Here is a 461373-nt window from a genome sequence, read left to right as displayed (position 1 = left end):
AGAGTATTGCTGCTTTCCAGCCTGTTTTTAGCGGTATTGAGCGCCTGTTCCAAAAGCGATAAGCCCGGAGTTCCTTCCAATGATAAAAAGGCAAAGCTGACTTTTACCGTTTCCAGTGAATTTCACAAAGTTGAAGGCGATCATTTTGAAGTGACGGTTTCCGGCGCGGATACAAAAGGCAATTTTATTGATTGGATGGTGAACGGAGCGCGAAAAACAGGAACCAATGTGTCAGTTGGCGACGATGATTTTAATAATGGGAAGACCATTACTATCGAATCAGCAAGCGATTTCTTTGGCGGGGATGTTTATTTTGGCGGATTCGAAGGAAGCGTTACCCCGTTTACAGTAACCTGGAAAATTGAAGTAAATGGAACCACCATTGAGCAGGGAACGCAAAAAGTAGTAAGAGACATGTCGCCCACCTTTTCAAAATCCTTTCAGTTAAAACTGAAATAAAGGAAGGCGGGGAATTAAAAAAAAAGTCTTCGCGACTGTTGCTGGTTGTTCAATTTTTTCTCAGGCTGTATCTCTGGTACGGCCTTTTTCAAATACCGGTGCTCTGGCAGACGCGCATTATTATTTCAGTTCAATGATCTCACAATCTCTGATATTTTTTTCGTCAATGGTAAACCGAACCAGCGTGCGTACTTTATGCCAGCCCTGTTTTCCGGCCGCACCAGGATTCATATACAGGCACTGCAGCTTTTCGTCATACATGATCTTAAGAATATGCGAGTGGCCGCTGATAAAAAGCTGCGGACGTTCCATTAAAAGTAAGGGTTTGGTTTCTTTATTATACCGCGGCGGATAACCGCCGATATGACGGATCATGACTTTTACCGCCTCACACATAAATACCAGTGTTTCGGGAAATACCGAACGGATCTCCTGTCCGTCAATATTGCCAAAAACACCCCGGAGCGGTTTAAATTGACCGAGCTGTGCTGCCAGTTCCTGGTTGCCGAAGTCGCCGGCATGCCATATCTCATCGCAATCGTTAAAATAATGAAATACGGCTTCATCCAGGAAGCTGTGCGTATCTGATAATAAGCCGATCCGTTTCAATTTTTTGCATTAAAAATAGTTATAAAAGAAAAGCTGATCAAATACCATGCTTTGCGGGACATAAAAACCGCTTCCTGCGCCGGCGGGGCCTGAGGTCATTTCATAAGCATAAAAGGTCCCGCCAAAGCGAGACCTTTTCATAATTTGTCGGTTCAACTTTAAAATACAAAACCGATCCGAACGCCGGTAATCACATTCGGAGCTAATTCAAAACCACTGCCTGCCGATTTTTGGGTAACGGTTGGTGCGTCATTAATACGGGTAGTCGTTTTACCTTTTTTAGTGTTTAAGAAACCTAAGCCGGCTTCTGCACCCAGGAAAACGCGTTTAGCAATATAATAATCTGCTCCCACTACGGCTCTTACGCCAAACCCGATGCTGCCAGGACCTTTCACGCTGCCGGAGTTATCCTTTGCGTAAGCGGTGCCACCAATAGTGGCATCGTTAAATTCTGTTTTTTTGTTGGCCACGCTCAGTAAAAGATCGCCACCTACATAAGGGGATAAGCGTTCTGTACCTTCAAAATGTTTTTCCACACCCAGGTTCACCAGGAAATCTGTTTGGCTTGTTTTGTGGGTTCCCTTGTTTGCATCGTTGCTTGGGTCATAAAGGTTCTTGGTGTTGCGGGTGCTGCTCAGACCAAAACCCAGGCGGAAGGCCAGTGTTTCTTTAGCAAAATAACGAAAGCGCAACAGGTTACCTTCCTCGTTTAACTCAAAGTTGGAGTTTAAGACACCGCCAGACAGACCGAATTCGGTTGTCACATCTCCTTGATTTGGTTTGATTGCACTCTGCGCGTTTGCCCCTGCTACTACTGCCAGGGAAAAGATACTCAATAGGATTTTTTTCATTTGATCGAAATTTTACATTTTGCCGCCCCATCGACAAGAAGCATGCCAGGCGATAACAAAAATTTAAAGAATCGTTAGTGATTTATTAACATTATAATCGGATCTTATTTGTAACAAACGTGTGTTTTTTGGTCGCAAAGGCAGGCGTGCAAAGGCTTTGGGGAAATACGTATAGAAGATTGAATAAGAGGATCTTTGGAGGAATTGTTTTAAAAAAAATTAGATGGTTCCCGTTCCAGCTGAAGAATTGGCAGCTGCTGACCCTGTCGTTCATACCGATTTCATTAAAAATTTGGCAGTCATGTTCGCATGGAGAAAAAATAGCGGAACTTATGGCAGTTGTCATTATTTTTTCTATCTTAGGAAAGTAAATAGGATCGTTTGTTTGCATAAATTTTATTCGTATGAAATTAAATGAGTTAAAACCGGGTGACTGGGTAATTGTTACGGATGATGGAGTGTTGCGTGAAGGTTCTGTTGTAAGGGTGAGTAATGAGGAGCATGAGGTTTGTGTAGATAACGGCATTCAGGAATTCTGGTATCCGCTGGACCGGGTACAGGGCATTCCGCTGGATGAGGCACAGCTGATGCGGCTGGGATTTGAAAAAATGGACAATCCTGCAGGCAATGGTACAAAGTACGGGAAAGGGCCCTTCCGGGTGCTGGTGCCTGCTGCAGACAACTTTTCAAGAAGCGAAGTGTGGTACCGGGAAGACCGCCGTCTTTTTGACCGTCCGATTACCGTGAATGAGCTGCAAAACATTCATTTACAAATGACTAAAGTTCCGCTGGTACACTAACCTCTGCATTTTTGACCGTCTAAGGTCTGAACAATACAGCTTTATTCTGAAATTTAGCCAGAATAAGGCTTTTTTATTATAAAATATTACCTATCTTTGCAGCCCTAAAATTTGTATGTCAAAACAACCTTTAATAAAACAAGACGGAGTCATCCTGGAAGCCTTGTCTAATGCGATGTTCAGGGTAAAGCTGGAAAACGGCCATGAGGTTTTGGCAACAATTTCCGGTAAGATGCGTATGCACTACATTCGTATTTTGCCCGGAGATAAAGTGGGATTGGAAATGTCTCCTTATGATTTAACCAGGGGCAGGATAAATTTCCGCTATAAATAATTGGCTAAAAACCTTAAATTAAAAAAGATGAGAGTAAGAGCATCCATTAAAAAGCGTAGCGCCGACTGCAAAATTGTACGTCGCAAAGGGAAGCTTTATGTAATTAACAAAAAGAATCCCCGTTTTAAACAAAGACAAGGATAAACTATTTAAAAAACAAAAATCAAAATACAAGAACCAATTGACGGAAGTTATTTGTTTCTTGAAATTTAAATTCGAAAAAATATGGCACGTATTGCCGGTGTAGACTTACCAAAGAACAAAAGGGGCGAAATTGGCCTTACCTATATTTATGGTATCGGCCCTTCTACAGCTAAATATATTCTTGACAAGAATAGCATTGACCGCAGCAAAAAAGTAAACGAGTGGAACGATGAAGATCTGAATGCGATCCGTTCTACCATTACTGAAGAACTGAAAGTAGAAGGTCAGCTGAGAAGCGAGGTGCAAATGAACATTAAGCGCCTGCTGGATATCGCCTGCTACCGTGGTCTGCGTCACAGGAAAGGACTTCCGGTGCGTGGTCAGCGTACAAAAACCAACAGCCGTACCCGTAAAGGTAAACGTAAGACGGTTGCCGGTAAGAAGAAGGCCGCTAAGAAATAATTAGGAGTCAGCTTTTAGTTGTTGGTTGTCAGCAGTTGCTGATTGCTGATATCTGATAGCTGACTGCTTTTTTATATGCACCTGTTACTACCAGATCAAATCCGGACACCCCGGTGCAGGACTAGGATTGACTGGGCGTTTTGCTCCGCAAAGCGTTTTATTTTTTAAAGATCACCTTTTAGTACAATGGCAAAATCACAAAACAGCGCAAAAGCCGCTGCAAAAAAAAGGATTGTAAAAGTGGATGCGTATGGAGATGCGCACATTTCTGCAACATTCAACAACATTATCATCAGCTTAACCAACAAATCCGGCCAGGTTATTTCCTGGAGCAGTGCTGGTAAAATGGGTTTCCGTGGTTCTAAAAAGAACACACCCTATGCTGCTCAGATGGCTTCTGCAGATGCTGCAAAAGTAGCATTGGATGCAGGTTTGAAAAGAGTAGATGTATATGTAAAAGGCCCCGGCGCCGGCCGTGAAGGAGCAATCCGCTCACTTTCCCAGTCTGGCATCGAAGTAGTAATGATCAAAGACGTTACTCCTTTGCCGCACAACGGATGCCGTCCTCCCAAAAAGAGAAGAGTATAATTTTATGTGCGATGTATGATGTACGAAGTTCGTACGTCATACATTGTACATCATATATATAGTTGAGCCAATTGGCTTTTCATTTTTAATAAAGGGTACACAATTAATTTTTTCCAAAGCTTTTTACTGATTGCTGTACCGGTTTCTAAAAAAGCTTAAATGAAAGTATAATTATGGCACGTTACAATGGTCCGAAGACCAAGATCTCCCGTATTTTCGGAGAGCCTATTTTAGGTAATGGTAAATGGTTGGGTAAAAACAGCAACCCTCCCGGTATGCATGGCGAAAAGCGCAAGCGTAAAACCTTAGGGGAATATGCATTGCAGCTGCGCGAAAAACAAAAAGCAAAATACACTTACGGTGTGTTGGAGAAACAATTCCGCAAAACATTTGAGGAAGCCAACCGTCGGAAAGGTATTACCGGTGAAAACCTTATTAAATTACTTGAAGCGCGTTTAGACAACACGGTATTCCGCATGGGTATTGCACCCAGCCGCCCTGCTGCCCGCCAGCTGGTAAGCCACAAGCACATTGAAGTAAATGGTGAAGTGGTAAACATCCCTTCTTATCAGTTGAAAGCCGGTGATATCATCACCCTGAAAGAAAGCAGCAAGAACCGTTCTTCTATTACAAGCGTGATCCGCCCCAAAAATCCAAAATTTGGCTGGATCGATTTCAATGAAACTGAAATCAAAGGTACTTTCATCACCTATCCCGAAAGGGAAAGTGTTCCTGAGAACATTAAGGAGCAGCTGATTGTTGAATTGTACAGTAAGTAATTTTAGTGGATAGTCAATAGCGGATCGTGAACCGACGGCTCACATTCACTATTCACCATTCATTTAGTCACCATTCACTTAATAAAGGATAAAAATGGCAATTTTAAATTTCCACCAGCCTGACAAAATCATTTTGCAAAAGGCTTCAGATTTCGAAGCTCAGTTTGAGTTTCGTCCACTAGAGCCGGGGTATGGTGTTACCATTGGTAACGCACTGCGTCGTGTTTTATTGAACTCTCTTGAGGGATATGCGATTGTAGGCATTAAAATAGAGGGTGTAGATCATGAATTTGCTACCATGAAGGGAATTAGCGAAGACGTGGTTGAAATCATCCTGAATTTGAAACAGGTCCGCTTCAAAAGAATCGTTGATCATGAAGTGGCCAATGAAAAAATTTCCATTTCTGTAAAAAATCAGACAGAGTTCACTGCGGGAATGATCGCTGATGGAACACAGTCCTTCCAGATCATGAACCCGGATCTGCTGATCTGCACTATGGATTCTTCTTCCAAGCTGGATATTGAACTGACCATAGGTAAAGGCCGTGGTTATGTACCTGCTGAAGATAACAAGGTAAAAGATGCACCGGTAGGTTATATTGCTATCGACTCTATCTTTACGCCCATTAAAAATGTAAAATACAGCATTGAAAATACCCGTGTGGAACAACGTACGGATTATGAAAAGCTGTTAATGGAAGTAAATACCGATGGTACCATTCATCCGGAAGAAGCGGTAAAACAGGCCAGCCGGATCTTAATTCAGCACCTGATGATCATTACGGATGAAAACATCACGTTTGATAATAAGGAAGAGAAGAAAGAGGATATGGTAGATGAGCAGACCCTGCAACTGCGTAAGGTACTGAAGACCCCGCTGGAGGACCTGGATCTTTCTGTACGGGCGTTCAACTGCTTAAAAGCGGCCAAGATCAATTCTTTGAGCGAGCTGGTGCAGTACGAGCAGGAAGACCTGATGAAGTTCCGGAACTTTGGTCAGAAATCCCTTTCTGAAATTGAGCAGGTGCTCATCGAAAGAGGTCTGGGCTTTGGTATGGACCTTCAGAAGCTGGGAATCGATAAAGACGATTATTAATTATGTGAAGATGTGAAAATGTGGAAGTATGAAAATTTCCACATTCTCTCATTCACACATTTCCACATTAGTACAGTAGGTTACAATTTCCTTGACACGGTGTAACCGAATTTTTTTAACCGATTTGTGGGTCTGAAATCTCAGATCTCAAATCTCAAATTAAATGTCATGCGTCACGGAGACAAAATCAAAAATTTAAGCCGTACCAAAGCACACAGAGATGCCTTGTTGCGTAATCTTTCCTGCCAGCTGATCGAGCACAAGCGTATTGTAACTACTGTTGCAAAAGCAAAGGCGTTAAGGGTATATGTAGAACCCCTGATTACCAAAAGCAAAGAAAATACCACACATCAGCGTCGTATTGTGTTCAGCCACTTACAGGACAAAGAAGCGGTTAAAGAACTGTTCGATGCCGTTGCAGCAAAGGTTGGCGGCCGCCCCGGTGGTTATACCCGCATCATTAAATTAGGGATCCGTCCTGGTGATGCTGCTGAAAAAGCAATGATCGAGCTGGTAGACTTTAACGAAGTTTACGGTAAAGGATCTGATGAGAAAGCTGCTGGTAAACGTACCCGTCGTCGCAGCGGTAGCGGAAAGAAAAAAGAAGAAGCTACTGCTGTTGCGGAAGCAGCACCTGTTGAGGAAGTAAAAGAAGCGGTTGCTCCTGCAGCTGCTGAAGAAGCTCCTGCAGCAGAAGCAAAAGACGAGAACAAAGAAGCATAATCCTTCTTTACAACATAAAAAAGCCTCGTACGGTGTACCCGGACGAGGCTTTTTTATGTCTCTCTGCTTTAGAACCGAAACCGGTAATACAGGAGCTTGTTTGAGAATATGTAAGGATTGTGCCGGATCATTAGACATCGTATAAAGAAATGATTAAATACTTGAGAATTGCAAATGTTATAGCGGAAAAATAGTATCTTCAACGCTGTTTAAACACTGAAGGATCGCTTCGTTCTTTGCAATGTTCGGAGCGCCCGGAGGCAATTCTAAAAGTCAAACAGGAAATATATGGATGTGGTAAGCAGCCAATCGGTTCAACACTTCAAAAACGACGTGGGAATCAGGTTTCAGTTGTATAATAGTTTATTTACTTCTTTACCGTTCAACCGTATTGAAAAGACCGGGATTTTGCTGTCGTTATTGTCCAGTATGTGTGAGGAAGGATATGAAAAGGCCTTAAGTCCTGTAGAGATTGTAGATGATTTTTTTAACCGGCATACCTCTTATTCTGAAGTAAAAACGCAGGTAGATCTGTTGTTTCGCCTGGTACAATATATCGAACGGCAGGTGGTGCTGTTTGACGCCCTGGAGGATGCTTCCTATAAAGAAATCAACGATCTCAACGGAGCCGGTACCTTGAAGCAGCTGATGTCTGAGGTGGTACAAAATAACAAGGAAGAAGGATTTGAGCAGGTGCTCAAAGATTTTTGTGTACGCCTGGTACTTACAGCCCATCCTACGCAGTTTTATCCGGGTTCTGTACTGGGCATTATCCGCGATCTGAGCAGTGCGTTGATACGGAATGATGCCAGCGAGATCAACATGTTGCTGCAACAGCTGGGAAAAACGCCGTTTCTCAAAAAGAAAAAGCCAACTCCTTATGACGAGGCCGTGAGCCTGATCTGGTACCTGGAGAACGTATTTTACCCGGCGGCGGGTCGCATTATCAGTGCGCTGAAGAACCAGTTTCCACAGATCAACACCGGCAAACATGCGCTGGTGAAAATGGGCTTCTGGCCCGGAGGCGATCGTGACGGGAATCCTTTTGTAACCACAGATACCACCCTTCAGGTGGCTGGAGCACTGCGGGGCGCGATTCTGAAATGTTACTATATGGATGTGCGCCGGTTGCGCCGCAGGCTCACGTTCCAGGGAGTAGAGGAAGAACTGATTGAACTGGAACGTAAGTTATACGATGAAGTTTTTGTGCCGGGGTATGAATCGAAGATCCAAGCCCGGGAGCTCATTGATACGCTGGAAGCGGTTAGGAATGTGGTTAATGATAAGCATAACGGGCTTTTTGTAAACAAGATCGAAAACCTGATTAATAAGATCGAGATCTTCGGTTTGCATTTTGCATCCCTGGATATTCGCCAGGATAGCTCCATACATGAAAAGTTGTATGCGCAGCTGGCTGCTTCCGGCATATTGCCGGCCAACTACAACGAGTTGACGGAAAAACAAAAAACAGCCTTGTTGTTGGAACTGCAGCAGGCAGATGTAACCGGGCTTGTTAAAGACGACGTAGTAAAGGATACCGTGCAGGTGGTGGATGCAGTTTGCGCGATACAAAAAGCAAATGGAGAAGAAGGCTGTAACCGTTATATCATCAGCCATTGCACCAGTGTACTGAATATTATTGAGGTGGTAGGGCTCTTTCGTCTTAGCGGCATCAGTGGCGAAAATTTTAAAGTGGATGTGGTGCCCTTGTTTGAAACCATTGAAGACCTGCAGAACGCCGGCGCCATCATGAAGGATCTGTATTCGATCCCATCCTATAAGGAGCACCTGAACCGGCGGGGTAAAACGCAGACCATTATGCTTGGCTTTTCCGATGGAACCAAGGATGGGGGCTACCTGATGGCCAACTGGAGTATCTACCGTGCAAAGGAAGAGCTGACACGTATTACCCGGCAGTATGGATTTGACGTGATCTTTTTTGATGGCAGGGGTGGCCCGCCCTCAAGAGGCGGTGGTAAAACGCATAAATTCTACGCCTCCATGGGTAGCCATATTTCCAATAAGGAAATTCAGCTAACTATACAGGGACAAACGGTAAGTGCCAATTTTGGCATTATCGAATCGGCGCAGTTCAACCTGGAACAACTCATCAATGCAGGCGTATCGAATTCATTGTTCACAGACCGCTACCCACCTTTAAGCGGTAAAAAGGAAGAACTGATGCAGGAGCTGGCTTCCTACGGTTTTGATGCATACAAGCAATTGAAGGAGCATCCGCAACTGGCCAATTATCTGTATGAAATGAGCCCGCTGCGTTTTTATAATGAAACCAATATCGGCAGCCGTCCGGCAAAAAGAGGAGGATCGCAATCTTCTTTTTCGCTGAATGATCTGCGGGCCATTCCTTTTGCCGGTGCATGGAGCCAGCTGAAACAGAATGTACCCGGTTTTTACGGGGTAGGAACGGCGCTGAAAAAAATGGAATACATCGGCCGTTTTGAGGAGCTGAAAAGTCTTTATAGGGAGTCGCTGTATTTTAAAACATTGCTCGATAACTGCGAAATGGCGATGTCCAAATCCTATTTTCCCATTACGGCCTATATGGAAAAGGATGAGCAGTTTGGCGGGATCTGGAAAATGATCTATGATGAGTATTTGCTTACCAAAGAGTACTTATATAAACTTTCGGGGCATGATACGTTGATGGCTTCATACCCGGTAGACAAGCTTTCTATCCGCATGCGGGAGCGTATCGTAAAACCGCTGGTTACCATCCAGCAATATGCCCTGGTGAAACTGCGTGAAGGAGGAGATGACCTGGATGAGGCGCTGCGCGATGCCTATGGCAAACTGGTGATGCGCTGTTCCTTTGGCATCATCAATGCCGGGCGTAATTCGGCGTAACCCTACGCCCTGCGGGAATTTAAAATATTTAATATAGAATATTTCAGCCACGACCCGTGCCCCCACTGCGGCCGGCGTCCTCACCGACCGGTAAGCAATCCGCTTGACGCATTGTGAATGTTATTCTGCGCCAAATGGTTTGTGCGGACACAAACCGGCCTCGGTTTCCTCAGCCACGGCCAGTGTGCTCACTGACCGGTAAAGAAATTCACTATTTTACATTTAACAAAAACGTATAAGTTCCGGAGGGCAATGTATAGCTGCCATCTTTATTTTGAGCAACGGGCATGCGATCGCGTTTTTGAAGCTGACAGGATGTGGGTATGTAAAAGCTTGCGGTGCTGTTGGCCGGTATCCGGCAGGTATACCGAAGCCGGTTCCCTTTTCTTTCCCAGGATGAGCGGATCTCGCCCAAAGGCCCGTTATAACTGGCTTTAAAGGTATTCAGTCCGCGTACAAAATTGGGTTTGAGGAGAATGTTCCGGAAACCCGGCTGCTCCGGATCGGGGAAGATACCTCCAAGGGCTTTATAAAACCAGGCCCCGATATCACCAAACATAATATGGTTAAGCGAGGCGTCCCTCTGTGCATCTACCTTCCAGTTTTCATAAAGTGTAGTAGCGCCATTTTCGATCCACCAGCCCCAGGAGGGGTAGGTTTTGCGTGTGACCAGCTGATAAGCCAGGTCGGCATAACCATTTTCACTTAACACATTCAACACCGCCTTGGCGCCTAGGATGCCCACATCCAGCTGTACACCATCCTCCCGCACTTTTTTTGCCAGGTTGGCTACTACTTTCGCTTTCAGCGCATCCGGTACCACGCCCCAATATACAGGAGTACTCAGTTCCGTTTGCAAGCCCGAACCATAGATACCGGTTGTTGGGTTCAGGTATTTATCGTTGATCGCGTTTTTAATTTTTTCAGCTAATGCCTCATAACGGTCAGCTTCTTCTTTCCGGTTAAAAAGTGCTGCAGTCTGGGCAAGGATCTTTACATCCTTATAATAATAAAGCGAAGAGGTCAATTCTACCGGCGATTTGGATTTTACCGGCACCCAGTCACCCAATCCCCAGGTGGTTAACCCGGTGGGATACAGGTCGGCAATATGATCTACATAACGCTTTATGTTTTCAAAATTATCGGCCAGGGGTTTGGCGTCTCCGTAAAACTGGTAAAGCGTCCAGGGAATAATGGCAATGGTGCTGGTCCAGTCGGGCCCGTTGGCCCATTGATACCCCCAGCCGCTGGTGGGAATGATAGCGGGTAATACTCCGTTGGGTTGCTGCTCATCGCGGTGATCGGCCAGCCACTTTTCATATACAGTAATGCCGTCAAAGTTATACAACCCAGTTTCCAGTGCGATCACGGCATCGCCGGTCCAGCCATTTTTTTCCCGTTGGGGACAATCGGTAGGATATCCGAAAAGATTGGATAGATAGGAATTGTTTGTGGCCTGCCAGATCTTGTTGATAAGCGGATCGCCTGCCTCAATGGTGCCGGCCTGCGGCAGATCACTATGCATAAAATATCCCTGCAGACTGGACTTGCTAAGCTGCACAGGTTTATTGCTGATGACTTCTACATACTGAAAGCCTTTGTAGTTAAAACGGGGCTTAAAGGTTTCCATACCGTTTCCTTTCAGAATAAAAATATCGGTTTGAAAAGGATCGCTGTCATCCGTTGGACGGTAATGCACATCAATATTGGAAAGGTCGGCATGCCCGGATGGGTGAACGCGTTCGGCATGAACGAGCCGGATTACCGTTCCCGCGGCGCCCGAGACATGAATCTCGCTGACACCGGAAATATTCCGGCCCAGGTTAAACACATAGTTCTTATCGCTGAATTTTTTTAGGGCTACCGGGTTGATGGTAACCACATCCCGTACCGGGTGCAGTACCTGTGCAGTGATCAGCGGCGCCGGTGCTGCGCGATCGATGGCAGCTGCCCATTTTGAATCGTTAAACCCGGCTTTATTCCAGCCTGGTACTTCCCGTTGCGCATCATAATGTTCCCCGGTGTAAATGCTGTTAAAGATTACCGGGCTTAATGCTGTTTTCCAGCTCCGGTCGGTAGCAATGGTTTCGGTTGAGCCATCGGTATAGGTAATACGCAGATCCAGGCAAAATGCCGGGCGGTTACGCCAGGGAGCTTTATCAAAATACCACACTGCGGTAGATTGATGATTGTACCATCCGTTTCCAAGCAATACCCCAATTATATTTTCACCAGGCTGCAATTGTTTGCTGATATCGTAGGTCACATACAGGTTTCTCCGGTCAAAACGGGTATACATGGGGTCCAGCCGGTGATCGCCCACGGGCAGGGCATTCAGGGAGAGCTCGTAAAGGCCGGCAGCAGCTATATAAATCCTCGCAGATTGCACCGTTTTTTTCAGGAGGAACGATTTCCGGAAGTAAGGCGCCGGCTTCAGCCGTACATCATTGCCGTCGCTGATCCATCCGCCTTTCCAGTGTTGCTGCTGCATTATACCTGTTTCGAAAAAAGCGGTTGCTGCGGGGTAGGAGCGGCCATTGTTGCCGGTAAGTGTAACGCTCCAATGATAACGGGTAAAGGGCTCCAGCGCCGGACCGTTATAAGTTACGAGACTATTGGCAGAGGATACCATTCCGGAATTCCATACCGATTTGCCTTTTTCATCGGTAACTGCAAGCTGGTAGGTCTTCTGCGCGGCATGGTGTTCGGGGTCGTTCAGGATCCAGCTGAAGCGGGGCCGGGGATTATCAATTCCTAGCGGATTAAATAAATGCTCACACCGGAGACCTGCGGGGCCGGCCGAAGATTGAGCGAAAGAAGAAATCATCAAAAAGAGGCTTCCGATCAGCCCTGGAAAACGATACCATTTCATATACAGGCAAGATTTTGATGTGGCGGTATGTATGTGCATTACAATAATAACACATCTCTGCTTACCATGCGATTTTCAGGATAGTACAGGATGGTTGTATAAGGGGTTTTGCGTATCTTAATCATCTAACGGATATAAGATGAAACTACAGTTTGCCGTGCTGCTGATGAGCCTGTCAATGCGTGTCGTTGCCCAGGTTCAGGATGTGTACACAATACCAAAATTCACACAACTTAAAATAGAGGGTTATCTAGGCCGTAAGCTGGATGCCTGCATTACAAACGGGATCCGCGCAACGGATGAGGACTATCTGGTAGCACCCTTCCGGCAACGGAAGGAACGTACACAATGGCAAACCGAATTCTGGGGAAAATGGTTTACTTCAGCAGCAGATGCCTATCGTTATACAGGAGATGCGGCATTGATGGCCCAATTAAAACGGGCTGTTGACGGGTTACTGGATACGCAGACGCCAGACGGGTATATTGGAAATTATGCTGCTGCATACCGGTTGCAGCAATGGGATATCTGGGGGATGAAATACTGCCTGCTGGGATTGCTGGATGATTACGAGCTGACAAAGGACCCGCGCACCCTGACCGGGATGAAAAAACTTGCAGATTATGTTGCGGTGGCGGTAATGAAAGCTGAAGTGCCGGTATACCGGCTGGGAAACTATAAGGGTATGGCCGCGGCTTCTATCCTTGAACCCATGGTACGGCTGTACCGCATCACAAAAGAAAAGCGGTACCTGGATTTTGCAAACTACATCGTTGCATCGTGGAAGGAACCGGCTTCGGCACAGCTGATCACAAAAGCATTGCAGGGCATCCCGGTGGGCGCGCGTTTTCCCGTACCCAAAACTTGGTATGGGCCAGACAATGGGCAGAAGGCCTATGAGATGATGTCTTGTTATGAAGGATTGCTGGAATTGTACCGCGTTACAGGGAATAAAGAATACCTCGATGCGGTAGTGGCTGCAGCAGATAATATCCGTGAAACGGAGATTATGATCACGGGCTCCGGCGCCAGTATGGAATGCTGGTTTGGCGGCGCGGCCACGCAATCGATCCCTGTAAAGCACACGATGGAAGCCTGCGTTACGGTAACCTGGCTAAAGTTCTGCCTGCAGTTGCTGCGCACAACAGGTGATGTAAAATGGGCCAATGAAATTGAAAAAAGTTATTATAATGCCCTGCTGGGCACCATGAAGCCAGACGGGTCAACCTGGAGTAAGTATATCGGGATGAAAGGTAAGAAATACCTGGGAGAGGATCAGTGCGGCATGCACACGAATTGCTGTATTGCAAACGGTCCGCGGGGTATGATGCTGGCTGCCCGGGAAGCAGTGATGGAGGGGCCGGATGGCATTGCCATTAACCTTTATACACCCTTAAAAGCTGCCGTATTGCGCAACGGTAATAAAGACCAACGCCTGGATATAAAGATGAATACCGGTTATCCGGTGTCTGACACAGTCACCATCGAGCTAGGGCCGCAGCAGTCAGCTGTTTTTACTATACGGTTGCGGATCCCGGAGTGGAGTGCCGCTACGCAGATCCGCGTAAACGGAAAAGCTGTTAACGGTGTCCAGGCCGGCAGTTATGCTTTTGTAAAAAGGGAGTGGAAGAAGGGGGATGAAATCCAGCTTGTTTTGGATATGCAGGTTCGGGTAGCTACTTTAAAACAGGATGCCCAGCACTTTGCGCTGCTTTATGGCCCGTTGGTACTGGCCGCTGACCGCCGCTACCAGTTAAGCCCGTTCTATGATTTTTATACACCGGCCTACAAGGAAGGAAAAGTCCCTTTTGCAATAAAACCGGGGCAGGAGGAGGCACTGTTGGAAATACGTATTCCGATGACCCGGGAAGTGGACGGCCTGGTTGCAAAAACAGAGGAACTGGTATTTACTGATTTTGCATCGGCAGGTAACACCTGGGATGACCGCTCGGCTTATACCGTATGGCTTCAAAAAATAAGAGATGTTTCTAAAGAATAGCATCCGGCAATCAAATCCTTCAATGCCTTAATACCATAACGGCGTACTTCCCGGCTGCTTTGATCATATCTATAACCCTTCCTTTATTTCTTATAATTTTGTCGCACAAATTATAAGCATGAAAGTGATACCATTATCCGAGGGAAGTTTTACCGTGGATGCTACAAAAAAGTTTATTCCGTTCCGGTTGTCGGAAGATGAAATGACCGCCCGTACGCATGGAAGCCTGTTGGTGGAAATACAGCCATTCTTGATCATTACTTCAAAGGATGTCCTGTTGCTGGATACGGGTCTTGGCCTGAATCATCATTCGGGCGATCAGATGCAGCTCATCACGCATCTTGCGGAGAACGGGATCCAAACAGGTGATGTTACAAAAGTGCTGATGAGCCATTTGCATAAAGACCATACGGGGGGAATGGTGAACCCTGTAACCGGTAAACCTACTTTTGAACGTGCTGTTTATTATATCCAGGAACGGGAGGTGGCGTTTGCGCGGGAACATGCGGGCGCTTCGTATGATACTTCTAAATTTGAGCCAGTACTGGCGGACAACGTAGCGCTGCTAAAAGCCGATGAAGGGCATATTGATCATTATATCCGGTACCAGGTAACCGGTGCGCATTCGCGGTATCACCAGGTGTTCTGGATTGAAGAGGATGGGGAATTGTTATTTTTTGGAGCGGATGATGCCCCTCAATACCAACAGATGAAACACCGGTTTGCGGCAAAGTACGATTACGATGGAAAGAAAGCCATGGAACTTCGGTCAAAATGGTGGGAAAGCGGGCGGCAGGAAGGCTGGCAGTTTTTGTTTTATCATGATACCCGCAGGCCGGTGGCCAATCCCCAAGACGAATCATAAATGCAGGCCATAAAAAAAGGCCTGCCCTAAAAAGAGCTGGCCGTTGCTAACCTATGAAAAACACCAATGCAAATATATACACAGCTTTGTTACAAAACAAATATTTGTGCATAAATAATTGTTTAAACATTGTTTTTGATCGGTTTTTAGTTTTCTTTAACATTTCTTTTGCTCAACTCTTCGCGTATCTTTTTGCGGAAAAGCTGTTCTTCGGAAAAAAAACGGGTGGACCGGGGTTCACCGATAATGGGCATAAAGCGTTTGCGGTAGTTGATTTTCAACGCGATACGCTCCTGCTCGCGCAGCAGGGGATCCTGCTGAGTTTTGCTGATCTTTTTAGAATCTGTGAGGTACTGGATTACTATTGGCCGCAGTTGCTTTTTTTCAGCGGGGGTGAGGCTGATTTTTTCGGTGAGATAGTCCAGGAAAATATCGTGTACCCGGCTGGGTTTAGGTGCGGGCTGCGTTTGTGCCTGTCCCTGAAACATAATCAGCGGTAACAGGAAAATAAGGATCCGTTTCATCAGTTTAAAAGTATTTCTTCATTTCCTTCAGCAGTTTCCTTTAAAAAACTGGCCAGTTCTGCATCCGGAACATTTTTTAAAAGAGGGGTGATATCGGCCTTGGAAGTATGGGCGGTCTGTACGCCGGGTGCCGGCTGATCGCGTGAAACGGTTTCGTCCAGTTGGATAAAACGTTCCAGTTGTTCGTTGGTCAGCTGGTTTACGGCCGCAGTCACCGATGCCTGGGACGCAGTGACAGGCTGCAGTTTTTGGGTAAGCAGGAAAATAGAAGTAACTGCCAGCAGGATAAAGCTGGCCGCAATGGCCAAACCTTTTTTAAAAGGAATGATCCGGTTGCTTCTTTCAACCCGAAACCGGCTAAAATAATCCGGGGGAATATAATAGGGCATATCCCGGGAAACCGTATCCAGTGTAGCGGTTAAAGCATCCGTGTCCTGTTCCTGTGCCTGCACCGCGTTCATCAGCCGGTTTGTAAAGGATTCAAAATAGCCGTCGGGAAGGGTAAACACCGGTTGGGATAGTTGTTCCTGCCGGATCCCGTTTAAGATATCGTATGAGGCATCCTGTTTCATTGCTCTGGTTTTATGACGGGAATTTTGCGCTATTGTTTAACTGTTGCGTAAATAATTTTCAACTTTTTTTGCCGCGTGATGATAACTAGCTTTTAAGGCCCCCTCTGTAACACCAAGTATGGTACTCATTTTCTGGTAAGGCATTTCATCAAAGTACCGGAGATTAAAGATCAGCCGCTGCTGTTCCGGCAGCTGCTGGATGGCCAGCTGCAATTTCCATTCAATCTTATTGGGATCAAAATGGGGGTCTGCGCGGATCTGGTCCGTCAGGTCCTGTTCATTTCCAAAAGCGACAACCACCTTTTTTTTCTTTTGATTTTGCAGATGGGTAATGCTTTCATTGGTACAGATGCGGTACAGCCAGGTGTAAAGTCCGCTTTCCTCACGAAAGCGATCCAGGCCCTTCCAGGTTTTTATAAACACGTTCTGCAACACATCATCTGCATCCTCATGTATGATCACCATTCGCCGGATGTGCCAGTAAAGCCGCTCTTTGTATTTATTGACAATAGCGGTAAAAGCCTGCTCTTTCGTGCCGGGATTGCGAAAAAGCGCCAGTAAAGACTCATCACTTTGAAATTGTTCCATTCAGACGTCTGGTATTCTTTGACCGGTAAGATAGGAAAAAGTTTAAAGGTTTCAGTTATGCCGTTAAAGGCTCAAGGTTTAACGTTTAATGTGTCATGTTGGATGTTGTTTCTCCTTGGGGGTGAGATGCGCAATTCCATGATCTTATGATCTTTTTAGAAATGCGATTATCGAGCCGGAACGGCGTCTTCATTTCCGCATTCACATTTTCAAATTCCAAAAAAAGAGCCGCCAGATTTACTGGCAGCTCTTTTCAAAAATATATTTACAACGATCAACCGTTCTTTCGGGCGATCACTTTTTCTGCTGCCGCTACGATATCCGGCACGTCCAGGTGGTATTTTTTCAACAACTGATCGGGTGTGCCGCTTTCTCCGAAAGTGTCCATCGTGCCTACGTATTCGATGGGAATGGGGAAGTTACGGGCAGCGCATTGTGCAATCATATCTCCCAGTCCGCCGATAATATTATGTTCTTCCGCGGTAACTGCGCATTTGGTTTTTTGAATGGAGGCGATCACGGCTGCTTCATCCAGCGGCTTAATCGTATGTATGTTGATCACTTCCACGCTAATGCCTTTTTCCTCAAGGATAATACCAGCCTGGATCGCATTCCATACCAGGTGCCCGCAGGCAAAAATGCTGACATCCGTTCCTTCGGAAAGCTGTTGGGCCTTTCCAAAAACGAAGTCGGACTCGTTGGTGAAGATCGGCCAGGACGGGCGTCCGAAACGCAGGTAAACCGGTCCGTCGATTTCAGCGATCGCCATCGTAGCTGCCTTGGTTTGCGTGTAATCGCAGGGCACTACCACCGACATCCCCGGCAGCATTTTCATCATACCGATGTCCTCAAGGATCTGGTGAGTGGCACCATCTTCACCCAGGGTTACTCCTGCATGGGAAGCACAAATTTTTACATTTTTACCGCTGTAAGCGATCGACTGGCGAATCTGGTCGTACACGCGGCCGGTGCTGAAGTTTGCAAAAGTGGTCGTAAAAGGAATATGTCCGCCAATGGTTAAACCCGCTGCAACGCCCATCATATTGGCTTCCCCGATACCGCATTGTACAAAACGGTCGGGAAACTCCTTAATAAACTGGTTCAGCTTCATTGAGCCCAGCAGGTCGGCGGTCAGCGCCACAATTTTATCATTCTTGCGAGCGGCTTCCACAATACCGTCACCGAAACCGCTACGGGTATCTTTTTTTCCTGTAGATTGAATATCCTTTAACGCCATAATTTATTTTTGAGGTTACAAAAGTAATGTTTCTCCTAAAGAATCAAGCATAAGTTTTCGGTCAGATTGATTTATATTTGAGGAAATTACATCATCCGCCGGAGCATTTTGCAAACCTGGGTCTGAAGGGCTTTTTGTTAATGAATATATAAGCTTAAAAATCCTTGCTGTACTTGGAGTTTTGCTTTGTTAATTTGGATTATTTACTTCACCTTTGCTCCTCACGAAAACACAAGAAATTTATTTAATTAAGGAATGGGACTCTTCAACTGGTTTACACAAGAAATAGCAATGGATTTGGGTACCGCAAATACCCTCATTATACATAACGACGAAGTGGCTGTAAATGAGCCAAGTATTGTGGCGTTGAACCGCAATAATCCCAAAGAAGTGCTGGCCGTTGGAAAGCGTGCATTAATGATGCATGAAAAAACCCATGAAAGTATCCGTACGGTACGGCCGCTCAAAGATGGGGTGATCGCCGATTTTAATGCGGCGGAACTCATGATCCGGGAACTGATCAAACTGGTTTATCCCAAAAAACCCTTGTTTCCGCCCAGCTGGCGGATGATGATCTGCATACCTTCTTCCATCACCGAAGTAGAAAAACGCGCGGTTAGAGACAGTGCCGAGCAGGCCGGTGCCAAGGAAGTATACCTGATTCATGAGCCGATGGCAGCAGCATTGGGTATCGGTATTGATGTGGAAGAGCCGGTGGGCAATATGATCATCGATATCGGCGGAGGTACAACCGGTATCACCGTTATTGCCCTGGCCGGTATTGTATGCGATCAAAGTATCCGTATTGCGGGCGATGAATTTACTGCAGATATCATGGAAGCACTGCGTCGCTACCATAGCCTGCTGATCGGGGAGCGTACTGCAGAACAAATCAAAATACAGGTGGGTGCGGCAATGAAGGACCTGGAAAATCCGCCGGATGATATTCCGGTAAACGGACGCGACCTGGTTACGGGTATACCCAAACAAATTATGGTAAGCTTCCAGGAAATTGCCGAAGCGCTGGATAAAAGTATCTTTAAGATCGAAGAAGCCATTTTAAAAGCCCTGGAACAAACACCTCCCGAGCTGGCAGGTGATATTTACCGGAGAGGCCTGTATCTCACCGGCGGCGGGGCTTTGCTGCGGGGATTGGATAAACGGCTCAGCCAAAAAATCAAACTGCCGGTTCATATCGCAGATGATCCGCTGAAAAGTGTGGTACGGGGAACCGGGATTGCGTTGAAAAACTACGACCGTTATCCTTTTGTAATGCGTTAATTCTTTAACCGTTTTGTTCGGCCTGGAAAATCAGGCGTTAAATGTAACACCCGGTGCGTAATATATTTTTGTTCATCAGGCGATTTTCGGTTTTCATAGGTTTTTTGATCCTACAGGGAATCTGCTTGTATAACCTGTTTACGTACAATCGGTTACATCGGGTTAAAGGACTGGAAACCGCAGGCCGGATCACCAGTTATTTCAATTCCAAATACAATGCGCTGGAAGATTTTTTCCGCATGAAGGCGGAGAATAAGCGGGTACATCAACTGAACGATTCTCTTATGAACCTGATGAAGGAGAATTTTGTTCAGATCGATACCAATGCGATCCTGGTGCATGATACCGCATCGGTGGATACTACCGGTAAAGCGCGGCGTTATCTCTGGCGCACGGCCCAGGTTTTATATACCACCGTCAACAGCGATAAAAATTACCTGCAGATCAACCGGGGTACCAGCTCGGGTGTGGAGAATGATATGGGCGTTTTCAGTTCCAACGGGGGCCTGGTAGGAAAAATTGTAAACGCGGGAAAGGACTTTAGTGAAGTAATGACACTGCTGCATGTAATGAACAAGCTCAGTGTACAGCTTAAAAAAACCGGTAACTCCGGGATCATTTCCTGGGATGGCAGAACACCCACAGAACTTACATTGAACGGCATTCCAAAAACCGATTCTGTTCGCATTGGCGATACCATTCTTACGGGAAACTATTCATTGAGTTTTCCGCCGGGAAAAATGGTGGGTACCGTGGCAAGGATCTTAAAGGATGAGGCCACCAACTTCCTCATTCTGAAAATAAGGCCCGCTGCAAATTTTGGAAGCCTGCAGCAGGTATTTGTGGTAGAAAATCTGAACTACGCCGCGCTTCAGCAACTAAGCGCGGAAACCGGCCGCAAGGTTGAAGCAAAATCTGGAAATAAGTGAGCGATCTTGTAAAAAATATCATCCGTTTTTCACTGTTTGTATTTGTGCAGGTGTATGTGTTTGACATTATGCCGCACCTGCATGAGCTTATTACCCCATACCTGTATTTTTTATATATACTCTGGCTGCCTTTTTCGATAAAACGGGGATGGCTGCTGCTGCTGGGCTTTTTACTGGGAATGACCGTTGACTACTTTACCATGACGCCTGGCTTGCATGCCGCAGCCTGTGTACTTGTGGCATTTTTACGACCTGTGATCCTGCACCTGCTGTCGCCCAAGGATGCCGTGGGGTATACTTACCAGGAACCCTCACCCAAGGCCATGGGGTGGAGCGCCTACAGTCTTTACGCCTTGCTGCTTTCATTTGCACATAATTTTTATCTGTTGTTTTTAGAGTGGCTGTCCTTTGGCTCCTTTATCAGTTTCATGATGAAGGTAGTGACGACCACTGCTATAAGCATGCTGCTGATCTTTATTACGGAGTTGCTCTTCTTCCGCAAACAACGTTATCGTACGAATACGGCGTAGCATTGAGCATCCAGGGTGAGCGTCCAGAATCCAGCAATCAGCATCGAGAATCCAGGTTTGAGTGTTGAGGATCAGCCATCGGGCGGAAACACTGTTGGTTATCATAACGGCGTTCTGCCAGGACAATGTTTTTGGTAAGGAATGGATGAGGCCTCCTTTTGAAGGAGACAGTGATTGCTGAAGTCTGGCCGTTGAAAGCTGGTCGCCAACCCAGATAACCCGATGCCCGAAGTTCAAATCCGGATTCTGAAATCTGGATTCTCAATTCCCGGATCGTAAACAGTTTTGCACTATTTTTGACTTTTCTTACAAAAGTTTCCAGGGATAAGTATGTCGGTGTTTAATAAGTCGAGAAGTTATATTATACGGATCATCTTTCTTTCCGTATTTATAGTCATTATCGCCCAGCTGGCCAACCTGCAACTGGTGAGCAATAAATACCTGGAGCTGGCCAAGAACAATGCGGTATTTCAAAAAATCGTTTACCCCGAAAGGGGGATCATCTTCGATCGCAATGGTAAAGCCGTGCTGAATAATACCATTATGTTCGACCTGATGGTAACTCCCGCCGAGGTAAGAAATCTTGATACCGCTGCATTTTGTAACCTGATGCAGATTGACACGGCCGAGTTCCGGGCACGGATCGTAAATGCCATTGTAAAAAATTCAAGGGTACGGCCTTCTATTTTTCATTCGCTGCTGACCCCCGAAATGCAGGCCCGGTTTGAGGAAAACAGCTGGCGGTTTCCGGGTTTTGTGCTGCAGCAGCGTCCTGTGCGTACCTACCCCTATAATGTAGGGGCGCATATCCTGGGATACATCAGTGAGGTGGATGGCAAGGACATCGAACGGTCGGGCAATTTTTATCGCATGGGCGATTATGTGGGCAAGAACGGTTTGGAATATACCTATGAAAAAGTGTTGATGGGGCAACGGGGGGTGCAGTACATGATCAAAGACAATAAAAACCGGCTGGTGGGTCATTATGAGAATGGCGAGTTTGATACCACGGCGGTGGCCGGGCGGGGACTAAAAACCTACCTGGATGTAGAACTGCAGGTATTGGCCGAGAAATTACTGGCAAATAAAGTGGGCTCTGTAGTGGCGCTGGATCCAAAAACCGGTGGCATCCTGGCGATGGCTTCCGGTCCGGTTTTTAATCCCAATGACCTTACCGGCCCTGAAAAAAATGCCAACTATGCCAAAATGGTGCTGAATGTTCGTGCTCCTTTATTAAACAGGGGTATAAAAGGACGGTATCCTCCCGGTTCAACGTTTAAACCCCTGGGTGGGCTGGTGGCGCTGGATGAAGGGGTGATTACTCCTTCTTACGGATATCCCTGTCCGGGCCGGTACTATGGCTGCGGTGCAGGCAAACCGGCCTGTACGCATTCCGGCGGCGGACACGCGGCTAATTTAAGACTGGCGATCGCCAATTCCTGTAACTCCTATTTTGTGCAGGTGTACCGGATGGCGGTAGACAATCCCCGGGCGGGCAATATGCGCAAGGGGTATGAAGGCTGGGAAGACTATATGCATAAGTTTGGGCTGGGTGTACGTCTGGGGGTAGACCTTCCCAGTGAAGACAAAGGAAATATTCCAACGGTGGCAGTCTATGATAAAGAATACAGGGGCTCCTGGAACTCCTGTACCAATCTTACCCTGGGCATCGGCCAGGATAAAATGCTGGCCACTCCGTTACAGCTGGCCAATGCCATGTGTATCATCGCCAACAAAGGGTATTATTATACGCCACACTTTGTAGACAGCATTGATGGCGAAACAGCGGCCGATGCGCCCATCCTGGCAAAATACCGGGAAAAGCATGAGGTACTGACCCATATTTCAGATACTGCCTATAATGCCATTATTAACGGAATGAACGATGTGGTAACGCGCGGAACGGCACGGGTGGCCATGATTCCCGGTATTGACGTATGTGCAAAAACAGGTACGGCGGAAAACTATACCATTCTTGACCGGAGAAGGATCAAGCTGAAAGATAACTCCATGTTTGTATGCTTTGCACCCAAGGATAACCCCAAAATCGCCATTGCTGTGGCTGTTGAAAACGCCGGATATGGGGCTACCTGGGCAGGGCCGATCGCCCGCATCCTGATGGAAAAATATCTGCTGGACAGTCTGACCAATAAAAGCAAGGCCGACCTGGAGCGGATTTCCAATACCAACCTGATGCCGTCCTATTACGACCGGCTGCAGTACATTACTGATTCTTCCAGAGCCGAGCAGTGGGCAAAGATCCGGAAAGACAGCACGCAGCTGCGACGCTATCTGAGAGGCGGTGCGCTGAAGACCGCGCCAAAAAAAGATTCCACACAGACCAACGGCAATTCCAGGCCGGATCAAAAGCCGGTTCAGAAAAAACCTTCGGCGCTGATCACGTTTATAACAGAAGATAGAAAATACCGCAGACCTGTTACCGTTTCCGAAGAAATTATATGAGCCAGAAAAAAGCTGAAATATCCAAAGGGGTAGATTACATACTTGTAATCGTATACCTGTTACTGGTAGCCATTGGCCTGATGGCCATTTTTGGAGTGACTTATACGGAGGGCGATCCCGTACTGCAAAGCTTTCTGGGCTTTAAAACCGATTACAGTCGCCAGTTTTATTTTGCAGGCGTTTCGCTGTTGCTGGGCTTATTCATTCTTTTAACGGATAGTAAATTTTTCCCGGCCACGGCCAATCTCTGGTATGCAGGCGGTATGCTGTTGCTGCTGCTGGTGTTCCCATTCCATTCTGCGGTAAAAGGAACCGAGTCCATTATCCGGTTGGGAGCCTTCCAGTTTCAGCCGGCGGAATTCTGTAAAGTAACCGTAGCACTGGCACTGGCCAAGTATCTTTCGAACCCGGAGCTTGATTTTGCCAAAACCCGTTCCCAGCTTATTGCTACAGCCATCGTTATGGCCCCCGCCGTATTAACCGTTTTTCAGAAGGAAACCGGGTTGGCCCTTGTATTCTGTTCGTTCTTTTTTGTAATGTATCGCGAGGGATTGCCTGCCATGGTGCTGGTGATCGGTTTTGCAATAGCAGCCCTGGTAGTAGCAACCTTGCTGCTCGATAAAAATGTGCTGGCTATTATCCTTACGCTTATTGCCGGAGTCGTGGTATTATTCAGTCTGCGCCAGATCAAACGCGATAAGGCATTGCTGATGAAGATCATTCTTGTGTGGGCGCTGTGCGTGGGTATCCAGCGTTTCGGAGTGCCCTTCCTTTTTGAACATGTACTGGGAAAGCATCAGGTGGAACGGATCTACAGTACCATCGGAAAGGAGATCCCCCAGGAATACCTGAAGGGAAATATGGGGGAAATTGATGTAAAAACAGGGAAACAAAATAATACTGCCGACTATAACGTAAAGCAGTCTAAAATTGCCGTGGGAAGCGGTGGGCTGATGGGGAAGGGCTTGCTGAGCGGTACACAAACCCGTTATGGTTTTGTTCCAGAGCAGCGTACGGATTTTATTTTTGACACCATCGGGGAGGGGTTTGGATTTGTAGGAAGCGTCACATTATTAGGGCTTTATATATTACTGTTGTTCCGGATTATCCGGATTGCGGAGCGGCAACGAAGCACTTTTAGCCGTTGCTATGCTTATGGGGTGGCATCGGTGTTCTTCTTTCATATAGCTGTAAATGTGGCCATGACCATCGGCCTGGCCCCGGTGATCGGTATTCCCCTGCCGCTCATCAGCTACGGAGGCACATCGCTGCTCACCTTTACCATACTGCTGTTTATCCTCATCCGGCTGGATGCCGACCGCCAGATGGTGTTGCGGTAGGCCTGGAGGGTTGGTTTCAAGTTCAAGGTTGAACCGTCAGGGTTCAGTTTTACACTTGATGGAAAGGGTTAGATTTTAAATGCTGGATGCTCGATGCTGAGGGCTGAAGGCTAAAAGCCAAGCTTATTTGTTTAACGGTTGAGGTTGGATCCCTGCTTGATGCGTTTCGCTACTCGCCATTCCCGGGCATTCTCATATGCTCACATTTCCACATTCTCAAATTTCTCAAAAAAAAATTTTTCCTGTAACTTTTTAACCGCATCGCCCGTATTACATATAAACCGGTTCAAAAAAGATAATAACTACAACCCTGCTACTGGATCTATGACGGAAAAGGAATATAACGAATGTGTAACAATGTATGCGGACAATGTGTACCGGTTTATTGTAAAGAACCTGAAACATGCGGCAAACGCGGAGGATGTGGTACAATCTGCATTTCAGGCACTTTGGGAGCAGCGGAACGAGGTGGATGCGGAAAAATCAAAATCCCTGCTCTTTACCATTGCCTACCGGAAAATGATCGACCATATCCGGAAATATAAACGGATGGTTTATGAAGAATCGATGGGCGCTTACGACCGGTATACCGAACAGGGGAGCCGGAATCTGAAAGAAGTGTTGCACCGGGCGCTCGAGCGACTGGATGATACCAAACGGTCGCTGGTGTTGTTAAAAGATTATGAAGGGTACAGTTACGAAGAAATTGGAGACATTACCGGACTTTCGGCCAGCCAGGTAAAAGTGTATTTGCACCGGGCGCGCTTACAACTGAAAGATTATTTGGTTAAAATTGAAAACGTATTATAACCATGCAAGGAAAAATTAATCCGACCAATTATGAAGCTTATTTCCTTCTGTATGTGGATAATGAACTGAACAGGGATGAACGGGCTGAAGTAGAGGCATTCCTGCAACAGCATCCGGAAACACAGCCGCTGCTGGAAGAGTTGCTCCGGACTCGGCAGGTAGCGGATCCGGAGATGGTATTTCCCGACAAATCGAAATTGTTTTTCGGGACCGCCTCCATTTCCGATGAAGCCCTGCTTTCCTATTTGGATAAAGAAGCTGTTCCGGCTGCCGTTGCTGAAGCGCTGCAGCATCCGTCTCCGGAACTGGCCAAACGTCTGCAGGCGTTTGAACAAACCATTGCTAAACCGGACCTGAACATTGTATTTCCGGATAAAGCCCGCTTGTACCGGAGGCGTTCCCGGCTGGTATCGCTCAAAATATGGAGGATTGCCGCGGCGGCGGCCCTGGTAGTGATGGCAGTGGGAGCCGCTTTATGGATGCAGGAACAAGGGAAAAAAGCAACCCTGGCGGACTCGCAGCATCCCCGGCACCAGGACAGCGTTCCCGGAAACGATGTGGCCCGTGTTCCCGCAGATGACAGCGTTGTAGCAGCCGACACGGTACCACAACCCGGTAAGGAAACCGCGATTGCCGTTTATAGGGCTTCAGACAGGCAGGAGCAGGAAAACAGAGCGGACAAAAAAGAGCAAAAGCAGAGGAGGGGTGTTACTGCGACAGCAACATCTGCAACATCAACCCCCGCTGTTTCAGGAACATCAACGCCGGCGGTGCGCAATGCCGGTGTAGTTTCCCAACAGGATGTAGCCATCAACAAAGTAGAAGTTACCCCGCCGGCTGTACAGAAACAGGATCCTTCTGTACAACCGGTGGTAGCAATGACCGAGGAAGAAAAACAACCAAAACCGAAAAAATCCTTATTCAAAAAGTTAACGCAACGCATTGAGGAGCGGATATCAGGAGCGCTTACAGACGGTGAGGGCCAGGTAACCATTGCAGGCTTTGCGGTGAACGTAAAATAAAAAAAATGAAAACGATACGACTAATTGTATACACAATTTTAATGGCACCGCTTTGCCTGCAGGCGCAGGATCAGAAGGGGGCCGATACTACCGAAATTAATGTGAAGGTTATTACGAGTAAAAAAAAGGATTCTGTAATCATCACCGGAAACGGGCAGCCCTGGGTAAAAGCCAGCCGGGCAAAAAATGTAATCACCAGCTGGTTCAGCATTGACCTGGGCTTTGCAAATTTTGTAGATAATACCGTATATACGGATGCGGCCACGCAGGCCTTTGCGCCGGGCGCTACCGGTTCCTGGCTGGACCTGAGAAGCGGAAAATCGGTGAATGTAAACATCTGGTTCTTGTCGCAAAAGATTAATATGGTGCGCCATGTACTGAACCTGAAGTACTCTTTGGGGCTAGAGCTGAATAATTACCGGTTTAAGAACCCCGTGCGCCTGAATCCGCGTCCAGCCACCGATGCGGCTATTCCTGCAGTCGTGTACCTGGATGAAACCCCAGGACGTACCTATAAGAAAACCAAACTTGCTGCTGATTATCTTACCTTGCCGGTAATGTTGAATGTATCATTCCCTACAAAGAACCGTAAGGTGGTTGAAGTAAACCGTAAGAATGTGCGCGTAAAAGCCAGCAAGGAATTTGGATTCAGCGCCGGTATCAGTGCCGGGTACCTTTACTCGGCACGGAACAAATACATCAACTCGGATGAAGGCAAACACAAATTTAAAGACGATTTCAGCTTAAACCCCTGGAAGATCTCCTATGTTGGAGAAGTGAACCTGGGTTACCTGGGGGTATACGGATCATTTGCAACCAAGAGCATGTTTAAGCGCGGTTTAGACCTTACACCGTATACGGTTGGAGTACGGGTAGGTTTATAATTTTATAAACAAGTTCTTTCCTATCTTTAATCATTGAATAAACCAGATTTTGCAGCAAACTGATTTGTAATGCCACTGATTTGTATGACGATGAAACGAAGATTACTGCTAACTTGTCTGATTGCCTGGGCCGCCGTTGCAGGAGCCCAGGATAAGCCGGACACCCTGGTAATAAACGGCGTAACCATCATCCGGGATAATAAACCTCTGGAGCGGGAACCGAGGAAGGGATTTTTAAAAAGTATCAATACGAAAAGAAGTCTGAAGAATGTGGTTACCGAGTGGGGAATGGTCGATATTGGCATGTCGAATTTTGTGGACGGTACCCATTATACGGATGTGGCAGCACAGGCCTATGCCCCGGGGAGCAATGAGCAGTGGTTTGCTACAAAGTATTTCAAATCGAGGAATGTGAATGTCTGGATCGTTACCCAACGGTATAACCTGATCCATCATTTTTTGAATCTGAAATATGGGCTGGGACTGGAACTGAACAATTACCGGTTTAAAAACCCTGTCCGGTTTAATCCCCGCCCGGCAACGGATATTGTGAACCCTCCGGTGGTTTCCATAGATGAAACGCCGGGCCGGAGTTACCGGAAAAATAAGCTGGCTGCAGATTACATTACCATCCCCCTGATGTTGAACTTCAACTTTACACCGGACCGGTTGTATCCTTTTGAGCTGAGCGCCGGTGTAAGCGTGGGGTATTTATATGCGGCCCGGAATAAGACCATTACTTCCGACGAAGGAAAACTGAAGGCAAAAGATAATTTTGATCTTGATCCCTGGAAGCTGTCTTATGTGGGAGATCTTACCCTGGGTGTGGTTACATTATATGGATCCTATGCATTCAAGAGCATGTACAAACGCGGACTGGATCATACACCCTATAATTTCGGCATCCGGTTAAGGCCCGCTGATTTCTTTAGTAAAATTCAGAATTAAGATGAATAGCCAGTTTGCTTTTTTAACCGCAATGTGCGCAACGTCTTTGCAAGGGCCGCAACGAAAACAGGAACCAATGAAAATTCCTTTGCGTTCTCAGCGTAACCCTGGCGCTCCCTGCGTTTAAAATTTTAACCGCGAAGGGCGTACGTACCCGTAAAGACCGCAACGGAAACAGAAGACGTTGATGTTATTCCTCACTGCCCGGCCAGAAGATAAAAATAAATTTGATACCGGTCTATTAAAGGGCGTATGAGATTTAATGGCAGATACCTTAGCGTTTTCGCGGCGGCAACCGGTTATCATTCCCACATTTTCAAATCTTCAAATTGAAAGCCCGAAGGCGCGGGCCGGTTTAAGATGATAGCCGCAAATGGTCATTGCATATCCACATATACAATCCGGTACCGGTTCTTTGCACTGGTTGTTTTCTTTAGTAACCAGATGCCGGCAACTGAAGTGGCGGTGGCAATGCCCAGTCCCGCCAGGTTCTTTCCCTTAAAAACAGGCTCATTTGCACGGAGGCCATTGATGATGTTCAGTACATCGTATCCGAAGCCGCCCAGGGCCATGAGTCCGCCCAGGGGCACCAGCACCGTTTTTCTTCCCCTGTTACGGGGTACATAGATGGTTTTAATCTCTTTATAGTGGAAGGGAATGATATCTTTTCGCAGGGTATCGGTTACCACATACCCCAGTATGTTCTGGTACCGGGTGGTTTTATAGGACGCAATAAAGACGGTATCCCGGGCAATGGCATCGATGGGGCCTTCATAAGAAAAACCATCGGTGCCGATAAAATGAATATCCATGCCGGTAAAAAAATTCCGGACGGTGATGCCGTTTTTCTTCCGGACGGAAATATAATCGCTCATTTTATGGGTCCCTGTTTGCCCGGTGGAAGGTTTATATGCAGTACTGTCAGATTGCGCCGAAACCTTCAGCGCAAACAGCAGGCAGCTACATAGTGTAAGCAGTTTTACCATTTCCGCTAAGATACTATCAAATAAGTTAGTGCGTTCTTCGCCATTTGTTAAAGAAAACTAATTTTAGATGCCCATGCGCTGTACAAACGCCGGTTGGAGGTAAGGCCGGAGATCGGCATAAGGCACCCATACATCCACCACGCCAACTGCATAAGCCGCTACTTCATAGGGCTGGTAAATAAACCCGATGCCTTTAGTGGTAAAATAAAAATTATCAGTAAGGGCCAGCCGTTCATCAAAAAGAATATCCGTTAGCGGTTTATCTGGCGCTATCTTATACCTTGCTCTCAGCTGACGTTCCAGGATGGGCTGCAGGGTTGCAGAGTCGACCTTCAGCACGTCGCTCAGGGCCAGTGCTTTTTGCTGCTGCATATCCAGGCAAAGCATGGTTTGACCGTACATACCATGCGCTCCACCGGTATAGGCATAATTGCCCACGCTGAGCACGGCGTAGCCATGGTTATTGTAGATAAGGTTGGAGCTGATCTGCTGATCATAATGCATCATTGAAAAAGGGGCTTCCTCTTCATTGTCCGAAGCCTTCATGGTATCGATATCGTCCCGGAAATTTTCGATAAAGCTTCTTCCAAATTGAGTCAGGGTGGTTTGCAGGGATGCGGAATCCGGTTTTTGTGCCCCCAGGATATATTGCTTTAACAGTGCTGTAAACCAGTGGTTCGGCGTGGTGCCTGGTTCCAGGAGCACCAGGCTTGAAAAGGCCGTGGGGGTGTCCTTTTTAAAACCAGGGATCCGGATCGAGTCCATATAGCCCACGGGTACAAAGGCGCTACCTCCTGCTTTGGGATGGAACTGGACCTGTTGTTGTTCATTTTTGCTGTTTAACTTTAAACCGGTGATCCCATCCGGACGAATCACCAGATGCAATGCTGCATCGGTACCGCTGGAATCTTCCTGTACAGAACGCGGTGCGAATTCCGTAAAAAATAAACTGTCGTTTTTAAGCAGGCTGTCTTTCTGGAACAAGAGGTCGATGGGTTGGCCTTCATTGTTATACGCATAATTTACGTCGTAGGTATTGCCAAACTTAACCACATGCATCGTCGCCGGCTGGTTGCCAATGGTTCCTTCGTATTGGAGGTAATAATTGTCTGGTACCTGTGCAGATAGTGAGTCGCTGCCAGAAGGAGCATTGCTTTTTTTATCGGAATGCTTACAACTGAAGAACAGCGCCGGAGTAAGGAGCAACAGAAGGAGTACTTTTTTCATGCGTCTTTCGTTTAGTAGAAACCAGGAGCAAAATTAAAACATAAGACGTATTCATCGCAGGAAATAAAAGGTGGGCTTTTTTTGTTGCCACAGGGGCACAGAAAATTTAAGGTACAAGAGGTATGTATTTCACGTGGCGATGAAGCGGAGCAGCGCGGCCGAGTTGATGCGACTTTTCGTATAACAGCGGTGCATTCTTGTTGTTGCTACGGAAACATGATGATTACCGAATTGGTGCTTCAGTGCTTTCTGCGGCAGTAGCCGCAACAAAAAATGAGGCACCGGGCCTCATTGAAACAGCAGCAATAAAAAGTTCCGTTTCCGATTAATACCCATAGTCCTGCGTGATTTTTGGGTTGGCATCGATCACGGACTGGGGAATGGGCAGTAACTCACTGTGGTTGGGTTTGTATAGCTGTGCTACATTGGTGATCCAGGATGCGGTGATGGACCGTGTCCAGTTAACGCGGATGTAGCCTGTAGCGCCGGAAGGCGATGGCCGGTATAAGGAGTTGGCAAAAACTACCTGTTGCGATCCTGGCAGGTAATACATATACTGCGGTATGTTGTCATAGGGCGCCTGCAGGTTTATCAGTTTGGTATAGCGGTCGCGTACATCGCTTATCTTTTGCGCCAGCAGGTTCCAGCGGATCAGGTCATATTTGCGGATGCCCTCCCCTCCGAATTCAAAGGAACGCTCTTTTACCAGCGCATCAAAAAATCCCTGTTTATCGGATGGAGTTGTGCCGATGCGTCCCTCGTTTCCTTTGAACCCTCTTTTCCGTACTTCTTCAAATGCCTGGATGGCATCGGCGGTAGGGCCGTTATTCAGCTCATTTTCCGCTTCAGCAAACATCAGAAGTACATCGGAAAACCGAAGGATGGGCCAGTTGATACCGGTGGCCTGTATGGCCGATGTTAAGGCCGGCGTGATCCAGTCGGCACGGAATTTCCCGCTGGTCATATTTACCAGGGTCTGTACCGTTTTGGTATTGTCTGCGTTATTGTAATAAGGAGCACAGGTTACATCACGGCGGGTGTCTATGGAGTCAAAAGAGTAAAAATATACCGGAATGACCCGAACGGATCCGTTGCCCAGCAGTGCCGTATTGCCGGGGATGTAGAAGCGTGGACCATCATAATATCCCAGCTTGCTATCTACTTCGCGGGCCATAGCCACTTCAAACAGCACTTCTCCGAACGGGTCAATTTTGTAAGCATCGATGCCATCCTTAAATACCGACTGAAAACTTGGATTAAGCGTATGCTGGTCTCTGCGCTGAAGCAGTTCGTAGCATTCGTCTCTCGCTATTTTATAATAATCGCGGTAATCGGCCCTGCGTTCCATACTCCCGGATTTGCGCAGCGAATAGCCACCGCGGAATAATGCCAGCCGGGCACGCAGGGCTTTAACCGCGCCTTTGGTGATGCGTTCATCGGAAGTAACGGTCTTGCGCCAGGGTACCAGGTCCGCGGCCAGTTTGAGGTTGGCCAGGAGCGTGTCGTAAATAATATCGCGGTCTGTTTTTTCAACAAGAAGATGCGCCTGATCGGCGGAAGGCCTAAACGGTGCGGGCACATCGCCCCAGTTGCGGATCAGCTCAAAATAAAACTGCGCCCGCAGGGTTAAGGCTTCTCCATACAGTCTTTTCAGCTCCGTTTTTTCTGCTTCGCTTCCGCCGGTGTACAAGGCCATCGCCGGGATATTTTTGATGCAGATATTGGCGCGCTCAATACCAGAATACAGCTGGTTAAAAGGTTGCAGCAACTGCGCATTGGTAGGCTGAAGATTGTATCGTGAAAGATCACGGGAACTATTGTCTGGGGCAGATCCATTGGTAACGCCAATCATTTCGTCGTTGTCATAGGGATACATCATACTCAGCCGGCTGCCATAACCCTGGTCCCCGGCCAGCTGATCATAGACCCCGAGCACGGCGCTCCGGGTATTGACTACTGTACTGAAAATATATTTTTCGTCAAATGCCGACTGCGGTTCCAGCGTCAGGTACTTTTTACAGGAAACGAGCAGCAGGGCTGCAACCGCAAAAAGTGGTATCAAAGATTGTTGCTTTATCATAACCAACATGTATTACAGTGAAACATTTAAACCAATAATATAAACCTTGCTCCGGGGATAAGCTGAATAATCCACGCCCGGTGTTACCGGTGTAGCCCGGCGGGTATTGACTTCGGGGTCATAACCGGAATAACCGGTGAAAACGGCCAGGTTGTTCACCGTGGTATAAACGCGCAGGCTTTTTAATTTGATCCGGCGAACCACTGTTTCCGGAAGTGTATAGCCAAGCGTGATGTTATTGATCCGGAGGAAGGAGCCGTCTTCCATCGCCCATGAGGTAGGATACCAGGCACCGGCGCCGCTGATGGGGATCCAGAGTTGGGCGTTCTGATTGATGGCCGCCAGTTGATCGGGAGCGATGCCCTTTACTACCTGTTGCCCCGATTCTGTAACTACCTGCTGGACCAGGTTTCCGTTGGCATCGATGGTGCGCCAGCGGTCTTTCATAATGGCCAGGGAGTTGGTATGCGATCCATAGCCATTGGTAAATTCGATCTTATTGGCGTTATAGATCTTATTGCCATATACAAAGTTTACAAATATACCCAGGTCAAATTGCTTATAGGTAAACCGCTGGTTCAATCCCCCGGAGAATTTAGGATTGGCATCGCCGATGACCGTTTTGTCATTTTCGTCGATGATGTGATTGCCATCCAGGTCTTTTAGTTTCATCCACCCCGGCTGAGCAATGCCGATAACTTTCGACGGATCTGCAACGCCCTCCTTTAATGTATAAATACTGGTAGCGGCATCATAATTAAAATCGTTTACGGTATAAAATCCATCAGCCATATAGCCGTACATCGTTCCCAGGGGTTGGCCGACTTTTACGATGTAATCGGCCGGCTGACCGGAGATACCAAAGCCCGAATTGGCAAAGTAATGATCCAGGCCACTGGCCAGCCGTTCGATCCGGTTCCGGTTAAAGGAAATATTGAACTCCGTATTCCAGGTAAAGCTGGATTTTTGAATGGGAATGGCCGTTAACTGAAGCTCGATACCCCGGTTGGAAATACTTCCCACATTCTGAAGCTGTGTGCTATATCCGGATGTGGGTGGAATGGGCACATCGATCAGCAGGTTGTTGACCGTGTTCTTATAGATATCTGCCGTCAGCTGTAACCGGTTTTTAAAGAGCGAAAGATCCAGGCCGATATTCCGGGAGACGGTGGTTTCCCATTTCAGGTCTTTGTTGGGAAGACTGCCCACCATATAGGCCGGTACGATCTGCTCATTCAGCGCATATTTTGCCGTAGGGCTGAAAATATTCATATAGAGATAATCATCGATCCGGTTATTACCGGTGGCTCCATAACTCACCCGGAGCTTCAGGTCTGAAATGACCGTGCTGTTCTCCAGGAACGCTTCCTTTGAAAGCCGCCAGGCAAGCGCACCGGCAGGGAAGTATCCCCATTGTTGCCCGGGTGCGAATTTAGAAGAACCATCTGCCCGCAGGCTGAAGTTGGCCAGGAACCGGTCTTTATATGCATAATTGATCCTGGTGAAAAAGGAAACGATATGGCTCTCATAGCTGTTGGACTGCGGATAGGTAGGGATTACAGTTCCGATGTTCAATTGGTTCAGGGCCTTTTCCGGGGTAATGCCCACCGGGAAATTCTTCAGTTGCAGATCGGTGCTCTTTGCCTTTACGTTGTAAAACTCATTTCCCAGCAATGCCTCAATGCGATGATCGGATGAACGGGAGTTGGTAAAGGTAAACACATTTGAGTTGGAAAGATTGTATACGTTATTGGTAAGCACACCGGCCATGGGCATGCTGGCTCCCTGCACCCTTGCTTTGGAAGTAATATAGTCGTAAAAAGTGTTATAGGTTTGATTGTTGTAGTTCACACCCAGCGTGGATTTGAAAGAGAACTGCTTGTTGAAAATATAATTGGCGTACCCGTTCAGGTTGGTGATATTATTGAGCTTCTGACTGTATTGGGCGTTGCTGAGCTGGATGGGGTTAATAATACCCAGAGCATTTCCGGCGTTGGTTTCATCATAGTATGCATCGTCCAGGTCTTCCGGCGACAGGTTGTGGAGCATGAAGGGCCGGTACTTTACCGTATGCCGGAGCAGGTTATACGTAGAGGCCCCTGCATCGGAGGTGCCGGCACCGTCGATACGCTGATTGGTGTAACGGACATTGAACCCGACTTTTAAGGCATTGCTTACCCGCGTATCCATCCGGAAGGTGACCAGCTTGCGGTTATACCCGGAGTTCAGCATCACTCCGTCTTCCCCGTTGCTGGTGAGGCTGAGGTTATACTGTGTGGCCTTCGTGCCGCCGGAAACGCCTACATTATGGGTCTGCATCAGGGCGTTGTTGCCAAAGGTGCGGTCCTGCCAATCGATAAACGGAACGGATTTATAAGCGTCCAGGCTATCCCAGTTTCCGTAAATCCGGCGGAAGGCTTCCTGTGCTTCATCGGTGCTCCTGCTTTTTTCATATTGAAGCATTACAAAATCATACGGCTGCAGCACCTCCAGCTTATCGGCCAGTTTTTTTATACCCATAAATCCGTTGTAGTTTATAACCGGTTTTGCTTCTCTACCTCCCTTAGTGGTGATGATGATCACCCCGTTTGCACCGCGTGCGCCGTAGATAGACGTGGCAGACGCATCTTTAAGCACGTCCACGGATTCGATATCCTGCGGCGACAGTCCGGAAAGACCGCCCTCTATTTGTACACCATCTACTATATAAAGCGGCGACGCATCCTGGGTGATGGAACCATTGCCCCTTATTTTGATTTGTACGTCGGCGCCTGGTGCACCTTCCGATGTGGTCACCTGCACGCCGGCCAGTTTCCCAGTAAGAGCTTCGGCCAGGGAGTTTACCGGTATATCTTTCAATTGTTTACTAGTTAACGATGATACGGATCCGGTGAGGTCCCGCTTTTTCACCGTTGCATACCCGATCATCACTACTTCGTCCATCTGCGCAACCGCGGTAGAAAGTTTTACCTGCAGCGGTCCGTCACCCGGGCGTACTTCCTGTGCGTTGTAGCCGATATGCTCCACCAGCAGCACCACCGGTGTATCTGCGGCAGGTATTAAAAGATTGAACTTTCCCTGGCTGTTGGTTTGAGTGCCTCTCGCCGTTCCTTTTTGCAAAACGGTGGCACCAGCAAGCGGTGTATTGCCCGTGGAATCCAGCACGGTTCCACTAACGCGGCGGCTGTTTTGTGCCGGGCTCCACGAAAAACTAAGACTTATTAAAAGCAGTACTACGATTCTTTTCATTCATTGTATATTTTGATAAATGAATAACCAGGCAAGGTCGTTAGGATGACTGTCCGGATGGCAATCACATTCCCGGTTAATGGCTCGCTTTATGCCGAATAAAACCCGTTAACACAACGCTAATTTGGTCTATTCAGAGACAAGATAGATCTTTTTGTTGCAGATGACGAACAGCTTGCTGCAAAAATTAATGGTAGCGTTATCGATAACGATACCGGTGATATTTTTGGGGATTCCTGAGGGATTTGGTATATAAAAAACTACATTGGCAGTATATTATCCATTGTTATCTATTACAAATTTATCTGGTATGAAAAAAGGACTTCTTGCTTTATGTATTGTTGCATTGCTGTTTGCATTTAAGGAACAAAAAAAGATCACCATCTATTCTATCGGAGATTCTACGATGTGTGATTATGACCAGCGGTACCTGGATAGCTTTGGTGGCGAAGGGTATCCCATCCGTGGCTGGATGCAGATGATGCCCCGTTTTTTTGCGGATCAGGTAACGATTCACAACATGGCCCGGAGCGGGAGAAGTTCAAGGAGCTTTAAGAACGAAGGCTGGTGGCAAAAGGTAATTGATGCTGTAAAACCGGGTGATTATATGTTTATTATGTTCGGACCGAATGATGAAAAGCCGGATACACTACGGCATACGGATCCTCAGACCACTTACCGCCAGTACCTGGTGGGTTATATTAAAGAAACAAGAGCAAAGGGAGGGATACCAGTATTGTTTACTTCTATTACCCGCAGAAAGTTTGATAAAGAGGGGAGGGTGTTGCCCGACACATTTGAGCCGTATGCGGAAGAGGTACGGAAAATTGCGGCAGAGATGAAAGTGCCGCTGGTGGATCTGAATGTAAAGTCAAAAGCGCTGGTGCAACAGTACGGCCCCGAAGCTTCAAAGAAATTGTACCTGTACATCGAGCCGGGTAAGTTTACCAAACTTCCAAAGGGGAGGAAGGACGATACACACCTCTCCGAAGCGGGTGCTGCCGAAATCGCACGGCTGGCGGCTGAAGGTCTGAAGGAGCTGAAATTGCCGGTAGCCAAGTATCTGAAATAACAGAGAAAGAAGTAAGCCACGAAGGCGCAAAGTTTTTTCTTTGTGTTACTTAGAGCCTTGGTGGCGAATAAAATCTGTTTCACCTGTCGGCAGCATCGGGTCTTAGTTGCGTGATTATTTATACCGGATCACCACCAGGTTGTACAACTTAAGTTGCGGCACGGTAAAATGAACCCTTCCTTTTTCCTGCTGAAAAGCCGGTGTATTGCTGGTCTTGCCGTCGGGGCTTAATACACGTACCTGTTGTATCTTTTTTCCTCCCGGTATTGTTGATGCGACCTTAATATTTTCGACCCCCGAGTTTTGATAATTAAAATTGACCAGGTGCAGCAGCAGGCGGTTGCGGTTTTCCTGTTTTACCAGCTCCATGGTCACGGTTTCCGGCGCCTCAACCTCTATAGACAATGCATCGCCCGAGGCCCATCGGATTGCCTCGATTAATTGCCGGTGATTTTTAGCGAGCCGGAAGTATTTGCCGGACATAGCCACCATGGCGGGTTTGGGCTGGGAGGGGATCACTTCCGGCAGGTAGGCAACCCTTCCTTTGCCAATATTGTTACGCTGCCCGGTAATGGACAGGATTGTTTCCGGTGTGCTGCGGTTGTGCCATTCCGGTGCGTTCACTTTAAAAAGATCATAGAGCCCGAATTGCGCTTTGCGCTGGTGCCAGCTGTTGTATAAGGAAGTATGTTCTGTGGCAACAAGGCCACCGCCGTTGCGTACAAAGGCGCGGATCAGTTCCTGTTGTTCGTCGGTAAGACTTTCCTGGTCGGCCAGTACCAATACCTTGTACCGGTCCAGGTTTTTTAGCTGTTCGTCAAAAATAATATCAAAGGGGATTTTACCCTGGATCAGACTTTGTTCAAAAAGAAACGTGCTCTGGTAAGGACGATCATTGTTGTAAGCCATCGTATTGAAGCTGTGCAGCACGGCCACATCCGCAATATTCGTGGTGCCGGTGTAGTATTCAAAATGATCGCGGAAGAAGCGTATATAATCTTTCTGATCCTGTGATAATTCAAAAGAAGTTTCGTGTTTGCCGCCCTCCATTTCTTCCAGTCCGCCGATGAGACCGATACCGTCGCGGTTATAGGCCAGTATTTCTGCCATTTTCAATTTGCTGTCGCTGGTATTGGTAAATACGCGGTTGTTCAGCGTACGCGCCATTTTAAACGTACGGATCTTGGAGAGCAGGGTGCCGTCGGCTGCCAGTTCGGTATGTTCGCCTTCTGTCCAGAAATAATTGGTATGCGCCAGCAGGCGGGGAAAATCAACGCTTTCATTCCACATGGAGTTGCGGCCGTCCAGTCCGTGCGGATTGCATTCCACCGCCACATCCGGGTTCAGGCTGCGGATGTACTCGGCCATTTCACCATAATAATCCGCCAGCCGCTGACAACGGAAGTCGGTCCATTCCTGCGCCAGCGGATCGTGCAGGATGCTGATGCTTTTGGTATAGGAAGGCGGTTCTACATAATCTACATTGCTAAAGCCCAGGCGTTGGCGGAGCTGCTCCGGGGTATATTTCTTCCGTAAAAATTCGCGGAACTGCTCCGCCGCGAGTGGATGATAAAATACCGGCGCAATGGCCTGTATGGATGAGTTGTCGAAATGGATCAGGTCCACTTTCAGGTCTTCGATAGCTATTTTTAAAACCCGTTTGATATAGGTTTTGTAACCCTCATGCTGAAAGTATACCAGCTTGCGGAAGGTTTGGCTGCCATAGGTGACCGGTTGCCCCTGGTAGGGTGGTGCGATCCAGTCCCTGGCTTCCGGTACTTCGGGAAGAAAGGTTTCATACGGCAGGGTAGCACCTACATAGGCTCCGGTCTTCAGTCCGTATTTTTTACATAATGCGGCCAGCTTGCGCGTGGCATCGATCTCTTCTTTCTCCGCGTTCAATCCAAATCCTTTATAAAAGAAGGCCATCACCATAGTGGCGCCCATCTCTTTATATTTTTTTACCTGTGCTTCGGTAGATTCCCTTTTATACACCTCATCCATCCATACCGGATTTGCGCCTACGCGGCGGCGGAAACTCGGTTTAACATCCCAGTTGCCGATCATGATCACCGGGAAACCGTCTGCCCATTTAGGCTGTGCTTTTTGGGCGGCAGGCGATTGCTGCGCTGCGGCGTTTAATGTAAACAAACAAATCGCTGTACAGAATAATAGAACAAACCTGTGCTTCATATCAATGTGATTTAGTCGTAAGAGGTTTCGGTAAACCCGGATCTGGTCGGAGCCGCAAATCATTTGGCTGCCTGGTCTTTTATAAATACATGGCCGGAACCGGGCGCCAGTTGCAGGGTTCTGCGCGCTACCATGCCGCTGGTCGTTTTCCAGTTCCCTTCCGGAAGCCTAAGCGTTGCAGTATCCTGCGGTGAAGGGTTCACACAAACCATTCCTCGCTGATACGACCGTATCCAAACATGTTGTACTTTATGCGGCTTCCCGGTTGGCATGCCAATGTTTATGTCCAGTTCCGGCCGGTAATGGAACTCCTGGTAAATGGCTTTCCTCTCAAAGCCTGTCGGTGCCAGCAGGCTCTGCGGTCCGCGCAGCAACAGGAAGTTGGCGATCACCCATTCCAGTTGTTCGGGATCCGCTTTATCCAGGGTGCCGTTTAATTGGTTGATGGAGATGTATCCCTTTGTTGCTGCTATCTGCTCCAAAAAGGAACGCTGCCGTTCCCAGGCCTTACCGGTTACATTCTTGCCGGTATGGGTAAAGCCGTTCTCATCCAGCCAGATGTCTGCTGCATGCACCATGCGCAACACTGTTTCGGGTTCGGCGCTACTGGCTTTGATATTGGCAGCAACGCGTACTCCCAGCGGGTGCAGCCGGTCTGCAAGAAATTGTATCCAGCGGATCATATTGTTCTGGAACGTCGTATCGTTCTTCTTACCGGTATACAGTTGTTCCCATTTGCCGTTTGTAAACCGGCCAACGGCGCCGGGCCAGTTGCCCAGGTCCACGTTGTCCATTGCTACCACGCGGTAACCCTGTTGTACGGCGGGCAAGATAAATTCGTTCAGGTAATATTCCCGTACCGCAGGATTGGAAACATCCAGCGGTACCAGCCCTCCGTAATCATAAATATACCCATAGGCCGGTGTTGCCTGGTCTGCTTTATACAGGATCCATTCCGGGTGATGTTGTTGATACCATCCGATGTCCCGCTTCCGGTCCGGGTTGCGGATGGATGGAAAATATTTGCTGGTTACAATGCCACCCGTCCCGGAAGGTTTGTTGGCGCCCCATATAAAATACACTTTATTATTGTGCTGATGATATACAGCAGGGTCCGGCACCCTGCCGTCAAAGATCTGTGCCAGTGGCAGGCCGTCTGCCGGGATGGCTATTGCTTTATCCTGCGCCGGAAGATAATACACCGGAAATGCAATCTGCCATAACAGGATATAACGGATAAAATGATGCATCGTTTGTTATTTTAATGCAGGTGCTAACAAAGCGGCGGAAGCATCATCGAGGTACAATCTGCAGGAAGGATGTTCCTGTAAGATGCTGGCCGGATAAAGCGGGCTCACGGGCTGCTCCACACTGTTCTTAATGGCCCGGGCCTTGCGACTGTCCGGCACGGAACAAATGATGTGCGCCGATTTCATGATCTGTTTTACGGACATGCTGATGGCCTGTACAGGCACCTCTTCCAGGGCAGCAAACCAGCCTTCGCCCATCTGCTGCAGGCGGCATTGTTCATCCAGGTTTACAATGAGGTAAGGTTCTTCCGTATTAAAATCCGCTGGAGGATCATTAAAAGCCAGGTGCCCGTTCTCCCCGATGCCCACGAGGGCCACATCGATGGGGTATTGACGGATGCGTGCATTTAAATGCCGGCGCTCCTGCTCGGCGTCATGCTCCCCGTTGATGAGGTGATCGGCTTTTAAAGGAGCTACCTTATCCAGGAAACGTTCTTTAAGGTATTTCCTGAAACTGGCCGGGTGGGTAATAGGCATCCCGATGTATTCATCGAGGTGAAACATAACCACTTTGCCCCAGTCGATATCTTCTTTAACGAGTTGTTCCAGTGTCTGAAACTGGCTGGTACCGGTAGCCAGGATGATATTTGCTTTTCCTGTTTGTTCAATGGCGTTGCGGATGAGCTGCGCTGTTTGTGCTCCGGCTGCTCTTCCTAGGGCATGCTTATCCTGCTGTATATTCAGTTCCATGTAAAAGATAAATTAAAATAAGATGATATGGTATCGTTGCCGTCAAAAGTATTAATTAACCAAGATGGAAAAAGACCTTTTGTTGAATAAAACAACGGCAACGTTGCCGGCAAACGATACCAACAACAGCCCGGCTGTATGTGCTAACAGCCCGATAACGTTACCGGTGTTTTTTCTTTTTTGTTAATGATAAATTCAGAATTTCGTTTGGATCGTTGACCATAGTGAAAGGAATACAAGAAACAATTACAACAGGGTTTTCAAAACAGGCATTTTTATTCAATGACCTCCTTTATAAAACTAAACCAATCACAACAACAATGACACACTATCTGTTAAACGCGCGGTTTACCGTCCCTGCCATGGCAATCTTATTGTCGTTTTCTGCCAGTTGTAAAAAGTCCGTACATGTGGCAGATAAAGACGCCAGACTACTGAAAAATGCGCATGCCGCGTTAACGCTTACTACGCCCTACAATGTAGTAAACAGTCTGCCGGCCGGTTATGTAACCGATGGATCGGTGGACTATACACATTATCTCCAGGGAGCCCTGGACAGCAACAGCGAATTGGAGTTTCCCGGCTTTCCCATCCTAGTTAATGACACCGGCTTAAAAGTACGCTCCAACCAGACCATTACCTTCCTTCCCGGTTCAGAGTTATGGATGAAGCCTTCTTCCAAAAATACCTATGGCGTTATCCGCATGGATGCTGTATCGAATGTAACACTGAACAGTCCGGTTATCAAAGGCGACCGCTATACCCACCTGGTCACCACCGGCGAATGGGGTATGGGCATTCTCATGTACTCCAGCAAGGATGTGGTGATTAATGATGCCCGCATCAGCGATTGCTGGGGTGATGGATTGTATATGGGCAGGACCGGTGCCACCAACCAGCGGATCACCATCCGGAACATCTGGTGCAATAATAACCGGCGCAACGGCATCTCGGTAATTTCGGTAGACAGCCTGGCCATGATTTCGCCCTATGTAGCTAACACCAATGGCGCCAGCCCCGCATCCGGTATCGATTTTGAGCCCAACACCTCCGCCGATGAAATGAAACGCATTACGGTTACCGATCCTGTTACCCGTAACAATGGCGGGTATGGCATCGCCTTTGGTATCGACCAGTTGCTGAAACCTTCTGCCACCAAGAATGTAAGCGCTACCATTACCAACCACCTGGACTCTGCCTGTGGCAAGATCTCTTTTGTGGTATCCTGTTACCGGCGCGATAGTACCACCACGGGTACCGTTACCGGCTCCATCAATATTGTGAACCCGGACTGGAAAAATCCTGCCACCGGCCGGGCCTTCCAGTTTTGGGTAACAGAGCCTACCTTTACAGGAGCGGTTTCATCGCCCAGTGTTATGGTGAATAATGTTTATAAAACCACGGCACAGATGCAGGTGCTTTTCCCCGCCTGGGTTAATGATGGAACCTGTACGTTTACATATTAAACAATACAGATCTATATGAACAAAATTGAAGTAAAACATCCCGACCGTGATCCCGGGTTTTCCACCGGCGCTTTTTCCGATGGCGTTATTGCCGATGGCTGGCTGTATGTAAGCGGCCAGGCTGCTGTGGATTTTAAAACCTCCACTTTTGTTACCGGCACCATTGAAGAAGAAACCACGCGCACGCTGAACAACGTGCGGGCCATTGTGGAAGCAGCCGGCGCAACCATGGATGATGTGGTAAAGTGTACCGTGCACCTGGCAGATATCAGCGAGTTTGAGCGGTACAACGTGGTATACAACAGCTACTTTACCGGGGTTAAACCCGCGCGCACTACGGTGCAGTCGCTGATGGCTAACAACATTAAAGTAGAAATTGATTGCGTGGTAAAACTGCCGGTTAAATAAGATCCGATGGAAACGCAAGAGTGGTATACGATCCGCAATGCGGATGCCATCGATACGCCGGCACTGGTGCTGTACCCGGAGCGTATCCGCGCCAATATCCATGCCGCAACCGGTATGACCGATCACATCGAACGGCTGCGCCCGCATGTAAAAACGCATAAATCGCCGGAGGTCACAAAGCTGTTGCTGGAGGCCGGCATACAGTGGTTTAAATGTGCTACCCTGGCGGAAGCTGCCATGCTGGCCCATGCAGGAGCACCAGATATCCTGCTGGCTTACCAGCCCACGGCGGCAAAGCTCGGCCGCTGGCTGGAGCTGATCCGGAAGTTTAGCGGCGTAACTTTTTCCTGCCTGGTGGATAATGCTGCAACGGGTGCGCTGCTTTCGGAGGCCGCTCAAAAAGCAGGGATCCCACTACACGTGTACATCGATCTTAATGTAGGTATGAACCGCACCGGTATCAAACCAGATGAGGGTGCATTGGAATTATATGAGGCCCTAACCCGGATGCCCGACATCCGCGTGGAAGGACTGCATGCGTACGACGGGCATATTAATGAAACGGATATAACACAGCGGAACGACAGTTGCACCCGGGCGTTTGCACCTGTATACTTTTTGCGCACCCTGCTAAAGGAAAGAGGGTATCCGCCGGTAAAACTCATCGCCGGCGGATCACCCACCTTTTCTGTTCATGCCGGTAAACCGGATGTGGAGTGCAGCCCGGGAACCTTTGTTTACTGGGATAAGGGGTACCAGGAGCTGCTGCCCGATCTGCGCTTTGTGCCGGCGGCGCTGGTGCTGGCGCGCATTATTTCCCTGCCCGCGCCGGACCAGGTCTGTATCGACCTGGGATATAAATCGATCGCGGCAGAACAGCCCATCAACCGGCGGGTATTCTTTTTAAATGCACCTGAACTGAAAATGCTCCGCCACAGCGAGGAGCACCTGGTAGCGGAAACGGTTCCCGGTCACGGGTGGAAGATCGGCGACCTGTTATACGGGCTGCCCTATCATATCTGTCCCACCGTGGCCCTTTACCAGCATGCGGAAGTGGTCATGGATGGCGCTAAAACCGGGGAATGGCCCGTGGCCGGGAAGGATTATATGCGCTGAATAAATGCGGCCTTTAAAAGTAGTGTTATCACGATTGTTTAAAAATAAATCTATGTCAACAGAAACAAACCATTTTCCCGTGGCGGTAGTGGGCCTGGGATTGATGGGCTGCAGCATTACTACCTGTTTGCTCATGGCCGGGCATCCTGTGGTGGCGGTGGCTCCCATCCCGGAAGACCTGGAGCATGCCGAACGGCGGATTCGGGCGCATCTCCGTAAGTCGCAACAGGAAGGGCTGGTAATGCAGGATCCGGAATTTTTCCTGGAGCGCCTGGTTATTACCGGTGATTACGAACAGCTGAAAAACAGCCGGCTGGTGATTGAATGCACCATCGAAAACCTCGAGATCAAAAAAACGGTGTACGGCAAAATTGAAGCGGTGATCGCGGCCGATGCCTTAATGGCCAGCAATACTTCGGCCATACCCATCAGCATCCTGCAACAATTAACACAGCGCCCGGAGCGGTTCTTCGGATTGCACTGGGCCGAACCATCGCATACCACCCGTTTCCTGGAAGTGATCTGCGGCGATCGCAGCAATGAAGCACTGGGCGAGCAGCTCTATGCACTGGCGCATCAATGGGGCAAGGAGCCTACACTGGTACGCAAGGATATCCGCGGCTTTATTACCAACCGGCTCATGTATGCCATGTACCGCGAAGCTTTTCACCTGGTGGAGAACGGCTATGCAACGGTGGAGGATGTGGACCGCGCCTGCCGCAATAACCCGGGCTACTGGATGACGCTTGCCGGCGTATTCCGCTGGATGGATCTTACAGGTGTACCGGCTTACCTTACGGTGCTCAAAGACCTGTGGCCTACCCTGAGCAACGCCACGGAACCACCCAAACTTATTACGGATATTGTGGCCGCTGGCGGAAGAGGGGTGGCCAATGGGAAGGGATTTTATGAATATACACCGGAAGAAGCGCGGCTTTGGGAGGAAACCTTTTCCGCCTTTAGCTTTGAGATCAGAGACCTGGCGCTGAAATACCCGGCAGACGTGGTAAAGCGGCGGCTTGCAGAAAAGGAAGGGTTTGTAAACGAAACTGTTTAAATTATAAAAAGCGCGCTTTTCGCTTTCCCGCTGGTTCAGGCGGGATCCATATACCGCAGATCGTTTTTTGCATCAATATGTAAAAAAATTGTGTAAATCCGTGGGAGATGCAACCGCATTAAAAGATCATACGAAAGTGAAATGTATTACAGATCAAAATAAAGCGTTGCGCCCTTGCCTCGTTGCGTCTTCGCGTGAAACTTTTTGGTCTGATTCAAATGGCACTTCCGTATTAACCGGCTTCAATAATTAAAGGACTATAACATGTTAATGATCGATGCGCACCTGGACCTGGCCATGAATGCGCTGGAATGGAACCGCGACCTGCAGCTGCCGGTTGCCGCCATCCGCGAACGGGAGGCCGGGCTTACCGATAAGCCGGACCGCGCCAAAGGCGTGGTATCGCTGCCGGAGCTGCGGGCGGCCAATATTGGCATTGTGGTGGCCACACAAATAGCGCGCTATGTAGAGCGTGGCAGTAACCTTCCCGGCTGGCATTCGCCGCAGCAGGCCTGGGCACAGGCACAGGGCCAGCTGGCCTGGTATAAAGCCATGGAAGATGCGGGCCAGATGGTGCAGCTAACCCATCTTCAAAAACTGGAGCAGCACCTGGCCCTGTGGAATGATCCGGCAATCAGCAATACCCAAAAACCCGTGGGCTTTGTATTGAGCCTGGAAGGGGCCGACTCGTTGGTGAACCTTTCATATCTCGAAAAGGCCCATGCCTATGGCCTGCGCGTCATTGGTCCGGCGCACTACGGCCCGGGGCGTTATGCACCCGGTACCGGGGAAACCGGCGGACTAACCCCGCTCGGCATTGAACTGTTAAAAGAGATGGATGCGCTGAAGATGATCCTGGACATTACCCACCTTACAGATGAAGGCTTCCGCCAGGCAATGGATTTGTATAAAGGGCCGGTATGGGCCAGCCATCATAACTGCCGGGCACTGGTCAATCATCAGCGGCAGCTTTCAGACGACCAGGTAAAACAGTTGATCCGGCGCGGCGCCATCATTGGCGGCGCCCTGGATGCCTGGATGCTGGTGAACGACTGGCAGCGTGGGGTATCGGACCCGGTAACGCGCAATGTAAGCCTGCAGCTACTGGTGGATCATTTTGATCATATCTGCCAGCTTGCGGGTAATAGTCAGCACATCTGCATCGGCAGCGACCTGGATGGGATGTTTGGCAAAGAACAATGTCCGTATGATATGGAAACCATTGCCGATCTTCCCTCACTGGCCGGCATGCTGGCGCAAAGAGGGTATACAACCACAGACATTGAAAATATTTTTCACGGCAACTGGCTGCGCTTTGTGCGGAACGCCTGGGCCTGATCCGGTGTATACAATCAGTATTACAGGATAATGAAACCGGCATCATAAATCCCGGATGCTTTCGGGATCATTTTTTACACATAGTGGGAATGATCCGGTAACGATCGGGATGATCATTAAAGGGTGCACCTGGAAATTCCGGGGCAGCCCAAAACAATAAAAATATACGGATGAAAAAAGACCGGCGGAGTTTTTTAAAGATGTCGGCACTGGCAGGCACCGGCATCCTGGGGGTAGGCATTCGCCCAGGTATTGCCCACATGCACAAAGCCGGCGACCCGGAAGTAGCAGATACCGCTGCTGTGGCAGAAACGGCGCCACTCAACCGTTTTCCGCGGATGATGCAGGAGTATTTTGTACAGCGGCTGCGGCAGATCGAAGCAGTGGCAGACGAACGGCGCGCGGCTGTGCAATCAAAAGCCGATGCCCTTGCCTATGTAAAGGAGGTGCGGGAAAAGATCCGCTCCTGCCTGGGCCCATGGCCGCAAAAAACACCCCTGAATGCGCGGGTTACCGGTATCATCAAACGCAAGGACTACCGCATTGAAAAAATAATATTTGAAAGCCGGCCGGGGTTCCCGGTTACCGGCAATCTTTATATACCGGTCAACCGAAAGGGGCGTATGCCGGCGGTTCTGGGTACCTGTGGACATGGTGATGCAGCAAAGGAATATCCTTCTTACCAGTCTTTTGCCCAGGGGCTGGCAAAGCAGGGGTACGTCGTGTTTATTTACGATCCCATCAGCCAGGGCGAGCGCCTGCAATATGTATCCGGCGCCAAATCCCGCTTTGGTGCGGGGGTGCCCGAGCATTTACAGGCAGGCAGCCAGCTGCTGCTTACCGGGCAATCATTAAGCACCTGGTTTGTGTGGGATGGCATCCGCGCGCTGGATTACCTGCTGGGCCGGCCGGAGGTGAACGCGGCACATGTTGGTGTTACCGGCAACTCCGGCGGCGGTACCCAAACAGCCTGGCTCTGCGCCGTGGAGGACCGCATTACCATGGCCGCACCGGGTTGTTTTATTACTACTTTCAGAAGGAATCTTGAAAATGAAAACCCGGCCGACAATGAGCAGTGCCCGCCGGGGGCACTGGCGCTGGGACTGGACCACAGCGATTTTATCGCAGCCATGGCTCCCAAACCCGCGATCCTGCTCAGCCAGGAAAAGGATTTTTTTGATATCCGCGGCACGGAAGAAGCCTATGCCCGGCTAAAAAAATTATACCGCCTGCTGGATGCGGAAGACCGCGTACAATTACATACCGATACAGGTTACCATGGATACTCCCAGGCCAACCGCGAGGCCATGTATGCATTCTTCAACAACATCATAAAACAGCGGCAGCAAAACAAGGAGCCGGAGCTGCAGCTGGAACCGGAAGCCGCGCTCTGGTGCACGCCCAACGGGCAGGTAGCAGAGCTTCAAACCGGCGGCATTCCTGCCGTGGTAGCCCGTATATCCAACCAACTAAAAGCTGCGCGCAAACCCTTACCCGCAGCGGAGCTTCAGAAAGCCGTTGCTAACCTGTTACAACTACCTACACTCACGGGCACGCCGGAATACCGCATCCTCCGGCCGATGGCGGGCCGGGGCTATCCCAAAAAACAGGCAGCGGTTTACGCGGTGGAAACGGAGCCCGGTATAACAAGTATTATATACCGGCTGGAAGATGAGCCCCTGTACTCCCGTCCTCATGGTGATGCAGCGCCCGCGCTGCTGTATATCTCCGATCTTTCGGCCGACGCTGAACTGCGCAAGGAACCCCTGTTAAAAGAATGGGCTGCAAGAAAGGATGCAGTTGTTTATACCTGCGATGTACGCGGTGCCGGTGAATCGCAGCCCAACACCTGCTCCGGTAATTTCCTGGCGCCGGCAGGCAGCGATTATTTTTATGCAACCCACAGCATCATGCTCGGGCTCCCGTACGTTGGGCAAAAGACTTTTGATGTACTGCGCGTGGTACAATGGCTGCAGGCCAGCGGGCACCGGCAGATCCATCTTGCCGGCAACGGACGCGGCGCGGTTCCCGCAGCTTTTGCAGCCTTGCTTACGGATGCCGTTACCACCATTACGTTAAAAAATGCGCCGGCCGGTTATGGTGTAATGGCGGAAGAAAGCACGCACCCGCTCCCCTTATCCCAGGTACTGCCGGGGGTATTAAAAAGCTTCGACCTCCAGGATTGCTATGCTGCACTGCAGGCAAAACAGCTTCGCAGCCTTTCCTGAAGCAATATAAAAGGGGGCCACCTGTGCTTATGGCAGCTTCCCGTGTCACTCCCTCTCATTACCTTGATCACATGACGAAAATTTTATTCCGTCATCCTGAGTTAACCATTAGCGGATCAAAATTATTGGGGTCTATGACGTGGATTATCTTTGATTAAAGCAGGCTACAGCAGTGTAGCAGTAACATCGGTTAGTGTCTAAGTACCTGTCCCTGAGTTTTGCTTCAAAGAACGGTCCATTATTGTTTGGTGATACTGTTGAGGCAGTATTCCCGTTTGGCAGCTTGCCTTTTTTCAGAACCTCTTTGAGCTGTAGCCTGCTATTTTCTAACTTTTAAAGATAATAGTTATGTCAAAGGTAATTGAGTTTGAGCAACAAAATGCAAATGCAGCCGCCATAGATATTGGCTCAAAAAAGATCTTTGTTTGCTGGGATGGGATTACCGTAAAAAGTTATGAGACTTTTACGGGCAGCTATAAGCAATGTATCGATGAGCTTAGGGCTAACGGTGTACAGCGGGTGTGTATGGAGGCCACAGGCATCTACTGGATAGCCCTGCACCAGATGCTGGAAGAAGCGGGCATGGAAGTATGCCTGGTTAATCCCAAAGAAGTAAAGCAGGTAAAGGGTAGAAAGACAGATGTAAAAGATGCCTGTTGGATACAAAAAATGTTTAGTGCCGGTCTGGTGCGCCAGAGTTATATTCCTGCCGGCAAGTTAAAAGAGTTACGAATGATGATTCGGGAGCGGGAAGATATTATTGGTATGGGAAGTACCTATGTGAATAAGATGCAAAAGGCATTGGAGTTAATGAATATTAAACTCACAGAAGTAATCTGTCAAATTAATGGTGCCAGCGGTATACGGATGATAGAGGCGATCATCAATGGAGAGCGTAATAAAGAAAAATTACTGGCACTTTGCCATGTAAGCATCCGGGAAAAGAAGGCAGATGCGGTTTTAAACGCACTTGAAGGGCATTACAATGAAAGTTGGTTATTCCTGCTGGAACAAAATTTAATTCTTTGGAAGGTGCACCAAAAACAACTCCTGCGTATTGATAAGCGTATTGAAGCATTGCTAGGTGATTTGGAGCAGGGTAGACAGTTTGTAGCAAGTGAGTATAAAGCCAAACCGGTACGGCATCATAAACCCATGATAACCGATTTGCACCAGAAATTACTAAATATTTATGGCGTAGATGCCAATTGCATTCCTGGCATCACTGATTATACACTACTAAAGCTACTGGGAGAAGTGGGGGCAGATATGAGCCGGTTTCCAACGGTAAAGCATTTTGTGAGCTGGTGCGGTCTTTGTCCCGGTCATAACCAGAGCGGTTCTAAAAGCAGGAAGTCGAAAATGAAGAATCACTCCAATGCAGGCCAAACCTTCCGCGAAGTAGCTCAGGCCTTGCTTAATAGTAAGTATATAGCTATTGGAGCCTTTATCAGGAAACTAAAGAGTAGAAAAGAGGCGCGCATAGCAATAAAAGCCGGGGCAAGAAAAATAGCTACTGCATTCTATAATTTATTAACAAAAGGAGCTCAATATATAGAGCAAGGCATTCATAAGTATGAACAACAACTCAAAGAAAGAGAACAGAAATATTTACAAAAAATGGCTTTAAAATATGGAATGAAGTTCGTTGAAATACAATCGCTTAAATAATACGTCATTGGCAGCGTAGAGGAGCCGTCCTTGCGGAATCATCCAGGCAAAGGAAGTTTTGAAATTTTATTTGTTAATAATCATAATGGCGTAAAGATTTCTCGGCTGCGCCCGAAATGACGCGTATGCACAGCCGGGGCCTGCATCAGTTGGCATGCCGCTTACCTGTCAAAGACCGTTTTGCTCAAAAATGATGACCAACCGGCCGGCTGCTGTTGCAAAATTTTCTGTTGCAACGTTTAAAGCAACAATAAGGATTGCAACAGTTTTGTTGCAATTTTACATGCTGGAAAATATTTTGCAACCGGGAGTGTACCGTCGCAATGATAGGGCGGGCAGGGGCAAATTCGGGCACAAACTACCTGAAGTTGTTGAATAACAACCAAAAGTGGTGGTATGACAACCAAAAGTTGCGGCTTTTTTTTGGATCCGGGGTGCCGGATAAAGCACCTTTGTGACATCAAAAAAATAAAATAGTCGTTATGTTAAATGCAAAGATCATCGGCAACAGGATCACAGAAGCACGGAAAAAACTACATACCTCGCAGGCGCAACTGGCGGAACGGCTGTTCATCAGTTCCCAGGCGGTGGGAAAATGGGAGCGCGGAGAATCGATGCCGGACATTGTTACCTTTACCCGCCTGGCTGAAATACTTCAGGTGGATCTGAATTATTTTTCAAACGGGTCTGTCACCCCGGAGGCTTTGGTTCCGGAACCGGCGGAGGCCCCGCTGGCGCCCGCTGCCGCCGCAGTAGATGACCAGCCGGCGCCTGTAGCGGCGCAGGAAAAACGCGGTTGGGATATGTCGCGCGGTAACTGGGTGGATGCCGATTTTTCCGGCCTGGATGGTTTGCACGAGCGGTTCAGCGCATCCAATATGCGGCGCTGTAAGTTTATCGGTTCAGACCTATCGGGCCTGCTGCTGAAAAGCAATCATGTTGAGGACTGTGATTTTTCCGGTTCGGATATCAACAACAGCCGGATCCAAAGCTCCCACTTCACCAACAACCAGTTTACTTCCTGCTCATTAAAGGAAACCGTGTTTTCCGGCAGTTATATCACCGGCTGTAATTTTTCAGGCGCCGATTTTACGGGTACGGTATTTCGGTCCGGCGGCCAGGAGAAAAATACCATTGCAAATGCTACCTGGAAGCGTACTTCGTTTATCAACTCGTATATCGCCAATGTTGTATTTGACGGCATCATAGAGGATTGTTATTTTGAGAACAGCGTTTTTTCCAAAGTGACCTTTCAGAACGCCACGCTGATTAACACGTTCTTTAAATGCAGAAGTTTGAAAAAAATACGGTTTATCGACTGCCGGGCAGACCGTATGACCTATGAATTCCTGAAGAACGGAAAGGCAAACCTGGAGGGTATTGCGTTGCTGCCGGGATAACCGGTAAATAAGATGGGTTCCTGTAATGGCTATGTTTATTGACAAACTCCGCTAAAAATGATACTGATATTTAAAACCAATATTGCCGGTGCTGCTGCTGCAAACAAAATTCTGCAGCTGGTGAAACAACAGCACCAGGTAACCGCCTGCACCATCGACCTGGAAGATTGCGACAAGGTACTGCGCGTTGTAGGCGAGGTTTCCAAAGACACCATAGTGGATTGTGTGGCGCAAATGGGTTTTGCATGCGAGGAGCTGTAAAGTGGATGGTTTGTGCTCACCGTTATACAGATTATCATGGAGTGCTTTATATATTTATTCCGGGCCTCCTGAATGTATTACCGAAAACAATCCCGATGGCTATCGCATATGCGTCCACTTAAGAAAAACTATTCTGATATAAAACACACAGGCAACCGGCAATTACAATTATTTGGCCAAAAGTGCAGCGCTCCGGTTGGACCGGTGGCCTGAAGCAACAGGTACGCTGCACCTTTGATGCCGCTGGTGCCGGTTTGCTAAGAGTATCAGCGCTTTGTTGCAGCTTTCCAGTTAGCAAAATCAGCTTAGCTTCACCTATGCGATCGCTATCAGGGTAGCATCACAAAATATATACAGCCACAGTTTGCCGGCTGCATCGTGCATCCATACACCTGTATGTACCCGCCCGTGCGGTCGTTTGCTACTCAAATTGTAAGAGGCTACTGCTGGTGGTAACCCATTGTGGAAGCCGGGCATCCAGCGTAAGGGCCGCTATCTGCACGGCAGGGCCGGCCGGTTTATAAAGGACCACTTTCCAGTAACGCGCAGCAGGGTTGGCCATCTGTTGCGGTGTAAGCACTACCTCCAGCCGGGAGGCACTGGCTGTACCGGTATTTAATACACCGCTGAGTTGTCCATCCGCACCATACACACGGGCCGTTATACCCGGGCTGCTGCCCAGGGTAATGCTGAAGTCTCTTAGTTTTTCCGGTACATAAAAAAACAGGGAGAGGGAATCTCCTTCTATGGCGCTGGTGCATACCCGGAAGCCCGCCCCGTGCGCATTGGTTTTATAAGCGAAGGCGGCGCCCTGTACCTGCGCCTGTATGTAAGAGCCGCGGTTGTTAATATCCAGCAGGTACGGCGTTTTTGATGCTGTGGGAACGGGTATGTTTTTGCCTGCACGTATTACACCGGTTGTATGCACCTGCTGCCCGTTGCGGCTGGTAAGCCGGTAGGCTACAAACTCTCCGTTGCTGCTGATGGCGTTGATGTGTACGGAAGCAGGAGCGGTTGTTGTTTTATATAACAACATCCGGATGCGGCCATAGGTAGGTACCACGGAGCCTGGTTGATTTGCAGGATTAGCAACGGCCTGTACGGTGAACGGCGGCTCGGGGCGAATGTCTTCAGCAGAGAGCTGCAAACTCTGGTCGGGATCCTGTACGGCCAGCAGCTGATCAATACCTGTTTCGTTTTTTGTAAGTGCAGAGGTATAGGCGGTATCCATGAGCCCGTTGGCTTTCAGGTGCCATTGCAGCAGGGACAATACATTTCCGAACGACCGGAGCCGTTGTTGCTGCAACCGGTCTTTGGGTGTATGGAGGGCGTTTTGGTAATGAGCTTCCAGTTGCAGGTAAGCCGGCGCATAAATCTCCTTCAGGTGCGCAGGGGTAAGGTTATACCCCGCGTTGGGGTGCGCCTGGTAAAACCGGCGGAAAGCCGTATCCAGCACGGCATACAGCTGTGCTATATGCGGGGCAGCTGCGGTGCCGTATGCTTTCTGGTAATAAGCCGTTAAAAGTACGGCAGCATCCTGTTGCGGGTCCCATTCCATTTTTGCCATGATATGATTGAGCGGACCAAATACCGGCCATATGGCCATGCCGTACATGTACACGCCTTTAAAGCCGTAGCGGTGCAGCCGGGGATAAATAAAATTGAGAATCTCCGGGGCCGGCGGTGTAAGAATGCCCAGGGATTGCATGAGCACGGTGGGCAGATCGAAGTAATAGACATCAAAGCCGTATTTTTTTGAGCTTTCGCCCCAGGCGCGGATGATGCGGTCCCAGTTGGCGCGGGTTTCCGGCCGGTACAACTGGAAGCCGTAGCCGATGGAGGGGGCTACCACCAGTGAAAGATTGGGCTCCAGCGGGGGGATGCCTTTTTCCGGCGGGTAGAGGTACTGGGCATAGATATAGCCGCCCAGCTTGCGGTCCGGAAATTCCTTCCGCACAATCTTTGCCACATCATTATAAAATTTTAGCACCAGTGTGGTAAGGGAGGTTTTGCCAAAGGGATCGGTTTCGTACAGCGCCTTGCTGGCGATGCTTTCGCTCCAACCTACCCCATCGGAGGGGGAGATGGCATACCAGCGTTGCGCAGGATTTTTGCGGAAGGTTTCGATGACCACATCGGCAAACGCCTGTACCAGCTGCGGGTTGGTGGTTTCCAGTTTATACGATCCGGCAGGCGGCACCGGTTTGCCATTGGCCTGCGCAAACCAGTCGGGGTGTGTTTTAAACAAAGCAGCGGGGATGGTTTGCTCCCAGGCATGTTCGTGCTCCACGGCGGCAAACCGGCCTTGTTTCAATCCCATTCCCCAACGGGTAAGCGTGGGGCCCGGAATGGTTTGCGATACCACCCGGAAATTGAATACCGGGGATACACTGCGCTGCAGCGGCGGAATGGTGAGGGTGGAGCGTGGAATAAACTGTTCTCCTGCCGCACCGGGCTGTAGCCAGCTTACGCCCAGGTAGTCTTCAATAAATGTATACACGCCATTGGAAGTGCCGTTGCTGCTGCCACCCAGGTAGCTGACCTTACCCGCATTGGTATCGGGCCCCAGGATGAAAATATTTTTTTCCTTAGTGACTATTTTAAACCCGTCGTAGATAAGCTCTTTATCATTAAGACCGGCCGCCACAGCAAGCGTGTTCTGACCCAGGCTGATAAAAGGCCTTTCCCCACGAGGGGCTGCGTTGATAATTGCCGGAACCGCGCCCGTTACTTTTTTAAAATAATGTTGCAGTGCCCGTGCCGCATCTTTAACAGACGCTGGCGCTGTGGGAGCTACATAGATGCGGTAGGCCGTGCGTCCTGCTTCTACCAGTGTAAGGTCTTGCTGTGCATACAGGCCGGTGCCGCACAGCAAGGCCGCCACGCAGAACAAGGGGGACCACCATTTTTTAATAACCATAATCCTGTGTAAGGTTGGGGTTGGAGTTGATCGAGGTAAGCGGGATGGGCAACAGTTCATTTTTGTTGGCCTGGAAGCCCTGTGCCAGGTTGTCGATGTATTTGGCGTTTAAAGCACTCATCCACGCTATAGCGGCATAGCCGGGCGGTATAGGAGTGGAAGGCGTTTTTTCATCCAGTGCATTGCCCCATACAATATCGCCGGGCGTATTGGTCTTGTACCACATGGTTTGGGGCAGGTTATCGTAGGGCGGGGTTTTGGCCAGCATTTGATTCAGTACGGCCTTGGCCGCTGCAATCCTTGTCCCCAGCTGGTTCCAGCGGATGAGGTCGTATTTGCGGATGCCTTCACCGGCAAATTCAAACCAGCGCTCGTTTTTAACAGCGGCAAAAAATCCTTCTTTATCGGCAGGTGTAGCGCCCATTTTATCTTCATTGCCCAGGAAGGCCCGTTTACGTACCGCCTCAAAAGCAGCAATGGCTTCCGGTGTGGGTCCGTTGTTGAGCTCGTTCTCCACCTCGGCAAACATCAGCAGCACATCCGGCAGGCGCACCAGCGGTGTGTTTACACCCCATTGCTGGGCGGTGGAGTTGGGCAGCGGGTTGAGCCAGTCGAGCCGGAACTTGCCCAGTACCCAGGAGTTCATGGTGATGGGCGTACGGATCATGGTATTAAGGTTGGTATTATACGGCGCAAAGGATACATCCCGGCGGGTATCATATTTACTGAACGCATACAGGTAGGAGGGCAGCACATGGAAGGAGCCGCCGCTGCCGGCCAGGGCGGTAAGGCCTACAGGCACATAACGCGGCCCGTCAATATATCCGGTGCTGCCCTCAACAGCCGTGCGGCCTACACCGGTTTCAAAAAGCACTTCACCATTGGGTTCAATTTTATACGCGAGGATATTGTCTTTAAAAACGGCTTTAAAGCTGGGGTTGAGGCGGTGTTTATCGGGTTTTTGAATGATGTCGCGGCATTCATCGCGGACGATCTCGTATAACTTGAGGTAATCCTGCCGGCGCTCCATCTGTCTTGATTTGCGAAGGGAATAACCGGCGGCGTATAAAGCGATCTTGGCACGGATGGCTTTTACACTGCCCCTGGTGAGCCGTTCGTCCAGTACGGCGGCAACGCCTTCGCCCCGCCAGGGTACCAGGTCTTCCGCGGTTTTAAGATCGGCGAGGATGCGGTCGTAGATCTGGTCGCGGTCTGTTTTAGGTAGGGCCAGGTCTTTCTGGTCCAGGCTGGGTTCAAAAGGGGCGGGCACATCGCCCCAGTTTTTAATCAACTCCAGGTAAAAAAAGGCACGCAGCGTTAAGGCCTCCCCATGCAGGCGCTTTAACGCTGCCTGTTCAGCGGCGCTGCCGTTGGTATACAGGTTCATTTTGGGAATGTTCTTAATGCAATTGTTAGCACGCTCAATACCCAGGTACAGGTTTTCAAAAGCCAGGGTGAGCTGGTTGTTGGTGGGGTTGATGTTGTAGCGCGAGATATCGGCCTGGCCATTGTCGCCGCTGCCGGTGGTGCCCCAGCCCTCATCGCTATCCAGCGAAAAACGGGTGGGAATGGTGCCTCCGTTAAATACGCGGGAAAGCATGGCGTATACGCCCATGGTGGCACTGGTAGCATTGGCCACATTGCTGAAAATATTTTCTTCACTGAAAAGCGTATCCGGATTCTCCATGTCCAGGTATTTTTTACAGGAGCTGAACGGGGCTGCTAAAAGGCAGCAGAGCAGGAAGATGACAGTGGCTTTATTGTATTTCATGATCAGACAGATTTAAAATGAGAGATTAACACCAAACAGGTAAGCACGGCTCCGGGGATAGGCGGCATAGTCTACACCGGCTACCACACCACCATTGGAGCGGTTGCTTACTTCCGGATCAAAACCGGTATACCCGGTAATGACCCAGAGATTATTGACCGTAGCATAAAAACGCAGTTTGGAAATTTTGGCACGTTGGGTAATAGCGGCGGGCAGGGTATATCCCAGGGTAATATTGTTTACGCGTAAAAAGGACCCATCTTCAATGGCCCATGAATTCAGGCCGAAGGCACCGCTGCCGGATTTGGGCGTCCAGATCCTGGTGTTGCGGTTCATTTCTGCCAGCTTTACGGGGTCTGTTACCAGGTTGCCGTTTTCATCCAGCTTTTTCCAGCGGTCATTCATAATGGCCAGCAGGTTAGTGCCGCCGTTATAGCCGTTGGTGAACTCCATTTTGTTGGCATTGAAAACATCGTTGCCATATACAAAATTGAGGAACACGCTCATATCAAAATTTTTATAGCGGAGCTGCTGGTTAAAGCCGCCTGTGAATTTGGGATTGGGATTGCCGATGATGGTCTGGTCATCCAGGTTTACGATGCCGTTGCCGTCGATGTCTTTGTATTTCATCATACCTGGTGCGGCTTTTTCACCAAAAATGCTGCTGGGATCGGGTTGCCCGGGTTTGAGGGTGGGGGTGGTGCCGCTCCAGTTAAAATCATCCACGGTATAAAAGCCATCGGAGATCCAGCCGATCATGGTGCCCACGGGTTGTCCTACTTTTACAATAAAGTCCGGTGGATAACTGCTGGGGGCAATACCGGAGGCAACGAGGTAAAAATCCTGTTGCCGCGCCAGCTTTACAATTTTATTTCGGTTGAAGGAAATATTGAGGTCGGCGTTCCAGTTAAAATCGCTGTGGTTGATGATTACTCCCTTCAGCTGGAACTCCAGTCCCTTGTTTTCAGTTTGCCCCACATTTTGCAACTGTGTTTTATAGCCCGAATTATAGGGAATGGGTGCATTTACCAGCAGGTCGTGTGTGCGGTTGAGGTAAGCGTCCGCCGTCAGTTGCAGCCGGTTATTGAACAGCGACAGGTCCAGACCAATATTGGCGGAGCGTGTGGTTTCCCATTTCAGGTCCTTATTGGCCAGCGTAGCGATGGTTTGCGCGGGGATTACGGTTTCCAGCAAATTGTACTGGCCCGCATTCCGGTAGGCGCTGAAGTAAAGATAATCCTGGATGCGGTTGTTGCCCGCAACCCCATAGGTGAGGCGGAATTTCATATCGGAAATGAATGTAAGCTGTTGCATGAAGGATTCATTGGAGATCCTCCAGGCCAGGGCCGCGGAGGGGAAATAACCCCAGCGGTTATCAGCCGAAAATTTGGAAGAGCCGTCTGCACGCATGGTAAGGGTGAGCAGGTATTTATCAGCATAGCTGTAGTTAGAACGGCCAAAGAAGGATACAGTACGGCTCTCCGTGCCGGAGGTACTGGGGGAAAGTACAACGGGGATGCCCAGCGACAATTGGGCCAGTGCTTTTTCTGCAGTGATGCCCATGGGAAAGTCCCGCACCTGGTTGTCGATGATTTCATTGCGGGCGTTGTAAATTTCATGTCCGGCCAGGATGTTAAGGCTGTGCCCTTTGCCAAGCCTGGGCGTATAGGTTAGTGTATTGGCAAAGTCGAGGGTTTGCCCTTCGTAATCGTTAATCTGCACCATGGCCCTGCCACCGCCCAGGAAGCGGCCTTTGAGTGATTCGGCATCATCGAAGTTTTTTAGTTTGATCTGGTTGAGATCTACACCCAGCGTGCTTCTGAAGGTAAAGCCCTTTGCAAAATTGTAGTTGATAAAGCCGTTGAGGTTTAAAAGGTTTTTTCCGGTATGCCGGTATTCTGCGTTATTCAGTGCAATGGGGTTGATGAGCGCCAGCCCGTTACCCACGCCGATTTCATTGTAGTAATTTTCATCGATCTCATCTTCGGCCACATCGCCCATAATGAGGGGACGGTATTTGACTACATTGCGCAACTTATTAAAGTGTTGTGCGCCGGCATCCGAAGTGCCTGCTCCTTCAATCTCCTGGCGGTTATAGCGGGTGTTTAATCCTATTTTCAGTTTACTGCTTACGGTATGGGCAAAACGGAAGTTGAGCAGGTGCCGTTTATACACCGAGTTGAGCACGATGCCCTTCTGGTTATTACCGGTATAGCTGATGTTGAACTGGGTAGCTTTATTGCCCCCGGTTACACTAAGGTTATGTGTTTGCTGAAAGGCCGGGTTGTTGAGCACTTTCTCCTGCCAGTCGACCGCAGGCATGTTCTTAAGCGCCTGGATATCGGCCCAGGTTCCGTATACATCGTGTTTGCCGGTAGCATAGGCACCGGCCCGTTCCCATTGCCATACACCAAACTCATAAGGACTCATGACTTCCAGTTTATTGGCGAGGGTATTGTAGCCAAAGATGCCGTTATAGCTAACGGTGGTCTTCATTTCCCGGCCGCCCTTGGTGTTGATGATGATGACCCCGTTGGCGCCTCTTGCCCCATAAATAGCCGTGGCAGATGCATCTTTCAAAACATCCACGGATTCGATATCCTGCGGGGCCAGACCTGTCAGGCCGTCTTCTACCTGTATGCCGTCTACAATGTACATGGGCGAGTTATCCTGCGTAATGGAGTTGCCGCCGCGGATCCGGATCTTTACTTCCGCACCGGGCGCACCTTCTGAAGTGGTGATCTGCACACCCGCCAGGCGCCCGTTAAGGGCTTCGGCTGCAGAAGCAATGGGGATATCAACGATCTGGCGTGCGGTTACAGAGGAGATGGAGCCTGTAAGATCTTTGCGTTTAACCGTGGCATAGCCGATGGCTACTACCTCGTTCATCTCTGTGCTGTTGCTGTCCATAAAAACGTTGAGCACCGGCAGGCCCTTGACGGCTGTTTCATAGGTTTTAAAACCTACATGACTGAAAACAAGAACGGCAGTTGAGGTATTGACTACGGACAACCGGTATTTTCCGTCGGGGCCGGTACGTACGGCTGTTGCCGTGCCTTTTAGTGAAACGTTGACGTCGGCCAGCGGGCGGTTGTCAGACCGGCTGAGCACCTGACCTTCAACGCCCGATTGCGCAAACAGCGTAATACCAGGACAAAGAAGCATCATGAATGATAATAAAAAAGTTTTCATCATTTAGTTGTTTTATGCAGGTTTCTCTTAAGGAATGATCGAAACAGGTGCAAGCATCTCGATTTTTTGCCAAACAAGAATACTGATTTTTTACTAACATTAAGATCAGCGGAACAATCAAAAACTATGAGAGCGTTCCCGGTAACGTTCTCGGAAAAAGATCTGAAGATGCGCTGTGTCTTCCTGCAGGTGAGGTTAGCGTTTTCCCACAGATGAACGCTGATGTATGCGTTTATGTAATGAGCCGCATAAATCCGCGAACCAATCCGCGCTGATCCGCGGGGAAAATTTACCGCAGATAAGCGCTGATAAAATAGTGTATGCGTTTATGTAACGAGCCGCGTAAATCCGCGAACCAATCCGCGCCGATCCGCGGGGAAAGATTACCGCAGATGAACGCTGATGTATGCGTTTATGTAACGAGCCGCGTAAATCCGCGAACCAATCCGCGCTGATCCGCGGGGGAGTTTACCGCAGATAAGCGCTGATAAAATAGTGTATGCGTTTATGTAACGAGCCGCGTAAATCCGCGAACCAATCCGCGCCGATCCGCGGGGAAAGATTACCGCAGATAAGCGCTGATGTATGCGTTTATGTAACGAGCCGCGTAAATCCGCGAACCAATCCGCGCTGATCCGCGGGGAAAGTTTACCGCAGATAAGCGCTGATAAAATAGTGTATGTAAATGTCCGCATAAATCCGCGAACCAATCCGCGCTGATCCGCGGGGAAAGTTTACCGCAGATAAGCGCTGAATAAAATAGTGTATGTAAATGTACGCATAAATCCGCGAACCAATCCGCGCTGATCCGCGGGGAAAGTTTACCGCAGATAAGAGCTGATAAAATAGTGTATGTAAATGTCCGCGTAATCCGCGAACCAATCCGCACCCATCCCCGGGGAGGTTCTCGCAAATGGTTCTATGCTTTAATGGGTTTTACGCCGGTAAGATTACCATGCTCAATTGAAAAAAGAAGTGGTGCATTGGTCTTCCAGGCGCCCTTTGTAAAATCCGGAACGGCAACAGGGATGGATTTCCCGGCTACGGATTTTTCACTTAAAGGACCAATTGATGACCAGAGCGCGGCATCATATACGTTGTGATCAACCGGTAACCCGTTGCGCAGGCAATCTACCCAGCGCCAGTCCATCAGGAAGTCCATGCCGCCATGACCGCCAACCTGCTTGGCCATTTCACCCAGGTGTTTTACCAGCGGCAAGGTGTATTTATCTTCAATCTTTTTCATTTCTGCTTCTGGCAGCCAGTCTTCATGACCCACCGATATCCTGCCGGGCAGGGGATATTTTTGTGCCGCGGCCCTGGTGCCGCTGATAAGGTGCAGTCGTGAATACACCCTGGGCGAGCTGGTGTCATGCTGTAGCATAATGGTCTTGCCTTTGAATGTTTTGATAACGGACGTATTCATATTTCCCCGGAAGGGTGCATTCAGAAAGGGTTTGAACATTACCGGATCTTTCCGGTAGGCTTCTTTTTCCAGTTCGTTCAAGGTAAAATCATTGCTGCTCATCGATACCAGGTATTCCATTTTATCGCCCCGGTTAATGTTCATGATATTGCAGATAGGCCCAAGCCCGTGTGTGGGATACAGGTTGCCGTTGCGGTTAGCATTTTCCCGGAGCCGCCACAGGTCAAAACGTTTGGAAGGATCAAAAAGGCTTTCGGCAATATCGTGTATATAGGCGCCCTCGCCATGAATGATCTCTCCGAAAAAGCCCTGGCGCGCCATGTTTAAGGTCAGCAGCTCAAAAAAATCATAACAACAGTTTTCCAGGAAAATGCAATGCCGTTGATAGGTTTCGGAAGCTTTTACCAGGTCCCAGGCTTCCTGTATATTGTCATTGGTGCCAATCTCCATGGCCACATGTTTACCGTGTGCCATGGCATAAATAGCAATGGGGATATGCAGCTTCCAGTGTGTGGCAATATACACCACGTCGATGTCCTTGCGTTCGCAGAGCCGCATCCAGTCATCGGCCTTGTCTGTATATAATACCGGGTTAAAGCCACTGTTCTTGATACTTTCTTTTGCCAGCCGCGCCCGCTCGGGGCGGATATCGCAAATGGCATTTACTGCCACATTTTCGATATAGCATACCCGTTTAACGGCGGCAGCGCCGCGGTTGCCTACACCTATAAAACCAATGCGCACGGTTTCCAGCTTCGGCGCCCGGTAATTGTTCATGTTTACGCCCGGAGCCAGCAGGGAAGACGGAAGGATGCTGGCTTCTGCAGCACCTGCGCTGACAGCACCGGCTCCGAGGACACCGAATATTTTTAAAAAGTCTCTTCTGTTCTGATTCATAAAGCAAATTTCAGCCTTTCGGAATATAAAAAATGATGCCGCACTTATGGCCGGACCGCTACTATTTATGCACCGGTGCCAGCAAGGCGGCAGAAGTCACATCCAGGTATAACCCACAGGAAGGATGCTCCTGTAAAATACTTGCCGGGAAAAGCGGACTCACCGGGCGTTCTACGCAATCTTTAATGGCCTGTGCCTTGCGACTGTCCGGCACAGAGCAAATGATATGAGCCGATTTCATGATCTGCTTTACCGACATACTGATGGCTTGTGCTGGTACTTCATCCACGGTGGCAAACCAGCCCTCGCCCATCTGCTGAAGACGGCATTTTTCATCCAGGCTTACGATCAGGTAAGGATCCTCGGTATTAAAATCAGCAGGCGGATCGTTAAATGCCAGGTGCCCGTTTTCACCGATGCCTACCAGGGCAACATCAATGGGGTATTGGCGGATGAGCTGGTTTAACCGCTGGCGTTCTTCTTCCGCATTGTTTTCACCATTAATGAGGTAATACGCTTTTAACGGAGCTACTTTATCCAGGAAACGCTCTTTAAGATATTTCCTGAAGCTGGCGGGGTGGGTAATGGGCAGCCCGATGTATTCGTCGAGGTGAAACATCACTACTTTGCTCCAGTCGATATCTTCCCGGATCAGCTGCTCCAGGGTCTGGAACTGGCTGGTGCCGGTGGCCAGGATGATGTTTGCTTTCCCGGTTTGCGCAATGGCGCTGCGGATGAGGGTGGCTGCTTTTGTACCGGCTGCATTTCCAAGGGCATACTTATCGTTTTGTATGATCAAATCCATAACAATAAACTAATTTTAAGGGTGAGGCGATAGGCATATCGCGGGATCAAAAGTATCAATTAACAAAGAGGAATGAAAGCGCACTGCTGAATAAAACAACGGTAACGTTATCGGCAAGGATTCCGGTAACGTTACCGGTTATTTGTACATTTGAAAAAGAAGAAGCACATGAATAATCGATAACTTAGCAAAAAACGATCAAAAGGCCGTCAACCCTGATCACGACGATAATATGAAAGAAAAAAATACAAACGTATCTGCTGCCGCACTTACAAATAAACAGGTGGGCGTTTCCATAGGCATTATTGCCGTAGTGTTTTTTGTGATCGGCTTTATCTCCTGGGTCAACTCTATCCTGATCCCGTACTTCAAGATCGCCTGCGAACTTACCACCTTTGAATCGTATTTTGTGACCTTCGCTTTTTATATCTCCTACCTGATCATTTCTGTGCCGGCTTCGTACCTGTTAAAGCGTACAGGGTTTAAAAAAGGAATGGCCATCGGCTTTGGAGTGATGGCCATCGGGGCCTTCCTGTTTATACCGGCGGCCGCGGTACGTACCTATGGCCTGTTCTTAACCGGTTTGTTTGCGCTGGGCGTAGGGCTGTCGGTACTGCAAACAGCGGCCAACCCGTACATCACCATTCTTGGCCCTATCGATCGTGCGGCGCAGCGCATCAGTATCCTGGGCGTATGCAACAAGGGTGCGGGCATACTGGCCCCGCTGATCTTTGCAGCGGTTATCTTACGGAAAACCGATACCGAATTGTTCAAACGCATTCCCCTGATGCAACCGGGCGAACGGGAACAGGTGCTGGATGAGCTGATCCAACGGGTAATGGTGCCTTATTTTGTGGTGGGTATCGTGCTGCTGTTACTGGGATTGCTGATTATGAAATCGCCGTTGCCGGAGATCAATACGGAAAAAGAAGACCCGGAGGTATTGAAGGCCAATGCGGATAAAAAAAGTATTTTCGATTTTCCCTACCTGATCCTGGGAGCGGTGGCCATCTTCCTGCATGTGGGCACACAGGTAATCTCTATTGATACAATCATCGGCTACGCTACATCCATGCACATGCCCCTGCTGGAGGCAAAGGTCTTTCCTTCTTATACGTTATTTGCAACCATCTGCGGTTACCTGCTGGGCGTCATCCTGATCCCCCGGTTTATCAGCCAGAAACGGGCTTTGCAGGTATGCACCCTGCTGGGCACCCTCTTTTCGTTCCTGATCCTTTTTATAAAAGGTAGCAGTACCTTTTTGGGGCATACCATCGATGCTTCCATCTGGTTTGTGGCGCTGCTGGGTCTGGCCAATTCGCTGATATGGGCGGGCATCTGGCCGCTGGCCATAAACGGGCTGGGAAGATTTACCAAGCTGGGTGCTTCTGTAATGATTATGGGGCTTTGCGGTAACGGGATCCTGCCACTGGTATACGGCCACCTGGCAGACCTGCATGGAACCCGTGAAGCTTACTGGGTATTGGTACCCTGCTATGCCTACCTGGTTTTTTATGCTTTCTATGGACACCGTATAAAAAAATGGTCGTAAATTCAAACAGATGGAACGTTATCTGAAAATCATCAATGCCCGGATCCTTACGCCCCAGCGAGTAATTAAAGAGGGGATATTAATAGCAAAGGCGGGCCGTATTGTGTATGTGGGTGAACAAAACCAGGAAGTAGCTGGTGCCCTGGAGATGGATGCGGAGGGCCTTTTCCTGGCGCCCGGGTTTATCGACCTGCATGTACACGGCGGCGGCGGTCATGATTTTATGGACGGCACTGTAGATGCGTTTCTTAAAATAGCGGAAACGCACGCGCGGTATGGCACCACGGCATTATACCCCACCACCCTTACCAGTGAAAAGCAGTACCTGCTGGATACGCTGGATGCTTTTGAAAGTGCACAGCAACGGAATACGCGTGGCGCGCAGCTTTTAGGCATGCACCTGGAAGGGCCTTATTTTGCCATGAGCCAGCGTGGTGCGCAGGATCCCCGCTATATCCGCAACCCCGATCCTGAAGAGTATAAAGAGGTGATCGGGTATTCCCGCTCGGTTAAGCGCTGGAGCGCGGCACCCGAACTGCAAGGTGCTATTGAATTGGGACAATACCTTTTATCAAAGAACGTGCTACCGGCCATTGCACATACCGATGCGGTATATGATGAAGTAGCGACCGCTTTTGAAAACGGTTACACGCTCGCCACCCATTTCTACTCCGGGATGTCCGGCGTTTCAAGACGGAACGGCTACCGGTATGCAGGTGTTATAGAAAGCGGTTACCTGATCGATGCTATGGATGTGGAAGTGATCGCCGATGGGATCCATCTGCCCGCGCCCTTATTAAAACTGATCGTAAAGATCAAAGGGGCCGACCGGATTGCGCTGATCACAGATGCCATGCGTGCTGCGGGTATGCCGGAGGGTGAAAGCGTGTTGGGCGGACGGGAAACCGGGTTGAAAGTGATTGTAGATAAGGGCGTGGCCTGGCTCCCCGACCGCAGTTCGTTTGCAGGAAGCGTGGCCACTGCCGATCGCCTGGTGCGGAATATGGTACACCTGGCAGACGTTCCGCTGGCAGATGCCGTGCGGATGATGACTGCTACACCGGCCCGCATTATGGGGATTCATCATCAAAAAGGTGCGCTGGTGGCGGGCAGGGATGCAGACCTGGTGCTTTTTGATGCGCAGGTAAACATCAGTAAAACGATCATCGGCGGACGGGTTATTTACAGCCGGGATGCTGTTAACGCCGGGTAGATTCCCGCTCGATTAATGTGCCTGGAAGGGTCACTTCCTCCGGAATAAAATTCCGTTTGCCGATATGTTTCAACAGCAGTTCGCAGCTTTTTTTACCGATCTCAAATGCCGGTTCGGCAATGGTAGAAAGGGTGGGGGATACAATGGTTGCGGCAGGATCGTTGGTAAAGCCGATAACACCTACCTTTTTGCCGATCGGGATGCCCAGTTCCTTCAGGGTGATCATGGCGCCGATGGCTTTACGGTCGTTTGCGGCAAAAATGGCATCCGGCCGGTCTTTCCGGCCAAATAGTCTAGCGGCGTCCGCCTGCCCGTTTTCCTGCGAGAACCCCGAATGAACGATCCATTGCTCTTTTACCGGCAAACCATGTTTTTGAAGGGCATCCAGGTAGCCTTTCTTGCGTTTTTGCGTAAACCCCAAACCTTCGGGGCCGGCAATATGGGCAATCTTCCGGTAGCCTTTTGCAATTAAATGTTCCACCGCCTCAAATGCACCGTTGTAGTCATCCTGCATGACCTTGGAAGTGTGAATGGCATCCGGCACGCGGTCGAAAAATACAATCGGTACCCCTGTATCGATCACCTGCTGGAAATGACTGTAGGCATCTGAATCTGAAGAAACGGCGATCAGTAATCCATCCAGGTTCGATACGGCTAGATTTTTGACGATGGAAAGTTCCCGTTCCGGGTCATCATTGGTAATATGCAGGATGATATTGTAATCCTGTTCATAAGCCACCTCCTGTATTCCCGTGATCACCGTTGAAAAATAATAATTGGTTACAAAAGGCAGGATCACCGCCAGGTTGTGTGAACTGCGGTTCACCAGTCCGGTGGCATTAAAATTGGGCCGGTAATTCAGTTCGCTGGCCATAGCCAGTACCCGCTCCCGGGTTTCCTGGTTTACATCATAGGTGTCTCTTAACGCGCGGGAAACCGTCGATACAGAAATATTTAACTTTTTGGCAATGTCCTTTATGGTAACAAATCGACCCATGTAAACGCTTTATGAAACAGATAAAAAGTGACGACTGTGAAGATAACAAATTAACACCATTAGGAGCGTGATCGGCATGCGAACGCACAAACTCCTGCACCCCTGCTCCGGCCATTGCAAATGTCAGGGGTAGTTTTGTTGTGATAGATGATCTGGAATCCTGGTTAACAGGTGTTAAGGGCGGTAAGCGTGGTAAGGCCATAGCGCATCATCAGAAATGCAATACGATCCCCGCAGAAAGTTGATTTTTCGCCGGGCCAGCCGGCAGCGGGATGCGTTGCAAAACTAGCTGGGGCGTTAGCGCTGCAGCGCTTCGTTTATATTTTCTTGCTGCGCCCAGTACGGGTATGGAAGCAATACCGATTCCCGCACCCACGATATAAAAAATGACGCCGGCTACGGTTTCTTCCAATCCGGCCAACCATTCGTTGCTGTTACTGTTGGCTTTTTCGGAGCCGATGGCAACGAATACTGTTCCAATCACACTACAACCGACGGCTGAAATGAGCAGACTCCGGCCGGTTTTGTACCTGCGTTCAGATAACTGTTGGTATTTATTGGCTAACGCTTGTTCCGGCGGCAGGGTATCGGTTTGCGCATTAAGGCTGGAAATACACAGCGCCATTAAGCAGGAAAGAAAAAAAGCGTTCATCGTATAGTTTTGAAAGGAGCCGAATAGTTGCGTCTCAAATATACAACAAGGTACCGCCAGGCAAAATCGCTGATTTCAGGGAGATGCTGAATGACCCCGGAGACGCCATTGGCAAAAAGTCGGTCTTGTAAATTCGTTCTTCAGCAAAAAAGTTGCATTTTTATAGCGTGAGGTATTTTATATTTTTACTGTTGCTGCTAAACGGGCAGCTGCTTTTTGCCCAGGAAACCGATTCTGTTAAAACCATTGCACCTGTTACCGTACAGGCATTTCAGCAAAAAAATGAGGCCACAACGGCGGTGGTGCACCGGGTGGAATATTCCGTGCCCACCAGCAAAAGCTCGCTGGTAACCGCAATGAATACCATTGCAGGGGTGCGCATGGAAGAGCGTTCTCCCGGAAGCTACCGGATCAATATCCGGGGCAGCTCGCTCCGGTCGCCTTTTGGAGTAAGAAATGTAAAAGTATACTGGGGTGGCATCCCGCTTACCGATCCGGGCGGCAATACCTATTTCAACCAGCTGGCGTTTAATAATTTTAGTGCACTTACGGTGTTTAAAGGCCCGGCCTCGAGCATGTACGGCGCCGGCACGGGCGGCCTGATCCTGATTGAACCGCCGGCCGCCACAGAAGGTGGTGTAGGCGTTGAATATTTTACCGGCAGTTACAATGCCCATCATATCCTGGCGGATGGAACCTGGAAGAAAGATAATTATATCAATACCGTAACCTATGCGCATGATCAGTCAGACGGATACCGGGCGCAGTCGGCTATGCAACGGAATAATTTCAGTTGGAATACCCGGATGAAATGGAAGGACCAGGAGTTGATCGCTTCGGTGCTTTTTTCAGATCTGTATTACCAGACACCGGGGGGCCTTACATTAAAAGAATATCAACAGAACCCGCGTGCGGCGCGCCCCAAAGCGGGAGCCTTTCCGGGTGCAGCCGACATCAACGCCGCTATCTGGCAGAAAACGATCACCGCAGGGGTAACCCATAAACAAAAATTCGGTCCCTACTGGAGCAATACAACCACCGGCTATGGGGCCTATGCACTGGTTAAAAACAGTGCGGTACGCAACTATGAACAACGCAAGGAACCGCATTTCGGAGGACGTACGGTGTTTGATTTTGAAAAAAAATGGGGAGTGGCCGCTCTTCAATGGAGCACCGGTGTAGAGGCACAACAGGGCTATTCCACCATCCGGGTGTCGAACAATAAAAATGGCCGGCCGGATACCCTGCAAACCAACGATGATGTAACCATCGGCACCTATAGCATTTTTACCCAGGGCATCCTTTCCTGGAAAAGCTGGAGTTATACCGCTGGTGTAAGCCTGAACCGAAGCCGGCTGCTGTTTTCCCGACTGAACGCATACCCGGTTACCGAACAGGTATTCCGTTATAATAATGAAGTGGCGCCGCGGTTTACAATACTGAAAAAGTTCCGGCCGCTAGACCTGCTGGCTACCGTATCCCGGGGCTTTTCGCCACCCACCGTGGCGGAAGTGCTGCCCTCTACCACCATTATCAATCCGGATCTGAAGGCGGAGCACGGATGGAATTACGAGCTTACGGCAAGGAAAACTTTGTTTAGCGGACAGCTGCACCTGGAAGCTACAGGCTTTTACTTTAACCTGAGCCAGGCCCTGGTGCAGCGCCGGGATTCCTCCGGGGCAGATTATTTTACCAATGCCGGCAATATCCGTCAAAAGGGTGCGGAACTATATGCCAATTATACACATTTCTTGAATGCAGGTTGGGTGAACTACCTGAACATTACTGCCAACTATGCGCATAGCCATTTTAAATACAGCGATTTTGTAAAAACAACGCAGAACTATTCCGGCAACTGGGTTCCGGGTGTGCCCATGAATACGCTGAATACGCAACTGGGCCTGGTGCTGAAACCAGGGATCTATACCGATGTGAATTATTACACGGCAGCTGCGGTTTTTTTGAACGACGCTAACGCGGAGAAAGCACCGGCCTATCACCTGCTGGGAATAAAGCTGGGATGCCGGAAACTGTTGAAAGCGGTAGAGCTTAATGTATATGCGGGGGTTGATAACCTGCTGAACGAAACCTATAGTCTTGGGAATGACATCAACGCTGCCGGGGGGCGCTATTATAATGCGGCACCCCTTAGAAATTATTATGCGGGTGCCGCAGTACGGTTGCGTAAAAATTAAAAGTTGCGGGGCTGGTTAAACGCTGCAGCTACCAATGCGGCGGCTTCGTAGGCCTGTTTGGCATTGTAACGGGTGGTAAGCGCATTGATATTGATGATATCAACGATGGTACCGATCAGGCACAGCCCGCCTGTTAGGAGGTAAACGATCCCCAATGCTATGTCGCCGATGATGAGGCGGTGAATACCCGCCACACCTACAAATCCCAGCAGGGATAATAAGAGGAGCTCCTGGCGCGATTTTCTTCTCCGCTGGTACAGCATCAGGAATTGTTCCTGTTGCGGTACGCTCATGTCGCGGCTGATGTTAAGGATCGTTACTAATTCATCGTATTCAATATCCGGGATGACCCGTAATACCTGTTCCTGGTTCATAATTATTGTTTTTGTTGGTGATGGGTAGTGACTTTATGGTTTGCCAGATCAGTACCGCTGTAGCAGGAATGCCCAGTTTATGCTCCTGCCAGGCGGTGTTGAAGTGGAGATGCAACGTGTGGTGCATTGAATGCCCGATGCCGCAGCCGGGACACCAGCTGATGCCCAGGGCCCGGAACGGGCAAAATGAGAAACTGCTTTCTGTATTCATAAAAAACAGCAGGAGCAATACCGCGCTCCAGGTGATCGTTTCTCTGTATGTTATGATGAATGCCCGCAGGTTCATAGAACAAATCTACAAAACTCTGGTGCTGTTTGTACAGCCGATATCGGTGAGCGGGAGCCAAACGGCGGTTAATTGATAAGTTGAAGGGTTAATGGGGATTTGAAAATTTGGAAATGAGGGAATGTGAGAATGTGAAAATGAAGGTGCTGCAAGATCCAAAAGACAAAAAACAAACGTCAAATACGGACGACCCTTCGGGAATGTAAAATAACCAATGAAAAATTTTAAATGTAGAAGTGATAATGCCGTTGCTGTTCCGTGATCTTTCCTCCGGTCGATATTGAGGATAATAGGAAATGGCGAGTAGTGAACAGGGAGCAGCGAGGCCCTCCAGGCAGAAACGACAACCTAAGGTGGAACTTTAAACCTTACCCCGGGAATGTAAAATGTTTAATAAAAAACATTAAATGAAAAAGTGCGGATGCCGTTGCTGCTCCGTAAACTTCCTCTGGCCGATATTCATAGATGTTAGATGACAGATCTCAGGCAATAGACATCTAATATGTGGTGTCTGGCATCCCAACACTAATATCTCAGGTCTGACACTGATGTCTGATATCTCGTATCTGGCATCTAATACCTAACCCCTTACATCAAGTATAAAACCGGATCTAATATGGAACCTTGAACGTTAGGCATGAAACAAAATTATTTCCGTACTGCCCAGCGGATCATTTCTTTCCAGGTCGGTTTTTTACCATACATCAGAATACCGGTCCGGTAAATTTTCCCGGCAAACCAGGTTACAAAGAGGAAGGAGGCGATCAGTACCGACATACTCAATGCCAGTTGCCAATAGGGGACCGTACCAGGTATGCCGTAAGGTACGCGGGCCATCATTACCAGCGGGGACGTGAAAGGAATAATGCTGCCCCACACCGCCAGTGATCCGCCGGGATCTTTTACCGCTGTCATCATAATAAAGAATGCGAAAATGATGATCATGGTAATGGGAAAGCTGAGCGATTGTGCCTCGCGCATATCCTCATTTACAGTGCTGCCTACGGCCGCATAAATAGAAGCGTAGAAGAAAAATCCGCCCAGGAAATAAAAGATAAACAAAAACAGAATAGCGGGCACATTGGTATCGGTGAATAATTTTTGTATCCCGCCTACGGCACCGGTAAGAGCGCTGTTGTTCAGTGCTCCCGACCCGGCCTTGGTAGCGTTGTAGATAATAAAAATAAAGGCAATCCAAAGCAGGAATTGAGTAAGTGCTACACAGGCAATGCCGATGATCTTACCAATCATCAGCTGAAAGGGTTTAACAGAGGAAACAATGATCTCGGCGATCCGGTTGGTCTTTTCTTCCATTACGCCCATCATTACCTGGGCTCCGTAAATGATGAGGATAAAATAAATAAGGAAACCGGATACAAAGCCAATGCCGTAAGCCAGGGAGGCGTCGGTTGTTTTGTGCTCCGTGTTCTCCGATTTTATTTCCAGCTGGCTGTGATTGAGCAATTGTTGCTTGAGCGTGTCGATGCCGAGGTTCTCATACTTGATCTCGTTCCAGATGGCGTTGAGCTTGGTTTGCACATCTGATACGGTGCCCAGCGTTTTTTTCGATTTGACCACCAGCTGATCCGGGGCATGGCTTATCATCGTATTGGCCGGTATTACCAGGTAGCCGTCGAACCCCTTTTGCTCAAATTGCTTTTCAAGCGCCGCAGGATCGTCCTTTACCAGCGTTAAGGTACTATTCGGGAAATCCTTATTGGCCTTGTCGATGCGTTGCTGGGTAAAGCTTCCGGATGAATCAACAATAGCAATCTTCAGCCGGGTGCCGGCTTTTTCAGACAGGTAAGAAGTGCCGAAGATGAGGGCCAGATAAAGAAGGGGAAACAGCAGCGTGGTAATGATGAAGGTCCGTTTGCGAACCCTGCTCAGGTATTCCCGTTGTATGATTAATGCAATCTTATTCATGAAAATCAGTCTTGAATCGTTTGAAATTGACGTGCCAGTGGGGTCCCCTCCACCTGGCGGATAAAAATATCGTTCAGCGAGGGCAGCAGCTCATTAAAGGATTCGATGGCATTACCGGTGTTCAGGAAATGCGCCAGTACCTGGTTATTGCTGACCTCCGGATGTTTCTGGATGATCAGCGTGTCCGCTGAGGCCTGTTTGATCTCAAAGAGACCAGGTGCTGCTGTTTGAGGCGGCGTATCCGCAAAAGAAATTTTATAAAGATGTTCCTTAAAATCCTGTTTGATTCCCTGTACGGTGCCATCCAGGATTTTCTGTCCTTTATTCACCAGGATGATGTGATCACAGATTTCTTCCACCTGTTCCATCCGGTGCGTGCTGAAGATGATGGTGGCACCGTTGCGTGCCAGGTTGAAGATTTCGTCTTTGATCAGGTTGCTGTTTACCGGGTCCAGCCCGCTGAATGGTTCATCGAGGATGATCAGCCGGGGCTGATGCAAAACGGTGGTCACAAATTGCAGTTTTTGCTGCATGCCCTTGGAGAGATCTTCCACTTTTTTATTCCACCAGGAGTCCATTCCCAGCTTGGCGAACCAGGTCTTCAAACGTTCAACGGCCTCCTTCTTTTTTAACCCCTTTAACTGGGCCAGATAAAGCGCCTGCTCGCCGATCTTCATTTTTTTGTACAGACCCCGTTCCTCGGGCATGTACCCGATCTTGCCGATATCGCTAATGGGATCAAAAGGATTACCGTCGAGCGTAATGGTTCCGGCATCGGGATAAAAAATTCCGGTGATCATGCGGATCAGCGTCGTTTTTCCGGCACCGTTGGGTCCCAACAGTCCAAAGATTTGTCCCTCTGCGATGGAGAAGCTGATGTCATCTACCGCCTTTTGGGTGGCAAAATATTTTTTTAGATGAGCAACCTGCAGTAAGTCCATAAAAATGATTTATAGGATGTAAATATAGTAAACACCTCCGGTTGCGGGTGAATTAAATGATAAGAAGACCGCCACTGCGGGCTTTGGTTTCCGCTTTGGAGATTTTATCGCACCTTTGCAGCACTATTTTAAAATATGAATAAAAATAAGCGGATCGTAATACTGTTGATAGCCCTGGCTATAGGCCTGAGCAGCTGGGGGTTTCTCGTACATCGCACGGTAAATCAGCTGGCGGTTTATGGGTTGCCCAAAAAAATGCAGGCCTTTTTCTATACAAATATAGACAGCCTGGTGTACAATGCACCCCGGCCGGATCAGCGGAGGAATGTGGACCCTACGGAGGGGAATAAACACTTCCTGGATGGCGAATATTACGGAGATAATGCCTTCGATATTATTCCGCATAAATGGGAAGATGCCGTGGCAAAATACACCGCCGACACCCTGAAAAAATACGGCACCCTGCCTTATGTAGTGGTAGAAACACAACGGAGACTGACGGAAGCGTTCCGGAACAAAAACAAGGATAGCATTATTTTCTACGCTACCGATCTCGGGCATTATATCGGTGATGCGCATGTGCCCCTGCATACTTCGATCAACTACGACGGACAGCTGACGAACCAACAGGGCTTGCATGATCTTTGGGAAACCACCATCCCCGAAACGGAGCTGGCCGGGTTTGCGATCAGAAGCCGGCATAAAGCGCAGTACCTGCCTTCTGTAGAAAATGCGATCTGGGACATCCTGAAGCATACGCATTCCCTGCTTCCGGTAATGTTTGCCACAGAAAAGGAGGTATCTAAGAACTTTACTGATACGTCCCGGAAATACCGTTGGGAATTCCGCTGGGGAAAGAACCGCCGGTTTTATTCTAAAGAATTTGCCATAGCGTTTCATAAGGCATTAAAAGGATCGGTTGACGAACAACTGATCCGCAGTGCCAATGCCTTGTCCGATTTCTGGTATACTGCCTGGGTAGATGCCGGCAGGCCCGACCTGAGCAGCCTGGTGACACAGACTTATAAGAAGAAACAGTTTCGCAAGGAGCGAAAGGCCTACCGTAAAAATCAATTGATTGAAAAGGGCTGGCTGATCAGTAATAATTTCAGAACGAGAGACTAGCGGCGAAACGCTAAATCATAAATTCTAAGTCTCGATTCTCGATCTCAACTCTCAATTCTCAACCCCAGCTTCAAACAAATCGTCTTCGCCACCCGTTCGCCATCCATTGCCGCGCTTACAATGCCTCCGGCATACCCGGCGCCTTCTCCGCAGGGATAGAGATTTGCGAGTTGCGGATGCTCCAGGGTTTCTGTATCCCTTGGGATCCGTACCGGTGAAGAGGTGCGCGATTCGGTAGCTACAATCACCGCATCATTGGAATAGTAGCCCTTGATCTTGTTGCCGAAGAGCTGGAAACCGCGTTGCAGGGCGGTGGTTACAAAGGGGGGCAACACCTCCCATAAAGGAGCGGAATGCAGCCCCGGCAAATAAGAGCAATCCGGCAGGCTTTGCGAAATGCGGCCTTCACAAAAATCAACCATGCGCTGGGCGGGCGCTACCAGTTTACCACCACCCGCTTTAAAGGCCAGCCGCTCTACCCACTGTTGAAAATAAAGCAGGAACAGGGGACTATCCAATACAGCTCCGTATGCTTTTTTAAATGCGGGGATCGCATATACGTCTTTTGCTTCTACCTGTACCACAATCCCAGAGTTGGCATAAGGATTATTGCGTTTGGAAGGTGACCATCCGTTTACCACGATCTCCTGCTGATCCGTTGCTGCCGGGGCAATGATACCACCTGGACACATACAGAAGGAGAACACGCCCCGGTCGCCCACCTGCTGCACCAGGCTGTAGGAAGCAGGTGGCAGCCATGCACCGCGGGACGCGCATTTATATTGTGCCTGGTCGATCAGTGTTTGCGGATGCTCTGCCCGTACGCCTAACGCAAAGGGCTTGGCTTCGATCAGCAGCCCTTCGTGATGCAGCAGGTAAAATATATCGCGCGCAGAATGACCGGTTGCAAGGATTACTGCAGCAGCCGTAAACGCATCGCCGTCAGCGGCGGTTACACCCTTAAGAACGCCTTTGTCAGTAATAAAGCCGGTCACCTTTTTATTAAAATGAACTTCCCCGCCGCTTGTCAGGATCTGTTCACGCATTGCCGTAATGATCTGGGGCAGCTTATTCGTGCCGATATGCGGATGCGCCTGGTATAATATTTTATCTTCGGCACCAAAGCGTACAAACGTGTTGAGAATTTTATTGATATCGCCGCGCTTATTGCTGCGGGTATACAATTTACCATCGCTATAGGTACCGGCACCACCCTCCCCGAAACAATAATTGCTTTCGGGATTCATAATGCCCTGTTTATTGATAGCGGCCAGATCGCGCCGGCGGGTACGCACATCCTTTCCGCGCTCCAGCACAATGGGTTTAATGCCTTTTTCAAGGAGCTGCAGCGCAGCAAAAAGACCAGCCGGTCCGGCTCCTACAATGATCACCTCCCGGGCCGCCTTATGTACATCTTTATATACCGCCCGGATCAGTTCCCGTTCCTGCGCGGGCTCATCTATATAAACCAGCAGCGATAGCTGGATCATGGGTTGGCGCCCCCTGGCATCAATGGAACTTTTTAAAACCGTATATCCCGAAACGGTTCCCGGCTTTCTGCCCGGTGCGCGGGCAATATAGGAGAGAAGTTGTGCTGCGTCTTCCGCCTCTTCAGGCTTTACGCGAAGCGTGATGGTCTGCTGCATATGTCCGATTTTTATCCGGAAAATTTTTACAAAGAAATGAAAATTTTACGGCAGATGCCTGAACTTTATCACCATGAAAAAAAAGGCTACCATTTCTTTAACCACCCGATTGCTGAAGTTTGCTGAAAACGGCGAAAAAACCGGCTGGACCTATGTGGAGATTCCGGCTGATCTGGCAGCGGAGCTGTTGCCGGGCAATAAAAAGATCTTCCAGGTGAAGGGGGCCATCGACGATCATAAGATTGCAGGTGCTTCCCTACTGCCCATGGGCGGCGGTAATTTTATCCTGCCGGTAAATGCTGCCATGCGAAAGGGTATCCGTAAAAAAGAAGGAGCCATAGTGAACCTTCAGTTGCAACTGGATTCCCAAAAGTATGTGTTGAATCAAGAACTGCTGGATTGTTTGGCTGAAGAACCGGAGGCACTGGCGTTTTTCCGGTCCCTGGTACCCTCGCGCCAGCATTATTTTAGCAAATGGGTGGATGCTGCAAAAACAGATGCCACGAAAGTCACCCGTATTGCCCGGTGTATATACGGATTGCAACGGAAATGGGATTACGGCGAGATGATCCGGTTCTATAAAAACAAGGAGGCTTGATTTAAACAGGAACCGCCCCGCAGCCCGTTGCATGGATCCGCTCTTTGCTCCACAAAACCTTAGGCTGCCGTTTTTCCCGGCTGGAAATAAGCCCATACAAAAAGAATGATATCGGTCTTAGATCCCGGGATAAATATTAAACCGATATTTGTGCCAAACCGGGGTACCGGTATGATTGCTTCATTAAAACAATACATGCGAACGGATCAGCATTTAAAGCGCCAGTTGTTGTGGGAACGGATCATTAACGGGGACAAGGAAGCTTTCTTTGATCTGTACAAAGACCTGTATTATCCGCTGGTAAATTTTGGAATAACCATATGTGCCGATGCAGCAATAGCTGCCGAGGGCGCCGACGAGGTATTTATTACATTGTGGCAAAAACACCGGTCATTTGGCCGTGTGGAGCAGGTGGAAGCCTACCTGCGCACTTTTGTAAAGCGGAAGATTTTTCGCCTGCTGGAGCGCAAACGCAAAATAAACGATGCACTGCTGAACTCTTTTAAGGAAGATGAATGGGTGGAGATGAGCTACGAGGAATTTATTGTGAGGGTACAAACGGATGAACTGGTAAAAGAGCAGTTAAAAACCGCCCTCGAAAAGCTTACGTACCGGCAAAAGCAGCTGATCTGTCTGAAGTTTTTTGATGGCCTTTCTTATGAACAGATCGCGGCGCAAACCAATCAAACCATTAAAACCGCCTATAATACCATCTATGATGCACTGAAAATATTAAGAAAAGAACTGGGTGCATCCTGAGTAGAACAACCATGGTCTCCGTTTTAAGAAGCGGGTGTCCTGTGCTGCAGGGTCTTTTACGCGGCAATTCAAAAAAAATAAAAAAAGTTTGTTTTTTCTTAGGAAAACGGCAAAGATCCGGGCACTGATATAGTATAATGGGTGCTATTGCCATTTTTGAGTAGTTATGACGATTGACCGAACGAATTTTAATGCAGAGGACTTTTTAATCGACAGCAGTTTTCAGCAGTATTGTGCCGGTACTGATGCCCTAAGCGTTCGTTACTGGGAACAATACATGGTAGCACATCCTGAACAGAAAGCGGTGCTTGAGGAAGCCCGGCGTCTGTACCGGATGCTGAGTGGGAACAAGCCGGAGATGAATGCGCGGCTGGCCGCGGTTGAAAAGAAGATCAACCGGTTTGGGGGCATGCGGCTCCCGGGCAAAACCTGGCTCAGGGTGGCAGCGGTATTCCTGTTGCTGGCGTCGGGTACCTGGGTGTACCTGGGCATGCGACACCGGGCGCCGGGTGTTTACTCAGAAGCGCCCCTGGCCGTGTATACGACCCGCAGCGGGGAACGAAAGAAGATCGTATTGCCCGATGGTACCATGGTAATGCTGAATGCGCAAAGCAGGCTATCGGTGCGTAAGGCGTTTAATGGCACCAACCGGGATGTATTGTTAAACGGAGAAGGTTTTTTTAGTGTGGCGCATAACCGGAACAAGCCTTTTAACGTGTATACCGGCGATCTGAAGGTAAAAGTACTGGGTACTGAGTTTAATGTAAAAGCCTATGACAATGATGCCTCGTCGGAGGTAACGCTGCTGAAAGGGGCGGTTACAATGGAAACCACACAAACCGGTAATGCATCCATTGCGCTAAAGCCCGGTCAGAAGATCGTTTACAACCGGAAACTTCCCGGTAAGAATGCGGAAACAGACCGCTCCGGTTCCGGACATCATCTTCCCGAAATGACCCTGTATCCATATACCCTTACCAGGGACAGCACCATTGTAGAAACAGCCTGGACACAGAACCGCATTGTGATTCAGGACCAGGAACTGATGGACATAAAAGAACTATTGGAAAAATGGTATGGGGTGGAGATTGTTTTCGATGATCCGGACATCGGACATTACCGGTTTACAGCCGTTTTTATAAACGAAACCATTGAACAGGCATTAACTGCTTTACAACAGGCAAAGAACTTCAAATACAACATACAGGGAAATAAAATAACAATCGCAAAATAAAAAAATGGACGGTGTTTGCGCACCGCCCGTACTTTTTTGACTTGAAAGAGATTGGTGGCCCATGCTCCAACATACGCCATTCAATCCATTATTACGATCAAAATACAAAAATATGAACTATTATTTGCTTCTGCGGCATTCCCGGTACCGGAATGTCTTTAAATGGATTGTATTCATGAAACTAACGATTCTTTTCGCCTGTCTAGCGTTGAATGTTTCGGCGAAGGTATTTTCACAGGAAAAGGTTTCCCTTCATACGCAGAATGAAAACCTGGCCAATGTGCTGAGGATGATTGAACAGCAAACCAGCTACCGGTTTGTGTACAGCTCTTCTTATGTACCGGTGGAAAAAAATATCAGTATTTCCGTAAAAAATGCGTCGATAAATGAAGTGCTCACCCAGTTATTGCGGGGCACCAATCTGGGTTTTTCGGTAACCGGCACATCGCTGGTCACCATTTCCCGGCAGGAGGATATTACGATTACGGGTACGGTAAAAAATGAACAGGGCGAAGCGCTGATCGGGGCTTCAGTGAAGATCAAAGGAAGCGCCACGGGCATTGCCACCGACGGCGAAGGCCGTTTTTCCATCCGTGTTCCGGCGGGCGGAAGCGTACTGGTGTTTTCGCATGTGGGATATGAAGACCTGGAAATACCAGTAACCAGTTCTCAAAACATCGGTGTGGTTTTAAAAGAAAAACAACAGGAAGCAGCCGAGGTAGTAGTGATCGGGTATGGAACCCAGAAAAAGATCAATCTCAGTGGTGCGGTAGCACAGGTGGGGGGTAAGGACCTGGTAAACCGGCCGGTACCCAATGTTACGGCTGCTTTGCAGGGCGTTGTGCCTGGAGTAACCGTTACCCGGTCCAGCGGTAAGCCGGGGGCTGAAGGTATTAGTTTCCAGGTTAGGGGTGCCACTTCTTCAAACGGTGCCAGTGCCTTGGTACTGGTGGATGGAATTGAGCAAAACATCAACCTGATCGATCCGAATGAAGTAGAATCGATCTCGGTGCTTAAAGATGCATCAGCTTCTGCCATATACGGGGCAAGGGCAGCGGCAGGGGTGGTACTGATCACTACGAAAAAAGCAGCCCTGGGTAAAACCCGCGTTACGTTTAACGGGTACTATGGGTGGAACATCAATGCCCGGATGCCGGAGCGGCTGAACTCCTGGGACGAACAAATCCTGATCGACGAGGCGCGTGCCAATGCCACCGGGTCGCCGGAATATAATGCCGAGCAGCGCGAGTGGATCCGGAATCCCAATTTATGGTACCGCCCCAATCCTGCAACCGATCGCTGGGAATACTTCGCCAATACTAACTGGATCAAGGAGGGCATGGATAAAATCAACCATATGCAGAACTATTCGCTGTCGGTAAGCGGCGGCACCGATAAGCTGAATTACCTGGTTATGGGAAGCTTTTATACAAGAGACGGGGTGTTGCGGTATGGTCCTGATAATAATGACCGTTACAACCTGCGGAGCAATATCAACGCGGAGCTGAACAAATACATCAGCATGAAGGTGAACCTGGGTTACATCAGCTCGGTGATCGATGAAAACTCCTATGGTACAGATGGCATCATTAACCTGATCTACCGCGGCCGTACCCGGCAGCCCCTTTACGTGCCGGCTGAGGACAGTACCGGGCAGCGCTATAACGGCGACCTGATGCTGAACCCGGTAGATATAGAAAACAATGCAGGGCTCAAACGGTCGAACCTGGAAAACCTTACGGCCAGACTGGGCTTCCAGGTAAAAAATGTGGTAAAAGGGCTTACACTGGATGTGATCGGCTGGAGGAACCAGGGTTTCCTGACCTCCGAAGCGCATAACCGGAGCATCTTCTGGTATGGCCGTTCAAAGAATACGGTCAGGGGGATGATCAATGATCCCAATTCCATCACGGTGATCAAAGCAAAAAGCTATCAGAACAACCTGCAGGGCTATCTGACCTACCAGCTGAATGCCGGGGATGATCATCATATAAAGTTGATGCAGGGCGGATCTTATGAAGAATACCGGGCAGATTCGCTGACCACCAGTGTACAACGGATGTTTAATAACGAAGTGTTCAATGTGAGCTTTGGTGATCCCACTACGCTCCAGTCGCGGCAGGATATCGGCACCTGGGCACTGGCTTCCGCCTTCGGGAGAGTGAATTACGATTATAAAGGCCGCTATTTCCTGGAAGCATCCTACCGGTATGATGGCAGCTCGCGCCTGGCACCGGAAAACCGCTGGCAGCTATTCCCTTCTTTTTCTGCCGCCTGGCGTTTGGGCGACGAATCCTTTATCAAAGACAACCTGGCCTTTGTAAATGACCTGAAACTGCGGGGCTCCTGGGGTGAGCTTGGTAACGGTTCTCCCCTGGGTTATTACCCTTACCTGGCTACGCTTACCTCCGGGAACAACCTGGTGTTCAACAATGCAAGAGCCCAGTATTATTACCAGGAAGTGCTGGCATCACCCTTTGTAACCTGGGAAACATTACAGCAAATGAATATTGGGATAGATCTTGCGCTGTTCCGGAACCGGCTTCAGTTAACTGCCGATTACTACGTGAAGCGCAATAAAGACATGCTGGCCAAGGTAAACCTGCCCAGTATCATCGGGGTGGCCACACCCTTCTATAATACCGGCGAACTGAAAAGCTGGGGTACGGAGCTGGATGTAAAATGGAATGACAAATGGGGTGATGTAACCTATAATATCGGTTTCAATATTTCTGATATGCAGAATAAGCTGGTAAAGTACAACGGGCTGAACGTGATTAACCTGGATGCGAGCGCACAGGGTGGTATCACCCCATTGCTGGAAGGGTATCCGCTGAACACGGTTTGGGGGTACAGGACCGATGGCTTTTTTCAAACACAGCAGGAAGCGGATGATTATCGCAGCCGCATACAGGTACCACCCAACGCCAGTTTCCCGGTAAAATCAGCGCCGGGGGATATCCGGTATGTAGACCTGAATGGAGACAATAAGATCAATTTTGGCAGCGCCACGCCACAGGATCGCGGTGACCTGGTATACCTGGGGACCACGAATCCCCGGTATGCATATGGCTTTAACATGGGGCTGAACTGGAAGGGGATCGATTTTTCGGTGTTCTTCCAGGGTGTGCTTGACCGCAAGTTTGTGGTGAACCCCACGGCGATGGTGCCCTATATCGGTACAGCAGAACAAGCCTCTACCATACATATGGACCGCTGGACACCGGATAATCCCAATGCTTATTTTGCAAGGATGTACCAGCAGGCCAGTTTTAACTACCTCACCTCCGACCGCTGGACACAGAACGGCAACTACCTCCGTCTTAAAAACCTGCAGATCGGGTATAAAATTCCGGTGAAGCGCGGAGCCATAAAGGACCTTCGGGTATATGCTTCGGGTCAGGATTTGTGGGAGCACACGAAGGTGCTGAAGATATTTGACCCCGAAGTGCCCAATGATGTACGAACCACCGCTTATCCGTTCTACCGGAGTGTATCCGTCGGTTTAAACATGATCCTCTAACCGCTCTGCAACTAAAAAAAAGCAATTGAATCACGATAAAAATATTTATATGAAAAAAAGCATTGTTGCCTTAATGGCTGCTGTACTTTTTATAACCTGTTTTTTTAGCGCCTGTTCCATCGACCGCAAACCGGAGTCGCTGTTCCCCGATGACGAATTCTGGAATACGGAAGCCGATCTGAAAGGCGCTGCCAACCGCCTGTATCAGCAACTGCTGCCCAACTGGAACGATGTACGGGCAGATGATGCACGGGCCACCACCTTTAACGATATCAGCAATGGTACCCGGGGCATACCAGCTACCAGCACGGACTGGTCTGGCCCCTATACCATTATTTTTACGGCCAATAATATGTTAACGAAGGGCGGGAAGGCCAATGTTTCCGATGCGGTGAAGAACCGCTATTTTGGCGAGGCGCGTTTCTTCAGAGCCTACAATTTTTTCCAGTTGCTCCAGAAATATGGGGATGTGCCGCTATTGCTGAAACTGCTGGATTTCGGATCACCCGAATTGTATATGCCGCGTACACCCAGGGCACAGGTGATTGCGCAGATTTATGATGACCTGGATTTTGCTGCGGCCTGGCTGCCCGCCATGGCGCAATTACCAGCCGCCGATTACGGCCGTGTTACGAAAAGTGCTGCCTGGGCATTAAAGGCCAGGGTGGCGCTTTACGAGGGTACCCGGTTAAAGTTTCACGGAGGACAGGAAGGCTGGCAGCAGCACCTGCAAAAAGCAGTGGAAGCCGCCGACAATGCAATGAAACAAGGGCATACGCTTTTTGCCGACTACGGAAGCCTGTTTCGCCTGGAAGGCGACGGTCCGGCCAACAAGGAAAATATTTTTGTAAAAGTATATGGGGTTAGCTCCACCAACCCGATCCTTACGCATAACCATTCCAGCGAGCTTTCCAATGGGGCGCTTGCCGTTACCCGCAACCTGATCCGGATGTACTTGTATGCAGACGGGTTGCCCGCGTTTAATACGGATAACAGTACTTCAGCCGAGCGCTCTGTCTACTTTGTGCCTGAAGGCAATGAAACCTCTTACAATACGGTGCTGGAAAACCGTGATCCCCGACTGGCCCAAACCGTTTACATGTACAAAGAACCTTCGTTTGACCGGCCCTGGATACCAGAGATCAACCAGGCGGGCCGTACAGCCTATGGTACCAAGAAAGGATTTTATAAGGAGAACGGGCAGGGGAGCATTTGCACCGGCGACCGGATCCTGATCCGCTATGCGGAAGTATTGCTGACCTATGCTGAAGCGAAATACGAGCTCAGCGAAACGATCTCTGACGAAGAGCTGGACAAAACGGTAAACCTGCTACGGACCCGCGCAGGATTGAATGTAAAACTCAGCAACAGTTTTGTAAACGCCCATAACCTAAGTATGCGGGAGGAGATCCGGAGAGAGCGGACTGTTGAGCTGGCGCTGGAAGGCTTTCGCTATGATGACCTGATGCGCTGGAAAACCGCAGAAACCGTATTGCCCAAAGCGCTGCTGGGCGCAAAATACATTCAAAGTGAATGGACCACTACAAAAGATCCCAGTGTACTTACCTTAAACAGCGATCAGGTATTGGTAGTAGAACCGGCAAGCGCACGCAGCTTTAAGACAAATAGAGACTATTTGTATCCCGTACCGCAGAATGAAATTAACCTTAGCAATAATAACGTGGTGCAAAACCCCAATTGGCAATAACCTTATTTTAAGTATTAAATTTTTCAGCAATGAAATGGATCAAATATATGGCCGTTGTTTTTAGCCTGTTATATATACTGGCGTCCTGTGAAGACAAAGATTACCCGAAGGGAGTGGAGGAGTATGCGCATCACTACTACCTGGTCTTTTATCCCAATACCAATGACACCGTTCGGGTGCAGCGCAGCCAGGCAGGATTGTTAAAGCTGCCGGTACAGTTTTATTCATCGTTTACCCGCAACTATGATGCTGTGGCGTATTATATCGCCGATACGGCACGCATATCCAACCGCGCGGTCCGGGGAACCGATTTTGAAATCACAGACCGGAATGGCACGGCGTTGCAGCCTGACGGTGATGGCCGTTTTTCCCTTACGTTTTCAAAAGCCGTGCAAGCCAAAGATACGATTTATGTGAAGCTGCTCAATGCAGCGGCTCCGGGTTCCCGAAGGGTAACGATCCACATCCTTGGCAATACCACGGAACAATACACTGTAGATACCTTTGCCAACGGGCATTTGCGACCGCTGGTAATTAACTAGAATGGGACAACGTCTGCACCTGACCTGAAGAATTTTCAGGTTATCTGTATTCGCTGATCTTCCGGATCCCGCGGTTGCCCGGATTTGCAAAGCAGGCGGCAGTTCCTGCTTTTTCTGAAACAATGGCATCTGTTTTTTACCGACATTTGCCATCTATGGTGACCAGTTTAGAACAATTCAAAACCCCCTTTTTTATTGGTGTGGCCGGTGCCGGCATGAGCGCTATTGCACAGTATTTACAGGGTATTGGTAAAAACGTTTCCGGGAGCGACCGTTTTTTTAATGAAGGAAAGGCCGGTGATATAAAAGAAAAACTGGAAGCTGAAGGCATCCGCTGCTTTTTACAGAACGGGGAAGGGATCACTGCGGATACCGACCTGGTGGTAGCCTCAACCGCCATTGAAGATACAGTGGAAGAGATCCGGAAAGCAAGAGCGCTGAATATCCCCGTGATCCGTCGTTCTGAATTGCTGGCATTGATTGCCGCGAGTAAAAAGACCATTGCCGTAGGCGGTACCAGCGGCAAAAGCACCACTACAGGTATGTTGTTTGATATCCTGCAACAAGGAGGCCTGCAGCCCTCAGTGATCAGCGGAGCCGGGCTGGTTGCACTGATCAAAAAGGGAAGAATTGGCAATGCTTTTGTAGGCGCAGGAGACTGGCTGGTGATCGAGGCGGATGAAAGCGACGGATCCATTGTGCAATATCATCCCGAAGTGGGATTATTACTGAATATCGAAAAAGATCATAAGGAACTGGAAGAGCTGATGCAGGTGTTTGAAACTTTTAAGCATAACAGCAACCGGTTTTCTGTAAACCGGTCGAATGCACATTCGCTGAAATTGTCTGCGGACCCTGTAAATGATTTCTGTACGGATAAAAACTGTGCCGGCGCCGGATTCCAGGCAACCGGTTTTAAACAGGAGGGATTCCAAATATCCTTTATGCTCAATGGTCAATTATTTGAGCTGAACCTGCTGGGACATCATAATATGGAGAATGCGGTAGCAGCTGCCACGGCCGCTGCTCTGGCTGGTGTGCCCCTGGAAACCGCAGCCCATGCATTGAAACAATATGAAGGTATTTACCGGAGGGCGCAGGTGCTGGGGCAGAAGAACGGGGTTTGGGTGGTAGATGATTTTGCGCATAATCCGGTCAAATGTGCCGCCGCTATCCGGTCCTGCCAGCCGGTTTCAGATAAAGTAGTGGCATGGTTCCAACCCCATGGGTATACACCTACCAAATTTTTACGTAAAGAATTTGTGGAAGAGATCGGCAATGCATTAAGACCACAGGACGAGATCTGGATGAGCGAAATCTTTTATGCGGGAGGAACCACCACAAAGGATATTTCTGCGGGCGACCTGATCAATGACCTGAAAGCCGAAGGTAAAAATGCGTATTTTGTAGAAAACCGGGATCAGCTGCTTACTGCAGCGGGCGGTCACCTGCAACCGGGTACCACCCTGCTTTTAATGGGAGCACGCGATCCCTCGCTGGAACAATTTGCTAAAAAAATCTACAGCGAACTTTAAACAGCAGCTCTCGCTGCGGCGATCTGATTATAATTTTTGGGCTGGAAAAGGTAAAAGCACATGACCATGAGCAGGCTGTAATTGGTGGCATCGCTCGGGTTTTCGCCTTCAACGGAGCAAACGGCTACCGGCTTTTGTCCGGCTTCGTCAATAATTTCAATAACATTGTTATTGTCATTTTTAAAATTCAGGTAAAACCGTTTATCGTCTACTTCAATATATTTCTGACGTCCTTCCCTGGAGATTTTTCCCAATTCTGCTCCATACTCATTCTCCAATACCCGCTTATTTTTAAAAAGGCCTTTCTTTTTATAATGAAACAGTCTTTTTTCCCCATCTTTTGATTCCAGGTAAACCGAATCCGATTTCGGTTTGTATGCGAGGGTTAGCATTTTTTGACCATTGTACCACAATCCAAATCCGGTGTTCCCAAGGCTGGATGTAATAGTCTTCCATTGCATAACAAAAAATTTATGCTGCAAAGGTACAACCGTAAACAGCGCTTGCAGGCTCCTGTTAACAGAATTAATGTAAACTTAATACAAACTTAATGTTGAGTTCATTTTTTGCACATTCAACGCACAGAAAAGCGATTTTAAAAGGCAATTCATTGATTATAATCAACTTGGCATTCTTCCATGAAGGAGGAGATAGATCAGCACCAGCAGGATCAGCAGGATCAGAATGGAAAAATAAAGCCACCATTGCGGCTGCAGGTGTCGTTTGCTGCGCTCCTTTCTTTTCTTCTCTGTGCGTTTTTTAAGGTCGCGGTTCAGGGCTTCGGCGATCAGCAGTAGCCGTTCCGGATTTTCCACGTCCTGCAAACCCTCCACTGCATCATTGTAAAACGGATCCTCAAGCAGTTGCCGCTCTACCTCGTGCTCTTCCTCCCGGCCCAGTTCTTTCTTTAGATACCGGAGCAAGGTTTCCTGGCTCACCTCTTTATTTAAATGGGATAATATGTCTTTTAAATCTTCAGCCATTCTCTTTCTTTGCTTTTTTAAGCATTTTCTGGATCAGCAATTTCAGATTCCGTTTACCATTCTGAATATAACTTTTTACCTGCAACAGACTATATCCTTCCGATGCGCTGATTTCCTGGTAACTCTTTTTCTTCAGGTAAAACAAAATTACCGATTGCCGCTGCTCTTCGCTCAACGCGTCCAGGGCATCTTGCAAAAGTTCTGGACTGATGGGTGTTTTTTCATGGGCCTCTTCCGGATGATCAGTAATTTGAACGTTTTCCGTCAGCGCTACCGGAATATTCCGTTTTTTATCGCGTAATACTGTAAGACAATAATTTTTGGCCACCGTATACAGCCAGGATTTAAAATAATCGATCTTGTACTTATGTACTTCCTGCACTACCTTCAGGAAGATCTGCTGAACGGCGTCCTGTGCCTCAGTTTCGTCCTTCAGGTATTTCATGCATACACCAAAAAGCAACAATGTATACCGCTCCAGGAGCACGCCCAGCCACACACTGTCGTGGTCCTGCAGATACCGGCGGAGTAATTCCTGGTCGCCTATATGGTCATAACGGCTTTGGTTCACGCAAATAAAGGTATTTAAACTATTAATAAGATGCAAGAATACCCGGATTCCATACCCTTTGGAATTTAAACGATCGAATATTAGGGTTGGATATCAGATGCCAGATACAAGATATCAGACACCAGATGTCAGATATGGTCTATTGTCTACCTGTCGTCTAACGCCTGTAGAATGCCTACTGGAGGAAGTTCACGGAGCAGCAACGGCATTATCACTTCTACATTTAATATTTTACATTCTTAATTTTAAATTCCCGAAGGGGCCTATCTTTATCCTTCTTTAAAAAATAAAGCTATGAAATATGGGATCGTGGTAATGCCGGTAGCACCGGTTCGGAAGAAGCCGCATCATAAATATGAAATGGTGAACCAGTTGTTGTTTGGTGAAAAGGTTGCCATCCTGTCGTTTAAGGAAAAAGGCTGGTATAAGGTAAGAAGCCTCTACGATGGTTATAAGGGATGGGTTACCCATCATATGCTTCATGAAATCGATAAAGAAACAGCCCGAAGCCCGCTAATGCCCGCGCTGGCGGGCGATCTGTTAAATACGATCGGGGTGAACGGATTGCCAATGCACATCCCCATGGGCGCCAGCATCTGGGAACCTGTTCAGGGCCGCGGGAAGGTTGGGTTTTGGGAATACCATTACCAGGGTGCCGTTGCCGCACCTGCTGCAAACCCGGAGGAATATCGCGCGGCCATTGAAAAGCATGCCCGCCAATGGCTGAATGCTCCCTATTTGTGGGGCGGTAAAACCATACTGGGCGTAGATTGCAGCGGTTTTGCGCAAACGATTTTTAAAATGGCCGGGATTGCATTACTGCGGGACGCCTGGCAGCAGGCCCAGGAAGGCAAGCTGGTAAAAAAACTGCAGGATGCACAAATAGGAGACCTGGCATTTTTTGATGACCGCCAGGAAATTGTACATGTGGGCATCCTGTTAGGGCCAGACAGGATTATTCATGCATCGGGGAATGTGCGGATTGATACGATCGATAAAAAGGGTATCATCCGGCAGGATACAGGAAAGCGTACGCACCAGCTGAAACTGATCAAGCGCATGCCCCAATTTAATCCGCCGGAAGTGTAAACCAGTTCATATATTGCCTGAGGGAAAAATAACCACCACGGGGAACTGCCCGGTTATTGATGTAGTTCATTCGAAGGGCAACCAACAATGCCAGTTCGCCATCGTTTTTTAAATACCAGCCAATCGATATCGGTGGCGATGCAGATCCCCTGGATGTAAGGTTGGTAAGGGCGCCGTTGCGGATGCCCTTGACCTGGGTTAGTAAAATTTCTTCTCCCTGCGGGAGGTCTCTTTTTATTTTTTTGCAGATCCGTTTATATTCCTTTTGTACCGCTTTTGCTGTTTGAACGGTACTGTCGAAAAAACCGGTGATCTGATAAAAAACAAAGGTATCCAGCACTTGGTTCCGCTGCCGGATGACCAGCTCTTTTTCTCCCAAGAGCATTTCAACTCTCCGGGCGCGGATGGCAAATGGGTTAAATGTTTTATAATCGCCCTGTATATTAAAAAGGCTGGTATCTGTTTTCTCTGTATCGTCAGTAATTTTTAATTCCGGATCCGTTTTAACGGCGTTCACAAAGGCCGAAAACCGCCCGGCAAACGGATTAACCCTGAAATACTCCTTCACCACTTTATAAAACTGTTCCTGCGCGGAAGCCGATGCGGCAACGCCTACAAAAAACAGAATGGCAAGCAGGTGCTTCATTTCAAAAACAGTAATTAAGGCATTTCTTTGAACTTTTTCTTGTAGTAGTCGATCGCTTCCGAAATAATGGATAATGCCGTTTCCTTATCCTGGAAGGTATCAATCTCTACTTTTTTGCTCTCAAGCACTTTATATTGTTCAAAAAAATTACGCATTTCCAGCAGGAAATGATGCGGCAGTTCGTCAATGTTTTCGTAGTGGTTTACTGAAGGATCGTCAATGGCTACAGCAATGATCTTATCATCACGCTCACCGCTGTCAATCATTTGCATATTGCCGATTACCTTGGCTCTTACCAAACAAAAGGAGCGGATGGTTTGCGAGCAAAGTACCAGGATGTCCAGCGGATCATGATCCTGTCCAAGCGTTTTGGGGATAAAGCCATAATTGACCGGGTAGTGGAAGGATGAATAGATGACCCTGTCCAGTTTTAACAATCCCGTTTCTTTATCAATTTCGTATTTAGCACGTGACCCCTCCGGTATCTCAATGATTGCATTTACAATTTCCGGTGCGCCTGCTCCATAACTAACTCCGTGCCATGGGTGTGTGATTGTTGCCATCGTATTCATATTTTTTTGTCGATAAGGGATCGTCAGTTTCCCGTTCCTCGATTCAATCAAAAATAACAAGTTTTTTAATCGGAATGTTCTTCAGCCTCTATTTCTTGCAGACGGTTTATTTGTTGGGGGCAAACAGGTATTTAAAGTCTACCAGCCAGGTTCCGTCTTTCTTCACTACTTTCAGCGTGTCCTTATTGTCTTTGTAATAGGAGTTGGAATAAACGATAATGCTTACAGAATCGTTCAGCAATTTGCGCTGATGGATATTGATAGAGGCATCCCAGAGCCCTTGTTTTTCATCCGAACTGCGTGGCATGCGGGCCACAGCATCCAGTCGTTCGTCGTTTGCCGAATCATGCAGCATATAGGTGGCTGCGCTTTTAAAATTCCCCCTCAGGGCGGCCTGTATAAAATTGCGGGCGGCATCAATATCCGAATCACCAGGTTCGTTTTTATCCGACTTGTCGGGCAAACAGGCGGGCAATAAAAAAAGCAGGAACAAAAAGTAAAAACCAGTTCTTTTCATTCCTGCAAGATAAACAACTTTATGCTCTCTTACTGCTTATTTTGTCTTTTCCAGGCTTTTCCGGATCTCTTCCACCTTTTTAGGGTCCACATGTTTCAAAACGCTATCCGCCATTTTTTGCGCCTGCTCGGAATTTACCATTCCCTCGATCTCTTTCAGCTTTTGAGGATCCATATTCTTTAAAACGCTGTCGGCCATTTTCTGTGCCTGTTCTACCTGCTCCGGTGAAACATTGGGATGCTCCAGTCCTTCGGCACCCCCGGATTCCTGCATTTTGTTCATGCCCATTTTCATCAGTGCTGCCATGGAAAAATCTACCTTCCACTGGCCGTCTTCCTTCACCAGGGATATCTCGGAAGGATCCTGTTTTTTACTTTTGCTGCTTACTTTAACATATGCTGTATCGCCGGAAATACGGGGATCGCCGAACTCTACATCCCTGAATTCTTTTGCGGGGTCTGTTTTTTGGGCAGCGGTATCCATTTTCTGAGCCATATCCATTCCCTTTTTGATCATGTCCAGTGTGGATTTACTGTCTTTCGTAGCCAGCTTTGCCGCGCCGTCGATATCTTTTTTTGCAAGCAGTTCAAAGAAATGAACCAGGACCGCTTTGGGGTCATTGCTTGATTGACATCCTACAATACCTGCTACCAGCAGGAGGGCAACGGGCAGCAACTGAATAATTTTTTTCATAATGTAAATTGGTTTTAGAGTGCAAATGTAGGTACTTAATTACAGATAGCGTGCCGGATCACCGGGATAAGGTATGTGGGTTGAAAGATGAACCGCATTATTGTAACCGAATATAGCTGATATTTTTTACAGGAAGAGCCCAGTCATTTAAAAACAGGTCGTCGATCGAAATATAAACCGGTGCCGTCTGCCGGCGGATGACGGTTGAAAGGCGGCCATTCATACTTTTATTGACGCTTTTGAACACAAATTCCGAACAATACATCCGGTCGTTGGTATCGTAATTAAAAAAAAGATCAAAGGGAAGCCTGCTTTTATAGTGTTCCCGCACAATATTCATGAGCCGTTGCTGCTCTTCTGTCGCAAGACGGTAGCGGTAAACGGCGATCCGGTCGGTTTCACCTGGTTTGGAAAAGCTGTCCAGCGGTTCTTTCTTTAAAGCCTGGGAAGGGTTGTAGCTGCCGCCGATGGCGTGGTATACCCATACCGTATCGCCTTCTACGGCGATGATGCCGCAGTGCGAAAACGATGTATCCTTCCGGTTAAATTTCCGGGTAGCCTGGCTGGTGGCGTCAGTCCCGTTCCGGAGTATCAGGTCTCCCGAATGTAAAAGCGGCTTTAGCAGGTTCAGTTCCCGCTGTACCGAAAGCGTGGAATGTACGGCCGGCAATCGTTTGGTGTGGCAGCTGGTAAAAAGCAGCAAAAGAAAAAGGCGGCCCCATGGCCACCCTTTAAAGGTAAAATGGAATCTACCCCTGTTATTTTGTATGCTCCCGGTTAAAGCGCTGTTCCTGCTCTTCATGTTCATTGTGATACGCTTTAATAATGGCTTTTACCAGGCGGTGCCGCACCACATCTTCTTCATCCAGCTCAATATGACTGATGCCGGGAATGTTCCGCAGGATTCTTACGGCTGTTTGCAGCCCACTTTTCTGGTTCCGGGGAAGATCCACCTGCGTCATGTCGCCGGTAATGATGGCCTTGGCATTGGCCCCGATACGGGTCAGGAACATTTTTAATTGCAGGTCGGTGGCGTTCTGCGCCTCATCCAGGATGATAAAGGCATTATCCAGCGTACGTCCGCGCATATATGCCAGCGGAGCGATCTCGATCGTTCTTGTGGTCATATAATAGCCCAGCTTATCGGCAGGAATCATATCATCCAGCGCATCATAAAGCGGCCTTAAATACGGATCGATCTTTTCTTTGAGGTCACCCGGCAAAAAGCCCAGGCTTTCACCTGCTTCCACCGCTGGCCTTGTAAGAATGATCTTTTTTACCTGTTTGTTCTTTAAGGCCCTTACCGCAAGGGCAACCGCCGTATAGGTTTTACCGGTGCCCGCAGGCCCGATGGCAAAAAGGATGTCATTCTTTTCTGCTTCCTGCACCAGCTTTTTCTGGTTGGCCGTACGTGCACGAACGGATTTCCCATTAGGCCCGAATACCAATACTTCGTTGGGGTTTCGCTCCTGAAAATGATCGATCGTTTCCAGGTCATCGCCGCCCAGGATCTGGTCAAAATAGTTTTCACTCAAATGCCCGTTGCGTTCAATATAGGATACGATCAGGTTGATTTTTTCTTTAGCCTCAGCGATCTGCTCAGGGGCGCCGCTCAATTTTATCTGCGTGCCGCGGGAAAGTATTTTGAGTAGCGGGAATTTTTTCTTCAGGATATCCAGTTTGCCGTTGTTAACCCCAAAAAAATCAATGGGGTTCACTGTTTCCAGGTTAATAATTGCTTCTGTCAATGTTTTCCTTGTTTTATTTAAAAATCGTTCTTCTCAAATTTATACAACACTCTGTAAAATACTGAATTTATTTTATGCACAGGGTGTGTATTTTGTTAAAAAAGAATTGGGATATGAGATATGAGATTTGAGATATGACTGATCTCAATTCTGAATTCTGGATTCTCTATTCTCGATACCAATTAAATAATGTTATTTTGCCCAAAAAGTTTTTGTATGGCAATTATTGCTCCTTCTTTATTGGCAGCAGATTTCCTCCATTTGCAAGAGGAGGTGGAAATGGTGAACAAAAGTGAGGCGGCATGGCTGCACCTGGACGTAATGGACGGAATGTTTGTGCCCAATATCAGCTTTGGTCCTATGATCATTGAGTTCGTAAAAAGAGTCACAAAAAAGACCTGCGACGTGCACCTGATGATAGAGGAGCCTTCCCGGTATTTTGAGCAGTTTAAAAAAGCAGGTGCAGATCATATCAGTATCCATATTGAAACCTGTCCGCGGCTGCACCAGGACATTCAGCAAATAAAAGCGATGGGCTTAAAAGCAGGGGTAGCCATCAACCCGCACAATCCCGCCAGCCTGCTGAGCGATATTATTGCCGATGTGGATATTGTTTTGGTGATGAGCGTAAACCCGGGCTTCGGGGGACAAAAATTTATACCCAATACCTTGAACAAAATAAAAGAAATCAAAAACCTGATCGTGGAAAAAGGCTCCCATGCATTGATCAACATTGACGGTGGCGTAACCCTTGAAAATGCCGCGGAAATTGTAGCAGCGGGCGCCGATGCGCTGGTGGCGGGCAGCACCGTATTCAATGCCGCAGATCCCATAGAAGCCATCCGGTTGCTGAAGCAGGCATAACCGGCTATCTTCTTGTTGGCTGGAATGGCCCAGGAACCAGTGCTAAACAATAACGTGTCATGGCTGCTTTGCGAAATTTCGGGGGTTCGTTCTCTGCGGAAAAAAATATGCAAATGGCTTAAGCCAATACCGGATTTCGGGCGATGTGTTTGCGCTGATGTTGCTATCTTTGTGTCCAATTTTTTACTTATTAAAAACAAATGCTTATGTTAAAACGACTTTTTCTCTTGTTTTTTGTAGCGGGTTCCTGCAGTGCAGCCTTTGCACAGGTTCAGTTTGGTGTGCGCGGCGGCATCAACTTTTCGAACGCAGTTGTGAAGTATGCGAATGGCAATAAAATGCCAACCAACCTGCTGCCGGGGTTTCATATAGGCGTAACCGCCGACCTGCCTGTGGGCGAAGAATTTTCGATAAGTCCGGGCCTGTTGTTCAACACCAAAGGATATCAATACAAGGAGTCGGTTGGCGGCGTTGCTGTAACGCTGAACCAACATCCGTATTATCTTGAATTGCCCATCAATTTTACGTATAAGCCGGAGCTGGGCAATGGCCGCCTTTTATTAGGCGTTGGTCCTTACCTGGCTTATGGTATCGGCGGAAGATGGAAGGCCAAAGGCACTTCGGGTGGTTCAACAATCAGCAAAACCGGCAACCTTGAATTCAAGAATGATATTTCATCAACGGACAGCAGCTACCTGGATTTTAACAACATGAAGACCATTCCTTATGGAAAGCCTTTTGACGTGGGTGGTGCACTGCTGATGGGCTATGAGTTTTCAAATAAGTTTTCCATCCAGTTGAATGGCCAGATGGGATTGACGAATATTGTGTACAAGGTAGATGGGGCCGAAACCGGTGAGCAGCTTAAAAATATGCAATTCGGGCTTTCTGTGGGATACAAGTTCTGAACGCAGCGATCGTTTTAAAGAAATACCTGAGCCGGGTTATGAGCGGCAAACAAAATGTTCTAAAAATAAAAAAGCGGCTGTCTCAAAAGTCCGAAACCGTCATTTCGATTGAAGCGAAGCGAAACGGAGAAATCTCATTGCCTGGAAATGATGTATGGGAGATTTCTTAGCTTCACTACACTACGCTCGAAATGACAGACTTTTGAGACAGCCAATTTTTATTGATTATTGTGACCGGATTAAACGCCGATCGCAATCTTTAATACATCTTCCATCCGGCTTACATAATGAAATTTTAATCCTTTTATAAAGCCGGGTTCTACTTCTTCCACATCTTTCTGGTTTTGCAGACAAAGCATGATTTCCTTAAGACCGGCACGCTTGGCTGCCAGTATTTTTTCTTTGATTCCGCCCACTGGCAACACCTGGCCGCGAAGGGTGATTTCGCCGGTCATGGCCAGGTAAGGTTTTACCTTTTTACCTGTTAATGCAGATGCAATTGAAGTCATCATGGTAACACCCGCACTGGGGCCATCCTTGGGCGTGGCACCTTCCGGTACGTGTATATGGATATTCTTCTTTTGAAAAAGGGTGCTGTCGATATGGTATTTTTCCGCATTTGATTTGAGATAGGTGAGAGCGGTAGTTGCACTTTCTTTCATTACATTGCCAAGGTTTCCGGTGAGATGCAGTTCTCCCTTGCCATCGCTGAGACTGGACTCAATAAACAAAATATCGCCACCTACGTAGGTCCAGGCCAGTCCTACAGCCACACCGGGAAGATTTACCGTTTTATACAGATCGTTGCTGTACCGGGGCTTGCCTAAAATCTCCTGCACGTCTTCTGTGGTCAGGGGCGACTTTAACGGCTCGCCCATGGCCACTTTTTTGGCCTGGTTGCGCATTACGCTTGCCAGCACACGGTCCAGCTCCCGTACTCCGCTTTCGCGGGTATAATCGGCAATGAGCTGCGCCAGCACCTTGTCTGAAAAACGGACGTTGTTTTTCGCCAGCCCGTGCAATTCTTTTTGTTTTGGAATTAAATGGCGTTTGGCGATCTCAATCTTTTCCTCGATCGCATAGCCACTCAGATCGATGATCTCCAAACGGTCGCGCAGGGCGGGCTGTATGGTCTGAATATTATTGGCGGTTGCAATAAACAGCACTTTGCTCAGATCATATTCCAGTTCCAGGTAATTATCGTAAAAACTGTTGTTCTGCTCCGGGTCCAGTACTTCCAGCAAGGCGCTGCTGGGATCTCCCCGGAAATCATTGCCCACTTTATCAATTTCATCCAGTACAATCACCGGGTTGCTGCTCCGTACCTTGCGCAGTGATTGAAGAATACGACCGGGCATGGCACCGATATAGGTTTTACGGTGTCCGCGGATCTCGCTTTCATCGTGTAGTCCGCCCAAACTTAACCGCACATATTTGCGACCCAGGGCGCTGGCAATACTTTTTCCCAGGGATGTTTTGCCAATACCCGGAGGGCCCAGGAAACAAAGGATGGGGCTTTTCATATCCCCCTTTAATTTCAGTACGGCCAGGTATTCCAGGATCCGCTCCTTGATCTTGGCCATGCCGTAATGATCATGGTCCAGCGTTTTTTTGGCGTTGCCAAGATCGTAATCATCCTGCGTGTATTCCTCCCAGGGCAGGTCCAGCATCAGGTCAACATGGTTATATACCACAGAATAATCCGGTGTGCTGGGGTGCATCCGTTCCAGTTTCTCAATGCCTTTTTTAAAAGCTTCTTTTGCAGCCTCCGGCCATTTTTTCTGTTCGGCCTTTTTCTGCATTTCCTTTATTTCCTGGCTGTTGGTATCTCCGCCCAGTTCCTCCTTAATGCTTTTGAGTTGCTGCTGTAAAAAATATTCCCGTTGTTGCTTATCCAGTTCTGTACGGGTCTTATTGGTAACCTTGTTCTTTAATTCAACAAATTGCAGTTCCTTTTGCAACAATTGCATCAGGCTGCCTGCCCGCTCCCGGATATCGTTCATTTCCAGCAGCTGCTGTTTTTCTTCAACGGATGTATTGAGGTTGCTGCTTACAAAATGAATAAGGAAGGAGGCTTTCTCAATATTCTTCAGAATAATGGAAGCTTCGGAGGGTATATTGGGCGATTGCTGTATAATGTTGGTGGCCAGGTCCTTTATATTGGCGATATGTGCCTCAAAATCTACGTCAGTGGGTACTTCGGTGTCCTGGATTCTTTTAATGGCGGCTTTAAAATAAGGGTCATTGCTGCTTATTTTTTCTATAGAGAACTTATTCCGTCCCTGTATAATGACGGTGGTGCCCCCGTCGGGCATTTTGATGAGCTTAATGATCTTGGCAATGGTGCCGATCCGCTCAAGGTCTGCCGCTTCCGGATTTTCCTGGTTGCTGTCTTTCTGTGCAACCACGCCTATAAATTTATTCCCCTTATAAGCGTCATTTACTGCGAGGATACTTTTATCTCTGCCAACGGTTATGGGCAGTACAACCCCGGGAAACAACACTGTATTTCTTAAGGGCAGGATTGCAATTTCATCGGGTATTTCATCCAGATTTTCATCCCCTTCATTTTCATTGAGCGGAATAATGGGCAAAAAGTCCATCTCGTCTTCTGGTCTAAATTGAATATCGAACTTCATAATCTTTTTTAACAGGACAAACTGGCATAGCCTGTTGGGTACGCCGGTTTTTTTTATTGAACATTTAGCAGGTCAATTGTAATGCCACAAACAAAAATGCGGAAAGATTGGCGGTTTTAAAACTAAAAAATACCCCTGTAACAGTGCCGGAGGGGAGCATGACTTCATCCCGGCAGATGCCCGAAACGGGGCAAGCCGGGAACGGTTCCCAGAAAATGCCTTTAAGTATTAAAAACTAACTATTTGCGATAAGAGCCGGGCGCACTTCTATAATGCAAACCCCACCGCCACCTGCAAGGCCTGGTTTTTCCATTTTTCCTGGCTGGACAGGTCGCTGATATTACTCAATCCGATCACATACCTGCCGGATACCCGCAGTGCATTAAACTTCAATTGCACACCGCCAACCATTGAAAAGTCTCCTTTTTTAAAAGCTTCTTCTCCGTTCTGCAACAGGGTTTTGCTGGAACTGGTTAAAACACTGAACTGCGGGCCTGCTTCAATATGCAAAGGACCGGCCAGCTGCAGGTTCAACAGGATGGGTATCGAAAGGTAATTCAATTTCGCCTTTGTCTGATCTTTGTTAAAATCCGGTAATACATTTTTAAAGCTGGTATCCCGGGTGCTGGAAGCCTGCGAATAAATCAGCTCCGGATTAACACTCAATTTCTGGCTTATGCCAATTTCCGCGAAAAAACCAACCAGGTAATTGTAGTTAAATTCTTCCTTAAAACTCTTACCATCGATCTTGGTAGCATTTACACCTGCTTTAGCCCCGATATGAAATTGGGCGTGCAGGGAGACTGTAAAAAAGGTACTAAGGATGAAAACGGCAGTAGTTTTTATTGTGCGTATCATAAAATGAGGGTTGTTTAAATAATAAAATTAGACAAAAAATAGCAATGGTTCGTTAAAAAGCTGTTGAATATTAATGGAATTCAAAAACCGTGATCTCGGGAAGAACGCCCACCCTGCCCGGGTAGCCGATAAAACCGAAGCCCCGGTTCACATACAGTTTTTGGGTTCCCTTTTCATAAAGGCCGGCCCATTGTTTATATACATATTGTACCGGGCTCCAGCGAAACCAGGGAAGCTCCACTCCAAACTGCATCCCATGGGTATGCCCGCTCAGCATCAGATCAATATCGGGGTATTTTTTATTGATTTCGGCGTCCCAGTGCGACGGGTCGTGGCTCAATAAGATCTTAAAGGGGTAGTGGTTGCTTCCTTCCGCGGCTTTTGCCATATTACCGTAGCTATGAAAACGTGCCTTGCCGCTAATATTTTGTACCCCGATCAGGCCGATCTGCGAGCCGTTCCGTTCCAGCGGCAGGTGCTCATCCAGTAGCAACCGCCAGCCCATTTTTCCGTGAATGGCCTTCAATCGCTCCAGGTTGGCTTCTTTTTCAGCAGCGTCTTTCCAGGCATGGTAATCGCCATAATCATGGTTTCCCAATGTAGAAAACACGCCCATGGGCGCTTTCAACCGGGAAAATATCTCCATATAATGCTCCATTTCAACAGCGATATTATTGACCAGGTCCCCGGTAAACACGATCAGGTCCGGTTTTTCATTCAGGATCATATCAATCCCCCGGTTTACTGCAGCCTTGTCGCTAAAACTGCCGCTATGTACATCAGAGATCTGTACCATCCGGAACCCCCGGAAACCCTCCGGCAAACGGGGGTATGACAAAGGAACTTTACGGATCCGGTAATTGTATTTGTTACTGAGTCCATAAACCAGGCTGGAAAAGATGGAACCTCCCGCTGCAATTCCCAGCCAGGTTAGGAAATGAGAGCGGGAGATCGCTTCCGTATCGGCTCCCGAAACCTCGCCGATCTCGTTATTGGTTGAGAAGAATTTACCGCCCACCCATTGGGCCAGGCGCCGGATATCGTCCATAAGGAAAAAAACGGCCGCCAGGATCTTGCCCAGAAACAGCGCAAAAATGAGAGTAAAAATGATGCTCCTGCGCAGCTGACCCGCTTCCGCAGCAGGGAGGTAGGGCAGGAGCAGGAGGGTACCCATCGAAAGGACCGTAATACTCCAGTAGCTGATGGTAAAAATGGTACGGTTCCTTGGCGAAGAATAGGCAAACAGCGAAGACCGGATCGCAATAAAAATATAAAGATCAATGAGCAGCATCACCAACAACATCACCCACCAGAATGAGGCATTTCGCATAATAAGGAAGATTTGATTCCAAAGCTAAGTAAATTTTTGATCGGTGCTTATGAGCTATCAGCGGTCAGTTGTCTACTTTCAACGACACCCTGATCCGGAAATCCGTTTCTGAAAGCCGAAAACGGATCGCTGGGAACTGATTGCTGAAAGCTAACGACTGACGGCCGTTTGCTTTTCGGTTTTTTATCAATTTTAAGACTGGCAAATACTTTACATTTGCTTAATTGAAAATTTTTAGCATTTTTTGCACCAGTTCAGAGAGAATTAAAGAAATATGGCAAAAATTATTGGAGTAGCAAATCAGAAAGGTGGAGTTGGTAAAACGACAACGGCCATTAACCTGGCGGCAAGCTTTGCAGTTCTGGAATACAAGACCCTGTTGGTTGATGCCGATCCGCAGGCAAACAGTACTACGGGAGTAGGGTTTGACCTGCACAATGTTACGCATAGCCTGTACGATTGCATGGCCAACCAGGCCCCTGCCCGGGAGGTGATCCTGAAAAGCGATATTCCCAATCTCGATCTGATTCCGTCACATATTGACCTGGTAGGTGCTGAAATTGAAATGATCAATTATCCCAACCGGGAAATGGTACTCAAAAATATCCTGGAAGCAGTACAGCACGAATACGATTTTATCGTGATCGACTGTTCTCCTTCGCTCGGACTGATCACCGTAAATGCCCTTACGGCAGCGGCTTCTGTTGTGGTACCGGTGCAATGCGAATTCTTTGCATTGGAAGGGTTGGGGAAATTACTGAACACAATAAAAATCGTTCAAAGCCGCCTGAATACGGAGCTGGTGATCGAAGGCATCCTGATGACCATGTACGATTCGAGGCTGCGGCTTTGTAACCAGGTGGTGAGCGAAGTACGGCGTCATTTTGACGACAAAGTGTTTGATACCATCATTCACCGGAATTCAAAACTGAGTGAAGCTCCCAGTTTTGGAAAGCCGGCAATCCTGTATGATGCGACCAGCAAGGGCGCCCTTAACTATCTGAATCTTGCAAAGGAGATCCTGCAGAAGAACGACATGACAAAAATTGCCAATAATGAGAAGATACTGGAATGATGCCCGTTCAATGTTCAATGTTTAGGATTCAGCATAGCCTTGAACCTTAAGCCTTAAACTTTAAACAGAAAAATGTCAACTACAAAACAAAATAAGGACGCGCTTGGTAAAGGGATCCGTTCCCTGCTGGGAAGCATCGATGCCGAGTTAAAAGGCAGCGGCGGGGACCAGCTCAAAAAAACGGTGGTGGAGAATGCCACGAATATTTTAAGAATCCCGGTTGCAGATATTGAGGTAAACCCGAAACAACCCCGGCATGATTTTGATGAGCAGGCGTTAAAAGAATTGTCAGAATCCATAAAGATCCACGACATTATCCAGCCGCTGACGGTTTCAAAAACAGCAACCGGAAAGTACCGTCTGATTGCGGGAGAGCGCCGTTTACGGGCTTCAAAAATGGCCGGCCTGGCAGATGTACCGGCTTATATCCGGCAGGCAAACGATGCGCAATTGCTGGAACTGGCCCTGTTGGAGAACCTGCAGCGGGAAGATCTGAATGCGGTGGAAGTAGCCCTGAGTTATAAGCGCATGATGGATGAACTGGATTATTCGCAGGAACAGGTGGCTGAAAGAATGGGTAAAGACCGTAGCACCATTGCCAATTTTATCCGGTTGCTGAAGTTGCCGCCAGATATCCAGCTGGCAGTGCGCAGCGGTGAGTTGTCGATGGGCCATGCCCGGGCTATTATCAATGTAGATACTGTAGAAAAACAACTCTTCATTTTCAAGGAGATAAAAGAAAAAGGACTTTCAGTGCGTCAGACAGAGGTGTTGGTGCGCAACCTGTATAAGCAGGCCGGGGTAGCCAAAAAGCCTGTAAGCAGAAGCGGCCTGTCATCCTCCTTTCAGCGGATCGAAGACAAACTGGCATCGCAATTTGACACCCGCGTAAAATTAAAGCACAGTACCAATGGCAGCGGACAGATCACGTTTGATTATTATTCGGTTGAGGAGCTGAACAAGCTGCTGCACAACTTTAACGTATCCGTAGACTAATTAGTGCTTTATTTGCATGATGCAATTCCTGAACAAGATAATACTGCTGCTTTGCATTTTGGCCGGCACCACGGGGGCCCTTTGTGCACAAAATACCGATTCCACAGCCACAAAGGATACAGTTCCTGTAAAGCCGGACACGGCAAAGGCAGCAACCATGTTGAAGCCTGCAGGAAAGGGAAAGGAGAAATACATCGATAGTGTGGCCCGGAAAGATCCGCGCTACCGGAACCCGGGAACGGCCGCGCTCCGGTCAGCCATATTACCCGGATGGGGGCAGATGTACAACCGGAAAATATGGAAAGTACCAATTGTATATGCTGCGCTCGGAATCACCGGCGGGCTTTTTGTAGACAACCTAGTTTGGTATAAAAGATTCAGGGCAGGTTTTATCGTAGCTACCGAATTCGCAAAACCCCTGGAACAAGGACAGGTTCGGGATAGTACAGGCTATTTTAAGCTGAATGAATATGTACAAAAAATGTTTTTTGGACAAAATAATGACCGGTACGAGACATTAAGAAACACACGGGATGAATACCGGAAAAGTGTGGATTATTCTTTTGTCTTTTTTCTGATCGCCTGGGGGTTGAACGTGGTGGATGCTACGGTAGATGCTCACTTGAGTACATTTGATATCTCTCCTAAACTTAGCTTTAAAGTAACGCCTGGTCACAGCGAAATGGCCAACACGAATGGCCTTAGTTTTGTTTTAACATTTAAATAACAATCGCGAAACATATTGTCACTTTTTTACAAGTACATTATGTTACCAACTTATAAGAAAACCCAAATTTTGAACGCAAACTATTCGACACTAATACCAAAATTTTAAGCTCCTAAATTTTAAACAATCAAAACAATAATTTTATGAAAAAAACGATTACCACATTGGTAATGGGCATCATTGTCCTTACTATTTCCTGCAAAAAGAATGAGATATCTTCTGTTCCTAAAGAAGAAAGCAAACAAGAAGAGCTAGTTAGGGTGGAAAAGGACTATCTGGCTTTTAAAGATTATGAAACATTTTTTGGCTTTTTAGTAGCCGTGAGTTCTTTTGATGGTAGTGAGTACATCCGGAAGTTAGAAAACACAACAAGCTTCAAATCATTGTATTCTTATGCGCGGGACTTTGATGCTCAGTTAGATATTGTTGATAGTTTGAAGGACGCTTCAATGTTTTATAAAGTTAAAAAGGATTTTTCAGATATTATTATTTGGAATGGAGATTCTTCATACAGCTATAACGCTCAAAGTCCAAGTGAAGCCAAATTGATTAACAGGAAAGGCATTGTAAAAGTTGGGAGTGATTTTTTAATTTACAATCTAAAAGGTCATGCAAAATACAATAATATTAGTTACGATGATTTGTCAAGATATTTAAACAGCAATAAGACTTTGCCACGAGCCATTGGACCCAATACAGCACCTCCACCAAATGGATATACCGTTTCATCTTTTGAAAAAAAGACAGACTCGGAAGGTAGTAATAAAAGGCGAATGAGCACAAAATTAAACCTGTTTTCTATTAATACTAATACATATGGCAATCGTGGGTTTCTATCAATTGTATATCACGCAGAGCATAAAAATTGGCTTGGCGTTTTTCGCACTGTGCCATCCGCTATAGCATCAGCAAGCGGGCCATTAAGTGTATCCTTTTCAGACGGAACCTCACAGGGGGTAGATTTTGGAATAGGCGCTCCCGGAGGCAGCCAGAGTACCTTTTTGAATATTATCGATCCTGGTTCGGAATTGGCGGATGGGGTTAGAGAAGGTGTGATTTTAGTTTCAAAAACATTGAAAGATAATATTAATACCATTAGTCACCCTGTTTTTGGTAATTTAGGAGCTAACAAAGGATACATTTCTCGCACAGTCAAGCTTATTGATGATGATCTGATTGCGCAGCAAGGGGCATATTGGACTTTATTAAATACATATTCGTTTGGACTTTTTGGATATTCGAGTGGTGAAGGGCTGTTTCCTACTTACTACGTAAATTATACGATTTGGTTTTAGTATTTCTTTAATTATTTTCAAGCTATTAAACTGGGCTGTTTCAACTTCTGAAATGGCCCAGTTATTTTGTATGAAACCGCTACTTTTGTATCATTGAAAATAAATTTTTGGGAAAAAATGAATATTGCACTTATAGGATACGGAAAAATGGGAAAAGCCATAGAGGCCATTGCACTGGAAAGAGGACATGAAGTGGTATTGAAAATTGATGTAAGCAATGCGCAGGAGCTGAATGCAGAAAACATCGGCAAGGCAGATGTGGCCATTGAGTTTACAGGCCCGCATACGGCGTTTGACAATCTTGTAAAACTAATCGGCTTCGGTGTTCCGGTAGTTAGCGGATCCACTGGCTGGCTGGAAAAAATGCCGGAATTACTGGATGTAATTAACCGCAATGACGGTACGTTCCTGTATGCCAGCAATTTCAGTATCGGGGTAAATCTATTCTTCGAGCTGAATAAAAAGCTGGCAGAACTGATGCACAGGCATGGTTCGTATACAGTAAGCCTAGAAGAAATACATCATACTGAAAAAAAGGATGCGCCCAGTGGTACAGCTATTACCCTGGCGGAACAGGTAATGGAAGTATATACCGAAAAAACAAAATGGGTGAATGATGTGCTGCCCCGGCCTGAAGAACTGCTGATCACCAGCAAACGGATTGACCCGGCGCCTGGCACGCATACCATTACTTATGCTTCTGAAATCGACGATATCTCCATTACACATACGGCGCATAACCGCAAGGGGTTTGCGTTGGGTGCGGTGCTGGCCGCCGAGTTCATAAAAGACAAAAAAGGTGTTTTTTCCATGAAGGATGTACTGGATCTTTAAATAGGCCGGGAATAAAAATCGTGTTGCCCTCTGTTGTTTGGGGGCAATTTTTTTGTCTGATCGTCCATATATTGAAAAATAATTATAAATAACCGGTAACAGCAATGCCGGTGCGTAACGATGTGATAGAATGTGTGGGACTGGATCGCTCCGGGAATGATCTGGGTTAATTTTTGTTTTGGATTTCCCGGAAATCCTTATTTTTAGTCCTTAATAAACCTCAAAAATAAATAATCTATTCGGCTAAATTTGTGAAGACCTGAAATTTTTATGTCATCGCTTAGCTGACACGACGGGTTTGTGAGGTTGCAATGATCTTATTCGTCACAGACAAAACCTTATGTATGGCGCAATTAACTGAACCTATGTTTAGCATTAACGGGAGTCCGTTACTGCAGTTTACCTCATTTTCCCTTCATCAGCGTATTTTTTCGCATCACCAATTTACGTTGGTCTGTCCGGCCCAGTCCATCGACGGCCGGTCGGGTATGTTCACGGCCTCCAAAGAACTGATCGGGGGTAGCTTTGGAGCGCGGATCAGCGGCGTGGGCCTATCGGGCACGGTATTGTTCAACGGGATCATCACCGGTGTGGAAACGGCGCGTTTTACGGGTCACCACGGGGATGTGATCCTTACAGGGTACAGCCCTACGATCGTGCTGGACAGTGGTCCGCATTGCAAGAGCTGGGAAAAGAAAGCGCTGAAGAATATAGCCCAGGATGTGCTGAAGTTTTTCCCGGGCAACCAGCTGGAGCCCAAAGTGCAGCCGCTGTACGGAGAAACGTTGGCATACACGGTACAGTATAAAGAAACGGCCTGGGAGTTTTTGCAGCGATTAACGAGCACCTACGGGGAATGGCTGTTCTGGGATGGCCGCAGCCTGGTGGTGGGTCCTCCGCGGGACACGAAAAAAACGGAGCTGGTATATGGCCGGCACCTTTCGCGCTTTAACGTGGCGTTGCAGGCGCGGCCGGTGCGTTCTCAGCTGCTGGCCTGGGATTACCAGAACAGCCAGGTGTACAGCAGCGAACCGCAGGGGGTGGAGCAGAAGGCTGGGCTGAACGCGTGGGGGGAGCAGGTATACAAGGCCTCCCAAACGGTATATGGCACGCAGCCCAAACAATGGAACCCGCGTTTTTTAACCAATAAGAAACAGCAGGACGACCTGGTGAACCTGCGGAGTGCGGTGGAGAGCAGCAAGCTGGTTCAATTCCAGGGTCAGAGCGGGCATCCGGGCATTTCGGTTGGTTCGGTGGTAACGGTAAGCGGCAGCAATGTGTTTACACTGGGCACGGAGGGTTATGGGGATTACCTGGTAACGGGGGTGAACCATCATGTGGATGCGCGGGGTCATTACGAGAATGATTTTACAGCGGTTCCGTCGGGGATCAAGGTGCCGCCGGTTGCTGTTCCGCGTGATCCCCTGTGTGAAACGCAGAGCGCGATCGTAACGGACAATAACGATTACAACGGTCTGGGGCGTGTGCGTGTGAAGTTTCACTGGATGAATGGTTCGGAGAAGACGCCATGGATCAGGGTAACGAGTCCGCACGGCGGCGGCGGGAAGGGACATTTTTTTATACCGGAAGTAGGGGAGGAAGTGATCGTGGGATTTGAGAACGGGAGTGCAACGAAGCCATATGTGATCGGGTCGGTATACCACGGGAGCGCCAACAACAGCTTCAGCAATGCGGGCAATGATCTGAAAGTGATCCGTACGCGCAGTGGTCATACGGTAGAGTTTAATGATGCGGGTTCGGGTACGCATATCATCATCCGGGATCCCGGGGGTAATGAGATCTACCTGGATACCGCCGGAAAGAACATCACCATCACCGCCCCTGAAACCATGACCTTCAATGCAAAGAATATCAATATTAATGCTGATGAAAACATACGCACCAGTGCCGGAATGAATATTAACACCAGTGCCGGAATCAATATAGGCACCACTGCAGGAGCCAGCATGATGAACAACGCAGGTGTAAATATTATGAACAATGCGGTGAAGAACCTGACCATGACGGCTACCAATATCATTGGAACGGCAGAAGACAACTTGACCCACAATGCATCAAACACTATAAAGAAGCATGGGAATACTATTGAAGCCAGCGCCACAGACGAAGACTTTAAAATTTATAGTGCTAAAAAGGTCGTAAGCAAGAGCGGGGAACAGGGGAATTTTGCGTAACCAATAAGAAGAATGGCCATGGGTGATATTATATTCAAAGCGAAGAATATTGTAGAAACTGCAAAAGACATAACCTGGACAGCGCATGACGGGGATATCCAGTTAAGTGCCAAAGGGCTTATGCGTAAAAACGGAGAGACCGGTGAGCAGTTATTACGTGGGGCGCCACCGGAAAGAGCAATAACCACTAAAAAGGTAAAAAAAATCAATGTTAATACTCCGCTTACGGAAGGGCTGGATGCCGGTGGCGGAAAATGTCAGGGGCTTCAATATGGAACTGCCTATGAGTTCGAAGCGGCGGAGTTTGATGGAGAGGTGCAGCCGGATGATTATGCAAACATAAAATGGGGGTATAAATATCAAAATGAAGAAGGAATTGCCGATTTTGATTTTAATGCCACCGGTAAAAAAATACGGATCAATATCAGCACCCTTGCTGTTTGTGGATGTGATTTAACGGTGTATGCCTATTTTTCGGCCAGAACAGCAGAGGCCAAACATACCGAATGGGTGCATTACCGGTTCCGGTGGTTTTCTATACAGGAGGTAACAAATGAAATAAATAACCGGGTCGTATCCAATAATCCAAAGTTGGGCGCTATCTTAATTAATCAATCCAATACGCCATTGTGCGGCATGGCGATCGTTTTCTATCTTTTTGCAAAAACAAATCCACAGGCGTATTCAAAGGCATCTTTTGATCTGCATCGCAAAGGAGAGGCGGAATTCGGAACGTTTAAGCTAAAACCTAAGGATCCCGTTATTTATGAAATGGACCCGGTTGCTGAAAAGTATCCAAAACTTGGCGGAACCCCTATGCCTAAAATAGATTGGATCGATATGGTTACCCTAAGAAACCAGGAAAACACATTTTTTAACTACACCGGCGAAGCAGGACAGGAGATCTCAGGAATCAACTACCCGGATATGGTAGCACCCTTATTTAAAAATTTTCTCCAGTTTAACGATGTGAAGGACAGTACCCATATTGGGATGAATCCTACGTCAACCAGTAAACAGTATTTGTTAAAGGAAATGGATGAGCAGTATAAAGCGGGCTATAATATTGCCATGTTAATAGATGCTGATATGCTAAAGGACAGCCCTAGCCATTTTGCTCCTGCAGACAATCCTTTCTCCTGGCGGTTTCACTGGATTATTTATGAAGGAAACTACAGTGTAAACAGTCAAAACAATACCTGCTCTTTTTCCTTTTGGTGTTGGGGGAATCCTGTGAAACTGCTGACTATAAAACAAGAAAGTTTTGATACAAATATCTATGGGTATATAAAAGCTAAATAGTGTATGACTGCCATTAGCAAAATAAATTATGGACTCGTTATTCTTTTGTTTTACCTCAGCGGCTGTTTTAACCGGCCATCTGAAAAAGAAATAAATGCATATACCGATCAATGCAATGCTTCTAACCTATGCAGAGAGGGGCTTGCGTTCACGCTGACCGGTTTTCAGATAGATGAAATGCAGCAGGTAAAAACAATAATCAAAAATGCGAGCGGAACGATTGAAAAGGACACCGTTCAGAAACTGGATACATTGAATGTTCGAGCATCTGCAAAGCCCGAAGCGATTTTTGGATATACGTTAGATTCCTTTCATTTAAATAGTATCATCACGATTGAAATGGCGGGAAAAAAGCTGGTCCTTTCCGATTTTCATCTTAGCGCAAAAACGGGTAACAATGCCATGGGGGGCGCAATGCTATATGATTGTGGGCTGGACAGCGCAACTGTAAATGGAGTAAGACGTAATTTCTATTATGGGATGACGCTGGATAAAAAAGATTTTTAATGGCGCGCAGTATCATAAAATGGATGGCTTTTTAAAGAGGTAATGATTTCAAATGACGATGGGATATTTTTCGTCTAGGGCCGGAGACCAGTTGTTAGAATCAGTTGATAAACCCAGTTGTCTGCATACCGTTATTGAAAACATAAATGAATAAAGATCCTTTTTTGAGTATAAAAACATCATATTCTTTTGCGCCTGGCCGGCAGATCATCATCCCCCGGGATGCACTTTGCCGCACGTATGGTACGGTGATTACTTTTGATGAAACGCAGAAAGTACATTATGAAATGGATGTGGCACAACTGGGAAGCCTTGAAGAAGAAGGGTGCCTGTTCTTTTTAAACCGCAAACAGGTGTATGTGAATAATCAGGCTCCTTATTTGCTGGCCGACCGTTTGGCAGATGAGATAGGATCGGTGTTATATCCTTTATTGTTGATGGTTGACCCGGAAGGTGCATTTAAACGGGTCATCAATAGAGCAGAAATGCTTGACCGGTGGGAGAAAAAAAAAGAGGGGATCGCCCGGTATTATAAGGGCGCAATTGTGGAACAGGCCATAACACGGATGGATGTCGTACTGAAGCATGATTATAAACTGAACGAGGCTATAAAGAGCGACTGGTTTTTTGCGGTATTCTTTGCCCGTATTCTGGGCAAACGCGCTTTCAGCTATAAACAGGAACTGGATTTGCAATTCCCGTTGGTTGCATATGGACCAATGGTTAACTACCGGGTATTAGGCCACTTTGATAAAAAGGAAGTTGCGGAGAAAACATTTGCGATTCAATACAAAGGCAATGTGTGCGAGGAGCGAAGTGTAAATGATATCCTGCAAAAAAGGCCGGTGCCCCTGGAAAGGGCAATGGGCTACCCGGGTACTGAAGCAAAAGGTTCTGCAGTGTTAAATTATCTGATTTATAAGAAGGATTACTCCATCCGTTCCGTTTGGGGAATGGTGATGTTACAAGGTGATCCGGATCAAAAAGTAAAATTTGAAACCTACCACCAGGATACAAGGGACCGGCTGTTAAAAGAGGCTGTCAGATTTGATGATGCCGGGAAAAAGAGTGCGTCGGTGGTTTAAAAACAAAAGCATGAGTCAAAAACACCTGGTTTGTAATGGCGCTGTTTGCCAGTGTAAATTCGGCACTACGCCGGATAAGCTTAAAGTAAAGCAAACAGATTTCTTTATCAATGAGAATGAACCCGGCAAAAAGGCAATTGCCAATACGATGGATATTGGTCAGCCCTTTGAAGCCAATACCTTTGGAGCCTGCAAAATAACCAGGAGTGCCTGTAAGCCGGCTATTACGCAATGGCAGGGATTTCATGATAAGCTGACCATGGAAAATGGCGGCATGCCTTTACTGGAAGATAGCAAGGCGATCTGCGCGGTAAGTGGAAGCCCCTGTGTGGAAATCAGTTTTCATGGGCAAACGGCAAATGTGCATGCATCTTCCGGGCAAAAAACAAATGATCATACGCAGAAAATATTAAATCCTTTTTTCAGTTTTGTGGGTTTGGAAGAGATCGGATATACCCGTTTGCCACAAAAGCAATCAGCTAATGGAAACTAAGAATAATCAGTCGATTCAACTGGTGCCGGTAATCAGCGGCGACCAGGTATTTGATAGCAAGAACCGTGTGCTGGTTTTAAAAAGAGCAGGAAATTTTACTGTTTCAGTAGCGGATCTGATAAACGCCCCCAAGGCTGCTCCCAAGAAGGGGGCAAAAAGCAAAGGCAGCGTTGCGCCGGCAGATGCAGCTTCGGGCTATGAAGATGTTAAATGGGTTTGGCGTATTGCCACTTCGGCCGCCGCCATAGAAGGGTTGACGGATGGAGACCGGAACCGTTCATTTAATGCAGGGCTACCAAAATCGGGCAAGCAGATCTCATTTCCTAAAATACTGGAAGGTGGCGGGCTGGTTTGGCTGGAGGCCTACAGGGGAACACCCACAGGGTCGCCGCTGAATGGGATTTTTGTTTGCGCCGTTGGAGAGCCGGATCTGCTGGGCGTGGAATGGCGAAAATTAGTGAATAAAGTGGTTGATGGAAAGGAGGTCAGCGAGCCTGGTGAGATCATTACTGGAAAGGAAGTCAGGTTTGGCGAAACCGTTTTCCTGATGGTGTATACCAAGGGGCTGTACCTGAACGACATTACCGTGCAGTTTCGCGACAGCGATTCCGGTGTCAACAGCGATGATGATTTACCCGCGTACCCAAGACAGAATGGCGTTCCGGTTAATAAATCTCCGGATAGCAATACCCCGGATAAATCGTTGAAAGTGGTGGCAAGAACGGTGAAGTACACCGAATTCAAAGGTGCCGAGGTTATTTCGGAAAAAACAAATGTGGCCACGCTGATCCAAGAACAGCTCTCCACCCTGGAGGGCGCTCCGGGTCAGTACATCCAGTGTGCACAGATTGAAGTGTACATCGATCCGTTCTGGAAGTTTGATGGATTCGACCTTGCCCGTTATCTGAAAATTTATCCTACCATCTCGGGTGTAAAATTAAAACGTGAAACAGCTCTGAGGAGCGCTTTCATCGAGGTTAAGGAAAGCCAGTCCGTTGTGGAATCCAAATTATCGGATGTAGGCAACCAGCCGGTTCTGGCAAAAGACTTTGCGATGAATGTGGGCGCCTTTCAGCAATGCAGGTACGAGCGGATTGTGGCACAATTGCCGGATGAAAAAAGCCCCGATGGCAAAACGGTACAGCGGCAGCCCGTTACGCTTTTTAATGAAAAGAGCACCAACCCGGATGATCAGCGGCTGAAAGAATTTGAAGTGGTAGCCGGAGAAACAGCGAATGTTAAACAGATCACCATTTCGCTGGAAGAACTGTTTAATGATCCCGGCGATTGCATCAGTACTCCCAAGCACCAGGGACATAGCCTTACCATTGTGGGACATCCCGAGCCGGAAGGCCCGGCAGCCGAAAAAGGAAAGGAAAAAAAAACTTCGGTAACGTTTTCCGGAACAACCAAGGGCGAATCTGTATTAGCAGGCGGTGCCAGCAGCAAAGAGCAAAAATTGAAATCCCAGGTAGCGTTAAAAGTCTATACACCTCCTTCGGATGGAAATCGAAAGATTCAGTTTGATGCCCGTTTTATATACAACCGGGAACCGATTGCCATCAACCTGGGCGTTCAGAGCTTTGTGTTCCCGTATGCCTTCCGCTATTTTTGGCTGGGAAACAATGCCGCAGGAAAACCTTATGTTGTCCGCGCCGCTACCTGCCGTTACGACCAGCATGTAAGGATCATTACTTACCCGGACATTGAGTGGAAGCTTGCGATCAATTTTAACAAGTATGATGCCGGTGACGGCGATTTTGAACAGGAACAAAACAGGGGCACATCACTGCGTGTGGTTAGTAATTCCATCCAGCGAAATCCAAGACATCGCCGGGAAATGAACCGGATGAAATGGTCTTCGCTCGGCGAAAAAAAATGGGGAGTGGCGCTTTCTGCAAAGTGGGATGGTAAGGATGAAGTGGAGTTTTCTGAAGAGTTTAAAAAGAACCTGGAGGAGCGGTTAAAAGGGATTAAGGTACTTATCGAATTCATGGAAGCTTTCTTTTCTCCAAAGAACAGCAACGGGCAAAGAGACCCCGAAGCAGAAAGCACCCTGCAGTCGTACTCCAGGAGCCAGCAGTCTGAAATCCAGGACCGGGAAAGAGACCAGCGGAAAATGGAAGAAAAGATCCGGCACCTGGAAACGGCAAAAGAAAAATACAGAAATGCGGAGCCGGGCAGCCGGGAACAGCGGCAGGCTCGCAAAGATATGGAGTCCATCCAGCGGAGTACCGAGCGGAACCTGGGTGGGCTCACAAAGAGAACAGTTGTTGGCTTCGACCTCTTCTGGCCCGCCTTTGAAGGGAGCTTTAGCTGGAAGCTGGTTAATTCAAATGATAACCAGTCCGAAGAACACCGGCGGAAAGTAGGCGTGCTGCTCACGGGGAATATTGGTTTTGCTCCTTTGCTGGGTGCTTCCATTTACCTCGATTTCCTGGCATTGGCACAGCGTTTGCACCCGATAGCGTTTGCTGTGATCGCCATTGCAGATCTTACCCTTAGCCTGATTGGCGATGGAAGCAAAATTGTTGCCGAGCTCCGGGCTACCGGAACAATAGGAGGAACCCTTACCGGATTCCTGAATACACTTACGAAGGAGAACTCGTTTAACAGGGAAGACCGGAGCACCAACGACAAATCAGTGGCAACGGTTACCGGCGATGTGGATGTTACGGTAAAGGTGCAGATCAAACTAAAGAAGAAAAAGCACCTGGTATTTGTAACCGTACAGGGAGAACTGAACGGGGAGGCTTCGGCTACGGCAAAATGGAAGTCCAGGGCCGCAATAGATGCCGATAATAAGGGCTTTTTCGCAAATATTTATGGTAATTTTGACGGGCTGGTGATTGTTGGAAAGGGATCTGCCAAAGGAAGTATATCACTTGATAAAGACGAGGAGGAAGTGGAAGCCGCCAGTGCCGGTGTTGGAGGATCCATTACCTGGCAGGCGATTGATAAAAAGGATGAATCGCTGATTTCGGTCTGCCGGTTCGGTAGTTTTTAAAGAATTATGAAACAATTAAAGCAAATAATATTATTGGCGGTTTGGGGATGCGCTCTTACCTCCTGCGCTCAAAATAGCACAAGGATGACAACTTCTATAAAGGATATTTACAAACAGGTTAAGTTTAAAGATCAGGCAATTGAGTATCGGGCTAATATACAGGTAGGAGCTTCCAGCTTTGAGTTTTATGTAAATGATGTACTGGTGGAGTATTATTTTGGTAATGCTAACGGTACCTTCAATACCAGCACACCTGTAAACAATGCCATCCTGAAACCAGGCAAACAAAAGTGGAAACTTATTTTATATCCTGCATTTCTAAACGGGAAACAGGATAATACGCTTTCACGCAACCTGCTCGTTGATATCGAAATGGAAGGATTAAAGGATACACCCGACGGAAAAGGGGTAAGACCCTCAGCTCCGCCGGACCGGCTTATTGCCATTTCACCGCAGGAACCAGCCAGTCTGTCTGCAATTGCCGGGAAACCGCTGGCCGCATTTGAGGGCGAATTTAATGCCGCCGTTCCTTATACGCTTCCGGGATGGGACAATAGTGAGGATCTGACAAAAGAGGATGAAAAAAAATTGCTGCAGGAGCTGGTTGAAGTCAATCAGCGTTATCTGGATCTTTTTAGAAATAAAGATATGAACGGCATCCAGGAAATGGTGTACAAAAAAGAACAGGAGACCCAACAGGCAAATTTCGATGACCAGGCTGGAAGTATGGAGAACTATACTGCCTATGCCGAGGTTTTTGACCTGCCCGATGCTGAGTTTTTGCCTATAGAAAAATATAAGCTGAAAATTTTCGGTAATGGCCGGCTGGTAGCCCTTGTCAGGAGCGATTTCCCAAATATTGATGAACCTGTTGTTCGGATACGCTATTCAAAAAACGGAAGAAGGAAAATAAAAGCGATGCAGGCCATGTTTCATAAGCCGGCGGGGGTTGGTCATCTGGAATTGATCCGCTAACATCCATGAGCACCGTTTTCAAAAAACTGCTTCGTGACCCGCTGTTCTGGTGGCAGGTACTGTTTTACGGTTTCCTGGCAATGCATCTTAAAAATGACACAGAATACGTTTCCTCCTTTGTTTCCACGCAGATCATTCAGAGCGCATTGCTGGGTATTGCCTGGTTCCTGTTTTTAAAGAACGTACCACTGATTGCGCAATCAAAAAAAAAGGCAGTTAACAATAAATCAGATCATGCAGAACGCCCGCAAAAAGGAAGTACCATCACTGCCGTTCTTTTTGCGATGCACTATGGGATGATGCACGTTGTTGCGTTTGGCTGGATTTATTTATCCGGGCGGTTTACAATGCCGGATGCATTCATGCTGGGCGCCCTGGTACTTACAGGTTTTGCCTATTATTTTGATAATATGCGAAATTATACAAATGCCGGGGGAGGACTGTCCTCCGTTTTTCTAAAGCCTTATTTCCGGATCATTGTGCCGCTGTTTGTGTTGCTGCCCTTGCTGGATAAGGCACCGGAATCCTTCCTTCTGGGAAAGGCACTGCTTGATCTCTTGTTGTATGTGCTGCTAAATCCCCGGTACAGGAGTATGCTGAAGGCGGCATTAAGATAATAAAAGCAATTGGGACCATTCATAAATACATCGCTGATGGCTGATCGCTGTACCCCATCGTATATTGCCTCAATGGCAATCAACAATGTGTATGGCAAGGCTATCTTCTCGAGGTTTTTTCCGCAAACTGCGCCACTTCCCTCGCAAATGATTTAAAGGCAGCTTTAGTAATTTCATCATCGCTCATCATAGCCGGTATGCCCATATCGCCTCCTTCACGGATGCCCTGTACCAACGGTATTTCTCCTAAAAAGGGAAGGTCGTATTCGCTGGCCAGGCGTTTTCCGCCTTCCTGTCCGAAGATGTAGTATTTGTGATCCGGCAACTCCGCAGGCGTAAAGTAGCTCATATTTTCCACCAGTCCGATAATGGGCGCGTTTAGCTGTGCCTGTCCGAACATGGCAATACCCTTCTTAGCGTCGGCCAGTGCCACATCCTGGGGCGTGCTTACGATTACGACGCCGCTTACCTGAGCAATCTGCATCAGGGTAAGATGAATATCTCCGGTACCAGGAGGCATGTCTACGATAAGATAATCCAGTTCGCCCCAATCTACATCGGTAATGAACTGTTTAATGGCGCTGCTGGCCATTGGCCCCCGCCATACCACAGCCTTACTTTCATCTACCAGCAACCCGATGCTTAAAAGCTTAATGCCGAAACGCTCCAGAGGTACAATCATGCCCTTGCCGTTTACATCCTTCATCATCGGACGCTCTCCCCGAACCCCAAACATGATGGGAACACTCGGACCATAAATGTCGGCGTCCATCAGCCCCACAGCAGCACCGGATTGAGCGAGCGCCAGGGCCAGGTTGGCGGCAACGGTACTTTTTCCCACACCACCTTTTCCGCTCACCACCGCAATAATATTTTTGACGTCGGGCAATACTTTGGCAGGTGCAGCGGCAGCAGCCGGTGCTTTGGGTGCAGCACTGCCAAATCCCACTTTTACCAGCGCTTTTTCATTTACCTGTGCTTTAATGGCCTGAATACAATCGGATTTTACTTTTTCTTTCAACTGTGCATCCGGGCTGGGCAGGTCGATATTGAAAGAAATATAATATTTTTCAATCACAAGATCTCTTACCATGTTAAGCGCCACAATATCTTTGTGAGATCCGGGGATATGAACCGTACTCAATGCCTGTAAAACAAGTTCTTTTGTCATTTTTTTACTAAAGCTTATGTTAAATTCACTACAATCCGCAAAGTTAAACATCCTATTGGGCATTTTGTTGTCTTATTTACAAATCGTTACTTAAATTTGAGGCTGTGAAGAAAATAATCATACCGGTTATTGTTTTATTATTTATTATCCCATCAACTGCGAATGCCCAGTTTGAGAAGGCACGTGATTCGGTGATCCAGCTTTTTGGGATCGTAATGTCCTCCGACAGCCTGTATGGAATTCCTTCGGTAAGTGTTACTGTCAAAGGTTCTTCGCGGGGAACCATAACAAATAGCGATGGCGTGTTTTCGATAGCGGTACTAAAAGGCGACCAGATCGAATTTTCACATGTGACCTATAAACCGATCATAAAGCCCATTCCGCGCGACCTGGAAGGAAACCAATACAACATGGTTGTATTGATGACCGAGGATACGGTTTACCTTCCTGCCGCCATTATCCGGCCGCGCCCGACGCCGGAACAGTTTGCCCGTGATTTTGTAAACGTGCGTGTAGCGGATGATGAGATGGAGATTATCCGGAAGAACAATACAAAGGAAATGCAACGTGCCATGTTAAAGAAAACGCCTTATGACGGGCGTGAAGTTACCAATATGCAGCTGAACATGATATCCCAGAAAGCACGCTACCAGGGGCAGATACCGCCGATGAATATATTTAACCCGGCCGCCTGGTCTGAGTTCATTAAGTCATGGAAGCGGGGCGATTTCAAAAATAAATAAGGACTAAGGTTTTTTGAGATAATATTCAAAGCTGAAGGCCTCCTCCAACGTTACCGCAGCATCCTCGAATACGGCAATAATTTCATCAAATTTTTCGAGCTGGCCCAGCGATAGGTTTACAAACCGGATTGCTACGGGAAGTTCAATAGCGCCGGTAAGTACATCATAGAGCGCATCCAGGTTGTTTCCAAAAAAATCCGGGAGCGCCAGTTGCGTTACGGCCGTTTTGTAAAAGTCTGCTTCTGTACCGATCCGGTCAAAATCAAAAATGATTTCTTTCATATCACTTATTTTTCCTCAAATGTTTGGTAATGATCTTTTGTTACAAAAACCAGGCGATCGCTCGAAAATAGCATACGGTCCGCATTGCGCCGGCCGCAGGCATAGTTTAAATCCGCCTCATACCAGGTTCTGCCGCTTTTTACGGGCAGGGCTTTTTGCCGGTTGGTAAAAACATCGCCGCCGATGGCCCTGCCCGGAAGTGCTTCGCAAAGATTACCTTCGGAGGGGTTCCATCCCCTTTTCCGGGCTTCTTGTTTGGTAATATAACAGTCCGGAAGCTGCCCTGTTTTTTTTATATAGGGGACCACAACGGCTTCGCTGGTCAGTGTTTCAATAGAAGCCGTTGATTGAGGCTGCGCGTCTGCGGGCACATATGATGCTGCGCCGGGCTGTACCGGTGCATCGGAACTCCGGTGTTTGCACCAGAAATAGCCCAGCACAATAACAGCCACCAGCAGCAGCACCCGCCACCTGTTTTGTTTTTGCATTTTTTATGGCTTTAGTACACAGGACAAACCTACAGTAAAAATTGCGATGTAACGCCGGGTGTCGGCTTTTTTATATCTTAGTAAATAATAAATGTATTCTTTATGATCAAAAATGTTTCCGTTATCGGTGCAGGCACTATGGGCAATGGGATTGCACATGTATTTGCGCAAACCGGGTATAATGTGGTATTGATTGACGTGGCCGCCGCGCAATTGGATAAAGCACTTCAGACCATTGAAAAAAACCTGGACCGCCAGCTGGTGAAAGGAATGATTACAGAGCAGCAAAAGCAGGAAACATTGCAGCAGATCGCCCTGGAAACAGATCTGCAGAAAGGGGTGGCAGGTGCCGACCTTGTGGTGGAAGCGGCCACGGAAAATGAAGCAATAAAGCTTGAACTGTTTAGAAAAATCGACGGAGCAGCACCGCAGCATTGCATCCTGGCTACCAACACGTCTTCGATTTCTGTTACAAAAATTGCATCGGTTACCAGCCGCCCGGCACAGGTGATCGGGATGCATTTTATGAATCCCGTTCCGGTGATGAAGCTGGTGGAAGTGATCAACGGGTATGCAACCGGCACCGCAGTGTCGGCCACTATTGTTGACCTCAGTAAAGCGCTGGGCAAGATACCGGCCCTGGCCAATGACTACCCGGGCTTTATTGCCAACCGCATCCTGATGCCCATGATCAACGAAGCGGTATATAGTTTGTATGAAGGAGTGGCCGGTGTGGAAGCCATCGATACCATTATGAAACTGGGTATGGCGCACCCGATGGGTCCCCTGCAGCTGGCGGATTTTATCGGGCTGGACGTATGCCTGTCAATTTTAAATGTACTGCACAAAGGATTTGGGAATCCCAAATATGCGCCCTGCCCACTGCTGGTCAATATGGTTGCCTCCAACCGGTTGGGTGTTAAATCCGGTGAAGGGTTTTATACCTATGCGCATGGCACAAAGGACTTAGTGGTGAGCGAGAAATTCCGGTAGCGCATCGATGGGCGTTAAGCCGCCGGATGTTTTTTCCCAGCCATAAGTGAGGTTGCCGTTGGTAATGACCAGGTATTGCGCGGGTAATGCGATATGATACCGCAATACCTGGTTCAGTACGGCATCGTTTAACAGCACCTGTTCGGCTTTACACTCAATCAGCATCCAGGGCCGGTGCTCCGGATCGTATACAAGAATGTCGAACCGTTTTTTTAATTCCCCCAGCCGGATCTCTTTTTCCAATGCGATCAGTGTTTTGGGGTAACGCATATTGCGTAAAAGATAGTGTATAAAGTTCTGGCGGATCCATTCTTCATCCTGGAGCACCAGCCATTTCCTCCGCAATGCATCAAAAATATGCGGCTGACCATTGCGGGTTTCGATCCTGAACTCGGGTTCCGGATATTGAATGCGTATCATTTGATCCAAAAATAATGGTTAAATTAGCTATGCGAATGAAAATTTGGAATAATGTTGCAGGAAGCGGGGGTTATGGGCTGTCTGTGTCTCGCCCTGAAACGTATACTACCGGGCCGCAATAAAGGCAGAAATCACAAAAATGCATCTTCAATTAAAAGAAATTGGATGAAAACAAAAACAGAGATCGTAAAAAACTGGCTGCCCCGGTACACGGGAGAAAGTCTGAAAAATTTTGGGGAATATATTTTGCTGACCAATTTTGGCAACTATGTAAAGTTTTTCGCGGAATGGAACAACGTAGAGGTGGTAGGGCTCGATAAGCCCATGCAATGTGCAACAGCCGGAGATATTACCATCATTAATTTTGGTATGGGAAGTCCTACAGCAGCTACCGTTATGGATCTGCTGACCGCCATTGCTCCCAAGGCCGTTTTATTCCTGGGCAAATGTGGCGGTCTGAAAAAACGGAATAAGGTAGGAGATCTGATTTTGCCGATCGCCGCCATCCGGGGCGAGGGCACTTCTGATGATTATTTCCCCCACGAAGTTCCGGCCCTGCCGGCGTTTGCGTTGCAGAAAGCTGTAAGTACCACCATCCGCGAGGCTAAAACCGATTACTGGACAGGTACTGTTTACACAACGAACCGCCGCGTTTGGGAGCACGATGAGGAGTTTAAAACTTATTTGCAGCGCATCCGTGCTTATGCCGTGGATATGGAAACGGCCACGATTTTTACGGTTGGTTTTTATAATAAGATTCCCACCGGTGCTCTTTTGCTGGTGAGTGATCAACCCATGATCCCCGACGGTGTAAAGACCGCGGAAAGCGATAAAAAAGTAACAGCAAAGTATGTGGAAAATCATCTCCGGATCGGTATTGATTCATTAAAGCAGCTGATCAATAACGGTCAAACGGTACGGCATCTGCGGTTCTAATCTAAAAAAAAGTATATGAAAAAAAGTTTATCTGGATTGATTGTTCTGGTGGTACTGTTTCAGGCATTTACTGCTTGTTCTTCCAAAGCCTCCAAAGGCGGAAGTGCCAAACTGAAAGCGCGGTTTGAAGTGGCGGGTATGTGTTCCAACTATACTTTTTCCGTAATTGAAGGAAGAGTAGACCCGTCGCTGGTGGAGGCTACCTGGACCAATCCACAAACCAACAAAACATACTGGAAAGCTTTCGGCATCAGCAATCCCTGTAATTTTCCTTCGAATATAAAAGAAGGGGATACGTTTTATTTTGAGATTATTCCTGCAGAAAAGGACTCCAAGTGTGCCGTGTGTATGGCTTTTTATCCTACCCCCGAAAAGAAGCTCAATATTAAAGTAATCCAGTAATGCAGGAGCCTTTGTTGGACATCCGGGATCTGAGGGTTGATTTTGTTTCCGGTGATGTAGTGAATCATGCGCTGAAAAAGATTTCAGTGACGGTACATTCAAATGAGATCGTGGCGCTGGTGGGCGAATCGGGGTCTGGTAAATCGGTAACGTCTTTATCGGTGCTGCAGCTCATTCCATCACCACCGGTCAAATATGCGGGGGGCGCCATCCTGTATTATACAGAAGATGGCCATAGCATTGACCTGTTGCAGCAAAGCCGGGAGGCCCTGCAGGCGATCAGGGGAAATGCCATTTCTATGATCTTCCAGGAGCCGATGACCTCCCTGAACCCTGTTTATACCTGCGGCAATCAGGTAGCTGAAGCTATCCGGATCCATACCCGGGTAACAAGGGAGGAGGCCAGGGTTCGGGCGATACAATGGTTTGAGCGGGTACAGCTACCGGAGCCGGCGGCTATTTATAACCGGTACCCGCATCAGCTTAGTGGAGGGCAAAAACAACGGGTGATGATCGCCATGGCGATGTGTTGTAAGCCCCGGCTGCTGATTTGCGATGAGCCTACTACGGCCCTGGATGTAACGGTACAGAAAACGGTGTTGCAGCTGATCAAAGAGTTACAGCGGGAAACCGGTATGGGCGTTATTTTTATTACACATGATCTTGGCGTGGTAGCGGAAATAGCCGACCGGGCTGTTGTATTATACAAAGGAGAGATCATGGAAGAGGGATCAGTGGAAGCATTATTTCGCAATCCGAAGCACCCGTATACGAAGGCCTTGCTGGCCTGCAGACCTGTGAATCATAAAAGAGGTACCCGGCTTCCGGTGGTCAGCGATTTTGTGGGTCCTGCGGCAAAAGATGCGGCCGCACCGGCAGGCCCTTCTCCCGCAAAACAAACGGAGAACGCCTTTCCCGCAAATTGTCTGATAAAAGTAGAGCGGCTTTCTGTTTGGTTTCCCCGCGAACGTAACTGGCTTGGAAAGCCGTTGAGCTATACAAAAGCAGTAAACGAGGTAAGCTTTGAGATTTTTGAGAATGAAACATTAGGCCTGGTAGGAGAGAGTGGCTGCGGAAAAACAACATTGGGCCGCACGCTGTTGCAATTGGTGCCTCCCACTTCCGGCAAAATCAATTACCGGGGAAAAGATATGATGCTTTTTGGAAAAGCCGAACTGCGCGGGTTGCGGAAGCAATTGCAGATTATTTTCCAGGATCCTTATTCGTCATTAAACCCGAGGAAGAAGATCGGGCTGGCGATAGAAGAACCACTGAAGGTACACCATATAGAGCCGGATGCCGCGGCCAGAAAAAGAACCGTGGAACTATTGTTGCAGAAAGTCGGATTGCTTCCGGAGCACTACCACCGGTATCCACATGAGTTTAGCGGAGGGCAACGGCAACGCATTGTGATTGCCCGGGCGCTGGCGCTGCGTCCCTCATTTATCATTTGCGATGAATCGGTTTCAGCCCTGGATGTAAGCGTACAGGCCCAGGTATTGAACCTGCTGAACGACCTGAAAAAAGAATTTGGTTTTACAATTGTCTTTATCAGTCATGATCTTTCGGTGGTGCGCTATTTCAGCGACCGGATCATTGTGATGAACAAAGGCCGGATCGAAGAGAGCGGGCCTGCAGAAGCCATATATGAAAATCCACAAAGCGCTTATACAAAAAAACTGATCGATTCTATTCCCAGAGGAATTCAGGACCGTCTTTCGGGGTAACTGCCTGCTGTTTTCAGGAACGCCGGGGACGGGCCACGCCGTTTCCGTTTTCCTGGTATCCTTTTGAATGGTTTTTGAAAAAGAATGGTACCAGCAGCACCAATAAAAAAGCGGCAACAACCAGGATGCCCAGGGTGATCAATGCTTTGCGCAGATGAGCGGGGTCAACCGGGTTGATACCCCAAACGCTTAGGGTTAAATAGGCTGTAATGCATAATATAAAAGCTGTTGCAAGAATACCGGTAATGTACTTCATAATGCTTTATTGAGCGGATACAATAAATTAAAGCTGCCCCAGCAACTCTTTTTTCTTTTCTTCAAACTCTGCAGGGGTAATGATTTTTTCGTCGAGAAGCAATTTTAGTTTTCGCAGTTTTTCCACGGCCCCGCTATTGCTTTTATTAAGCAGATCGTCGGTCTGCTGATTGAATTTTTTACCAAGTTCCATGCCGGCGCCAAACTGTACACCGGCCCCGGCCAACCCACCTTCATTGCGTGCGGCGTCGCGTAGTGCGCGCAGTTTCTCCAGGTCAGTATAATCCAGCCCTGCCTGTCCGGCCGCCTTTACATCAGTCGTAATATCTGCTACCCGGCCGATCCGCTCCTGCGTTTTTTCGTCAAACTGTGTACCGGTGATGCGGAAATCGGTCAGTTGTAATCCAAGCTCTGTAAAGGATTCATTCAGGATGCGCAGCAGCTGTTGTGCGATATAATGGAGCTGGGCGTCTATTTCCTGGTAAGCGTATCGTTGTTCGGAAAGGGCCGTAGCAATCAGTTGTGGAATACGGTCGGCTATTACCGCGCGCATTTCATCTGTGGTATAGGTTTCTCTGCTTCCGATAATTTCTGTATAAAAAAACTTCGGATTGGCAATGACGTAGGAAAAATTGCCATTGGCACCCATTTCAATGGGAATATTGTACACAGCGTCTATATACTTAACCGGCATTGCGGTGCCCCAGGCCTGGTTTACCACCTGGGCCTTCCGGTAAAAGTAAATGTACAGTTTGTGTTCGCTTTCAAAATTCTGGCGGAGGTTTAACAGCGTGGTAATAAAGGGATGATTATCTGTTTTCAGATTGTAGATCCCTTCGGTGTCGATAACGTTGGCGATAGCACCTTCATATACCAGGATACAGCCCTGGCCGGGGGCCACAATCAGCTTGCTGGCATTTTTGATTTCATTTTGTTTGGACGGGAACCGGTACCAGAGTAATTGCGGAGACTGGTTTTCCCACTGTATCACTTTTGAAAGTTGATTGTTAAAGAGGTTAAAAAGACTCATATGGTTATTTTTTTTGCCATCAATACGGGATACGGATCACGGATGTTGCCGGTGCGCCAGCAAAGTTTAAATGGATTTGATGCGATTTTCTTAGTGTTCATGTTGTTTAGGTTTATCGATAACCGTTCCTGTTAATCACGGTAACTCATTTCCGATACCTGTTTGCCATCCGCGCCGTATAGCACGGCTTTGCTGCCTAGCTTAATAAAGTAGCCATCCTTAAGAATCAGTGCATTGTCCTGGGCATAGGATTCGGTGGTTTGTACCGTCCAAAGGATCTTGCCGCTTTGAGCGTCCAATGCCTGCAGGGATTGTTTTTCGTCCTCGGCAGGTGTGGCTTTGAAGCTGATGAGTACGGCCTTGGCATTATAGCCCAGTACCTGCGGGCTAAAGTACAGGCGCCCGGGAGAGAAGTCCTGGAAATCCAGTACACGGGCCCATTTTTTCCAGCTACTGCCGATAAATACTTTTTTATAGGGAATGTCGCCTACATAAATACCCGATCCTACCTGGTAATCTTTTTGCCAGCCAAAGAGGGCCCGGTCTATGGGGTAGCCCGGAGTCATCTGCTGACGGTATTTTACCAGTTGTATTTTTTCTTCCTTAAAATCGGAATTCTGGGAAGAAAAAGCAAACCGGGTAATAACCGGCGAATTGGGCGGCATTAAATTATCGGCCCGTTCTGCTTTTATATGTTCATCATAGCCTTCATAGGTTTTGGAGATAATAGGGTAATAGTACAGCTCCTTTCCGGCATTGCTCATTACCTTGAAAAAATCATCTTCCATGTCATATCCATACTCTATTTTGGCGAACCCCGGCTGCAGATCCGGCAGGTCTTTATAGGTGTCGGGTTGCACTTCGGCCGCTGTGAGCAGCTGCCGGTCGATAGTAAACAGTTTTTTGCTGTTAATAATAAAGTATAAGGTACCGTTGCTGAAATACTTAAACTTCCCATCGAAGCGATCAACTTTTAACGGCAACTCCGTAAGCTTGATTTCTTTTTTGGTCAGCGCATCATAAAACCCGATGTACAAGGGATGTTCTTTTTCCCTATAGTTCCGTTCCCTCAGGCCGGCAATTACATAAACCGGTTTTCCATCCGGTTTTTCAAGATAGAATACCTCGGCATCGGCCCACTGCTGCTTTGAGCCGGAAGCGGTTTGTGCAGTAAAACCGCTCTTTTGCCGGCTGCACATCCGGGATAATGTCATCAGCAAGACCAGTCCCGTAAGGGCAATGATAATGGTGAGTGCGGTTCTTTTTACCCATTCGGGGTTGATAGCCGGTTGGGGATTGGTATTCCGGTAATGATGATTGATGTTGATATCATCATCGTCCAGAAAGAATTCAGTGCCACAGCTGTTGCACCGGTAAAAATCGGGTTTTAGTTCGGTTGCTTTTACACTGCCGCATTGGGGGCATTTGATTGCTTTTATTTGTTTAGCCATAGATCGATTCCGGAAGCACAACGTGCAGGAAACAAATATCGTAAAATATGAAGAATAAACTCAAAGAGCGGCAGCCAAACAACCGGTACTTAACAAAGATCAAGTATCGGGGCTGCAACTGGGCTGATTTTTGATGGAGGTTTTATAAAAACCGGGTGTAACCGGCTGTTTGAAATAAAAAAGGACCGATTTGGGATTTCCAGAAAAATATTTTAATATCCCGGATATATAGTACCTTTGCACGCACAAATCGAAAACCGGTGCCGTAAGACCGGGGATCGAAAGGATAAAACATACTGGTTCCCAGTTTGTTCAAAACTTCTCCCCCGGCTTCGCCTGTTTTTGGGTATTGATATTTAAAACCGTTAAACAGTAGAATGAAGCTTTCACAATTTCAATTTGACCTACCTCTTAACCTTATTGCGCAACATCCCACCAAGAAAAGAGAAGATGCCCGTATGATGGTGGTGCACCGCCAAACCGGACAAATGGAGAACAAAAATTTCCGCGATATCCTGGATTATTTTGATGACAAGGATGTTTTTGTAGTAAACAATACCAAGGTGTTTCCGGCCCGCATGTATGGTCGGAAGGAAAAAACCGGCGCCAAAATTGAAGTATTCCTTTTAAGAGAACTAAATAAACAGAACCGTCTATGGGATGTGATCGTGGATCCGGCCCGAAAGATCCGGGTAGGAAATAAACTGTATTTTGGAGAGAATGAGGAGTTGGTTGCTGAGGTGATCGATAATACAACCAGCCGCGGACGTACCATCCGCTTCCTTTGGGAAGGATCCGAAGAGGCATTTAAAGCACAGCTGGAAGCATTGGGCGAAACCCCACTTCCCAAATACATCAAACGGAAGCCTGATGACGAGGATAAGGAGCGCTACCAGACTGTTTATGCCAAGCATGAGGGCGCCGTTGCGGCACCCACTGCAGGGTTACATTTCAGCCGTGAACTGATTAAACGCCTGGAGATCAAAGGCATTCGTTTTGCAGAAGTAACACTCCATACCGGGTTGGGCACTTTCCGCCCAATTGAGGTGGAGGACCTGAGCAAGCATAAAATGGATGCTGAATATTATCATATTGATGAAACGGCCTGTCGTATTGTAAATAAGGCAAAGGAAGGCAACCGCCGCATCTGCTCTATTGGCACTACGACCATGCGGGCAATGGAGTCGTCTTTCACAGCGCAGAAGCTGTTAAAGCCTTCCGAGGGCTGGACGAATATGTTCATTCATCCTCCATATGATTTTAATATTGCTAATGCACTGGTGACCAATTTTCACCTGCCGAAGACAAGCCTGATGATCATGACCAGCGCCTTTGCCGGCTACGAACTGACCATTGAAGCGTACAAAAAAGCAATAAAAGATAAATACCGTTTCTTCAGCTACGGAGATGCGTTGCTGATTATTTAACGCTGTTTTCGGAATTTACCATAATAAAAAAGCAGGTCCAACGACCTGCTTTTTCTATGCTGTAAAGAAATTTTTATTGCTGTGGTATGGGAAGGAACCAGGTTTTGGGGTCCAGGTTTTTATCGTCGAGCATCAGGATAAAGTCCAGTTTGCCATAGCCGGTTTCTTCATCACGCCCTACGGATCCGATGACCTGACCCGCTTTCACTTTTGAACCTTTTACAACCGATGAGCTGGCCAGGTTGCTGTAGGCCGTAACATATCTTCCATGACGGATCACCACATAAAACATACCGCTGAGTTTTGAAACGCTGATTACATCGCCTTCGAAAACAGCTTTAACGGGGGTACTTACCGGCGCGGAAAAGGTGCAGCCGGGATTGTCGCCTACAATATCCGGGCCGGCGCCTTCAATTTTAAACCGGCCAAAGCCCTGAGTAATGGTCCCTTTATCCAGGGGATAAGGGATTTGTCCCCGGTAAAGCCCGAAATCACCGGTTAAAGCGGCATTGCTTGCCGGGTAAGTGGTATGATGCTGGGGCGGCAACACCGGGTATTGCCGCTGAGGAACCGGTTCCGGAGCGGGTTCTTCTGCCGGGGCCTTGGCTACCGGAGGCGTATTCGCTTCCGGATGGTAATAATGATCGCGGAGGGTTGCGATGGATTTTTTAATGCGGCTGATCTCACGGTCGTTATCCTGTACTTCTTCGAGGTTAAAGAAACCGGGCTGACGCGACATGCTAACAACGAAACGTTCCTGGCCTTCAATCTTCCGGTTCAATGTGGTTAGCTGTACCATCGCTTCCCGGGAAACCGTTTTAGTACTATTATAAGTACGTTGTATCTCGTTTACTTCATTCAGGATCTGCGCCCGCTCTTTCCGTAAAGTGGTTTTAACATCATCCTGGGCAAAGCCGGTTCCGCTCAAAAGCACAAAGCCTACCCATAGCCAATTTTTTACTCTAAACATAAAGCACTCAAAATTTTTAGCAGGTTACTTTTTGGTTTTGTAACCCTTTGGTACCGAGAAGGGCGTATTTAACGCCTCGTTAAAGGTATAGGACTTAAAGTCCATTTGAATTTCTATATCTGTTTTATATTTTACATGAATCGTTCTTGCTTTCGGGAACCGGGCATTGGCCGCCTTTTCATAGCCGCCGTAAGTCAGTTCAGCAGAGCGGTTTCTTTCCGCATCCACATCCTCCAATTTACTTACTGCCGGCAGGTAGTCGGGCAGCAGGGCGCTGAGCAGGTTCCTGAAAAACCGTGTGCGACTGGTTACCTGGAGCGTATCATCCTGCTTGGTATAACTGCTGTTGGTTTTGTCGATAAAGACCGGATTCCCAACCAGAAGATCCTGTAGCGTACCCAAATCAAGCGGTAGTCCCAGTTGCTCCTGTAGATAAACGTAGCTGGAGGAAATATATTGTTTATTCAACTTATTAATTATACGAACGGAATCCTGGGTAATTACACCCCGGGCTACTTCAATACCCAGGGGCCCGATCACCGATGCCCAGATCAGGCTGTCTTTATGGATCTGGAGTTTTATATCGAAGTTTTTCGTATCGCCTTTTGCTTTATAGGTAACGCCTGCCCTTCCGGAGAAGGTGGAATAATCAATATGATTGAGCTTTTCAAGCACAACAGAAATGGTTTCCATTGCTGCGGAGTCTTTTTTTAAGCCGGAATCCTCGGTTGATGCGGTTTCTACTTTTACAGAAGAATCGGTAACAACGGGCGGAGGTGTTCGCTGCGCCCTCTTTGCGGAATTGCAGGAGGCAAGGATCAGGACTGCTGCAGCAAATGTGGTAAAATACTTCATGTGTTACGGTTTCTTATGCGTTTGAAAAGAAAAAACTGCCCGGCAACTATTTATTAAAATAGCCGACTGGCAGAGATACATTTGAAAAGAGATACGTTATTGTTTGCCGGTATGGCCAAATCCTCCCGCTGCTCGCACGGTCTCGCTCAGCGATGCAGCTTCTATCCACTCCGCTTGCTCTACTTTTTGTACTACGAGCTGCGCAACGCGGTCGCCATGCTGAATTACCTGTTCTTCATTGGAAAGGTTGATCAAGATAACTTTTACTTCTCCGCGGTAATCGGCATCGATGGTGCCGGGAGTGTTGAGGCAGGTTAATCCCTGCTTGATGGCCAAACCGCTCCGGGGCCGTACCTGCACTTCGTATCCTTCCGGGATCTCCATAAAAATTCCGGTAGGGATCAATACGCGTTCCAGGGACTTCAGGGTAACAGGGGCTTCCAGATGCGCTCTTACATCCATGCCTGAAGCGCCTGTTGTAGCATAACCCGGCAACGGATTGGATGATTGATTGATGATTTTTATTTCAACTGCCATTGCAACAAAGATAAAGGCTTCGTACGAAAATTATATTACTTTAACATTTATAAAGAGGGCGCGCCAGACAGGATGACAAGCCGAAGTCCTGCGTTAAACTTTCGCGCAAAAGCTGTTGCTGTGTAGCGCCGCTTCCGTGGGGCAAAAAATCCTCACTGTTGCTGTTTTACAGCACATGTTGCCATGCGTAGTCTTTATTTTTTCTGTAACAATACAGTCGCCATGGCCATCAATCCTTCCTGCCGGCCGATTGCCCCCATTTCTTCCGTGGTGGTAGCTTTTATCGAAACGTCTCCATTGGCAATTCCCAGTATGCCGGCAATGGTTTCCTGCATGGCGGGAACAAATTTTTTGATTTTTGGTTCCTGCAGGCAAAGGGTACTGTCTATATTCACCACCACATATCCTTTTTCTGTAATGAGCTCAACCGTTTCTTTTAAGAGAATCTTGCTATCAATATCCTTATACCGCGGATCATTATTCGGAAAATGTACACCGATGTCCCCGAGGCTTAGTGCACCCAGCAAGGCATCGCAGATGGAATGCAGAAGCACGTCGGCGTCGCTGTGGCCCAGGGCTCCCTGGTGGTGGGGGATTTTGACACCGCCGATCCAGAGATCGCGCCCTTCCGCAAACTGATGAAAATCGATACCGGATCCGATTCTATAACTCATATACTTTGTTGTTAATGCGGTTAAGATAGCTAAAATATAATGATAATCCAGCCGGGACTTAAAATTCCGGCGGGGTTTAAAATATAAAACCTCAACAAGGCCTATTTTTGTTTGATGAATACGGAAGCTTTATACCAGGTATATCTGAACCATCCCGATGTTCAAACGGATACGCGCAAGATCCGGGAAGGTGAACTGTTTTTTGCATTGAAGGGGCCGAACTTTAACGGGAACCAGTTTGCACAACAGGCGGTCGACGCCGGTGCCGCAAACGTAATCATCGATGAGGCTGCTTTCGAGATCCCGGGTAAAACGATCCTGGTGCCGGATGTATTGCAGGCCTTGCAGCAACTGGCGGCCTATCACCGGGCGCAATGCTCATTTCCGGTAATTGCCATCACCGGCAGCAATGGCAAAACCACTACAAAAGAACTCATCCACGCGGTGCTGAGCACCACTTATAAAACCTATACCACAGCCGGCAATTTCAACAATCATATCGGGGTGCCGCTTACCCTGCTGAAAATAAAAGGCGATGCACAACTGGCTGTAATCGAAATGGGGGCGAACCATCTTGGAGAAATCAAGGGATACTGTGCGGTAGCCCGGCCCACACACGGCCTGATCACCAATGCGGGCAAGGCGCACCTGGAAGGCTTCGGTAGCATCGAAGGTGTGAAGAAAGGAAAGGGAGAACTATATGATTTTTTAAGAGAACGCAGGGATGGAACGGCATTTGTCATGTGGGATTATGATTATCTGCGGAATATGAGTGAAGGCATCGCGCATATTGTGCGTTATGGTACTACAGCGGCGGATGTGACCGGAACCGCCACCGGACAAAGCGGTTTTCTTACCGTTAAACTGGAGCAGCCTTTTACCGCTCTGATCAGTACCCGGCTCGTGGGCGATTACAACCTGCCCAATGTACTGGCTGCGGTTGCTGTGGGCTGGCATTTTAATGTGGCACCGGAACAAATAATTGCCGCTATTGAGGGGTATACACCATCTAATAGCCGCAGTCAACTGATGGAAAAGGGCTCCAACCAGATCATCCTGGATGCTTACAATGCAAACCCCAGCAGTATGAAGCTGGCCATCGAAAACCTGGCAAAGATGGAGGGCAAAAGCAAGGTACTGGTGTTGGGTGCGATGGCGGAAATGGGTACGGAAACCGAAGCCGAGCATCAACAGATGATAGAGCTTATCGGACAGCATTCCTGGAGCGATGTGATCCTGGTGGGCAAACCTTTTGAACCCTATAAAGGCCGGTACCGGTATTTTGAAAATTCCAGCCAGGCCGCTGAATGGCTCGGGGCGCATCGGCCGGAAAATGCCCTGCTGCTGGTGAAGGGAAGCCGCAGTTCGCAAATGGAGCGGGTGCTGGAAGCACTTTGATGTTCTATGTTCAAGGTTTCAGGTTTAACGTGGATCCTGTTTTACACTTGATGTTAAACTCAGCTCTCAATTCTCAAAGCTGAAAACTGATAATCGTACCTTTGTGTTTTAAACAGGTAAATTATGGAGCCTGAAAAAAGCAGCAGGGGGTATCTGGCAACGGTGCTGGGCTGTTATTGTCCGCGTTGTCGTGAAGGAAAATTATTTGAGAAATCGTTTGCCCTCCGGCTAAAAGACGTATTGAAAATGAATCCGCATTGCCCAGTTTGTGGGCAGCCTACCGAAATAGAAGTGGGATTTTACTATGGAACCGGTTATGTGAGTTATTTCCTGGCCGTATTTCTTACGGTGATCAGCGCTTTACTCTGGTGGCTGATCATTGGTTTCTCGACAGAAGACAACCGGTTTATTTACTGGCTGATCTTTAATTCTGTAGGATTGATCTGTTTGCAACCCTGGCTGATGCGTTTTTCCCGCAGCTTATGGCTTTCCTGGTTTGTAAAATACGATCCGGATTGGCGGCATACCAAACCGGATGATGTTTCGGAGCGGATGAATGAAGAGCAGGGCAATAACTGGTGAGCCGCGCGTTCCGGCGCCCATCGTTTAGCTTTTACTCATCCGTTTTAGTTGCAGCCCTACATGACTTACATTCGCCATTTAAAATTTAAGATTTTAAAAGTATGTTCTCCAATACATCCGAAATCATCGAGATACTGGGCACCATTGCATTTGCGATTTCAGGTACTTTTTCCGCTATGCAGCGAAAGCTGGATGTATTTGGCGTGCTGATCATTGCTTTTGTAACCTCGGTGGGTGGGGGAACAATCCGCGATATGCTGATTGGGGATACGCCTGTAGCCTGGATGCGGGATGTGCAGGTATGCCTGGTGATCCTGGTTACTTCCATTGCTGCCATTATTTTTAAGACCTATATCCGGAAACTGAAGGTTACGCTTTTTTTATTTGATAGTCTCGGACTGGGATTGTTTACCGTAGTGGGTTTGCAGAAGGGGATTAATTTTGAATTGAACCCCGGGATCTGCATCGCCCTGGGAACCATTACCGGCTGCTTTGGCGGCATTATCCGCGACATTCTTTTAAATACGATTCCCCTAATCTTCAGGAGAGAGATTTACGCTACGGTTTGCATTTTTGGGGGTGCCATTTACCTGTTGCTGCTGCATTTTCGGGTAAATACGGATATTAGTAAATTTATCGTTATTGCCATTATTGTCGCCACCCGGATCATTGTGGTACAAAAGCAATTGTCTTTTCCAAGGATGCGGTATTAATTATAAAGAGGCATACGTATAGTATTTTTTATATATTTACTAAAAGTATACAGTATGATAAACCTTTTTCTTGCCGGCAGATGGAAGATAGCCAGGTTCATTATTTTTATCGTGATCTGTTTACCAGCGCTTCAATGCACGAAAGAAACGCAAAAAAGATCAGTGACAGAAGAGCCACAAAAAAACAATCCTAAACAAATTGTAAAGATTGAACAAACGGGGACGCCGCGGGCCCGGCTGGCAAAAAAAGGCATGTGCAGCGCATATACGCTTACGCTCGTAAAAGGAGCAATCGATCTTCGCCTGGTTGATTCTATATGGACAAACCCGTTTACCCAGGAAAAGTACTCGTACGCTTTCGGCGTTGAAAACTTCTGTGATTTTGACGATCGTATCAATGAAGGAGACGAGTTTAATTTTGAGGTGGTCGAAACCGGGAATAAAAACTGTGTCAATTGCGCGGCGGCTTATCCCTATCCTCAAAAACGACTGAACATTAAGGTGCTGGAAGTATTCAGGAAAAGTTGATGCGCTTACCCGATTGATCATAAAAAAGCCCCGCAACAACGGGGCCTTAAAATATCGAAGGAGGTGTGCTCTTAATGTTTCTTGGTATCAGATGCCCATCCGGCTGCCAGGTATTCGCGGTTCAGGCGGGCGATATTGGTGATCTCGATCTCTTTCGGGCAAACGGCTTCACAGGCACCGGTATTGGTACAGGAGCCAAAGCCTTCCTTATCCATCTGCGCAATCATATTCAGCGCGCGATCCTTTTTCTCTGCCTCGCCTTGCGGCAACAATGCCAGGTGCGATACTTTAGCGGAAAGGAACAGTAATGCCGAAGAATTCTTACAGGCGGCTACGCAGGCTCCGCAACCGATACAGGCAGCTGCAGCGAACGCCTTATCTGCATTTTCCTTCGGAATAGGAATGGCGTTGCCGTCCTGTGCATTGCCGGTATTTACGGAAATATAACCACCGGCCTGTATGATACGGTCAAACGCGCTGCGGTCTACGATCAGGTCTTTTACCACGGGAAACGCTTTTGCCCTCCAGGGTTCCACCACAATGGTATCGCCATCTTTAAAAGCGCGCATATGCAGCTGACAGGTAGTGGTACCATGCCAGGGACCATGCGGTCGGCCGTTGATGTACATAGAGCACATGCCACAAATACCTTCGCGACAGTCATGATCAAAGGCAATGGGTTCTTTTCCTTCACGGATCAGTTGCTCGTTCAATACATCAAACATCTCCAGGAAGGACATTTCCGATGAGATATTAGATACTTTGTAGGTCTCAAACTTCCCGCCGGATTCGGCGTTTTTTTGTTTCCAAACCTTTAGGGTCAAATTCATTGAATAATGCTCCATAATTATACGATAATGTGCAAATGTGACAAGTGTGGAAATATGAAAATAGGATCACACTCCTGTCAAAACCATTCTTAATTTAAAAATATGCTTGAAAAAGATGATTTAACCCAATGTGAATCCTCCTTTCAAACTGCCTTTACTTGATATAATAATTTTTGATATAATCCGTATCAGTTCTTCCGCCATTTCTTTTAAAGAACTGCTAACAGGATAACGTTCACTCCGATCGCAAATCAACAACCAGTACAATGTTTCATTTGCCTCCTTTACAGCTATTTTCATTTTATGAACAAAGCCGGACTTGCTCTTCGCATGTTGTGCCTCAAAAATATTTGCGCCAACGGATGTACCGCAACACAATAGTTGTTTTGCCACAACATATTTTTTCGTTTCTTCTAGTTCCTCCGAAACTGTACTACTTCTACTCCAAAGATCAAAGATTTTTCTACAATGATGTTTTTCGTCTCCCATAATGTGAAATTTTATAGGTGAACCATACATCAAATGTACTCATTCCACCTAATTTTCACATTCCCACATTTTCAAATTACTTATAGTTCCGTTGTGTAGGTTTGATCACCTCGTAGTTCAACGGTTCCCTTTCCAGTTCCCAGGAATGCTCGCCATTGAGCTTCCACGCAGATACATACATATACTGGTCGTCATGACGCAGCGCTTCTCCATCCGGAGTCTGGCTTTCTTCCCGGAAGTGCCCGCCGCAGCTCTCATTACGCTCCAGCGCGTCCATACACATCAGTTCTCCCAGCTCCAGGAAATCGGCTACCCGGCTGGCTTTATCCAGTTCAGGGTTCATTTCATGAATGCCACCGGGGATGCGTACGTTTTTCCAAAAATCAGCCCGAAGGTCTCTGATTTCCTGGATGGCTTCTTTTAATCCTTGCTCATTCCGGGCCATGCCGCATTTGTCCCACATGATCTTACCCAGGCGCTTGTGAAAGCTTTCCACGGTTTGTGTGCCCTGGATACTCATCAGGCGATTGATCCGCTCGTTTACTTTCGCCTCTGTTTCCACAAAGGCCCGGTCCGTGGTTGGAATGGGCTTTACTGCAATTTCATCTGCGAGGTAATTGCCCAATGTATAGGGGATTACAAAATATCCGTCTGCCAGACCCTGCATCAGTGCAGAAGCACCCAGGCGGTTGGCTCCATGATCACTAAAGTTGGCTTCACCCAGGCAGAACAATCCTTTTACGGAAGTCATCAGTTCGTAATCCACCCAAAGGCCACCCATCGTATAGTGTACAGCAGGATAGATCCGCATTGGCACTTCGTAAGGATTTTCTCCGGTGATCTTTTCATACATGTCAAACAGGTTACCATATTCCTCCTTCACCACTTCCTTACCCAAACGGATCAGTGTTTCTGTATCGGGGTTTTGGATGCCGTGCTTGTTAGCTTCCGCTTTTCCGTATTTATTGATCAGGTTGTATTTAAAATCCAGGTATACCGCCTGTTTGGTGGTTCCTACACCAAAACCGGCATCACAGCGTTCTTTTGCGGCGCGGGAAGCCACATCGCGGGGTACCAGGTTTCCGAAAGCTGGGTACCTTCTCTCCAGGTAATAGTCTCTTTCCTCTTCCGGTATATCGTTGGCCTTGCGGGGGTCATTTTGTTTTTTGGGCACCCAGATCCGGCCGTCGTTCCGCAGGGATTCCGACATCAGGGTCAGCTTGCTCTGGTGGTCGCCGGATACCGGGATACAGGTAGGATGTATCTGCGTAAAGCAGGGGTTGGCAAAATGCGCGCCCTTTTTATGGGCCCGCCAGGCAGCGGTAACATTGCTGCCCATGGCATTGGTGGAAAGATAAAATACGTTTCCATAACCGCCGGATGCCAATATCACGGCATGACCAAAGAAACGCTCCAACTGTCCGTTAACCAGGTTGCGGGCGATGATGCCGCGGGCCTTGCCGTCGATCATCACAATGTCCTGCATTTCATGACGGTTGTACATTTTTACATTACCCAGGGCCACCTGCCGCTCCAGAGCCTGGTAGGCGCCGATCAATAATTGCTGACCGGTTTGTCCGGCCGCATAAAACGTACGTTTTACCTGCACCCCGCCAAAGGAGCGGTTATTCAGTAACCCGCCATATTCACGGGCAAAAGGCACGCCCTGTGCCACGCACTGGTCGATAATGTTTACACTTACTTCCGCCAGCCGGTGTACATTGGCTTCGCGTGCACGGTAGTCGCCTCCTTTAATGGTATCATAAAAAAGACGGAAGACCGAGTCTCCGTCGTTCTGGTAGTTCTTTGCAGCGTTGATTCCACCCTGTGCGGCAATGGAGTGCGCCCGGCGCGGTGAATCCTGGAAACAGAAAGCTTTTACCTGGTATCCCTGTTCGCCCAATGCGGCGGCTGCAGAGGCTCCGGCAAGCCCGGTTCCGATCACGATCACTTCCAGTTTCCGTTTATTGGCCGGGTTTACCAACTTACAATGGCCTTTGTATTCGGTCCATTTATCTTCTAATTTTCCGGTTGGTATTTTTGAATCAAGCATAATTGATTTGAGATTTGAGATTTCTGATTTGAGATTTCAATGATCGGATGCGCACGGAGTTATTGGATCCATCCGAAATAAAAGCTTAATGGCATCAGCATAAATGCCAGGCAGATGATGATCGAATACACAACACCGGTGCCTTTTATAAGGCCGATGTATTTATGATTGGTAAGTCCCAGTGTGCGGAACGAGCTCTGAAATCCGTGTACGAGGTGCCAGAACAGTGCGATGACGCCCAATTCATAAATAATGATAATCCAAGGGTAAGTAGTAAACTGGTGCTTCATTTCACCATACAGATCATGGTATTCCTTAGCGCCGGGGGTGCCTTCCGGTACGATCTGACCGGAAGCAACATCAATATACATCGGCTCCAGGCCGCCAAAACGGCTGGGAACCCAAAAATCGCTGATATGGATCACCAAAAAAATAAGGATCAATGCTCCGAGAATACCCATCGCCCGGCTGTTCCAGGTACTTCCGCGGTTGCCCATTTTTACGGCATAACCGGTACCTCTTTTACTGCGGTTTTGTACTTCCAGTACCAAACCCTGGATAATATGCAACAGGAAGAATAAAAATAGGCCAATTTCCAACACCCGGGGCACAACCATTGAACCCATGAAATGTGCTGCTATGTTGAACATTACTCCACCGTCATTTGCCCAGATACAGGCATTTAAACCGGCATGAATAATGAGAAAAAGAATTAAAAAAATGCCCGACAGCGCCATGGTAATTTTCTTGCCAACAGAAGAAGTGAAAAATTGAGACCAGTTCATATTTTCTTATAGAAGGTGAATAAATTGCTGGCAAAGTTAACGCATCATGGTTAATTTGGTGACAAAAAAATGACAAGCAGGTAGTGAAATCCATGACCCGGGAATCTTTCCGGATACGGGTAAAGAATTTATTTAATAAAACGCTATTTTAGTGCCCTCACCAAATGAAATAATGTATGAGCGACATCAACGTTTATGAAAAATACTTTGAAAACCCATGCTCCGTTCCGGCGGATTTTGTTCCAAATCTTAACTCTTCTACCATCCGGGATAAAGATACCTGGTTCCGGGCCCTGGCGTTGCTGGAGCAACAGGCAGCAGCCGGAGCGCCCAAAGAGGCATTGGATATTCTTTTTGACCTGCTGTTTAAATCGGGCGCCGATCATACGGTAAGCATCTATTTTCCGGATGAGGTATATGCCTGGTTTTTTGAAAAAATGACCGGGGTGCTGACCCGCATAGGCGGGGCCTACCCGGAAGCATTACTGGAAAAAGCAATGGCGCTGGTACTCGCACGCAGCAAATATAAAAATCATTCCGGAGCAGCCGAGGCCTTTCAACAGGCGATCGCAGCCGGTGTAGCGGCGGCGGCTCCTGTATATTATTATTACCAATACGCCGGATTGTTGCCCGGGGCAGACAAAGAGGCCGCATTGGAACAATTAAAAACACTGGCAGCTGCAGGCAATCCCTGGGCCCTGGTGTATGAAGCCTATTACCAGATATGGTACAGCTCCGGTTTTGAACCCGATCCGGCCCTCGAGCAATTAATCAATCACCCGGATAAAAAATTGCAGCGGCATTACTATGATGTAATGCAGGGCTATTATGGCAAAAAGGGCGACCGGGAAAAACAGATCAGCCTTTTAAAAGAATCTGTCAGCAGATTTGATGCGGCTTACTCCCGCTATGTATTGGCCGAAATATCCTGGCCCGATGCGCAAACGGCAGAGGAACAAAAGGCCTTGCTCAAAGAGCTGGAAAAAGCGTATGAAGACGGATCGATGGATGCTGCCACCAGTCTTGGTCTGAAGCTGCTGCCACAAGCGCCCCAGGCTGCGCAGGACTATGAACGGTCAATCTTTTGGTTGAAAAAGAGTTGGGAATATGGCAATGCATATGCAGCTTACCGGCTGGCTTATTTATACCTGTATAACGAATGGGTAACCGATGTGCCGGCGGGACTTCAATTGCTGGAGGAAGCCAAGGCCGCGGGAAGCGTGGATGCAGCCATTGAATGGGCGGAAGTGCATATTGAAGGAAGGCTCACGGAGATCGACAAGAACGTCACTTTCGAAACGTTTGAGGTGCTGCATGCCAAACAGGTTCCTTATGCTACTTACCGGTTGGGTAATTTTTATGAGTATGGCGATACGGATCTGGGCATTACTGCTGATCTTACCCGGGCATTTCAATATTATAAAGAAGCGGCGGAGCAGCACCTGCCCATCGCGCAGTATAACGTGGGCCGGTTTCTTAAATACGGGTTTGATGACAACGCACCGGATGTGGAGGCCGCGATTCCTTATTTCACAAAAGCGGCGGAGGCCAACAATGCCCAGGCCAGTACGGAGCTGGGGTTGATTGCAGAAGTAGCCGAACAACCGGACTACGCCCAGGCGTTTGCGCATTTTAATAAAGCTGCGGAACTGGGATATCCTTATGCCAACTACATAAAAGGGCTGTACCTGGAATATGATTATCATCAGTCGGGGAAAACGGATCCTGCAGCAGCGGTGGAGTGTTATACCTATGCCGCCGGTTATAACGAAATGAACGCGGCCTATGAACTGGGACGTTGTTATAAGTTTGGAACCGGAATCGCACAGGACCCGGATAAAGCAATTGAATACCTGAAAAAGGCGGCGGAGGTCAGCAATCCCAAAGCACTTACAGAACTGGCCCTGAGTTATGAACGTGCGGAAGGTGTGGTTGAAGACCGGGAGAAAGCATTGGAATATATGGAACGGGCCGCTGCCCTTAACTATACCTATGCACAGTATGCAACCGGCCGGTATTACCTGCATGGTTATGTACAGGCAGACAGTACAAAGGGCCTGGAATGGCTGGAAAAAGCAGCAGCCAGCGAATATCCCTATGCATTGCTGGAGTTGGGGGATTATTATATGTTTGACTACGATCGCGTAGAGCAATATGAAAAGGCGCTGGACTATTACCGGCGGGCAAAAGACCAGCAGGTGTACTCCGATGGCCTGGGGTTATGTTACGAATATGGCATTGGTACAGAGGTTGCACCCGTAGCAGCTTTTAATGCATATACTTTGGCTGCCGAATATGGAAACAGCAATGCTAAATACCGGCTGGGGCGTTGTTATTATGAAGGATTTGGCACCGATAAAAACCTGGAAGCCGCTTTCCGCTGGTTTGGAGAAAGCGCCCACGAAGGCAATGACCATGCAAAAGTATACCTGGGCCGGCAGTATTTAAAAGGAGAGGGCATACCCCGTCAGCCGGAAAAGGCCGTAGCTTTATTTACAGAGGCTGCGGAAAATGAGTCAGCCAACGCACAGTATGAACTCGCCAACTGCTATCTGATGGGAGCGGGCGTAGATGAAGACGAGCAAAAAGCCCTTTACTGGTTTGAAAGGGCGGCGGAGAACGGCCATGAAGGCGCAAAAAAACTGACAGGAAGAAGAAGAAAATAATATGGAAACATCCAACAACGAATACTATTCTTTCCAGGTAAACCTGCAGGGGATGATCAGCCTTTTATCGGAGCACCTGTACAGCAATCCGAATACATTTATACGGGAGCTGCTGCAAAATGCGGTGGACGCTATAGCTGCGTTGCGCCAACTGGACGAGGGGCTTGAGGGAACGATACGAATTGAGTTGCCGGCGCCTGCTGAAGGTCAACCCGCTTTTAGCTTCCAGGATAATGGCATCGGGTTGAAGGAAGATGAAATACACCAGTTCCTTTCCGTAATTGGTGAAAGTTCCAAACGGAAAAATGCGGAAGACGCCCGGCTGTTCATCGGCAAGTTCGGGATCGGTTTGCTGTCCTGCTTTGTGGTCAGCGAAGCGATCACCATCGAAACCCGGTCGGCTTTTGATACGAATGGATTCCGATGGTCGGCCTTTAATGACGGACGTTACCAGATTGACCCGGTAGAAGCCCTGCCCATTGGCACTAGGGTATATCTTACCCCTAAAAAGAACTATGCGCATTTATTCCGGCCGGAGAACTTTATTCCGCAGATACGGTTTTACGGAGATGCGCTTCCTGAAAAGATTACGGTGGTGGCCAACGGTGAAGAAAAGCTGATTAACCCCGAACCTCCTGTATGGCTAAACCCGGATGCGAATCGCCATGCGTTGCTACAGGCGGGTAAGGAAGTCTTTCAACTTGCATTCCTCGACGCGGTACCTTTTCAAACAGAGTCGGGGAAGTGTACCGGCGTATTATACCTGTTGCCATATAAAGCCCAGTTTTCGGTGAAGCAGCACCATCGTATTTACCTGAAACGGATGTTTCTTGGAGAAGCGGATAACGGGTTGCTGCCTTCCTGGGCTTTTTTTGTAAAGATGATCGTGAACAGCAATGCGCTCAGTGCTACGGCTTCAAGGGAATCGCTGATGCAGAACGACCAGTTGCGGAATACACGCAAAGAGATCGGTGATACCCTTAAATCCTATCTCAAAAACATCCACAATATAGATCCGCAGGTGTACCAGAAGATCATGCAAACGCATTTTCTTCACCTGAAAGCCATGGCAGCAGAAGACGATGAGTTTCTCCGGTTGATCCTGGATGATCTTCCGTTTGAAACCAATAAAGGATTGCGGACTTTTAAGAACATCCGCGAACAATACCCGGTCATTTATTACTGCGCCGATTACGAAGAATTTAAACAGGTACAGCGCATTGCTGAATTCCAGGGCGTGCTTGTATTGAATGTAGCGTATACATTTGAAGAGGAATTGCTGAAAAAAATAAAGGGCATCCATAGGGAACTGAACATCCGGGAAATGTCATCGGCAAAATTGCTCGATACGTTTGTGAACATCAGCACGGAAGAAGCGGAGCGTTACCGTCCATTTATGAAAAAGATGATGGCGTTTGCACGGGCGTTGCACTGTACGGTAAGCCTGAAATATTTTGAGCCCCGGGATACCCCCGCGATTTTTACAAGGGCGGATGAGGATTTTGCAGAGGCAACGATAAAAAAACTAAAGGCCAGTGACAACCCCTTTGCCAATGCCCTCGGCAGCTTACAGCAGCAGCCCGAACTGTTGAACCAATTTTGCCTGAACATGAACAATGAACTGGTGCAGCATATGCTTACGCTGGATGAGGACTACATGTTGCAGGCCATTACAGAAGTGCTGTATGTGCAAGCATTACTCATGGGAAAGTACCCGGTAAATGAAAAACAGATGAATCTTTTCAACAGCGCGCTGCATTCGCTGCTGGTAATGGGCATGAAAAATTTTATTCAGATTTAAAACATTCTATATGTTGTATACCTTAAAAATTCAGAAATTATTGAATCAGGGCGAAGCGCTTTCTTTGCCCGAAGAGAAAATAAAGCTGCTGTTACAGGCGATAAAAATTGCCGATGAGAACGAGGATCTTGAATGGGGATATGATCTGCGGCTGATGCTGATAGAAACGGAGCGGGATGTAGCGTTTGCCAGGGAATCCATTCCGGCTTTTGCATGGGTCCTGAAAGTTTGTGATGAACATCCCGACCTGTTTTCGGAAACAGATTTTTTATGGCAATATAAATGGATGATGGCCGATCTGTATGATAATCCGCATGTATCGAAGGAGCAGGTACATGCAGCGCTGGAAGATTTTAAACTACGGCTGCAACGGAACGGTTATGGTTTGCGGGCCTATTATAATGAGTTGTACAGCGATGCGCTGGTACAAAAAGATACGGCGCTGATAAAGGAATATGGTGAAAAACTGAAAGCAGTGACCCGCGATTCAATGAGTGATTGTGAAGCCTGTGAAATGGATGCGGAGGTGAGCGCCACATTTGAACTACAGGGATTTGAACAGGGGCATGAGCAGGCGCTGCCCCTGCTGGAAAAGCAATACACTTGTGTACATGTGCCCATGCGTACCCTGGCAAACCTGAGTTATGAGGCATTTAAAAATAACCAGCCCGAGCTGGCACAGGAATTTTGTGAAAAAGCCGAAGTGGAGCTGGAAGCCTTAACGCACGATGCTTCCGCTTTGTTGTCGGAAATAAAATTGCTGGTATTTAAGACGTCCGCAAATCCGGTTACTGCCAAAGAACGCCTGGAGCAATTAATACCCAGGGTAACGGGCAACCTGAGCCGCAAAATGTTCCAGATGGCCCTGTATCTTATAGAAGCCCTGCGGCAGTTTCCGGAATCAACCCTGTTTCACCTGCTGCTTAAAGAAGATCATCCCTTGCTGCGGGCGGAAAAAACGGATTATACCCGTGATGAACTGCTGGCTCACTTCGAACAGGTAGCCCGGGATATTGCGGTATTGTTTGATAAACGTAACGGGAACCATAATTTCATGAGACAGCTGGAGGCGATCGTTTGAAACAATGGTTCCTACATATCTTTTTATTTTTAGTATCCGGTGAAAGTTGAGGCGCAGATGTGAAACCAACCGCAGAAGTTAATAAATAGTGCAGCGATGCATATTAAATTTGCTGAACGTATTCTTATAACCCGTAGCCAGGAGTATATTTTTGATTACTCCCAGGACTACGGCAGGCGCCTGCAGTGGGATACCTTTCTGAAGAAGGCGATGCTTGCAGGCGGCGCAACTCAGGCGGGACCTGGTGTAAGGGCCTGGTGCGTAGCAAAAGACGGATTGGGCATGGAAACGGAATATATATCTTTTAACCGGCCCGCAGCCACTGCAATTAAAATGACAAAGGGACCGTTTCTTTTCAAATCGTTTTTGGGATCATGGACGTTTAAACGAAAGGAACAGGATCGCACAGAGGTGATTTTTCTGTATGCCTTCAAACTGCGATTCCCGTTCTCGATATTTTCCCGGCAGATAAAGAGGAGTCTGCAGATGAACGTGCAACAACGGTTGAAGGACCTGAAACAACACATTGAGAAAAGTAATGACCCTGTGTAAATCATTTTGCGGCTTTTTTTACATTATCTTTTCTGGCATCTTATCAAAATAAAACAGCGGCCGGCATACCCGCACCGCTGTTCTTATATGCTGCCGTTGCAATAGTATCCTAGCTATTCATGAGCATTTCAATGTCATCTGCTTCAATCGGCATGGTCTTCATCAGGTCGATGTTGCCGCTGCGGGTCAGCAGGAAATTATTTTCAATGCGTACACCCAATTGCTCTTCCTCAATATAAATGCCTGGCTCAATGGTTAATACCATGCCGGCTTTGAGCGGTGAACGGAAGGGACCCAGGTCGTGCACATCAATACCCAGGTGGTGGCTGATGCCATGATAGAGGTATTTGCGATAGGCCCTGTTTTCGGGGTCTTCATTTTTTACATCTGCTTTGCCGAGCAATCCTAGTTTAAGGAATTCCTTCGTAGCTTGATCGCCCACTTTTTCATGATAATTAACAATGGTAATACCCGGTTTCAGTATAGAAGCAGCAAAGCGGTGTAGTCGCAGGCAGGTATTGTAAATTTCTTTCTGACGCTTGGTGAACCGTCCGTTTACAGGAATAGTGCGGGTAAGATCGGCATTATAGCCGCCGTATTCGGCACCAAAATCCATCAGGATCAGTTCTCCGTCCAGGCATTGTTGGTTATTGCTGATATAGTGCAGCGTACGGGCGCGGTCGCCGCCAGCGATAATGCTGCTGTAACCTTCTCTCGTGGCCCGGTTGTTGAGGAAGGAGTGCAGGATCTCCGCCTCGATTTCAAATTCCCATACGCCCGGTTTGATAAATTGTAATAAGCGGCGGAAGGTCTTTTCGGTAATGCCGATCGCTTTTTGGATCACCTCCACTTCTTCCGGCGTTTTTATAGCCCGCAACTCCTTCAGAACCGGTGCTGCACGCTTATACTGGTGCAATGGGAATTTTTCTTTCAGCTCCTTTATATAGCGGTACTGGCGGGTTTCGATCCATGAGCTCTTGCGGTCGTTCTCGTTGGTATCCAGGTAAATCGTTTCAGACGCATGGATCCAGGAATTGAGCAGAGCGGGCAGGGTATCCAGCCATACAATGGTTTTGATGCCGCTGATGGTTGCCGCCTCATTGGCCCGTAAACGCTTGCCGTCCCACTTCTCTTTTAGTTCGTTTGGACGCACCAGCACCAGCACTTCACGGTACTTGGGATCCGGATTGTCCGGGTAAAGGATCACCATACTGTCTTCCTGCTGTATCCCCGAAAGCCAGAACAAGCTGCTGTTGGGTTTGTATTTATAAAGTGCATCGCCGTTTTCGGGCATTTCATCATTGGCCAAAAAAACGGCGATCGCATTGCGCTCCATCTTATCGGTGAACCGTTTGCGGTTTTTGATAAAGATCTGGGGATTCAGTGGTAAATATTTCATGTGTCTGTATTTAAGCGAAACAACTGTTTGCAACGCAAATCCGGTTGTTTATGGGTTCCAAATATACGTAAAACTGCCAAGTGGCCGGAGGAAAGGCTGCTGCGCCCGGGCCGGGTGCATTATTGTTGAGAAGGAAGGGACTATAAAGAAAGAGCTGCCCTAAGAATAGGACAGCCTTCAAAATAAACACCACTTATACAAAAGTTAAGATGGACGTTTTTTTGCTTTCAATGTAAACCTCGATCCTTTTTTATTAAGTGCATAAAGCACATTCGTAAAATATTTTAATTTGTGTCATCTGATTCACCCGGGATCTCCAACCTGAAAAACAAGCGCAATGAGCGGCATTTATTTTTCCAGATACAGTACTTCATATTTCTATACCTGTGTCAACCACCTTGCGGCTGAAGTTTAAGATGCGGCCTTATTTCAGTATCCGACCTCTAAAAACAAACATGCTTGGTAAGCGTTTTACACGAAGCCTACGGATTTTTTTTTGCTCTACCAGTTGGTATGCTAAACTGCAAACGACGGACAGTATGAATCTGAAGCTGTCATAAGCAGATTTAAGTATGCATCCTGTTAATCTTTCTGGTTGTAATCTGGTACAAATATCACCTACTTTGCCATCCCCGGCAATACCCCAATCGTGGTATTTTTGGCCAGCGTTCCCGGACAGGTATGGAATATCTGCGCCGGAGGCGATGATTACAGCAGCATCGAGTAAAAAATAAGTTCTTTAACGCTGTTACATCCCAGTTTTCTAAAAATATTCTTCCGGTGGGTTCTTACCGTATCGGTGGAAATAAAAAGAAGGTTACCGATTTCTGTGCTGGAATGTCCTTTCGAAAGGAGGCCGCAGATCTCCTTTTCCCGGGTGCTCAGCTGCTCAATGCTTTTTTTATATTTAGAAAGCATGGGCTGGTTTTTCAGATAGAAATCGATCGTTTTTACGTACTCAAACACTTCGTCCCGGTCCAGTTTTATGGATAAGGTGATTTTCTTTTTTTTCGAAGTGCTGTTTTGCCGGATGATTTCCATCGTGATACCAAGGATATGGTCGCTTTCTGTTAATTCAGCCTCAGATTTAACCACCTCCGATAAGTTTGCCGTACCGTTCAGTTTTTCCTGAACCCGGTAAGATACCGAGGTATAACTTCTGTTCTGAACGTCAGCGGGATCACTCATACTTAAGCGGTTGTAATTTTGTACGTCAAAGATATTTTTTATTAATATGTGAAAAATACCCCAATTAGGGTATTTTTTGTATGGAGTATATTTCCTAAATCAATTCGATAAAAACAGCAGTTGCCATATTTTGGAAAAACCGCCGGCTGCAATTCCGGGGAAGGATGTGCAGCCGCTTTTCCACAAATCAGATAGTTTCTGTTTGGATCCACAGGTCGTGTTTGAGCAGTGTGTTGATTGTTTAAAATGTCCCGATATTCGCGGTTCGGACTGTTTTCCGGCGCATGGCATGAGCTCCATCCGTTTTAGGAGGTCGGAATCATTTTTATTTAAAACGGATGATGGCTTCTACCGGGAAATGGTCGGAAGGATATCTGCCATGATAGGTATCTGTTAAAATACCCCAGCTTTGGGCATTGCCATTCCGGGTAATGAAAATATGATCGATTACTTCATTGCGATCTACCGACTTGCCAAAGGCATTAAAGGACCCATTGTTTTCATAAGGCTCCTTTACATCGCCGTAGCTGTCTTTCAACAGTGTTGAATTTTCGAGGATATGGTACCATTCCGAATTCCGGTCGCCGTTAAGATCCCCCACCAATACGGCGTTGCTGTTGCCGGCGATTGCCGCGATCTTTTTAAGCATCAGGCGGGCACTTTCCACACGGGCTACTTTTCCTTCATGATCAAAATGTACACTGAAGAAATAGAACTTCTTTGCCGTCTTTTTATCCTTCAGGGCCACCCAGGAGCAGATACGGTTGCAGCAGCGGGCATCCCATCCCTTACCTGGTTTGTCAGGCGTTTCGGACAGCCAGAAATCGCCGGACTGCAGCAAGGTGAATTTATCCGTTTTATAAAAGATGGCAGAATGCTCACCTTTATCGGCTCCGTCGTCGCGTCCTTTGCCATAACGCGCATAAGCCGGCAGACGCTGGCTGATATCATCCAGCTGATTTTTAAAGCCTTCCTGGGTGCCGAACACATCAAAGTCGTGGTAACGAATAAGACTGGCCACTGGTTTCGCCCGGTCTTTCCAAAGATTGCCTTCATCGGCGGAGGTTTCCATGCGGAGATTAAATGTGGCTACTTTGAGCTGCTGGGCCGCCGCATAATAAAGAGTACTGCATATAAGTGTTGCTGCCAGTAAATATCGCTTCATAGTTCTATTGTATTTGTTTTGCAATCGTGTGGGCGCCAAGTTAGTAATTTGTTGCTGATTTCCCGGAGACAAGCACAAAAATAATATACCGCCAAGCAGTGGCCCAGAAAAACTGCCGCCCGGAAGCAAGCCATCTAAACGGCCGGTCATCAAGATTACCAGATTGTTATATTTCAGGAGGCCCGGTGGCCGAATAGGCCGTGTATTCTCAAAAGTACTATCTTCATAAAACTTCCGGAAGCAACCGGGAGGTCCGGAAAAAACACATGATTTTTGTGTAATTATTTCGTGTAATTTTAAAGTCTACTACCAGCCGGTATATGCTTGTTATGCTTCAGAAAATCAGGGAAGGGGATCAGGGGTCATTTCACGAGTTTTACAACTTGTATCATGAGCGCTTGTATCAATACATTTATATGTATACCCGTTCGGAATGGCTGGCCGAAGAAACGGTGCAACTGAGTTTTATTAAAATATGGGAGCAACGGAAAAAATTATCCACAGAATACAGTCTTTCCACCCAACTATTCAGGGTTGCTAAAAGTACCCTGATCGACCTGTTGCGCAAAAATAAAATCCGCGAAGTGGTTCAGCTGCCGCATCCGGAAGCTCATCCTGAAACGCTTTCAGTAATCACTGCTATTGAAATGAAGGATGATCTGAAACGGGTGATGAAAACCATTCATGATCTGCCGATGATGCAGCAACAGGTGCTGACCGAAACCCGTATCAACGACCTTTCTCATAAAGAAACTGCGGCCCTGCTTTCTATTTCCGCCAAAACCGTTGAAACCCATGTTACAAGAGCCGTTCGCCGGCTGAGAAAAACCCTTTCTGTATTTTTTTAAAAAAAAGTTGTTGTCCGTGTAAGGGATTTTTTTTGTTTGTACGAACAATAGGGTATGGAAGTCTCTCCGGAATTATTACAACGCTTTTTTGAAGGGCATTGCTCGAAGGAGCAGGAGGCCGGAATCAGGGAATGGCTGGTAAGGCATCCGGAGGTGTTGGCGCCTTATATGACCGAGCAAAACTGGGAGCAGTTCCAGGCAGGGGGCTCCATACCCGCTGCGGCGTCGGAGCGGATGCAGCGGTATGTGCTCAGAAAAATGCGCACACGCTCACGCTACCTGCAATGGAGCGCCGCTGCTGTGTTAGCGGGATTGCTGGCAGGACTCGCATATCTTCAAATGCAACGGAAGGAAATGCCTTTTGTACCCGAGGCGGTGGCTATGACCTGTATACAGGTTGTCAATTCCTCTTTCGTGGTAAAAAATGTAAAGCTTCCAGATGGTTCGCAGGCAGCACTGGCTCCGGGAAGTATGCTGGAGTACGATTCTGTATTTGGACTTCGGAGAGATGTGCAGCTAGCTGGAAATGCTTCCTTTTCGGTGGCGAAAGACCGGTCCAGGCCCTTTTGTGTACATACCCGTAATATTAATGTAACGGCACTGGGAACCGTGTTTAGTATTGAAGATAAAGATACCTTGTTGACCAGTGTCCGGCTACTGGAAGGCAAAGTGGTGGTAAAAAGAGAACCGCATGTGGCTAAAAAGATCCCTGAAGTATTCCTGAAGCCCGGCCAGGAGTTGTTGTTTAACAATGAAGATTTCTCCAACAGGGTACAACGGTTCGGCGATAAACCGTTGCCTGAAAAAACGGACGCCGCACATGCCGAAGGCCCCATTACAACCATACTGGAGTTCAATAATGAACCCATGGATGCCGTGTTTAAAAAAATAGAACAACAGTATCATATAAAGATTGCCTTCAATGAGGCGGCAGTAAAAGATATGCGTTTTACCGGTATGTACCGGCCTTCTTCAGAAACGATCGAGCAGTTTCTGAATACGCTTGTATTGTTAAATCATCTTCAAATGGAAAAAACAAAAACTGGTTTCCAGATCCGTGCCGAAGAGTAACAGGGAACCTGTTTCAAATAAATCAACGCTGTTTATCTCCCAAAGGAAGTTTGGGTTTTTAAAGAAGAAAAATTAAATCAGAATCGTTTATGAAGCAATTACGCATCGTACTGCTATGGCTTGCCTGTGTCCCATGTATTGCATTTGGGCAGGGCGGCGGAACCAACTCGGCAACGGGTGTAGTAAAAAATGAGAAAGGAGAGCCGATGGCCGGAGCCTCGGTGCTTCTGCAAAAAGCAGATGACCCCTCGAAGGGACTAACTACAGCAACCAACCAGAACGGGATCTTTCAATTCAATAATATTCCCCCGGGGGCCGGGTACCGTTTTATTGTGAGTTATGTAGGATATCAGTCTGATACCCTTGCTGGGTATGAGGTAAATGCAAATAGCCGTATTTCCATCAGTGTGGAGCTGCAGCCCAGTGGCAGTGCCCTGGATAAAGTAGTGGTGATCGGTTACGGCTCTATGCGTAAGAAGGATCTTTCTGCAGCGGTGGCAACGGTGCCCGACCTGGAGCAGGCCAAGAGCCGGCCGGTGCTGAGTGTAGAAAACATGATGCAGGGAAAAGTGCCGGGCATTACTGTAACCAATGATGGAGGTCACCCCGACAGGGGAGCCAAAGTGGTAATCCGGGGAATTGGTAACCGGAGTGGGGAAAGCCCCTTATACGTGGTAGACGGAGTGCCCAATGCACCATATAACCCGGCTGATGTGGAATCGATTACCATTTTAAAAGACGCGGCTTCCGCGGCTATTTACGGGGCTTTTTCCGGTGCGGCCGGCGTAATCCTTATTACTACAAGGCAGGCAAAAAAAGGCGAGCCCTCTGTAGAATATGCGGGTTTTGCCGGTGCCAAAAAGGCCTGGCGTTTACCCCAGTCTTTAACCGCGCAAAAAGAAGCAGAAGTAGCCAACTTAGCGGCCGCCAATGCGGGCTCCCAACCACTGGATGGATGGAATGCCGCTAAAAACCCCTATGCACAGGAAACCCGCACCGACTGGATCGGCTCTATCTTCCGCACCGGCCTCATACAGCGGCACACGGTAACGGTCAATGCCGGTACCGAAAAATTCAGCACCCTGTTCCAGGGGCGTTATGAAGAAAACCAGGGTACCCTGTTAAACACTTATGCAAAGAATATGTCGTTGCGGTTCAACGCCGGTTACCAGATTGCTCCCAATGTAAAATTCCGGCAGGAGCTGTTTTATAATAATAGTGACAGCCGCGGTACGGCTACAGAAAGCGGGTATAGCGGTACTATCCTGTCTGCCATCTATATGCCACGTTCTGCCACGCCCTATTATGCGGATGGAAGTTTTGGTGGCGTAGGCCCGCGGGAATCGGCCTACCTGGGTATTCATGGCGATGTGATCAACCCGGTAGCCACCCTGCTGCGAAATAAGCCCGATAACAAGGGCATAGACATCCAGTCTGTTTCAGAACTGGCTGTTACAAATTTATTCACAAGGGGCCTTTCCTTTATCACGCGCTTCTCTTACCGCCAGGGTCAGACCCTGTATAAAAACTTTACGCCCCGCCGTACGGAACCGGGTAAACCCAATAATGCCAACCAGCTTGATTATAAAACAGATAAAACAAACAACTGGATCTGGGAAAATACGCTGAATTATGCGCGGGTATTTAACCAACATAGCCTGGGACTGATGCTTTCTACCACGGCTCAGCAGAATAGCGCAAAAGGATTTAGTGCTTCTGCAAAAACATTTGACAATGAAGCTACCTGGGCGCAATTCTTTGCCTTTGCCGGTAATTTTACAGACATTCAGCCTGCCGACTGGGACTGGAGAGACCGCAACCTGTCTTATGTAGGACGGTTTTCCTATAGCTGGGCCGACCGGTATTTTATGACGGCCAGTCTGCGGAATGATATTGCCCAGCGTTTACCGGTAAACAATCGTTCCAAATATTTCCCGGGGGTAACAGCCGCCTGGAAGCTGAGCTCGGAGCCGTTTTTTAACGTAGATGCGGTGAATCTGCTGAAGATCCGCGCCAGCTGGGGACGTATCGGAAATATCAGTTCCATCGGCGATCTTTATTATGCCTACCCCAGCCTGTCAAGAGATAATATGTACCAGGTAGGTAATGGTGGCTTGCAGACCTTTGTGTATTACCTGGCCAGCAAGAATAATCCGAAACTGAACTGGGAAACTTCTGAGCAAAAGGATCTTGGTATCGATCTCAGCCTGTTGCAGGACCGGTTGACTATTACCGCTGATTATTTTGATAAGCTAACCATTGACCTTTTAAAACTGCAAGACGATCAGTGGCCTAATTCGATGGGATTTGGTGCGCCCTGGATCAACCGGGGTAAGATTAAAAATACGGGCTTTGAATTCAGCGCTAGCTGGCGGGGCCGCATTAATGAACTGAACTATGAGCTGAACGGAAACTTTGCAACCCTCAAAAACCGGGTAGCTTATATTGACGAAAATCCAAAATCCTCATGGAATGATGGGCCAACCTGGAGAGGCACTATGCAAGCCTATCGCTCTGTAGTGGGCCAACCCTATAACTCCTTCTGGCTTTACCAGACGGGGGGTATCTTTCAAACCGATGCTGAAGCTGCAGCCTATGTAGGGCCCGATGGCAAACGGATACAGGGAGAAGCCAAGGCCGGTGATTTGAAATTTATTGATCAGAACGGGGATGGTAAACTGAACGACGATGACCGTGTATTTATGGGTAATGCCTTTCCAAAGGTAACCTATGGCTTTACAGCCAATGCCAGCTGGCGGAATTTTGATTTCAGCATGTTCTGGCAGGGCGTAGGCGGGGTGAAGCTCTTCCACGTATTTAAAGAATCTACCCTCAACGCTTCGGAGCAGGGCTATAACCGCTGGGATAAGATACTGGAGGCATGGTCGCCCACCAATACTGGCGGAACCATTCCCCGTATTTCTGCTAATGATCCCAATAAGAATTTTCAGACGCCCTCCGACTGGTACCTGGAAGATGGCGATTACCTGCGGCTGAAAAGCCTGGTGCTGGGCTATAATTTTAACAAGCTGTACCGGAATATGAAACTGCGCGTATATATCAGCGGGGATAACCTGCTCACCTTTACCAAATACTCGGGCATGGATCCGGAAGTGGGTGGCTTTGGATTTGATGGCGGTCAGTTTCCTGTGTCAAGAATTTATGCAGCAGGTGTGCGCCTGACGTTTTAAACATGGTTAAACAGAAAATTAAAATCAGTATATGAACTATAAATTTACTTCCATATTGCTCGTGAGCTTATTGGTAATGGCTTCCTGCAGCAAGAATTGGGTAGACTCAAAACCACAGGGGCAAGCCTCCACGGCTTACCAATGGGACGGAGAAAAGAATGTGAATGAGGCTATTGGCGCTTTATACGTGCCTATGAAGAATGAAGGCACCTGGGGGCGCAACCTGTTCTGGATGCAGAATGCCAGCGATGACCTGATCGTGGGGCGCTCCAAGGCCGATGGTGAGAACATCAAGAATTTTATCTGCTCCGGTAACGAAGGCTATATGAAAGATGGCTGGAACGATCTTTACTGGATGTTGAACAAGGCCAACCAGGCTATTGGCGGTGCTGCAAATGCTACCAATATTTCGAACGATCTTAAAAACCGGGTATTAGGCGAGGCCTATTTTATGCGTGCTTTTGCCCATTTCTGGCTGGCCTATCTCTGGGGGCATAAAGATCAGGGGGTGCCCTATGACGCCATCGAGAACCCTGAGTTTGGCAAACGGATGCTTCCGCAGTTAAAATCGGTTACGGACAACTACGCGGCCATTGCCGCGGATCTGCAAAAGGCCGCCGACCTGTTACCATTGTTCAGTACCTATGATGACACCAATAAAGGACGGGCCCATAAGGCGGCTGCACTGGGCTACCTGGTGAAAACCTATGCTTACTGGGCACAGTTTGACAATAGTAAATGGGCCCTGATCCCCGCTATTTGCGACCGGATCAAGAATGAATGTGGCCGGGCATTGATCACCGGCAAGGCAACACCGGCGGAAAATTACCGTGCTGTTTTTAAAATTGCCAATAACTGGAGCAGTGAGTACATCTGGTCCGTAACATCCGGTAACCTGGGTGGATCCGAATTCATGGGTGTGGTGCTCGAAAACAAAGGCTGGGGCATCTACAATGGCTGGGGTTATTTTCAGCCAACCGAAGAACTATACGATGAATATGAAGCGAATGACCCCCGCCGGGAAGCCACCATTTTAAAATTTGGAGATAAGTTTACTTTTTTTGGTGTGGAAAGAGCCTATTCTTCTACAAACAGTCTCTCCGGCTTCCAGATCAATAAATACATGGAGCCCTATAGCTATGGCTCCAACAGCGATCCCAAAACCAATGACAAGATTAACCAGAATGGTGACTATCCCACTACCGCGTTAAACCTGCCCCTGATGCGCTATGCCGAGATCCTCTTGTTTAAAGCCGAGGCGTTGATTCAACAAGGTAAGAACGGTGAGGCGGCTGCACCATTGAACGAGGTGCGGGCAAGGGTGGGCCTGCTGCCGATCGCAAATCCCACGCTCAACGACCTGAAGCATGAACGTCGTTGTGAACTGGCCTGTGAGTGGACAGACCGGCTGATGGACCTGAAACGCTGGAATGATGTGGCAAAGATCAACGCCCCGTTACATGGACGTATTCACGCAGACAAATCCAACCCGGCCTCGGCCTATACCATACAGCAGGTTTGGCCGGCGCGCAATTATACCCAGGCAAAGATGGCCTGGCCTATTGCGCCGGATGAGATCAATCGTACCGGGGGCGCTTATAAACAAACGCCGGGTTGGTGATCGCGTTCCTAAAATGCAAAACACAGTGCACGTTTGATTGATACAATGTAAACCGAAAGCGAAGCGGCCCCATTTCCAGATGGGGCCGCTTCGCTTCATTATTTTAAATGAGGAGGCAGATGATCTGCTGCGGGTTCGTTACTAAAACAACCCGTATAGTTGCGAATCGATCTTGGAAATGATCTTTCCAAAATCCTCCACGTTATCGGCAAAATTGTTTTTGTCTACATCAATAATCAGCAATTTACCTTCCTTGTAAGAGCCGATCCATTTATTATAATATTCATTCAGCCGCTTTAAATAATCCAGCCGGATATTTTCTTCATATTCCCGGCCGCGTTTCTGGATTTGTCCTACCAGGGTAGGCACAGAGGCGTTCAGGTAAATCATCAGGTCTGGTGGGTTCACCATCGATTTCAGGGTCTGGAAAAATTGATAGTAGTTGTCAAAGTCCCGCTTGCTCATCAGCCCCATTTCATGAAGGTTCGGCGCAAAAATATTGGCGTCTTCATAAATGGTACGGTCCTGTATAACGGTTTCTGTGCCGTTCTGGATATCGATCAGTTGCTTTAACCGGCTGTTCAGGAAGTAGATCTGCAGGTTAAAGCTCCAGCGGGGCATATCGTCATAGAAATCCATCAGGTAGGGATTGTGATCCACATCCTCAAAATTAGGGATCCACTTATAGTGTTTGCTCAACATTTCTGTTAAGGTGGTTTTACCGGCGCCAATATTGCCGGCTATGGCAATGTGCTTGGGTTTGGATTTTGATTTAGCCATATTACGGATGTGATACAGGAATGGTTTCGTAGTGAAAAATAACCATTCTTTTTTAAAATGGTCTTATTTTTCTTAGAAGTATTTTAAGCCCATCGCCCTGCGCACCAGGTCCATGGTTTTTTCAGCATTTTCCGCTGCTTTCTGCGCACCCACTTTTAAAATAATGCTCAAGGCGCGTTCATCTTCCCGGATGGCTTTTGCTTTTTCCCGGATTGGACTGATAAAGCGTACCATGTCCTCGGCCAACTGTTTTTTCAGATCTCCGTAACGGATGGTACAGGCATTAAAATCGGCTTCATATTTTTCAATAAGCTCCGGAGCGCTTACCAGTTTCATCAGATCAAAGATATTTACGATATAATCCGGTTTTTCGGAGTTAGGCTCCGTGGGCCCGGAATCTGTTTTCGCCTTCATTACTTTTTTCCGGATCATATCATCGTCGTCCGACAAATAAATGGTTGCATACTGGTTCTCGCTCTTGCTCATTTTTCCCGCACCGTCCAGGCTGGGTACTTTCAGCAATTGTTCTCCGAAGTTGAATGCCTGGGGTTCCGGAAATACCTCGCCATAACGGTGGTTAAAACGGTTGCCGAAGGTACGCGTCATTTCCAGGTGTTGCTCCTGGTCCTTTCCCACAGGCACATACATAGCGCGGTGGATGAGGATGTCGGAAGCCATCAGTACGGGATAGGTGAGCAGCCCGGCGTTTACGTTTTCCGGCTGCAGTTTTACCTTGTCCTTAAACGTGGTGGTTTTTTCCAGTTCTCCCTTATAGGCCAGCATATTTAGATAAAGATACAGCTCCGTTGTTTGCGGCAGGTCGCTTTGGCAATAGAGTACACATTTATCCGGGTCCAGTCCGCTGGCCAGGTAATAAGAAGTTACAGAAAGTACATGTTCTCTTAATTCCTTTGTATCCGGATGAGTGGTTAGTGAATGCAGGTCGGCTATAAAAAAATAACAATTGTATTCATCCTGCATTTTTACATAATTCCGTAATGCGCCAAAATAATTCCCCAAATGGAGGTGTCCGGTTGGCCGTACCCCACTTAAAACGATTGCTCCTTTTTTACTCATAGGCCGCAAAGATAGATAAAGTTTGATGTTTGTCAGAAGGAGTCCTTCGATGGTTTTCTACTCCAGGGAATCTGCATTCAGGATTGCATTATTATCGTATGCCCGGCTAATCATCGGAAACGGATCCGTCAAATATGGAAAGCAGCAGGGGTTGAGGTGAGGCGTCAATGACCGGTTGCAGGGTTTTTAAAAAACCGGGGCTTACGGTAGGACAGCCGTCGCTTTGACAAATCTCGTAATGTACTGCTGTTTCGGGTACACAGGCATGGGAATGCAGCACCACAAACCGTTCAAAGGCGTTATTGTTGCTGCTGTCAAGCCCGTATAGCTTATAGGCCAGTCCGAATTTTCCCTGGTAAGGGCTTCCTATGCGGTAGTTGCCCAGAGCAGTGCAGTGACTTCCCACTTTATTGCTGTACCTTCTTCCCTCCAGCCATCGTTCATTGCACCGCCCATGCGTTACCAGTCCGGAGGCTATAACCGTATCCTCGTTCAAGTCGTACACATAAAAGCGTTTCTGGGAAGAAGGCTGCTGCATGTTGATCAGCAATGCCCGGTTCGGATTAAAATGCCGGTTCCGGATAACGGTTTTGATCACGGTCAATTGTGATGCAGCGGGCGCCCAGGGTGCCGGCCGGGCAGCAGCAGCGACTGGAACATTACGGCCGGCCTCATCCCGATGATAGTAAATAAAACCACCGGCAAGCAGGAGCAGGCTCACGAGTATAAACAGCTTTCTCATAAATGGCCTTTGCAAGGAGATGCGGCAGCAAGGCATTTCCATAAGAATTAACGGGTGTCGGTCGGTTTTTAAAAGCGATCTCAAAAAAATATCCCGACGGGTACCGGGATATTTTAAGTAAACATTTATGCTAAGGGCAGATTTAAAATTCGTGTCCCAGTTTTTCTTTTTTGGTGCGCAGGTATTTTTCATTGTGCTCATTGGGCGTGATCACGATCGGAACACTTTCCACGATCTCCAGCCCATAGCCGATAAGCCCTACGCGTTTCCGCGGATTGTTACTCATCAGGCGGAGTTTAGTCACATTGAGGTGACGCAGGATCTGCGCGCCCACTCCATAATCCCGCTCGTCCATTTTAAAACCCAGGTGTAGGTTGGCCTCAACGGTATCCATCCCGTTTTCCTGTAATTTATAGGCTTTTAATTTGTTCATCAGGCCAATACCGCGTCCTTCCTGATTCATATATAAGATAATGCCCTTACCTTCCTGCTCTACCATTTGCATGGCTTTGTGCAGCTGATCGCCGCAATCGCAGCGCAGGGAGCCCAGGATATCACCGGTAAAACAAGAGGAGTGTACCCGTGTCAATACCGGTTCGCCCTTTTCCCATTCCCCTTTTATCAAGGCCAGGTGCTCATTGTTACTGTTCTTATCCCTGAACGCCACAAGGGTAAAATTACCATATTGGGTGGGCATATTCACCCGGACGATCTCTTCAATGAGCGAATCGCGTTTCAGGCGATATTCAATCAAGTCTTTAATACAAATCAGTTTCAGGTCAAATTTTTTAGCCACTTCAATAAGATCCAGGAGCCGGGCCATTGAACCATCGTCATTCATGATCTCTACCAACACGGCGCCATGCGGGTAGGGAAACCCTGCCAGTCTTGCCAGATCCGTTGCTGCTTCGGTATGACCTACGCGGCGCAGCACTCCGCCTTTTTTGGAGCGCAGGGGAAAGATATGCCCCGGGCGGCCCAGGTCTGACGGATTGGTAAAAGGATTGTTTAATGCTTCAATGGTTTTAGCCCGGTCTGATGCGGAAATACCCGTACCACAACCATTGCCCAGCAGGTCTACAGAAATGGTAAAGGCCGTTTCATGCAGGGCCGTGTTGTTGGTAACCATGGGGGGAAGGTTCAGCTCGTCGCACCGTTCCTCGGGAAGGGGAGCACAAATCAGTCCGCGGCCGTTTTTGGCCATAAAGTTTACAATTTCGGGAGTAATGGTAGCAGCAGCGGTAATAAAATCGCCTTCATTCTCACGGTCTTCGTCATCTACAACGATTACAAGTTTGCCATTTTTTATCGCTTCAATGGCTGTTTCTATTGTATCAAACATATGTATTACTGAAATTTATACAAAGATAACGATTGTAAGCGGGGTTTGGTTTATGCTTTCCTGATTCGCGGTTTGGATTCAGGGCCAGGTGATAAGGCGAGCCGGGCGTTTTGCAGGTTTCACCGGTCATATCCTGTTTTGTAATAAAAAAACTGTGATAAAATTTTTAATCACAAAAATCGTATCACAAAACTGTAATAAGAAATTTGTAATATTTATAAATATCACAAATTTCTTATTACAACGGGTTAGCCGGCAGTTTTAGCTGGCCGGAAGTTTTGAAAGGGGCATGTAAGTGCCTGTAACATTAAAGCAACTCAAAGCAGGCACCGGAATGATTTTTAAAGAAAGGGGTTGTTTATTGATTTTCAATAAATAAGGCTGGTTTATCCAGAAATATTTGTTTGGATAATAAAATTGATCCCGGTCAAAAATTAACGGCTGTTAGGGCTCTGGTTACAATTTGTTAATATTTGAGCCGGAAATGTTAAAATTTATTCTGTTTCTTTGCCCCCAGAAATCACTTAATCCCAAATTTATGCTAAAGAAGATTTATCTATTCATAGCTGTGGCGCTTCTCTCCACGGCTTTTCTGCATGCCCAGGTAACTACGAGTAGTATTACGGGTGTTGTTAAAGACCCAAAAAATGAAGTACTGGTAGGAGCTACGGTTGTGCTGACATATGAGCCTACCAATACCGTGTATACTACAACTACCAGAAAAGGTGGGGTGTTTGATATTCAAAATATCAATCCCGGTGGGCCCTATAAGCTGGAAGTGACCAATGTGGGGTTCGAAGCATATGTAAAAACTGAGATCAATATACCTCTTGGTGACACTTATAACGCAATCGTGGAAATGACCAATACCTCCCAGGTGCTTACCGAAGTGGTGGTGAATGCAGCGGCAGCACGGAATCAAAGGACCGGGGCAGCCACCAATGTTTCAAGAACCCAGGTATTAAACTTTCCCAATATCAGCAGAAGTTTATTAAATGTATCCCGGCTTACCCCACAAAGCAATAATACCCCAAGCGGAACGAGTTTTATGGGTATGAGCCCTCGCCTGAACAGTATTACCATTGATGGCTCTTTGTTTAACAATAACTTTGGTTTGGGATCCAACGCGCTTCCTGGAGGAGCGTCGCAGCCAATCTCTATTGATGCGATTGACCAGGTGCAAATAAACGTGGCACCTTATGATGTGCGCCAGGCAGGATTTACCGGTGCCGGTTTGAATGCGGTGACAAGAAGGGGGACAAACAATCTTTATGTAACTGCATACGATTTTTATAAAAATCAGAGCTTTAATGGTAAGAAGGTAGATGGTGCAACTATTCCTTCTATACAAAAATCTTCATCCAACCTAGTAGGGGCCAGCGTAGGCGGACCTATCATTAAGAATAAACTGTTCTTCTTCGGAAACTTTGAATACGAAAAAAGAACCAACCCCGGACAGCTGGGCGTTGCCTACACAGACGCAGAAAAGGACAATCCCAATGTTGTAAAAAGTGTTTCCGCCGCACAAATGGACAGTGTACGGAACTATCTCATCAGCAAATATCAATATGACCCGGGTGTTTACCAGGGATATAATTTTAATACGACCAATACAAAATTCCTGGTACGCTTAGATTGGAACATAAACGATAACAACCGGTTTTCTATTCGGTATAACCAATCGCAAACAAAAGATGATCAGCTTACCAATACAAACAGCGGACCCTCACCGAGGATCAATAACGGACGTATTGGTGCTGGTAGTAATGGCTCCGGGGCAAGCATCAATGGTTTGAACTTCGCCAATTCAAATTACGTTCAAAACAACAATGTATATTCAGTAGTTGGAGAGTTAAACAGCAAATTATCAACTTCCAGCACAAACCAGTTATTGGTTTCCTATACTAAAATACATGACTTCAGATCCACTCCGGGAAAGCAGTTCCCGTTTGTGGACATCATGCGTGATGCAAACAATGTATTGATGAGTTTTGGTTCAGAAATATATTCTTATAAAAACGATCTCAAAAATACAACGTGGAATGTTGCGGATAATTTCAGCTATACTGTTGGCCGGCATAATTTATTGGCTGGTGCCAGCTTTGATTACTTAACATTTGAAAACTCGTTCTCAAATTTTGGAGGTCAGAGCTATTACCGGTTCAATTCATTAAACGACTTTTTAAAGGATTCTTCTCCCACCGTTTTCGCCCTTACTTACAGCAATACTGACCGGAACGGTATTACGCCGGCGGCGGCTAAGTTTGGCCAGCTGGGGTTCTATCTTCAGGATATTTTTACCGTAAATCCCCGCTTCCGGCTTACTTATGGTTTGCGGTTTGATCTGCCCTTCTACCCGGGTGAGCGCATAAAGAATGATTCGCTTTATGCCGTATTGTTGAAAGATCCAAATGGAAATGATTTCAGAGCCGATGTAAGTACCTGGCCGAAACAGCGCATACTGGTATCTCCCAGGGTGGGCTTTACCTACAATCTGTCTGAAGATAACAGTTGGGTGCTTAGAGGAGGTTCTGGTATTTTTACAGGAAGAATTCCTTTTATCTGGTTGGTTAACCAGTCTTCCGATAACAACGTGCTGAATACCATGATCACCAAAAGCGGTGTAGATGCAAAGGACCGTAAATTTGATCCGGACCGTACAAAATATGTACCCGATCCCCTGCCTACAAAAAGGGATATTGTTTCGGGAGCCTACTATAGTGTGACAGCTCCTGATTTTAAAATGCCTCAAACGTGGAGGAATAACCTGGCAATTGACAAGTCCTTTGCGCATGACTTTGTAGCAACTCTGGAGGCGATCTATTCTAAAACAATAAATGGCGTATACCATTGGAATGCCAATTTAGGTCCGGCGAGGGATTCCTCAAGAGGCGATCAGCCCTGGAAATACTATAAGCGTTATCTGACAACGGTTAAAGGTCTTACAGATGTGTTGGTAATGGACAATAGCTCAAAGGGGTACTCTCTTGCGCTTACTGCCCAGGTTCAGAAAAGGTTTTCGCACAACTGGCAAGGTTCTGTTGCCTATACCTATAATATCGCAAAAGATGTATCTCCCAATAACGGCGACCGTTCTCAAAGTTCATGGACTCAAAATAATATTATTCTTAATCCCAATGATCCGGAATTGTCCTATTCAGCTTATTCAGTTCCACACAGAGTTACCGCTTATTTCTCCTATCGATTGGAATATGCAAATAAAGCAATGGCAACAACATTTGGATTGTTCTACGCAGGCTCTTCTCAGGGAAGATTCCATTATAAATATTCAGGGGATGTAAATGGGGATGGTACTGGTAATGATCTCTTATATGTTCCAACAACAAGAGATGGATTAGAGCAGCAATTTACCACGTTGACAACAAAGAACCCTGATGGTAGTGTAAAGGGAACCTATACGCCTGTACAGCAAGCAGATGCCTTCTGGAAATTTGTAGAAAATGATAAGTTTTTAAATGATCACAAGGGAAAATTTGTTGACCGGTATAGTAATTTACTGCCTTGGACCAATCAGTTAAACCTGAGGATATTGCAGGATTTTTCTATCAGGGCAGGTGGTCACAAACATACATTACAGGCGAGTGTGGATATGGAAAATTTCCTGAATCTGTTAAACAACTCATGGGGTAATGTTTATGCTTTGAACTATGGGTCATTTGCTGAACAAAGTATTTTAGGCGTTTCAAGTGGAAAGTTCACTTTTGATCCTACAGGCGAAGCAAAAATTTATAAGAAGAATGTTGCTTTTGCCAGCACCTGGGGTATGCAATTAGGTATCCGTTATATTTTTTAAGGAACAGTTTAAACTCCTACAGAACTTAAAACCGCCTTCGGGCGGTTTTTTGCGAAATAAGGGTAGCGGTTGAGGCGACAGGCATCCTTTGTGATAAACAAATCTCCGCTCCTCCGAATGCAGCAGCGCACCAGCCCTACAGAAATGTTTCAACAGAGGATACAGGGAGCCCTGCTTCTCTCAAAAGCCAAATATGCCCGCCAACCCGACCCCCAACTGCGTTTTTACAGATTCGTTCATGCGGGTGCATATCCGGCGGCCGTCCGCCATATACAAATGGTCGCTTCCGGCACCCGTACGCCAGTGCTGCAAGGAGCTGTTGAGTTGCAATCCAACCCGCAGCCCAAGTTGATAGTGGAGGCCCAGCGATCCGCCTGCGCCCCAGCCGGTAGCATGGTGTACAAAACTGAGCGGGTGACTGAAAACAGAACGGAGCCGCCAGTCGGCTTCCGCATGATAGGTATGGTATTGACTGTTGATGTTGGCCCTGATTTCCCAGTTTTGGGGCAACCTGATCTGTCCTTCAATACCAAGAAACGGCCCCCGCCATTGGGCATTGTAACTGCTTTTTGCATGTGTGGCAGCGGGGCCCTGGATCCGGTAACCGGCCTTTGAAATAAAATAGCCGGCTTGTGCGGCCAGCGAAAAGATTCCGCTCCTGAATAACAGGTAGTTGCATCGCACCCTATAATCATGAGTGTTGTTCCTGCTCCGGAATTTAAGAAAGGTAACCGGAAGACTTCTGTTATTCCCTGCATAGTCGATATCGGTAACCCTGCCGGAATACCCGTATTGCCGGGCTGCTGCAGCTTTCAGCGTAAATCGGCGGCTGAACTGATACTGTCCTTCCAAGCAGAAACCGGTGCGTCTCAGCCGGATAAAATTCAGCTCGGACAGGATATTCGGGTTAGTGCCTTTTGCATTCCCTGCAATGGACCAATGGAAATTTTCTACCGAAAATAGGGGCGCAAATGATATATGAAAGTGTTTTTTTTGCGTAACTGCCTGGCCTGACGCTGGTAGGCAGGGGACCAACAAACCATAGAATAGTGCGGTGATTTTAAACAGGTGGCTCATTGTTTTATTTTCAGATAAACAGGTTTTGTAGCTTCCAAATTACTCCAATTTTGTTAATGCGGCCTATAAGCACCCGAATTCATTTATTTCGAACAAAAAAATTAAGGAAAATTCAAAAACAGGACAAATGTCCGTAATTTTGTGTCAAATATGCAGAAGATGAAATCTTCAAAAAAACGATATGGTAAGGAGGCTCCGCCGGCGAATCTTCTGGAAGAACCAGCTGCTGCCTATTACACCAGCTCCAGTATTGTAGGTAATTCTATTCACCTGATGGGCCTTAAAGATGATCGGTCCTTTAAAGCGGTCAGGAACACGGCTGATTTTATCGATTGGATCCGCAGCGGCCTCCCCAAAAAAGCCCTGGATCATCTTGCCGGAATAATGGGGGTATCGGATGCACAGATTGCAAATATGCTCCATACTTCCGACAGAACTTTACGGCGCTATACTCCCTCCCAAAAACTCAATGCAGAGCAATCCGAACGCATTATTGAATTGGCGCGGCTCTATGCAAGAGGGGCCGATGTTTTTGATGGCCTGGATACCTTTAAAACCTGGATGGTTACACCCGTAGATGCTCTGGGTACTAAAAAGCCCATTGAGCTTCTCGACACCTCAATGGGTATTGAGCTGCTTATGGATGAATTGGGGCGTATTGAACAGGGCATATTTGCCTAAGTAAATCAGCGGTTATACAACCGGCTGGTTTCATGGCGGCATATGCCGCACTGCAAACAGCGAAACATGAAAGTTTACCGAATCAGTAAATGCGCTTATATCGATGACCTAAGTGGCACGGGCGCTGCGCGTTTCCCAGGCCGCTGGCATAGCAAAGGTACCTATGTGCTTTATACAGCAGCGTCTCCGTCATTAGCGCTGCTGGAAAGCGTGGTGCATATTACCACAATTATAAAGCTGGACCTTTGCATCCTGGGTTTGGAGATACCGGAACGGAGTATCCGTACATTTTCTACGGCATTGCTTCCGGATGACTGGTTCCATCACCCGGCACCCGACCAGTTAAAAAACATCGGCGACCGGTTTGTGAAGGACGGTACGTTTTTCGCCTTAAAAGTTCCTTCTGCTGTGATGCCGGAGGAGTATAATTATCTTTTAAATCCCGCACATCCGGATTTTAAAAGCGTAAAAGTAATCTATAGCAGGCATCTTCGTATGGATCAACGGCTGCTTCGGGATGGGGAATCGTAACTGAGGCTCATTTTATTTCCATCCATACAACTGATCGCTGTAAAAGGTCCATTCCGGCGTTTGAATGCTTAGGGCACTGTTTTTTAGCAGATACCAGGGACCAGAATGCCTGCCGGAGGGATTTTTGAGAATATGAATGTCCTGTGCCGGCATATAGCTTTGGGCGAGGAGGTAGATCTTTTCACCTTTTTTGTTTTGTGCCATATCGATGACGATCACTGCATGCCCGGGCGCGCCGGGTTTTAACAGTACATCGCCCGGTTGCATTGCTGCTATAGGCTTTTTATACAGGGAGGCCGGCAATGTAGCGGTGCCACAATAGGAAAATACCACGTCAAGATACTGCAGAAGGGATGCGTGTGTAGGAGGCGCGGGGTTGCTGCGAATGGTGACCAGCCGGTTCCCGGAAAGTTTGTACCGTGTTCCTTTCAGCCAGCCGTCGTACGAAATCCATGTACCGTCGCCGGCATAAAACCGGATCTGTTCAAATCGTTTTTTCTTAAACAGGTATTCCGCCCGCAGGCGCATCACGGCATCTGCACATTGTTGGAGATCTTTTTTTCCAACACTGATATCCAGTACAGCATACTGGGCCTGTTGGTTAGCTTTTGGCGTTCCGTTAAAAAGAAAAACAGTATGGCCGCTTTTAAGTTTTAACTGTTTCAGATAGTAACCAAAATCAGTAGCCGGGATGCTGCCGCGGGTATACCCCGGAGGTGTGCCGATACCGGAAACAGACAAGGCTGTATTGGCCAGAACCGGCTCCGGTGTTACAGGAACGGATGCAGGGGACGGTGCTGTTGTCTGGCCACAACCTGGCAGGAAAAGTACAGCCAGGCAATGGCAGAATATAGGGGCCCTAATGGATTTCATGTTGCAGGTTAAAATCATAATGGGAGCTTTTATTGAATGAGAGTCTGGTTTTGAAAAGATCCATAAACCGGTTATGAAGCCAAACATTATCTTTGTTCGCTATGCAGTCTCAGGGAATTACGATTTATACCGATGGTGCAGCCCGCGGCAATCCGGGGCCCGGTGGTTATGGTGTGTTGTTAATGTATGGAAGGCACCTGAAAGAATTATCCGGCGGTTTCCGGCGCACTACGAACAACCGCATGGAATTGATGGCTGTAATTGAAGGCCTCAAAACCTTGAAAACGGCGGAGCTGGCCGTTACTATTTATTCCGACAGCCAGTATGTGGTAAATTCGGTTACCAAAGGGTGGCTGAATAACTGGGTTCGTACCGATTTTAAAGGCGGGAAAAAGAATAAAGACCTTTGGATGCAATACTACCATCTTGCCAAGAAGTTCCAGATCCGGTTTGTATGGGTAAAGGGCCATGCCGAAAACCCGTATAACAACCGCTGCGACGAGCTGGCTACCGCCGCGGCCGACGGAAGAAACCTGGCGGAAGATGTGGGGTATGAGGGATAGTTTAGGGTTCCAGGTTTAAAATTTAAAGTTTCAGGTTGAGTTTTCATTTCTGCCTGGTGGACTTCGCTTCTTCCAGCACCCTGCCCGCTATTCCCTGTTATCTTCAGATATCAACCGGAGGAAGAACACGGAATGGTAACGGTATCATCACTTCTACATTTGATATTTCTCACTGGTTATTTTACATTCCCCGAAGGGGAAAGGTTCCAGCCCCGATGATCTGCAGGGGATTGATCAGTTAACATTCCGGCAAACTCAGCGGTACGTTGATGGCCAGCCCGCCATCCGCAGTTTCTTTGTATTTAAAGTTCATATCCTGTGCCGTATCCCACATGGTTTTAATCACATCATCCAGAGATACCCGTGCAAAATCGGGGGTGCTTTGCAGGGCGAGCTGTGATGCGGTAATGGCCTTAATGGCTCCCATGGTATTCCGCTCGATGCAGGGTACCTGTACCAGGCCCCCAATCGGATCACAGGTCATACCCAAATGATGTTCCATGGCAATTTCAGCGGCCATCATTGCCTGCTTTTGGGAGCCGCCCAACCCTTCTGTTAAAGCGGCCGCGGCCATCGAGGAAGACACTCCGATCTCGGCCTGGCAGCCGCCCATGGCCGCGGAGATGGTGGACTCTTTTTTGAAGATGCTGCCGATCTCTGCGGCGGTCATCAGAAACTTCCGGATCCGTTCAGCGGTGCTGATCTCATACGCCGTATCAGTACAGAAGATAATAAAATAATGTAACACCGCCGGGATCACCCCGGCCGAGCCATTGGTGGGTGCAGTTACCACCCGTCCAAAGGATGCATTCTCTTCGTTTACCGCCAATGCAAAACAGCTCACCCAGTCCAGCGTATAACGGAAACTACTGCCACCTTCCCGGATCAGCCGGATCCATTCTTCATAAGAAGAATAGAATGCGTTCCCTATGAGCTTTTTGTTGAGGGCCGCGGCGCGTCTTCGTACATTTAAACCACCCGGTAGTACCCCGGTCTTATGGCAACCCCGGTACACACAGTCGCGCATGGCATCCCATATTTTTGTAAGCCCTTCACTGGTCGCTTGCTCGCTGCGCCAGGCCTGCTCATTCTCTGCTACAATGTCGCTGATGGAAAGTCCTGTTTTAATACTCCAGCGCAACAGGTCGTCTGCTTTGTCGATAGGAAAGGGTAGAAGCAGGTTATTGTTTAAAACGGTATCTTCTCCTTCTTCTTTTACAAAGCCGCCGCCAATGGAATAATAGGTTTTGGCGATGTGCTCGCCATTGTCCAATGCAGCCAGGAAGGTGAGCCCGTTGGAATGATAGGGCAGGGTTTCTGTAAAAAGGAATTCAATCGCTGTTTGCGGATCAAAAACGATAGACCTGCTTCCGGCCAGCATCAGGCGCTGTGTTTGCCGTATACCGGCAATCGTTGTATCAATTTTTTCTACATCGAACGTTACGGGATCATAACCACAAAGTCCCAACTGCACTGCAATGTCGGTACCATGGCCTACACCTGTTTTGGCAAGCGACCCGTACAATAGGATTTTCAGGCCGGTTACCTGTTCCAGTTGCTCCTGCTGCTTCAAATACTCAAGAAAGCGTTCAGCTGCCCGCCAGGGCCCCAGGGTATGCGAACTGGAAGGTCCCACCCCGATTTTTAACATATCAAAAACCGAAATCGGTTCGTATTGCATGGTTCAATCTTTAGTGGCCGAAATTACAACAAAGCGACTGATCCGGGAGAAAAACAAAGGGTGTATTCATAATGCCGGTCTGCTTTGCGGGGGCGTGGATCTTTTGATCCGGGATGGAACCATAAGATTAATAGGAAGGACGTTCAACCAGTTACTGATTACTTACTTTGACCAGTTCAATATTAAAAAACAGCGGTTGGTTGGCCAGTGAGCCATAGCGGGAATCACATCCATATCCCAGTGCGGAAGGGATGATCAGCTTGATCGCTCCTCCCTCTCGGATCCTCGACAGTCCGAGGTACAGGCCGGGAATCACCTGATTTAGCCGAAGTACTGCACCATCGGGATTTTTAACAAAACTTGAATCAAACCCCTGACCGGTCATCAGCCGCCCCATATATTTAACAGTTACCAGGCTATTGGGTTCGGGCCGGGCTCCGCTGCCTTCCCGGATTACCTGCCACATCATCCAGTTGGTGGTGTCGACATCTGCGGAGATGGTGCTGTCTCGGATATATTTGCGCATTTGCGCGGTATCGCTTGTGGCAGGTCTTAGGTCACAGGCAATAGTGGTTTCTTCCTTGATACAGCCAATGATCAGCAGGCCAAGTATAACCGCGAGGCCGGCGTATATTTTTTTGTTCATGATGATGTGTTAATGGTGCTGTGAAAGGATCTTGTCCTTCCGGGGCGAATTTACATAAATGGCCGGACTGTGCAGACAGCCATAAGGCTTTTTCTAAAGGATTAACATTATTGGTAAAAGACCGGGGCGGATCGTTTATAATCTGCAATCAAACATCCTTTTGATAGCAAAAACCCCGGTAAACCGGGGTTGTATAAATGTGCTATTGAATACTACTGTATCCTTCATGACTTACTGAACCTTTGTCAGCTCTACAAAAAAGTAGAGAACCTGATCCGGAGGCATTGTTACCTGTCCGGTATAAGGGTTCCGTGCGGCGGCACAACCATATGCCAGTGAAGAAGGTATGATCAGTTTGATTTTTCCCCCTTCTTTAATTTTTGGGATGCCTAACTGCCATCCCTGGATCACGTTGCCCAAAGGAAAGGAAACTCCATCTGCCGAGGCGTCAAATTGCTGACCAGTTGATACATACCTGCCCACATACTTTGCCGTTACGGTGCTGGTAAGGGTAGGTGTGGCGCCTGTGCCTGGTGTAATGACCTCATACATCAGGCCGCTGGGATCAACAGTAACATTTATAGCACTGTCTGCAGCAAATTTCGTCATTGCCGCCTTTTCACTTTCCACTGTTTTGGGAGTACATTGTTTAACATCATTATTTTTCAGGCAACCGAGCAGCCCAACGGCTGCTATGAGTGCCAGTCCATATAATTTTTTCATACCAGGTTTAAACTTTTTTGAATTACTGATTGCTGGTCATGTCGGTAAGCTCGTATTCATAAACCAGCTGTGAATTTGCGGGTACCATGTTAACGCCCATTACCGGAAGACAGCCAAATTGTGAAGAAGAAGGGATCACCAACCGGATCTTTCCTCCCTTTGAAATTTTGCTGATGGCATAAACAACATACACGCCGGAGCTATAGTTCCTTAAAGGGGCGGTAGGCGGTTGCTTTATGGTAAGGGAATCTACAATGGTTCCATTTATCAATTTTCCGGTATACCGGAAGGAAACCAGTGAATCAATCGTTGGTTTGGTAGTACCGGTTCCGGGATTTTCGATATAATAGTAAACGGATGCCTGTTCGTCGAAGCGGTACAACGCATTGGTCCCGTTCTTTTGCAGAAAAGAATCAATGATCTGCCGGTCCTGGCTCAGCGATAGTTTAACAGTACAGCTGGATTGATCGTCCGATTTGGAGCACCGGACAATCAGCAGCAGCACAAACAAGGCGGGCAGGAAGAGCAGGAACCGCTTTTTTATACCCTGGCCCTGCATTAGTTCGGCGCTTTTACATCGGTGAGCGTATAATCGTAGATCAGCTGGGAATAGCCGGGAATACTTTTCCCGTTAATCGTTTGCGGAGCACAGGAAAAATAAATGGAAGAAGGAAGGATCACTTTAAATTTGCCGCCTTTTTTCAACGGTGAAAGCGCCGCATAATAAAGTGAGGGCTGCCCCTGCTGGTCCATTAGGTCTTTTAAACGAAGTGGTGTTCCGTTCGAGTTTGTTTTAATTTCTTCCGATGTTCCGATCTCAGTTCCATTCATGAGCGACATGGTATATTTAAAGCTAATCAGCGAATCATCTTTTGGCTGGCTGCCGGTACCGGGGTCTGCAACACCCATATAGGCGCTGTAAGTGGTATTATAGTTCAAATAACCTACAGAAGGATTTTTGCCGATAAACGAATCGATCACCGACCTGTCCTTTTCCAGCGTATTGGGGTAGCAGGTAGGTCCATCATTTTTAATACAGGAAGCCAGCATCGTTACAGCGGCAGCAACAGCCGCTACGGGTAGGAATAACGTTTTTTTCATTCTCTCAATTTAAAAAATTTAAACGAATCTATTTATAATCAACTAATTACTTTTTGTTCTTTCGGGCCAGCAAGGATTTGTAGTGGTTTTCATTGATATCCCACTTGTGATAAGACGAAAAGACAGCAATAAACGCAACAATAATGATACCGGCAATCAGCAAAATTAAAAAAAGCGAAGGATCTGCATTGGCCTCCATCGCCGCTTTTTTATACCATCCGCTGAAAAAATTAATAAAAATACCAATCACCAGTAAAATTCCAAGTGGGGTGCTGATCAGGAAATTTTTTAGTGACCTTTTTTTCTTAAGCCTGTTGGCTTCCCAGTATTTTATAAAAGCTTCTTCTTCCTTGGTATACATAACCCCCCAAAGGTACATGAAAAACAAGCAGTTTTGTAAGTGTGACAATTGTTGCATATATTGCAGTTCAATTAATTGTTTGTGAAACTAGCGTCATTATTAGCCCAATACCTGTTCGCCCATAAGCAGTTAAGCTTGCCTGGGCTGGGGATCTTTTATGCCGAGGATAGCGGCGATCCGGAGCATCCAACCCTGCGGTTTGAACAACGGCCGGTGAACGGGTTTGATGAGCCGGTAGTCGATTACATTTCCTCGGAAACCGGGAAAATGAAGGTTTTAGCGATTTCCGACCTGCAGTCACAACTGGAAGATGCTGTCCGTTTTTTAAATACCGGGAAGCCGTATCTTTTTACCGGGATCGGTACCCTGCTGAAAAAAGCAGATGGTTCTTATGATTTTGTTTCAAATACAGCAGCCCTTCCACCGCGGAAGAAAGATGTGCCCATTACCGAAAGAAATACCATTCCGCAGAGCTATATTGAAGAAAAACCCGGAAACGGCCGTTCAAAAAAACCGGCGATTATCATCATTGTACTGGTGGTCATTGCCGTTGCAACCACCATCTGGTTCTATTCCAAAACAGGAGAGCACCGGGAAATCGTACAGGCTCCCGATCAGGCAGCACCGGTGGCAGCAGACACGGCCAAAAAGCAGGCAACTACGGGTAATACAACTACAGGTTCTACTCCGGTTTCAACAGCAACCCCGGGTATGACTACCTATGTGCTGGAAATCACCAGGGAGCCCCGGGCTTCAAAACGGTATAACCAGCTCAAGAAAATTTCATGGCCTGTAGAACTGGAGCAGCTGGACTCTCTCCAATATGCTATTGTTATGAAACTGAGTACGGCAGTAGCCGATACGGCCAGGGTGAGGGACTCCTTAACAGCAATCTCCGGAAAAAAGGTAACCATTCGCCAAAACTAGCCGGGACCTCTTTGGCGGAATTGCTTTTAATAATCTTACCAGGATCGGTACGCCAAAAGAAGCTCGTGCCGGAGCGCGGCCAGTGCTTACTGAAGGCAATTTTCTGTTGCAATGCTGTAGAAGAAGACGGTTTGCTGTAATGCAGATCTGAAATAATTGCCCCCCCATTTTAAGGAGATACAGCGTCCTGCCGGAACAAATAATTATTTTGCACATTTGGCGGATTGGTTTACTTTTCGGGCGTCTAAAACCGGTTAATACCCGAAAGAATTCATATGGCAAAGAATGATCTACGAAAAGAACAGGCATTGGCCTATCACGCAAAAGGTAGACCGGGAAAAATTGAAGTAGTTCCAACAAAAAAGGCAAAAACCCAACGGGACCTGGCGCTGGCCTATTCGCCGGGGGTGGCAGAACCCTGCCTGGAAATTGCAAGGAATGTTGAGAATGTATATAAATATACGGCAAAGGGAAACCTGGTGGCAGTCATCAGCAATGGCACCGCGGTACTGGGTTTGGGAGATATCGGGCCGGAGGCCGGTAAGCCGGTGATGGAAGGCAAGGGAGTGTTGTTTAAGATCTTTGCCGACATCGATGTGTTCGATATTGAAGTGAATGAAAAAGACCCCCGGAAGTTTGTCGAGATTGTTAAGGCACTCGAGCCCACTTTCGGCGGCATCAACCTGGAAGACATCAAGGCACCCGAGTGTTTTTATATTGAACAGGAACTGCGTAAGCAAATGAATATTCCTGTTATGCACGACGACCAGCATGGCACCGCCATCATCAGTGCGGCAGCCCTGATCAACGCCCTGGAAATCCAGAAAAAAAGGATCGATAAGGTGAGATTTGTGGTAAATGGTGCCGGGGCTGCGGCCATGGCCTGTGTGCTGCTGTATCAGGAACTGGGAGCAAAGCCTTCCAATTTCCTGATGTTTGATAAACATGGCGTTTTAAGTAAAGAGCGGACCGATCTGGAAGAAATGAAGCTTCCTTTTGCCAATGCTACCCGGGAGCTTACCCTGGCTGAAGCCATGAAAGGCGCCGACGTATTTATCGGGCTGAGCGCCGGCAATACCGTTTCTGCGGATATGGTTAAAAGCATGGCTAAGAATCCGATTGTATTTGCTATGGCCAATCCCGATCCCGAGATCTCCTGGGAAGCCGCTACCGGTGCCCGGAAAGATATCATTATGGCAACAGGCCGCAGCGATTACCCCAACCAGGTAAACAATGTACTCGGGTTCCCCTACATTTTCAGGGGCGCCCTTGATGTAAGGGCCCGGGTGATCAATACAGAAATGAAGCTGGCTGCTGTAAGAGCCCTGGCGGGACTGGCTAAAATGCCGGTGCCCGATATCGTAAACCTGGCGTACAACCAGGAAAAAATGGCCTTTGGGGCAGACTATATCATTCCCAAGCCGCTGGATCCGCGCTTGCTAACAGCCGTGGCACCCGCTGTGGCCCGGGCGGCTATGGAAACGGGGGTAGCCTATCACCAGATACAGGACTGGGAACATTACAGCCGGGAACTGGATAAGCGGCTCGGGGTCGATAACCAGGTGTTGCGGGCAATGGGGGCCAAGGCGCGTTCGGCTCCCAAACGTATCGTATTTGCAGAGGGTGAAAACGTGAAAATATTAAAAGCCGCCCAGATCGTTTTGGATGAAGGGATCGGTTATCCCCAGCTGATCGGAGATAAAAAAGAAATCGAGATTATTGCAGCGGAGAACAGCATCGATATTTCGGGGATGGTCATTTTTGATCCGCGTAGTGAAGATATGATCGAAAAGCGGAAGGAATACGGCGACCTTTTTTTCCGGAAGAGGGCCCGCAAGGGATATACCAAGGAAGAGGCACACAAGCTGATGAAGGAGCGGAATCATTTCGGCTGTATGATGGTGGAACAGGGCGATGCGGATTGCATGCTGGCGGGGCTTACCAAAAAATATGACGAAGCAATCCGTCCGGCGTTACAGATCATCGGCACCGAACCTGGCGTAAACCGGGTGGCGGGCATGTACCTGGTAATGACCAAAAAGGGTCCTTTGTTTCTCGCCGATACCACGGTTAACTTTAACCCTACGGTAGAAGAACTGGCGGAGATCGTATTGCTGACGGCAAAAGAAGTAAGGGCCTTTAACCTTACGCCACGCATTGCCATGCTCAGTTATTCAAACTTTGGCAGCAGCAAATCCCCGGAAGCCAAACTGGTATCGCAGGCAAGGGCACTTGTAAAAGAAAAAATGCCGGACCTGATCGTTGACGGTGAAATGCAGGCCAATATTGCATTAAATAACGGTCTGCTGCAGGAAATATATCCGTTTAGCGATCTGGTAGGGCAACAGGTAAACACGCTGATCTTTCCTAACTTAGCGTCGGGAAACATTGCCTATAACATCCTGCTCGAAATCGGATCCACGGATGCCGTAGGACCCATCGTAATGGGATTAAAAAAACCGGTACACCTGTTGCAGCTGGGCAGCACCGTAAGCAACATTGTAAATATGGCAATGATCGCGGTTATTGATGCACAACTGAAAACAAAACCGCCCGTTGTGGATGACCGGAATACAAGAAGGCTATTGAAAAGGAAAACTGATTGATCCACTTTTTAAAAGCAATCCATTGAAAATATTAAGAGAGCTTGGAGAATTCATTAAAATGGCCGGGGGGATGTTCCGGAAACCGGAGAACTCCAAAATGTACTGGAAGCAGTTCATGCTTCAGTGCAACGACATTGGTATTGGTTCATTGGGGATCATTTGTATCATTTCGGTTTTTATTGGGGCCGTGTCTACGTTGCAGACGGCTTACCAGCTGGTATCGCCCATCATTCCCAAAACCACCATCGCCCAGATTGTAAGGGATACGGTGATTCTTGAATTTGCGCCAACGCTGAGCTGCATTGTGCTTTGTGGCGTGGTGGGTAGTAAAATTGCCAGCGAGCTGGGAAATATGCGGGTGAGTGAGCAGATCGATGCGCTGGAGATCATGGGTATTAATACCAAGGGGTACCTGGTGCTGCCCAAGATCCTGGCGGGCCTGGTAACCATACCGCTTTTGATTATGCTGGCCATGGTGCTGGGCATTTGGGGAGGCAGGCTGGCCGGTACCGCTGCCGGTATTATTGATCCCAGTATTTTTGATACCGGCCTGGTGATGGCCTTTAAAGCCTACAACGTTTATTTTGCACTCATTAAATCGTTTGTGTTTGCCTTTATCATTACAGCCGTTCCCGCTTTTTACGGATATACTGTTAAAGGCGGCGCATTGGAGATCGGGCATAGCAGTACCCGGGCGGTGGTGGTATCCTGTGTGTTACTATTACTAGCCGATTATATCTTATCAGCTTTACTTTTGTAAAACAGCAACGCAACAGCATGATTGAAATAAAAAACCTGAAGAAGAGTTTTGATGATAAGGCGGTCCTGAAAGGGGTTGATGTAATTTTTGATGAAGGAAAGTGCAACCTTATCATCGGCAGCAGCGGCAGCGGGAAAACAGTGCTGATGAAATGCATGGTAGGGTTGATAAAACCCACTTCCGGTAGCGTGTTGTACGATGGGGATGATTTTGTGAGCATGAATGATGTTGAGAAAAAAAGCGTCCGCGAAAAAATCGGTATGCTGTTCCAGGGCGGGGCATTGTTCGACAGTCAGACAGTAGAGCAAAACGTGATGTTTCCGCTGGATATGTTTACCAACGACAAATATGCTAAAAAGAAAGAGCGGGTGAAACAGGTACTGGAACGTGTACAACTGAAGGAAGATGCATACCGGAAATTTCCGTCGGAGATCAGCGGTGGAATGCAGAAGCGGGTGGCACTGGCGAGGGCCATCGTATTAAATCCCAAGTACCTGTTTTGTGATGAACCCAACTCCGGGCTGGATCCCCAAACTTCCATGGTGATCGATAAACTGATACAGGAAATTACACAAGAATATAATATTACCACGATCATCAATACCCACGATATGAACAGCGTAATGGAGATCGGGGATCATATTACGTATATGCATCAGGGCGAGAAGGAATGGGAAGGCAATAACAAGGAGATCATCCTCAGCGAGAACCAAAAACTGAATGATTTTATTTTTGCGTCCGAATTCCTGAAGGATGCCAAACGGATGCGTACCATACAGGAAACAGGTGAGATTCCAAAAGATATGCCGCCAGGCGTGAAGGACGCTATTGAGGAGCGGCTGAATACAGACCTGGATGGTGACGGGCATATCGGCAATCCGTCGAAAAACAAACCCTCGTCAAAAGAATAACGGGCATAAGGGGCAAACCCTTAATTTTGCACTTGCTTTTTTAAACACATAATTATAAGATATGGCAGTTTTGGTCAATAAGAATTCAAAAATATTAGTTCAGGGCTTTACCGGAACGGAGGGCACCTTCCATGCTACACAGATGATTGAATACGGTACCAATGTGGTAGGCGGCGTTACTCCGGGTAAAGGAGGCACCACGCACCTGGACCGGCCGGTATTCAATACCGTGGCAGAGTGTGTAAAGCAAACAGGTGCTAACGTGAGCATTATTTTTGTTCCGCCGGCTTTTGCCGCGGATGCGATCATGGAGGCTGCAGATGCCGGTATTGCGCTGGTGGTATGTATCACAGAAGGCATCCCGGTACAGGATATGGTGGCCGTAAAGAATTTTCTGCAGGGCACCGGCACCCGTTTGATCGGTCCCAACTGTCCGGGGGTAATCACTGCGGATGAATGTAAAGTGGGTATCATGCCCGGGTTTGTGTTTAAGAAAGGGCGCATCGGTATTGTTTCCAAGTCCGGAACCCTTACTTATGAGGCGGCAGACCAGGTAGCCAAAGCCGGGCTGGGTATTAGCACCGCTATTGGTATTGGTGGCGACCCGATCATCGGAACAACAACGAAAGAAGCCGTGGAGCTGTTTATGCAGGACGACGAAACGGATGCGATTGTGATGATTGGTGAAATTGGCGGAGGTATGGAAGCGGAAGCGGCCCGCTGGATCAAGGAGCATGGTAACAAAAAGCCCGTAGTCGGTTTTATTGCCGGCCAAACGGCGCCTCCGGGCCGGCGTATGGGACATGCCGGTGCCATTGTAGGTGGAGCAGAGGACACCGCTGCTGCCAAAATGAAGATCATGAGCGAGTGTGGTATTGCCGTGGTAAGCAGCCCGGCGGATATAGGGAAAACAATGGCCGAAATCATCGGAAAATAATGCGTATAATAAATTTTTAAAAGAAAGCCCGGAATCTCCCGGGCTTTTTTTATTTCTTTATTGGGCTGGATTAAAAAATATCATAAATTTGAATGCCCTCTGGTACTGGATAATTTGCACACGAAATGCATCTGGATTCACGCGTTTCTGGCAATAACCGTATGATTGCTATTTTATCTGAACACCAAATGTAGAAATGATGTAAACGGTTCAAATAACTTCTCTTGTTATGACTGAAGACAGAGCGATATTTGTTGTTGATGATGACCCGATCCACCGGCTGTTAATGGATAAACTGTTTGCCAAACAACCTAAGCCCTGCAGACTGCATTTTTTTGAAAACGGGCAAAAGGCGTTGAGTGCCCTTACCGACCCCGAAGCACAAGTGCTGCCGGACCTGATCCTGCTCGATATTGAGATGCCGGTGATGAATGGCTGGCAGTTTATGGATGCGTTCAGCCTTCTTGATCCTGCATTCACTGGCCGGATAAGGGTATATATGGTGTCCTCTTCTTTTTCGGATGAAGACCAGGAACGGGTAAAAACCTATCCGCTGATAAAGGGCTATATTGTAAAGCCCATCCGGATCGATACAATTGTTGAACTGCTCCAATAACGCCCGGTTGTTTGCAGTACCGGTAGAAGGATGCCACCCTGTACCGATTCCCATTGCCCGGGAACTGCTATTATGAACGTCCTCGCCGATGTTTTGCAAGGATCCTTTATCTTTAGCACAAGAACAAAGAACATGGATTTTAAGCAATTGGAAGGGAGCTTCTCGGGGGAACTGTTTTATGATAACAGTAGCCTGCATCAGGCTCAAAAGATGATCTATGCAACAGACGCGTCGGTGTACCAGGAACAGCCGCTGGCGGTTGCACTGCCTAAAAACAAAGAAGATTTAAAGGCGCTGATTCGTTTTGCAAACCAGAACAGGGTTTCGCTGATCCCGCGTGCGGCGGGTACTTCGCTGGCCGGACAGGTGGTTGGCAACGGGATCGTTGTAGATATTTCAAAATATTTTAAAAAGATCATTGAGGTAAATGCCGCAGAGCGTTGGGTACGCCTGGAACCGGGCATTGTCCGGGATGACCTGAATGCCCTCTTAAAGCCTTACGGGTTGTTGTTTGCTCCTGAAACGTCTACTGCCAGCAGGGCAATGATCGGCGGAATGATCGGTAATAATTCCTGCGGCCTGCATTCGATCGTGTGGGGTGATACCCGCCAGCATTTACTGGAAGCCACCGTATTGCTCAGCAACGGGGAAGAAGTGGTGCTGAAATACCGAACAAATGCGGAGATCCTTGCAATGGCCGCCGCGGATACGCTGGAAAGTCAGATTTACCGGGAACTTTCGGCATTATTAAATGACCCGGCAAATGCATCGGTGATCCGCGGGCACTATCCCCGGAAATCGCTGAAGCGGCGGAATACGGGTTATGCGCTGGATATGCTCCAGGACGAAAAAGAAGCGGGCGGCTTTAACCTCTGCAGCCTGCTCGCCGGCTCAGAAGGCACACTGGCTTTTGTAATAGAGGCCCGGCTTAACCTGCTTCCGTTACCACCCGCAAAGGATGCGCTGGTTTGTATCCATTGTGCTTCGCTGGCAGCATCGCTTCATGCAAATAACGTTGTGCTGCGGCATCGTCCCATGGCTTCTGAGCTGGTAGACCGGTACATCATGGATTTTACCAAAGGACATCCGGTGTATCACCAGAACCGGTTCTTTATTGAAGGGGAGCCTGAGGCCCTGCTGATGGTAGAATTTATGGAGCACAGTGATGAAGCTTTGGATCAGAAGACGGCAGCGCTGATTGCGGATCTGAAAAAAAACGGGCTGGGCTATGCGTACCCGGTCATCAAAGGGCCGCAAACCAAACTAGTATGGGACATCCGGAAAGCAGGGCTGGGGTTGATCCGGAACATGCCCGGAGACGAGCAACCCGTGAACCTGATAGAAGATTGTGCCGTGGCTCCGGAAGATCTGCCTGCCTATATTGAAGACCTGCAGGAGTTGTTAAAACGTTATGGACTTCAGGCTTCTTATTATGCACATGCAGGTGCCGGAGAATTACATGTAGAGCCAATGATCAACCTGAAAACAGCCGCCGGAAAGGAAACGTTTCGCAATGTGCTGAAGGATACAGTGGCACTGGTAAAAAAGTACAACGGTTCTTTAAGTGGTGAGCACGGAGATGGAAGATTGCGGGGCGAATTTATTGCCAGTGCGATGGGCGACGAGGTCTACCGCCTGTTGCAACAGGTTAAACATATTTTTGACCCGGGAAATATTTTCAATGCGCACAAGATCGTTAATACCCCCAGGATGAACGAGCAGCTGCGCTACGATGCGGGGAAGCAACAGCTGCCTGTAAATACGGTATTCGATTATACCCGGCAGGAAAATATTTTGAGGCTGACCGAAAAATGTTCCGGATCCGGCGATTGCAGGAAGTCGCAGGTAACCGGCGGCACCATGTGCCCTTCTTATATGGCTACTCTGCAGGAAAAAGATACGACGAGGGCGCGGGCTAATATCCTTCGCCAGTTCCTGACCAGAGCCGAAAAGGAAAATCCGTTTGATCATCCCGAGATCAAGGAGGTTATGGATCTTTGTTTAAGTTGCAAGGCCTGTAAGTCTGAATGCCCTTCCAGCGTGGATATAGCCAAGCTAAAAGCAGAATTTTTACAGCATTATTACGATGCCAACGGCGTTCCCTTTCGCTCAAAACTGATCGCCGGATTTACAAAGTCGCAACGTTTAGGTATCATGATGCCGGGCATCTATAATGCTGTAGCTAAAAATAAATTTGCCTCGGGTGTGATAAAGAAACTGGCCGGTTTTGCGCCGGAACGCTCGCTGCCCGCGGTCGGTAAAACAACCCTGCGCAGCTGGTTTGAAAAATACCGGAAAACAGTTCCACAGCAATACAGCCGGAAGGTGTTCTTGTTTTGCGATGAGTTTACCAATTACAATGATGTGGAGATCGGGCAAACAACCATCAAACTTCTGAATGCACTCGGTTACGGAGTAGAGATCCCCGGTCACGGCGAAAGCGGCCGTACCTGGCTGTCGAAAGGACTCGTACGGAAAGCAAAGGAGATCATTGTAACCAACGTGAAGACCCTTTCGCAACAGGTAACAACCGAGCAGCCGCTGATCGGTATTGAGCCCAGTGCCCTGCTCACGTTCCGGGATGAAGCGCTGGACCTGGTTCCGCCGGAACTGTATGAAACGGCCAGGTCCCTGGCTGGAAACAGCCTCCTTGTTGAAGAGTTCCTCGCTGGTGAATATGAGGCGGGCCGGATCCATACGGCGCAGTTTACGGGCGCAAAGCGCGTGGTGAAGCTGCATGGGCATTGCTATCAGAAATCGTTTGGTGTAATGCCTTCAGTACAGAAAATATTGAGCATCCCGTCTAATTTTTATGTGGAACTGATTCCCTCAGGCTGTTGTGGTATGGCCGGCTCCTTTGGATATGAAAAAGAACACTACGAGGTTTCCATGAAAGTAGGAGAACTGGTATTATTGCCGGCGGTGCGCGCTGCAGCGGCAGATACCATCATCGCAGCATCCGGTACCAGCTGCCGGCACCAGATAAAAGACGGTGCAAAGCGGCACAGCCTGCACCCGGTGGAAGTGTTGTGGAAAGCGCTGAAATGACCCATCATGTCAACGCATAGCAACATGTAAAAGATTACTAAAGCAAGGTTGCCAATGTTTTTTCCAGTTGCCGCACCTCCAAATTGCGGCCAATGATGCGACCCTGTGGATCAATCAGTACATTTTGAGGGACCCGGCGGATACCATAAAGCTTTGCCGCTTTGTTGTCAAGTCCATTCAACTCCGACACATGGTACCAATCCATCTGGTCCTTTTCAACGGCATTGATCCATTTTTCCCTGCCATCTGCTTTGTCGAGAGCAATACCCAGGATGGTGAATTTTTTGTCTTTAAACCTGTTATAGATTTTCACTAGCCGCGGCGATTAGGCCCTGCAGGGAAGGCACCAGCTGGCCCAGAAATCCAGGAGCACATACTGCCCTTTTAACGATTCCAGTGACAACGCTTTTCCATGAATATCTGCTTGGCTAAATACCGGCGCCATTCCCCGGCTTGTGGATTTTACAGAGTCAATGTCTTGTTTAAAAGCAGTACCGGCTTTCGACTTTCTTACAGACGGGTTAAGGCGTTCAAAGATTTATGTTACGGCAGGAGTATTGAAATGCATACCGGTGTTGTTTTTGAGGACATATAAGGCAATAGGAGACCGGGGATTGTTCCGTGCATAATCCTCATGGATCTTATTATAGCAGGTAGTGGCAGTATTGATTTGTTCCTGGAGCTTTAAAGCGGTGACTGTATCCTTATTTTTCATGGCGATGCGCTGTTCGTCGCTAAACCGGGAAATTTCACTGCTTACGGGTTTAATAAGATTTGTGAGTTTCCTGTATTCGTTGTTTGCCAATAGGCCGGGTGTGGAAATATTTACAAAAGAATCCGAAGAAATGAGCCGGTTGACGCCTGGCTGTATAAAAATTGAGGTCTCAATACTTTTCCTGGGCAATGAACGGTCTTTAAACGGCCGTGAACGGATGGATATTAACAAGGGCATTTCTTCAGATATAGTACATGCATATGTTCCGTTTACAACCCGGACGCTGTTGCTGGCAATAGCTGCATCCTTAAAATAGCTGTAGTAGATGTAGGCCGGTGATTCTTTTATTATATTCCAGCGATCCTTTAATGATAGCCTTTTGCGATTGAGAAAATGTTACACAGGTATAACAAAGCAGCAATGCTAAAAAAGATTTTTTCATACCGTTATCGGTTGGTATGGTGAAGGTAATTTTTATTCCAAATCCCCAGTTCTAAATTCCAAATCAGATCCCGAATCTGGAATCTCAATCCAACACAGTACAGGCAACACATTCCAGTTAGAGCAATATCAGTTTTCCAAACAAAAAAGACCCTGCAGGATAAAAATCCTATCTTTCCGAAAATATTTACCGCATTGGAATTTCCGGTATACCTGCAGTTGGGAACGCAAAAGATCCTGTTACACATGGTAACGGAGATCGCCAGTTTTTTTATTGCGTTCCGCTTTTATCTTTATCTGAAACGGAAACAGGGCGATTCCATTTCAGGCATGAACCGGTTGTATATTTTATTGGGTGCTGCCCTGGGTGCACTGCTGGGGTCCCGTATCCTGGGCGGACTGGAAGATCCCGTGGCGCTGGCCGCCAGTGCATCGCCCCTGCAATATTTTTACCTTAACAAAACCGTAGTAGGCGGATTCCTGGGCGGGTTGATCGGCGTGGAAACCATCAAGAAGATCATCGGCGAAAAACGGCGAAGCGGCGATCTTTATACCTACCCTATTATCCTGGGGCTGGTCATCGGCCGCATCGGGTGTTTTAGCATGGGTGTTCATGAAGAAACCTACGGCCTGCCCACTGCTTCATTTACCGGTATGAATCTGGGAGATGGTTTGTTACGGCACCCGGTAGCTCTTTATGAGATCGGCTTTTTGTTACTGCTGGGCCTGCTGATCCGCTATGCTGATCGGTCGATGCCGCTTGACAGCGGCGCGCGGTTTAAGATCTTTATGATCGGTTACCTGCTATTCCGTTTCCTGCTCGATTTTATCAAACCGCATTTTACCTGGCCGGTAGGACTGTCTTCCATCCAGATCGCTTGTTTACTGGGATTATTATATTATTTTAGATACATTATTCAACCCAAAAGATTACTGATTCCCCATGCCGGTTCGTCCCTACACATACTATGATTTCACCATCAGCCTTTGCAGTACCTGTCTGAAACGGGTGGATGCAAAGATCGTTTTTGAAGACAATAAGGTGTATATGCTTAAGAACTGTGCAACGCACGGGTTTGAAAAAGTACTGATCGCCACGGATGTGGAGTATTACAAAAATATCCGCAATTACAATAAGCCTTCCGAAACACCGCTGCAGTTCAATACCAAAACACACTATGGCTGTCCCTATGATTGTGGCCTCTGCGCCGACCATGAACAGCATAGTTGTTTAACGGTTGTTGAAATTACAGATCGTTGCAACCTGACCTGCCCTACCTGTTATGCCATGAGCAGTCCGCATTATGGACGGCACCGGACGGTGGAAGAGGTGGAGCGGATGCTGGATATCATTGTAGCCAATGAGGGCGAGCCGGATGTGGTGCAGATCAGCGGCGGGGAGCCAACGCTGCATCCTGATTTTTTTAAAATACTGGATATTGCCAAAACCAAGCCCATTAAGCATTTAATGGTCAATACCAATGGTATCCGCATCGCGAAGGACAAGGAATTTGTAAGGCGGCTTGCATCCTATATGCCGGATTTTGAGATCTATTTGCAATTTGATTCATTTAAGCCCGAAGCGCTGATCCGGTTGCGCGGAAAAGATTTACGGGATGTGCGGATGAAGGCTTTAGAATATTTAAACGAACTCAATCTTTCCACAACCCTGGTGGTGACTCTGCAACAAGGCGTGAATGACGATGAGGTAGGGTCCATCATCGACTATGCGCTGAAGCAGCCCTGCGTGCGGGGAGTTACCTTTCAGCCGGTACAGATTGCGGGGCGTACCGAAAATTTTGACCCGGCCGTTAACCGCATTACGATGACCGATGTGCGGCAAAAGATTCTTGATCAGACCGGTGTTTTCAACGCCAATGACCTGATTCCTGTACCCTGTAATCCGGATGCATTGGTGATGGGCTATGCGTTGAAGTTAAACAACCAGGTGTTTCCGTTAACGCGGTATATTGACCCGGCATTGCTGTTGGATAATTCGCGGAATACGATCGTATATGAGCAAGACGATATGCTGAAGGAGAAAATGATTGACATCTTCAGTACGGGGATCTCGGTAGACCGCGTGGAGGAGAATATGAACCAGTTGTTGTGCTGCCTGCCGCAGATACAGGCACCGGGGCTTACTTATAACAACCTGTTCCGGATCATTATCATGCGGTTTATCGACGCCTACGATTTTGATGTACGGGCTATCAAAAAGAGTTGTGTGCATATTGTGCACAAGGACGGACGGCTGATCCCTTTTGAAACGATGAATTTATTTTACAGGGATGAAAAGGAAACGTATGTAAAACAATTGCAGCAGCAGCTGGATGCTGTTGTTGCGCAATAAATAAAAAATGGAAGACCTGGGTATCATGATCTTGATCGGCGGACCAATCATCGGCCTGATTCTTATTCTGGTGGGGATAATAAAGTTGTTTGGTCAAAGCGAAAAGGCGATCGAGGGACGTAAACTGGTGCTCATCGGATTCATCCTCCTGGTGTTTTCGGCACTGGTGGGCTTTTCCATTTGCACAGGAGGTTTCTGATGAAGCTTTTTGCGCAAAACAGGGAGCTGAAAAAAATAAAAACAAAAGTATGGCAGAATTGGGCCTGTTTTTACTGATTGCCGGCCCCCTTGTGGGCGGCGTCATATTGCTGGTAGGCATCATCCAGCTTTTCGGAGGTGCTGAATCAGCGGCTCGTGGGCGTAGAACTGCGCTTACCGGTCTGATCATTATCGTGCTTTCCGTGCTTATTGGTTTTTCCATTTGCTCGGCCGCACCTTCTTCCGGCGGTTTTCATTAAGCGTTGTTGCCTTTGTCTATCCGTGTGAATCGTCCTTTGGGGCAAGCCTGGCAGATTGGATATAAAACAAAACAGTAACCACCATTATACATGAACATAAAATGTTTTTTATTGCTTGCAGGATGCGCACTGCTCATAGGCCGGGTTTGGGGGCAAACTGCCCGGCAGCGCCCTAATGTAATCCTGATCTATGCCGATGACCAGGGATGGGCAGATCTTCATTCTTTTGGATCGGCTGACCTGTATACCCCGGTGCTGGATAGCCTGGGCGCCAGTGGCGTACGGTTTACCCAATTTTATTCCGCTTCTCCGATCTGTTCTCCTTCCCGGGCTTCATTGCTTACGGGCCGGTACCCGCAGCGCGCCGGGTTGCCGGAAATGGCCTCTTCTTTAAAAGGAGTAGAAGGAATGCCGGGTACACAATATACGATGGGAGAACTATTCCGGGATGCCGGTTACAAAACGGCGCATATCGGTAAATGGCATGTGGGATATACCCCGGAAACCATGCCCAATGCACAGGGTTTTGATGAATCCTTTGGTTTCATGGGCGGCTGCATTGATAACTATTCGCATTTCTTTTACTGGAACGGTCCTAACCGGCATGATCTCTGGCGCAATGGCAAAGAGGTTTATGAAGACGGTGCATATTTCCCGGATCTGATGGTTCGCGAAGCGGGCGCATTTATGGAAAAGAACCGCAATGCTCCTTTTTTTATTTATTTTGCCATCAACGTACCACATTATCCGTTACAGGGCGAAAAGAAATGGCTGGATTATTACCAGGAGAAAGGTCTGGCCGCACCGCGTAGTTTATATGCCGCTTTTGTTTCCACGATGGATGAAAAGATCGGCATGCTGCTAAACCGGCTGAAGGCATTAGGCCTGGCCGATAACACCATCGTGGTCTTTCAGCCGGACCAGGGATTCTCTGAAGAGGAGCGCACGTTCGGCGGCGGCGGATCTGCCGGTATCCTTCGGGGTTCCAAGTTCAGCCTCTTTGAAGGCGGTACCCGGGTGCCCGCCATGATCAGCTGGCCCGGGCAAATTCCTTCCAACCAGGTCCGGGACCAACTGGCGGCCAATATTGACTGGTTCCCTACGCTGGCGGAATATTGTCATATCGCCTTACCCAGTCGCCGGATCGATGGCAAAAGCCTTACCGGTATCATCCGCAATCAGAACAGTCCAACCCCGCACCCAATTTTCTTTTGGAAACAGGGAGGCACAAAAGCAAACCTGCAATGGGCTGTACGCCGGGGCGATTGGAAATTGCTATGCCATCCGGTGCAGGCAAAAAAAGAAGAACTGGATGAACAGGGCTTTTTTCTGGCTCATATCAAAACAGATCCGGCTGAAAAGAACAATCTTTCCAAACAGAACCCCGGGGTTGTAAAGGAATTAAAAGCCCTGTACGATCAATGGGTGGTGGAAGTGGAGCAGCAATAAAAAAAACAGAAGATGAAGTGGATAAAAATCACAGGGTGGATGCTGGCCTTATCATTACCGTTAATGGCGGCCGCACAACAGGCTACGGGGGCAAAGAAACGCCCGAATATCGTATACATTATGAGCGATGATCATGGATACCAGGCGGTGAGCGCCTACGGGTACGGATTGAATCATACGCCCAATATCGACCGGCTCGCCAAAGAGGGTGTAATGTTTACACAGGCAACGGTTACCAATTCGCTCTGCGCCCCCAGCCGCGCGGTATTGCTCACGGGCAAGCATAGCTTTATCAATGGAAAGATTGATAACGAAGCCCGCTTTGACTGGAACCAGGATAATTTTGCCAAGCAATTACAGCAACATGGATACCAGACGGCACTGATCGGTAAAATACATATGGATGGACTGCCCCAGGGTTTTGATTATTCAGCGGTGCTGATTGACCAGGGTGAATACTACAATCCCAATTTTATCATCAACGGAAAAAAACAGCAGGTACCGGGTTATGTAACCGACCTTACCACCGATATGACGCTGGACTGGATCGCGAAGCGCGATACTTCCAAACCGTTTTGTGTACTATTTCATCAAAAGGCCCCGCATCGCGAATGGCTGCCCGCCCTGCGCCATATTGCAGCATACACAAAATTGAATGTAAAAGAGCCGGTTACTTTGTTTGATGATTATAAAGGACGTGGCACTGCCGCCCGTACGGCTGAGATGAACATCCTGAAGGATATGAACTGGGCAGGCGATAGCAAGATACCGCCGGCAATGATGGATGAGCTGGGGCTGAAACAAACCCTTACCTGGGATAAGGCGGCCTATAATAATAACCTGGGACGGATGACATCGGATGAGCGTAAGACATGGGATGCCGTATATGGCCCCATTATGGCCGATTTTAAAAAACGATACCCCACCATGTCGAAAGCTGATCTGATGCGCTGGAGGTATCAGCGTTATATGCAGGACTACCTGGGCACTGTGGCAGCAGTGGATGACGGGGTGGGCCGGTTGCTGGATTTTTTAAAAGCAAACGGGCTGGATGAAAATACCATCGTGATTTATACTTCTGACCAGGGGTTTTACCTGGGGGAACATGGCTGGTTTGATAAGCGCTTTATGTATGAAGAATCGCTGCGTACGCCGTTGCTGATCCGTTACCCGGCCGAAATACCTCAGGGCAAACGATCGGCTTCACTGGTGCAAAACCTGGATTTTGCACCGACAATTTTAGATTACGCGGGCATAGCCGTTCCGGGAGATATGCAGGGGCGATCCTTCCGGAAATTGCTGAACGGAAAAGATACTTCCTGGCGGGATGCCATTTATTATACCTACTATGAGTATCCTTCCATTCATATGGTAAAGCGGCATTACGGGGTACGTACCAACCGGTATAAACTGATTCATTTTTATTATGATGTGGATGAATGGGAGCTGTACGATCTTCAAAAAGATCCACATGAAATGAAGAACGTATACCGGGATCCTGCTTATGCAGGTGTACGGAAGCACCTGCATAAAAAGCTGGAGGAGCTCCGGAAACAATATAAGGACTCAGACGCAAATGATCAGCGTTTTTTACCGGCCATCAAAAAGAAATAAGCGCTCTTACTGAGAAGGCCGGCCTGCAATATGGCCTTCCCGATAAATAATATCAGGAGCCCGGGGCTATTTGCCCATCCATTTTTTAAAAACAGGCGCCCGTTCCCGACTCATGTCGATCTCGAATTTATGGTTGGGCTCTTTCAGCCGGATCCGGAGTTTTGAATGCTCCACCGGTTTAACGGCCTGTACAGCATCGATATTAATAATGTATTGCCGGTTGGCGCGATAGAAGCGATCCGGATCGAGCACTTCTTCAACGTCATCAAGAGAGGCGCTGTCCAGCAAATACCGGTCGCCGTTAAACAGGTACAGATAATGAAGCACTTCTTTGGCAAAAAAAGCAATGTCGGTAACAGGTATAGGCATCCATTGATTGCGGATGCTGGCAACAAACCGTTCCTTGTACTTTTTTACGGCTAGTTGCGGGTGTGAAAGGGCCTTCATTAATTCGGTAATATCGGCAACCATTGGTTTTCGTTGCTGAATGACTGCCCTGCATTTTTCAATAGCTTTTTGCAGCTCCTCCTCGTTGACGGGCTTCAGAAGGTAATCCACCCCGTTGACCTTAAAAGCACGGATGGCAAATTCATCATAGGCGGTGGTAAACACGATGGGGCATTTTAATTGAAAATGCTCAAAGAGCTCAAAGCTGACGCCGTCACTGAGCTGGATATCCATAAATAGGATATCGGGCTCTTCATTTTGCATGAACCATTTTTTGGCAATTTTCAGACTGGGAATGATCTTGATGATGTCGATAGACGGATCTGCGTGGCGTATTTTGTTTTGCAGCACCTGTGCAATGATTGCTTCGTCTTCTATAATGATTGCTTTCATAAAACGGAAGTATTAAGATTCGATAAGGGGAATATAAATGCGGAATTCCTCCCTGGTTTCTTCGATCAGGATGGGTTTATCCGTAAGGTAGGCATAAAGCACCTGGAGGCTTGCCAGCCCTTGTTTATTGGATGTTTCCACCATGTGTTTTTTTTGGAGGTTGTTTTTTACCAGCAGGTACCCGTTCGCCGTTGAGAAGCTGATGCACAGCGGCACATCCGGATCAATGATATTGTGTTTGATGACATTCTCCGTAAGATTTTGCAGGGTGACCGGTACAATTTTCCGAGAGCCATATTCTTCATCCACTGCAATGGCTATGTGTAATCCTTCTTTGAATCTTGTTTTTTGCAGCTGTATGTAGGTTTGTACAAAAGCCAGTTCTTCCCGGAGCGTTACCAGCTCGCTATCCCTGTTTTTTAAAATATAACGGTAGATCCTGGACATCTGTTCCAGGAAACCGTTGGCCATTTTCCGGTCGGTATCGATAAGGCCGGACAGTGAAGTAAGCGAGTTGAAGAGGAAATGCGGGTTCAACTGCTGCTTTAAGCTTTCATACATTACCATTGCCTTTTCTTTTTCCAGCAGCTGTGCTTTGCCCTGAAGCTCCAATAGCTTCTCTTTCTGGCGCATACGGTAGCGATAAAAAGCAACTACAGCAGCAGCAACCAAGAGCAATAGAAACGGACGAAACCAGCTGGTTTTATAAAATGGAGTGTCAATGCGGATATGAAGTACCTGCTCCGGGATATTCCAGTACGCCCTGTCTGTAGATGCCTTCAGGCGGAATGTGTAGTTTCCTCCGGGAATCTTGGTATAATCTGCGAAGCGGTTCCGGGTATATTTCCAGTCATCATCGATGCCCTCCAGCCGGTAGGCATACCAGGTGTCCTCCGGGTTGTCATAGTTAACGGCGGCAAAGCCGATTGTAAAAAAGTTTTCATCGTGTTTTAAATGAATGAAAGAGGTAAGCAGTTGCTCTTGCTTGCTGCCGGATATCCCCAGTGTTGTAAAAAACGGGGCCAGTGATTTGTTTTCTTTTTTAAATGCTGCAGCTGCAAACCGGATAAAGCCATTTTGAGTGGGCATCAGTATTTCGCCGTTGCTTAAGGTAGCAGCAGCATGCTCCGGGAAGTCAACGGAAGGAAGTCCCTGCTGCAATCCAAACGAAGTGAAATACCTGCGGCTGCTGTCCAGCAGTATCAGTCCGCCGGCAGTGCCGATCCAAACCCTGTTTTGATTATCAATCGCAAGGGGACCCGTGCTGTTGTTGGCCAAGCCGTTGGCCTGGTTATAATTCGTTACCTGAAGTGTTACGGGATCAATTGCAGACAGACCGGTAAACGTGCTTATCCATACCTGGCCTTTTTTGTCTTCCTTTATATCTACAACGGAATTGCCGGCAATACTGCCCGGTGCTGCGGAGGCCTTCCACCAGTAGTGTTTCCCTGCAGCCGGATCATACATGCCGAGGCCGCTGCCGTTAAATCCCAGCCAGTACCGCCCCTTACTGTCCTGGAATAATTTTCGTCCGCCCTCCCCGGTAAATACATTTAGCCCGGGCACAGACCGGATGCTGCGGAACTTTTGCTCCTCCGGAGCATAATAGTAGAAGCCATCCTCATCGCGCGAAGCAAACCAGATATTGCCCTGGCGATCTTTATCCGCAGAAAAATAAAAGACCTCGGGGATGGAATCCTTTGTCTTATAAAAGATCATGTTGCCCGTCTTCTGGTTATATTTATTAATGCCATGACCAGTGGCGATCCAGATATCACCGGCATCATCACATACAATGCCCCGGATGGAATTGTAGTGCAGCATATCGGGACGGCCTTTCCGGTTATTCCATTCTTTATAATTACCAGAGCGGGGATCATACCGGACAAGGCCATCCAATGTACCGAACCAGAGATGGCCATCGTGGTCTTCTGCAGCCACCCGGGCTACCCTGCGGTTCCTTTTATCGCGGTCATGATCAAATGCCGGTATGATATGAAACAATGTTTTATCCGGGTTAAAATAGTTGATGCCGTTGTTCCCGCCCACCCATATACGGCCTTCCCGGTCGCAGTAAAGTGCGCTGTGCAGGTTGGTGGAAGGGGTCCAGTTCTGCAACGGGTCGTGCAGGAAGTGTTCAAATGCATTGGTTTGCTCGTTGTACAACATTAACCCATCCAGGTGCGTGCTGATCCATATACGGCCGGAACGGTCGGCTATCATTGCGGAAAAATTAACCAGGGTACTGTTTTCCGATTCGATATACCGGCTGTAATTTTCGAAGGTCTTAAAGTCTGCGGAAAATCTTAGCAACAAGTTGGGGTTCCGGGTAGTGATCCAGAACCGGCTATTGTGATCGATAGCCGTTGCAACCACCCTTGCGGTTGCCGGCACCGGCAGGGGGATCTTTTGCAGCTGGTCGGTAGCCATATTCAGACGAAAGAGGCCGGTGCCGCCGGCAACATAAAGAAAGCCGCCTTTCCGTTCCAGCTGGTAAATCGTTTTAGGCCAGGTGGTATCCTTTACCTTATTGTAAAAAAAAGCTGCTTTCGTTAAAGGATTGTATTTTACCAGTCCGTTCCGCGTACCCAGGTAAACCGTATGCTTGTCAAAAGGGAATATATGGGTTACCCAGGTATCTGCGAGTGCTTTAACCGGAACAAACCGGTCGGCAATTACACTATATTCAAGCATTCCGTCTTCCACACCTACCAGGAAACCCCCGCTGCTGTCGACCGACATGCACCGGGAAAGTGATGTGGGAAGCGAGCCCGGGTCTCCGGGAACGAAGCTGTAGGTTTTTACCGATTCGCCATCAAAGCGGTTCAACCCGGCTTTTGTTGAGAACCACATAAAACCCCTGCTATCCTGCGCAATGGCAAGAATGCCTCCGTCGTTCAACCCGTTTGCCACCGTGAGTTTCCGGAAAAAGAAGCGGTTTGGCTGCGCAGCTATAAGTTTGGGTAGGCACAGGAGCAGTAATACGGTACCCCATACTCTCATATTGCTCAAATTTACCAATTTAATCCAAAATAATTCCCGGCTTATTATCTGAGCGGCGCATTCCAAGTTGTCGCTATCGTCATGCCAACCGTAGCGGAGGCATCTCATGATATAGAAAGAGACCCCCCGGCTTCGCTCGGGGTGACATATGATAAGGGTATCTGTTTGGCGCGACAATTTGGAATGCACTCTTGTCCGAAAGCTTGCTGGCAACCATTATTGAAAGCGGTATCGTAATTGCTGCACATTATTGTTCAATTGCGACTGCCTGGTTTCCGTCAAAACTTTTGCAGTCGCGTCATACAGAAAGCTGTTGGTCCAGTGCTGTACCGGTTTGTTAGCCATATCAAATTCTTTTGTTTCAACCAGCGCGTATTGCTGAGGCTTTCCAAAAAGGGTGGATGAAGGCCAGTTCCACCAATAGGGAAGGTTTGTTTTATCTGCAATGGATGTATCGTATTTGAAATGCGCAATGGACTTATACACGTTGTCGTTATAGTATTTTGCTTGCATGAGCTGTCCGTTGCTGTACAGGAATTCCACTTGGTGCGTGCTGCTACTGCTAAAACCTTCAACAAGGACAAGGTAGCCATCGATGTTGTAGCTATACTGATAAGTATAAATAACGGCGTTATTGGGTACGTCCCTATATTCTTCCGTTATAATAGCGCCCGCTGCATTTAGAATACAATTAATCGTTTGTGTCAGGGTGTTGTCACTGATTTTATAACGGTTTACCTGTAGTGTAGTAGGTGTTTTGTAGTTAAAGAGATACTTTTTGTCTCCTTTGGTATACGCACTGATCCGCCCCTGTGCATCATAGGTTATGTTAGTAACTTCAGGAGTTTGGCCATTAAGGCTATATTGCATTTCCGCAATCTGTAATGAAAGAGCCTTTTCTTCCGGTACCGGAACTTTTTCTTTTTTACAGCCGAACATTGCTGCGGTCAGCAGTACGATCAATAAATTTTTCATGATGCTGTTTTTATACATTGGTTACTTTTTATTAATCCTGTATTACTTTAATGACCTTACTATAGGCTTTGGTACCATCTTTATCTACCTGTGTAATACGCAGGTATAATTCAGAATTGGTTGTCTTTATTGCAAAGTCTTTTTTATTGCAACTGGCAATGAAAGCAATAGCAACAAAGGTGGCAAAAACCATAATTGCTTTTTGGACCCTGTTCTTTGAAACTCGAAGGGTAAAACAAAGAAGGCCCAATCCCAATACCACCATCAATTCCCCCGGACCCGTTTCATATTGATACTCCAGTGTAGCGTTTGAAACACCTTCAGGAGCCTTTGAGACCACTGAAGCCAGTTTCTTGAACAGTGTACCATCCTTTGAAACTTCAATATCAAAATGATCATTATTCATTTCTGTTTCGGTGGTCCATTGCACCAGGAGTTGTTGGTTCTTCATGGAAGCAGTGATGGTGCCAAACTGTACAGGGAGCGCAATGGCGCCGGGTCCTCCGTCTGTTGATAGAGATCCCAGTACCCAGTCGATAGAGGTGGCTCCCGCATTACCGCTTCCGGAGGCGGAATAAAGTGTTCCCTGGGCTCCAGCAGCCATAGACAGGCCTGTTATTGTAAGAAGTAATAAAAGTAATTTCCGTTTCATTGTGTTTGATATTGTATGGACATGTTAATCCATGATTTGTGGAGGCACTGAATTGATCAGCAGTCTCCAGGGCTTTATCCTGATTTTATCGGAAGGTCAGTTTTCTTTTCTTGCGGCTTCCAGTTGTTGCACCCGTTTCAGGAGTGCTTTATTGGCTTCATTCAATTGCGTTACCTGCTGTCTCATTGCTGCTGATTCTTTGATCAGGGCCTGCAATGCAATCATCATTACCCCATCGATATCGGCGCTGGCAATGGTGGTGTCGTTGCCGATGATGCCGGTGCCGTCATTGCCGAAGAGGCTGTAAAATTCCTGTGCCATAGGTCCGTAGTGACGGTACTGCGCTTTATCCTGTCCTTTGTAATTCCAGCTGCCCAGTTTCATGCCCTTTATTTTGGAAAGAAAGGCTGCGCCGTTTGCTGCTAAATAGTTTTCTTTTTTTGTGCTGTCGGATATACTGGACCAGCTATTGCTGTTTGCCCCCAGGGTAACACCGACTGTGCTGCCATCGCCGGTTGGTGATGTAAAAAGCCGGTAGCCGCCTGCGAAGCGCATGGTCATTTGATTAGCGGCACTGCTGTTAAGGGCAACAGACCTGTTATCTCCAATAATAAAAGAGCCGCCATAACCGTTGGTACTTACATAGCTACCCATGGCAGTAGAGCGCGCACCGTTTGCGACAGTATAATAGCCTAATGCCAGCGCATTTTGTCCGGATGCGGTTACTGCAGACCCTATTGCAAATGATGAGGATGCCGAAGCAATGGATTGCGAACCCAGGGCGAATGAGGTGTTCCCGTTAGCCTGCGCTTCATTCCCCATTGCAACAGCATTGGCATTGGTAGCCTTGCTCCCTTTTCCAGCAGTCAATGAAGCTTCACCAGAAGCTTCGGTACTGGAGCCGGTGGCGAGTGCATAATCGCCCGTGGCTTTTGTAGCGTTTCCCATGCTGGTAGATACTATTCCGGATGCGGTGGTGCCTATGCCCATCGCAACGGCCCCCGTACCTGAGGCGGTGGTAAAATTACCCATTGCCGTGGCCATTTCAGCAAGGGCTTTATTGCTTGCTCCGTTCAGGGTGGCGCCGGTAAATTCAGTAACCGTTGAGAAAGGCACGGCCACCCGCCCGGCCCAAATCGCATAGGGTACGCTGAGTAGCTGACTGGTGCTGATGGTGGTATAGGCGCTGCCACCAGCCGGGTCTATTTCCACCTGTAGATAATAGGTAGCGGCAGCCCATTTTATTGTTATCAGGTTTTCAGCTCCGCCACCCGCCACTCCGCTACCTACGGCTACATTAAATACACCGTTGGCATTGGTAGTGGGGGTATGTGTTTCCTGGAATACCGTTGCACCGGCTTCCGAACCTTCATGAATGGTGAACCGTACGGAGATGGCTTTATTGGCAACGGCCTGCCCGCTGCTGTTGCGGGCCAGACCCTGGAAGGCAAATTTTGCAGGAACTTGTGCCTTACCTGTTATAACCAGGCCAATGGCTGAAAGAAGCAGGAATAGTTTCAATTTCATTGTATTTGTTTTTGCTGAATAAGCAACGAAGCTAGATCCCTGCTCAGGGGACGGGAAATTTATTGAAAGCAAGTGCCGGATTTTCCATTTAGATGTAGATTTTCGGGGTTGAAGTGCTGGCATAACCAGACAAAAAAACCGGAGCATGACTGCCCCGGTTTTCAGCTAATATTTAAAAGGGTACGGATCATTCTCCGGTGATTTTTACTACCTTGCTATATACTTTTATACCGTCTTTATCTACCTGTGCGATACGCAGGTACTGGTTGGGTATTTCTGTTGTTATTTTCAGATCTTTTTTGGAGCAGCCGGATAGGATGGCAACAGCCTGCAGGATGACGACCGCCGGTAGGTAGTGCCATTTTCTTCGCTTTGAGAACAGGGCGGTGCAGCAAAGCATTCCGAATGCCAATGCCAGCGCTATCTGAGCCTGCTCCGACCGGTACTCATATTCGAGGGGTGTTGCCGAATGCCCCTCCGGCGCCTTTGATACTACGGAGGCGATCCTTTTAAAATGTGTACCGTCCGGAGAAACCTCAATGTCAAAATGATCATTATTCATTTCTGTTTCGGTGATCCATTTTACCAGGAGCTGTTTATTGGTAATGGTGGCGCTGATGGCACCAAACTGTACGGGAAGGGCAATGGCCCCCGGACCTCCGTCTGTAGATAAGGAGCCCAGCACCCAATCGACGGAGGTTTCTCCGGCTGTGCCGCTCCCGGAGGCGCCATAGATGCTGCCCGATCCGGCCTGTGCCCAAACGCTTATATGGATGATGCAGCATATTGCTACGATAACTATTTTTTTCATGTGGAATGGATTTTTAATGTTCTTTTTTGGTGGCTGCCAGTTGCGCTACGCGTTGCTGCAGTTTTTTATTGGCTTCCGCTAATTGTTTTACCTGGTGTTGTAATGTTTCTGTTTGCTTTGCCAACGTTTGCAATGCGATCATCATTACACCGTCGATGTCGGCGCCGGCAATAGTGGTATCATTGCCGATGATGCCCACGCCATCATTGCCAAACAGGCTGTGAAATTCCTGCGCCATGGGACCGTAATGCCGGTACAGTTGTTTGTTCTGTCCCTTGTAGTTCCAGCTGCCCAGCTTCATGCCTTTTATTTTGGAGAGAAACGTGGAGCCGTTTGCAGCTGAATAATTTTCTTTCTTTGTACTGTCGGATATACTGGCCCAGCTATTGCCGTTGGGATCCAGTGAAACGCCGATGCCAAAACCGTTACCTGCGGTTCCCGTATAAAACCGGTATCCTCCACCAAAGCGCATCGCCATTTGATTTTCGGCTGTATTCCCGGTGCTCCAGGAGGGTCTGTAATCGCCGATAATAAAGGAACCTTTGAATGAATTGGTGGTTACATTATTACCCAGGGCGGTTGAATAAGTGCCTGTAGCATGTGCGTCGAAGCCAAAGGCCCTGGCGGCGCCTGCAGTAGCTTCCACATTACTGCCCATGGCAAACGATTCTATCCCTGTGGCTTTAACCTCTTTTCCCGCAGCAAAAGCAAGTAACGCGCTGGCCTCCGCGTTATAACCAATAGCGACAGCTTCGCTTGCCAGTGCTTTGTTGCTGGAAGATCCGATAGTAGTACCTGTATAGGATAAAACGGTAGAACCCTGTGCCACCAACCTGCCTGCTGCAAAAGCGTAAGGTACACTAAGCAATTGGGTGGTGCTGATGGTCGTGAAGCTACTGCCGCCTGCCGGGTCTATTTCTACCTGCAGATAATAGGCCACTGCGTTGCTCCAGTTAATATTTTGAAACATATCCTGAAAAGTGCCGGCGCTCTTACTGCCGATGGCCACATTGAATACACCGGCGCCATTGGTCGTGGGATTATGGGTTTCCTGGAACACCTGTCCACCGGTTTCTGCTCCCTGGTGGATGGTGAACCGAACAGAAACCGTCTTATTGGCTGCGGCTTGTCCGTTCGTATTGCGGGCCACGCCCTGGAACGCAAATGCCGTGGGTACCTGCGCTGTGGCGGTCACTGACCAACCCATGGTCAGGAGAAGGAGTAAGAATAAATTCAGTTTCATTGTGGTTGGATTATTTTTGTTTTCTTGTTGCTTCTAACTGTTGCAGCCTGCGCTGTAATTTTTTATTGGCTGCTGCTAATTGTTCTACCTGCCTTACCCGGTTTTCCAGTGCTTCAGCTTGTTTGGTCAGTGTTTGCAAGGCAATCATCATTACGCCATCGATATCCGCGCTGGCAATGGTGGTATCGTTGCCGATGGTGCCCACGCCATCATGGCCAAACAGGCTGTGGAATTCCTGGGCCATGGGGCCGTAATGGCGATACTGCTGTTTGTCCTGGCCCTTGTAGTTCCAGCTGCCCAGCTTCATGCCTTTTATTTTGGAGAGTAACGCGGCGCCGTTGGTGGCTTGGTAATTTTCTTTTTTTGTGCTATCGGATATACTGGCCCAGCTGTTACCGTTGGCCCCCAGGGTAACACCGGCGGTGCTGCCATCGCCGGTTGGTGATGTAAAAAGCCGGTAGCCGCCACCAAAACGCATGGTCATTTCATTGTCGGCAGCACTGCTGCTGGGTAAAAGTGCCATATTCGGGCGGAAATCTGCAATAATGAAAGCTCCGGTGTGCCTGGCTGCTGCACCATTCCCAATGACAAACGAATAGTCGGCATTGGCTTCAACATTGTTGCCAATAGCGATAGCAGAACCACCTGCGACGTTGGTATAGTTTCCTATGGCGGTTGAGAAATTGCCGGGAACCTCAACAAACCTGCCAAGTGCTATCGTGTTTATTCCGGTAGCCTTGTTGCCGCGTCCTATGGCAACAGCGCCGTCGTTTGTGGCACGGGAGCCGATACCCCCGGCAAAAGATTGATCACCCGCTGCCGTAGTACCCGACCCGATCGCCAGTGCATTGTTTCCCATAGCACTGGTTCCCTCACCCATGGTGCTGCCGGTTACAGATAAAACGGTGGACCCGGATGCCACCAACCTGGCTGCTGCAAAAGCGTACGGGACACTAAGCAATTGGGTAGTGCTGACGGTAACAAAGGCACTGCCACCGGCAGGATCTATTTCTACCTGCAGGTAATAGGCTACTGCATTGCTCCAGTTAATACTTTGAAACATATTCTGGAGTATGCTGGTGCTCTTACTGCCGATGGCCACATTGAATACGCCGGAAGCGTTGGTAGTTGGATTATGGGTTTCCTGGAACACCTGGCCGCCGGTTTCGGCTCCCTGGTGGATGGTGAACCGTACGGAAATTGCTTTATTGGCTACTGCTTGCCCGTTACTGTTGCGGGCCACGCCCTGGAATGCAAATTGTTTCGGCACCTGTGCCCTCACATTCGTTGACAGACCAGCGATCATGAGAAGGATTAAAAATAATTGAAGCTTCATTATAGTTGGTTTATTTTTCTTTTATTGTGGCTTCCAGCTGTTGTACTCTTTTTTGCAGTTGTTGATTGGCTCCCGCTAATTGTTTTACCTGGTTTTGTAATGTTTCTGTCTGCCTTATCCTGTTTTCCAGTGCTTCTGTCTGTTTTGTGAGCGCCTGCAGGGCGATCATCATCACGCCGTCAATATCTGCACTGGCAATGGTGGTATCGTTGCCGACGGTGCCCACGCCATCATTGCCAAACAGGCTATGAAACTCCTGTGCCATGGGACCATAGTGCCGGTATTGCTGTTTCTCCTGCCCTTTATAATTCCAGCTGCCCAGTTTCATACCTTTTATTTTGGAAAGAAAAACTGCACCATTGGGTTGCCGGTAATTTTCTTTTTTGGTACTGTCAGAAATACTGGCCCAGCTATTGCCGTTAGGATCCAGGGAAACGCCCGAGCCGTTGCCAAAGCCGTTGGTTCCGGTATAAAACCGGTACCCGCCGCCAAAGCGCATGACCATCTGGTTCTCTGCGGAATTGCTTGTTGTATAGATGGGGCGGTAATCGCCAATGATGAAGGCTCCTTTAAAAGTCCCTGTTTTTACGTTATTGCCCATGGCGGTTGAATAATCACCGTCGGCCAATACATCGGAGCCCACAGCCATTGTGTATGTACCGGCTGCTACGCTCTTATAGCCTACGGCAACTGCTGCCAGACTTGTAGCCCGGCTGTAAGGCCCGGCGGCAAAGGTGTTCAGTCCGGTGGCTTCGGTATTCAGGCCCATGGCAATGGCATTGTTGGAGGTGGCTCTTGAATCACTTCCCGCGGAAAAAGAAGTGGGGCCCGATGCCTCCGTACCAAGTCCCATGGCAAATGAATAATTGCCCGATGCCTGGGTATTGCCCCCTATTGAAAGAGCCGACTCTCCGGATGCCATAGTATTATACCCCATTGCCGTAGCATTGGCTGCAAGCGCTTTGTTGCCGGAAGAGCCGATGGTGGTTCCGGTGGCAGACAGGACGGTGGAGCCCGTTGCCACCAGGCGGCTGGCTGCAATAGCATAGGGTACGCTAAGCAGCTGGCTGGTACTGATCGTAGCATAGGAGCTGCCGCCTGCCGGATCTATTTCTACCTGTAAATAGTACGCTACATTATTACTCCAGTTCAGGGTATTGGGGAAGGCTGTTTTGCTACCAATAACCACATTGAATACACCAGCAGCATTGGTGGTAGGAGCGTGGGTTTCCTGGAACACCTGGCCACCGGTTTCGGCACCCTGGTGTATGGTAAAGCGCACCGATACTTTTTGATTGGCTGCGGCTTGCCCGTTGCTGTTACGGGCCACGCCCTGGAATGCAAATTGTAGGGGAACCTGCGACAGCGCCGGTATCGACAAGCACGCTGCGATAAGCGCAAATAAAAATAGTTTCAGTTTCATGGTATCTGTTTTTCCTGAAGCGAAACTATTATGGAGGTGAGGCCCTGGAAAATTTAATAGCGGTAAGCGGAGGGAATCATAACTGAAAAGGATATTTGAAATGGTGAAGCGTTTTGGAGTCAGAACGCCGGTAATGATGTTGCATATTTGCGGCCATGCACATACCCGTAAGATGCATGCTGAAGATTAAAGCTACCGGTTTTGGACTGTCATTCTGGCAAAATTGATGTAAAAATGAACCCGGATTGTCAAAAAAAAAGCGATACACGAGCACCGAACAAAGGATATACAAGCGATATAGAAACGATATACAAAGGATATACAAAGCATATACAAATGGGACCGAAAAACAGTTTGATGTAAAAAAAGGCGATTTAAGCTTTCGGGATGGTGATGTCCTGAAGATCCGGAAAGGCTGGTTATGTGGTCTTAAAACCCGTCTGGAGCGCATTGAAAATCCGGTTGATCTATTAATTATTTAAGGGCATTAAAAATCTAAAAAAGGGCGGTGTCCTGTCATCCTGGCATCGTTCGGGAAAAGCATCAAGATCCAAAAGATCCAAAAAGCAAAAAACAAAATACGGCAAGCAGCTGGTCTTAGGGCCACTGAAAGCGTATGGGTAATTCCTGCATTCATGTTGCCATGCAATCTGGGAAAACCGCCCGTGACCGATGGTGCACCTGCTGATGATTGTACTACAGAACAAGTATGCGACGCAAGTAAAGCCGCCAGTAGTGCAGGTGCCGGGCCATAAAATAAAAAGCAATTACGGTATGCGGTAGCAAACACCCTCCAGGGCCAGGTCCGTATTGGGAAATATTTCGCGGGCTTCCGTTTCAAAAGCATCCAGTATATCATAGCGGCTGCTGAAATGCCCGATCAACAGCTTTTTTACATTTGCCTTTTGCGCGATCCTTGCTGCTTCTTTAGAAGTGGAATGAAAACGCAGGTGTGCCTGCGCTGCAAAGTTATCGAGGTAGGTGGCTTCATGATAGATCATATCTGCACCCTGAATGTTGGAGATAAAAGATTCATCATACCGGGTATCTGCGCAGAATGCATAGGTCTTACCCCTGGGCGCGGCTTCCGTGAGCTGTTCGTTTTTGATCAGGGTTCCATCAGGTGCTGTATAATCGTTACCCTGCTGCAGTTCTTCAAACCAGCTGTAGTGCACCTGGTGCTGTTTCACCGCTTCAGCGTTGATACGCCGGGGCTTTTTTTGTTCTTTAAAAATAAACCCGAAGCATTCAATGCGATGATCGGTTTTAAAACTATGGATCGCTATATCATCAACGGTCATCAGGTAGCCGGGTGCGTTGATGGCATGAAAATGCAGGGGATAAGGTATGCGGGTGTCGGCCAGTTTAAACTGTAGTTCTAAAACCTCCTGTAAAGCCGGAGGAGCCACTACATGCAGTTCCTGCTGCCGGCCCAGCAAGGCAAATGAATTCAGTAATCCTACCAGGCCAAAATAGTGGTCGCCGTGAAGATGCGATATAAAAATATGTGAAATCCGGCTGCGGCGGATTTTGTAACGGATGAGCTGGATCTGGGTGCCCTCGCCGCAGTCGATCAGGAAACTGCGATTGGGTGTGGTGAGTACCTGGCTGGTAGGGTGCCGGTCAAAGGCCGGTACAGCTGAGTTATTGCCCAGTATGGTGATCCCTAACATTCCGTTAAACTTTTCAGGCGTTTATTTGTTTATTCATTTCCGGTATCTGTAAATTCGATGTCTTCCGTATCCAACAGCTCGCGCTCGATCTCTTCCATCTGCACAATATCCCAGGCTTCACTTTCAGTTGGTGTAATATTGAGCAATTCGTCCAGTTCATGTGCTGCCAAAAATGCGTTTACCGTTTTTTGTATATTGCAGGTTACAAAGGAAGCATTGTTTTCATAGAAATGTTGCTGTATTTGCAGGAGTTTCGCTGCTGCAACGGCATCCATCTCCTCCACTTCCTGCAAGTTCAAGATCACGCTTTTTACATCCTTTTGCAGAAAAGGGAGCAGGGCCGATTCCATTTGATCTGTCATTGTAGCAGAAAGAACAGGCGCATTTGGCGTGATGACGTGAAATTTCTCTTTGGTATCTATTTTGACTTGCATATAGAGTGAATTTGGAATAAATATGCTTAAATTACAAGTAAATTTAGTACCAAATATATTTGTTAATATTGTAAATAAACATTTTATCTAAATATGGATAATAATTTTTCATCCCAGGTAAAAGAAATCATTTCCTATAGCAGGGAAGAGGCTTTGCGCCTGGGAAATGATTTTATCGGCACAGAGCACCTGCTGCTGGGCCTGATCCGGGAAGGGGATAATACCGCGATCCGGATTCTGAAAAGCTTTAACGTAGATATTTTTGAACTGCGGAAGGAAATAGAACTGGCAATAAAGGACAAGACCGGAAAAAATATTGCAAACATCAACAGTCTTCCATTGACCAAGCAGGCGGAAAAAGTGATCCGTGTTACCGTACTGGAAGCCAAGGCGCTGAAGAGCAACCTGGTGGAAACGGAGCACCTGATGCTTTCTATATTAAAGAACAAGGAAAATATTGCAACACAAATCTTAAATCAGTTTGATGTGGATTATGATCTGTTTCGCCAGGAATTAGGCATCGTTAAATCGGGAGAGCCCCGTGCAGAGTTTGGTGAAGAAGGAGAAGAAGAATTTGAAGAAGAAAAGAAATATTCCCAGTCGAGAGCCGGTGGTTCCAAGGCAGCCGCCAAAAGCAAAACCCCGGTGCTGGATAATTTCGGACGGGATGTAACCAAACTGGCAGAAAGCGGTAACCTGGATCCTATTGTAGGACGGGAAAAAGAAATTGAACGGGTATCCCAGATCCTGAGCCGCCGGAAGAAAAACAACCCGATTCTGATTGGTGAGCCGGGAGTGGGTAAAACTGCTATCGTGGAAGGCCTGGCGCTGCGGATCGTGCAGCGTAAAGTAAGCCGGGTACTGTTCGATAAACGCGTTATTTCTTTAGATCTTGCATCACTGGTTGCAGGAACCAAGTACCGCGGCCAGTTTGAAGAGCGCATGAAAGCGATCATGAACGAGCTGGAAAAGAACCGCGACGTGATCCTGTTCATTGATGAGATGCATACCATCGTGGGAGCCGGCGGCGCCAGCGGTTCGCTGGATGCCAGCAATATCTTTAAGCCAGCCCTGGCCCGCGGCGAGTTGCAGTGCATTGGCGCGTCTACACTGGATGAGTACCGGATGTATATTGAGAAAGACGGGGCCCTGGACCGCCGTTTTCAAAAAGTAATGGTAGATCCGCCAAGTGTGGACGAAACCATCCAGATATTGAATAATATCAAGTCGAAGTATGAAGATTTTCACAGCGTAACCTACAGTGATGAAGCCATTGAGGCTTGTGTGAAATTGAGTGACCGTTATATTACCGATCGGCTGCTACCCGACAAGGCCATTGATGTGATGGATGAAGTAGGGGCGCGGGTACACCTGAAGAATATTAATGTACCGCCGAATATTGTGGAGCTGGAAAAAAAGATTGAAGATGTGAAGGAAGAAAAGAATAAAGTGGTGAAGAGCCAGAAGTTTGAGGAAGCCGCTTCCCTGCGGGATACCGAAAAGAAACTGGCGGAAGACCTGGAGCGGGCAAAAGCCGCCTGGGAAGAGGAAAGCAAACATAAACGCTATCCCATCGATGAAGAGGCGATTGCCGAGGTGATCAATATCATGACCGGCATACCGGTTCGTAAAATGGTGGAAGCAGAAACCGAGAAGTTGCGCAAAATGTCGGAAGACATGAAGGGCATGGTGATCGGGCAGGATGAAGCCATCTCCAAAGTGGTGAAAGCCATCCAGCGGAACCGTGTAGGATTGAAGGATCCGAAGAAACCGATTGGTACCTTTATTTTCCTGGGACCAACCGGTGTGGGTAAAACAGAGCTGGCCCGTTCGCTGGCACGGTACCTGTTCGATTCTGAAGATTCGCTGATCCGGATCGATATGAGTGAGTACATGGAGAAATTTACGGTAAGCCGTTTGATTGGTGCGCCTCCGGGATATGTGGGCTACGAAGAAGGCGGTCAACTGACGGAGAAAGTGCGTCGCAAACCGTATAGCGTGATCCTGCTGGATGAAATTGAGAAGGCGCACCCGGATATTTACAATATCCTGCTGCAGGTGCTGGATGATGGTGTGCTGACCGATGGGTTAGGACGTAAGGTGGATTTTAAGAATACCATCATTATCATGACTTCAAATATAGGTGTACGCCAGCTGAAGGATTTTGGTGCGGGTGTTGGTTTTGCTACCTCGGCGCGGGTTGAAAATGAAGATGAGGAGAACAAGGCGGTGATCGAAAAGGCGCTGAAGCGTACCTTCTCGCCCGAGTTCCTGAACCGTATTGACGACGTGATCATCTTTAACAGTCTTACCAAAGAAAATATCTTCAGCATTATTGATATTTCTATGAAGGGTGTGCTGAAACGTGTACAGAATCTGGGCTATGGTCTGGAGCTGAGTGAGGAGGCCAAGACCTTCCTGGCAGATAAGGGATATGATCAACAGTTTGGTGCACGTCCGCTGCACCGGGCCATTCAGAAATACCTGGAAGACCCGCTGGCTGAAGAGATTCTGAATATGCATGTGAAACCTGGTGATGTATTACTGGTGGATTTTGATAAAGAAAAAGAACGGTTGTTCTTTACCGTAAAAGATCCTAAAGAGAATCCGCAGGAAGCATAAAGAAAGAGCTTTACTATTTAATGATTTCGTTTAAGGAGCTGATGAAAAGAATGGTCAGCTCCTTTTTTTGTGCATAAGAATCCTGGTTGTTGATGCAATTTTTTGCCTTTTGTTTTACCGCCTTTTTTTCTTGGGAGGATGCTCAAATGAAAATGCACAGACGGTATTGATATTAACGCCTGTTGCCGGTATTGGGATGGCTATCGTACTGTTGTTACAGGTAGCGGCAAGCTTCATGTGGGATAGCTTATTCCAATGGCGGACCGGTACGGGTGCCAAGATCGCTTAGAATTGTCTTACAACCCCCGGGTACTCTTTTTTTAGCCGGGCATCCAGAACAAAAGTCCCAAACGGCAGCAGCGATGCAAGAAAGGCAAGGGCGGCTTTTCCAAAGCTCCATTTAAAGGCGGTCCATACTTTTAACAGGTAAATGCAAAAAAGTACAAAGAGTACGCCATGAGCCCAGCCAATGTATTTTACGCCCTCCGGTATCTGTGCAAAATATTTTAAAGGCATGGCCACCAGTAATAAAACCAGGTAGGAGATTCCTTCTAAAAAAGCGATTTGCATAAATATCCTCAGGTCTTTAAGCGAACGGTTCATTGGTGGTTCTATTATGTTCAAGGAGAACAGTTGTCCGGTTAAAAAGTTTAACAGGCCGGCAGGAAATTATAAAGTATCTTTAAATTTTTACCCAAAAAACAAAAGAATGATTCCGGACCACTGCAATACCCTTGAAGAAATAAGAGCGGAGATCGATACCATCGATCATGAGATTGTTCGCCTGATAGGTCAGCGGGCTGGTTTTGTAAAAGCAGCCGCACGGTTTAAAAAATCAGAAACAGCCGTTGAAGATAAGCAGCGTGTGGCGGCCGTGATCGAATCGAAACGAGCGCTGGCAGAGACGTACAAGGTTTCGCCGGGGTTGATTGAAGCCGTTTACCGTACGATGATCGGATACTTTATCAACGAGGAGCTGGAGCACTGGAAATCGATCACCCGCTAAATGATCCGACTATATGCCCATCGATGCTGAAATGTTTTACCGCGAAGGAGGGCCTGCTGATCTGCCGCAATTACGACAGCTGGCTATAGAGTCCTGGTACAGGTTTGAAGCAGGACTGCTTCCGGAGAACTGGACACTGCTTTGGAATACGATCCGCAATGCACAAACCTACGAAACGCTGTTGGCTTGCAGTAAGTGCCTTGTTTGTGAAACCGGCGAAGGAAGGATCGTGGGAATGGTTTTCCTGGTACCAAAGGGAAACCCCACAGCCCTCTATCTTTCTGGATGGAGTGTGGTTCGTTTTTTAACGGTACATCCTGATTTTGAGGGCCTGGGTATTGGCCGGAAACTTATGGCAGATTGTATAATGCAGGCGAAGCGTAATGGAGAAGCGGTGATGGCGCTTCATACTTCGGAAATGATGAACAATGCCCGCCGTTTATATGAAAATCTCGGGTTTCGTATCATCCGGGAAATCGAACCGCGGTTCGGAAAACGCTACTGGTTGTATAAACTGGAACTATAATGTAACAATACTGTGAAATTTCCGTTATCTTATTTGAAGAGATGGGGATGTCCGGGTGCGCAAACCACCATTTTCCATATACTCCGTGCAACGAACGGCCGCCGGTCTTCGTTTTAAAGGAGTATCTTTGAATGTAGCAATACGAGTGTATGGATGTTTGCTACTGGTTCTGAACCATCAAAAGAAACAGCATGAAAGAAGAGAACTTTATAAACCGGGTTGTTCCGAATATTTATTCGGATAACCTGGAACAAAGCAAGGCATTTTATCACGGGTTCCTGCATATGGATATTGTTATGGACCGGGGATGGGTGTTGACATTTGCTTCACGAACGAACCCGACAGCACAGATCAATGTATTGGAAAACCAGAAAAAAGAAGTGCTGAATAATGAACGTGTTTTTCTTTCCATAGAAGTATCTGACGTGAATGGAATGTATAAAAGAGCAACGGCGCTTGGATTGGATATCGTATATCCCCTTACCAATGAGCCCTGGGGTGTTCGCCGTTTTTTCGTAAAGGATCCGAACGGGGCCACCATCAACCTGTTGTCGCATAACAGCTGAGCAATTAAATGATTGGCCGATGACACATCATGAACATCATTACCAGGTAACCGTTACCTGGACTGGTAATTTGGGCAGGGGAACAGCGGGGTATCATGCTTATAGCAGGAACCATAAGATCCGGGCAGCAGATAAACCGGAGATCCCCGGTTCATCGGATCCGGCCTTCCGCGGTGATGCAGAAAGGTATAATCCCGAAGAACTGTTCCTGTCTTCGTTGTCTGCCTGTCATATGCTCTGGTATTTACATCTTTGTGCAGAAGCCGGTATTGAAGTGACAGACTATACAGACGCTGCAAGGGGAAATATGCAAACCGATCCGGTTGGAAGCGGCCGTTTTACAGGCGTCGTGCTTTATCCGGTTGTAACCATTACAAACGGCGCAAAGTCCCGGCTGGCATTGGAATTACACCAACGCGCACATCAATATTGTTTTATCGCCAACTCAGTTAATTTTCCGGTGACGCATCAGCCGGAAATCATTGTAAAGGAACGTATTTCGTCCTCACGTTGAGCAATATACTCTTGCAGAAAATGTTGTCGAAAGTGAAAGAACGGTCTTTCCCCGGGTGGATGGCAATCAATGAACGGATGATGATTGCAGCTATCGGTATTGTATTTTTAATGGGTAAAAAATGGTCTGCTTATGAAATGGATCATTACCAGTTTGCTATTTGCTGCCGGGTTTCAGTTGCCGGCCCCGGTTGCCGCAACACCGGCTATCCGCACGGGCGCCGACTAAACGGAAAAATAGCTGCCCTATGTGAAAGGAAAGCGCCCTAAGGGAACTATACCTGTATAGGACTGCGATCTGCCATTGCGGAGCCGGGTGCCGGTTCAATGCTGGTATCTTTTCGGGAAACTTTTGAAAGGATGGATTCCAACAGTGGGCGCATATTGTTAAGGTTTTGAGTTTTAATCATAAAATTCCACAAGGGTTCAAATTTCTTCCAGCCACCAGCATAAAAGAAATGTTTCAACCGGTGTCTGAGTGAATCGTGGGAAAAGCTGCTCCTGAAGATATTGGACCAGCTGTAGAAGCTCCGGTACGCCCAGTCGTACCCGTTTTTTAGTTCTGCGGCTGTTAACCCGGTTGTTTTGTATACGACATTGCGCGTGTCATATAGATCCCAGTCTTTTGTAAGAATGCGGCCCTGCTGCTCCATGTTACTGTACATCCTTGTGCCGGGATAGGGGGTAAGAATATGGTAGGTAGCCGTTGTAAGGGAGTGGGAAACACCCCAGTCAACCGTTCGCTTAAATACGTCCGGATCGTCATCGTCCAATCCAAAAACAAAGCTGCCGTTGATCATAATTCCCAAATCATGCAGGCGGTTTACAGCCTGGATATAGTCCTTTTTTAGATTCTGCTTTTTGTTGCTTTGGCGGAGGTTTTGGGGAGAGAGTGTTTCAAAACCTACAAAAAGGCTACGAAGTCCGGCTTTGGCAGCTTTTTCAATCAGGTTGCCTCTTAGTATCGAGTCAACAGTGGCGGCCCCCTGGAACACACGGTTCATGCCGCGCATGCCTTCAAAGAGGCCTGCTGCGAATGTAGTGTTTCCCAGCAGGTGATCATCCAGGAAATACAGATGACGCCCGGGCAGCTGCTCTATTTCAGAAAGCGCATCATCCACCTGTTGTGTATAGAAACTTTTGCCACCCTCAAAGAATGCATCTTTATAGCAGAAGTCGCAGTGGTGCGGGCACCCTCTTGTAACCACAATGGAGTTGGGCACCAGGTAGCGGCCGCGTTTGATCAGATCGCGTCTTACAGGCGGAATCCCCTGTAAAGTCCGGACAGAGCTGCTATATATTTTATTGGGAACACCGCTTTTAAAATCCCGTAGAAACTGCGGAAAAGTGGTTTCTCCCGGTCCCAGGAAAATGGAATCGGCATGAGGGAGGGCTTCGTCGGGAAGTGCTGTTACATGCAGGCCTCCCAGGATCACATAGCACCCTTTTGCCCGGTAGTGGTCTGCGATCCGGTAGGCGCGGTAAGCATTGGTGATATAGACCTGTATGATCACCAGGTCCGGTTCATCGCCGAGATTCAGTATTTCTACATGCTGATCCTGTAAATCTATTTCATCCTCCGGCGATAAATAAGCAGCCAGCATTGCCAGCCCGAGGGGCGGGAATAAGGAATACTTTATCGGTCGCCAGAAAGGGCTTTCGGCTTCTACAAGCGCCGGCAGTATCATTTTTACTTTCATGGGTTATTTTTTTAAGACCAACACGGTAAGGATCACGATGGTGGCCAAAAGGGTAATCAGAACGAGCAGGTTATACGCTTTCATAACTATAATTTTATAAACTGGTAATAAAGTGTTTTGGATAGCAACGGCCTTTTTTGTTCTGCTTCGATGTGTTCTATAAATGGTGTTTTTTTATCCGGGGTTGTCTGCCGGATCTTCGTGTTGTACAGGAGCTGGCGGTTGTAGGGCAGACTGAGCGCATAATCGATATCAAAAGATGGTTGATGTTCCAGGTTATATTTGGTAACGATCCAGCTCCAGTTTACAACGCAGCCGACGATGAGGGTGGTATAGAAAACCCACAGCATACGCCCGGCCAGGAAGGCATTGGTTTTGCGGTTTTTGATCTTTAAGATGGTGAACAGCAGTCCGGCAATGCAAAGCAATAAGAAGATATACACCCCGATCCTTTTGAAAGTAAGTCCGTAGGCTTCGATATACTGGTTGTTCTTTAAGGCTACAACACCTGCCAGGAAGAGGTTAAGCAGGATCCAGGTGTAGGCGCTGTTCCGGAGCAGGCGCGCTTTTGTATCAAAATTAAGACCGCCTTTAAAGAATAGCATAATCACCAGGATTGCCATTACTATGGAAAAGATGAGCAGGTATACGCGTTCATGTAACGCGCTGCTCAAACTGCCACCGGTGTTTTTATTGCCAAATTGTTCAACGCAATAAGTAACAATAAAAAATAATACAAGAATGTTCAGCAGTATGAAGGTGATCTCAGCGCTTTTGCGATAAAAACCAGCATCGGGATGTTGCCGGTCTTCTAATGAAAAGCGATATGCTTCCTGGAAATGATCGCTGATCTTATTGTTGACCAGGAATAATTGAGATGGCGCCCAATAATGCACAAAGCAGAACATCAGGAAGAATCCCAGTGCGGTCAGGAATCCGATCTGTAAAAAGTCGGCATTCCAGTTGATATAAAAAAAGGATTGGAACAGGTCGCTGCTGAAACTGTAGATCACCAGGAATATCGCAGCCAGCGCTGCGGGGATCAGAAAGTAGTAGATGGCTTTTTTGTAAAAGGTGGCGGTAAAAATGCCGTTGACCGGCAACCAGCCGGTAAGTACCGGGGCCCGGAAAAGGAAGCTGATAAAATTAACCGCCCCGGCAAAAGGAATCAGCAATACATGTATGGCCGGCTGGTGTGCCTTGCAGGTCAGGGCTGCCAATGAGGCAAAAACGGCCAGGAAGGAAACCGGGTCGCCATACCAGGCAAAAGCTCCTGTTGCGATACCCAGCGCAGCTGTCAGCCACCAGAAGGTGGTATTGTGGTTTTCTTTTTTTGTGGTCATTACAATCGCCAGCCAGGCAAGGAGCGTAAAGAGGCTGCAGTTCAAACCCGGCTCGCGGTTGTAGAACAGGGCTACAAATATTGCAACGCCCAGGAACAGGACAAGATTTTTTTTCATTTTTATTGTTTTGAAAGTACTTTGAAATTCAAAGTGATTATGTAAAAAAAATTATTTCAGTAAGCGGCCCAGTGCGTTAATATGCTGTACAAAGGCATCCTTTCCCCCACGGGTGATTTTGTAAGAGGTTTTTGTTTTTTTTCCTACAAATTCTTTTTTCACTTCAATATATTTTTTGGTTTCCAATGCGGCAATATGACTGGCCAGGTTGCCGTCCGTAACGCCCAGGTGCTCTTTCATCTCCAGGAAATCCACCCAGCCATTGACCACCAGCACCGACATAATGCCCAGTCGTACCCGGCTTTCAAAATCCTTATTTAATTTTTCTATAATGCTCATGATGCGCGGCTGCGAATATCCTTACTTATATTTTTTGTACATCAGTAATCCATAAATGATGTGCAATATACCAAACCCCAGGGCCCAAAAAACGAGGCCATAGCCCGGGATAAACGCTGCAACGATTCCCAGGAAGGTTTCACAATACCCCAGGTACTGGATATCGGAAAACGTATATTTGGCGGCATTAATCAAGGCCAGTCCATAAAAAAGCAGGGTGGCCGGGGCTATAAGTCCAAACAGCCCATGGTAAAACAGGGCCATGCAAAACAAACCGCCTGCAATCAGCGGAGTCAGGAGATGACTTAGTAATAGCCGGGTGGTACTGGTCCATATTTTTAATCCGTTCCGTTTGCTTTTCTGGATGGTAAAAAGAATGCCGGACCCAACGGCAAGAACCAGGACCACAACTGCCAGCAGGATGAGTTTCCATTCCAGCTCATAGTTGTATGTATACCGGCTACCGGAAAAATAATCGATATCGTGTTGCTGAAACAGCCAGTAGGCGATGGCGGCACCGATCAGTGCAATCGTACCTGCGGCAACACCTGATAACCCGTTCAAGGAAATAAAACGGGAAGAGCGTTCCATCATCTGGCGAATATGCTGCAGGTCATCTTTTGGATCATTCATTTTGAAAAGTACTTTGAGGTACAAAGTAAATAAACGCATTTTATACCTCCAAATTTATTTTCCGATCCTGCAGGCGAGCAGGTCTTGTCCGGTTGGATAGCCGATGAAGAGGTACTGGCTGATGATGGTTTAGAACTTGTGTATTATTGGCTGGTATGTCTGGAGGGCGGGTTGGTCGCCGTTTACAGGCGTTGGTCGATTTGGCAGCATGTGCACCGGCATATATCCGTACTTGCGCCCGGATGAAATAACCGTAGCGGCCATGCGTACGGCCCCGGGGCCGCGCTGCCGTTAACGCACTGCATCCGGCAAAATCTTTACGAAACAGATGAACGATGAACCGACTGACGCTTATGTTGCTTTTTTGTACCGCTATTCAGGCGGCTTCCGGGCAACGGATATTGAAAGATACCCTTCCGCTCTCACTGGAGCTGGAACTGGGCCTGATCGATCTTCCCTTTATGACGGATGCTGCCAAAACGGAAACGATCCGCAGGCTGGATGGAAGCGCAGCCGTTCCCGGGCGTTTTAACGGCAAAGGCTATGGTGTTTTTTACCGCAATCCCGGCATGACCCAGGCTACTGATATGGCGCATAACCTGCATGGAAGTCTTTACTATGCACATAATGCGCTATGGCAGCGGTTGAAAAAGCCCCGTACTACCGCAGGCTATGTGCTGAACCGGTTGCTGGCAAATGCAACCGCGCTGGGTACGGATTACCTGGCCATTAAATTACCTTATGGTTATGCCTTTCAGCATGAAGAGTTTCACCGGGCTGTAATGACGGCAAGGCATATCTATAGTTATGATGCCGTTTGGGATTTTGGCAAGGGACTCGATATTGCCGTAACCCGGGTAAAAGACGCCGACCTGGTATACCTGAAAAAACATTTTCCCGCAGACCAGGTGCGACTGTTGGCTGCAGGTGTGGAAGGCGAGTACGCCTACTTCCGGCGTATGCAGCAGGATAATTTTTTCCGGAAAAGCGGGTATCCGTTTGTGGGTTTGTCCTTGTTAGGAACCTTTCATGCCATCAACTATGTTAAGCTGCCGCTTTCGGGCCGGTTTAACCGCATTACAGACAGCATCCTGGCGCAGGATAAAAACAATATCCTGGCCCGGGATTTTACGGGGTATGACTTTTCATCCTGGGTATATGATTTATTTACGCCGGAGGAAGCGTATGCCGCACGCGGTAACTGGCCGGGTGGGGTGGGGATCAAACGGCCGGTAAGTGCAGCGCAGCTTAACCCGGAGATGAAGCGCTTTCTGAAGGAGACCGGCCATATGCAATACCTCAACCTGGTAAGCCCGTTTATGATCGGCATCAACCGCATACAACTGCGCCCCGGGGTATTGTTCAATTTTGCCTTGCGCAGCGTGCCCACTTCTTTTGGTTATTACGCCGGGGGTGATTTTTTCCTGGATCTGTATAACCGCCAGTTCCTGGTAAGCCTTGGGGTAAACAGGAATGATGCGCTAACGCTGCCTGCGCTGGAAATGCGTACATATGGACTGCGAAAAACAGCATCCGCACGATTTGATTCGGATGTACACCTGGCGGCATGGTTGCAACCCAGGGACCAGCTCTTTTTTTCACGGAAGGGCGTTCTGGGCATGAGCCTGGGCGTGCAGCCGCATTATGCGCTTACCAGGCGTTTCAGCCTGATGGGATCGTTTTCGTATAAGACCCGTGGCTGGATGTTTGAAAATCCGTACCTGGATCAGAAGTGCACGGGGAACCTTGGCTTCCGGTGGAAGGTTTGGTAAGCTATTGCCGGACACACGCAGCTTTACCGGATGGTTAGGCGGAATCAGCTATTTTTGCAATCTATGACGAACAAAAAGCAAAATGCAAAAAAAGAAGAGCCCATTATCCTGGTGACCAATGATGATGGGGTTGCTGCGGCCGGTATCCGCAACCTGGTGGAAGCGGTAAGGGGGCTTGGTAAAATTGTGGTGGTGGCACCGGATAAACCACAGTCGGGAATGGGGCACGCCATCACGATCGGGCATCCGCTGCGTTTGTATGAGGTAGAGCTGTTTGAGGGCGTACGCGCCTTTTCCTGTTCCGGTACCCCTGTGGATTGCGTAAAACTGGCGGTGGATAAGATCCTGCACCGCAAGCCCGATATTTGTGTAAGCGGCATCAATCATGGCGCTAATCACAGCATCAATGTGATTTATTCCGGAACCATGTCGGCTGCTATGGAGGCCGCCATAGAAAGCATCCCGGCCGTAGGGTTTTCCCTGCTGGATTATGGAGCGGAACCGGATTTTTCGGCCTCCCGGCAATATGCGCGGCTGATTGTAGAAAAGATGCTGCGGAAAAAACTGCCTCAGCATTTCCTGTTAAATGTAAACATTCCCAAAGCATCACCGGAACAATTGAAAGGATATAAAATCTGTAAACAGGCCTATGCCAAGTACCAGGAGAAATTTATCGAACGGAAGGACCCGCATGGCCGGAATTACTACTGGCTTACCGGTGAATTTGTAAATTTTGATAAATCAAAGGATACCGATGTATGGGCGTTGGCGAACAACTATGTAAGCGTGGTTCCTGTAGAATTTGATCTTACAGATTATGGCCTGAAGCAGAAACTGGAAAAAGACTGGGGAGAATCGAAGTAATGCAAAATGGATTCAAATATTATATCATAGCCGGAGAGGCTTCCGGCGATCTGCACGGCGGCAACCTCGTGGCAGCCATCAAACAATTGCAGCCGGAAAGCCGGATCAGGGGCTGGGGAGGTGACAAGATGCAGGCTGCAGGTATGCAGCTGATCAAGCATTACCGTGAGCTGGCCTTTATGGGTTTTGTGGAAGTGGTGATGAACCTGAAGACCATTATGAACAACCTGCGCTTTTGCAAGGAGGACATTCTGGCGTTTAGACCGGATGTATTGGTATTGGTGGATTATCCCGGTTTTAATCTGCGCATCGCCAAATGGGCGCGGGAGCAGGGAATTAAAGTGGTATACTATATCTCACCACAGGTATGGGCCTGGAAGGAGGGAAGGGTGAAAATGATGAAACGTTGCATTGATAAAATGCTGGTGATCCTGCCATTTGAACAGGCCTATTATCAAAACAAATGGAACTGGGCGGTAGATTATGTAGGGCATCCGCTTATTGAAGAGATCGACCGGAAAAAGAAAACAGGAAGCGACCTGATAATCCGTGATGCCTTGGGTGCACCGGTAACCAAACCGGTTATTGCATTGCTGCCGGGCAGCCGTAAACAGGAGATCGAAAAGAAACTGCCGGTAATGCTGGAAGTAAGCCGGGCATTTCCCGATTATCAATTTGTGGTGGCACAGGCTCCGGCGGTAGAGGATAGCTTTTATCAACAATTTACGGTACAGTACCCCAATGTAAGCATTGTAAACAACCGTACCTATGATGTATTGCTGCAGGCCACTGCGGCGTTGGTTACATCCGGAACGGCCACGCTGGAAACCGCCCTGTTTGGGGTACCGGAAGTGGTTTGTTACAAGGGCTCGGAAATCAGTTACCAGATTGCAAAGCGGGTAATTAGCATCAAATATATTTCGCTGGTGAACCTGATCATGGATAAACCCGTGGTTAAAGAATTGATCCAGGGGGAAATGAATACGGCCAATATCATTGTTGAGCTAAAAGCCCTGCTATTTGATGAGCAGCGGAAAGCAGCGTTGAAAAAGGATTATGCAGAACTGCACCGGATGCTGGCGGCAGAAGGCGATGCCTCCCGGAAAGCGGCAGCCATTATTACAGCGTTCAGCGCGTCAGCAGCCGGATAATGATGAAGATGATCGCAATCAAAAACAATAAAATACTCAGCCGGTTGATGCCGTGCATATAACCCACCCATTTGCTTTTGGGAGTATTCGGATCTTTCTTTTTTAAGAATAGGTATTGTGCGATTTGATCCCAGATGCCCATTTTACGAACAGTTTAAAACGCAAAGGTACGATTATTGGCTTTCAGCGGTCAATCATCAGCTATCAGACATCAGCCTTCAGCAATCAGAGGATTGAGTTTTTAGTGTTGAGATTCCGGACGAACCGTCTTTCTACGCCATCCTGGTCCTCAATGCCCGAATTCCAATCTGACTATTCCATTCCTGATTCTCAACCCTCGATTCTCAATTCTCGCTTCTCTATTTCAATGACTAACACCTGGTAGCTGATTTCTCCCGGTAATCTTTTAAACATATCAGGGTTAAAACTTATTTTTGCGGCCTATGGCAACGGATAGCAATAAATTTCAGGCGATTATATCGCATTGTAAGGAGTACGGGTTTATTTTCCCCAGTAGTGAGATCTATGACGGATTACAGGCGGTGTATGACTACGGTCAATGGGGTGCTGAATTAAAAAAGAATATCAAGGATTACTGGTGGAAATCCATGACGCAGCTGCAGGACAATATCGTGGGCATCGACGCTGCGATTTTCATGCATCCTACTACCTGGAAGGCCAGCGGGCATGTGGACGGGTTTAATGACCCGATGATCGACAACAAGGATAGCAAAAAGCGTTACCGGGTAGATCACCTGATCGAATCGCATACTGACCAGTTAAAGGCCGATGGCAAGGAAGCCGAAGCAGCCGCCATCATCAGCGAAATGGAAAAGGCAGATGCGGCGGGCGACTTGGTGGCACTGAAAAAGATCATTGACGACAATAAGATCAAATGTGCAGTCAGCGGCACGGCCAACTGGACGGATATCCGGCAGTTCAACCTGATGTTTTCTACAGAATTCGGATCAACTGTTTCCTCAGAAGATGAGAACAACAAAGTATACCTGCGTCCCGAGACGGCCCAGGGGATCTTTGTAAACTTTTTGAATGTGCAGAAGACCGGGCGGATGAAAATTCCCTTTGGTATCGCACAGATCGGTAAGGCTTTCCGGAACGAGATCGTTGCCCGCCAGTTTATTTTCCGCATGCGGGAATTTGAGCAGATGGAAATGCAGTTCTTTATCAAACCCGGCACTCAGAAAGAGTGGTATGAGTACTGGAAGGCAGAGCGTTTGAAATGGCACCTGGAGCTGGGTGTTCCGCAAACAGAATACCGCTTTCATGATCATGTGAAGCTGGCACACTATGCTGATGCGGCCTGCGATATCGAATACAATTTCCCAATGGGCTTTAAAGAGCTGGAGGGGATTCACAGCCGTACCGATTTTGACCTGAGAAATCACCAGGAGTACAGCAAAAAGAAAATGCAGTACTTCGATAATGATATCGATCCCGAAACCGGGAAGCCGGTCGGGAATTATATCCCTTATGTGATTGAAACGTCTATCGGTTTAGACCGGATGTTTCTTTCCATGATCTGCGCTGCTTATACGGAGGAGGACCTGAGCACTCCAGAAAAGCAGGATAGCCGGGTAGTGTTAAAATTTCCGGCCAAGCTGGCACCAATCAAACTGGCGGTATTCCCGCTGACCAAAAAAGACGGACTGCCGGAAATTGCAGCAGATATTATGGCGAAATACCGGGCTGATTTCAAATGTTTCTATGAAGAAAAAGATACCATTGGTAAACGCTACCGCCGGATGGATGCGCTGGGTGTGCCGTTCTGCGTAACCGTGGATCACCAGACAAAGGATGATAACACCGTTACCATCCGCCACCGGGACAGCATGGAGCAGGAACGGATCCCCATTGACAGGATCGGGGAATTGGTGGGCGCCGCAATCAAATAAGGGTTCTTAAAAAAACTAATAAAAAAGACAACACATCCGGAGTGCCGGGTGTGTTGTCTTTTTTATGGCATTTTGCGTACTTTGCAAAAAAAGCGATTTATGAGAAAAGTCCTGTTTATATTAACCGCAGCACTATTTACGATCAATATGATACATGCACAATCTATTGCAGGGGCCTGGAAAGGTACCCTGGATGTTCAGGGGGCAAAGATCTCCCTCGTCTTTCATATAAAAAATGAAAATGAGAAACTGGTAACCACCATGGATAGCCCGGAACAGGGTGCCAGTGGTATTCCGGTTGACAGCACCGGTTTTGCGGATAACAAACTGAGTCTTGCTATGAAAACCGCCGGCATCAGCTATAATGGTATGCTTAGCGGGAATACCATTACCGGCGATTTTAAACAGGCGGGAATGACCATTCCTTTGATACTTACAAAAATAGTGGTCACAAAACCCGGTGACACAACGCTGCCTTCATCTGAAGCTGCCTTAGAGGAGATCAGGGCGCAGGATAAAGGCAACTATAAGTATAAAGTGGAAGATTATTTCGCCCGGCCAAAATCATCCCAGTTCCAGCTTTCGCCCGGCGGCAAATACCTTTCTTATATGGAAAAGGATGATGCCGGGAAACGCCATGTATATGTGAAAGAAATTGCAACCGGCAAGGTGAACAGAGCCATTGAAGAAAAAGACGAGTTGATCAAAGGCTATGGCTGGATCAATGATGAGCGGCTGGTTTATGCGATGGATAAGGGCGGCAATGAAAACTATCATATTTATGCAGCCAATGTGGATGGCAGTAATGCATTGGATCTGACACCTTTTGAGGGGGTGCAGGCGAGCATCGAGCGGATCCTGAAAGATCAGAAGAATTACATGATCATTTCAATGAATAAGGATAACAAACAGATCTTTGAACCGTACAAGGTAAATGTTGTTACCGGTCAGCTGGAGAAATTATATGAGAACAAGGACGTAAACAATCCCATCGCCGGTTATGATTTTGATAAAGACGGTCATCTCCGGGGATTTACAAAAATGTTCCAGGGGATAAAATCGCAGTATTTTTATAAGCCCTCCGGTGCTAAAGACTATGAATTATATTTTACAAATAACTGGGATGATAATTTCAACATTCTTTCTTTTAGTTATAATCCGTCGAACCCTGATGAGGCCTATGTTTTAACCAATCTCGATTCAGATAAATCGCGCATTATCTTATACGATTTTAAAAAGAAGGAAAAAGTTAAGGAACTGTTTGCGAACAAGGATTATGATGCCGGTGGTCTGGGTCTTTCCCGTAAACGCAATTATGAGATCGACTATTATTCCTATGAAGGTGAAAAAGAAGAGGTGATCCCGGTAAGCGAGCTGTTTAAGAAAATGAGTGCCAACCTGAAAAAAGAATTCAGGGCGTACCAGTTCGTGATTACGGGTAAAACGGATGATGAAAGCAAATACCTGATATATGTGACGAGCGACCGGCTGGTTGGCAAATACTACATATATGATGTGGCATCTGGTAAAACCAGTTTTTTATATGACTTAATGCCGCAGCTGAAAGAGACGGATATGGCCGTCATGCAGCCTATTTCATTTAAAAGCCGGGATGGTAAAACGATCCATGGTTATATTACGCTTCCCGCTCCGGCCCTTCGTGGAGAGAAAGTGCCCCTGGTGGTAAATCCTCACGGAGGTCCGCAGGGCGTACGGGATAGCTGGGGATTTAACCCCGAAGCTCAGTTGTTTGCCAGCCGGGGTTATGCTACTTTACAGGTGAATTTCAGGATCAGCGGTGGTTATGGTAAAGACTTTTTAAGAGCCGGCTTTAAACAAATCGGGCGCAAGCTGATGGATGATATCGAAGATGGCGTACAATATGTAATTAAAAAAGGATGGGCAGATCCTGCTAAGAAAGCGATTTATGGGGGAAGTCATGGTGGGTATGCTACACTGATGGGATTGGTGAAAACGCCTGATCTGTTTACCTGCGGGGTGGATTATGTGGGCGTATCTAATATAGAAACCTTCTTTTCCTCTTTTCCCGAATACTGGAAGCCTTATAAAGAAATGGTAAAGCAGATTTGGTATGACCTGGATAATCCCGAAGAAGCAAAGATCGCGAAAGAAGTTTCGCCCTTTTACCAGCTGGATAAAATTAAAAAGCCGTTGCTGGTGGTGCAGGGAGCAAATGACCCGAGGGTAAATATTCACGAGTCGGACCAGATCGTTAAAGCCCTGCGCGCTAAGGGCTTTAACGTGCCGTATATGGTAAAATATAATGAAGGGCACGGATTCCAACGGGAAGAGAACCGGATCGGATTTTATAAAACGATGCTTGGGTTTTTAGCGCAATACTTAAAATAATATCACCGGTACAGGACAAAGGCTCCAATAGCGGTTGGTAGCTGGTTGTATTGATGAATTGAAAGCTGGCGTAAACAGATACAGATGGCCTTTTATGATCTTTCAAAAGCAGACCGGGTCCTGCTGGTTACAAAAATCAATGGATATCTGGAAAAGGCTGTTGCCGGAGGCCGGTATGAAAACAGCCTGCTGTATTTTAATGATCCCGACACTTATATCCGCAAAGCGGCTTATCTGGCCGTTGGCCGTCTTTACATTGCAAGGCCGGAACTACAGGCCTCCGTTTTGAACACGCTGGAACAATTGTTACCACACAAAAGTTTCTATGTCCGCCAAACAGTGGTGAACACCGCCGGTGAGATCGGGAAAAAGGATTTTAAAGTAGTGCAGTCGTTTTTTGATAAAGGATTATTTGATGCGCACCACGCGGTAAGGAACGCGGTGATCGGATCCTTAAAAAAAATGGGCGAGGCAAACCCGGTGCCGGTGCTGCAATGGGCAAGGCAATACCTCCACCATGAAGATAAAGAGATTCGTCGTGAGATCTGCCATGGTATCGAGCTGCGCGGACGGAAACATCCCCAGGATATTCTGCCACTGTTAAAGGAACTGGAATTTGACAAAACGACCCGTGTCCGGAATACGCTGGTGCATGTACTGGGGCAGATTGCTTATAAAAACGGATGCCTGTCCATAGTGCTGGCCGACCTGAAAACCTGGAAGAACACGGAGGTGGTGGCGGGTGCACTGGAAGAGATCATTGACGTACACGACCGGTATAAAGATTTTGCCGTACTTACCCAGGATGAAGCAAGGAGGATGGTTGCCGCCTATTTTGATCAGTAGTAAACTGCTGCCGGTCCGGTTGTTCTGCCGATGCTGCAGGATCGACGAAATATACAGGCTTTAGGCGCCTTCCGGTTCTCCTTGTTCTACTGTGGGAATCCAGCTATTGTACCGGTTGTTTTGTTAATCAACCTAAGCTATATGCGGTTCCGGGATAACCCTTTCAGTGGCTTCTGTGTCGGAAGCGGTCAGTTGTGCCGGCTGTTTTTTCCGACCATAAGTAATATACAATGCGGCCGCTGTAAATAACAGGGCTCCCGCAATATTGCCTGCTGTTACAGGTATTTGATTGTACAGCCACCAGTCTGCGATGCTTACCGGTGCGCCCAGTAATATCCCTTCAGGGATGACAAACATATTTACCACCGCGTGCTCAAAACCTTGCGCAAAGAACATAAATACGGGAATCCATGCGGCGAGGATCTTCCCGATGGTGGAGGAGGAAGTGAGCGCCAAAACCACTCCCATCGTTACCATCCAGTTACAAAGGATGCCCTTGATGAAAGCGGTGGCGATGCCTGCACCTCCCAACTGACCATAGCCGGTGGTTTTTGCTTCGGCAATTTTTATAATGGCGGGAATCAATGGTGAAGTGTGGGTTTGGCCAAAGCTGGTGACGGATGCCCAGAACAAAAATGCATATATCAGCGCGCCGAGCAAATTGGCCCCATATACAATTGTAAGGTTACGCAGGAGCAACGGCATTGGTAATGTTTTATGAAAATAAGCTACAGGAAGCAGGGCAAAACTTCCCGTAACCAATTCCAGCCCCATCAGCACCACCACCACAAAACAAATAGGAAATAGGAGGGCGCCAATAAGCGGGATGCCGGTTTGCACGCTGCCGGTAACGGCAAGTGTAGTGCCGATGCCCAGTAACATTCCGGATAACGTGCCTCTGACAAAAAGGTCAGTGGTATTTAGCCGGCCTTTGTCGGTTCCGGACTGAATCATCAAGGCAACGACTTCTGCAGGTCTTTTGTAATCCATAATTCAGGTTTTAGGTCAATGTATGAGCTTGCTGTTTATAATTGCTGTGTTTAGAATTTATAGCCAATGCCAACGCCCAGGTTCCATCTTCCATCGGAAGCGGCCGTTTTTGCATTGTAGTACAGGGGTACCTGTACGGCCAGGTGTTTATAGGAGGCGCTGAGGCCGCAACCCAGTGAGGGAGTAAGGGCTGCATTTTTTGTAGCATTGGCCGGCGCTTTGTCTTCTTTAATACGCAGTGAAGGCAACATGCCCAGGCTGATGCAAAAAGGTTTGTGGGTCCATTTGACAGCCGGTCCGCCAAAGTTGATAAAGGCGCCTTTGTCAACATAGCCGGCTATCACCATGCCATCCCAGAGGGAGGCGCTTGTTTGGGAAGGAGCCGTTTGGGCGGTAATGACTTTCGTCAGCAGCAGCATTGCTGCCAGTGTGAGCAATTTTTTAGGAGTACGGTTCATGCATTAAATGGTTGTTGGATAAAGTGTATGAATAGATGATACATCGATGAAAATATTCCCTTCCTGCACTTTTACGGGAAAGGTTTTAATGGCGCTGCAGGCGTCGTCATTAAGGCATCGCCCGTCCTGAAGCGAAAATGTCCTTTTGTGAAACGGGCAGGCTACCTTGGGTTCACCTTGCTGGGAGCCCAGCATCCCCCGGCTTAAAGCCATTTGTTTTTTGTGCGGACACAGGTTCTGGGTGGCGTACCACTCATTGCGGTGGGTAAAATAATACAGGGCAATCTGCTCTGTTCCATACTGCACGCATACGCCTCCGTTGTGCGGCATGTCTGTTGCCTTACAGGCATAGATCCAGTTGTTTTTTTCCATAAAAAAGATTGAAAAGAAGTTTACCATTCAGCGGCCTTCTTTTGTCCGCGCATGGTTTCGAATAGTACTGTAGGGTCTTTGGTTTCGGGCGCGTTAATGAAGTGTGTAAAGCGCTTCCGCAACTCGGGGGTCTCAACCGCCTTTTTCCATTCGCATTCATAATGATCCACGAGTGTTTGCATTTGTGCCTCCAGTTCCGTGGCAATATTCAGGCTGTCATGCACGATTACATTTCTCAGGTAATCGATGCCGCCTTCCATTTTATTGAGCCAGGTGGCGGTACGTGTAAGCGGATCGGCAGTTTTAATGTAAAACATCAGGAACCGGTCAATGTAACGGATACAGGTTTCGGAGTCGATATCAGCGGCCAGTAATAAAGCGTGCTGGGGCTTGGAGCCGCCATTACCACACACGTAAAGGTTCCAGCCTTTTTCCGTTGCAATGATGCCAAAGTCTTTGGACTGTGCTTCGGCACATTCCCGGATGCAGCCGGAAACGGCCGATTTGATCTTGTGCGGAGCCCTTAGCCCTTTGTAACGGTTTTCTACACGTACTGCAAAGCTTACACTATCGTGTAAACCAAACCGACACCAGGTAGAGCCTACGCAGCTTTTCACTGTACGCAGTGCCTTTCCGTAAGCATGGCCGCTTTCGAAACCGGCAGCGATCAGTTCTTCCCAGATAAGGGGCAGATCATTTAAATGAGCGCCAAAAAGATCGATCCGTTGCCCACCGGTTATTTTAGTGTACAGGTTATATTTTTTCGCAACGGTTCCAATCACAATGAGCTTCTCCGGTGTAATTTCCCCGCCCGGAATACGGGGTACCACAGAATACGTGCCTCCTTTTTGAATATTGGCTAAAAACCGGTCGTTGGTATCCTGTGAGGTTGCATTTTCATTTTTGATGATCAGCGCATTCCAGAGACTGGCCAGGATGGAACTGATGGCCGGCCGGCAAACTTCGCAGCCGTCTCCGGTACCGAAGGAATCCAGTACTTCATCAAATGTATGCAGGTCTTTGATCTTTATCAGGTCGAAAAGCTCCTGGCGGGAGTAGGCAAAGTGTTCGCAAATGATATTGCGTACAATCTTGCCTTGTTTCTTTAGGGTGGCATTGATAATGTCTTTTACCATCGGTGTACATCCGCCGCAACCGGAACCCGCGCCGGTACATTTTTTCACGGCATCAAAGGATTCGCAACCGTTCTGAACAACGGCATCCTCAATCGCCTGCTTTTTTACGCCTTCACAACTGCAGATCAGGGCTTCGGCGGGAAGTTCGAAGTCGTTGTGGTCATTTTCGGTTTTGTCTGTTGATACGATCAGGTTGGATGGGGAAGACGGTATGGCCAGTTTGTTGGTACAGATCTGCTGTAGCTTATTGTAGGCTTCAGCATCGCCTACCAGGATGCCTCCCAACAGCTGGGTTCCATCATTGGAAATATTGATGCGTTTATAAATGCCTTTGTGGTTGTCGTGGTAAACGATGGAGCGTGCTTCCTTATCGTCTATAAAAGGATCCCCAAAACTGGCCACATCAATGCCGATCAGTTTCAGTTTGGTGCTCATATCAAATCCGCTGAATTGTTTGTTGCCTCCGGTAATTTGATGTACCGCCACTTCAGCCATTTCGTAGCCGGGGGCTACCAAACCGTAAACGGCGCCTTCGTGTACCGCGCATTCGCCAATGGCAAAAATTGAAGGATCGCTGGTCTGCATCTGGTCATTTACGGCAATGCCTCCCCGGTGTCCGATCTGCAAACCGCATTTTCTTGCCAGCTCATCGCGTGGCTTAATGCCGGCGGAAATGACCAGCATGTCTGTGCTGAGGATGCTGCCATCTGTAAACATCAGCCCCGTAATGGTTTCATTACCCAGGATCACGGCAGTATTTTTTTGCGTATGCGTGGTGATGCCCAATGTCCTTAGTTTTTCTGTAAGCACATAAGATCCTCCGTCATCGATCTGCCGTGGCATCAGACGGGGTGCAAACTCAATAACATGCGTATTGGTAATGCCCAGGTCCAGCATGGCCTTGGCCGCCTCCAGTCCTAAAAGCCCGCCGCCGATTACTACGGCGGATTTGGCAATCTTCGCATGCCGCCAGATCAGATTGAGGTCTTCTATAGTGCGATACACAAAAACCCCGTGCTTGTCAACACCGGAAATAGGGGGTACAAAAGCTGCTGAACCGGTCGCAAACACCAGGTAATCGTAGGAAAATTGTTTGCCCTCAAAAGAAGTTACTGTTTTCAGATCGCGGTCTACCTGAACCACCGGATCACCGAGATGGAGCGCTACATTGTTTTCCGAGTACCAGTTCATCGGTTTCATGCAAAGATCCTGAACCGTTTTGCCGGCAAAATAGGCACTCAGATGAACCCGGTCATAAGCGGGAAGGGTTTCTTCTCCAAATACGGTTAGTTCAAAATGCTCCCGCTTTTGAGCGATCAGTTTCTCGCAGAATTTTTGGCCCACCATGCCGTTGCCAATAACAATAATTTTCATATTATTTTATTTTTTGAGCAGAATGACAGGCAATCATAAATATTATAAAAATATAAATATTAAATATTTTATGGTTTATAATATAAAATTGTGTTCAAATATACTGAAAATATATTTTAAAAAATATTTTGAATATAAATTTGTAATTTTATTTGTAAAAAATATTGTATTGTTTTATTTATAATATGTATTTATGACGAAATTATCTCTTATCGGGGCAGGACCAGGTGATCCGGAATTGATTACGGTAAAGGCGCTCCGGGCGCTTCGGAAGGCCGACGTGATACTGTATGACGCCCTGGCTAACGAGGAGTTGCTGGTGCACGCTCGAAATACGGCTGTTGTGCAATTTGTGGGCAAGCGTTTTGGTTGTCATGCTTTGAGCCAGGAAGAGATCAATCTGCTTATTATTGCCTACGGCCAATGCTGTAAGCATATCGTACGTTTAAAAGGTGGGGATCCGTTTGTGTTTGGCCGGGCGCAAGAGGAGATCGATGCTGCTATTGCAGCCGGAATGGAGGTGGAAGTAATCCCGGGTGTTTCCAGTGCACTTGCTGTGCCTGCATCGGCAATGATTCCATTAACCTGCCGGGGAATCAATGAAAGCTTTTGGGTAGTTACGGGCACCACAAGGTCTGGTGAATTGTCGAAGGATATTGCATTGGCTGCGCAGTCGTCTGCAACCGTGGTGATATTAATGGCCATGAGTAAGCTGGAAGCCATCACCGATATTTTTGTCGCAGCCGGAAAGGGGGAAACAGCTGCTGCAATCATACAAAATGGAACGCGGTCCGATGCCAGGATGGTAACGGGTAAGGTAAAGGATATTGCATTCCGGGCACAACACGAGGGATTGGGTAACCCGGCGGTTATTATTATTGGTGAGGTAGTGAACCTGAACCGGGGTCTGAGGAATAAGATGGCTGTTCATAAAAAAATGCCAGGAATAAGCGAGGTGCGCCTGTGAGCGGTTTCTTTGTAATATGCCGTATTTATCGGGTCAACATTTGCGGCAAACAATACTCAAACGAACCATATAATGAAAATAGCAGTAGCTCAAATAAGACCGGCAAAAGGTAATATCACCGAAAATGTAACAGCGCATAAAAAAATGATCGACCTGGTAATTGCCCGGAAAACAGATGCCGTATTTTTCCCCGAACTTTCGATCACGGGCTATGAGCCCACACTTGCAAAAGTATTCGCACAAGACAGGGATGATAAAATATTTGATGATTTTCAGGAAATGAGCAATGAAAATAACATAACTATTGGTGTTGGCGTACCAACAAAAGCAAATGCGGGAATACAAATCAGTATGTTGATCTTTCAACCGAATGTACCGAGAAAAACCTATTCAAAACAGCAGCTGCATGCGGATGAGTTCCCCTATTTTGTTGGTGGTGATGAACAAATTATTTTGACGATCAATAAGGAAAAAATTGCTCCGGCAATTTGTTATGAAAGTTTGCAGGCAGGGCACTCAAACAAAGCAATGCTGCTGGGAGCAAATATTTACGTTGCAAGTGTTGCTAAATCTCAAAATGGAATTGATAAAGCAATGCAACACTATCCGGCTGTTGCAAGAAAATTTTCGATACCCGTTTTGATGTCTAATTGTGTTGGATCTTGCGATAATTTTCAAAGTGTCGGAAAAAGTTCCGTGTGGACAAAACAGGGAGCATTGATCGGGCAGCTTGCCGATCAACAAGAAGGAGTTTTGATTTTTAACACTGAGACGGAAGAGATCATTGAACAAGCAATAACGTTGACATAGGCTCAGGTTCATCAAATTATCAATAACCCAGCAACAGGTGGGGGAAGTTATTCAATAACTTTGTTACATGAAACCGGAAATTGTAATTGAATATTGTCCAAAATGTAAATGGCTGCTGCGTGCGGCTTATATAGCGCAGGAATTGCTGACTACGTTTGAACAAGAGCTGAGAAGCGTAAGTCTTCAGCCAAGCGCAGTGAGCGGACGTTTTCAGATTGATCTGAACGGGGAATGCATTTTTGACCGGGAGCGGTATGGCGGTTTCCCGGAAGTAAAGGAATTGAAACAAATGGTACGGGACCAGGTATGTCCGGGTAGGAGCCTGGGACATAGCGATGTTAAACCGGGGCCGGGGGATGAGCGCTGAACGCCGGCCGATGATACTGATGAGGTATGCAGGTTACGGATGATTGAACGATGAATCTCTTGCTTTTGCAGGGGAAAACGGTGAAAACCTGCCGGCTAAACCGTTTGTAACCCCAGGCTTGTTTTTTCAATTTTTATAAACTGATCTTTTCCGGTATCGCATAGGGGGCAGGTATAGGCAGAGGGCAGTTCAGCGAATGCTGTGCCGGAAGGAATACAATGTTCGGGCTCTCCGATGCAGGGATCGTAAATGGTAAGGCAATGCGGGCATTGATGCACGCAGGTGTCTTCTGGAGCCGCTATTTCAGGCACAGGCAGGGAGGCACTTTCAGCAGGAAGCTGGTTTGGATCGGCCATCCGGGTGTAAAAGTCTTTTAATGAACGGTTGAGGTATTTGACAAGCATGAATTTTGGAAGGTTGCTGCCGGCTATAAAACCCGTTCGTTTGTTGGGATTGTACGCGTGGGCGCAAAGGATATCGTAAACGTAAAACAGGGCTTTGTTGCCTAACTGAAAGAAAGGTTTGCGCTTTACCAGGATGCTGCTGAAGATTTCACTTTTTTTACGGGTTTTGATGCCGATGCAAAGGCCGAAGGTTCTGGTATCGTGGGTGTTTAGTTTTTTTACCAGGTATTGCTTTAGCCGGGTGGCAGGTGAGCTGTTGTCTTCTACCTGGAAATTTAATTCATTGGCAGCATGCCGCATGTTAATGGTGTGTGTATTCAAAAGCGCGTTCCATAAGGGCTTGTCTTTTTCTGTGATCCCTTTTACGATGATGGACTTCCAGGGGGTAGCGCAAAGCTGACCGATCTTTGTTTGCAAACAGATCCGGCAGAGATCTTTCAGGAATGCGGTGGAAAACAACTCATCTCTCCGGTACACTCCCAGCCAGTATTTATTGTTGTACCTGTGCAGTCCTTCATAATAAGGGAGGTTGAAATCGGGCAATAAGGCGGGTTGTGCCGCGGGTTTAGTGATATAAGCATTGTTGCCCAGTAAACGGAAAAGGAGCCGTCCATCGGCATCGGGCTGATCGTAAAATAAGTGCGGGTGTGTCCATATAAGCGATTCGATAGCCCGGGAACATTGAGCTATATCATTGGTGTACACCATTTGGTCCCACTCATAAATGATATTGGTTTTTGGGAACCGGATAAAAAGATGCCAGAAATGCGGTGTGTCAACGGCCGCCACCCAATTGATATTGCCGGTGAGCAGCGGGGTGAAACTCTGGTTGCTGTCGGAGATGTTGATCTTTACTTTCGGCGTGTAGTCAACCGCATCCAGGATGTCCTTGTATACGCCTTCGCTTAGCCAGGTGTGATTGATGAAAATTTCTTCAGCAGGATAGGAGGTAACCATATTGGGAAATGCGTCCTGGCCGGTTTCGTAAACGAGCTTTGTTGTTTCCAGGTAGGCCTTAAGCGGATGCAGCGCATCTGCCCGGCCGCTGATCAGCAGTTGCTGCCGTAATCCAAAACGGACCTGGTCCGTGCCATTGTTTTCCAGTTGCGCGAGTATCTCATGCAATACGCCCGGCGATATAATGCCTCCGGGAAAATTGATTTTTATAGTGATTCTTTCGCTCATATGTGCTGTATTTAAAGGCTGACTGCTTTTGAGGCCGTTTCCAATGCTCGTTCGAGAACTGTTTTGACCTCCGGTTTGCAGCTGCCACAGCCCATTCCTGCACCAGTCAGCTGGCACAGTTGTAAATGATCTGTACAGCCTTCTTTAATTTTATTTATCAGATTGCCTTCTCCTATGTTGTTACAGCTGCAGATCAACCTGCCGATTACCGGCTCGGGCGCTTTTCCGGAACGTAGCAGCTGTAGCCGTTTTTCACTGAGTTCGATTTTGTTTTCAATGAGGTTGCGGTATTCCAGAAATTCCTGCTTATCACCAATGAGGATGGCGCCCACCAGGCGATCGTTGTGGATGATGCATTTTTTATAATAGCGCTGTGCTTTATCTATAAAAACCACTTCTTCATATGCGGGATCGTTGGGACATTCTGGCATCCCCAGGGAGCAGAGATCGGTGCCGTGCATTTTCAGAATGTTCATTAATAGCGAGCCATTGTAATACCGGGTGATGTCTCCGTTCAGATAGCGGGCTGCAATCTCGGCCTGTTGTTCCGCCGCAGCGGTAATGCCATATAGCATGCCTTTGAATTCTGCGATTTCACCAATGGCAAAAATGCCGGGAGCCGAGGTTTGCAGGTATTCATCAACCACGACGCCTCTTTTGCATTCCAATCCGGCCATTCGCGCCAGTTCAATATTAGGGGTGGTACCAATCGCAAATACAATGGCGGTGCAGGTAAGCGTACGCCCGCTTTTGAGGAGGATGCCGGTTACTGCAGTGTTGCCCAGGATGCGTTCCGTTGCGTCATTGAAATATATTTCGATGCCCTTGTCGGTCAGTTCCTCGTATAAAAGCTGACTGCCCAGGGCGTCCAGCTGCCGGTCCATCATCCGAGACGATCGGTTAAGGATGGCAACGTCGATGTGCATCTCCCGGAGCGACGCTGCCAGTTCCACGCCCAGCAGGCCGGCGCCTACGATCACTACCCGGCCCTTTTGCTGCCGGATGTAGGCTTTAAAAGCGTCTGCATCCGGCCGGCTACGCATCGTAAAGATGCCCTTCATCTTTGGTATCTCTTTTGGCATTGCCGGGTTGCTGCCGGTGGCAAGGATCAGGATATCATAGTTGTGTATATGGCCATTGCTGTCTGTTACGGTTTTGAGGTCCCGGTCAATATGCGTGATGCTTACTCCACGATGCAGTTTGATGTTGTGGCTGTATTCTTCGGCTGCTGTCATTTTTATAAGCCCGTTCCATTGCAGTGTGCCGGTGATATAATCAGGGAGCAATACCCGGTTGTAAAAAGGGGTATTTTCTTTGCTGAATACCTCAATGCTGTCATCGGTATTCAGTGACCTGTAGCTTTTTACAAAGCCGCAGGCCCCGGCCCCGGCGCCGATAACAAGAATCTTTTGTACGGGTTTTTTATATAGTGCTACCTGTACTGCTGTGAACTTAAAATCCGGTTCTTTACTGTGGGGGTCCACCAGGTTATTGGTAAGGTTGTTAGCCCGTGTCAGGTCGCTGTTCAGTATCTTTCCCCAATGCATAGGCATGAATACAACGCCCTGTTTAATGGTGTGGGTCGGTTTGGCTTTTACCCTCGCCGTGCCGCGGCTGCTTTGGATTTCAACCAGGTCGTTGTCTCCTATATTGCGTGCCGCCGCATCCGCCGGATGGATTTCCAGGAATGACTCGGCGATATGCTGTTTGAGCTTATTTACCTTACCTGTTTTGCTCATAGTGTGCCACTGGTCACGTATGCGGCCCGTGGTTAAGATAAGCGGATGTTCCGGCGTGAGTGGTTCGGATCTGTTTTGATCATCAAACGCATGGATGATGGCGCGTTGTGAAGCAGTGTGAAATCTTTTATCCTCAAACAACCGCCGGGTGCCCGATTGCATATTGGGGTCTTCTGCATCAAGGTGCGCTGTGGTGAAGGGCCATTGAATGCTTCTGCGTTGCTGAAGTAGCGCATAGCTAAGATTGCTGATGTCGATATGGGTGCCCCTGGTTAACGCGGCGTGTTCGTCGAAGATGTCAGCCGGACTTTCAAAGTCGAAGCCTTTAAATCCCATTTTTTGTGCGAAGCGACAAATAATGGTGGCGTCTGGTAATGCTTCGCCAGGCGCCTCCGTTATTTTTTGCAGATAACTGATGCGGCGCTCGGCATTGGTCATGGTGCCTTCCTTCTCCGTCCATGCGGCGGCCGGCAACACTACATCGGCATAGTTCAGGGTTTCGGGCTTGTTGCTGATTTCCTGCACCACTACAAATTTTGCTTTTTTTAATGCGGTTTCGGCCCTGCGCACATCCGGCAGGCTAATGAGCGGATTGGTGCATAAAATCCAGATGGCTTTCAGCCGCCCATCTTCCAGCGCTTCAAACATTTCGGTAGCGGTAAGCCCAGGTTTGGAAGAAATGGTTCCCGGTGCAACGCCCCAGAATGCTTCCACCTCTTTACGGTGTGTTTCGTTGGTTAAGTTGCGGTGGGCGGGTAACAGGTTGCTCAATCCGCCTACTTCCCTGCCGCCCATAGCATTGGGCTGGCCGGTTAGAGATAAAGGGCCGGAGCCTGGTTTCCCGATATGGCCGGTGATAAGATTGAGATTGATAAGAGAGAGGTTCTTCTGAACACCGACCACACTTTGGTTTAGTCCCATTGTCCATAGGGTAATAAACCCTTTTGCATTGCTGATGTATTCCGCGGTTTGCAGGATGGCTGCTTCGGAAATCCCGCAGTGTATTGCAGCTTCGGAAATGGTTTTTTGAAAAACGGTTGTTTTGTATTGTTCAAATCCTTCTGTGTGGTCCTTTATAAAAGAGTGGTCGATGCAGCCGTTCTCAATCAAAACCCTTCCGATGGCATGGTGCAGGGTGATATCGGTGCCGGGATTGAGTTGCAGGTGCAGATCGGCGATTGAGCAGGTTTGGGTATAGCGTGGATCACTGACAATGATCTTGAGGTTGGGGTTCTGTTGTCTGGCTGCTTCTATCCGCCTCCACAAGATCGGATGACACCAGGCGGGGTTGGCGCCGGCTACAAAAATCACGTCTGAAAGTTCCAGGTCTTCATAGCATGCCGGAACGCTGTCTTCTCCCAGGCTCATTTTGTAAGCGACCACCGCACTGCTCATGCAAAGCCGGGAGTTGGTGTCGATGTTATTGCTGCGAATAAAACCTTTTATTAGTTTGTTTACCACATAGTATTCTTCGGTAAGGCATTGACCTGATGCATAAAATGCGACGGAGTCGGGACCGTATTTTTCAATAAGGGTTTTAAATACGGCTGCGGTCCGTTCCAATGCTTTGTCCCATGCAACCCTTGCCCGTGGTCCGCTTTTGCTGTATCGCATTTCCGGGTAGAGTAACCGGTCGCTTTGATCATTTACGGTGTAATGCAGATTCATGCCTTTACTGCAGAGCATGCCTTTATTTACCGGGTAATCGGCATCGCCGGTTACCTGCAGTTTGCCCAGCTTATCTTTATGTACAGAAATGCCGCAGCCCACGCCGCAGTAACAGCAGGTGGTTTTTGCTGTACTGTCGGTAAAATGCTGATCTGGTTTTGGAATGCTCATAAATAAAAGGAACTGTTTTGTTTTTTATGCAACGCTGGCGGGTTGCAGGCTGGCGGCGGCCGTTGTGGTGCTGCGTTTTGCAAACCGGGTAAACAGGATAATAAAGGAAACGGCGATTACCGTAAATCCAATGTAGCGGAAGGCTTCTGCATACGTAATGGAATCGCTTTTGAACAGGAAGCCGAAGAGCATGCCGCCCACATTGCCGCCGGCGCCCACAATGCCGCTGATGAGCCCGATATTTTTTGAATGAATAAACGGAGTCATGGCATAAGTAGCGCCATTGACCATTTTCAGGAATAAGGCAAAGCTGATCATGGAAATAATGGCCAGCGGAAGTGTGCCTGCTTTTGCAAATAACAGGAGCCCAATGCCTTCGAGCAAGAGCATAAGTGCAAGGAAAATACCCTTGCCCCGCATGCCTTGTTTCTTTCCTATTTTGTCGGAAAAAATGCCACCGAGGGCCCGGGCGAAAAGATTCATGAGGCCGAATACGCCTGCCCAGAATCCCGCGGATGATTGACTGAGTTTGAACGCCTGTACAAAATGCAGTGCCGCAACATTGTCAAAAGTGATTTCCATACCAAAGCCCATGGCATAAGCCAGCGCCAGGGCCCAAATCCGCCAGTCCTTGAGTATGCTGTAGTTTGTTTTGGGGGCTGCTTTTTTTTCGCGTTTGATTTCGTCATAATTGCCTTCGGGTGTATCCTTGGTATACCGGTAATATAAAAATGCTGCCAGTAGCATCAATAGTCCGGGCAGGATCATGGCATAGCGCCAGGCTTGCTGCGACGTATAGCCAAGTCCTAAAATGGCGGCGAATACCAGTGGCATGGTCATATTGGTAATGCCTCCGCCCAGGTTGCCCCAGCCGCCGGCCACGGCGTTGGCGGTTCCTTTAATGTTTGCGGCAAACATCACCGAAGTGTGAAACTGGGTGATTACAAAGGAGGCGCCGATAATACTGATGGCCAGGCGGAACAGGAGAAAGGTGGCGTAGTCGTTGGCCAATCCAACAAATGTTACAGGAAGCGCGCCCAGCAGCAGTAGAGCGGTGTAGGTTTTCCGGGGTCCCCAGGAGTCACAGAGCCTGCCAATGATCAGGCGCGCTACGATGGTTCCGGAAACGGATGCAATAACAATGTTCCCAATCTGGGATTTGGTCAGGTTCAGCTCTTGTTTGATCGTGGGCATCAACGGCGCTAGTCCGAACCAGCCAAAAAAGCAAATGAAGAATGTGAGCCAGGTAATGTGAAAAGTGCGCATTTGTACGCCTTTCAGGGAAAAAACGTTCAGTTTTGTAAGCGGGATGTTGGATGGAGTCATAATATTGTGAAAAGATAGTTACAGGATGGGACGTATAAAGTCTGGCGAGAGGGCGCGGGCGGAATCTCCTGGGTGCAATAGCTGCTGTCGACAGATTTTTACTATTCATAACTGAACAGAAAGGATTTTAGAATTGACAGCAATCGTTAATTTATTAAATATTGTAATATTTATATTTACATGTAAAACATCGTCATTTCGATATTATTAATAAAAATATATTACATATATAATAGTATTAATTGTAAATGTAGGAATTTTTTAGAATAAAATATTACATATAATATTTTATAATGTTAATTATTGAACAATATCCATAATTTTGTCACCCATGAAAAAGCAAATGCGCAAGGCTGATATTGAAAAAAGTTTTTTGTACCGGATGTGCCTGCAGGAGTGGTGGCCTGCGCTGGATGTACATTGCAGGATTATACCATATAAAAAAGGAGCTTCAATCTTTAAAGCGGGTGATCCGGTTACAGGCATTTATTTTGTTATCGACGGAATTGTTAAAGTATTCAAGCATTGGGAGCAGGGCAAGGATCTGATCATCCGTTTTGCAGGGCCGGATGATATCCTGGGGCACCGGGGTATTTCTACCCATTCTTCGGTTTACCCGGTTGGGGCTATTGCTATCAGCGCTGGTACCTTATGCTTTATAGACATGGAGTTCTTCAGAAAGACACTGGCGGTAAACCCAGCACTTTTACATGCATTTATGCTGTTCTTCGCCGATGAGCTGCAGTTGTCTGAACGACGGATGCAGGAGCTGGTGCATGTTTCCGTAAGGACACGGACGGCAAAAGCGATTCTCGAGATACAGACGAAGATCGGAAGTGTAACCGCTGCTGGCCCGGTGGTAGCCATCAGCCGGCAAGACCTGTCTGCTTATATCGGGGCTACCTATGAAACGGTATACAAGTTTTTGCTGGAATTTTCAGAACAGGGATGGATCCGTACCGTTGGCAAGGAGCTGATGTTAAATGATGTGCCAACGTTGGAATTGATTGCAGCAGGTAACTGACCACAGGTCGATTTATTATCTGCCGGCTTGAGTCCGGAGCTGGTTGTATTGTTGTATGAATGCATCGGCATCATCCGGGCTTAATAGTAACTTTTTATTAGTAATGGTGGTAATGAGTATAACCTGGTCTTTGCGGGTCAGATACCAGCGCATAGTGCCAAGATGCTTGTTTCCAAAAGTGCCGTAATAGCCAAACATACCTCCGCTTCCGAAGATCCGCCAGGACCAGCGTAACAGCTTTGGATCAATGATTGCAGCCGATGCTATTGAAGTCAGCGCAATCTTTTTGTTGCCCATGGGACGGCAGATGATCAGCTCCTCCTGATTCATCTGGTATTTTGTTATAGAAAACCCGTAGGGCAGGATCACAGATAAAAAACTTACAACGACCATAAACAAGAGCGGGAACCAGGTGCCGGCTGTTTTCAGACCCATCCACATCGATACCAGTACAAGGAGCATCAGCATTCCGACAAGTGCGGTAATGATTTTCGTTGCTTTATCGTATGAAGCAGTAAAGTCCATCATCTTTATTGGCTCAGTCGTTTAATGTTTTATTACGGTATTTTTCAATATCCAGCCGGTCATCAGTTCCAATACTTCCGGAGCCATCGTTTGTTCAATCTGCGCATATTCAGCAACCGTTCCGGTAACGGCTTGCTGGAATAAATGATTCAAACCCTCCAGCTCTTTTATTGCAGTTCTTCTATTGCCGGCTTTTTCAAGACCCGTTTTCCATCCCGCCAGATTTTCGCTGGCATCAACCTGTACGTCCAGGCTACCGTTGATGGCCAGCACTGGTATCTTTAACTGCCGTATATAATCCTGCGGATTAAATTTAATAAAATAGGTGAACCAGGGCATACTTACGGTTTGTGCCATAGCCCGGGCCATATCCGGAGCCTGTGGGAAGTGTTGAAGCAAGGTGTCCGTCAGATCGGCTTTTAAATGAATGCCGGTGTACAGCTTTGCCACAGCGTATGCTTTTTGAGCCAGCCGGATACTGGTGTTAAGGTCAGTTTCAGAAACGTTTTTTAGCCCTTTGAAAGATGCTTTCAGCTGGCTGAGCATTAACGAATCAATTGGGATACCGGGACCAGCCATCGATATGATGAATTGTACCTTTTTATTTTTTGTTGCCGTTATCGGTGCAATCATGCCTCCTTCGCTATGCCCTACCAATCCGATTTGCCGGAATCCTCTGGCTGCAAGATAGTTTACAGCACTGCTGATATCAGTTGCAAAGTCGGCAGAAGTGGCGCCATCTTTTCCTTTTTCGGATCCGCCTATACCACGATCGTCCAACCGTAATGTACCAATGCCATGCCTTGCAAAATAGTCTGCAATCACCAGGAAGGGCTTATGGCCAAATAGTTCCTCGTTCCGGTCCTGCGCACCACTGCCGGTGATCAGTACAACCACCGGGCAGTCTTTTTTATGTTCCGGGGTTGTAAGAGTGCCGGCCAGCTGGTTTCCCTGCTCTTCATTCTTAAAGTACAGGTCTTCGCTGTAATAGGCAAATGGCGGTTTGGGCTCCTGCGGACGGTTGTAAAATGGCTTGTTCCCGTCTTTGCTTTTTTTCAGAACCAGGGGAAATGCGTGGCCGGACTGGGTAAAGGTTCCGGTAATGCTATCGTTTTGCAGTTTACCGGTATACTGTATGTTCAAGGAATGGGCCTCAAATTGCAGCGTGTCATTTGTAAAATGTGTATGGCCCACAGGGATGCCCTTCGCGCCCTGGGCCGGACTGTCCATCGTAGACCGCAGGCTGTCGGCCGACTGCTCAATATGGAAGACCAGCGGCAACAGTATTCCATTTGGAAGGTTCAGGTTGCCCTGCCAGTTTCCGGTAACGGATTGGGCAAAGAGCCATGCGGGGCAAAGGCCGGTCAGAAAGAAGAACAGGTACTTCATAGCGGGTTGTATTTAAAGTGTTGACAGCAAGGGATAAAGCAGCAGGCGGTATATTAGTTCCGCAACAATCAGTACAGCAGCAAAGAGCAGGTAATGGACGGTCTTCCTGGCATGTACTGCTGTTCTGAAGCCATTTACCAGCAATACAATTGCATACACAAAAAATGCCAGCATCAGTAAACTCACCAATGTGGATGTCCATAAAGCAGCACCGGACAGGGTCTCTAAACGGTTGCTTTTAACAGCTTGCAGGATCTGGTCCATTACAGATTTAATAAATGGAAGCTGCAGGACCAGGATGCCTATGGTTAATGGGATCCGGTGGATCAATGTAGCATTCAACACATCGATGATTCTAGTTTTGGGGTTAATGGTCTTACCCAGGGCCCATAAGAGGGTGCCTACCACCAAGGTACATATTATGGCCTCCGAAAGGGATCCTGTCAGTGACAGATCTGCTTTTGGCGATACGTGATACACGCCGTCGTTGGTCTGTTTGGCCCACCAAAACAGCAGCACAGAAAGCAGCAGGCTGATGGTCCCGGTAATTGCCAGTGCTTTTTCCGGATAGCGCTCAAAAGGGTTGAAGACCGGCTTCCATTTTTTAGACATTGGAGGTCATTTTTTTTATTTTCTCAATCATATCATCCATTTTATTGCGCATAGTGGGATAGCTGATTCCGGCCTGCTTCGACATTTCCTTAATGCTGCCGCTGGCCAGGAAAAACTCCATGATAAAATCCTGCTCTTCCCGGCTCAATTTCAGGTAAAGCGGCAACTCATAGTTGCCATTTACCTGGGTATTACAGGAATCGCATTTTAGCTGACTTACCTTCAGTGGATTTTCGCAACTGGGGCAATAAATTGGAAGTTTCATTTAATAAAGTTAAACATGTTTTTAATAAAATTAAAATAATTTTATTAAAAATGAATAGGCAGGACAAGTGTACCCCATTGCCCTGCAGAGGCGAATTAAAGTAAAAAACTATAAGGAAATGGCCAGGTTGTCGAAGGCCAGGTGCCGGCCGGGGGGTAGGGAGGTTTCTATTTCCTGGTGCAATCCCATCTGATGTGAGATATGTGTAAAATATACTTGCGGAATTTCCAGTTCATCAGCCACCGCAAGGGCCTCTTTTAATGTGAAATGGGAAATATGTGGCTCGTGGCGCAGGGCGTTCAGTACCAGTACTTTTGACCCTTGTATTTTTTCTTTACTGACTTTATCGATGCGGTTGGCGTCAGTGATATACGTAAAATCGCCAAAGCGGAAGCCCAGCACAGGCATGCGCATATGCCAGACCGGAATAGGCACTACCGAAAGGTCGCCGGCGGTAAAAGGCGTATGTTCATCGATATAATTCAGGTTGATCGATGGAACGCCGGGAATGCGGTGTTCGCTGAAAGCATAGTCGAACTCCATTTTCACCCGGTTGATGGTGGCCTCGGTAGCAAAGATCTCCATGGGTTTTTGCTGGAAATAATTATAGGCCCGTACATCGTCCAAACCGGCAATATGATCTTTATGAGAATGGGTGAGCAGCACGGCATCGAGTTTTTTTACCGACTGGCGCAACATCTGGCACCGGAAATCGGGGCCGGTATCCACCACCAGGGTAGTTTCGGGCGACTGCACAAGGATGCTGGAACGCAGCCGCTGATCCTTTGGATCGGTTGACCTGCAAACCACACAATCACAGGCCACCATGGGCACCCCGGAGCTGGTTCCGGTACCAAGAAAGGTAATATGGAGAGTGGGGTAGGACATGGTAAATGCTTAAGACATAATGCCTGATGCTTGCATACTATTGCTTGCGGATAGCTTTCATTAAGTTAATTAATTTAGCCTTTACTTCTTCAATGATTAATCCCAGGTGATGATATTTTTTTCTATTGATATACTCCAGGTCGTATGCTAACAAGCTTGCATACTCCAGTTCCAGTAGTGATCCGAAGGAGTTTTCCAAAAAATGTGCAAAATCTTTGTCGGTATTTCTGCCACAACCTTCTACAAAATTCAGCGGAACAGAATATGCAGCCCGTTTTGCCTGAAACCTAAAATCGTGTTGCGCTCCAGACGGAAAACAAATCAGTATCCCCCGGTATACAAATAGTACAAGTTTGTGCGCTTGTATCCAAACATCGTAATTCCTCATAACTGCGTATTAAGGTCAACAATTCGAAAAATAGGCATTAGCCCTGGCGTTCAGCATTTAGCTTTCGGCCGCTTCCTCGTCTGGTGCCGCGTTTTCTACGACCTCCGCATACAATTTTTTGGCACTTTCATCCAGTAATACCGGATCAATATCCAGCTGTGGAATGATTTCAAGAAGTGCGTTAATCCGCCCTTCCGTCTGCAAAAATTTATTGAGCACCACTACTTTCTTGTTATCCAGGATGCAGTACCCGCTTTGAAAGGTACCCCGCTCGTACCGCAGCACATAACCGCACTGCTCCGGGATCGTCTCCAGTTTATTCAGGGAATTTTGAGTGTACTTGATCATATTTGCTTGTCAATAACAACAAAGATAACCTTTCTGAAATCTTAAATCTCAATTCCCAAATCTCAAATCCCCCAATTGAGAACGCTAAACCTGAAACCTTTTCCTAACTTTGACGCAACTTAAAAAATGGCAAACGTTCGCAAAATTATCAACGACCCGGTTTATGGGTTTATTACGATTGATCACCCGCTGCTACTGGCCATCATCTCTCATCCTTATTATCAGCGACTACGGAGCATTCACCAAATGGCCTTCGCCCACCTGGTATATCCCGGAGCCGTTCATACCCGGCTGCTGCATTCCCTTGGCGCGTATCATCTGATGTGTACGGCGCTTCAGGAGCTGAAAGGAAAAGGGGTGGTCATTACAGACGAGGAAGAACTGGGCGCAAAAATAGCCATACTGCTGCATGACATCGGGCATGGTCCCTTCTCCCATGCCCTCGAGCACGAACTGATACCGGGCGTGCACCACGAGAAACTCTCTTTAGCCATCATGCAGGAGCTTAACCAGCAATTTAACAATCAGTTAGAAACCGCATTAGCTATTTTTACCAATACGCATCCCAAAAAGTTCCTGCATCAGCTCGTTTCCGGTCAGCTGGATGTAGACCGGATGGATTACCTGAACCGGGATAGTTTTTTTACCGGGGTGGCGGAAGGCGTGATTGGGTACGACCGTATTCTCAAAATGCTGGCTGTACATAAGGATAACCTGGTAGTGGAAGAAAAAGCAATCTATTCCATCGAAAAGTTCCTGCTAAGCAGGCGGCTGATGTACTGGCAGGTATACCTGCATAAAACAGTAGTGGCTGCTGAAAAGATGCTGGTTATGATCATCCGCCGGGCAAAAGAGCTGATTGCGCATGGGATACGCGTAACCGCAGCCACCGACGCGCTGGAGCACTTTTTATTGCATGGTGCTGCAAAAGCGGAGGACCGCGGCCGGTTGCTGACGGATTTTTGCAGTATGGATGATCATGATATGGCGGCAACGATCAAGAACTGGTGCCGGCACGAAGACATTGTGCTTTCGCAGCTGTGCCGGGCGCTGGTAGAGCGACGGATTATGAAGATCCGGCTGCAGGCCCAGCCTTTTGATGAGGCGTTCCTTTTGCAAACCCGGAGCGAAATGGCGGCGGCAATGGGCGTTAGCGAAAAAGAAGCGGCTTACTTTGTTTTTTGGGGCGAGGCCAGCAACAGCTTGTACAATCCTAAAAATGAAACCATTACCATTCTTTATAAAGACGGGCGCCTAAAGGATATTTCCGAAGTAGATCATGCGCTGATTAATGTAAAAACCACCATCCCTGTTAAAAAATATTACATTTGTTCCTTTAGGAGTCATTAAAATTATTTATTTGCAATATGACATTTAGCGCATCGCAGATTGCTGCAATGATCAACGGCCGTATTGAAGGCAATGCTGAAGCTGCCGTTGTAAATTTTGGAAAAATTGAAGAAGCTACAGAGGGTCAGCTGAGTTTTCTGGCCAATCCCAAATATGAAGAATACCTGTATGAAACCGGGGCCAGCGTCATCATTGTAAATGAAACGCTCGAGTTAAAAAAAACGGTAACGGCTACCCTGATCCGTGTAAAAGATGCTTACTCTGCGTTTGCCACATTGCTGGGCAAGTATCAGGAGATCGTGCAACAGCAGTTAAAAGGGATCCAGGAACCCTCTTATATTTCAAAAACAGCCCGGTATGGTACGGATGTGTTTATAGGAGCTTTTGCCTATCTCGGCGAAAATGTAACAATAGGGAATCATACGAAAATCCATCCCAATGCCTATATCGGAAATAATGTTTCCATCGGGGATCATTCGGTCATTCACGCCGGGGTAAAAGTATTGCACAATTGCGTGATCGGTAATCATGTTACGGTGCATGCCGGAACGGTGATTGGCAGTGATGGCTTTGGGTTTGCGCCCCAGGCGGACGGTACATTTGTTAAAGTGCCCCAGATCGGCAATGTGATGATCGAGGATCATGTGGAAATTGGCGCCAACGCTGCCATCGACCGGGCCACTATCGGCTCTACCATTATCCGGTCCGGTGCCAAACTGGACAACCTGATCCAGATTGCACATAATGTAGAGATCGGGAACAGCACGGTAGTGGCCGCGCAGGCCGGGATCAGCGGAAGTACCAAGGTGGGTAAAGGCGTGATGATTGGCGGACAGGTAGGCATTGTAGGACACCTGCATATTGGTGATGGTGCCAAAATCAACGCACAAAGCGGCGTAAGTAAAAATATCGAACCAGGTAAGGCGGTAACCGGGTCGCCTGCCTATGATTATACTGCAGCATTGAGAAGTCAGGCGCTGAACCGTAAACTTCCGGACCTCGAAAAACGGATGAAGGAGCTGGAGGAAGCGTTGAACGCTTTAAAAAAATAAGGCAAACGTTCCGGAGTGCCTTTTCAGGATTACTACCGTTCATTATTGCGGCCCATTGATTTTATAAATATATTTGCGCGCACAAATCAGATACATGGATAATCATTTCAACCCCGACAAACAACATACACTGAAACAATCTGTTAGCATTAGCGGAACCGGTTTGCATACCGGTGTGCTGGCCGATCTTACGCTGAAGCCTGCAAATGCCGGTTTTGGTGTTCAGTTTCAACGGGTTGATTTGCCAAATAAACCCATTATCAAGGCAGATTGCGATCTGGTAACGGATACCAGCCGGGGCACCACCCTGGAATCGAACGGAGCCCGGGTAAGCACGGTAGAGCACCTGCTGGCAGCATTGGTGGGAATGGGTGTAGATAATGTACTGATTGAAATCAATGGCCCGGAGATACCGATCAAGGACGGCAGTGCTATGCCATTTATTGAGATCATCGAGGAAGCCGGGATTGAAGAGCAGGATGCGGCCAAATTATGGTACTCGATTGACGAAAATTTGTACCTTACCGATGAAGAAAAGCGCGTGGAGATGGTGATCATGCCCGCCCGCGAATACCAGATTACCACCCTGATCGATTTTAATTCACCGGTATTGGGCACCCAACACGCAGAATTAAAGACCATGCGGAACTTCAAAGAGAAGATCTCCACTTCCCGTACATTCTGCTTTCTGCACGAGCTGGAAATGCTGCTGCAGCACAACCTGATTAAAGGAGGCGATGTAAACAATGCCATCGTGGTGGTAGACAAACCTATTGGAGACGAGGAGCTGAACCGCCTGAAAAAAATATTCAACAAAGATGATATCGAGGTAAAAAGCGAAGGCTATCTCAATAACCTGGAGCTGCGTTTCCCCAACGAACCGGCGCGTCATAAGCTGCTGGATATCGTGGGCGACTTGGCGTTGATCGGATACCCCGTAAAAGGAAGGGTTATTGCCAACCGGCCCGGACATAGCTCCAACGTCGAATTTGCCCGTTTAATCAAAAAACACATCAAGGCGAATAAACATCTGAAGGGCGTGCCGCATTATGACGCCAGTACACCCCCGGTATATGACCTTCAGTATATTGAAAAAACGCTGCCGCACCGCTTCCCCTTTTTACTGGTGGATAAGATCATCGAACTGACCGATGAGCGTATCGTAGGGGTAAAGAATGTAACTTTTAACGAGTGGTTCTTCCAGGGACATTTTCCCCAGAACCCGGTAATGCCCGGCGTATTGCAGATCGAAGCGCTGGCGCAGTGTGGCGGCATACTGGCCATTAATCTCGCCGGTGAAGGACAGTACGACACCTATTTCCTTAAAATAGATAACTGTAAGTTCAAACAGATGGTGCGCCCGGGCGATACCATGATCCTGAAGATGGAGCTCACCGCCCCCATCCGCCGTGGTATCTGCGAAATGCGCGGTACCGTATATGTAGGCGGTAAGGTAGCTACTGAAGCCGACCTGGTAGCGCAGATCGTTAAGCGGTAATGGCCCACGGCGTTCTGCGTTTATCGTTTAAAGTTCCAGGTTCAATGTTCCAGGTTGGATCCGTTTTTATGCTTGATGTACAATGCTGATAACTGGTGGCTGGAGGCTAGATGCTAAATGCTGAAGGCGAAAAACTGAATGCCATCTTGCTACTCCGGACTAAAAGCTTATAGCTATATGGTTCCGTTCTTATGTCGGCGGCCTGTTCACCCTCCGCTTCAGAAAATTCAAAAGGATTCTAATGCCGTGCAGGAACCTGGAGCAGTAACGGCATCTTCATTTTCTCATTCTCATATTTCCAAATTCCACCTGTCGCAAACTGCCTTTTCATTTGTCGTTTTTATACAGCAGATCCGGTGCTGCGTCATTGTATGTTTGCATTGTGATTGCAACAGATCTTTAAACAATTAAAAAACGATAAAAATGAAAAAGACAAAAATCCTCTACTGGACATTTACCGGGCTCATCGTATTAATGGACGGTGTAATGCCGGCGCTTACCTCGCATACAGACCTGGCCAAACAAGGCATCAGTCACCTTGGGTATCCTGATTATTTCCGCGTGTTGCTGACCGTGTTCAAGGTTACGGGCGCCTTGCTGCTTGCCCTGCCCTTTATAAAGGGGCGCGTAAAAGAATGGGCCTACGCCGGATTCACTTTTAACTTTATCTGCGCAGCAGTTTCTCATACGGTAGTGGATGGCTTTGGCGGGCAAACCCTGTTTCCCCTGGTTGCGCTGCTGATTCTGGCCGCATCCTATCATTATTATCACAAACTGCGCCGGTTCGAAACGAAACAGCATCCGGATACTTCATTGCAATATAGTTTGGGCTGATCCTGAATAAAACCGATCTTTAAAAAACAATAAAATACCATAATGACTACAAAAATTACAGTCGCAACAACGATCAATGCACCGGTAGAAAAAGTATGGGAATACTGGACAGAGCCCGAGCATATAAAAAAATGGAATAGTGCTTCGGATGATTGGCATACGCCGCACGCAGAAAACGATCTCCGCACAGGAGGGCGGTTCTCTTCAAGAATGGAAGCGCGGGACGGTAGTATGGGATTTGACTTTGGAGGCGTATACGATGAAGTGAAGATCCATGAACAGATCGATTATACCATGGGCGATGGCCGGACGGTACATGTCGTATTTTCAGGTTCGGGTAACCAGACTTCTATTACCGAGACTTTTGATGCAGAGGAAACAAATCCTGCCGATATGCAACAGGCTGGCTGGCAGGCCATCCTGGATAATTTCAAGCGTTACACAGAAGCGCAGTAAAACTGCTGCTTTAGCTTTTTAATAGCCGCGTTCTGCACCGGCCGGATCTCTTTGGAGGTCTGGCCGGTGCCATTTATGGCATGCCTTTAGCGCCCAGCTAGACGGATTGTAAGTAACATATTGATAAACATCGTAAAACGATTGATTTTGCAAGACCTTGGGTTATCCACATTTGGGGTAAATTACACCCAAAAAACGGGTATTTTTTCGTAAATTTGTAGACTACTCAATTGAACACGCATTAAAAATTTTCATATTGTATGAGTGAAGAACTAAAGGATGTTGAAGCGGTTTCTCCCCCCGCGTATGGAGCAGATAGTATCCAGGTTTTGGAGGGGTTGGAAGCGGTCCGGAAACGTCCGGCTATGTATATCGGAGATATTGGTGTGAAGGGTTTGCATCACCTCGTGTATGAGGTAGTGGACAACTCCATTGATGAGGCGCTGGCGGGGTATTGTAAAAATATTATGGTAACCATTCATGAAGACAACTCCATTTCTGTAGAAGATGACGGCCGGGGTATTCCTACGGGTATTAACCAAAAGCAGGGGGTAAGTGCCTTGCAGGTGGCTATGACCATCCTGCACGCGGGTGGTAAGTTTGATAAAAATACCTATAAAGTATCCGGTGGTTTGCACGGGGTAGGGGTTAGCTGCGTAAACGCGCTGAGCACCCATATGCATACCATTGTGCACCGGGAGGGGAAAATATTTGAACAGGAATACCATATTGGTGTGCCGGATTACCCGGTACGGGAAATTGGCACCACCGACCGGCACGGTACCATTCAGCATTTCTGGCCCGACAGTTCCATTTTTACGACAACGGAATATAAGCGGGAAATCCTTGAGGGCCGTTTGCGGGAACTGGCTTATCTGAATAAGGGCATTTCGATTACCCTCACAGATAAACGTGAAAAAGATGATAACGGAAAGGATGTAACGAAAGTCTTTCACAGTGAGGGCGGGATCGTGGAATTTGTTGAAATGCTGGATAAAAGCGCCGGCCGGACCTCTTTGCTGCCCAGTATCCTGTATGTAGAAGGATTTGATGCCAACTCCAGCGTGGCGGTGGAAGTAGCGCTTACCTATAATGATACATTCAACGAACATATTTACTCCTATGTAAATAATATCAACACCATTGAAGGCGGTACGCATGTATCCGGCTTCCGCCGTGCATTAACCCGTGTGTTCAATGCCTATGGTGAAAAGAGCGGGTTGTATGAAAAAGCAAAAGTAAAAGTAGAGGGAGATGATTTCCGTGAAGGACTGAGCGCCATCATTTCGGTAAAAGTGCCGGAGCCGCAGTTTGAAGGACAAACAAAAACCAAACTGGGGAATTCGGAAGTAATGGGTGTGGTAGACACTACCGTGGCCCGGGTACTGGACGCATTCCTGGAAGAAAACCCGAAGGATGCAAAAAACATTATTAATAAAGTAATCCTTGCCGCACAGGCACGGGCAGCAGCCCGGAAGGCGCGGGAACTGGTGCAGCGGAAGTCCGTATTGAGCGGGGGAGGGTTACCGGGTAAACTGGCGGACTGTTCCGACAGGGATCCCGAGCGCTGTGAGTTGTACCTGGTGGAGGGAGACTCTGCAGGTGGTACGGCCAAACAGGGCCGCGACCGGGGGTTTCAGGCGATATTACCGTTAAGAGGTAAGATCCTCAACGTGGAAAAGGCCATGGAACATAAGATCTATGAGAATGAGGAGATCCGGAATATTTATACCGCGCTGGGTGTAACCGTGGGCACTCCGGAAGACCCCAAGGCGCTCAATCTTGCAAAGCTCCGTTACCATAAGCTCATCATCATGACGGATGCCGATGTGGATGGTAGCCATATTGCCACGCTTATTCTGACCTTTGTATACCGGTATATGAAAGAACTGGTGGAGCAGGGATACGTATACCTGGCACAACCACCCTTGTACCTGGTAAAAAAGGGAAAGGAATCGGCATACGCATATAATGAAGAGCAGCGCAAGGCTCTGGTAGAACATTTGGGGGCAGGCCGGGAAGATTTGGTAAACATTCAGCGGTATAAGGGCTTGGGAGAGATGAACGCTGAGCAGCTTTGGGAGACAACCATGGACCCTGATCGCCGAACGCTGAAACAGGTGACCATTGAGAGTGCTGCAGAAGCAGACCGGATTTTTAGCATGCTGATGGGGGATGAAGTAGCGCCGCGTCGCGAGTTTATCGAAAGCAATGCCAAATATGCCAAACTGGATATTTAAATTTTCAATGATAAATGACGGAAGCGGCGGTCGGAAGACCGCCGCTTTTTTATATCCCCAACGACGGGTGCATAACGAGATGAACATCGGAGGTGAGAAACAAGCAGAGAATATGGAGAAGCAGCGGCTAAAAATCAAACGCGACCCACAAGCGGAGCATGCGGGGACGGAGCTGATAGGAAGCGGTGCTGATCATATTATTGCTGGCACGGATGGTTTCAAAGTAAGTGGTGCTGGCTATATTGGTGCAGCTTAAACGGAGTAGGATTTTTGTTTTATCAACCTTGTATTGGGCGTAAGCATCCACAAACAAACCGGAGGTAACAGGATTGCCCTTTTGAATAAAATGATAATACTGGTTGCTAAAATTAAAGCTGAATCCTTTGAACGGATAAACCGTAATACCCGACTGCTGTTTCCACTGTTGCAGGTCTTGAATCCGGAAGGCTGCCTGTGCAGACCGGGCGTGGTATTGCAGGTAGGTAGAGGATATATCCAGTTTGAGCCATTTCAAAACCGTAGGCGTAATCGAAATACCGGCCGTTTTTGTCACCGAACGGGTATCGAACAGCTGCTCATTCTGTAATTGTTGTGCCTGGGTGGTGTTTAGGCTCCCGCTCAGGACAATGGTGGTGTTCAGCGGGAAAATATATTTCCCTACCCGCACCGATGTGCCGGCGGTTTCGCTGTTATTAGTGATGGGTAATGCCTTTACAATCGTCAGGTTATCCCGTATTAACGTGCTATACATAAAAAAGTTTTTTGTAGCAGCATACTGCACGTCGAAATCGGCGAACAATACGTTGATGACTTTTTTATAACTGAAGCCGGCGCGAATACGATGATTGCGGTTCATCAGGAACGGCGTTTCATACGAAGCAAGATTGCGGTAGCCGGAAATGATCGCTCCTCCATATACCTGTTGAATGCCAGCCGTTTTGTAGTCTAAACGATAATCAAGGAACAGGCTATGTTCCCGGCCAACACGGTATTCCCAGTTAAGGGAAGGTTCAACGGTAAAACGGGCACCCTTGTCCTTATTGGTTATGAGTGAATCGTTGCTGTAATCGTAATGCTGCCATTTGGCGGGCGTGTTGAGTGTTAAACGGGCCCTGTTTCCATTATAAGTAAGCAAGGCGCCGGAAAACAATTCGTTTCTTTTCCAGTGAAGCGCATTGCCAAACCCTTCCGGAATGGTATACGAGCGATCAGCTTGTACCAGTTCAACCTGTGAATTCAGGTAGTGTTGTTGCAGATCAAGACCGGTGTTGAGACCCAGCGTCCAGTTTGCAAAAACCTTACTGTAGCTAAAGGTTGTTCCGTTGCTGAAATACCGCAGACGCTGGTATTGCCGGGTTTGCAGGTATGGAAGCCGGTTGTTAAGCAGGTCTTGAAGCGCACCCGGATCGAGCAGGGTCTGTTGCGGGTTTTCAGTATAATGAAAAACATTGCTGTAATTCAGCAGATGCTTTTTTCCAAAGATGAGATACCCATTCACAGCGCTACTGAAATCAGTGGCGGTATACCGATTGGTAGTTGTAGTCCTGTTTTGCGCCACCGTTGTGGTATGACCGGTATTCCGGTTGCGGTTTAGGGTACTGATAACATTGAAATAGTTTTTGGGGCTGTTTATATTATAATTCAGTCCCAGGTAAAACGCCTCGGTTCCGAGCCGGTTATGGTTTTGCTCGGTATAAGCAATGCTGTCTTCACCAGGCAGGTAATAGCGTGTATGAATGGTATTGTCGGTTCGTTGATGGTCCTTTATATAAAAACCATTTAGCTTGATGCCAGCATACGGATTCAATTTGTACAGGTTATTAAGGTTTACCATCTTACTGTTGTTGAAAAGCGTTCGCTCCGCATCAATTCCCGCGGGAGGCTGTAAGCCCGAAATGCCCGATTCTCTTGTGTACGTGAGGCCCAGGTCATTAAATTTTACTTCGTTGATGGCTTTAAATGCAGGTTTAAACGCCATACTTTTTCCTTCAATCGCATAGGCACGGGGAAGGGCACCTGTAAGCTCGGCATTGTGAATCAGTTTTAGTTTGCTCCGGTTTTTAAGGATGATATTTACTCCTGCGCGGTCTGATGGCACGATGCCGTTAAGCATCTTAACATCCTGGTTGTGTTCAATGACCTGAACCTTTTCCACATCTGCCACGTTGATATTATCCGTTGCGATTGAATACCGGTCATCCAGCAGGTTGTCGCCTTCAATATAAAATTTATTGATTGCTTTTCCCTTGTATTTAATCACACCGTTTTCGTCTACTTCTACGCCGGGCAGCTTTTTGATGATATCACCCAGCCGGCGGTCCGATTTTTCTGCAAAACGGGCTGCATCAAAACTGAGTGTGTCTCCTTTTTGAACAATGGGGGCCTGGCTCCTCACTGTTACATTGGGAAGCAGGCCGGTTGCGGCAGCCTGCATCATGAAGTGAATGACGGAGGTGTGCACGGGAACCGGCTGCTGGTTTTTTAAAAAGCCGGCGGCTGTTACCTTTACGGCAAGCGGTTCTTCCGGGTGCCCGGGTAAGCGTTGAAAGGAATAATAGCCTGATGTATCTGCCGTTGTAAACAGCAATCCGGCCTGGTCCTTTAACCGGAGGAGCGTTACGGTGGCACCGGGTATGGCATTGCCCAGGGTGTCCCTGATATGGCCATACAACCGGGGGGTAGCTGTTTGTCCGGTGGCAGGGACCGGCAGCCAGTAGAACAAGAACCAAAGCAGCCTGCTCATAAAGTGCAGCACCGCTTAAAGAGGATCTGTTACCAGGTCAATCGGATTATTGGCCTGAATGCCCGCAGGCTCGGCGCTGCTTTTCCGGACACTGATGCTTTTAATCTTCGAGGCGTCAAAGCCGTCCGTAATGCCGGCGGCCCGCCCGGTGGTTCGCTTACCCCGGTTGGCATCAATAAAGGCCTGCGGATTTCGTTTAAATGCTTCTTGTGCCTGTGCAAACGCTTTAGGGGTGGTGGGTGTTGCGTCGTCGGGCAGTCCAATAGGGGGTAGCCCCGTGTTAAAGTCTTCAACACGATTGAGGCGGTAAACCACTTCCATGGAATCGTCATAGGCTTCCAGGATAAGGCCCGGCAAGCCATGTAACCTGCGGGGTCCAAAGCGGTAGGGCAGATCTGTACAGAACCATGCCGTATACTGCCGCCCATAACTGCGGCCTCTTGCTTTCTGGCATACAAACCCCTGGATGGTTTTGGTTGAGTCAATAATTTTCCAGTTGATCAATGCCTGCGATGACAGAATGCTAAAGGCAGTTCCGGCCAGTGTTTTGATGGCGTAAACCCGGGGATTCGGATGGCCTTCGGTATAGAATTTATCGGAGGATGCGGCGGCTCCTCCGGTTAGTGTGATTTCTACCTGGTTGGGGTCGGGTGCATTTCTGAAAGCTGCTGCCAGCTGGTTTTTAATCAGCGTATCATTTTGTTTGGCCGTATAACTGGTAAAGTAGCTGCTTGTTTTTGTATAATCCAGTTCCAGCACTTCCTTATAGATATAATCCCGGCAGCTAGTGTCTTTTATATAACTAAAATCGTACAACACACGCCCCATAACCGGCTGAGGGTTTTTGACAGCATTGGAACTGGTTGCTTGAACGGAGATTTGGCCGCGCACGCTTACCTGGATAACCATAAACAGCAGTACGTAAATGCAACGGCAAAATGATGTGTTCCGGATCATAACGTATTAATTTATCGCAATTATACGAATATATCGTAGATTTACGTAATTGCAATAGCGTATTTTTTTGTTACCCAATGAATGGGCCATCTTTGCGTGCCATCAGGAGTACATTGGTCTGTATATTCATTTATGGGATAGAGACAGGAATGCGGTAAAAGCGTGCAAAGGCCAGCTGGCTTTTCCGGATCTGGTTGTTGATTGATGTTGTATTTTGCCTGAGTGTAACAGCCATTGAATCCAATGCTGCAATCCGCTTTTCAAAAGAATGGGCCGCGTTGCGGCTCCTGGCTCCCAAACTGGTATCTGCAAGCAGTGATCTTGTATAGTCAAATTCGCGGAGGATGGCTTTCTTTAGTCCAAAATCATCTTGTGCGAAAGCGCAATCCCGCACAGATCCTCGGTCTGCAGCAGGAATGTAATCATTTCTTTTTTAAACGGTTCTTTGTACTGCTATCCCGGTCGGTTTTTCCTTGGCTGGTATAGTGTACCGACCTGTTTATGATGTTTAACCGGAATTGCTGCAGCCTGGCAAAGTAGTGATAAGGACTTTGCTGATCCTGCTGCAGCTGCCGGAAGTGAGAAGCGAAACAAGGAGGACAATGACAAAACGCATTTGCTGGAATTTTAAAAAACTAAAGGCTGTTCAAAAGGATTGAACAGCCTGGTTTTAAATTTTGAAAGAAGTCCGGTTTATAATTGCCGCAACTGGATCTTATACTTTTTTGCAAACTGCTGCTGCGCATCTAAAAATTTCTTATCAATATCCTGGCCCTCTTTCTGAATATTGGTTACGATCAGCTGCATCTGCTGCTGCGCATCGGCGGGAGGAGCGGTTGAAAAGCGTAATCCCAGGATCTTTTTAAAATCTTCGCCCAATACTTTTTTAAAGAACCGGAACCCGTCCAGCAGTGAGGCTTTCATTCCAAAATCGTCTCCGTCAAATTGAAGGGCCTCCGCTTTTTTTGCCTCGTCGTTCACATAAGTAGAAAGATCGGCCAGCGTATGGTAGGCCTGTGCACTGTCTGCTGTTTGGGTAAGCTGTCCAAATTTTTGGGCCTCGGCTGCAACTTCCTGCTGAATCTTTACAAGTTGGTTGTTGTACTCAACGGCTTGTTTCTGGTTTCCTCCACAGGAAATCAACACAATGGCGCTCATCAGGATCAAATAGAATTTTCTCATCGGTTTAAAATTTTAATAAAGATAACAGCTTTTGCTTTAGCCATTTATTTTTTTTGAGGATTTAAAAATTCCCTGATATAACGGCTGATGTTTTCCTCCTCGTTCGTCGTTGGTTGTGGTTGTTGGCGCAGGTATCGTTTGTAGTACCCGGTTGCGCGTTCCCGGCTCTTTAAATAATGGTCAAAGATTCTTCCTGCCTGGAATAGATCCAGCGGGTTTTTAAAAATATAATAGGAAGTATCATACAGTGCAATGGCGCGGTTATAATCTTTAACAGCAATCGCGTTTGCGGCTTTTGCCGTTAAATAAGTAGCGGCCATTTCCTGGATATTAAAAGCGATGCATTCGGTTAGCAGCGAATCGCTGATGGTATAATTCTTTTTCATGGCATGCGCCAGTGCCGCGCCGTACGTGGCTGATTCGTTGTTGGCATGCTGCAGCTGCAGCCAGTTATAAACGCTCAGGGCGCTGTCGGGCTGCTTTACATTCAGGTAGCTGTAAAGCAGGTGGATATAAGCGTTGGAAAGGCTTATGGGAGCGACGTTGCGGATACGTAGCCGTTCACCCCAGGTAATGGCTTCATGATAACGGCCAGCATCGAAACAAAGTTCCACTTTTTTCCCCATTACCGGAAAATAGCTGGTGTCGGATTGTAAAAAGCGGTCCGCAACTTGTTCTGCCTCTTGTTTTTGTTTGACATTGTCAAGTAATGTACAAAGCTCATAAACCACCCTCCCGGCTGTAGGTTTTAGAGTATAGCTTTTACGGATATAGGCAAGGGCCGAGTCGGGCTGTTTAAGTTTCAACCATTCTCCGGAAGCAAAATGCCAGTATTTGTAGTTGCCGGGGTCCAGCGCAACGAGGTTTTTGTAGTGGAGAAGCGCCGTCTGTTCCGCACCCGCCTGGTCATAAAGCCGGGCCAGGTACAGCTGGGGCGACTGCAGGTTTGGATTCTTTTCATACAGTTTTAAAAAAGCCGCCTTTGCTTCGGGCGCATGGTCGCTCAGGTAGTGCACATAGCCCAGGTCAAACAGGTATTGCTCGTTCTCAGGCGCAGGTACCGCATTCAGATAAAGCAGCGCCTGGTCATAATCCTGATCCTTACAAAAGCCCAGCACTTTCAGCGGATCATAACTATTCTGTGCGCCGGCGACCAGAGAGCCCAGGCTTAGCAGAGTGATAATGAGTTTTTTACACATAATACAGGATTGAAGGAGTAACTATATTTTTGTAAATATAACTAATTAATTAGTTGTAAAAGTCAGGACGACGGGTATATTTAGGAGCTTGTTTAGATAAAAACCCTTAATTTCAGCTTTTCAAATCAAAAATTAATCATTATGGCAGATGCAACTCTTACCGCTTACAATGTGAAAACAAAAGAAAAGAATGTACCGATCCAGGACGCTGTGATTTCCCGCACGGCAAAGGGCGGATATATTGCGAAAGGGCATGACGGCAAAGGAAATAAACTGACCTCTCTCCTGGGAGAAGAAAAAGCATTAGCTGCTATTAAAGCTGGTTTGGCAAAACAGGACTGGTAATTTTACAACGCTATTTCTATACAGACCCCACATTATTGTGGGGTTTTTTGTTGGGCGGTGGCTAGAAAAGGATGCATGGTGAACATGGCTTTTTCGACGCTATGCACGAAATGCGGTCAAATTATCGGCCGGGAAGCACTCCGGTAACGATTGCGTAAAAAATGTTGTGCCCATGTGGTAAAGAGACGGGAAAAAAGCAATAAAATTGTAATCGATTGCATTGGTAAAAGCACTATGTAGATCGATGCTTGCAGATCCGGAATCTCATGGTACGCATAAGAAGTGATGCTGTATACCCTTGTTGTAAAGGGGCAGAAGCCGTATGTGAAGCAGGCGTTCGGAAAAAAATGGTACCCGGTGAAAGCGGTTAGAAATGCAATCAATGAGGTCGGAAACGTAAACCAGCATAACTGAATATAAATTCTAATTACTGCCGTATGAACAGAGTCTTATTATTGTTATTGACCATTGTGTTGGGAATCGCCGCCCGTGCCCAAACAAAAAAAATATCGGGTACCGTACTGGAAGATTCAAATGATCCGCTTGTCGGAGTTACGATCACATTAGAGAAGAGTAGTGCCGCCGCGCAAACAGACAGCCGGGGCCGGTTTTCAATCCTGGTACCGGACAGCGGCGAACCGCAGCTTGTATTTTCTCATACCGGTTATACCGGCCAAACGGTTGCTGCAAAGGATGGAATGATCGTTTCCCTTGTAAAGAACGTGGTGGCCGGCGACGAAGTGGTGGTCATTGGTTATGGTACCGCCCGCAGAAAAGACCTCACGGGTGCAGTGAGTTCTATAAAGGGTAGGGAACTGGAGAAATCGCCGGTGGTAAATATGGCCGAGGCGCTAACAGGACGGTTACCCGGGGTACAGGTAACCACAGTTGACGGAGCGCCCGGAGCAGAGATCGTAGTTCGGGTAAGAGGCGGAGGATCCATCACCCAGGACAATGCACCGTTATATATTGTAGATGGGTTCATTGTCGATAATCTTAATGATATCTCCTCGTCAGATGTAGAAACGGTGGATGTATTAAAAGATGCCTCCGCTACCGCCATCTATGGATCAAGAGGTGCTAACGGAGTGATCATTGTAACTACTAAAAAACCAAAAGCGGGCCGGACATCTGTAAATTATAATAACTTTTTCCAGAGCAAATACATGCCAAGGGAGTTAAAAGTATTGTCGCCCTATGAATTTGCTTTGTTGCAGTATGAATATGGTCTGATCCGGGGCACCACTTCCAGTGAATATACCAATTTTAAAAAATTTTTTGGAGCATATGACGACCTGGAGCTTTACAAATACCAGGCAGGTACCAACTGGCAGGATGAATTATTCGGAGGAGCCATAAGATCTTCCCAGCATAATCTTTCGATTTCGGGCGGTACCGAAAAAACCAAATTGAGTTTTGGTGCCACCTATAACAATGATGAGGGGCTGATGCTCAATTCCGGGCAAAAGCGTTTTTATTTCAACTTTAAATTAAATCACGAGTTGTATAAGAACCTAAAGCTGGATCTTTCGGCACGGTATACCAACAATATCGTTGATGGTGCAGGTACCTCGGGCAGTTCCAGTGTACGTATTGCTGATGGTATTCAAACAAGGCCTATAAACGGGCTGGCCGATCATATTGAAATTGACCCGATCGATATACAGGACGGGGAAGATGATTATGACAATTTTCTGAAAAGCCTGGTCAACCCGGTGGAGCTGGCGAAACAGGATTACCGGCAACGAAGCACAAGAGATCTCAGTTTGGGTGCAGCGCTCTCTTTTACTCCTTTGAAGCGGTTAAGTCTCCGATCGGAGCTGGCCGTTACCCTACGCACCGGCCGCAACCTCAGGTATTGGGGACCGCTCACCGGCGAGTCGCGCAATATAGGAAATGCCCAGCCATTGGGAGAAATCAGTTCTGCTTCTTCTGATGCTTATCGCCTCGTCAATACTGCCAATTTCCGGGCGTTCAACAACAAAAAGCACAACCTGAGTTTTTTGCTGGGGCATGAGCTCAATTTTGCCACGGGACGTTCAGCGCTCAACAAGTCAATAAAATTTGAAGAAGGTACTGCTCCCGAAGTATTATTTGCCAATATGGCGCTGGGTACCCCATACCTGGTTGAAACCCGCGAGTTGAGAGGCGAGGATATGGTATCCGGCTTTACACGGCTCAATTATACATTTTTAGATAAGTATATTCTCAATGCAACCTTGCGTGCCGACGGGTCCAGCAAATTTGCGCCAGGCAACCGGTGGGGCTATTTTCCATCGGCGGCTGTGGCCTGGAAAATGAAAGAAGAAAACTTTTTGAAAAATGCAGGTTTCGTAGATGATCTCAAGCTGCGGTTAAGCTATGGCGAATCGGGCAACAATCGTATTGCAAACGACAGCTGGCGGTTTTTATTTGCGCCCAGCCAAAACAGAAGCTATGGCGCCGGAGACGAATCGCAGGTATATTACAACATCTTAAACAGCTCATTGCCCAATCCAAATCTAAAATGGGAAACCACGGTTTCCAGGAATGCGGGGATTGACTTCTCGCTGTTTAAAAACAAACTGAATGGTGCGATCGATATTTATAAGAATACGGTAAAGGGATTGATCATTGATAATGCCATACCCAGTTACAACGGTTTTAGAAGTCAACTCATCAACCTCGGTCAAACCTCCAACCAGGGATTCGAAGTGGGGCTCAATGCTCCGATCATAGAAAAGAAAAACTTCAGCCTGAGCGCATCCTTTAATATCGGGCGCAACATACCAAGGATCGATAAGCTGGATGGTAATAATATCAGAACCTTCCAGTCGAACTGGGCAGGCACCGATTTAAAGACCCAGGATGACTACCTGCTGGAAACCGGCGGTACCATTGGGCAGATCTATGGCTACGTAGCAGACGGCTTTTATACCTCCGATGATTTTGAATCGTATAACGCGGCAACCAGGCAGTATGTTTTAAAAGACGGCGTTGCTTCTGATGCCGCCATACTGGGAGGTGCCATTGGTGTTCGGCCCGGTACCCTGAAACTGAAAGACCTGAATAACGATGGGCAAATTACTGCCGATAAGGATCGGCAGGTCATCGGCAACGCCGTACCCAAGCATTCGGGAGGTTTTGGCTTAAATGGCCGCGTCGGCGACTTTGACCTGAGCACCTTCTTCAACTGGGTATATGGTAATGATATTTATAATACCGGGCGTATCCAATACAATATGCTGTACCGGACCACTTTTGGCAATATTTCCGACCGGATGAATTCCTCCAACCGCTATAAATATGTAAACGAACAGGGCGAGTTGGTGACTTCACTTGAGGACCTGGTGGCACTTAACCAACATGCAACCGTCTGGTCGCCTTTTTCCATGGGCACTGCCTCGCCGGTGATTACCTCTGATGCCATTGAGGACGGTTCGTTTTTAAGGATGAGTTTCTTTACGGTGGGGTATACCCTGCCGCGCAGGCTTACGGTCAAAGCAGGGATTGCATCGCTCCGGGTTTTTGGAACCATCTATAATGCTTTTGTGCTCACGCGCTATACGGGTTACGATCCCGAAGTGTCTACCACGCGCAGCAGTGCCTATGCGGCCTTAACGCCCGGCGTCGATTATTCGGCCTACCCCAAGAGCCGGTCCTTTACGTTCGGTTTAAATGTAAACTTTAAATAAAAGCGGTTATGAAAAATAAGTTATCCTTATATATATATTCAACTCTTTGTATTACTGCAGCCAGCACTTCCTGCAAAAAATTTTTAGATACCGATTCGCCTTCCAATTTCACGCAGGAATATATCTACGCCAATTCCAACGAAGCCGTTAAAGGGGTATATAGCATTTACGCCTTGTTTAACCAGGATGCGTTCACCTCCCGCTTATCGGATTCATTTATTCCCAATACAGATGTAGAGGTAGGTGGTGTAGGTTCGGCACCCGATAATTCCCGGAGGGACATCTGGTCGATGGAAGCAACCGATGCCAATGGTGATATACGAACGGTTTGGGAGAATGCCTACAATGCCATTAACCGGGCCAATATTGCGGTAGAAGGGATTGAACAATCACCCCGCGCAACGCAGGCCGACATGAAACAACTACTGGGTGAAGCAAAGGCCTTACGGGCGTTATGGTATTACTGGCTGATCAATTATTGGGGCGATGTTCCATTTAAACTAAAACCTACCCGCGGCGGCGATACCCTGTACCTGTCCCGCACTGACAGGGGTGTCATACTAAGCACACTGATCCAGGACCTGATCAGCGTTGAGCCCGGTATGAAACCAGCAGCCGATGTGGAATACGGCGTGGAACGGGTGAACCGGGAATTTGTACAGGGACTAATTGCCCGGCTGGCATTGTGTCGGGGAGGATACTGGTTATACCCGGATATGATCATGCGCCGTAAGGAGGATTATAAAGATTATTATCAGATTGCAAGAGACTATGCACATAAGGCTATTTACGATTGGGGACGCACATTAAACCCTTCTTTTGCAGCGGTATTTGACAATCAGAGTAAATGGATTGTAGACAGTAAAACGGATGTATTGTACGAGGTTGCCTTTCAACCCGGCTTCGGGGATGTGGGCTGGAATATCGGAATGGCCGTAGATGCGGGGGATCATAATTATGGCTCAGGGTCTACATACAAGCCGTTGGCGCCTTCCTATGCGTATAGTTTTGACACACTGGATGCCCGGCTGGCAAAGACCGTGGCTTTTATTAAGTATGATAAAACATTAACACAGGCCCCCATCAGCATAACCGGATTGGGGATCGGAAATTGGAGCCGGCTGCTGATGCCTACGCCTTCTGGTCCAACCTCCGCGAAGGGAACCGGCATTAACTGGCCCATTATGCGCCTGTCTGATGTGATGCTGATGTATGCTGAGGCGGAAAACGAACTGAATAACGGGCCTACAGGTGCTGCAATTGAAATGCTTAAAACAGTGCGAAAAAGAGCATTCAACAGCGCTTATTGGACAGAAAAAGTGGATGCCTATGTAGCAGGTGTAGCTACGGGCAAGGATGCGTTCTTTAATGCAATTGTGAATGAAAGAGCCTGGGAGCTGGGTGGCGAATGCATCCGGCATTATGACCTGATCCGCTGGAACCTGTTTGGAAAAAAGATCGCTGAAGCCAAACAAAAACTGGCACAAATGGGCGAGAACGCCGTTAACGGTGCAGGTCCTTACGATTATTTACCCGTAAACCTTTATTACAGGATAAAGGCAGACAAGACCATTGAATGGTTTGGCGGTATTTTCAGAAAGAGCCCGGTGCTTCCTCCTCTGAAGGATAGTCCGTCCAAGGGCGATAACCCCGATGGTTATACCCGGACGCCCTGGATGTCGGCCTTGTACAATACCACTACCAATGGGCCGGCCGATTATATTCTTAGGTCCTGGAGGGGGTATAAGGATGAGTCGGGCAATGCACCGGTACCCTATATCCTGCCGCTGCACAGTTCAGTGGTCAGCAGCAGCCTGGGTTCCCTGAAAAACGAAGGGTATAACTTCTAATCCTAAAACTTAGTGAAATGAACAATCAATCAGTTTTCAGATATATATTCATATGGACCGCACTTGCAGTTGTTGTAGCCGGTTCCTGCAAAAAGGAATGGAAACCAGAGTTGGATGGAGAAGCGCCCCGGTTGTTCCGGCCTGTGATCAAAGGCAGTCTGAAAGCCCCCGGGAATTATATAGATGTTGCCTGGCAGAAAAATACGGAAACGGATAAATATAAAATAGAGTTGAGCATGGACTCATTTAAAACCGTTTCAAATGCTGTAGAAGTAAAAGATACCACTGCGGCTGCCGTTGAAAATCTTTTGTGGGAACAACTCTACCAGGTGCGGGTCACAGCGCTGCATCCAACGGATCCTTTAAAAAATTCACGTCCGGCAGATTTCGGGGAAATCAAAACACCCCGGTTCCCGACAATTGTAATAGATCCGGTTTCATCGGATGTGGGCTGGACCACTATCCTGTTTAAATGGAAAAACGAGGGAGATGCGGTAACTACTGTAAAAGTGATCAAAACAGATGACCGTACCACGGTTAAGGAGCTAACGCTTACGGCGGATGACCGGTCCCATGCTTATGTTTTGATTGAAGGATTGACGGCCGCCACGGCGTACCGCGTGGAACTTTACAGCGGAACGAAGTTCAGGGGTAGTAACAGTTATACCACAAAAGAAGCCATAGCGGGCGAGGTAATCGATCTGCAGCAGACAGACCCGTCAACGGTGAATCTATCCTCCGTTGTGGAAAATGCTGCAGCCGGAGTCACAATTATTTTAAAAAGAGGTGCTCTTTATGATATTGCTGCGGCATTGAATATTTCAAAATCCATTACGATCATGAGCGGGGCCGATCCGTTTGTAACAGCAAAAGCAAAAATAGCCATTACGGGGACCGGCAATTTTAGCATTCCTGCTGGTGCGAACATCGCAAAAGCGGCGTTTTTAGATCTTGAATTATATACAAATGATGCCGCGGGAAAGTACCTTTTCAATCCAAGTGGTGCAACAATCAATATCGACGAGCTCCTGTTCGATAATTGTATTATTCATGATCTGCGGGGGGTTACCCGCTTCAGGGGCGCCATCAAAATAGGGAAATATACCATTGAAAACTCCATCCTTTACAACGTAGGCGGATATGGCGTGGTAACGGTCGACGATGCAACCGCGGTGGTGCATAATTTTACGTTCAATAACTCCACCCTCTACAATGCTGAAAAGTTTTTTACCAGTAAGAACAATATGAACGGCAAGATGGCGGTGAGCAATAGTACCTTTTATAATGCGGTATTGTCGCCCAATTATATCATTGATTTCAATGGCACCACGCTATACCCTTCGGGAGGAATCGATTTTAATAATATAATCCTGGGAAGAGCAAAGGGAACAACGGCAACGCCACCCGTATATGAAATAAGGGGCATCAGGGCCAACCCGGCCGTTGTAGTCACATCCGGAAACAATTTTACGGCTTCCGATTTTGTATGGAAGAGTGATGCTTCAGCCATATTGCCGAGCTATACCAACTATACCAAAACCAGCACTGATATATTTGTGAGTCCGGATACCGGTCAGTTTTTCATAAAGGATAACGGGTTCCCCGGTAAAGGAACGGCCGGTGATCCGCGCTGGCGGCCCTGATCCGGAATGATTCCAACGAATATTTAAAAACGACCAATAGAATGACATTTAATATAAATGGAGGTATGTTAAGCCTGGCAATGGTCTTTTTTGTACTGGCCGGATCCTGTGCCAAAAAAGAAGACCCGGTAACCCGTGAAGGATTGGAGCTGCCAGCCCCCGGCGGTTTACAGATCCTTTCCGCTTCTACATCGGTTAAATTGAGCTGGTCCCCGGTTGCGGGTGCCCAGGGATATGTGGTAGAAATTGCAAAAGGGCCTGTTTTTATAAGTCCTTTTTATAAAAGCGATACAATTGCTGTTGCCGAAACGGAAGTAACCGGTCTGGATGCAAAAACGGGTTATGTGGCAAAACTGAAAGCCATTCATAAAACCAATGCATCCCTTACTTCAAAAGGGTTGTACCAGGGTTTCACCACGGCGGCGCCGGAAATACCAGAAACAGCACAGGCCTTCCCGGGTGCAGAAGGCGCCGGAAAATATACTACCGGTGGACGTGGCGGTAAGATTGTAAAGGTTACCAATTTAAATGATGCGGGTGCAGGCAGTCTGCGTGCGGCGATTGAACAGTCGGGTAAACGGATCATCGTTTTCGAGGTGTCAGGTAATATTAAATTAAAATCGCGGCTGCAGATCAGGAACGGCGATGTAACGATAGCCGGTCAAACCGCCCCGGGCGATGGTATCTGTATTCAGGATTATGAAATGAATATTGCTGCCAACAATGTTATTGTACGGTATATGCGGTTCCGGCTGGGTGATACGAATGTCGCTACCATTGAGCGTGATGCGTTCTGGGGACGGGATGTAGAAAACATCATAATCGATCACTGCTCCATGAGCTGGTCGATTGATGAAACGGCTTCCTTTTATCACAATAAAAATTTTACCCTGCAGTGGTGTATGGTTACGGAAAGTATGAATAACTCCGGGCATTCCAAAGGCGCTCATGGTTATGGCGGTATCTGGGGCGGTTCGCCGGCTACCTTTCATCATAACCTGATCGCCCATCATACCAACCGCAACCCCAGGTTTGATGGAGGGCTGCGGTATAGCAGTGGCAGTGGAACTGGAGTGGGAATCTTCGGCCCTGACAAAATCGATTACAGGAACAATGTGATCTATAACTGGAGTGGCAACAGCGCTTACGGTGGTGAAAACGGGGAATATAATATCATGAACAACTACTACAAACCGGGGCCGGCTACACCTGCAAGAGTCAATAAACGCATCATGCAGGTGTCAAAAGACAATGCTGCCGGGGCACCGGACCCCCTGGTTTATGGTGCGGGATATGGTAGGTTTTATATAAATGGGAATTATGTAGATGGAAATACGACCGTTACCGCCAACAACTGGAATGGCGGTGTGGATTATGACGCAGGGATTACTGAGGAAATGGTTCGGAAAACCGTTCCTTTTGCCGCTAATGAAGTGCCGTTGCATACCGCCGTGCAGGCATACGAAGCCGTTCTGAGCTATGCGGGGGCTTCTTATAAAAGAGATGCGGTGGATGCGAGAATAACGCATGAAGTAAGAACAGGTACCGCTACCTATAAAGGATCCGTTTCGGGTTTGCCGGGCATCATCGATACACAAAAAGACGTGGGCGGATGGCCGGTACTCAATGCATCGGTCGCTTCTGCTGATTCAGATGAGGATGGTATGCCGGATGCCTGGGAAACGGCCAATGGACTGGATCCTAAACTGGCCAATGCCAATAGCCGGGATCTAAGTGCAGTCTATGATAATATTGAAGTATACATAAACAGCCTTGTAAAAAGCATAACGGATAACCAGGTGAAATAACGCCTGTCTGCACATTCATAAAATAAAATCATTGCCAATGAGATCATCTGTAATTGTAAAGATGAAACGGATCCTGTTGATGACGCTGTTATTTGCAACAGCCTGTAAGAAAGAACAGGGCGGCAGGGCCACCGGCTTGCATGAGCTCGATAAGCCGGGTACATTAGTGGCACAGCCTCAATCAGACAAAGCGATAATCAGCTGGGATCCCGTAAGCGGAGCTGATGGCTATTTTGTAGAACTATGCAAGGGTGAAACCTTTTTCGCTCCGGCAGTCATCGCCGCTTCAGATACCATTGCAGGGAGCTCTTATACATTTGAAGGACTAACACCGAGCACCAGCTATGCGCTGCGGTTGCGTGCCATAAGCCGGAGATTTCCATCCGAAACTTCAAAGTCGCAGATACATACCTTTATGACAATGGCGCCGCCTGTTATTAACAAGGTTGCCGATGCCGTTGTTGCCGCCGATGGTTCGGGTAACTATACCACGGTGCAGGCGGCCATCAACGCGGTGCCCGAGAATGGTACCAACTATTACTATATCTATATAAAGAAGGGCACCTATAAGGAGGTGATTGAAGTAGGCCAGAACAAGCCCTATATTTACCTGGTAGGCGAAGATAAGACGCAAACGGTACTTACATATGATAACTACAGCGGCCGTCCCAAGCCGGGAGGAGGCACCTACGGAACCGCGGATTCCAGGTCATTCTATGTGAAAGGAAATAATTTTGTTGCAGACAATATTACGTTTGCAAATTCAGCGGGAATGAATGCCGGGCAGGCGGTGGCCCTGTATATTGATGCAGCCTCTTCAGCCTTTATCAATTGCCGCTTTCTGGGCTACCAGGATACCTGGTATGCACACAATGCCACCCGGCAGTATATAAAGAACTGCTATATCGAAGGCTCGGTCGATTTTATGTTTGGCGGATCAAAAACCTTGTTCGATCACTGCGAATTGTATAGCAACCGCACGGGCGGATATGTTACGGCCGCCTCCACATCTGCAGGACAGGATTACGGGTATGTATTTCAAAATTGCAGGTTCACCTCGGCAACAGGTATATCGGGGGTATACCTGGGCCGGCCCTGGCGGCCGGAAGCACAGGTGGTACTGATCTCCTGCGAGCTGGGCAGTCATATCCGAGCCGAAGGCTGGCACAATTGGAGCAATCCGGACAACGAAAAAACGGCTTATTACGCAGAGTATAAATCCACAGGACCCGGCGCCAACCCGGCTGCGCGCGTCAGCTGGTCGCACCAGTTAACAGATGCAGAAACCGCCCGGTATACATTCGAAAAAATGTTTGATAACTGGGATCCCGGCTTCCTTGCCGAAAATATACGCATCGTTACAAAATAATCATACACCGGAAGCGCTTGTTCGCTTCATTAATGTTAAAAGCATCAACTATGAAATTTTTTTTATTGCTCGTATTGGCCATGCCTGTCATGGCGTGTTCAAAAAGCAACACGCCTGTACCCGGTAAAGATCCGGATCCCGTTACCACGGGTGCCCCAACACCTGTAAGCGAAACCGGTTATGCCTTTCCCGGGGCAGAAGGTTTTGGAAAATATGCGACGGGTGGGCGTAGCGGCGTTGTAATAGAAGTTACAAATCTGAACGACGCCGGAACCGGCAGTCTGCGTGAAGCCGTTAAAGGAACGGCGGCTAAAATTGTGATTTTTCGCATAGCGGGAACCATCCGCCTTTTATCGAAACTCAACATCGGTGCCAATACCACTATTGCCGGGCAAACGGCTCCGGGCGATGGTATTTGCGTGGCCGATCATCCGGTAGTGATCAGTGGTGATAATGTGATCATCCGTTTTATGCGCTTCCGTATGGGCGACCGCTATCAGAACAAAGGCATGGTGGACGGCAGTGGCGGCGATGATGCGCTGGGCAACCTGGGCAATAAACATATCATCATCGATCATTGCAGTGTAAGCTGGAGCAGCGACGAGGCATTGACCATCTACCGGGGCGATAGCTTGACGCTGCAATGGAATATTGTTTCGGAACCGCTCAATTATTCCTATCATTTTGAAACGGGGGATGCGGATTATGAACAGCACGGATATGGGGGCATATGGGGATCTAAACATGGCTCCTTTCATCACAATTTAATAGCACATTGCCGAAACCGGATGCCACGGTTTGCAGGCGTAAGCACTTATACTCCTGCAACAGTGGGTGCGGAACTGGCCGACTTCCGGAACAACCTGATCTATAACTGGGGCATCAATAATATATATGGCGGAGAAGGAGGGTATTACAATATGGTCAATAACTACCTCAAGCCCGGACCTTCCACGACCAGTCGCAAAACGCAGATCGTGGCTATCGACTCGTCAGATCAATACCCTTATGCGCAGTACTATCTTAACGGAAATTATATTACAAGTTCTGCAGCCAATACCTCCAATAACTGGCTGGGGGCAAGCATGAAAAGTGGCAAACTGTCCGACACGGTAAAAGCAAAAAGAGCCACACCTTTCCCCGTAGAAACAATCGTTACCCACACCGCAGCAGAGGCTTACACTCTAGTATTACAAAAGGCCGGTTGTGTGAAGCCTCAAAGAGATACGCTGGATGCCCGCATCATATCAGATGTACAGAATAGTACGGGACGCATCATTGATGTACAGGGAGGCTTTCCGCATGGTACCGAATTTGCGCTTACCGTTAATGCCTGGCCCGCCCTGCAAACAGGAACGGCTCCTGCCGACACGGATAAGGATGGCATGCCCGATGATTGGGAAAAAGCAAAGGGATTGAATCCAAATGATATTTCAGATGGAAAAAAGTATACACTAAGTACCGGGTATACCAACGTGGAAGTGTATATCAACAGTCTGGCTACGGGTTTGTACTAAATTTGAAAAAAAGAAATGGGATGAAATTATATATAAAACAGCTGATGCGCCTTTGCCTGTGGTTTTTAGTAACGACAGTAGTAAAGAAGGGCACTGCTCAAACGGCCAATCCGAAGCAATACAAGTATACCTTTACCGTGGCAAAGGATGGCAGCGGCGATTTTAAATACATACAGGACGCCATTGATGCGATGCGGGTATACCCGCTGGCACCCATCACGCTGTATATAAAGAACGGTGTCTATAACGAAAAGATCGAACTTCCCGCCAATAACACCGATGTGAATTTTATCGGGGAGCATGCAGACAGTACCATTATCACCTTCAACGACTATTCCGGGCGTGGAAAATTAACAACCTTCACCTCCTTTACGGCAAAAATCTCCGGCAACCGTTTTTACGCGCAGAACATTACGTTTGCCAATACCGCAGGCCGGGTGGGGCAGGCGGTGGCCCTGTACGTGGATGCGGACAAAGCAGTATTTAGAAACTGTAAATTCCTGGGAGACCAGGATACCATTTTTGCAGCGGGAGAAACTGCCCGCCAACTTTTTGCGGATTGTTATATTGAAGGGACCACCGACTTTATTTTTGGCCCGGCAACCGCCGTGTTTCAGCACTGCACCATTAAAGAAAAAACAAACTCATACATTACAGCAGCCAGTACCACACCGGGTAAGCAGTTCGGGTTTGTATTTTTAGATTGCAGGATAACCGCCGTACCGGAAGCGACAAAAGTGTACCTGGGCCGTCCCTGGCGGGCGCATGCAAAAACCGTATTCCTGCGCTGCGAACTGCCGGAACAGATCACGGCCGCCGGCTGGCATAATTGGGGAAATATCGAAAATGAAAAAACTGTTTGGTATGCGGAGTATAAAAACACGGGAGCCGGTGCCCGGCCCGCCGAACGTGCAGCCTGGAGCCGGCAGCTGACGGATAAAGAAGCGGTGCTCTACACCCCGGAACATATTTTTTCCGCAGCCAATGCCGGTCTTCCGGGCGAAAAAGACTGGTTGAAACAAACCAACTTAAAACCCTTTTTATGGCCGGGAAAAAAGTAATGCGTCCACGGTTTTTGATCCTGGCCATTTTATTGCTGGCCATGCCGGAAGCATGGGCCCGGGACCCCGATTTTGTGGTAGCACCCGATGGCAGTGGTAATTTTAAAACCGTACAGGAGGCGATCAATGCCGTTCCTGACCTTCGAAAAGCGCAAACCGTTATTTACATAAAAAACGGGGTGTATAAGGAAAAGCTTATGTTGCCGCCTACCAAAACCAATGTAAAACTGGTGGGCCAGGAAGTGGATAAAGTCATCCTTACCTATGATGATTATGCCGGAAAAAAGAACCGGTTTGGCGAAGACATCGGCACCAGCGGCAGCGCTTCATTTTTTATACATGGAGATGATTTTACCGCTGAGAACATCACTTTTGAAAATAGTGCCGGACCCGTAGGACAGGCGGTAGCAGTACGCGTGGCATCCGACCGGGTTCAATTCATCAACTGTAAATTCCGGGGTTTCCAGGACACCCTGTATACGTACGGTTATGGCGCGGCCAGCCGGCAATATTATAAAAACTGCGATATCGAAGGAACGGTGGATTTTATCTTCGGATCATCCACTGCCGTGTTTGATGAATGCCGCATATACGGGAAAAACGGAGGGTATTTTACTGCCGCCAGTACACCCGATACTTCAGCATACGGGTACATTTTTATGAAATGCCGGATTGCCGGGGATGCACCGCCGGCTTCATTTTATCTGGGCCGCCCCTGGCGCCCCTATGCTAAAACCGTATTTATTGATTGCGACATGAGCGGGGTGGTGAAGCCCGAAGGTTGGCATAACTGGGATAAAGCCACCAATGAAAGAACCGCTTTTTACGGGGAATATCGTTCAACAGGCAAGGGCGCTGGCGGGAAAGCGCGTGTGAACTGGTCGCACCGGTTAACTGCCAAGCAGGCCGCAGCCTATACTTTAAAAAGAATCTTCAACGGGTGGCAGGTGGAGTAGGGGCGCAGTTGCGGGCCATTGTTCGTGCGGCTGCACAACAACATGGGAGTATGCGTTGCGCTGTTTGCAATAAAAATATTATAATTGTAATTATGACAAATAAAGTGATCGCTTTTTTGATCGGGTGCATGACCGCCGCTGCGTCTGGTGCCCAGCGGCAAACCAATATATCGCAGGTATGGCGGCCGGATAACGGCAATGGTACCTATACCAACCCGGTCATTAACGCCGATTATTCTGATCCGGATGCAATCCGCGTAGGCGATGATTTTTACATGACGGCTTCCAGTTTTGACGCCGTTCCGGGCCTGCCGATCCTGCATTCGCGCGACCTGGTAAACTGGAAACTGATCGGGCATGCCCTGAAACGACAGCCGCCTTATGACGTGTTTGCAAAAACACAACACGGGAACGGTGTTTGGGCACCCTCCATCCGCTATCATAAAAATGAATTTTTTATCTATTATCCCGATCCGGATTTCGGAATTTATATGATCAGGTCAAAGCATATCACCGGTCCCTGGAGCGAACCGGTGCTGGTAGAAGCAGGCAGTGGTTTAATTGATCCCTGTCCACTTTGGGATGCCGATGGAAAAGTATACCTCGTGCACGCCTATGCCGGCAGCAGGGCCGGTATAAAAAGCATTCTGGTGGTAAAGGAGATGAACGCGGAAGGTACCCGTACCATTACAGCGGGTCGAATCGTTTTCGATGGGCACGGGCAAGACCCCACGCTCGAAGGTCCCAAATGCTACAAGCGGAATGGGTACTACTACATTTTTGCTCCTGCCGGCGGTGTAGCAACGGGATGGCAGCTGGTATTGCGCAGTAAAAATATCTACGGCCCCTATGAACGGAAAGTGGTAATGGAACAGGGAAATACGCCCATCAACGGTCCGCATCAGGGTGCCTGGGTCGATACAAAGGATGGTACAGACTGGTTCCTGCATTTTCAGGATAAGGGAGCCATTGGACGGGTAGTGCACCTGCAGCCGATGAAATGGAACGATAACTGGCCGGTGATCGGAACCGATACAGACAATGACGGCATAGGAAATCCGGTGTTGGTTTACAAAAAGCCCTTATTAAAAGGTGGTATACTACAAACACCGCAGGAAACGGATGAATTTAATGATTTGGATACCGGGTTGCAATGGCAATGGCAGGCCAATCCCGCAGCTGCCTGGAGTTTTATGTATCCCTCGAAAGGTGTGCTCCGCCTGTTTGCGCAACCGCTGCCTCCGGAGGTAAAGAACCTTTGGGATCTACCCAACCTGCTGTTGCAGAAATTCCCCGGGGATGCGTTTACCGCCACCGCTAAAATGCAGTTTATACCCAATGAAAAGATAATAGGAGAGAAAGCCGGTTTAACCACTATGGCACTGAATTATGCGGGCATCGCCGTTAAGAAAAAGAAAGACGGGTTGTATATCGTAACCACCTTTTGCGAAAACGCAGACAAAGGCCAGCCGGAAACCGAAACGGAAGTGGCCCGGCTGGACGACCATACCGTATACCTGCGGATGCAGTTTTATACAGATACTACTTATCAATTCAGTTACAGTACAGATGGCCGTGTATTTAAAACAGCGGGAAGCCGGGTAAAAGCCGTTCCGGGAAAATGGATCGGTATTAAGATGGGGTGCTATATCACCAGTCCTGTAAAAACCAACGATGCAGGATTCGTGGACCTGGATTGGTTCCGGGTTACAAAGTAGTGTTATCAGGTCTTTTATCACTCGTGGATCATGATAACGTTTGCGTAAATAAAAAGCCGGAATCCCTTCCGCACCCAATGAATTCGGCTTAACTTGGCGCCCCAGCGTAGCTTGTCTTCAATTGAAAATAGGATTGCGGATGTTAAAAAACAGTTTATATTGCTTTTTGTTGTTGATCGGGATGCAGTTGCAGGCCCAGCAGGAATGGAAATTGCCAACAGTGCGGGAGCCGCATTTTGGTAAAAGTATTTACCGGATCACAAGCTACGGAGCCGTTCCCGACGGTTATGTACTCAATACCAAAAGTATTCAGGCCGCTATTGACGCCTGCTCTCAAAAAGGAGGCGGAATCGTACAGGTACCGGCCGGTCTGTGGCTTACGGGTCCTATTGTATTAAAGTCGGGCGTAAACCTGAACCTGGCTGCGGGAGCGACCCTGCTGTTTACATCGGATAAATCGCAATATGCCCTGGTAGAAGCCAATTGGGAAGGCTTTCCGCAGATGCGTAACCAGTCGCCCATATCTGCAGAAAATGCCCGGAACATCGCCATTACCGGAAAAGGCATTGTTGACGGCAACGGCGACGCCTGGCGGGCGGTGAAAAAGGATAAGCTCACAGAATCACAATGGAAAAAAAGAGTGGCCTCCGGCGGTGTGCTGAGTAAGGATGGCCGTATGTGGATGCCTTCTGAGAGCTATGCCCGCGGAGATGCACTGAAAGACCCGGGACGGATCAGTCCGGACAAAACCGAAGCGTTTTATACATCAGTAAAGGATTTTTTCAGGCCCAACCTGCTGGTGCTGACCTCCTGCGACGGCGTACTGCTGGAAGGCGTTACGTTTCAGAACTCTCCGGCCTGGTGCCTGCACCCCCTGATGAGCCGGAACATTACCGTACGGAACGTATTCGTAAAAAACCCCTGGTATGCCCAGAATGGTGATGGCATCGACCTGGAAAGCTGCAGCAATGTACGGATAGAAAACAGCGTGTTCGACGTAGGCGATGACGCGCTTTGTATGAAGAGCGGACGTGATGCGGACGGACGCCGGCGGGGGGTGCCCACAAAAGATGTCGTAATCAGCGGATGTACCGTATATGCCTCTCACGGTGGTTTTGTAGTAGGCAGTGAAATGAGCGGTGGCGTCAACAATGTATACGTAAATAATTGTACGTTCGTGGGTGCTGATATCGGCCTGCGTTTCAAAACCACAAGAGGACGGGGTGGAATAGTAGAAAATATTTTTATCAGGGATATTTATATGAAAGATATTCCGGGAGATGCGATCCTGTTTGATATGTATTATATGGCAAAGGACCCCGTGCCTTTGGAGGGAGAAAAACGGACGCTGCCAAAAGCAGAGACCCTGCCGGTGGATGAAACGACCCCGCAGTTCCGGAACATCGACATCCGCAATGTGTATGTAAACGGGGCGCAGCGTGCTGTTTTCATGAGGGGATTACCGGAAATGCCGGTGAAAAACATCAGCATCCGTAATGCGGTCTTCCAGGCCCGGCAAGGCATCAGCATCCAGGAAGCCGCTGGAATCCGGTTTGAATATATAAAAGTGCTTTCAGAAGACACCGATCCGGTGATTGATCTGATCAACGCAAAGGACATCGCATTCGACCGGTTCACATATAAAGCGGATTCCCGGTTGTTGTTGCGGGTAAGCGGGTCGGGCAGCAAAGCCATCCGGTTTACCAACACCCGCTACAATCAAACCGTTAAAAAACTGGAAACGGCAGCAGCTGCAGCAGCGGAAGCTGTTTCTTTTCAATAAATATTTAAATCAGTGCTCATTCCATGCGAAAATCCATCCTGCTTTTAACCGCTTTTTTCTTGGTGCAACTGGCCTCGCAGGCCCAGTCGTATTCCCAGCGAATGGGGCTTACCGCCATGCATCTCTGGCCGGATTCTTTTTCGGTGGTTCCGGGCAAACCGGCACGATGGAGTTATGACCAGGGCGTGATCCTGAAAGGGATCGAAGGCATCTGGCAAGCTACCGGAGACCCCCGATGGTTCAACTATATACAACACAGCATGGATTACTACGTGGAGGAAGATGGAAGCATCAAAGATTATGAGCCGGATACCTACAATATCGACCATGTAAATAACGGAAAATTATTGCTAACGCTTTTCCGGGTGACAGGGAAAGAAAAGTATAAAAAAGCTGTATTAAAGTTAAGAGAACAATTACGCACCCACCCCCGTACCCTTGGGGGTGGTTTTTGGCATAAAAAGGTATATCCTTACCAGATGTGGCTGGACGGTTTGTATATGGGACAGCCTTTCTATGCAGAATTTGCACAGGTTTTCGGGGAAGACAGTATTTTCAATGATGTAACCCGGCAGTTTGTACTGATGGAAAAGAATGCGCGGGATCCAGCAACGGGATTGCTCTATCATGGTTACGATGAGTCGAAACAGCAGCAATGGGCGAATTCCAAAACCGGTGTGTCGCCCCATTTTTGGGGCCGGGCGCTGGGCTGGTATGGGATGGCACTGGTAGATGCGCTGGATTATTTTCCTCCGGATCATCCCGGTAGGAAAGAATTGATCGGGATTCTCAGCCGGCTGGCTGCCGCCGTTGTAAAAGTGCAGGATCCTGCAACAGGGATGTGGTTTGATATTGTAGATCTGCCCAAACGGAAACCCAACTATACTGAATCATCCGCAACAGCGATGCTGGCCTACACCCTGGCAAAGGGTGTCCGCAAAGGATACCTGGCGGCGGCCTATCAGGCAACGGCACAAAAGGCATTTAACGGCCTGGTGAGCTATAAGCTATCGAAGAGCAATGGTTTTACCAACCTGGAAGGAACGGTATCGGTGTCTGGCCTGGGCGGAAAACCCTACCGGGATGGCAGTTTCGACTATTATATGCGGGAAAAAGTGGTGCAGAACGATCCCAAAGGAATGGGGGCTTTTATCCTCGCAGCCAATGAAATTGAAATGATACCCGGCCTGGTAAACGGACAGGGCAAAACGATCTTGTTGGATAATTTCTTTAATAATGAATGGCGGAAGGGAGCCGGCGGGCAGCAGGAGCGCTGGCATTATACCTGGAACGACCGGTCAAACGGGGGGTATGCTTTTTTAGGAAGTTTGTTCGAGCAACAGGGTGCTCGGTTACAATCGCTTGAGCAAGCACCTCATACAGCTGATTTGAAAGATGCTGCTGTTTATATCATTGTGGACCCGGACACTGAAAAAGAAACGGCGCATCCTAACTATATGAGCGACCAATCGGCAGCTCAGATAGAAGACTGGGTAAAAAAGGGCGGTACGCTGGTGCTGCTGGCAAACGATGCCGGTAACTGCGATATTCAGCATCTCAATATCCTCGCGGAACGCTTTGGTATCCGGTTTAATGAAGACAACCAGCTCATGGTGAAGAACAATGATTATGAAATGGGGCGGGTAAACATCCAACCGGGTAATATAATTTTTAAAAATGCCAAAAATGTTTATCTGAAGGAAATAAGTTCTTTGAATCTTTACAAACCGGCCGTACCTGTACTAAGGTCAGGCAACATAACGGCAATGGCGGTGGCGCGGTATGGGAAGGGAACGGTTTTCGCCCTGGGTGATCCCTGGATTTACAATGAGTATGTAGATGGCAGGAAGCTGCCGTTGCAGTACGAGAATTTTAAAGCGGCAGGCGATTGGGTGAACTGGCTGTTAAAAACATCCGTTAGTAAACCAAAAAAATAAAAATATAAATGCAGTTATCTAAAGCAATAATAGCATCCCTGAAAAAAGACCTGGTACGGTCCGTTCCTTCGGCTGCCCAGCTGGAGCTTCCGGAAAAAGTATTACAGTTCGGAACCGGTGTGTTATTGAGAGGATTGCCCGATTATTTTATCGATAAGGCAAATAAACAGCAGATCTTTAACGGCCGCGTAGTGGTGGTAAAGTCGACGGATGCCAGCGGTGCTGACGCTTTTGAAGCACAGAATGGGTTATACACAATTTGCGTAAGAGGGCTGGAAGATGGAAGACAGGTGAACGAGTATATTGTAAACAGTGCCATCAGCAGGGTGCTGTCTGCCAAAAACCAATGGCAGCAGATCCTTGAGGTAGCACAAAGCCCGCAGCTGGAGGTGATCATATCCAATACAACCGAAATGGGCATTGTAATGAGCGAGGATAAAATTACGGACCAGCCTCCCGCCTCCTTCCCCGGTAAATTGCTGGCGGTGCTCTATGAACGCTTTAAGGCGTTCAACGGGACTAAGAAAAGCGGTTTGGTGATCATTCCTACTGAGTTGATCATCGATAACGGACGGCAGCTGAAAGACATTGTACTGAAACTGGCTGCACAAAACGAGCTCGAAGCAGCGTTTATCAGCTGGTTGAATGACGCCAACCATTTTTGCAGTTCCCTGGTTGATCGTATTGTACCCGGTAAACTGGCGGGAGCAGACCTGGAGCAAACGCAGCAGCAGCTAGGGTACACAGATGAGCTGATGATCATGAGTGAAGTGTTCCGTCTCTGGGCCATCGAGGCCCCAGATCCCCGCGTGGCCGAAGTGTTGTCCTTCGCAAAAACAGATCCCGGCGTTGTAATTGCGCCCGATATTGAGAAATTCAGGGAGCTCAAACTGCGCCTGCTCAACGGGACACATACCCTGTCTTGCGCCCTGGCATACCTGTGCGGGTTTGAAACCGTGAAAGCTGCCATGGCCGATACAGATTTTGATGCTTTTGTTACTAAGCTTTCAAAGACCGAGTTGGCACGGGCGGTGGCGGGAACTAACATTTCCTATGAAGAAGCCTGTAAATTTGCCGATGCGGTGATTGAGCGGTTTAAGAATCCGTTCTTAGATCATAAATGGCTAAGTATTAGCTTTGCGTATACGTCGAAGATGCTGATGCGGAATGTGCCGTTAATAAAGAAGTATTATGGGAGCGGGGAAGGCGGCGCTTCATCTGCAATGGCCCTGGGCTTTGCGGCATACCTGCTTTTTATGAAATCGGACCAGGAAGGCGCGGGATACATGGGGTCGGCCAATGGAAAAGCGTATATGATCAATGATGACAAGGCCGCGGTGCTTTCGCAAAAATGGAAAGCTGCGGCAAACCCGGCAGCCGTAGTAACAGCCGTGCTGGCAGATATGGGATTGTGGAATGAAGACCTGAACCAGGTTCCGGGCTTTGCAGCGGCTGTAACCCAACAATTGCAATTTTTAACACAAAGCAGCGCCAAAGCTGCTTTGCTAAATATCATAAAGGAATAAAAATGGCGGAAATCGTTTTAAAAGTTCATCCCAAGGACAACGTAATCGTGGCGTTAAAGGATTTAAAGAAGGGACAGATCATCAGCTACGGAGGAGCCGAATACGAATTGCAAAATGACATCGGTGCAAAACATAAATTTTTTACACAGGACCTTCAGGCGGGTGATGAGATTATCATGTACGGCGTTTTGGTAGGTAAGGCACAGGAGTTCATTCCCAGGGGAGGACTGATGACCACCACCAATACCAAACATGCAGCCGATCCCTTCGAATACCGCCCGTATCAGTATCACTGGACCGCTCCGGATGTTTCGAAATTTAAAGGCCGGACTTTTAACGGGTATCACCGCAGCGATGGCCGGGTGGGAACAGCCAATTACTGGTTATTTATGCCCACAGTATTTTGTGAAAACCGTAACCTGGATGTGATCCGCGAGGCGCTGCATAATGAGCTGGGATATGCGGTTACCGATAAGTACAAAAAATATGCGCATCATCTGGTAGAGGCATTTAAAAACCAGGAAGATCTTTCCGGCATTATGTTGAATGCCGTTCCTGGCGGAGCCAACCAGAAAAGCGACCGTCTGTTTAAAAACGTGGATGGCATTAAGTTTCTAAATCATCAGGGTGGCTGCGGCGGCACCCGGCAGGATGCCGGCACGCTTAGTAAACTGCTGGCCGCTTATGCCGATCATCCCAACGTGGCGGGTATCACCATCCTGAGCCTGGGATGTCAGAACCTGCAGACCAAACAGTTGCTGGAAGATATTAAATTAAGAAACCCTGCCTTTGATAAACCCATCCTTGTATTTGAACAGCAGCAATCGCAGAGCGAGGAACAGCTGGTGGCCGACGCCATCCGCAAAACATTCGAAGGGTTGATTGAGGCCAATAAAATAGAGCGCAGTCCGGCGCCTTTAACTGCATTGACCGTTGGTGTAAAATGCGGCGGCAGCGATGGTTTCAGCGGCATTAGTGCCAACCCCGCAGTGGGCTATACCAGCGACCTGCTGGCGGCATTGGGAGCAAAGATCCTGCTGGCCGAGTTCCCCGAATTATGTGGTGCCGAGCAACAGCTGATCGACCGAACCATTGAAGAAGCCGCTGCGCGGAAGTTCATTCACCTGATGACTAGTTACAATGACCAGGCGCTCAGCGTGGGCTCCGGGTTTTTTATGAACCCCTCCCCAGGTAATATAAAAGACGGGTTGATCACCGATGCGATCAAGAGCACGGGCGCTGCAAAAAAAGGCGGTACTTCCCCGGTAGTGGATGTGCTGGATTATACCGAGCCGGCTACCAAACCAGGGCTAAGCCTGGTATGCACACCGGGGAATGATGTGGAGGCAACCACCGGTAAAGCCGCTTCCGGCGCCACGTTGATCCTGTTTACCACAGGGCTGGGTACGCCAACCGGCAACCCGGTTTGTCCAACGATTAAAATTGCTACCAACACCTCACTGGCCAACCGGATGGGGGATATTATCGATATCAACACCGGAGGTATCATCGACGGGGAAAAAACAATTGAACAAATGGGAGAAGAGATCCTGGAGTATTGCATCAAAGCTGCAAGCGGTGAAGTGATACCTAAGGCGGTATTGCTGAACCAGGATGATTTTATTCCCTGGAAAAGAGGCGTTTCCCTATAATACAGGGCAAGCAGACAACAAGCTGCAGACAGCAAATGAATAACGAATAATCCATCAAATAAGTGAAACAGTTTTTAGACGATAATTTTTTACTGGAAACCCAAACGGCGGAACGCTTGTATCACGAGTATGCAAAGCAGATGCCGATCATAGACTATCATTGTCATCTACCACCCCAGCAAATAGCGGAAGATCACCAGTTTCAAAACATCACCCAGGCCTGGCTCTACGGCGATCATTACAAATGGCGGGCTATGCGTACCAATGGGGTAAAGGAGCACTACATTACCGGATCTGCCACCGATGAGGAGAAGTTTCTGAAATGGGCGGAAACCGTCCCCTATGCGCTGCGTAACCCGCTGTATCACTGGACGCACCTGGAACTGCAACGGTACTTTGATATTCATGAAACCCTGGATGCCAGCAGCGGTAAAGGCATTTATGATGCGGCTTCTGCCAGGATCAGCAGCAGCGCATACAGCGTAAAGAACCTGCTTCGGAAAATGAATGTGAAAGTGGTTTGTACTACGGACGACCCGGTAGATTCACTGGAATTTCACCGGCAAATAAAGACTGATGGTTTCGAAATACCGGTATATCCGGCCTTCCGGCCCGATAACGCCATGAATGTTTCCAGCCCGGAAACCTTTGCTGCATACGTAACAAAACTGGAAGCGGTTTCCGCTATAGAGGTAAGGAATCTGGATACCTACTTGCAGGCATTGAAAAGCCGGCACGATTTCTTTGCAGAAATGGGGTGCACCGTGTCGGACCACGGGCTGGAGCATATTCATGCCGCCGATTATACAGAGGCAGGCGTCAGCGCTGCATTTGATAAGATCCGGGCGGGTAAGCATCTTTCAGCAGAAGAGCAGGAGCAATTCCGCTCGGCGATGCTGGTTTGGTTTGCAGAATGGGATCATGAAAAAGCATGGGTACAGCAATACCATTTGGGCGCACTGCGGAACAACAATGCCCGCCTGCTTCAACAATTAGGTCCTGATACCGGCTGGGATTCCATCGGCGACTTCTCCCAGGGAAGAGCGCTTTCCAAATTCCTCAACGGGCTCGACAAGAACGACCGGCTGGCCAAAACCATCCTGTACAATCTCAATCCGGCCGATAATGAACTGTTTGCCACGATGACCGGAAATTTCAATGACGGTTCGGTAATTGGAAAAGTACAGTGGGGCTCCGGCTGGTGGTTCCTGGATCAGAAGGAGGGAATGATCAACCAGATGAACACCCTTTCCAATATGGGACTGATCAGCCGCTTTGTGGGAATGTTAACGGATTCCCGGAGTTTTCTTTCATTTCCCAGGCACGAATACTTCCGCAGAATACTCTGCAATTTGTTTGGAAACGATATCGAAAATGGCGAACTTCCCGCCGATATCAACTGGGTAGGAACGCTCATACAGGATATCTGTTTCAATAACGCGAATACGTATTTTGGATTTGGAGCGAAGTAGTGAATGGTGAATGGTCAAAACCAATAAATGATAAATAATAAACAATAAATTTCAACATGTTTGATCTGTCAGGTAAAACGGCCCTGATCACAGGAGGCAACAAGGGAATCGGCAAAGGAATGGCCATCGGACTGGCAAAGGCCGGAGCCGATATCATTGTAGCTGCGCGTTCTGTGGAAGCGGGGTCCGAAGTGGAAACGGAGGTAAAGAAACTGGGGCGCAATTTTAAGCACTATAAACTGGATGCAGCAGACCGGAATAGTGTATATGCATTTGTAAAGGAAGTGTTGGACGAAAATGAGCGTATCGATATCCTGGTAAATAACGCAGGAACCATTATGCGCAAACCGGCTGCAGAGCATCCGGACGAATACTGGGATAATGTGCTTTCTATAAACCTGGATACCCCCTTTATATTGGCGCGTGAGTTTGGCAAGCATATGATTGAAAAAGGAGCAGGAAAAATTATTTTTACCTGTTCGCTGCTGAGCTTCCAGGGCGGCATCAACGTGCCGGGTTATGCGGCCAGCAAGGGTGCGCTGAGCAGCCTGGTAAAAGCGCTGGCAAACGAGTGGGCGTCTAAAGGGGTGAATGTAAATGGTATTGCCCCAGGCTACATTGCAACCGACAATACGCAGGCATTGCGGGAAGATGCGGAGCGCAGCAAATCGATCCTGGACCGGATCCCGGCAGGCCGCTGGGGTACACCGGAAGATTTTGCAGGTCCTGCCGTTTTCCTTGCTTCCGAGGCGGGCAGCTATGTGCATGGCACTCTATTAACCGTTGATGGTGGCTGGATGGGCCGGTGATAAAATCAGAAATTAGAAATAATAAATAAGAAATTCGAAAATGGAAATAAGATACGAACACAGCCCGCAGGAAACAAAGGGAATGACCTCCGAGCAGTTGCGGGAAAGCTTTCTTGTTGAAGAGCTGATGAAGACCGACAAGTTGACCCTGGTTTACAGCTTCTATGATCGCCTGATCGTTGGAGGTGTAAAGCCCGTAGCAAAAGCTGTAGCACTGAAAAATGAAGAAGAACTAAAATCAGAATTTTTCCTGCAACGCCGGGAAATGGGGATTATCAACGTAGGAGGAAAAGGCACGATTACCGTAGATGGTCAGAAGTTTGCGCTGGATAAACTGGACTGCCTGTATATCGGCCGCGGGTCCAAAAAGATAAGCTTTAGCAGCAACGGGAAAAAAGAACCTGCGGCGTTTTATATTTTATCAGCACCGGCACATCACAACTATCCCACTATCAAGTACACCAAGGAGCAGGCAGCACCTGTTTCAATGGGGGATATTACTACTTCCAATAAACGGACCATTTATAAATACATTCATGAAGAAGGGATCCAGAGCTGCCAGCTGGTAATGGGGCTTACAGTACTGGAAACAGGCAGTGTGTGGAACTCCGTTCCTCCGCATACACATACCCGCAGAACTGAAATCTATTTTTATTTCGACCTGCCGGAAGAACAGCGCCTGTTTCATATGATGGGCCAGCCGCAGCAAACTCGTCACATCATCATGAAGAACCAGGAAGCGGTGATTTCTCCGCCCTGGAGCATGCACTTTGGCTGCGGTACTTCCAACTACGGGTTCATCTGGGGCATGGCTGGCGAAAACAAACAGTATACAGATATGGATCCGGCACCAATTGCTACCTTATTATAGAAGTATTGTGGCCATCAACCAACATATAACAGAAAACCTGTTTCCGGAAGCGCCGCCGGGTGTTCCTTTTTTTCTGAGGCGGGTAACTGTTTGGGGCATGCTGGGGATGGCTGTTTTACTAACCGTCTTGTTGTATTTTACCACCCTTGCAACAATGGATAAACAATTTGCGGATCTTTATGACCGGTCGGTTGGAGACGGTGGAATAAGAAGGGACCTGTTCCTGTTTCTTGCCTTGGGTATTCCGGTTTTGGGCTTTTTGATCAGTTTACCGGCGAGCTTACTGCCCTACAACAAATCGGGGTACCGGCAGAAGTACGTACCTTTTGCAATGGTAGCCATATTGGGCATTCAGTTTTTTTTGATGGCGGTACGTCTGATCGATCTTTTAATTCTAACAAATAAAAAATAGAGCATATTATTATGTCAAAAAAAGTTGTTACACTGGGCGAAATCATGTTACGCTTGTCCACTCCGGGTTTTGAGCGTTTTGTTCAGGCGGATTCTTTTGATGTTACTTATGGTGGCGGTGAAGCCAACGTAGCAGTTGCGCTTTCCAATTATGGGTTGAATGGTTATTTTGTATCCAAGGTGCCGGATAATGCCATTGGCCAGGCGGCCATTAATCATTTGCGCCGTTATGGAGTGAATACGGATTTTGTAGCAAGAGGTGGTGACCGCCTGGGAATTTATTTCCTGGAAACAGGAGCCTCCATGCGGGCTTCGCAGGTGATATACGATCGCGCTGGCGCGGCCATTGCCGAAGTGGAGGCCAGCGAGTTTGATTTTGACAAAATATTCGACGGCGCCGATTGGTTTCATACAACCGGTATAACCCCGGCACTGAGTGATAAAGCAGCAGCATTAACCGAAGCTGCGCTGAAAGCGGCAAAAGCAAAGGGCATCACTACCAGCATTGATCTGAACTACCGTAAAAAGTTATGGAGCAAGGAAAAAGCCAGGGAAGTGATGAGCGCGCTTTGCAAATATGTAGATGTTTGTATCGGTAACGAGGAGGATGCGGAAACCACGCTGGGCTTTAAAGCCGCAGATACCGATATTACGAAAGGAGAACTGAACCTGGATGGCTATAAAGATGTAATCCGGCAGATGAAGGAAAAATTCAATTTTAAATATATCGCTTCCTCTTTGCGCGAAAGCTACAGCGCCAGCGATAACGGTTGGAGCGCGCTCGTGAGTGACGGTACGGAGTTTTATCACACACGTAAATATGATGTACGCATCGTGGACCGTGTGGGAAGCGGCGATAGTTTTGCCAGCGGCCTGATCTACGGGCTGGTTACCGGTATGAGCATGGCCGACGCTGCTGAGTTTGGCGTGGCCGCTTCTGCATTAAAACATACCATCCCCGGAGACCTGAACCATGCCACATTAAGCGATGTAAAAACGCTGATGAAAGGCGATGCCAGCGGACGCGTGCAGCGGTAACAAGCAGCAGGCCGGCAACAATTATGAAGAAAATAAAGACGATACAGCGGTTGCTTCTTTTTCTTACACCGGCCATGTTGATTGCATGGACCATCCGGGCGCAGCAACCCGTGCGGCTTGCCATCGCGGGTATTACGCACGGTCATAGCGACTGGATCTACAACCTGAAATTGAAAGGGGATATAGAGATTGCCGGTATTTACGAGAGAAATGCCGACCGCGTACGTGAATTCCGGGAGCGGTATGTCCTACCGGGAGCTCTTTTTTATACGGATTTGAAGCAGATGCTCGACCAGGTTAAACCGGAAGGTGTAATGGCCTTTGGCCCGATGAATGAGCATATAGAGGTAGTACGGGCGGCCGCGCCACGCGGGATCCATGTAATGGTAGAAAAGCCGCTGGCTACCACCTACAGAGACGCGCAGGAAATAACGACACTGGCAAAACGGTATGGCATAAAAGTGCTGACCAATTTTGAAACCTCCTGGTACGCCAGCAACCAGTACGTAAGGAACTGCTTTAAGGATGGCAAACTGGGCCGGTTGCGGAAGGTGTTGGTAAACGATGGCCATGAGGGGCCCTGGGCGATGAACCGGCATTTTGTTTCCTGGCTTACAGACCCGGTAAAGAACGGAGGAGGTGCGCTTACAGATTTTGGTTGCTACGGAGCCAACCTGATGACCTGGTTAATGGACGGTCAGCGTCCTTTATCAGTAACAGCTGTTACGCATCAGAACCGGCCCGACCGGTATCCGAAGGTGGAAGACGAGGCAACGATCATCCTGCAGTACCCCGAAACCCAATGTGTGATCCAGGCCTCCTGGAGCTGGACCTTTAGCCGTAAGGATATGGAGGTATATGGAACCAAAGGGTACGCTATTGCTGTAGACCGGACAACGGTACGAACGCGGCTGGATGGAAAGCTTCCGGAAACCACACAAACCCTGGATCCGCGGCCGGCGCCTTTTGAAGATCCGTTTGCGGTTTTTGCAGGTGTAATACGGGGAACGCTGAAGCAGGATGCCCATGACTTGTACGAACTGCCGGTAAATGTAACGGTGGTAGAGATCCTGGATGCCGCACGTGCAGCTGCGAGAACTGGAAAAACAATATACCTGAAACCCCGGTAAATACCATCTCCGGGGAGGAGCCATTTAATAAGAACTTTATGATCATTGATACAATAAAAAACGGATTGAACTATGCAGCATTGCATCCGCTGTTTAAAAAGGCATTTGACTATATCCGGCAAACAGATCTTTTTAGCACGCCGGCGGGCACCTACGTGGTGGAAGAAGATACAGTAAAAGCAATCGTTTCCGAAGCTCCCGGTAAAAAAGCAGAGACCGCGCTGGAGAAATTTGAATGCCACAGCCGGTTTATCGATATCCAGTATGTGATCAGCGGCACAGAGCAAATGGGCTGGAAGCCCCGGCAGAACTGCATTACGCCAAACGGAGATTACAACCCCGAAAAGGACGTGCAGTTTTATAAAGATGCGCCGGATACATTCTTTACATTGAATGCGGGACAATTCGTGATCTTTTTCCCGGAAGATGTGCATGCGCCGATGATCGGCGACGGCCTGATTAAAAAATTAGTAATGAAAATAAAAATATAAGAATGGCAGTGCAACAAACAATCGACATTATTATAGAACAAGGCATGCTGCCTTTGTACTTTAACGCAGATGAAACCGTAAGTATCGAAGTACTGCGGGCGTTACACGGAGCAGGTGTGCGGGCCGTCGAGTATACAAACCGGGGAGAAGCAGCGTTTAGTAATTTCAAAAAACTGGTGGCCATCCGTAACGAGGAAATGCCGGGCTTGTTGCTGGGAATTGGTACCGTAAAGAATCTGCAGGATGCCCAGAGCTATCTGGAAGCCGGCGCTGACTTTTTCGTGAGTCCGGGCTTTGTTCCCGAAATAGCGGCTTTTGCAGCAGAAAGAAAAGTGTTCTATGCGCCGGGTTGTATGACACCCACCGAGATCATTGCTGCTGAGAATGCCGGTGTTCAATTCATAAAATTATTCCCCGGTGATATGCTGGGGCCGAAATACCTGAGCACCATCCGGGATATTTTTCCGAAGTTGCGGTTTATGCCAACCGGAGGTGTAGATACCACCCACGAAAGTATCGAAGGCTGGTTTAAGGCCGGCGTATGTGCGGTAGGAATGGGAAGCAAGCTGGTGAGCAAGCAATTAATGGCCGATAAGGATTATGCCACCATTGCAGCATCCACAACCGCCGTTTTAAATACGATCCAATCAATAAAAAGTAAGTAGTAATGCAAAAAGCCATAGGAAAATACAGGTGGACGATCTGCGGATTGCTGTTCTTTGCCACAACGGTTAACTACCTGGACCGGCAGGTGCTGAGTTTACTGGCACCTGAACTAACGAGAGAATTTGGATGGAGTAACACTGACTACGGAAATATAACTGCAGTGTTCCAGTTTGTATATGCCTTGTCCATGTTGTTTGCGGGCCGCATTGTAGACCGGTTGGGCACCAAATGGGGCTATGCCTGGGCGCTGATCATCTGGTCTATAGGAGCTATTATGCATGCCGAAGCAGTAAATATCGGCCATGCTTCTAATACGGTACTGGGATGGTTTGGCATTGCCGCGGTACCCGTTTCCATCATCGGGTTTATGATTGCGCGGGCAGTGCTGGGTTTTGGAGAAGCCGGGAACTTTCCGGCCGCGATTAAAGCAACGGCCGAATACTTTCCCAAAAAAGAGCGATCCCTGGCTACGGGGATCTTTAACTCCGGAACCAATCTGGGCGCAATTCTGGCCCCGTTAACCGTTCCCTGGATCGCGGGCCATTGGGGCTGGGAGTCTACCTTTATCATTATCGGCGCCATCGGCTTTCTATGGCTGCTGTTCTGGTTTTATTATTACGATATTCCAGAAAAGCAAAAGCGGCTATCGCAGGAAGAACTGGCCTATATCCAAAGTGATGTGGATACAAACCAGAATCAAACAGTGGCCCCGGGCGCAAAAGTGCGCTGGGTGAAATTGCTGGGATATAAACAGACCTGGTCCTTTGCCATCGGTAAATTTTTAACGGACGGCGTATGGTGGTTCTATTTGTTCTGGCTGCCGAAGTACCTGGCTGCCCAGTACGGGCTGGAAGGAACCGCCCTGGCGTTCCCCTTGTTCGTTTTATACAGTATGACAATGGTGGGTAGTATCGGTGGTGGCTGGTTCCCCATGTACTTTATCAAAAAAGGATACCATGCTTATGACGGGCGTATGCGGGCCATGATCCTGATTGCCCTGTTCCCGCTGCTGGTACTGCTGGCACAGCCCCTGGGGCATATCAGTTACTGGGTACCGGTATTGCTGATCGGGGTAGGCGCTTCTGCACACCAGGCCTGGAGTGCAAATATCTTTACTACTGTTTCGGATATGTTTCCTAAGAAAACAGTAGCCTCCGTAACCGGTATCGGTGGTATGGCAGGGGGGATCGGTGGTGTTGTCGTTTCGCTGGTAAGCGGAAAATTATTTGATCACTATAAGGCTCTGGGGCATATTGAAACCGGTTATTCGATCATCTTCGCCTTTTGCGCGATCGCCTATGTGTTGTCCTGGGTGATTATGAAGTCACTGGTGCCCAAATACAAGCCGATCACGGATCTGTAAAGAACATAAGGTTGTTGGTTTAATTAATGTAAGTAGAAAGATCCCGTCCTGCCGACGGGATCTTTCGATTAAGGATACGGGTTAAGCCTCCGGAGCATAGAGACCCATCGCCCGGGTAATGTCCCCCGTCATCAACCTGTAAGTAGGCCTGTGCCCTGAGACTATCTCAAAAGTCCGAAACCGTCATTTCGATCCCGCCCTTGCCATATGCGTCAAGTTAAGAAACAGGTTTTAGGTGCTGCAGGCTCCTCGTATCTATAGCACGATGTATGGTGGAATACCGGCTCCGCAGGTACCGCTAAAACATGGGGCTCCCATAGGTGTCCAAACGATCTTTTTAATGAATTTGCTGTAAAAGCTACGCTCCCAACGAAGCTGATTGCGCCCGGGTGTGCGCGTCTGCACTTGCTTAGCTTGACGCATATGCGGGATTTCTTTTCACTGCCCGGCGGACTATCTTCTAAGAAAGAAAACGTTCTCCTTCTTGTTTTACGTTCATTGGACGGGTTCTTTCAATAATTACTTCGGAACGGAATAGAAACTACAACAATCAGTAACTGAGGCGGCGCCTCTTTTTTACGCAGCGGATGTGCGTTCAAAAAAAATCCTGCTTAAAAAAGCAGCGCAGCAAGTGTCGTACAGCAAACCGGCAGCAAGCGCTTCAGCTTATTTCTTCGAGAAAAGGGAGCTTGTTCCTTTCGATCTGGGTCTGCGTGCGTTGCCGATCAAACGGCGGTCCGCCGCGGCGGATGACCTTGACTTTTGCTCTACTTTTGGTCAGGCAAAAGTGGATAAAGAAAAGAATGAAATGTGGCTGGTTATCAACGGACTCCACCGTCTGTCATTGGCAGCGCAACAATGCGAAGGCGAAACATCCCGGCAATACCACACTACCCATTGCGACTGTTGCGGATATCGCGGTTAAGGCTCCGGCCCTGGACAGCATGCTCACTGGCCGCAATCCCTTCCACCTTATATCGAAGAGCTCATACGGCTCATTGCATCGACTTTTAATGTAATTTTCAGCAATGAGAATGATTTTTTTTGGCGGCTTCCTCGCAATGTTGATCAGCATCAGTTGCCGCGCACAAGAGGCGTTGAGTAACAGCTATGAGCTCAACAGCGGATGGAAATGTTATAAAGCCGATGCGCTTTCCGCAACACCGGAGCAATTATCTCTAAGCTCCTATTCCATAGATTCCTGGATACCGGCGGTTGTTCCGGGAACGGTGCTGACGACCTTGCTGGAAAATAAAAAGATACCGGATCCGTTCTACGGAATGAATAACAACAATATCCCGGATATCTATCACGTCGGAAAAGACTATTACACCTATTGGTTTTGCAAAGATTTTAACGAAGCCGTTCCTGGTGGTGATGGCCAGGTGTGGCTGCATCTCCGGGGAATAAACTATAGCTGCGATATTTACCTAAACGGGAAAAAAATAAATAAAAGCGTATTCAAAGGCATGTTCCTGCGGCAGCGTTACAATATCACCGCCCATCTCAGCAAGTCTGGAAAAAACCGGCTGGCCGTGATCGTATACCCGCCGGATGCAGTGGGCAACCCCAACGGGGGGCAGGGTGGCGATGGCACCATTGCGAAAAATGTAGCGCATCAGTATGTAGCGGGTTGGGACTGGATCCAGCCCGTTCGGGACCGGAACACGGGTATCTGGGATAAAGTAGTGATCGAAAAGACAAAGGCTGTCATCATTACCGATCCTTTTGTAAAAACAATGGTGCCCGGTACCCGGAAGCCTGCAGGCCGGCAGGATCCCGCCTTTATACATACGCATGCCACTCTTGAAAATGCGGGCGCTGCAAGCGTTTCGGGCATTCTGAAATTTGAGATCAACCATCAGGCCGTTCGTATGCCCGTAACCTTAAAGCCTTTTGAAAAAAAAGAAGTACAGCTCCCGGAGGTAACCATCAGGGCCCCCAAACTTTGGTGGCCTAATACCTATGGTCCCCAAAACCTTTATGCGTCTGTCCTTTCGTTTATAAAAAGTAATCATGAGCTTTCCGACCAGCGAAAAATAGAAGTCGGTATACGGGAAGTAAAGAACCAATGGAACGATCGTACCCGGAGCATGGAAGTGCGGGTGAACGGACAGCCCGTTTTTATAAGGGGCGGCAACTGGATCGTATCGGATGCCATGCTGCGGTTCAGTGATGAGCGTTATAATGCGGAAGTCCGCTTTCACCGGGATATGGGCCTCAACCTGATCCGGGTATGGGGAGGAGCATTGACAGAGCGCCCTGAATTTTATAAGGCCTGCGATGCATACGGGCTGTTGGTCATGCAGGATTTCTGGGGATCGGGCGATTGCAATGGCCGCTGGATGGATCCGAAGAAACTGGATGATCAATGGACCCGGCGCAACTACCCGGATGACCATCCGCTGTTTATCGAATCGGCAGCCGATATGATTAAAATGATCCGCAATCATCCCTCGCTGGCTATCTGGTGCGGGGGCAACGAGATCGTATTACCGCCAGATATCTTCCGTGCACTAAAAGATTCTTTGATACCGGAACTGGATGGTACCCGCTGGTTCATCGATTATTCCAATTCCGACAGCATGTCGTACAATGCCCTGGGCAATAATGGCGATGGCCCCTATGGGATCCAGACATTACCTTACTTTTGGAATCATCGTACCTGGCCCTTCAATTCAGAAATCGGATCGGTGGGTATGGGCGATATTACGTCATTGCGGCGGTTTATTCCCGAAGAGAACCTGGTGCTCCCTGCTGAAAAGGTACGGACAGAGGCCGTGAATGATTCGGTATGGACCTATCATAAATATATTGGCTATGGTAAGTCCATTGAAGCCTATGGCGCTCCCGAAAACCTGGAAGATTTTGCCAACAAGGTGCAGCTGGTCAATTATGATCAATACCGAACGCTCATTGAAGGATTTATCGGGCATCAATGGGATTGGTATACGGGCGTGATCATCTGGAAAACGCAAAATCCCTGGACGGCGCTGCGCGGGCAGATGTACGATTATTACCTGGACCCGAATGCCTGCTTGTATGGTTTGCATACGGGAAACCAGCCTTTGCATGGGATGTTTAATTTTGGAGACAGTTCGGTTTACATTGCCAACAATACCTGGGAGAAAAAAGACAACCTGATGCTGGTGGTAAAAACCTTCGATATGGAAGGAAAAGAACACCTGGTTACACAGGTTTTTTGTGAAGCCATTCCGCAGAATGCAAAACGGATCATGTCGGTAAAAGAGGTTGTCAGAACAATGGGCGCTACCGGAGGCCTGTTCTTAACCATACAGCTGCTTGATGTAAATAAAACGGTGATTGATGAAAATACCTATTGGCTGCCGGACCAGGAAGGGAATTATACAGGACTCAATAAAATGCCTGCCTCCCGGCTAAAGATCCGGTGTAAAAAAACAACGGACGGCAGCATCAATGTGATGCTTGAAAACCCGGAGGGCGCGCCACTGGCCTTTTTTAACCGTCTTTCGGTCATCAACAGGCGCACAGGTCAACGGCTGCTGCCTGCGTTTTACAGTGATAACTATATAACCGTATTGCCCGGGACACAGAAAACAATACAGATCTCGTATCCGGAAGCTGCTTCGGATATCGCAGTATCCGTATTTGGATGGAACCTGAAAGAACAACAAATGCCTGTAAACTAACCAACGGCAATATCGTCAGATGGACAATGCTGGAGTTTTGAACAGCAAAAACGATTGCCTGTAGCCGCAACAATAAATAAGTTGAGGGCCGTTATTCGGCTGCGCCTGAAAGGTATATCAAAGACGGAAATGTGTTGTCTACAATTTTTTTAAAGATGGTGTTTTGTCAACAAAACGCGTTACAGCAGTTTTGTTGACAGGAATTTTGTAAGCAAAATACTGTCAACAGGTTTTTGCTGATCGGCTAGGTGAATGACTTGTTGGGATACATCCTGATTGGGTGGTGAGATAAAGCGCATATTAATCGTAGATAGCATCGATCTCCTTCTTAAACTTCTCCAAAATCACTTTCCGCTTCAGACTTAACTTGGGGGTCATTTCACCCGTATCCACACTCCATTCCTGTGGAAGCAGGGCAAATTTTTTGATCTGCTCGATATGATTAAAGTTGGCATTATGGTAATCGATCACCGACCGGAACAGCTCTTGTACTTTCGGGTTTTTGACAATTTCCTCGTTGCTGCCGGCGCCAAGTTTTTGTTCCTGCATCCAGTCCTTCACTGCATGGAACGAGGGAACGATAAGAGCGCTGACAAATTTTTTATCATTGCCCACCACCATGATCTGCTCAATAAACTTACTTTCCTTCATCTTGTTCTCGATCGGCTGCGGGGCCACATATTTTCCACCGCTGGTTTTAAACAATTCTTTTTTACGATCGGTAATTTTGAGATAGCGGCCATCGATCCATTCTCCGATATCGCCGGTGCAAAGCCAGCCGTCTTTAATCACATCAGCGGTTAGCTCCGGGTGTTTATAATAGCCCTGCATCACACAAAGACTTTTGGCAAGGATTTCACCGTCTTCTGCAAGTTTTACCTGTATGCCATCAATAGCAGGGCCTACCGTTCCGATATAGTTATCTTCCTTGCGGTTTACGCAGATCACCGGGCTATGCTCTGTGGGGCCGTATCCTTCAAAAACAGGAATGCCAGCCGCGTTAAAAATACGCAGCAATTTTTCCGGTGCCGCCGCCCCGCCGGTGATGATAAATTTAATACGACCGCCCAGTGCCGCGCGCCATTTGCTGAATACCAGCTTGCGGGCAATGCCGAGCTTCCAGTTATAAAAAGCGCCCTTATTAACCCGGTTATCATACTGTGTACCCAGGTTAACGCTCCAGTAAAACAAGGCCTTTTTGATTCCTTTCAGTTCCTTGCCCTTGAGCATGATCTTTTCATACACTTTTTCCAGTAGGCGTGGAACTGTTGTAAATCCATCGGGTTGAATCTCTCTTAAATTATCGGCAATGGTTTCCATACTCTCGGCATAATAGATGCCAATGCCACTAAAAAGATAGATATAGGTGATCGTTTTTTCAAAGATATGATTGAGCGGCAAAAAGCTTAATGTTTTGGTTTGCGGCTGGTCTTCAAACGGGAAGCTGGCCTTTGAAAAATAAACATTGCTCACAATATTTTCATGACTGAGCATAACACCTTTTGGAGTGCCGGTGGTACCCGAAGTATAAATGATGGTGGCTGTATGCCGGGGACTGATCATCGCTTTAACGGAAGCCAGGCGTGCTTCCGATGCTTCGGTAAGCGGTGTAAAAAGTTGGGAGTAGTGACGGGCGCCCTCAATATGATCAAAGGTATAGATCTCCTGCAGGAAGTCGCTTTTTACAGACCTAACCTTTTCGAGCAGATCCTGGTTGCTTACAAAGATGAATTTTGCCTGCGATTCGTTCAGGATATATTCCAGCTCATGTGGGTTGGTGGTGGGATAAATGGGGATCAGGATGGCCCCCGTTTGTTGTACCGCAAGATCGGTAAAGACCCATTCGGGCCGGTTCTGGCTGATAATGGCAATCTTGTCGCTTTCCTCCGCGGATTGATCCTTACCGCTCACACCCTTTGCGATCAGGCCAAGCGAGAACTGGTTAACCGTGTTGCTAACATCTGCAGTGGAAAAGGATTTCCAGCTGCCATTGATTTTGGCCGTTAACATATCGGTTTTTGGAAAATGCTTCAATTGGTGGGCAATCGCATCAAACAACCTGTAAGCGGGAAACGTCATAGCTGCTATTTAAATTCTGATATACAAATTAAGCAAAAACTACCGAATAAAAAACCACTCCCGTGAAGAAGTGGTTCTATATGATGTTATGAAAAAAAATTATTTCCGGTTGGAGTAAACCTGGCCCGCGGGCATTTTAAATACCCTCGATTTATGAAACTCGGTAAACTTATCATATACCGCTTTATTAGCACCGGCCCATGTTTCAAAAGCGGACTGGTTATTTGCCGGGCCGAACATCCATTGGTTATAGGCGTCAAAAATGCCGTCCCGCATCAATTGCTGATGGTATTCAAACAAGCGGTATGGGAATTTTTTATTGTAGTTATTGATCCAGTCCAGCACAAAACGCGTGCGGATCATAGCCAGGGTTTCGGGGGTAAGTCCCTGTGCGGTAATGCCCGATTGACGGCCAAAGGTTTCCAAAACGGCCTTGGCGAACGGATTCTTCGAATTGGCGGCCATCTGGGAAAGGTTGCCGGAGAACAACTCTTTATAGGCATCCAGCACCATTTTTTTGATATTGGCCGATTTAGGATTCAGGCTTTCCATATTGGCATAGATTTCTCCATAAAGAATTGCCCATATTTTTCCTTCAGGCTGTTTATAATAATAGATGGCGGCATTGTAATAATTTCCGCTGTAGGAGGGCGCCATCTCCATGCCCTTTTCCCACATACTAATACCCGCTGCACCATTTTTCTGCACTTCCAGCACTTCTCCGTATTCGCTGTAAAGCGGGCCCTGGTTGGGGAATTTTTCGATAGCGGTTTTATAGATCTTTTCCGCTTCTTTTCCATTATCGGTACCCCGGTAAAGTGTACCAGCCAACTGATAGGTAGCTACATCGGCTTTTTCTGAGCCGATCAGGGGTTTAATGATCTCCAGTCCTTTCAGATAATCCTTTTTATAATAATAGGCCAGTGCCAGGTCTTTTTGAACATCGATGTTATTCTTGTCGGCCTGGGCTGCTTTGTTCAGCACCAGGAGCGCATTGTCCATATCGCCCGACATCATAAATTTCCGGGCATTTTCGCGCATGCTCGCAATCTGGTCCTGTCCGAATGCCATAACGGTTCCCATTAAAAAAAGGACTGCGGTAAAGATTTGCTTCATTTTCGATAATTTAAGTAACTGATAAACAGTGCATTTTACTGCTTTTTGCTTATTCTGCAAAAAATAAGCCGAAAGCGCTCTTACAGGACGTAAAAATAGCGGAAAGGGTGGTAGCGGCACAATTTTAATTTTTTATAGGGAACTGTGGAAACTATAGGAATATGAAAATATGGGAATGTGAAAATGGGGAGGCCTATTGGGGGGAATGTAAAATATTGAATAGAAAACTTAAATGTAAGTGAAGATTCCATTCCGGCTCAATATCCTTCCTCCGGAAGAGGGTCGCTAGATCCAAAGGACAAAAAACGAATGTCAAATACCGGCATCCTCAACTGATTACTGACGACTGATCGCTGAAGACACCTGGATCAGCGAATAGTCAATAGTGAATGGTCAACGGATTACAGAACGTAAAACGCATTCAACTTTGAATGCTAAATCTCGGGAAGTATATTGATATAAAAACGGATCAGACGAGAACGCTTGAACGTTAAACCTGGAACCATTACAACAAATGCGTCAGCAATCCATCCCGTAGCTTGGGTTCAAACCAGGTGCTTTTAGGCGGCATTACAATCCCGCTGTCGGCAATAGCAAATAGTTGTTGAATGGTAACCGGGTAAAGACTAAAAGCGACTTTCATTTCCCCGCTATTGACACGTTTTTCCAGTTCCTTTATGCCCCGTATTCCGCCCACAAAGTCGATGCGTTTATCGGTGCGCTGATCTTTTATGTCCAGCAGCTTATCCAATATATTTTCTGCAAGGATCGACACGTCCAGGATGCCGATCGGATCTTCAGTATAGGTTCCCGGCCGGCTGCGCAGGAGGTACCATTTGCCTTCCAGGTACATGCCGAACTCATGGAGCTGCGTTGGCTTTACGGCAATTTCAGAGGCGGTGATCTCAAAATCCTCATGCAGGGCGGCAATGAAATCTACGGCCGTATGGCCATTCAGGTCGGTTACTACCCGGTTGTAGTCGAGAATGGCCAGTTCTGTGGCCGGGAAAATAACCGTAAGGAAATAGGCTGCCTCCCTGTTTTCTGGTAGTGCCTGGTGCACTTTTGCGGCGGAAGCTGCGCGGTGATGTCCGTCGGCGATATAAGTGGCCGGAACCTGTTCCCGGAATAATAAGGTGATCTGTTCAATTACAGGCAAGGCATCCACCACCCAGATCGCGTGCTGAATACCATCGGCAGCTATAAAATCATACTCCGGTTTGTGATCATTTTTCCAGTTGCTGATCAGCGCATCCAGTTCCGCTACATTGGTATAAGCAAGAAACACTTTACCCGTTTGCGCTTTAATGGACTTCATATGCTCAATGCGATCCTGTTCTTTCTCCGGCCGGGTGAACTCATGCTTTTTAATAAAGCCATGCTCATAATCGGCCACGGCGGACGCAGCCACCAATCCGGTCTGGCTCCGCCCATCCATCACCAGCCGGTAAATATAATAGGAGGGTTGGGCCTCGGGAAACAGGATGCCCTGTTTCTGAAAGGCCATCAGGTTTTCTTTTGCCTTTTCGTAAACAGCCGCGCTGTGAGGATCTACATCCGCGGGGAGATCTACTTCCGCCTTTGTAATATGCAAAAATGAATAGGGATTGTCGCGGACTTCATCCCTTGCTTCTTCACTGCTCAATACATCGTAGGGGCGGGAGGCCACCCTGGAAGCCAGTGCTCTTTGGGGTCTCAGGGCTGCAAACGGTTTGATAATCGACATAATGTTATAGCGGTTTATGAATCTTCATTTTTTGGGGTGTCACCGGGTACCGGCGCATGCTGCTCCATTTCTACCACGCCGCCGGTTACGGTATACTTCATAGCATCTCCGGGTGTAATCGCATCGATCAGCTGCACCCGGTTGCGGGGCAGGATATATAGTTGCCCGGCAAAATTATAGGCCTGGGGTACATAAACGCCTACCATATTGGCACCCAGGTTAAATTTGGTCATTTCTTCATCGGTAATAAAGCCCACGATCCAGATGTCCCGGTCAAATATATTGGCCAGCACGGGTTTGGTGAACTTCTTTTTATCGCCGGCAAAGGCACGGAAAAAATCTTTTATAGAAGTATACAGCAATTTGATGCCTGGAGTGCGCTCCAGCCAATGATCAAAAAAGCTGATCACCGCTTCCATGATCAGGGAGCTGCTGACCCAGCCGATGAACAGGATAAACAGGATGATGGTCAGAAATCCCAGTCCGGGTATCACCATCACCGGGCGCAGCAGGTTATCTACCCAGTTAAAAAGCTGGTAAAGGATATAGATCGTAATGGTGATCGGGGCCAGGATGATGAGTCCCTGCAGGAAATAGCGGAATAGCTTCTTTACCAGGAGGTCTTCTTTTTTATGCTGCACGATAGCCATGTATCCGGCAAAAATAAAAATTTTGGCAGTAAGTACGGCTGAGTTATTCTTTTAGTCGGTTCACCGGTAAAAAAATGCCGTTTACCGGTATGCGCAGTGACCGGAATGGAGGGATTGATAACTTCGGTTAAGTTTTTTGAAAAAAAACTATGGAAACTTTTTCATGTTTTAAAGTTTCCATAGTTTCGCATCGCAAAATGGAAGACGAAAACGAACATAAGGTGCATATCCGGAACCAGGCATTGCAATTATTTATGCAGTATGGCGCCCGGAGCGTAAGCATGGATGATATTGCATCCGCGGTGGGAAGCAGTAAAAAGACGATCTACCAGTATTATACCGATAAGGATCAGCTGGTGGGCGATGCGATTGAAAAGGCGTTGTACGATAATGGCATCCAATGTAAAACCTATCGCCAGATCGCCGACAATGCGGTGCATGAAGGCTTCCTGGCTATTGAGCAGACCTCTGAACTGTTCAGGAATATGAACCCGGTATTGATAAATGACCTTAAAAAGTATCATCCCAGGGCTTACCGGAAATTTTTAGACTATAAGAACGAGTTCATTTACGACGTAATCGTTGCAAACATAAAGCGAGGAATTGAGGAGGGGCTATACCGGGATGATTTCGATATCGGCATTGTTGCGCAATTCCGGGTGGGAAGTATTGACATCCTCTTTATGCCGGAGTTTTACAACAAGGTAAAGCAGGGGATGTTCCGGATACAGCGGGAAGTGTTTTATTTTTTCCTGCATGGAATGGCAACACCCAAAGGACTGAAATTAATCGAGAAGTATAAAAAACATAAACCAAAAAATCATTCAGATGCAAAAGATTAGGCTGATGGTGATGGCCATCATGGGGCTGATGATAGCGGGCGCAGGTAAGGCGCAGGACAGCACCCATTATTTTACATTGCAGCAGGTGTTGGAGTATGGACAAAAGCACAATGTGCAGGTGAAAAATGCCCTGCTGGATATTCAGTTGCAGCAGCAGGTGAACCGGGAGGTTACGGGTAGCGCGTATCCGCAGATCAGTGGAAGGGCCGGCATTACCGATAATATAAAGATCCCAAAAATGTTTTTTCCAAAGGGAATGACCAATTTTTTGGCCGGAGAGAATGCTCCTCCATTAGCGGAGGATACGTATATTAGTAATCTTTTTTCGGCGCCCTGGAGCGGAATGGCCGGTGTTTCGTTGTCACAGCTTCTTTTTGACGGGCAGGTGTTTACCGGTCTGCAGGCGCGGAAAACGTTGATTGACTATAAAGCAAAAACGTCGGAAGTTACAGTTGAACAAATACGCCAGAACATCGCCAAAATTTATTATCAGTTGGTGGTAAGTAAAACACAGATCGCGCTGATTGATTCCAACCTGGCGCTGGTGCAGAAAAACAGGGATGATACCAAAATTATGTACGATAACGGGTTTGCAGAAAAACTGGACATTGACAAGCTGGATGTGCAATTGGCCAACCTAAAGTCTCAACGCAACCAGGTATTGAATTCCGTTAGCAACGGATACATTGGGTTAAAGGTATTGATCGGAATGCCTGTGCAGGAAGAGCTGGTACTCACCGACGAACTGACAGATGAACAGTTAAAGGAAGGAATTGTAGAAGCGGTTACGGAATTTGATTATAGTCAACGAAAAGATTTCCAGACAGCATTATTGGGTAAAAGACTTGGCGAATTGGAAGTACAACGGTACCAATACAGTAAGATACCCACAGTTTCTCTTAGCGGTTCCTGGGATTATATGACCCAAACGAACAAAATAGCCAAAATGTTTAACGGTACGGCAGAATGGTATCCTGTTAGCTCTATTGCGCTTAATATAAGCATACCTATTTTTAATGGGTTCGCAACAAACGCCCGTATCGCCCAGGCCAAAATCAAGTTACAGCAGACCGAAAATCAGATTGAAGCACTTAAATTAACAATTGACCAGGAGCGTAGGGCTTCGGTAAATACCTTTAAATCAGCGATTGCTGATATGGATTACCAAAAGCAGAACATGAAGCTGGCAGAGAACGTATATCAGCAGACCAAGAAAAAATATGAGATGGGTACCGGCAGCCAGATTGAAATTGATAACGCAAGAGTACAGTTGCAATCGGCTCAAACCAATTATTACAATGCCCTGTACAATGCCGTTGTGGCAAAAGTGGACTTCTTAAAGGCCATCGGTAAATTTTAACATCCAAACTATTAATACTATATTTTATGCACAGCGTTTTAAAAACCACATTAACGATCACGGCTTTTGCACTGGTGCTTTATTCCTGCGGAGGCGGAAAGGAGAAGGGAAAGGCCGGCGATCTGAAAGCCAAAATCGAAAAGCTGAAAGCCGCACAGAAAAAGAACAATGAAGAACTGGCCAAACTGGAAGGAGAGCTGGCAAAACTGGAGCCCAATACCGTTAGGGCAAAATTTGTAACCATACAGCCCATCGGCAGCAATGCCTTTGATCACTATATCGATTTGCAGGGTAAGATCGATGCCAAGAACAGCGCCTATGTGGCACCCAAGGGTATGGGTGGCGTGGTAAGGGCCATTTATGTAAAGCAGGGTGATCGCGTAAGTAAAGGGCAAACCCTGGCCAAACTGGATGATGCCGTACAACGTCAGCAGGTGATCGCCGCAGAGCAGCAAACCGGCCAGATCAAGGCGCAGCTGAAGCTGGCGCAAACCACCTATGAACGCCAGAAGAATCTTTGGGATAACAATATTGGTGCCGAGATCCAGGTGATCCAGGCCAAAACCAATGTAGATGCCTTAACCAGCCAGCTGCGTGCTGCAGAAGCCCAGATCCAGCAAGCGCGCGAACAACTGAGCTATACCAATGTAAAAGCGGATATCAGCGGCGTGATCGACCAGGTAAATGTGAAAGTGGGAGAGGCTTTTGTGGGCATGGCAGGAACGGTTCCGCAAATATCCATTGTAAATACATCGGTGTTAAGACTGATTGTAAATGTTCCGGAAACCTATATCGATCGCATCAAAGCCGGCACACCGCTGAAGATCACATTGCCGGATGCGGGTAACAAGGAAATCTCCACAAAGGCAAGTGTAGTGAGTAAACTGATTGACCCGACCACCCGTTCCTTCTATGTGGAAGCTGCTGTGCCGCAGGATCCTTCCATACGGGCCAACCAGCTGGCAAAAGTACAGATCCAGGATTACAGCTCAAATGAGGCCATTACGGTACCGGTAAATACCCTGCAAACCGATGAAGAAGGAAAATTTGTACTGGTTGCCGTAAAAGAGGGGAACAACCTGGTTGCCCGCAAAAAAAGGGTAGTGGTAGGTGAACTGTACCGCGATAAGCTGGAGATTAAATCCGGGCTGGTAAACGGCGATCAGCTGATCACCGAAGGGTTCCAGAGTTTATACGACGGGCAGGTAGTAACTACCCAGGCCCAGGCTTCGAAATAATATTCAGTAAGGAATGCTTCCGGCATTGTTACAAATAATTTAAGTTTATGAGTGCTTTAGAAAATTTTACGGGAAAGTTCAAGGAGTTCTTCCTTACCAGCTGGGCGGTTAAAAACCGCACCACGGTGTACTTGCTGATCGTGATGGTTTCGCTGTTTGGGGTATACAAATTTGTCGCTACCCCAAAGGAAAGCTTTCCGGATGTGGTGATCCCCAACGTATACATCTCCACGATTTATGTGGGAAATTCACCTAAAGATATTGAGAACCTGGTAACGCAGCCCATCGAAAAACAATTGAAGGGAATGACGGGCGTAAAGGTTACCAAGGTAACCAGCAGCTCTTTCCAGGATTATTCTTCCATTATGGTAGAATTTGGTTCGGATGAGAAAGTAGAAGTGGCGTTGCAGAAGGTGAAAGATGCGATTGATAAGGCCCGGCAGGACCTGCCTACGGACCTTACACAGGAGCCCACTGCGTTGGAAGTGAGTATGTCTGAAATGCCCATCATGTATGTGAACCTGAGTGGTGATATCGACCGGGTGCGGTTAAAAGAATATGCGGATAAGATGAAGGATCGTATCGAAGAATTGCCGCAGATCACCAGGGTTGACCTGGTGGGCGCCCCCGAGCGTGAATTCCAGATCAATGTAGATAATGCCAAAATGCAGGCGGCAGGAGTCACTTTTGATGATATTGCCAATGCTGTAAAAGCGGAGAACCGGGATATTTCCGGTGGGTTGCTGGAGGTAGGGAATATGCGGCGTAACCTGCAATTGAAAGGGCAGTTTAAGACTGCAAGGGATATTGAAGAAGTCATTGTGCGCAACAATACCGGCAACCCGATCTATCTGAAAAATATTGCTGCGATCAAGGATACCATAAAGGAAACGGATAGTTACGCCCGGTTGGATGGTAAGACCGTATTGACCTTAAACATCGTAAAACGCAGCGGGGAGAACCTCATTGAAACCAGTGATGCTGTGAAAGCCATCAGTGAGGATATGAAGAAAACGGTATTCCCGCAAAACCTGAACGTGACCATTACCGGTGACCAGAGCATCTCTACCCGTACTTCTTTCAACGATCTGGTAAACTCCATTGTAATCGGGTTTATACTGGTATTGATCATCCTGATGTTCTTTATGGGGCTCACCAATGCTTTCTTTGTGGCATTGAGTGTGCCGCTGAGTATGTTTGTGGCCTTTATGTTCATACCGGTTGGAGAGGCCTTTATCGGTACCAATATCACACTCAACTTCATGGTGCTTTTTGCACTGCTGTTTGGATTAGGGATTATCGTGGATGATGCCATCGTGGTCATTGAAAATACCCACCGGATTTTTACGGAAGCAAAAGGAAAGATAAGCCCGCAAAGGGCATCCATGATGGCCGCCGGAGAAGTTTTCGTGCCGGTACTGGCAGGTACGCTTACCACACTGGCCCCCTTTGTGCCGCTTTTATTCTGGCCGGGGATCATTGGTAAGTTTATGATCTATCTGCCCCTCATGCTGATCTTTACGCTGGCGGCCTCCTTATTTGTGGCGTTCCTGATGAACCCGGTATTTGCGGTAGACTTTATGAACCATCCGGAGAATCCGGAGCATAAGAAGAAGTCGGATGTATTCCGCTCCCGGCCCTTTGTAGTAATGATCATCATTGGCGTGCTCTTTGATCTCATCGGGATACCCATGGGTAAAGGAAGCCTCGCCTTCTTTATCGGGAACCTGTCCTTCTTTATGGCAATCCTTACCGTACTGCATACCTATTTCTTCGACGACTGGATCCATAAATTTCAGAATAGGGCCCTTCCCTGGATCATGGGGCATTATGAAGACCTGTTGAACTGGGCACTGAAGGGCTGGAGACCGGTATGGCTGCTGCTGGGCGCCTTTGGTCTGCTGATTGTTTCCTTCATGATGTTTGGCGCCTCTGCCGGAGCCGGACGTACCAAGATCGTTTTCTTCCCGTCTTCAGATCCCAACTTTATCTATGTATACCTGAAGCTGCCCAGTGGTACCGATGTAAAATACACAGATTCGATTACACGCAGCCTGGAATCGAAGGTAAACCAGGCCCTGGACATCGATCCTGCCAAAGGGAAAAAGAACGCCGTGGTGGAAAGTGTAATCGCTAACGTAGCGGTGGGTGCAGCGGATCCAAACAGTGGAGACAGAAGCACCCGCAGCAACCTGGGACGGATCCAGGTTTCCTTTGTAGAGTTTGAAAAGCGGCATGGGGTAAGCACAGCGCCCTACCTGACCAAGGTGCGCCAGGCCATCAAAAATATCCCGGGGGCAGAGATCTCTGTAGAGCAGGAAAAAAATGGTCCGCCTACGGATCCTCCCATCAATATTGAGGTAGCCAGCGAGGAATTTGATAACCTGATACCGACGGCAGTAAGCCTGAAGAATTACCTGGACAGCCTCCAGATTCCGGGTGTGGAAGAGCTGAAAATGGATGTTGATCTGAGCAGTCCCGAAGTGACCCTGAAAGTGAACCGGGAGCGGGCCTTAAGCGAAGGGGTTTCTTCCGGCCAGATCGGGATGCAGATCCGTACCGCCTTATTTGGCGATGAGGCCAGCAAGATCAAGAACGGGAAGGATGAATACAAGATCTATGTGCGGAATACGGAGCTGCAACGTAAGAACCTTACCGATCTGCTGAACATGAACGTGGTGTTCCGCGACATGGCCACCGGAAAAATAAAAAGCGTGCCGATCAGCTCTGTGGTGGATGTGGATTATACCAATACCCTGGGAAGCGTACAGCGTAAGAACCAGAAGCGGATGATCACCCTGCGCAGCAATGTGCTGGAGGCCGAAGGATATACGCCAACAGCTGTAAATGCGCAGATTAAATCAGCCATTGATAATTTCCATGCTGCCGGTGATGATGTTACCATTAAGCAAACAGGAGAAGGAGAACAGCAGGCAGAAACCGGGGCCTTCCTGGGAAGAGCGCTGATGATTGCCCTGGGATTGATCCTGCTGATATTGGTATGGCAGTTTAACTCAATGAGTAAGTCGGTGATCATCTTAACCGAGATCATATTCAGTATCATTGGCGTGCTACTGGGCTTCACCTTAACCGGAATGGCGGTATCCGTAGTAATGACCGGGGTTGGTATTCTTGGACTGGCTGGTATCGTTATCAAGAACGGGATCCTTGTAATTGAATTTGCGGATGAGCTCCGGGCCCGCGGCCTTAAAACCCGGGAAGCGGTGATACAGGCTGGTAAAACGCGGATCATTCCTGTGCTGTTAACGGCCCTGGCTGCTATTATGGCGTTAATTCCGCTGGCGGTTGGATTTAATATCAACTTTGTTACCATGTTCTCCGAGCTCAATCCCAAGATCTTCTTTGGCGGCGATAACGTGATGTTCTGGAAGCCCCTTTCCTGGACCATTATCTTCGGTTTAGCGTTTGCATTCTTTATGACCCTGGTAATGGTGCCCAGTATGTACCTGATTGCAGAAAGGCTGAAGCGGCCCATGCGTAATACGTTTGGTGGCAAGTGGATTTCCTTCCTGGGAATACCTCCGGCAATCCTGTTATTTATCCCGCTGATGTTGTATACCATGTTCCGCCAGCGACGGAAAGTAGCCCGCCGCAGAAACCGCCTGGCTGCCCGGAAGAATACAGTAAATGAAGCCTATATCGGCAGCTGGTTCTAAATTCCATTAACCTTGTAATAATGCAAAGACGGCGATTTCCGGATCGCCGTCTTTTTTTTATGCGAGAGAGAGCTCGCAGAACAAAAAAAGCTCCCGGAAGGGAGCTTTCATATCCATTATAAAATAGAATTAATAACGATCGCGGTATCCGCCGCCGCTTTTGTTGTATCCTCCGCCGCTTTGGCCAAAGCTTCTTTTCTTATAGCCACCGCCGCCGCCGGAACCGCCTTCTTTCGGACGGCTTTCGTTTACAACGATGTTACGGCCGTCTACTTCAGTACCGTTTAAAGCTTCGATAGCTGCTTTTGCTTCATCATCGCCGGCCATTTCTACGAAACCAAAGCCTTTGCTGCGGTTTGTGAATTTGTCGGATACGATTTTGGCAGAGGTTACTTCCCCATAAGGAGCGAATAAATTCTGTAAGTCCTGGTCTTTCAGGTTCCAGCTTAGGTTTCCTACGTAAATGTTCATTTTATTTGAATTTAAAAAAATAATAGAGTGCTAAAACAGTACCAAATTCAATGAACATTAAAAATATTCTGAAGCTTTTTACTGAAAGAACACTATGTAATCCATATCAAATATAGACTAATTTTCTGGCAGCCCAATTTTTTTTGGCAGAAATAACAAAAAAAACACACCGGGAAGGTGTGTTTTTAATAAAATCAGCAAATAGGGATTATTCTGCAACAACCTCAAATTCAACTTCAGTGCTGTGCCCGCCGCCGAAATCGATGGTTGCTTTATAAGACCCCAATTCTTTAATATCTTCAGTAATATGGATCTTTTTGCGGTCAATTTCATAACCTTTTTGCTCGCGGATCGCCCTGCTCAGTTGCAGGTTGGTTACGCTACCAAAGATTTTGCCGCTGGTTCCTGTTTTAGCACCCAGTTTTAACGGTGCTGCATTCAGTTTGGCAATAACGCTGTTGATTTCAGCCAGCATCGCCTCTTCTTTCTTGCGGGCTTGTTTCAAACGCTCCTCCAGCTGCTTTTTGTTGCTGGCGCTGTTTTCAACAGCCATTTTACGGGGAATCAGGTAGTTACGGGCATATCCGTTTTTAACACTCACCACCTCGTTGGCAGCGCCTAAATTATCCACATCCTGGATCAGAATTACTTCCATTGTATTTGTTTTAGTTCCCGGAGCCCAATCGGTGATTGTGACTGTCTGGCGCCGCAGCGCCATTAGGGATGGTTACTAATATAAAAGTGAATAGTGAATGGTCAATTGATCATTCACTATTGCCTATTTTAAAAGATCGGTTACATAAGGTAACAAAGCCATTTGACGGGCTTTCTTTACCGCGTCAGAAACCCGGCGCTGAAATTTCAGGCTGTTTCCGGTTAAGCGACGGGGCAATAATTTACCTTGTTCGTTCAGAAACTTTTTCAGGAATTCCACGTCTTTGTAATCAACGTAGCGGATGCCATATTTTTTAAAACGACAAAACTTTTTAACACGCTTGTCGGTTTTAATGGCCGTCAGATATTTAATTTCATTCTTTGCCATAGTTTAAGCCTCCACTGCTTTTTCGGTTCCTGTTTTAACGCCACTGTTCTTTTTTGCATTATACTCAACGGCGAATTTATCGAGTTTAGTGCAGAGATGACGAAGTACTGATTCGTCACGCAGAAGCTGTATTTTCAGCTTCTCATTGAAGTCGGATGGCGCACTGTATTCCAGTACCCAGTACAAGCCTGTGGTTTTTTTCTGGATCGGATACGCCAGTGATTTTAGTCCCCAGGGGTTTTCGTGTACGATAGTACCACCTGCTTCAGTTACCATACCGGCAAACTTTTTCTGAGCGGCTTTAAACTCATCTTCACTTAAAACCGGGGTAAAAATCACCATCAATTCATAATTGTTCATTACCCAAATTGTTTTTAAAAAATAAATAAATGAACCTTAGGTTGCCCTAAGGGGCTGCAAAGATAGGGATTTTCTGATTTCTGACGGCTGCCGGCCGCTAACCGGGAGGATTTTTAGGGGCTGTCGGCTACAGGAATCCTACGCACTGCGGTTCCCTGCCCACCTGCAATCTTTGCGCCGCCCCCGTTTCCCGGCTGTAGCAAAGGATTTTCGGCTAAGTAGGGGAAGCCCTTCAGTATTGAATATGAATTCTTTAGCTGTTCTTCGAGACTTCAAGTCTCGAAGAACGTATTTTTACGGCACTTTAATGTTACAACAGATGCAAAAAGTCAATATTCCTTCGGATCGTCCTGTTTTTGAGGGTGAAATCGCTACTTATTGGTTTGAGGAGTGCATATTGGTATCGCTTTCAAAAGCAGTGAAACGTACGGTAGCGAATATTTCGGGTAATGTAACATTGGTGAAGGAGTTGACCGGGGGAAAAAGAATGCCTTTGCTGATCTATCTCGCAAAATCACCTGTTCCGGATAAAGCAACCCGGAAACTTTCTGCGGAGCTGCTGGCCGTAAATTATAAGGCAATGGCCATGGTTTCGGAGCCGGGGCTTGGACAGCTGATCATGAAACTGGTATTCCGGTTTAAACCATCACCGATACCGGTAAAAAGCTTTACCAATGATCACGATGCAAAAGCATGGCTCCGGCAATTTATTTAAAAACATCAAAATGTTGTTCGAGACTTTAAGTCTATGACAAGGCTCTTACATCCTCCACCCGTAATTGCAGGCTTTTCTTCCCCTGCCATTCATTTTCATCGATTTTAAATACCAGGTCAAACGGTTGACCGCCGGACAGGAGAGGGAGCTTGGAGGCCATATTAAAACCGATCCCCGTAAACTGAATGCCGTTCTGTTGCACCACAAACCGCAGGTGCTGTTCCTTTACAATGCGGCTGAAGCCCGTATCGCGGACTCCTTTTGCCAGGAATACCGGGCTCATGTTCCCCGGGCCAAAGGGCTCCATTTGGCGGAGGATATTAAAAAAAGCAGGGGAGATGTCCGCAAACGAAATCTCCGCATCGATAACGATCGCAGGCGTCAGTAGCTCGTCTGAAATGCTCGCGGCTACCACAGCTTCAAACTTTTCGCGGAAGTGGTCAACGTTTTCTTTGCTAAGGGTAAGGCCTGCAGCCGCAAAATGCCCGCCATACCCGATCAGGTATTCCCTACAGGCGTGAATAGCTTCATACAGGTTAAATCCCGGCACACTCCGGGCACTTCCGGCAACATAATCGCCACTTTCCGTTAATACCACTGTAGGGCGGTAATGATGTTCAATCAACCGGGAGGCTACAATACCGACCACCCCTTTGTGCCAGTGGGGTTGATACACGACTGTTGATTTGCGGGTAACCCAGGTAGTGTTTTGAACGATGATTTCCAGGGCCTCCTCCGTAATACTGGAATCGGCTTCCTTGCGCTCGCTGTTGTCATTGTGCAACAGTTCGGCGTACTCCAGGGCCTCCTCGTAAGACGTTGCCACAAAAAGCTGAACGGCCTTTCGTGCATCGTCCATTCTTCCTGCAGCGTTTACCCGGGGGGCGATCATGAAAACGAGATTATGTATGAAAAGCGGCAGGCTGGTGCCGCTTAAAGTTGCAAGCGCCCGGATGCCGGGATTGGGCTCCTTATTTACCTGCTGCAACCCGTAGTAGGCCAGGATCCTGTTTTCACCGGTAATGGGAACAATATCTGCAGCAATCGCCGTGGCAACTAGGTCAAGGTATTGATAGGGAAAGGTGGCTGGTAATGCCAGTCTTTCACAAAGAGCAGTAATGAGTTTATAGCCTACACCACAACCGCAAAGTTCCTTATATGGGTAGGCGCAGTCCTGTTGTTTGGGGTTTAAAATGGCGACGGCGTCTGGAAGAATGGCGTCCGGTAAATGGTGGTCACAAATCACAAAATCGATTTGCAGCGTACGGGCATATTGCACAAGGTCTACCGACTTGATGCCGCAATCCAGCGCTATGATCAGTGAAAAACCGTTTTCTTTTGCAAAATCGATCCCGGCTTTACTTACGCCATATCCTTCCCGGTACCGGTGCGGAATGTAAAAATCCACCTCCTGGTGTTGGGTCTTTAAAAAGCGGTACATTGCCGCCACCGATGTAGTTCCGTCCACATCATAATCACCAAATACCAGTATTTTTTCATGATTACGGAAGGCGACCAGGACCCGCTCCACAGCTTTGTCCATATCCTTCATCAGCCAGGGACTGTGCAGCTGCTGTATCTGGGGACGAAAAAAAAGCCTTGCCTCTTCAAAGGTCCGGATGCCGCGCTGTACCAGTATCTTACAAAGTACACGGTTGATCTTTAATGTGTTTTGTAAAGCAGTTACGGCATCGGGGTCAGGCTGCAGTATGTTCCATCGTTTCTCCATTTCGGGTGGGTCGGTTCGATCGCGGGCGATCCTTTTTAGTATTTTCTTTCGGTTACATAATGAACAAGATCTTGCAGGCCGCTGCGGTATTCATTGTCTGGGCAGGTTGCCAAAATTCCCAGTGCCTCGTTCTTATACGCATTCATTTTTTCTGCAGCATACCGGATTCCTCCGGTTTCCTTTACCATCTGGAGTACCCATTGTACTTTCTGACGGTCGTTATTATTGTTCTTTACAATATTAATGATTTTTTGTTTTGTAGCCTTATCTGTGTTATTCAGGGTATAGATCAGGGGAAGAGTCATTTTCTTTTCCTTGATATCGTTACCCGTGGGTTTGCCTACATCTTCACTGGCATAGTCAAAGAGATCGTCCTTGATCTGGAAGGCGATTCCGGTTTTTTCGCCAAAAAGACGTGCTTTTTCCGTCGCTTCTTCATTTTCGGTCACCGACCAGGCCCCGGCGCTACAGGCAGAGGCGAGGAGTGAGGCTGTTTTGTTTTTGATAATTTCGTAGTAAATCGCCTCTTTCAGGTTCAGTGATCGTGCTTTTTCTAGTTGTAACAGCTCGCCCTCTGCCATTTTCTGGATGGCATCGGACATGATCCGGAGCATGCGGTGGTCACCGTGTTCCAGCGAGAGCAGGAGCCCGGTGGCAAAAAGATAGTCGCCCACCAAAACAGAGGCTTTGTTTTTCCAGAGCGCATAGGTAGAAAAGAAGCCCCTGCGTTCATAAGAGTCGTCTACCACATCATCATGTACAAGGGAGCCGGTATGCAGGATTTCCACCAGGGACGCTGCACGGTAGGTGGCTTCTGTGGTAGGGCCAAACATTTTGGCGGACAGGAAAACAAACATGGGCCGTAATTGTTTACCCTTTCGTTTAACGATATACCGCATAATCCGGTCTAAAAGGGGGGTATTGCTCTTTACTGCAGCATTAAACCGCTGTTCAAAATTCTCTAGTTCAACTTTTATAAGGGACGTGGGAAGCTTCATTGTCAATGGGTAATATTATGGGCAAAATAAGGCTAAATCCATCAAATTGGGGTGATTTAATCTACTCATTTTTAATTGAAAATAAATAAGAAACGTCGTTTTTTTTATTATTTTTTTTGGTTAAAAATTTGTTTATTTAAGAAATGGCTTTAAATTTGCTATTCATTTTAGGAAATCGTTTTTAAATCTTAATCCTTAGTTATGACAAGCAAAAAGTACACATTATTGGCAGGTCTAGGCTGCCTTATTGCGTCTACAGGGTTTTCTCAGGTAAGCCCTTCGCATCCGTACACTGCGCCTCACCCGTTGTACGGTACTTATTCTGTTACAGATTCTAATTACTATTCTGGTAAAAGACTGCAGCAGCATAATGACTTTATGGTTGGTACAAGCGATTATCCCGCTAAACCTAAAGACATGTGGGAACTCGGTATCAAAGGTGGATCTTTCTTAGTAAACGGTGATGTAGATGCCCGTTTTGGAAATTCTTTTGGATTTGGCGGACACATCCGTAAGTCCTTGGGTCATGTAATGTCGTTAAGACTGGAGTATGTTTACGGTGTAGCCAAAGGGCTGAACTGGAGACCTTCTACAGGGTATTCAAAAGCTCCGGCTGACAATCCCTGGATCGCTGCCGGTTATGGCGGAGACCGTGTTAACTACAACTACAAAACAGTTGCTCAGGATCTGTCCTTGCAGGCACTGTTTAATTTAGGAAACATCCGTTTCTATAAAGCACAGACCGGTGCTACTATCTATGCGCTGGCGGGTGTTGGTGTAAACACCTTCCGTACATCGGTTAACGCCCTGAATGGTTCCAGCAAATATACCTTCCCTGCTCCCGGAACACAGGACAACACAAACCGTAAAGATGCGATGAAAGCAGCGAAAGACATGCTGGATGATTCTTATGAATCTCCTGCTGAAAGAGACCCCAGCGTTAAATGGAGCAAAATGTTTGCTGGTTATATCACGCCTTCTGCTACAGCAGGTGCTGGTATTGCTTTCAGACTGTCTCCCCGTGTAAACCTGGCTGTTGAAGATCGTGTGATCTACAACATGAATGCTTCTGATCTTTTAGACGGTCAGCGTTGGGCAGAGCAACCTTCTCTGAGCCCTGATAAAGACTTCTTTAACTACCTGACTGTAGGTCTGAACTTTAACCTGGGTAACAAATCCAGAAGAGTTGAGCCCCTGTACTGGCTGAACCCGCTGAACTATGCTTACGGAGAACTGCGTCGTGTGCCTGAAATCGTTCTGCCGGATGCTGACGGTGATGGCGTAACTGACCAATTCGACCAGGAGCAAACTCCTGCAGGTTGCCCGGTTGATACACATGGTGTAAGCCGCGATACAGATGGTGACGGTGTTCCTGATTGTAAAGATAAAGAGCTGATCACTCCTACATACTGCCAGCCGGTAGATGCTGATGGAGTTGGTAAATGTCCTTGTCCGGAAGGTTGTGGTGTTAAACCCGCCGATGATTGCGCTACTTTACTGGGTGCTTTACCAAGCGTAACCTTCAAAGCAAACTCTAACACGCTTTCTGCAGATGCTGCTGCTTCTTTAGCTACTGTAGCTTCTAAACTGAGAGCAAACCCCAACTGTAAAGTGGTTGTAGTAGGCTATTGCGCTGCTACTAAGAAACAACAGCAACTGAGCTGGGATCACGTAAACAAAGTGATTACACACTTACAGGAAAAAGAAGGTATCAGCGGAGACAGATTTATCTTCTCTTCTGGTCAGGAAGGTGGTGATTGCAACACCGTAGATATCCGTGCAGCTGCACCGGGTGAAGACGGACCGAATACTGTTGCTCCTCCGCATCCAAATCTTCGCAAAAAATAGTAACTTTTTGCTATAACAAATATAAACCCTTCCCGTTTGGGAAGGGTTTTTTGTGCGATGACACTAAACCGCAGAAACACAGAGCAGAGTTACGTCGTTGGGAAACAAACTATAACTCAATGCCTCTGTGGCTATAAAAGCGGGTATGGAATGTAGGAGGATGCCACTAAAGCACAGAAACACAGAGCGGAGGTATGTGGCTGAAGAATAAACTAACTCAATTCTTCTGTGGCTATAAAAACGGGTATGGAATTCAGGAGGATGCCACTGAAGCACAGAAAGCTAAAGCTGGTATAGGCGGCAGGAGAACCGACTTATAACTCAAGTGCCCCTGTGTTCATAAAAAAGCTGTCTCAATTGAATGAGACAGCTTTATGCGTTTATTGCTTTTCGGGGTATCCCGGCATTATTCGAATGACATTAGCACCGACTGTTCTTTCGATTCCAATATAGAATGCCCCATCAGGAACTCATCTACTTTCCGGGCGCATTCGCGTCCTTCGCTGATCGCCCATACCACCAGGCTCTGGCCCCGGCGCATATCACCGGCAGTGAATACTTTCGGGATATTAGTTTTGTACGCCTGTTCAGAGGCTTTTACATTGCCCCGATTGTCCAGTTCCACATCCAACTCTTCAAGGAGTCCCTGGTATTGAGGATGTACAAACCCCATGGCCAGCAATGCCAGCTCGCAGGGCATTTCTCGCTCGGAACCGGGTACCTCAGTAAACTGGGCCGGTTTTCCCGGTTCAGGGGTCTTCCACTCAAGGTCTACTACCACAAGGGTTTTCAGGTTCCCGTTTTCGTCGCCCCTGAATTCTTTAGTGGCAATGGACCAATGCCTGTTGGCACCTTCTTCGTGGCTGGTAGTCGTTTTCAACAGCATAGGATAAGAAGGCCAGGGCATGGCATCTGTACGTTCTTTTGGGGGCATCGGTAATAACTCAAACTGGGTTACTGAAGCCGCCTTATGCCGGTTGCTGGTGCCTACACAGTCGCTGCCGGTATCCCCGCCTCCAATCACCACCACGTTTTTGCCGGTGGCCAGTACCTCTTCAGGCAGAATATTGCTTTCAATATCCCGGTGCGCCAGGAAATCCTTTCCATCAACGCGTTTATTATTCTGTTTAAGGAAGTCCATGGCGAAATGAACGCCTTTCAATTCCCGACCCGGGATGGGAAGATTCCGGGGAACCGTGCTTCCGCCACACAGGACCACGGCGTCATAGTTTCTGAGCAGGTCATGAATACTGATGTTCTTGCCTACATTCGCGTGGCAACGGAATTCGACCCCCTCTTCCTGCATCACTTCAATACGGCGGTCTACCACCCATTTTTCCAGTTTGAAGTCGGGAATGCCGTAACGCAGCAGGCCGCCTGGTTTTTCGTCCCGCTCAAAAACAGTTACTGTATGACCCGCATAGTTGAGCTGTGCTGCTGCTGCCAAACCGGAAGGTCCGCTGCCTACAACGGCTACCTTCTTGCCAGTGCGGATATTGGGTCCTTTTTTGGAGACAAATCCCCGTTCAAAAGCGATCTCAATGATATGCTTTTCGATCTCTTCGATCGCAATAGGAGGTTGGTTGATGCCCAATACACAGGCGGATTCGCAGGGCGCCGGACAAATCCTTCCTGTAAACTCCGGGAAATTATTGGTGGAGCTCAGGATATCATATGCTTCTTTATATTCCTTCCGGTATACGGCGTCGTTAAACTCGGGGATCACGTTACCCAGCGGACAGCCGCTGTGGCAAAACGGAACGCCACAATCCATACATCGGGCGGCCTGGTTATTCAGTTTATCTTCCGGAAATAATTCAACGAACTCTTTATAGTGCTGGACGCGTTCCGTTACTGCTTTTTTTTGGGGAGTTTCTCTGGAAAACTCTAAAAATCCTGTTGGTTTACCCATTTTTTAATTTCTGATTTCTGATTGCTAATTGCTGATCGCTAATTTCTGATTGCTGATCGCTGATTTATGCTAATTGTTTTTGCTCTTCCTTTGCCAGTAGCACTTTCTTGTATTCGGAAGGGAATACTTTTACAAAGTTCTTCAGCTGGTTCTCAAAATCATCCAGGATGAATTTGGCTACTGGGCTGTTGGTATACCGATAATGTTTAGAGATATACTCATTCAGGAACTGGGCATCGGTATCGCTCACCGGATCCAACTCTACCATTTCCTTATTACAGTTGTCTGCAAATTTCTGACTGGCATCGTATACAAAGGCGATTCCCCCGCTCATACCAGCTGCAAAGTTCCGGCCGGTATTACCCAGGATAATGGCCTTACCCCCGGTCATGTATTCACAACCATGATCGCCAACACCTTCTACCACAACGGTGGCACCGGAGTTGCGCACAGCAAAGCGCTCACCCGCTTTTCCGCGGATAAAACCTTCACCGCTGGTGGCACCGTAAAACGCCACGTTACCAATGATGCTGTTCTCCTCCGCAACAAAACCGGCCTTGGCATCGGGGTAGGTGATCAGCTTGGCGCCGCTCAGCCCTTTACCAAAATAATCGTTGGCATCGCCTTCCAGTTCCAGCGTGATGCCTTTGTTACAGAACGCGCCAAAACTTTGCCCGGCCGTTCCCTTCAACTTCAGGTGTACAGTATCTTCCGGCAAACCTTCTGAACGGTATTTTTTGGTGATCTCGTGTGAAAGAATGGTCCCAGCTGCACGATCGGTATTCACAATATCGAATGCCGCTTTTACAGGAGTTCCGTTCTCAATGGCGGGTTTTGCCGCTTCTACGAATTTCCAGTCGAGTACCGATTTAATGCCATGATCCTGCTCTTCTGAATGGTAAAGACCGATACCCGCTTCTTCCTGCTGGCGGTAAAGGATCGGAGAAAGATCCAGGTTCTTGTATTTCCAGTGGGTAATGCCTTCTCTTACTTTCAGTTCACTCGACTGACCAATCATTTCGTCTACGGTGCGATAGCCTAGCTCCGCCATTACTTCCCGCATGTCTTCTGTCAGGAACTTAAAGAAGTTTACCACGTGATCAGGATTACCCGTAAACCGTTTCCTCAGTTCCGGATCCTGCGTAGCCACACCAACAGGGCAGGTATTCAGGTGGCATTTCCGCATCATGATGCAGCCTTCTACGATCAGCGCGGCCGTAGCTACGCCCCATTCTTCGGCGCCCAGCATAGCGGCAATCACAATATCGCGGCCGGTACGCATCTGACCGTCGGTTTGCAATACCACCCGGCTTCTTAATTTGTTCTTCACCAGCGTTTGTTGCGCTTCAGCTACGCCCAGTTCCCAGGGTAATCCTGCGTGACGGATAGAGCTGATAGGTGACGCGCCGGTACCTCCGTCATGACCGGCAATCAGTACCACATCGGCCTTTGCCTTTGTAACACCAGCGGCAATGGTGCCTACACCGGCCTTGCTTACCAGCTTTACATTGATGCGCGCATGGCGGTTGGCATTCTTCAGATCAAAGATCAGCTGTGCCAGGTCCTCAATCGAATAAATGTCGTGGTGCGGGGGAGGAGAAATCAATCCCACTCCGGGTGTCGCATGCCGGGTCTTTCCGATCCAGTCATCTACTTTGTCACCGGGGAGCTGTCCGCCTTCGCCGGGCTTGGCACCCTGCGCCATTTTGATCTGCAGTTCATCCGCCTCTGTTAAATACAGGCTTGTTACACCAAACCGGGCGCTGGCTACCTGTTTGATGGCACTACGCATACTGTCGCCATTTTCCAATGGTGTGTAACGGGCTTCATCTTCGCCGCCTTCACCGGTATTGCTTTTGCCGCCCAGGCGGTTCATGGCAATGGCCAGTGTGGTATGTGCTTCCCAGCTGATAGAGCCAAAGCTCATTGCGCCGGTAGCAAAACGTTTATATATTTTTTCAGCCGGTTCTACCTCGTCAATGGAGATGGGTTTGCGGCTGCGTTTGAAATCGAGCAACCCTCTTAAGGTGATCGCCTTGGAGGTTTGGTCGTTTACCAGCTTGGTGTATTTTTTAAAGATGTTGTAGTCATTCATCTTCGTTGAATACTGCAACAGGTGAATGGTCTGCGGGTTGAACAGGTGTGCTTCCCCTTTCCGTTTCCACTGGTAGAAGCCTCCTGTAGGAAGCTGATCTACGGGGCTGGGTTTCTGGCTGAATCCAAAATGATGTTTGGTTAATGCTTCGCGTGCAATTTCATCCAGTCCCATCCCTTCAATCCGGGAAGTGGTTCCGGCAAAGTATTTCCGCACCACGGCCTGGTTCAAACCGATGATTTCAAAAATCTGGGCACCCTGGTAAGACTGCAGGGTAGAGATACCCATTTTGGAGAAGACTTTCAGCAGACCATCGCTTACAGCTTTAATATAATTTTTATACAGCTCTTCTGTAGAAAGGGCGGTCTTTATTTTACCGGTTTCTTTCAGGTTGTGAATGGTAGAGAAAGCCAGGTAGGGATTAATGGCCGTAGCGCCAAAGCCCAGCAGGCAGGCGAAGTGGTGCACTTCCCAAACATCACCGGCTTCCACAACGATACCTACTTTACCACGCAACCCTTTCCGGATCAAATGATGGTGCACGGCTGAAACGGCCAGCAGCGAAGGAATGGGCGCATGCTGACTGTCAATCGCCCGATCCTGCAATACCAACACCTCAAAGCCATCATTCACCGCGTCTTCGGCATAAGCACAGATCCGGTCCAGGCCTTTTTCCAGAGAGCCGGGTTTGCCATCAGCCCGGAAATAACACTGCAGGGTTTTCGCCTGGAAGGTGCCGGTATCGATGCTGCGCAGGGTTTCCAGCTCAAAATTGGTAAGCACGGGTTGCTTTAAGGCTACCACATGGCAATCCATTTCATCTTCAATCAACAGGCTGCCGTTATCGCCTACAAAAGTGGCCAGAGACATTACCATCCGTTCCCGGATCGGGTCGATGGGCGGATTGGTTACCTGCGCAAATAATTGTTTAAAGTAAGAACTTAAATGCTGGGGCTGATCGCTCAATACGGCCAGCGGGGTATCTACGCCCATGGCACCAATCGGCTCTTTGCCGGTGATGGCCATCGGCGAGATGATATTTTCAACATCTTCCGAAGTATAACCAAACGATTTCTGATAGCGGAAAATCTGGTCTTCGCTCAGGTTGGTAAACATAACCCTGGGTTCAGGGAGCTCATTCAAGCGGATCTTATGCTTGTTGAGCCAGTCGCCGTATGGTTTTTGTGAACAGATCTCTTTTTTCAGTTCTTCATCACTGATGATGCGGCCCTGCTCCATATCTACCACAAACATTTTCCCTGGCTGCAGACGTCCTTTTTCAATTACAAGGCTCTGATCTACCGGTAATGCGCCGGTTTCAGAAGCCATAATTACACGTCCATCGCTGGTTACGCAATAGCGGGAAGGACGCAGCCCGTTCCGGTCCAGTGTGGCGCCAATGATCTTTCCGTCGGTAAACGAAATAGAGGCCGGTCCGTCCCAGGGTTCCATCAGGCAGGCATGAAATTCGTAAAATGCCTTTTTAACAGGATCCATATCCTCGTTGCCATCCCAGGCTTCGGGGATCAGCATCATCATTACATGCGGCAGTGAACGGCCGGTCAGTGCCAGCAGTTCAATCATATTGTCCAGGCAGGCAGAGTCACTCTGGTCGTTGCTGACAATGGGAACCAGCATATCCATTTCTTCCCGGGTAAACAGCGGTGATTCGAAGCTGTTTTCGCTGGAGCGTAACCAGTTCAGATTGCCCTGCAGCGTATTAATCTCTCCGTTGTGTGCAATAAAGCGGAAGGGCTGCGCCAGTCGCCAGGAAGGAAAGGTATTGGTGGCAAACCGGGAGTGCACCAGTCCGAAAGCGCTTACTGTACGGTTATCGGTAAGATCTTTGTAATATGTGCGTACCTGGAAACTGGTGAACTGTCCTTTATAAATAACGGTTCTGCATGACAGCGAACTGATATAAAAGCCGATCGGATCTTTTTTTACCGCGTTGGTGGTCAGGTGAGTGGCATATTTACGCAGCACAAATAGCTTACGCTCAAACTCTTCGGAGGTCTTGATATTGTCGGGTTTTTGAAGAAACACCTGCTCGATATCCGGTTCAACCGAAAGCGCCGAGGAGCCGATACCATCAGGATTTACCGGCACATTACGCCAGCGGATTACCTTCATATGCATTTTTTCTGCAGCGCGGGTAAAAATATCGCGACACTCTTCCCGGGCCTTTACCTCCTTCGGGAAAAAGATCATACCCACGGCGTACTCTTCAACCGCCGGAAGGGAGATCCCCATCTGTAGACATTCGTCATAAAAAAGCTCATGCGGAATCTGAATCATAATACCGGCGCCGTCGCCCGTATTGGGCTCGTAGCCACAGGCTCCCCTGTGATCCATGTTTTCCAAAACCGTAAGGGCATCTGAAATGGTCTGGTGATTTTTATTGCCCTTTATATTGGCAACAAAACCGATCCCACACGCATCACGTTCAAACGAAGGGTCGTATAATCCTTTTTTTTCTGTCATTTTTTAAATAACGATTTTAAATAAATAAGTTTGGCTTTTCAATACAGAGTGGGCAATCGAGCTGTGTAAATTAATAAAAATTCTGCTTATTTAGACAATAGCCATCTGAATCGATAAAAAAATTGAAAATTTTTAAATGAAAGATCTTTTTTGTTGAATTTTTTCAACAAAAAAACGGGCGGATTAAAACGGATTTATAGCTATTGCTAAAATGCTTCAGAACTTTTTATCGGGCAGTTCCAGACTGCGATTTAATGCCCGGGTTTCTGAAATGAATGGGTTATTTTTATCCCGGCAGATGATTCAACCAGTCTAAACTTCAACCTATGCGTTTTTTCGATTTTTTTAATGGCACAAATAAAAAAAGAGATCTCCAAAAAGGTCCCGGAACACAACCGGCAATACCACTCGATAAGGAACTCGAACTGCTGGCGGCGGGTTTTATCCAGAAATACACAGTCAGGTACCCGGGGCTTGATTTTTCGGTTACCAGTCTTAAAATACTGGATGACCTGCTCCAGGACGCCAGTGGATTTTATGAGGAAATGACTGCCGAACAACAGCAAAAAATTATTAAAGGCGCGGGCGCCTATATTTTTGAGGTTGCCCGTAAACATATTGGTGGCAGTTACTATTGGTATCAAAAGCTCGATCAGCCGATTTTCATCACTGGTCAGCCCTTTTTTGAAACAAGTATCCTGGCTTTCAACCAGGTACGCAACCGGCTGCAAAATGGCTCCGGCGATGATGTTCCGGGGTATTTTGAAGGGTATACCCGGTGCGTGCAGCAACGCCGTTCTGCCATTATCATTTAACGGACGCAGGTAAGTGCATGCCCGCAATGGCGGGGTTGATTGGCTGTCAACAGGAATGGTAAAAATCCTGCAGCGCAGCTCTCACCGGTCGGAGGCCGGGCGATCAATGGTTCAGACGGCGGCTGCACGGGGTGCGTTTATTCGCCGGCCACTCAAAAGATAAATACGCCGATTTCCGGTGAATGCATAATTTTGTTCAATTGTAGTACAAAAATATCCACTCTATGGTTGAAGGCATTAAACCGATTGGCGCCAAATCAATGGCCGAACAGGTAGAATTGAGTCTGCGCGAGTATTTTGCAAAACAGTCCTTTAAGCCCGGAGATGCGCTTCCGACCGAATTGGAACTTGCTGCTGCGCTCGGTGTAAGCCGGAATGTGGTACGGGAAGCATTGAGCCGTTTTAAAATGCTGGGAATCATAGAGTCGAAGAAGAAGGTAGGAATGATCATTTCCAATCCAGACATCGTGGGCACTTTTGAAAAAGTGCTCAACCCTGCCATTATGGATACGGCCACATTGCAGGATCTGTTTGAGCTGCGCCTGGCCCTGGAGGTTGGGATCGCCGATCTGTTGTTTATCCGCAAAACGGCTGCCGATATTGATGAGCTGGAGGTGATCGCGGAGAACGAAACCAAGGGTGATTTTTTCCGGATCAACAATGAGATTGCTTTTCATGGTAAACTGTATGAAATGACCGGAAACGAAACCCTGAAGAACTTTCAAAAATTATTGCTGCCCATTTTCGGTTATGTGGTAAAACTGGAAAAAGAAAAACAGGTATCCGGAAAAGTTTCGCATAAAGACCTGGTAAAACTCCTGCGTAAAGATGATAAAGAGGCATTTAAGAAAGGGATGCTGGCACACCTGCAACCGCATTACGACCGGCTAAAATCCTGCCGGTAATCGTATTGCCGAGCTTTCCGCCGCTGATAAACAATTTTCCGTTTAGCGGATTCCGGGTTGTACATTAATTTTTTTTGATGTAATGATATTATGCTCTATATTTGTTATGTAGAACATAACTACTTAAACGATTTGTCTGTGAAAAAAATAACAATCACGAAAAGGTGGACAGGCCTGATTGCACTACCCTTGCTTTTAGGAGCCTGTATGAAAGTGGTTAAAGAAGTGATGCCGGATTTGGGTAAGTCGGCCCCATCCGCAGTTGCAACGACAACAGCCACCGCATTGGCCGCGCCCTACCGGATGCTGCCGGTGGTACTGTTTGACGGTGGCAATGAAGGCGGTTATCACAGTTTCCGGATACCGTCCATCATCAAAGCAAAGGATGGCGTATTGCTGGCTTTTTGCGAAGGCCGTAAAAACAATCACACCGATTATGGAAATATCGATGTGGTTTGTAAACGTTCAACGGACAACGGTATTACCTGGGGCAGTCTGAAAATTGTGGCGGGACAAAACGCTACGGATACCTGGGGCAATCCTACGACCGTTTACGATCCAACAAAAGGGATCAATGGCCGCATCTGGCTGTTTATGTCCTGGAACCTGGGGTCTTTTACGGATATTAGTCAAATGAATTACTGGGGCTCCCGCCGTGTAAAAATCACCTATAGCGATGATAATGGTCTTACCTGGGCCGCTCCTTCGGATGCAACAGAAACGCTGACGCCTTCCTATATGAAATGGGACTGCGTCGGGCCGGGCATTGGCATCCGCACGCAGTTTGATTATCCCGGGCGCCTGGTGATCCCGGCAAAAGACCGGAATATTTTTAGCGATGATAAAGGCGCTACCTGGCAATATACTTTATTGCCGGCCGGTGGCAGTGAAGGCACGGTTATGGAAAAAATGAACGACCATGAAGGGGGATGGTACACGCGTATCGACCGGCCGGGCAGCAGTCTTCAGGGTAACCGTACGCGCATCCGATCCGTAGGCGATCTGCCGGGAAACTGGTCGCCCTGGGCCTATATCAGCCAGCTTCCCAGTCCCGGAACCGGGGGCTGCGAAGGATCTCTGTTACGGTATAATACAGACAGCCCGCATCGCACCTTATTTATCGGACCCAATTCAACGGATAAACGTTGTGATATGACCATCTGGTTAAGCTATAATGATGGCAGTACCTGGCCGGTGCACCGGTCGCTGATTTTTTATAACACCTGCGACTATGCGAATATTACAGCCGGCAGGGGCGGCTATTCCTCAATGGCAAAAACGGCAGACTATTGCGTGGCGGCGTTAACAGAGCTCAATGAAAATTTACACGTAAGCACCAGCAATAAATCAATTGAACTGCACAAGTTCAATCTTCCCTGGATTTTGGAAAACAATCCCGAGTAATAAAAAAATGTTTAAGGTCATACAAACTATTACTATGAAGTCGATCGTATTCTTCTGTTTTTTCAATTTTTGCTTTTGGGGAGTGGCAGTCCTGCATGCACAAAAAACGCAGGTAATCACAGGCACCGTGGTGAGCGAGGATTTGCAGCCTGTAGCGGGCGCCAGTGTTTTGGTGAAAGGAACCGCATCCGGCACTACAGCAGACACCAGCGGTATATTTAGTATACCCATACCGCAGCAGGGCGCTGTGCTCGTCGTAAGTGCCATTGGATATAAAGAACGGGAAATAACACCCGGCAGGGAATTGCATATTACGGTAACGCTGGAGTCCCGGTCAGATCCCTTAAATGAAGTTGTTGTAATTGCTTACGGCAAACAATCCCGTACAACCTTAACCACGTCGATATCGAAAGTTGGCAGCCAGGAGTTTAAAAATGCGCCGGGAGTGAATCCATTGGTACAGTTACAGGGAAAGGTGGCCGGTGTATCGATCCAGTTATCAGATGGACAGCCGGGTGCCAATCCCCAGATCTTTATACGGGGGGGAAGCTCTACATCGCCAGAAAGCGATGCGCCGCTGTTGATTGTGGATGGAATTGTCGGCCAGATGCGGAACATTAGTGACCTGAACCCGGATGATATCGAATCAATGGAGATCCTGAAAGATGCAGCTTCCACGGCACTGTACGGTGCCCGGGCAGCAAATGGAGTTATTATTGTTACTACAAAAAAGGGTGCTGCAGGCAAACCCAAGGTGAATATCAAGTTTTCAACCGGACAAGATCAGCAGGCAAAAAAATATAAATTTTTAAACGCCCGCGATTATATCTATGTAACCCGTAAAAATATTGCAGCATATAATACCACCAATCCGCAATTATATTTAAGCGGTGGCACTTATGGCATGTCTACCGGTAACCCGCGCAATTCAAAGAATACGCTTGAATTCCTGGACGTGTACATAAAAGATTACGGAGCAGCATATGTGGCGGATCTCATTAATAACCAGGGTTGGGAAACGATGGAAGATCCGGCCACCGGCAAAAAGCTGATATTTAAGAATACCAATTTTGAGGACGTGACCTATCAAACTGCGAACCGGTTTGATGTGGATGCCAGTATTAGCGGCGGGTCTGATAAGTATACCTATTACCTGGGATTGGGGCATAATAACCAGGAAGGGATTGTGTATGGTACCTATTACAAGGGCTATAACGGGTTATTTAACGGTACCATGAAGCTGAGCAATAAATGGAGTATGAACACCAGCTTCAGCTTCCAGCTGCGGAATGCCAATGCGCCGAATAATTATACCAATGTGGTAAACCGTTCGCTGAAAACACCACCAACTTACCGCCTTCTTTTTGAAGATGGTACCCCTGCCCCGGGAGAGGGCATCTCCTCCTTCGTGCCACGGCTTTACGAAGTATACTATAAGGAAAAATATACGGACGTAAAAGTATACCGTTATACCTCCAAGATCGGCGCGAACTGGGACATTTTTCCGGGATTGAGTTTTACACCGACCTTCTATTATTTTACAACGGAAGGCATCGAAAACCGGTATGAAGCATTCAGCACGGTATATAAAAACCGGAATGCATCGGCCAACCATAATTTCGACCGGCAGACGCAGCTGGATGGCATATTGTCTTATAACAAAAAACTGGGGCAGGGGCATCGGCTGAATGCGGTAGTGGGAACCAGTTATATCAATAATTACGCGTATCGGTTAAATGGCAGTGGACGCGGAGCTCCTACCGATTATATTACAACCCTGAATGCCACAGTGGCTGAAACGCAGCGAACATCCTCTACCAAATCCTCGGAAGCGATGATGAGTTATTTCGGCCGGGCAGATTATGATTATAAGTCCCGCTATATACTATCCGCCAGTTTAAGGATGGACGGCTCTTCCCGGTTTTCTGAAAAAAGGCGGCAGGCTTTTTTCCCGGGCTTATCGGCCGGATGGAATGTGCATAAGGAAGCTTTCTGGGAGCCCTTGTTAAAAACAGTCAGTTCGCTGAAACTGCGCTCCAGCTTTGGTATGGTAGGCAACAATAATATCGGCGCCTACGATGCATATGGCCAGTATGCAACAGGCTATAATTATGCAGGTCAGGTGGGGATTTTGAACACCACACTTAAAAACGACATTCTGGTTTGGGAAAAAACCGCTTCATTTGACGCGGGGGCCGATATCGGTTTCCTTAACAACCGTGTAACGCTGATCCTGGATTACTATAATAAATTAACCTCCAACCGGCTCTTTGATAAACCGCTGGATGCCACCACCGGCTTTGCTTCTATCAAGAGCAATTACGGCTCTATCCGAAACAGTGGTTTTGAAATTGAGCTGGAGGCATTGCCGGTACAAACCCGGGATTTTTCCTGGAAAGTCAATGCGACGTTCTCTTACAACAAAGGCGTGGTAGTCAAACTGCCCGCTAACCAGGAAGATAAAAACCGGGTTGGTGGTAATTACGTTTATGACCCTGCTTCGGGTACTTACAGGAAAGTGGGTGGGCTTGCGGAAGGAGAACGTTTTGGACAGCGTTGGGCGTATCACTTGTTAGGAGCATATGCAACGGATGAAGATGCGGCAAATGCGCCAAGAGATCTCAATGCCAGCGGCCGCGTAAAACTGGGCGGGGATGCGATTTGGGACGATCTGGACGGGAATGGTATTATTGATAACAACGATATGATCTTCATGGGATATATACGTCCAAACAAAACGGGCGGCTTCGTAAATACGGTCACCTATAAAAATCTTTCATTGCGCTTTGTGGGCGATTGGGCCACCGGTCATGTTATTGATAATAAGTTCAGGGCAGATGTTATGGGAAGCGCCCGGAATAATAATTCGGCCCTGCCGGATGTAATGGGGCCGGATGTATGGAAACAGCCGGGTGACCGGGCAACGGTTCCGAAATATACGGTGCAAAGCGATTACGATTATAATTTCAGGAATCATCTTCGCTGGGATAATGGCATCGGCAACTCGGATGGATCGAATAATTCATTGTATTACTCAAAAGGAGATTTCCTGGCGTTCCGCGAAATAACATTGAGCTATCGTTTTCCGCAGAAAATGATCGGCCGGATCTTTTTACAAAACCTGGAAGTATTTGGTGCTGTATATAACCTGGGGTACCTCACCCATTACAGCGGACTGATGCCTGAAGTATATACGGGGTCAGACCCGGGGTTATACCCCCGTCCAAGGCAGGTGATCTTTGGTATTAACGCAACCTTTTAAATTCTATGGAAATGAAAAATTATTGCTTACTTATTTTTTTAGGGCTGCTCTTTTTGTCCGCCTGTGAAAAACTAATCGATATAAAGCCCGACTCTGCCATCACGGCTGAAAATTATTGGAACGCGGAGGGGGATGTAACGGGCTACCTTACCGGCATCTATACAAAGTACCGGGATGTAATGAATAATACTTACTACCTGGAAGACCGGGGCGATGCATTTGGCCCGGGCCTCGAATCCGGGATGTCTTCTGCCTGGCAACAGAATTTAACGCCACAAAATGCACCCAACTGGCTTGATTTTTATAACGTGGTGCATCATTGTAACCTGGTTCTAAAATATGCGCCTGGCATCTCTTTTTCACGGGAGGACGATAAAAACAGGGTATTGGCCCAGGTGAAATTTATCCGGGCGCATATTTACTTTACACTGCTGCGTTGCTGGGGCGATGTGCCGGTTGTTACGGAGCCTACGGAAAGCGCAACCACGCCGCTACCCGCAAGAGCAAAAGCTGCAGAAGTGGTTTCCTTTATTTTGAAGAATATTGATGAGGCTATCGGCGCCTTCCCGGAAGACAATATTAAAGACAAGGACCTGGCTTCAAAACAGGCGGCCTATGCATTGAAGGCAGATGTTTTGTTGTGGAAGGCAAAAGTGCTGGGCGGGGGATCAACAGATCTTGCCGAAGCCATTGTTGCTGTGGATAAAGCCGCGGTGGGCTTAAGCCTGGAGGATGACTTTTCAAAAATATTCAGCACCGATAACCGCAAGGGCCGGGAAGTATTGTTCGCGCTGCATTTCGCAAAAGATGAAAAGTCGGATCAGTACAGCAAGCAACTGAAGCCGCGTGATATTTTTGTGCAGGCGGCACTTAACAAAAATGATATCCCCTATGCCGTAAGCGGCGCCCGGAGCCAGTATGCACCTTCTGATAAATTACAACAGGCGTTTAAGATGAATGCGAATGATAAACGAACAAATGCCTCGTTTATCATTGCCACGGGTGCTAACAATGCAGTGATCGGCGTATTTGACAATAAGATGCGCGGTACCGTTTATCCGGATAACCGATATTACGACAATGATATTATCGTATACCGCCTGGGTGAGCTGATCCTTTTTAAAGCGGAGGCACTGGCTGCGTTGGGTCGTACTACAGAAGCAATTACGGAGCTGGATAAAATACGGACACGAGCCGGTATTGGTAATTATAAAGGAGCAGCAGATCAGGGGTCCGTAGAACGGGAAATACTAAATGAACGCTTCAGAGAACTGTACCTGGAGCTCAAACGCTGGCCGGATCTGCTGCGCTTTCATTTTGAAGGCGTGATTGATGTTCGCGCGGAAGTAGCCAATATGAATGGCTCGGTACCGTTGTTCTTTCCCATTCCAAAAGCGCAAATAGATATAAACCCCAATTTGACTCAAACGGAAGGATATTAAAATAAAAAACAATGCTTACAAAAACGCTTTTTTCAATTTGGTTTTGTGGCCTGGTATTGATGGCCATCGGGTGTAAAAAACAAGGGTTGGTTGGGTTTGACCCGGTAAATCCGAATGCACCCGGGTTGGCAGATTCAAATAAATATGTAAAACTTTTTGAGCGCGGCTATGAAGGGTATGCGCTGTTCCGCATTCCTGCGATTGTGCGTGCAAAATCCGGTGTGCTGCTGGCATTTGCAGAAGGCCGCATGTGTGGTAGCTGCGGCGATGCCGGCGATATTAATATGGTGCTGAAAAGAAGCACCAACGGTGGTAAGTCCTGGAGCGATTTGATGGTGGTTTGGGATGATGGGGGAAATACCTGTGGTAACCCGGTGCCGATCGTGGATGAAGAAACCGGAATAATCCATTTATTAATGAGCTGGAACAATACCCGGGCCTTTGTAACCCGGTCAACCGACGAAGGGCTCACCTGGTCAACTCCAGAGGAAATCACCGCCGGCATAAAAGAGGTGGGCTGGACCTGGTACGCAACAGGACCGGTGCACGGCATCCAGTTAACACAAGGGGCTCATAAAGGCCGGCTGATTGCACCCACCTATACCACCGCCAGCAACTTGGGAAACAAGAGCTATTCCTTCTCTGTTTACTCCGATGATCATGGAGCGACCTGGAAAAAAGGTGCGCTCACAAAACAAGGAGATGTTGGAGAGTGTACGGTTGCGGAAGTTAGTACCGGCCTCTTGCTCAATATGCGTTCGTCTGTATCCAATGCCCGGGTGTTGGCCACGAGCACCGATGGCGGATTAACCTGGGGCAATAACCAATTGCAGCCGGATCTTATTGATCCCAAATGCCAGGCCAGCATGATTAGTTTTAAACAAAATGAGAAGTGGATGTTATTACAATCCAATGCAGCAGCTCAAACACGTACAAATATGATGGTGAAAATGTCTGCTGATGACGGGAAAACATGGAGCGCCTCATACACGGTTTTTTACGGAGCTTCCGCTTATTCCGATATGGTGCTGCTGGATGAACGGCATATCGGGTTGGTTTTTGAAAATGGAGATAAAAGTCCCTACGACCGGATCTATTTTAAACGCATCCCATTATCCAATCTTCAATAACAGCAGTATGAAGTTTATAAATTATTTATCAGGTGTCGTTTTTGTTATGGTGCTAATATTGACGGCATGTAGAAAGGATCGGGTCGGTACTGCGATCACCGTCGATTTTGCGGCCAGCAAAGTTGCACTTACCGCCGGCGATAGTGTTAGCTTTAAGGAGCTGGCGCAGGGCACCGTTTCAAACTGGCATTGGGAATTTGAGGGCGGGGAGCCTGCCCAATCCAACCTCTCTGGTCCTACGGTAACCTATAAAGTGCCCGGGAATTACTCTGTAACGCTGACGCTAAGGAATGCGGCCGGTGAAGTGACGCTAACCAGGGAGAAGATGATTACGGTTGGCTATAGCCGGGTTGAGGCGGATTTTACCCAGCAAAAGACAGTGGCGCTTCAAAATGAAAAACTGCAGTTTACGGATGTGAGCAAAGGATTGCCCGATTCATGGAAATGGGAATTCACGGCCCTGGCAACCGGCTCTGTGATTCGTTCGGATAAGCAGCATCCGCAGCTTAACTTTGCGGATACCGGTTTCTATAATATCCGGCTGATCGCGTCAAACCCGGATTACAGTGATACCATTGTTAAAGAAAAGGCATTACACATCATTGATCCGTATACGCTGGTGGCGGCATTTACCGCCGATGTGCAATCGATATACGAGGGACAACGCGTCCGATTCAGCGATCAGTCGCTGGGTATTGCCACGGAGTGGGCCTGGGAAATAAAAGGAGATGCAGCAACATTCCGGTCCGCAGAACAAAATCCTACGGTTCAGTTTCAGCAGGCGGGTCTTTATACCGTTACATTAAGCATCAAAAACGATGTAGCCACACATACAAAAACAGTGGAACGGTTTATAAGAGTGATTCCCGCAAATGGATTGGTTGGTTATTTTCCGTTTAATACTTCTATCAATGATGAGGGACCTTTAAAACTTTCTGTAGCCAGGAGAGGTCAGGTAGGTATAGAACCGGCCGGGCGAAATGGAATGGTAACCGGTGTAGGCAGTTTTGACGGTAGCGGAGGTCTTATTGTTACCGATAATCCCGGTTTTAATATGGGAACCGGTGATTTTACGGTTTCTGTCTGGATACAATCCTCCAGTACAGTGCGGATGATGGTATGGCAGGAAAGTGGCAAGAACGGTTCAAAAGATAACCAGGCCTGGATGCGCTTGAACAGCTCAGCCACACAATATACGGCCTTTAATACGGAAGATGCGGCGGGAGGTTCATTCCTGGCGCTGGCCGATCCGGGGAATATTGCAGATGGGAAATGGTACCATATGGTTGCTGTACGCTCGGGATTGGTAACAAAGATCTATATTAATGGCCAGAAAATGGCGGAACGCAGCTCGGCCACCGGTGTAAAAGATGTATCCAATACCGGAGACTTTAAGATCGGAATGCAGGAAGGATCCAGTAGTTTTAGTAATTATTTTATAGGAAAGCTGGACGAGTTGATTGTTTATAAAAGAGCGCTGAATGATAACGAGATTACAAACCTGTTTAATTATTAATGATGGAATGCATGAAACGATACTGTAAACATGGTCCGGTAAGCAGCGGGCTGCTGACCTGGACAGCATTCATTGGCATCATGTTGCTTATGGGAGCCTGCAGTACGCGTTTGCAGTCCGGTGCTGTACAAACGGTAACCGTTTTTGAGCCGGGTGTGGTATATAAATCAACCCGTATACCGGCGCTGGTGTATACCAAGCAGGGATCACTGCTGGCTTTTTGTGAAGGTCGTATAGGTACGGCAAGCGATTGGGCGGATATGCACCTGGTGATGCGTCGCAGCACGGATGGAGGAAAGAGTTGGGAGCCGGTCATCATTATTGATTCCATGAAGGGCGGTCCGGCCGGTAATCCAACACCTATCGTTGGCGCGGATGGAACCATTCATCTGTTATATCAGCGCGATTATGCAGAAGGGTTTTACACGTGCTCAACGGATGACGGAAAAACCTGGTCAAAATCTGTAAATATTACAGCCACTTACAATGCTTTCCGGTCGGATTATAACTGGAAGGTACTGGCACCGGGGCCGGGGCACGGCATTCAGCTGAAAAACGGTCGGTTGCTGAGTGCGGTATGGTTGGCTAATTCGTCCCGGTTAACACCAAGGAGAAGTCATTCCCCGTCTTGTGTAGCTACGATTTACAGTGATGACTATGGTAAGACCTGGGAGCGGGGCGCGATTATTGCTGATAGTTCCCTGAAGATCAGCAATCCCAATGAAAGTATGCCGGTACAGTTGTCGGACGGATCTGTGTTGATGAGTATCCGGAATCCGTCGAAACAACAACGAAGAGCGTTTAGCAGTAGTGTCACCGGCACCGGAGGCTGGACCGCAGCGCAATTTGCTGATGATTTATTTGATCCCACCTGTATGGCGCCCATTATTGCCCTGCCAACACTAAAGCCGCAGGGAAAGCCGGCATTATTGTTTGTAAACCCGGACAGCAGGGATATTGAAAAGCATCCACGCAGAAATCTTTCCGCAAAGCTATCCTTTGATGAAGGGGCTAGCTGGAGTTTTAATAAGGTGATTGATGCAGGCCCTTCCGGTTATAGCGATCTGGCCGTAGATAAAAAAGGGACGGTCTATTGCTTGTATGAGTCAGCCTCAAAAGACCGTGATTTTAATTACCGGTTGGTGCTGAAAAAGTTACCGGCGAAATGGTTTCGGAAAAACTAGTCTGGTTAACCTATGCAAACGGAAATCAAAAAAAATCTGTTGATACCGATAGAAGACGAAAATATACGAATGAAAATAAAAGGAATAATTGCAGCAACATTTAGCACACTGAAGGAAGATGGTTCATTAGACCTTGATAAGGTACCTTTACTGGTGGAGCAACTGATAACGGATGGAGTACAGGGCATATTTATTTGTGGCACCAACGGAGAAGGCCCCAACCTTACCGAGGAAGAGCGGATGCAAATAGCGGAAGCCTATGTGAAAGCGGTAGATAAACGCATACTGGTATTTGTGCATGTAGGACACAACGCCATAGCCGTATCGCGCCGCCTTGCAAAACATGCAGGCGATATCGGGGCCGACGCAATATCTTCTGTAGCCGGTTTTTATTTTAAGCCGGCATCCGTAAATAACCTGGTCGATTGTATGGCCGCCATCGCTGAAGCGGCACCGGGTCTTCCTTTCTACTATTATCATATTCCGGCTATTACAGGTATTTCCGTCGATATGATCCGGTTCCTGGAACTGGCAGAAGAACGGATACCCAGTTTCGCAGGAATAAAATATACTGCGGCAACATTACAGGAGTATCAAAGCTGCCTGAACTATAAAAATGGTAAATACGATATCCTTTTTGGGTATGATGAGTTGTTGTTGCCCGCACTTTCGGTAGGTGCAAAAGGCGCCATCGGAAGTACTTATACATTTGCAGCCCCGCTCTACAACGCCGTCATACGGGCGTTTGAACAGGGCGACCTGGAAAAGGCCCGGGGCTTGCAATGGCAGGCCGTGCAAATGATTTCCTGTTTGGCGGAGTTCGGACCGATACCCACGCAAAAGGCCATTGTAAGTTTGAAAGGGCTGGATTTAGGTCCCTGCCGGTTACCGTTAATGGCATTGGACGCGGATCAAAAAAAACACGTGAAGCAATTTCTTGAATCCATTCATTTTTTTGAAAACCTGGACCGGATTCAGCAAAAAGATGAACTGACAGGAAATGAAAAATAAACTCTGGCTAACATTATTCATAGCAATATATATGTTGTTCAATCCTGTAGCTGCACAACAGTTTAAAGTGGAACATTGGAAGGCATTGCCGGATTCAACCGGTTTTGCAGGTTCTTTTGCCGGGTTGATAAATGACCGGTTGATTGTAGCCGGAGGCAGTAATTTTCCTGGTGGCGGTGCGCCCTGGCTGGGATCAAAAAAGGTATGGTACGACCCGGTGTTCCTGTTAGAGACAAAAACGGCGAGCTGGAAAAAGATTGGCAACCTGCCCCGGCCTCTGGGTTACGGAGTATCTGTTTCATTGCCCGAAGGACTGCTTTGTATCGGCGGTAGTAACGCGGGTGGACATCGCTCTGAGGTGTTACTGCTGCAGCTCAAGAACGGAATACTGCAAACAGATACGCTGCAGCCACTGCCACAGCCGCTGGCAAATACCTGTGGTGTACTGGTGCGGAATAAGATCTATGTAGCTGGAGGCATTACAGCTCCTGATGCAAAGACCACCTCATCGGCTTTTTATGAACTGGATCTTTCGAAAGGGGTGCGTGCCGCCCAATGGAAAGAATTGCCCACCTGGCCAGGCCCATCACGTATGTTGGGGATAGCAGCGGCGGTTGGTGATTTTTTTTATTTGTTTAGCGGAACAGAACTGATAAACGGGCAACGAATATATCTTCGGGATGCATACCGTTTTTCAGAGCAAGCCGGCTGGGCGAAAATTGCTGCCCTTCCATGGCCGGTAGTGGCGGCTCCTTCGCCCCTGATGTGTGATCAGCAATATATCTATCTTTTGGGTGGCGATGATGGGAGCAATGCGGGGAGGGAGCTGCGCGAAGCACACCCCGGGTTTAGTACAAAAATGCTGGAATATAATTATCGGAATGATACCTGGTCCGTGTTACCCGGTATTAAAAAAGATAGGCCACTCATACCCGTAACTACCACGGCAGTTTTATGGAAAGACCATTGGGTAATTCCCGGAGGAGAAATAAAGCCGGGAATTCGTACACCCGCCGTACTCGGTATTTTAAAAGCTAAATAAGAACAGAACAATAACCGGCCATGCTATTAAAAGAAAAAAAATATTACAAGTGGATCGTTGTTGCCTTGTTATGGGGCGTGGCCCTTCTCAACTATCTCGACCGGCAGATGCTTTCTACGATGCGGCCTTCGATGCAGATTGATATCGCAGAGCTGCAGAGCGCAACCAGTTTCGGCCACCTGATGGCCGTCTTTCTCTGGATTTATGGCTTGATGTCGCCGGTATCGGGCATTATCGCCGACCGGCTGAACCGGAAATGGCTGATTGCGGGAAGCTTGTTTGTTTGGTCGGCGGTTACCCTGCTGATGGGGGTGGCCACTTCATTTAACCAGTTGTATGGTCTGCGGGCCGTAATGGGCGTCAGTGAAGCCTTGTATATACCAGCTGCTTTGTCGCTGATTGCAGATTATCATTCTTCCAAAACGCGGTCATTGGCGGTGGGGATTCATATGATTGGACTGTATGCGGGGCAAGCTTTTGGAGGATTTGGGGCTACCATTGCCCAGGCGTATTCCTGGCAGGCTACCTTTCATGCTTTTGGGATTGCCGGAATCTGCTATGCTGTCGTATTGATCCTGTTTTTAAAAGAACACCGGCCGGCAATTGAGCCGGCATCGCAGATTAAAACGGGTACTCCACCAGTGTCGAAGACCTTTAAAGTACTTTTTTCAAACCTTTCATTTTGGATACTCCTATTGTACTTTACCGTGCCCAGTATTCCGGGATGGGCGGTGAAAAATTGGTTACCCACGCTTTTTTCTGATCACCTTGGTATGGAGATGAGCGCCGCGGGTCCCAGGGCTACCATCACGATTGCTGTTTCTTCGCTGCTGGGTGTGCTTACCGGCGGATTGCTGTCGGACCGGTGGGTGCAGAAAAATCTGAAAGGGCGTGTTTACATCAGTGCCCTGGGTGTACTGCTTACGATCCCGGCGTTATTGCTGCTGGGCTATGGACGCAGCCTGTTGCCGCTTACCGGCGCTGCATTCTGCTTCGGTTTTGGTTTTGGTATGTTTGATGCCAATAATATGCCCATTCTCTGCCAGCTGGTAGCGCCAAAATACCGGGCCACGGCCTATGGTCTTATGAATATGACCAGCGTATTGCTGGGCGCCTGGATTACGGATTTTTTGGGAAAATCGGTAGATGCAGGCCACCTGCGCCGCGACTTTGCGCTGCTCTCAATCATTGTACTGCTGGCGCTGATCCTGCAATTGACCCTGCTGAAACCCAAAACGGTTGACTACAGGAGCGGAACCTGACGCATGGTTGTGGTCAATACCCGGCAATAATCTGCAGCCCGGCCGCCAGTGAAACATTCGTAAAATAAAATGAAGAGCTGCGTAAGTATAAGCATTATTTTTAGTGTCTGTATAAATGCATGCAAGCAACATCCATTGATTTTCTATTCCGGCAGATCGGTGAAGGGCAAAAGAATGCCTTCGACCAGTTGTTTCATCGCTACTACGAGCGGATGGTACGTTTTGCCCTGCAATATGTAAAGCAACCGGAGCCTGCAGAAGAACTGGTGTCTTCAGTTTTTATAAATGTCTGGCAAAGACGCGAACGGCTTCCTGAAGTGCGTACACCAGAAGTATACCTCTTTGTGTCTGTAAGAAACGCTTGTCTCAATTACCTGCGTCAATCTGCAAAATTGAGAACGATTCATCATGCGCCGGTACCAGATGGGGCGCAATCGGAGGATATTGGCCATACTGAGTACAGGGAGCTGGAAGCGATTGTTCATGCGGCCATAGAACGCCTGCCGGTTCAACGGAAAATGATTTTCCGGCTGATCCGGGAAGAAGGGTTAAAGGCAAAGGAAGTAGCGGAAATTCTTTCGGTTTCTGTCAGAACCGTTGAAAACCAGCTTTACAAGGCGGTGAAAAGCCTGGCCGACACAATCAGTGAATACCTGGGGTATCATCCGAAGGAACAGCGGGTAACCGGAAGAACGCTGTTATTATTTTTTTGAATCGGGTAAGTATACCGGATGTTTTTTTTGTCCTTATAAAAGCAGCATAAACAATATGAACAGGGAAAAATTTTTAGCCTTGTTGTCAAAGAAGATGAGAAATGAGCTTTCACCGGGAGAGGAACAGGTGTTTGAAAAGTGTATAAGGGAGCACAACGAATACAGGCAACTAAATAATGCGATCGGAACGGCCGTTCCTCCTGTAGCGGCATCCCGGCCGGATATAGAGGCAAGACTTTCAGCAATCTGGAAGCGGATAGAGGGGGACGATGTATTAAGAACCGTTCCGGCGACAAGACGCAGCTTCCGTTGGAAAAGCTGGCTAAAAATAGCGGCTGTTTTATTACTGGTAGGAGGTATGATTGTTTTTGCACGCTACTTTAATCAATCATCAAAAGGAGAACAGATGCTGGTCCTTCATACAACGAATGAAAAATTATATGCGACGCTTCCGGACGGAACGCAGATCACCCTGAACACGCATTCAATCCTGGAGTACAATACCGGTTTTGGCAACGAAAAACGAAAGATCGTGCTGCAGGGAGAAGCATTTTTCGATGTAACGGAAAATAAAAACATCCCGTTACAGGTGCTGGCCGGCCCGCTGTTGGTGGAGGTAAAGGGAACGGCATTTAATGTAAATGCATATAGGAACAGTCCGGAGGTAAGTGTGGTATTGCTGCGTGGTGCTGTGGAAGTATCCAGAAGGGGTGACCGCAGTGATAAGGTATTGTTAAAGCCCAATCAATGGTTACTGGCGCCCAACACTACGGCCGGGGCCATACAATTCCGGATTGACTCAGTGGGGCCGCAATGGGTGCAGCAGTTGCATTGGATGGAAGATTCCCTGGTGTTCAGAAAAGAACAATTGCAGCATATAGTTTTAAGGCTCGAAAAAAAATATAGAGTCTCCATTGAGATCAAAACGGAGGCGCTGAAAGAAAAACGGTTCAGTGGAATGTTTGTTCATGAAAGCCTGGCAGAAGGGCTCGATGCACTGAAAATGGCCTATCCTTTCCAATATAAGATTGAAGATAAAAAAGTAACGATCCGGTAAAACCACCGGCTGTAACAATTTTTAAAAGCGGGCGTATAATGTACAAGCAAACGTCATGAAGCTGGTAAGAAGCGCGGTATTTACTATTTTAATGATTGTATGGGCCGTATGTGTACAGGCACAGAACCGGAGCGTTTCTGTTACTGCACTGGGTCTACCGCTCAAAACGGTGCTGGGTCAGCTTCAGGAGCAGAGCGGCTATACCATTATTTACAGCGATGAGGTAGTGCTGGACTCAATGACCGCTTCGGTGGATGCCCAACGGCAACCCATGTCTGCCGTCTTAAACCGGATCTTATCGCCGCATGGGCTGTTTTATACAAATAGAACCGGCCAACTGATTGTGATCGGAAGTACAAGGCTGCGCGATCAAATACGGGATGGGCAGCAACCGGAACGGGAACTGGAAGGTTGGGTAAGTGACGCAGACGAAAAGCCGGTGCCGTATGCGTCGGTTACAATAATGGAGCAGGGACGCATGTTGTCTGGTACAGCAGGCGAAAACAATGGCCGGTTCCGGATCCTGTATGCGTTTGAACCGGGGAAGCGATACAGTTTGCAGGTGTCGTCCGTTGGCTACAAAACGGGACTTTTTACCATTGTCTTTTCTGATACGCTAAAACTGCAACCCCTGGTCCTGGAAAAAGATAAAAGCACGCTGAATGTGGTAACAGTGGCAGCTTTCAGGCCCCTTGTTGAAAGAAGAGCAGACCGTTTTATTGTAAACGTGGAGGGCACGCCGCTGGCCGATGGCAACAACGCTTTGGAGGTATTGCAAAAGGCACCCGGAATTTGGGTGGATCCGGATGGGGCGATCAAAATCCAGGGGAACGGGTCGGTTACGGTGATGATCAATGATGTGGTGCAACGGATGTCTGGCTCCGACCTGGCCGAGTTTCTTCGCACCATTCGCTCGGAGAACATTAAAAAGATCGAGGTTATTGCCAACCCGCCGGCGGAATACGAGGCATCCGGAACCGGCGGAATCGTACATATTATTTTGAAAAAGGCCCGGGACGAGGGTTTTACAGGGCAGCTTACTGCCGTGTATAAACAGCAGAAAGGAAAGCCTTACCTTTCTGCCGGTATTTCGGCGCAGTATAAGGTAAGGCGTTTTTATTTTTTTGGCAACGGATCCTTATCGAAAGAGGAGCAGGTGTACTATGCCCGCACGATCAACAGCTATAAAGATAACAGTACCTATGATGGGATCACAGACAGGATCAATAATAACCGCCAATTCAGCTACCAGGGAGGTGTCGTATATGATATTTCCGGTAAACAATCCTTAAGTTTCCAGGGTGGAATAACCGGAGTGGATCTTTTAAGGAACTTTAAAACGGGAATTACGTTAAAAGACAGCACCGGCAAGACGGTTGCCGGGAACTCGGTTACAGACTGGCGTCGCACACCCCGCCTGTTAACAGGTACGCTTAACTATAGTTATAAGCTGGACACCCTGGGTTCGGTGTTTAAAATCCTGGGAGATTATATGAAGGGAAAAAAAACAGAGAACATGCAGGTGGCCTCCGCGTATACAGACCCGCTGAAGGATACCCTTTACCGGAATCGTTATCCGAGCAATACCGCCATCTACAGTGGTCAGGCAGATTATTTACACTATCTTACCAAGGTTACCAGGTTACAGACAGGATTAAAATATGTGGCAACTGAAAGGGATAATACCATCACCACCGAGCAGATGGTGAACGATGTCTGGGTTGTTAATAAAAATGCCAGCAATCAGTTTATTTATGATGAAAACCTGCTGATGGGCTATGCGGCGATGGAGACTTCCATAAAACAAACCAGTGTTAAATTAGGGCTGCGGGCGGAAGAAACATATATGAAGGGAAACAATATTACTTCCGGACAACAGTTTTCCCGGAAATATCTGAACCTGTTTCCTTCGGTGTTTTTATTGCAGCAACTCAACGATCAGCCGGTTCCTGCCTCGCTGTCGTTCAGCTATAGCCGGAGAATTCGCCGGCCGCAGTTCGGAGATCTGAATCCCTTCCGGTTACGTATTGGTGATTATTCCGTTATGGTGGGCAACCCGGATCTGTTGCCGGAATATTCGGATAATTACCGGCTGGGATATAACTTCTGGAAGGGGTATACCTTAACCCTGCAATACCAGCGTACGAATAATATCATTGCAGAGTTTGCCAATCCCCAGGAAGATGGAGTGATTGAATATCAGACAAGAAATTTCAAATATCGTACATCTTATGGCGCGTCGTTATATGCACCGGTAAAGATTACAAAATGGTGGACGGCCAACGTCTATAGCGGGCTTTTTTATACAGCCTACGTCATCAATGATATCCAATTCGCCCAAACGGCCTTTACCCTGAATACCTACCAAACCTTTACGCTGAAACGGAATTTTGATGCCGCTCTCGCCACCGTTTATAATTCCCCGTATGTGGTAGGGAACACCAGGAATGCAACAATGTTTATTACAGATTGCTCATTTGGAAAAAAGTTTTTTGACAACAAACTGCGTTTAAGGTTAAACTTTACGGATGTGTTCAATACGTTCAGGGAAAAATCGCAAACCACATACAATGGAGTTAAGATCGATTTTTATCAGAAGCGACCGACCCGGACGATAGGTATTTCGGTAAACTACCTCCTGAATGCGGGCAAAAAGATCAAGGATAAAAAAATAGAACTAAGTGCGGAGGAAGAAAAAAGCCGGATATAACTTTATTGACCGTAAATTGGGGTATGTTTCATAAAAAGGGCAACAGCATTGTCATTATGGGCGTATCCGGCAGCGGTAAAACCACCGTTGGAAAAGCGGTTGCTGCGGAATATGGTTGCCGTTTTGTGGATGGGGATGATCTGCATCCGCCTGCTAATATATCGAAAATGCACGCCGGCATTCCTTTGACGGATGCCGATCGCTGGGGATGGCTGCAACGCATCAACCAGGAAATGCATACGCTGAATACCGCAGGGATTTCTGTGGTTGTAGCTTGCTCCGCGCTCAAAAGGAAATATCGGGAACTGTTGCGGCAGCATGGTCTGTCGCTTTTATTCCTGTACCTGAAAGGCAATTTGAACCAGGTAGATGCGCTACTGGAAAAACGAGAGGGGCATTTTATGCCGGCCGGATTACTCAAAAGCCAGTTCGAAACGCTGGAGGAACCTGCAGGGGAGGAGACTGATTGTATTGCAATACCGATTACAGATCTTCGGGAAGAACTGGAACAAATTCTTGCCGTGTTAAGGCAGCATGGATTTTCCTGATTCATGGTGTATTCGCCTAATAACTGTATTTTAGATATAAATACCTGCCATGGCCCTGTTGATCCTCGCACTCGGAATTGTTTTGCTATTGCTGCTGATTACCGTTGTAAAGCTCAATGCGTTTATATCACTGACGCTGGTAACCCTTTTTATAGCGCTGGGAAACGGTATGGCCCCGCCACAGGTCATTACAGCCATCAGTAAAGGGATCGGCGATACGCTCGGATCCCTGATTCTTATTTTAGGCATGGGGGTGCTGCTGGGGGCCTTGCTAACCGAAACCGGTGCCACGCAGCAGATCTGTAATGGATTGATGCGGGTATTTGGACCGGCACGGGCAAAGGCGGCGCTTGCGGTCACCGGTTTTGCAGTGGGACTGGCAATGTTCTATAGTGCTGGATTTATCGTGTTAATTCCCCTGGTTTTTGTGGTTGCCCGGCAAACAGGCTTGCCTCTGACATACCTGGCCATTGCCATGGCTGCTCCGCTCTCCATTACGCATGGCTTTTTGCCGCCACATCCGGGTCCGTCAGCAATTGCGATCCTGTTTAAGGCGGATATGGGTAAAACCCTGCTGTACGGTTTGTGCATTGCAGTGCCAACCCTCTTGCTGGCTGGTATACTTTTCCCGGAACGGATACGAAAGATCAAGGCAATGCCGCCGGCCGGTATATTCGGAAGCGAAGCAACGGCAGCATCAACTCTACCCGGTTTTGGCATCAGTTTATTTACGGCATTGATACCCGTGTTATTAATGGCGGCTGCAGCGGTCTCCGCTGCGTTTGACAAACAGCAGGCCGGTGTGTTCACCCGGCTGGCGCAGTTTGCGGGCGACCCGGGCATGGCGATGCTGATTGCCGTTGTCTGTGCGTTGTTCTTTTTGGGCGTGTTTCGTGGGGTTTCTATTAAATTGCTGATGGACCGCACCGGCGGATCGCTGAATGCCATTGCCACCATTGTACTGGTGATTGCAGCGGGCGGAGCTTTAAAAGAAGTCCTTATCCAAAGCAAGACGGCGGATGCCATTACGCTCTTTTTTCTGAAAACCTCCCTGGCCCCTCTGTTCCTGGGCTGGCTGGTAGCTACCCTCATCCGCATTGCTGTTGGATCCGCTACTGTGGCGGCGCTTACAGCAGCGGGAATTGTACAGCCGCTGATTGCTTCAATGCATGTTAAGCCGGAGCTGATGGTATTGGCCATCGGAGCCGGAAGTCTGATGTGTTCCCATGTAAACGATACCGGCTTCTGGATGTTTAAAGAATACCTGGGACTGAGCGTTGGAGATACGTTTAAAACCTGGACGGTAATGGAGTCCATCATTGGAATTGCGGGACTTGCCGGGGTGCTTCTTCTCAATTTGCTGGTATGAGTGACCGCATTTCAAGGCGCACATAATATTTGTTTGTTGACGACAAGATCTGCATAATTTCTACCGGTGATATCTGGTAGCTTTGCTGTGCAAAACGAAACATATGATCAGCGAAGTACTGGTATATATTAATAATCACCTGGGCGACAAAATTACGTTGGAGCAATTGGCTGCGGTGACGGGATACTCACCTTCTCATTTACATAAAAAGCTGAGTGCGGAATTGGGTATCAGTCTGGGAAAATATATTCAGAACCAGCGGATGCATACTGCGGCTTATTTTCTGGCGATGACCCGGTTGCCGTTGAACGAGATCCGGTACCTGGTAGGTTTCGAAGATGACAGTGCTTTTGGAAGGGCATTCCGCAAATTATACCTGGTATCGCCGCTGCAATACCGGAAATCCCAACGACACCAGCAGGCCAGCCCGCTGCAGGCTTTCCGGTATATTTCGACCAGCGGGACCGTTAGCAGGGTGCAGCCACAAACAGCCCGCGTGTTTGCTTCAAGGGGAAATTATTTCGATGACAGCATTTACAATATCTGGAGGGATGTGCGGACCTATATCCGGTCTGTTAACAGGGTCCCTGAAGATTTTGAGCACTATGCTGTTTTGCATGAATGTCCGCATGTAACAGGGAATCGCGCATGCCGGTACGATGCAGCCATCGTTCCCAAAGGGTTTAACCTGCCGGTTGATCCCTACCTGCAAACAACTGTTCTGAGCGGAACGTATATTCAATTTAATTTCTGCAGCCGGGTGCAGGATTATAAAGCCGTAACTGCAGAAGTCAATACAACACTGGCCCGGCAAACAAAGCTGCGGCACCGTCCCGGAGTGTCTTACTTCAAATTTGATTCTATGCCGGATCCGGACAAGCCAGACCATCTGCTTATTCGCTGGTATCTTCCTGTAATGTAATCATCAAAATAGATATATGAAAAAAAGAATCGTGGCATCCCTATGCTGTTTGGGGATCGGAGGGCTTGTTTTTGCCTTCGGCGACCTCCTGATTGACCAGGAGAACGCAATTTTTAAAGCCGACCGGGAACCGGAGAAATTTGCTGTATTGACCACATCGGCTGCTTACATGTGGTGGGCGGGACGCGGGTTCCTGGGCGTGTTGCTGGAAATGATTGGAACGGTTGGACTTTACCTGTACCTGCAAAAATCAAAAGCTGAAAAATGGGCGTTCGTGGGGTTGTTGTTTACGCTTACACACCAACTGTTGGGCATTGGCGTATTTGCGGTCGCCTATTTTCTCTTTCCTGCTGCCGGGCATTTATTTCTGAACGGGGCAACACAAGCGATGTCCTTCGTAACTATGAAGGGGGCGTTGGGTGTGTTTTTTGGCGTGTCGCTTGTAAGTACACTGGTTGGGCTTTCCTGTATGGCGATAGCGGTACAAAAAAGCAGGATGCTACCTGCGCTTTCCGGCTGGATAGCACTTTTGGGTTTCGCGCTGATACCAGTACCCGGCGTTTTGATTCAGTTTTTGGCAAACACCATCTGGTCCGGTGCTTATTTCTGGATGGCCTTATACATATACAAAACAATGAAACCGTATGGAACAACAGCGATTCAACCTGTTTAACCGGGCACATAAGGCGCTGCGGGGCCTTATGTGCAGCACATTAATCCGGTTGCAACAGGCGGATCTTACCGGCGAATATTCATTGAAACAATGCTGCCGTGATATCAACCTGGTAATAGAGCTGCTGGAGGAGCACGCGATCCTGGAAGATCATTACATCCTTCCATCGCTACCACCCGAAGCGCGGTCGTCGGTTTTGTTTTTTGAGCAACAGCATCTGGAAGATAAAATGCTTTGCTCAAACTTAAAGGAACTGATGAAGAAAATGGAAAACGCTACAACCGGTTCCCTGCGTGCGTCCGGTGTGCCGGTACTGCTTCAGGCGTATATCAGTTTTGCGGTCTTTAACCTGCAGCATATGAATATGGAAGAGCAGCTTTTGAATCCTCTGCTATGGCTAAAATATACCGATGTTGAACTGGAGCAGATCGTCGCGGAGGCCATAAAAAAATCGCCCTCCAAAAATCATATGCTTTTTTTGGGGCTTATGATCGAGCATCAAAACGATGAGGAGCTTTATACCTGGATTTGCAATATCCGGCAAACCGCTGCTGCTGCTGTTTTTCAGCAGCTGGAGGCGCTTAGCAACCAGGTGCTGCCTGAAGCGAGGTTGAATGCTTTAAAACAGCGCATCAAAAAAATGAAGCGCAAACAGCCCGGTTATGATGTACGGTAGTTCAATTAAAAGATATTATGCCATATGATTGAAAGGATATAATTTTATAAAGAGTGGGTAATTATAACAAACGCGCACCCGTAACAATGGCTCGCACCTTCATTGCTAAAACCATACTCAATAAAACAAAACGCCGGGATCCCTGGTTCCTGGATGATTATACGCTCAATCCATATAGCGGATGTTCATTCAACTGCCTGTATTGTTATATCAGAGGCAGTAAATACGGGGTTAACATGGAAGAAAAACTGAGCATAAAAGGCAATGCGGTGGCGCTGCTGGAGCGGCAGCTGGCTGCAAGGGCCCGCAAAAAGCAATATGGATTTATCGTATTGTCGTCGGCTACCGACCCGTACCTGCAGCTGGAAAAAACAACCCACCTTACCCGGCAGCTTCTGGAGGTAATCCTGCATTACCGTTTTCCGGTTCACGTAATTACCAAATCGGATCTCGTCAGCAGAGACTTCGATCTGCTTCAGGCCATTGACCGGGAGGGTATACTCCCGGAGGACCTGGACGGCAGAATAAATCACAAGGCATTGGTTACGTTTTCCTTTTCCACTATTGAAGATCGGATTGCCCACATTTTTGAGCCGGGAGCCACACCCCCCTCAAAACGTATAAATGCTTTGGCGCTGGCGCTTGAGAAAGGACTTTTCAGTGGCGTTAGCCTGATGCCCTTACTGCCATTTATAACGGATACGGCTGTACAACTGGAGCAGCTGTTTCAAACTTTTAAAGTGGTTGGCGCTAATTACCTGCTTCCATCAACACTGACCTTATTTGGCTCGGACCCTTCCGATAGTAAAACCCTGGTGCTCCGTGCCGTAGAAAAGCAGTATCCGCATTTGCTGGTAAAATACCGGCAGTTTTTTCAATATGGGTCGCAGATGCCGCTGTACTATCGCAAGGCCTTTGTAGAAAAAATGGAAGCAATGTGCCGGAAATACGAGCTTCAGAGTAGGTTGCTAATAAATTAACCGAAAGCCGACATTGATTTACGGCTTAAGGATGTGTATAAAACTGGTATCATGAACATGGAGAAAATTGAACCGCGAATGCAATTTAAGGTGTTTCAAAATGAGCTACAGCGCCTTGCTGTTTACCAAGGTTCATAAAAGTAAATTTCCCGCAGCAATTTTTCGAGCTTTTTTTTGGACGATTGGACTGTTGTTAAGCCGATTCAAAAGGGCTATTGTTGGGGCAGCGACGGTCATTGAAAGCAAGAAGCAGCCCGCAGGTTCCGATAACCAGATAGCCCAGCACCAGGGGAAAAACACTGCTAGCCATCAGGTTGCTGATTATTGAACCCAACGCTGCTCCAATTGAAAAGGATGTTGTTCCGTACAGGGAAGAGGCCGTTCCTGCAGTACTGCCCAAAGGCTCCAGCGCAAGTGCGCAGCTATTGGGCTCTACAGCCAGGGTAATTGCCATTATCAATGTTACTGCAATAAAAAACAGGAGCATATTTGGCGGATCTCCGAAGCTTATTGAACCCAACAGTAATCCTGCTGCTATCAGCGTATAGATAATAAGAAGCGATTTTATCGTTCGGTGAGCCCCGTATTTTGCTGATAAGTGTGCGTTTGTAAACGTTGATAAAGTCATAAACAAACCCATGCCACCAAAAATCCATGGAAACCAAGAAGGCTTACCATAAATTCCGCCAATGATATGTTCCGAGCTGGCTACATAAGAACTGAGTGCTGTAAAAAGCAGAGTAGTGATACCGGTGTATCGAAGAAACGTCCGGTTGTGTAGAACGGTTCCCATCGATTTGCTAATGCTGGTGAAATGGAGGGATGTCCTTTTGTTCTTTGGTAAAGATTCATCCAGGCGTAGCGACCATAGAAAAACGACAAAGCCGAACAAGGGAGGCGCTAAGAAAACTGCCTGCCACGAAGCAATATGCAAAATGGCCGATCCCAAAAAAGGAGCAATAACCGGTGTAAATAGAAAAACAGTAAAAATAAGAGACATGATGCGCGCCATTTCATTACCGCAAAAACGGTCCCGTACACTGGCAATAGTGGTCATAAAAACCGCTGAAGCGCCTACTCCGGCAATAAAGCGCGCTCCAAGCATAAATACGAGGTTGGGAGCAAATGCAGCGGCAATCCCTCCAAGTATGTAAAGCGGAAAGCCGATCCGAAGAATAGGCAGCCGTCCAAAACGATCAGACAGCGTTCCAAATATAATTTGAGCGATCTGGCCCAGGAAAAAGAACGAAATGATTTTGGCAGTTTCGGGTGACTTTTGATCAAGCCCGTAGTCCTTGCGCAATTCGGCGAATGCAGGAAGCATGATATCAATCCCCAAAGCCGTGAGCATCATTGCCGAAGCCGAAAGAGCGATCAATTCACCTTGTTTCATTTTCATAAGAATTGGGCATTTGAAATCCTGTTCAACCAGGGGATACTATTCCTATCTTTAAAAGTTGTACATCTGCATTTTTGCCCGTTATGCGGGTAAGTTGTTTATCGGGTTGTATGCAACTCGGCGTTATCATCGATTTATTTATCGTGCTTTTCGCAACATAGGATGCAGAATCGGCGAGCTGCCGGACCGAATTTCCCCAATCACTTCAAACCCATGGCGTTCGTATAGTGAAATATTCCTGGGGTTTGATGATTCGAGATACGCGATTGATCCATCCTTGTCAACGACTTTAAGTGCTTCCTTCATCAAAGCTGAGCCCACTCCGGTATTCTGATAAGCCGGATCAACGCCAATCATCGGTAAATACCAGTGAGGCTCAGCCGGACGAAATTTTTCCATCTGCTCAAAGATCCCCGGTAAATCCTTTTTTACATCATTGCTCACATTTTCGTCAAACAGCCGCACCAACGACTCTTCATCAGATCCGGCGCCAGGCGGTAGCCACAGGGCAACGCCTGCGAAGTTATCGCCCATGTAGGCTGTTCCTCCCTCAAATGCGTTGCCGCCGAAAGCCTTCGCTATCAAAGGGAACGCAGCAAGATATTTCTTAGAGTTTGGGAGCGACCAGCGAACCATGGGGTCAACGCTAAATGCTAATGTCAATACCGCAATGGCACCGGCTTCTTCTGATGGCTGAGCGATTTTTATTGTCATAAGGCTTCATTTAATATAAACCAATGTTGCTCTTGCGCAATGTTTATCAAAGGTACTGTCTGACTTTTGCTTAAAAGCAGTGTAAATCGGACATTCTTAAGGGGTGATTTAGACATGCCATAGCAGCATAAAAAAAAGTGTGTTGTAAAACACACTTTAGTGATCCGGATTGGATTCGAACCAATGACCCTCAGCTTAGAAGGCTGATGCTCTATCCAGCTGAGCTACCGGTCCGGATCAGAGGCGCAAAATTAAGAAACAAAAATAACAGTATCAATATGTTGATAAAAATAATTTCATCGGGTAAACACCGTTTTTTTTCTTAATCAGGCACCAACACATTACATTTTGGCAATCAAAAAACACTTCAAAATAAAGTAGGCCCCCGAAAAAGCCCCCTCGATTTGCTGTTGCGATTTGAAAGGAAATGAAAGAACTTGATATGCAAAAATAATAAAAAAACTATTGGGACTGTTGAAAGGAAAAGTTGTATGAGCTGCTCTTTTTCAATTGTCACCAACTTTTCTAATTTACTGGCTTGATTTGAGTTTTAGAGCGCTAGAATGAAGTCTGTCCAGTATGGTTTTAAGTTCTTGAAAATCAGATATTTCACCATGATTCTCCATATATGTGCAGAATTTAATTTTAATACTGTTTTTATCCCATCCTGGCGGCGGACTGTCCGGGATATTGTCGAACAATGTTAAAAGTCTTGGACGATTCCAATAGTTAATCGCATCCTTTGGCATGGTCTTTTGAAATTCTCTTTCCTTTCCCTTTGCAACTATAGTCTCCATTGTTGGGTCTGATATTCCTTCTTTGGTGATACTGAAAATTGTTTCATTTTCTATATACCCTGCTTTGATGAGATGCCCTAAATAGTTACGCCCCTTGTCATCACCATCAACGAGAACAAGGGAGCGCAGTTTGTATATAGTTATTGCATCCTGTGCTTTCTTTTTGATCTCGTCACCATTGGAATCGATCATTTCAATGTTTTTAGAAAAGAAATCTTTTAATTTGGGAAAGAACGTTAAGGCCTTGTTTACGTATCTAATATCAATTGAGCCCTCAAGGAACAAATAGACCTTATCGTACCCACCGCTTGGAATAAAATCTGGAGTGTATGCGCCAAGTATGTTGATAAATGGCTTCCATTGATTATTAGAATCATGTGGGTATAAGGTTGTTTGTGTGTACACCGTATCTCGGAATTTGCCTTTTGCTAGAAGATTATTTGAAGATGTATCGCGCGTATTCAAAAAGTGATAACTGTGGGTTGTTAACAATATTGGTGTATCAGACGAATAGTTTAGAAGCGCATTGTATAGATTTCTTTGGGCTTTTGGATGTAAGAAGGTTTCTGGTTCTTCGATTGCCCATATATATTGGGCGTTTGAGTTTTTATTAGTAGGCTTATATTTATCTAAGTATCTTAAGAGAGAAAACATCGTTATAGCCTGTATCCCTGATCCCTTCCTACTTATATCGGTTACTATGCTGTCATCTATTGAGATTGGCAGAGATGAAAGGAATTCTGTCACATCTTTGAACGGTATATTGAATATGAAATTTTTAATTTGCGGAGATTGCTCTTGAAGTATTTGGGTGATATTGCCATTGGCTGAAGATATTATTTCCTCTATGTTTTTCTTTATATTATCGAATTTACTTTTAAACTCCAAGGCACTCGGATTTCGTCCTCTTCCCCAGGTATTAAATATTCTCTTTGTCAACTCATATGTGATGTCTTTATTAATAAAGTTGTTTAAATCTTTAACGGCGGGTATATAGATATAATTTAGGCTGCGCCTAAAGTCATAATTGAAGAAGTCTTGAATCTCTTTTGGTTGATATTTTTGTCCATTTATCGGATCATTATACTGAACTTGTTCGTAATTGCTTCTCGAAATTGTCAAGGACAAGGTTACATTTTTATTGTCGAAATTTTTGATAATATCAAGGGAGCGAAACTCTTCAAATTTGGCAATGAGTTTTTTATCCTTTTTGGGGTCTAATTGAAATGTGACAGATATGGTAGCTTTTTCCTTTCCATTTTCATTCACATTAAAAGCGTGCATATCCAGAATTGCATCAAATGGTCTATTTTCAATGTTGCCGTTGAAAAACAAATCGAGGGCTCTCAAAACATTGGATTTTCCACAGTTGTTTTCTCCTGTTAAAGTAATGTAGTTGGAATTAATTGAAAAAGAAACCGGGTCCTTGAAAGACCTGAAATTTTTGATCGTAAAACGCGTTAGTTTCATGGTACATCTTGCTGTTTATTAATAATTGCCTCAATATACAATATAAATTTCAATATATTTCTGGCTGTAGATTCGAAATTAGACTTCTGATGTTTTCTCATTTGGTGTCCGTTAATTTCGGTTGTGTCTTTTGGGTCACTGGATTACCTACCGAACTCGGTCAGCTTGTGATTTCTGCTCTTTAACCAACACCATTTTTGATCGCTCAAATTCAAATAAGATGAAACGCGATCAACCCTTGTTTCCCCCAAGACTACAAAGTAATGTAGACAACGCCAATCGCTTAGTGGTGCTGTCGGACCTGGCGGATTTTAAGTTCGAGCTTGTATCTGCATTTAAGGTGCTCCTAAAGGAAATTTTAGGACAACCCAGTAAGCGTTGGTTAAAAACCTCGGAAGTGCGAAAAATGTTGGGCATGTCTGCCGGTACTCTGCAGACGCTCCGCAACAAGGGTACGATTCCTTCTACTAAAATCGGTGGAGTGGTCTACTACGATATTGAGGAGATTAAAAAAGTTCTTTCATCCTATAAATCTAAAGGAAATGGCTAAGACAACCAGGAGTGGGATATGTGCTCCGCCGACAGTTCAGCACATCAGAATTTATTTTGATCAGAGGGGCTTGCCCACGAAAGCCGCGGATGGTTTTTATCAATATTACAAGAGCCGGAAATGGAAGACGGGGAAAGGCAGTTTCATTCGTAACTGGAAGACCGCTGCCAATAACTGGATATGGATGCATCAGCAAAGCAATCGACCGCAGACAATTGAGGTAAAGCTGCGCTTACAAATTCCTTCAGGGATACATATGGTGGATTATGGCCAGTAATACGAAGAAGATCACGGATGAGGTGTCCTTTTTCTTCCGGCCTTCGCTAAAGTCTTTCGGTAAGCTTGCGGAAGAAGCCGCGCAGCTGGAAGATATGAAGCTGCTTTTTGGCCGGTTTATTCCTGAAGGGACCCTGATTCATTTTCCTTCACCTCGTGGTGTCGGAAAGAGTTTTTTCTGTATGCAGCTTTGCACAGCGGTGGCGTATGAACAACCGGAATTTCTTGGTGAACCGATCACCTTACATGGCAATACGCTGTACATCAATAACGAGCTATCCGAAAAGGTTTTACGCCGGAGAAGCGAAAAGCTCATGAGCAATCTTCCTTTTTCACCAGCGACAAGATTTAAACCCAGGGCTTATACGACAAAGAATAGTTTGGCTGATGATCTTCCGGCGATCATACAGATCGTGGAGCGACTTAAGCCGGTATTGATAATAATTGACAACCTGCGTATGGCATTTGCCGATACCGACACCAATAGTAACAAAGAAATCACCCGGATGATGTTTACCCTGCTCGCTTTATGCGAAAGTTCCAAGACAGCCATTGTTGTGACCGATCATTTCAGAAAACATACTTCTTCATTGCTAAGCGATAGCGATCTCCAGGCGGGAAGTGGTGTAAAAACAGATCTGGCCGACGGTGATTTCTTTTTAAGAAAGAGTGCGCAGGATAAAAATTTACGCTTGCTGAAGAGGGGCAAATCCAGGCATTTTGAAGAAGCAGACAGAGCAAAGCTCTTACGCCTAAACCCACAAACGTTGTGGTTTGAATTGGTGGAGGACGACGTTAACGAAGCGGAACACATCGGGATAAAGTCGATCAAAAATAAAGAGGAGCAGCTTGACATGGCAAAGCTGTTACAGGAAAATGGTAAATCAATTCGTGAGATAGCGGGTATCCTGGGCAAGAGTAAATCCACCGTTCAGCGATGGTTGAATAAACCGGAGGGCGACGCCAACGGCACCGATATAGCAGAAGAACGCCGGAAGGCACAGTAAGAAACAAAGACACACAGAGTTGAATTGTCCCAAAAATTTCCGGCGCGTGAAAATGGGACACTGTTTTTAGCTAATGGATTGGCGGATAATACTAATCATGAAAAAAGTGGGACAGTTCGACCACAAAAATGGGACACCTGATAAAAAATGGGACAGTAAGCAATAGAACATCAGTTCACAATTATTCACAATTAAAAACGTACACAAAATGAAAACACCAAAATTTGCTTTGATCGCTGCACTATCACTGGCAATGTTCAGCTGCTCCAAAGAAAAAGTTAGCAGCAACCTGCCAGAACAATTACCTGAATCCTCAAACGCTGTGATGAGGCCAGCAGTAATAACCGGGGTGACGAACCCCTATGACGAAATCGGTCGGCAGCACAACGAGCTGCTATCAAAGACCCGGTATTATATAGAAAGAGGTGGGGAAAATACCATTAGCGGGCGCAGCCGGTTTGTTGTAAAAGTTACCGGTATTGATAAAAAGGCCGCTGACCTGGACGCGTTTGTTATAAAAATTATCAGCGATACGGCTTCCCGTTTTCATAATACTATAGAAAGGCAATCGCAAAACCCTGCTGTAAAAAATCACCTGTATCAGATCTGCGATGCGATAAAGCTGCTTAAGGAAAAACAGGATATCGAAGCTGTTAAAGCAAGAATTAATGAAATAGAACAGCAGATATCCAACGCAATCAATCTTAATCAGACGGAAAAACGAGCGCTTTTTATAGCCGCTTCTGTAGCAAAACATTCAACCGAATATTGGTTGAATGATCCGGAACTAAACCCAACAAGCGATAGCAACCTTGCCCAGCGACCCAATTTTATCAAGCGGGCGTTGAAGGCGATTGCCGCCGCTACCGTTGATATGGTTGCTGCTGTTGAAACAGCCTTTACCGATGGCGACATGGCAGAAATAGTAGCAGAAGCTGGTGCCACAAGCTCCCATTTCTACGAAACGATGGACTATTTGCCCGGTTGGTCATAACCTTATCGCTGTCCCATTTTTAAAAAAAGAGTCAAGACTTATTTATTAACTATAAACGCAAATCAACATGAAAACCAAATTTTTTGCCTTGCTTTCCTTCTTAGTCGGCGTAATTTCTTGTGGTAAGGAGGAAGCACTTGAACAAAAGACGGCCGGGGTAACCAGGAAGGCGCCTATTGAAGCGATCAGTTTATCAAGGCCGGGGAATGGTAGTAATCCTTTCGATAGCATCGGCATTTTACACAACGCGGGTATCGAAGCGTGCCAAAAATTCCTTGCAAAAAGTAAGGATACCAGCTTCCGAAAAGCGAGCAGTTTTCTTTATGATTTTTATAAAAGGAGCGGCCATAAACCTGGCCCGGAGCTAAAAACGCTGCCGGCTTACTTTAAAAACATGAAAGATAGCTACAGGAATTTGCTGGCGAACGCCGAATTAAGTCCTTCCGCAAAAAAAATCAGTATGGAGCTTTTTGATACGCTTGCTGCAATTAATTCCCTGGATTATGTAATTCTGAAACGTAAAATTCTGAAGATCGAAGAAAAAATACCGCAGCTTTCTGTCTCATCGCGCGAAAAAAAATTGCTGCTAACGGCCTGCTCTGTTGCACGTCATTCTGCTTATCTCTGGTTCAATCAGCCGGTAAAGTTGATGACTTTAGGAAAATTCTGGGATACGGTGAAAGCCGTTTTTGGCGTGGTGAATGTCGTGATTGCCGATGTGTGGGCGACTTATGTCACGGTAACCGTTGGCCCGATTATAGAAGATCCGATTTATACCATAGGTATTTGCAGCGTCGGTACCGCTTTATTCTTTGGCCTTTGCTAATGTAACGCACTTTAAATTTCAGGTTCATAAACCTGCTTTGTACAAACAATAATTATCAATAACAACTACTGACAGAATTTCCGGCTTTTAGAGGGCCTTACGCTTCGCAGAAGCGAGGGGCGGAGCCCCTTTACCTTCCGCGAGGAAGTAGCAAGATATACGTTTGTATGACAAACGGCGCTTGCCCGTTGCTCCGGAGTCGCAACGAGGGCTGGAATAACGCTCGAAACTCGGTTATTCTGTCAGTTTATCAACTGGAATCACATGGAAAATATAGATAGCAATGCGAAACTTTCCGGTCAGCGGTCTTACAGAATCAATCTGCGGCTTACGGAGGCAGAGTTCAAAAAGCTGGCTGCAGCCGTTAACCAAACGCTGCACAAGTCGCTCAGTTCCTATGCCCGGAAATTGCTTTTAGGTAAGCCCGTCACGATATTAACGAGGGACGAAAGCAAAGACAAGGCCATCTACGAACTAAGTTTAATCCGGGCAGAATTATCGGCAGTTGCCAATAATTTCAACCAGGTCGTAAAGCGCATCCACCGGCTTGACCTGGCTGGTAACAAAAACTATTGGCTTGTTACCTGCACTCGCTTGCAAAAGGAACTGCTGGAAAAGATTGATAGTATTCAACAGCATATTTCAAAAATGTCAAAGCAATGGTCGTAAGGTTTGTAAGCGGTAGATCTATAAAGGGGGCTGTTAACTACAATGAAGAGAAGGTGCGGCTTGGCAAAGCAAACCTGATACATGCAGAGAAGTATCTCGACGATCCGGCTGATCTTTCGTTTAAAGATCGGCTTTCGAGATTGGAGGATCTGGCCGCTTTGAAGGAGCGGACAAAAGAGAATTGCGTTCATGTCTCCTTGAATTTTGATCCCACTGAACAGATGTCTGATGAAAAGATGATCCGTATTGCGAGAGATTATATGCAGGGGATCGGGTTCGGCGATCAGCCTTTTTTGGTGTACCGGCATCATGATGCAGCACACGTACATTGCCACATTGTTTCGACAAATGTGATTTCTCGCGATGATAAGATCTCCCTTCACAACCTGGTTCCGAATTTTTCAGAGCCGACGCGCAAGAAGATTGAAGAAAAATATGGGCTTATCCGCGCCGAAGGCAGGGGGAAGGAACAGGAGCGGATGTTAAAACCTGTGGATCTGGAAAAGGCTATATACGGAAAGGCAGAGACAAAAAAGGCGATCTCCAATGTAGTAAGAACGATTGTCCGGGAGTATAAATTTTCTTCGCTTGCGGAGCTGAACGCCGTGCTAAAGGAATACAATGTTGCGGCTGATCGTGGCGAGCCGGACAGCCCCATGTTCAAAAACAAAGGGCTTGTTTACTCATTGCTGGATAAAAAAGGGGAAAAGATTGGTGTGCCGATTAAAGCAAGTGCCATTTATACCACACCAACGATGAAGAAATTGGAAGAACGCTTTGATAAGAATAAGGAAGCGCGCAAAAGCTATCGTGAACCATTAAAGCATGTCATTGATAGAATACTGCCGTCGGCAAAAGACAGGGCAGCGTTTCAATCACTGCTTGCAAAAGAAAATATCAAAGTTGTTTTTCGTGAAAACGAATCCCGTGTTTATGGGATCACGTTTGTGGATCACCGCTCTAAAACAGTTTTTAACGGTAGTGATCTTGGAAAGCCATACAGTGCAGCAAGCATCCAGGCTCGAATCGGTGCAGATCCATCGGCGGCAAATCGGGAGAAAGCCGCAAATGAAACAATAAGTAAACAGGCGCTTGACACCATAGATTACAAACAAGGAATAGGCTCCACCCTGGGGCAGCTGTATGCTAAAGGACTGCGACTGCAAACCGGGGTAAATGATAATAGCGATCATTTTTTTATCGGCCATCGGAAAAGCAAAGCAGAAAATTACGCGCGACTTACACAGAAAATGGAAGCCTATTTCCGGGTGAACAAGGTAAGCCCCGGCTTAATTAGCCAGCTTAATGACTGGGTTAAAGAACAGAAAACGGTCGTTGCTCCGGCATTATTTCTGTCAAATGCCTTTACCTCTTTTATTAATGTAATGCTGCAAAAAGAGCGGGAGCAGCAGGCATTTGCTATGTATGTTCCCAAAAAGAAAAAGCGAAAACCTCGTTAGGACTAATTCATTTCTTGATGCAAAAAACACTATTATATGGCTACAGGAGAAAACGAACAGGGCCTCAGGTCAATCGTTGATTTTACAAGACTGATCAGTATTGCTATCCTGATCATACATTTTTATAGCAGCTGCTACCCGGCTTTTAGGGCCTGGGGTCTGACTGCTGATGTGTCCAGCCGGATTGTACTTAACATCAACAGGCTGCCTTTCTTTTCGTCACCGTTAACGGCAAAGCTATCCGCAATGTTGCTATTGTTGGTCTTTGTGTTGGGGGTAAAGGGAAAAAAGAATGAAAAGCTTAGCCTGAAACTGGCGCTAAGCTATTTTTTAACCGGTCTGGTTTTATATTTTATCAGTCATTTATTCCTTTTCGTACGTGGCGAAGTCATCCTGATGGCAAGCGGTTATATATCGGTGACTGCTATCGGATACTTACTTATGGTAACAGGCGGTACCTATTTGTCCCGTATCCTTAAGGTGAAGCTGCAAAAAGATATATTCAATAAGGAGAATGAGACGTTTCCCCAGGAGGAACGGCAGTTGGAGAATGAGTATTCCGTTAATCTGCCTGCTAGGTATAATCTGAAAGGCAAGGAGCGCAGATCGTATGTGAACTTTATCAACCCCTTCAGGTCGATACTCTGTTGCGGGACCCCGGGAGCAGGGAAAAGTTACTTTGTTGTTCGTCATGTGATCACTCAGAACATCAGCAAGGGCTTTACCATGTTTCTTTATGACTTTAAGTTTCCTGACCTTTCAATTATTGCTTACAACACATTCCTAAAAAATCGACACAAGTATAAGGTTATACCAACGTTCTATGTGATAGACTTTGACAATATCTATCACAGATGTAATCCGCTGCACCCCGAGAGCATGACGGACATAACGGATGCTACGGAGAGCAGCCGGACGATTATGTTAGGACTCAACAGACAATGGATCCAGAAAACCGGCGATTTCTTTGTGGAATCTCCAATAAATTTTTTAACTGCTGTAATATGGTATCTCAAAAAGCACCGGGGTGGAAAATTTTGCACGCTTCCGCATGTAATAGAGCTCATGCAGGCCGACTATCGGGACCTGTTCCCTATTTTGGGAAGTGAAGAAACGATCGAAGTGCTGGTCAATCCCTTTGTTTCAGCTTATAAGAACCGGGCAATGGAGCAGTTGGAAGGGCAGATTGCTTCGGCGAAGATCGCCCTTGCGCGGTTGTCTTCGCCTATGATCTATTATGTGCTTACCGGAAACGATTTTACGCTTGATATTAATAATCCGGACGAGCCAAAAATAGTTGCTGTTGGCAATAACCCTGCAAAAACCCAGGTGTATGGGGCTGTAATATCGCTTTATGTCTCAAGGATGCTAAAGCTGGTTAATCAGAAAGGAAAGCTGCCCAGTTCATTGATTTTTGATGAATTTCCCAGCGTGTATGTTGGTGGTGCCGCAGGCATAGAGTCTACAATAGCCCAGGCAAGGTCTAACCGCGTAGCAACGGTGCTGGCTGTTCAGGATATATCACAGTTGCGAAAGGATTATGGCAAGGAGAGCGCTGATGTGATCTTCAGCATTGTTGGCAATATAATAAGCGGGCAGGTACTGGGCGATACAGCCAAGACGCTCAGTGAGCGCTTCGGAAGGATCATGCAGGAGCGGGAGAGCTATTCCATCAATGCCAACGACACGTCTGTCAGTAAGTCCACCCAGCTGGAAACGGCAATCCCGGCATCAACCATTTCAAACCTGTCCTCTGGTGAATTTGTAGGAGCGGTTGCCGACAATCCCGATATGAAAATACCGCAAAAGGTATTTCATTGCGAAATTATCAATGATCGTGACGCTATCGCGGCTGAGGAAAAGGCCTATGTTCCGATTCCCAAGCCAAGAAATGTAACCCAGGAGGAGATTGAAGAAAACTACCTGAATATTAAAGACGATATCCGGGAACTCATTGCGAGTGAAATGGAGCGCATAGAAACTGATCCTAACCTGGCCCACCTGATCATTCAACAGCCCGAGTCAAAGAAAAATCTATAAAACTATTTCTGATCTCGTATAAAGGTGAACCTTTCAGCAACAAAAAAATGGACTTTTTAGCAATCGAAAAGATCAGCGATAAAAGCAATTTTGTTCTATAACTTTTAAAAAGGCTAAAAATGAGCAAAACAATCTTAATTACAGGAGCCGCAAGCGGTTTTGGAAAAATCGCAGCATTCGATTTAGCCCAAAAGGGCCATAAGGTAATTGCTACAGCACAGGTGTATCCGCAGATGAGCGATCTCATAAGAGAAGCAAAAGAGATAGGAATCGAGCTTACCGTTGATAAACTGGATGTAACTGACCCTCGTGATCGGGCATATATTGTCAGCAAATACGATATAGATATCCTGATCAGCAATGCGGGTATTATGCAAGGCGGCCCTATCGCTGAGCAGCCCCTGGATCTTATCCGGTCCATGTTTGAGACTAACGTTTTCGGCGCTTTGGAACTGGCTCAAGGCTTCATTAGAAAGTTCGTAGCAAAAAAAGCGGGTAAAATAGTCTTCACATCATCAATGGGAGGTTTGTGGACAGTTCCTTATGTAGCTGCATATTGCGCGTCAAAACATGCACTTGAAGCTATCGCGGAGGGGCTGAAAACGGAGCTGGCCCCATTCAATATCAAGATTGCAACCTGTAATCCCGGGGTATTTGGTACGGGATTTAACGACAGAGGTGCCGATTCTATTTTCCGCTGGTACAATCCGGAAGTAAACTTTACGCCGCCATCCGCATTTGATGGGACTGCCGAGGCGCTCGCCAATCAACTCGATCCGCAATCTATGGCAGATTGTATTGTAGATGTAGCGCTTGATGACAATAGCAATTTTCGGAACGTACATCCTAAGGAAACGGAAGATTTTGTAAAGCAGCTACAAGCCGGAGCCTGGACGGCCAAAAGTTAAGATACACCGACCATTTTCAATACCTAAAAATAAAGAAATGAATATAACATATAGCGATGCGACAAAAGCATTGAATGCCGCTATCGAAAAGGCAGGTGCACTCAATATACCAGTAAGTATCGCCGTTGTAGACAATGGTGGTCATCTGATCTCATTTGCACGCTTAAACAGCGTTTACGGTGTTATTGACTTTGCCGTTAAAAAAGCGAAGACTGCTGCCATGTTCGGCGTGGACAGCGATATAATGGGAGATATTATTGCCGGTGCGCACCTTCATGCCTATGGGATGATAAACGCAAACGACGGCTTACTTACGATTGCCGGCGGCGCTGTACTGAAGGATAAAGAAGGTAAGATCATAGGGGCTGTAGGTTCTTCAGGGGGAACGCCGGAGCAGGATAAAGAAATAGCTTTGGCCGGCGCTGCGGCAATCTCCTGATTTTTGAGATATTTGTAAAATGGAAGCAAGTAAGGAACTTATTTTTGATAAACTTGTTTATTCCTGTGCATTTGAAAAACACAGGGGTGCTGAAGAGTTTATGCCGGAACACTTTCTCGGTTTTCAGCTTTCGGGCGAAACCCATGCATTTCATGCAGAGGGACAAACGGTAATCAGCGAAAATACAGTTGTCCTGGTCCGAAAGAACCAACTCGTCCGGACGATCAAATATCCTGGCAAGTCAGGTAAGTATCAATTTGTTTCCATATCCCTGGATCAGGAGACTTTACGGGAATACGCTATAGAAAACAAGATCGTGGTGAATGCTCCCTATCGGGGAAGGCAGCAGCTTTTCTTTGAACCGGATGATTTCCTGCGGTCTTATTTTCTTTCTCTTGCTCCTTATATTAATAAAACAAAAAATGCTACGCCAAGATTAGCCGAATTGAAAATCAGGGAGGCAGTGGAATTACTGCTTCAGTGCAACTCTGCAATAAGGGACATCCTATTTGACTTCCGCGAGCCATATAAGATAGATTTAAAGGAATTCATGAATCAAAACTATATGTTCAATGTTCCGGTAGCATCTTTTGCAAAACTTACTGGGCGCAGCCTCTCAACATTCAAGCGAGATTTTGAAAGAACCTTTGGCGGGACGCCTAATCGGTGGTTGCTCGAAAGGCGTTTAGAGGAGGCACACTACCTTATCAAGCAGAAACAGCAAAAACCGGCAGACTTTTACCTGGATTTAGGATTTGAGAATCTTTCCCATTTTTATTTTGTGTTTAAAAAGAAATTCGGCTTGACAACATCGGAAGTTTAGTGTCATGAACCCTTTAAGAAACTATCTGGCTTTTTCTAATTATGGACGATACAGTTCGTTCAACTGATCGGACTGCCAATACTTTTTTGAATCCGCGTTCATAATCGTTAACCTTCCTGGGCCACCGGCCCCGGTATCAAGGTTCCAGATATTGAAAGCGTTTAACGGCTGATCGGTCCCCCATTTTAAGGTGGCCGTATGACCAAGATAGATCTCGCTAAAATGAGGTGTTATGAGGTATGTTTCTTTTAGCCCATCGCTAGATAAGGTTACGCTTTTCGCTATAGCTTCCTCCCATAAGCTCCTGTTCCAGTAAAAATCTTCTGCGCGCTGCTGGTCAAATGGAAGGTTGTTCCTGAAGCCTGCATGCACAAAGCATCGGTTATGCGCGTCTACATGGTATAACTGTTGGGATGCGAAAAAATTTTTGTGTGATTTAGGGATATCAGCGGCTTCTAATGCAGTCTTATACCCACTTCCGGAAGAGCGGTACTTTCCTGACTTTCCCGCATAGTCAAGGTATGACCTGAGTGTGCCTAACCCGCCGTATGTCCAATACACGGGATGAAAATCTGTTTCGATAAATTCCAGCAGCCAGGTATCATGATTTCCTCTTATGGCAACCAGGTTGGGTATGTTTATCAGCATTTCCACACAATCATATACATCATTATGGCCGTCGCATACGTCGCCGAGCTGGATAAGGGTATCCTTTTCAGGGTCAAAGCCTGAACGCTGCAAACACTGCTCCAGTGCTTTGCTGGCCCCATGCAGATCCCCTATAACGAACGTACCCATGTTGCTTTTATTAAGCAGGAGAGAATTAGTATGTTAATTCCATTAGAGCGTCGCTATCCTTTGGCGTCATTAATTCAAGGTTTAATAATTTTCCATAGGTAAGCTTGCTGGTTGTTGTTTTGGGTTTGTTTTCGTTATCATCAAACATATTGCCGCCCGTGGTCTTGCCTATTTTCCGGGTGGAGAAGTTAACGCTTGTACTGCTTTCTTCGCCGGAAGCCCTGCTAAAGCTTTTGCAGTCGTAGCCAATCAATTCGAATTTTTCGTTTTGAAACCGAAATGTGTAGTCTGTATTGGTGACCCCATACGAACCACAACTGAGCCAATATTGGTAACTTAACTTTAATACCCCTTTTTCTATGTGTATGGCGCCGGTCTCACTCAACGGATCGGCCAGACATGTGGACTCGGCGTCGTCGGGGCTTGGAATAAAGCTTTCGTTTTTGGCTGCCAATGTATAAACCTTATCAGCCCCTTTGAACAGGACCAGCAGCATCCTTGGGTTTAGGTCCAGTGTATCAGATCCTAATCGCTCATTTTTGACCAGGTTTTCCGGGTTGGTATTCTGTATAATAATTGCCACATCACTGATAGCGTCTTTATTAAGGTCTCCTTTCGCTGTATAGGCGATTTTCCAACCCTGTGGCACAAACCCTTCAACGGTTGTCGCCTTTTTTTTAATAGTCGGGTTATGCTCCTGTGCAAATAAAATTTCAGAAGCAAACAGGAGAAAAACGATAAGTGAATGTTTTATCATTTGTAGTCTTTGATATTTTGTAAAGGTATAGCTTTTAGCTCTTGGTCGAAATTGGCGCTCTGCAACGTTTTACTGTGGAAAATCTTCGACACTATGATAATAGGAAAAGAAATATGATCAGGGTGTGTTCAAGGTTCTTTTTGAGTGCTGCAAGTGCTTTTGTCATATGCGCTTCGACGGTTTTCACTGAAATCCCTAGTTTATTGGCCACCTCTTCATTGCTGAAATTATAGTCTCTCCGAAGCACAAAGACTTCGCGACATTGCTGTGGTAGACTTTGTATTTTTTTGTAAATGGCAGACTGTGTTTCCTGTATCTCCAGCTTTTCGGGCACTTCCATTGAACGGGTAGCTACCAGATAATCACTGTCGAGAGGATGTGTTTTGGTTTTGTATTGTGTTTTTATGTGTTCTAGTATTTTAAACTTCAGGACAGCCTTTAAATAGAGTAAAGGGTTGTTGTCAACGGCTTCCTTTTTATTGTAAAAGGTAAGGAATGTATCCTGCACGATTTCCTCAGCTATTTCGATGCTTTTAGTCTTGCTATAGGCAATGGTTAGCAACTTTGTCGAGTGCCGCTCGTATAGTTGTTTAAATGCCAGCTCATCTCCTTTTTTGATCCCTGCCAGCAACTCATTGTCGATATGTATTAGTGTAGCGGTGATAGCATTTCGTTTGATGCATGCAAATTAATTAAATATTAAGTCTGAAAAAATAAAAAAAAGATGGGTTTTGATATAGGGTTGGAAACTTTTTCTGCCATTATATATAAGGAGGCATACCTGCATGGACAACGAACGGCTATCATATTTACTGGACAAATACGAGCAGGGGCTGTGTAGTGTAGCTGAACAAGCGGAGCTGGACGATTTCTATCACGCATTGGATGCCGGCGACCCACTTGAGCTGCCATCGCATATTCAGACCGACATAAAAGATTATATATCGGACCGTTACAAAAGGCTCAAAGCCATTATTGATGATCAGCAGCAGGGCGCGAAAAAGAAAGATCATACGGTTTTCTATAAAATCGCTGCAGCCGTTTTTGTGCTTGCAGCCACCGGCTTTATTTATTATCAGATTCAAAGACGGTTTTCTCATGTAACCAAGCTGCCGGCAGTAGCATCCTATGATGCAATGGCTGCCAGGGCAACCAGTGGCCGGTATGTCCGGTTACCCGATAGTTCCGTAGTGGTGCTACGTGCTGGTAGTAATTTGAAGATGGATGGCGCAGGATTTAATGTTGCAACGCGCAGCGTTAACCTGGTAGGAGAGGCTTACTTCGATATCCATCATGACAAAGACAAGCCTTTCATTATTACGGCGGGGCCGTTGAAGGTTACAGTATTGGGAACGGCTTTTAATATAAAGGAGCAGGGCGATTCTGTCACTGTAACCGTCACCAGGGGCAAGGTTCGCGTCGAACGCGCCGACAGGACCATCGCTGTGCTAACCAAAGATCAACAGCTAGTATATGCAAAGTCGGAAGCGGTTCAGCAGCAGGTAGCTTCCGCGGCAATTGCCAAATGGATGGTTTCAGGCCTGCAGTTTAAAGGAGAATCGCTTAGGGATATAGCTACAAAACTTCAGGAACGTTATGGAGTGGTAATAAATCTTGAGGGCAAACTAAACGATTGCAGGATAACGATCACCGACACTTTTAACGGTACCGAATCAATTGAGGAAGTCTTAAACTTTATATGTCCAATCGTAAATGCCAGCTTTGCTAAAAGCGGTACCAATTATACGATCTCCGGACAAGGTTGCGAATAAAAAATCCCCGCTGCCGGTAAGCAAAGCGGGGAGACTTAAAATGGGTTAGTAACCAATTTAATCATGGTGCAATATAAGAAGAAAATTGTCACATCATTGTGGCGAAAGGAGATCTGTTGTTTGCTCACACCTCCGTACTTTACAATAGCGAGGTTATGTCTGGTTTGGGCTATGCTTATGTTTAGCGTAGCAGGCTTCAGCCAGGGGGATAAACGCGTGCTTTTTGGCGCCAGTAAGGAGCCACTGTCAAAAGCGCTTACCCGGTTAGCTAAGGTGGCAGGTACAGCTATCGGCTTTCCTACGAATGAGGTTGAAAAAACCAGGCCGGTAAGCGTTCCTGATGCCACGCGTACGCTCACTGCAACCCTGGAGCTTCTGCTGAAGGGTACCCAGCTTGATTACAAATTTATAAAGGGCCGGGTTGTGATTTTCAAAAAAGGTATGGTGCCGGTTGCAGGCGGAAGCCGTAATCCCATCAATGTATCGGGAATGGTGGTTGATGAACAGATGCATCCCCTGACGGGAATATCGGTTGCCATTCAGGGAACCAATAGAGGGGTAGTTACCAATCGTGAGGGGCGTTTTTATATTGAACAAGTGGATGCCGACGCCCTTATTGCTGTTAAGGGTGTCGGCTATCCTGTGGAGTCCAGCCAGGCAGATAGTTTTATGCTATTCCGGCTAAAACCCCTGGTTTCGAGTCTCGAGGAAGTTCAGGTGTTAAGCATAGGCTATCAGGTCATACCAAAGGAGCGGGCGACGGGATCGTTTGTACATCTCGGCAACGCGCTCCTGAATAAAAGCGTCAGCACTAATATTGTGGATCGGCTCGAAGGAAACGTGACCGGACTTTTATTCAATAAGAATACACCTGCCAGTACAGACGGCGGCTATGACCTAAATATCAGGGGACATAGTACGCTATTCGCTAATGACCAACCGCTGATTGTAGTTGATAATTTTCCCTATGACGGCGATATAAAGAATATCAATCCTAATGATGTAGAAAGCATTACCATATTAAAGGATGCCGCAGCAGCGAGCATTTGGGGGGTAAGGTCAGGCAATGGCGTCATTGTGATAACGACGAAAAAGGGGCGTACAGATAAACCTGTAAACATCGACTTTAATGCCAACGTTACCGTTGGGGGGAAACCCGATCTCAATTACCGCCCCTCATTGGGAATTGATCCGGCAGATCGGGTGGACATACAAAGTATGCTTTTTGAAAAGGGTTATTATAATGCAAAGCTAAGCAGTACAAATTTTCAGGCTGTTCCGCTTGCAGTGAGTGTTCTTGATCAAGTTAGCAAGGGCCTGATCACCGAAGAGATGGGAAGCACATTGCTGACCGGGCTAAGAAATAACAACATCAATTCTGATCTCCGGAAGTATTTTTATCAAAGCAGCCTCAATCAGCAGTATGCTGTGAATTTCAGTGGTGGCGGTGTAAAGAATGATTATTACCTCTCCGCAGGTTACGACCGTAACCGGGGTGGCCAGGTAGGGTTTAGCAATGACCGGTTCAATTTTACGTCGAACCTAAACTTTTATCCCGCGAAGGGGCTGGTAATTTCATCAGGTATCAATTACACTATGTCCAATGCGAGGACCAATTCCGTTCTTGCAAATCTCAATAGCCTGAAGACAACGGGTTTGCTTCCTGAATATACCGATCTGGTTGATGACAACAACCGGGATGCCCTTGCGGTTATCCGGTCGTTTAATCCTTTGTACCTGGACACGCTAAGTAATCCCGGATTCAGGAACTGGCGTTACCGCCCGTATGAAGAGTTTGGCCTGGCGGACGCGTCGAATAGGCAAACCCATGCAAAAATTAACTTTGGCATTAAACAGGCTGTTACCAGCTGGCTTAGCTTGTCCGTTAAATACCAACGAGAGGCGGGCAATGTAAAAAATGATGAGTTTAATAGCGCCAGCACATTTTATACCCGCGATCTTTTCAACCGGTTCTATAACCCCGGTAGTACAAAGCCTTACCCGGTACCTTCCGATGGCGGTATTTTAAATAGCCGGATATCGGAGCTCAAATCGAGCCGGGGGAGAATACAGGCAGACATTGCGCACTCCTGGATCGGGGATCATAATTTAACTGCAATTGCCGGTGCTGAAATAAATGAAACAATCACCCAAAGCAATGCTTTTACCTATTACGGCTATAACAAACAGAATGCGACGCAGATCAATGTAGACCTGGTTACGGTTTTTCCGACAAATCCCGATGGCGCACAGTCGCTGCCTAATATCAACAACCTAAGCCGTTATACCGATCGTTATCTTTCTTACTTCAGCAATGCGAGCTATTCCTTTAAAGGCAGGTATATCATTTCAGGAAGCGGGCGGGTCGATAAGTCTAATTTATTTGGTGTGAAAACCAACCAGCAGGCTACACCCTTGTATTCCGGCGGCGTTTCATGGATATTCTCAAAGGAATCCTTTTACAGGTTTGGCTTCCTTCCTTATGGTAAGCTAAGGGTCACTTACGGCTACAATGGCAATATAGATAAGAGCGCTTCTGCCTATCACGCGTTCTATAATATTACCAGCAATTTCTACTACACGTTGCCCGCTGCTATAATACAACGGCCCGGTAATGATCAGCTGCGTTGGGAAAAGGTCAGGATTGTGAACTTTGGCTACGACTTTGCCTCTGCTAGAAACCGGGTTGCAGGTACTATAGAATTTTATATAAAGAAGGGGATCGATCTCTTTGGCAATGCCGCGCTTCCTGCTTCGACCGGTTTCACTGCATTTTACGGCAACACTGCCGGTACAATGACGAAGGGGATTGACCTTACGATCAACACGACAAATTTTAAATCACGGTCGTTTTCCTGGACATCCAATTTCCTTTTTAGCCGGGTGATGGACAAAGTGACAAAATACGATATGACGGAATCTGCATTATCCTATATCAACGGTATACGATCAAGCATTATTCAGCCCCTGGTCGGTAAACCCCTTTTTAGCGTTTATAGTTATGCCTGGGCCGGCCTCTCCCATGAGAACGGTGACCCGCAGGGATATTTAAACGGCAAGATAAGCACCGATTGGGCAGCTATACTTAATTCAACAACCGTCAGTAATATGGTTTATAACGGACCGGCAAGGCCAACAGTTTTTGGGGCACTAAGGAACACGCTGGCTTTTAAAAGCCTTTCCCTTTCCTTTAATATGCTCTATAAGTTTGGGTACTATTTCCGAAGACCTGCATTAAGCTATTCTGGCCTGTATGAAGGCGGAGGCAACAGGGATTATTACGACCGCTGGCAGCAGCCAGGTGATGAGCGGAATACGAATATTCCGTCGCAGGAATTGCTGCCGGTTACCAGCAGCCGGGAGAGCTTCTACCTTTTTTCATCGGCATTTATTGAAAAAGGCGATCATATCCGCTTGCAGGATATAACCATTCAGTATGAGTTACGCGCTCACCGGACGGACCGGATCGCAGGCGCCCGGAAAATCCAGCTGTACGGATATATTGATAATGTCGGCATCATCTGGAGAGCTAACAGAAGTGGCACTGATCCCGATGTTTATGCTCCGGGATATCCGGTACCCCGATCTTTTGCTATAGGCGCTAAATTTAATTTTTGAGATTATGACGACCAGAATACTATCAGGATGCTGCATCATATTGGCACTTTTATGGGGCTGTGATAAGGAAAAGGAATTTTTAGCTGCAAAGCCTAACCAGGCATTAGTGCTACCGTCAGGCTTGGATGATTATGACCGGATACTGAGTTACAGTACGCTGTTCAATAATTACGCCGACCCTGTCTTTGGCACAGCTTCAGCCGATGAATATTACCTTCCTGATGCAGCCTTAAATGCACTTCCTTATTCGTTTTATAGAAATATCTACACCTGGGCGAGCGATATTTACGAAGGCGAGACCCTTTTCAACGGCGGATGGGACAAATCTTACCAGCAGGTATTCAATTGCAACGTCATTTTGGAAGGGTTGGAGAAATTAGAGATTTCAAACACCGATATCTCAAAGTACAACCGGATAAAAGGCAGCGCATTGTTTTTTCGCTCATGGGCCTTTTACAACCTCGTACAGAATTTTGCAATGCCGTATAACCAAGCAACGGCTTCGCAGGAGCCAGGTATACCGCTGCGTTTAACGTCGGATATCAATAACCGCCCGCCCAGGGCATCGATTGAGAAGTGCTATGAGCAGATCTTAGCCGACCTGAACACAGCGCTGGCACTTTTGCCTGACTTTAGCCAGTACAAAACACAACCCTCGTCGGTTGTTACTCTGGGTTTTCTGGCGCGGATTTACCAGGCGATGGGTGACCACAATAAGGCTTTCGACTTTGCGGATAAGTTCCTTTCTAAATTCAGTACCCTTACCGACTACAATACCTTATCACCGTCCCGCACCTCGTCTATCAGTACGACTTTCCTTAATGAAGAAGTATTTCATACCTCCATCGCCAGCACCTCGCTTACCGCGCGCAGCGCAGCAAGGATTCCCAAAGAGCTTTACGATAGCTTCCGGGAAGCCGACCTTCGGAAGAAGCTGTTCTTTAGGATACTTAATAATGAGATTTTTTACAAGGGAAGCTATGATTTTTACGGGTACCCCTTTAGTGGGATAGCCACTGACGAAGTATTGCTGATAAGAGCCGAGTGTTACGCGCGTAGTCAAGACAAGGACGCCGCTTTGGCTGACCTGAATCGTCTTTTGAAAAAGCGCTGGTCGTCTGCTGCGGTATATGAGCCTGTTACTGCAGCTTCGGCGGATCAGGCGCTTGGAGTCATTTTAGGCGAACGAAAAAAAGAGCTGCTGTTTCGCGGGCTGCGATGGACAGACCTGAGAAGGTTTAACCAGGAGGAGCAGTTTAAAATGACCCTCCGCAGAATCGTTAACGGTAAAGAATATGTTTTGCCTCCCAACGATCCCCGCTATGCGCTTCCGATACCGCTAGAAGAAATCCAACTTAGCGGTATTCCTCAAAACAAAAGATAACAAATTTTAAATCATGAAAATATTTCCAAGCTTCATTTTAATTATGCTTTTGGCTGCGTTACATCCGGAAAATCGGATCATAGCCCAGTCAGTTATTATCACGGATACTTCATTGTTTAAGCAGGCAGAAGATGCGCGGCTGGAATTGTTCAATGGCGGTGTCGATGATCGCAGGACAAATACGCTTGTTTCGCCTTTGGTCAAAGACGGTAAATGCTTTTTTAACGTACCTCATTTAGCTGATACCATTTATTTTGTAGTAAGAGGAGTAAAGCAAGCGTTCCCAAACGCGTTGTTCTTGATATTTCCTAAAGATACAGTAGAAGTGCTGGCCGATCAGCAAAGTACCCGGTTCTTGGGCAGTAACAGCAGTGTTTATGAGTGCATTTATAAAATAGCCAAACTAGGCCAAACATATTTGAATGAACAAAGGTATCCTCAAAGGTCGCTTGACGACAAAAGGGCTGCTCTCGAATATTTGAGTGTTTGCAAGCAACTTTATAACGATCAGCAGAAGATTATAACAGCTTACAGTGGGAAAATTCCGCCGAGAATTTATAAGCATATAATAGATCAGCAGTTATTAAGCCTGCAAGCCGACGCCTGCTGGATGCTTAACCGAAAAATTATCGACCAGCAAACCGCAGCGGCGTATGTTAGGGACAGCCTGCCCGAGCCGACCTTCTATGATACTGGCATTAAATCCATATCTTATCCAAGATATATATTCGAGATGCAAAGCGTTAAACGAACCAAAATTGAAGGTAATCCTAAGCTAACGTTTAATGAGAAATATGATTTTGTATACAATAATTTTAAGGGCGAGAAGCGTAAACAGCTGATGGCATATATCCTTACCGGACCGGGACGGTCTGTTACATTGAACGTCAAACAGGCTGCTTTCTACAAAGCCAATACCGACCCTGTTTTTAGACCTGTTTATGAGGCCTTGACAAAAGTCCGTATAACCGGTACTTTGGCCAGGAATTTCTCTTTGACCGGCGTGGACGGAAAAGTATATTCACTGGATAGTTTTAAAGACAAGGTGATCGTTATTGATTTTTGGTTTACCGGTTGCGGTGCCTGTGTTCATATGACACCGGTTCTGGCACGCGCTGCTAAAAAACTTGAAGGCAAACAGGTTGTGTTTCTGAGCGTCTGTGTAGATGAAAGCTCCGACAAATGGAAGAAAAGTTTAAAGGGGTATTTATACAGCTTTGATGGCGCGGTGAAATTATACACGCAAGGAGAAGGAATGGCCCATCCGATTATTAAAGATTATAATGTGGTCGGCTATCCGACGATTGTGGTTCTTTCTAAGGAAAGAAGCGTATTGCCGTTAAAGAATGATCCACGCGCCGATCAGGGGCAAAATCTCATGGATAGCATCAATGCATATTTGGATGGGGAGTTAATTTAAAGGGAGGGGATATTCTGTCACATCCCCTCCCTTTTTTTTATTGATAGGCTTCTCCTGTTGCTGTTTGTCCAGGAGGCATGGAGCCATCAGCAGGTTTGCTTTCTGCAAGTACCTCGCATGATGCTCCGGCCAAAGGAGCGCAGTCAAGCTCATTTTCGGATATTTCGCTGAAATCATCAGTCCAGTGGAACGGTTGCGGGCTACCAATGGCATTTCTCACAGCGTAGTAGGTAGTGAGGGTTGCTTTGGATTCTATTTTCGCAGGTGATTCGGTACTTTCTTTTGTTTCCCCCTTAGGGTTTCCGGCATATGATACAGCAGCGAAGCCCAGTACCAGGGCAGATAAGAATAGTGTTTTCATAAAATTGAGATTTTGTTGTTAGTGAATGTTAGATAAAAGGGTTGGCTATTACAGCCTGCTGGAGGTGTTTTTACTAGCCAGGTGAACAATAGTTTTCGTCAGCAATTGTTAGAGGTCAATTAGTGTGGTTTATAGATATATAGTTTATTTCAATATTTATGTAGGGGCAAATTCAGTATTTTTCATTTTCAATGTTGCGCCTGTAACCCACAAGTGCGCTACTGCGCACTGCTCACTAGCCAGGGCAGCAACTGCTGGCATACGAAATCGTCGTGTAGACAGTTTCGTTTGATGGGTTTCCAACCACTTTTGTTACTGTGCTGGCAAAAACATACAGTGATTTTGCCGTAGGAAGCTTTTTGGCTTTCGATTCTTTAGTCATAATGAAATGGTTTATTCAGCGCGGAATTGCTGCTGAGATTTAAAAGTACTACTGCCTGACATCCATTTCCAAATCCGATTCGTAACCGGTCGATTTTCTGTCGCAAGATGCAAAAATCGATACCTAAAATTCAAATCTTAATTTTTACTTATGGAGTACCAGCGTTACAGAACTGTCTTGCTTCATTTGTTGGGATTGTCCTTTTTTGTAGGATATGAGATCGTTTTACTGTTCATTTTCGGCACGCCGCCGACTTTCCGGGGCTACCTGGCATTCGGTCTTGATATTGCCACCTTTTATATAAACCTGCTTTGGGTTATACCTTATCTCTTTACTCCTGGCAGGCAGTTGCTATTCATTACCCGTTTATGTATTCTGGTAGTAATACATCTTGCCCTTAGAAATCTGATTACCTACTGGAACGGGCGACAGGTGTTCGACTGGACGGAATTTATCGTTAGTAAAAGGATTATAGTAGTCCTTTGGAGGCTTTTATATATAATTGGTCTGGGCTTTCTTTTCCAGCTGATAAAGGAGCGGCAGCGCCGTGAACGTGAGCGACAACAGTTGCAGTTAAGAATGATGACAACTGCCGCAGAGGCGGCCAGGGTTGAAAGTACATTGTTCCAGATGCAGCTTAGCCCTCATTTGCTGTTCAATACACTGACCTTTATCCAGGCGAAGGCGCAGGAAATACATCCAGCCGTTGAGCAGGCCATAAACCTGTTAGCCGATATTAGTCGCCATTCCCTGATAGATATTCGCAGTATTAAGACGGTGTCCCTTGCTGATGAAATTCAGGAGATCCGAAATAGAATAAGACTTCAGGGGCTTTTAAACGAATCCGAACTATGCCTGGTTTTTAATACAGTTATCGAAGAAGGTGCAGATCAGCTACAGCTGCCACCGTCATTGCTGTTAACCCTTACCGACAATGTAATTAAATATGGTGTGCTAAACGATCTCGAGTTTCCCGCACGCCTGGAAGTTTTCGCAAATAAAAATTCACTGCGCTATTATTCCTGGAATCTTAAGACGTTAAATGCCCGTCGAGGTGCGGGCCTGGGAATTAATGGCGTTAAAAGCATACTGGAATATTATTACCCGGGCAGATATACAATGGACATTATTGACCGGGAAGACTGTTACAGTCTTGAATTAAAGATTGAGTTATGAAAATCAGTTGCTATATAGTGGACGATCAGCCGCATGTAATCGATATGCTCAGCTACTATGTGCGGGGTACGGAGGGGTTGGAGTTGATCGGGTCCGAGAGAAACCCCATTTGCGCCATAAATAAGATATTCAGCGGGGTCGTTCAGCCGGACATTCTTTTTCTGGATATAGATATGCCGGACATGGACGGCTTGGAACTATCGCGCCAGGTGGGAGACAGGGCTGTTGTTATTTTTATAACCGGGCATTCAGAACATGCACTGGAAGCGTTTGATATTGGCGCGGCTGACTATCTGCTGAAGCCACCAAGCATGAATTCTTTTCTGCGAGCTGTTGACAGGGCAAAAGAGCGTCTCAAACAACGGCAGCCGCCGGAGCTGCTGTCGGATTTTATATTTGTACGGCTGGATAGTCGCAATCTTACAAAAGTTCAGTTAAACGATATAGAACGGATTACGGTCAACGATAAATATGTTTATTTGTTCCTGGTTGGAAATAAGAAGCCGCTGATTATTAATAATTCACTCAATCATATAGAGGCAGCACTTCCGGCGCATTTGTTTGTACGTATTCAGAAGTCCTGCATGGTGAACCTTACTCATGTGCAAAGTGTGGTAGCCAACAGGGTCATTATGAACGATGGTACAATTGTTGAAGTTGCGCGCCGGTTCTTGCAGAATTTTTATGCAAGGTTAAATGCAATATAAGGTGAGGTTTTATGAAACTTCGGCCTTGTGCCGGTGTTTACGGCTCTTATGTTCCAACATGAGAAAATTGTATAAAACCATTTCATGCATCCGCTGGTGCGTTGCAAACAGCCGATTGACATGCATGTGCAATAAGTCGGCGAGCAGTTTTTGTCTTCGCTCTTCCGGACAGTGCCGCAATATGTCTGTAAACGATATTTTTAGGTGCTCATGGAGGGCATGGCTTTTAAGGTTTAAGGGGGGCGTTGTTTCTTTTTGAAATTCCTTGTACCGCCGGTTCAATTCTTTAAAGTGTATGTTAGTGATTTTATGCTCCTGGTTGTAGGCGTCACTCATCGTTTGAAGAAAACTGTTGATCTGCTGTTCGGTTAGAATATCACTGTCCCGAATCTCCTGGAGAATATCCGCACATAGGCGATATCTTGCATTAGCTGTTAGCATGGCCTGGAGCATTGCCAGCACAAATTCACTATCGCGATAAAAGTGCACTTCTACCCGTTCCATCATTTCAAGGGAATACCGGGCTGTCTCCTTATGATAAGTGCCCAGCTTTATATCGCGAATAATACCGTTGTCGAGTTCCGGTTGCAATAATGCCGTCAGTTCGCCGGTTAATGCATGACCCAGGGATGTGTCTTTTAGTTGCATCCGCAACCGTATGTGATCACCACCTTCATTGTAACGGATAAAGAACCATTTTTCAAGAGCGGAACGATTGTTTTCGAGAAAACTATTGATTTTTTCATTTAGCAGCGCTTCCGCCCTGTGTGGATTGCAGAAAATCTGGTAATACAGCCAGTCAGCTCCGGGCGCGATGCAGACTTTTCTTGCGGCGACAGTGTCTACTTCGCCGGCGGGTATTGGTCGGGCCACCACACTATCGTGTTGAAGCGTAAAAATAAATTGTGGAAGAAATGGGCGTCCATCGGGTGTTTTTACAATCGGGTTTCGCGGCAGTAGTGCTTCATCCACATACAAACTATCGCTTTTTTCGAGCATACCCAGTAATAACAGGATGTTCTCTTCCTTTTCCACGTCCAATAGCAGCGTTTGGTCGGCGAAGCCTGTTCGCAGGTACCTGCCGGGAATCCTTCCTTTTAGATGGGCTTTCAAGGATTGTACCCTGTCCGGCGAAGTTCCCGGCTTGATGGCCTTTTTGTCCAGTCTCCAGCTGGCGGGGCTCACAATAATGTTTTTGAACTGGATTCGAGGGTAATGATTCAGTCCCGGGAGCAGCCCAGACGGACGGAATAACATTTCCGTTCGTAGTCCCTGGTTTTGGACGTCCAGCAGGAACCGGAACAGAGAGAGATTCGAACGCATATAGTTGTAGGTGGTCGTCATACGCGGAACCATCCTCTTGCTCAGCCGCAAGGAGCGCAAAACTACTTCATTGTTTCTTATACTCACCACAAGGTCATTGACCCCAATTGGGGCGCTTGATGTATCATAATTGAGAATATTCAGTTGCAGCTCATAGATAGAAGGCCTTCGATTGATATTGTCAACACCGGTTTCTTTGGTATATCCGACATCAAAAAGCAGTACGTCCGGGTTTGCGGCCTGTTCAAATTGTGCAATTTCTCTGCAGAAATCGGCTAACGGCTTTACACCAAAAGCAAACCTGCCGGCAATTGAGATAGCGGTTGCACCCCCGAGGTAATCAATCAGCAATAGATCATCGGCAATTGTAACACCTGCGCTGAAACTATTAGGCAATTTATCCGCTGGTTCAGATGCTGCCAACTGTTCCAGATCAATAGCGCCCTGGTTCTGCCCATGCTCCAGCATTGCTTTGCAAAGCCTGGCTTGTAGCTGTGTTCTTTGTTGTGTGGATGGTGTTTCCCGGTCGCCGGTTAAAAAAGGCTCAAGCAACTTGTCCCCATCATATAGCTCCAGGCTGCCATAGCCTATGCCCGCCTCTGCATCAAGCACCATCATAAGTGGAACTTCCGCTTCTTCGAACCGTTTAAGGAATTGGGTTTTAAAACTTTTAAGGGCATCAGGTTGGCTATCCGGTAGTACTTTTTGCAGCACGTTTACCAGTTCAGGCAGGTGTCGTAACAGTTTTTTATCAATGCTACCCACAGTAGCGGATCGTTCCGCAACCAGGTAACTTTTGTTGGAAATCGCTGTTTCAGCCGAGCGTGTGAAATAATCCTCACCAATGATGTTGGGATGCAGGGAAGAAATCAGCAGCTGCAGGTTTAGGAGATGTTCGGTATAAGCTTCCAGTTCTTCAGACGAGATCAGATCCTTCACCCGTTCCTGGAGTTCCTTGAAGGGAATAGGAATATTGCAGTGCTGCAGAATTGCTGTAATAATCGGATCATGATCGATCGCGACGAGCTGGAAGTCCTGCGCTGTTTTTTGCACAAACCGGATTTCATGCAATAGTTCATAAAAGGTGGTGTTAGCAAAGAGTAGTGCATTTGCTGTTTGTACTTTTTCAAGCTGAGGAATTTCGTTCGGCAAGTCCGACCAGTCAGAGAACCGGTGTATCCGAGGTTCCGCTGGGACGACAATATCGTTTGTAGTGCTGTCAAGGGTTGTCATTCCCACAGTGGCAAACTGCGCGTAGGGCGTAGCACGGTAGCAGGCCCTGTTAAAATATTTCCTCACGGTAGCCTGTATTTTCCGGTCTGTTCTTTGAAGTTGTTGATAGGTGAGCGCCTTTATCACTTCGTAGAAATCCGGCGAGGCATCCCGGATCATTTCTTTAAGATCCTCCCATCGGCTGTTTAGGTCTTCGCGGTAGGAAAAGCGAGGCAGTCGGAGGATTACCTTGTCATTTATGGTAAGTCGGGTCATGGCATTCATTTTGCCCCAACCTAAATAACTGTTATGGGAGTAACAAAAGCGATGTGCAAGCGGTCGGATTTTGCGCGTGAAACGCATAATGGGCGCGTGAAACACAAGTGATTTGGTTGGCGGAGCAGCAGTAAGTGTACCTGCCAGAAAATAATCCCCTTCAAACGCGAAAGGCGGTAGGCCGTACCGGCTTTTTTTTATTATCGACCGTTTCCCAGGTCTGCATAGTGTTTAAAGACTGCGGCGGGACTGCCTTTGTAATCTACTTATTCATTCGAGGTTTTTATTTTGACGTACCATGGAACAAATGATTCTATATAATATCCATTGTTGATTTTCTTTTTTACTCGCTTTCCATTTGTCAAAATGTACAATTTCCCGTTTCTTGCAGACATTGTTTTCGGGCATAAATTCAAATTTTGCTCAAATTGAAAAACGCTGAACGCTCGTTTGTCAATTTCTAAGTCCGTTTTTTTTGAAATTTCGTCTTTGGAAAGAATCAAACTATCCTTTAAGCTTCCGTTTTTACCAAAAAAACTGAGTGTGTCATATATAGGGGTCGGTATAAGGAATATTGTATTGTGTTCGAATTTCCACCTCCCTTTTGCCCAACCTCTATAGGTGTCAACCGAATAGAAGAATTTGAAAGTTGAGTCACCATTTAACCAAATTTTACTATCCTCTCGTTTATACTGCCCAATTATCGAGCGCTGGGAATACGAGATTGTAAATGTCGAAATGAATAATGTTAAGAGTGATATTTTCATAATATGTATGCAATTTCGGGTAAATTTGTGCAGCGTCCAAACCAATAATAAAAGCATGCAGATAAGTTTTCCAGAAAGTATACAAATAATGTATGGAAATTGCGATTTCATTAAATAGAGCGGTTTCCTGGAACTCGGATGCAGACATAATAACCTTTTTACATAGTACCGGCTGGGGTCTCTACTCTGGACTTTCATTAGAAAGTTGAAAGATCACTCGAACATTAAAGCTACCGGGAGATAATTCCCGCCTCAAATGCAAATGCTGTAAGACCGTTCCTGCTGCTGATGTCATATTTAAGGAACAGGTTATTGCGGAAAGTGTGCACAGTGCGTTCGCTGACGCGCATTTTATCTGCGATCTCTTTATAGGACATTTCCTGGTGGCAGTAGCTTAAGAACTCCGCTTCCCTTGGGGAAATGCCCGGTATTTCCTGCCTGCTGGCTACTACGGCTGTTTTTACCAGGTCCTGTGAAAAGTAGTAGTCTCCTTCCCGGATATAGGCAAAAGCTTCCAGCAGCTCTTCGCGGCGGCAGCCTTTGGTCAGAAAGCCTTTTGCTCCCCTTTGTAACATACTGCCGATGCTAAATGCGGCATCATGCATGGACAGAACGAGAACCGGCAAATCAGGAAACTCACGACTAAGCAATTTCATGGCCTCGTAACCGTTCATTTTCGGCATATTGATGTCCAGCAGGCAAAGATCGGGGGAACGGTCTTCCGGCCCCAGAGAGCGGAGGACGTCGAGCAGCTCCTGCCCGTTGGCGGCCTTGTGCGTAACCCGGTAATCTTTCGTGCTGTTGATCATATAGGTCATGGCATCCACATATATAATATGATCATCTGCAAATATGATTTCTGTAACAGATTCCATTGTCATTAAATTTTCAGTGATAATAATACAGTACTGCCCTTTTGTACAGCTGTTTTCACCTCCAGGATGCCACCCAGTAATTTGGCCCGTTCCTTCATGGTAAGGAGTCCCATTCCTTTAGAGGCAAGTGAGCTGTCAAATCCAACGCCATCATCCGTAATTTCCATTTCCATCATTTTTGTGCTTTCATTGAGCGCGATTTTGATTGTGAGCATACCGGCATTCGCATGACGCAGGATATTATGAATGGCTTCCTGAACAATGCGAAAGAGTATCAGGGTTTGCGTATTGCCCAACCTGGGCATCTGTTCCTCCGGTGGGTGAACAAATGCCGTTTGCAGCGAACTGTTTAATGAAAGATAGGCTAGCTCTCTTTTTATGGAAGGGACAAGGCCCATCCGCTCAACCTGCTGTCCGTTAAGCCGGTGGCACAGGTTACGGCTGTTATCAATCGTGCTTCGGATGCGGGTGATCGATGCTTCAAATATCTGGTCATTTCTTTCTTCCTTGTTTTTTGATAGTTCTGTTTCCATAATCAAAACAACACTGCCTAAAACCTGGCCGATATTATCATGTACTTCCCTTGAAACCGCCCTGTATGCCTGCTCTTGTATTTCCAGCTTTAATTTTAATAGGTCGCTTTCGGTTTTCTGCTGGACTTCCTGCAGCTTCATTCTGTAATTGTTCAAGCGCTGTTTTTGAATGACAGCAAATGCGATCGCAAAAAAAACAAGCAGGATCACCAGCAAAATGCCATATACAATCAAGATGATTAGTTCTGACGCATTATTCATGGGGCCGCCATTTACGATTATATAAAAGATAGATAATACCGAAAGCAATGTAGTTGACCAGGCTGAATAGCCAGAGACCGGTATAGATAAAATTCAGCCCGGAATTTGTGTTGCTGACTTTTAGTAAACGCAATGCCAGGTAGGCAATATATGTGGTGAGGTAGTGAAACAGGACGATTAGTGTTATCCAAAAATGCATTTTCCGGTGTATAAATATGCACGCTTCATCCATCAGGAAGTCATAAACGGTGATGAGTGCCAGGGTGCACCCGAAAAGCCCTTCCAGCAATAGATAATAGGAGTTCATTGTCGTAATTGGCTGGATAAGAGATGTATTGATTACAGCGATAATTACGCATAGAACAGAGAACCAGAATCCAAGACGAAATTTGCGAATGGTTGGAGATACGCTTTCAAAATATATCGATAATGCGAAGAATAGCAATGGGCTTAGGATATGAAAGACGGGCATGTTGTTACTATACGCCCTTGCCATGTAGAACGCGGCTAATTCGCTTAAAGCTGTAAGCCCAATGTAAACACAGAGAATCTTTAACGAATGGGGTAGTGCCTTTACTTTTACGAGGGCGCAGCCGAAAGCAAAAAGAGCAGCCGTGAGTAATACTGTTCGCATCGCTGTGTTTGTTTATTGTAGCGCCCCAGCCGGATGACCAAGCGCATCGCAATTGTCCGGGCACGGCATACCATTGTCGAGTAGCAATTGCCTTATCAGGTGGAACACATATTTGTTCTCCTTGTTTACCCCAGCGATAACTGCTGTCAGGCCAGCGACTCCCGGTGGAGGAACCTTTCCCTCGCCACCTGCAAGTATGTAGTCCATATCGTGGGCCAGCATAAACCGAACCATTTTGATAGTGGTGTCTTTTAAATATGCCCGTAAACTATCTGCGTTATAGGCAATAGCGCGCAGGTACAAATCTTGTTGGGGGTATTTTATGGAAGTCAGGTAGCTCTGAATCATCCGGTTTGCTTGTGCTTTTGTAATAAATACAGGTTCGTTCGTAGGCGTATTGGCCGGACGTAAAGGGTTGCCGGATGATCGGGTACATGAGGCTAACAAAAGGCTGAAAGCAGAGATCAATAGAAAGACTGACACATTTTTCATGGTGGGGTTTTGTTTAGAGTATTATATAAAGTAATATCAAATATATTGCAATATTGGCAAAACCATATCCGCCATGGAGCGGATGTGGTTGCCAAAAAAATTAGTATCTGACCAGGTGGCGTCAAAATCGGTATCCGCCTGCAGACGGATGCTTTATGTGGAAAGATCTTTTTTTCTTTGTGATATCTAAACCCGATTGTATGCAGCAATTTTTTATAAGCAAATCTAATGGCGTTATAAGCGATATTTATCCGCGTGCTTGTTATGTCTTTTGCCAATGTTGGTACATTTGTGTTGCCCCTGATGCTGACGATGATTTTGCTAACAATTCAATTAAGGGCATATGATTCAGTCAGCTATTGTACTATTAAGAGAGCTTGAAGGAAAGCTTTCCGAAGTTATGCAACACCGAGATGTGATTGCTAGTTCGGAAAGAGCCATCCATCTTATTGAAGACTATCTTCATGATCTCCGCGAGATATTCCAAAGTCCTCCTGTTAACAGAACAGAGGAGATTGAATTGTATAAAAACATTGGTCCGCGTATTTACGCGCATCTGATCTACTTTATCCGGCTTTACCGGATTGAATCAGCTCTTCCTGGAGGAAACAAGAAAGGCCGGCGCAAGTTGTTTAAGGAGGAACAGAGGGTTATAGAACGGTATTTCCTTGCTAATGAAACCATTTATCGCTACTTCAGGTCGGCTGACTCATTTCGGGATAATGAACTTTTCGTTTTTCAGAAGAGACTTCCTGTTCTTTATATAGATGAGTCCGTCGGGCTTGCGGATAACCGGCTATGCACACCGACCGGATTGAAATTTGCCCGGTTCATAGCTTATGAGCGCTTATTGGATTACCTGGTGGGGGTACTGAATGATAATGTAACTACAGCACATAGGCCAGCGCCACGATTTAACTGGACATCCAATAAGATCGATCTGGTCGAGCTAATTTACGCATTGTGTTATGGGGGAGCGGTTAATCATGGTAAACTTGAAGTTAAGGAACTCGCGGATTTCTTTTCTGTGAATTTTGGGATTGAACTACCCAATATTTACCGGTCAAAACAGGAAATGTATTCCCGAAAAAATACGACCACATTTCTCGATTTTCTGAAAAAGAAGTTCCGAGATGGCATGGATGACGCAGACGATCGTTATAATAGATAAGACGACGAGACTGTTGAAAAGTCCGGGCAACTGCCCGGACTTTTTTGCTTTTATCAAAAAAAAGCAGACCGAACTCGGTCGGGTTGTGATTTTCCCCTTTCTGTCAATAGCACATTTGCTCCTGACAATGACGCAATACAGCGTCGATTATTCATTTCAAAATTCAAGAGCATGTTACATTCAATTTCCTGGACAGAGTATTTTATTTTTTTTGCTGCAGCAACGGCGGTCTATTATGCAGTGCTGGCGGCCACCTGTTATCGCAGAGAAATTTCAGGTGGATTTTTCCGGAGATCGTATAAACCGAAGTACCGGACAGATATATCCATCCCTGTTGTAAATGGGGTGATGGGTTCCGTGCTGTTTGAGGAAGCCGACGAAAAGCCCACCGGAGGCGGTGGCTATGTTTCCCCGTCTGAACCAGCACCGTCAACGACGACCAAGGCAGGGTTTCCCGGGGACGAGGACTTTGACCCGGCCTTTGAAGAAGACGGAGAGGAAGAGGACGGAACATTTTATGACGAGTATGAGAACGATGCCGATCGTGTCGCGCAAATGGATATTGTCGAGGACCTGGTGCGGCGTTTTACCGAAGCCATTGACAAAGCGCCGCCGGCAGTAACCGCAGACGAGCTGGTAGAAACGCTCGCGATGATCCCCGGAAAAGGCGATAAAGAAGCGATCGGCAATTATCGTGAATCGATTGCAAATGACCTGATAGAAAAGGCCGCCCTCAAGCTCGACCTGACGCTTACAGAGAAATCCTTGCGCCCGCTCTGGGTCTAGCCCATCTTATCTGCTTTTCCTCACTTCAAATTAAACCCGATGTTTTCAAAAAGAAGATATCAGCAGCTGTTTGCCTTGCTGATCAGCAATCTCATTGTCCTTTCTCTTTTTGCCCAGGACGGTAATGCCGGTATAACCAAAGCTACCAACGAGGTGAAGGGCTATTTCAGTACCGGCACGAATCTAATGTACGCTGTGGGCGCCGTGGTTGGGCTTGTGGGAGCGGTAAAAGTTTTCAACAAATGGAACAGTGGCGATCCGGATACTAACAAAGTGGCGAGCGCCTGGTTTGGCAGCTGCATATTCCTTGTGGTCGTGGCTACCGTTCTAAAATCCTTCTTCGGTGTATAAATCTTTGGCTATGGCAAACAGCACCTATAATATAAACAAGGGGATCAACAAGCCCATTGAATTCAAGGGCCTGAAAGCGCAGTATATCGCATATCTCGCAGTAGGTCTGGTGAGCTTGCTCCTTGTTTTCGCTATTCTTTACCTGGTTGGCTTTTCGGTATACGTCATCCTGCCGCTGGTAGGTACAGGCGGTGCGGTAATGGTTAATTACCTGTATAAGTATTCGCGCAGATATGGGCCTCACGGCCTGATGAAAGAGGCCGCCTACCGGCAGGTGCCGGAGGCGCTGAAAAGCCGTAGGCTTTATACAATTCTACAATCCTCAAAGGAAATTCAATGACTACTATATTTATCCTTTTGGCTGTTACGGCAGGGTTCGCCTGGGTGCTTCACCTGAGTGAATACAAAGACATGCGTAAAGATCTGTCTTCATTATTGCCGCTATATAAAATAGAGAACGACCTGATCCTTTCCAAGCAGGGAGATGTGACCGCTGTGTTCGAGCTTATGCTCCCGGAAATATTCACCCTTAGCAATGACCAGCATGAGCAACTGCACCAGGCTTGGATCAAGGCGATAAAAATACTGCCCAGGCACAGCATTCTGCATAAGCAGGATTACTTTTTCAGGGATGCTTATAAGGCTGACTTTGACAAGGACGGTTTTTTATCGAGGAGCAGTGAAGCCTTTTTCAATGAACGCCCGTTCCTGAATCATCGCTGCTACCTGATGCTTACAAGAAAAATGACCGGGCGCAAGCCGTCCAGTTCTGTAATGAGCAATCTGCTGCGAAAAAAGATAACCGCAAGCGGTTCTGTCGCTCCCAGGGAAATGCACGAGTTTCTGGATGTGATCGGGCAGTTTGAGCGGGTGATCAGCGATACGGGGCTTGTGCGATTCAAACGGCTGAAAGCTGATGCCATTGCCGGTGATAAAAACAAAGCCGGTCTGCTGGAATCGTACCTGTTCCTGGACGGCAGTAACAAAACACCGAACATTAAGGATATTGTATTTAAGCCGGAGTGGAAGATAGGTGAAAACTACATGCAGCTCTATACCTTGGCCGAAGCGGAGGATTTACCGCCAACCTGTTCGAGCAATATGCACTTTGATCGGTATAGCAGCGAACACACCCGGTTCAGCATTGGTTTCGCGTCTCCCCTCGGCTTGTTACTCAATTGCAATCATATATATAACCAGTTCATCGTTGTGGATGATATGCAAGTGACGATGAAGAAATTGGAGGCAAAGCGGCTGCGCCTGCAATCACTATCCGCCTATTCCCGTGAGAATGCCATAGCTCGCGATGCCACCAGCGACTTTTTAAATGAGGCAATTTCTGAAGGCCGCCTGCCCATAAAAGCCCACTTCAATATACAGGCTTGGACCGATAACCCAGATGAGCTAAAGGACCTGCGCAATGCTGCGGCATCGGCCATTACGCAAATAAACGGCCAGCCGAAACAGGAAACCAAGGGTGCGGCGCAGCTGTTCTGGGCGGGATTGCCCGGTAATGCTGCCGACCTGCCCATGAACGAATGCTTTGATTCGTTTGCGGAACAGGCTGCTTGTTTTCTCAATATGGAAACCAATTACCGAAGCTCAATCAGTCCGATTGGTGTGAGACTGGGAGACCGGATTACTGGTATGCCTGTGCATGTTGATCTTTCCGACGAGCCGATGAGACAGGGCGTTATTACTAATCGGAATAAATTCATTTTAGGGCCCTCGGCGTGCCGGGTCGCTGCCTAAAAAAGCGACCCGGCACGCCTTTTCAGGAAGCGGAAAATCATTTTATACGAATCATATGGTACGGAGCTATTTTGAACAAGGAACACATTGTGTACTGGTGGACGTCGGCCACAGTTACCGGGGGCTTTGCAATCTTGTCAACGGGTATTACTTTACTTATGAAGAGAAGAACCCGATCCGGTTCAACCCCTTTTTTATTGCTGATGGTGACGTACTGGATACCGAGAAGAAAGAGTCCATTAAGACCCTGCTCCTGGCATTGTGGAAAAAAGATAATGAAGTATTTAAACGGTCGGAATATGTCGCCTTGTCCAATGCCCTCAGCGGGTATTACGATTTTCTTGATACAGACCGCGCTGTGTTTCCCTGTTTCAACAGTTTCTATGATTACCTGAAGGAATCTTTTGTTGACAGACTGAAAGCGGATAACGTAAAGGATCGTGATTTTGATGTTGATAATTTTCTTTATGTTTTGCGGCCTTATTATTCAGGCGGCGAGTTTGACTATTTGCTTAACGCAACAGAGAACCTGGACCTGCTGCGGCAAAGATTTATAGTGTTCGAGTTGGATAATATTAAAGATCATCCCATACTTCTAAGTGTGGTCAGCCTGATCGTGGCAGAGCTGTTCATTTCGAAGATGCGCAAGCTCAAGGGAGTGCGTAAAATGATCCTTATTGAAGAGGCGTGGAAGGCGATCGCGAGAGACGGTATGGCCGAGTATATTAAGTATCTCTTCAAAACCGTACGAAAATTTTACGGCGAAGCCGTTGTTGTGACTCAGGAAGTAGACGATATTATTTCGTCGCCGGTGGTCAAGCAGGCGATCATTAATAACAGTGATTGCAAGATATTGCTGGACCAGTCCAAGTATCAGAACAAATTTGACCAGATTCAGGAGTTGTTGGGCCTTACAGAAAAAGAAAAGACACTTATTCTGTCCATTAATAAAGCCAACGATCCTACGAAAAAATACAAAGAAGTTTTCATCGGCTTGGGCAACCAGCTCAGCCGCGTCTACCGCACTGAAGTGTCACTGGAAGAATACCTTACATACAGTACGGAGGAATCGGAAAAAGTAAAGGTGCAGCAGTATGCAGAGAAATTCGGTGGTAACTATCGCCTAGGTATTGCCGCACTTGCACGGGAACTGCGGGCATAGAATTTAAAACGAACATTTTATGAAAAAGCTAATGATTTCCATGTTGCTGGGCATTACCCTGGTACTCGCACCTACTCAGAAAAGTCATGCGATTGTCTGGGTGGTGGTCAAGGAGGCGATAAAGAAAGCGCTCAAAGCGGCGGACCTGGCGATACAGCGTTTGCAGAACAAAACGATCGGGCTTCAGAATGCACAAAAGCAGATTGAGAATACGATGTCAAAACTGAAGCTCAAGCAGATTTCGGAGTGGGCAGAAAAACAAAAGAAGCTGTTTGAAAAATATTATGACGAGCTGGCTAAAGTTAAAAATACCATAGCCACCTATAAAAAAGCGCGACAGATCATTGAGGGCCAGCTGGCATTGGTGGAGGAGTACAAGCGGGCATGGGGTCTGCTCCGGCAGGACAAGCATTTTTCGCCCGAAGAGCTTGCATACATGTACAGGGTTTACGCCGGAATCCTGGAAAGCAGCCTTAAAAACGTGGAACAGCTTTATATGGTCATCAGCTCTTATAAAACTACGATGACAGACGGGAAGCGTCTCGAGCTCATCAGCGCCACGGCGGGGCAACTGGAGGGGACCTATTCGGACCTGAAAAAATTCAATAACCAGAATTTTCTCATGAGTCTGGCCCGATCCCGTGATGCTGCCGATGCGGATATGATCCGCAAGCTCTATGGGCTACAATAATCACCGGTAAAATTATTTTTTATGAAAGTTCTTGCTACAATAATTGTTTGTATTTGTCTGTCGCTTTCCGGGTCGGCGCAGGGGTTTTTTAACCAAAACGGCGCGATGGTCAAACGGGCAATTCAGCAGATAGCGTTGCTGGGTACCTATATCCGGCAGGCTAAACAAGGATATAGTATCATTGATAAGGGCCTAAAGAGTATTCACCATATAAAGAATGGTGAGTTCAACCTGCATGACCTTTATTATACGTCGTTAAAAACAGTCAATCCCAATATTAAGGATTTTTCAAAAGTGGACGCGGCAATGGCTGCAGCATTGACCGTTTCACAAAGCAGTACCCGGGCCATCCGGCTGGTGAATAGCAGCCGGTGGCTTAGCCCGGGGGAGAAAGAATACCTGCGTGCCGTTTTTACGAAACTTATGGACGAGACCGACCGGGAGCTGCAGACGCTTACTGACCTGGTTACTTCCGGAAAAATGCAGCTGACGGATGATGAACGCCTGAGACGTATTGATACCTGTTACCAGTCGCTGACGGACAAGTCCGCTTTTTGCCAGCAGTTTTCCGCCGGGATTAAAGAGCTCGTTTCCGGCAGAAGCAATGAAGCTGACGGCACCGCCGGAATGGATCGGTTTTATAACCTTAAAAATTAACGGCATGACGTACCGGAAGTTTATTATTTGTCTCGCGCTGGTTGGATTTCTATTTGTGCAGTGCCCGCAGGCGGTTGCGCAGGTTGCCGAGGCGCAGCAGCTGGCATTGAATATTCAGAAGCTGGCACAGTTCAGGAAGATCCTGAAAAATATGTATGATGCTTACCGCATCCTCAGTCAGGGCTACAACAAGGTAAAAGACATTACAAGCGGTAATTACAATATACACCAGGTCTTCCTGGACGGTCTGATGGCGGTCAGTCCATCTGTGCGTAATTATAAACGTATTCCAGATATTATCCGTAATCAGGCGAGCATTGTAAAGGAGTACCGGCGGTCTTTTAATTATTTCCGGGAGTCAGGTGTGTTTAGTACGGCTGAGTTAACCTATTTGGGAAATGTGTATGATAACCTGCTGGACAGAAGCGTGGGTAATGTAAACGAGCTGACGATGATCCTTACTGCGGGAAGCTTGCGCATGTCTGATGATGAACGGCTTACTGCCATTGACCGGCTGGCAGACGAGACGAGCGAGCAGCTTTCCTTTTTACGCTCTTTCAATAACAAGACCGGGGTTTTCGCCCGCGAGCGGCTGAAAGGGAAAGCTGAGACAAAGACCATCGAAAATTTTTACAACATCAAAGACTAATCTTTTCCACAACATGAAACATACCTGTAAAATAGCCGGGCTGCTCCTGGTATTTTTTGTCGGATTGCCCAAACTGGTATTTGCACAGGGGCTTGCCAGTGAAATCGGTGGGTTGCACGCGGTACTTGACCAGCTGTATAATGAAATGATCCCGATATGTGGCCGCATGATTGGTGTGGGACGGGCCGTCGCCGGAATGGGTGCCATGTTTTATGTCGCATACCGTGTGTGGGGCCATATTGCACGGGCGGAGGCGATCGATTTCTATCCGCTGTTCCGCCCTTTTGCCCTGGGCCTGGTGCTAACCCTGTATATGCCCATGATCAACATGTTCAATTCGATATTAGAGCCAACGGTTTCCGTAACCGGTGATATGGTGGAGACCTCCAATAATTCCATAAAGTCCTTACTCGAAGAAAAACAACGCCGGTTAAAGGATACGGATGAATGGAAAATGTATGTAGGCGAGAATAGTGAGGGGGATCGGGATGCATGGTATAAATATACTCACCCCGGTGATAACGATGGCGAAGGCATGTTCGAGGAGATCGGTAATGACGTGCGCTTCGCAATGTCGAAGGCATTCTACAATTTCAAAAATTCTATTAAAGTATGGATGAGCGAAATTTTGCAGGTGATCTTCCAGGCTGCTGCTCTTTGTATCGACGCACTGCGGACCTTCCAGCTGGTGATACTGGTTATTCTTGGGCCCCTGGTTATTGGCCTCGCGGTATATGACGGTTTCCAGCAGTCGCTTGTCCAATGGATAGCGCGGTATATAAACATTTTTTTGTGGTTGCCGATCGCCAACATTTTCGGTACCGTTATCGGAAAAATACAGGAGGGTATGCTTAAGCTGGATCTGAAGGAAATTGCAGAACAAGGATCCACTTCTTTTTTCAGTACAACGGATACAGCGTATTTGATTTTCCTTGTAATAGGTATCGTCGGCTATTTCACCGTTCCGTCAGTAGCTAACTATGTGGTACATGCGCACGGCGGTAATGGCTTGCTATCGAAAACAAATGCGATCGTTATGCGTGGTACTTCAGTTTTGGACCCCAGGAGATAGACCGGTTAAAATAAAAAATAATCATGTTACATCAGCTAAAAAATATAGAGTCCGCCTTCCGGCATATCAAGACCTTCTCATTGGTGTTGATTGTAGCAGTGACCGGTGTCTGTTGCAGTACGGTTTACTGGTGTATTACGGAAGTAGACAAGGTACAGCAGCGGGTATATATCCTGAGCAATGGAAGGCTGCTTGAGGCTACCGCCGCTAACCGTAGAGATAATCTTGGCATAGAATTGAAAGACCATATCAAAATGTTTCATTTCTATTTTTTTACACTTTCGCCGGATGAAGCGCTGATAAAAAGCCAGCTGACCAAAGCGCTTTACCTTGCTGACGGGTCAGCCAAATCTCAATATGATAATCTTAAAGAGAACGGTTACTACGCCAATCTGGTTGCGGGTAATGTTAACCAACGTATAGAGGTGGACAGTATATCAGTAGATATTAATGATCAACCCTATCGATTCCGCTATTATGCAAAGCTGTTTATTACGCGTTCCACTTCGATTGTGACCCGCTCTGTTATCACCGAAGGTGTCGTCCGCGATGGCTTGCAGCCTTCGGAGAATAACCTGCACGGATTCCTGATCGAACGTTGGAATACCATTGAGAACAGGGATATAAATGTGCAGACCCGTTGATCACTCCCCCCGAAAATTTTTTACTATGATATTTTTTAGAAGAAAACCCAGGAGAGAAACCCCGCTGACCGATAAAGCGGCCGGCTATTTTGCCCGGAATATTCTGAATGCACAGACAAAATGGGCTACCTACATGAGCCGGGTTACTGCAAACTGGACGCCCGGACAAAAGACACTTGCCTTGATCCTTTTTTGCGGTGCTGTGGGAGCGAACAGCGGCATTGCATTGTATAAGGTTATAAACCCCACCGGGGAACGGGCGCTTGCTGCTGTACGGACCGACCATATCCGGGAATTAAGGCTGCAGGCCAGGGATACCCTTTGGGACAGGGAACTCCATAAACGAATGCAGGCGATATCCTTCACCATTGATAGCCTCAGCAAAACAGATAGCGGGCGGCTGTTGATCAGGGAGCTAAAACAAAGCAGGCCGGGGCTGTGGGATAGTATAAAAATAGCCACAGGGTATTATAGATAGCAACATCTCTTATCGATCGCAAACAAAAAATAAAAACTATGGACGAACAATTTAAACGAAAACGCAAGCTCCTGGCTGTACTGCCGGTGATAGGGCTGCCTTTTATTACGCTTCTGTTTTGGGCGTTAGGTGGTGGCAGTAGTAGCCAAGAAGGTAAACCAGCCGCAGCCGGAGGCGGCTTGAACACGAAGCTACCGGAGGCTCGCCTGGAAGAGGGCAATCCGGATAAGCTCAGCCTGTATGACCAGGCGCTAAAAGACTCTTTGGAACGGGAGGAAGCGAGAAACGCAGATCCTTATGGCAGGTATGGGCAAACGGCCTTTGCGGACAGCCTGCATTTTGCCGACTCTTTAAATGCACTGCTACCCGGCACATATGGTATTTATAGTAATGGTGGTACGCAACGGGGAACAGACCAGACGGAGGCAAGGCTGCGCAGCCGGCTTGCTGAGCTGGAGCGCCAGCTACAGGACGAGGGCGCTGGCCACTCCTTCGACCATGAACCGGAATACGATCCTCCGCTGAACCTGGATGCATTACAGGCTTCATTCCAGGCTGGCAATGTGCCTTCAGCCGCCGGTGAACCCGATGCTGAGTTAGATAAGATCAATTCTATGCTTGAAAAGGTAATGGATATCCAGAACCCTGGCCGGGTCAGCGAAAAATTAAAGGCCGAATCTGAGAAGCACCGGGGGCAGGTGTATTCAGTAACTGCGCCGCCAGCAAACGCCAATGCGGATTTTTTTGGCGGTGAGGTAGGAGGCAGGAGAAGCAGAACAGGTACAGATAGCAGCAACACCGCTGCAAAGGTAGTCACTGCTGCATTTTATGAGCTGACCGATGATGTGGTGATGGACAACGAAGCTAATAAAGCGATTCCCGCGGTGGTGCATGAAACGCAGACACTGGTGTCGGGTTCAACGGTAAAGATGCGGCTGGTTGAGGATGTGTATATCAATGGCGTGCTCATCCCAAAAGGCTCTTATGTTTTTGGCGCCTGTCAACTGGAAGGAGAGCGAATGAATATTGAAGTGAAGGCATTTCGTTCTAAAAATTCCCTGTTTCCTGTTTCCCTTACAGTGTACGACATGGACGGTATCGCTGGTATCAAAATCCCCGGAGCGATTGGGCGTGACGCGACGAAGCAAGGGGCGGACCAGGCAATTCAATCTTTGGATTTCTACACGATAGATCAGAGCATTGGCGCACAGGCGGCCAGCGCGGGTATCCAGACAGCAAAATCGCTGTTCGGTCGCAAAACAAAATTGGTCAGGGCCACGGTTAAGGCTGGATATCCGGTGCTGCTGATGGACCTCAATAAACGGGATCAATAGGGTTATTTAACATTAATACTATTAAAACATATTTGTTATGCAAGCAATACTAAAGTCGTTTTTCTTTGTGTTTTTACTGGCAGCAGGCGTCAGCTCCCTTGCGCAGACTGCGCCATTTTATCAGCAGGCCATGCAGGAGCCATATCATTTGTATGTGAATGATCTGAAAACAACCGTGCTCATCTTTCCCGCAGCGATCGCGGCCAATGGTGTTGACCGGGGTACTGGTGATATCCTGGCAAAAACAATTACCGGAGTGGACAACATCTTGAAGGTGAAGGGCGCAACAGCATCCTTCCCGCAAACAAACCTGACAGTTGTAACAACTGACGGTCGGGTATATGCATTCAACGTTGACTATAGTGCTACACCGGACGAAAAGCCGATTGACTTGGGAAAGCAGCGTGCGGAGGAAGCAGCGCAAGCTCTTTTTAAATCCCGTAAGCTCAACGATGAGCAGGTAGGTGCATTGGCGAAAGTGGTGGCCAGCACACAACCATTCCTGAAAACGCCGAAAGAGAAATCTTTCAAAATGCGTGCGCGGCTCGAAGGAATATATACAGCTGAAGATGTCGTTTTTTACCGCGTCGCGCTCGAGAATTATTCCCCGATTGATTACGACCTGGATTTTGCAAGATTTTATGTACGCGATAAAAAACGCCTGAAACGGACAGCGGAGCAGGAACAGGAATTGACCCCCTTGCTGATTCATAAGGAACTTGGGAATACCACCGTAGCGCACTCGAAGCAAGTGCTGGTTTTTGCCTTTTCCAAATTTACGGTTGCCAATAAGAAGAATTTTATCATACAGCTGTTCGAGCAGTCCGGAGACCGGCACCTGCAATTGAACATCAATGGGTACGATATAGTGAAGGCCCGGCCGTTGAAACAATAGATATCATTATTAAATTTTTTACCATGATCAATCGCGTAGAAAAGGGGATAAGTGACTGGCATGCACGGCAGAACAGGTATGCCGGTATTTTCGGAGCGAAGGCGCTGGATGGCCGGGCCTTTGCTAAGATCAGGCTACAGGAAATGCGCGCACTGCAACGCCAATGCCAGCCACCGCGTAATATAGATGAACGCGTATCACTGAAAATGCTTCGCTCTGCAAATAAAAACCTTGAGCGTCGTATCTATCCCAACAGGCTATATAGGGTTGGGCGCAGGTTTGCCAGATGGACATTACGACAAACAGGAAGAGTGATAAAAGGGATAGCCGCCATGATGCAGGACAACCCCGCGGCCCATCTTAACAATCCTTCGCCTCCCGGGAAAAGGGAGCCGGTTAAGCCAACGCCGGTAAAGGTACAGCAGGAGTCAAAGGTAGTGCGGCATCCGATGGCAAGACGACCACGGGTAATACGCATGCCGCCGCGCGTGCATCCACGCCTGCCGGAGGCCCCTGGAAGATCACGCGGTGTATCGAGATAAGCAACTTTTTTAATTTTTTAAAACAATAGTATTATGACTACAGATTTCAATGTTGAAGACAATGCAAAATACCTTGCACGGGGTATGTTCTATCTGGGCTTCGGAGACCGGCATAATCCGGAACTTGTTGAAAAGCTAAACTCGGGAGCGACAACATTCCAGATAAACCACAGTGCTACCTGGGATAAAAAAGGCACCGAATATGCGATCGACTTCAAAAAGGCAGAAGACAGTGATTATAGGGTACTGTCCGGTTTTCGCGTCACCATTGAGGGAGATCCCTCCAAGAGCCAGTATTTTTCTGTTTATAAGAACAACGGTATGACTGCAAAACAGGCCTTCAATATGACCGAGGGGCGGGCTGCATGTAAAACTCAAACCCTGGGTAATTTAAAGTTAGATACCTGGTACAAGCTGGAAATGAACGAGAAAACGAAGAATGGTAACTATATCCAGAAAATGTATAACAGGGATCATCGTTTTTCCGTTGAACGAGGTCTGGAAAATCTGCCCTGGAGCCAGAATGAGGGAAGGGGCATGCCGGCATGGGCAGCTGACGATCTCCGGAAGGGCAATCTGTTTCAGGGTGCACTTACCATTGACGGAAAGGAGGTAGCCGTTGATGTTGTCGTTGATCCCAAGAAAAGAGAAGTGCAGGCTTACGATGCGGCAGGCATGCTGGTTGCAGTAGGCTCGGGATTGAGTGAGCAGGAATTGAAGCGTCAGCACGAACGCGAGGTAAAACAGGAAGCGCCTTTTCGCCAGGATCAAAATGCGGACCCGGCCATTACGGATGCAAACGTTAAAAATGCTGAACGGCAGGAGGCCAAAGAAAATCCGGTAGACGAATCCATTAAAAATGATCCTATTGCGAAAAGGAATGCCGGTAAAACAGAGGAGGCCATACAGAAAGACCCGGCTTTGAAAAATAATACCAGCAAAGGAGAGACGGCGGGCAGGGAACCTGGACAACGGGTACCGCCGCGTACACATGCTCCTCTGGAGTCCAATGGTCAATCAATGGGTAAGAGAGCGTAATTTACCATAACCCCTCAATTATGAACAAAACATTAAAGAAGATAATTGAAGAATATACCACCGGTAGAATCAGCGGTGCTAAACTTTTTATACGCCCGTTATCCGAGTCGGTACATTATGGTCTCGCCTGGCCGGAGCCGGGCGAAGAGGTGGCGCACTCCGGAATTGTCAACCCGCGCATCCTGTATTTTATAATGCAGGATGCGTCGCCGGTTGGCGCTGTAGAATTGCTGGAGGCGAACCTTGACTGCTTTATGTTTCCGGTCTACAGGAAAAAAGGCATCTTCAGCAAAGCAATGAAGTCCGTTATTTTACCACATATTCTGCAGCAAAAACCACTACAGCGTTTACAGATCGGACGCTCCGAACATAATGAGCGGAAATTTGAGGTACTGAAGAAGATTTTTGTTTCGCTGGGGTTTGTCATACTCAGAGAGGATAGCGAACTTAGGATGGTAATCGATGCATCCAGGAAACCGGTAGGCCGATTTATTGCCGGTGATAATAAAGCGTTATCAGCTGAACGTAAAGATTCGATGCGTAAAGAGTTTTTATGGATTGCTTACCGTCTGACGCTGATCCGTTCTGAGTTGGAGTTGCAGGAAGGGATTTCTTATTTGTCGGAAGATATAGGAGAGATAATAAAACGGTTATCAGCTCACGGTCTTTAACGGCCACACTACCGTCTTATTTTTTTTCTCGTTCTGCTTGTAGTAACTGCTGCAACAATTCTATTTTTTCACGTTCGCTTCGTAACAATGCGTCGTACAGTTCCACAATCTTTTCAATAGGATTAAAGTTATAGTTAATTGTTCCGTCGTTTTGCTGGTATATGTTGTTGTTAATGCCGGTACCTGCGTTGAAGTTCTTAATGAACTCCGGTGCGACATCTAGTGCCTTTGCAATTTCAGCGAGCTTTTCGTCGTCAATGTTATCACTTGTCTCAATATTTGACATGGCCTGTCTTGATATTCCAATCAGTTCAGCAAGGGTCTCCTGTTTCAGACCCTTCATTTTTCGAATCCTTGCGATCCTTTGTCCTATTGTGTTTGGGCGAAAGAAGTCTTGCTCCATAATCTGGTAAAAAGTTAGCAAAATGTCAGTTAATCTATGCAAAATGTAAGCTGCGGCTTTACATTTTGTCATTGGTGTTGTCGCAAAGTTAAGAAAATCAGGCATTGTTTGTATACAGGATGTAACGTGATCCTGGCATTTTGTAATGACAGTCTTTTACCTGTAGGATGTATTAATCGTCTTTTCCAGCTTTGCAACATGAAAAAGCTGCAATGGAAAGGAACAGAAACAGAATTCCTGGAGTTTATGATGTTTGTAGATACCATTCTATGTGAAATCAGCGAAGGACAAAAATTACTGAAATATCCCAGGATTGTTGAAAGCGCAAAATTCCTTGAACGATTTATTGAGGTGGATTATAAACAGTTCACGGATTTTTACGATCTGTATATGAACGGCAAACCGGAGGGTATTTATTTTTATGGGCTCTTAAGGTTAAAGAAGGTTTTAAACCGATACTCAACACCTCCAGTTACATGAATATGCAGCATAGAAATAATCAGATTTATTCCGTTAAAATTTGCTTTTTAACTATTTTTTTTAATTTTGCCCTACCAGACCGCCAACCAAACCAGTAACCAAAACCTTTATTGTTAACCCTGAAAACACGCTGGCGTTGCGTTTGTTGCCTTTATCACTCATGGTCTTTTCATTATCCTATTCTCTGGACCTATATGCCCAGGAGCAGGATTTTCCCGCTACCACGCAGGAAGCAGCGGGCGCTTATCTCGAAGGCCGCACCACTTCTCTCGAGCAATACCTCGGCCGTTCGCAAAAGATACAGCAACGTTTACTAAAAAGATTAAAAAGAAAAGAAGCCCGGCTGGCCAGGAAGCTGGCGGCAAAAGATTCTGCTTTGTATGCGCAGTACCTGGCCATGCCCGTCACTTATGACAGCATCGCCACGCTCTCCCGAGACAGCACGGCGCTGCGGCAAATGCCCCGCCGCAGGGATCCGCTCATCGACAGCCTGAAAAATATACAAAGCTTCGCACAGCAGCAGGCAGCGAAGCTGGGAGCGGCTTCGGACCTCGCCGGTAAAGCAGGCATCGGCGATTATACAGGTAAGCTGGGCGACCTGCAGCAACAGCTCAATGCTGAACAACAGGTAAAAAGCCTTGTACAGCAGCGTACCCAGGCCCTTGAAGGACTCGCCGGAAAAGCGGGTATCAGCGGACTGAAGAATATCCAGAAGGATGTGTACTATGCCGGTGAAAAGATAAAGGCCTGGAAAGAAGTAGCCAATGATCCTGATGAAGCCGAGGCCAAAGCCCTTGAATACCTCCAGGGCACCGAAGGCTTTTCCGAATATCTTAATCCCAATAAGAACGCCTGGGGCGGTCTCGGTAGCAATGCCACCGCCGCCGATCTCGAGCGTATGGGCTTCCAGACCAAGCGCCTCACTTCCGAAGCCTTACAGCAGACCTTTGGCAATAACCTTTCAGGGCTGCAGCAAGGCATGGCGGAGCAGGTACAGGCTTTCCAGGAAAAATACAACGATATAAGCGGCAAGGTGAACGAGGTCAAGGGCAAAGTACAGGAAGGGAAGCAAAGCATTGCGCAGGCTAAGGAACAGGCGCAGCAACTGAAAAATATAGAAAAACCTGCATTCCGTAAAAATCCGGAAAGGGGGAAGCCCTTCTGGCAGCGCATCGAATGGCAGTATAATTTCCAGACCACGCGGCCTACGCCGGAAGGCAGGCCCGCTATGCTGGAGCTTGGCGCCGGCGCGGGCTTCAAGCATACGCCCCGCCTCAGCTATGGCATCGGCATCGGGCTCAGTACCGGCCTCGGCACCAGCTGGGAGCAGATCCGCATCAGCTACGAGGGCCTGAGCGCCCGGGCCTATGCCGACTGGCAATGGCAGTACGGTATCAGCATACAGGCCGGCTACGAAAGAGCCTGGCGTCCACAAAACAGGGCATGGCTCTACGAGAACCAGGACCGGCCAAAACCGACCGACCCGGCCAGCGGCCTGAAGGAAGCCTTCGGCGCAGCGCAGGATGCAGCCTATATCGGCCTGATGAAGCGCTACCGGATCAACAGCTCTTGGAGCGGTACCTTCCTGCTGGGCTATAATTTTTTATGGCAAGCTTCGGGGACGAGGTCGCCGTTACTGGTAAGGATCGGATGGAGTAAATAAAACAATAGAACAAAAGCATATCTGTAAAAAATGAGAAAGAAGAATATGAACCTACCCGGCATACTGGCATTCCTACTTTTATCTGTGGCAGCGCCCAGGACGCTGAACGGGCAGGCGATAAACCAGTTCGACTATCATAGCAATATGAAAAATGTGCCTTCGCCCAATACCGCTACTTTAAATACCTATGGTGATGTACCGGTTGACCTCTTCACAGGTACGGCAGATATTTCGGTGCCGTTGCTGAACGTAAGCAACAATGGCATACAGCTGCCGGTAACGCTTTCCTACCAAAGCGGTGGTATTAAGGTGAATGACCAGCCGGGCTGGGCGGGAATGGGCTGGAATGTCGTGGCGGGCGGAAGTATCAGCCGGAAAGTTAACCAGTACCCTGATGAGTACTTTAACCGGAACTTTGACCTGGTCAGCAGCGGAAAAGCTGATTGGGGCTATTACTTTGTCGGCAAGGCCCTGAACCGTTCCAACTGGAACACCACGACTTTCATGAAAGCAAAGCTGAATGGTACTCCTGCGGATTCCCTGACAGACCTCGAACCGGATGAATTCACGTTCAACTTCGGCCCCTACAGCGGCAGCTTCTTCCGGTCAGAAAAAGGTGACTGGCAGGTCAGGAGCAAGCAGAACCTGAAGCTGGAGATAACAGATGAGCTGGATTATACGGGAAATTATAAGCTATACCGCCTTTTCAGCGTTACTGACGATTCAACATTTAATAATGATCACAGCGGCTATGAAGAGATAGGCAGCGTATTTACCAAATTTACCATCACCACCCCGGATGGCTACCGGTATATTTTTGGGGAAGATACCGCAGCCATTGAGTTTTCCCGCGGGCAGATCGGCGGACCAGCTGGTACCCCCCAGGAAGGCCTGGCTGCTAACGAGGACCGGGAGAACAGGATCACGGCAAATACCTGGTACCTTTCCAGAATCATTACGCCGGCAGGTGACACGACGACGCTGGTGTACAAAAGGGGCCGCGCGCTTTATCAAAAGAACCTGTTCCGGCCGCTGTATGCCCAAAATACCCTTGGCCCATCTACCTTCGACAGTGATATTATACACGTCGCGACCGCTGTCAATCCTTCTTACCTGTCCCGGATCGAAACCCCGACCACCAGGGTCGATTTTATCACCTCCAGAGCAAAAGAGCTGGGCATTACCACCGCCTTTTATGGTCCTGCAGGCACCACTGAGGCAGAGTTTAAAAAGACCATCACCTATGCCTGGGGCGGCGATCTTATGTATGACTGGTTATTTCCTAATTCAACTAAACTTCCCAATAATAACCTGCAGCTGGATTCTATAAAGATCTATAATAAGATCAGTGGCGCCTATGTCAATGGGATCAGGTTGTATCACCGCGCCGACATCACCAAGCGCAGGACGCTGGACTCTTTGGCATTCTTCGACTATACCGATGCTTCAAACATACAGAAATATAAATTCACCTACAGTGATGTGGATCTGCTGCCCGGCTATGAAACGCTCAGCCGGGACCATTGGGGATATGCCAATGGCAGGCCGGAGTCCCTGGGTTTTACCTGGCCCGACAGGTCGCCTAGTTCCAGTGCAGTGCTTTACGGGCTTCTTAAGAAAATAATTTACCCGACCGGCGGAGAGACCGAGTTCCTCTTTGAGCCAGGCTATTACAGTTCCGTCATTAAAGTCGATCCGAACAACCTGTCCAGCCCCGTCTCGCTGGTAACGGAATCCGGTTTTGCCAGCATCAGGATAAAGAAAATTACGAGCAGGGGGATCTACGGCTCGCCGGATATGACCAGGGAGTACATCTATACGAATAACTATGCCGGCGGCGGCAGTGTCTCCAGCGGCATATTAGGCGCTTATCCACGGTATATTGATAAAGTCAAATTCCGCAATACCGGCGGCGGTGTCTGCGCCGGCGACTTCTACCTTACAAACCGCACAGACAACGCAGTAGAGTGGCTGAGTCAAGCTTCCGGCGGTATCGTTACCTATTCCGAAGTGGCGGAAAAATCGGCCGACGGGAGCTACCGGGTGGTGAAATTCACCAATAGCGACGACCCTGCCTACCGGGATGAGCTTCACGATAACTATACCAACGGAGGCCCGGCCGGTACCCTCGGGATGGTATTGGAGAATGACAATTACCGAACCACCTCCAATGACCTGGAAAGAGGCAAGGTGCTTAATGAAGCGCTTTATAATGCTTCCGGTACTAAAGTAAAGGAGAGCGTCTATACCTATCGCAACGACCCTGCAAGAAAGAACAGCTTCATAAAGGCATTTGCCTTTAAAACGTTATATGAGCGCGGGGGATCCTCCTGCTCCGGAACCTGGCCTACCGGCGGCGGCCCCCGTGCCTGGACCTACCGGATCTATACTTACCAGAATCCACTGAAAAGCGTTACCGAAACGCAGTATGAAAGCGGAAATGCTATAACCACCAGCCAGTCCTTTGTGTATGATGATTATGGCAATGTTACACAGCAAACCACGGTCAACAGCGCCGGGGAAATGCTGATCACCGATACCCGCTATAACAGCCATCCCGATTATCAGGGAACAGCGACCGGCGCCTCTGCACTGGGTATCAAAAGACTGTTGGCCAATTATAAGATTAAGAACTACCCGGTGGAGCAGACAACATTATTGCAGCCCTCTGACCCGCTCGAAGGGACATTTACCAATGGTACCTTGTATATGTATGACCTGAACAGGCCGGTAGTATGGCGGGTCTATAAAATGGAGCTGGATGCGCCTTTCAGGAAATATACGGTTTCGGGAGGTACCGGTACGCTGAACTATATCCCTTCTATGTACGCTTCCGGCAGCTTATCCTTTAACAGCAAATACCAGCTGCAGGAGAATGTAACGGCCTATACGTCCGCGAAATGCCTGCCGCTCACCGTTGCGCAGAAAGCATCATCTGTGGCTTATACCTGGGATAACCGTTTCCAGTCTGTCAGTTCCATTACTACAAGTGCCGTTAACAGTGACGTGGCTTATTGCAATTTCGAAGGGAGCTATGGTGTGATCGACGACAATAAAGGCAACTGGGATTTTGGCGCTGACTATATAGAGTCAAGTGCAACGGCGCCTATGGGTAACAAGGTGCTCCGGCTGGTGTCCAACACGCTTGGCGCGCAGCACGAGCTGCGGACGATGGACAGCCTGGTGGCCGGCAAAAGATATGTTTTCAGCTTCTGGATACCCGCACCGGTAGTCGCCAGCAAATTTCCGAAGGCATACATCAACAATACGACATTGCTACCGGATGCCACAGCCAAGAAAACAGTGAATGGCTGGGTGTATCATGAGCTGGCTTTTACGGCTGAAAACAGGAAGCTCTATGTCCGCTTGCCAAATGCAGCCAGCGGCACCGTCAGCAATACGCTGGACGAGGTACGTCTGTACCCCGAAGGTGCGGCAATGAAGTCCTACACTTATGACGCGGTGAATGGCAATGTTACCAATAGCTGCGATGAGCATGGCGTCATAACCCATTATGAATATGACGGTATGGGCCGGCTGGTGCGTATCAAGGACGAGCAGGGAAATATTATTAACCAGAACACCTATAAATACCAGGGAGCAGAATAAAAATAACGATCATGAAATTGCAATATATATCTATAATAGCTTTGCTGGCCTATACGGTCCAGTCAAGTGCCCAGGCGGTGAGCAATCCCGTCAATAATATCCCAACCGAAATGCCGGACTTACCACCGGTGACAAGCTACCCGGGTTTGAACAATTTATCGGGCATCACCCGGTTCAACTATATCCGCACACAGGTGCCTGATCAGCCGGTGACCAGTATCAGTGCCAGCACCTATTACCGGCAGTCGGCCGAGTATTTCGACGGTCTGGGGCGTCCGCTGCAATCGGTGCAGAAAAAGGCACATGCCGACGGTTATGACCTGGTGCAGCACCATGTTTATGACAGCGTAGGAAGGGAAGCTTACGGCTATCTGCCCTTTGCGCTACCTTTAGCTTATTCGGACGGTAATCTTACCTGGTCTAACCTGAAGACTTTGTTTACTGCATTTTATCCCGGCTCAACCGGCGAGCATCCCTACAGTAAAACAGAATTTGACAATTCGCTGCTTAACCGGGTGACAAGACAGCTCCCCCAAGGGGCCAGCTGGATCGGCGCTGACCGTGGGAAGGTGGTAGAATATGCCACCAATACAGAGCCAACCTACTCCGGTACCGTAGGTACGAGCATTGTTTTCTGGAAATACAAGAACTGCTTTCCCCGTTATACGATCGGGGCTACAGCGACTGCCTTACCGGTATATGCAGGCAATTACAATGAAAAGGAACTGTATATAACCCGGGTAACGGATGAAGATAGCAATGTTTCCGAAGAGGTAAGGGATAAGCTGGGCAGGATGATCATGCAGCGAAGAGTAGCCAAGGATTTTCCACCAGCAGCAACGATGCCAAGAGTGCCTGCATATGGCGATCCGCTCAACCTTGCCTATACCATTTATGTATATGATGATCTGAACCGTTTACGCTTTGTGATTCCACCGGAAGCTGCAAAGCCGACGGTCGCTACCAGCACCTCGGGATCGACCACCACTTTTACACATACATTCCCTGCTATCGACGCGAATATTGCTGCCGGTCTTTGCTACCGTTATGTATATGATAGCCGCGGGCGCCTGATCGAAAAGCAGATACCTGGCAAAGGCAGTGAAGAATATGTTTATGACCAGCGGGACCGGCAGATTTATTACCGGGACGCAAGGATAAAAGCTGATGGCAAATGGATGTTTACCATATATGATGCATTGGACAGGCCTGTAGTCACAGGACTGATACCTGCGACAGGTAGCCAGGCTTCCATGACATCTATCCTTACAAGTACAACCGTGTACCCTGAACCATCTATATGGTTTTACTTAAGGAATTATAATCTTTGGCATACATACCCGACGACCATAACAACCAGTTTGGGTAGTGCAGATATTCTCAGCTATACCTATTATGACGATTATGCAGACCTTCCGGCAACCGGTTATTCCTATAATTCTTCCTTTCTTCCATCCGTTACACAGCCTTACTTGGTGCGTTCTGTGCGTTCGAATAATACCCGTGGCCTGGTGACGGGGACCAAAGTAAAGGTGATGGATGGCGCTGCTACACCTAACTGGCTGACCACGGTCAATTACTATGATGAAAAAGGCCGGCTGATCCAGGCGGTTGCCAGCAACCATAAAGGAGGAAAGGACTACAGCTCTAACACTTATTATTTCCAGGGCATGCTCTGGAAGAATATTTTCCGACAGCAGAACCCTTCCGCCCTGCCTATGTTTGGTACCACCTATGATATGACTATAAACACATTGGAGACCACCTATGAACGGAATATCGGAATAGGCGGAGGTAACGACCAGGTGTGGAAGGTGACGAAAACAATGAATGGCGACCCGGAATACGAGTTCGCTTACTATGATTATGATCACCTGGGGCATATTACAACGAAGATGTTCCCATCCGGCAATGTACTGCAGGAGTACAATATCCAGGGCTGGCTGCAATATCTCCGGGCCTATAATTCCAATGGTCCTTTAACGGATCAGAAGGTGTTTTTTGAGCAGAACCTGTATTATGACAAAGGATTTGCCAGCAAATTCTACAATGGCAATATAGCCGGTACCGTATGGACCGGCTACAGGCCTACGGCTGCCGCCTTGTTTACCCAGCGTGCTTATGGTTATGATTATGACAAGCTGGGCCGCCTGGACCATGCTGAATACAGGCATAAGCAATTTACAGGTACAACCTGGGTCAAGACTGCAACGGATTATACCATGAGCGGCGTCACCTACGACCTGAACGGCAATATCAAGAGCATGAACCAGCGGGGTACAGAACCCGGCAGCTCCACGCCGGAGGATATGGACCTGCTGATCTATACTTATAAGGCAAACAGCAACCAGCTTATAAAAGTAGAGGATGGCGTGCCTGCGGCCAATACCGCCCTGCTGCCCGACTTTAAGAACAATGCCAATACCACTACGGAATATACCTATGACGTAAATGGCAATATGCTCACCGACGGCAACCGGAAGATCAGCGCCACTGCCTATAGCTATCTTAATAAGCCCGAGCAGATCACGGTAACGGGGCTGGGTACCATTAAATACCTCTATGATGCTTTGGGCAACAGGCTGCAGAAAGTTATTACGCCTACCAGCGGCACTACGTATGGTTACGATTATATCGGTAACTTCGTTTATAAGGACAACCGGCTGGAATATATCATGAACGAGGAAGGTCGCAGCCGTCCCAAAGTAGTGGGTGCCGAGGTAAAATATACCTATGATTATTTTGTCAAGGACCACCTGGGCAATGTACGGACCTCAGTTAATGCCGAGCCTATGACCGCCGATTACCTTGCCAGCCATGAAATTTCAGCCTATGCTGCCGAGCACCTGGTCTTTGACAATATTGAGAATGTATGGGATGATAACCCTGCTGGCACACCCGGCAATGAAACATCGGCCCACCTGGTGGCCAGCGATCCCGCTAAGCGTATCGGTACGGCTATTATGCTGCGCACCATGCCCGGCGACGAGTTCCGCATCAGCGCAGACTGCTTTTACCAGGGGGCTTTTACGCCGGGCAGCACGGTAACCCCTGCCGATATGGTGAGCTCTCTGACCAGCGCGCTTTTGGGTGGGGAAACCTATACCGGCGTACCGGTATCGGAAATGCAGCAAAACGTAGCCATCATTACCCAGGCGATGAATAATCCTGCGCTGCCCAGCCAGCTGAACAGCATGCTGAGCGCCAATACCGATCCATCTGCCCCAAGGGCTTACCTGAACTACCTGATGTTTGACCAGAACCTGCAACTCATCCCCGCAAAAAGCGGGGCCGTACAAGTGCCGACCGGTAGTGGCAGCGGTATTCCCTGGACAACGATAAGACCGTCTATACTGGACGGCGAACTGCTCAGGATTGATGTACCGGGTTACATCATAATATACATCAACAATAACAGCATCGGAAAAGATGTTTACTTTGACGATATCAAGATCGAGCATTATAACGGTAATGTTTTAGAGGAGTCACACTATTATCCTTTTGGTTTAACGGTGAGCCAGATGGCGCCAGAGGTTACAGCACCTATAAATCCGTATAAATACAATACCAAAGAATTGGAGACTGCTTTTGGTTTACAGAACTATGAGTATGGTGCGAGACAGTATAACTCGCAAATTGGGAGATGGAACAGTATTGATCCTTTTGCTGACAAATATCATAGTGAGAGCCCATTCGCGTACGTTTCCAACAACCCGGTAAAATACGTTGACCCTGATGGAAGGTTTAAATTAAACTATAACGATGCCCAGTTAAAAGCAAATGGATTAACCAGGGGGGATGTACAACGATTTGAAAGTATTGTTACCAATATTGGTAATCTGGTATCCTCAAATCCCCAGGCGATGGATGCAATAGCCAATACTACGGGATTCGATCAAAGTCGAATTTTATCAGACCTCGAAATTGGTAATGGTCCGGATATTACAATTAGTGCTTATGGTCCTGGCGCAAGAGGGGGAAAAGATGGAATCATTTTTGATCCTAGCGTCGTTAAGAGCCTAGCAAATATTGATCCGAACAATACGAACGAATTATCCGAGCAAACGCTTGGTCTAGCATTGAATCTATTGCACGAATATGGTCATTATGGTGATCAGACTACTAACGGAGGAAAAAATACTGGTCAATACGATGATGACAAAACAGAACCGAATGGACGAAGACAAGATACAAAGGCTTTCGGTGATAGAGATAATCAGGAAAAAGGGAAGCAAAAATGGTCTACATCGTTAACTGGACATCGAGGAAATGATATAACAACTTTTGGCTTTGGAGTAAATGTTGGACTTGCACCTGGAGGTAAATCAGTATTTATGAAGCCGAAATTAAGTAATACAATCCCTAAAGCATACGGAGGTAAGATTCCTACGTCTTTACCTAAAGAGGCTAAAGATATTTTAAATACACTAAATGTAAAATAGCTATGACAAGCAAATCAAAAATAGTTTTACTTTCAATATTGTCTCTAATAATTATGGCAATATCCCACAATTCATTCGCACAAAATGATGTTAAGGATGAGTGTTTAATTTATGAAAGTATCCTGGAGTTCCTTAACGCACGGGAGGCAACTAACGATACTGTGTACACGGGGATCATAGATCCGGAAAGCGACGACATAGGTACACCTATCCGTCGGACTGGCATCTTAAAATTGAGTTTTTATATCCCAAAGGTTCGATGGGATTTTACTGTTGCTCATCTTAATCCTTGGTTTTCATCTCTTCTAATGGATAGCAGTCTGTTAAATTATACATACCAAACAAGTGATGGTGGAGACTTACAATGCAACTTTTCAAATTGTTTGAAATATCAATTTAAAGCTTTTGAAGACACCGATTTTGCTGATAAGGATTTTACGTCGGAAATAAGAGGTTATGATACAATACACTATCGACCTATGAGGGTTACCTTCTCGAAAATACTTTATTCTAAAAATATAGCTTTGGTATTTGCAAAGATCTTTTCAGGTATGGGACAGGGTGGTGACAAAGCACTATATGCCTTTAAATTTAAGAAAGAGGGAGACGGATGGGTAATAGAAAAGTCTGAGATTGAAATGTTATAAAGTCATATCTTAATTGACACGATATTAGTATAAAAATATGAGCAGGATACTTTCAACGCTATTGTTAGTGGTTCTGACATCTCAGCTTTATTCTAAAGAAAAAGCAGTTTAGATTGCAGGATATTAGATGTTACGCCGGTCTGTTCTCAGGCCGGCTTTTTTATTTCTCTTCTCGTCTCCGCGGTTAGGGGAGGGAATGTATAGCAAGTGCCAATGCATCCGACAGACTGCACCTTTCGGGGAAACGAACGCATAGTACTGCCAACAACCCGCACCCCGGGTGGCTCCTACATCGACTATGCCCTTCGTGAGCCAGTACCCGTTTGTCCGCTCCCAGTCAACCCGCCTACGATCCACGGTCATAGGATTTGTTCTACCTGACCGGCCTTACCCCTTCAAACAATCGGCAAAGGTCCGATCCTGATCTGTAGCCGCCAAGGTCTCCGGCGCCCATTAAGGGGCGCGCCGGGCCACGGGTTTTTCAAAAAAAATCTCCACCCCTCTTTGGGCCGCCCCACAAAAAAATTGGGCGGCCGGAGGGGTCGTATTTTTTTTAAAAAACCTTGGCGGCTACAGCTCCTGATCGACCTCGCCTCAATTTGAAAGGGCAATGCCGTCAGCTTTCAAATCTGCAATGACCGGTGGCTTAGTAGCCGAGTCGCCGCTAGCGAACAAAACGGAGCACATTGGCTACCTGAAAAGCAAATAGCCGAGTAAGCGCTTCACCCGGAGACAGCGGGCCGGTTGACATGTCCTGGCCGTTCGCTACCCGTGTAAAAGTGTGTCTGCCGTTACGCATACGGCACTGATGAGATCAGCGAGATCGAAACGCACATCAGATTTTATTCATTTTAAAAATATGGTTTATGAAATTCTTCAATGATTGTAAAACGCTGGATGAAGTAAAGGCCAGGTACAGAAAACTCGCTTTTGAACATCATCCTGACCGAGGTGGCGACGTACGAACGATGCAGGCGATCAATACAGAGTATGCGTACGCAACCGCCAAGCTGATCAAAGATGGCAATCTGTCCCAGGAAGATTCGGATAAGGAAATGCGCTTCTCCGAAGAGTACCGTACCGTGATCGAAAAAATCATAAACCTGCCCGGAATAAAGATTGAGCTGGTAGGCTTATGGATTTGGGTTACCGGCGATACGAAGCCTGTTCATGTTGAGTTGGACGAAGCGGGTTTGCGTTTCGCGTACAAGAAGGAGGCATGGTATTACCGGAGCGCTCACCTGAAACAAAGGCGGGGGAGCAAAAAAACGCTTGATGAGATCAGGGCAAAGTATGGCTCCGAAGAGGTCAAGGGCTCCAGGTCAAAAGCAGGAAAACGCCGCCAGTTGCATAAGTAATTATTCATTTTAAAATATACGGTTATGTTACCAACGTTAAGAATCCCAAAAGATATAGCATTGCCTGACACCGATCAGTGGCAGTTCCGGTTTCAGGTCAGGAGCGAATCTTCAAACCGGCTGTACACGATTGCGCAGCACAAGGCCAAAAAGCACTGGGGTTGTTCCTGTCCCGGCTGGAAGATACATCGTACCTGTAAACATTTGGCAGCAATGGGCCTTCCCGGAAAGGAAACTCCATTTGAACCTTATATAATAACTAATTAACAATGGCAAAAGCAAAGAAAGGCATACTGGACGGTTATAAGACCTATGATACATCAGGCGGTTTTGGCAATGCAAAGCAGTGGCGGGAAGCTTTCCGGGAACGATTCAGCAAGAAGGAAGCGGAAGAAGTGCTGCAAGGACAGGAGTTGACGCCATACCAGATATTGGGTGTAAGCCCCAATGCTTCACAGGCTGATGTCAAAAAGGCATTCCGCGGGTTGATCGCCGAATGGCATCCCGATCATAACCAACACCGGATAGCAGAAGCCGAAGAGATGAGCAAAAAAATCCTTGCGGCCTATAGTCTGCTTACTCATTGATAACAATAAAAATTGATTTTATGGAATCATTGCAATTTCAGGTACATAGCCTTCTCAAATATGAAGACGAATGTGTTACCGGGCCAATGGCGCCTATGCTGTTTGCCTCCGAGACGATGGATCAGCTTGGCTTGTCTTATAATCGTCTTGCAAGGATATGGTTCGAGGACGAAAACATTTTTCAAAAGTATGAAGGCGAGAGCCTGACCAGCCACGATATCCTTGTTATAGGTAAGCAATTCAGAAGCGGGTTATGGATAAGCCTTTGGATTGACGAAGGCGTACAAGGCATTCCTGTCGCAACGGCTTTTAAGGGTGAGGCAGTCGCTGTTTCTGATAGGTACTTAGAAATGGATTATGCGCGAACATTAACCGTTACAGAGATAGAGACGATTTTTGCGCACATTTTTGAAAATACGGACGAGCTGGATATATCACGATAAGCAAAGCCTTTTTTAAACTTAAATTTTATATTATGAAACACAATTATGAGCAGCGGAAGCAAAACCGCATCGACAATGCAAAGAAACAGGCGGCAAAGAATAGAAAGCTGTCTGACAGCGCCTATAATCAGGCGCACGACATGGCCTCGATTATTCCGATGGGACAACCGATCCTGGTAGGTCACCATTCGGAAAAACGGGATCGCAGGTATCGGCAGCGTATTGATGATAAAATGCGAAAAGCGGTTGAGGCAGATAAGAAGGCGGAGTATTATGAACGGAAGGCAGAAGCCATAGAAAACAATACTTCCATATCCAGCGATGATCCTACAGCACTCGAGCAGTTACGGCAGAAGCTTGCTGAACTGGAGCAAAAGCAGTCGTTCATGAAGGAAGCAAACAGATGCATTCGAAAAAAGGACAAAGAAGCTTTTCTGCATTTGCCCGACGCAACAGAGGAACTATGGCAAGAGCTGAATAATCCCGATCGGGTTAGGGGTATAGGTTATCCGTATTATGGCCTGACTAATAACGGCGCGAAGATCCGTAGCGTAAAGCAACGTATCAGACAAATGGAATTATTGGAGCAGCGACCGGCGCAGGAAGTGAAGTTTGAAGGTGGCGTACTCCGGGAGAATAAAGAAGCTGGACGCATACAGTTTAAGTTTGATGCTAAGCCGGATGAAAAAATTCGCATAATACTAAAACGCGCCCGGTTTATCTATAGCCCCACAGAAAATGCCCATCAACGTAAATTGAACGCAAACGGTATCCGAGCCGCGAAATACGCCCTTGCAGATTTAAAGAAAATGTGGGCCGAAGAAAAGTAGCTTTTATCTTTTTCTCCTGTAACGGCCCTTTCAGGCCGATCTTTCCCTTTTATTATATATTGTTAAAACCATGCACGGCTGGTTAGCCGGGCAAATATAGCTATGTACAGATTAGATGCATCTGGCACACGGACATTCTGTGCCCTGATTGATAGCGTGGAAGATGGCTATCAAAAGATTTTCAATCCTCCGTATTTGTCTTTGACGATAGAACATATCGGCGAGGCGAAGCTGGACCCTTATAGACTGGCTGTTCTTTACAGCTTCTGCCATTATCGGTTGCAGGAGGGCGACCTGGTCCAATGTCCCGAAATGTGCTTTGCGGTAATAGATGATCGCAGGGACAAGAAGGACTATTCATCGGCCATAATAGTACCGTATATGTACCGGTTGGCTGATATGGGCATCGACGAGATGAGCATCAGGCAGGAAGGCGATCGGTTCGTTTCATGGAATGTGTCCTTGCAGAGGGAACATACAGAGTTTGCTAATGATTGGTTGGAGAATATCCGGCAACAGGGCTTTCTTGCTCAATTGGCAAGAGGCAATACCGACGCCCCGCATGACGATGATAAGGAAGATGATTAGGCTCGATTCTTTTAAGCTCCGTATTCTTTAATGTTTTATTTGTTAAAACCGCGCGTAGCCGGTTAGCTGCGTATTAATAGTATGAAACAGTTGAATGAAAAAGCCGCTGCTGTTTTCGGCACATTGATGGACGCCATGACGCGGGGCTGCCTGCAGGTTTTTAATAAGCCGCATTTGCCTTTGGCCCTGGATAACATCTATGACGCAAGGCTGCCGCTCTATGGCCCGGCTGAAGTGTATCATCTTTGTCACCATTTTATACAGGATGGTCATGTGGTCGAAGACCCTTCAATGTTCTTTGCTGTCGTGGACAACCGCCAGAAGTCGGGAGGTATGGATCAGCTGATAGTAATTCCTGTCTCGCTCCGGCATGATGGTCGGTATGAGGCCAATTGCGTTATGAACGATGACGAGTTTGTTTCGTTTGATGAACAGCTGCAAAACCGGCATGTCGATTTTGCGGAAAGCTGGATGCAGAATATTGTGCGGCATGGTTACCTTGACCGCATCGCCCAGGATACTCCTGTGCAATTAGATGAGGACGATACCGGCTGCGAGGAGTGTACAGCTTTCTAAACACAGATATTTTCAATTCATAGTATTTAGTTATGAAAATACAATTCAATTTCCAGATCAATCCGCTGGATCATCGCGAGGCATGGGAACGGGTTCCGGTTTATAGACGAAAGTTTACTGATCGCGTGGCTGCCATCCACTTCGCCGAACGTTTAGCCAGGCTGTATAAAGCGGAAGTGCGGCTTAGCGAGGGAACCGACCCGTTAAGAGAAAGCGGAGCCTACTTCCGATAGGTAGACAATCCTTTTAGTTAATCAAAGGGCTGCACTTGCAGCCCTTTTTTAATGCCATTTTATGAAATCATTGAAAGTGTTGAACAATGTGGAGCGCGCCGCGCTGCTGTTTGACTTGTTTCCGGATGAGACTCCCGGTGTTGCGGAATTTGTCCGCAATATGGCCATCACGGTTATGGAGGATCGGGAGCAAATAGGAAAGGCCTGGGATAACGCGGAGCTCGCTTTTGACAAATGGCTGGGCATTGCCAAAGCAATCCGGAACAGGACGACCAGGGTGGGGATTCGGTCGGGGACCGTCGGTTACTTTTATGCGGAATTGCTCTTCGCCGGGCAGTTAGCCGTTTTTTCAACCTATTGCCTCATTACTTATGTAACAGATAGAAAACACCCCGATCACAAGTTCTCCTGGATGGTAAGGATCCTTTTCGAATGACCTTTCTATTCATTATTTAAACTCATATTATGAAACCTTTGGATCAGCTGGATGATATCCAGCGCGCAAAGCTGCTGTTCGAGCTGTTCCCCGCGGAGATACCGGGCCTGGTAGCTTTTATTACTGACCGATGCAGGACGATCAGGGAAGACGTACGGATGAACCGTGCCTCCTGGGACGATCCTTATCTAAGTTTTGATTCCTGGCTCAACAAGGCAGACAAAGTCTGGGAAAATCTCCGGCATTTCGATGGATTGATAGCTGGTTCTGCCAAGCTGTTTTCGGAGCAGCTGTTCGACCGGCTCCGGGTATGGTTTACGGCCCACTGCCTCCGGCTCTATGCCCATTCAGGCGGGTATTCGAATCCGAAGTTCGCCACGATGATCCATCTCCTTTTCGGGTAATTTTTTTATCACTTAATAAATTGTTTAATTATGGAAACAACAGTAAATGTTGAAGAACAGCAATCCCTTGACTTAAGCGGATTGCAGCCAGCGTCCGCAGAAGAACAGGTCTACAACATACCTGTTTCAAAAATTATGATCTCGCCAAAAAACTACCGCAAGTTTTACAGCGAAAAAGCGATTGAAGAACTGGCAGAGCAGATTGCGGAGTCGGAGGAAAAGATACTGCATCCGATCATCGTCCGGCAGAGAGGAAAAAAGTATGAGCTGATCGTAGGCGAGCGTCGGTATCGGGCCGCATTGCGTATCGGACTTAAGACGATGCCGGCAAGAGTGCGCCCACTTACGGACGAAGTAGCCAAAGAAATCCGATTGCAGGAAAATCTGCAAAGGGAAAATCCGCACCCCTTGAATGAAGCCGAAGCAATCTTTGAATTGCAGGACGATGGTAAGACATTGGCAGAAATTTCAAAGAAGCTGGGTAAGTCGATGGCCTTTATTCATAACCGGATAAAGCTGGCAGAACTGATCGACCCGCTGAAGGAGCTGTTTGTTGAAGACAAGATCACCTTACAGGAAGCCATCGAGTTAGGCAGTCTTGCCAGGGATTCGCAGGAGCATTTTTTCGAACAGCATTGTGCCAACTGGAAAGAGGAAAAGCATTTTTCCATCGGCAACTTCCGGTACATCATCGGCCACTACAGGTATGACCTGAAAAAGGCGCCGTTCAATACCCGCGATAAAAAGCTGGTGCCGGATGTGGGTTCCTGCACCGGGTGCCCGTTTAATTCGGCTACCCTAAAGACCCTCTTTCCCGATATGGCAAAAGAGGCCGTTTGCAGCAATACATCCTGCTTTGAGGCGAAACGGATGGCGAGTGCTGAAAGTGACTTACGGTCGGCGCTGGAAAGCGCGCAGCCTGCGGCGATCCTCCTGGGCAACTATGTGAATGCTGATTTGACCGTGTTATTGGATTCGCTGCCGGAAGCGGTGGAGCTACCACGGTACCACAAAGGGGATGTAAAAATCGCCAAAGAACCAGAAAAGCCAAACCGGGAGCGTTATACCTACGAGGAAGGAGACCGGCAGGTGCTGTCCCGCGAAAGGTATAGTGCGGCGCTACAGGAGTACCGGGAAGACCTTGCCGCTTACCGGGAATTTGTTAAGCTGGAAGCAACAGCCAAAGCGCTATTGATTCAGAACAACGAAATAGCCCCCGTTTATTTCAATCCTGAACTCAGGGAAGAATGCCACCGTGAAGCCACCCAGGTTACAGCAAAGCAGGTACAGGAGGCCATAAAAGAAGGAACGATCACCGAAGAGTTGCTGAACGGAGAGATCGAGCGGATCAAAACCCGTGAGGATCGCAAGAAGGAGATTGACCGGGAAAGAGTGCAGGCGAAAGTTCACGAAACCTTTACTGCGGGCATAAGCGAAGGCACATTGACCGCTGGTCTCACAGCTGCGGACACAGTTGGGTTGCGCTACGTGCTTTATCTCGCGCTTAATTACACCAACCGCGAGGCTACGAAAAAGGTATTGTTTCCGAAGGGCATAAAGAATAATGCTGATTTCTTTGATCAGCTGGCTGCCCTCACAGATGAGCAGGTTGCTTTTCTTGTCCGGACAATAATTACGGGAAACAGCGATAGCAAAACGTCACGTTTTATGGACGCCTACTGTCTCTACAGGATGGCGGACGAAGCTGGTATAAATGTGGCAGAGATTGAGGAGCAGCAAAAAGCGGAAGCCACCAAACGGCAGGGTAATGTGAAGCTGCGGATCAAAGAGTTGAAGATACAAATTAAAAGGTTGCAGAGAAAGGCGGCCTGATGTGTTTCCTGGGAGGGCAGTAAGATCCCTTTGTTATAGCAGGTACGACAACGAGGCTAAGGAGGTCCGTGTTGATATGGAGAACCTGGCCAAGTACAGGTAAGGATTGTAATAGGGCAGCAGGGTGTTTGCACAATGCAGCCCTGTTGCCTTTGTTAGTATTGGTCCGGGAATTCGGTACCTGTCAGATATGTAGCAGGGCAAAAAGATCCCTCCTCCCTGCGGTCGGAGCAATCTTTTTGCAAAAAGCGGTGCAACCCCTTTGAAAAAATGGGAAGCTCGCTCACCATCCCCAGCCCATTTTTTCAAACAGGTTGCAGATTTTGCCGTTACGTAAATTGTTTTCGGGTTCTTTTGAGCGTTGATAATGACATTTAAGTTGCAGCCTGTTGTTTCTTGCTTGATAACGACGCACTTTTACAATGATCACTTCCTTATAGCTGGGACTTCGCTGCGGCGGGCCCGGAGGTGGGGCCGGGGGAATATTATTTCTTTTTTTCTTCCTAACACGCAATCATGTCTTTCCCCATATCTCCAATACCCCCCCCAACTACTGCACCGGGATGCTTAGCACGCTTCTTTTTTATGAATCTCTTAGTGAAATAGGTTGCTATATTTGGTAAGGCAATGCCGCCAATAACCTTTTGAATGATGAAACAAGAAATAGAGCGAATCAGCCAGAAATTACAGTTGCTTAGGGATGCAGATCCCGACCTGGTCCTTTTCGGCGCTAAAAAGCATAAGTACCGGTTGAATGATCCCCTGCCAGCTGAAGTGCTGGCGCAATTTGAAGCGGCACATAGCATTAAGCTGCCGGAAGGCTTTTCTGATTTTTATACAACATTGGGAAATGGGGGCGCGGGGCCGTTTTACGGGTTGGAGCCTTTGGAAAATGTTTTGTTTAGTGATCTTGACTACAAAAGGGCAGACAGCCTGCTCGACCCATCCGTACCGTTTGCCCATACCCAACCCTGGAATAGGAGCTTTACGCCTACTGTACAGGAAGAGGAAAGCGAGTTGCGATTTGAAACAGAACACGAAGCCTTTTACAAGGCATATTATTCCAGCGAACAGATGAACGGCGTATTGGCAATCTGCAATTACGGCTGCGGTATTAGCCTGAACCTGGTGGTGAACGGGCCGGAATACGGTAACATGTGGACCGACGACCGGGGAAATGACGCAGGTATTTATCCGTCAACCGAATTTGGCAATGAAGAAAAAATTAATTTTCTGGATTGGTATGAGCTATGGCTCGATTCCGCGCTTGTCGAAGCCAAAGAGAAGTACGCCAGGCGTACACCAAAATAAAGCGGTTACTACTCTGCTACTTTCTTGTACGCATCTTCTTTGTTGTCGCTCAGGTACAGCTGTTTGTTTCTGAAATCGAGCAGGAGCGGCTTATACAGGCCACCTTCAGCGATCAATGTATTATCTGTTTTGTCAAATCTGACCTGGTAGGTATGGCGCGGACGATTTTCGGCATGCTCAAGGTTTTGCCAGCCCTCCTAGTCATAGTCGTTTTTGCGCCATTTATGGTTGGAAATTTCATACCCTTGTTCCTTAGCTCTTATAAAAATAGTGTCCCTGATTGTTGCCGTTCCCAGTTCTTCACCCGTAGAAAGCACATTTTGTTTAAAGGTAAATTCCCTGGCGTAAGCGCCGGTGATCTGCACTTTGGGATCATCGGTACAGGATACAGCAACTGAAATGGCAATAGCAACAATAAGTATTGTTCTCATAATAATTTTGTTTGTTGTGAATTGTAAAAACCGCAGCTGGCCAGTTGCGGTACCGTTGCGAAGTTTGACTAAAATGTATGTCTATACTTTAAAAACGTATACAGTAAATGTACAACCTAAAAACTATTTGCCTCTTATATAAAACATTATATTGGTTTCAAAAATCATGACAATTCTTGTTCAAAACATAGTGTTAGGTAAGCCGGCGTAGGCAGTATTTGCAAAATGAAAATTAGAAAATCCTGAATTCCAGCAATTTGGTCGAAGATTGAACATCTTATTCCTCCGCTCATTTTCCCTTGTTATTCTTATACAGTCGGTCATTTCCGGATGACAGCGCCAAAATTATACCTTTAAACAAAGACCCTAGCTTAACAAACCATGTCATGCGTAAGGATTATTCAAAGTTAAGCCGGGTAGACGTTGAATAGTTACGCAAAAGGTAACAATATTAGTATAAATCAGTTCTGAAAAAAGAAAAAGCCGTAACCAAACGTTACAGCTTTCCTTCTTAAATAAAAGAACCGGTTGTATAAGCGGCATCTATCTTTTCAACAGTGAATAAATAGCAGTTCAAAGTTAGACACCTCGGACATTAAATAATTGTACAAAAGGTGACAATATCAGTGTGAATCACCAATGGCCGGTATTTACCTCTTCAATGGCAAACTCTTTAATGTGTTAGAAAAGAAGCGCCGGACCTGGCTTTTTCGTTACACTAATGGCGAATGCGGTCCGTTGCTCATTATGGCATTAAAATGCCCAGCCTAGAAAGGATGGGCCGCTTCTAATTTAAATTAGAAACACAGAGAAATTAATATTTTAGTGAAACAAGTTCAATGGATTTTTACCATTTTAGCGACGTCTAGATGCTTCGCAATTAAATGCTTTTTTTTCGTAACTCAAATTTTTACTTGTCACGAAAAATCATGACAAGTAATATTTTTTTTATTTAAATATTAAATATAAATTTGGTTTAATGAGCTGCTAATTATTGAATTATTTTACCAAAAATGCCAATTTAATGATATTGATGCTAAACTAACAAATCTGATTGCAATGTGCTGCTGATAATAAACGTGCTATTGTAATTGCTCCCTTCAGAAACATTCTAGCTAGTCCTCATATTGATATCCCAACCTGGTAGGTCTTGCGATAAGGTAACCCGTATGTCCTCTTAATTCACATTAAAATTAATATTTATGAAACTAAAAATGATTGCACTTTTCAGCCTGCTCTGCTTATCTATTTTTCAGAGTTGTAATAAGCAAAAAGATAGCCGCATCAATCCGGCTGACACTGAATCAAAGGCCTCAAAAAAGAAACTGATGAATCAAACTGGGTTGCTTGAATGTCGTACGCCCGACTCTCTCGAAAATCAGGATTTTGAAAAGCTCGCTCCAAATCGACGTAGTCTGCTGACAGTTCCTGCTTACTGCATTAATGTTTCCATCCATATTGTACGCGAAACAAATGGAACCGGCGGTTTTAATGGCGCATTCGCCGATGACATAATCCAAAATTTAAATGATGCTTATAATTATCGAAGAATATATTTTTATAAAGCCAGCGTAGATTATATAGACAACTCAACATATTATAGTTTGGATGTAAACACCGCAACGAATGAATTTCCAGGTCTTATAGGGATAAATAATAACGCAAACGCCTTGAATTTATACTTGGTGTCAAGTATCTCTGATGTTGATGGTGCATATGCCGGACTGGCTGAGGATATCCCTTCAAAAAATGCTGCAATAGATCAATCTGTTGCGCTTCAGGCTACCACAATGCATGAGGTAGGGCATTGCCTGAATCTCTTTCATACACATAGAGGGCGGGGATGTGCAGACACAGGAGCCTGCCAGGAGGCAACTGACGGAAGTAATTGCACGACATGTGGTGATTTTGTATGCGATACTCCCGCCGACCCTTGTTTAAGCGGGCAGGTTAACAGTGCTTGTACTTTTACGGGTACGGGTTTTTCACCTTTGACAAATAACTTCATGTCTTATTCGACTCAGGCATGCAGGACTGCATTTACAAATGGTCAGGAAAGCCGGATGCATGCCGCATTAGATGCCGCCTCAGTTTTGCAACCTATTAAAAAGTCCACTTGTGATGTTCCAGAAATAACTGGTCCTAGCGATGCTTGTAAGCCGACAGTATATACTTTAAGCAGCGTACCCTCCGGTGCAACTGTTGTTTGGAGTGCAAGCAGACCGGGTGCTGTAACATTTAGTAATCAAACTTCCAATACTATAACAGTAACACAGGTGGACGGAGAATACGGATCAGTTCTTTTATGGGCAAGAATTACAACTAGCGGCCAAAGCATAAGTGTTTGGAAAGCCGTGTATTTACCAACGCCCAACGCACCCAGTATCGCGCTAAATCCAGCATCATCCTCTTGTTTAACCTGGAATACCGAAAGGAATTTTGCTGCTGGTTATACAACTACAGGTCCGTGGCAGGACATTAACACCCATCCGGATGCAGCGGAGGTTGATTGGAAAATATACGATTATTCGACGAGCCCAGCCACTATGATTACCAGCTATACAAAAACGAACTCTACAGTACTTGGAAATTCCATATATCTCTGGTTACATAGTAACTCGTCTCAATACGTTATCGAGATCGTATGCAGAGCCAAGGATAAATGCGGCAACTGGAATTCATGGAGTCCCGGACATGCCTATTTCATTAAGCAATCCTGTACATCTTTTATGGCGTTGGATGTAACCTACGATTCAAAGGCCAAAGGCCATAATATTGGCTTTTCTTCCGACTATAATAACTTAAGATCTATTTTGGCGGGTAATAAAAACAGGCATGCAAAAATGACCAATGATTTTGATCTTTCTATCTATAACAGCGCCGGAAACCGTATTTTTCACAATGAAAAGGCCACAACCCCCCGTACTTTTTTAAGGGGCCTGACGTCTGGCAATTATAAAATAGTACTTTTACAAGACGGTAACATTTATGAACAAGCCCTAAATGTTAAATAATTGATTTATAATACCTTAAACATACAAGCGTGATTGTCATGAAAATACATTTACTTTTCCTTTTTACAGTAATCTTACTTTCCTGCAGTAAACAGCATAAACTTTCTGAATTTGCCGATGGAAAGGGCAACGGAATTGTTGGGAAATGGAAATTGGTTCTACAGGGTAAGAATGATGCAGAAAAGGAAAATTATTATGTAAGTTTTGACTCGACGGGCGCAGTAACTGCAAGCGATTTTTCCTGTTCAGGAACTTTTACCTTTGATGAAAAGGGAAATGAAGATCCCAAAAGCAAAAACCTGGTAGTTTCTTTTACAAACTGCGTGAGTAATGCTCCTACTGTATGGTACAGCATTAAAGGAGCTGCCAATGCCCGTTTGGAGAATAATGACAACACTCTTGTTTTAAATAATTTCGATTGTGATGAGGGATGTTCCCGCACCTTCAGAAGGTTAAAATAACTCCTGGAAGGGAGAAGAAGTTTTTCAATCAATGTACAGAATATCGGATGTAAAAATAAGCCCCCGTGCAGGGGCTTATTTTTTTGCTCTGACATGAGGAAAACTATTCGTGTTTAATTAGGCTGGGGGCAAATAGGCAGCGACTAAATGATGAGCATGCCAGTTTCTATATTTTATCACAGCATCAGAACTGTAGCTTGTATATCAATCCGGAACCTGTATGTATCAAAGAACTGTTTTTGTCGGGCGCTATCTACTTCTACCGACTTTGGTTTCCGTTTATTGCAGGCAAATATTTTTTTATGCCTGTAAGCGCTTACTTCTTTAGGGTGGTATTCATATAGAAATTCCACGGTAGAAACTAATTGTTGCACCGCAGCCGGAATTACGCCCGGGTAGTCCCTGTCCTTTAGTTCTACCAGGTATAGGTGCTGCGTGGTAGTAAGCATGCCATCGCAGCGGCCGCGCCCTTCAAATTCATGATCTTGTATAATACATTTGTCTATTGCTGTAAAAATTACGGGCAGGCCAGACTTATTATTAACCGTGGCTATCCAGGTTTCTGGATCGGCTATGTTTGTGTAAGCTGGTGCATTATTACTATCATCACATAGGCCAAAGGTAGGCTCGCTACGAGGAGCTTCCTGGCAGTTGTTGGTGAAAAAATCGGGCATTACAATTCCTCCTCTATTTCCAGTAGTTTGTCAAAAAGTTCGTTCCCAGCGCGTAGGCTGCGGTTAAGATAATTTTCATCAGATGGAATACCATCGTAGTCGCCAAGTCTGCTGATTGTTCCGTCAGTCTCATTCAGCTCATACACGTGCAGATCCGTAGCCCGCAACATCGCAGATTTGGGCACAATAGCATTTACCCGGCTTTGTAATTGATTTCTTGGGGCATCGCTTAAAGTGATTGTATGGGATTGATCATTGTAGGCCTGCTCGATCTTTTCCGTCAGTTGCCCCGCTTGAATGGCAATGCTTAGGTAGTTGATGGTATATGGGCTATGTGTAGTGATTACCAACTTATTTGCCCCGCTCAGATTGTTTGCAGAAAGCAGCGCATACAAGGTGCCCTGTTGCGATGTAGGGAAGAGGTTCTGCTCCGGTTCTTCCACTATATTAATAAAAGCTGTCTTATTAAATTTATTAGACAGTTCCGATATGGCAATTCGGCGCTGCTCCTCTGTAAGGCTGTTGTTGGCAATTATTTGTCCGATGCTTTTTCTAAAACGGTTCATTTCATCCAGAGTCATAGGCTCGTCTTTTTCAGATGCAGTCCGTTTTACTCTGTTAGCCAGGTAGTCCGACACAATATTGAGCGGTACAAGCGACTGGTATCCGCTGGATGCATCTCCCAGTTTTATCCGGTAATCGTCTCCTTTTATATAAAGTGTATCCGTCAGCTTATGGTATTCCAGCTGGGTATTATTATTCAGCGGTAGCTTTAAAGCCCCCTTCATGTTGTTCTTGGCGTTATCAAACTCCACAAGAAATTCCTGCAAAGCAGCAGAGGACAACTTTATTTCCCTTGCCTTTTTCAGGTAAGAAAGAAAATTGCGTTCCGCCGGTACGTACATGATCTGCGGCAGCGCATACCGGCCGTTTGATGCCGTATTTTCAGAAATTTGTAAAAAGCCTCTGCTATAATTAATGCAGTAAGCATCCCCTTCGTAGCTGATGCTGGTATTATCTTTAAGATATTCCTCTAAACGGTGGTACACCAGAAACTTGCTTTTGAGTTTATTTTTACGCTCCAGCTCTTTCTGGGAAAAATCGCCGCGAATGAGCGCTTTCTCCATCCAGCTAAAGGTAGATATCAGCTTAGCTACAGTGCTTTTGCCCGATCCCTGGTTGCCTATAAAAATGGTCACCTTTGCAAGGTCTATCCAACCCTCGTTTGCATGGTTGCCATCTTTAATTGGTCCAAAGTTTAAGATTTGTATCCTACTCATATATTTTTTCCTGTTTCCCGTATATTCCGGGGTGTGGAAGCCGGCAGCGCGAAAAAAATGCCGGACATGCCTTTTAAGGTAACAAATTTATGTATTCCTTTAATACGGGGATGCTTTATCAGCCTGTTTAGTGCCAGTTTATTAGCGTTTTCAGGTTAGAGATGCTCTTTGAGGGTGTAAATTACTTTTTGAGAGGTAGATAGTTTACATCGGCCGGTAACGTTTTTCGGCCTGTTTTAAGCGGGGTTTCTTCCAGCCGCAAGTAAAAAAACAGCAATTATTTAGTATCTTCCTGTAAACAAATAAGTATGTCTCTAAGGTCGTTAAATTATTCAAAGCAGGTTGCGGACATTGAGGCCGCCGATAGAGCCGCCAGGGAAACCAAAAGCACCAGAATTGCTGCCTGGGTCGGCGTTGTAATAAGCATAATATCCCTCATTGTCGCAATTTTAAAATAATCGCTTGGGGGCGGCTACACGAAAAACACTTCCCGATTATTACTGAAACATGACAGAAGAAGAAAAGAAAGAAATTGGCGTATCAATAGCAAAATCAATCTTTGCTGCCATCCCCTACGCGGGCGCAGTACTTACAGAAATTACATTCGATTACCGCAGCAGGATTAAGCAGAACCGGCTTAATCGCTTTACCGAGTTACTGGCGGAGTTTTTCCGGGACAATAGAGATATTGACCTGGAATTGCTGAAAACGGAAGACTTTTGCGATCTGTTCGAATCCGTTCTAAAAAGAGTTACCCAAACAAAATCCGAAAGTAAATACAAAAAGTTTAGGGCTATACTTACCAGCCAAATAGTGCAACCAAAAAATAATGGCGGCGATGCCGAAATATATCTTGACCTGGTTACCGCACTATCTGACAATGACATTGCTGTCTTGAAGCAACATACTGTTTTTGACGGTGACTATCTGAAGCGGAAGGAACGGTATTTTGAAGACAACAGACTTTTGGGTGCTAAAGAGGAGGCATTGCGGAAGGAACAAGAATCGGCAGAAAACGGCTACGCAAACAACGTTTCTACTCTTATTTCGGAAGTTACCGCCCTTCAAAAAAAGGTGAGCCAATTCGAGCAGATGAAACAGGCGCTTGATATATACAGGCATCAGGCATTTTATAATTTTACCGAAGGAGAATTCCTATACAGTAAGCAGGTCTTGTATTCCAGGGGACTACTGGTCGATTCCGGTATTGGAGGCATTGGCATGAGACCGTTTGAGGAAATGGCAATAACAGAATTTGGCAAGGGCTTTATAGAATACATAAAAGAAGAGCAAACAGTTTAGCCTTGCTACAAAAGCTGTTTGTAACCCTTAATAATGCCCGTTGCCAGGTCGTCGTCCAAAACTTCAACCTGTCGGTATTGCAAAATATAGCCGGGTAGGTGCTGTTCGTCTACTATCAAGCATCCTCTTCCTTGACCAAATTCAGCAATTAAATTTAGCTTAAATGGCTTTGTAAATTTATCGGAGTATAGGGTCCGAAAAAATGATATGTCCACAATCAGGCCATCGGCTTTTACCCAGCTGTGGCCGCCCCAAGTTTCAGGAATGCCGTCTTTGGCATCCTTTATAGAAAAATCCTGCTTAAAAATGGGATTCCCCTTATAGTATAAATCTCCGGTTACCAGTGATGCTTCTGCAAGAGAACGATCTTTCAAAACAGTGTAAAGCATGGCAGACATAGGAAGGCAAAGGAATGGCCTTTGCGGTACAATCCTTAGTACTTCAGTAACTACCTCTTGTAAAGTTTGGTTATCCATATGCTTATCTTTTACTTCAGTCGGTAAAGTTTTTCCCGGCTTCTTTTTGAATCTGTTTCTTCGACCTTAGCCTTTAGAGTACCCTTAGTTAGCAGATCCGTTATCCGCGTTGTTTTTACTTTCTTTCTTGTGTTTTCAGCGAGCAGCGACCAGATATCCGACGATGTAAATTCCTCCGGCAGTTTACCGGAATCTAATACGGAGTTTATTTTTTCAGGTAGCTGCAATCCCATGTCCCTAGGTACCCTGATGATATCTTTGTTGGCAACGACAAGTTTCCGTGTTTGAGGCGGCAGCTGTTCTTGCCCCGGTATCCTTTGAGCGGGATTTATCAATTCCCACGTCTTTAAGCCATAAACCCTTGCGATCAGTTGAATTTTATCCATGTCTATATTGCCCCGCCCATTCTCCATCATCCTGTAAGCGCTTTCCTTAATGCCCATAAGTTTAGCCATGTCGTTCTGGGTCAAGTTGAAATGCTCACGGTATTTCCGGATAATGTTTCTGAATCGTTGGTTTTCTGAAATCAACTTGAAATATTTAAAATCGCTCCGTGATATTTGGACGGTTCGACTATTATTTTTATATTTGCTTTTTAATATGGAATGCCTTTCGGTGACATTTCATAGCGGCCTGGTAAACAAAACGACCAATTTTGAAAACAAGCCCGGTTCGGGGTCGTACTTAATTAAAGGCGGACCAACGCCGGTAAGATCCCCAGGTTAAACAGTACCATTATTTTAAGAACATTTTTACCCGCTTATGTAGCGTATAAAAATTAAACAGGCTGGTAGCCGCCAGGCAGAGCGTTTTACGCTCGTTTGCCCGGAAGCTTTGCCTGTAGCCGACCCTTTGCCCCTCCGTACAATATGCCTATGACGAAGGGAGAGGATAGTGCTATGTCTTGGAAAATCGCAAAGCTAAGATAGTGGCTTTTTCTGTACCCCGCAAAACGCAGGTGGTAAAGCGGTCGGCTTTTTTACAATAATACTAAAACAGTAGTGCAATTGCCGGGGCCTCCGGTAGCTTATGGCCGGCCCCGGAGCAGCCGGCCGGCTTCGATTTTTTGATTTTTCTAAACCTTCCAAAAATGAACGTTTACCACGTAACGGGCAGTCCATGCCCGAAGCCAAACCTCATGCGCTTACTGGTCGCAGCAAGTATTCCCTTTTTTAGTTTGCCCAAATCCCTACCTGCGCAGCTAAAGGGCGGTGACGGGATTCCCCCCGCAGTATGGACGGCGCCGCTTGAGGTTGCCAACCATCCTGAAGGCAAAACCACGGTAAGGCTTGCCGATTATAAAGACAAGCTGATCCTGCTGGACTTCTGGGCTACCTGGTGTACTACCTGTACGCAAAAAATGCCGGTGCTGTATAAAATGCAAATAGGCAGGCGGGACAGCGTTACCGTCCTGCTCGTCAATAGCACGACAACGAAAGACGATCCGGCAAAAGTGGAGCATTTTCTAAAAAAACGCAGCGATGCCTACCGGTTTATGTCCGTGGTGAGCGATACCCTGCTTTCCGGTTTGTTTCCACACGATGCATTACCGCATTATGCGCTCCTGAAAAATGGCCGGGTGATACAGGTAGCGACAGCGGAAGATATAGCCGCCACCGGGATCGAAAAGTTCATTGGCAGCAGCGGCAAGGCGATAGTACAACAACCCGTTTTTGCTTATGATCCCGGCCAACCACTCTTTAAAGAGGGCAATGGCGGCCCGAGGCCGGCCTGTGTGTATAGCTCCATTCTTACCCGCTACCTGCCCGGTGTTCACAACAGTGGTGGCCCTTCTGCAAATGAACAGGGGCTTATAACCAAGCTCACCTATGTGAATGTGACCATGATGCAGCTCTTTCGCTTTGCCTATCCCGAATTTTTGAGGATCAGCCGGGCCAGGACAGTGTTGAAGCAGTCGGATACCGCATTGTTCGCGGAAACAGGCAGAGAGGACGATATATATTATACCTACGAGATGGAAATACCCCCCATGCCTTACGAGCAGGCGCGGCAGCTGATGCAAAAGGACCTGGAACGATACTTTTCATTGACGGTAACCCGCTCACAACAGACCGTGCCCTGCTGGGTGCTGAAGGCGGTAAGCCCGCAAAAAGCGATCAGCGCAGCAAAAGGCCAATCGCGCTGGACCAATATGTATGAACACCTGGACGTGCCGGTTTACTTCAATAACGACCAGTTGCGCAACCTGCTGAAGCACCTGGAAGAGGCCAATAACGAGCCATTTATTGACGAGACCGGCATAACCGAACCGGTAACGCTGACGCTGCCCGCCAACCTGCGCGATATAAAGGCGCTACAGGAAAACCTTTCTGCCCAGGGCTTTAAGCTGGTGAAAGAAAACAAAGCAATTGATGTGGTAACGATTGCTGATAAACACTAACATTAAAATACCAGGATATGAAGTACTTTTTATTATTGGGGGGCCTTATTGCTTCCTTTACCGGTTACGCACAAACGTTGACCGGCACCGTTCAGGACGAAGAACGGCAGCCGCTGCCTGCTGTTACGATCACTGTAAAACACAACGGTATGCAGACCCTTACCGATGAGTTCGGACGGTTTACTGTGGACGACGCCGATAGCGGCACTGTGCTGATCGTTACCGCTGTAGCAATGGAGGAACAGGAAATAGCATCAGGGGGGAGCAAAGACGTAACGATCACGCTGCACCGCAAAGCCTCCGCGCTGGACGAAGTGCAGGTAGTGGCCTATGGAACAAACACCCAGCGCTATAATTTAGGTTCCGTAACCAAGATCAAAGCTGAGGACATAGAAAAGCAAGCCGTCTCTAATCCGCTGACCGCTCTGCAGGGCAGGTCGCCGGGCCTGGTGATCAACGCCACCAGCGGCGTACCCGGCGGCGGTTATACGGTACAGGTTAGGGGGCAGAACACGATCACGACAAACCTGGGCGCTGTGCAAGGGATCGATAACCCGCTTTTTATTGTTGACGGCGTGCCCTTTGCGCCGCAAAACGCCAATATCAACCAATTCTCCTCCGTGATCGCGCCGGGCGCTGGCCGGGATGTCGCTAATCCCTACGGCGGTCTCAGTCCCTTTGCCAGCATCGCCCCCGCTGATATTGAAAGCATAGAGATCCTGCGGGATGCGGACGCAACAGCTATCTATGGCTCCAAAGGTGGCAATGGGGTGATCCTGATCACGACCAAGAAAGGCAAAGAGGGTAAAACAACGCTGGATGTAAGCGTACGCACGGGTATTTCTTTTGTACCAAAAGGAATGCCGATGGCCAGCACGCAACAATATCTTGCAGCAAGGAGGGAAGCGTTTAAGAATGATGGTTTAACCCCCTCTGTTGATCCCGCAGCAAAAGCCTATGCGCCTGATCTGCTTATATTCGATTCAAAGAGGAATATTAACTGGAAGGACCGTTTTTCGCAGGCAGCCTGGAATACAAATGTCAATACTTCACTAAGCGGCGGCAACAAAAATACCCAGTTCCGTTTTGGGGCCAGCTATAGCAATAACCAGTTTACTTTTCCCGGTGACTTTTTAGACCAACACCTGGGCGCACTCCTGGGGCTGCATCATAATACCAATGACCGGAAATTTTCGTTCGACCTGTCTGCTAATTACAGCTATGGCAGCAACAATACCTCTTCTGCTACCGATCTGCTGCTGACGGCAACCCTGCCGCCTAATTTCCCGGAGCCGGTAAACCCGGACGGTAGCCTGTTATGGCGTTACAAAGGCGTTTCGCTTGATGGCGGCGGCACCGCCTTTAACCCCTATGCTTACCTGAAGAGAAAATACGAGACCAAAAGCAATATGCTCAACAGCAATGTCCTGTTGAGCTACCAGCCGGTAACCGGCCTCTACCTGAAGTCCAGCTTCGGTATCAGCACCCTTGGCAGCAATGAGTACTCCGCTTACCCGCTAGCCTCGCAAAACCCTGACGATGCGCCGATCGCTACAGCGCAGTTCGGTACCAATAGTTATACTACCTGGATCATAGAGCCGCAGGCGGAATACAAAAGAGGCTTTGGCCGCTTAAGCGGCAGCATCATGCTTGGCAGTACCTTCCAGCAGAATCAGCACAAGAGCACGGAAATGTATGGTTCAGGCTTTGTAAGCGATGAGCTGATCAAGTCCATTTCCGGCGCAGCAGAAAAGAGCGCTTCTGACCAGTTTTCTGAATACCGCTATGCTGCCCTGTTCGGCAGACTGAAGCTCAACTATAGCGATAAATACCTGCTCAGCCTGAACTTTCGGCGGGATGGCAGCAGCCGGTTTGGGCCAGGCAAACAATTTGGCAATTTTGGTTCTGTGGGGGCGGGTTGGCTCTTCCGAGAGGAGCAGTTTGTAAAAGACAATCTTAGCTTTCTGAGCTACGGTAAGATCAGGGCCAGCTATGGCGTAGCCGGTTCGGACGCTATCGGTGATTATAATTTCCTTTCCCGCTGGCAGCCTTCTCAATACAGCTATAACGGGGAGAGCGGCTACTATCCCCTCAACTTGTATAACCCCGGTTTTAGCTGGGCCAGCACCAAAAAACTGGAGATCGGTTTAGAGCTGGGCTTTGCAGGAGACCGGGTACTCTTTACTGCTGCCTGGTACCGCAACCGTTCCGGCAACCAATTGGTGAATTACTCGCTGCCGGCCATCACCGGTTTTAGTACCGTACTACAAAACTGGAATGCGTTGGTAGAGAATACCGGCCTGGAGCTGATGCTGCAAGGCACGGTAATTAAGCGGGAAAAGTTCAGCTGGAATGCTTCCTTTAATATCACCCTACCAAAGAACAAGCTGCTTTCCTTCCCCGGGCTGGAAGAGTCAGCCTATGCAACCACCTACCAGGAAGGCATGCCATTAGGTGCACTGTATAAGTACCGTTATGCTGGTGTTGACCCGGCCACCGGTTTATTTCAATTCTATAAAAAGGACGGAACGCTGACCAGCAAACCGGAAGATGCTGGCAACGGAGATTTCAATGACCGGTCTTATATCGGCAGCCGCGATCCTAAGTTTTACGGTGGGCTGATGAACAGCATTACCTATGGCAGGCTGCAGCTGGATATATTCCTCGAGTTCAGAAAGCAAATGGGCATCAATTACCTGGGACAGGCTTACACTCGTGCGCCAGGTCAGAAATTTAATTTTCCTGCTGCCCTGCTGGATCGCTGGCAAAAGGAAGGCGACGCGGCCGCCTTCCAGAAATACAGCAGCAGCGCCGGTAGCGAAGCAGGCAGGACAGCCCGGTATTTTGTGGAGTCGGACGCGGTATACAGCGATGCTTCCTTTCTAAAAGTAAGAACGATCGCCCTGTCCTATGACCTGCCCGTCACCAAAATAAGGAAACCCAAAATGAGCACGCTACGCCTTTTTATCACCGCCCAAAACCTGTTTACGATTACCGGGTATAAAGGCAATGATCCCGAAACGCAAAGCTTTTACGGCGTACCGCCGCTAAAATCCTTTACCGGTGGTTTGCAACTTAAATTTTAGCACGATGAAAAACTATATCAGAATAACAACAATAACAGGCCTTTTCCTATTGGCAACGGCCTCCTGCAAGAAATTTGTAGCAGTAGATCCCCCCGGAAACGAGCTGACCACGGAAACGGTGTTCAGCGATAGTGTAAACGCGAGGCATGCCCTTACCGGTATTTATATCGGCATGATGGAGGCAACGCTGGGTTTTGGCAGTGGTGGTATTACGCTGCATGCCGGGTTATCGGCCGATGAGCTCAAGGTAACGCCGGATAATCCGCCAGCTTATGAGTTCTTCGACAACCATATCGACCCGTTGAATGAAAACAATTATGCGCTATGGTTCCAGGCCTATGAGCTGATCTATAAAGCCAATGCCTGTATCGAGGGAATAGAAGGCAGCACCGGCATATCAGGGCATGCGATGAACAGCCTGGTCGCGGAAGCAAAGACCCTACGCGCCTTTTTTTATTTCAACCTGGTCAATCTTTACGGCGCAGTGCCCTTACTGACCACCACAGACTACAGTACCAACAAAGCTGCGGTAAGAACCGAGCCTGCGCTTGTGTATGCGCAGGTAGAACAAGATCTTCGGTTCGCCCGGCAGTACCTGGAAAAAGATGCGCTGCAACCGGGCATGGTATCGTATTATGCCGCTACCGCGCTGCTGGCAAAGGTGCTTCTATATCAACAGCAATATGATCAGGCGAGACAAATGGCGGATGAAGTAATAACAAGCGGACTGTTTCAGCTGGAAGCCAATCCCGCAGGTGTATTTACAACCGGTAGCCAGGAAACGATCTGGGCGCTCGTTCCTGTTGTGCCCGGCCGGGAGACCTGGGAGGGCTACAGCTTCTTACCTGGGGCACCGGATATCGTTCCGCCGTATATCATCACAGATACGCTCTTTAATGTCTTTGAGCCCGGAGACAACCGCAAAGAGCAGTGGATCAGCGTTAATATAATTGATGGTATTGCGTATCCCTATCCATATAAGTATAAGAACGCAGAATCAGGAATAGGGACACCGGAGCAGTACACGGTGCTCCGGCTTGCCGAACAGTACTTGGTAAGGGCAGAGGCGGCGGTGCAGCTGGGTGATCTGGCTGCTGCAACGGCCGATGTGAATCTTGTAAGACAGCGAGCAGGACTTGGCGATATGCCCGTCGGGGATAAAAGCATGGTACTGGATGCAATTGCGCGTGAGCGGCGATCGGAGCTGTTTTGCGAATGGGGCAACCGCTGGTTTGACCTGAAGCGTACAGGCAAGGCGGATGCGGTGCTGTCCGGTTTGAAGCCAGGCTGGGCAGGAACAGCAAAGTTATTTCCCATACCACAGCTGGAGCTTACCGCTGATCCGAACCTGGTGCAGAACCCGGGATATTGACAAAAATACTCCCAAAGGAGTATTGTTCGCATGACGGGCACTCCTGAGCTTTGAAGCTAAATTCATTATGCAATGAAACAGATAACCCTTGTAACACTGGCCTTCTTTTTTACTTTTTTATGCTCCTGTAAGAAAGACGAAACGACAACGCCAAAAGAAACTGTCCTTTACCAGACCAGTTTCAGTAATGACGATGGTAAATGGCAGACCGGCACGATTGCAAACGGCAGCAAGGCGTTTTATCAGAACGGTCAGTATTGGATGGAAGGGAGTAACGGCGGCGTGTTATACAGTATGGCCGATAACTTTTTTTCCGGCCCCACTTCAAAAATGACTGTCGAAGCCATTGTGAAAATTGATAACCTTAGCACCATACCCGAAAACGGAATTGGCGGACTCGTTTGGAGCGCCCAATCAGATTATTACGTATTTATGGTGACATTTGACGGGTATTGGCGGCTTGGCGAGTACAACAGGTCGAGGGGGGAATGGGTTTATTTTAACGACTGGGTTCGGGACAACAATATCCTGTTGAATGATTATAATAAACTGCGGATAGAGCAGGCTGGCGGAACAACCCGTTTTTACATTAACGACGTACAGGTGCACAGCATGGACGCAGTAAACAGAGCGACCCTTGATAAGCTGGGGTTCTTTGTCAGTGCTTCATCAAGAGTAAAAGCAAAATTTTTCAAAACTGTTCAGCAGAACGGGTGAGCGCTTTTCCGGCATTGATAGTGTTTTAGGTCATCTGCTAGTTGTAGCATAAATCAAAATAAAAGGGGCAGGCGCCCCTTTTATTGCATTCGGTGAAAGACCTGCTAGGTCCGCTTTCTTGGTGTTTGTGCTGGTACCTGGTTGTCATCCTTCAGCTGGTTAGACGCATTGACCTGGCTTACATTAAAACCAGATACACATTGGTGTATCCCGGTGGTGCCACAGCCTGTGCCTGCAGGAGGAGTGGGGCCGGTGCTTATATAAACCGCATCGGTCCGAAGTACAGGGTCGGAAAGGTCGTAGCCTGCACTGATCATGAACCATTTGTAATCTACCAGCTTCGTATTTTCACTGGAACTGCCCGCCAGCTTGAATGACATCACGACAATTGCAATCACAACAGCAGCGATCGGTAACACGTTTTTTTTGAGGAAATTTTTCAGATTCATTTTTTGGTCTTTTTTGCAGTAAAAAGATTCCCTTAAAAACTTTGATTGTTAAGAGTAATGGCAAATAACACGGCTATTATTTCAGGCGATGAAAATTGTTTACCCTGGCTGCAGACAAGTCTTTTCTATTTACCCTTTTGGGTAGTCCCCGATCGCCATTGGCTTTGAGGCTGGCTTTGCAGAAATTCTTATGTCTTATAGCACCAGGAGCCGTAAACAGTCTGGAGGGCCTGGTTGGTTGCGAAAATACCTGCAGCTTTGCCGGCGTTGTTCCCGAGGTTTTATCGCAATGGCTGTATATCCGCCGGTATAAAGATCGCATTCAGGCAAGGGTATCCCCAAGGAAAAGATGGAAAATTTTAGAGAATTTTCTCGATAATTCTTTCCATATTTTTCAATCCATAGAAAGGCCCGAGAATAGTGGTTACAACATCTTACAAAGTACTCTTAACCCTTGTTTGTTTGCTGGTGCCGGAGCAAAGCATAGCGGAACGCCCGTTCAGTATGGTAGCCCACCAGGTTATAAATATCCTTTGGCGCTTTGCCTTCAGCCAGCAGCCTGTCAGCCAGAAGCAAACGTAATTCCGTGTAGTAGGCGTGGATAGTGGTATGGAATACCTGGCGGAACTGATTCCAGAGTGTTCTTTCTGAGACGTCAAAATGTTTCGCTAAAAATGACAGGCCTATATCCGGGTTTGTATAGTTTTGATCAAGATATTCCCTGACCTTAAAGGCCAGCATTCCGCGCCGCTCTTCCAGCAACATATTATAACGCTCCAGTACCTGCGCAACATACAAGCGTAAAAGGCCGTCAAGTGCGGGCAAGTTATTTGTAGTCCTTGTATACAGTTCACGTATAAGGATATGAATACGCTTATCCATGCGCATAGCAGGCATCGTCATAGAAAAGCGCTTGCTGGCAAGAAAGCGGGCTATTTCTGTTGAAAGGTTGGAAAATGCGGTTCCCGCCTTTTTGATCCAGCTTTTGGATATGGTGATCATCAATGAAGTATGGCGACCCGGCTGATGACCTGCAAAGTAATTGCCGGGCTGGTTTTGCGTAAAAAAGAACTGGTTACCCTGAGCTTTGGCGATGTGTCGACCCTGTTCGCTCTTAAAGGCGGCGTTGCCCTCCAGCAGGAAGTACAGCATGAATATTTTTTCTTTAACCTCTATGGCAAAATCGAAATTTTTACGCGCATTCAGCTCCACGGACTCAACAACAAAGGGTTTTCGGATCAGCTGCTGGACAACGATCTCTGCGTGAGGGGCTTTAATATGCCGAACAGTTTGAGCAGATGGGATGGTCACCCTGCTCCAGTAAGGTAGCCGGTCTGTTGTTTCGGAAACAGAAGTCGTAGGAGGATGAGGACTGTAGGAGTAGGGGACTTTCATGGCTATGTTTTTATTATGCATTGGCACACAGTTAGGTTCAATGCATTACGGAAGGGAATGTACGAGGGCAGCCCCAAGGGGCCTGGCATTGAGCGGTAATGCAGCTATGATCACGGATGATGCAAATGGTATCAGAAGCAGCGGGTAAGCTTTCTCGCATTGCTTTCAGGTCATCGCATATCAATACAGCATTGGCATTGCTCTTTATGCTAAGCTACTAAACTTTGCCGATATGGGGATGCGTTTTTGTGCCAGGTTGGTAATTCTAAGAGGATACACAATCGGAGGAGATAGACGTAATAATGATGTTTCTCTCTCCGATCAAATTGTAGCCAATAGCGAAAATGATCAGATTGTCCGCACATATATATTTGCTACTCTACATATAGACTCAGGTTGGTAATTTGGTATTAAACCAATACTAAAAGTTATGTTGCCTCACCTGATCTTACCTGTCCGCCCGGTATTGCGGGAGTGGGTTGAATCCATTTCTTTTATGAACATTGATTTCGAAAAGCATGGAGTTTCTTCTATACAGGTTTATCCCCAGTTTGTTACTGAGCATCTTTATTTTACGATTGCCGGCGACGCTTGTCTTGTGCAGACCGATCCACAGAAAGGCTTTATCAAATACCCTCGGAATTTTATTGTTGGCCCTCAGCTGGTCAATGATATAGTGGACCTGGGCAAGTGCAAACATATTGCACGTATTTCTTTCCGGCCTGGGGGACTTTACCGGCTGCTAGGTATTCCGATGTATGAACTGACCGATGGCCTTGATCTATCCCTTGTGCTGGCAAAACAATCCCGGGATCTGTCAGAAAGACTGGCGGGGGCAGCTGATAACTACGCTGCTTTTGAAATACTTGAATCCTTTTTGCTGCAACGTGCCGCCTTGTTGAAACCGATTACGCCTTATGACCTGGCTATTGCAGAGCTGGTAAAGCACAATGGAAATATTTCCATAAGGCAGGCTGCTGACTGGGCGGCGCTGAGCATTAGGCAGTTTGAAAGAAAGTCACAAATGATGCTGGGAGTTCCTCCGAAACTTTATGCCCGGATAACCCGGTTCTCCAATGCCTGCCGCTATAAACAGGCAAACCCAGATAAAACCTGGTTACAGGTTACCTACGAATACGGTTATGCCGATCAGATGCATCTCATTAATGACTTTAAGCAGTTTACGGGAGTCAACCCTGAAAGCCCCGAGGGTCGACAGGCGTTGGGGGTACTCTCGTTGATTGAGGGCAAAAGATAGGATGTCGTGTTTGCTCTATGTGGCTGTTTTTTGTACTGCTATTTTTGCTTTCACAATTATAATCAGTTATACCTTGGTTGCAGCCATTTTATACCTGTGTAACCTCACAACACATACTCATCAATTTTTAGTCTGTATTATGTAAATACGAAGAGTTTTCGTCAGTATCAGGGCATATATATAAGCCCCCTGTCGAGGGGGCCTATCGTTTTTATAATAAAATCAGTCCGCCGATAAAATTGGCACTAAGAGATTCTAACGAAATAACTAAATGAAAACCCCAAATGCAATATTCTGAAATAGTTGTTTATAGCCCGGTTATTTTATCATGTTTTATAGTGACATAATTCATTGAGCCATTAATTTTGTCTACCCGGATGTCCATATGCGTGACCTCTTCATCTTGGGTGACAGAATATAAATTACTGATACAGGAAAGCTCATTTCCCGCGTCACGATTATATACTAGCAGGTGTTCGTGTACTTCGCCTCCAACAATTTCCTGTTTCACAAAAAATGTAATGCAATTTATCCCTCCAACATAAATTGAAGCGGGGATTGAGCGGTCTTTTTTTCCTGGCCGTTCATTGTAATCTGTAAGCAATCCCTCGTTTTTTAAATATGCGATTTGTTTTAATGACAACGGACTGTGTATAGAGTCGTTATAAACAAATCCGGTCGAGTGTATCAGAACGCTGTCCTTTTTAAGTTCATCCTTGATTTGTTCGAATGCTGATAGTTCTTTTTTCAATTTGCTTTTCATTGTCAAACCCTTCATTGGTCTGTAAGATAATTTTAAAGCTTTATGTCGCTATGACCAAAATGTCCACTATTAAGCAGATTTCTAAAAACAATCAGGTTTTCTAATTGATTACTCTTGGCCACCGGATACTTTTTGGAAGTATATTCAAATAGAGATGTATTTTGCTGATAGAAAGCATAGGCGTTGGGGGCTTTACTGTACTTCTTTCGTCGCTTTATTAAATATTTTTGATAATCGGAAATTAACGATAGTAAAGCGTTAGCATCATCATAAAATAATTTGAAATGATCCAATAAATTATTGACACCAATCATTGTGAGTGGATTTATCTTGAATGAATAAGCGTGGGCATTTTTGGCACTCTGAAATATCTCATCAACGAAAGCATTAACTCCGACGGCATCCAGGATTGAGTCAGAATATATGATGATTGGATAAACTGTGATATTTTTCAGTGATTGTAACTTTAAACGTTTTTGAACATCTGGAGTAAAACTTTGCAGTAGGTTGAGCTGCCTGATCAGTTGATAGACACCTTTGGCTCCGCCTTTTTCATTTTTCGATTTTGCATAGTTTTCACGTATAAAATTTTCAAACTTTTCAGTATCAAATAATTCAGTGGTCTTAGGATTTATATCAGCCATCTTTACTTCAACTATGATTATGTCGCGGTGATTAGGCTTTATCCAGAAATCTCCAAATTGGTCATCAGAAAGCAAAATGTGTTGCGGTCGCCTGTAAATTGCTTTCAACAAGTTGCCGACCAGAAATTGCTCGAAAAAATGTTTGCCAACAACGGATTGAAATGTATTGAAGCCTTTTTGAAGACTGTCATCGCGGAGTGTGGAATTATTGTAGATGATCCAAAATACACCCTGATCCAGCAAATATCGGAAATAGCTGAAATCCAATACAGCAAGATGCGCATTATCAATTTCATAAAATGGCCGGGGAATGATATCCATGTGTATAGTGAGGGGGCCATTTGTGTCTTGCTTTTTATAACAGAAATGTTCCAGCAGTTGCGGTGGAGTGTCTTCACGCTCTAAAATATAGCTTCCTTGCCGGCTTTGCGTTAATGCACTTTCCATGAGGGACATAAATGTCTTTGCAAAATTCCAGAAGTTTCCCAATCCCATTTTTTCTTGAAATGAAACCAATACTTCTTTTCCTTCCGAAGTCTGACTAAAGTATCGTTCGACCAACAGAAACTTAATAGGACCTGTATAAATAAGGCCGTTGAGATCTCGTATATAGTTTTGCTGTCTGATCGCTATAGCCCACAATCCTTTATGAGTTTCAATGGATGTATCATCCATTCGATAAACTAAAGTATTGTGGATAAGTATGGTATCAAAAAGCGCTTTATAAAAAACCTTAAGATCAACGTTTTCATGTTCGTCAAGGGGACGAAAATTTTCTAAACTAGCCTTTATAAGATATGATATGGACTGAATAGAGAAAAATGCCTGATCGCCATTGCTCAATACTTGATTCAAGAGATTTCTATACTTCGGGCCTTGGGGTTCCCATTTTAGAAAGACCTGCTCAAATATTGCTACTGCTTGTTTACCCACATGTTCCTCTTTAAAAAGGATGGCGTTAATTTTAGACAGGTATAAAATTATCCAATCAGTAGGATAATTCCTTAGTAAAGAAAAGTGATCCTCTGGGAGTTCAGTGTTGTAAATGTCTGTATAGCCAATGATAGCGATGGGGATCATAATGTTTAGGTTGGTTGCTTTAGGTATTGCCTAAGTATAAACGATACGATTGGGTTGAGTTGAATAGTAGGGTGATTTTCGTTGTCTTACTTCTTCACTTTTTGCAGTTGACACAGTATCTGCCTCACATGCTCCCCGATACTTTGCAGCTCGCTTGCCGGCTCCGGAAACTGCTTTGTTTCATAGCTATAGAAACTCCATATCTCCAACACGTCAGCGGCAGGGATGGTATAGGGTTTATATTCGGTGTTCAGGGATTGCAGTAACAGCTCATTGCCCTGTACGGTAACCATTTTAAACACTATTTCCCTAGGATCACCCTCCAAGGTAAGCAGGCAGGGAGTGCCCGGCTTTATTGTTCGCCAGTCTTCGATATACTGAACCGTAACATCGCTGTTGTCCGGTATGGGCAGCATCGATTCCCCTTCAATAGGAAAGGTGCGGAAGGTGCCATGTTTTGGTAAATTCGGCTTAGATATCTTTGGCAATGTCGCCAGGAACTCCGGGTCAGAATACCCCCTTAGATAACCTGCCTTTGCTTTTACTGGCACATACTCCACATTTTCCCGGTTGTTTTTATCAACGGTGATCGCCAGCACGCGCATTTTTTCTCCGCTCATATAAACATCATTTCCGGCCTCCAGGTCACGCAATTTGATTTCCCCCAATTTCGACAGGTCGGTTTTCAGGAGCGCATCAATGGAAATTTTGAAATATTCCGAGAATTTAACAAAGTCCTCCGCTGTCGGATTTTTTGTTCTACCTGATTCCAAAGCATGAAGTTTAACACGCGTAATACCAATTCTTTGCGCAAAGTCCTCCTGGCTGAAGCGCCGCCGCTCCCTTAAAAAACGGATGTTCTGGTGGAAAAAAATTTTTGCAAGAGCCATACTATATGGTTATAATTGGTAACAAAGATATGTTACTAATAGTAACAAACGTGATTTTTCTTGTGAAAATGGTGACAAAACCGGACATATTAGCACAATTACAAAAGGAGATCCTGGATATGCAGGGGCTGCGTGTACCCCTGGAATCGGAACGCAGGGATACCGGCTTAGGTATAATTAATCAGGCTTTTCCGAACCAGACCTTCCCGGTCAGCGCAGTGCATGAATTTTTAAGCCATTCAAAAGACGAAGCAGCCGCGACCACCGGTTTCATATCAGGTCTGCTCGGCACGCTGATGTGTAAAGGCTCCTGTCTTTGGATAAGCCGGCAGCGAACCGTGTTCCCTGTAGCACTAAAAGCATTTGGCGTCCGGCCCGACCAGGTCATCTTTGTACAGGCGACCAATACAAAAGATGCGCTTTGGATTATTGAAGAAGGATTAAAATGCGGATCACTGGCAGCAGTTATCAGCGAGATACCCGAGCTGACCTTTACCGAGTCCCGCAGGCTGCAGCTTGCGGTTGAAAAAAGTCATGTCACCGGTTTTATTCACCGGAATGTAAAGGGCCCCGCAGGAAATGTCGCCTGTGTTTCCCGGTGGAGCATCCGGCCGCTTCCCAGTATGGAAACCGGTATACCTGGCGTAGGCATTCCTGCCTGGAATGTAGAATTATCTAAAATCCGTAATGGTAAACCCGGCCAATGGCAGGTATATTGGACAGAAACCGGTTTTGAGATTGCAACAAAGAAAGCCCCTGCGTTACCTATCGCCATTAAAAAAGTAAGTTAGTCATGCGCAGATATTTATCGATATGGTTCCCAAATCTCGTTGCCGAAAGAGGCATCCGGCTGCGCCCAGAATTAAAACCGCTGGCCTTTGTCGTTGCGGTACCCCAACGGGGCCGCATGTTGGTAAAAGCCGCAAGCCCGGTGGCCCTGAAGAAAGGAATCAATCCCGGTATGGTGGTAGCCGATGCCCGGGCTATGCTGCCCGAGCTGAAGATATTCCATGATAAACCCGGTGTAGAGCAAAAGCTGCTGCATACTTTAGCGGAATGGAGCCTCCGGTTCACCCCGGTGGTAGCGCTGGATTTACCGGATGGCCTGCTCCTGGATATCAGTGGTTGCCCGCACCTCTGGGGTGGCGAAGCGCGATACCTGGCAGACATCAAGACGAAGCTGGCTGGTTTAGGCTATAACGTAAAAGCTGCTATTGCCGACACGATCGGCTGCGCATGGGGCGTTGCCCGCTTTGGTACGGACGAAATTATACCGGCAGGGAAACAATATGAAGCCATTGCTGCGCTGCCGCCGATGGCGCTGCGGCTTGACCCCTCAATGGTCGAAAAAATGCGCAGGTTGGGCTTTTACCGGAATGATAGTTTTATGTCGATGCCTGCAACAGTGCTCCGCCGTCGCTTTGGTCAGGCGCTGCTCATAAGGCTGGATCAGGCATTAGGCCAGGCTATAGAGCCCTTACAACCGGTATTCCCCGCAGTTATTTTCCAGCAGCGCCTGCCCTGCCTGGAACCGGTACGCACAAGGGCCGCAATAGACATGGCTTTAAAAACATTGCTGGAGCAATTGTCTGTACAATTGCTGAAAGAGCATAAAGGATTGCGCACTGCGATCTTTAAAGCGTACCGGGTGGACGGCCAGGTACAGGAAATGAGCATCGGGACAAACAGGGCGGTACGCAGCGTGCCGCATCTGCTTAAACTGTTTGAACAAAAAATAGACACCATCCGGCCAGGGCTAGGCATAGAGCTGTTTATCCTGGAAGCGCCGGTAGTCGATGAGCTTACCGTTGAGCAGGAAACTCTTTGGGCTGCATTAGGGGATGGGGATGGAAATTCAGAGCTGGCGAATCTTTTGGACAGGATCGCCGGCAAGGTTGGCGAAAAGGCGATCAGCCGGTATTTACCCACCGAGCACTATTGGCCGGAACGCTCTTATAAGACAGCCCAATCTATTGATGAACCGGCAGCTACTGAATGGCGTGATGATCGTCCGCGGCCAATCTGTTTATTACCAGTGCCGGAGGCAATAAAGGTAACGGCGCCTATCCCGGATTATCCGCCCATGCTGTTTATCTACCAGGGAAAGATTCATAAAGTCAGGAAAGCAGACGGGCCGGAAAGAATAGAACGGGAATGGTGGCTGGAGCAAGGACTGGTAAGGGATTACTATGTTGTGGAAGACGAGGAAGGTGGACGTTATTGGTTATTCCGATCCGGTCATTACGACCAGCATACACCAGAATGGTTTTTACATGGATTTTTTGCGTAAAGGATATGGAGGCGTTAAGATATACAGAATTGCAGGTGACGAGCAACTTCACTTTCCGGCTGGGCGGGTCGCATCCGGAGGAGCTGGTTGAGCACGCGGATGCTTTGGGCTATAAAGCTATAGCCATCACCGATCGCAATAGCCTTGCGGGGATCGTACGCGCACACCTTGCAGCACGAGGAAAGCATATCAAGTTTATACCCGCCTGCAGGTTAGACCTGGCAGACGGCCCCAGCTTATTAGCTTACCCCACCGACCGGCCCGCCTATAGCCGGCTTTCCTCTTTGCTCACAAGAGGAAACCTGCGGACGGAAAAAGGGAAATGTGAGCTGTATAAAGCAGATGTGTATGATTATGCCCAGGGCATGAAATTCATTGTCGTACCACCGGCAGAGCTAAACAAAAAATACGATTTTGAGCCGGCATTTAAGGATGCCGTCGCAGAATATAAAAGAATATTGGGCAATCACGTTTACCTGGGCGCAATATTTACATACCAGGGCAATGATACAAAAAAGCTGTTCCGCTTATCACAGCTTTCGAACTCCTGCTTTGTGCCGATGGTGGCCATCAATGATGTGCATTACCATGATCAGAAGCGGCGGGAGCTACAGGATATTCTCGTCTGTATTAGAGAAAAATGTACAATATTCAACGCGGGCTTCCGATTACACCAGAATGCAGAACGCTATCTGAAACCGGAACAGGAAATTATCCGCTTGTTCCGTCAGTACCCCGATGCCATCAGGAGAACTCAGGAGATCGCTGATGCCTGTACTTTTTCGCTCGATGAGCTGCGGTACGATTACCCGGTTGAATTAACCACCGGCGGACGCACGCCCCAGCAGGAACTGGAAATGCTGGCCTGGAAAGGCGCAAAGAGACGTTTCGGGGAGGTGATCCCCGACAAGATTAAAAAGTCCTTACACGAAGAGCTCGATTTTATGAAGCGTAAGAATTACGCCCCGTACTTTCTTAACGTCAATAAGAACAGGGAATTTGCGGATGAGCAAAAGATTTTGAACCAGGGCAGAGGATCGGCAGCCAATTCCGTGGTGTGTTATTGTTTAGGAATAACCTCCGTTGATCCCTCCAAATTCCGCCTGTTATTTGCCCGCTTTATGAGCGATGACCGCGACGAGCCCCCCGATATTGATATCGATTTTGAGCATGAGCGCAGAGAAGAAGTGATCCAGTTTATCTACAATACCTACGGACGCGACCGGGCCGGTATTGTGGCAACAGTAACACAGGTACATTGGCGTACGGCTATCCGGGACGTGGGCAAGGCTATGGGCTTATCATTGGATGCGGTCGATTTCCTGGCAAAGTCAGGCTATGAAATTTCGGCTGGCTGGCTCGAAGGAAAGGCCAAAGCCGGGAATGGATTCATGGCAACAGATCCGCATATCCGCAAGGCTATAGAGCTGGCAATTGAATACGAAGGCTTTCCCCGGCAGCTGGGGCAGCATACAGGAGGCTTTGTAATTACCAACAGCAAGCTATTTGAATTATGCCCGATCCTGAACGCAACAATGGAAGGGCGTACCTGTATTGAGTGGAATAAGGATGATATTGAGGCGTTGGGATTTCTGAAGATGGATATTCTTGCCTTAGGTATGCTGACCTGCGTCCGCAAAAGTTTTAACCTGATTGAACAGCATTATGGCCGGACGCTCACTTTAGCCAGTGTCCCTTATGAAGATGATCCGCGGGTTTACGATATGATCTGCCAGGCAGATACGATCGGCGTATTCCAGATAGAAAGCCGTGCGCAGATGTCTATGCTGCCGCGACTGCGGCCCCGCTGCTTTTATGATCTCGTAATCCAGGTGGCCATTGTCCGGCCCGGCCCGATACAAGGGGACATGGTGCATCCCTACCTGACCAGGAGAAATAACCCGGAGTTGATCAGCTATCCTTCGAAGGGACTGGAAGAAATCCTGGGTCGTACTTTAGGAGTGCCCCTATTCCAGGAGCAGGCTATGGAAATTGCGATCGTTGCAGCTGGGTTTACACCGGCTGAAGCGGACGGGCTGCGTCGCAGTATGGCAACCTTTAAAGCGAAGGGACAGGTAACACAGTGGCGGCAGAAGCTGGTAAGTGGTATGGTCGAGAGAGGCTACCAGGAGGACTTTGCCGGTCGTGTATTCAAACAGCTGGAGGGTTTTGGTTCATACGGATTCCCGGAAAGTCATGCGGCCAGCTTTGCGTTGTTGGCCTACATATCTTCCTGGATCAAATATTATTACCCCGATGTCTTTTGCTGTGCCCTGTTAAACAGTCAGCCGATGGGTTTTTACCAGCCCGCACAGATCGTTATCGACGCCCGGAAGCATGGTGTTGAGGTAAGGCCGGTCGATGTCAATTTTTCGCAATGGGATAGTACACTGGAAGCAGCTACAGGAAAATACCATGCGGTAAGATTAGGTTTGCGGCAGGTCGGAGGCGCTAAAGAAACAGAAATGCAGCTGCTGGTGAAAAGCCGGACACAACCTTACCGGACTATTGACCAATTGCATAATATCGGTATCTCCCAGGCTTCATTGGAACGGCTGGCCGATGCCGATGCTTTCAGATCAATGGGATTAGACCGAAGAGACTCCTTGTGGCAGATAGCGGCACTGGCCGATAAGCCGGTCGGTTTATTTCAAGGTCAGCCTTCAGAAAGCGAACATGAACCCGAAGTGCAATTACCACAGCTAAGCCAGGTAGAGCATGTATTGCAGGACTACAGCAGTACCGGCTTATCCCTGAATGCCCACCCGGTCAGCTTTGTACGTGACAGGCTATTCAGGCAGAAAGTACTTGCCAATAAAGAGCTGGAATTATGGCCCGATGGAACCTTTGTTCGCGTATCAGGGCTTGTGCTGGTAAAACAGCGCCCCGGTACGGCTTCCGGTATCTGTTTTATTACCATTGAAGATGAAACCGGGATTGCCAACCTGGTCGTGTTCCAGTCGGTGTTTAAAACCTACCGCAAAGAGATTATGCATTCGCGGTTACTAATGGTTTCCGGAACGCTGCAGAAAGCAGATAATGTTACTCACGTGGTTGTCCGACGCTGCTATAATATGAACTGGTTGTTACAGGAAGCTGCTAAGCCAAAGGAATTGCCGGCGCGTGTAAAATCCAAAAAGGCATTGGAACAGCAGGTTGTGCAGGGGGAGTTGTTTCCGAGCAGGAGCTTTAAGTAGGACTTTATCATAACCTGCATGGCGTCATATTTTGAAAAAATAAAATTAAATTGCAACATGCAGGAAAAGAAGCAATTAGAAGAAGCCCAAAATGTGATTTCGATTTTGACAAGCAGATCGGATTTTAATTTTGCAGGTTCAATATCGATTAAGTTTCTAAGCGTTTTTTGTGGTGACGCAATATTAATTCGGTATGAGTCGATAGATAATCGATTCTACAATATTTTAATAGATAGTGGGTTTGTAAAGACGTATAAATCCATTCTTAAACCAGAGCTACTAAAAATTAAATATGCCGGGGAAAAAATTGATATAGTAATTGGTACACACTATGATGGTGATCATATTGGCGGGTTGTTGGCGTTTGTTAATGATAAAGACTTCGATCTCCTGGAAATGGTAGAAAGGTGGATGATCAACTTCGATCTGCCTCTTGCTGATCCGCAAGGAGCGGTAAGTATTCGACAACTATTAACGCTTAAGACCAAACTTAAAGAGGCTAACAAACTAAATGAAGAAGCAATTACGACAAGGTGCACTGAAATTGTATTAGCAGGGCTTTCGCTGATTGTTCTTTCACCAGATTCGGCCCACTACGAGAAGGCCAAAGATGCGGTTGAAACTGAAAGCAGACAAATCGCAAGGTCGGGTAACGACTATCACATTACAATAGATGAATTTTCCAGAGTGATTCATGTGGAACATGAGGAAGATGATTCGGTTGCAAATGGTAGTAGTATTGCCTTATTACTTCGAGCCAAAGAATATAGCTCTTTATTATTGGGAGATGCATTTCCATCGGTAATTTGTCAGTCAATACGCAATTTAGGATATAATGAAAGTTCCCCACTAATTGTAGATTCACTAAAGCTGTCGCATCATGCCAGTAAGTTCAATATCAGTAACGAACTATTATCCATAATAAAGTGCAGCAACTATTTGATATCAGCCAACGCAATAAATAGATATAATTTGCCACACAAAGAAAGCATTGCGCGCATCTTGCTTCATAGCGCCAGAAACAAATCGACTCACTACAGGTTCTATTTTACAACCCGGAATAAAATATTGGAGGAAATGTTTCTTGTAGATGGATCTGAAATTTTTAATAGACTCAATTTTAGTCTTCATTTTCCGGATAGCCCGCATAGCGGAATATTATTGCCTTAATTAACTAAACCCATGTACGAAAATCCTATAATACCAGCAACACTGTATAAACTTGCCGCAAAAATAGTTGTCAAGGATAACCTTGAAGGATCCGGGATTCTTTTTTTGCCGAAAAATGAAGATGGGAGAATCTATATAATTACAGCAAAACACTGCTTAATAGGAAAAGATGGGCGATTTCAGACGAACCCATTAAACATATCTGTTCATTTAGGTAATGGACAAACGATTTACCATCTTACTATAAAGGACAAGATTATTTATCATGAATCCGAGGATATTGCATTAATTATCGTATCAAAATCTGACTTGGAGACACTCTACCAGCCAATACCACCAATTGGCCTTATAAGTGAAAATGGGGGTGAGTTGCAAACAGTATTCTATGGTTTTCCCAAAGGATTTCCTGAACATGCCCCAATTAGGGTGAATACATCATTGCTGCCTCCTCTTGTAGATAATACAATTTTTTTAGAATCAGCCCTTGAATCAGAAACAAACCTTACAGAATTAACAGTAGAAGGGTTTTCAGGTAGCGGAATATGTCTTGTCGCTGGCGGTAACGTTTATCTTTTAGGCATTGTTACGCATTTTGAGGAGTGGAAGCGATTTAGGGGTGTAAATATAAAAGCTTTAGAGTCGCTGTTACATTTAGCGCAACTACCGCCGGAACCACCGATAGTTATAGAGACTGATCCAAGCTTAATTGAGAACTACGAAGTACTTGAAAGAAATAGCGCAGATGTCCTGAGTAATATTGATGAAGAAATCAGCAATATTCACATTGAGAGAAAAGTATTGATGTCTCAAACGATTGCTCTATTGGAAAACAACGACGCGGTACTTATTTCGGGAATAGCAGGTGTTGGTAAATCGACATTCTGTAAAATGTTGCTGAAGCATCTTAAACATATCAGCAATGCTAAGATTATTTCCTTTAGCGGTGCGCAGATATGTCGAAATAGCACAACAGAATTGTTGGCGTCACTAAATATCAACCAGCAATTTGATCGGCTACTAAATAGTAAGGATCTGTCTGGTTTAAAAATTATCTACATCGATAGTGGGGAAAAAGCAATTGAGAGTGGCCAGATCGAAATTCTAAAAGATATCCTACGGTTGCCAGAAAGGTACCCTGGTCTCAAAGTTATCTTATCGATTAGGACTTACGCGCTCGGTCAAACTGCCTTTGGCCTAATTAATGAATCAAAAATAAAGAGCGCCCGTGTAACCCTTGAACTGTTGACAACTGAAGAATTAGCACCGTTAATTGCAAGACATCAAAAAATTAAAAATCTGTTAGGCAACGCCAAGATTGAAGCGTTTATAAGAACCCCATTTTATTTAAAGCAGGTCATCCAGATTCAAGACGAAATCAATCCCGACGAAATCGACGAGACCGGCCTGAAAATCAAACTTTGGGATCGGCTTATTCGCAAAGATAATCACGCAAGAGAAATCGTTTTTCAAACGATTGCTATTGAAAGAGCTAAGCAAATTACACCTTATATACCATTAAGGGAACATGTAGATCCGGCAATTTTAAACAACTTACTTTCCGATAATTTACTCGTCTCATCCTCCGATAGTATAGGTATCAAGCAATACGCGCCCTCCCACGATGTATTTGAGGATTGGGCTTTGGTCAGGCATATTCAGATGTTATTCGTCGAATCAGAGGGGAATCTAAAAAATTGTTTTTCTAGAGCAGGGAATTCTTATGCGGTCCGTAGAGGTTTCAGATTTTGGTTACAGGAACTTTACAGAACAACACCAATAAAAGCAGCCGATATATCACTCAAAATACTCGAACACGGAAAAATTGAAGAACATTGGAAAAATGAAGCACTTACGGCATTGCTAAATTCGAATGCCTGTTACCAGTTTCTTCACTCGAATAGCGCACTTTTGCTCGCAGGCAAGGCAGCTTTATTTGAAAAGGTTGTCCATTTACTAAGAACTGGTTGTAAAATTGTCGGCGACAGACTAGCTGAACCATCTTATCATGACGACCGGGAGTATTTGACAAGTAGCAGCTTACTGCCGATAGGCCCAGGATGGTTAGCTGTAATTAGATTCGTCGATGAAAATTTCGAACAGGTTTCGTCCAATTACTTTCTGTACTCATACCTATTGCTTGATTGGCAAAACGCCCCCCTGGAGCTGACAAATAATTGTATCTCTTATGCGTTAAGTCTCGCATCAAAATTGATCGAATTACATAAGGCGAAGTATAAAGAGGACAAGGAGAGTCCAAATGATATGCTGGCAGTCGGATTGGTTAAGTTGCTTTTTAGACTTTGTCCAATAGACGTTGATCTCACTGCAACCTTTATAAAGAGCTCTTTTGACTTCGTGAGTAAAAGCGCCCAAGATCGATCCCGCAACCGTAGTCTTCTTGATTATCATCTAGAGGATTTTCACGAAAAAGTAATTGAAATAGTTTTGTCCTTTGGAGCAAGCGAACATTTATGTATGTCAATGCCCGAATTGATGATGTCGGTTTGCCGCTTTGAATGGATTGCACCACCTCAACAGCCGAAGCAGACAATTCCAATCGGGAAATCTCTTATTGATATGGTTGATATAGAAGAAGGATTTCTTGATAAAAGTGAAAGATACTTTGGACTGAATCCCGGTACCAAAAGAGAATATAGTCCCGCAAGCGCTTTACAAACCCCCTTGTTGCATTTACTAAGGTATCATACCCACGAAGCTGTCGGCTTTATAATTGAGCTGCTTAACGAAACAATCGTCTCTTATATGAAACACCCTAAAGTTATAAAATCGGGCACTATTAAGACGATTTCGTTTAGACTCAGCGATGAAACGATGATCACACAATTTGGAGATGACGAGATCTGGAAAATGTACAGAGGTCACATGTCAACTCCCGATTTATTACAGAGCATGTTGATGGCTTTAGAGCATTATGTACTTGGTCTTGCAGTTGACAATACGAGGGAAAGCCGATTACTCCTGGCTGAAATTATTGATAGATTATACAAAGAGAGTAAAACTGTAGCAACAACTGCGATAATAGCTAGTGTCTCTATGGCTTATCCATTTGTTGTTAGGGAGAATATGATCCCTTTATTTCGTTGTAAAGAATTTTTGCTGTGGGATCTCCAACGACGACTTTCGGAACAAAATATCTTTCTGATGATGGAGTTTAATGCCGAGCGTCAAAAATTCCGTGATGAAAGATTCGCATCCAAGAATCTTCCGCATCGACTTGACCATCTGGAGCATTTAATTTTCAAGATGTCTTTTTACGAGGATTTTCACAAAGACGTTATAGCAATAATTGACTCCTATCAACAGGAAATTTCCTTGGGTGCCGACAATGGCCTAGAGTTCGACCACTGGCCAAATATGTTGTTTAGAATGGATCGGCGAAATTATTTGGCGCGCGAGTATGAAGATGAGCAAGTGAAGGGGGTAATATTCGAGCCTGTAGTTCCCAAAGATTCAAAGATTGCTAGTGATATGAAAAAAAGTCCAGAGAACCAGGGACTGAAGGTGTGGTATTGGTGCAACCAGATTTTAGACAAAGGGCGCCAAGAAGCAAATACTTTTGATGAATGGCAGGACTACTATTCAATATGTCGGGCTATATCTGAAGATGATATATTGATAGACAAAGGGCACAATTCACCTGCTGGGATTTCATTAATAGGTATAAATTATTATTGGTCAAAGCTGGCAGCATCAGAAAAAGAATGGATAGTTAGTGCGATCATCAACATATGTAGCGCAATTACTAACCAGGAGCGGGCGAAATACACTGATCCTTTGGCCATGCTTTCGGCATCGTACGGCTTATTTGATAAAGATCCTGCCATAGAATCCATAACGATACTTCTTAGACTTGATATTCCGGAAGGTGATAAAATAAAAATTAGAGCATTGATAATTGATCTGATTCACTTGCTGCCAATTTCAGATGGCTTAAGTCAACCATTGTTCGAGAAGGCCGCACGCGAGCTTTGGATATCCGATCCAAGTATTGCGATTGGATGTTTCCGATCATTATTGAAAATGAGTTGTAGTGATCTTTCACACCTTAAAGAAAGAGAGGTGGCCATCTCGGAAGACGAATTAAGGAAGTTAAATGCTGCGTTTGATTATAACTTTAGAGTAGACTACATTAATCGAATATATTTGGATAAGGCATTTCTCGTTTTGTCACAATGTGAGCGAATTGACGAGGAAGGCCTCGCTTTTCTGATCGCATATTTGGCTTTTTTGATGAATGACACTTATAAAAAAGAGCGTCATAGAGAGAATTACTATAATGAGCACAAATATTACGACGGCGCTCTTCATTTTCAAAAGCATTTTGGTACATTGGTACTTAAGCATTTGGATGAGGAAAAGGCAATACAATTATTTCTCTCTTTAATAGAATTTGTACTTGTGGAAGAGGAAGGGACGCTGTCACATCTGACGGATGATTCTTTTGAAATGATCAGGCGATCTTTAAAGGAAACTATTCTTACGCAGGATCGTCTAAATTGTGATACCAATAGGTTTAGCAAGCTTTGGAAAATTCTTATGGCTAAAACCTATAAGTCTAGGCGGCTGGCTTTATTGCCGTTTTTATTGCTTAGCATAGATTGGAAGGACTCTGCCAGAAGTTGGGCTGCAGTCGACGCTACTCCTAGTTTTTATGAAGATGTTATTATTTATTTGGGACACTATATGCCAGGAAGTGTTGTTAAATTATTAGGAGGAATAGGCTTCCAGGCCTTGTTCCCTAGGAGTATTGAATTACTTCTATTGACGATCAATAATGCTGAAGGGGCCGATTGGTTGCTGAATTATTTTGCTGAAAAGTATATTCAAAGGATCTTTTTTCAACACCGTCGAACTATTGTTTCTGATAGTACACTGCGTAGAGACTTTTTGTCCATTTTGGATATTATGATTCAAAAAGGTTCTTCAATTGCCTTTATTACCAGGGAGGGGATATTGTCGGCTTCACACAGCTAGCACTTTGATAAGATAGGAGTACAAGTTACCGTGGGCGAGTGTAATTTACCGAACTCACGATTGCTTAAGGATTAATGTGTTTCTCGTATCTCCATAAAAATTTAGCCCGCGACTTGCGGGCTAAATAAATCGGATATTACTATGATACCCTTTTTAGCGAATAGCTCACCGAGATATTGCTACTATATACGGTGATGCCCGATTTGGGCTTTTCTTTCGAGAGGGGAATTGTGTGTTTTCCCCTAAATGAGCCGTCGTCATTAAATAATTTTTCTTCGACCATTGCCATATTTTGACTAATAATACTTTTGTCCGGTTCGACATAGATTTCTGTTGTTTTGATTGATTTCTGACCCAGTATCTTGCCTGTGGTTTTCAAATCTACTCCTTGATTGTGGGTCACAACATTCGCCATAAAAAAGCGGGCTTTATGAGTTCTAAGATCGATTTTGAAATTCAGTATCTGGGCGATCTCTTTTAATAATCTGTTATATTGCTGGTTACTCGGTACAGGTAATAATTTTCCCGTGCGCAGGCAAACAGGATGGTTTTTATACTTTTCGATAATTTTCAAACAAACAGGTAATAAAGGCACAGACTCATTTACTCCGGTTTTTTGTCGATCGCGGCCTATCCACAATTTTCCATCGAACTCCGTTATAACATCTTCGGGTCGCAAGGCTTCTAGCTCAGCATACCCGAAGCCGCAGAAGCTTTGAAATATGTACATATCCCTCGCTTCATTGAGTTCTATGGTATCAAAATTATACGCTTCTAAAGCCAGGCATTCCTCAAAATTGAGCCAGTCATGTTTTGGCCGTTTGTAGCGGCATTTAAATGTCGAAAAAACATTGAATGGTACCCATTTCTTGGCGGCAGCGATTTCCATAATTTCCTTTATGGTTTGACAATATTTCATGGCCGCATTTTGCCCAACCTTGTACAGTGTGATTTGGTGTTTAAGCAGCTCCTCAATAAATGTTGACTCAACTGCATCTAAAGGGATATCGTCGGTTAGATAGCGGTACTGTATGAAGTCCTGATATCGTCTTTTGCGACCGATCAGTTTCTCTAAAGTGTTTGGAGAGCGTTCTCCTGCATAGCAGTATTGGAGAAACCCTAGGAGGTAATGATTTAAGGCAAGCAACAGCGTTTTAGGGCGATCTTTCTTATCAAATATTGGATTTACTTTTTTTACAAGTGCTTCAGTTGCCTCCTCCAGTGCAGCTTTTTCCTGCTCAAATAGGGCTAATAGTCCGATGCCCGGTTGTTTGCCGTTTTTGGACGCAGCCAACGCCTTTTTGTTGTATTTGATATAGGAGTCCATTAATTCATCGAGGGTTTGAGAGAAGGATGCATTCTCTATTTTTTCCAATCGTTCCTGTTCGGCTTTTACGGGAGCCTGATAAGAACTTATTACAGATTGCGGTGTTGCAATACCTTTTTTTGCCTGGATGAGGTCAAAGTGACGTTGTAAATCGACCTCAATTCTCAGCAGTTTTTTGTTGATCTGCCGGTGATCAGGAGCTGAGGCTAACACTTGTTTGTGGTCGTTGTCCCAAGAGTTTCGAAATGCTTTACAACCGGTAGAAAATTCATCCCGGTAGCCGTCAATGGTCACGCGGACATAGATAGGAATCTTACCATCCTTGGTGGCCTTTTTACCTTTTAGGTAAAACAAAATGTTCAGTGTTTGATTTTTTGAAATCATACAAAAAGAATTTAGCGTTAAAAAAGACGCCTTTCATCCCCTTGTGTACGCGATTAGTTCGAGGGGGCCTACGAAGATAGGTCCCCTTTTAGGCCCCCGAAGGGCCCTCTTTTTCCTTTGAAGTGCTTTGATGTAGCTTGGAATGCTTTTTTTGTTAAAACGCTTATTGGGACTGCATTTTAAACAAAAAAGACGCACTCTGTAATGCGTCTCAGTGATCCGGATTGGATTCGAACCAATGACCTACTGCTTAGAAGGCAGTTGCTCTATCCAGCTGAGCTACCGGACCAATCTTTGTTCATCTCCAATGGTCTGCTGCATGGAAGGCAGTAGCCGGTCAGAAGATCAAAGAATGGGCGCAAATATAGATTAAATTTACCTGTTTTTAAAAAACATTGCCGTCAAAACCGGAAAAAATTTGCTGGTATTGTTTTTCAAATTTATATTTGCTTCAAATGAATAATTTTAAAAATAACAATTGGTGGTGGCATAATAACTCTTTCAAGGGGCGTTAATGCTATTGTCCATGTTGTAACAATATAGTTGAACCCCGGTACTCACCGGGGTTTTTCTTTGATCGAACGAACATAAATTATGCAAAAAATAAGGATCCAAACAGAAGTACAGTCATTGCTGGCCGATATTTTTACGCCGGTGGGTATCTATCTGCGCCTGCGCGACCGCTTCCGGGACACGATTCTCCTGGAAAGCGCGGATAACAATGCTACCAACAACAGCTGGTCGTTTATCGGAGTAAACGCCATTGCCGGTATTGAAATGATTTCCGGTGATACCATCGACCTGAAATTGCCGGGCCATACAGCGGAAAAGATCCGGCTCTCCGGTGGTCAAAAGATCACGGATGTGCTGGCCGGTTTTATGAGCCGGTTTGAGGCAGTGCCCGGTGAGCGCAGGGAAGCCCGTTACGCACAGGGACTTTATGGCTATACCACCTACGATGCCATCCAGTTTTTTGAAACCATACCCGGCAGCCGGTTCAAAAACAATAGCAGCGATATCCCTTTAATGCGGTACCGGCTGTATCAATACGTGATCGCCATCAATCATTTCAGGGATGAAATGCTGATCCTTGAAAACAACATAGAAGGCGTGGAGAGCGAGCGGGCGGCCTTGCAGTCGCTGATCATGGGCCGGGATGTGCCGGTGTTCCCGTTTCGTAAAGAAGGCGGGGAAGCATCGAATATGTCGGATGAGGAGCACCGCGCGATGGTACGTTCCGGTATTGCCCACTGCCACCGGGGCGATGTATTCCAGATCGTGCTGAGCCGCCGCTTCACACAAAAATTTACGGGTGATGAATTTAATGTGTACCGTAGTCTGCGCAACATTAATCCTTCTCCCTACCTGTTCTTTTTTGACTATGGTGATTATAAATTAATGGGGTCTTCTCCGGAGTCGCAGCTGATCATTAATAAGGGTAAGGCCACCATCCACCCCATTGCGGGCACCATCCGGCGTACGGGTGATGATAAGACCGATGCGGAGCAGACAAAGACCCTGCAGGCCGATCCCAAGGAAAATGCAGAGCATGTAATGCTGGTAGACCTGGCGCGGAACGACCTGAGCCGTGGCTGCGGTGATGTGCACGTGAGCCATTTTAAGGAGCCGCATTATTATTCGCACGTGATCCACTTAGTGAGTGAGGTTAATGGAACGGTTTATCCGCAAACGCAGCCCTTCGATCTTTTTGGAAAAACCTTTCCGGCAGGTACCCTCAGCGGTGCCCCCAAAATAAAGGCCATGGAGCTGATCAGTGTGCTGGAGCCTACAGCACGTAGCTTTTACGGCGGCGCCATCGGGTTTATGGGCTTCGACGGCAGCTGTAACCAGGCCATCATGATCCGTACCTTTTTAAGCCGCAACAACACCCTTACCTGTCAGGCGGGCGGCGGTATCGTGGCGGCCAGTAATCCGGAGGGGGAGCTGCAGGAAGTGAATAATAAACTGGGTGCATTGAAGAAAGCTATCGTTGAGGCGGAAAAAATATTGTAAGTGATTAGGAGCCGGGCCGCAGTGCATCCGGCAGCATCCTTGCGTCGCACACTTGTGCTGTGGTGCATGGGGCAGCTTAGTAGTGAGAAGTATAAAGTGAGTGAGAAGTATAAATTAAGAAGTTGTATAAAGGCAGGCTTTAATCAAACTAAAATTAGAAATTAGAAATTAGAAATTCCGATATGAAATTACTCGTGTTTGATAATTACGATTCGTTTACGTATAACCTGGTGCATATGGTGGAAAAGATCCTGCATCAAAAAGTGGATGTGGTCCGGAACGACCAGATCCCGCTGGAGGAAGTAAAACAATATGATAAAATTATCCTTTCGCCCGGCCCCGGCATCCCGGTAGAATCTGGTCTGTTGCTGCCGCTGATAAAGGAATACGCGCCCTCCAAATCGATACTGGGCGTGTGTTTGGGGCAGCAGGCCATCGGCGAAACATTTGGTGGCATCCTGTATAACCTGCCCCAGGTATACCACGGCGTGGCTACGGATTGCACCATCATCAAACGTAGCGGCAACCTGTTCAACCACATGCCGGACCGCTTTGAAATCGGCCGCTACCATTCCTGGGTGGTATCTCGCGAAAATTTCCCGGATGAGCTGGAAATAACCGCCGTTGATGACCAGGATATGATCATGGCCCTACGACACAAGACCTACGATGTACAGGGAGTACAATTCCACCCGGAAAGTGTCCTGACGCCAATGGGCGAAACAATTATACGGAACTGGCTGGCAGAGTAATTTGAAAAGGTGGGAATTTTAAAATCCCGCTGTTGCGGAAAAGGTTGTGGAAATATATGGATGTATTGTTTAAAGCAAAGAACATGAAAAAAATATTATCCCTGTTATTTGAACATAAGACCCTGGACCGGGCAACCGCAAAGGATGTGCTGGTAAACATCGGCAAAGGGCTGTATAATGAGCATGAGGTAACGTCCTTTATGACGGTATACCTCATGCGCAGTATTACCCTGCAGGAGTTGCAGGGCTTCCAGGATGCCTTGCTGGAACTTTGCCTGCCCATGGAATTTGACGGCATGGATACGATTGATATTGTAGGCACCGGGGGCGATGGAAAGAACACGTTCAATATCTCTACCCTCTCCTGTTTTATTGTAGCCGGTACGGGGCAAAAAGTAACCAAACATGGCAACTACGGAGCGTCTACCATCAGTGGTTCCTCCAATGTAGTGGAATCTATGGGGTATAAATTCAAGAACGATAATTCGGCGCTTCGCCGGGAACTGGAAGAAGCCCATATTTGTTTTTTACATGCACCACAGTTTCACCCCGCATTAAAGAATGTAGGCCCCATCCGGAAGAACCTGGGAATACGTACGTTCTTTAATATGCTGGGCCCCCTGGTAAACCCGGCATTTCCGGCGTTTAGTATTATTGGTGTATACAACCTGGAAATGGCCAGACTGTATAATTACCTGATGCAACAGCAGTCGAAAGACTTTGCGATCGTACATGGCCTGGATGGGTATGATGAAATTTCGCTGACAGGCGATACCAAACTCATTACGGCAAAAGGCGAGCAGATCCTGTCTGCAACCGCATTGGGTGGTATGGAGGTAAAACCGGGGTCTATTAAAGGCGGAGATACCATTGAAGCTGCGGCTGCTATTTTTGCGGATATCATACAGGGCAGGGGAACAGCAGAACAGGAGGCGGTGGTACTGGCTAATTCGGCCGTGGCCCTGCAGGTAACGGGTGTTTATCCCAACTACACCGATGCATTTGAGGCTGCAAAAGAAAGCCTGCGGTCGGGCCAGGCTTACCAGTGTTTGCAGCGGTTGATCGCGTTACAGTAGCTGTGCGCTATCAGCATTTAGTTTTTAGTAGTCAGCTATGAGCCTGGGTATATGGAACCGGACAATTACATCGAGTATAAAAACGAAATCCAACGTTAGACTTTAAACCTGAAACAAGAATATGAATATCCTGGATACGATCATCGAACATAAAAGAAAAGAAGTGGCGGAAAGAAAGGCGCATACTTCCGTTGAGCAGTTGGAGCAAACCGAGGCGTTCCGTGCGCCGGTGCGTTCGCTGGCGGCCTCCCTGCTGGCCCCAGGCAGCACCGGGATCATTGCAGAGTTTAAACGGAAATCGCCTTCAAAAGGGTTTATCAACAAGGACGCAGATGTAGCCGTCATTACCGGTGCATACACAAGATTTGGTGCAGCTGCCCTGTCAGTACTAACAGACGAAACCTTCTTTGGCGGCTCGGTTGCCGATCTTGAAAAGGCGCGGAAGAACGATATTCCCATTTTACGGAAAGACTTTATCGTAGACGAGTACCAGATCGTGGAGGCAAAATCGATAGGTGCGGATATTATTCTTTTGATTGCTGCCTGTCTTACACCGGCGGAAGTGGAACGCCTGGCGGTATTTGCCGGTTCGCTGGGACTGGAAACGATACTGGAGCTGCATGCGGAGGAGGAGCTGGAGCACGTTTGTGCGGCCACAAAAATTGTGGGCATCAATAACCGGGATCTAAAAACATTTTCGGTAGATATTGAGCGCAGTCTGAAAATGGCAGAGCAGATTCCTGCGGATAAAATAAAAATAGCGGAAAGCGGTATTGATAAGATCGACGATATCTTATTGTTCCGTAAAAACGGGTTTAAAGGCTTTTTGATCGGTGAATATTTTATGAAACAGGAAAACCCGCCGCTGGCATTTGAAAATTTTGTAATTCAATTACAGGCACAGCAATGAACACCCCTTTAATAAAAGTTTGCGGCATGACGCAGTTGCAACAGGTAAAACAGCTGGCAGCATTGGGTGTGGACTATGCCGGTTTTATTTTTTATCCGGCTTCGCCGAGATATGCAGCGGGGAAAATAGAACCTGCAGCGTTGAAGGAGCTGAAAGATATTAAAAAAGTTGGAGTATTTGTTAATGCGGCTGGGGAAACGATACGGGAAACTGTTGAAGCATACGGGCTGGAGGCTGTTCAGTTGCATGGAGACGAAACACCGGAGTTCATTGGATCATTGAATACAAATGCGCAAATTATTAAAGTATTCCGCTTAAAGGGGAATGAAGCAATTGCTGCATTGACAGAGCCTTTTGAAAAGCAGGTTGCCGCGTTTTTATTTGACACCAAAGCCAAAGAATATGGAGGCACCGGCAGAAAGTTCGACTGGTCGGCCCTGCGTTCGGTTGATTTGAAAAATCCCTGGTTCTTAAGCGGCGGCATCGGACCGGGTGATATTGCGGATTTGAAATCTTTCCTCGCGGATCAGAAAGTGCATGCACTGGATGTGAACAGCCGGTTTGAAACAACACCAGGTGTAAAAGATATGGCATCGATTGAAAAATTTATCCGCGAATTGGGGCAGGAATAATGTCGCCTCAGGCGATAAATAATTAAGTGGCAGTCTCAAAGTCCGTCATTTGGAGCGTAACGTAGTGAAGCCGGGAAATCTTCTATATTTAATTTTCTAACAGCCTTGAAAAACTAAGCCGCGTCAAAGCAAAGTAGGTTGAATGAAGCGTTAAGGGTTCATGTAACTTACTTTTTTTATTACAGGGGTAACAAAAGGGACCTTTCGTGGATATAGTATAAAACAGCGATCATTTTAAAATTTTATACTATGCAAGCGAATATTTTTATTTGGGGTAACCGGTATCGGCTACTCAGTATTCCGTATATTCTTTATCTTGTTTTTATAGCCGTATTGTTATTGAACTCAGTAAGCAGTTTTGCGCAGAGTGATCCAATGCCGCCGGAAAGCCGGCTGAGGGGCAAGGGCTTCCGCTTCGGTTTGAACGGTGGCTACGACCTGTTTCCGGATTACAAAAACAATACGCCCTATATCCGCTATAAAGGAGGCCTGAGCGCAGGCGTTACCGCCGGCTACTACTGGAAATGGCTCAGTGTTGGAGCGGATGTGGATTATATCAAAAACAGCCCGCAGAATAAATACCCGGTGGATTCGGTTTTTGATCCGGTCAATAATGTACTGATCAAAGATTTTACTTTAACAAAACAAGATATTACCCGTATTTTTTATGGCATTGGTCCTGGTGTACATTATACCGGTCGCCAGGGCCGGTTTGCGGTGGAACTGAACGGAAGGGCCGGCGTTGCTTCCATCAAAGGCGGCGGACTGGCACTTACCGGTAAAAGCGGGTCGTTAGCGCAGGTGCTTAATTATCATGGCGGGTATAACCTTAACAATGTATTCAGCATAAAAGGCGCATTAACGGCCCGTTACTTCTTTAACGATGTTATAGGCATGCATATCGGAGCCTATTACCTGCGCCATTTCAAAACGAAAGATGCAATTGGACCGGCCGGTTATTCGGCAGCCTACCGGGCTTTTGAACCGGATGAAAAAGGCGTACGCTCTTTTACAGAAAAAGATCTGCGGAGAATTGATCAATCCTGTAACTGCGATATTGCGTCCATCGGAGCTTATGCCGGCATCAGCCTTCGCCTGCCTTCCCGTAAAAAAGCAAAGAAGCCTGCACCTGTGGTACCACCGGCAACCACCTGCAATTCCTGTCAGGTATATGCATTGGCGGTAACAGCCCGTGATCAACATACAAAGGAAGTATTGCCGCACACCGATGTGACGGTAAAGGATGCCGGCGGAAACGTGATCCGGTCTGGTATAACCAATGCGTTTGGAGTGGTGGTGTTCCAGAATATGACTCCAGGCGCTTATACCATCAACGGAAAGTTGTATGAAGTGGATCTGGCACCAGCACAGGCAAATGGAACAGAGTTCATTCCCAACGGCACCCTGCAAAAAGAACTGTTGTACACAGATGAAAACTTTATCCTGCAGGGGAACGCGGTGGTATGTAATACTGCAACAGCCCTGCCGGGTGTTACGGTAGTGCTTAGAGACCGGAACAGTTCCATTGAGAAAAATACACAAACCGATGGTAGCGGCGCCTTTTTATTTCATCTGAAACAGAAATCAGAAATAACGGTGTTTGGCCGCAAGGAAAAATATTTTTCACAAATGGTGAACATCGCCGCGTCCGACTATAACCGCAACACCACCTTGTTTGTAAAACTGGAAATGTGTATGGAAGTAGCGGATTGCGATAAGGCGATCCGGCTGGAGAACATTCATTACGATCTCGACAAATATTTTATCCGGGAAGATGCCAAACCCGAGCTAAACCGGCTGGTGCAATTTATGAATGACAACCCGGGTGTGCGTGTGGAGCTTTCTTCCCATACCGATTCCAGGGCTTCACATGCCTATAATCAAACGCTTTCGCAAAACAGGGCCGATGCAGCCAAGGCCTACCTGATCTCCAGAGGGATTACCGGAGACCGGATTGTGGCAAAGGGTTATGGAGAAACCCGCCTGCTGAACCGCTGCGCCGATGGGGTAAACTGTTCCGAAGCAGCGCACCAGTTTAACCGGCGTACAGAAATGAAAGTCATCTGTCCCAGATAAAAAACGGCGGGCCTGGCCGGTACTTAAAAACGGCCGGAGCCTGCCTTTATCCTTCATGAAGCGTACGGAGAAAAACCTTACGTGATTTCCTGACCATTAAAAATCTGAAAAAATGAAAAAAGCGACAAGATATACGTTTATCAAAAATCCGGTTCCGGCGGTTGTTATGAGCTGTTTTGCGGGCCTGGCCTTGTACCTGCTGACATCCTGCAGTAAAACGGATGCCTGTACCTATACAACATCCGAGCCGGTAGCGCAGGGCTGCAACGCGGGAATGGATGTGGCCTTCCTGCTGGATTACACCGGAAGCATGGGACCTGCGATCGATTCCGTAAAAAAAGAGGTAAACAATATCGCCAATACCATTGTAACGGAATCAGGAGGAGATTACCGCCTGTCGCTATCCCTGTTTGATGAATATACAAAAGAGGGCGACGGTTTTCCATTGCCTATGTATCTGAACGCACCGGACTACCTGGCCTTGCCGGCCAGTCAGAAAAAGATCATAACTTCCGGGCCAACGACCAATCAGTACCTGACCATGATGGAAAAATTTGCGCCGGCAAATAAGACCTCGTTTAGTACACAGCTTGCAAAGCTTAATAATCCTTCTGCAATGAAACTGGGCGCGGGGATTGGAGGCCCTGAGCCCGGTGACCTGCTGTTGCATGAAATACTCAGCAACCAGTTTGCCGGAACCTGGCGCAATGGAAATATTACCAAACTGGCGGTGATCATTACCGATGCGCCGGCCAGTGGGGACGACGATAATGCTACCGCGGCGGATGACACCTACCTGGATGCCCTGGCGGCCACGGCTAACAGCATGGGTGTTCAATGCATCCTGCTGACGACCTTTAAAGGGAACGCTACCTATCCGGCAAATTATAAACTCCATCTGATTACCAATAATACCGGAGGCAAAGTATATGAATTCGATAGTTTTAATAATATTTCAAAAGAACTGATTGCGATTATAGAAAATATTTGCAGTCAGACCGGAATCCGGCGCTAATAAGCATCAGCGCTTTTTCACAGCTCGGCAAGTGCGGCGCTTTGTTTAAAAGATTCAAAGCTACAGCGCTAAAAACTGCTATTTTTGACGGTATAATTGCTGAGTATGCAGATATTTAAAGAAATAGCCGGCAGGATTTGTGCGGCATGGGCATTGGTTACCTTTATCATCACATTCCTTCTTGTGTTGCCTTTTGCTTTTATTTCTTATCTGTTTCCCGAGCCCGCTTCTACTGCCTACTTTATCCGTGTCTCTAAAATATGGATGCATATATGGTTCTTTCTGATTGGCTGTCGCATACGCATACGGGGGAAGGAGTATTTCAAAAAAGGAACAGGTTATGTAGTTACCTGCAATCACAATTCTTTACTGGATATTCCTTTATCATCTGCATTTATTCCCGGTCCCAATAAAACCATCGCTAAAAGCAGTTTTGCCAAGATTCCCATTTTCGGGTGGTACTATACAAAAGGATCGGTGCTGGTCGACCGTAAAAGCGAAACCAGCCGGAAACGAAGCATTGAAAAAATGAAAGCGGTACTGAGGCAGGGGATGCATATGTGCATTTATCCGGAAGGAACACGGAATCGTACGGAAGAAATACTGAAGCCCTTTTATAACGGTGCCTTTAAGCTGGCAGAAGACACCGGGCACGCCATTATTCCGGCGGTAATCCTGGGTACCAAACAGGCCGTTCCGTTGCATAAACCCTTTTTCTTTTTGCCCCGTACCCTGGAAATCCACTTTTTAAAACCTGTTGAAGTGAATGGAAGGAATACGGCAGCATTGAAAGAAGAAGTGTTTGGTATTATGAGCAATTACCTGAAGAAGACACAGTGATGAATGTGGAAATATGAAAAGGTGGAAATGGAGGTGCCGTGCTCCCGCTTCGGGGAATGTAAAATATCCAATGAGAAGTATTAAATGTAGAAGTGAAGATGCCGTTCCTGCTCGGTAATTCCATTTCTGTAAAAGATCATAAGATCATGGAATTGAGCATCCTACTCCAGACAGAAACGAAACCAGCTTGAAACGTTAAACCTGGAACCTTCTTCCCCTTCGGGAAATGTAAAATAACCAATGAAAAGTTTTAAATGTGGAAATGAACGGCCATTTCTGTTCTCTGATCTTCCTTTGGTCAATATGACACAGAAAACAGGGGATGACAAGTTGGAGTAGGAAGAAGTACATAGCGCATAAAAACGGCTCTAACATCAAACCTTAAACCTCAAACCTGGAACTTTTAATACCGCGGTCCTCCGTTAAAAAACGATCGGTTCCGGTTAATTTTCAGATCCTGCAGCATGCCCGATTTGGGGCTGATGGTAAAGTTGTAATATTTATAAATACCCACAGGGGAAACGCTCGCAGAAAATTGCCAGCAATGCAGGTCACGCGAGATGGTGAAGCCCACCGTCTGGATCTGCTTGGTCTTAAAATCATAGGCACCATTTACGTTAAAATTCCACTTGGGCGTAAGGTTAAAACTGCCGTTGAAATTGGTGCTGGAATTGATCCCGTTACCGGCATAGCCTCCGGAGGTTCTGTTTGGCTTTGCATAGGTGAGCGAGTAGGAGATATTAATCGACCATTGGGTATTGAAATCTACAAACTCGGCCGGGTTTTGACGCATGTATTCCAACAGGCGTTGTTGCTGCGACTGCAGCATGGGGTCATTCAGCTGTTTATTCAGCGCTTCTTCCCGCTGCTTCGCTTTTTGGGGATCCTTGGGTTTGCTCTGGAAGCTTGTACTCATGGTAACACTGGCATTGGTGAGGGTACCGATATTAAACTTCTTACCCTCCCAGGCATAATGCTGCCACATAGGATAGCCGTTCGCATCCAGCTTATAAGGCATTAATGTACCGTTGGCACTTAGGTTGATCTTTTCAAACAGGTTGGTTCGGAAATAAAGGTTAAAGGGCGCCAGCTTATAGGAATTACTGTCAGCAAACATATTGTACCCCGAAGTAAATCCAAACCCTTCGATCAGGCGTATTTTTTTAAATCCATTCTCGTCAACCTTATTGTCTGTATTGGTATCGTTGCTGGTGCTGTCGGAATCTGCCTTCTTCTTTTTCCGGGCTTTTACTTTCATCTCCAGGTTATTATCGATGCCAAAATTAATCCCTCCGAACCGGCGCGGAACATACCGTGGCATTGATTGGGCGCCGAGGCCCGCCAGCCGGTCATAAAATACAGTAGAAACAATATTGGAATCTGCACCTTTACCTCGCACCCGAACAGCCTGGAAATTATCTTTGTTAATGTCGGGCGTATAGTTAAGAGACAGTGTTGGGCGTATAACATGCCGGATTGCCTGTACCTGTTTGTTTCTGAACTGGTAGGTTCCGTACAGGGCGGTGTTAAAACTAATGCCCATGCTCATTTGCTTATTGATGCCAATCCCTTTCCGCATATCAGCAATAATCGTGTCATAGGTCTCCGTTTGTCCTAAAGCATTTACCATCGTGCGCTGTTGCACGTTGTAAGTAGCCACCCGGCTTACGATGTTTTGCGAATAGGAGATGGAGGGCGAAATCATCAATGCTCCTCCCAGAATAGGGGGCAGGGACAGAGAAATCGGAATGCTTTGATTGGAGTTCCATTGAGCAGTATCCCACATGCGTGCGAATGCATTCTTGTAAAGATTCAGCCCCTTCAGGGAGTCTTTTTGCCGGTCGGAATATTCATAATACGACATGGAGTTCTGGAACCCTGTCTGAAACCCAACGCCCAGTTGCTCATACCATTTTTTTGATCCGGCCGAATTCTTCTTCTGGAACGGGTATACGGTATTCACCGTAAATGCCATATTCGGGAAGTTAAATGTTACCAGGCGCTGTGCATTATTCTGGTTGTGGTTAAAGCTTGCTGTAAAGTTAAACGGTTTGTCCTGCCAGGTTTTTGCATAAGTGATCGAAGAGCCGGCGGTATTATTTGCCAGGTTCAGGAGGTTGCTGTTAGGAATATTTTCGTTGTACCGGGTAGAGCTCATGTTCACATTGGCCGAAAAGTTAACACCGGGACGGGAACGGGAGTCAGACGAGTGGGCCCAGTTCAGGGTATAGGTGCTTATTTTGGAAAAATCGGGATCGCCTCTGAAATTGCGCCGGGTACGCTGTAATCCAAAATTAAAAGAGCCCTGGTATCTGTAAATTTTCCGGTAGGAGGGCAATAAGTTCACCATCCAGCTTCCGTAAGAATAAATATTTCCATAGACCTGTACATCCCAGTGGTCGTCGATTACCTGGTAATAGCCCAGACGGGATAATCCCAGCCCCATTTGGTCGTTGCGCTCAAAGGAGGGCGACATAAAGCCTGAATGACGGCCCTGGGAGAGCGGATAAAAGCCAAACGGCAGATAAATGGGCACTGGAACCGAGTCGAATTCCGGTCTTACGGCCCCGGTAACCGCTAATTTTTTGTTAACGATTTTAGCGCGGCGCGCCCGGAAGCCAAAATGCGGATGATCCAGGTTACAAGTGGTGAAAAAAGTTCCCTGTCCGTACATCGTACGGGCATCTATTTTTTTAGCGATTTCGGAGTGTACATACATTTCGCCCTGCTGGGTAATGGTACCTTTGGTAATGCCCTGCTGCGTTTTTATATTGTACTCCATGCCCTCGCTCTTATAAGCCTCTTCCCCCTGCTTCATTTCGGCATAATCCGATATTTCTCCGGTGCTGTCCCTTCCGGCCTTGGCGGTTACTATATGATTGGTCTGGTCGATCCCGATTTCCGGTGCGGTCAGGGTCATGTCCTGGTATTCCGCTTTCGCCTTTCCATACAGGTTAATTTTTTTCGAATCAAGAAAACCTACTATAGAATCCTGTCCAAAATATTTTACCGGTCCGGAAAGAGTGTCTTTAGATATCTTCAGGTGGAACGTATCTGTTTTTGTGCGCGCGCCCGTATCTGTTGCCAGTTTGGCAGAATCGGTTATCTTTAGGCCGTCTTTTACGGGAACGGTGTCTTTTATGGATTTTTGGGGAATGGTGTCTTTTTGAAAAAGACTGCCCTCTGCATCCGGGCGTTCCGGAATAACAAAAGCGGCAACATCTTTTTTACCAGCCATCGCAATCATAGCTGTTAGAAAAGGGACAACAAAATAAATTCTTTTAAATTTGCGCATTAGGGTTTGAGCCAAAGTACGGCGCAAATGTATAAATAACAACGTAAAGATTTTGTGAAGCTTGAAACTAAAATCAGATATTACATCCAAGCCTGAAAAAAAATGAAGAAAAGTATTGTTCAATTTATTCTATTTATAGTTGCAGCAGGTTGTTTTTCCGGTATTTCGGCCCAGCAGGGAACATCGGGGGCGAAATCGGGGGCAGTAAAGACCATTATTGTAGATGCAGGGCATGGCGGAAGCGATGTAGGAGCGGAAGGGCTCCAGACCAATGAGGCGGCCATTACCCTGCAGGTGGCGCGGAAACTGGCCACGGCGATGCGCACCCAGTTAAAAGGCATTAATATCCTCGAAACAAGGACTACGTCTGCATTGCCGGGAGGGTTAACCAACTCGGTTGCCGCCAACCGTTACCGGGCTGATTTTGCCAACCGGAACAACGGCGACCTGTTTATTTCGCTGCATTGCAATGCGGCAGGCAGAAGACCCGGAGGCTGGTATGTGAAAAAGGTAATTGGCCGGGAAGCGCATACAAAAACGGTGACCGTCGGAAAGGGAAGGAAGAAAAAAAAGGTCAAAAAAACCTATTACGTAAATAAATATGAAGACGTATGGGTGGAAAATAAGGCAAGAGGTACTGAAACCTATATCTGGGCTGTGGGGAAGAACGAGCAGAAGGTGAACTCGATGAAAAATATTGACGACGAGGACAAGGACTATTACAACGAAGAAACAGGCGGCGGAGCAGATGCGCCCCCGTTGCCGGATGTAAATGACCCCGCCGAACGTGTACGCATGCTGATCTATGCGCAGAATTATTTCCGCAAAAGTTATTCACTGGCGGCACTGGTCGAAAAGAACTTTATTGCCGGCGGACGTCTCAGCCGGGGCGTACAGCAACGGAATCATAAGGGTATCTGGGTGCTGCAGGCTACGGGAATGCCCAGTATCCTGGTTGAAATGGGCTTTATCAGTAACAAGGAAGACGAAGCATACCTCATGAGCTCCGATGGACAGGAAGAAATTGTAAACAGTATCCTGGCTGCAGTTAAGACCTATATTGAAAAATACAGCACCGCAGCGCCGGGATCCCTGGCGGTAGCAAACAGGTCGGAATAAGGAGGCAAAGGTCGGGTGTTATACAAAGAATTAACGATTCCGATAATGAGTTTTTGGTATAAATACGCTGGTTTTTAATTTTTTCGGACGTTATTTGCAGTATAATTTGAGTTAATTGGCATCAGAGAGAATTTAAACCATGTTTCATGAAAATATCAAATGAACTTAAAGTAGGCGCCATGGCTGTATTGGCTATTACCGCCTTAATATTCGGGTTCAGGTTTTTGAAAGGGAAGGATATTTTTAATCATAACCCCAAGATTTACGCCATTTTTAAGTCCGTGGGCGGACTGGAAAAATCCAATTTTGTAAAGATCAACGGGCTTGCAATCGGGTCGGTTTATAAAATCGAACCATCTAACGCAAATGTAGACTCTATCAAGGTTACTCTCAGCATTACGGAAGATGTGAATATTCCCGCTAATTCGGTTGCCTATATTTCGGGAAGCCTTCTGGGAGCATCCGAAGTCGTGATCGATAAGGGAAACGCAACCCAATACCTGGGCGATGAGGACAACATCCATACCAAGGTAGAGGAAGGACTGCTGGGTAACCTCTCTTCGGAAGCCAAACCATTGATGGGAAAGGTAAAGACCGTAGCCGATTCACTAACCTTGTTATTATCACATTTTAATAACACGCTGGATGCGCCTACCCAGCGTAATTTACAGGAAGCGATCGCGCATTTAAAGAATACCATTGCGTCCCTGAATCTTTTATTGACCAGTGTACAGAAACCACTCGCGGCTTCTCTGGACAATATGAGCGTATTTACCGAATCCTTAAAACGGAACAACGGCCAGGTGGACCAGATCCTCGGAAACGTAACCACACTAACCGGAAATCTTTCCCGCCTACAGTTGCAGCAAACAATGGACACCTTAACAACAACGGTATCTGCACTGCGCGATGCAGTAAATAAGATTTCCAGTCCGGAGGGTAGTATAGGGGCATTAATGAGCGACCGGCAACTATATAACCGGCTCAACGACGTTGCTTTGAGCGCAGAAATCCTGTTAGATGACATTCGCGTACATCCGAAACGGTATGTGAATATTTCCGTTTTTGGCAAAAAAAATAAGGCAGGAGAGCTTACGGCACCTGCCATAAAGGATACCGTTCCTCAATAACATGCAGACATTTCTTTTTAAAAGACACGGCTTCCTGTTCCTCTTGCTGGTATGGGCGGGAGTGATCAGGGCACAGCAGCCCACGCCGGTTCCGCCGGGCGGATCGGCTCCTATCGACATCATACATGCCGACAGCCTTTCGATAAAAAAGGCGGATGACAGCACCACGCTCACCATCCTGGTAGGCAATGTGGTGATGAAGCAGGGCACCACTACTTTTAAATGCGACCGCTGCGTACGGAACGACCGTGCCCGCACCTTCGAAGCCTGGGGAAATGTACACATCAATGACTCCGATACTACCAACATTTATTCGGGGCATTTGAAATATCTTACGGATAAGCAGATTGCCTACCTGGATAAAAACGTAAAGCTGACCGACGGGCATGCCACCTTAACCACGCCGGATATGGAGTACAATATGACCACAAATATTGCTACCTATAAGAACGGCGGGAAAGTGGTGAACCGGCGCACAGTGATTACCAGTAAGGAAGCATTTTATTATACGGATATCAAGGACGTTTACTTCAAAAAGAATGTGCTTGTAAATGATCCGGGCTACAGGATTACCACTGATTCCCTGCTGTACAACACCGAGAACCAGGTAGCCCGTTTTATTGCGATGACGCATATAAAAGACAGCACCAATGCATCGATCGATACCCGTGAGGGGTATTACAATCTGAAAAGCGGCGATGCCCAGTTTGGCCAGCGGCCGCTGATCAACGACGGAAAGGGGGTTACTGTGGAGGCGGATAAGGTATCGCTGGATCAGGGATTTGCGAAGGCAGAGGGGAATGCCGTGGTCATCGATACCATACGCAAAACAACCATCATCGGGAATCTGATTTACCAGAACCGGGTTACAGAGGCTGTATTGGCCACATTAAAGCCGCTGATGATCATAAAACAGGGGGAAGACTCGATTTTTATTACCGCCGATACGCTGTTTAGTGCCAAACTTACAGATCTGTACGTGGTGTCACCCGCCCTGGGCGGCGACAGCATCCGGATAAAGCCGGATACATTGAAACAGGAACAGCAGGATTCTCTGGCGGTGAATCCGGTAGCTGCCGGAAATCCGGCAGTACCTGCTATCAAAGATTCGGCAGCAGCAAAGCCGGCGGTTATGGCTGGAAAAAGCAATCTGCCACAGGAAAAAGCCATGGCTGCAATTCCAAAAAAGGAAAAACCAAAAACGACCAAGGCCATTCCTCTGCCTTCATCAGTAGATCCCGAACATAAAGCGGCTGTAAGAGACAGTATACCCGGGAAAGCCGTCACAGATGTACCCAAAGCGCTGGAAAAAACGATGAATAGCCCTGCTGCCGGAGCCGGGGCTGCAGTTCCAAAAGCAGCGGGAAAAACACCGCAATCTTCAAAGGGGCAGGCGGCGAATGATAGCACGAACCGGTATTTTGAAGCCTTTCATCATGTAAAAATTTACAGCGATTCGCTCCAGGCGGTTTGCGACAGTTTATTTTATTCTTTTAAAGATTCTACCTTTCGGTTGTACCAGGACCCCGTGGTTTGGGGAAAGGCCAGCCAGATAACCGGCGACACCATTATGCTGCATACCAAAAACAAGCAGATCAACCGGTTTGAAGCGTACAAGAGAGGATTTATGATCAATCATATCGAAGACCAGGCCTATAATCAGGTAAAAGCTACCCGGCTCGATGGTTATTTCACGGAAGGCAATATGGATTCGGTGCGGGCAAAAGGATCGGCCGAATGCATCTACTATGTACAGGATGCGGACAGTTCATATATTGGTGTAAATCAGACCAGCTCTGATATCCTGGATGCTTATTTTTCAGAAAAAGAGCTGAAAAAAGTGGTACTCAGAAGCCAGGCAAATGGAACCCTTTACCCCATAAAAGATAAATCACCGGATGAAATGCGTTTAAAAGACTTCCGTTGGCGTGAAGCGGAGCGGCCGCGCACCAAGTACGACCTGATGCAATAAAAAAAACGGATTGGTTAGGTTCGGGCAGGCTTTTTAAGCAATTTCAGGCTTTTTATCTGTTACAATATACCATTCTCTGCCATCGATGATTTCAATATGCCAGATCCATTCTGAAATATTAAAGAAAGTTGTTTTTCCCGTCAGATAAACGATGGCATCTGCCGTAAACCGGAGATTGTTCAGAAAAGCCGGTTGAGGGGTATCCTTTCCGGGCTTAGCGATGATATCGTTCAAAATAATGCTCATGGTTTCCCATACCTTCATAAATATACTACTGCAAAAAGGGGGAAACAAAATTTTTCTTTGCACATTGGAAGAATAGGTTTAATACCAGGTGATTACAATAATGAAAAAGGTTAGGGATATAGCGGTTTCGATTTGAATCTACCCTGAATGCATTGCGTGGCGGCCGTGCGTGACAGCGGTAAAACCAATCGCGGCGTGTATGACCGGTCTTCCGCTTACAAACCGGCAATAAGGCACATTTCATGTATCTTTACGCCTCATCAAAAAAAGTTTTGAATCATAAATATGCAGGTATCATATAAACAACCGGATGAGCAGGGCTATTACGGGGAATTTGGAGGAGCCTATATTCCCGAAATGTTATACCCGAATGTAGAGGAGCTGCGGGAAAATTATTTAAACATTATTGCAGATCCGGCTTTTCAAAAAGAATATCAGCTGTTGCTTAAAGATTATGCGGGAAGGCCGACGCCTCTGTACTGGGCGGCAAGACTGAGCGAAAAATACGGTACCCATGTGTATTTGAAACGGGAAGATCTTTGTCATACGGGTGCACATAAAGTAAACAATACCATTGGCCAGATCCTGGTGGCAGAACGGTTGGGTAAAAAACGCATCATTGCAGAAACCGGCGCAGGGCAGCATGGAGTAGCTACTGCCACTGTATGCGCGCTGAAAGGCCTGGAATGTATCGTGTATATGGGTGAAAAGGATATCGAACGCCAGGCACCGAACGTGGCCCGGATGAAAATGCTGGGAGCCACGGTGGTTCCGGCAAAGAGCGGGAGTAAAACGTTAAAAGATGCCACCAATGAAGCCATCCGCGACTGGATCAACAATCCTAATGATACGTTTTATATCATCGGCAGTGTGGTAGGTCCGCATCCATACCCGGATATGGTAGCCCGGTTTCAGAGCGTGATCAGCAAGGAAATCAGAACACAGCTGGCGGAGAAAATCGGAACCGAACTACCGCGTGCAGTCATTGCCTGTGTGGGCGGGGGCAGCAATGCTGCTGGCACCTTTTATCATTTCCTGGATGAGCCGTCTGTAGGTATTTATGCCGTGGAAGCTGCGGGCTGCGGTATTGACACTCACATGAGTGCAGCCGCTACCCAGCTGGGAAAACCTGGTATCCTACATGGAAGTAAAAGCTTCCTGATGCAAACGGCGGATGGCCAGGTAGAAGAGCCGTACAGCATTTCTGCGGGCCTGGATTATCCGGGCATTGGCCCCATGCACGCGCATCTTTTTGTAACCGGAAGAGGAACCTTTTTGAACGCGACCGACCAGGAAGCACTGGATGCAGCCTTTGAGTTGGCTAAACTGGAAGGGATTATCCCGGCGTTGGAAAGCGCGCATGCACTGGCAGCACTCAACAAGGTTTCTTTTGCAAAGGACGACCATGTAGTGGTATGCCTGAGCGGTCGTGGTGATAAGGATATGGAAACCTATATGAAAGCCATGGGGGCAGGGGCATAGTGTTATTAGCTGCGTTGCAAACAATGGATCTGATATATATCCTCATTGGCAGGAGCGGTAGTAAACCCGGGATATTCCGATGATGCCGTTTTAAAAATAAAATAACTTAAAGAAGCGAAAGATTACTAAAAGAATATTGATGAGCCGGTTAAAAGATGTATTTGCAAAGAAAGAAAAGAACGTATTGAATGTATATTGTACCGCAGGCTTCCCGCAGGTAAACAGCACCCTGCCAGTGATGGAAGCGTTGCAGGAAAGCGGAGCGGATATCATTGAACTGGGAATGCCGTATAGTGATCCGCTGGCAGATGGAGAGGTGATCCAGAACAGCAGCACCATTGCATTACAGGGGGGGATGACGCTTTCATTGTTGTTTGAGCAGTTGAAGCCAATGCGTGAACGGATCCATGTGCCGGTAGTGCTGATGGGATACATGAATCCCGTGTTACAGTATGGCTTTGAAAAGTTTTGTGCAGATGCTGCTGCTGTGGGCGTGGATGGCCTGATCCTTCCGGACCTGCCGCCGTTTGAATTTGAAACGACCTATAAGACAATCGTAGAGCAGTACGGGCTCAGCTTTATTTTCCTTGTAACTCCCGAAACCTCCGAAGCCAGGGTTCGGAAACTGGATGCGCTCAGCAGCGGTTTCCTGTATGCTGTATCCTCTTCATCAACCACAGGTAATGAAAAAGAGTTTTCTGCCGTAGAACAATACCTGGAACGTTTAAAAAATTACGGGTTAAACAATCCCATACTGGTGGGGTTTGGTATCAAAGACCAGGATACATTTTCCAGGGCCTGCAACTATGCAAACGGGGCTATCATCGGCTCTGCATACATAAAAGCACTGGAAGGCCAACCAGACCTGGCAGCAGCTACCCGTCATTTTATAAAGAAAGTGCTGGGGTGAGCTGTAATCAGCCCTTCCGGGATCCGCAGCACTATTAATGTTTTGCTAAATCGCATATGCCATCGGTACAAATCTGTTACAGCCTGCGTCAGGTAATCAACAGGTTATCAGGCATAAAAGGATATATACAACCCGGTTAGCGCAACTTCACAGAGGCATCGTTATAAATACAAGCAACAAAAAAAGCGTAATCTTGTTTTACTGGGAATAGTATCCCGGAACATGTACTTAAAATCGATTTCAATGAATAAAATCAGTCTTCTTCTTGCATTCCTCTTACCCCTGAGTACGATGGCTCAAAAATTAACATTGACCGGATCGGTGGAAGGCTTGCCGGATAATACATCTGTGGTTTTGATCGACCTGGAGAACGGATCTTCACCTCTTGGTGAAACCAGGTCGAAAGGCGGCGCTTTTGTGTTAAGCAGTAAACTGGAGGCGGCTACCCTCCTGGGATTGATGGTGGGTGATACGATGAAGACGGCTGTTTTCCTGGGAAACGAAAATGTAAAAGTATCCGGTTCGGTAAAAACAAAAATAGACGACTGGAGGTTTACCGGCTCAAAGACCCAGGACGCATTTACCGAATTTCAGGACCAGTTTATTCCGAAATTTGAAAAGATCGATCAGCTGGGCATGCAATTGCAGTCGAATCCGGAAGACAAAAACCTGAGCGATGCAATGAAAGCACAGGTAGACGATATACAAAAAAGCGTAGACCAGTTTGTTAGCAAACATCCGTCTTCTCCTGTAAGCGCCATGGTGATTCTGTCTACCATCGGTTTTACAGAAGATATTGCACTGCTGGAAAAGCGAGCAAAGATGCTTACCGGCGAAGCCATGAGCACGGCCATTGGCGGGCAGCTCAAGAAGGCGCTGATTGATGCCCGCTTTAATGCTGTGGGAAGCATTGCAACAGATTTTATGCAGAAAGACACCAGCGGCAGGGATGTATCACTGGCTCAGTTCCGCGGTAAATATGTATTGGTTGATTTCTGGGCAAGCTGGTGCGGGCCCTGCAGGAGAGAGAACGTAAACCTGGTAAAGACGTTTAAAAAATACAAAGACAAAAACTTTACCGTATTGGGTGTTTCGCTCGACGAAGAAAAAGACCGGTGGCTGGCGGCTATAAAAAAAGATGAACTTACCTGGACGCAGGTAAGCGATCTGAAAGGATGGGAAAATGAGGTCGCCCAGAAATACCGGATTACCGCCATTCCCCGTAACCTGTTGCTGGGACCTGATGGAAAGATCCTGGCTAAGGATCTTCGCGGAGAAGATCTGGATCAGAAACTGGCCGCATTACTTGGTAAAAAATAAACGGGTATATTTTTCAAACACACCTGTTTGGGATTGTCTGCAACCAGTATGTTTTACTAGCGGGAAACCGGCTTTTCTTTACGGAATTGCTGCATAGTCAAACACCAGGTTACAAAATATTTTCACACCGTTATAGAGCATACGGTCTGATATCATGAAATCGGGTGTGTGATGCGGCGGGGCTTTGGCCGGATCATTGCCTTTGGGCATACCGCCATAATAAAGAAATACAGCAGGCGCGCGCTGCCCATAAAAAGCGAAATCCTCAGCACCGGTCACCCAATTGGTCTCCTGCACATTTTCGTTCCCCACGGCTTTCTTCAGTATAGGAATGATTTTTCGCGTCAGTTCCGGACTGTTGTTCGTAACCGGTGTATTGTTTTTGATCGTTACGGTTGCTGTAGCTCCATTGGCCGCGGCAATGCCCGTGGCAATGTTGAGCATGCGCCGGTGTACATCCTGCTGCATGGCTGTGTCAAAAGTGCGTATTGTGCCGGCCATTTCCAGTTCTTCCGGAATGATATTATTGCGTACGCCCGCGTTTATTTTTCCAACCGTGAGTACCACCGGTGCTTTTGTAAGATCCGCTTGCCGGCTGACGATCTGCTGGAGGGCTGTAATGATCTGCGCACTGATAGCAACGGGATCCACACCCTTCCAGGGTTGTGCGCCATGCGACTGACTTCCTTTTATTTTAATTGTAAACCAGTCGCTGGCCGCCATAAATGGTCCGGGTTTATAAAAAACCTTTCCTTCTTCGATCCAGCTTTCAATATGCATTCCGAAAACAGCCGCCACCTTCGGGTGTTCCAGCACGCCGTCCTTTACCATCAACGAAGCGCCGCCTTCCTCGTCGCCGGGAGCACCTTCTTCCGCCGGCTGAAAGATAAACTTAACGGTTCCGGGAATATCGGCCTTCATACCCGCCAATAACTCAGCGGCACCCATCAGCATGGCCACATGGGCATCATGTCCGCAGGCATGCATTACCGGTACTTCTTTTCCAAGGTATTCGCCTTTGGCTGTGGATTTAAACGGAAGTTCATTTCGTTCCAATACGGGCAGGGCATCCATATCGGCCCGCAATGCAATCACTGGTCCGGGCCTGCCTCCCGTTAAAATGCCCACCACACCCGTTTTGGCAAGTGCTTGTGTTTGGATCCCCAGCTTTTTCAAATGTGTAAGTATATATTGCTGTGTTTTGAACTCACGGTTGCTGAGCTCCGGGTTTTGGTGGATGTGCCGGCGCCACTCCGAAAGCTTTACCTGCAAAGCCTCCGCCCGTTGGCTGATTACAGCGGCCTTATCCTGCCCGGTCACCATGAGCGAGGCCAGCAGCCCGGCACCAATAAATAAGAAGGTGGATTTATTCATACAGCAAGTTACTATATTACGGGCAACGATCGATATGATGGAACCATAAAGGATGTGTATGCAAAAATTGTTAAAGGAATGGCGCCGCTTCATGATTGTAATTATATTTAAAAGGATGCTCTTTGCTGTTTTGTACTGCTGGGCGGTGTGCAGCGAGCCGTTACGGGAAGGGTAGTAGCCGAAGGTACGGTTACAGGGAGCGATAAAGCAGGGGATATGCTTCCGCTGGGCGATGAGTCCTGATGGCCGTGCATGCTGGGACAAGGGTGTTCGGGGCTACTGGCGGTTGTTTTCCAAATGCATATACTGCTCGTATTCCGCATCAAAACAAACGAAGTAGACTTTTTCGATGGAGGAAGGTTGATGCAGAAACAGCTTTACGGCACGCACCGCAATAACGGCGGCTTCATTTTTGGGATAGCCATAAATGCCGGTGCTGATGCCCGGAAAGGCAATGCTCCGGCAATGATGCTCCGGCAATGATGCTCCGCTGCCTGTTCCAGCGAATGAATATAACAGTTGTGCAATTTTGTAGCTTCCTGTTTGGTGCCGCCGTTCCATACCGGCCCAACGGTATGAATCACATATTTTGCAGGCAGCCGGCCTGCGGTGGTAATGACAGCTTCACCGGTTCGGCATCCACCCTGTTTTGCAACGATCCTCCGGCATTCGGCAAGGATCTCGGGGCCGCCCGCACGGTGAATGGCCCCGTCCACACCACCGCCACCCATCAAAGAGGCGTTGGCGGCATTTACAATGGCATCTGCTACCACTTTGGTAATATCCCCGGTGATGATTTCGATCATATGCGTGCGTTTTAAAACGGTTTGATTATCCTATCCGCAGGCCGTTTGGTACCGGTTGCTCCGGTGAGAGGAGGGTAATGGTATTGGATTCCCCAACTGTGCCTAATACCAGGCATTCGCTGTAAAAATTAGCGATCTGTTTAGGCGGAAAATTCAGAACGGCAATCACCTGTTTGCCCGGTAAAGACTCGACGCTGTAAAGTTTGGTGATTTGTGCCGAGGATTTATAACGGCCATATGGTCCGAAGTCGATGGTGATTTTGTAAGCGGGTTTATGTGCTTCCTTAAATACTTCGGCATGAATAATGGTGCCTACACGCATTTCAATTTTTGTAAAGTCCGACCAATTAATCGTTTGTTCTGTTTGCATAGAATTATTCTTAGTGATAATCCGGAATATACGACAACCCCAGCAAAGTAGCAAGGGCTTTCTAAGTGCTGCTTACAGTAAGTGTATTGAAGAATGCACCGCAACGGAGGGGGTTGCCTAAACGGCCGGTAAAGCATTGGTGTCTGTAGTCCTTCAACTATATTCCGCCCGGAAAACGATCATTCACCAGGTTCAGTTGTATGCCGTGCTCCAGCAAGACTTTCAACCCGGCAAGTACAAGGGCGAAGCCTTCCGTAGGATCCCGTATTGCGGCCATCTGCTGATCCATATCGCCTTTAAACCCGCTGTTTATAATGCTCACAAATGTTTTTTTACCCTGGTTGCCACATTCAATTTCAATTTTTTTTAGCGGGTCTGCTTCCCGTACAAAAACAGGAACGGTTACATGGTACATTTCCCAAACCCACTCCAGTTGCCTTCCTTTTCCAGGGGACCACTGCTTTTG

Annotated in this window: 389 protein-coding genes, 2 tRNA genes and 1 pseudogene (2 of these 392 only partly in view); 242 read left to right on the top strand and 150 right to left on the bottom strand. The window is 47.2% G+C overall.

What is annotated here, in order from left to right; genetic code table 11:
- Nucleotides 1-459, top strand: partial view of a hypothetical protein gene (locus LL912_RS14105; RefSeq protein WP_235554215.1) — the 3' portion only. It extends 12 nt beyond the left edge of the window; the window shows 459 of its 471 coding nt (coding positions 13-471); its start codon lies beyond the left edge, outside the window; it ends in the stop codon at nt 457-459.
- Nucleotides 460-579: 120 nt separating this feature from the next.
- Here the strand turns inward: LL912_RS14105 and LL912_RS14100 are convergent, their stop codons facing one another.
- Complete coding sequence (locus LL912_RS14100) at nt 580-1068, bottom strand: metallophosphoesterase family protein (protein WP_235554214.1); 489 nt, start codon at nt 1066-1068, stop codon at nt 580-582.
- A gap of 158 nt (nt 1069-1226) precedes the next feature.
- Nucleotides 1227-1919 (bottom strand): hypothetical protein, encoded by a 693-nt coding sequence (locus LL912_RS14095; protein WP_235554213.1) that lies wholly within the window; start codon nt 1917-1919, stop codon nt 1227-1229.
- Between the two features lie 404 nt (nt 1920-2323).
- Between LL912_RS14095 and LL912_RS14090 the strand changes: the two genes are divergently transcribed.
- The 9 genes from LL912_RS14090 to LL912_RS14050 all read left to right on the top strand — a co-directional run bounded on the left by LL912_RS14090 (nt 2324) and on the right by LL912_RS14050 (nt 9710).
- The gene (locus tag LL912_RS14090) at nt 2324-2719 is read left to right on the top strand and encodes a hypothetical protein (RefSeq protein ID WP_235554212.1); all 396 of its coding nucleotides are present in this window, start codon (nt 2324-2326) and stop codon (nt 2717-2719) included.
- Between the two features lie 115 nt (nt 2720-2834).
- The gene (gene infA, locus LL912_RS14085; protein WP_223710630.1) at nt 2835-3053 is read left to right on the top strand and encodes a translation initiation factor IF-1; all 219 of its coding nucleotides are present in this window, start codon (nt 2835-2837) and stop codon (nt 3051-3053) included.
- Between the two features lie 27 nt (nt 3054-3080).
- Nucleotides 3081-3197 carry a type B 50S ribosomal protein L36 gene (gene ykgO, locus LL912_RS14080; protein WP_071597075.1) on the top strand — a complete coding sequence of 39 codons (117 nt, stop codon included), beginning with the start codon at nt 3081-3083 and terminating at the stop codon, nt 3195-3197.
- Between the two features lie 81 nt (nt 3198-3278).
- Nucleotides 3279-3659, top strand: coding sequence for a 30S ribosomal protein S13 (gene rpsM / locus LL912_RS14075; RefSeq protein WP_090389550.1), 381 nt, complete (start codon nt 3279-3281; stop codon nt 3657-3659).
- A gap of 186 nt (nt 3660-3845) precedes the next feature.
- Entirely contained in the window at nt 3846-4247 is a 402-nt protein-coding gene (gene rpsK / locus LL912_RS14070) for a 30S ribosomal protein S11 (RefSeq protein WP_235554211.1), read from the top strand.
- Between the two features lie 173 nt (nt 4248-4420).
- A complete protein-coding gene (rpsD, locus tag LL912_RS14065; protein ID WP_090389552.1) occupies nt 4421-5026 on the top strand; it encodes a 30S ribosomal protein S4 in 606 nt (201 codons plus the stop codon).
- Between the two features lie 94 nt (nt 5027-5120).
- Nucleotides 5121-6122 carry a DNA-directed RNA polymerase subunit alpha gene (locus tag LL912_RS14060; protein ID WP_231007665.1) on the top strand — a complete coding sequence of 334 codons (1002 nt, stop codon included), beginning with the start codon at nt 5121-5123 and terminating at the stop codon, nt 6120-6122.
- Nucleotides 6123-6290: 168 nt separating this feature from the next.
- Nucleotides 6291-6845 (top strand): 50S ribosomal protein L17, encoded by a 555-nt coding sequence (rplQ, locus tag LL912_RS26250; RefSeq protein ID WP_235554210.1) that lies wholly within the window; start codon nt 6291-6293, stop codon nt 6843-6845.
- Between the two features lie 288 nt (nt 6846-7133).
- A complete protein-coding gene (locus tag LL912_RS14050; RefSeq protein WP_235554209.1) occupies nt 7134-9710 on the top strand; it encodes a phosphoenolpyruvate carboxylase in 2577 nt (858 codons plus the stop codon).
- Nucleotides 9711-9921: 211 nt separating this feature from the next.
- On the opposite strand, the gene LL912_RS14045 is transcribed toward LL912_RS14050, so the two are convergent.
- Nucleotides 9922-12582: an alpha-L-rhamnosidase gene (locus LL912_RS14045; RefSeq protein ID WP_235554208.1), complete on the bottom strand. Its 2661-nt coding sequence runs from the start codon at nt 12580-12582 to the stop codon at nt 9922-9924.
- Between the two features lie 139 nt (nt 12583-12721).
- Here LL912_RS14045 and LL912_RS14040 point away from each other — a divergent pair, with 139 nt between their 5' ends.
- Nucleotides 12722-14581: a beta-L-arabinofuranosidase domain-containing protein gene (locus LL912_RS14040; RefSeq protein WP_235554207.1), complete on the top strand. Its 1860-nt coding sequence runs from the start codon at nt 12722-12724 to the stop codon at nt 14579-14581.
- A 118-nt stretch (nt 14582-14699) separates the two neighbouring features.
- Entirely contained in the window at nt 14700-15446 is a 747-nt protein-coding gene (locus tag LL912_RS14035) for an MBL fold metallo-hydrolase (protein ID WP_235554206.1), read from the top strand.
- A 146-nt stretch (nt 15447-15592) separates the two neighbouring features.
- Here LL912_RS14035 and LL912_RS14030 read toward each other — a convergent pair whose 3' ends face one another.
- The 4 genes from LL912_RS14030 to LL912_RS14015 all read right to left on the bottom strand — a co-directional run bounded on the left by LL912_RS14030 (nt 15593) and on the right by LL912_RS14015 (nt 18367).
- The gene (locus tag LL912_RS14030; RefSeq protein WP_235554205.1) at nt 15593-15970 is read right to left on the bottom strand and encodes a hypothetical protein; all 378 of its coding nucleotides are present in this window, start codon (nt 15968-15970) and stop codon (nt 15593-15595) included.
- Nucleotides 15970-16542 (bottom strand): hypothetical protein, encoded by a 573-nt coding sequence (locus LL912_RS14025; RefSeq protein WP_235554204.1) that lies wholly within the window; start codon nt 16540-16542, stop codon nt 15970-15972. The genes LL912_RS14030 and LL912_RS14025 overlap by 1 nt, the downstream gene beginning before the upstream one ends.
- A gap of 36 nt (nt 16543-16578) precedes the next feature.
- A complete protein-coding gene (locus tag LL912_RS14020; protein ID WP_235554203.1) occupies nt 16579-17130 on the bottom strand; it encodes an RNA polymerase sigma factor in 552 nt (183 codons plus the stop codon).
- Nucleotides 17131-17404: 274 nt separating this feature from the next.
- On the bottom strand, nt 17405-18367 hold the full coding sequence (locus tag LL912_RS14015) for a transketolase family protein (RefSeq protein WP_235554202.1): 963 nt from the start codon (nt 18365-18367) through the stop codon (nt 17405-17407).
- 255 nt (nt 18368-18622) lie between these two features.
- Between LL912_RS14015 and LL912_RS14010 the strand changes: the two genes are divergently transcribed.
- The 9 genes from LL912_RS14010 to LL912_RS13970 all read left to right on the top strand — a co-directional run bounded on the left by LL912_RS14010 (nt 18623) and on the right by LL912_RS13970 (nt 28574).
- Entirely contained in the window at nt 18623-19648 is a 1026-nt protein-coding gene (locus LL912_RS14010; RefSeq protein WP_090389562.1) for a rod shape-determining protein, read from the top strand.
- A 104-nt stretch (nt 19649-19752) separates the two neighbouring features.
- The gene (mreC, locus tag LL912_RS14005; protein WP_235554201.1) at nt 19753-20577 is read left to right on the top strand and encodes a rod shape-determining protein MreC; all 825 of its coding nucleotides are present in this window, start codon (nt 19753-19755) and stop codon (nt 20575-20577) included.
- On the top strand, nt 20574-21107 hold the full coding sequence (locus LL912_RS14000) for a rod shape-determining protein MreD (protein WP_235554200.1): 534 nt from the start codon (nt 20574-20576) through the stop codon (nt 21105-21107). Before mreC ends, LL912_RS14000 begins: the two co-directional genes overlap by 4 nt.
- A gap of 330 nt (nt 21108-21437) precedes the next feature.
- The gene (mrdA, locus tag LL912_RS13995) at nt 21438-23570 is read left to right on the top strand and encodes a penicillin-binding protein 2 (RefSeq protein WP_235554199.1); all 2133 of its coding nucleotides are present in this window, start codon (nt 21438-21440) and stop codon (nt 23568-23570) included.
- Nucleotides 23567-24910, top strand: a complete 1344-nt coding sequence (rodA, locus tag LL912_RS13990; RefSeq protein ID WP_235554198.1) for a rod shape-determining protein RodA — start codon at nt 23567-23569, stop codon at nt 24908-24910. Before mrdA ends, rodA begins: the two co-directional genes overlap by 4 nt.
- A 324-nt stretch (nt 24911-25234) precedes the next feature.
- Nucleotides 25235-25720: an RNA polymerase sigma factor gene (locus LL912_RS13985; RefSeq protein ID WP_235554197.1), complete on the top strand. Its 486-nt coding sequence runs from the start codon at nt 25235-25237 to the stop codon at nt 25718-25720.
- Between the two features lie 2 nt (nt 25721-25722).
- Complete coding sequence (locus LL912_RS13980; protein WP_235554196.1) at nt 25723-26742, top strand: anti-sigma factor family protein; 1020 nt, start codon at nt 25723-25725, stop codon at nt 26740-26742.
- Between the two features lie 5 nt (nt 26743-26747).
- Nucleotides 26748-27626, top strand: a complete 879-nt coding sequence (locus LL912_RS13975; RefSeq protein ID WP_235554195.1) for a PorT family protein — start codon at nt 26748-26750, stop codon at nt 27624-27626.
- Nucleotides 27627-27716: 90 nt separating this feature from the next.
- Nucleotides 27717-28574: an outer membrane beta-barrel protein gene (locus tag LL912_RS13970; RefSeq protein ID WP_235554194.1), complete on the top strand. Its 858-nt coding sequence runs from the start codon at nt 27717-27719 to the stop codon at nt 28572-28574.
- Nucleotides 28575-28951: 377 nt separating this feature from the next.
- On the opposite strand, the gene LL912_RS13965 is transcribed toward LL912_RS13970, so the two are convergent.
- The 4 genes from LL912_RS13965 to LL912_RS13950 all read right to left on the bottom strand — a co-directional run bounded on the left by LL912_RS13965 (nt 28952) and on the right by LL912_RS13950 (nt 36116).
- A complete protein-coding gene (locus LL912_RS13965; protein ID WP_235554193.1) occupies nt 28952-29449 on the bottom strand; it encodes a hypothetical protein in 498 nt (165 codons plus the stop codon).
- 174 nt (nt 29450-29623) lie between these two features.
- On the bottom strand, nt 29624-30787 hold the full coding sequence (locus tag LL912_RS13960) for a DUF3298 and DUF4163 domain-containing protein (protein WP_235554192.1): 1164 nt from the start codon (nt 30785-30787) through the stop codon (nt 29624-29626).
- A 325-nt stretch (nt 30788-31112) separates the two neighbouring features.
- Complete coding sequence (locus tag LL912_RS13955) at nt 31113-32867, bottom strand: RagB/SusD family nutrient uptake outer membrane protein (RefSeq protein ID WP_235554191.1); 1755 nt, start codon at nt 32865-32867, stop codon at nt 31113-31115.
- A 12-nt stretch (nt 32868-32879) separates the two neighbouring features.
- Entirely contained in the window at nt 32880-36116 is a 3237-nt protein-coding gene (locus tag LL912_RS13950; protein ID WP_235554190.1) for a SusC/RagA family TonB-linked outer membrane protein, read from the bottom strand.
- Between the two features lie 310 nt (nt 36117-36426).
- Between LL912_RS13950 and LL912_RS13945 the strand changes: the two genes are divergently transcribed.
- Nucleotides 36427-37188, top strand: a complete 762-nt coding sequence (locus LL912_RS13945) for a rhamnogalacturonan acetylesterase (RefSeq protein ID WP_235554189.1) — start codon at nt 36427-36429, stop codon at nt 37186-37188.
- Between the two features lie 114 nt (nt 37189-37302).
- Here the strand turns inward: LL912_RS13945 and LL912_RS13940 are convergent, their stop codons facing one another.
- The 3 genes from LL912_RS13940 to LL912_RS13930 are packed head-to-tail and all read right to left on the bottom strand — an operon-like array spanning nt 37303 to nt 41381.
- A complete protein-coding gene (locus tag LL912_RS13940) occupies nt 37303-39381 on the bottom strand; it encodes a beta-galactosidase (RefSeq protein WP_235554188.1) in 2079 nt (692 codons plus the stop codon).
- A gap of 59 nt (nt 39382-39440) precedes the next feature.
- Nucleotides 39441-40631: a putative glycoside hydrolase gene (locus LL912_RS13935; RefSeq protein WP_235554187.1), complete on the bottom strand. Its 1191-nt coding sequence runs from the start codon at nt 40629-40631 to the stop codon at nt 39441-39443.
- A gap of 6 nt (nt 40632-40637) precedes the next feature.
- Nucleotides 40638-41381 carry a glucosamine-6-phosphate deaminase gene (locus tag LL912_RS13930; RefSeq protein WP_235554186.1) on the bottom strand — a complete coding sequence of 248 codons (744 nt, stop codon included), beginning with the start codon at nt 41379-41381 and terminating at the stop codon, nt 40638-40640.
- A gap of 320 nt (nt 41382-41701) precedes the next feature.
- On the opposite strand from LL912_RS13930, the gene LL912_RS13925 reads away from it, so the two are divergent.
- The 9 genes from LL912_RS13925 to LL912_RS13885 all read left to right on the top strand — a co-directional run bounded on the left by LL912_RS13925 (nt 41702) and on the right by LL912_RS13885 (nt 52326).
- Nucleotides 41702-42847, top strand: a complete 1146-nt coding sequence (locus LL912_RS13925; protein WP_235554185.1) for a right-handed parallel beta-helix repeat-containing protein — start codon at nt 41702-41704, stop codon at nt 42845-42847.
- Nucleotides 42848-42862: 15 nt separating this feature from the next.
- Nucleotides 42863-43255 carry a RidA family protein gene (locus tag LL912_RS13920; RefSeq protein WP_235554184.1) on the top strand — a complete coding sequence of 131 codons (393 nt, stop codon included), beginning with the start codon at nt 42863-42865 and terminating at the stop codon, nt 43253-43255.
- Nucleotides 43256-43261: 6 nt separating this feature from the next.
- Nucleotides 43262-44371 (top strand): D-TA family PLP-dependent enzyme, encoded by a 1110-nt coding sequence (locus LL912_RS13915; protein WP_235554183.1) that lies wholly within the window; start codon nt 43262-43264, stop codon nt 44369-44371.
- 52 nt (nt 44372-44423) lie between these two features.
- Entirely contained in the window at nt 44424-45428 is a 1005-nt protein-coding gene (locus LL912_RS13910; RefSeq protein ID WP_235554182.1) for a 3-hydroxyacyl-CoA dehydrogenase family protein, read from the top strand.
- Between the two features lie 264 nt (nt 45429-45692).
- Nucleotides 45693-46766 (top strand): dipeptidase, encoded by a 1074-nt coding sequence (locus tag LL912_RS13905; RefSeq protein WP_235554181.1) that lies wholly within the window; start codon nt 45693-45695, stop codon nt 46764-46766.
- A 170-nt stretch (nt 46767-46936) separates the two neighbouring features.
- On the top strand, nt 46937-48994 hold the full coding sequence (locus tag LL912_RS13900; protein WP_235554180.1) for an alpha/beta hydrolase family protein: 2058 nt from the start codon (nt 46937-46939) through the stop codon (nt 48992-48994).
- Between the two features lie 348 nt (nt 48995-49342).
- Nucleotides 49343-50665, top strand: coding sequence for an IS110 family RNA-guided transposase (locus LL912_RS13895; protein WP_235551714.1), 1323 nt, complete (start codon nt 49343-49345; stop codon nt 50663-50665).
- Nucleotides 50666-51147: 482 nt separating this feature from the next.
- Nucleotides 51148-52065 (top strand): pentapeptide repeat-containing protein, encoded by a 918-nt coding sequence (locus LL912_RS13890; protein WP_235554179.1) that lies wholly within the window; start codon nt 51148-51150, stop codon nt 52063-52065.
- A gap of 57 nt (nt 52066-52122) precedes the next feature.
- Nucleotides 52123-52326 carry a hypothetical protein gene (locus tag LL912_RS13885; RefSeq protein WP_235554178.1) on the top strand — a complete coding sequence of 68 codons (204 nt, stop codon included), beginning with the start codon at nt 52123-52125 and terminating at the stop codon, nt 52324-52326.
- A gap of 421 nt (nt 52327-52747) precedes the next feature.
- Here LL912_RS13885 and LL912_RS13880 read toward each other — a convergent pair whose 3' ends face one another.
- From LL912_RS13880 to LL912_RS13860, 5 genes are all read right to left on the bottom strand, one after another.
- A complete protein-coding gene (locus LL912_RS13880; protein ID WP_235554177.1) occupies nt 52748-55246 on the bottom strand; it encodes a DUF4838 domain-containing protein in 2499 nt (832 codons plus the stop codon).
- Nucleotides 55236-57017 carry a RagB/SusD family nutrient uptake outer membrane protein gene (locus tag LL912_RS13875; protein ID WP_235554176.1) on the bottom strand — a complete coding sequence of 594 codons (1782 nt, stop codon included), beginning with the start codon at nt 57015-57017 and terminating at the stop codon, nt 55236-55238. The genes LL912_RS13880 and LL912_RS13875 overlap by 11 nt, the downstream gene beginning before the upstream one ends.
- Nucleotides 57018-57029: 12 nt before the next feature.
- Complete coding sequence (locus LL912_RS13870; RefSeq protein ID WP_235554175.1) at nt 57030-60212, bottom strand: SusC/RagA family TonB-linked outer membrane protein; 3183 nt, start codon at nt 60210-60212, stop codon at nt 57030-57032.
- 916 nt (nt 60213-61128) lie between these two features.
- Nucleotides 61129-62532: a Gfo/Idh/MocA family protein gene (locus LL912_RS13865; protein WP_235554174.1), complete on the bottom strand. Its 1404-nt coding sequence runs from the start codon at nt 62530-62532 to the stop codon at nt 61129-61131.
- Between the two features lie 61 nt (nt 62533-62593).
- A complete protein-coding gene (locus LL912_RS13860) occupies nt 62594-63337 on the bottom strand; it encodes a glucosamine-6-phosphate deaminase (protein WP_235554173.1) in 744 nt (247 codons plus the stop codon).
- Nucleotides 63338-63569: 232 nt separating this feature from the next.
- On the opposite strand from LL912_RS13860, the gene LL912_RS13855 reads away from it, so the two are divergent.
- Nucleotides 63570-64889: a sugar MFS transporter gene (locus LL912_RS13855; RefSeq protein WP_235554172.1), complete on the top strand. Its 1320-nt coding sequence runs from the start codon at nt 63570-63572 to the stop codon at nt 64887-64889.
- A gap of 10 nt (nt 64890-64899) precedes the next feature.
- On the top strand, nt 64900-66102 hold the full coding sequence (gene nagA, locus LL912_RS13850) for an N-acetylglucosamine-6-phosphate deacetylase (RefSeq protein ID WP_235554171.1): 1203 nt from the start codon (nt 64900-64902) through the stop codon (nt 66100-66102).
- On the opposite strand, the gene LL912_RS13845 is transcribed toward nagA, so the two are convergent.
- Both LL912_RS13845 and LL912_RS13840 read right to left on the bottom strand, forming a co-directional pair.
- Nucleotides 66089-67099, bottom strand: a complete 1011-nt coding sequence (locus tag LL912_RS13845; RefSeq protein WP_235554170.1) for a LacI family DNA-binding transcriptional regulator — start codon at nt 67097-67099, stop codon at nt 66089-66091. The genes nagA and LL912_RS13845 overlap by 14 nt on opposite strands.
- Nucleotides 67100-67310: 211 nt before the next feature.
- Nucleotides 67311-67751, bottom strand: a complete 441-nt coding sequence (locus LL912_RS13840) for a hypothetical protein (RefSeq protein WP_235554169.1) — start codon at nt 67749-67751, stop codon at nt 67311-67313.
- Nucleotides 67752-67918: 167 nt separating this feature from the next.
- On the opposite strand from LL912_RS13840, the gene LL912_RS13835 reads away from it, so the two are divergent.
- Nucleotides 67919-69946: a TonB-dependent receptor plug domain-containing protein gene (locus LL912_RS13835; RefSeq protein WP_235554168.1), complete on the top strand. Its 2028-nt coding sequence runs from the start codon at nt 67919-67921 to the stop codon at nt 69944-69946.
- On the opposite strand, the gene LL912_RS13830 is transcribed toward LL912_RS13835, so the two are convergent.
- The 4 genes from LL912_RS13830 to LL912_RS13815 all read right to left on the bottom strand — a co-directional run bounded on the left by LL912_RS13830 (nt 69943) and on the right by LL912_RS13815 (nt 73473).
- A complete protein-coding gene (locus LL912_RS13830; protein ID WP_235554167.1) occupies nt 69943-70320 on the bottom strand; it encodes a TM2 domain-containing protein in 378 nt (125 codons plus the stop codon). The genes LL912_RS13835 and LL912_RS13830 overlap by 4 nt on opposite strands.
- The gene (locus LL912_RS13825; RefSeq protein ID WP_235554166.1) at nt 70280-70606 is read right to left on the bottom strand and encodes a DUF2752 domain-containing protein; all 327 of its coding nucleotides are present in this window, start codon (nt 70604-70606) and stop codon (nt 70280-70282) included. The genes LL912_RS13830 and LL912_RS13825 overlap by 41 nt, the downstream gene beginning before the upstream one ends.
- A gap of 648 nt (nt 70607-71254) precedes the next feature.
- Nucleotides 71255-72532: an ABC transporter permease gene (locus LL912_RS13820; RefSeq protein ID WP_235554165.1), complete on the bottom strand. Its 1278-nt coding sequence runs from the start codon at nt 72530-72532 to the stop codon at nt 71255-71257.
- 5 nt (nt 72533-72537) lie between these two features.
- Nucleotides 72538-73473, bottom strand: a complete 936-nt coding sequence (locus LL912_RS13815; protein ID WP_235554164.1) for an ABC transporter ATP-binding protein — start codon at nt 73471-73473, stop codon at nt 72538-72540.
- A 135-nt stretch (nt 73474-73608) separates the two neighbouring features.
- Between LL912_RS13815 and LL912_RS13810 the strand changes: the two genes are divergently transcribed.
- Entirely contained in the window at nt 73609-74598 is a 990-nt protein-coding gene (locus tag LL912_RS13810) for a zinc dependent phospholipase C family protein (RefSeq protein ID WP_235554163.1), read from the top strand.
- A 44-nt stretch (nt 74599-74642) separates the two neighbouring features.
- Here LL912_RS13810 and LL912_RS13805 read toward each other — a convergent pair whose 3' ends face one another.
- Nucleotides 74643-76244 (bottom strand): NAD(P)/FAD-dependent oxidoreductase, encoded by a 1602-nt coding sequence (locus LL912_RS13805; RefSeq protein WP_235554162.1) that lies wholly within the window; start codon nt 76242-76244, stop codon nt 74643-74645.
- 73 nt (nt 76245-76317) lie between these two features.
- On the opposite strand from LL912_RS13805, the gene LL912_RS13800 reads away from it, so the two are divergent.
- The 7 genes from LL912_RS13800 (at nt 76318) to LL912_RS13770 (ending at nt 86143) form a co-directional block, all read left to right on the top strand.
- Nucleotides 76318-76842: a DUF1905 domain-containing protein gene (locus tag LL912_RS13800; protein ID WP_235554161.1), complete on the top strand. Its 525-nt coding sequence runs from the start codon at nt 76318-76320 to the stop codon at nt 76840-76842.
- A gap of 150 nt (nt 76843-76992) precedes the next feature.
- On the top strand, nt 76993-77601 hold the full coding sequence (locus tag LL912_RS13795; RefSeq protein WP_235554160.1) for an RNA polymerase sigma factor: 609 nt from the start codon (nt 76993-76995) through the stop codon (nt 77599-77601).
- Between the two features lie 166 nt (nt 77602-77767).
- Nucleotides 77768-78835, top strand: coding sequence for a FecR family protein (locus tag LL912_RS13790; protein WP_235554159.1), 1068 nt, complete (start codon nt 77768-77770; stop codon nt 78833-78835).
- Between the two features lie 112 nt (nt 78836-78947).
- Nucleotides 78948-82358, top strand: coding sequence for a TonB-dependent receptor (locus LL912_RS13785; protein WP_235554158.1), 3411 nt, complete (start codon nt 78948-78950; stop codon nt 82356-82358).
- A gap of 49 nt (nt 82359-82407) precedes the next feature.
- Entirely contained in the window at nt 82408-84066 is a 1659-nt protein-coding gene (locus LL912_RS13780; RefSeq protein ID WP_235554157.1) for a RagB/SusD family nutrient uptake outer membrane protein, read from the top strand.
- A 29-nt stretch (nt 84067-84095) separates the two neighbouring features.
- Nucleotides 84096-84608, top strand: a complete 513-nt coding sequence (locus tag LL912_RS13775; RefSeq protein ID WP_235554156.1) for an Ig-like domain-containing protein — start codon at nt 84096-84098, stop codon at nt 84606-84608.
- Between the two features lie 155 nt (nt 84609-84763).
- Nucleotides 84764-86143 (top strand): UDP-N-acetylmuramate--L-alanine ligase, encoded by a 1380-nt coding sequence (locus LL912_RS13770; protein WP_235554155.1) that lies wholly within the window; start codon nt 84764-84766, stop codon nt 86141-86143.
- Here the strand turns inward: LL912_RS13770 and LL912_RS13765 are convergent.
- From LL912_RS13765 to LL912_RS13755, 3 genes are all read right to left on the bottom strand, one after another.
- On the bottom strand, nt 86140-86604 hold the full coding sequence (locus LL912_RS13765) for a hypothetical protein (protein ID WP_235554154.1): 465 nt from the start codon (nt 86602-86604) through the stop codon (nt 86140-86142). The genes LL912_RS13770 and LL912_RS13765 overlap by 4 nt on opposite strands.
- Nucleotides 86605-86763: 159 nt before the next feature.
- Nucleotides 86764-87126 carry a hypothetical protein gene (locus tag LL912_RS13760; protein WP_235554153.1) on the bottom strand — a complete coding sequence of 121 codons (363 nt, stop codon included), beginning with the start codon at nt 87124-87126 and terminating at the stop codon, nt 86764-86766.
- Nucleotides 87119-87697 (bottom strand): RNA polymerase sigma factor, encoded by a 579-nt coding sequence (locus LL912_RS13755; RefSeq protein ID WP_235554152.1) that lies wholly within the window; start codon nt 87695-87697, stop codon nt 87119-87121. Before LL912_RS13755 ends, LL912_RS13760 begins: the two co-directional genes overlap by 8 nt.
- A 294-nt stretch (nt 87698-87991) precedes the next feature.
- Here LL912_RS13755 and LL912_RS13750 point away from each other — a divergent pair, with 294 nt between their 5' ends.
- Entirely contained in the window at nt 87992-88786 is a 795-nt protein-coding gene (locus LL912_RS13750) for a C40 family peptidase (protein WP_235554151.1), read from the top strand.
- Here LL912_RS13750 and LL912_RS13745 read toward each other — a convergent pair.
- From LL912_RS13745 to LL912_RS13720, 6 genes are all read right to left on the bottom strand, one after another.
- Nucleotides 88767-89432, bottom strand: coding sequence for a hypothetical protein (locus tag LL912_RS13745; protein WP_235554150.1), 666 nt, complete (start codon nt 89430-89432; stop codon nt 88767-88769). The genes LL912_RS13750 and LL912_RS13745 overlap by 20 nt on opposite strands.
- Nucleotides 89433-89446: 14 nt before the next feature.
- Nucleotides 89447-89995: an inorganic diphosphatase gene (locus tag LL912_RS13740; protein WP_231007725.1), complete on the bottom strand. Its 549-nt coding sequence runs from the start codon at nt 89993-89995 to the stop codon at nt 89447-89449.
- A gap of 115 nt (nt 89996-90110) precedes the next feature.
- On the bottom strand, nt 90111-90521 hold the full coding sequence (locus LL912_RS13735) for a nuclear transport factor 2 family protein (protein WP_235554149.1): 411 nt from the start codon (nt 90519-90521) through the stop codon (nt 90111-90113).
- 36 nt (nt 90522-90557) lie between these two features.
- Nucleotides 90558-91214, bottom strand: coding sequence for a DUF4878 domain-containing protein (locus LL912_RS13730; RefSeq protein WP_235554148.1), 657 nt, complete (start codon nt 91212-91214; stop codon nt 90558-90560).
- 97 nt (nt 91215-91311) lie between these two features.
- Nucleotides 91312-92022, bottom strand: coding sequence for a YiiX/YebB-like N1pC/P60 family cysteine hydrolase (locus tag LL912_RS13725; RefSeq protein WP_235554147.1), 711 nt, complete (start codon nt 92020-92022; stop codon nt 91312-91314).
- The gene (locus tag LL912_RS13720) at nt 91973-92962 is read right to left on the bottom strand and encodes a PhoH family protein (protein WP_235554146.1); all 990 of its coding nucleotides are present in this window, start codon (nt 92960-92962) and stop codon (nt 91973-91975) included. Before LL912_RS13720 ends, LL912_RS13725 begins: the two co-directional genes overlap by 50 nt.
- Nucleotides 92963-93178: 216 nt before the next feature.
- Between LL912_RS13720 and rpe the strand changes: the two genes are divergently transcribed.
- Complete coding sequence (gene rpe / locus LL912_RS13715; RefSeq protein ID WP_235554145.1) at nt 93179-93826, top strand: ribulose-phosphate 3-epimerase; 648 nt, start codon at nt 93179-93181, stop codon at nt 93824-93826.
- A 206-nt stretch (nt 93827-94032) separates the two neighbouring features.
- Entirely contained in the window at nt 94033-94734 is a 702-nt protein-coding gene (locus LL912_RS13710; RefSeq protein WP_235554144.1) for a porin family protein, read from the top strand.
- Nucleotides 94735-94973: 239 nt separating this feature from the next.
- Here LL912_RS13710 and lon read toward each other — a convergent pair whose 3' ends face one another.
- From lon to LL912_RS13695, 3 genes are all read right to left on the bottom strand, one after another.
- Nucleotides 94974-97373, bottom strand: a complete 2400-nt coding sequence (lon, locus tag LL912_RS13705) for an endopeptidase La (RefSeq protein WP_235554143.1) — start codon at nt 97371-97373, stop codon at nt 94974-94976.
- A 267-nt stretch (nt 97374-97640) separates the two neighbouring features.
- Nucleotides 97641-98231 carry a porin family protein gene (locus LL912_RS13700; protein ID WP_235554142.1) on the bottom strand — a complete coding sequence of 197 codons (591 nt, stop codon included), beginning with the start codon at nt 98229-98231 and terminating at the stop codon, nt 97641-97643.
- Nucleotides 98232-98301: 70 nt separating this feature from the next.
- Entirely contained in the window at nt 98302-99561 is a 1260-nt protein-coding gene (locus LL912_RS13695) for a metallophosphoesterase (protein WP_235554141.1), read from the bottom strand.
- A gap of 274 nt (nt 99562-99835) precedes the next feature.
- Here LL912_RS13695 and LL912_RS13690 point away from each other — a divergent pair, with 274 nt between their 5' ends.
- From LL912_RS13690 to LL912_RS13630, 13 genes are all read left to right on the top strand, one after another.
- The gene (locus LL912_RS13690) at nt 99836-100636 is read left to right on the top strand and encodes a ParA family protein (protein ID WP_235554140.1); all 801 of its coding nucleotides are present in this window, start codon (nt 99836-99838) and stop codon (nt 100634-100636) included.
- A 72-nt stretch (nt 100637-100708) separates the two neighbouring features.
- A complete protein-coding gene (locus LL912_RS13685; RefSeq protein WP_235554139.1) occupies nt 100709-101632 on the top strand; it encodes a ParB/RepB/Spo0J family partition protein in 924 nt (307 codons plus the stop codon).
- 16 nt (nt 101633-101648) lie between these two features.
- The gene (locus tag LL912_RS13680) at nt 101649-102359 is read left to right on the top strand and encodes a DUF5683 domain-containing protein (RefSeq protein ID WP_235554138.1); all 711 of its coding nucleotides are present in this window, start codon (nt 101649-101651) and stop codon (nt 102357-102359) included.
- Between the two features lie 143 nt (nt 102360-102502).
- A complete protein-coding gene (locus LL912_RS13675; protein ID WP_235554137.1) occupies nt 102503-103654 on the top strand; it encodes a hypothetical protein in 1152 nt (383 codons plus the stop codon).
- 117 nt (nt 103655-103771) lie between these two features.
- Nucleotides 103772-104488, top strand: a complete 717-nt coding sequence (gene dapB, locus LL912_RS13670) for a 4-hydroxy-tetrahydrodipicolinate reductase (RefSeq protein WP_235554136.1) — start codon at nt 103772-103774, stop codon at nt 104486-104488.
- Between the two features lie 344 nt (nt 104489-104832).
- Nucleotides 104833-106683, top strand: a complete 1851-nt coding sequence (locus tag LL912_RS13665) for a type VI secretion system Vgr family protein (protein ID WP_235554135.1) — start codon at nt 104833-104835, stop codon at nt 106681-106683.
- An 18-nt stretch (nt 106684-106701) separates the two neighbouring features.
- Nucleotides 106702-107985 carry a hypothetical protein gene (locus LL912_RS13660; protein WP_235554134.1) on the top strand — a complete coding sequence of 428 codons (1284 nt, stop codon included), beginning with the start codon at nt 106702-106704 and terminating at the stop codon, nt 107983-107985.
- A 3-nt stretch (nt 107986-107988) separates the two neighbouring features.
- Nucleotides 107989-108492 (top strand): hypothetical protein, encoded by a 504-nt coding sequence (locus LL912_RS13655; protein WP_235554133.1) that lies wholly within the window; start codon nt 107989-107991, stop codon nt 108490-108492.
- A gap of 164 nt (nt 108493-108656) precedes the next feature.
- Complete coding sequence (locus LL912_RS13650; protein WP_235554132.1) at nt 108657-109577, top strand: hypothetical protein; 921 nt, start codon at nt 108657-108659, stop codon at nt 109575-109577.
- A gap of 10 nt (nt 109578-109587) precedes the next feature.
- Nucleotides 109588-110070 (top strand): DUF4280 domain-containing protein, encoded by a 483-nt coding sequence (locus tag LL912_RS13645; RefSeq protein ID WP_235554131.1) that lies wholly within the window; start codon nt 109588-109590, stop codon nt 110068-110070.
- Nucleotides 110060-113077: a hypothetical protein gene (locus LL912_RS13640; RefSeq protein WP_235554130.1), complete on the top strand. Its 3018-nt coding sequence runs from the start codon at nt 110060-110062 to the stop codon at nt 113075-113077. Before LL912_RS13645 ends, LL912_RS13640 begins: the two co-directional genes overlap by 11 nt.
- Nucleotides 113078-113161: 84 nt before the next feature.
- A complete protein-coding gene (locus LL912_RS13635) occupies nt 113162-114052 on the top strand; it encodes a hypothetical protein (protein ID WP_235554129.1) in 891 nt (296 codons plus the stop codon).
- Nucleotides 114053-114057: 5 nt separating this feature from the next.
- Nucleotides 114058-114669, top strand: a complete 612-nt coding sequence (locus tag LL912_RS13630; protein ID WP_235554128.1) for a hypothetical protein — start codon at nt 114058-114060, stop codon at nt 114667-114669.
- A 100-nt stretch (nt 114670-114769) separates the two neighbouring features.
- Here LL912_RS13630 and LL912_RS13625 read toward each other — a convergent pair whose 3' ends face one another.
- Nucleotides 114770-115840, bottom strand: coding sequence for an Mrp/NBP35 family ATP-binding protein (locus LL912_RS13625; RefSeq protein ID WP_235554127.1), 1071 nt, complete (start codon nt 115838-115840; stop codon nt 114770-114772).
- A gap of 104 nt (nt 115841-115944) precedes the next feature.
- Here LL912_RS13625 and LL912_RS13620 point away from each other — a divergent pair, with 104 nt between their 5' ends.
- The gene (locus LL912_RS13620) at nt 115945-116583 is read left to right on the top strand and encodes a carboxypeptidase-like regulatory domain-containing protein (RefSeq protein WP_235554126.1); all 639 of its coding nucleotides are present in this window, start codon (nt 115945-115947) and stop codon (nt 116581-116583) included.
- A 3-nt stretch (nt 116584-116586) separates the two neighbouring features.
- Here the strand turns inward: LL912_RS13620 and LL912_RS13615 are convergent, their stop codons facing one another.
- Nucleotides 116587-116865, bottom strand: coding sequence for a barstar family protein (locus tag LL912_RS13615; RefSeq protein WP_235554125.1), 279 nt, complete (start codon nt 116863-116865; stop codon nt 116587-116589).
- Nucleotides 116866-116870: 5 nt separating this feature from the next.
- The gene (locus LL912_RS13610; protein WP_235554124.1) at nt 116871-117353 is read right to left on the bottom strand and encodes a ribonuclease domain-containing protein; all 483 of its coding nucleotides are present in this window, start codon (nt 117351-117353) and stop codon (nt 116871-116873) included.
- Nucleotides 117354-117455: 102 nt separating this feature from the next.
- Here LL912_RS13610 and LL912_RS13605 point away from each other — a divergent pair, with 102 nt between their 5' ends.
- Nucleotides 117456-118346, top strand: coding sequence for a 3-hydroxyacyl-CoA dehydrogenase family protein (locus LL912_RS13605; RefSeq protein WP_235554123.1), 891 nt, complete (start codon nt 117456-117458; stop codon nt 118344-118346).
- Here the strand turns inward: LL912_RS13605 and LL912_RS13600 are convergent.
- A complete protein-coding gene (locus LL912_RS13600) occupies nt 118320-118766 on the bottom strand; it encodes a type I restriction enzyme HsdR N-terminal domain-containing protein (RefSeq protein WP_235554122.1) in 447 nt (148 codons plus the stop codon). The genes LL912_RS13605 and LL912_RS13600 overlap by 27 nt on opposite strands.
- Nucleotides 118767-118931: 165 nt before the next feature.
- Between LL912_RS13600 and LL912_RS13595 the strand changes: the two genes are divergently transcribed.
- Genes LL912_RS13595 through LL912_RS13585 form a run of 3 tightly spaced genes read left to right on the top strand, consistent with a single transcriptional unit; the run spans nt 118932 to nt 121831 of the window.
- The gene (locus tag LL912_RS13595) at nt 118932-119702 is read left to right on the top strand and encodes an AMP nucleosidase (RefSeq protein ID WP_235554121.1); all 771 of its coding nucleotides are present in this window, start codon (nt 118932-118934) and stop codon (nt 119700-119702) included.
- 15 nt (nt 119703-119717) lie between these two features.
- Entirely contained in the window at nt 119718-120104 is a 387-nt protein-coding gene (locus LL912_RS13590) for a hypothetical protein (protein ID WP_235554120.1), read from the top strand.
- The gene (locus tag LL912_RS13585; protein ID WP_235554119.1) at nt 120104-121831 is read left to right on the top strand and encodes an ABC transporter ATP-binding protein; all 1728 of its coding nucleotides are present in this window, start codon (nt 120104-120106) and stop codon (nt 121829-121831) included. Before LL912_RS13590 ends, LL912_RS13585 begins: the two co-directional genes overlap by 1 nt.
- A 13-nt stretch (nt 121832-121844) precedes the next feature.
- On the opposite strand, the gene LL912_RS13580 is transcribed toward LL912_RS13585, so the two are convergent.
- From LL912_RS13580 to LL912_RS13570, 3 genes are all read right to left on the bottom strand, one after another.
- Nucleotides 121845-122087 carry a hypothetical protein gene (locus tag LL912_RS13580; RefSeq protein ID WP_235554118.1) on the bottom strand — a complete coding sequence of 81 codons (243 nt, stop codon included), beginning with the start codon at nt 122085-122087 and terminating at the stop codon, nt 121845-121847.
- A gap of 27 nt (nt 122088-122114) precedes the next feature.
- Nucleotides 122115-123116 carry an SPFH domain-containing protein gene (locus LL912_RS13575; protein ID WP_235554117.1) on the bottom strand — a complete coding sequence of 334 codons (1002 nt, stop codon included), beginning with the start codon at nt 123114-123116 and terminating at the stop codon, nt 122115-122117.
- 131 nt (nt 123117-123247) lie between these two features.
- A complete protein-coding gene (locus LL912_RS13570) occupies nt 123248-124567 on the bottom strand; it encodes a hypothetical protein (RefSeq protein WP_235554116.1) in 1320 nt (439 codons plus the stop codon).
- Between the two features lie 377 nt (nt 124568-124944).
- Here LL912_RS13570 and queA point away from each other — a divergent pair, with 377 nt between their 5' ends.
- A complete protein-coding gene (gene queA, locus LL912_RS13565; RefSeq protein ID WP_235554115.1) occupies nt 124945-125994 on the top strand; it encodes a tRNA preQ1(34) S-adenosylmethionine ribosyltransferase-isomerase QueA in 1050 nt (349 codons plus the stop codon).
- A 73-nt stretch (nt 125995-126067) separates the two neighbouring features.
- Here the strand turns inward: queA and LL912_RS13560 are convergent, their stop codons facing one another.
- The 4 genes from LL912_RS13560 to ispF form a co-directional block, all read right to left on the bottom strand.
- The gene (locus LL912_RS13560) at nt 126068-126964 is read right to left on the bottom strand and encodes a murein hydrolase activator EnvC family protein (RefSeq protein WP_235554114.1); all 897 of its coding nucleotides are present in this window, start codon (nt 126962-126964) and stop codon (nt 126068-126070) included.
- A gap of 24 nt (nt 126965-126988) precedes the next feature.
- A complete protein-coding gene (locus tag LL912_RS13555) occupies nt 126989-127819 on the bottom strand; it encodes a DUF4292 domain-containing protein (RefSeq protein ID WP_235554113.1) in 831 nt (276 codons plus the stop codon).
- Nucleotides 127820-127915: 96 nt separating this feature from the next.
- Nucleotides 127916-128356, bottom strand: a complete 441-nt coding sequence (gene dut / locus LL912_RS13550; protein ID WP_235554112.1) for a dUTP diphosphatase — start codon at nt 128354-128356, stop codon at nt 127916-127918.
- A 194-nt stretch (nt 128357-128550) separates the two neighbouring features.
- Complete coding sequence (gene ispF / locus LL912_RS13545) at nt 128551-129030, bottom strand: 2-C-methyl-D-erythritol 2,4-cyclodiphosphate synthase (RefSeq protein ID WP_235554111.1); 480 nt, start codon at nt 129028-129030, stop codon at nt 128551-128553.
- 114 nt (nt 129031-129144) lie between these two features.
- On the opposite strand from ispF, the gene LL912_RS13540 reads away from it, so the two are divergent.
- From LL912_RS13540 to LL912_RS13525, 4 genes are all read left to right on the top strand, one after another.
- Nucleotides 129145-130428, top strand: a complete 1284-nt coding sequence (locus tag LL912_RS13540; protein ID WP_235554110.1) for a UDP-N-acetylmuramoyl-tripeptide--D-alanyl-D-alanine ligase — start codon at nt 129145-129147, stop codon at nt 130426-130428.
- Nucleotides 130429-130551: 123 nt separating this feature from the next.
- Nucleotides 130552-131010: a DUF983 domain-containing protein gene (locus LL912_RS13535; protein WP_235554109.1), complete on the top strand. Its 459-nt coding sequence runs from the start codon at nt 130552-130554 to the stop codon at nt 131008-131010.
- 101 nt (nt 131011-131111) lie between these two features.
- On the top strand, nt 131112-131723 hold the full coding sequence (locus LL912_RS13530) for a trimeric intracellular cation channel family protein (protein WP_235554108.1): 612 nt from the start codon (nt 131112-131114) through the stop codon (nt 131721-131723).
- A gap of 54 nt (nt 131724-131777) precedes the next feature.
- Nucleotides 131778-132251 (top strand): hypothetical protein, encoded by a 474-nt coding sequence (locus LL912_RS13525; RefSeq protein ID WP_235554107.1) that lies wholly within the window; start codon nt 131778-131780, stop codon nt 132249-132251.
- Between the two features lie 71 nt (nt 132252-132322).
- Here the strand turns inward: LL912_RS13525 and LL912_RS13520 are convergent, their stop codons facing one another.
- The 4 genes from LL912_RS13520 to LL912_RS13505 all read right to left on the bottom strand — a co-directional run bounded on the left by LL912_RS13520 (nt 132323) and on the right by LL912_RS13505 (nt 136408).
- Nucleotides 132323-133081, bottom strand: a complete 759-nt coding sequence (locus LL912_RS13520; RefSeq protein ID WP_235554106.1) for a succinate dehydrogenase/fumarate reductase iron-sulfur subunit — start codon at nt 133079-133081, stop codon at nt 132323-132325.
- Between the two features lie 120 nt (nt 133082-133201).
- A complete protein-coding gene (locus tag LL912_RS13515) occupies nt 133202-133570 on the bottom strand; it encodes a four helix bundle protein (RefSeq protein WP_235554105.1) in 369 nt (122 codons plus the stop codon).
- A gap of 76 nt (nt 133571-133646) precedes the next feature.
- The gene (locus LL912_RS13510; RefSeq protein ID WP_235554104.1) at nt 133647-135623 is read right to left on the bottom strand and encodes a fumarate reductase/succinate dehydrogenase flavoprotein subunit; all 1977 of its coding nucleotides are present in this window, start codon (nt 135621-135623) and stop codon (nt 133647-133649) included.
- A gap of 59 nt (nt 135624-135682) precedes the next feature.
- Entirely contained in the window at nt 135683-136408 is a 726-nt protein-coding gene (locus LL912_RS13505; protein WP_235554103.1) for a succinate dehydrogenase cytochrome b subunit, read from the bottom strand.
- A 176-nt stretch (nt 136409-136584) separates the two neighbouring features.
- Here LL912_RS13505 and LL912_RS26335 point away from each other — a divergent pair, with 176 nt between their 5' ends.
- The 4 genes from LL912_RS26335 (at nt 136585) to LL912_RS13485 (ending at nt 142508) form a co-directional block, all read left to right on the top strand.
- Nucleotides 136585-139074, top strand: a complete 2490-nt coding sequence (locus tag LL912_RS26335; protein WP_235554102.1) for a tetratricopeptide repeat protein — start codon at nt 136585-136587, stop codon at nt 139072-139074.
- 1 nt (nt 139075) lies between these two features.
- Nucleotides 139076-140875, top strand: coding sequence for an HSP90 family protein (locus tag LL912_RS13495; RefSeq protein ID WP_235554101.1), 1800 nt, complete (start codon nt 139076-139078; stop codon nt 140873-140875).
- A gap of 10 nt (nt 140876-140885) precedes the next feature.
- Nucleotides 140886-141956 carry a hypothetical protein gene (locus LL912_RS13490; protein WP_235554100.1) on the top strand — a complete coding sequence of 357 codons (1071 nt, stop codon included), beginning with the start codon at nt 140886-140888 and terminating at the stop codon, nt 141954-141956.
- Nucleotides 141957-142052: 96 nt separating this feature from the next.
- Nucleotides 142053-142508, top strand: coding sequence for an SRPBCC family protein (locus LL912_RS13485; protein ID WP_235554099.1), 456 nt, complete (start codon nt 142053-142055; stop codon nt 142506-142508).
- A gap of 109 nt (nt 142509-142617) precedes the next feature.
- Here the strand turns inward: LL912_RS13485 and LL912_RS13480 are convergent, their stop codons facing one another.
- From LL912_RS13480 to LL912_RS13470, 3 genes are all read right to left on the bottom strand, one after another.
- Complete coding sequence (locus tag LL912_RS13480; RefSeq protein ID WP_235554098.1) at nt 142618-143907, bottom strand: aminopeptidase P family protein; 1290 nt, start codon at nt 143905-143907, stop codon at nt 142618-142620.
- A gap of 708 nt (nt 143908-144615) precedes the next feature.
- Nucleotides 144616-145095 carry a helix-turn-helix transcriptional regulator gene (locus LL912_RS13475; RefSeq protein ID WP_235554097.1) on the bottom strand — a complete coding sequence of 160 codons (480 nt, stop codon included), beginning with the start codon at nt 145093-145095 and terminating at the stop codon, nt 144616-144618.
- Nucleotides 145096-145420: 325 nt separating this feature from the next.
- On the bottom strand, nt 145421-146260 hold the full coding sequence (locus tag LL912_RS13470) for an endonuclease/exonuclease/phosphatase family protein (RefSeq protein ID WP_235554096.1): 840 nt from the start codon (nt 146258-146260) through the stop codon (nt 145421-145423).
- Nucleotides 146261-146589: 329 nt separating this feature from the next.
- Between LL912_RS13470 and LL912_RS13465 the strand changes: the two genes are divergently transcribed.
- From LL912_RS13465 to LL912_RS13450, 4 genes are all read left to right on the top strand, one after another.
- Entirely contained in the window at nt 146590-147108 is a 519-nt protein-coding gene (locus LL912_RS13465) for an RNA polymerase sigma factor (RefSeq protein WP_235554095.1), read from the top strand.
- Nucleotides 147109-147162: 54 nt separating this feature from the next.
- Nucleotides 147163-148179, top strand: a complete 1017-nt coding sequence (locus tag LL912_RS13460) for a FecR family protein (RefSeq protein ID WP_235554094.1) — start codon at nt 147163-147165, stop codon at nt 148177-148179.
- Nucleotides 148180-148268: 89 nt separating this feature from the next.
- On the top strand, nt 148269-151370 hold the full coding sequence (locus tag LL912_RS13455; protein WP_235554093.1) for a SusC/RagA family TonB-linked outer membrane protein: 3102 nt from the start codon (nt 148269-148271) through the stop codon (nt 151368-151370).
- A 31-nt stretch (nt 151371-151401) separates the two neighbouring features.
- Complete coding sequence (locus LL912_RS13450) at nt 151402-152991, top strand: RagB/SusD family nutrient uptake outer membrane protein (protein ID WP_235554092.1); 1590 nt, start codon at nt 151402-151404, stop codon at nt 152989-152991.
- A gap of 141 nt (nt 152992-153132) precedes the next feature.
- Here the strand turns inward: LL912_RS13450 and LL912_RS13445 are convergent, their stop codons facing one another.
- The 4 genes from LL912_RS13445 to LL912_RS13430 form a co-directional block, all read right to left on the bottom strand.
- Nucleotides 153133-153771, bottom strand: a complete 639-nt coding sequence (locus LL912_RS13445; protein ID WP_235554091.1) for a deoxynucleoside kinase — start codon at nt 153769-153771, stop codon at nt 153133-153135.
- 72 nt (nt 153772-153843) lie between these two features.
- Complete coding sequence (gene trpS / locus LL912_RS13440; protein WP_235554090.1) at nt 153844-154848, bottom strand: tryptophan--tRNA ligase; 1005 nt, start codon at nt 154846-154848, stop codon at nt 153844-153846.
- Between the two features lie 106 nt (nt 154849-154954).
- Nucleotides 154955-155590 (bottom strand): murein L,D-transpeptidase catalytic domain-containing protein, encoded by a 636-nt coding sequence (locus tag LL912_RS13435; RefSeq protein WP_235554089.1) that lies wholly within the window; start codon nt 155588-155590, stop codon nt 154955-154957.
- A gap of 142 nt (nt 155591-155732) precedes the next feature.
- On the bottom strand, nt 155733-156932 hold the full coding sequence (locus tag LL912_RS13430; protein WP_235554088.1) for a bifunctional 3,4-dihydroxy-2-butanone-4-phosphate synthase/GTP cyclohydrolase II: 1200 nt from the start codon (nt 156930-156932) through the stop codon (nt 155733-155735).
- A 538-nt stretch (nt 156933-157470) separates the two neighbouring features.
- Between LL912_RS13430 and LL912_RS13425 the strand changes: the two genes are divergently transcribed.
- Nucleotides 157471-160746: a TonB-dependent receptor gene (locus LL912_RS13425; protein ID WP_235554087.1), complete on the top strand. Its 3276-nt coding sequence runs from the start codon at nt 157471-157473 to the stop codon at nt 160744-160746.
- A 180-nt stretch (nt 160747-160926) separates the two neighbouring features.
- On the opposite strand, the gene LL912_RS13420 is transcribed toward LL912_RS13425, so the two are convergent.
- Nucleotides 160927-161823, bottom strand: coding sequence for a hypothetical protein (locus LL912_RS13420; protein WP_235554086.1), 897 nt, complete (start codon nt 161821-161823; stop codon nt 160927-160929).
- Between the two features lie 159 nt (nt 161824-161982).
- On the opposite strand from LL912_RS13420, the gene parS reads away from it, so the two are divergent.
- Nucleotides 161983-162504, top strand: coding sequence for a type II RES/Xre toxin-antitoxin system antitoxin (gene parS / locus LL912_RS13415; protein ID WP_235554085.1), 522 nt, complete (start codon nt 161983-161985; stop codon nt 162502-162504).
- Nucleotides 162505-162570: 66 nt separating this feature from the next.
- Nucleotides 162571-163035, top strand: a complete 465-nt coding sequence (locus LL912_RS13410; RefSeq protein ID WP_235554084.1) for an RES family NAD+ phosphorylase — start codon at nt 162571-162573, stop codon at nt 163033-163035.
- A gap of 12 nt (nt 163036-163047) precedes the next feature.
- Here the strand turns inward: LL912_RS13410 and LL912_RS13405 are convergent, their stop codons facing one another.
- Nucleotides 163048-163908: a DUF4846 domain-containing protein gene (locus LL912_RS13405; RefSeq protein ID WP_235554083.1), complete on the bottom strand. Its 861-nt coding sequence runs from the start codon at nt 163906-163908 to the stop codon at nt 163048-163050.
- Between the two features lie 101 nt (nt 163909-164009).
- Between LL912_RS13405 and rnhA the strand changes: the two genes are divergently transcribed.
- On the top strand, nt 164010-164471 hold the full coding sequence (gene rnhA / locus LL912_RS13400; protein WP_235554082.1) for a ribonuclease HI: 462 nt from the start codon (nt 164010-164012) through the stop codon (nt 164469-164471).
- A gap of 238 nt (nt 164472-164709) precedes the next feature.
- Here the strand turns inward: rnhA and LL912_RS13395 are convergent, their stop codons facing one another.
- The 6 genes from LL912_RS13395 to LL912_RS13370 all read right to left on the bottom strand — a co-directional run bounded on the left by LL912_RS13395 (nt 164710) and on the right by LL912_RS13370 (nt 169001).
- Nucleotides 164710-166152 carry an L-serine ammonia-lyase gene (locus LL912_RS13395; protein ID WP_235554081.1) on the bottom strand — a complete coding sequence of 481 codons (1443 nt, stop codon included), beginning with the start codon at nt 166150-166152 and terminating at the stop codon, nt 164710-164712.
- A gap of 151 nt (nt 166153-166303) precedes the next feature.
- The gene (locus LL912_RS13390; RefSeq protein ID WP_235554080.1) at nt 166304-166798 is read right to left on the bottom strand and encodes an FKBP-type peptidyl-prolyl cis-trans isomerase; all 495 of its coding nucleotides are present in this window, start codon (nt 166796-166798) and stop codon (nt 166304-166306) included.
- A 231-nt stretch (nt 166799-167029) separates the two neighbouring features.
- Nucleotides 167030-167521, bottom strand: coding sequence for an FKBP-type peptidyl-prolyl cis-trans isomerase (locus LL912_RS13385; protein WP_235554079.1), 492 nt, complete (start codon nt 167519-167521; stop codon nt 167030-167032).
- 22 nt (nt 167522-167543) lie between these two features.
- Nucleotides 167544-168080 carry an FKBP-type peptidyl-prolyl cis-trans isomerase gene (locus LL912_RS13380; RefSeq protein WP_235554078.1) on the bottom strand — a complete coding sequence of 179 codons (537 nt, stop codon included), beginning with the start codon at nt 168078-168080 and terminating at the stop codon, nt 167544-167546.
- Nucleotides 168080-168622, bottom strand: coding sequence for an FKBP-type peptidyl-prolyl cis-trans isomerase (locus LL912_RS13375; protein ID WP_235554077.1), 543 nt, complete (start codon nt 168620-168622; stop codon nt 168080-168082). Before LL912_RS13375 ends, LL912_RS13380 begins: the two co-directional genes overlap by 1 nt.
- 46 nt (nt 168623-168668) lie before the next feature.
- Nucleotides 168669-169001: a hypothetical protein gene (locus tag LL912_RS13370; RefSeq protein WP_235554076.1), complete on the bottom strand. Its 333-nt coding sequence runs from the start codon at nt 168999-169001 to the stop codon at nt 168669-168671.
- 63 nt (nt 169002-169064) lie between these two features.
- Between LL912_RS13370 and LL912_RS13365 the strand changes: the two genes are divergently transcribed.
- The 7 genes from LL912_RS13365 to LL912_RS13335 all read left to right on the top strand — a co-directional run bounded on the left by LL912_RS13365 (nt 169065) and on the right by LL912_RS13335 (nt 178788).
- Nucleotides 169065-169910: a hypothetical protein gene (locus LL912_RS13365; RefSeq protein WP_235554075.1), complete on the top strand. Its 846-nt coding sequence runs from the start codon at nt 169065-169067 to the stop codon at nt 169908-169910.
- 275 nt (nt 169911-170185) lie between these two features.
- Nucleotides 170186-172516: an NADP-dependent malic enzyme gene (locus LL912_RS26330; RefSeq protein WP_235554074.1), complete on the top strand. Its 2331-nt coding sequence runs from the start codon at nt 170186-170188 to the stop codon at nt 172514-172516.
- 22 nt (nt 172517-172538) lie between these two features.
- Nucleotides 172539-173276, top strand: coding sequence for an MlaE family ABC transporter permease (locus tag LL912_RS13355; RefSeq protein ID WP_235554073.1), 738 nt, complete (start codon nt 172539-172541; stop codon nt 173274-173276).
- Between the two features lie 17 nt (nt 173277-173293).
- A complete protein-coding gene (locus LL912_RS13350) occupies nt 173294-174187 on the top strand; it encodes an ABC transporter ATP-binding protein (RefSeq protein ID WP_235554072.1) in 894 nt (297 codons plus the stop codon).
- Between the two features lie 61 nt (nt 174188-174248).
- Nucleotides 174249-175124: a succinate--CoA ligase subunit alpha gene (sucD, locus tag LL912_RS13345; RefSeq protein WP_235554071.1), complete on the top strand. Its 876-nt coding sequence runs from the start codon at nt 174249-174251 to the stop codon at nt 175122-175124.
- Between the two features lie 229 nt (nt 175125-175353).
- Complete coding sequence (locus LL912_RS13340; protein ID WP_235554070.1) at nt 175354-175740, top strand: response regulator; 387 nt, start codon at nt 175354-175356, stop codon at nt 175738-175740.
- Nucleotides 175741-175872: 132 nt separating this feature from the next.
- Complete coding sequence (locus LL912_RS13335; RefSeq protein WP_235554069.1) at nt 175873-178788, top strand: FAD-binding and (Fe-S)-binding domain-containing protein; 2916 nt, start codon at nt 175873-175875, stop codon at nt 178786-178788.
- 37 nt (nt 178789-178825) lie between these two features.
- Here LL912_RS13335 and LL912_RS13330 read toward each other — a convergent pair.
- Both LL912_RS13330 and LL912_RS13325 read right to left on the bottom strand, forming a co-directional pair.
- Nucleotides 178826-179233: pseudogene (locus LL912_RS13330) on the bottom strand (TlpA family protein disulfide reductase).
- Nucleotides 179234-179326: 93 nt separating this feature from the next.
- A complete protein-coding gene (locus LL912_RS13325; protein ID WP_235554068.1) occupies nt 179327-179740 on the bottom strand; it encodes a hypothetical protein in 414 nt (137 codons plus the stop codon).
- Nucleotides 179741-180139: 399 nt separating this feature from the next.
- Here LL912_RS13325 and LL912_RS13320 point away from each other — a divergent pair, with 399 nt between their 5' ends.
- From LL912_RS13320 to LL912_RS13295, 6 genes are all read left to right on the top strand, one after another.
- Nucleotides 180140-180916, top strand: coding sequence for a prolipoprotein diacylglyceryl transferase family protein (locus tag LL912_RS13320; protein WP_235554067.1), 777 nt, complete (start codon nt 180140-180142; stop codon nt 180914-180916).
- Nucleotides 180888-182297 (top strand): radical SAM protein, encoded by a 1410-nt coding sequence (locus LL912_RS13315; protein WP_235554066.1) that lies wholly within the window; start codon nt 180888-180890, stop codon nt 182295-182297. Before LL912_RS13320 ends, LL912_RS13315 begins: the two co-directional genes overlap by 29 nt.
- 7 nt (nt 182298-182304) lie before the next feature.
- The gene (locus tag LL912_RS13310) at nt 182305-182496 is read left to right on the top strand and encodes a hypothetical protein (RefSeq protein ID WP_235554065.1); all 192 of its coding nucleotides are present in this window, start codon (nt 182305-182307) and stop codon (nt 182494-182496) included.
- Nucleotides 182497-182545: 49 nt separating this feature from the next.
- On the top strand, nt 182546-182755 hold the full coding sequence (locus tag LL912_RS13305) for a hypothetical protein (RefSeq protein WP_235554064.1): 210 nt from the start codon (nt 182546-182548) through the stop codon (nt 182753-182755).
- Nucleotides 182756-182845: 90 nt separating this feature from the next.
- Entirely contained in the window at nt 182846-184204 is a 1359-nt protein-coding gene (locus LL912_RS13300) for a sulfatase-like hydrolase/transferase (RefSeq protein ID WP_235554063.1), read from the top strand.
- 12 nt (nt 184205-184216) lie between these two features.
- Nucleotides 184217-185818, top strand: coding sequence for a sulfatase family protein (locus tag LL912_RS13295; RefSeq protein ID WP_235554062.1), 1602 nt, complete (start codon nt 184217-184219; stop codon nt 185816-185818).
- Nucleotides 185819-185884: 66 nt separating this feature from the next.
- On the opposite strand, the gene LL912_RS13290 is transcribed toward LL912_RS13295, so the two are convergent.
- From LL912_RS13290 to LL912_RS13240, 11 genes are all read right to left on the bottom strand, one after another.
- Nucleotides 185885-186658 (bottom strand): LytR/AlgR family response regulator transcription factor, encoded by a 774-nt coding sequence (locus LL912_RS13290; RefSeq protein WP_235554061.1) that lies wholly within the window; start codon nt 186656-186658, stop codon nt 185885-185887.
- A gap of 12 nt (nt 186659-186670) precedes the next feature.
- Nucleotides 186671-189661 carry a ligand-binding sensor domain-containing protein gene (locus tag LL912_RS13285; protein WP_235554060.1) on the bottom strand — a complete coding sequence of 997 codons (2991 nt, stop codon included), beginning with the start codon at nt 189659-189661 and terminating at the stop codon, nt 186671-186673.
- A 216-nt stretch (nt 189662-189877) separates the two neighbouring features.
- The gene (locus LL912_RS13280) at nt 189878-190636 is read right to left on the bottom strand and encodes a DUF4595 domain-containing protein (protein WP_235554059.1); all 759 of its coding nucleotides are present in this window, start codon (nt 190634-190636) and stop codon (nt 189878-189880) included.
- A 31-nt stretch (nt 190637-190667) separates the two neighbouring features.
- Nucleotides 190668-191288, bottom strand: coding sequence for a hypothetical protein (locus LL912_RS13275; protein ID WP_235554058.1), 621 nt, complete (start codon nt 191286-191288; stop codon nt 190668-190670).
- Nucleotides 191289-191384: 96 nt separating this feature from the next.
- Entirely contained in the window at nt 191385-192815 is a 1431-nt protein-coding gene (locus tag LL912_RS13270) for a tail fiber domain-containing protein (RefSeq protein WP_235554057.1), read from the bottom strand.
- A 187-nt stretch (nt 192816-193002) separates the two neighbouring features.
- Nucleotides 193003-193626 (bottom strand): hypothetical protein, encoded by a 624-nt coding sequence (locus LL912_RS13265; protein WP_235554056.1) that lies wholly within the window; start codon nt 193624-193626, stop codon nt 193003-193005.
- A gap of 13 nt (nt 193627-193639) precedes the next feature.
- Nucleotides 193640-194869 (bottom strand): tail fiber domain-containing protein, encoded by a 1230-nt coding sequence (locus LL912_RS13260; RefSeq protein ID WP_235554055.1) that lies wholly within the window; start codon nt 194867-194869, stop codon nt 193640-193642.
- Nucleotides 194870-194879: 10 nt separating this feature from the next.
- The gene (locus LL912_RS13255; RefSeq protein ID WP_235554054.1) at nt 194880-196205 is read right to left on the bottom strand and encodes a tail fiber domain-containing protein; all 1326 of its coding nucleotides are present in this window, start codon (nt 196203-196205) and stop codon (nt 194880-194882) included.
- Nucleotides 196206-196215: 10 nt separating this feature from the next.
- The gene (locus tag LL912_RS13250; RefSeq protein ID WP_235554053.1) at nt 196216-197628 is read right to left on the bottom strand and encodes a tail fiber domain-containing protein; all 1413 of its coding nucleotides are present in this window, start codon (nt 197626-197628) and stop codon (nt 196216-196218) included.
- Between the two features lie 767 nt (nt 197629-198395).
- Entirely contained in the window at nt 198396-199301 is a 906-nt protein-coding gene (locus LL912_RS13245; RefSeq protein WP_235554052.1) for a ribonuclease Z, read from the bottom strand.
- A gap of 29 nt (nt 199302-199330) precedes the next feature.
- Nucleotides 199331-199735 (bottom strand): STAS domain-containing protein, encoded by a 405-nt coding sequence (locus tag LL912_RS13240; RefSeq protein ID WP_235554051.1) that lies wholly within the window; start codon nt 199733-199735, stop codon nt 199331-199333.
- 93 nt (nt 199736-199828) lie between these two features.
- Here LL912_RS13240 and LL912_RS13235 point away from each other — a divergent pair, with 93 nt between their 5' ends.
- A complete protein-coding gene (locus LL912_RS13235; RefSeq protein ID WP_235554050.1) occupies nt 199829-202357 on the top strand; it encodes an ATP-dependent Clp protease ATP-binding subunit in 2529 nt (842 codons plus the stop codon).
- A 285-nt stretch (nt 202358-202642) separates the two neighbouring features.
- Here LL912_RS13235 and LL912_RS13230 read toward each other — a convergent pair whose 3' ends face one another.
- The gene (locus tag LL912_RS13230; protein WP_235554049.1) at nt 202643-202960 is read right to left on the bottom strand and encodes a DUF3817 domain-containing protein; all 318 of its coding nucleotides are present in this window, start codon (nt 202958-202960) and stop codon (nt 202643-202645) included.
- 106 nt (nt 202961-203066) lie between these two features.
- Here LL912_RS13230 and LL912_RS13225 point away from each other — a divergent pair, with 106 nt between their 5' ends.
- The 4 genes from LL912_RS13225 (at nt 203067) to LL912_RS13210 (ending at nt 204969) form a co-directional block, all read left to right on the top strand.
- Nucleotides 203067-203363, top strand: a complete 297-nt coding sequence (locus LL912_RS13225) for a chorismate mutase (RefSeq protein ID WP_235554048.1) — start codon at nt 203067-203069, stop codon at nt 203361-203363.
- 13 nt (nt 203364-203376) lie between these two features.
- Entirely contained in the window at nt 203377-203889 is a 513-nt protein-coding gene (locus tag LL912_RS13220) for a GNAT family N-acetyltransferase (protein ID WP_235554047.1), read from the top strand.
- Between the two features lie 191 nt (nt 203890-204080).
- The gene (locus LL912_RS13215; protein WP_235554046.1) at nt 204081-204455 is read left to right on the top strand and encodes a VOC family protein; all 375 of its coding nucleotides are present in this window, start codon (nt 204081-204083) and stop codon (nt 204453-204455) included.
- A 19-nt stretch (nt 204456-204474) separates the two neighbouring features.
- Nucleotides 204475-204969 (top strand): OsmC family protein, encoded by a 495-nt coding sequence (locus LL912_RS13210; protein WP_235554045.1) that lies wholly within the window; start codon nt 204475-204477, stop codon nt 204967-204969.
- A 274-nt stretch (nt 204970-205243) separates the two neighbouring features.
- Here the strand turns inward: LL912_RS13210 and LL912_RS13205 are convergent, their stop codons facing one another.
- The 4 genes from LL912_RS13205 to LL912_RS13190 form a co-directional block, all read right to left on the bottom strand.
- Complete coding sequence (locus LL912_RS13205) at nt 205244-206668, bottom strand: B12-binding domain-containing radical SAM protein (protein WP_235554044.1); 1425 nt, start codon at nt 206666-206668, stop codon at nt 205244-205246.
- A gap of 86 nt (nt 206669-206754) precedes the next feature.
- Nucleotides 206755-208128 (bottom strand): DUF4153 domain-containing protein, encoded by a 1374-nt coding sequence (locus LL912_RS13200; RefSeq protein ID WP_235554043.1) that lies wholly within the window; start codon nt 208126-208128, stop codon nt 206755-206757.
- A 51-nt stretch (nt 208129-208179) separates the two neighbouring features.
- Entirely contained in the window at nt 208180-208467 is a 288-nt protein-coding gene (locus LL912_RS13195) for a winged helix-turn-helix domain-containing protein (RefSeq protein ID WP_235554042.1), read from the bottom strand.
- 21 nt (nt 208468-208488) lie between these two features.
- A complete protein-coding gene (locus LL912_RS13190; RefSeq protein WP_235554041.1) occupies nt 208489-209139 on the bottom strand; it encodes a hypothetical protein in 651 nt (216 codons plus the stop codon).
- Between the two features lie 296 nt (nt 209140-209435).
- On the opposite strand from LL912_RS13190, the gene LL912_RS13185 reads away from it, so the two are divergent.
- The 3 genes from LL912_RS13185 to lpxB all read left to right on the top strand — a co-directional run bounded on the left by LL912_RS13185 (nt 209436) and on the right by lpxB (nt 212887).
- Nucleotides 209436-210872: a hypothetical protein gene (locus LL912_RS13185; protein ID WP_235554040.1), complete on the top strand. Its 1437-nt coding sequence runs from the start codon at nt 209436-209438 to the stop codon at nt 210870-210872.
- 63 nt (nt 210873-210935) lie between these two features.
- Nucleotides 210936-211736 carry a 5'/3'-nucleotidase SurE gene (gene surE / locus LL912_RS13180; RefSeq protein WP_235554039.1) on the top strand — a complete coding sequence of 267 codons (801 nt, stop codon included), beginning with the start codon at nt 210936-210938 and terminating at the stop codon, nt 211734-211736.
- Nucleotides 211736-212887, top strand: a complete 1152-nt coding sequence (gene lpxB / locus LL912_RS13175; protein ID WP_235554038.1) for a lipid-A-disaccharide synthase — start codon at nt 211736-211738, stop codon at nt 212885-212887. Before surE ends, lpxB begins: the two co-directional genes overlap by 1 nt.
- Here the strand turns inward: lpxB and LL912_RS13170 are convergent.
- Nucleotides 212865-213029: a DUF6728 family protein gene (locus LL912_RS13170; protein WP_235554037.1), complete on the bottom strand. Its 165-nt coding sequence runs from the start codon at nt 213027-213029 to the stop codon at nt 212865-212867. The two genes, lpxB and LL912_RS13170, sit on opposite strands and share 23 nt — an antisense overlap.
- A 301-nt stretch (nt 213030-213330) precedes the next feature.
- Here LL912_RS13170 and LL912_RS13165 point away from each other — a divergent pair, with 301 nt between their 5' ends.
- From LL912_RS13165 to LL912_RS13155, 3 genes are all read left to right on the top strand, one after another.
- A complete protein-coding gene (locus LL912_RS13165; protein WP_235554036.1) occupies nt 213331-214800 on the top strand; it encodes a glycine--tRNA ligase in 1470 nt (489 codons plus the stop codon).
- Between the two features lie 99 nt (nt 214801-214899).
- On the top strand, nt 214900-217170 hold the full coding sequence (locus LL912_RS13160; RefSeq protein WP_235554035.1) for an alpha/beta hydrolase family protein: 2271 nt from the start codon (nt 214900-214902) through the stop codon (nt 217168-217170).
- Nucleotides 217171-217254: 84 nt separating this feature from the next.
- On the top strand, nt 217255-218016 hold the full coding sequence (locus LL912_RS13155) for a HEAT repeat domain-containing protein (RefSeq protein ID WP_235554034.1): 762 nt from the start codon (nt 217255-217257) through the stop codon (nt 218014-218016).
- A gap of 132 nt (nt 218017-218148) precedes the next feature.
- Here LL912_RS13155 and LL912_RS13150 read toward each other — a convergent pair whose 3' ends face one another.
- From LL912_RS13150 to nirB, 4 genes are read right to left on the bottom strand one after another with little or no spacing between them, the layout of a single operon-like run.
- Nucleotides 218149-219006 carry a formate/nitrite transporter family protein gene (locus tag LL912_RS13150; RefSeq protein WP_235554033.1) on the bottom strand — a complete coding sequence of 286 codons (858 nt, stop codon included), beginning with the start codon at nt 219004-219006 and terminating at the stop codon, nt 218149-218151.
- A 50-nt stretch (nt 219007-219056) separates the two neighbouring features.
- Complete coding sequence (locus LL912_RS13145) at nt 219057-219464, bottom strand: hypothetical protein (RefSeq protein WP_235554032.1); 408 nt, start codon at nt 219462-219464, stop codon at nt 219057-219059.
- A 3-nt stretch (nt 219465-219467) separates the two neighbouring features.
- Nucleotides 219468-219836 (bottom strand): nitrite reductase small subunit NirD, encoded by a 369-nt coding sequence (nirD, locus tag LL912_RS13140; protein ID WP_235554031.1) that lies wholly within the window; start codon nt 219834-219836, stop codon nt 219468-219470.
- A gap of 20 nt (nt 219837-219856) precedes the next feature.
- Nucleotides 219857-222346: a nitrite reductase large subunit NirB gene (gene nirB, locus LL912_RS13135; RefSeq protein WP_235554030.1), complete on the bottom strand. Its 2490-nt coding sequence runs from the start codon at nt 222344-222346 to the stop codon at nt 219857-219859.
- 193 nt (nt 222347-222539) lie between these two features.
- Here nirB and cobA point away from each other — a divergent pair, with 193 nt between their 5' ends.
- The 3 genes from cobA (at nt 222540) to LL912_RS13120 (ending at nt 224490) form a co-directional block, all read left to right on the top strand.
- Nucleotides 222540-223313, top strand: a complete 774-nt coding sequence (gene cobA / locus LL912_RS13130; protein WP_235554029.1) for a uroporphyrinogen-III C-methyltransferase — start codon at nt 222540-222542, stop codon at nt 223311-223313.
- Nucleotides 223314-223385: 72 nt separating this feature from the next.
- Nucleotides 223386-224123: a carbon-nitrogen hydrolase family protein gene (locus LL912_RS13125; protein WP_235554028.1), complete on the top strand. Its 738-nt coding sequence runs from the start codon at nt 223386-223388 to the stop codon at nt 224121-224123.
- Between the two features lie 67 nt (nt 224124-224190).
- On the top strand, nt 224191-224490 hold the full coding sequence (locus LL912_RS13120) for a SelT/SelW/SelH family protein (protein WP_235554027.1): 300 nt from the start codon (nt 224191-224193) through the stop codon (nt 224488-224490).
- A 95-nt stretch (nt 224491-224585) separates the two neighbouring features.
- Here LL912_RS13120 and LL912_RS13115 read toward each other — a convergent pair whose 3' ends face one another.
- From LL912_RS13115 to LL912_RS13105, 3 genes are read right to left on the bottom strand one after another with little or no spacing between them, the layout of a single operon-like run.
- Entirely contained in the window at nt 224586-226079 is a 1494-nt protein-coding gene (locus LL912_RS13115; protein WP_235554026.1) for a rubredoxin, read from the bottom strand.
- Between the two features lie 11 nt (nt 226080-226090).
- Nucleotides 226091-229657: a nitrate reductase gene (locus tag LL912_RS13110; RefSeq protein WP_235554025.1), complete on the bottom strand. Its 3567-nt coding sequence runs from the start codon at nt 229655-229657 to the stop codon at nt 226091-226093.
- 24 nt (nt 229658-229681) lie between these two features.
- Nucleotides 229682-230983 (bottom strand): NarK family nitrate/nitrite MFS transporter, encoded by a 1302-nt coding sequence (locus LL912_RS13105; RefSeq protein ID WP_235554024.1) that lies wholly within the window; start codon nt 230981-230983, stop codon nt 229682-229684.
- Nucleotides 230984-231314: 331 nt separating this feature from the next.
- On the opposite strand from LL912_RS13105, the gene LL912_RS13100 reads away from it, so the two are divergent.
- The gene (locus LL912_RS13100; RefSeq protein ID WP_235554023.1) at nt 231315-232007 is read left to right on the top strand and encodes a Crp/Fnr family transcriptional regulator; all 693 of its coding nucleotides are present in this window, start codon (nt 231315-231317) and stop codon (nt 232005-232007) included.
- A 15-nt stretch (nt 232008-232022) separates the two neighbouring features.
- On the opposite strand, the gene LL912_RS13095 is transcribed toward LL912_RS13100, so the two are convergent.
- The 7 genes from LL912_RS13095 to LL912_RS13065 all read right to left on the bottom strand — a co-directional run bounded on the left by LL912_RS13095 (nt 232023) and on the right by LL912_RS13065 (nt 236422).
- The gene (locus tag LL912_RS13095; protein ID WP_235554022.1) at nt 232023-232535 is read right to left on the bottom strand and encodes a PH domain-containing protein; all 513 of its coding nucleotides are present in this window, start codon (nt 232533-232535) and stop codon (nt 232023-232025) included.
- An 18-nt stretch (nt 232536-232553) separates the two neighbouring features.
- Nucleotides 232554-233921, bottom strand: coding sequence for an alpha/beta hydrolase family protein (locus LL912_RS13090; protein WP_235554021.1), 1368 nt, complete (start codon nt 233919-233921; stop codon nt 232554-232556).
- Between the two features lie 12 nt (nt 233922-233933).
- Nucleotides 233934-234533 (bottom strand): hypothetical protein, encoded by a 600-nt coding sequence (locus tag LL912_RS13085; RefSeq protein ID WP_235554020.1) that lies wholly within the window; start codon nt 234531-234533, stop codon nt 233934-233936.
- On the bottom strand, nt 234526-234798 hold the full coding sequence (locus LL912_RS13080) for a DUF2089 family protein (protein WP_235554019.1): 273 nt from the start codon (nt 234796-234798) through the stop codon (nt 234526-234528). The genes LL912_RS13085 and LL912_RS13080 overlap by 8 nt, the downstream gene beginning before the upstream one ends.
- A gap of 108 nt (nt 234799-234906) precedes the next feature.
- Entirely contained in the window at nt 234907-235686 is a 780-nt protein-coding gene (locus LL912_RS13075) for an MBL fold metallo-hydrolase (RefSeq protein ID WP_235554018.1), read from the bottom strand.
- Nucleotides 235687-235723: 37 nt separating this feature from the next.
- Complete coding sequence (locus LL912_RS13070) at nt 235724-236074, bottom strand: four helix bundle protein (protein ID WP_235554017.1); 351 nt, start codon at nt 236072-236074, stop codon at nt 235724-235726.
- Nucleotides 236075-236131: 57 nt separating this feature from the next.
- Entirely contained in the window at nt 236132-236422 is a 291-nt protein-coding gene (locus LL912_RS13065; protein ID WP_235554016.1) for a hypothetical protein, read from the bottom strand.
- 126 nt (nt 236423-236548) lie between these two features.
- On the opposite strand from LL912_RS13065, the gene LL912_RS13060 reads away from it, so the two are divergent.
- The 6 genes from LL912_RS13060 (at nt 236549) to gyrB (ending at nt 243852) form a co-directional block, all read left to right on the top strand.
- Complete coding sequence (locus LL912_RS13060; RefSeq protein ID WP_235554015.1) at nt 236549-237772, top strand: HD domain-containing protein; 1224 nt, start codon at nt 236549-236551, stop codon at nt 237770-237772.
- A 17-nt stretch (nt 237773-237789) separates the two neighbouring features.
- Complete coding sequence (lpxD, locus tag LL912_RS13055) at nt 237790-238824, top strand: UDP-3-O-(3-hydroxymyristoyl)glucosamine N-acyltransferase (protein WP_235554014.1); 1035 nt, start codon at nt 237790-237792, stop codon at nt 238822-238824.
- 94 nt (nt 238825-238918) lie between these two features.
- On the top strand, nt 238919-240322 hold the full coding sequence (locus tag LL912_RS13050; protein ID WP_235554013.1) for a bifunctional UDP-3-O-[3-hydroxymyristoyl] N-acetylglucosamine deacetylase/3-hydroxyacyl-ACP dehydratase: 1404 nt from the start codon (nt 238919-238921) through the stop codon (nt 240320-240322).
- 423 nt (nt 240323-240745) lie between these two features.
- On the top strand, nt 240746-241156 hold the full coding sequence (locus tag LL912_RS13045) for a DoxX family protein (protein ID WP_235554012.1): 411 nt from the start codon (nt 240746-240748) through the stop codon (nt 241154-241156).
- 42 nt (nt 241157-241198) lie between these two features.
- Nucleotides 241199-241612 carry an SRPBCC family protein gene (locus LL912_RS13040; protein ID WP_235554011.1) on the top strand — a complete coding sequence of 138 codons (414 nt, stop codon included), beginning with the start codon at nt 241199-241201 and terminating at the stop codon, nt 241610-241612.
- Between the two features lie 260 nt (nt 241613-241872).
- A complete protein-coding gene (gene gyrB, locus LL912_RS13035; protein ID WP_235554010.1) occupies nt 241873-243852 on the top strand; it encodes a DNA topoisomerase (ATP-hydrolyzing) subunit B in 1980 nt (659 codons plus the stop codon).
- 127 nt (nt 243853-243979) lie between these two features.
- Here gyrB and LL912_RS13030 read toward each other — a convergent pair whose 3' ends face one another.
- The 4 genes from LL912_RS13030 to LL912_RS13015 form a co-directional block, all read right to left on the bottom strand.
- Nucleotides 243980-246595 carry a TonB-dependent receptor gene (locus LL912_RS13030; RefSeq protein ID WP_235554009.1) on the bottom strand — a complete coding sequence of 872 codons (2616 nt, stop codon included), beginning with the start codon at nt 246593-246595 and terminating at the stop codon, nt 243980-243982.
- Between the two features lie 15 nt (nt 246596-246610).
- Entirely contained in the window at nt 246611-247552 is a 942-nt protein-coding gene (locus LL912_RS13025) for a GLPGLI family protein (protein ID WP_255785686.1), read from the bottom strand.
- 693 nt (nt 247553-248245) lie between these two features.
- Nucleotides 248246-248734, bottom strand: a complete 489-nt coding sequence (locus LL912_RS13020) for an LIC11966 family surface protein (RefSeq protein WP_235554008.1) — start codon at nt 248732-248734, stop codon at nt 248246-248248.
- A gap of 44 nt (nt 248735-248778) precedes the next feature.
- On the bottom strand, nt 248779-249933 hold the full coding sequence (locus LL912_RS13015) for a tetratricopeptide repeat protein (protein WP_235554007.1): 1155 nt from the start codon (nt 249931-249933) through the stop codon (nt 248779-248781).
- A gap of 141 nt (nt 249934-250074) precedes the next feature.
- Here LL912_RS13015 and LL912_RS13010 point away from each other — a divergent pair, with 141 nt between their 5' ends.
- From LL912_RS13010 to LL912_RS12890, 25 genes are all read left to right on the top strand, one after another.
- Entirely contained in the window at nt 250075-250278 is a 204-nt protein-coding gene (locus LL912_RS13010) for a hypothetical protein (protein WP_231008709.1), read from the top strand.
- Between the two features lie 437 nt (nt 250279-250715).
- Nucleotides 250716-253952, top strand: coding sequence for a SusC/RagA family TonB-linked outer membrane protein (locus tag LL912_RS13005; protein ID WP_235554006.1), 3237 nt, complete (start codon nt 250716-250718; stop codon nt 253950-253952).
- 8 nt (nt 253953-253960) lie between these two features.
- A complete protein-coding gene (locus tag LL912_RS13000) occupies nt 253961-255802 on the top strand; it encodes a RagB/SusD family nutrient uptake outer membrane protein (protein ID WP_235554005.1) in 1842 nt (613 codons plus the stop codon).
- A 17-nt stretch (nt 255803-255819) separates the two neighbouring features.
- On the top strand, nt 255820-257445 hold the full coding sequence (locus LL912_RS12995) for a DUF4957 domain-containing protein (protein ID WP_235554004.1): 1626 nt from the start codon (nt 255820-255822) through the stop codon (nt 257443-257445).
- A 41-nt stretch (nt 257446-257486) separates the two neighbouring features.
- Complete coding sequence (locus LL912_RS12990) at nt 257487-259253, top strand: pectate lyase (protein ID WP_235554003.1); 1767 nt, start codon at nt 257487-257489, stop codon at nt 259251-259253.
- A gap of 37 nt (nt 259254-259290) precedes the next feature.
- Complete coding sequence (locus tag LL912_RS12985; protein ID WP_235554002.1) at nt 259291-260622, top strand: pectinesterase family protein; 1332 nt, start codon at nt 259291-259293, stop codon at nt 260620-260622.
- 50 nt (nt 260623-260672) lie between these two features.
- Nucleotides 260673-262139, top strand: coding sequence for a pectate lyase (locus tag LL912_RS12980; protein WP_235554001.1), 1467 nt, complete (start codon nt 260673-260675; stop codon nt 262137-262139).
- Nucleotides 262140-262159: 20 nt separating this feature from the next.
- The gene (locus LL912_RS12975; RefSeq protein WP_235554000.1) at nt 262160-263200 is read left to right on the top strand and encodes a pectinesterase family protein; all 1041 of its coding nucleotides are present in this window, start codon (nt 262160-262162) and stop codon (nt 263198-263200) included.
- Nucleotides 263182-264156, top strand: coding sequence for a pectinesterase family protein (locus LL912_RS12970; RefSeq protein ID WP_235553999.1), 975 nt, complete (start codon nt 263182-263184; stop codon nt 264154-264156). The genes LL912_RS12975 and LL912_RS12970 overlap by 19 nt, the downstream gene beginning before the upstream one ends.
- A gap of 92 nt (nt 264157-264248) precedes the next feature.
- Nucleotides 264249-265874: a glycoside hydrolase family 43 protein gene (locus LL912_RS12965; protein WP_235553998.1), complete on the top strand. Its 1626-nt coding sequence runs from the start codon at nt 264249-264251 to the stop codon at nt 265872-265874.
- Between the two features lie 139 nt (nt 265875-266013).
- On the top strand, nt 266014-267657 hold the full coding sequence (locus LL912_RS12960; RefSeq protein ID WP_235553997.1) for a glycoside hydrolase family 28 protein: 1644 nt from the start codon (nt 266014-266016) through the stop codon (nt 267655-267657).
- Nucleotides 267658-267680: 23 nt separating this feature from the next.
- Nucleotides 267681-269594 carry a glycoside hydrolase family 88 protein gene (locus LL912_RS12955; protein WP_235553996.1) on the top strand — a complete coding sequence of 638 codons (1914 nt, stop codon included), beginning with the start codon at nt 267681-267683 and terminating at the stop codon, nt 269592-269594.
- Nucleotides 269595-269602: 8 nt separating this feature from the next.
- Nucleotides 269603-271120, top strand: coding sequence for a tagaturonate reductase (locus tag LL912_RS12950; protein WP_235553995.1), 1518 nt, complete (start codon nt 269603-269605; stop codon nt 271118-271120).
- 2 nt (nt 271121-271122) lie between these two features.
- Complete coding sequence (locus LL912_RS12945) at nt 271123-272772, top strand: UxaA family hydrolase (protein WP_235553994.1); 1650 nt, start codon at nt 271123-271125, stop codon at nt 272770-272772.
- 62 nt (nt 272773-272834) lie between these two features.
- Nucleotides 272835-274244 carry a glucuronate isomerase gene (uxaC, locus tag LL912_RS12940; protein WP_235553993.1) on the top strand — a complete coding sequence of 470 codons (1410 nt, stop codon included), beginning with the start codon at nt 272835-272837 and terminating at the stop codon, nt 274242-274244.
- 56 nt (nt 274245-274300) lie between these two features.
- Nucleotides 274301-275053 carry an SDR family NAD(P)-dependent oxidoreductase gene (locus LL912_RS12935; protein WP_235553992.1) on the top strand — a complete coding sequence of 251 codons (753 nt, stop codon included), beginning with the start codon at nt 274301-274303 and terminating at the stop codon, nt 275051-275053.
- A gap of 40 nt (nt 275054-275093) precedes the next feature.
- Nucleotides 275094-275924, top strand: coding sequence for a 5-dehydro-4-deoxy-D-glucuronate isomerase (gene kduI, locus LL912_RS12930; RefSeq protein WP_235553991.1), 831 nt, complete (start codon nt 275094-275096; stop codon nt 275922-275924).
- Between the two features lie 7 nt (nt 275925-275931).
- Nucleotides 275932-276336: a hypothetical protein gene (locus tag LL912_RS12925; RefSeq protein WP_235553990.1), complete on the top strand. Its 405-nt coding sequence runs from the start codon at nt 275932-275934 to the stop codon at nt 276334-276336.
- Between the two features lie 11 nt (nt 276337-276347).
- The gene (locus LL912_RS12920) at nt 276348-277373 is read left to right on the top strand and encodes a sugar kinase (RefSeq protein WP_235553989.1); all 1026 of its coding nucleotides are present in this window, start codon (nt 276348-276350) and stop codon (nt 277371-277373) included.
- 23 nt (nt 277374-277396) lie between these two features.
- Nucleotides 277397-278503 carry a Gfo/Idh/MocA family protein gene (locus LL912_RS12915; protein WP_235553988.1) on the top strand — a complete coding sequence of 369 codons (1107 nt, stop codon included), beginning with the start codon at nt 277397-277399 and terminating at the stop codon, nt 278501-278503.
- A gap of 38 nt (nt 278504-278541) precedes the next feature.
- A complete protein-coding gene (locus tag LL912_RS12910) occupies nt 278542-278994 on the top strand; it encodes a YhcH/YjgK/YiaL family protein (protein WP_235553987.1) in 453 nt (150 codons plus the stop codon).
- A gap of 2 nt (nt 278995-278996) precedes the next feature.
- The gene (locus LL912_RS12905) at nt 278997-279659 is read left to right on the top strand and encodes a beta/alpha barrel domain-containing protein (RefSeq protein ID WP_235553986.1); all 663 of its coding nucleotides are present in this window, start codon (nt 278997-278999) and stop codon (nt 279657-279659) included.
- 2 nt (nt 279660-279661) lie between these two features.
- Nucleotides 279662-281023, top strand: coding sequence for an MFS transporter (locus LL912_RS12900; protein WP_235553985.1), 1362 nt, complete (start codon nt 279662-279664; stop codon nt 281021-281023).
- Between the two features lie 589 nt (nt 281024-281612).
- Complete coding sequence (locus LL912_RS12895; RefSeq protein ID WP_235553984.1) at nt 281613-281948, top strand: hypothetical protein; 336 nt, start codon at nt 281613-281615, stop codon at nt 281946-281948.
- Nucleotides 281949-282051: 103 nt separating this feature from the next.
- Entirely contained in the window at nt 282052-284694 is a 2643-nt protein-coding gene (locus LL912_RS12890) for a glycoside hydrolase family 2 protein (protein ID WP_235553983.1), read from the top strand.
- A 300-nt stretch (nt 284695-284994) separates the two neighbouring features.
- Here the strand turns inward: LL912_RS12890 and LL912_RS12885 are convergent, their stop codons facing one another.
- The 4 genes from LL912_RS12885 to LL912_RS12870 all read right to left on the bottom strand — a co-directional run bounded on the left by LL912_RS12885 (nt 284995) and on the right by LL912_RS12870 (nt 290265).
- Nucleotides 284995-286773 carry an AMP-dependent synthetase/ligase gene (locus LL912_RS12885; protein WP_235553982.1) on the bottom strand — a complete coding sequence of 593 codons (1779 nt, stop codon included), beginning with the start codon at nt 286771-286773 and terminating at the stop codon, nt 284995-284997.
- A gap of 99 nt (nt 286774-286872) precedes the next feature.
- Entirely contained in the window at nt 286873-287889 is a 1017-nt protein-coding gene (locus LL912_RS12880; RefSeq protein ID WP_235553981.1) for a tetratricopeptide repeat protein, read from the bottom strand.
- A gap of 505 nt (nt 287890-288394) precedes the next feature.
- Entirely contained in the window at nt 288395-289615 is a 1221-nt protein-coding gene (locus tag LL912_RS12875; protein ID WP_235553980.1) for a DUF1015 domain-containing protein, read from the bottom strand.
- A gap of 14 nt (nt 289616-289629) precedes the next feature.
- Nucleotides 289630-290265 carry a DUF502 domain-containing protein gene (locus LL912_RS12870; RefSeq protein WP_235553979.1) on the bottom strand — a complete coding sequence of 212 codons (636 nt, stop codon included), beginning with the start codon at nt 290263-290265 and terminating at the stop codon, nt 289630-289632.
- Nucleotides 290266-290414: 149 nt separating this feature from the next.
- Between LL912_RS12870 and LL912_RS12865 the strand changes: the two genes are divergently transcribed.
- From LL912_RS12865 to LL912_RS12850, 4 genes are read left to right on the top strand one after another with little or no spacing between them, the layout of a single operon-like run.
- Nucleotides 290415-291107, top strand: a complete 693-nt coding sequence (locus LL912_RS12865) for a TetR/AcrR family transcriptional regulator (RefSeq protein WP_235553978.1) — start codon at nt 290415-290417, stop codon at nt 291105-291107.
- Nucleotides 291094-292467 (top strand): TolC family protein, encoded by a 1374-nt coding sequence (locus LL912_RS12860; RefSeq protein ID WP_235553977.1) that lies wholly within the window; start codon nt 291094-291096, stop codon nt 292465-292467. The genes LL912_RS12865 and LL912_RS12860 overlap by 14 nt, the downstream gene beginning before the upstream one ends.
- A 26-nt stretch (nt 292468-292493) precedes the next feature.
- Entirely contained in the window at nt 292494-293705 is a 1212-nt protein-coding gene (locus tag LL912_RS12855) for an efflux RND transporter periplasmic adaptor subunit (RefSeq protein WP_235553976.1), read from the top strand.
- A gap of 47 nt (nt 293706-293752) precedes the next feature.
- Nucleotides 293753-297382 carry an efflux RND transporter permease subunit gene (locus LL912_RS12850; protein WP_235553975.1) on the top strand — a complete coding sequence of 1210 codons (3630 nt, stop codon included), beginning with the start codon at nt 293753-293755 and terminating at the stop codon, nt 297380-297382.
- A 129-nt stretch (nt 297383-297511) separates the two neighbouring features.
- On the opposite strand, the gene LL912_RS12845 is transcribed toward LL912_RS12850, so the two are convergent.
- The 4 genes from LL912_RS12845 to rpsF all read right to left on the bottom strand — a co-directional run bounded on the left by LL912_RS12845 (nt 297512) and on the right by rpsF (nt 299255).
- The gene (locus LL912_RS12845; protein ID WP_235553974.1) at nt 297512-297853 is read right to left on the bottom strand and encodes an RNA recognition motif domain-containing protein; all 342 of its coding nucleotides are present in this window, start codon (nt 297851-297853) and stop codon (nt 297512-297514) included.
- Nucleotides 297854-298061: 208 nt separating this feature from the next.
- Nucleotides 298062-298508, bottom strand: coding sequence for a 50S ribosomal protein L9 (rplI, locus tag LL912_RS12840; protein ID WP_235553973.1), 447 nt, complete (start codon nt 298506-298508; stop codon nt 298062-298064).
- A gap of 123 nt (nt 298509-298631) precedes the next feature.
- Nucleotides 298632-298895: a 30S ribosomal protein S18 gene (gene rpsR / locus LL912_RS12835; protein ID WP_018629905.1), complete on the bottom strand. Its 264-nt coding sequence runs from the start codon at nt 298893-298895 to the stop codon at nt 298632-298634.
- Between the two features lie 3 nt (nt 298896-298898).
- A complete protein-coding gene (rpsF, locus tag LL912_RS12830; RefSeq protein WP_235553972.1) occupies nt 298899-299255 on the bottom strand; it encodes a 30S ribosomal protein S6 in 357 nt (118 codons plus the stop codon).
- Nucleotides 299256-299574: 319 nt separating this feature from the next.
- Here rpsF and LL912_RS12825 point away from each other — a divergent pair, with 319 nt between their 5' ends.
- The gene (locus tag LL912_RS12825) at nt 299575-299970 is read left to right on the top strand and encodes a DUF7793 family protein (protein WP_235553971.1); all 396 of its coding nucleotides are present in this window, start codon (nt 299575-299577) and stop codon (nt 299968-299970) included.
- 31 nt (nt 299971-300001) lie between these two features.
- Here LL912_RS12825 and recJ read toward each other — a convergent pair whose 3' ends face one another.
- Nucleotides 300002-301699, bottom strand: coding sequence for a single-stranded-DNA-specific exonuclease RecJ (gene recJ, locus LL912_RS12820; protein ID WP_235553970.1), 1698 nt, complete (start codon nt 301697-301699; stop codon nt 300002-300004).
- Between the two features lie 35 nt (nt 301700-301734).
- Nucleotides 301735-302697 carry a polyprenyl synthetase family protein gene (locus tag LL912_RS12815; RefSeq protein ID WP_235553969.1) on the bottom strand — a complete coding sequence of 321 codons (963 nt, stop codon included), beginning with the start codon at nt 302695-302697 and terminating at the stop codon, nt 301735-301737.
- 201 nt (nt 302698-302898) lie between these two features.
- Between LL912_RS12815 and LL912_RS12810 the strand changes: the two genes are divergently transcribed.
- Nucleotides 302899-304545, top strand: a complete 1647-nt coding sequence (locus LL912_RS12810; RefSeq protein ID WP_235553968.1) for an OmpA family protein — start codon at nt 302899-302901, stop codon at nt 304543-304545.
- Nucleotides 304546-304951: 406 nt separating this feature from the next.
- Here the strand turns inward: LL912_RS12810 and LL912_RS12805 are convergent, their stop codons facing one another.
- Together LL912_RS12805 and gltB are read right to left on the bottom strand one after the other, a co-directional pair.
- Nucleotides 304952-306457 (bottom strand): glutamate synthase subunit beta, encoded by a 1506-nt coding sequence (locus tag LL912_RS12805; protein ID WP_235553967.1) that lies wholly within the window; start codon nt 306455-306457, stop codon nt 304952-304954.
- Nucleotides 306458-306521: 64 nt separating this feature from the next.
- Nucleotides 306522-311036, bottom strand: coding sequence for a glutamate synthase large subunit (gene gltB / locus LL912_RS12800; RefSeq protein ID WP_235553966.1), 4515 nt, complete (start codon nt 311034-311036; stop codon nt 306522-306524).
- 326 nt (nt 311037-311362) lie between these two features.
- Between gltB and LL912_RS12795 the strand changes: the two genes are divergently transcribed.
- The 20 genes from LL912_RS12795 to LL912_RS12700 all read left to right on the top strand — a co-directional run bounded on the left by LL912_RS12795 (nt 311363) and on the right by LL912_RS12700 (nt 335657).
- Nucleotides 311363-311851 carry a hypothetical protein gene (locus LL912_RS12795; protein WP_235553965.1) on the top strand — a complete coding sequence of 163 codons (489 nt, stop codon included), beginning with the start codon at nt 311363-311365 and terminating at the stop codon, nt 311849-311851.
- Between the two features lie 224 nt (nt 311852-312075).
- The gene (locus LL912_RS12790; RefSeq protein WP_235553964.1) at nt 312076-312756 is read left to right on the top strand and encodes a FadR/GntR family transcriptional regulator; all 681 of its coding nucleotides are present in this window, start codon (nt 312076-312078) and stop codon (nt 312754-312756) included.
- A gap of 138 nt (nt 312757-312894) precedes the next feature.
- Complete coding sequence (locus LL912_RS12785; protein ID WP_235553963.1) at nt 312895-314160, top strand: sialidase family protein; 1266 nt, start codon at nt 312895-312897, stop codon at nt 314158-314160.
- Between the two features lie 34 nt (nt 314161-314194).
- The gene (locus LL912_RS12780; protein WP_235553962.1) at nt 314195-317422 is read left to right on the top strand and encodes a SusC/RagA family TonB-linked outer membrane protein; all 3228 of its coding nucleotides are present in this window, start codon (nt 314195-314197) and stop codon (nt 317420-317422) included.
- 11 nt (nt 317423-317433) lie between these two features.
- Complete coding sequence (locus LL912_RS12775) at nt 317434-318864, top strand: RagB/SusD family nutrient uptake outer membrane protein (protein ID WP_235553961.1); 1431 nt, start codon at nt 317434-317436, stop codon at nt 318862-318864.
- 11 nt (nt 318865-318875) lie between these two features.
- Nucleotides 318876-319994, top strand: coding sequence for a sialidase family protein (locus LL912_RS12770; protein WP_235553960.1), 1119 nt, complete (start codon nt 318876-318878; stop codon nt 319992-319994).
- Between the two features lie 7 nt (nt 319995-320001).
- The gene (locus LL912_RS12765; protein ID WP_235553959.1) at nt 320002-321510 is read left to right on the top strand and encodes a PKD domain-containing protein; all 1509 of its coding nucleotides are present in this window, start codon (nt 320002-320004) and stop codon (nt 321508-321510) included.
- Nucleotides 321511-321521: 11 nt separating this feature from the next.
- On the top strand, nt 321522-322694 hold the full coding sequence (locus LL912_RS12760; protein ID WP_235553958.1) for a sialidase family protein: 1173 nt from the start codon (nt 321522-321524) through the stop codon (nt 322692-322694).
- Nucleotides 322695-322763: 69 nt separating this feature from the next.
- Nucleotides 322764-323705, top strand: a complete 942-nt coding sequence (locus tag LL912_RS12755; RefSeq protein ID WP_235553957.1) for a dihydrodipicolinate synthase family protein — start codon at nt 322764-322766, stop codon at nt 323703-323705.
- Entirely contained in the window at nt 323695-324747 is a 1053-nt protein-coding gene (locus LL912_RS12750; RefSeq protein WP_235553956.1) for a kelch repeat-containing protein, read from the top strand. The genes LL912_RS12755 and LL912_RS12750 overlap by 11 nt, the downstream gene beginning before the upstream one ends.
- Before the next feature lie 20 nt (nt 324748-324767).
- Entirely contained in the window at nt 324768-326009 is a 1242-nt protein-coding gene (locus tag LL912_RS12745; RefSeq protein WP_235553955.1) for an MFS transporter, read from the top strand.
- A 119-nt stretch (nt 326010-326128) separates the two neighbouring features.
- Complete coding sequence (locus LL912_RS12740) at nt 326129-326722, top strand: RNA polymerase sigma-70 factor (RefSeq protein ID WP_235553954.1); 594 nt, start codon at nt 326129-326131, stop codon at nt 326720-326722.
- A gap of 55 nt (nt 326723-326777) precedes the next feature.
- The gene (locus LL912_RS12735; RefSeq protein ID WP_235553953.1) at nt 326778-327779 is read left to right on the top strand and encodes a FecR domain-containing protein; all 1002 of its coding nucleotides are present in this window, start codon (nt 326778-326780) and stop codon (nt 327777-327779) included.
- Between the two features lie 55 nt (nt 327780-327834).
- Nucleotides 327835-330489, top strand: a complete 2655-nt coding sequence (locus LL912_RS12730) for an outer membrane beta-barrel protein (protein WP_235553952.1) — start codon at nt 327835-327837, stop codon at nt 330487-330489.
- Nucleotides 330490-330512: 23 nt separating this feature from the next.
- Complete coding sequence (locus tag LL912_RS12725) at nt 330513-331037, top strand: gluconokinase (protein ID WP_235553951.1); 525 nt, start codon at nt 330513-330515, stop codon at nt 331035-331037.
- A gap of 49 nt (nt 331038-331086) precedes the next feature.
- Entirely contained in the window at nt 331087-332406 is a 1320-nt protein-coding gene (locus LL912_RS12720) for a gluconate:H+ symporter (RefSeq protein WP_235553950.1), read from the top strand.
- 103 nt (nt 332407-332509) lie between these two features.
- The gene (locus LL912_RS12715) at nt 332510-333328 is read left to right on the top strand and encodes an AraC family transcriptional regulator (protein WP_235553949.1); all 819 of its coding nucleotides are present in this window, start codon (nt 332510-332512) and stop codon (nt 333326-333328) included.
- Nucleotides 333329-333344: 16 nt separating this feature from the next.
- Nucleotides 333345-334001 carry a hypothetical protein gene (locus LL912_RS12710; RefSeq protein WP_235553948.1) on the top strand — a complete coding sequence of 219 codons (657 nt, stop codon included), beginning with the start codon at nt 333345-333347 and terminating at the stop codon, nt 333999-334001.
- A complete protein-coding gene (locus LL912_RS12705) occupies nt 333973-334677 on the top strand; it encodes a hemerythrin domain-containing protein (protein ID WP_235553947.1) in 705 nt (234 codons plus the stop codon). Before LL912_RS12710 ends, LL912_RS12705 begins: the two co-directional genes overlap by 29 nt.
- Before the next feature lie 86 nt (nt 334678-334763).
- On the top strand, nt 334764-335657 hold the full coding sequence (locus tag LL912_RS12700; RefSeq protein WP_235553946.1) for an SPL family radical SAM protein: 894 nt from the start codon (nt 334764-334766) through the stop codon (nt 335655-335657).
- 193 nt (nt 335658-335850) lie between these two features.
- On the opposite strand, the gene LL912_RS12695 is transcribed toward LL912_RS12700, so the two are convergent.
- The 4 genes from LL912_RS12695 to LL912_RS12680 all read right to left on the bottom strand — a co-directional run bounded on the left by LL912_RS12695 (nt 335851) and on the right by LL912_RS12680 (nt 340037).
- Nucleotides 335851-337056 carry a multidrug effflux MFS transporter gene (locus LL912_RS12695; RefSeq protein ID WP_235553945.1) on the bottom strand — a complete coding sequence of 402 codons (1206 nt, stop codon included), beginning with the start codon at nt 337054-337056 and terminating at the stop codon, nt 335851-335853.
- Nucleotides 337057-337194: 138 nt separating this feature from the next.
- Complete coding sequence (locus tag LL912_RS12690) at nt 337195-337770, bottom strand: GNAT family N-acetyltransferase (protein ID WP_235553944.1); 576 nt, start codon at nt 337768-337770, stop codon at nt 337195-337197.
- A 160-nt stretch (nt 337771-337930) separates the two neighbouring features.
- A tRNA-Arg gene (locus tag LL912_RS12685) sits at nt 337931-338009 on the bottom strand.
- A 291-nt stretch (nt 338010-338300) separates the two neighbouring features.
- On the bottom strand, nt 338301-340037 hold the full coding sequence (locus tag LL912_RS12680; RefSeq protein WP_235553943.1) for an ATP-dependent nuclease: 1737 nt from the start codon (nt 340035-340037) through the stop codon (nt 338301-338303).
- 220 nt (nt 340038-340257) lie between these two features.
- On the opposite strand from LL912_RS12680, the gene LL912_RS12675 reads away from it, so the two are divergent.
- The 11 genes from LL912_RS12675 (at nt 340258) to LL912_RS12625 (ending at nt 350029) form a co-directional block, all read left to right on the top strand.
- Nucleotides 340258-340587: a helix-turn-helix domain-containing protein gene (locus LL912_RS12675; protein WP_235553942.1), complete on the top strand. Its 330-nt coding sequence runs from the start codon at nt 340258-340260 to the stop codon at nt 340585-340587.
- Nucleotides 340588-340657: 70 nt separating this feature from the next.
- Nucleotides 340658-340864, top strand: coding sequence for a hypothetical protein (locus tag LL912_RS12670; protein ID WP_235553941.1), 207 nt, complete (start codon nt 340658-340660; stop codon nt 340862-340864).
- Nucleotides 340854-341870, top strand: coding sequence for an AAA family ATPase (locus tag LL912_RS12665; RefSeq protein WP_235553940.1), 1017 nt, complete (start codon nt 340854-340856; stop codon nt 341868-341870). Before LL912_RS12670 ends, LL912_RS12665 begins: the two co-directional genes overlap by 11 nt.
- A 208-nt stretch (nt 341871-342078) precedes the next feature.
- Nucleotides 342079-342864 carry a hypothetical protein gene (locus LL912_RS12660; RefSeq protein WP_235553939.1) on the top strand — a complete coding sequence of 262 codons (786 nt, stop codon included), beginning with the start codon at nt 342079-342081 and terminating at the stop codon, nt 342862-342864.
- A 67-nt stretch (nt 342865-342931) separates the two neighbouring features.
- Entirely contained in the window at nt 342932-343690 is a 759-nt protein-coding gene (locus LL912_RS12655; RefSeq protein WP_235553938.1) for a hypothetical protein, read from the top strand.
- Nucleotides 343691-343954: 264 nt separating this feature from the next.
- Nucleotides 343955-344359, top strand: coding sequence for a plasmid mobilization protein (locus tag LL912_RS12650; RefSeq protein WP_235553937.1), 405 nt, complete (start codon nt 343955-343957; stop codon nt 344357-344359).
- Nucleotides 344350-345819 carry a relaxase/mobilization nuclease domain-containing protein gene (locus LL912_RS12645; RefSeq protein ID WP_235553936.1) on the top strand — a complete coding sequence of 490 codons (1470 nt, stop codon included), beginning with the start codon at nt 344350-344352 and terminating at the stop codon, nt 345817-345819. The genes LL912_RS12650 and LL912_RS12645 overlap by 10 nt, the downstream gene beginning before the upstream one ends.
- 36 nt (nt 345820-345855) lie before the next feature.
- Nucleotides 345856-347859, top strand: a complete 2004-nt coding sequence (gene mobC, locus LL912_RS12640) for a conjugal transfer protein MobC (RefSeq protein WP_235553935.1) — start codon at nt 345856-345858, stop codon at nt 347857-347859.
- Between the two features lie 119 nt (nt 347860-347978).
- Nucleotides 347979-348767 (top strand): SDR family oxidoreductase, encoded by a 789-nt coding sequence (locus LL912_RS12635; RefSeq protein ID WP_235553934.1) that lies wholly within the window; start codon nt 347979-347981, stop codon nt 348765-348767.
- A 37-nt stretch (nt 348768-348804) separates the two neighbouring features.
- Nucleotides 348805-349206, top strand: a complete 402-nt coding sequence (locus LL912_RS12630) for a GlcG/HbpS family heme-binding protein (RefSeq protein ID WP_235553933.1) — start codon at nt 348805-348807, stop codon at nt 349204-349206.
- A gap of 19 nt (nt 349207-349225) precedes the next feature.
- On the top strand, nt 349226-350029 hold the full coding sequence (locus tag LL912_RS12625) for a helix-turn-helix domain-containing protein (RefSeq protein WP_235553932.1): 804 nt from the start codon (nt 349226-349228) through the stop codon (nt 350027-350029).
- A 39-nt stretch (nt 350030-350068) separates the two neighbouring features.
- On the opposite strand, the gene LL912_RS12620 is transcribed toward LL912_RS12625, so the two are convergent.
- The 3 genes from LL912_RS12620 to LL912_RS12610 form a co-directional block, all read right to left on the bottom strand.
- Nucleotides 350069-350827: a metallophosphoesterase gene (locus tag LL912_RS12620; RefSeq protein ID WP_235553931.1), complete on the bottom strand. Its 759-nt coding sequence runs from the start codon at nt 350825-350827 to the stop codon at nt 350069-350071.
- A gap of 25 nt (nt 350828-350852) precedes the next feature.
- Nucleotides 350853-351584 carry a hypothetical protein gene (locus tag LL912_RS12615; RefSeq protein ID WP_235553930.1) on the bottom strand — a complete coding sequence of 244 codons (732 nt, stop codon included), beginning with the start codon at nt 351582-351584 and terminating at the stop codon, nt 350853-350855.
- 91 nt (nt 351585-351675) lie between these two features.
- Entirely contained in the window at nt 351676-352215 is a 540-nt protein-coding gene (locus LL912_RS12610; RefSeq protein WP_235553929.1) for an RNA polymerase sigma factor, read from the bottom strand.
- 154 nt (nt 352216-352369) lie between these two features.
- On the opposite strand from LL912_RS12610, the gene LL912_RS12605 reads away from it, so the two are divergent.
- The 4 genes from LL912_RS12605 (at nt 352370) to LL912_RS12590 (ending at nt 359778) form a co-directional block, all read left to right on the top strand.
- The gene (locus LL912_RS12605; RefSeq protein ID WP_235553928.1) at nt 352370-353356 is read left to right on the top strand and encodes a FecR family protein; all 987 of its coding nucleotides are present in this window, start codon (nt 352370-352372) and stop codon (nt 353354-353356) included.
- A gap of 171 nt (nt 353357-353527) precedes the next feature.
- Nucleotides 353528-356974: a SusC/RagA family TonB-linked outer membrane protein gene (locus LL912_RS12600; RefSeq protein WP_235553927.1), complete on the top strand. Its 3447-nt coding sequence runs from the start codon at nt 353528-353530 to the stop codon at nt 356972-356974.
- Between the two features lie 4 nt (nt 356975-356978).
- Entirely contained in the window at nt 356979-358358 is a 1380-nt protein-coding gene (locus LL912_RS12595; RefSeq protein ID WP_235553926.1) for a RagB/SusD family nutrient uptake outer membrane protein, read from the top strand.
- A gap of 13 nt (nt 358359-358371) precedes the next feature.
- Nucleotides 358372-359778: a TlpA family protein disulfide reductase gene (locus tag LL912_RS12590; protein ID WP_235553925.1), complete on the top strand. Its 1407-nt coding sequence runs from the start codon at nt 358372-358374 to the stop codon at nt 359776-359778.
- 37 nt (nt 359779-359815) lie between these two features.
- Here LL912_RS12590 and LL912_RS12585 read toward each other — a convergent pair whose 3' ends face one another.
- Nucleotides 359816-360139, bottom strand: coding sequence for a hypothetical protein (locus tag LL912_RS12585; protein WP_235553924.1), 324 nt, complete (start codon nt 360137-360139; stop codon nt 359816-359818).
- Between the two features lie 532 nt (nt 360140-360671).
- Between LL912_RS12585 and LL912_RS12580 the strand changes: the two genes are divergently transcribed.
- Entirely contained in the window at nt 360672-361697 is a 1026-nt protein-coding gene (locus tag LL912_RS12580) for a histidine kinase (protein WP_235553923.1), read from the top strand.
- The gene (locus LL912_RS12575; protein WP_235553922.1) at nt 361694-362404 is read left to right on the top strand and encodes a LytR/AlgR family response regulator transcription factor; all 711 of its coding nucleotides are present in this window, start codon (nt 361694-361696) and stop codon (nt 362402-362404) included. The genes LL912_RS12580 and LL912_RS12575 overlap by 4 nt, the downstream gene beginning before the upstream one ends.
- A 9-nt stretch (nt 362405-362413) precedes the next feature.
- On the opposite strand, the gene LL912_RS12570 is transcribed toward LL912_RS12575, so the two are convergent.
- The 5 genes from LL912_RS12570 to LL912_RS12550 form a co-directional block, all read right to left on the bottom strand.
- Nucleotides 362414-365215 (bottom strand): lantibiotic dehydratase, encoded by a 2802-nt coding sequence (locus LL912_RS12570; protein WP_235553921.1) that lies wholly within the window; start codon nt 365213-365215, stop codon nt 362414-362416.
- Nucleotides 365216-366212: 997 nt separating this feature from the next.
- Nucleotides 366213-366857 carry a response regulator transcription factor gene (locus LL912_RS12565; protein ID WP_235553920.1) on the bottom strand — a complete coding sequence of 215 codons (645 nt, stop codon included), beginning with the start codon at nt 366855-366857 and terminating at the stop codon, nt 366213-366215.
- A gap of 5 nt (nt 366858-366862) precedes the next feature.
- Nucleotides 366863-367651, bottom strand: coding sequence for a sensor histidine kinase (locus tag LL912_RS12560; protein WP_235553919.1), 789 nt, complete (start codon nt 367649-367651; stop codon nt 366863-366865).
- On the bottom strand, nt 367644-367958 hold the full coding sequence (locus LL912_RS12555) for a hypothetical protein (protein WP_235553918.1): 315 nt from the start codon (nt 367956-367958) through the stop codon (nt 367644-367646). Before LL912_RS12555 ends, LL912_RS12560 begins: the two co-directional genes overlap by 8 nt.
- A 339-nt stretch (nt 367959-368297) precedes the next feature.
- Nucleotides 368298-368777 carry a hypothetical protein gene (locus LL912_RS12550; protein WP_235553917.1) on the bottom strand — a complete coding sequence of 160 codons (480 nt, stop codon included), beginning with the start codon at nt 368775-368777 and terminating at the stop codon, nt 368298-368300.
- Nucleotides 368778-369120: 343 nt separating this feature from the next.
- Between LL912_RS12550 and LL912_RS12545 the strand changes: the two genes are divergently transcribed.
- The 17 genes from LL912_RS12545 to LL912_RS12465 all read left to right on the top strand — a co-directional run bounded on the left by LL912_RS12545 (nt 369121) and on the right by LL912_RS12465 (nt 382670).
- Entirely contained in the window at nt 369121-369948 is an 828-nt protein-coding gene (locus tag LL912_RS12545) for an RteC domain-containing protein (RefSeq protein WP_235553916.1), read from the top strand.
- A 171-nt stretch (nt 369949-370119) separates the two neighbouring features.
- A complete protein-coding gene (locus LL912_RS12540) occupies nt 370120-370734 on the top strand; it encodes a hypothetical protein (RefSeq protein WP_235553915.1) in 615 nt (204 codons plus the stop codon).
- 39 nt (nt 370735-370773) lie between these two features.
- On the top strand, nt 370774-371085 hold the full coding sequence (locus LL912_RS12535) for a DUF4134 domain-containing protein (RefSeq protein ID WP_235553914.1): 312 nt from the start codon (nt 370774-370776) through the stop codon (nt 371083-371085).
- A 10-nt stretch (nt 371086-371095) separates the two neighbouring features.
- Complete coding sequence (locus LL912_RS12530) at nt 371096-371425, top strand: DUF4133 domain-containing protein (protein WP_235553913.1); 330 nt, start codon at nt 371096-371098, stop codon at nt 371423-371425.
- Nucleotides 371422-372837 carry a TraG family conjugative transposon ATPase gene (locus LL912_RS26325; RefSeq protein WP_235553912.1) on the top strand — a complete coding sequence of 472 codons (1416 nt, stop codon included), beginning with the start codon at nt 371422-371424 and terminating at the stop codon, nt 372835-372837. Before LL912_RS12530 ends, LL912_RS26325 begins: the two co-directional genes overlap by 4 nt.
- Nucleotides 372838-372892: 55 nt before the next feature.
- Nucleotides 372893-373999 carry a TraG family conjugative transposon ATPase gene (locus LL912_RS26320; protein WP_235553911.1) on the top strand — a complete coding sequence of 369 codons (1107 nt, stop codon included), beginning with the start codon at nt 372893-372895 and terminating at the stop codon, nt 373997-373999.
- 19 nt (nt 374000-374018) lie between these two features.
- Entirely contained in the window at nt 374019-374690 is a 672-nt protein-coding gene (locus tag LL912_RS12515; protein ID WP_235553910.1) for a conjugal transfer protein TraI, read from the top strand.
- A 21-nt stretch (nt 374691-374711) separates the two neighbouring features.
- Complete coding sequence (locus LL912_RS12510; RefSeq protein ID WP_235553909.1) at nt 374712-375347, top strand: hypothetical protein; 636 nt, start codon at nt 374712-374714, stop codon at nt 375345-375347.
- 4 nt (nt 375348-375351) lie between these two features.
- Nucleotides 375352-375996 carry a TerB family tellurite resistance protein gene (locus tag LL912_RS12505; protein ID WP_235553908.1) on the top strand — a complete coding sequence of 215 codons (645 nt, stop codon included), beginning with the start codon at nt 375352-375354 and terminating at the stop codon, nt 375994-375996.
- A 13-nt stretch (nt 375997-376009) separates the two neighbouring features.
- Nucleotides 376010-377068, top strand: coding sequence for a conjugative transposon protein TraJ (gene traJ, locus LL912_RS12500; protein ID WP_235553907.1), 1059 nt, complete (start codon nt 376010-376012; stop codon nt 377066-377068).
- A gap of 23 nt (nt 377069-377091) precedes the next feature.
- Complete coding sequence (gene traK, locus LL912_RS12495; protein WP_235553906.1) at nt 377092-377712, top strand: conjugative transposon protein TraK; 621 nt, start codon at nt 377092-377094, stop codon at nt 377710-377712.
- 25 nt (nt 377713-377737) lie between these two features.
- The gene (locus LL912_RS12490; protein WP_235553905.1) at nt 377738-378190 is read left to right on the top strand and encodes a hypothetical protein; all 453 of its coding nucleotides are present in this window, start codon (nt 377738-377740) and stop codon (nt 378188-378190) included.
- A gap of 38 nt (nt 378191-378228) precedes the next feature.
- Nucleotides 378229-379524 carry a conjugative transposon protein TraM gene (gene traM, locus LL912_RS12485; protein ID WP_235553904.1) on the top strand — a complete coding sequence of 432 codons (1296 nt, stop codon included), beginning with the start codon at nt 378229-378231 and terminating at the stop codon, nt 379522-379524.
- Between the two features lie 37 nt (nt 379525-379561).
- Nucleotides 379562-380419, top strand: a complete 858-nt coding sequence (gene traN, locus LL912_RS12480; protein ID WP_235553903.1) for a conjugative transposon protein TraN — start codon at nt 379562-379564, stop codon at nt 380417-380419.
- A 23-nt stretch (nt 380420-380442) separates the two neighbouring features.
- Nucleotides 380443-380961 (top strand): hypothetical protein, encoded by a 519-nt coding sequence (locus LL912_RS12475; protein WP_235553902.1) that lies wholly within the window; start codon nt 380443-380445, stop codon nt 380959-380961.
- Between the two features lie 33 nt (nt 380962-380994).
- Complete coding sequence (locus tag LL912_RS12470) at nt 380995-381999, top strand: hypothetical protein (RefSeq protein WP_235553901.1); 1005 nt, start codon at nt 380995-380997, stop codon at nt 381997-381999.
- Nucleotides 382000-382019: 20 nt separating this feature from the next.
- Nucleotides 382020-382670 carry a hypothetical protein gene (locus LL912_RS12465; protein WP_235553900.1) on the top strand — a complete coding sequence of 217 codons (651 nt, stop codon included), beginning with the start codon at nt 382020-382022 and terminating at the stop codon, nt 382668-382670.
- 16 nt (nt 382671-382686) lie between these two features.
- Here the strand turns inward: LL912_RS12465 and LL912_RS12460 are convergent, their stop codons facing one another.
- A complete protein-coding gene (locus tag LL912_RS12460) occupies nt 382687-383178 on the bottom strand; it encodes a helix-turn-helix transcriptional regulator (RefSeq protein ID WP_235553899.1) in 492 nt (163 codons plus the stop codon).
- A gap of 93 nt (nt 383179-383271) precedes the next feature.
- On the opposite strand from LL912_RS12460, the gene LL912_RS12455 reads away from it, so the two are divergent.
- From LL912_RS12455 to LL912_RS12380, 16 genes are all read left to right on the top strand, one after another.
- The gene (locus tag LL912_RS12455) at nt 383272-383553 is read left to right on the top strand and encodes a hypothetical protein (RefSeq protein WP_235553898.1); all 282 of its coding nucleotides are present in this window, start codon (nt 383272-383274) and stop codon (nt 383551-383553) included.
- 142 nt (nt 383554-383695) lie between these two features.
- Complete coding sequence (locus LL912_RS12450; protein WP_235553897.1) at nt 383696-385216, top strand: hypothetical protein; 1521 nt, start codon at nt 383696-383698, stop codon at nt 385214-385216.
- 30 nt (nt 385217-385246) lie between these two features.
- Complete coding sequence (locus LL912_RS12445; protein ID WP_235553896.1) at nt 385247-388825, top strand: RHS repeat domain-containing protein; 3579 nt, start codon at nt 385247-385249, stop codon at nt 388823-388825.
- Between the two features lie 11 nt (nt 388826-388836).
- Nucleotides 388837-393267 (top strand): DUF6443 domain-containing protein, encoded by a 4431-nt coding sequence (locus LL912_RS12440; protein WP_235553895.1) that lies wholly within the window; start codon nt 388837-388839, stop codon nt 393265-393267.
- A gap of 2 nt (nt 393268-393269) precedes the next feature.
- Nucleotides 393270-393914, top strand: a complete 645-nt coding sequence (locus LL912_RS12435; protein ID WP_235553894.1) for a hypothetical protein — start codon at nt 393270-393272, stop codon at nt 393912-393914.
- Between the two features lie 866 nt (nt 393915-394780).
- Nucleotides 394781-395272, top strand: a complete 492-nt coding sequence (locus LL912_RS12430) for a hypothetical protein (protein WP_235553893.1) — start codon at nt 394781-394783, stop codon at nt 395270-395272.
- Between the two features lie 269 nt (nt 395273-395541).
- Entirely contained in the window at nt 395542-395859 is a 318-nt protein-coding gene (locus tag LL912_RS12425; protein ID WP_235553892.1) for a J domain-containing protein, read from the top strand.
- Between the two features lie 20 nt (nt 395860-395879).
- On the top strand, nt 395880-396302 hold the full coding sequence (locus tag LL912_RS12420) for a hypothetical protein (protein WP_235553891.1): 423 nt from the start codon (nt 395880-395882) through the stop codon (nt 396300-396302).
- A 32-nt stretch (nt 396303-396334) separates the two neighbouring features.
- The gene (locus LL912_RS12415) at nt 396335-397132 is read left to right on the top strand and encodes a DUF3560 domain-containing protein (protein ID WP_235553890.1); all 798 of its coding nucleotides are present in this window, start codon (nt 396335-396337) and stop codon (nt 397130-397132) included.
- A gap of 102 nt (nt 397133-397234) precedes the next feature.
- Nucleotides 397235-397720 (top strand): DUF6908 domain-containing protein, encoded by a 486-nt coding sequence (locus LL912_RS12410; protein WP_406603611.1) that lies wholly within the window; start codon nt 397235-397237, stop codon nt 397718-397720.
- 81 nt (nt 397721-397801) lie between these two features.
- On the top strand, nt 397802-398296 hold the full coding sequence (locus LL912_RS12405; protein ID WP_235553888.1) for a DUF6908 domain-containing protein: 495 nt from the start codon (nt 397802-397804) through the stop codon (nt 398294-398296).
- Between the two features lie 32 nt (nt 398297-398328).
- Nucleotides 398329-398529 (top strand): hypothetical protein, encoded by a 201-nt coding sequence (locus tag LL912_RS12400; protein ID WP_235553887.1) that lies wholly within the window; start codon nt 398329-398331, stop codon nt 398527-398529.
- A gap of 61 nt (nt 398530-398590) precedes the next feature.
- Nucleotides 398591-398965: a hypothetical protein gene (locus tag LL912_RS12395; RefSeq protein ID WP_235553886.1), complete on the top strand. Its 375-nt coding sequence runs from the start codon at nt 398591-398593 to the stop codon at nt 398963-398965.
- 29 nt (nt 398966-398994) lie between these two features.
- Nucleotides 398995-399369, top strand: a complete 375-nt coding sequence (locus tag LL912_RS12390; RefSeq protein ID WP_235553885.1) for a hypothetical protein — start codon at nt 398995-398997, stop codon at nt 399367-399369.
- 30 nt (nt 399370-399399) lie between these two features.
- Nucleotides 399400-401202, top strand: a complete 1803-nt coding sequence (locus tag LL912_RS12385) for a ParB/RepB/Spo0J family partition protein (RefSeq protein ID WP_235553884.1) — start codon at nt 399400-399402, stop codon at nt 401200-401202.
- A 648-nt stretch (nt 401203-401850) separates the two neighbouring features.
- On the top strand, nt 401851-402513 hold the full coding sequence (locus tag LL912_RS12380; protein ID WP_235553883.1) for an SMI1/KNR4 family protein: 663 nt from the start codon (nt 401851-401853) through the stop codon (nt 402511-402513).
- A 197-nt stretch (nt 402514-402710) separates the two neighbouring features.
- Here the strand turns inward: LL912_RS12380 and LL912_RS12375 are convergent, their stop codons facing one another.
- The gene (locus tag LL912_RS12375) at nt 402711-402944 is read right to left on the bottom strand and encodes a hypothetical protein (protein ID WP_235553882.1); all 234 of its coding nucleotides are present in this window, start codon (nt 402942-402944) and stop codon (nt 402711-402713) included.
- A 1202-nt stretch (nt 402945-404146) separates the two neighbouring features.
- On the opposite strand from LL912_RS12375, the gene LL912_RS12370 reads away from it, so the two are divergent.
- Together LL912_RS12370 and LL912_RS12365 are read left to right on the top strand one after the other, a co-directional pair.
- Complete coding sequence (locus LL912_RS12370; RefSeq protein WP_235553881.1) at nt 404147-405958, top strand: M43 family zinc metalloprotease; 1812 nt, start codon at nt 404147-404149, stop codon at nt 405956-405958.
- 38 nt (nt 405959-405996) lie between these two features.
- Nucleotides 405997-406419, top strand: a complete 423-nt coding sequence (locus tag LL912_RS12365) for a hypothetical protein (RefSeq protein WP_235553880.1) — start codon at nt 405997-405999, stop codon at nt 406417-406419.
- A gap of 176 nt (nt 406420-406595) precedes the next feature.
- Here LL912_RS12365 and LL912_RS12360 read toward each other — a convergent pair whose 3' ends face one another.
- Both LL912_RS12360 and LL912_RS12355 read right to left on the bottom strand, forming a co-directional pair.
- Entirely contained in the window at nt 406596-407093 is a 498-nt protein-coding gene (locus LL912_RS12360; RefSeq protein ID WP_235553879.1) for a hypothetical protein, read from the bottom strand.
- Nucleotides 407093-408373, bottom strand: a complete 1281-nt coding sequence (locus LL912_RS12355; protein WP_235553878.1) for an ATP-binding protein — start codon at nt 408371-408373, stop codon at nt 407093-407095. The genes LL912_RS12360 and LL912_RS12355 overlap by 1 nt, the downstream gene beginning before the upstream one ends.
- Before the next feature lie 507 nt (nt 408374-408880).
- On the opposite strand from LL912_RS12355, the gene LL912_RS12350 reads away from it, so the two are divergent.
- The gene (locus tag LL912_RS12350; RefSeq protein ID WP_235553877.1) at nt 408881-409675 is read left to right on the top strand and encodes a hypothetical protein; all 795 of its coding nucleotides are present in this window, start codon (nt 408881-408883) and stop codon (nt 409673-409675) included.
- Between the two features lie 5 nt (nt 409676-409680).
- On the opposite strand, the gene LL912_RS12345 is transcribed toward LL912_RS12350, so the two are convergent.
- Both LL912_RS12345 and LL912_RS12340 read right to left on the bottom strand, forming a co-directional pair.
- Nucleotides 409681-410151: a hypothetical protein gene (locus LL912_RS12345; protein WP_235553876.1), complete on the bottom strand. Its 471-nt coding sequence runs from the start codon at nt 410149-410151 to the stop codon at nt 409681-409683.
- A gap of 11 nt (nt 410152-410162) precedes the next feature.
- On the bottom strand, nt 410163-410681 hold the full coding sequence (locus LL912_RS12340) for a helix-turn-helix transcriptional regulator (protein WP_235553875.1): 519 nt from the start codon (nt 410679-410681) through the stop codon (nt 410163-410165).
- Nucleotides 410682-411241: 560 nt separating this feature from the next.
- Between LL912_RS12340 and LL912_RS12335 the strand changes: the two genes are divergently transcribed.
- From LL912_RS12335 to LL912_RS12320, 4 genes are all read left to right on the top strand, one after another.
- Entirely contained in the window at nt 411242-412552 is a 1311-nt protein-coding gene (locus tag LL912_RS12335; protein WP_235553874.1) for a TlpA family protein disulfide reductase, read from the top strand.
- Nucleotides 412553-412569: 17 nt separating this feature from the next.
- Nucleotides 412570-415638 carry a SusC/RagA family TonB-linked outer membrane protein gene (locus tag LL912_RS12330; RefSeq protein ID WP_235553873.1) on the top strand — a complete coding sequence of 1023 codons (3069 nt, stop codon included), beginning with the start codon at nt 412570-412572 and terminating at the stop codon, nt 415636-415638.
- 4 nt (nt 415639-415642) lie between these two features.
- Nucleotides 415643-417010, top strand: coding sequence for a RagB/SusD family nutrient uptake outer membrane protein (locus tag LL912_RS12325; RefSeq protein WP_235553872.1), 1368 nt, complete (start codon nt 415643-415645; stop codon nt 417008-417010).
- A 72-nt stretch (nt 417011-417082) separates the two neighbouring features.
- Nucleotides 417083-417727, top strand: a complete 645-nt coding sequence (locus LL912_RS12320) for a hypothetical protein (protein ID WP_235553871.1) — start codon at nt 417083-417085, stop codon at nt 417725-417727.
- A 104-nt stretch (nt 417728-417831) separates the two neighbouring features.
- Here the strand turns inward: LL912_RS12320 and LL912_RS12315 are convergent, their stop codons facing one another.
- Both LL912_RS12315 and LL912_RS12310 read right to left on the bottom strand, forming a co-directional pair.
- The gene (locus LL912_RS12315) at nt 417832-418176 is read right to left on the bottom strand and encodes a hypothetical protein (RefSeq protein ID WP_235553870.1); all 345 of its coding nucleotides are present in this window, start codon (nt 418174-418176) and stop codon (nt 417832-417834) included.
- A 447-nt stretch (nt 418177-418623) separates the two neighbouring features.
- Nucleotides 418624-419571 (bottom strand): helix-turn-helix domain-containing protein, encoded by a 948-nt coding sequence (locus tag LL912_RS12310; protein ID WP_235553869.1) that lies wholly within the window; start codon nt 419569-419571, stop codon nt 418624-418626.
- Nucleotides 419572-420067: 496 nt separating this feature from the next.
- Here LL912_RS12310 and LL912_RS12305 point away from each other — a divergent pair, with 496 nt between their 5' ends.
- Nucleotides 420068-420829, top strand: coding sequence for a helix-turn-helix domain-containing protein (locus tag LL912_RS12305; protein WP_235553868.1), 762 nt, complete (start codon nt 420068-420070; stop codon nt 420827-420829).
- Nucleotides 420830-421136: 307 nt separating this feature from the next.
- On the opposite strand, the gene LL912_RS12300 is transcribed toward LL912_RS12305, so the two are convergent.
- From LL912_RS12300 to LL912_RS12290, 3 genes are all read right to left on the bottom strand, one after another.
- Nucleotides 421137-421607: a hypothetical protein gene (locus tag LL912_RS12300; RefSeq protein ID WP_235553867.1), complete on the bottom strand. Its 471-nt coding sequence runs from the start codon at nt 421605-421607 to the stop codon at nt 421137-421139.
- A gap of 17 nt (nt 421608-421624) precedes the next feature.
- On the bottom strand, nt 421625-423316 hold the full coding sequence (locus LL912_RS12295) for a hypothetical protein (protein WP_235553866.1): 1692 nt from the start codon (nt 423314-423316) through the stop codon (nt 421625-421627).
- 86 nt (nt 423317-423402) lie between these two features.
- On the bottom strand, nt 423403-424206 hold the full coding sequence (locus LL912_RS12290; protein WP_235553865.1) for an XRE family transcriptional regulator: 804 nt from the start codon (nt 424204-424206) through the stop codon (nt 423403-423405).
- A gap of 29 nt (nt 424207-424235) precedes the next feature.
- Here LL912_RS12290 and LL912_RS12285 point away from each other — a divergent pair, with 29 nt between their 5' ends.
- The 5 genes from LL912_RS12285 to LL912_RS12265 are packed head-to-tail and all read left to right on the top strand — an operon-like array spanning nt 424236 to nt 435858.
- The gene (locus tag LL912_RS12285) at nt 424236-424997 is read left to right on the top strand and encodes an ImuA family protein (protein ID WP_235553864.1); all 762 of its coding nucleotides are present in this window, start codon (nt 424236-424238) and stop codon (nt 424995-424997) included.
- A gap of 2 nt (nt 424998-424999) precedes the next feature.
- A complete protein-coding gene (locus LL912_RS12280; RefSeq protein WP_235553863.1) occupies nt 425000-426496 on the top strand; it encodes a Y-family DNA polymerase in 1497 nt (498 codons plus the stop codon).
- Between the two features lie 5 nt (nt 426497-426501).
- On the top strand, nt 426502-429693 hold the full coding sequence (locus tag LL912_RS12275) for an error-prone DNA polymerase (RefSeq protein WP_235553862.1): 3192 nt from the start codon (nt 426502-426504) through the stop codon (nt 429691-429693).
- 57 nt (nt 429694-429750) lie between these two features.
- Complete coding sequence (locus LL912_RS12270) at nt 429751-430863, top strand: ComEC/Rec2 family competence protein (RefSeq protein ID WP_235553861.1); 1113 nt, start codon at nt 429751-429753, stop codon at nt 430861-430863.
- 12 nt (nt 430864-430875) lie between these two features.
- Nucleotides 430876-435858: an ATP-binding protein gene (locus LL912_RS12265; protein WP_235553860.1), complete on the top strand. Its 4983-nt coding sequence runs from the start codon at nt 430876-430878 to the stop codon at nt 435856-435858.
- A 139-nt stretch (nt 435859-435997) separates the two neighbouring features.
- Here the strand turns inward: LL912_RS12265 and LL912_RS12260 are convergent, their stop codons facing one another.
- A complete protein-coding gene (locus LL912_RS12260) occupies nt 435998-437569 on the bottom strand; it encodes a site-specific integrase (RefSeq protein WP_235553859.1) in 1572 nt (523 codons plus the stop codon).
- Between the two features lie 215 nt (nt 437570-437784).
- Nucleotides 437785-437858, bottom strand: a tRNA-Arg gene (locus LL912_RS12255).
- Between the two features lie 305 nt (nt 437859-438163).
- Between LL912_RS12255 and LL912_RS12250 the strand changes: the two genes are divergently transcribed.
- The 8 genes from LL912_RS12250 (at nt 438164) to LL912_RS12215 (ending at nt 446883) form a co-directional block, all read left to right on the top strand.
- Entirely contained in the window at nt 438164-439582 is a 1419-nt protein-coding gene (locus LL912_RS12250) for an anthranilate synthase component I family protein (RefSeq protein ID WP_235553858.1), read from the top strand.
- Nucleotides 439583-439764: 182 nt separating this feature from the next.
- Entirely contained in the window at nt 439765-440334 is a 570-nt protein-coding gene (locus LL912_RS12245; RefSeq protein WP_235553857.1) for an anthranilate synthase component II, read from the top strand.
- 83 nt (nt 440335-440417) lie between these two features.
- A complete protein-coding gene (gene trpD, locus LL912_RS12240; RefSeq protein WP_235553856.1) occupies nt 440418-441410 on the top strand; it encodes an anthranilate phosphoribosyltransferase in 993 nt (330 codons plus the stop codon).
- 121 nt (nt 441411-441531) lie between these two features.
- Entirely contained in the window at nt 441532-442320 is a 789-nt protein-coding gene (gene trpC, locus LL912_RS12235) for an indole-3-glycerol phosphate synthase TrpC (RefSeq protein WP_235553855.1), read from the top strand.
- Between the two features lie 26 nt (nt 442321-442346).
- Nucleotides 442347-442952, top strand: a complete 606-nt coding sequence (locus tag LL912_RS12230; RefSeq protein ID WP_235553854.1) for a phosphoribosylanthranilate isomerase — start codon at nt 442347-442349, stop codon at nt 442950-442952.
- Between the two features lie 249 nt (nt 442953-443201).
- A complete protein-coding gene (locus LL912_RS12225; protein WP_235553853.1) occupies nt 443202-445028 on the top strand; it encodes an OmpA family protein in 1827 nt (608 codons plus the stop codon).
- A 112-nt stretch (nt 445029-445140) separates the two neighbouring features.
- Nucleotides 445141-446043 (top strand): vWA domain-containing protein, encoded by a 903-nt coding sequence (locus LL912_RS12220; protein WP_235553852.1) that lies wholly within the window; start codon nt 445141-445143, stop codon nt 446041-446043.
- A gap of 105 nt (nt 446044-446148) precedes the next feature.
- Nucleotides 446149-446883: a lysophospholipid acyltransferase family protein gene (locus tag LL912_RS12215; RefSeq protein ID WP_235553851.1), complete on the top strand. Its 735-nt coding sequence runs from the start codon at nt 446149-446151 to the stop codon at nt 446881-446883.
- 403 nt (nt 446884-447286) lie between these two features.
- Here the strand turns inward: LL912_RS12215 and LL912_RS12210 are convergent, their stop codons facing one another.
- Entirely contained in the window at nt 447287-450121 is a 2835-nt protein-coding gene (locus LL912_RS12210) for a putative LPS assembly protein LptD (protein ID WP_235553850.1), read from the bottom strand.
- Nucleotides 450122-450280: 159 nt separating this feature from the next.
- Here LL912_RS12210 and LL912_RS12205 point away from each other — a divergent pair, with 159 nt between their 5' ends.
- The 3 genes from LL912_RS12205 to LL912_RS12195 all read left to right on the top strand — a co-directional run bounded on the left by LL912_RS12205 (nt 450281) and on the right by LL912_RS12195 (nt 454399).
- The gene (locus LL912_RS12205) at nt 450281-451297 is read left to right on the top strand and encodes an N-acetylmuramoyl-L-alanine amidase family protein (protein WP_235553849.1); all 1017 of its coding nucleotides are present in this window, start codon (nt 450281-450283) and stop codon (nt 451295-451297) included.
- A gap of 146 nt (nt 451298-451443) precedes the next feature.
- The gene (locus LL912_RS12200; RefSeq protein WP_235553848.1) at nt 451444-452427 is read left to right on the top strand and encodes an MlaD family protein; all 984 of its coding nucleotides are present in this window, start codon (nt 451444-451446) and stop codon (nt 452425-452427) included.
- 1 nt (nt 452428) lies between these two features.
- Nucleotides 452429-454399, top strand: a complete 1971-nt coding sequence (locus LL912_RS12195; protein WP_235553847.1) for an OstA-like protein — start codon at nt 452429-452431, stop codon at nt 454397-454399.
- Between the two features lie 33 nt (nt 454400-454432).
- Here LL912_RS12195 and LL912_RS12190 read toward each other — a convergent pair whose 3' ends face one another.
- Entirely contained in the window at nt 454433-454663 is a 231-nt protein-coding gene (locus LL912_RS12190) for a hypothetical protein (protein ID WP_235553846.1), read from the bottom strand.
- A gap of 267 nt (nt 454664-454930) precedes the next feature.
- On the opposite strand from LL912_RS12190, the gene trpB reads away from it, so the two are divergent.
- From trpB to LL912_RS12175, 3 genes are all read left to right on the top strand, one after another.
- Entirely contained in the window at nt 454931-456127 is a 1197-nt protein-coding gene (gene trpB / locus LL912_RS12185; protein ID WP_235553845.1) for a tryptophan synthase subunit beta, read from the top strand.
- A gap of 139 nt (nt 456128-456266) precedes the next feature.
- Nucleotides 456267-457037, top strand: coding sequence for a tryptophan synthase subunit alpha (gene trpA / locus LL912_RS12180; RefSeq protein WP_235553844.1), 771 nt, complete (start codon nt 456267-456269; stop codon nt 457035-457037).
- 243 nt (nt 457038-457280) lie between these two features.
- On the top strand, nt 457281-458357 hold the full coding sequence (locus LL912_RS12175; RefSeq protein ID WP_235553843.1) for an AhpC/TSA family protein: 1077 nt from the start codon (nt 457281-457283) through the stop codon (nt 458355-458357).
- 78 nt (nt 458358-458435) lie between these two features.
- Here LL912_RS12175 and LL912_RS12170 read toward each other — a convergent pair whose 3' ends face one another.
- From LL912_RS12170 to LL912_RS12155, 5 genes are all read right to left on the bottom strand, one after another.
- The gene (locus LL912_RS12170) at nt 458436-459731 is read right to left on the bottom strand and encodes an amidohydrolase (protein WP_235553842.1); all 1296 of its coding nucleotides are present in this window, start codon (nt 459729-459731) and stop codon (nt 458436-458438) included.
- 276 nt (nt 459732-460007) lie between these two features.
- On the bottom strand, nt 460008-460172 hold the full coding sequence (locus LL912_RS26095) for a macro domain-containing protein (RefSeq protein WP_319941344.1): 165 nt from the start codon (nt 460170-460172) through the stop codon (nt 460008-460010).
- Nucleotides 460109-460537 carry a macro domain-containing protein gene (locus LL912_RS26090; protein ID WP_319941329.1) on the bottom strand — a complete coding sequence of 143 codons (429 nt, stop codon included), beginning with the start codon at nt 460535-460537 and terminating at the stop codon, nt 460109-460111. Before LL912_RS26090 ends, LL912_RS26095 begins: the two co-directional genes overlap by 64 nt.
- Before the next feature lie 25 nt (nt 460538-460562).
- Entirely contained in the window at nt 460563-460907 is a 345-nt protein-coding gene (locus tag LL912_RS12160) for a tRNA-binding protein (protein ID WP_235553841.1), read from the bottom strand.
- 157 nt (nt 460908-461064) lie between these two features.
- On the bottom strand, nt 461065-461373 hold the 3' portion of the coding sequence (locus LL912_RS12155) for an SRPBCC family protein (protein WP_235553840.1). The gene runs 9 nt beyond the window's last position; only the last 309 of its 318 coding nucleotides appear in the window; its start codon lies beyond the right edge, outside the window; it ends in the stop codon at nt 461065-461067.

This window comes from Niabella agricola (assembly GCF_021538615.1).
Classification (GTDB): domain Bacteria; phylum Bacteroidota; class Bacteroidia; order Chitinophagales; family Chitinophagaceae; genus Niabella; species Niabella agricola.
Note: the sequence above shows the minus strand (reverse complement) of the source record. Positions and strands in the feature narration are given on the sequence as shown.

Coding starts and splice junctions, on each gene's coding strand:
- LL912_RS14095 (WP_235554213.1), bottom strand. CDS start 1,919: ATGAAAAAAATCCTATTGAGTATCTTTTCCCTGGCAGTAGTAGCAGGG.
- LL912_RS14090 (WP_235554212.1), top strand. CDS start 2,324: ATGAAATTAAATGAGTTAAAACCGGGTGACTGGGTAATTGTTACGGAT.
- infA (WP_223710630.1), top strand. CDS start 2,835: ATGTCAAAACAACCTTTAATAAAACAAGACGGAGTCATCCTGGAAGCC.
- ykgO (WP_071597075.1), top strand. CDS start 3,081: ATGAGAGTAAGAGCATCCATTAAAAAGCGTAGCGCCGACTGCAAAATT.
- rpsM (WP_090389550.1), top strand. CDS start 3,279: ATGGCACGTATTGCCGGTGTAGACTTACCAAAGAACAAAAGGGGCGAA.
- rpsK (WP_235554211.1), top strand. CDS start 3,846: ATGGCAAAATCACAAAACAGCGCAAAAGCCGCTGCAAAAAAAAGGATT.
- rpsD (WP_090389552.1), top strand. CDS start 4,421: ATGGCACGTTACAATGGTCCGAAGACCAAGATCTCCCGTATTTTCGGA.
- LL912_RS14060 (WP_231007665.1), top strand. CDS start 5,121: ATGGCAATTTTAAATTTCCACCAGCCTGACAAAATCATTTTGCAAAAG.
- rplQ (WP_235554210.1), top strand. CDS start 6,291: ATGCGTCACGGAGACAAAATCAAAAATTTAAGCCGTACCAAAGCACAC.
- LL912_RS14050 (WP_235554209.1), top strand. CDS start 7,134: ATGGATGTGGTAAGCAGCCAATCGGTTCAACACTTCAAAAACGACGTG.
- LL912_RS14045 (WP_235554208.1), bottom strand. CDS start 12,582: ATGAAATGGTATCGTTTTCCAGGGCTGATCGGAAGCCTCTTTTTGATG.
- LL912_RS14040 (WP_235554207.1), top strand. CDS start 12,722: ATGAAACTACAGTTTGCCGTGCTGCTGATGAGCCTGTCAATGCGTGTC.
- LL912_RS14035 (WP_235554206.1), top strand. CDS start 14,700: ATGAAAGTGATACCATTATCCGAGGGAAGTTTTACCGTGGATGCTACA.
- LL912_RS14030 (WP_235554205.1), bottom strand. CDS start 15,970: ATGAAACGGATCCTTATTTTCCTGTTACCGCTGATTATGTTTCAGGGA.
- LL912_RS14025 (WP_235554204.1), bottom strand. CDS start 16,542: ATGAAACAGGATGCCTCATACGATATCTTAAACGGGATCCGGCAGGAA.
- LL912_RS14020 (WP_235554203.1), bottom strand. CDS start 17,130: ATGGAACAATTTCAAAGTGATGAGTCTTTACTGGCGCTTTTTCGCAAT.
- LL912_RS14015 (WP_235554202.1), bottom strand. CDS start 18,367: ATGGCGTTAAAGGATATTCAATCTACAGGAAAAAAAGATACCCGTAGC.
- LL912_RS14010 (WP_090389562.1), top strand. CDS start 18,623: ATGGGACTCTTCAACTGGTTTACACAAGAAATAGCAATGGATTTGGGT.
- mrdA (WP_235554199.1), top strand. CDS start 21,438: ATGTCGGTGTTTAATAAGTCGAGAAGTTATATTATACGGATCATCTTT.
- rodA (WP_235554198.1), top strand. CDS start 23,567: ATGAGCCAGAAAAAAGCTGAAATATCCAAAGGGGTAGATTACATACTT.
- LL912_RS13985 (WP_235554197.1), top strand. CDS start 25,235: ATGACGGAAAAGGAATATAACGAATGTGTAACAATGTATGCGGACAAT.
- LL912_RS13980 (WP_235554196.1), top strand. CDS start 25,723: ATGCAAGGAAAAATTAATCCGACCAATTATGAAGCTTATTTCCTTCTG.
- LL912_RS13975 (WP_235554195.1), top strand. CDS start 26,748: ATGAAAACGATACGACTAATTGTATACACAATTTTAATGGCACCGCTT.
- LL912_RS13970 (WP_235554194.1), top strand. CDS start 27,717: ATGAAACGAAGATTACTGCTAACTTGTCTGATTGCCTGGGCCGCCGTT.
- LL912_RS13965 (WP_235554193.1), bottom strand. CDS start 29,449: ATGAGCGATTATATTTCCGTCCGGAAGAAAAACGGCATCACCGTCCGG.
- LL912_RS13960 (WP_235554192.1), bottom strand. CDS start 30,787: ATGAAAAAAGTACTCCTTCTGTTGCTCCTTACTCCGGCGCTGTTCTTC.
- LL912_RS13955 (WP_235554191.1), bottom strand. CDS start 32,867: ATGATAAAGCAACAATCTTTGATACCACTTTTTGCGGTTGCAGCCCTG.
- LL912_RS13950 (WP_235554190.1), bottom strand. CDS start 36,116: ATGAAAAGAATCGTAGTACTGCTTTTAATAAGTCTTAGTTTTTCGTGG.
- LL912_RS13945 (WP_235554189.1), top strand. CDS start 36,427: ATGAAAAAAGGACTTCTTGCTTTATGTATTGTTGCATTGCTGTTTGCA.
- LL912_RS13940 (WP_235554188.1), bottom strand. CDS start 39,381: ATGAAGCACAGGTTTGTTCTATTATTCTGTACAGCGATTTGTTTGTTT.
- LL912_RS13935 (WP_235554187.1), bottom strand. CDS start 40,631: ATGCATCATTTTATCCGTTATATCCTGTTATGGCAGATTGCATTTCCG.
- LL912_RS13930 (WP_235554186.1), bottom strand. CDS start 41,381: ATGGAACTGAATATACAGCAGGATAAGCATGCCCTAGGAAGAGCAGCC.
- LL912_RS13925 (WP_235554185.1), top strand. CDS start 41,702: ATGACACACTATCTGTTAAACGCGCGGTTTACCGTCCCTGCCATGGCA.
- LL912_RS13920 (WP_235554184.1), top strand. CDS start 42,863: ATGAACAAAATTGAAGTAAAACATCCCGACCGTGATCCCGGGTTTTCC.
- LL912_RS13915 (WP_235554183.1), top strand. CDS start 43,262: ATGGAAACGCAAGAGTGGTATACGATCCGCAATGCGGATGCCATCGAT.
- LL912_RS13910 (WP_235554182.1), top strand. CDS start 44,424: ATGTCAACAGAAACAAACCATTTTCCCGTGGCGGTAGTGGGCCTGGGA.
- LL912_RS13905 (WP_235554181.1), top strand. CDS start 45,693: ATGTTAATGATCGATGCGCACCTGGACCTGGCCATGAATGCGCTGGAA.
- LL912_RS13900 (WP_235554180.1), top strand. CDS start 46,937: ATGAAAAAAGACCGGCGGAGTTTTTTAAAGATGTCGGCACTGGCAGGC.
- LL912_RS13895 (WP_235551714.1), top strand. CDS start 49,343: ATGTCAAAGGTAATTGAGTTTGAGCAACAAAATGCAAATGCAGCCGCC.
- LL912_RS13890 (WP_235554179.1), top strand. CDS start 51,148: ATGTTAAATGCAAAGATCATCGGCAACAGGATCACAGAAGCACGGAAA.
- LL912_RS13885 (WP_235554178.1), top strand. CDS start 52,123: ATGATACTGATATTTAAAACCAATATTGCCGGTGCTGCTGCTGCAAAC.
- LL912_RS13880 (WP_235554177.1), bottom strand. CDS start 55,246: ATGGTTATTAAAAAATGGTGGTCCCCCTTGTTCTGCGTGGCGGCCTTG.
- LL912_RS13875 (WP_235554176.1), bottom strand. CDS start 57,017: ATGAAATACAATAAAGCCACTGTCATCTTCCTGCTCTGCTGCCTTTTA.
- LL912_RS13870 (WP_235554175.1), bottom strand. CDS start 60,212: ATGATGAAAACTTTTTTATTATCATTCATGATGCTTCTTTGTCCTGGT.
- LL912_RS13865 (WP_235554174.1), bottom strand. CDS start 62,532: ATGAATCAGAACAGAAGAGACTTTTTAAAAATATTCGGTGTCCTCGGA.
- LL912_RS13860 (WP_235554173.1), bottom strand. CDS start 63,337: ATGGATTTGATCATACAAAACGATAAGTATGCCCTTGGAAATGCAGCC.
- LL912_RS13855 (WP_235554172.1), top strand. CDS start 63,570: ATGAAAGAAAAAAATACAAACGTATCTGCTGCCGCACTTACAAATAAA.
- nagA (WP_235554171.1), top strand. CDS start 64,900: ATGGAACGTTATCTGAAAATCATCAATGCCCGGATCCTTACGCCCCAG.
- LL912_RS13845 (WP_235554170.1), bottom strand. CDS start 67,099: ATGGGTCGATTTGTTACCATAAAGGACATTGCCAAAAAGTTAAATATT.
- LL912_RS13840 (WP_235554169.1), bottom strand. CDS start 67,751: ATGAACGCTTTTTTTCTTTCCTGCTTAATGGCGCTGTGTATTTCCAGC.
- LL912_RS13830 (WP_235554167.1), bottom strand. CDS start 70,320: ATGAACCAGGAACAGGTATTACGGGTCATCCCGGATATTGAATACGAT.
- LL912_RS13825 (WP_235554166.1), bottom strand. CDS start 70,606: ATGAACCTGCGGGCATTCATCATAACATACAGAGAAACGATCACCTGG.
- LL912_RS13820 (WP_235554165.1), bottom strand. CDS start 72,532: ATGAATAAGATTGCATTAATCATACAACGGGAATACCTGAGCAGGGTT.
- LL912_RS13815 (WP_235554164.1), bottom strand. CDS start 73,473: ATGGACTTACTGCAGGTTGCTCATCTAAAAAAATATTTTGCCACCCAA.
- LL912_RS13810 (WP_235554163.1), top strand. CDS start 73,609: ATGAATAAAAATAAGCGGATCGTAATACTGTTGATAGCCCTGGCTATA.
- LL912_RS13805 (WP_235554162.1), bottom strand. CDS start 76,244: ATGCAGCAGACCATCACGCTTCGCGTAAAGCCTGAAGAGGCGGAAGAC.
- LL912_RS13800 (WP_235554161.1), top strand. CDS start 76,318: ATGAAAAAAAAGGCTACCATTTCTTTAACCACCCGATTGCTGAAGTTT.
- LL912_RS13790 (WP_235554159.1), top strand. CDS start 77,768: ATGACGATTGACCGAACGAATTTTAATGCAGAGGACTTTTTAATCGAC.
- LL912_RS13785 (WP_235554158.1), top strand. CDS start 78,948: ATGAACTATTATTTGCTTCTGCGGCATTCCCGGTACCGGAATGTCTTT.
- LL912_RS13780 (WP_235554157.1), top strand. CDS start 82,408: ATGAAAAAAAGCATTGTTGCCTTAATGGCTGCTGTACTTTTTATAACC.
- LL912_RS13775 (WP_235554156.1), top strand. CDS start 84,096: ATGAAATGGATCAAATATATGGCCGTTGTTTTTAGCCTGTTATATATA.
- LL912_RS13770 (WP_235554155.1), top strand. CDS start 84,764: ATGGTGACCAGTTTAGAACAATTCAAAACCCCCTTTTTTATTGGTGTG.
- LL912_RS13765 (WP_235554154.1), bottom strand. CDS start 86,604: ATGCAATGGAAGACTATTACATCCAGCCTTGGGAACACCGGATTTGGA.
- LL912_RS13760 (WP_235554153.1), bottom strand. CDS start 87,126: ATGGCTGAAGATTTAAAAGACATATTATCCCATTTAAATAAAGAGGTG.
- LL912_RS13750 (WP_235554151.1), top strand. CDS start 87,992: ATGAAATATGGGATCGTGGTAATGCCGGTAGCACCGGTTCGGAAGAAG.
- LL912_RS13745 (WP_235554150.1), bottom strand. CDS start 89,432: ATGAAGCACCTGCTTGCCATTCTGTTTTTTGTAGGCGTTGCCGCATCG.
- LL912_RS13740 (WP_231007725.1), bottom strand. CDS start 89,995: ATGGCAACAATCACACACCCATGGCACGGAGTTAGTTATGGAGCAGGC.
- LL912_RS13735 (WP_235554149.1), bottom strand. CDS start 90,521: ATGAAAAGAACTGGTTTTTACTTTTTGTTCCTGCTTTTTTTATTGCCC.
- LL912_RS13730 (WP_235554148.1), bottom strand. CDS start 91,214: ATGAAAAAAATTATTCAGTTGCTGCCCGTTGCCCTCCTGCTGGTAGCA.
- LL912_RS13725 (WP_235554147.1), bottom strand. CDS start 92,022: ATGAACATGAAGAGCAGGAACAGCGCTTTAACCGGGAGCATACAAAAT.
- rpe (WP_235554145.1), top strand. CDS start 93,179: ATGGCAATTATTGCTCCTTCTTTATTGGCAGCAGATTTCCTCCATTTG.
- LL912_RS13710 (WP_235554144.1), top strand. CDS start 94,033: ATGTTAAAACGACTTTTTCTCTTGTTTTTTGTAGCGGGTTCCTGCAGT.
- lon (WP_235554143.1), bottom strand. CDS start 97,373: ATGAAGTTCGATATTCAATTTAGACCAGAAGACGAGATGGACTTTTTG.
- LL912_RS13700 (WP_235554142.1), bottom strand. CDS start 98,231: ATGATACGCACAATAAAAACTACTGCCGTTTTCATCCTTAGTACCTTT.
- LL912_RS13695 (WP_235554141.1), bottom strand. CDS start 99,561: ATGCGAAATGCCTCATTCTGGTGGGTGATGTTGTTGGTGATGCTGCTC.
- LL912_RS13690 (WP_235554140.1), top strand. CDS start 99,836: ATGGCAAAAATTATTGGAGTAGCAAATCAGAAAGGTGGAGTTGGTAAA.
- LL912_RS13685 (WP_235554139.1), top strand. CDS start 100,709: ATGTCAACTACAAAACAAAATAAGGACGCGCTTGGTAAAGGGATCCGT.
- LL912_RS13680 (WP_235554138.1), top strand. CDS start 101,649: ATGATGCAATTCCTGAACAAGATAATACTGCTGCTTTGCATTTTGGCC.
- LL912_RS13675 (WP_235554137.1), top strand. CDS start 102,503: ATGAAAAAAACGATTACCACATTGGTAATGGGCATCATTGTCCTTACT.
- dapB (WP_235554136.1), top strand. CDS start 103,772: ATGAATATTGCACTTATAGGATACGGAAAAATGGGAAAAGCCATAGAG.
- LL912_RS13665 (WP_235554135.1), top strand. CDS start 104,833: ATGGCGCAATTAACTGAACCTATGTTTAGCATTAACGGGAGTCCGTTA.
- LL912_RS13660 (WP_235554134.1), top strand. CDS start 106,702: ATGGGTGATATTATATTCAAAGCGAAGAATATTGTAGAAACTGCAAAA.
- LL912_RS13655 (WP_235554133.1), top strand. CDS start 107,989: ATGACTGCCATTAGCAAAATAAATTATGGACTCGTTATTCTTTTGTTT.
- LL912_RS13645 (WP_235554131.1), top strand. CDS start 109,588: ATGAGTCAAAAACACCTGGTTTGTAATGGCGCTGTTTGCCAGTGTAAA.
- LL912_RS13640 (WP_235554130.1), top strand. CDS start 110,060: ATGGAAACTAAGAATAATCAGTCGATTCAACTGGTGCCGGTAATCAGC.
- LL912_RS13635 (WP_235554129.1), top strand. CDS start 113,162: ATGACAACTTCTATAAAGGATATTTACAAACAGGTTAAGTTTAAAGAT.
- LL912_RS13630 (WP_235554128.1), top strand. CDS start 114,058: ATGAGCACCGTTTTCAAAAAACTGCTTCGTGACCCGCTGTTCTGGTGG.
- LL912_RS13625 (WP_235554127.1), bottom strand. CDS start 115,840: ATGACAAAAGAACTTGTTTTACAGGCATTGAGTACGGTTCATATCCCC.
- LL912_RS13615 (WP_235554125.1), bottom strand. CDS start 116,865: ATGAAAGAAATCATTTTTGATTTTGACCGGATCGGTACAGAAGCAGAC.
- LL912_RS13610 (WP_235554124.1), bottom strand. CDS start 117,353: ATGCAAAAACAAAACAGGTGGCGGGTGCTGCTGCTGGTGGCTGTTATT.
- LL912_RS13605 (WP_235554123.1), top strand. CDS start 117,456: ATGATCAAAAATGTTTCCGTTATCGGTGCAGGCACTATGGGCAATGGG.
- LL912_RS13600 (WP_235554122.1), bottom strand. CDS start 118,766: ATGATACGCATTCAATATCCGGAACCCGAGTTCAGGATCGAAACCCGC.
- LL912_RS13595 (WP_235554121.1), top strand. CDS start 118,932: ATGAAAACAAAAACAGAGATCGTAAAAAACTGGCTGCCCCGGTACACG.
- LL912_RS13590 (WP_235554120.1), top strand. CDS start 119,718: ATGAAAAAAAGTTTATCTGGATTGATTGTTCTGGTGGTACTGTTTCAG.
- LL912_RS13585 (WP_235554119.1), top strand. CDS start 120,104: ATGCAGGAGCCTTTGTTGGACATCCGGGATCTGAGGGTTGATTTTGTT.
- LL912_RS13580 (WP_235554118.1), bottom strand. CDS start 122,087: ATGAAGTACATTACCGGTATTCTTGCAACAGCTTTTATATTATGCATT.
- LL912_RS13575 (WP_235554117.1), bottom strand. CDS start 123,116: ATGAGTCTTTTTAACCTCTTTAACAATCAACTTTCAAAAGTGATACAG.
- LL912_RS13570 (WP_235554116.1), bottom strand. CDS start 124,567: ATGGCTAAACAAATAAAAGCAATCAAATGCCCCCAATGCGGCAGTGTA.
- queA (WP_235554115.1), top strand. CDS start 124,945: ATGAAGCTTTCACAATTTCAATTTGACCTACCTCTTAACCTTATTGCG.
- LL912_RS13560 (WP_235554114.1), bottom strand. CDS start 126,964: ATGTTTAGAGTAAAAAATTGGCTATGGGTAGGCTTTGTGCTTTTGAGC.
- LL912_RS13555 (WP_235554113.1), bottom strand. CDS start 127,819: ATGAAGTATTTTACCACATTTGCTGCAGCAGTCCTGATCCTTGCCTCC.
- dut (WP_235554112.1), bottom strand. CDS start 128,356: ATGGCAGTTGAAATAAAAATCATCAATCAATCATCCAATCCGTTGCCG.
- ispF (WP_235554111.1), bottom strand. CDS start 129,030: ATGAGTTATAGAATCGGATCCGGTATCGATTTTCATCAGTTTGCGGAA.
- LL912_RS13540 (WP_235554110.1), top strand. CDS start 129,145: ATGAATACGGAAGCTTTATACCAGGTATATCTGAACCATCCCGATGTT.
- LL912_RS13535 (WP_235554109.1), top strand. CDS start 130,552: ATGGAGCCTGAAAAAAGCAGCAGGGGGTATCTGGCAACGGTGCTGGGC.
- LL912_RS13530 (WP_235554108.1), top strand. CDS start 131,112: ATGTTCTCCAATACATCCGAAATCATCGAGATACTGGGCACCATTGCA.
- LL912_RS13525 (WP_235554107.1), top strand. CDS start 131,778: ATGATAAACCTTTTTCTTGCCGGCAGATGGAAGATAGCCAGGTTCATT.
- LL912_RS13520 (WP_235554106.1), bottom strand. CDS start 133,081: ATGAATTTGACCCTAAAGGTTTGGAAACAAAAAAACGCCGAATCCGGC.
- LL912_RS13515 (WP_235554105.1), bottom strand. CDS start 133,570: ATGGGAGACGAAAAACATCATTGTAGAAAAATCTTTGATCTTTGGAGT.
- LL912_RS13510 (WP_235554104.1), bottom strand. CDS start 135,623: ATGCTTGATTCAAAAATACCAACCGGAAAATTAGAAGATAAATGGACC.
- LL912_RS13505 (WP_235554103.1), bottom strand. CDS start 136,408: ATGAACTGGTCTCAATTTTTCACTTCTTCTGTTGGCAAGAAAATTACC.
- LL912_RS26335 (WP_235554102.1), top strand. CDS start 136,585: ATGAGCGACATCAACGTTTATGAAAAATACTTTGAAAACCCATGCTCC.
- LL912_RS13495 (WP_235554101.1), top strand. CDS start 139,076: ATGGAAACATCCAACAACGAATACTATTCTTTCCAGGTAAACCTGCAG.
- LL912_RS13490 (WP_235554100.1), top strand. CDS start 140,886: ATGTTGTATACCTTAAAAATTCAGAAATTATTGAATCAGGGCGAAGCG.
- LL912_RS13485 (WP_235554099.1), top strand. CDS start 142,053: ATGCATATTAAATTTGCTGAACGTATTCTTATAACCCGTAGCCAGGAG.
- LL912_RS13480 (WP_235554098.1), bottom strand. CDS start 143,907: ATGAAATATTTACCACTGAATCCCCAGATCTTTATCAAAAACCGCAAA.
- LL912_RS13475 (WP_235554097.1), bottom strand. CDS start 145,095: ATGAGTGATCCCGCTGACGTTCAGAACAGAAGTTATACCTCGGTATCT.
- LL912_RS13470 (WP_235554096.1), bottom strand. CDS start 146,260: ATGAAGCGATATTTACTGGCAGCAACACTTATATGCAGTACTCTTTAT.
- LL912_RS13465 (WP_235554095.1), top strand. CDS start 146,590: ATGCTTCAGAAAATCAGGGAAGGGGATCAGGGGTCATTTCACGAGTTT.
- LL912_RS13460 (WP_235554094.1), top strand. CDS start 147,163: ATGGAAGTCTCTCCGGAATTATTACAACGCTTTTTTGAAGGGCATTGC.
- LL912_RS13455 (WP_235554093.1), top strand. CDS start 148,269: ATGAAGCAATTACGCATCGTACTGCTATGGCTTGCCTGTGTCCCATGT.
- LL912_RS13450 (WP_235554092.1), top strand. CDS start 151,402: ATGAACTATAAATTTACTTCCATATTGCTCGTGAGCTTATTGGTAATG.
- LL912_RS13445 (WP_235554091.1), bottom strand. CDS start 153,771: ATGGCTAAATCAAAATCCAAACCCAAGCACATTGCCATAGCCGGCAAT.
- trpS (WP_235554090.1), bottom strand. CDS start 154,848: ATGAGTAAAAAAGGAGCAATCGTTTTAAGTGGGGTACGGCCAACCGGA.
- LL912_RS13435 (WP_235554089.1), bottom strand. CDS start 155,590: ATGAGAAAGCTGTTTATACTCGTGAGCCTGCTCCTGCTTGCCGGTGGT.
- LL912_RS13430 (WP_235554088.1), bottom strand. CDS start 156,932: ATGTTTGATACAATAGAAACAGCCATTGAAGCGATAAAAAATGGCAAA.
- LL912_RS13425 (WP_235554087.1), top strand. CDS start 157,471: ATGCTAAAGAAGATTTATCTATTCATAGCTGTGGCGCTTCTCTCCACG.
- LL912_RS13420 (WP_235554086.1), bottom strand. CDS start 161,823: ATGAGCCACCTGTTTAAAATCACCGCACTATTCTATGGTTTGTTGGTC.
- parS (WP_235554085.1), top strand. CDS start 161,983: ATGAAATCTTCAAAAAAACGATATGGTAAGGAGGCTCCGCCGGCGAAT.
- LL912_RS13410 (WP_235554084.1), top strand. CDS start 162,571: ATGAAAGTTTACCGAATCAGTAAATGCGCTTATATCGATGACCTAAGT.
- LL912_RS13405 (WP_235554083.1), bottom strand. CDS start 163,908: ATGAAATCCATTAGGGCCCCTATATTCTGCCATTGCCTGGCTGTACTT.
- rnhA (WP_235554082.1), top strand. CDS start 164,010: ATGCAGTCTCAGGGAATTACGATTTATACCGATGGTGCAGCCCGCGGC.
- LL912_RS13395 (WP_235554081.1), bottom strand. CDS start 166,152: ATGCAATACGAACCGATTTCGGTTTTTGATATGTTAAAAATCGGGGTG.
- LL912_RS13390 (WP_235554080.1), bottom strand. CDS start 166,798: ATGAACAAAAAAATATACGCCGGCCTCGCGGTTATACTTGGCCTGCTG.
- LL912_RS13385 (WP_235554079.1), bottom strand. CDS start 167,521: ATGAAAAAATTATATGGACTGGCACTCATAGCAGCCGTTGGGCTGCTC.
- LL912_RS13380 (WP_235554078.1), bottom strand. CDS start 168,080: ATGCAGGGCCAGGGTATAAAAAAGCGGTTCCTGCTCTTCCTGCCCGCC.
- LL912_RS13375 (WP_235554077.1), bottom strand. CDS start 168,622: ATGAAAAAAACGTTATTCCTACCCGTAGCGGCTGTTGCTGCCGCTGTA.
- LL912_RS13370 (WP_235554076.1), bottom strand. CDS start 169,001: ATGTACCTTTGGGGGGTTATGTATACCAAGGAAGAAGAAGCTTTTATA.
- LL912_RS26330 (WP_235554074.1), top strand. CDS start 170,186: ATGGCAAAGAATGATCTACGAAAAGAACAGGCATTGGCCTATCACGCA.
- LL912_RS13350 (WP_235554072.1), top strand. CDS start 173,294: ATGATTGAAATAAAAAACCTGAAGAAGAGTTTTGATGATAAGGCGGTC.
- sucD (WP_235554071.1), top strand. CDS start 174,249: ATGGCAGTTTTGGTCAATAAGAATTCAAAAATATTAGTTCAGGGCTTT.
- LL912_RS13340 (WP_235554070.1), top strand. CDS start 175,354: ATGACTGAAGACAGAGCGATATTTGTTGTTGATGATGACCCGATCCAC.
- LL912_RS13335 (WP_235554069.1), top strand. CDS start 175,873: ATGGATTTTAAGCAATTGGAAGGGAGCTTCTCGGGGGAACTGTTTTAT.
- LL912_RS13325 (WP_235554068.1), bottom strand. CDS start 179,740: ATGCCCTTGTTAATATCCATCCGTTCACGGCCGTTTAAAGACCGTTCA.
- LL912_RS13315 (WP_235554066.1), top strand. CDS start 180,888: ATGCCGGTTCGTCCCTACACATACTATGATTTCACCATCAGCCTTTGC.
- LL912_RS13310 (WP_235554065.1), top strand. CDS start 182,305: ATGGAAGACCTGGGTATCATGATCTTGATCGGCGGACCAATCATCGGC.
- LL912_RS13305 (WP_235554064.1), top strand. CDS start 182,546: ATGGCAGAATTGGGCCTGTTTTTACTGATTGCCGGCCCCCTTGTGGGC.
- LL912_RS13300 (WP_235554063.1), top strand. CDS start 182,846: ATGAACATAAAATGTTTTTTATTGCTTGCAGGATGCGCACTGCTCATA.
- LL912_RS13295 (WP_235554062.1), top strand. CDS start 184,217: ATGAAGTGGATAAAAATCACAGGGTGGATGCTGGCCTTATCATTACCG.
- LL912_RS13290 (WP_235554061.1), bottom strand. CDS start 186,658: ATGAAAGCAATCATTATAGAAGACGAAGCAATCATTGCACAGGTGCTG.
- LL912_RS13285 (WP_235554060.1), bottom strand. CDS start 189,661: ATGAGAGTATGGGGTACCGTATTACTGCTCCTGTGCCTACCCAAACTT.
- LL912_RS13280 (WP_235554059.1), bottom strand. CDS start 190,636: ATGAAAAATTTATTGATCGTACTGCTGACCGCAGCAATGTTCGGCTGT.
- LL912_RS13275 (WP_235554058.1), bottom strand. CDS start 191,288: ATGAAACGGAAATTACTTTTATTACTTCTTACAATAACAGGCCTGTCT.
- LL912_RS13270 (WP_235554057.1), bottom strand. CDS start 192,815: ATGAAATTGAAACTATTCCTGCTTCTTTCAGCCATTGGCCTGGTTATA.
- LL912_RS13265 (WP_235554056.1), bottom strand. CDS start 193,626: ATGAAAAAAATAGTTATCGTAGCAATATGCTGCATCATCCATATAAGC.
- LL912_RS13260 (WP_235554055.1), bottom strand. CDS start 194,869: ATGAAACTGAATTTATTCTTACTCCTTCTCCTGACCATGGGTTGGTCA.
- LL912_RS13255 (WP_235554054.1), bottom strand. CDS start 196,205: ATGAAGCTTCAATTATTTTTAATCCTTCTCATGATCGCTGGTCTGTCA.
- LL912_RS13250 (WP_235554053.1), bottom strand. CDS start 197,628: ATGAAACTGAAACTATTTTTATTTGCGCTTATCGCAGCGTGCTTGTCG.
- LL912_RS13245 (WP_235554052.1), bottom strand. CDS start 199,301: ATGTTAGGGATCACCATACTGGGCAATAACTCAGCTGTACCGGCCTTT.
- LL912_RS13240 (WP_235554051.1), bottom strand. CDS start 199,735: ATGCAAGTCAAAATAGATACCAAAGAGAAATTTCACGTCATCACGCCA.
- LL912_RS13235 (WP_235554050.1), top strand. CDS start 199,829: ATGGATAATAATTTTTCATCCCAGGTAAAAGAAATCATTTCCTATAGC.
- LL912_RS13230 (WP_235554049.1), bottom strand. CDS start 202,960: ATGAACCGTTCGCTTAAAGACCTGAGGATATTTATGCAAATCGCTTTT.
- LL912_RS13225 (WP_235554048.1), top strand. CDS start 203,067: ATGATTCCGGACCACTGCAATACCCTTGAAGAAATAAGAGCGGAGATC.
- LL912_RS13220 (WP_235554047.1), top strand. CDS start 203,377: ATGCCCATCGATGCTGAAATGTTTTACCGCGAAGGAGGGCCTGCTGAT.
- LL912_RS13215 (WP_235554046.1), top strand. CDS start 204,081: ATGAAAGAAGAGAACTTTATAAACCGGGTTGTTCCGAATATTTATTCG.
- LL912_RS13210 (WP_235554045.1), top strand. CDS start 204,475: ATGACACATCATGAACATCATTACCAGGTAACCGTTACCTGGACTGGT.
- LL912_RS13205 (WP_235554044.1), bottom strand. CDS start 206,668: ATGAAAGTAAAAATGATACTGCCGGCGCTTGTAGAAGCCGAAAGCCCT.
- LL912_RS13200 (WP_235554043.1), bottom strand. CDS start 208,128: ATGAAAAAAAATCTTGTCCTGTTCCTGGGCGTTGCAATATTTGTAGCC.
- LL912_RS13195 (WP_235554042.1), bottom strand. CDS start 208,467: ATGAGCATTATAGAAAAATTAAATAAGGATTTTGAAAGCCGGGTACGA.
- LL912_RS13190 (WP_235554041.1), bottom strand. CDS start 209,139: ATGCGTTTATTTACTTTGTACCTCAAAGTACTTTTCAAAATGAATGAT.
- LL912_RS13185 (WP_235554040.1), top strand. CDS start 209,436: ATGAACCGACTGACGCTTATGTTGCTTTTTTGTACCGCTATTCAGGCG.
- surE (WP_235554039.1), top strand. CDS start 210,936: ATGACGAACAAAAAGCAAAATGCAAAAAAAGAAGAGCCCATTATCCTG.
- lpxB (WP_235554038.1), top strand. CDS start 211,736: ATGCAAAATGGATTCAAATATTATATCATAGCCGGAGAGGCTTCCGGC.
- LL912_RS13170 (WP_235554037.1), bottom strand. CDS start 213,029: ATGGGCATCTGGGATCAAATCGCACAATACCTATTCTTAAAAAAGAAA.
- LL912_RS13165 (WP_235554036.1), top strand. CDS start 213,331: ATGGCAACGGATAGCAATAAATTTCAGGCGATTATATCGCATTGTAAG.
- LL912_RS13160 (WP_235554035.1), top strand. CDS start 214,900: ATGAGAAAAGTCCTGTTTATATTAACCGCAGCACTATTTACGATCAAT.
- LL912_RS13155 (WP_235554034.1), top strand. CDS start 217,255: ATGGCCTTTTATGATCTTTCAAAAGCAGACCGGGTCCTGCTGGTTACA.
- LL912_RS13150 (WP_235554033.1), bottom strand. CDS start 219,006: ATGGATTACAAAAGACCTGCAGAAGTCGTTGCCTTGATGATTCAGTCC.
- LL912_RS13145 (WP_235554032.1), bottom strand. CDS start 219,464: ATGAACCGTACTCCTAAAAAATTGCTCACACTGGCAGCAATGCTGCTG.
- nirD (WP_235554031.1), bottom strand. CDS start 219,836: ATGGAAAAAAACAACTGGATCTATGCCTGTAAGGCAACAGACATGCCG.
- nirB (WP_235554030.1), bottom strand. CDS start 222,346: ATGAAAATTATTGTTATTGGCAACGGCATGGTGGGCCAAAAATTCTGC.
- cobA (WP_235554029.1), top strand. CDS start 222,540: ATGACGAAATTATCTCTTATCGGGGCAGGACCAGGTGATCCGGAATTG.
- LL912_RS13125 (WP_235554028.1), top strand. CDS start 223,386: ATGAAAATAGCAGTAGCTCAAATAAGACCGGCAAAAGGTAATATCACC.
- LL912_RS13120 (WP_235554027.1), top strand. CDS start 224,191: ATGAAACCGGAAATTGTAATTGAATATTGTCCAAAATGTAAATGGCTG.
- LL912_RS13115 (WP_235554026.1), bottom strand. CDS start 226,079: ATGAGCGAAAGAATCACTATAAAAATCAATTTTCCCGGAGGCATTATA.
- LL912_RS13110 (WP_235554025.1), bottom strand. CDS start 229,657: ATGAGCATTCCAAAACCAGATCAGCATTTTACCGACAGTACAGCAAAA.
- LL912_RS13105 (WP_235554024.1), bottom strand. CDS start 230,983: ATGACTCCATCCAACATCCCGCTTACAAAACTGAACGTTTTTTCCCTG.
- LL912_RS13100 (WP_235554023.1), top strand. CDS start 231,315: ATGAAAAAGCAAATGCGCAAGGCTGATATTGAAAAAAGTTTTTTGTAC.
- LL912_RS13095 (WP_235554022.1), bottom strand. CDS start 232,535: ATGATGGACTTTACTGCTTCATACGATAAAGCAACGAAAATCATTACC.
- LL912_RS13090 (WP_235554021.1), bottom strand. CDS start 233,921: ATGAAGTACCTGTTCTTCTTTCTGACCGGCCTTTGCCCCGCATGGCTC.
- LL912_RS13085 (WP_235554020.1), bottom strand. CDS start 234,533: ATGTCTAAAAAATGGAAGCCGGTCTTCAACCCTTTTGAGCGCTATCCG.
- LL912_RS13080 (WP_235554019.1), bottom strand. CDS start 234,798: ATGAAACTTCCAATTTATTGCCCCAGTTGCGAAAATCCACTGAAGGTA.
- LL912_RS13075 (WP_235554018.1), bottom strand. CDS start 235,686: ATGTCCTACCCCACTCTCCATATTACCTTTCTTGGTACCGGAACCAGC.
- LL912_RS13070 (WP_235554017.1), bottom strand. CDS start 236,074: ATGAGGAATTACGATGTTTGGATACAAGCGCACAAACTTGTACTATTT.
- LL912_RS13065 (WP_235554016.1), bottom strand. CDS start 236,422: ATGATCAAGTACACTCAAAATTCCCTGAATAAACTGGAGACGATCCCG.
- LL912_RS13060 (WP_235554015.1), top strand. CDS start 236,549: ATGGCAAACGTTCGCAAAATTATCAACGACCCGGTTTATGGGTTTATT.
- lpxD (WP_235554014.1), top strand. CDS start 237,790: ATGACATTTAGCGCATCGCAGATTGCTGCAATGATCAACGGCCGTATT.
- LL912_RS13050 (WP_235554013.1), top strand. CDS start 238,919: ATGGATAATCATTTCAACCCCGACAAACAACATACACTGAAACAATCT.
- LL912_RS13045 (WP_235554012.1), top strand. CDS start 240,746: ATGAAAAAGACAAAAATCCTCTACTGGACATTTACCGGGCTCATCGTA.
- LL912_RS13040 (WP_235554011.1), top strand. CDS start 241,199: ATGACTACAAAAATTACAGTCGCAACAACGATCAATGCACCGGTAGAA.
- gyrB (WP_235554010.1), top strand. CDS start 241,873: ATGAGTGAAGAACTAAAGGATGTTGAAGCGGTTTCTCCCCCCGCGTAT.
- LL912_RS13030 (WP_235554009.1), bottom strand. CDS start 246,595: ATGAGCAGGCTGCTTTGGTTCTTGTTCTACTGGCTGCCGGTCCCTGCC.
- LL912_RS13025 (WP_255785686.1), bottom strand. CDS start 247,552: ATGATCCGGAACACATCATTTTGCCGTTGCATTTACGTACTGCTGTTT.
- LL912_RS13020 (WP_235554008.1), bottom strand. CDS start 248,734: ATGAGAAAATTCTATTTGATCCTGATGAGCGCCATTGTGTTGATTTCC.
- LL912_RS13015 (WP_235554007.1), bottom strand. CDS start 249,933: ATGTGTAAAAAACTCATTATCACTCTGCTAAGCCTGGGCTCTCTGGTC.
- LL912_RS13010 (WP_231008709.1), top strand. CDS start 250,075: ATGGCAGATGCAACTCTTACCGCTTACAATGTGAAAACAAAAGAAAAG.
- LL912_RS13005 (WP_235554006.1), top strand. CDS start 250,716: ATGAACAGAGTCTTATTATTGTTATTGACCATTGTGTTGGGAATCGCC.
- LL912_RS13000 (WP_235554005.1), top strand. CDS start 253,961: ATGAAAAATAAGTTATCCTTATATATATATTCAACTCTTTGTATTACT.
- LL912_RS12995 (WP_235554004.1), top strand. CDS start 255,820: ATGAACAATCAATCAGTTTTCAGATATATATTCATATGGACCGCACTT.
- LL912_RS12990 (WP_235554003.1), top strand. CDS start 257,487: ATGACATTTAATATAAATGGAGGTATGTTAAGCCTGGCAATGGTCTTT.
- LL912_RS12985 (WP_235554002.1), top strand. CDS start 259,291: ATGAGATCATCTGTAATTGTAAAGATGAAACGGATCCTGTTGATGACG.
- LL912_RS12980 (WP_235554001.1), top strand. CDS start 260,673: ATGAAATTTTTTTTATTGCTCGTATTGGCCATGCCTGTCATGGCGTGT.
- LL912_RS12975 (WP_235554000.1), top strand. CDS start 262,160: ATGAAATTATATATAAAACAGCTGATGCGCCTTTGCCTGTGGTTTTTA.
- LL912_RS12970 (WP_235553999.1), top strand. CDS start 263,182: ATGGCCGGGAAAAAAGTAATGCGTCCACGGTTTTTGATCCTGGCCATT.
- LL912_RS12965 (WP_235553998.1), top strand. CDS start 264,249: ATGACAAATAAAGTGATCGCTTTTTTGATCGGGTGCATGACCGCCGCT.
- LL912_RS12960 (WP_235553997.1), top strand. CDS start 266,014: ATGTTAAAAAACAGTTTATATTGCTTTTTGTTGTTGATCGGGATGCAG.
- LL912_RS12955 (WP_235553996.1), top strand. CDS start 267,681: ATGCGAAAATCCATCCTGCTTTTAACCGCTTTTTTCTTGGTGCAACTG.
- LL912_RS12950 (WP_235553995.1), top strand. CDS start 269,603: ATGCAGTTATCTAAAGCAATAATAGCATCCCTGAAAAAAGACCTGGTA.
- LL912_RS12945 (WP_235553994.1), top strand. CDS start 271,123: ATGGCGGAAATCGTTTTAAAAGTTCATCCCAAGGACAACGTAATCGTG.
- LL912_RS12935 (WP_235553992.1), top strand. CDS start 274,301: ATGTTTGATCTGTCAGGTAAAACGGCCCTGATCACAGGAGGCAACAAG.
- kduI (WP_235553991.1), top strand. CDS start 275,094: ATGGAAATAAGATACGAACACAGCCCGCAGGAAACAAAGGGAATGACC.
- LL912_RS12920 (WP_235553989.1), top strand. CDS start 276,348: ATGTCAAAAAAAGTTGTTACACTGGGCGAAATCATGTTACGCTTGTCC.
- LL912_RS12915 (WP_235553988.1), top strand. CDS start 277,397: ATGAAGAAAATAAAGACGATACAGCGGTTGCTTCTTTTTCTTACACCG.
- LL912_RS12910 (WP_235553987.1), top strand. CDS start 278,542: ATGATCATTGATACAATAAAAAACGGATTGAACTATGCAGCATTGCAT.
- LL912_RS12905 (WP_235553986.1), top strand. CDS start 278,997: ATGGCAGTGCAACAAACAATCGACATTATTATAGAACAAGGCATGCTG.
- LL912_RS12900 (WP_235553985.1), top strand. CDS start 279,662: ATGCAAAAAGCCATAGGAAAATACAGGTGGACGATCTGCGGATTGCTG.
- LL912_RS12890 (WP_235553983.1), top strand. CDS start 282,052: ATGAGAATGATTTTTTTTGGCGGCTTCCTCGCAATGTTGATCAGCATC.
- LL912_RS12885 (WP_235553982.1), bottom strand. CDS start 286,773: ATGACGTTTCCCGCTTACAGGTTGTTTGATGCGATTGCCCACCAATTG.
- LL912_RS12880 (WP_235553981.1), bottom strand. CDS start 287,889: ATGAAGCAAATCTTTACCGCAGTCCTTTTTTTAATGGGAACCGTTATG.
- LL912_RS12875 (WP_235553980.1), bottom strand. CDS start 289,615: ATGTCGATTATCAAACCGTTTGCAGCCCTGAGACCCCAAAGAGCACTG.
- LL912_RS12870 (WP_235553979.1), bottom strand. CDS start 290,265: ATGGCTATCGTGCAGCATAAAAAAGAAGACCTCCTGGTAAAGAAGCTA.
- LL912_RS12865 (WP_235553978.1), top strand. CDS start 290,415: ATGGAAACTTTTTCATGTTTTAAAGTTTCCATAGTTTCGCATCGCAAA.
- LL912_RS12860 (WP_235553977.1), top strand. CDS start 291,094: ATGCAAAAGATTAGGCTGATGGTGATGGCCATCATGGGGCTGATGATA.
- LL912_RS12855 (WP_235553976.1), top strand. CDS start 292,494: ATGCACAGCGTTTTAAAAACCACATTAACGATCACGGCTTTTGCACTG.
- LL912_RS12850 (WP_235553975.1), top strand. CDS start 293,753: ATGAGTGCTTTAGAAAATTTTACGGGAAAGTTCAAGGAGTTCTTCCTT.
- LL912_RS12845 (WP_235553974.1), bottom strand. CDS start 297,853: ATGAACATTTACGTAGGAAACCTAAGCTGGAACCTGAAAGACCAGGAC.
- rplI (WP_235553973.1), bottom strand. CDS start 298,508: ATGGAAGTAATTCTGATCCAGGATGTGGATAATTTAGGCGCTGCCAAC.
- rpsR (WP_018629905.1), bottom strand. CDS start 298,895: ATGGCAAAGAATGAAATTAAATATCTGACGGCCATTAAAACCGACAAG.
- rpsF (WP_235553972.1), bottom strand. CDS start 299,255: ATGAACAATTATGAATTGATGGTGATTTTTACCCCGGTTTTAAGTGAA.
- LL912_RS12825 (WP_235553971.1), top strand. CDS start 299,575: ATGCAAAAAGTCAATATTCCTTCGGATCGTCCTGTTTTTGAGGGTGAA.
- recJ (WP_235553970.1), bottom strand. CDS start 301,699: ATGGAGAAACGATGGAACATACTGCAGCCTGACCCCGATGCCGTAACT.
- LL912_RS12815 (WP_235553969.1), bottom strand. CDS start 302,697: ATGAAGCTTCCCACGTCCCTTATAAAAGTTGAACTAGAGAATTTTGAA.
- LL912_RS12810 (WP_235553968.1), top strand. CDS start 302,899: ATGACAAGCAAAAAGTACACATTATTGGCAGGTCTAGGCTGCCTTATT.
- LL912_RS12805 (WP_235553967.1), bottom strand. CDS start 306,457: ATGGGTAAACCAACAGGATTTTTAGAGTTTTCCAGAGAAACTCCCCAA.
- gltB (WP_235553966.1), bottom strand. CDS start 311,036: ATGACAGAAAAAAAAGGATTATACGACCCTTCGTTTGAACGTGATGCG.
- LL912_RS12795 (WP_235553965.1), top strand. CDS start 311,363: ATGCGTTTTTTCGATTTTTTTAATGGCACAAATAAAAAAAGAGATCTC.
- LL912_RS12790 (WP_235553964.1), top strand. CDS start 312,076: ATGGTTGAAGGCATTAAACCGATTGGCGCCAAATCAATGGCCGAACAG.
- LL912_RS12780 (WP_235553962.1), top strand. CDS start 314,195: ATGAAGTCGATCGTATTCTTCTGTTTTTTCAATTTTTGCTTTTGGGGA.
- LL912_RS12775 (WP_235553961.1), top strand. CDS start 317,434: ATGAAAAATTATTGCTTACTTATTTTTTTAGGGCTGCTCTTTTTGTCC.
- LL912_RS12770 (WP_235553960.1), top strand. CDS start 318,876: ATGCTTACAAAAACGCTTTTTTCAATTTGGTTTTGTGGCCTGGTATTG.
- LL912_RS12765 (WP_235553959.1), top strand. CDS start 320,002: ATGAAGTTTATAAATTATTTATCAGGTGTCGTTTTTGTTATGGTGCTA.
- LL912_RS12760 (WP_235553958.1), top strand. CDS start 321,522: ATGAAACGATACTGTAAACATGGTCCGGTAAGCAGCGGGCTGCTGACC.
- LL912_RS12755 (WP_235553957.1), top strand. CDS start 322,764: ATGAAAATAAAAGGAATAATTGCAGCAACATTTAGCACACTGAAGGAA.
- LL912_RS12750 (WP_235553956.1), top strand. CDS start 323,695: ATGAAAAATAAACTCTGGCTAACATTATTCATAGCAATATATATGTTG.
- LL912_RS12745 (WP_235553955.1), top strand. CDS start 324,768: ATGCTATTAAAAGAAAAAAAATATTACAAGTGGATCGTTGTTGCCTTG.
- LL912_RS12740 (WP_235553954.1), top strand. CDS start 326,129: ATGCAAGCAACATCCATTGATTTTCTATTCCGGCAGATCGGTGAAGGG.
- LL912_RS12735 (WP_235553953.1), top strand. CDS start 326,778: ATGAACAGGGAAAAATTTTTAGCCTTGTTGTCAAAGAAGATGAGAAAT.
- LL912_RS12730 (WP_235553952.1), top strand. CDS start 327,835: ATGAAGCTGGTAAGAAGCGCGGTATTTACTATTTTAATGATTGTATGG.
- LL912_RS12725 (WP_235553951.1), top strand. CDS start 330,513: ATGTTTCATAAAAAGGGCAACAGCATTGTCATTATGGGCGTATCCGGC.
- LL912_RS12720 (WP_235553950.1), top strand. CDS start 331,087: ATGGCCCTGTTGATCCTCGCACTCGGAATTGTTTTGCTATTGCTGCTG.
- LL912_RS12715 (WP_235553949.1), top strand. CDS start 332,510: ATGATCAGCGAAGTACTGGTATATATTAATAATCACCTGGGCGACAAA.
- LL912_RS12710 (WP_235553948.1), top strand. CDS start 333,345: ATGAAAAAAAGAATCGTGGCATCCCTATGCTGTTTGGGGATCGGAGGG.
- LL912_RS12705 (WP_235553947.1), top strand. CDS start 333,973: ATGGAACAACAGCGATTCAACCTGTTTAACCGGGCACATAAGGCGCTG.
- LL912_RS12700 (WP_235553946.1), top strand. CDS start 334,764: ATGGCTCGCACCTTCATTGCTAAAACCATACTCAATAAAACAAAACGC.
- LL912_RS12695 (WP_235553945.1), bottom strand. CDS start 337,056: ATGAAAATGAAACAAGGTGAATTGATCGCTCTTTCGGCTTCGGCAATG.
- LL912_RS12690 (WP_235553944.1), bottom strand. CDS start 337,770: ATGACAATAAAAATCGCTCAGCCATCAGAAGAAGCCGGTGCCATTGCG.
- LL912_RS12680 (WP_235553943.1), bottom strand. CDS start 340,037: ATGAAACTAACGCGTTTTACGATCAAAAATTTCAGGTCTTTCAAGGAC.
- LL912_RS12675 (WP_235553942.1), top strand. CDS start 340,258: ATGAAACGCGATCAACCCTTGTTTCCCCCAAGACTACAAAGTAATGTA.
- LL912_RS12665 (WP_235553940.1), top strand. CDS start 340,854: ATGGCCAGTAATACGAAGAAGATCACGGATGAGGTGTCCTTTTTCTTC.
- LL912_RS12660 (WP_235553939.1), top strand. CDS start 342,079: ATGAAAACACCAAAATTTGCTTTGATCGCTGCACTATCACTGGCAATG.
- LL912_RS12655 (WP_235553938.1), top strand. CDS start 342,932: ATGAAAACCAAATTTTTTGCCTTGCTTTCCTTCTTAGTCGGCGTAATT.
- LL912_RS12650 (WP_235553937.1), top strand. CDS start 343,955: ATGGAAAATATAGATAGCAATGCGAAACTTTCCGGTCAGCGGTCTTAC.
- LL912_RS12645 (WP_235553936.1), top strand. CDS start 344,350: ATGGTCGTAAGGTTTGTAAGCGGTAGATCTATAAAGGGGGCTGTTAAC.
- mobC (WP_235553935.1), top strand. CDS start 345,856: ATGGCTACAGGAGAAAACGAACAGGGCCTCAGGTCAATCGTTGATTTT.
- LL912_RS12635 (WP_235553934.1), top strand. CDS start 347,979: ATGAGCAAAACAATCTTAATTACAGGAGCCGCAAGCGGTTTTGGAAAA.
- LL912_RS12630 (WP_235553933.1), top strand. CDS start 348,805: ATGAATATAACATATAGCGATGCGACAAAAGCATTGAATGCCGCTATC.
- LL912_RS12625 (WP_235553932.1), top strand. CDS start 349,226: ATGGAAGCAAGTAAGGAACTTATTTTTGATAAACTTGTTTATTCCTGT.
- LL912_RS12620 (WP_235553931.1), bottom strand. CDS start 350,827: ATGGGTACGTTCGTTATAGGGGATCTGCATGGGGCCAGCAAAGCACTG.
- LL912_RS12615 (WP_235553930.1), bottom strand. CDS start 351,584: ATGATAAAACATTCACTTATCGTTTTTCTCCTGTTTGCTTCTGAAATT.
- LL912_RS12605 (WP_235553928.1), top strand. CDS start 352,370: ATGGACAACGAACGGCTATCATATTTACTGGACAAATACGAGCAGGGG.
- LL912_RS12600 (WP_235553927.1), top strand. CDS start 353,528: ATGCTTATGTTTAGCGTAGCAGGCTTCAGCCAGGGGGATAAACGCGTG.
- LL912_RS12595 (WP_235553926.1), top strand. CDS start 356,979: ATGACGACCAGAATACTATCAGGATGCTGCATCATATTGGCACTTTTA.
- LL912_RS12590 (WP_235553925.1), top strand. CDS start 358,372: ATGAAAATATTTCCAAGCTTCATTTTAATTATGCTTTTGGCTGCGTTA.
- LL912_RS12585 (WP_235553924.1), bottom strand. CDS start 360,139: ATGAAAACACTATTCTTATCTGCCCTGGTACTGGGCTTCGCTGCTGTA.
- LL912_RS12580 (WP_235553923.1), top strand. CDS start 360,672: ATGGAGTACCAGCGTTACAGAACTGTCTTGCTTCATTTGTTGGGATTG.
- LL912_RS12575 (WP_235553922.1), top strand. CDS start 361,694: ATGAAAATCAGTTGCTATATAGTGGACGATCAGCCGCATGTAATCGAT.
- LL912_RS12570 (WP_235553921.1), bottom strand. CDS start 365,215: ATGACCCGACTTACCATAAATGACAAGGTAATCCTCCGACTGCCTCGC.
- LL912_RS12565 (WP_235553920.1), bottom strand. CDS start 366,857: ATGGAATCTGTTACAGAAATCATATTTGCAGATGATCATATTATATAT.
- LL912_RS12560 (WP_235553919.1), bottom strand. CDS start 367,651: ATGAATAATGCGTCAGAACTAATCATCTTGATTGTATATGGCATTTTG.
- LL912_RS12555 (WP_235553918.1), bottom strand. CDS start 367,958: ATGAACTCCTATTATCTATTGCTGGAAGGGCTTTTCGGGTGCACCCTG.
- LL912_RS12550 (WP_235553917.1), bottom strand. CDS start 368,777: ATGAAAAATGTGTCAGTCTTTCTATTGATCTCTGCTTTCAGCCTTTTG.
- LL912_RS12545 (WP_235553916.1), top strand. CDS start 369,121: ATGATTCAGTCAGCTATTGTACTATTAAGAGAGCTTGAAGGAAAGCTT.
- LL912_RS12540 (WP_235553915.1), top strand. CDS start 370,120: ATGTTACATTCAATTTCCTGGACAGAGTATTTTATTTTTTTTGCTGCA.
- LL912_RS12535 (WP_235553914.1), top strand. CDS start 370,774: ATGTTTTCAAAAAGAAGATATCAGCAGCTGTTTGCCTTGCTGATCAGC.
- LL912_RS12530 (WP_235553913.1), top strand. CDS start 371,096: ATGGCAAACAGCACCTATAATATAAACAAGGGGATCAACAAGCCCATT.
- LL912_RS26325 (WP_235553912.1), top strand. CDS start 371,422: ATGACTACTATATTTATCCTTTTGGCTGTTACGGCAGGGTTCGCCTGG.
- LL912_RS26320 (WP_235553911.1), top strand. CDS start 372,893: ATGGTACGGAGCTATTTTGAACAAGGAACACATTGTGTACTGGTGGAC.
- LL912_RS12515 (WP_235553910.1), top strand. CDS start 374,019: ATGAAAAAGCTAATGATTTCCATGTTGCTGGGCATTACCCTGGTACTC.
- LL912_RS12510 (WP_235553909.1), top strand. CDS start 374,712: ATGAAAGTTCTTGCTACAATAATTGTTTGTATTTGTCTGTCGCTTTCC.
- LL912_RS12505 (WP_235553908.1), top strand. CDS start 375,352: ATGACGTACCGGAAGTTTATTATTTGTCTCGCGCTGGTTGGATTTCTA.
- traJ (WP_235553907.1), top strand. CDS start 376,010: ATGAAACATACCTGTAAAATAGCCGGGCTGCTCCTGGTATTTTTTGTC.
- traK (WP_235553906.1), top strand. CDS start 377,092: ATGTTACATCAGCTAAAAAATATAGAGTCCGCCTTCCGGCATATCAAG.
- LL912_RS12490 (WP_235553905.1), top strand. CDS start 377,738: ATGATATTTTTTAGAAGAAAACCCAGGAGAGAAACCCCGCTGACCGAT.
- traM (WP_235553904.1), top strand. CDS start 378,229: ATGGACGAACAATTTAAACGAAAACGCAAGCTCCTGGCTGTACTGCCG.
- traN (WP_235553903.1), top strand. CDS start 379,562: ATGCAAGCAATACTAAAGTCGTTTTTCTTTGTGTTTTTACTGGCAGCA.
- LL912_RS12475 (WP_235553902.1), top strand. CDS start 380,443: ATGATCAATCGCGTAGAAAAGGGGATAAGTGACTGGCATGCACGGCAG.
- LL912_RS12470 (WP_235553901.1), top strand. CDS start 380,995: ATGACTACAGATTTCAATGTTGAAGACAATGCAAAATACCTTGCACGG.
- LL912_RS12465 (WP_235553900.1), top strand. CDS start 382,020: ATGAACAAAACATTAAAGAAGATAATTGAAGAATATACCACCGGTAGA.
- LL912_RS12460 (WP_235553899.1), bottom strand. CDS start 383,178: ATGCCTGATTTTCTTAACTTTGCGACAACACCAATGACAAAATGTAAA.
- LL912_RS12455 (WP_235553898.1), top strand. CDS start 383,272: ATGAAAAAGCTGCAATGGAAAGGAACAGAAACAGAATTCCTGGAGTTT.
- LL912_RS12445 (WP_235553896.1), top strand. CDS start 385,247: ATGAGAAAGAAGAATATGAACCTACCCGGCATACTGGCATTCCTACTT.
- LL912_RS12440 (WP_235553895.1), top strand. CDS start 388,837: ATGAAATTGCAATATATATCTATAATAGCTTTGCTGGCCTATACGGTC.
- LL912_RS12435 (WP_235553894.1), top strand. CDS start 393,270: ATGACAAGCAAATCAAAAATAGTTTTACTTTCAATATTGTCTCTAATA.
- LL912_RS12430 (WP_235553893.1), top strand. CDS start 394,781: ATGAAATTCTTCAATGATTGTAAAACGCTGGATGAAGTAAAGGCCAGG.
- LL912_RS12425 (WP_235553892.1), top strand. CDS start 395,542: ATGGCAAAAGCAAAGAAAGGCATACTGGACGGTTATAAGACCTATGAT.
- LL912_RS12420 (WP_235553891.1), top strand. CDS start 395,880: ATGGAATCATTGCAATTTCAGGTACATAGCCTTCTCAAATATGAAGAC.
- LL912_RS12415 (WP_235553890.1), top strand. CDS start 396,335: ATGAAACACAATTATGAGCAGCGGAAGCAAAACCGCATCGACAATGCA.
- LL912_RS12410 (WP_406603611.1), top strand. CDS start 397,235: ATGTACAGATTAGATGCATCTGGCACACGGACATTCTGTGCCCTGATT.
- LL912_RS12405 (WP_235553888.1), top strand. CDS start 397,802: ATGAAACAGTTGAATGAAAAAGCCGCTGCTGTTTTCGGCACATTGATG.
- LL912_RS12400 (WP_235553887.1), top strand. CDS start 398,329: ATGAAAATACAATTCAATTTCCAGATCAATCCGCTGGATCATCGCGAG.
- LL912_RS12395 (WP_235553886.1), top strand. CDS start 398,591: ATGAAATCATTGAAAGTGTTGAACAATGTGGAGCGCGCCGCGCTGCTG.
- LL912_RS12390 (WP_235553885.1), top strand. CDS start 398,995: ATGAAACCTTTGGATCAGCTGGATGATATCCAGCGCGCAAAGCTGCTG.
- LL912_RS12385 (WP_235553884.1), top strand. CDS start 399,400: ATGGAAACAACAGTAAATGTTGAAGAACAGCAATCCCTTGACTTAAGC.
- LL912_RS12380 (WP_235553883.1), top strand. CDS start 401,851: ATGATGAAACAAGAAATAGAGCGAATCAGCCAGAAATTACAGTTGCTT.
- LL912_RS12375 (WP_235553882.1), bottom strand. CDS start 402,944: ATGAGAACAATACTTATTGTTGCTATTGCCATTTCAGTTGCTGTATCC.
- LL912_RS12370 (WP_235553881.1), top strand. CDS start 404,147: ATGAAACTAAAAATGATTGCACTTTTCAGCCTGCTCTGCTTATCTATT.
- LL912_RS12365 (WP_235553880.1), top strand. CDS start 405,997: ATGAAAATACATTTACTTTTCCTTTTTACAGTAATCTTACTTTCCTGC.
- LL912_RS12360 (WP_235553879.1), bottom strand. CDS start 407,093: ATGCCCGATTTTTTCACCAACAACTGCCAGGAAGCTCCTCGTAGCGAG.
- LL912_RS12355 (WP_235553878.1), bottom strand. CDS start 408,373: ATGAGTAGGATACAAATCTTAAACTTTGGACCAATTAAAGATGGCAAC.
- LL912_RS12350 (WP_235553877.1), top strand. CDS start 408,881: ATGACAGAAGAAGAAAAGAAAGAAATTGGCGTATCAATAGCAAAATCA.
- LL912_RS12345 (WP_235553876.1), bottom strand. CDS start 410,151: ATGGATAACCAAACTTTACAAGAGGTAGTTACTGAAGTACTAAGGATT.
- LL912_RS12335 (WP_235553874.1), top strand. CDS start 411,242: ATGAACGTTTACCACGTAACGGGCAGTCCATGCCCGAAGCCAAACCTC.
- LL912_RS12330 (WP_235553873.1), top strand. CDS start 412,570: ATGAAGTACTTTTTATTATTGGGGGGCCTTATTGCTTCCTTTACCGGT.
- LL912_RS12325 (WP_235553872.1), top strand. CDS start 415,643: ATGAAAAACTATATCAGAATAACAACAATAACAGGCCTTTTCCTATTG.
- LL912_RS12320 (WP_235553871.1), top strand. CDS start 417,083: ATGAAACAGATAACCCTTGTAACACTGGCCTTCTTTTTTACTTTTTTA.
- LL912_RS12315 (WP_235553870.1), bottom strand. CDS start 418,176: ATGAATCTGAAAAATTTCCTCAAAAAAAACGTGTTACCGATCGCTGCT.
- LL912_RS12310 (WP_235553869.1), bottom strand. CDS start 419,571: ATGAAAGTCCCCTACTCCTACAGTCCTCATCCTCCTACGACTTCTGTT.
- LL912_RS12305 (WP_235553868.1), top strand. CDS start 420,068: ATGAACATTGATTTCGAAAAGCATGGAGTTTCTTCTATACAGGTTTAT.
- LL912_RS12300 (WP_235553867.1), bottom strand. CDS start 421,607: ATGAAGGGTTTGACAATGAAAAGCAAATTGAAAAAAGAACTATCAGCA.
- LL912_RS12295 (WP_235553866.1), bottom strand. CDS start 423,316: ATGATCCCCATCGCTATCATTGGCTATACAGACATTTACAACACTGAA.
- LL912_RS12290 (WP_235553865.1), bottom strand. CDS start 424,206: ATGGCTCTTGCAAAAATTTTTTTCCACCAGAACATCCGTTTTTTAAGG.
- LL912_RS12285 (WP_235553864.1), top strand. CDS start 424,236: ATGTTACTAATAGTAACAAACGTGATTTTTCTTGTGAAAATGGTGACA.
- LL912_RS12280 (WP_235553863.1), top strand. CDS start 425,000: ATGCGCAGATATTTATCGATATGGTTCCCAAATCTCGTTGCCGAAAGA.
- LL912_RS12275 (WP_235553862.1), top strand. CDS start 426,502: ATGGAGGCGTTAAGATATACAGAATTGCAGGTGACGAGCAACTTCACT.
- LL912_RS12270 (WP_235553861.1), top strand. CDS start 429,751: ATGCAGGAAAAGAAGCAATTAGAAGAAGCCCAAAATGTGATTTCGATT.
- LL912_RS12265 (WP_235553860.1), top strand. CDS start 430,876: ATGTACGAAAATCCTATAATACCAGCAACACTGTATAAACTTGCCGCA.
- LL912_RS12260 (WP_235553859.1), bottom strand. CDS start 437,569: ATGATTTCAAAAAATCAAACACTGAACATTTTGTTTTACCTAAAAGGT.
- LL912_RS12250 (WP_235553858.1), top strand. CDS start 438,164: ATGCAAAAAATAAGGATCCAAACAGAAGTACAGTCATTGCTGGCCGAT.
- LL912_RS12245 (WP_235553857.1), top strand. CDS start 439,765: ATGAAATTACTCGTGTTTGATAATTACGATTCGTTTACGTATAACCTG.
- trpD (WP_235553856.1), top strand. CDS start 440,418: ATGAAAAAAATATTATCCCTGTTATTTGAACATAAGACCCTGGACCGG.
- trpC (WP_235553855.1), top strand. CDS start 441,532: ATGAATATCCTGGATACGATCATCGAACATAAAAGAAAAGAAGTGGCG.
- LL912_RS12230 (WP_235553854.1), top strand. CDS start 442,347: ATGACGCAGTTGCAACAGGTAAAACAGCTGGCAGCATTGGGTGTGGAC.
- LL912_RS12225 (WP_235553853.1), top strand. CDS start 443,202: ATGCAAGCGAATATTTTTATTTGGGGTAACCGGTATCGGCTACTCAGT.
- LL912_RS12220 (WP_235553852.1), top strand. CDS start 445,141: ATGAAAAAAGCGACAAGATATACGTTTATCAAAAATCCGGTTCCGGCG.
- LL912_RS12215 (WP_235553851.1), top strand. CDS start 446,149: ATGCAGATATTTAAAGAAATAGCCGGCAGGATTTGTGCGGCATGGGCA.
- LL912_RS12210 (WP_235553850.1), bottom strand. CDS start 450,121: ATGGCTGGTAAAAAAGATGTTGCCGCTTTTGTTATTCCGGAACGCCCG.
- LL912_RS12205 (WP_235553849.1), top strand. CDS start 450,281: ATGAAGAAAAGTATTGTTCAATTTATTCTATTTATAGTTGCAGCAGGT.
- LL912_RS12200 (WP_235553848.1), top strand. CDS start 451,444: ATGAAAATATCAAATGAACTTAAAGTAGGCGCCATGGCTGTATTGGCT.
- LL912_RS12195 (WP_235553847.1), top strand. CDS start 452,429: ATGCAGACATTTCTTTTTAAAAGACACGGCTTCCTGTTCCTCTTGCTG.
- LL912_RS12190 (WP_235553846.1), bottom strand. CDS start 454,663: ATGAAGGTATGGGAAACCATGAGCATTATTTTGAACGATATCATCGCT.
- trpB (WP_235553845.1), top strand. CDS start 454,931: ATGCAGGTATCATATAAACAACCGGATGAGCAGGGCTATTACGGGGAA.
- trpA (WP_235553844.1), top strand. CDS start 456,267: ATGAGCCGGTTAAAAGATGTATTTGCAAAGAAAGAAAAGAACGTATTG.
- LL912_RS12175 (WP_235553843.1), top strand. CDS start 457,281: ATGAATAAAATCAGTCTTCTTCTTGCATTCCTCTTACCCCTGAGTACG.
- LL912_RS12170 (WP_235553842.1), bottom strand. CDS start 459,731: ATGAATAAATCCACCTTCTTATTTATTGGTGCCGGGCTGCTGGCCTCG.
- LL912_RS26090 (WP_319941329.1), bottom strand. CDS start 460,537: ATGATCGAAATCATCACCGGGGATATTACCAAAGTGGTAGCAGATGCC.
- LL912_RS12160 (WP_235553841.1), bottom strand. CDS start 460,907: ATGCAAACAGAACAAACGATTAATTGGTCGGACTTTACAAAAATTGAA.